This is a genomic window from Amycolatopsis sp. WAC 01416, assembly GCF_003947485.1.
Classification (GTDB): Bacteria; Actinomycetota; Actinomycetes; order Mycobacteriales; family Pseudonocardiaceae; genus Amycolatopsis.
Genome location: NZ_QHHX01000002.1, coordinates 112585 through 571552, shown reverse-complemented (window position 1 = coordinate 571552; position 458968 = coordinate 112585). Strand labels below are relative to the sequence as shown.

The following is a 458968-nucleotide window of genomic DNA, read 5'->3' as shown; positions in this document are numbered from 1 at the left end:
GATCGGCTTGCTCTCAGCCGAAAGAGTCACGATGGCGCGCTTGGTGTCCTTGCGCTTGCCGAAGCCGGCGCGAGTCCGCTTACGCTTGCCCTGGCGGTTGAGGGTGTTGACACTGACCACCTTGACGCCGAACACCTTCTCGACCGCGATCTTGATCTGGGTCTTGTTGGCGTCCGGGCGAACCACGAACGTGTACTTGTGGTCTTCAAGCAGTCCGTAGGACTTCTCGGAGATCACCGGCGCGAGCAAGATGTCGCGGGGATCGGGGATGGCGATCGCACTCACTGCTCGTCACTCCCTTCAACCTCGCTCGACCGAGCCGAAGCCTTCGCGCCCTTGCCCCGGACGGGGCCGGCGACGAACACGTCGTAAGCGGCCTTGGTGAACACCACGTCGTCGTTGACCAACACGTCGTAGGTGTTGAGCTGGTCGGGCGTGATGAGGTGGACCTCGGCCAGGTTCCGCAGCGAGTTCCAGCTCAGCTCGTCATCGCGGTGCAGCACCACGAGAACGCGCTTGGCCTGGGTCACCGCGGCGATGACGGCCTTGGCGGACTTGGTGGACGGCTTCTCGCCGGTCACCAGTTCGGTGACGACGTGCAGCTGTCCGGCGCGGGCCCGGTCCGAGAGGGCGCCACGCAGAGCGGCGGCCTTCATCTTCTTCGGGGTGCGCTGGGTGTAGTCACGCGGCGTGGGGCCGTGGACGACACCACCGCCGACGAACTGCGGCGCACGGGTCGAACCCTGGCGGGCGCGGCCGGTGCCCTTCTGGCGGTACGGCTTCTTGCCACCACCGCGGACTTCACCGCGGGTCTTGGTGTCATGCGTGCCCTGGCGCGCGGCGGCCAGCTGGCCGATCACGACCTGGTGCATGAGGGGCACGTTGGCCTGCACGTCGAAGATCTCCGAGGGGAGCTCGACCGTGCCGTCGGCTTTACCGGCCGGGGTCTTCAGCTCGACGCTGGTCATGTTCAGTTACCACCCTTCGCGGCGCTGCGAACGAACAGCAGGCCGCCCTTGGGACCGGGCACGGCGCCCTTGATCAGCAGCAGGCCGTCCTCGGCACGCACCGCGTGCACGGTCAGGTTCTGCGTGGTGACCCGGTCGTTGCCCATCCGGCCCGCCATGCGCAGGCCCTTGAAGACACGGCCCGGGGTGGCACAGCCACCGATCGAGCCGGGCTTGCGGTGCACGGCCTGTGCGCCGTGGCTCGCGCCCTGGCCCTTGAAGCCGTGACGCTTCATGACACCGGCGTAGCCCTTGCCCTTGCTGGTACCGGTCACGTCGACCTCGATACCGGCCTCGAACACCTCAGCGGTGATCTCCTGGCCGACCTCGTAGGTCTCGGCGTCGGTGGTACGCAGCTCGGCAAGGAAACGACGCGGAGTCACGCTCGCCTTGTCGAAGTGGCCGGTGCGCGGCTTGTTGACCCGGCGCGGGTCGACCGCGCCGAAAGCCAGCTGCACGGCCTTGTAGCCGTCGGTTTCCTGGGTCCGAACCTGGGTGACCACGTTCGGGCCGGCCTGCACGACGGTCACCGGGACGACCCGGTTGTTCTCGTCGAAGACCTGGGTCATACCGAGCTTGGTGCCCAGAATGCCCTTCATTTGCCTGTCAGACATGAGTCTCTTACTCTCCGCCGCTCGCCAGCCGCTACTGGATGTTGACGTCGACGCTCGCCGGCAGGTCGATGCGCATGAGCGCGTCGACCGTCTTCGGCGTCGGGTCGAGGATGTCGATCAGACGCTTGTGCGTGCGCATCTCGAAGTGCTCGCGCGAGTCCTTGTACTTGTGCGGCGAGCGGATGACGCAGTAAACGTTCTTCTCGGTGGGCAGCGGCACCGGCCCGACAACACGGGCGCCGGTGCGCGTGACCGTCTCGACGATCTTGCGCGCCGAGGTGTCGATCGCCTCGTGGTCGTAGGCCTTGAGCCGGATGCGGATCTTCTGTCCCGCCATGGTGGCTGCTCGTTCCTTGTCGTCTCGTGCCGCTTTTGTCTTTTCAAACCTCAGTCTGGCTGAGGTTTTCCCAGTTCAACGGCCCTGTCCCCGGTCCACGCGGTCGGGCGTGTCGAGCCCGACGCACAGACGGATCCCGCGGGATCTTCGTCTTGCCTGGTCTTCCTCAACGTGAGGAGGCGTCGAGCCGGCGGAATGCTTATCGCCGTCTCAAACGCCCTTGCCCGCTAGCCTCACCCGAAGGAAGTGCTCCGCGGACCGTGGCCGCTCATACCAGGGCGGCCGGAACCTCGAAAGGTTCGGCCGCCCCAGGACGAGCAACCTGAATAGTGTCGCACACGTGATTTGACGCCCCTAACCCGGGGGTGTATTGACCCCGGACGGGGCGTCTAAATCACTTGTTGATCTTGGTGACCTGGCCGGCGCCCACGGTCCGTCCACCCTCACGGATGGCGAAACGCAGACCCTCGTCCATGGCGACCGGCTGGATCAGCACAACGCTGATGTCCGTGTTGTCGCCCGGCATGACCATCTCGGTGCCCTCCTTGAGGGTCACCACGCCGGTCACGTCCGTCGTACGGAAGTAGAACTGCGGGCGGTAGTTGTTGAAGAACGGGGTGTGACGGCCACCCTCGTCCTTCGACAGGATGTAGACCGAGCCCTCGAACTCCGTGTGCGGGGTGGTGGTGCCCGGCTTCACGACGACCTGGCCGCGCTCGACGTCCTCGCGCTTGATACCGCGGACCAGCAGACCGACGTTGTCGCCGGCCTCACCCTGGTCGAGCAGCTTGCGGAACATCTCGACACCGGTGACGGTGGTCTTGGTCGACTTCTCCTTGATGCCGACGATCTCGACCTCTTCGTTCACGTTGACGCGGCCACGCTCGATACGGCCGGTCACGACCGTGCCACGGCCGGTGATCGTGAAGACGTCTTCGATCGGCATCAGGAACGGCTTGTCGAGCTCGCGCACCGGGTCCGGCACGTTCTCGTCGACGGCCGCCATGAGCTCGAGAACGCTCTCGCCCCACTTGGCGTCGCCCTCGAGGGCCTTCAGACCGGAGACCTTGACGACCGGAGCGTCGTCACCGGGGAAGTCCTGGGAGGACAGCAGCTCGCGGACCTCGAGCTCGACGAGCTCCAGGATCTCTTCGTCGTCGACCATGTCGGCCTTGTTCAGCGCGACCACGATGTAGGGCACGCCGACCTGCTTCGCGAGCAGCACGTGCTCACGGGTCTGCGGCATCGGGCCGTCGGTCGCCGCGACCACGAGGATCGCGCCGTCCATCTGCGCCGCACCGGTGATCATGTTCTTGATGTAGTCCGCGTGACCGGGGGCGTCCACGTGGGCGTAGTGACGCTTCTCGGTCTGGTACTCGACGTGCGAGATGTTGATCGTGATGCCGCGCTGCTTCTCTTCCGGCGCGTTGTCGATCTGGTCGAACGCCGACGCCGTGTTCAGCTCGGGGTACTTGTCGTGCAGAACCTTGGTGATCGCCGCGGTCAGAGTGGTCTTACCGTGGTCGACGTGACCGATGGTCCCGATGTTGACGTGCGGCTTGGTCCGCTCGAATTTCGCCTTCGCCACTGGAATGTCCTCCTGGACTGTTTTGCTTACTCACCGGCCGACGTGGCTGTCGTCAGACGGAGATTCGTTTCTCGGTGGGTGGTGCGGACGTTCAGGAGTTTTCCTTATGCCCGCGAGCGAGAGGGAACTACTCCCCTGTCGCCTTCGCGATGATTTCCTTCGCGACGTTCGCGGGAACCTCAGCGTAGGAGTCGAACACCATGGAGTAGTTGGCACGTCCCTGGGTACGCGACCGCAGGTCACCGACGTAGCCGAACATCTCCGACAGCGGGACCAGTGCCTTGACGACACGGGTACCGGCGCGCTCCTCCATGGCCTGGATCTGGCCACGGCGGGAGTTGAGGTCGCCGATCACATCGCCCATGTAGTCCTCGGGCGTGGTGACCTCGACGGCCATCAGCGGCTCGAGGATGACCGGACCGGCCTTCTTCGCGGCTTCCTTCATCGCCATGGAGCCGGCGATCTTGAAGGCCATTTCCGAAGAGTCGACCTCGTGGTACGCGCCGTCCAACAAGGTGAACTTCAACCCGACGAGCGGGTAGCCGGCCAGCACGCCGTACTGCATGGCGTCCTGCGCGCCCGCGTCGACCGACGGGATGTACTCCCGCGGCACGCGACCACCGGTGACCTTGTTGGAGAACTCGTAGAGGGCACCGTCGGTGGACTCGAGCGGCTCGAGCTTGACGATGACCTTCGCGAACTGACCGGAACCACCGGTCTGCTTCTTGTGCACGTAGTCGAGCTTCTCGACCGTCTTGCGCACCGTCTCACGGTAGGCGACCTGCGGCTTACCGATGTTCGCCTCGACCTTGTAGTCGGACTTCATCCGGTTCACCAGCACCTCGAGGTGCAGCTCGCCCATACCCGCGATGATCGTCTGGCCGGTGTCCTCGTCCAGGTTGACCTGGAACGTCGGGTCCTCTTCGGCCAGCTTCTGGATCGCCAGGGACAGCTTCTCCTGGTCGGCCTTGGTCTTGGGCTCGATCGCGACGCGGATGACCGGCGCCGGGAACGTCATCGACTCGAGGACGACCGGGTTCTGCGGGTCGGCGAGGGTGTCACCGGTGGTGGTGTCCTTCAGGCCGATGACCGCGTAGATGTGGCCGGCCTGGGCCTCGTCGACCGGGTTCTCCTTGTTGGAGTGCATCTGGAAGAGCTTCCCGATGCGCTCCTTGCGCTCCTTGGTGGCGTTGATCAACTGCGCGCCGGCGGAGACCTTGCCCGAGTACACCCGGATGTAGGTCAGCTTGCCGAAGAACGGGTGCGCGGCGATCTTGAACGCCAGAGCGGAGAACGGTTCGTCGACGGACGGCTTCCGGAGGACCGGGGTCTCACCGTCGGGCAGCGTGCCCTCGACGGCGGGGACGTCCAGCGGCGACGGAAGGTAGTCGATGACCGCGTCGAGCATGGGCTGCACGCCCTTGTTCTTGAACGCGGAACCGGTGAGCACCGGGTACGCCTCGCGGGCGATGGTGAGCTTCCGGATACCGGCCTTCAGCTCGGCCTCCGTCGGCTCCACACCCTCGAGGAACTTCTCCATCAGGGAGTCGTCGGTCTCGGCGATGGCCTCGACCAGCTTCTCCCGGTACTCGGCCGCCTTGTCGGCGAGCTCGGCCGGGATCTCCTCGACGGCGTAGTCCTCGCCCTTCTGGACCTCGCCGCGCCAGGTCAGCGCCTTCATGCGGACCAGGTCGATGACACCTTCGAACTCACTCTCGGCGCCGATCGGCAGCTGGATGACCAGCGGACGGGCACCGAGGCGCTCCTCGATGGTGCGGACGGTGAAGTAGAAGTCCGCGCCGAGCTTGTCCATCTTGTTGACGAAGCAGACACGAGGAACCTCGTACTTGTCCGCCTGACGCCAGACCTGCTCGGACTGCGGCTCGACACCTTCCTTGCCGTCGAACACCGCGACGGCACCATCGAGCACGCGCAGCGAACGCTCCACCTCGACGGTGAAGTCGACGTGACCCGGGGTGTCGATGATGTTGATCTGGTGATCGGCCCAGAAGGTGGTGGTGGCAGCCGAGGTGATGGTGATACCCCGCTTCTGCTCCTCCTCCATCCAGTCCATGGTGGCGGCGCCATCGTGGACTTCACCGATCTTGTAGTTGACCCCGGTGTAGAACAGGATCCGCTCGGTGGTGGTGGTCTTACCGGCGTCGATGTGGGCCATGATGCCGATGTTGCGGACCTGGTTCAGGTCGGTCAGCACTTCACGTGCCACGAGAGTGTTCCCCTGTCTCAAAATTGGGGCCCGGCAAGGCTTTGATCGGCAGCCGGGCGGTCATCACCAGCGGTAGTGCGCGAAGGCCTTGTTGGACTCGGCCATCTTGTGCGTGTCCTCGCGCCGCTTCACGCTGGCGCCGAGGCCGTTGCTCGCGTCGAGCAGCTCGTTCTGCAGGCGCTCGATCATGGTCTTCTCGCGGCGAGCCGCGGAGAAGGAAACCAGCCAGCGAAGCGCGAGCGTGGTGGAACGTCCCGGCTTGACCTCGATCGGCACCTGGTAGGTGGCACCACCGACCCGGCGGCTCTTCACCTCGATGGTGGGCTTCACGTTGTCAAGGGCGCGCTTCAGCGTGACGACCGGGTCAGTGCCGGTCTTCTCGCGAGCGCCTTCGAGGGCGCCGTAGACGATGCGCTCGGCCAGAGACCGCTTGCCGTCCTTCAGCACCTTGTTCACCAGCTGGGTGACCAGCGGGGATGCGTAGACGGGGTCAGAGATCAGCGGCCGCTTGGGGGCCGGACCCTTGCGGGGCATTAGCTCTTCTCCTTCTTCGCGCCATACCGGCTGCGCGCCTGCTTACGGTTCTTGACACCCTGGGTGTCGAGCGAACCGCGGATGATCTTGTAGCGGACACCCGGCAGGTCCTTCACACGACCACCGCGCACGAGCACCATCGAGTGCTCCTGCAGGTTGTGGCCTTCACCGGGAATGTAGGCGGTGACCTCGATGCCGCTGGTCAGCTTCACACGAGCGACCTTGCGAAGCGCCGAGTTCGGCTTCTTGGGGGTTGTGGTGTACACGCGAGTGCACACACCACGCCGCTGCGGGCTCCCCTTGAGGGCCGCGGTCTTCTGCTTGGCAGCCTTGTCCTGGCGGCCCTTACGGACCAGCTGCTGGATCGTGGGCAATGGACCAGCTTTCTGTTCGCGATCTTGCTACTACGTGTTGTCTCCGGCCCCCGCGGTCGGGCGTGTCGGCCCGCGTCACGGTCTTGCGACCGGTAACTTCCCGTAGGGATTTTCCGTCGGATCCCGTGTGGGCGAAGCCGGTGGACCGGATGCCTGAGCACCCCGTCCATGCCGCACGGCACACGGGACGGCCCGACGCCTGCCGGGCACGGTCTCCAAAGATACCCGGCCTCTTCCGGACCGGCCAAATCGGGGGGTCTATAACTATATCGTGCCGGGCGTCACGCCGCGGCGAACCTGATGGAACGGCGTTTCGGACCGGTTCTCCATCCATGCCCGCGCCACCGCCCTCGACGGAGGCGCCGCGCGCCCAGCCATCATTCCTCGTCGGGTTTGGCGTGGTCCGCCCGGCCCGGATGCGGGTCCCTCGAGAGATCGATCAACGGATGCACGGGAGCCCCCTCCGGCGCCGCGTGACTCCCCCGCCGGGGTTCTTCGATGCTTTCCTGCTGCTCGGCGTCCACGACGCCCTCCCCTCACTCGTACTGATTCCGCCCTGCTCGGCGAACCACGCTACCTATTCCCCTATCGGGTGAGCCGGATGGATCCGGAAAGGACACCATCGCGTCAAAGCGGTGAATGGGTCACGATGACACCGGTCACAGTGCCGCCGCTGATGACCGGACGACGCACCGCAAGCACGGGGAGGCTCCATGTCGGCCGAGTTCGAACAACTCGTCGCGGAATTCGAGAAATTCCAGTCCAAGATCAAACAGGCCGAGACGCAGTTCGCGAAGGTCGGCGAGATGCAGGGTGAACTGGCCGAACTGGAGTCGGTGGCGACGTCACCGGACCGTTCGGTCACCGTCGTCGCGGGCCCCGGCGGGTCCGTGAAGGACATCCGCCTCAGCCCGGAAGCCCTTCGGCAGCAACCACAACAGCTCGGCGCCGCCATTCTGTCCACTTTGCACACCGCGGTGGCCGACGCGGCGCGGAAGCAGGCGGGGATCGTCGACGCGCAGTTCGGCGGGACGTTCCATACGAACGTCGAAGAACAGGTTCTCGAAGCCCAAGCCGAAGCGTTGGGAACCACAACGGACGATCTGCGGTCTCAGATGTCGGAGGAGCCACCACCGAGCACCGCCCGCCGCCCTCGGAACGAAGACGACTTCAGCGAGGAAACGGTGCTCCGGCGGTCGGACGAACCGGCTCCCGGACGACCGCCGTCGGCCGGGGACTCGCCCGGTGACCAGTTCCTCAAGAACCTGTTCGACGAGGAGGATCACCGATGACCGGACCAGGCGGGCACGCGGTCAAAACGCAGGCCTTGATCGACTACGCGAACAAACTCGGTTACTACAAGGACGAGGCCGGGAAGTTCGGCGACCTCGTCGACCAGGCCGACGTCACGGACAAGTCGTGGGGCCTGATCGGGCTCGCGGTGAAGCAGACCTACACCGGCAAGCTCGCCGATCTGCGCGAACTGCTCGAACTGATGAAGACCGGGGTCGACGCGTTCTCCGGGAAGATGACCCAGGCGGCGTCGATCTACAACGGCTTCGAAAACGACGCGACGATCACCCTGGGAAAGTACGAAGCCAAGATCGACGGACCGAAGTGAGCTGGGGGACGGCATGACCGACGAGAAGGCGAGTATCGCCGGCGGCGTCAAGATCACGGGTGACGACAGCTTCGGCAAGAACGCGCTCGACGCGGCGAAGAAGGTGCCGATCGCGGGCAAGGGCGTCACCACCGTCGCCAACGCCTACGAGAAGTTCGGCGCCGCGCAGGGTCCCGGCGACGTCGTGGCCGCGGGCGGGCAGCTGATCCAGGACGGCGCCGGGTTCATCGCGGGGGCTGGCGCGGACCTCGCGAGCTTCGTGCTCGACCCGGTCGGCTGGCTGGTCAGCAACGGCCTGAACATCCTGATCGAGCTGATCCAGCCACTGCAGGACGCGCTGCACTTCGTCACGGGCGACGGTCCGGCGCTCAAGACCGCGGCCGGCAACTTCGGCAACATCGCCAAGGGCTTCGTGACGCTGGCCGACGACTTCGTCAAGACCGGCGACGAGTCACTGAAGGACTGGGTGGGCGACGCGGGCGACGCCGCCCGGAACGCGCTCGGCGACTTCGCCGTCGGCATCAAGGGCATCGGCAACAGCGCCGGGACGGTGGCCGAGACGCTGCAGATGTGGTCGATGGTGATGACCGTCATCGAAGAGGTCGTCAAGTCGATCATCTCCGAGCTGGTCACCTGGGCGATCTACATCTGGCTGCCCGCGCTGGCCGCCTCCGTCGTCAGCCTCGGCTCGTCGGTGGCCGCCGCGATGACCGCGACGATCGCCAAGGCCGCGAGCGCGATGGGCAAGATCACCAAGCACCTCGGCAAACTCGGCAAGCTGCTCGACAAGTTCATGGGCTTCCTGCTCAAGTGGACGGACGACCTGGTCAAACAGGGTTCGAAGCTGACGAAGGCCGGCAAGGTCGGGATGACCCCCGGCCAGGAGAAGGCGATCGTCGGCGCGTTCGCCAAGGACTCCGGGACCCAGCTCGGCACGTTCGGCGATGCCGCGAAGGACGTCCTCAAGGGGGTGCCGAACCAGGCGATCAAGCAGGTGGTCGGGGTCAATCCCACCGATCTGTCGAAGGGATCGGCGTACCAGGGCAAGGCTGCCTTCGACTTCGCGAACAAGGCCATCGACAACACCAGGACCACCACGACCGGGCAGGAATACGGCCGGACCGGCGGTCGCCACAGCGAAGAGGAGACCCGCGAGAACCTCGACATGGACCAGTAGGGTCGCCCGATGGACGATCAGCTGGCCGGGCCGTGGCTCATCGCCGGTGGGTACACCCTGGCCCTGGGGCTGTTGCTGCTCGGAGGGCGCTTCGACGGACGGCGGCCAACGGCGGCGGCCGTCAGCTACGCGCTCTGCGGGATCCTCGTCTCCGAAACGTCGCTGTACTGGCTCTCGGCCGGGTCCGGCAGCGCGGTGCCCGGCTGGCTCTGGTTCGCCTTCCCGGTGGTGATCGCGGCTTTGGCGGCGTGGCGGGGGCATCGGCAGAAGACGTGGACCGGCAGGCTCGACGGGACCGGTGAGCCGAGCTTCGGCGTGCTCCCCCAACGCGGGATCGCCGTCACCCACGCCTCTCCCGAGTCGGTGGCGACGGCCGTCGAGTTCGAGCACAACGGACATCGGCTGCTCGGAGTCGAGTACGGGCTCGGCGGCTCGGCGGACTTCCCGGACCTGGCCAGGACAGCTGACCTGATCGATGGGACATACGCCCTGATCCAGTTGCGGACGCCTGAGGTGCCGTCGGTCGTCGTCACCCCGGTCACGGGTGCCTTCGAGCCGGAGCGGTTCACACCGTTGGAGGACGCCCGCATCACACGGAACACCATCGGGGCACCGAAGCCGGACGCGCTGCTCCAGCGGTTCGAGACCGGCACGGAGTTCGACCGCCGGTTCACCGTGACGACGTCCGATCCGGAGTTCGCCGAGACACTGCTCTCCCCCGGCGTTCGCGCGCTGCTGGAGGGCGACTCGTGGTTCCGGGTCCGCGAAGTCGCCTTCCACGGCGGCTCGCTGTGGACCTCCGAAGCCGGGACGCTGACCGAAGAGGTGATGTTCGCCGACTCCCGGCGACTGGCCATACTCGCGTCCACAGTGGACTGGGAAGACGCGGATTTCCGTGCTACCGCAGCGGCTTCCGACACCAGCGACACCGGATGGCTCGGCGGAAGGCGAGGCCCGCTCGCCGGGCTCCGCGGCCCGCTCAACCGGCGCCGGGAAGCGGCGGGCCGTCAGCCGCTGTCGTCGCTTTCACTGGTGGCGCGCACGGTCGTCGCGCTCGCGCTGGTGCTGCCGGGGCTGGCGCTCGCGGTGAACTCGCTGACCGCGTTGACCGGGCTCGCCCCCGAGGCGCGGCTCACCGTGACCGCGACGCTGCGCGCGGAGGCGGGCACGTCGACCTGCACCAGCTGCGGCAACGGAAACCTGGTGGACGGCACCTACGAACTCGACGGCGAGACGCACGTGGTCAAGGACCTGTGGTGGATGTCGTTCGGGACGTTCCCGGAGCGGGGTGACGTCGTCGACATCGCCGTGACCCCGCTGTGGTGGCATCCGCTGATCGAGGGCAAGGACACCGGCGTCATCCTGCTGCTGATCGGACTGGCCCCCGTCCTCGCCGGTGCCCTCCTCGGCAAGGCGACCTTCACCCCGCGGCCGCGTCGCCTTTAGCGGGCTAAACGCGATCCGGCACCGCCTGGGCCAGGGACTTCGCGAAGTAGTGATGCGCGAACGGCTCGTTGTTGAAGGGCTCGACCGTCTCGTAACCGAGGCGGGCGTACAGGGCCCTCGCCTCGACGAGGTCGTCGCGGGTGTCGAGGCGGATCTGTGTGGCGCCGAGTCCCCTGGCGACGTCCTCGGCGGCGGCCACGAGCAGCGCCGCACCGCCCTTGCCGCGTTCGGACTTCCGCAGGAAGACGCGGGTGAGCTCGGTGATGTCCGGCGCGGCGACCCGCAACCCGGCGCAACCGGCGAGCACCCCGTCGCGCCAAGCGAGCAGGAAAGCGCCGGTCGGCGGGACCAGGTTCCGGCTGTGGTGCTCCTCGATCAGAGCGTCGAGCTCCTCCTCGGTGACCTGGCGCCCGTAGTAGCGGGACGCGATCTCGTCGAGGTACTCACGCAGCAGCTGGGCGGCGTCCGGGTGATCGACGGGGGTGACTTCGAAGCTCCAGGTCATGGCTACATTCTGCCTACCCCGGCCAGCGAATTTCGCCCGCCGCCGGATCGCGTTTAGCCCGCTAAAGTCGACACGGGGGCCGGAAAGCGCGCCCGGGCCCGGATCGCGATTAGCCCGCTAAACGCAAGTCAGGAGGGGGCGAGCCGACCGGCGCAAGTCGCGACCTCACCAGGAGCGGACTTCTCCGACGTGACGACGGCGCCGCCCACGGCCACCCGGCATTCGACCGCGCCCTCGCCCTGCCCCATCAGCTGGACGGTCGGCGGAGTGCCGGTGTTCTTCCACGTGAGCTCCTTGCGCCACGGCAGCGTCACCTGCGACTCCTGATGCACGAGCCCCAGCCCGTTCGAGTCGTAGACCACGGTCGCCGTCCCCGTCCCGGCGAGCTCGTAGACGATCCGCCAGTCGTTCGACACCGGCTGCGGCTGCGGCCGGCTCAGCGTCCGCGTGATCGTGCGGTCCGGCTCCCGCGACGGCGCGGCGCCGGTCGGCTCGCCGACGACGGCCACGGTTTCGGCCTGCGGCTCTTCGTCGCCGTTGAGCAGCACCACACAGGTCGCGAGTGCGGCCACCACGATCCCCGCGATGGCGATGCGCCCGATCAGTTGTCTGTCGGCCATCGGTTCTCCTCACCGAAAGCGGCGGCGCGGCCGGAGGAGCCGCGCCGCCGCGGAAGTCAGGACGGCAGCAGCCGGCCGGGGACGCCGTTGAGGGACTGGACGAGGCCGAGCACCGGGACGCCGAGCGGCGCGAACGTCCAGATGTTGTTGAGCTCGCTCGTGTCGGGTTCGTCGACGACCACGACATCGTTCGGGGCATCCTGCGCGGCAAGCGCCGGAGCGGCCGAGCCGAGTACGGCGAGACCGGCGAGCGCGGCACCGGTGACCGCGCGAACGAAGGTCTTCTTCATGAGATTCTCCTTTACTGGTAACGGTTTTTACGAAATCGGCGTGATGATCCCGTAGATCGGGGCGAGGACGTCGGTCGGCACGGGAACGGTCGGTCCGAGTAGTCCGCCGAGGTCGACGCCGGGGATCAGCCAGAGCGCCGGGCCGCCGCCACCGGTCGGCAGTCCCGGCAACGGGTCGGCCGAGGCGACCCCGCCGGCGAGTCCGGACAACGCGCCCGCGACGGCGAGCGGCAGCAGCACACGGGCCGCGATTCGCTTCATCTCTTCTCCCTTTTCCTTTCACCGCTGCTGGAAGCGAGCGGAATCCTTCACCGCAGAACCGAGCTGATCGGTACGATCGTGCCGTCGGGGATCCATTGCCCCGCGTAGTTCCGGTCGGCGATCATCCCGACGGCGTGCGGTTCACCCGGGTACATCGGCATGGCGTTGACCTGTGCGGCCGCGAAGATCTGGACGTCGCCGTTCATCGACCTCCACTGGTCGCCAAGCCAGTTCCGGAAGCCGCCGAGCGTGGGGCTTTCGCCACCGAAGGCGTTGTTCGCGGCGACCGCGAAACTGACGGCGACCTGTTCGCGCGGGTCGAACCTCAGCGGCAGGGAGGAACTCGCGACGGCGTTGACGATCGGCCCATTGAGCAACCAGGGCGCCAGATACAGGCCGTACTGGTGGGTCGGCTTGAGCCGCTGGGACTCGGCCGCACGGGTCATCGCCGTGTAGCCGCCCGCCCAGCCGGACACGACGACCAGCGCGGTGTTCGCGCCCGCCTCGGTCCGCACCGCGAGTCCGGAGCGTGCGGCGGTCTCGCGGACCAGTTTCGCGGCGGCCACACTGCGCGGCGAGGTGTCCTCGACAAGGGTGAGCGCGGAAGGCTTGCGCCCGGCGAGGAACTCGACGAGTTTCACGAGAGAACCGCTGTCCTCACTCGAAAGTCCGTCCGCGGGGCAGGAGGTGAGAACCTCGCGGCGGTCGGCGATCAGGCCGCCCAGCGCGGCCGAGGCACACTCGGGCGCGTCCGTGTCGGCGATGGGGTGCCCCTGCTCGTCGCCCGCGTCGACCTCGATGGTCGTCTTCTCCCCGCCACGGCTGATGATCAGGTCGCTGCGGCCCTTCGGCAGGTCGACCTCGGCCCAGGTGCCCTCGGCGCCGGGCCGCACGATGGCCTTGCCGACCAGGCCGCCTTTGATTCCGGCGGACAGGTCTTCTCCCGCGCTCGCGGGAAAGTGGACGAGGTTCTTGCCGGGCCGCTGCGGGCTCACGAGTACCGGGAACCGCTGGTCGCCGACGGCGGCGTCCGCGAGCAGCGCGACACCGGGAACCGGCGATTCGGGCGGCTTGGGAATGGCCGCGAGGGCGCTCCAGGCGAGGAAACCGATGGCCACGGCGGCCGCGCCGAACCGGTAAGCCCGCGTGGAATCGGTTCCTGTGAAGAAGAATCCCGCGACCACGGTGGCGAAGAGCGGCAGCAAAGCGATCACGAGCAACGTGAGGCCGAAGAGCGTGCCGTAGATCCGGCGGTCGAACCCCAGACCGGAGGAGAACAGCTGGACCGCACCCGCGACGACGAGAAGTCCGCCCAGGGTCAGCGAAAGCGGGCCGAGCCGGAAGTTCGTCTGACGCCACTGCCCGGCGGGCACCCACACGGACAGAACGGTGACACCGAACCACAGGGCCGCCGCGGCGACGTAGACGGTGTCGATGGCGAATTCGACGCCCGTCCGCCCGAGCGAGGTTTCGAGCACCACCAGTGCGGCGAGCCCGAGGGACGCCCAGCGGCCTGCCGACGGCCAGCGGATCAGGACGGGAATCGCCAGCGCGAGCACGAGATGCACGATCAGCGCGATGACATTGACGTCGGTCGCGAAAGCGGAGATCGCGGCCAGCGCGGCCGAAACCCCGCCCAGTACGGCGATGGTGAGGTGGAGACGCCGGGGCAGCTCGCCCACGAGCGGGCGCAGGATTCCCGTTCCGGCGAGGAAAGCGGTCGCCAGCAGGAGGCCGAGCCGAAGCACGACCAGTGCGATGTCGACTCCGGCCGAACCCGAGCTCGCCGGTATGACGTGGTGATCCATGGGGACCTTCTCCGAGCAGATCGGCGGAGTCGTGGGTGGCGCACTGTGCCCGCCACCCACGACCTTCCGCGCCGAACAGGGTTACTTGAGATCCGCGTCCGCCACGACGAACAGTTCGGAGTGCGGTTTGGCGTTGCCGAAGGACCCGTGCGGCCAGGTCTTCCGGTTGAAGTTGATCCCGACCTGTCCGGTGAACTCGTCCCGGAAGTTCTGGTCGACGCCGACCTTCCCGTCTTCGCCGAGGTTCAGCAGGTTGACCTTGTGGTCACCGTCCAAACCGGACCGTGCGACGAAGTAGTTCGACACCGCGAGATGCCGCGGCTTGTCGGTTTCGTGGTAGTACCCGTCTTCACCGAGCACGAAGTTGTCGTACGCGCCCCAGTGCGGGCCACCGCCGGACGTGCCGGGGTTGATCGGCGCCGCGCCGACGACGGTCGGCAGGTCGCCGCCACCGCCCTGCTGCGACTTCTCCTTCGTGTCGATCCGGCCCTTGATGTTCTCGACCTTGTCGCCCGCGGCGACGAGTTTCCGAATGTCGAGGACGTAGACGCCGCCGGTGGTGCCGGGGTCGTCCGGACCGAGCGCGCCCTTCTGGCGGCCGGTGATCGCGCGGTAGAGGTATTTGTCGTCGGGGCTGGTCTGGATCCAGCCACCGTTCGAGCCGCCTCCGTTGGAGTCGTTGTTCGGGTGGATCGCCTTGTTCGCCGCGCCGTCGTCGAACACCTGGATCCAGTGCGGCTCCTTGGCGGTGATGTCCGGCGTGTAGAACACCGCGCCGCCCTGCATGGTCTGGGCGAACGCGCCCTTGTGACCGGGCAGGTTCGTCACCGTGGTCTCCATGACCGCGCGACTTTCGGCGTGCAGCGGGTCGGCGGGATCGGCGCGAGGACCGTCCGGCAGGTACGAGACCGCCTTGAGCTTCGGCTTGTTGCGGTCGGAGATGTCCCAGGTGCGGACGGTCGGCCGCCGCAGATACGGCGACGGCTGCTTCACCGGGTCGAGGATGATGTTGCGCGGCTCGGCGTAGTCACTGGTGACCAGGGTGTCGAGGTCCTCACGGGCCTGGATGCCGTGCGGGTTGGCGCAGGTCGGCTTGTCCAGCTGCGGGAGGTTGTCGCACAGCTTCTTGTTGTCGCCCTGCGGGGTGGCCGCGGGGGACTCGGAAAGCACCTGCGCGTTCTGGTCGAAGCGGACGACCTCGCCGGGGCTGCCGGCGAAACCGTTGCCCACCACCGTGGAACCGTTGGCGTAGGTGTGTGGGCCGGGAACGACCGGACCGCCCATGTACGTGCCGTACGCGGTGCCGTCCTTGAGCACCCAGTACGCGTCGGGCACGGAACCGCCGAGGGTCTGGGTCGGGAGGCTGACGCCCTTGAGCTTCAGCTGCGGCAACGCGGAGACGTCGAAGGCGTACGTCGCGGCGGCGAACAGCGCGCCGGCGTAGATCGTGTCGCCCTTGTGCCACACGTATTGCATGTGGTGCGGCTCGTTCTCGACGAGCGGTCCGACGGTGGCGGTGTTGACGACCTTGCCGTAGGTCGGCGAACCCTGCGTCGCGTCGATCACGGCGAGGAAGTCCGGACCGGGCAACGCGTTCTTGATCTTGTTCAGGCCCCCGCCGAGCGAACCCGGCAGGTTCTTGACGTCCTTGACCAGGGTGTCGGCGATGTTCTCGTCGCCGGCCCAGACCAGCAGCCACTTCTTGCGCTTGCCGTCCGCACTCCGGGACGCCGCGATGTCCTTGGACACCAGGTGGTTCTGGACCCAGTACTCCTTGCCGTCGGCCGCCTTCTTCGCGTCTTTGACGACCTGGACGTCGGCGTAGGCACTGGTCGTGGAGCCGGTGTAGGTCACCGTGCCCACAGCCAAGGCCGCCGCCATGGCGGCGATCACCACTTTTCGCCACTTTGGCGAGTTGGATAGCATTCTTTCTCCCTGTTTTCGCTACCGAAGCGCCGGACATTCGGCACACCTCTCCCCTATTCCGCGCAGGCGTCACCGGCGCGATTCAAAGGGAAGCAATCAACCGCCGGTTCACACAGGGAACCGTTGCGGCACAGTGGAAAACGTCAGCGCACGAGGAACGGACGCATCCGTGTCGGATACGCTGATTCAGTACGGCGCGACAAACCCGGAATAGGTCAGGAATCCATACACAGCGCGCTTGCCTGCTGTCGCAGATCAACGTGCCGGCGCCACACCAAGGCGACTGGGGATTGCATGGGCGAAATACTCGTGTGAAGCCGTCGGAGTGTCAATCTCGTGATCAAAGAATGGGACACGACACGGCCGGGTGAATTTCCCACGATACGGATGGGCCATTGGGCCGAACGGGTGGCGGTTTTCCGAGCATTGGGAATTAGGCCACCTGGCGGCACTACGGCAGGTCACAACGGACCAGTAACCCGAATCCGGCGACCACAGGCCCGTTATGGTTTCGTTATGGAATCCCGGGAACTCTGACTTCATTGGAGCGCTGGGACATGGCCATGTCGAAGACGTTCAGACGGACGTTGGCCGGAAGATCGACGGATACGTGCAGTCACTGTGCCTCCTGACCAGGCAGGCCGCGGAAGGATTGCGGGCGGCCCAACGGCGACACCTGCGGCAGGGCTACACGCTCAAGGTGTACGACTGCTACCGGCCGCAACGCGCCGTCGACCACTTCGTCCGATGGGCCAAGGACCTCTCGGACGAGAAGATGAAGGCGGAGTTCTACCCGAACGTGGCGAAGGACCGGCTGTTCGCCGACGGGTACATCGCGGAGAAGTCCGGGCACAGCCGCGGGAGCACGGTGGCCTGACGATCGTGGAACTGCCACCCCGGCCGCAGCGCCCCTATCGACCGGGCGAGACGCTCGTGCCCTGCTATGCGCCGGACCGGTTCCCGGACAACACGGTCGACATGGGCACCGGGTACGACACGCTCTCGAACACCGACGATCCGCGGATCCCCGGGGAGGCCCGCGCGAACCGGCAACTGCTCAAGAACACGCTCGCGGCGGCACGGTTCCGGAACCTCGCCGAGGAGTGGTGGCACTACACGTTCAACGGGGAACCGTTCCCGGACACCTACTTCGACTTCCCGTCTCCCGATCCTCGCTGACCTGCGCTTCCGCCCTGCCGGATCGCGATTAGGGGGCTAAACGCAAGTCGGGCGGGATCGTGGGCAGATCGCGATTAGGGGGCTAAACGCAAGTCGCCCTCGCCCGGCGCCGGATCGCGTTTAGCGGGCTAAACGCGATCCGGCCGGAGGAGCGGAGCGGGCGGGCAAAGCGAAGCGCCCCTGGCCGGGAGCCAGGGGCGCTTCGGGTGGAGCGGGGTGGATCAGCGGAAGTCGCGGCCGAAGTCGTAGTCGTCCAGCGGAACCGCGGCACCCGGGGTGGAGCCGAAGACATCCGGCGTGTAGTAGCCGTCGTCGTAGGACGGGATCGCGTAAGCGGCGACCCGCGCCTCCTCGGTCGGCTGCACCTGGATGTTGCGGTACTTGTTGATCCCGGTACCGGCCGGGATCAGCTTACCGATGATCACGTTCTCCTTGAGGCCAACGAGCTTGTCCGAACGGCCGTTGATGGCCGCGTCGGTCAGGACACGCGTGGTCTCCTGGAACGAGGCCGCCGACAGCCACGAGTCCGTGGTCAGCGAGGCCTTCGTGATCCCCATCAGCACCGGGCGACCCGAGGCGGGCTCGCCGCCTTCGGCGACCGACGCCCGGTTCTTCGCCTCGAACTTGGTCCGCTCGGGCAGCTCGCCCGGGAGGAAGTCCGTGGCACCGGAGTCGATGATCGTCACGCGGCGCAGCATCTGCCGCACGATGACCTCGATGTGCTTGTCGTGGATCGACACACCCTGCGCCCGGTACACCTTCTGGACCTCGTCCACCAGGTGCATCTGCGCCTCGCGCGGCCCCATGACCCGCAGAACCTCGTGCGGGTCCGGCGTACCTTCGAGCAGCTGCTGACCGACGTTGACGCGGTCACCGTCGCCCAGCGGGCCGTTCGGGGTGTTCGCGAGCCGCTGACGCTTGGACAGCTTGTCGAAGACGATCTCTTCGCTGCCGTCGTCCGGGATCAGCGTGATCTTCCAGAACCGCTCGCTCTCCTCGATGCGCACACGGCCATCGACGTCGGCGATCGGCGCCTTGCCCTTCGGGACCCGGGCTTCGAACAGCTCCTGGACACGGGGCAGACCGGTCGTGATGTCGTCACCGGCGACACCACCCTGGTGGAACGTACGCATCGTCAGCTGCGTACCCGGCTCACCGATCGACTGGGCCGCGACGATACCCACGGCCTCGCCGACGTCGACGAGCTGACCGGTCGCCATGGACCGGCCGTAGCAGGTGGCGCAGATACCGACGGCCGACTCGCAGGTCAGCACCGAACGCACCTTGACCTTGGCGATCCCGCTCGAAATGAGCTTGTCGATCGCCGGGTCACCGATATCGTCACCGGCGTTGAGCACGACGTTGCCCTTGGCGTCGACCGCGTCGGTCGCCAGGTTCCGCGCGTACACGCTGGTCTCGACGTGCTGGTCGCGCAGGACCTTGCCGTCGCCGATGTCCTCACCGATCGGCATGTTGATGCCGCGGGTGGTGCCACAGTCGACCTCGCGGACGATGACGTCCTGCGACACGTCCACCAGACGACGGGTCAGGTAACCCGAGTCGGCGGTACGGAGCGCCGTGTCCGCCAGACCCTTACGGGCACCGTGCGTCGCGATGAAGTACTCCGCCACCGACAGGCCTTCACGGAAGTTGGCCTTGATCGGACGCGGGATGTACTCACCCTTCGGGTTCGACACCAGACCACGCATACCGGCCAGCGACCGGACCTGCGTCATGTTGCCCGCCGCGCCCGACTTCACGATCATCGCGATCGGGTTGTCGTCCGGCAGCGCCGTCTCCATGATCTTGTGGACCTCTTCGGTGGCCTGCGTCCACACCTTGACGAGCTCGTTGTTGCGCTCGGCGTGCGACAGCTGACCACGCTGGTACCGCTTCTCGACCTGGTCGGCCTTGCCTTCGTACTCGTCCAGAATGGCCTTCTTGCCGGTCGGGACGAGGACGTCGGAGATCGCGACCGTGACACCCGAACGGGTCGCCCAGTAGAAACCGGCGTCCTTCAGGCGGTCCAGGGTCTGCGCGACCTGCGTCATCGAGTAGCGCTCGGCGAGGTCGTTCACGATCAGGGCCTGACGCTTCTTCGGCATCGGCTCGTTGATGAACGGGTAGTCCGCCGGCAGCAGCTCGTTGAACAGCACGCGGCCCAGGGTGGTCTCGGCCAGCCAGGCCTTGCCCGGCTCCCAGCCCTTCTCCGCGAGCGCCGCTTCGTCGGCCTTGGCGGGCTGACGGTCGACGATGCGGATCTTGACCGGGGCGTGCAGGCTCAGCGCCTTGAGGTCGTACGCCATGATCGCTTCGGCGGGCGAGGAGTACGCGTTGCCGGCACCCTCGGCGTTCTCGGTGAGGCGGGTCAGGTGGAACAGACCGGTCACCATGTCCAGACGCGGCATGGCGAGCGGGCGGCCCGACGCCGGCGAAAGGATGTTGTTCGCCGACAGCATCAGGATGCGGGCCTCGGCCTGCGCCTCCGCGGAAAGCGGGAGGTGCACGGCCATCTGGTCACCGTCGAAGTCCGCGTTGAACGCTTCACAGACCAGCGGGTGCAGCTGGATGGCCTTGCCTTCGACCAGCTGCGGCTCGAAGGCCTGGATACCGAGACGGTGCAGGGTCGGCGCACGGTTCAGCATCACCGGGTGGCCGGTGATGACCTCTTCGAGCACGTCCCACACCTGCGGCCGCGAGCGCTCCACCATCCGCTTGGCGGACTTGATGTTCTGCGCGTGGTTCAGGTCGACCAGCCGCTTCATGACGAACGGCTTGAACAGCTCGAGCGCCATGTCCTTCGGCAGACCGCACTGGTGCAGCTTCAGCTGCGGACCGACGATGATGACCGAACGGCCCGAGTAGTCGACACGCTTGCCGAGCAGGTTCTGACGGAACCGGCCCTGCTTGCCCTTGAGCAGGTCGGACAGCGACTTCAGCGGGCGGTTACCGGGACCGGTGACCGGGCGGCCGCGGCGGCCGTTGTCGAACAGCGCGTCGACGGCCTCCTGCAGCATCCGCTTCTCGTTGTTGACGATGATCTCGGGCGCGCCGAGGTCGATCAGCCGCTTCAACCGGTTGTTCCGGTTGATGACCCGGCGGTAGAGGTCGTTCAGGTCGGAGGTGGCGAACCGGCCACCGTCGAGCTGGACCATCGGGCGCAGGTCCGGCGGGATCACCGGGACGGCGTCGAGCACCATGCCGCGCGGGTCGTTGCCGGTGGCCTGGAAGGCCGCGACGACCTTGAGCCGCTTCAGCGCGCGGAGCTTCTTCTGCCCCTTGCCGTTGCGGATGGTGTCGCGCAGGTTGTCGGCCTCGGCCGCGACGTCGAACTCGGTGGCCAGCTTCTGGATGGCCTCCGCGCCCATGCCGCCGGTGAAGTACTCGCCGTAGCGGTCGACGAGCTCGCGGTAGAGCAGCTCGTCGGCGATCAGCTGACGCACGTCGAGCTTGGTGAAGGTCGTCCAGACCTCCTCGAGACGGTCCAGCTCGCGACCGGCGCGGTCACGCAGCTGACGCATCTCGCGCTCGCCGCCTTCCTTGACCTTGCGGCGGACGTCGGACTTGGCGCCCTCCGCCTCCAGCTCGGCCAGGTCGGCTTCCAGCTTCTGCGCCCGTGCCTCGATGTCCGCGTCACGCTTGGTCTCGAGGTTCTTGCGCTCGACGCCGATCTCGTTCTCGAGGGTCGGCAGGTCGTTGTGCCGCAGCTCGGTGTTCACACCGGTGATCACGTAGGCCGCGAAGTAGATGATCTTCTCGAGGTCCTTCGGCGCCAGGTCGAGCAGGTAGCCCAGGCGGGAGGGAACACCCTTGAAGTACCAGATGTGGGTGACGGGGGCGGCCAGCTCGATGTGGCCCATCCGCTCACGGCGCACCTTGGCGCGGGTGACCTCGACGCCACAGCGCTCGCAGATGATGCCCTTGAAGCGGACCCGCTTGTACTTACCGCAGTAGCACTCCCAGTCCCGGGTCGGGCCGAAGATCTTCTCGCAGAAGAGGCCGTCCTTCTCGGGCTTGAGCGTCCGGTAGTTGATGGTCTCCGGCTTCTTGACCTCACCGAAGGACCACTGACGGATGTCGTCGGCGGTCGCGAGGCCGATGCGGAGCTCATCGAAGAAGTTGACGTCCAGCACGTCTTTGCATCCCCTTGGGGTTGAGTCGACTAGAGGGGTTGGCGGTCGAGGCGGGGCCCACGGGAGGCAGGCCCCGCCTCGGACAGCCGTCAGTGCACGACGTCGTCCACCGAGGGCGACTCGTTGCGGGACAGGTTGATGCCGAGGTTGGCCGCGGCGCGCTCGAGGTCTTCGTCGTCGGAGTCGCGCATCTCGATCGCGGCGCCGTCGCTCGACAGCACCTCGACGTTGAGGCAGAGCGACTGGAGCTCCTTCAGGAGCACCTTGAACGACTCGGGGATACCCGGCTCGGGGATGTTCTCCCCCTTGACGATGGCCTCGTACACCTTCACGCGGCCGACCACGTCGTCCGACTTGATGGTCAGGAGCTCCTGCAGGGTGTATGCGGCGCCGTACGCCTGCATCGCCCAGCACTCCATCTCACCGAAGCGCTGACCACCGAACTGCGCCTTACCACCCAGCGGCTGCTGCGTGATCATCGAGTACGGACCGGTGGACCGGGCGTGGATCTTGTCGTCGACAAGGTGGTGCAGCTTCAGGATGTACATGTAGCCGACGGCGACCGGGTACGGGTACGGCTCGCCGGAGCGGCCGTCCAGCAGCGTGGCCTTGCCGTTCTGCTTGACCATGCGCTCACCGTCGCGGTTCGGCTTGGTGGCGCCGAGCAGACCGGTCAGCTCGTCTTCCTTGGCACCGTCGAACACCGGGGTGGCGGTGTTCGTGCCGGGGTCGACGTCGTAGAGCTCCTCGTTGAGGTTCTTCGCCCAGTCCGGGTTGCCTTCGATCTTCCAACCCTGCGAAGCCAGCCAGCCGAGGTGAAGCTCCAGGACCTGGCCGATGTTCATACGACGCGGGACACCGTGGGTGTTCAGGATGATGTCGACGGGCGTGCCGTCCTCCATGAACGGCATGTCCTCGGCGGGGAGGATCTTGCCGATGACACCCTTGTTCCCGTGGCGGCCGGCGAGCTTGTCGCCCGGCTGGATCTTCCGCTTCTGGGCCACGTAGACGCGGACCAGTTCGTTGACGCCCGGGGGCAGCTCGTCGTCGTCCTCGCGCGAGAACACGCGGATGCCGATGACCTTGCCGGTCTCACCGTGCGGCACCTTCAGCGAGGTGTCGCGGACCTCACGGGCCTTCTCACCGAAGATCGCGCGGAGCAGACGCTCCTCCGGGGTCAGCTCGGTCTCGCCCTTGGGCGTGACCTTGCCGACCAGGATGTCGCCGTCGCGGACCTCGGCACCGATCCGGATGATGCCGCGCTCGTCGAGGTCGGCCAGGACCTCTTCGGAGACGTTCGGGATGTCCCGCGTGATCTCCTCGGCGCCCAGCTTGGTGTCGCGGGCGTCGATCTCGTGCTCCTCGATGTGGATCGACGTGAGCACGTCGTCCTGCACCAGGCGCTCCGAGAGGATGATCGCGTCCTCGTAGTTGTGGCCCTCCCACGGCATGACCGCGACGAGCAGGTTCTTGCCGAGCGCCATCTCACCGTTTTCGGTGGACGGGCCGTCGGCGATGACCTGACCCTGCTCGACCCGGTCGCCCTCGTTGACGATCGGGCGGTGGTTGAAGCAGGTGCCGTGGTTCGAGCGGCGGAACTTGTACAGTCCGTAGCTCTTCCGCGTGCCGTCGTCGTGCATGATCGTGATCAGGTCGGCCGAGAGCTCCTCGACGACACCGGACTGCTCGGCGACGAGCACGTCACCGGCGTCCACCGCGGCGCGCAGCTCCACACCGGTGCCGACGTACGGCGCCTGGTTGCGGAGCAGCGGCACGGCCTGACGCTGCATGTTCGCGCCCATCAGCGCGCGGTTCGCGTCGTCGTGCTCGAGGAACGGGATCATCGCCGTCGCGACCGAGACCATCTGCCGCGGCGAGACGTCCATGTAGTCCACGTCCAGCGGGTCGATCAGCTCGACCTCGCCGCCCTTCTTACGGACCAGGACGCGGTCTTCGACGAAGGTGCCGTCTTCCGAGATCGGTGCGTTGGCCTGCGCCTTCACGAACCGGTCTTCCTCGTCCGCGGTGAGGTAGTCGACCTGGTCGGTGACGCGACCCTCGACGACCTTGCGGTACGGGGTCTCGATGAAACCGAACGGGTTGACCCGCGCGTACGAGCAGAGCGAACCGATCAGGCCGATGTTCGGGCCTTCCGGCGTCTCGATCGGGCACATGCGGCCGTAGTGCGACGGGTGGACGTCACGGACCTCCATGCCGGCGCGCTCACGCGACAGACCACCCGGGCCGAGGGCGGACAGACGACGCTTGTGCGTCAGCCCCGACAGCGGGTTGTTCTGGTCCATGAACTGCGACAGCTGCGAAGTACCGAAGAACTCCTTGATCGCCGCCACGACGGGACGGATGTTGATCAGGGTCTGCGGCGTGATCGCCTCGACGTCCTGCGTGGTCATCCGCTCGCGGACGACGCGCTCCATCCGGGACAGACCCACGCGGATCTGGTTCTGGATGAGCTCGCCGACGGTGCGGAGACGACGGTTGCCGAAGTGGTCGATGTCGTCGGTCTCGACCGGGATGACCTGGTCGCCGACGGTCGCCTTGTCCTCGCCCGCGTGCAGGCGGACCAGGTACTCGATCGTCGAGACGATGTCCTCTTCGGTCAGCGTCCCGGTGTCGTACGGCGTGGTCAGGCCGAGCTTCTTGTTGACCTTGTACCGGCCGACCTTGGCCAGGTCGTAGCGCTTCGGCTTGAAGAACAGGTTCTCCAGCAGCGTTTGCGCGCTCTCCTTGGTGGGGGGCTCGCCCGGGCGCAGCTTGCGGTAGATGTCGAGGAGCGCCTCGTCGGTGCCGGCGGTGTGGTCCTTCTCGAGGGTGGCGAGCAGCGTCTCGGAGAACGAGAAGCGCTCACGGATCGCCTCGGTGGTCCAGCCCAGCGCCTTCAGCAGCACGGTCACCGGCTGGCGGCGCTTGCGGTCGATGCGGACGCCGACGGTGTCGCGCTTGTCGACATCGAACTCGAGCCAGGCACCCCGGCTCGGGATGACGCGGACGTTGAAGACGTCCTTGTCGGTGGTCTTGTCGACGCTGGTGTCGAAGTACACACCCGGCGAACGGACCAGCTGGGACACGACGACACGCTCGGTGCCGTTGATGACGAAGGTGCCCTTGTCGGTCATCACCGGGAAGTCGCCCATGAAGACCGTCTGGCTCTTGATCTCGCCGGTGTTGTTGTTCACGAACTCGGCGGTCACGAACAGCGGGGCCGCGTACGTCATGTCCTTGTCCTTGCACTCCTCGACGGAGGCCTTGACCTCGTCGAAGCGCGGGTCGGAGAAGGACAGCGACATGGATCCGGAGAAGTCTTCGATCGGCGAGATCTCGTTGAGGACCTCTTCCAGGCCACCGACCGGGTTTTCTTCACCTTCTTCGACGCGGCGTTCGAACCACGCCTCGTCGCCGGTGAACCATTCAAAGGACCTGATCTGCACGTCGAGCAGGTTCGGGGTGCTGAGCGGCTCGCGAATCTTTGCGAAGGAGACCCGCTTGGGGGCTCCCGGGATTCCCGTGGACTCCGAGCGAGATACAGCCGAGGTGGTCGCAGCAGTGGCCTGGTTCGCGGGAGAGACTGCCAAGATGCGTCCTTCCGGGGACAATGAGCGGTGAGCAGCCGCGTCAGCAACAGCTGATGCGGTCTGTCAAGGGTGCCGTGTGCCCACTATCCTAACTACCGGCTCCGGGCAGCCTGAAAGAGGGCAGCGCAAAGAAGCAGTCTAGCCCGAACGTCACGGTCTGTCCAGGGGGCGCTCCTGATGGGGCCCAGCCTGCTTCGCAACGTCTTCAGGTATGCCTCTCCTCGGCCTCCCCGGACCGTCCCTCCCGCAAGGGCACCGCCGGTTCTCACCGTTGCCAGTAAGCGTGACCCCACAGGGGCTCTGAGTCAAGATGCCGCGCGGTGGTCCCGCCGGTTGGCGCAGCGTCGAAGAAGCTCCGCGGCAGGCGTCTCACAGGACGATCATCCTGGTTACCGACCGGTACGCGCAGGTGACGACGTTGGGGCGCCGACCTGCGTTTAGCGGGCTAAACGCGATCCCGCCCGGGCGGCGTCTCGGAGGGTCACCGGGTCGGGGCGGGGGTGGTTCGGGGCTCCTCAGGACGTTTCGGGGCGTGTGGCGGTTGTGGCCGGTGGGTCGGCTGGTGCGGCACACAGGAAGTGCGCGGGGATCGCGTTCAGCGGGCTAAACGCGACGCGTCTCGGGCGGCTGCGGAGGCGAGGTTGGCGTGAGTGGCGACTCGGGTTCTGGCGAGCTTCCTCTTAGGTACCTGCGGCGCTTCTTGCGTGATGCCTGGTTTGAAGTACATGAAGGACCCCTTCATGTACTGCGGGAAGGTGTGAAGGCCGAGTTCCCTCGGCTGAGTCGAGGGAAGGGGGCCTTCACGCGCGGGGCCGCCTCGGCTCGGGCTGCCTCAGCCCGGCATGAGGTGAAGGGCCCCTTCCCTACCCTCAGAGTAGGGAAGGAGTCCTTCACGGACCTGCGATCCCGGCACGCCCGCGCTGGGTACCTAGGGCGGGCTCCAGATCGCACTTAGGCCGCTAAACGCAGGTCAGTGGGTAAAGGGGCCTGGCGAAAAGCCGTGAAGGCCTCCTTGAGGGACCCTGGGTCCCTCAAGGAGGCCTTCACGGACAGTCGGGCGCCGGTAGCGTCGGAGCGCGTTTAGCGGGCTAAACGCGACGCGCTACTTGGAGGGGGCCGGGGAAGCGGGGGGTGAGGCGGGCGCGGAGGAAGCGGCCGGGTTGGGCGGAGCGGCGTAGGTGTTCATCGCCGTGATCTTCCACTTGTCGCCCTGCAGTTCCGCGTTCAAGTGCAGTTGCGCGCTTCCCGCGGTGGTCTTGTTCGTGTCGGCCCGCGTCGAGCTCTGGTCGACGAACACCATCACGTCGGCCCGGTCGCCTTCCAGCCGGATGACGGCGCTGCGGGTGACCTTGCAGGTCACGACCATCTTCTGCTGCGGGGCCAGCCGCTTGACCTCGCCCATCAGCAGGTTGTACTTCGCCCGCACCTCGTCGTTGACCAGCAGATCGCCTGCCGCGGTCTCGGTCTTCGCGATGTTGTTGTAGTCGTATGAGAACAGCGCCTCGGTCGCCTTCGCGACCTGGTCCTTGACCTGCGCGGTCTTCGCGACGTCCAGCAGCGCCGTGTTGTTCGTCGAGCTGGACACCTCGTCGGCTTGGATCTTGAAGAGCACGGCGGTCGCGGCCAGCAGGAGTCCGACGACGACCAGCGCGCCCGCCAGAATCAGCTGACGAGAGCCTGACTTCTTCTCGCTCTCCAAAGCCTCTTCAGACTCCGACGCTTCATCGGCTTCGGTAGCGACCTCGGCCTCGGCCTCTTCGATGTCGTCCGGCTTCGCCTTGGCGGCCGCGCGGACCTTCGCACGCGGGCTCGGCTTCGCGACAACCTCGTCTTCGGGAACTTCGGGAACTTCAGCCTCTTCAGGCGCCTCGACAGCGGCCCCCTCAGCCTCAGCAGCCTCAAGGGCCTCAGGCTCAGGCTCAGGTGCGGGCTTAGGCGCAGGCCGCGGCGACGGGCGACGGACCGGCGCCGGCGTTTCGTCGACCTCGACCTCTGAAGCAGAGCCTTCCGGAGAGGCGGGAGCAGGAGACGCTGCGGGCCGTCGCAGACCGGCCACCCGGGGGCGGCGCACCGGCGGAGTGCTGCGAGGGGGCTGGCGGCGGGAGGGGGGCACTACGAGGCTCCGTTCTAGGTGACGCTCTTACTGACCGGCCGCGACGAGGGGCACGTTGTCGATCCCGGACAGCTTCCACTCATCGCCGACCCGGGTCATCGAGACCTCCAGGCGCAACGCCTTCGAGCTCGCCTTGTCGCCCTGGGTGACCTGGGTGGAGATGGCGGCGAGGAAGCTCGCCTTGCCCTCGTGGTCGTCGAGTTCCTCGACCGCGATGTCCTGGATGGTGGTCACGACCTTGGTCTTCGCGTCACCGAGTGCCTTGCGATAGGTCGGTTCCAGCTGCTTCAGCTGCTCCGCCATCTTGTCGTCGGAGACGGCCTTCTGGCGGTTGAAGAACTCGTCGAGGTTCTCGAAGTCGACCTCGGTGTAGGCCTTGATCGCGGTGCCGCCCGCCTTGGCCACTTCGTCGCGTGAGCGCGCCAGGTCGGCGTTGTCGTCCGACGCGGCCACGGCCCACATGACACCGAAGATCGCCGCGGCGACGAAGGCGGCCAGCGCGAACGCCGCCGCCCCCAGGACGAGGGTCCGCGATCGAGAAGAACTCATGACACTCCAGGGTAGGTATACGGTCTCGGGCTCAGCCGGGCAGGCCCAGCAGCGTGCCGAGGGTGGGCAGGCTTACCCCCGGGCTCTGCAGGACGCTCGGCATGCCCTGCGCCGCGCGCAGGCTGGCCAGTTCCTCGGCCGAGCGGCCGGCGTTCGCCGCGACGTCGCCCTGCGACGGGATCTGCGGGACCCCGTTGTACGGCACGTTCTGCGAACCGCGCACGTTGATCGGGCTGCCCTTCGGCTCGGCGCAGTAGGCGTCGTCCTTCGGCGCGCGAGGCGTCGTGTCGGTGCCTTCGCGGTACTTGTCGAGGCCGATGTAGCCCTTGGTGCACGAAGGCGGGTTGAACAGGTTGAGCGCCAGGCCCAGGTGCGCGGTGCCGTCGTTGGCGACGCTGTTCGCGCCCGCGGCCAGCATCGGGTACGTCACCAGTCCCTGTTCGAGCCCGTCGAGCCGGGTCACCAGGAGGTTCGACGTCGTGAGCAGGTTCGCCGTCAGCGCGCCGAGCCCCGGGCCGGATTCGGCGAGCACCGAGCTGATCTGGTTCGCCACCTGCGGGGTGATCCCGATCAGCTTCCGGATGTCCGCGTCGGAGTTCTTCAGCGTGCCGGAGAGCTTGTTGAGGTCCGCGCTGAACGACTTCATGGAGCTCGCCATGTCGTTCTGCGTCTCGAGGACCTGCCCGCCCTTTTCCAGCAGCTGAATGGTCTGCGGCAGGTACTCCTGCGCGGTCGCGGTGAAGCTCCGCGCGGTGTCGAGCAGCCGCTGCAGGTCCGGGCCGGTGCCGTTGAAGGCGTTGTACGACTCGTCGACGACCTTGCGCAGCGAGTCGGTCGGCACCGACGCCGCGAGGCTGTCGAGGTCGCCGATGAGCTGCTCGGTGGGCACCGGCGTCTTGACCTTGTCGGCCGGGATGACCGAACCCGAGTTCAGGAACGGTCCCTTGTCGCTCTTCGGCTTCAGGTCGACGAACTGTTCGCCGACCGCCGACCGGTTCGCGACCACGGCGTCCAGATCGGCGGGCACCTGCGGGGCGTCCGGCGCGATGTTGAGGTCGGCTTCCAGCCCGGTCTTGGTGAGGCGCAGCTCGCCGACCCTGCCGATGTTGAAGCCCCGGTAGGTGACCTCGGCGTTCTGGAAGATGCCGCCGGACTGCTTGAGCTGCAGCTTCACCGTGTAGCCCTCGTCGCCGAAGACCTGGCCGAGTCCGGCGAACCGGATCAGCGCGTACACGATGGCGACCACGGAGATGATCGCGAACGCGACCAGCTGGATCTTCGTCCTACGGACCAGCATCAGCCGGCACCTCCCGACAGCACGCCGAAGATCCCGGCGGGTCCGGTCTGTTGCGGCTGCCCGCCACCCTGCGGCGCGCCCGCCTGGCCACCGGCGACACCTCCGACGCTGTCCGGGATCGGCAGCGGCGGATTCGCCCCGGGCCCCTCCGTCCCGCCGGTCAGCCCCGGCACCGGGATGGCGTCCTTGAGCGGGTTTTCCCGGCTGCGGCCGAGGTTCTTGAGGATCTCGTTCAGGTTCAGGTCGATCTTCGCGAAAAGGTTGAAGTAGTCGCCCTTGACCCCGTCGTAGGCGGCGTCGCTGAACGGGAAGGTCAACAGGATCTCCAGCGCCTTGGGCAGATCCGCCCCCGCCTCGCCGAGCTTCTGCAGCGTCGGCTGCAACGCCTTGAGGTCGGCGACGAGGTCTTCCTTGCTCTTGTTCACCGTGTCGACGGCGACCCCGGAAAGGTGGTTGAGCGCGTTCAGCATGGTCACCAGCTGGCCGCGCTGCTGCTCCAGCACGCCGAGGCCGGGGCCGAGGTTGTCGACCGCGCCGACCAGCTTGTCCTTCTGACCGTTCAGCGTGAGCGAGAGCCGGTTCAGCCCGTCGAGTGCCCGCGTGATGTTCGCGGACTGCTTGTCCAGGTTCGTGACCAGCTCGTTGGCGTTGTTCAGCAGCGCCTTGAGCTCCGGCGAGCGGCCGGTGGTGGCGTTGTTGAGTTCCTTGGTGATGGTGTTGAGCTGTTCCACCCCGCCGCCGTTGAGCAGCAGCGAGAGCGCGCCGAGCAGTTCCTCGACCTCGACGCTGCGGTTCGTGCGGGCCAGCGGGATCACGGCGTTGTCGGCGAGTTTGCCCTGTCCGTCGGCGGGCGCGGCCAGCTCGACGTACTTCTCACCGAGAAGGCTCGACTGTTTGACGTTGGCCAGCGCGTTTGCCGGCAGCTTCACGTCGCCGTTGACCCGGAGGGTGACTTCGGCGTTCCAGCCGTCCTGGGTCAGCCCGATCGCTTCGACGCGGCCGATGGCGACCTCGTTGACCTTCACCCCGGCTTGCGGCGTCAGGTCGAGGACGTCCCGGAACTGCACCTTGACCGTGTACGGGTGGTCGCCGAGTTCGGCGCCGCCGGGCAGCGGGACGTCGTAGATCCCGTTGAATCCGCAGCCGCTCAGCGTGAGCGCGGCGACGGTTCCCGAAGCGAAAAGAGCGAGAGACTTCTTCATCACTTCGCCGCCGTTCCGTAGAGCTGCCCGGCGATCGGCAGCGGAAGTGGCGGCAGCTGGCCCGCCTGCGAGGACTGGATCACCTGCGCGATCGACGGCAACGGCACCAGCCCGTCGACCAGTCCGGCGACTCCCTTGCACGCGTCGCCCAGTGCGTCGAGCGCGTCCGGGGTCTGCTTGAGCAGGTTGCACACCATCACCAGCGGCGGCTGGGTGAGCTCGTTGAGGTTGGCCCGCGCGTCGAGCGTGCCCGACGAGGCGTTGTAGGTGTTGACCAGGTTCCCGAGGCCGACCGGGGCGATGTCGAGGATCTCGGCGAGCGCGCCGCGCTGGTCCACGAGCACCTTGGTCACACTGGCCAGCTTGTCCACATTGGACTTGAGCCGGTCGCGGTTCTTCTCGATGAACGCCTGCACCGCGGTGAGCGTGTCGGACAGCTGCTTCACCGTGGCCGAAAGGTTTTCCCGCTCCCCCGCGAGGAATCCGCTGACGTCGGCGAGCTGCCGCTCGAAGTCGCGGACCTGCTTGTCGCTGTTCACCAGCGTCTGCGAGAAGGAGCCGAGGTTCTCGACGGTCTTGAACAGGTCGTCCTTGTTGCCGGACAACGTGCCCGCGGCCTGGCCGAGCTTCGTGATCGTGTCGTGCAGTGCCTGCCCGTTGCCGTCGAAGTTCTTCGCGGCGGTGTCGAGCAGGTTCGACAGCGAACCGTTCTTGTTGGCGCCGTTGGGCCCGAGCGACTTGCTGACCCGGGACAGGCTCGCGGCGAGCTCGTCGACCTCCAGCGGGACCTCGGTGCGGTCGAGGCCGATGACGGCGCCGTCGGCGATCCGCGGGCCGCCCTTGTAGGCCGGGGCGAGCTGCACGTAGCGGTCGCTGACCAGCGACGGCGACACGATGATCGCCTTCGCGTCGGCGGGCACCGCCACCGAACGGTCGTATTCGAGTTCGACGCGGACCTGGTTGCCCATCGGCTGGATCTTGGTGACCGTGCCCATGTCGACGCCGAGCATGCGGACACTGTTGCCTTCGTAGAGGCCGACGGTGCCGGCGAAGTACGCGGTCACGTGGTTGCGGCCGGCGTCCTTGAGCGTCCACCACAGCGCGCCGGCGACGACCAGCGCGAGCACGATCGCGATGGTGAAGCCCCGCGCGAGACCGGCTGAGAGACGGGTACTCATTTCTCGTAGCACCCCTTGTCGTTGATCGGGCCGAACGACGGCAGGACCAGTCCGCAGATGTAGTTGTCGAACCAGCGGCCGTTGCCGATCGTGTTCGTGAACACCCGGATGAACGGCGCGAACCGCGCGATGCCCTGGCCGAGGGCGTCCTGGTTGCGCTGGAGCATCGAGGTCAGCTGGTCGAGCTGGGTGAGCACCGGGTCGAGCTGAGCGTCGTTGTCGTCGACAAGGCCCTTGAGCTGGGTGGCGAGGTTGCGCGAGCCGTCCAGCAGCGCGGAGATCGCGTCCTTGCGCTTGGCCACCTCGCCGAGCAGCTTGTTGCCGTCGGCCAGGAGCTTCTGGAACTCGGCGTCGCGGTCGACGAGCGTCTGCGAGACCTGCCGCGTGTTCGCGAGCAGGCTCGACAGCTGCGAGTCACGCTTGGCGATGGTGTCCGAGAGCCGGGAAAGGCCGTTCAGAGCGCCCTTCACGTCGGCCGGGGTGTCGGAGAAGGTCTCGGTGATGACGTCGAAGCTCTTCGCCAGCTGCGTCGTGTCGATGTCGTCGACGGTTTGCGAAAGCCCGCGGAAAGCGTCGAGGACGTCGAACGGCGACGCCGTGCGCTCGCGCGGGATGGTCGTGCTCGGGTCGAGCGTGCGCTGCCCCTGCGGGTCGAGCGCCAGGTACTTCTGGCCGAGCACGGTCTTGATCTTGATCGCCGCGCTGGTCTTGTCGCCGAGCCAGGCGTCCTTGACCTTGAACGAGATCCGGACCTTGTCCCCGTCGAGCTTGATCTCGGAGACCTTGCCGACCTTCACCCCGGCGACCCGGACGTCGTTGTCCTCCTGCAGGCCGGAAGTCTCGCTGAAGTCCGCGCTGTAGGTCGTCCCGCCACCGATGACCGGCAGGTCTTCGGAGTTGAGGGCGGCGAGGAAACCGAGCAGCAGCACCGAGATGCCGACCAGCGCGATCGGGATCGGATTGCGTTTCTGGAACGACTTCATGCCGTGCACCTCGCCCGGTTCACCGGCAGCAGCGGCAGGTTGATCGGTTCGTTGATCAGCGGAGGCAGGGCGACGGCTCCCGTCATCTCACAAGCGAAGAAGTTGAACCAGGAGCCATAGTCGGCCGTGCGGGTCAGCGCCGTCACCTTCTGCGGCAGGAACTGGATGAAGTGCTCGACGATCGGCTGGCTGTCGTTGAGGTTCTTCGTCAGCGTGCCGAGCGCGGCGATGTCCTGCTTCAGCGGCTCACGGGCTTCCCCGAGCAGACCGGACGTGGTCTGGGCGAGGGTGCCGAGCGACTCGATGGCGTCGCCGATCGGCTCGCGGTCCGCGGCCAGCCCGGAGACCAGCTGCTGCAGTTTGACGATCAGGTCGTTCAGCTGCGGGGTGTGCGCGTTGACCGTGTCGAGCACCGAGTTCAGGTTGTCGATGACCTCGCCGATCACCTTGTCCTTGTCGGAGATCGTGGTGGCCAGCGAGGCGGTGTGCTTCAGGAGGCTTTCGATCGTGCCGCCCTCACCCTGCAGGACCTGGATGACCTCGTAGGACAGCTTGTTGATGTCGTCCGGGTTGAGCGCGGTGAACAGCGGCTTGAACCCGTTGAACAGCTGCGTCAGGTCGAGCGCGGGGGTGGTCCGCTCCAGCGGGATGTTGCCGCCGGGCTCCAGGTTCTTCCCGGAAGAGTCGGTGCCCTGGCCGAGCGAGACGTAGCGCTGGCCGACCAGGTTCCGGAACTTGATCTGCGCGGTGACCCCGGCGGGCAGCTTGCGGCCGGCGTCGACCTCGAACTCGACCTCGGCCTGGCGCCGGTCGACGATGCGGACGTCCTTGACCTGCCCCACCCTGACGCCGGCGATGCGGACGTCGTCGTTGGGCAGCAACAGGGTCGCGTCGCTGAACCGTGCCTTGTAGGCGTTGGTGCTGGTGGTGTTCACGTTGGCGATGCTGATCCCGAGGATCGTCGTGAACAGCACGGTCACGACGATGAAGGCGCAGAGCTTGATCAGCGGAGCGAGCAATCCCCTCATGCCTTCCCCCCGTCCGCGCGCGATCGCGATCGCGTAGCCAGGCCGCGGCTACCAGCCATGACAGGCGGTCGCGCGGTGAAGGCGGCCCGCCTCCGCGATAGCGAGGCCTTCGGCCGGAGCGCGCGCGCCTCGATCACCTTCTCGTGCAGGGGCGCAACTACCGTTCCAGTCACTGGACGTGCACCTCCGCTCCCCTGTAGAGCGGACCGACGAGCAGCGAGCCCCAGCCGGGCACGTCCGAAGCGGACATGCCGACCTGCGGGGCGACCAGCTGCGCGAGGAAGTCCGATTCGGACGCGCTGTAGGACGGGCTACCGCCGGGCGCCCCGCCGCCGTTGCCGTTGTAGCCGCCGTAGTTCGCGAAGCCGTTCGACGGCGAGAGGCCGTCGTTCGCCGACCTCGCCGGCGGCTTGGCCGTGCTGCCGTCCTTGATCGGGCCGTCCGGCGGGTACTGCGGGAACGGGTCCGGGAACTGCTTCAGGTCGTAACAGCGCGGGCCGCGTTTGTCCTCGAACCGCGGCTCGTCCTTACCCGGCAGGTACGGCCCGCGGTTGACGGTGACCTCGATGGTCGCGTGCAGGCCCGGCCGGTCGGTGCCCTTGCCGAGGGCCTTGTCGATCTTCGGCAGGTTCGCCGCCATCTGCCCGATCACGCACGGGTATTCCGGCGCGTACTTCGCCAGCAGCTCCGCCGTCGGGCGGGCCGTGTCGGCGAGCCGGATCAGGTTGTCGGCGTTGTTCTGCAGGAACGTCTGGAGATCGACCGAAGCCTGGGTGACGCTGCCGTAAAGGTTCGCGAGGTTCATCTTCTGATCCACCACGGTGCGGGTGGTGGTGCTCAGGTTGTCCAAGGTCTGCACCAGATCCGGAGCGACGGCGTTGAGGTTGTCCGAGAACTTCGCGAGTTCCTTGAGGTTCTGCTGGAGCTTGGGCTCGTGCGGGTTCAGCTCCCCGACGTAGCTGCCGAGCTGCGCGAGGGTGTCGCCGAGCTGGTCACCGCGGCCGTTGAGCGCGGTGGAGATCGCCGAAAGCGTGCTCGACAGTTTCTGCGGCTGGACGGCCTGCAAGACCGGCATCAGATGCGCGAACGCCTGCTCCAGCTCGACAGCGCCGGACGTGCGGTCCTGGGTGATCACGTCGCCCTCGGCGATCGTCTTCGACGAAGGCACGTCCGGGATCTCCAGTGAAACGAAACGCTCACCGAACAACGTCTTCGGCAGGAATCGCGCGGAAACGTTCTGAGGGATCAGTTTCGCCGACTCCGGATTCAGCGCGAGCGTGAGTTCGGCGCCGTCCGGGGTCGCGGCGATCTCCTTCACCGAACCGACGATGAGGCCGCGGACCTTCACGTCGGACTGCTTCAGCAACTGGTTCCCGATGCTGCCCGACTGGAGCTTCACGCTCACCACGGGCGTGAACGCCCGTTGGTACAGCGCGATGCTCAGCACCACTCCACCGATGAGCACGGCGACGAGCAACAGACCGAGAAGCCTGCGCCGGACTGTCGCGATCATCCTGCGATCCTCACCGTGACGTCGGTTCCCCAGATCGCGAAACCGATGAAGAAGTTCATGATGGACACCGTGACGATGCTCAGCCGGACCGCCTTACCGACCGCCACGCCGACACCGGCGGGGCCACCGGAGGCCCGGTAACCGAAATAACAATGCGACAGGATGATCAAGACGCTGAACAACAGCACCTTGATGAACGAATACAGCACATCCTGTGGTGGTAGGAACAGATCGAAGTAATGGTCGTAGGTACCCGCGGACTGGTTGTAGATGTAGATAACGACCAACCGGGACGCGAGATACGAACTCAGCAGGCCGATGACGTACAGCGGGATGACCGCGACGAAACCGGCGATGATCCGCGTGGTCACCAGATACGGCAAGCTCGGGACGCCCATGACCTCGAGCGCGTCGATCTCCTCCGAGATCCGCATCGCGCCCAGCTGGGCGGTGAAACCCGCGCCGACCGTCGCCGAAAGCGCGAGGCCGGCGACCAGCGGGGCGATCTCACGCGTGTTGAAGAACGCGGTCAGGAAGCCGGTGAAGGCCGAAGTGCCGATCGAGTTCAGCGCCGAATAACCCTGAAGGCCGACGAGGACACCGGTGAACAGCGTCAAGCCGACCATCACGCCGACCGTGCCGCCGATGACCGCGAGCGAGCCGGAACCGAAGCTCACCTCGGCCAGCAGCCGCAGGACTTCTTTCATGTAGCGGCGAAGCGTCCTCGGCGTCCACAGCAACGCGCGGCCGTAGAACGACATCTGGTCGCCGAGGTTGTCCAGAGTCTGCAAAGGACGGTTGGCGACCCGCTTGGCGCCCTGGAGGAAGGTCATGCGTCAGTCCAGCTTTCCGGGCACGATCTGCAGGTAGATCAGCGTGATCACGAAGTTCACCACGAACAGCATGAGGAACGTGATGACGACCGACTGGTTCACCGCGTCCCCGACGCCCTTCGGGCCGCCGGACGGGTGCAGTCCCCGGTAGGCGGCGACGACCCCGGCGATGAAGCCGAAGATCAGCGCCTTCAGCTCGCCGACCCAGAGGTCGGGAAGCTGGGCCAGCGCGGAGAAACTCGCCAGGTACGCGCCCGGCGTCCCGCCCTGGAGGACGACGTTGAAGAAGTAACCGCCGAGCACGCCGATGACACTGACCATGCCGTTGAGCAGGACCGCGATCAGCATCATCGCGAGCACACGAGGCACGATCAGCCGCTGCACCGCGGAGACACCGAGCACTTCCATGGCGTCGATCTCTTCACGGATCGTCCGCGCGCCGATGTCGGCGCAGACGGCGCTACCGCCGGCGCCCGCGACCAGCAGCGCCGTGACCAGCGGACTGGCCTGCTGCACGGTGGCGAGCACCGACCCGGCGCCCGTGTAGGACTGGGCGCCGAGCTGGCGGGCGAGCGAACCGAACTGCAGCGAGATGACCGCGCCGAACGGGATCGCGACGAGCGCCGTCGGCAGGATCGTCACGCTCGCGATGAACCAGGCCTGCTGGATGAACTCCCGCAGCTGGAACGGGCGCTGGAAGATGCCACGAACGATGTCGAGGCCGAGAGCGAACAGGTTCCCGGTCTCGCGCAACATGCCGATCCCGGGGATCTTCGCCGATGAAGCGGAAGAGCTCACGCGCCACCTGACCCCGGATCTTGTGGCCGCAAGCGGTGGTTGCCTGCTCTCCCGGGGTGCGGGATGTGGGCGACCTGGTCGTCGGGCAGCTGCCCCTGGTGATGGTTCGGAATCGAGCTCTCGGCGGGCACCGACCGGTGCCCGGCGGTCGCGAGGCGCTGCGGGCGGACGCCGTAGCGCTGCTGTTCCTCCGGAGAGAGCGACTCGATGATGCTCTGCTGCGCCTCGTTCGGCAGGCCGTGCAGGATCTGCATGACCCGGTCCTTGCGGCGGATCGCGCCCATCCGGGTCGGAACGCCGGGCGTCGGCTGCATCTGCGGCGGCACCCCGCTGACGTCCTCGACACCGCCCGCGTGGTGACCGGCCTCGAACATCGCACGCTCGGCGGCGAGCTGGGCCGAGTCCTTCTCTTCGCTCATGCCGATGGGGCCGTCCATCTTGCCGTTGAGGAACTGCTTGACGACCGGCTCCTCGCTGGTCAGCAGCACCTCGCGGGGACCGAACATGACCAGTTCCTTGCGGAACAGCATGCCAAGGTTGTCCGGCACGGTGCGGGCGAGGTTGATGTTGTGCGTGACGATCAGGAACGTCGCGTCGATCTGCGCGTTGACGTCCAGGAAGAGCTGGGAGATATAGGTCGTGCGGACCGGGTCGAGACCCGAGTCCGGCTCGTCGACCAGGATGATCTGCGGGTCCAGCACCAGAGCGCGGGCGAGCCCGGCGCGCTTGCGCATACCGCCGGAGATCTCGCCGGGCAGCTTCTTGTCGGCGCCGTTGAGACCGGTCATCTCGAGCTTCTCGAGCACGATCCGGCGGACCTCGGTCTCCGACTTCTTCGTGTGCTCCCGCAGGGGGAACGCCACATTGTCGTAGAGGTTCATCGACCCGAACAGGGCGCCGTCCTGGAAAAGGACGCCGAAGAGCTTGCGCACCTCGTAGAGCTGGTGTTCGGAGCACGTCACGATGTCGACGCCGTTGATCATGCAACGGCCACGGTCCGGTTTGAGCAGACCGATCATCGACTTCAAGAAGACGGACTTACCGGTTCCGGACGGACCGAGCATCGCCGAAACCTCGCCCGGAGGCAGGGTCAGCGTGACGTCCCGCCAGATGGCCTGCTTACCGAAGGACTTCGAAAGACCTTCGATGACCACCTCGGCACCCATCGCACCTCCAGGAGCTGTTCCGCGTCGTCGCGCACTGCCGTCCCGTGCCACTGGCCCGAGAGGACGCATGCGTTCGCGCAGCGATACCCGCGTCAACCAGGTGCAACGAGCTGAGTGCGAACAGGTTACTCACCAGTTTTCTTTTCTGGCCAGACCCGCGGGTAACTTTTCGCGCAGTCCGCCACCGGCCCGTGCACCGCTTGCAGCACCGTAGTGCACGTCACTCCCGCTCGCAGATCCACAACCGGGCCCTGCCCAGGTCGGGGCGCTACCGCATCGCGATTAGGGGGCTAAACGCAGGTCAGCGGGGGTGTCGCTCGGCGTCGCGCCGGATCGCGTTTAGCGGGCTAAACGCGATCCGGCGCCCTGGGCGCGCTCGGGTACTTAGCGTGGCTACGCGTCGCGATTAGGGGGCTAAAGGCGCTCCGGCCCGGAGGCTGGAGACAGCGAAGGGGCGGGCATCCGTGCTGGATGCCCGCCCCTTCGACGGTGCTGCGGTAGGCGCTGACGCGCCCGGGATCACTTGATGGTGATCTTGGCGCCCGCGGCCTCGAGCTTCTCCTTGGCGGCCTCGGCGGCCTCCTTGTCGACCTTCTCCAGGAGGGCCTTGGGAGCGGCCTCGACCAGCTCCTTGGCCTCCTTCAGGCCCAGACCCGAGACGACCTCACGGACGACCTTGATGACCTGGATCTTCTTCTCACCGGCGGACTCGAGAACGACGTCGAACTCGTCCTGCTCCTCGGCGGCGGCCGGGGCGGCGCCGACCGGGCCGGCGGTGACGACGGCAGCCGGGGCGGCCGCGGTCACGTCGAAGGTGGTCTCGAATTCCTTCACGAACTCGGACAGCTCAAGAAGGGTGAGCTCCTTGAAGGCGTCGATCAGCTCGGTGGTGCTCAGCTTCGCCATGGTGGCTTCCTCTCTGAAACGAACTAAAAGTTCGGGGTGGGGGGTGTTCAGCTCTCGGCGGGTGCTTCGGCTGCTTCGGTACCGGCGTTGCGCTGCTTGTCCTCCAGCGCGGCAGCCAGGCGAGCGACCTGGGACGCCGGCGCCTGGAACAGCGCGGCGGCCTGGGACAGCTTCGCCTTGAACGCGCCCGCCGCCTTGGCGAGCAGGACCTCACGGCTGTCGAGATCGGCGATCTTGGTGATCTCGTCCACGGACAGCATCTTGCCGTCCATGTAGCCGCCCTTGATCACAAGCGCGTTGTTGTCCTTCGCGAAGTCGCGAAGCGCCTTCGCGGCGTCAACAGCTTCACCTTCGACGAAGGCGATGGCGGTCGGGCCGACGAACAGGTCTTCGAGGCCCTCGATGCCCGCGTCCGTGGCGGCACGCTTGACGAGGGTGTTCTTCGCGACCCGGTACTTGGCACTGGTGCCGAGAGCGCGGCGCAGCTGGGACAGCTGGGACACGGAGAGGCCGGTGTACTGGGTAACGACTGTGGCCGAGCTGGTGCGGAAACGCTCCGCGATCTCGGCGACGGCCGCCTCCTTGTCAGGCTTCGCCATGGTCGCCTCCTCTCTTGGCTAGTGGTCCACTGGCCTTGAGAGCCCTGAAACGACGAAACGCCCCAGCGCAGACAGGCGCGGGGCGTCAGGGCACGCGACGGTGAACGTCGCGGCGAGCCTCGTTCCTCCTGCGCGGGTCGCCCGCCCTAGCGGGGCCTTCGTTCTCCAGGCCAGATGACCAGGAGAAGACCAGCGGTCTTCGGTAGAACCTTGACAAGAGTACGTGACCCTGTTTCGGCCTCCGCACGGGCCCCTGCCGGATCGCGTTTAGCCCGCTAAACGCGACCGGCGGAGTGCACGGGCGGGCTCGCGAGGCATCATGGTGACGTGGCGGAGCAGCGTGATGACGGAAAGCCGGGCAACGAGCCCGGCACGGACATCGAGCCCAAGGCGGGGGGTCAGCCCGCGCCCCGGCTGGACGATGAGCAACTGCGCCAGTTCCAGCAGTTTCAGCAGTTCCAGGACTATCTGAAGTTCACCGAGGCACAGCAGCAGGGCCTCGTGCCGTCTCAGCCCACGCAGCCCGTGACCCAGCACTACGGTGGACAGCCGCCCGTGCCTCCGGGACCGCCGCACGGCGAACTGGTCAAGGCCCCTCGGCCGCGCGCGCCGCGTTGGCTGCGACGTCTGGGCGGGAAGCTTCTCGCCTGGGTGATCGTGATCCTGCTGATCTGCATCGGCGCCACCATCGCCTACCGGCAGATCTTCCCCAGCGACGCCGGTGAGGACACGGCGACGTTCGTCCAGGGCGGCGGCGGCAAGCACCACACGAACCAGGTGCTTTCGACCAATCCCTGGGAGGCCGTGCGGGCCATCTACGACACGATCGGCAAGCCGTACCCGCCGGCCACCCGGGTCGAGAAGGTCTGCCTGTCGATGAGCGAGCAGGCGCAGGCCCAGTTCGCCCGCGACCTCGGCTACCCGGACTGCGCGACCGCCGTCCCGGCCCTGAACGCCAAGGTCACCGACATCACGCCGTACATCTACGCGGTACGCCCGATGTCGAGCGTGGTCCCGCGGCAGAACCTGACGATCCACTCGTGCTGGTACAACATCCGCGGAGGCCCCCTGCTGGGCAGCTTCACCCTGCAGGAAGTCGAGATGGGCCAGTGGCTGATCACCGGGCACGCGAACTCCCCCGAGCCCTGCCCCGCTCCCCCGACCGGCAACTGACCTGCGCTTCCTGCCGCCGGATCGCGTTTAGCCCGCTAAACGCAAGTGCGCCACCGGATCGCGATTAGGGGGCTAAACGCAAGTGCGCGCCCGATCGCGTTTAGGGGGCTAAACGCGACGCGGGTCAGAGGTCGTGAGAGGTCAGGAAGCCGGTCAGCGCCGAGCCGAAGGCGGGGTGCATGACGGCGGCCATGTGATCGCCGGGGACACGGACGAGGCGGGCACCGGCGATGGCGGCGGCCAGGCGTTCGGGTTCCGCGGCCAGCGGGTCGGTGTCCCCGGCGAGGATCAGGGTCGGTACGGCGATCGCCGTCAGGTCCAGTTTCGGATTCGCCGTCCCCCGTGCGACGGCCGCCAGCGCGATCCGGTCCGCCCGCAACGCGTCGGCGAGGATCCGGAAAGGCGCCGAGGACGGCGGAAGCGTCGAAAGGTCCTCCGTCAGCAGAGCCTCACTGATCGCCTCCGGCGTGACGACGCGGGTGTCCACCCCGCCGAAGTCGACGATCCCCGAACCGACCCCGCCGATCGCGAGGCACCGGATCCGCGGGTCGGCGGCCACCGCGCCGAGCGCGATCATCGCGCCCATCGAGTAGCCGACCATCGACACCTCGTCGAGGTTCAGCGTGTCGAGCAACGCCGACACGTCGCGGACCATCGCGTCGTCGCCGTAGCTCGCCTCGTCGTGCGGCTTCGCCGACCGTCCGTGGCCGCGCGCGTCCAGGCTGATCACGGTCAACCCCGCGTCCTGGAGGGTGTCGACGACGCCCGGCGCGATCCAGTTGGCGTTCGTGTCCGCGGCGAAGCCGTGCTGTAGCAGCACCGGACGCCCTTTACCTTCCCAAACGGTGTAGCTGAGCTGAAGCCCGTCGAACGACGCGAAGGTAGGCATGCCCTCAAGCAAACACGAAAAAGGGGCGGCCCCGCCGTAGCGGGACCGCCCCCTTCTCAGTGATGTCTAACTCAGACTCACGCGTCCTCGGAGAGGAGGTTGCGAGTCCGGGCCGGGTCGACCGGGATACCCGGGCCCATCGTCGTGGAGACGACGACCTTGCGCAGGTAACGGCCCTTCGCCGACGACGGCTTGGCGCGGAGGATCTCGTCCAGCGCGGCCGCGTAGTTCTCCACCAGCTTCTCGGTGTCGAACGAGGCCTTGCCGATGACGAAGTGCAGGTTGGCCTGCTTGTCCACGCGGAAGTTGATCTTACCGCCCTTGATGTCCGCCACGGCCTTCGCGACCGCGGGGGTCACGGTGCCGGTCTTCGGGTTCGGCATCAGGCCACGCGGGCCGAGGATGCGGGCGATACGGCCGACCTTGGCCATCTGGTCCGGCGTCGCGATCGCGGCGTCGAACTCGAGCCAGCCACCCTGGATGCGCTCGATCAGTTCGTCGGTGCCGACCACGTCCGCGCCGGCGGCCTCGGCCTCGGCGGCCTTGTCACCAACGGCGAAAACGATGACGCGGGCGGTCTTACCGGTGCCGTGCGGCAGGTTCACGGTGCCGCGGACCATCTGGTCGGCCTTGCGAGGGTCGACACCGAGGCGCATCGCGACCTCGACGGTGGCGTCCATCTTCGCGGAGGAAGTCTCCTTGGCCAGCTTCGCGGCCTCGAGCGGGGCGTAGAGCCGCTCGCGGTCCACCAGCTCAAGAGCCTTGCGGTAGGCCTTGCTGTGCTTGGGCATTGCTTCTGTCCTTAACTCTTCAACGGATCAGTGTGGTGTTGGAGCCAGCACTGGCTCTCCCACGGTGGTGCGGGGGTGAAGCTCAGTCGACGACCGTGATGCCCATCGAGCGGGCGGTGCCGGCGATGATCTTCGCGGCCTGGTCGACGTCGTGCGCGTTCAGGTCGGATTCCTTGGTCTTCGCGATGTCGCGGACCTGGTCCCAAGTGACCTTGGCGACCTTGGTCTTGTGCGGCTCGCCGGAGCCCTTCTCCACGCCCGCGGCCTTCAGCAGCAGCTTCGCGGCCGGCGGCGTCTTGAGCTTGAAGTCGAACGAGCGGTCTTCGTACACGGAGATCTCGACCGGGACGACGTCCCCACGCTGCGACTCGGTCGCGGCGTTGTAGGCCTTGCAGAACTCCATGATGTTGACGCCGTGCTGACCCAGCGCGGGACCGACCGGCGGCGCGGGGTTGGCCGCACCCGCCTTGATCTGCAGCTTGATGATCGCCGCAAGCTTCTTCTTCTTGGGTGGCATTTCGTTTGTTCCTTCTTACTGACTTGAGTCCCCCGCACACCTGCCAGTACGCGGGGACTGCCGGCCGTCTGGCAGCCGTCAGATCTTGGAGACCTGGTTGAACGACAGCTCGACCGGGGTCTCCCGGCCGAAGATCGACACCAGGACCTTCAGCTTCTGCCCGTCCACGTTGACCTCGGAGATCGTCGCGGGCAGCGTCGCGAACGGGCCGTCCATGACGGTGACCGACTCGCCGATCTCGAAGTCGACCTCGACCGCGGGGCCACCCAGCTGCGACTCGGAAGCGGCAGCCTCGCCCTTGCCGGACTTGGCGGGCGTGGCCGTCTCGACCTTGGGCGCGAGGAACTTGAGCACCTCGTCCACGGTCAGCGGCGACGGACGCGACGTGGCGCCGACGAACCCGGTGACACCCGGCGTGTTGCGCACCGCGCTCCACGAGGCGTCGTTCAGGTCCATCCGGACCAGGATGTAGCCGGGCAGCACCTTGCGCTGCACCTGCTTGCGCTGGCCGTTCTTGATCTCGGTGACCTCTTCGGTCGGGACCTCGATCTGGAAGATGTAGTCCTCGACGTCCAGGGTCTGGGTCCGGGTTTCGAGGTTCGTCTTCACCTTGTTCTCGTAACCCGCGTACGAGTGCACGACGTACCACTCACCGGGAGCGGCGTTGAGTTCCGCGCGCATCTTCGCGACCGGGTCGACGTCCTCGTCGGCTTCGGCGGCGGTGTCGTCGGCTGCGGTGTCGTCGGTCTCGTCGGACGCCTCTTCGGCCTCCGCGACATCTCCGGCTTCGTCGACCTCGTCGCCTGCGGCGGGCACCTCGACGGAGTCCAGGTGCTCGGACTGCTCGTCGCCGAGTGCCGCGTGCACCTGCTCGTCGGAAAGCTCGGTCAGCTCATGACCGGCTGCTGTGCCGTTGTCGGAGGTCACGTTCCGTCCTCTCAGTTGATCGGTTGCCGTGGCGCAGGCCACCGTGCGGTGCGCTCAAGCACCGCGAACGGCTGCCTCAGCTGCCGAAGACGGCACCGACGACCTCTTTGAAGGCCAGGTCGAGGCCGCTCACCAGCGCCACCATGAACACCACGAAGACCAGCACCACCGCGGTGTAGGTGACCATCTGCTTGCGGTTCGGCCAGATGACCTTGCGCAGCTCGGCCCAGACCTCGCGGATGAAGCGCATCAGCCGGGCGAAGATCGACGCCTGCTTCGGCTTGCGGTCGCGCTTCGGAGTCGCCGTGCCCTTGGCGTCCTTGGACTTCTCGGTCTTGTCCCCGGCCTTCGCCTTGCCGGCGGGGCGGGTCTTGTCGTCCGACTTGGCGTCGGCCTTACCGGACGGGCGCGCGGACGCACGGCGCTCACGCCGGGCAGCGGCGGTCACCGGGCGGGACTGTTCGTCGGGCTTCTGCCCGGCGCCGTCCTGCGCCTTCTCACCGCTGGCGTCGCTGTCGCTCACGACCACTCCTCCGCCTTCACCAGTTCGCTTACGCAGGGGTGACAGGACTTGAACCTGCAACCTGCGGTTTTGGAGACCGCTGCTCTGCCAATTGAGCTACACCCCTTTGGAACCCCGATGCTCTGGAGCTCCCGAGGACGCATTCCATCGTCCCCACCGCCGTGGCGGGGATGACCGTAGTGCGTTCCGAGACCAGAAGTCTACGGCAACCCCGGAACAGCTTCGCAACCGCGCCCCTCAAAGCGGCGCGGAGCAGCCTTCCGCGAGGAAACTCCCCCACGGCCGACCCCATGATCGTGCCACGATGTCGCCATGAGCGCTCCCGCACCCTCGCCTTCGCCGGCTTCCCGCGTCTCGGCCCGCATCGGCGGCATCACGCCGTCGGCCACGCTGGCTGTCGACGCGAAGGCCCGGGCGCTCAAGGCGCAGGGTCGTCCGGTGATCGGCTTCGGTGCCGGCCAGCCGGACTTCCCCACCCCGGCCAACGTGCTCGAAGCCGCCGAAGCGGCCGTCCGCGACAAGGTCAATCACGGCTACACCGCCGCGGGCGGGCTGCCGGAGCTGCGTGAGGCGATCGCGGCGAAGACCGTCCGCGATTCCGGGTACGAGGTCGACCCCGGTCGCGTCCTGGTGACGAACGGCGGCAAGCAGGCGGTCTACTCGGCGTTCGCGACACTGCTCGACCCGGGCGACGAGGTGCTGCTGCCCGCGCCGTACTGGACGACGTACCCGGAGTCGATCACCCTCGCCGGAGGGGTCCCGGTGCAGGTCACGGCCGACGAGGCGACGGGCTACCTGGTCACCGTCGAGCAGCTCGAAGCCGCCAGGACGCCGCGCACGAAGGTGCTGCTGTTCGTGTCGCCGTCGAACCCGACCGGCGCGGTGTACTCGCGCGAACAGGTCGAGGCGATCGGGCGCTGGGCGCACGAGAACGGCCTCTGGGTCATCACCGACGAGATCTACGAGCACCTGGTTTACGACGGTGCCGAAGCGCCCTCGATGCCCGTCCTGGTCCCGGAACTCGCCGACCGGACGATCGTGCTCAACGGTGTCGCGAAGACGTACTCGATGACGGGCTGGCGGGTGGGCTGGCTGCTCGGGCCGCAGGACGTGGTCAAGGCGGCGACGGCGTACCAATCGCACTTGTGCGGCAACGTTTCGAACGTCGCGCAACGGGCCGCGCTGGCCGCGGTGAGCGGTCCGCTCGACGCCGTTCACGCGATGCGCGAAGCGTTCGATTCCCGGCGAAAGAAGGCACTTTCACTGCTTTCCGAGATCCCGGGAGTGGAGACTCCGGTGCCGCTCGGCGCTTTCTATGTTTACCCCTCCCTGAAAGCCTTGCTGGGCAAGGAGATCCGCGGTGAACGGCCGGCCGACACGGTCGCGTTGGCCGATCTGATCCTGCGCGAAGCCGAAGTCGCCGTGGTGCCCGGCGAGGCGTTCGGGACGCCGGGGTACTTCCGGATTTCCTATGCGTTGAACGAAAACGATCTCGCCGAGGGGATCTCCAGGATGGGCCGGCTGCTCACGGAAGCACGGTGACCGTGATGCGCCTGGGAATCGCCCTTCCGCAGTACGGTCCCCTCGCTTCCCTGGACGCCGTCCCCGGTTTCGCCGCGGCCGCCGAGGAACTCGGATACGAGTCGTTGTGGGTCGGGGATCGGGTACTGGCCCCGGTCTCACCGTCGGACTTCTACCCCGGCGGCACCCCGGAACGGCCGTACCCGCCGGAGTTCGTCACGTTCGCGGATCCGCTGATCCTGCTGACGGTTGCCGCGACCGTCACCCGACGGGTCCGGCTCGGCACCAGCACGCTCACCGGGACGGTGTATCCCGCCGTGGTGCTGGCCCGGATGCTGACTTCACTGGATCAGGTGAGCGGCGGCCGGCTGGATGTCGGGCTGGGCACTGGCTGGCTTCGCGACGAGTACACCGCGACGGGCACGCCATGGAAGGGCCGCGGCAGGCAGCTTGAGGAGCTCCTCGACGTCCTTCGGGAGTTCTGGACCGGCGATCCGGTCGAGCACGAAGGCGAACGCTGGCGGATCCCGGCGTCGAAGGTGGGGTTGCGACCGGCACAGAATCCGCATCCGCCCGTGTTGCTTGGTGGGCTTTCGGCGGCGGCACTGGACCGCGTCGGCCGCCGCGCCGACGGCTGGTTGCCCGCCGGGCTGCCCGCGCCCTATCTCGCGAAGCTCTGGGAAACCGTGGTGAGCGCGGCCGAGAAGGCGGGCCGCGACCCAGGTGCGCTGCGGCGGGTGCTGCGGATCAACCCGAAACCCGGCACCGACCTCAAGGACGTCGCCGCGCAGCTGGCGGCGGCCGCCGAAACCGGGATCACCGAGGCCTTCGTCGACCCGCACTACCTCGCGCGAGACGTCACCCATGCCCTCGATCTCGCCGCCGAGCTGCGCGACCTCGTCCCGACAGCCTGAAGGCCCTCCCCGCCGGGAAGGGCCTTCAGAAGTCAGGATTCGCCGTCGGCGAGCTGAATGAGCGCGTGGGCTTTCGCGGCGTACTTCCAGTTGCCGAGGTCCCGGATCGTCTTGATCTTGAGCTCCGCGAGGAGCTCGTCGTGCTTCTTGGTCAGGCCCTCGAGCGCGGACGGCGGGGCGTCGAGCAGCTCGCCGATGCTTTTGTCCTCCCACGCCTTGTCGACCAGCTTGTTCAAGTTCAGGCTCACGTTTTCGCCTTTCCTCGGTGCCAGGTACCCGCCCACCTTGGATGTGATCCACGTCTCACGCAACCTGAGATCACCCGTTCACCCGAGCTTCACCGACGGTCGGACCGATGACAAAGGTGACCCAGGTCGCGTACAACGAACGGGTGACGCGGCGGAAAACTGGCGGGGGCTGCCTCTTCCTGGTGATCGTGCTGTCCGTCCTGGGGATCGCCTACCACCTGTGGGAGCGTGGAACGTCGGTGAAACCGGCGGGGGTCACCACTTCGGAGGGCTCGGGCCGGTACGTGGCGCTGGGGGATTCCTATACGGCTTCGCCGGGCACCGGACGGCCCGTGGGCGCGCCGGCGGGCTGCGACCGTTCGGACAACAACTACCCGAGCCTGCTGGCCGCGAAGCTACGTCCGGCCGAGTTCGTCGATGCCAGTTGCGGTGGCGCCACGACCGAACACCTCACCGGCGAGCAGAAGACCCGTGACGGCACGAACGCTCCGCAGCTCGACGCCATCAATGGCGACACGACGCTGGTGACCGTCGGGATCGGCGGCAACGACGTGGGCTTCGTCGGCTTCGCGAGCCAGTGCGCGACGCAGCAGCAGACCGCTTCGCCCTGCAAGACCCAGCTGACCGCGGGCGGCCGCGACCAGCTCGTCGAGCGGATCACCGCGGCGGCGGACCGGCTCGGCGGAATCCTGGACCAGATCCGCTCGAAGGCCCCTTCGGCGCGCATCGTGGTCGTCGGGTACCCGACGGTGCTTCCGGACGACGACGCCGGTTGCTGGCCGGTCCTGCCGGTCGGCGCGGGAGACGTGGCCTACTTCCGCGACTCGCTGAAGCGGCTGAACACGGCGCTGCAGGAGACGGCGAAGGAGCACGAAGCGGGCTTCGCCGATATGTCGACCGCGAGCAAGGGACGGGACATGTGCAGCGCCGCGAACCGGCGATGGGTCGAAGGCCCCGCGCCTTCGGTGCCCGCCGCGCCACTGCACCCGAACGCCCGGGGCGCTGAAGGCATGGCGGAGGTCGTCGAGAAGCTGCTCAGGCTCGCTTGAGGTGTGGTGGCTCGCGCCCTTGGCGGGGTCCGCGCTTGCATGACTGGACCTGTCACGCGGGACTGTGTGGATTTCGGGTCACCCAACGCCTCAAAATCCACACAGTGGGCGTCATTGGTCCGATCATGCGCCTTACAGCCGCTTAAGCGCGCGAAGCAGGCTTTCTTAAGCTCGCGAAGCACCTTCGCGTCCCTACGCGAGCCACCGCAGGTCTCCTCAAGTGCCGCTGACCTGCGAAAAGAGAGCAAGGGACCTTTGCTCTCGCTTGCTTAGGCATGCTAAGCGACGCTAGCAAAGGTCCCTTGCTATCACTTTCGAGGTCAGGCGCGGACGACCGCCTGCGCCTTGCCCAGGACGGCCTTGCCCTCGAACTTGGCGGTGATGTCGATGCGAGCGGTGCCGTCGTCGTTGACCACGGCGACCTTCCCGGTGAACTCGATCGTCGCGGCGCCCTCGTTCGGCACGACCACGGGGCGCGTGAAGCGCGCGAAGTAGTCGACGAGGCGGCCGGGGTCGCCGAGCCAGTCGGTGACGAGCCGCGCCCCGAGCGCCATGGTCAGCATCCCGTGCGCGATGACGTCCGGCAGGCCGACCTCCTTGGCGAAGGCCTCGTTCCAGTGGATGGGGTTGAAGTCCAGCGAAGCGCCGGCGTAGCGCACCAGCTGCTCCCTGGTGACGTCGACGGTCAACGGCGTCAGTTCTTCTCCGGCGGTGAACGTGCTCACGCGCCCTCCCCTCGGACCACGAGCTGGGCGTACGTGGTGGCGATCGGGCCGCCGTCGGCGCCGGAGATCTCGGCGCGCAGGTTGATGAAGTCGTTCCCGGCGCGGGTCATGATGTTGTCGATGTACGTGGTGAGCGACAGGACGTCGCCCGCGTGCACCGGCCGCGTGTAGGTGAACCGCTGGTCGCCGTGGACCATCCGCGAATAGTCGAGACCCAGCTCCGGGTCGGAGACGATCGCGTTGATCGAGGCGAGGTTGATGATCGTGAGGAACGTCGGCGGCGCGATGACGTCGGGGTGCCCGGCCGCCTTCGCCGCTTCGGTGTCGCGGTAGAGCGGGTTCGTGTCGCCGAGCGCGTCGGCGAACTCCCGGATCTTCTCGCGACTCACTTCATAGGTACTGGTCGGCGGGTACACCCGCCCGGTGAACGACTGGTCCAAGGCCACCCGAGCAGGCTACCGAACCCCGAAATGCCCGAAGCCGCCCTGGTTGACCAGGACGGCTTCGGGTGAGACAGGTAGAACCGCTAGACGCTCAGCGGGTCTCTTTGTGAGTCCGGTGCGTACCGCAGTTCGGGCAGAACTTCTTCATCTCCAGGCGATCCGGGTTGTTGCGCCGGTTCTTCTTGGTGATGTAGTTGCGGTGCTTGCACTCCTCACACGCGAGCGTGATCTTCGGTCGCACGTCAGTGGCAGCCACAGCATTTCCTTCTCTACTAGGCCTGGGATACCCAGGATTACCGCGTAGCGGTGGCCGGACTTGAACCGGCGACACAGCGATTATGAGCCGCTTGCTCTGCCAGCTGAGCTACACCGCCCTTACATAACCCTGGCCGCGACACGCAGGCGTGACGCGGCTGAGGTTGCGAGCCCCTTTACGGAATCGAACCGTAGACCTTTTCCTTACCATGGAAACGCTCTACCGACTGAGCTAAAGGGGCCTTGCCTCTCGCGAGGACTTGGAAAGATTACCAAGTCCTCGAAGGGGTCGGAACAGGGGGGTGGTTAACCGCGAAACCTCAGGTCAGCAGGGTCAAAACGGTCTCGGAGTGTCGTCCGGGCGAGCGCGCCGTGCGGGCTTGCAGCCACGCCTCCAGGCGGTCCTCCGGCAGCGGCCGCGAGATGAGGTAGCCCTGTGCCACGTCACATCCCATCGCCTCGAGCTGATCCCGCGCGACGTCCTCCTCGACGCCCTCCGCCACGACCGTGAGGCCGAGCGAGTGGCCCAGTTCGACGATGGAGCGCACGACGGCGAGGTCGCCGAGGTCCGTGCCCATGCCGAGGACGAAGCTCTTGTCGATCTTGACCTGGTCGACCGGGAGCTGCCGCAGGTACGCCAGCGACGAGTAACCGGTGCCGAAGTCGTCGACGGCGAGCACGATGCCCAGGGAGTGCAGTTCCCGCAGGATCGGCAGCGCCTTCTGCGGGTCGGACATCACACCGGACTCGGTGAGCTCGAAGGTGAGCAACTCGGGCGGGATGCCGAAGCGGTCGAGTTCGCGGGCGACCTTCGTCGGGAAGTCCTCGTCGGCAAGGTTCCGCACCGACAGGTTCACGGCGGCGGAGATGCGCAGGCCTTCGTCGAGCCACTTCCGCACGCGCTTCAACGACTCTTCGAGCACGAACGACGTCAGGACGCCGATGAGGCCCGCCGCTTCGATCGCCGGGACGAACTCGTCCGGGCCGAGCCTGCCGAACTCCGGATGCACCCAGCGCACGAGCGCCTCGACGCCCTGGATCTGCCGGTTCGGCAAGGTGATCTTCGGCTGGTAATGGACGCTCAGCTGGCCTTCTTCGAGCGACTGCCTGAACTGCGTGACCATCTGGAACCGGCGCATGAAGATCTGGCCCATGCTGGCCATGTAGCCGCGGACCTCTTCGCCGCCCTTGGTCGCGCGGACGGCGACGTCGGCGCGTTGCAGGAGCCCGTCGACGTCGACCTGGTCGTCGTCTTCCGCCGACGAGGTGGCGTAACCGATCATCGCGTTGGCTTCGACGGAGAGCCGGTCCACCGGGTATGGGGCGACGAGTTCCGCGCGAAGCAGCTCCGCGGCGGCCTGGGCGCGTTCCGGCGCGCAGCCGACGAGGAGCGCCGCGAAGGACGCGCCTTCGAGCCTGGCGAGCGGGACGTCGGGGCCGAGCGCGTCGCGGATCCGGCGGCCCGCGGCGATGACCATCCGATCGGCCCACACGTAGCCGAGGGCGTCGCTGACGGTGGAGAAGACGTCGAGGTCGACCCGGAGCACGACCGCGTCGACCTGTTCCCGCAACGGTTCCTTGGCGACCTGGCGGAAACCCGGCCGGTTGAGCAGGCCGGTCAGCGGATCGTGGTAGGCGTCGTGGCGCAGGGTCGCGAGCAGGCGCCGGTTGTCCAGCGAGGTCGCGAGGTGGCTGGCCATCGTGCCGAGCAGCTGGACGTCGTACTTGCCGAAACCACGCCAGCGGGACAGCCTGTCGTGCGCTTCCACGACGCCGAGGAGCTGGTTCGCGCTGCGCAACGGCACGACGAGCGCCTCCTGCGCGCCGCGGTCGAGCAACGCGGAGCGGACGTCGGGATTGGCTTCGGTGATCCGGAAATGCCGGACGTGCGCGCCGGGCAGGCGCAGCAACGGGTCGTCGGCGGCCGGGTCGACGGGCGGGAGTTCGTCGCCGGCGACGACCATCCGCATGGTGTCCTTCGGTTCCAGCCGCAGCCTGAGCACGACACGGCCGGCGGCCAGCTGATCCTTGATGCGTTCGGCGATGGTCGCCCACTCGCGGACGTCGACGCCGCCGACGAGTTCGTCGGCTCGTCCGGCGGGCCGCGCGGCGGCCTGTTGACCGGATCGCGCGACCATCAGGCTGACGTCGGACAACGCTTCCATGTCGCGCTGTTCACGGAGCAGATCCGAGTACGCCCAGTACAACGCGGTGAGCCCGAGGAAGACGGCCAGCACGAGCGGCCAGGCCTTCGGCGTACCGGAAATGACCAGATAACCGGAAAGACCGACCGAAGCGTTGACGAAGCCGACGACGAGGATGCGGCCGGTCAGCCGGATCGCGGTGCTGACCCGCATCCGGCGGCGCAGCACGCGGACGGCGGCGAGCGCGAGCAGCGTGCTGACCAGCGGCGCGGTCAAAGTGCCTGCCAGCGCGGCGATCCAGGTCATGTCGTGGGCGCCGGAGGCCTGTTTCACCAGTCCTGCCACGGCGAACGCGCCGGTGATCTCAAGCAGGAAGGCGCCGGCGTTGTAGAGGACGCGGCCCGCGACCTTGCGGGCCAGCAGTGTTCCGATGCCCGCCGCGAGATGGGCGGCGAGCACGACTTCGAAGGGAGCGACGAAGAATCCGATGACCAGCGGGATCTCGGTGAACGAGATCGTCCACGAGATGCCGCTGCGGACATCGACGTTGATGCCGAGCTGTTCGGCGAGCAGGAACGCGAGCGCGAGGATCGGCCCGATCCACAACAGATCGTCCGAGGCCTCGAAGTCCAGCCAGAGGCTGACCGCGGCCGCGGCGGCGATGCCCATGGTGAGTACCGCGAAGGTGTAGACGCGGAACCGTCGCTCGTCGGTACGAGCCTCCGTAACGGCGCCTCCCTTGCCCGCTGTCGCCTGTGCGGCGCTCCCGGGCCTGCCGTTCGTGTCCGGCATCCGACCTTCCTTCCCGGCTGCCCAACCGGTCTTGTCCCACCGCGACCTCGGGGACGAGGGCAATACAGTACCCCGGAGGGCGTACCCAAGTCCCATTCGAGACAGTATGAGATCACCCCAGGGTTAACAATGGGCGCGTCGCGCTGACCTGCGTGGACCAAGGGGTGAAATGGGAGCGTTATTCGCGTTCCTTCCGACTACCGGAAGTCACCTGACGCCACACCCCGGCCAATCTCGTGAAGTTCCCTGCGGACCCGTCAGTAGGGGCTTCAATAGCCCTATGAATAGCCACGCCATCGCCGCCGGGCATGCCGAGCGGCTCGCCACCGTGGACGCCCTGCTCCCCGAAATGCCTGCACTGGAGCCTGCCGAGGACGCCGTGTCACTCTCCGCAACAGAAGGCGACTCGGCCGCCGCCGGATTGTCGGTACAGACTGAAGCGGGTCCCGATTCTGCTGACTCTCCGTGGCGGGCCCTCGTCGAACATCGCCTCGAAGCGCGGCTCACCGGCCCTCGCCCGGAAGCGGCCTTTGACGCATTACTCACCCGATGGGATGAACATCTGAAGACCGTGGCCCCACCAGGGGATGTCGAGACGGCGGCGACCGTGGTGCGGCCGAGCCGGGACTCCCCCGGCTCGGCCGAATTGCTGCGCCGCGGCTTCGCGCCCGTGCTGGTGATCGCGGTCCGCCCGGCCGACCGGCTCGCCGTGACGGGACCGCCCGCCACTCCCGGAGTGCACATCCGGCCCGCCGAAGCGGATGATCTCGAAACCGCCGTCGGACTCGAACTGGAATTGCAGCGTTACGACGCGCAGTTCGGTTCTGTCACCTTGCGCGAGGGCGCGGAGGAAACGATCGCCGCGGACCTGTCGAAACACCTGGGCCGGGAGAACCCGACGTTGTGGATCGCCGAGTTGTACGGCCGGGCGCTGGGCATGGTGCGGGTGCAGTTCCCCGGCGAGACGGCGTGGGTCAGCGGCCGGGTCGCGGCCGACCGGGTCGGCTACCTGTCGTCGCTGGCGGTGGCCGAACCGGCGCGTTCGAGCGGGGTGGGGACGGCGCTCGCCGCGCACGCGCACCAGATCTTCGACGAATGCGGCACCGAAGCCGTGCTGCTGCACCACGCTCTGGCCAACCCGCGCTCGACACCGTTCTGGTACGCGCAGGGCTACCGGCCGCTCTGGACCTACTGGCAGCGGCGGCCGGCGGTCTACTGATCCCGATAGGCTCTTTCACAGAAGGATCAGGGGGTTTCTGTGACGAGGGACGATGACGCGGCCCCGGTGGCACCCACCGGGGTCGACACCGAAAAGCCGTCCGCGGCGAGGATTTACGACTGGTTCCTCGGCGGGACCCACAACTGGGCGGTCGATCGCGAGTTCGCCCGCGCGCTGGAAAAGCAGTGGCGGTGGGTCAAACCGGGTGCGCGGCACAACCGCGAGTTCATGAACCGGGTCGTGCGCGCCGCGCTGAACGCGGGAATCCGGCAGTTCATCGATCTGGGTTCCGGTGTCCCGACAGCCGGGAACGTGCACGAGATCCTCCAGGAGGAACTGGAGCCTGGTGATACGGCGAAGGTCGTGTACGTCGACTACGAGCCTGTCGCGGTGGCGCACGCGGAGCTGATCCTCGAGCGGCACGAGGCGACCGACTGGGCCGGGATCGTCCACGCGGACATGCGGCGGCCGAAGGACGTCCTGCGGCATCCGGAGACGTTGCGGCTGATCGATTTCGAGCAGCCGGTGTGCCTGATGATGATGGCCGTCCTGCATTTCGCCGGGCCACACGACGATCCGCCAACGCTGGTCGCGACCTACCGCAACGCGCTGGCGCCGGGCAGCTGGCTGGGGCTGTCGCATATGAGCTTCGGCGGCCAGACCGGCGAGGACGCCGACGGACTCCACTGGATGGTCGAGCAGTACCGGAAGACGAGCAACCCGGTGTGGATGCGGGACCGCGAAGAGATCGAGCCGCTCTTCGGGGACTGGCCGCTGCTGGAGCCCGGCGTCGTCCACCTGCCCGACTGGCGGCCGGTGCGGGAGCTGCGACGGGACGAGGAAGGTGCCCGGCCGTTCGCCTGGTGCGGAGTCGCCGTCCACCCCTGACGTCTGACCTCTGGCCGAAACGCGTCGCGTTTAGGGGGCTAAACGCGACGCGTCCCGGGTAGAGGTCGGAGGAGTGGGTGATCGCTGACGGCGAACGCGGAAAGGAAACAAACGGGTCGATCGGAGAGTTGAGCTAGGCAGACTCAACTAACCGAGGAGTGCACAGATGACCGACAACCGCCTCCTGCCCGTCCTCCCGCTCGATGACGACGTCGTGCTGCCGGGCATGATCGTCCCGCTCGACCTCGCCGACACGGAGACGCGGGCCGCGGTGGAGTCCGCCCAGGCCAACACGCCTGCCCAGGCTTCCTTCCCGGGGATCCGGTCCAGCGCCGCCACCAAGGCCGAGGTGCTGATCGTCCCCCGCGTCCACGGCGAGTACGCCGAACTCGGCACCATCGCGACCGTCGAGCGCATCGGGCGCGTGCCCGGCGGCAAGACCGCGGTGCTGCTGCGCGGCACCCGCCGCGCCGTCGTCGGCCGCATCGCCGACGGCCCCGGCGCCGCCCGCTGGGTGCACGCCGAGGTCGCCACCGAGACCACCGACGACAACTCGGCGAAGCTCGCGTCCGAGTACAAGAGCGTCGTCCTCGCGATCCTCCAGCAGCGTGGCGGCTGGCAGATGATCGACGCCGTCCAGGAGGTCGAGGACCCGTCCGCGCTCGCCGACCTCGCGGGCAACTCGTCGTACCTGAACACCGAGCAGAAGCTCGAACTGCTCTCCGCACTCGATGTTTCGACACGGCTCGAAAAGGCGCTCGAATGGAGCCGTGAGCAGCTTGCCGAATTCGAGGTCACCGACACCATCCGCAAGGACGTCCAGGAGGGCATGGAGAAGCAGCAGAAGGAGTTCCTGCTGCGCCGCCAGCTCGAAGCGATCCGCAAGGAGCTGGGCGAACTCGACGGCACGGCCAACGACGACGACTACCGCGCCCGCGTCGAGGCCGCCGAACTGCCGGACGCGGTCAAGAAGGCCGCACTGTCCGAAGTGGACAAACTGGAGCGGACCTCCGACCAGTCCCCCGAGGGCGGCTGGATCCGCACGTGGCTGGACACCGTCCTCGAGCTGCCGTGGAACGAGCGCACCACCGACGTCCACGACATCGCCGACGCGCGAGCCATCCTCGACGCCGATCACGCCGGTCTCGACGATGTGAAGGAACGCATCATCGAGTACCTGGCCGTGCGCAAGCGTCGCGCGGAATCGGGGCTCGGCCCGGTCGGCGGACGACGTTCGGGCGCGGTGCTGGCGCTCGCCGGCCCTCCCGGGGTCGGTAAGACGTCGCTCGGCGAGTCCGTGGCGAAGGCGATGGGCCGCAAGTTCGTCCGCGTGGCGCTCGGCGGCATCCGCGACGAGGCCGAGATCCGCGGTCACCGTCGCACCTACGTCGGCGCGCTGCCCGGCCGGATCGTCCGTGCCATCAAGGAAGCCGGTTCGATGAACCCGGTCGTGTTGCTCGACGAGATCGACAAGGTCGGCGCCGACTACCGCGGCGACCCGACGGCCGCGCTGCTGGAGGTGCTGGACCCGGAGCAGAACCACACGTTCCGCGACCACTACCTCGAGGTCGAACTGGACCTGTCCGACGTCGTGTTCCTCGCGACGGCGAACGCGCTCGAGACCATCCCCGGCCCGCTGCTGGACCGGATGGAGCTGGTCTCCCTCGACGGCTACACCGAGGACGAGAAGGTCACCATCGCCCGCGACCACCTGCTCCCCCGTGAGCTGGACCGCGCCGGTCTCGGCAAGGACGACGTCACGCTGACCGACGGCGCGTTCAGCCGCATCGCCGCCGAGTACACGCGGGAAGCCGGGGTGCGCAACGCGAACCGGACCATCGCGAAGGTGCTGCGGAAGGTGGCGACCAAGGTCGCGCTGGACGAGGTCGAGCTGCCGCTGACGATCGACGCCGACGGGCTCGAAACCTACCTCGGCCGCCCGCGGCACCTGCCGGAGTCTTCGCTGCCCGCGTCGACCCAGCGCACGTCGACCCCGGGCGTGGCGACCGGGCTGGCCGTGACCGGCGCCGGCGGTGACGTCCTCTACATCGAGGCGTCGCTGGCGGATCCGGAGTCGGGCTCGACCGGGCTGCAACTGACCGGCCAGCTGGGTGAGGTGATGAAGGAGTCGGTGCAGATCGCGTTGTCGTACCTGCGCTCGCGCGGCGCCGAACTGGAACTTCCGGTCGCCGACCTGAAGGACCGCGGCATCCACGTGCACGTCCCCGCGGGCGCGGTGCCCAAGGACGGGCCGAGCGCCGGCATCACGATGACGACCGCGCTGGCATCCCTGCTTTCGGGCCGGGTCGTGAAGTCGGACGTCGCGATGACCGGTGAGGTGTCGCTGACCGGACGCGTGCTGCCGATCGGCGGGGTCAAGCAGAAGCTGCTGGCCGCGCACCGGGCGGGGATGAAGACGGTGATCATCCCGCAGCGCAACGAGCCCGATCTGGACGACGTCCCGGCCGAAGTGCTGGCACAGCTGGACGTCCACGCCGTGGCGAACGTCCGCGACGTGTTGGACATCGCGTTGGCCCCGGCGACGGCTCCGGTCGCTCAGGCGGCGTAACAGCGCGAGGCCCGACAGCCCTGAAGCCCCGGATCCCGCCAAGGGTCCGGGGCTTTCGGCATTCCGGAATCCGGACGAACCCGGACATTGACTCGCCTTAAACTCCCTATCACGTTTTGATAACGTGTATTGCGTGCCACCCAGCCGGGGTGCGTGACCCTTGAGAGGGCAAGGTCATGAGTCAAGGAATTCTTTCCCCGTTGCGGCCGAGGCGCAGGTGCGTTTCGACCGGTCAGATCGTCTGCCTGAGCGTTCTCGCCACATTCACCACACTGCTGACCTTCGCCGGTACGAGCGCGCCGATCGCGGCGGGGGTCGCGATCGGGCTCTTCAGCGCCGTCTTCGGCCGGACCGTGCCCGCACGGGCACGCCGATGAACACGGAATCGACGTTCATGGCGCATTTGCGCGAGCTCCGCGACCGAAGCGGCCTCAGCATCCGCGCGCTGGCCGCCGCGACCGGTCAGTCCCGCAGCACCTTGGCCGACACGCTGGCCCGCGACACCTTGCCCAGTAACGAAAACCAGATGACAGTCCTGCTTCGGGTCCTGCTCCGCGCCGTTCCGGGAGAGCCCGGGCTCGACGAACATCTCGACGGCTGGCGTCACCTGATCGGACGTCGTCACCACCGCAATGGCGGATACGCTTCACTCGATCGGATACTGCTCGCTTTGGCCGTCGCGGAACAACGCGGCGGGGCCGAGGCGCCCGGGCTCCGCAAAGCCCGGGAAATAGTGCTGGGCGAGGGTTCCCTACGAAAGTTGCCTTCTCGCGGTGAATACGCCCCGAATTCACCTGGAAGTCCCGTTCCGCCCGTACTCTCCGATCCGCTCCTTCCCGCACCACCACATCAGCGGATGTCTCGGAGGCATGAGTGAAGCGACGGAATTTCCTGCGCGCGGCCGTGGTCGGCGCCGGTGTCACGGCGTTCGGAAACAGGCTCTCGGGGGCGGCCCTCGCCGCACCCGCCCAGAACGGACCCAGCCCGTACGGCGCGCTTCAGGCGGCCGACGCGAACGGGATCCAGTTGCCGGCGGGCTTCACCAGCCGGGTCATCGCCCGGTCCGGCCAGAAGGTCGCGAGTACCGGGTACACCTGGCACAGCGCGCCGGACGGCGGCGCGGTGTTCGCCGACGGCAGCGGCTGGATCTACGTGTCGAACTCGGAGATCACCCCCGGCGGCGGCGCGAGCGCGGTCAAATTCGACGCGAGCGGGAACATCACCGGCGCCCACCGCATCCTGGCCAACACGCGCCAGAACTGCGCGGGCGGCAAGACTCCGTGGAACACCTGGCTTTCCTGCGAGGAGATCGATCTCGGATTCGTCTACGAGTGCCAGCCGAACGGTCCGGCGACGGCCGCCGTCCAGCGGCCCGCGATGGGGAAGTTCAAACACGAGGCCGCCGCGGCCGACCCGGTGCGCAAGGTCGTCTACCTGACCGAAGACACCTCGGACGGCTGCTTCTACCGCTTCGTCCCGACGACCTGGGGCAATCTCTCCGCCGGAACGCTGCAGGTGCTGAAGGCGGGCACGGCGACATCGGGCAGCTTCACCTGGGCGAACGTGCCCGACCCCGACGGCTCCCCCACCGCCACCCGCAACCAGGTCTCCGGTGCCAAGCGGTTCAGCGGTGGCGAAGGGCTGCACTACGCCAACGACACCGCGTGGTTCACCACCAAGGGTGACAACCGCGTCTGGCAGCTCAACCTGACGAACAGCACCTACGAACTCGCCTACGACGACTCGCTGGTCAGCCCCGGTTCGGCGCCGCTGACCGGCGTCGACAACGTCACCGGCACCTCGTCCGGCGACCTGTACGTCGCCGAAGACGGCGGCAACATGGAGATCTGCATCATCACGCCGAACGACATCGTGGCACCGTTCCTGCGGATCAACGGCCAGAGCTCGTCGGAAATCTGCGGTCCCGCGTTCACCCCCGCCGGGAACAGGCTGTATTTCTCGTCGCAACGCGGCACCTCCGGTTCGTCCTCCGGCGGGATCACCTACGAGGTGACCGGCCCCTTCCGTTCCTGACCACCGTGTGCGGGGCGCCCGCGCTGGGCGCCCCGCACCGGCTCAGGCATTCGTGCGGTTCTTCTCACGCAGCCTGCTCAGCACGAAGAGGGCCAGCGCGATCGCGACGGCGGCGATCACGAAGTACTGGAAGAACCCGGCGTACTTCTCGACCAGGTGCCAGCTCTCCCCGAGGCCGTAACCCGCCAGGACGAACCCGGTGTTCCAGATCAGGCTGCCCAGCGTGGTCAGCGCCAGGAACCGCCAGAAAGGCATGCGTTCGATCCCGGCGGGCAGGGAGATGAGGCTCCGGAAGATCGGCACCATCCGGCCGAGGAACACCGCCTTGGCACCGTGCTTCTGGAACCAGGCTTCGGTCTTGTCGAAGTCCGAGGTCCTGACCAGCGGGATCTTCGCCATCCAGCGGCGCGTGCGGTCGCGACCGAGCAGCAGGCCGAGGTAATACACGATGACCGCGCCGGCGACCGAGCCGAAGGTGGTCCACACCAGCGCTTCCACCAGGGTGAACGTCCCCCGGCTCGCGGAGAACCCGGCGAGCGGCAGCACCAGTTCGCTCGGGATCGGCGGGAACAGGTTGTCCAGTCCGACGATGATCGCGGCACCAGGACCTCCCAGTGAGTCCATCAGTGACACTGCCCAGCCGGCGAGGCCGCCCATCGATTCGTTGGCGGTTTCGGCGAGGAGGAGGTTCATGGCGGCCTTTCGTGGTCGTCTGCGGGTACCAACGAACGTACGAATTGCCCGGGTTCCGCACCCTGCGGTGAAGCGGCATAAATCACTGCGGAAAACCGCAATACCGACCTTCGGATACCCCGCTAACCTGGCGCTATGCCCATTCCGGCAGCGATGCGCCGCTACCTGCGCAAGATGCTCCGCGGCACGCTGGGCCTGGCGATCGGCGCCATGACAGCGGTCGCGGAGTTGTTCTACCTGCTCTTCGGCGGCATCGCGCTCGCGGTCCCCGCGTTGCGGCGGCCCGTCTTCTCTGGCGCCCGCACACTGTCCGAAATGGAGCGACAGCGGCTGGAGAAGTACTTCGGCATGGAGAACGCGACGGATTACACCGACCGCCGCGCGATGGCCTACCTGATCCCGCGTTGCGTCGTCGGGCTGCTCAGCGCCGCGATCTTCGGCCTGATCCTGGCGGGGGCCGCATCCGGCCTGATCATCGGATATCAGCTCCTCGACGGCAGGTCGCCCGGCGGCGACGCCCCGGCCGACTGGTACGACCCGGTCACCACGTCGCTCTTCGGCGCACTGCTCGTTTTCCTTTCCTTGCAAGGACTCCTCGGTGCCGCGACGCTGGACCAGAAGCTGGCGATGAGCTTTTTCGGCCCCAGCAAGAAAGAACAGCTGCGCCGCCGGGTCTCCGAACTCGCGACCAGCCGGGCGGAGGTGGTCGAGGCGGTCAACGGCGAGCGCCGCCGAATCGAACGGGACCTGCACGACGGCGTCCAGCAGCGGCTCGTCGCGCTGGGGATGCTGCTCGGCCGGGCGCGGCGCGCCGGCGATCCGGGCCACGCGTCGGAGCTGCTACGGCAGGCGCACGAAGAATCCCAACGCGCCCTCGAAGACCTCCGGGAGGTCTCATGGCGGGTGTATCCGATCGCGCTGGACTCGGACGGGCTGCACCTCGCGCTGGAAGCGCTCGCGGAACGCTCCGGGGTACCGGTCCACCTGCGGGTCGACCTGCCGGAACGGCCACCGGCGGCCATCGAGACCGTCGTCTACTTCGTCGCGTCCGAAGCGGTCACCAATACGATCAAGCACGCCGCGGCGACGCGGATCGACATCGAGGCCGAGCGGGACGGGGACAGGGTGCGGGTGCGGATCACCGATGACGGCACGGGCGGGGCGCGGGAGTCCGGCGGCGGTCTTTCCGGCCTCGCGATGCGCGTCGCGGCCGCGGACGGCGAGTTCACTGTGGACAGTCCGCTCGGCGGGCCGACCGTGGTGACGGCGGTGCTGCCGTGCGGGTGATCCTCGCCGAGGACTCGACCCTGCTGCGCGAGGGGCTGGTCCGGTTGCTGGTCGAAGAGGGACACGAGGTCGTGGCGTCGGTCGGCGACGGCGAGGCGCTCCTCTCGACGACCGCGGCGTATCGGCCGGACGTGATCGTCACCGACGTCCGCATGCCGCCGACCCACACGGACGAGGGCCTTCGCGCGGCGCTCGAGATCCGGAAGCGCTGGCCGGAGATCGGCGTCCTGGTGCTCTCCCAATACGTCGAGAAGCGCTACGCCGCCGAGCTGATCACCGGCGACGGCGAACGCGTCGGCTATCTGCTGAAGGACAGGGTCGCCCAGGTGGGCGAATTCCTGGACGCGCTCGACCGGGTCGCCGCGGGTGGGGCGGCGTTCGATCCGGAGGTGGTCCGGCGGCTGCTCGCGCGGACCACGCACACCGATCCGCTCGCGAAGCTGACCGTCCGGGAGCGTGAAGTGCTGGAGAAAATGGCGCAGGGCCACACGAACACCGGGATCGCGGAGTCGCTGTTCGTGTCGCTGAGCGCCGTCGAGAAGCACGTCAACGCCATCTTCGACAAGCTCGGACTGGCCACCACCGCCGGCTACAGCCGCCGCGTCCTGGCGATCCTGCGCTACCTCGGTTCCTGACCACCGAGTTGACAGGCAAGCGACGGCTTGCCTATAACTGAGTCGTGGACGGCGACCTGTTCAAGGCGATCGGCGACGCGACGCGGCGCGCAATCCTGGACGAGCTGACCGAAAAGGACGGTCAGACCCTGTTCGAGATCTGCGGCAGGCTGACCATGAAACATGGCCTGAGCTCTTCGAGGCAGGCCATCTCGCAGCATCTCGCGATGCTCGAACAGGCGGGCCTGGTGCACACCCGGCGACAGGGCCGCTACAAGTTCCACCACCTCGACACGAGCCCGCTGCGGTCGATCGTCGAGCGGTGGCCCATCGACCGAGAGGAACCGAACCCGTGATCCGGATCAACATCACCAGCGTCTTCGTCGACGACCAGGCCAAGGCTCTCGACTTCTACACCGAGAAACTGGGGTTCACCAAGAAGCACGACGTGCCCACCGGCGACGCCCGCTGGCTCACCGTGGTCTCCCCCGCCGACCCCGACGGCGTCGAACTGCTGCTGGAGCCGGACGGCCACCCGGCGGCGAAGCCGTTCAAAAAGGCGCTGGCGAGCGACGGCATCCCGTTCACCCAGTTCGCCGTCGACGACGTGTACGCAGAGGTCGAACGGCTCAAGGGGCTGGGCGTCGAGTTCACCCAGGACGCCGTCGACATGGGGCCGGTGGTCACCGCCGTCTTCGACGACACCTGTGGCAACCTCATCCAGCTCGCCACGATGAAGTAGGACAGACAACGGAAAACGGGGCTTGGTCCACTGTGGACCAAGCCCCGCTTCGCTTCACTGAAAGACGGGCGTTTTCCTACTGCTGCACCCATTCCACGAGTTCCACGGGCACACCGTTCGGGTCGGTGACCATGAAGAGGCGTTCTCCCCAAGGCTCTTCCCGCAGCGGCAACGTGATCTCGACACCTTCGTCGCGCAGGCGCTTCTCCTCGGCTTCGAGGTTCTCGACCGTGAAGGCCACGATCACGCCGGACGCGCGCTGCTGCCGCAGGTTCTCCGGCAGGACCTCGATGCCCGCCTGGAGCAGCACGATGGTCACCTTCGCGGTTTCGTGCCCGAGGGAGACGAAACCCTCCGCGGCCATCTGCTCGGTGAAGCCGAAGTGCTCGGTGAAGAAACGGCTGGAGGCGGCGACGTCGTCGACGGTCAGCGAGACGGTGGAGGCAAGGACGTTCATGGGTTATCCCCTTCGGTCGGCAGTGCGGTGACGGATGAGCTGATCGGTCAGTACGACCGGCGGCGCGGGACGCCGGTCGAGCGGCGCGCCGGCATCGAGCGGCCGGGGAACGGCTGCTGATGACGGCGGTCGTTCCGGCGGATCTGGGCGCGGTTGGTGCCTTCGTTGCCTTGGGGGATTCGAGCGGTCAAGGAGCCTCTTCTCTCACTGGTCGGTAGTACGGACGTAAGTTTACATCCGGCCTACAGGAAGTCAAGGGTATTTTTACGACGGTGGTAAACTTCGCTCATGACCAGCACGGATGTGGGTTTGCGAGAGCTCAAGAAGCAGGAGACGCGGCAGCTGATCTCCGACCAGGCGACGCTCCTCTTCATCGAGAAGGGCTTCGAGGAGACGACGATCGCCGAGATCGCCGCCGCGGCGAGAGTCGCGAAGAAGACCGTCACCAACTACTTCGCCCGCAAGGAGGACTTGGCGCTCGACCAGCACGAAGAGTTCACGAACGGGCTGGCGAACGCCGTCCGCGACCGGAAGGCTGATGAGTCGGCCCTGGCCGCGCTACGGCGCACCTTCCTGGACGCGGTGGCGGAGCACTCACCCGTGATCGGCTTCACCGGGCCGGTCTTCGCGAAAATGGTGCTGGAGAGCCCGACCCTGACCGCACGGCTGCGTGAACTGCACGAACTGCGGGAAGCGGCACTCGCCGAACTGCTCGCGACCGAGACCGGGGCCGACGCGGACGACGTCACCCCGATCATGGCGGCCGCCGAGCTCAACGCGATCGACCGCGTGCTCTTCCGCGAGGTCCTCCGGCGCTCGCACGACGGCGAGAGCAACGAGGAGATCGCCAGGGCACTCACGAAGGCGACCAAGCGGGCTTTCGAACTGTTGGAACCGGCCTTCGGTGACTACGCGATCCGTGAGAAAGCGTGAGTTTTGTCGGGGGTACCCGCTAGGTTTCGCTCATGTCTGAGGGGACCTTGCTGGACGTCGTCTACTGCGAAGGCTGGGATCCGGCCGCCCGCGCGTTGACCGGGAGGCTTTCGCCCGGCACCGCGCGGGAACGCGACGCCGCCGGAGAGCAGTACGCCGTCGCGCTGGCGCGCCCCGGTACCGAGGTGCCGCTGGTGCTGCTCGAAATCGCGTGGAAGCACCGCTTCGCCCGCGCGGTGCAGTTCGATGAGCGGAGCAGGCGCCGCGGTTTGTACGAGTTCCGCGTACTCGAAACCGGCGACCTGTTCCTGGTGAAGATCGAGCAGTGGACCTACCACTTCGATGACCAGGAGGAGTTCGACGAACAGAGCGCCGGCCGCGTGGAAATGTCCTTCGGTCCCGACGGCGAGGGGTGGGTGTATCGAGCCCCCAAGGGTTACGGCGGCGGTTCCAGCAATGGCCGCGTGCAAAAGCCGGTGTCCGAGCTGACCATGCCGAAGCCCGCCTTCGGCGACTGGAAACCTTTCACGAATGTGCGGGAGCTGACCCTCCGAACGCCGGACGCTCCGAAAACCGATCCGCCCCTCCCCGTCGACCAGCGCCCGTGGCGGCCGTCCGTTCCGTTGCGCCCTTCCGCCCTGGAGCAGATGTTCACCGCGGGCACGCGGTTTTCGCTGAACGAAGACGATGGCGTTGTCGAGGTCGAGCTTCGGGAAGCCGGGAAACTGCGCATGCCCAGCGGGAGGCTCGTCGCCTCGGATCCGGCCTTCCTCGACCGGGAGACCGGGCAGTTCACGGTCACCGTGCCGCCAGGGGAATACCGGGTCGAGCTAGTCGTGATCCGGTTCGTCGACGAACCCACCCACGAACGGGTCGCCGCCGCCAAACTCGTCATCGCCGACGTTCCGGCCGCCACGTGGGAAGCCGCGCTCTGGCCGGGGCAGGACCCGCTCTTCCTCGGGGACGGTGAGTTCTACGGCTACGGCGTGGACAGCGGGACGGGCTGTTTCGCCGATGCCACCGCCCTTCCCGAGGTGGTGGACGACGACCTCATCGAGAGGTTCGCGGAGACGGATCCCCACGTCGACATCACCCTGGACGGCGTCGAGGGCAACATCATCGCGTTTTCCGCCGGCTGGGGAGACGGGAGCTATCCGACCTGGATCGGCCGGGCGGCCGACGGTACGCCGGTCTGCTTCGTCACCGACATGCTGGTGCTCAATCACGCGCAGGTTCTGACGGCCTGAACGAGGAGGATGGTGCCATGGCTTTCACAGAGGAAGAGATCGCATACCTGCGCTCGCAACCCTTGGCCCGCTTCGCGACGCTGTCCGAGAACGGCGAACAGCCCGACGTCGTCCCATTGGCGTTCGAGTTCGACGGGACGCACTTCTGGGTCGGCGGCGTGGGCGCGTCGGTCCTCGCGACCCGGAAGTTCCGCAACATCCAAGCGGGGCAACGCAAAGTCGCCTTGCTCATAGACGATCTGGTCTCACTCGATCCGTTCATCGCCCGCGGCGTCCGGGTCTATGGCGAGGCCGCCGATCCGATCGAACGGACGGGAGCCGTCGGCCCGGGCATCTACGCGCGCGTCACGCCGAAGGTGTCGTGGAGCTGGAACATGGCGGGCGAACCCGCGGGTGAGACCTGGTATCCGTCGAGGCGCGCCGTTCACGGCGAGACGTAGAGAAGCATGTCCCGCAGGACACCACCGATCTCGTGATGGGCGGGCAGCAGTCCATCGTTGCGGTAGCCCGCTTTCTCGGCCGCGCGGACGGAGCCGCGGTTCACGGCTCGATGATCGAGTAGCCCACGATCCCGATGCCTTCGGCACGAGCGCTTGCTGCCGTCGCACCCACACTTCGGCTTCCTGACGTGTCGGCCGCGGGCGGCTCGGTCATCGGTCCGTTCTTGTCGGTGGCCGGCGGTACGGTCGGGTTCATGCGAGAGCTGATCGTCACGGAGAACAGCACGATCGACGGCGTCATCGAACTGGCGGGCGACTGGTTCAGCCCCGGCGACACCGATCCGGACGTCGACCAGTCGGATGTGCTGGCCGCGCTCCGCGAACAACGTGAGAACGCCGACGCGTTACTCCTCGGACGCGTCACCTTCGAAGACATGCGCGGGTACTGGCCGAAGCAAACCGATGACACGACAGGCATTTCGGCTTATCTCGACTCAGTGAGCAAGTACGTGGTTTCGAGCACGCTGACGGAGCCGGAGTGGGAGAACACGACGGTGCTCTCCGGTGAGCTGCGTTCGGAGATCGAGCGGTTGAAGGCCGTCGAAGGCAAGGACATCGTGACGACCGGCAGCATCTCGCTGGTGCGGGCGCTCATCGCCGAGGGTCTCGTCGACGAGTACCGGCTGTTCGTCTATCCCGTCGTGGTCGGCGAAGGCCGTCGATTGTTCGAGGGCGCCACCGGTGTCCCGAAGCTCCGGCTGGTGGAGGAGCGGCCGTTCGCTTCCGGGATCGTGCTGCTGCGGTACCGGGCCGCGTCGAGCTGACGCTTCACCGGGAATTCCGCTGCTCACCGCCCGCTGGTGTCGTGCACCGGAAATGCGGTGCACAAGTCGGTGGATCCAGGTTTCCGCTGGTGGTGTTGCCGGTTCGTCCTCGTACCGGGTGTACTCGGGCGGACCGGCGACGCCGGCGGGAAGCTGGGCCGCCGAATCATGTGCCGCATTTCCGGTGCGGGACCCTAGGTAGGGTCTTACTCCGGTTTGGCGACGGGAGAACGACGGAGGTGGCGCGCGTGGTCGACGCGTCGAAGTTCACGGCCGAGGTGTTCCGCCGCGCGGCGGAACGGCCTGACGTCCCGCCGCGGCTGGCCCGGGCGGCCGACTGTGTCCGGGACGGCAAGTTCAGCTGGGAGGAGGTCGCCGCCGGGAACTGCGAGCACCCGATCGCGCAGGCGCTGTTCGTGCCCAGAGCGCAGGAGAAACTATGGCCTCTGCTGGCCGAGGTCGCCGCGGGCCTCGAGGCGGAGACGGCACCGGCCGAACCCCGTCGCGCCCGTAGAGCACCCACGACGGACGACGACTTCAGCGAGTACACCTACCTCGAGGACCTGGCCGAACCGAACAGCCATCCGGCGTGGCCGCAAAGGCGGGATCGCGGCCGGTGACGGGAAAAACGGGATGAGAAGCGCCCGGTCGCGGGCGTAGCGTCGGCGACCGTGATCGATGAGACGAACACGGAAGACGATCCGGCGGACGGCTGGTTCCCCGAGAGTGTCGCCGCGGGCTATGACGCGCCGGGCGGCGCGAACGCGCCCGAAGTGGTGGCCTCCGCGGTGGACGTCCTCGAAGACCTGGCCGACGGCCCGGTGCTCGAGTTCGCCGTCGGGACCGGGCGGATCGCGATCCCGCTGGCCGCGCGCGGCGTGCCGGTGCGCGGTATCGAACTGAGCCGGGCGATGGCGGCGCGGATCGCGGACAAGCCGGGTGGCGACGCCGTCGAGGTCACGATCGGCGATATGACGAAGACGCGGGTGGCCGGTCAGTATTCGTTGGTCTACCTGGTGTTCAACACGATCGGCAACGTGACCACCCAGGACGGACAGGTCGACATCTTCCGCAACGCGGCCGCGCATCTGCGGCCGGGTGGGCTGTTCGTCGTCGAGGTGGGTCTGCCGGAGCTGCGCCGCCTGCCGCCAGGGCAGGACATCGTCCCGTTCGCGATGGCGCCCGGCTATGTCGGCTTCGACCAGTACGACGTGGTCACCCAGGAGTTCACGTCGAACCACGTCACCGTGACACCGGACGGACAGGGGCGGTTTCGTCGTATCCCCTTCCGGTATGCCTGGCCCGCCGAGATGGACCTCATGGCACGCCTCGCCGGGATGCGCCTGAAGCACCGCTGGGCGGACTGGGATCGCTCGGAGTTCACCGCCGAGAGCACCAAACACGTGTCGGTCTGGGAGCGCGCACCGCACTGACGGGTCAGGACGTTCGCGGAGAGCCGTTCGTGGCGATGATCAGCGCGCTGACGGCGAGTGGGGGCAACGCCCACAGTGCCGTGGTGAGGTAGCCGTTCCGCGTGGGGAGCAACGCGCCACTCGGGGTGGCCGCGGCGAGCAGCAACCCGGCAAGTGCGCTGCCCACGGCCATGCCGATGCTGCGGGCGATCTGGTTGATCGAAAGCACGCTCGCCGTTTCTTCCGGTGGCACACCGACGAGAACGAGCTTGGGCATCACCGCGAAGACACCTCCGACGGCGAAGCCGAGCAGGGCGATCGCCACGAGGACGAGAGCGAGCGACTGGTTGCCGACGGCGAACAGCAGGGCACTGACCGCGGCGATCACGATCGAGACCGCGTACGTCCACCGCTCGGTGACGCGCGCGATGAGACGCGGCACCGCTTTTCCCGCGGCGAACCCGAGCAACGAGAACGGGATCAGGGCCGCCCCCGCGGCGACACCGGGAAGCGCGAATCCGTAGTGGGCGCCGCCGGGTGTCTGCACGTAGCGGGTGAACAGGCTGAACAGCAGGTACAAACCGGCGCCTGCCACGAGTATCGCCAGGTTCGCGCGCAGGAGAGGCCCTTGGCCGAGCAGCCGCAAGTTCACCAGCGGCACCGCGGTGCGCAGTTCGATGAAGGCCCATGCCGCCAGGACCGCGACGGAACCGGCGAGAAGGCCGGCGGCCAGCCATGGGGCCGACCAGATCGTGGGTTCGGCGATGACCAGCAGGACCCCGAGAGTGCCCAGCGCGAGGAGCACCGCGCCCGTGACGTCGATCCGGGGCGGCTCACCCGGCGCCTCGGCGGGCAGGGCCCGCCAGGCGATGACCAGCGCGACGGCGGACAGGAGGAATCCGAACCCGTACGCGGCACGCAGCCCCGCGAGTTGGTCGAGAAGGCTGATCACCGGATAGCCGACCCCGATGCCCACGGTCGAGGCGACCGACAATGCGGCGATCGTCGCTGTCGAACGCTCGGGCGGCAGGTGCGCGCGGGCGACGCTCATCAGCAACGCCCCGACGGCGACCCCGAGCCCCTGCAAGCCGCGCCCGATCACCAGCGCCGCGTACGGAAGCGGGAGCACCGTCAGCAGTCCGCCCGCCACGACCAGGGCCAGGGTGGCCAGGATCGTGGCGCGGCGGTACGGGCCGCTGCCGAGCCTGCCCAGCACCGGTCCCGCGATCGCGCCGCTGAACAGCGTCACCGTCAAGGTCCACTGCGCGGCGTCCAAGGACACGTGCATCCCCGTGGCGACCGGAGTGATCAGAGGCGCCCCGACGCTGCCGATCACCGCCCCCGCCAGGGCCGTGCCCACCAAGGCGGCGCCCATCCGGTCAGCCATGAGCATTAAGCTACTGGTTACCGACTACTAACTCGGTGTGACTTCGATCCCGAGAAGCGTCCGAACACGACAAAAGCGGCCCCGTGACCTGGTCACGGGGCCGCTTCGGTGTGGCGAGTGAGGGATTCGAACCCCCGAAGGCTGTGCCGTCTGATTTACAGTCAGATCCCTTTGGCCGCTCGGGCAACTCGCCGTGGCCGGGTGTCCCCGGCCGAGACGAAAGAATACCCAATGCCATGGCGGGCCGGTCAACCGGGTTCCGCAGGGCTAGGGTGGAAGCTCCTGACAAGCGAGTACGAGGTGTGAGAACACGTGGCGGATCCCTCTTTCGACGTGGTGAGCAAGGTCGATCGCCAGGAGGTGGACAACGCCCTGAACCAGGCCAGCAAGGAACTCGGTACACGGTTCGACTTCCGGGGTACCGGGACCAAGATCGACTGGTCCGGTGAGGAAGCGATCGCGATCGAGTCCGAGACCGAGGAGCGGGCGCTGGCGGCGGTCGAGGTCTTCAAGGAGAAGCTGATCAAGCGCGGCATCTCCCTCAAGGCCTTCGAGGCGGACGAGCCGGCGTTGTCCGGCAAGATCTACAAGATCGGCGGCAAGATCCTGCAGGGGATCGCGTCGGACAAGGCGAAGCAGATCGCCAAGTTCATCCGCGACGAAGGCCCCAAGGGGGTCCAGGCGCAGATCCAGGGTGACCAGCTTCGGGTGTCCGGCAAGAAGAAGGACCAGCTGCAGGACGTGATCGCCTTGCTGAAGGGCAAGGACTTCGAGATCGCGCTGCAGTTCACGAACTACCGCTGATCTGGTGCCGACCGCGGCTACTCGTGGGAAGTATCCGCGGTCGGCACGGACAGCACGCTTTCGGACAGAGCCGACGGAACGAACGGCCACTCGTCCGATCGTTCATCTACTAGCCTGCCATCGGGCAGGTAGGCGAGCTTCGGGATTCCCCGCATCAAGGCGACGTCGAATTCCCAAGCCGTCCACGGGGTCTTCCCATAGGTGACACTGACCACAGCGACGAAAACCGATGCACGCGCCAGTTCGCGGTGAACGGCATCAGCCCGATCGCCCCCTGACGCCGCCCAGTCGAGGTCATCCACGTAGACGTCAGCGTCCCCGGCCAGTCGAGCACGGAGCGCCTCCAGCTGCTCCAGCGAGTTGTCGGCGCGGGAGTAACTCACGAACACGCTCATGGGTGGCCTGCCGGACCGGTCCCGAGAAGCCCGAACGCGTATGCCGCCAACGCCGCTCCGACCATCACCGCGAGGATCAGGTAATAGATCATCGAGGAATTGAAGACGGCTCGGAACCAGCTCACCCCGGTCACCTTTTGAACGTGGTCATAGCCCTCCGCGCAGCGCGCGGCACGCCGGTTCCAGATGTCTTTCATAAGCACCCGAAGCCGTCTTTGGTAGTAGAAGCTGAACGCGTCGGCGACCCAGAAGGCCGCGATGACCATGAAGCCCGCGACGAAAACGGCCGGAGTCAGCTTCCTCTCACTGAAGGTGGCGACCAGAACCCCCGCGGGGACGAGCACCGTCGCGCACAGCTTCTTGAGTTCGAAACAAGAGTCGGCCGCCTTCAAAGTAGCCGCGTGCAGCTGGTCCAGCTGCTCCTTGTCCAGCGCGTCGGCGGTCGGTCCCTCGGGCTTCGCTTCCGCCGCTCGCACTTCACGGCCCGCTCGGACGATCGAGATCACGGTCGCCGCTCGTCCCACCACAGCCCCAAGTCTGCCTCAAGACGGCGACACTCTCCAAGGTCTACGACGCGGTGATCGTCCAGGTCCCGTCGCCTTCCAGTGACACGAAGGCCGGGCCGGACACGGGCACGCTGCCCTTGTAGTCGCCGAGCTGGTTCACGGGGAGCTCCGCGTAGTCGCCGCTGCGCACCCACACCGCGGTGTTCCCGTTGCCCTTGGTGGTGACGGCGACCGACGAGACGGCGTCCGGCACGGAGAAGACCGCGTCGCGCTTGCCCGAGAGCGGTTTGCCCGGCTGCAGCACGGGCAGGCCGCGTTCGTCGGTGATGGTCAGCGTCCAGGCGGCGTTGGCCTTGACGGTGAACGTCTTCGCCCGGTGGTCGGGCATGTCGTTGATCCACTGCGTGCCCTTGTACGGGCCGACGTCGTTGACGATCAGCTCGTTCTCGGTGTTGACCGCGACGTGCCCGGAGCACTTCGGGCAGTCGAAGGTCACGAAGCCGATGCGCGTCGGCCAAGCCATGGGGACCGACGCGTTCCCCTTGCCCGTGTGCTTCTCCTCCGGCTGCGGGCCGGGGCGCGGGGTGGTGGTGGACGTCGGTGGCGGGGTCGCCGAAGGTGTGCGCAGTCCTTCCGGAGCGGCAGCCTGCGGGACGACGCGGCCCAGGTTCGGCGGCGAGCAGGCCGACAGTCCGATGGTCAGCAGCGCGGCGCTCAACGCCGCACCCAAGCGCCTGATCACGTATTTCCCCCCAGTCGAACCCGTCATCGGATCTTCGCCGGCCGATAGCCCAGCGTTACCGGACCACCCGGCCGAGCGATTCAGGACACTCGGACGTGGGTTTCCGCCGCGACGCCTTCGAGGGAGCCCTAAAGGGACAAATGCCCGTGTTGTAATCCGGCGATCGCGTTCGAGGAAGGTCACGATGAAGCGCCGTTTCAGCACCGCACTCGCCTTCGCGCTGTCACTCACGGTGATCGCGTCCCTGTTCACCTCCGCGCAGGCCGCGGAACGGCAACAGCTCGTGCCCGGCTACGGCTCGTATCCACGGCTCATCCGCCTGGAGCACTCCGCTATCGGCCGCGGCCGCATCCTGGCGTCGCTGACCAGCGAAGACGCGAGCGGCAAGGTCACGCCGATCATGGAAAGCACCGACGAGGGCCAGACCTTCCACAAGGTCGGCGAGGTCCGCGACCGGGACGGCCGCCGCGGCATGTGCTGCGGGACGCTGTACGAGCTGCCGCAGCGGGTCGGCAGGCTTCGCGCGGGCACCCTGCTGTGGGCCGCGAGCTACCGGCAGGACGCCGGCCCGCAGCGGCGGATCGGCATCAAGATCTGGTCCAGCCGCGACGCCGGGCGCACGTGGTCCTTTCTTTCCGAGGCCGCCCGCTCGCACAACCACGACGGCATCTGGGAGCCGGAGTTCACCGTCGACGCGGGCGGCACACTGTGGCTGCACTACGCCGACGAGACCGAGGCGCCGCAGTTCGCGCAGGTGATGAACCGGGTCGCCTCCACCGACGGGGTGAACTGGGGCACCAAGCAGCGCACGATGGCCATCCCGCCCCATCGGGTGCGGCCGGGGATGCCGATCATCCGCCGCCTCCCCGACGGCCGGTACTACCTGGCCTACGAGATCTGCAACTACCGCGACCGCTACTGCGACCCGTACTTCAAGATCTCCTCCGACGGCGCCAACTGGGGCGACCCCCTCGACCCGGGCACCCGCGTCACCACCGCCAACGGCAACTACTTCCAGCACGCCCAGACGATCACGCTGTTCCCCGGCGGCCCGAACGGGGTGCGGCTGGTGATGGTCGGGCAGATCTACACCAACGCGGCAGGCGTCCCGCAGGGCAAGAACGGCAAGGTCCTGCTCGCCAACGACAACTTCGGCGCCGGGCACTGGTACGAGCTGCCCGCCCCGGTGCACATCACCGGCATCCACAACAACTTCTGCCCCAACTACAGCTCGACGCTGCTGCCGGTCGACGGCGGAAAGAATGTGTTGCAGATCTCCACCGAGTACAACCTCGGCTGCAAGGCGTATTTCGCGAAGGGACCGGCGTTCTGAGCCACCCGGTAGTGTGAGGCCGAGCGATCGGCTATGAAGCGGGGGCATCGCATGAAAGGCATCGTGCTGGCCGGGGGCAGTGGGACGCGTCTGCATCCCATCACCCAGGCGATCTCGAAACAGCTGCTACCGGTCTACGACAAACCGATGATCTACTACCCGATCTCGGTGCTGATGTTCGCCGGGATCCGCGAGATCCTGATCATCTCGACCCCCGTCGACCTGCCGCATTTCCGGCGGCTGCTCGGCGACGGCAGCCAGTTCGGGCTCAGCTTCAGCTACGCCGAACAAGCCGCCCCCAACGGGCTGGCCGAGGCGTTCATCATCGGCGCGGACTTCGTCGGCGATGACGACGTCGCGCTCGTGCTCGGCGACAACATCTTCTACGGACAGGGCTTCTCCAGAAGGCTCAAGGCCGCGGCGACCGCACTCGACGGTTGCGTGCTGTTCGGCTACCCGGTCAAGGACCCGCAGCGCTACGGCGTCGGCGAGATCGACGCCGACGGCAAGCTCCTCTCCATCGAGGAGAAACCCGAGAAGCCGAAGTCGAACAAGGCCATCACCGGCCTGTACTTGTACGACAACCAGGTGATCGAGATCGCCCGCGATCTCAAGCCCTCCCCGCGCGGTGAGCTGGAGATCACGGACGTCAACCTCACCTACCTGCGGCAGGACCGCGCGACCCTGATCGACCTCGGGCGCGGGTTCGCCTGGCTCGACACCGGAACGCACGACTCGCTGCTGGAGGCGGGCCAGTTCGTGCAGGTCCTCGAGCACCGGACGGGCGTCCGGATCGCCTGTCTCGAGGAGGTCGCGCTGCGGATGGGCTACATCGACGCGGACCAGTGCTACGCGCTCGGCGCCAAGCTGGCGAAGTCCGGCTACGGCGAATATCTGATGAGCGTCGCGCGCACCCATGGCGCTACCGGCTGAACAAGTGTTCCCGCAGGGTGTCCCCGGTGTAATCGGTCCGGAAGACGCCCCGTTCCCGCAGATACGGGACGACGTCGTCGACGAACGCGTCCAGCCCGCCAGGGGTCAGATGCGGCACCAGCACGAATCCGTCGGCGGCGTCGCTCTGGACGTATTCGTCGATCGACTCCGCGACCTGCCGGGCGGTGCCGACGAACTGCTGGCGCGCGGTCACCTCGATGACCAGTTCGCGGATCGAGAGCTTCTTCTCCTCCGCGATCGCGCGCCATTTCGCGGCCACGGCCAGCGGATCCTTCTCGTGCCGGACGCGGCCCCAGGTCAGCGGTTCGGCTTCGGGATCCGGGTCGACCTCGGGGAGCGGACCGTCGGCGTCGTAGGCGGAGAGGTCGCGACTCCACACCTGTTCGAGGAACTGGATCGCGGTGGCCGGGCGCACCTGCTGGTAGCGGATCTCGCGGGCGTACTCGTGCGCGTCCTCCTCGGTGTCGCCGAGGACGAAGGTCGCGGCGGGCATGATCAGCAGCTCGCCGGGCTCGCGGCCGTACGCGGGCAATCGTCGCTTGACGTCGGCGAAGAACTCCTTGCCGCTCTCCAGTGAACCGTGACGGCTGAAGATGACGTCGGCGGTCTTGGCCGCGAACTCCCTGCCCTCGTCGGAATCGCCTGCCTGGATGACGATCGGCTGCCCCTGAGGGGTCCTCGGGACGGTGAACTCGCCACGGATGTCGAACTGAGGTCCACTGTGGACGAAGCGCTCGACGCCTCGCGTGAAGACGCCGTTCTCCTTGTCCCCCACCAACGCGTCGGGCGCCCAGCTGTCCCAGAGTTCCCTCACGGTGGCGAGGAACTCCTCGGCGCGGCGGTAGCGGTCCTCGCGTTTCAGGAAGCCGCCGCGGCGGAAGTTCTGTCCCGTCCACGCGTCCGGTGAGGTGACGACGTTCCACGCGGCGCGACCGCCGGAGAGGTGGTCGATGCTCGCGACCTGCCGCGCGACCTCGTACGGCTCGTTGAAGGTCGAGGAGAGCGTGCCCGCGAGGCCGAGCCGGGTGGTGACCGCAGAGAGCGCGGCCAGCACGGTGGTGGTGTTCGGCCGCCCGACGACGTCGGAGTCAAGGATCTGGCCTGCGTGTTCGCGCAGGCGCAGACCCTCGGCGAGGAACAGGAAGTCGAACTTGCCCCGCTCGGCCGTACGCGCGAGATGTTCGAAGGACGAAAAGTCGATTTGGCTACCCGAACGCGGGTCGCTCCACACGGTCGTGTTGTTGACGCCGGGGAAATGTGCGGCGAGTTTGACCTGTTTGGGCATCTGTCACGCCTCCGCGTACTGGTTGGCGGCAACCCCGAGGCCGAGATGGTCGCGCAGGGTGGTGCCGGTGTAGGCCTGCCGGAACGCGCCCGCGGCCCGGAGCGCGGGGACGGTCCCGGCGGTGAAGAGCGCCAGGTCGTCGGGCAGGACGGCGGGCCGGATGTGGAAGCCGTCGAGCCCGTTGGACGCCGCGAGGCGGGGCAGTTCGGTGGCGAGGTCGGCGGGAGTGCCGGTGAAGCTCAGGCCGGGTGGGAAGGGCGCGTAGGTCTCCAGCACGCGACGGCGGTCGAGGGCCGCCTGCTCGGTTTCGGCGAGCACGATCGACAGGCCGGCGAGGAGTTTGGCGCCGGGGAAACGCTCGCGGGCGCCGCGGATCTCGTCGATCAGGACGACGTCGGCGCCATGCGCGTACGGCGAGTCGCCGTACACCGCGACGACCGGGTGACCTTGGGGCGGCCGCGGCGTGATCGAAGGTCCCTTGATGCTGAAGAAGCGACCTTCGAAATCGACGTAGTGCAGTTTCTCGCGGTCGATGAAGCGGCCGGTCGGCTCGTCGCGGATGATCGCGCCGTCCTCCCAGCTGTCCCAGAGACGCGCGATGACGTCGACGACCTCGGCGTTCTCCGCTTCGGCGTCCGCCTCGGACGGCAGGATGCGCCTGCCGAAGTGCGCGACCTCGGCTTCGGTGCGCGAAGGCACCGCGAGGACGCCTGCGCGGCCGCGGCTCGCGTAGTCGAGCGAAGCAACGGCCGTCGAGATGTGGAACGGCTCGGTGTGCGTGGTGGTGACCGTCGGGACGAGGCCGATCCCGCTGGTCACGGGGGCTATCGCGGCGAAGGTGAGCAACGCGTCCAGTCGGCCTCGGACGACCTCTTCGCCGCCGGACTGGAGCGCGAGGGTGTCGTCGAGGGTGACGAAGTCGAGCGAAGCCGCTTCGGCGAGCTTCGCGTGGGCCAGGTAGTGGGCGGCGGTGAACAAGGCGGCCGGTCGGACGTCGGAAACCCGCCAGGCGGCCGGATGCTGCCCGGCCCCGTCGAGCGCGACCCCGAGGTGCAACTGCTGTGCGGAACCCATGCCCGGGGAACCCCCGCTCGTACCCCTCGATTCCCCCTCCCACGAGGTGGGAACCGGATCGCGTTTAGCCCGCTAACTGCGCTCCGGGCCGACCTGCGTTTAGCCCCCTAATCGCGATCCGGGAGGCGGAGCGCGTTTAGCGGGCTAATCGCGATCTGGGCGACGTGTCGCGTTTAGGGGGCTAAACGCGCTCTGGCGAGGCGTCGCGTTTAGCCCCCTAAACGCGATCCGGCTGGTCAGAAGGGGCGCCGGGCCATCTCTTCGAGGCGCCGGATGCGTTCGTCCATCGGCGGGTGGGTCGAGAAGAGCTTCGAGAGGCCCTCGCCCGGCCGGAAAGGGTTCGCGATCATGAGGTGCGACTGCGACACCAGTTTCGGCTCCGGCACGAGCGGCGCCGCGCGGGTCCCGTGGTCGAGTTTCCGCAGCGCGGAAGCCAGGCCGAGGGGGTCGCCGGTGAGTTCCGCGCCCGACGCGTCGGCCTGGAATTCCCGCGAGCGGCTCACCCCGAGCTTCACGATGGCGGCCGCGATCGGCCCGATCAGCACCAGGAGCAGCCCGACCAAGGGGCTGTCGCCGTCTTCGCGGTTGCTGCCGCCGAAGATGCTCGTGAACATCGCGATGTTGGCGATCACGCTGATCACGCTCGCCAGCGCCCCCGCGACGCAGGAGATGAGGATGTCGCGGTTGTAGACGTGGGACAGTTCGTGCCCGAGCACGGCCCGCAGTTCGCGCTCGTCGAGCAGGCCGAGGATGCCGGTGGTGCAGCACACCGCCGCGTGGCGGGGGCTGCGGCCGGTGGCGAAGGCGTTCGGGGCCTGGGTGGGGCTGACGTAGAGCCGCGGCATCGGCTGACGCGCCATGGTCGCCAGCTCTCGCACGATCCGGTACATCGCCGGCTGCTCGGCCTCCGAAACCGCCCGTGCGCGCATGGCCCGCAGAGCCAGTTCGCCGGAGTTGAAGTAGGCGTACGCGTTCATCCCGAGCGCCACCAGCAGGCCGATGACCAGCGCACCCCGCCCGAAGAAGCCGCTGATCCCGACGATGAGCGCGGACAGCACGCCGAGCAGGACGACGGTCTTCAGCCCGTTCTGGTGTTTGTGCACGACGTCCCGCTCCTTCCTTCTCCGGGGATTGGGGGTTACTCATCGGAAACAACGCGATCGGGGGACGCGAAGTTCCTTCGCGTGCCCGGTTCGCGGGTTATCGTCGAACCCCGGAGCGATCATGGGGAGGCGCCTGTGCGAGGACCCGAACTGAGCCGCCGAGCCCTGTTCACGCTGGCCGCGGCCGGCGTTTCCACGGTCGCCCTCGCCCCGGCGGCCCGCGCGGAGAAAGTACTTCTCGTCGAGGTCGGGGGCACTCCTGAAGCGGTCGCGGTGAATTCCGTCACCGGCTTCGCGTACGTCTCGGACCCCTCCTCCGGCACGATCGTGGTGCTCGATTCGCGCAGCGGCACCGTCGGCGACGTGATCCCGGTGGGCGGCGAGCCCGCCGGGCTGGCCGTGGACACGGCGACCAACCGGATCTTCGCCGCGAACCCGCCCGGCGGGACCGTCCTCGTCATCGACGGCCGGACCAACGACGTCGTCAGCGTGGTGCCGGCCGGTCCTGGAGCATCCAGTGTCGACATCGACGAGCGCGCAAACCGCATCTACGCGGTCAGCGCGCTCACCGGGACGCTCGCCGTCCTCGACGGCGTCGGCTGCCGCCTGCTGGACCTCATCGTCGGGCCCACACGAGGGCTGTCGTCGACAGCGGTCGACAGCGGCCGCAAGCTCGCGTACTGCACCAGCACCGACACGGACTCGCTGGAGGTCTTCGACATCGGCGCGGGCAAGTTCATCGGCGGCATCCCGGTGGGCAAGTCGCCGACCGGGGTCGCCGTGCACAACGCGTCCGGGACGGTGTTCGTCGCGAATTCGGCGATCCATCATCTGTCCGTCGTGGATCCGGGCGCACGCAAGGAGAAGGCGACCGTGCTGTTGCGCTCGGAGTCTTCGTCGGTGGCGATCCACGAAGGATCGAACACCGTGTACGCCAACGGAGGACCGAACGGCATCGCCAGGATCGACGGGGTGACGAGCCTGCTCACCGGCGACCTGTCACTCGGCGTGAACCCCGGCGCGGTCGCGATCGACCAGCGCACCAAGACGGTGTACGTGGCGGATCCCTTGCGCGGCAGGGTTTTCTTGATCAGGGACTTCTGACCAAGACGGTGGTTCCACGTGATTGGGCGGCCGACACGCGTGACTGAGTGGACGACACGCGTGATTGGGCGGCCGACACGTGTACCGCTTCACGTGGCCGGAGCGGGCATGATGGCGGGGTGAGCGAGTACGAATTGCGTGGCGGGCTGCAACCGGACGTGTCGGCCGTGGCCGCGGTACTGGCGCATCACGGCGTCGAAGGCCCGGACGGCAAGGCACCCGGCGAGGCGCTGGTCTTCGCCGTGTCCGGCGGGATCGGGGCGGGCTACATCCTGTGGGACTTCGCGCACGAGACGATGTCGACCATCGTGTTCGGTTTCCGTGCGCGCTGGCAGTACCCGCGCGAATGGCTCAAGTCCACAGTGGACCGTCTCGGGCTCGGCGCCGACTTCCACACCACCGGCGGCAAACGTGCCGCCGCGAAACGGCTCACCGCCGACCTCGAAGCGGGGCGGCCGGTTCTGGTGCTGCCTGACCGCGAGTCGCTCGGCTACTGGCATCTGCCGCCGGAGATGTCCGGCGGTGGCGGCCACTTCGTCGTCGCGTACGGCGAAGAGGATGGCCGGGTGCTCGTCGACGACCGGAATCTGGCCCGGCTGACGGTCGACCGGAAGACCTTCGACGCCGCGCGCGGCCGCGTCGGCTCGTACAAGAACCTGCTCGCGACGATCCGTCCAGGCGAGGTCACAGACTGGCGGACGGCCGTGCGCGACGGGCTCACGGACTGCGTGCGGAACCTCTCGGCGCCGTCGAAGTCGTTCTCGCTGCCCGCGTGGGAGCGCTGGGCCAAGGCGATGACCGACGAACGCGACCCCAAGGGCTGGCCGCGCGCGTTCGGTGAACGGCGCGGGCTTGTCGGGGCGCTGTTCAACGTCTGGGAGAGCGTCACCCCGGCCGGGATGGAGGGCGGGCATCTGCGCGGGCTGTTCGCCGACGCGCTCACCGAGGCCGCCGTCCTGCTCGAACTCCCCGCGCTGGCCGAACAGGCGCCGTCCTGGCGCGGGATCGCCGAACGGTGGGCCGAACTGGCCGAGACGGCGGTTCCCACGTCGAACGCGGAGTTCGCCTGGGTCCGCGGGCTGATCAGCACCGTCTCGGCCGGTGTCCGCGAGGGCGACGCGGGGCAGGACGCGGCCGCGGCGGCCGGTGCGGAGCTGTGGAAACTGCGCGCGCACCACAACGACGAGTCACCGTTCACCGAGGTCGAAGCAGGCGAACTGTTCAGCACGATGGGCACGATGATCCGGGACATCCACACCGCCGAGACGGCCGCGATCCGCGAGCTCTCCGAAGCCCTGATGGAGTGAACCGGACCGGTGTCCGTTGCGCCGCGCGGCCGGAACACCCCGCGATCGTTGAAGATCCACTTCGTGCACGCACATCCGCTGGGGACGACCAGTGCGCGTCCCGCTCCCGAGATCCACCTGTTCCGCCACCGCCTGCGTGTCACCGACCTGGACTATCTCGGCCACGTCGGGAACGTCCGGCTGCTCGACTACTTCCAGGAAGCCCAGATCGCGATGCTCGACCCTCGGCGCGAGCACGTGTTCCGCACCAAGGGGCCGGCGTATCTGATCGCGAAGCACAACGTCAGCTATCTGCGGAGACTGACCTTCCGCGACAACCCGGTCGAGGTGGAGACCGTGGTCGGCCGGATCGGGACCTGTGACGTCGTGGTCAACAGCAGGCTGCGCGACGAAAGGGCCGTGTACGCGCGCTGCCGCACCATCTGGGTCGCGTGCACCCTGCCCGAAGGCAGCATCCGGCGCCTCGACGACGAGGAGAACGAGCGGCTGACGCGGTTCAGCGGGACGATCGACGAGGCTTCCTGAATCAGTTTTTAACCGTTTATGCTCCATTTCCCGCATTATCGGAAAACGACTGAGCCGTTCAGCGGCTGATCATGACGGCTTTCGGCCGGTACCTTCGAAAGACCTCTCTCCCCTGCAGAGCTCCCCGGAGGTATTTCATGCCACGGCCGAAGTGTGTCCGCTTTCTCGCGCCCTTGGTCGGCGCGATGCTCTTGACCAGTGGGGTGGCCGTCGCCGCCCCTGACGGCGAAGACCCCCAGTTCATCAGGCTGGCCAGCAGGACCTTCGATCCGCTCAGCCAGCGGACGGCCGCGAGCCAGGACTGGAAAGGCGCCTACCTGCTCCAGGTCCGGAGTGCGCTGACCGACGCGCAGCGTGGGCGTTTGCGTTCACTCGGCGTGCGAATCGGGACCTACATTCCCGATTTCGCCTACGTGGTGCGGCTGAAGCCGGAGAACCGCGAATCGGTGGCGAATTTGAATTTCGTCCGCTGGCTCGGCGAATACCGGCCTGCCGACAAGATGGAGATCTCGTCGGCCGCGTCGGGCAGCCACCTGGTGACGCTGGTCGAACCGGACGCACGGGACCAGCGCGCGGTGGCCGAGCGGATCCTGCGGCTCGGCGGCGGAATCGAGGCGATTTCGCAGAGCGGGCAGCACATCGTCGCGAACTTCGGCTCCGGTCAGGCCGCCACCGTGGCGCAGGGGGCCGAGGTGCTCGCGGTCGGCGCGATCACCGCCCCCGAAACCGACATGGCCAACGCCAGGGAGAGCGGGGGCGCGAACTTCGTCGAGAGTGTCGGCGGCTACCGCGGCCAGGGCGTGCGCGGCGAGGTGATGGACGGCGGGCTGCGGGTCACCCACCAGGAGTTCAAGGCGCGGCCGACGGTGATGCACGGCGCGAACTCGACCAGCACCAGCCACGGCACTTCGACGTACGGCCAGATCTTCGCGTCCGGGGTGAGCGCGCCGCAGCGCGGACTGCTGCCCGAGGCGCAAGGCATCTTCGCCACCTACAACAAGCCCGACCGCTATGCACACACCAAGGAACTGGTCGACCCGGCGGGCAAGTATCGCGCGGTGTTCCAGAGCAACAGCTGGGGCGGCGGGCTGACAACGGCGTACAACTCGGTTTCGGCCGAGCTCGACAAGATCGTTTTCGACCATGACCTGCTGATCTGCCAGTCACAGAGCAACGCGGGCTCCCAGCAGTCGCGGCCGCAGGCCTGGTCGAAGAACGTGCTTTCGGTCGGCGGGCAGTACCACTACAACACGCTGGGCCGCACCGACGACAAGTGGAACGGCGGCGCCAGCATCGGCCCGGCCGCCGACGGCCGGATCAAACCGGAACTGTCGAACTACTACGACCGGATCGACACGACGTCTTCCGGCAGTGACACCTCGTACACGACGTCGTTCGGCGGCACGAGCGGTGCGACCCCGATCACCTGCGGAAACGCCGGTCTGCTGTTCCAGATGTGGGCCGACGGCGTGTTCGACGGCGGCCCCGGCAAGGGCCGCGACGTCTTCACGAGCCGCCCGCACGCCGCGACCGCGAAGGCGCTGCTGATCAACGGCGCCGACCAGTTCGCGTTCAGCGGCACCTCGCACGACATGACCAGGACGCATCAGGGCTGGGGCACCGCGAACGTGCGGTACCTGCACGAACAGGCCAAGGCGAACGGGTGGAAACTGCCGGTGCTGGTCAACGAGACCGATCTGCTGGGCACCGGGCAGTCGAAGAAGTACACGGTCGCGGTGAACGGGACCAAGCAGTTCAAGGCGACGCTGGCCTACACCGACCCGGCGGGCTCGCCGAGCGCGTCGGTCACCAGGGTCAACGACCTGACGCTGAAGGTCACCGCGCCGAACGGGACGGTCTACTACGGCAACAACGGGCTGAAGGCCGGCAACTTCTCGACCGCGGGCGGCTCGCCGAACACCGTCGACACGGTGGAGAACGTCATCCTCGAGAAGCCGTCCGCGGGGACTTGGACGGTGGAGGTCGTGGCGACGCAGGTGAACGCCGACGGTCACCCGGAGACATCGGCGACGGACGCGGATTACGCGTTGGTGGTTTCTTGACGGTATGAGGGCGCCGCTGGGCGCTTCGAGTGTGAGCGACCTGCCGCAAGTAGGTGACTACTTGCGGCATGCCCGCGCCCGGATGGCGGAGACGTCTGCGCCGATGGCCGAGACGGCAGGTGTCGGTTGTGAGACGGAAGCGTGAGACCGCTGGAAGGCATGTAACGAGGTGACCCGAGGTGCCGACGTCTGGGATACGTGACGCGAGCCAAGGAGCCTCTCGATGACCACCTGCCGACTCTGCGGCTCGGCCCATCTCGCCAGTGTCGTCGACCTCGGGGCCACACCGCCGTGCGAACGTTTCCTGACCGCCGAGCAGCTGTCGGAACCGGAGCCGACGTACCCCCTTCACCTGCTGGTCTGCACCGAATGCTGGCTCGCCCAGATCCCGCCGCTGATCACCCCGGAAGAGACATTCACCGAATACGCGTACTTCTCGTCGTATTCCGCCTCATGGGTCGAGCACGCCAAGACGTTCGTCGACGGTGCCGTCGAGCGGCTCGGGCTCGATGAGTCCTCGTTCGTCGTCGAGGTCGCCAGCAACGACGGCTATCTGCTCAAACATGTTGTGGCACAAAAGATCCGCTGTCTGGGCGTGGAACCTTCGGTGAACGTGGGCCAAGCCGCGCGTGACGCCGGGGTGCCGACGAAGACCGCTTTCCTCGGCCCCGAGAGCGGACGTGACGTCCGTGAGGAACACGGTCCGGCCGACCTCGTCGTGGCGAACAACGTTTACGCGCATATTCCGGACATCATCGGCTTCACGCACGGGCTCCGTGCACTGGTCGCCGATGACGGCTGGGTCAGCATCGAGGTCCAGCATCTGCTGACGCTGATCCAGGAGAACCAGTACGACACGATCTACCACGAGCATTTCCAGTATTACACGGTGGAATCCGCGCGCCGGGCGCTCGCACGCGGCGGTTTGTCCGTTGTGGACGTCGAGCTCCTGCCGACGCACGGCGGTTCCATCCGGCTGTGGGCACGCCCGGACGCCGTCGCGGGCGAGCCGAGCGAGCGGATGATGGAGGTCCTCGACGCCGAGAAGGCCGCGGGACTGCACGAAATGTCCGGCTACACCGAATTCTCCGAGCGGGTCACCAAGGTCCGGCTCGAGCTGAACAAGTTCCTCACCGACGCGGCGCTCGAAGGCAAGACCGTCGTCGGTTACGGCGCCCCCGGCAAGGGCAACACCCTGCTGAACCACTGCGGTATCCGGCCGGACGTGGTGCGGTACACCGTCGACCGCAATCCGTACAAGCACGGCAGGTTCACCCCCGGCACCCGGATCCCGATCCTCCCGCCGGAACGCATCGAGGCGGACCGGCCCGATTACGTGCTCGTCCTTCCGTGGAACCTCCGGACGGAACTGACCGCCCAATTGTCCTATGTGGACGAATGGGGCGGGAAACTGGTCTTCCCCATCCCACACCTGGAAATCGTCGAGGTGAAGTCGTGAAGGTAGTCCTCTTCTGCGGCGGCTACGGCATGCGGATGCGCAACGGTGACGCGTCCGACGTGCCCAAGCCGATGGCCATGGTCGGGCCGAGACCCCTGATCTGGCACGTGATGCGTTATTACGCGCATTTCGGCCACACCGAGTTCATTCTCTGTCTCGGTTACGGCGCGCACCACATCAAGGAGTTCTTCCTCAACTACCAGGAGACCGCCTCCAACGATTTCGTCCTACGGGGCGGCAAGGCGGAACTGCTGTCGACCGACATCTCGGACTGGTCGATCTCGTTCGTGCAGACCGGTCTCGAATCGGCCATCGGCGAACGGCTGCGCCGGGTGCGCCCGCATCTCGACGGCGACGAGATGTTCCTCGCCAACTACGCCGACGTCCTCACCGACGCGCCGCTGCCGGAGATGATCGAGCGGTTCACGGCCTCCGACGCCGGCGCGTCGATGATGGTCGTGCCGCCGCAGTCGTCGTTCCACTGCGTCGAAATGGGCGAGGACGGCCGCATCGGCGCGCTGACGCCGGTCAGCGAGATGCCGCTCTGGGAGAACGGCGGGTACTTCGTGCTGCGCCAGGAGATCTTCGACCACATCCCCGAGGGCGGCGACCTGGTGGCCGACGGCTGCGGCGAGCTCGCCAAGCAGGGCAGGCTGCTCGCGTACCCGTACCGCGGGTTCTGGAAGCCGACGGACACCGTCAAGGAACGTGTCCAGCTGGACGACGCCTACGCGCACGGCGACCGTCCGTGGGCGTTGTGGGAACACGAACCGGCGCCGGCTGGCATCGCGTGATCGCACTCGGCACCGGCGGGATCCAGCGGCTCGTCGCGCTCGGCGCGCATTGTGACGACATCGCCATCGGGGCGGGCGGCACACTGCTGACGATCTGCGCCGCCAATCCGGGTGTCCGGGTGGACGCGCTCGTCCTTTCCGGCGGCGGCACCGACCGGGAGACCGAGGAGCGGGCCGCGCTCGCGGCCTTCTGCCCGGGCGCCGACGTCGAGGTCACCGTGCTCAAACTGCCCGACGGCCGGCTCCCCGCGCACTGGGAAGAGGCCAAGAACGGGCTGGAGGACCTGCGCCGCCGCACCGACCCGGACCTCGTCCTCTCGCCTCGCACGGCCGACGCGCATCAGGATCACCGAGGCCTGGCGAAGCTGGTGCCGACGGTGTTCCGCACCCATCTCCAGCTGGAGTACGAGATCGCCAAATGGGACGGCGACCTGGGCAAACCCGCCGCGTACGTCCCGCTGTCGGCAGAGCTCGCCGAGGAGAAGGTTCGCCTGCTCCAGGAGCACTACGCCTCCCAGCGGCACCGGCCCTGGTACGACCGGGAAGCCTTCCTCGGTCTCGCCCGCATTCGCGGTATCGAATGCGGGCAGCGCTACGCCGAGGCCTTCGACCTCAAGAAACTGACGCTCGACCTCACTCCGAAAGGCTGAAAGCCATGCGTGTGCTGCTGACCGGGCACAAGGGCTACCTGGGCACGGTGATGGCCCCGGTGCTGGCCGCCGAAGGCCATGAGGTGATCGGCCTCGACTCCGGTCTCTACGACACCTGCGTGCTGGGCCCGAAGCCCCAAGACCCCGAAGGCTTCGAGGTCGACCTTCGTGACGTCACGGCCGAGCACGTGGCCGGGGTGGACGCGGTGATCCACCTCGCCGCGCTGTCCAACGATCCGCTCGGCTCGCTGGCGCCGGACCTGACCTACGACATCAACCACCACGCTTCGGTGAAGCTCGCCAAGCTGGCGAAGGACGCCGGGGTCAAGCGATACCTCTACGCCTCGACGTGCTCGGTCTACGGGGCCTCGGGCGGCGACGGCCTGGTCGACGAGGACGCGCCGCTGCGCCCCGTGACGCCGTACGCCGAATCGAAGGTTCGGGTCGAGGACGACGTCCAAGAACTCGCCGACGGCGACTTCAGCCCGGTGTACATGCGCAACGCCACCGCGTTCGGTTTCTCGCCGCGGCTGCGCGGCGACATCGTGCTCAACAACCTGACCGCGCACGCCCACCTCTCCGGCGAGGTGCTGGTGCTCTCCGACGGCACGCCGTGGCGGCCGCTGGTGCACGCCAAGGACATCGCGCGCGCTTTCGCGGCGGCGCTGGTGGCGCCGAAGGAAGCCGTGCACGGCAAGGCGTTCAACATCGGCACCGAACGCAACAACGTGACCGTCGCCGAGATCGCGGAAGAGGTCGTCGAGGCCGTTCCCGGCTCCACGCTGCGGATCACCGGTGAGGCGGGCGCGGATCCGCGCTCGTACCGGGTCGACTTCTCCCGGTTCCGCGCGGCGATCCCCGGCTTCGACTGCGACTGGTCGGTCAAGGACGGCGCGCTCGAACTCATCGAGGCCTACCGGACCCACGGCCTCACCGAACACGGCTTCCAGCGCCTGTTCACCCGGCTGGCGCGCCTGCAGGACCGCACCGCCGCCGGTGAACTCGACGACACCCTGCGGCGTCGCTGATGTCGCACCGGGACCTGGAGACGGGCGCCGACCTGGAGAAGCTGGTCGAGCGCCTGTATCCGCTGTGCCGCAGCATCACCGGCGACGGCGTCCGCGCCACGCTGGAGATCGTCGGCGAGCACATCCCGCTGGAGATCCACGAGGTCCCCACCGGCACCCAGGTGCTGGACTGGACGGTGCCGCAGGAGTGGAACATCCGCGACGCGTACATCAAGGACGCCTCCGGCCGCCGCGTGGTCGACTTCCAGAAGTCGAACCTGCACGTCGTCGGCTACAGCGTCCCGGTGTCGCGGAAGATGCCGCTCGCCGAGCTGCGCGAACATCTGCACACCTTGCCCGACCAGCCGTCCTGGGTGCCGTACCGGACCAGCTACTACTCGCCGACGTGGGGTTTCTGCCTGGCGCAGGAGACCCTCGACGCGATGCCGGACGGCGAGTACGAGGTACACATCGATTCCACTTTGGACGATGGGCACCTCACCTACGCCGAGCACGTCGTACCGGGCGAGGTCGCGGACGAGGTGATCATCTCCTGCCACACCTGTCATCCGTCGCTGGCGAACGACAACGTCGCCGGGATCGCGATCGCGGCCGCCTTCGCGCAGACGCTCGAAAACCCGCACTACACGTACCGGTTCCTGTTCATGCCCGGCACGATCGGCGCGATCACCTGGCTCGCACGCAATACCGAACGCGTCGACCGGATCAAGGCCGGGCTCGTGCTGGCGTGTGCCGGCGACCCGGGATCGTTGACGTACAAGCGAAGCCGCCGGGGCGACGCCGAGATCGACCGCGTGCTCGCGTACGTCCTCGCCGATCGCGCGCACCAGATCGTGGACTTCTCGCCGTACGGCTACGACGAGCGCCAGTTCTGCTCCCCCGGCTTCAACCTCGGTGTCGGATCACTGACGAGGACGCCGTACGCGGGTTATCCCGAGTACCACACCTCGGCCGACAACCTCGATTTCGTCTCGACGGCGGCCATGGAGGAAACCCTTCAGACCCTGCGGGACACCTTCGCCGTCCTCGACCGCAACCGCGGCTACGTCAACCTCAGCCCGTACGGCGAGCCTCAGCTCGGCAAACGCGGGCTGTACGACTCGCTCGGCGGGAGAAGCGACGCCAAACAAGCCCAGATGGCCATGCTCTGGGTGCTCAACCTCTCGGACGGCGAGCACAGCCTGCTCGACGTCGCCGAGCGGTCCGGGCTGCCGTTCGATTCCGTCGTCGCCGCCGCGAAGGCGCTGCACGACGCCGGATTGCTCAAGGACTAGAGATGCGATCACTTCTGCGTTCCCCAGCCGTCCGGGCGATGGCCGGACGGCTCAGCTGGGGCCTCGGCGACCAGGCCGTCTCCAGTATCACCAACTTCGTGGTCGGGCTGTTCGTGGCGCGCTCACTCGGCACGTTCGCCTTCGGCATGTTCAGCCTCGCTTGGGTCAGCTACGGCGTGGTGCTCAACCTTTCGCGCGGACTGACGACGGATCCGCTGATGGTGCGGTTCTCCGGGGTGTCCACCGAATCCTGGCGGGCCGCGACCGCGAAGGCGACCGGGACGGCGCTCTCCGCGGGTGTCGTCGCCGGTGCCATCAGTGTGGTCGCCGGCCTCGTGGTGAGTGGTCCCATCGGCGGGGCGTTCATCGCGCTCGGCGTGGTCATCCCCACGTTGCTGCTTCAGGACGCCTGGCGGTTCACCTTCTTCGCCGCGGGGCATGGGAAGAAGGCGTTCGTCAACGACGTCGTCTGGGGCATCGCCCTGATCCCCGCGCTGTTCATCGCGCACCAATGGTTCGACACGGTCGTCGCGTTCATCCTGGCGTGGGGTCTCTCCGGGGCGGTCGCCGCCGGATACGGCTGCTTGCAGTCCGGCGTCCGGCCGGATCCGCGCGGCACGCTCGAATGGCTCAAACGGCACCGCGACCTCGGCGCCCGGTACGTGGTCGAGAACGTCAGCAACGCCGGTTCGACGCAACTGCGGATGTACGGCCTCGGCGCGATCGCCGGGCTGGCGAGCGTCGGCGCGGTACGCGGCGCCGAACTGCTGCTCGGCCCGTTCTTCGCCCTTCTGATGGGACTTTCCCTGGTCACGGTGGCCGAAAGCGCACGGGTGCTCCAACGGGCCCCGCATCGCCTTCGCCGCTTCTGCGCCGTTCTCGGCGCGGGCCAGGCGGTCGCGGCCCTGATCTGGGGTCTCGCCCTGCTTCTGGTACCCGACGACGCCGGCCGGTTCGTGCTCGGCGACGTCTGGGATCCCGCTTCGGAATTGATCCTCCCGGTGACCATCGGTATCGCCGCGGCCGGATTCAACACCGGGGCGGCCGCCGGATTGCGTGCGCTCGGCGCTGCGAAAAGGAGCCTTCGCGCCCAGCTGATCAACTCCGCCGGCTATGTCGGCTTAGGGCTCATCGGCGCCTTCTTGGCCGGGGCGTCCGGATCCGCTTGGGGAGTCGCGTTGGCGATCACCAGCGGATCGGCGGTGTGGTGGCTCCAGCTGCACACCGCTCTCAAAGAGCATCTGACTTCGGAGAAGGAAGAAATGAGGACGTCATGAGCACCGCTCCTCGGTTGAGCATCGGGCTCCCGGTCTACAACGGCGAGGACTACCTCGCCGAATCGCTGGACGCACTCCTCGGCCAAAGCTACGAGAACTTCGAGCTGATCATCTCGGACAACGCGTCCACGGACCGCACCGAAGAGATCAGCCGTGAGTACGCGAAGCTGGATTCCCGCGTTCGGTATGTGCGCCAACCGGTGAACATCGGCTGCGCGCCCAACCACAACTACTGCGTCGACGTCGCCCGCGGCGAGCTGTTCAAATGGGCATCCGACGACGACCTCTACGCGCGTGACCTGCTGGAACGCTGTGTCGAGGCGCTCGACGAGCACCCCGAGTTCGTGCTCTCGCATTCGTGGACGGCGATGATCGACGAGAAGGCCGTCGTCACGCAGGCGCTGGAGTACCCGCTCAACACGGTTTCGCCGCACGCCGCGGAACGCTTCCGCAGCACGCTGTTCGCACCGGGCGGGGACGACGACGGCGCGGTCATCCGCACCGAGGTGCTGCGCCGCGTCGCGCCGCTGGACAGCTACCACCACGCGGACCGCACGATCATCTCGGAACTGGCGCTGCACGGCCCGTTCCACCAGGTGCCGGACTGGCTGTACTTCCGCCGCGACCACCCTGGCCGCTCCGAACACGAGTACCCGACCGTGCGCAAGCGCGCCACCAACCTGGACCCGAAGCGCGCGGACAAGTTGCGTCACCCGATGATCCGGCTGCTCGGCGAGTACGTCCTCGGCTACGTCAACGCGATCCGCAACGCGCCGATCTCCGGGGCGGAGAAGCGCGAATGCTTCCGCTACCTGCGGCAATGGATGCTGAACCGGGCGGGGAACCCGGCCATGGGCCGGATGCCGGTGCAGGCCGAGGCCGAACTCGGCCCGCGCGAGGTGTCCGTGGCCTCGGTCGTCGCCGGCCAGGAGGGACGAGTCCCTTGAGCCCGCCCGTGAGAATCGGGCTGTTCGGACTCCTCGGATCAGGGAACCTCGGCAACGACGGTTCCTTCGAGGCGGTTCTCGGGTATTTGCGGACGGAGCATCCGGACGCCGCGCTCAGCGTGATGTGCGGCGGTCCGGAAATCGTCGCGTCGCGCTACGACCTCGAGACGACCGCGTTGAACTGGTACCAGGGTGAGTACCGGACGGCTTCGGGACCGGTGTCCATCGCCATGAAGGGCTTCGGCAAGCTCGTCGACATCTTCCGCACGGCGGCGTGGGTGCGGCGCCAGGACGTGGTGATCGTGCCGGGGATGGGTGTGCTCGAGTCCACGCTTCCCTTGCGCCCTTGGGGTTTTCCGTACGCCTTGCTGCTGCTGTCGGCGTCCGGGCGGCTGGTCGGCACCAAGGTCGCGCTGGTGAGCGTCGGCGCCAACGTGAGCGGCCACCGGGTCACCCGGTCGATCATCGGCCGGGCCGCGCGGCTGGCGGCGTTCCGGTCCTACCGGGACGAACCGTCACGGGAGGCGATGCGCACGATGGGCGTAGACGTCACGAACGACCGCGTCTACCCCGATCTCGCGTTCGCCCTCTCCGCGGCGTCGGACCCGGTGCTGCCCCGCTCGGTCGGGGTCGGGGTGATGGCCTATCGCGGCGGGAACGACGACCGGGCCCGTGCCGACGAGATCTACGAGTCCTATGTGGACAAGATGACCCGGTTCGTCGCCAGGTTGATCGCCGACGGCAGGCCGGTGCGGTTGTTCATCGGCGACCGGGCCGACACGCAGGTCGTCGACGAGATCATGCGGGAACTGGAATCCCCGCTGATCACCGCCGCCGATACGTCCACTTTGGACGACGTGCTGCGGGCGATGTCCGCGGTCGAGGTCGTCGTCGCCACCCGGTACCACAACGTCCTGTGCGCGCTGAAGCTGGCGAAGCCGACGTTGTCCGTCGGGTACGCCCGCAAGAACGACATCCTCATGACCACGATGGGACTCGGGGAGTTCTGTCAGTCCGCCAAGGAGATCGACTTCGACGCACTGGTCCGCCAGTTCGCCGAACTCGAGTCGCGGGCGGGCGAACTGACCGAGATCGTCGCGAAACTAGGCGCGGAGCAGACACGGCTGCTGGAACAGCAGTTCGCCGAACTGTCGGCCGCCCTCCTGCCGATGGGAGTCCGATGAAAGCGATCCCGGTGCCCGCCATCGCGGGCGCGTACCTGTTCGAGCCGACGCCGCACGCCGACGAACGCGGTTTCTTCAGCCGCACGTTCGACGCGGACGTCGTCCGGTCGGTGGGAATCGACCCGAACGGGTTCCTCCAGGACAGCGTTTCCCGGTCCCGCAAGGGAGTGCTGCGCGGGATGCACCTGCGCTCGGGTCTCGGTGAGGCGAAGCTGGTCCGGTGCTCGTGGGGCGCCGTCTTCGACGTCGTCGTCGACCTGAGGCCGGATTCGCCGACGTACCTCGGCAAGGAGACGTTCGAACTGTCCGGGGAGACCCAGGTCTCGCTGTACATCCCGGCGGGGTGCGCGCACGGGTTCCAGGCGCTCACCGAGTACGCCGACGTCTCCTACCGGATCGACCGCGCGCACGACCCGGCCGAGGACGTCGCGATCGCCCACGACGACCCGGAACTGGCGATCCCGTGGCCGCTTCCGGCGGCGCTGATGTCGGAGCGGGACCGATCCGCGCTCCCGCTTTCCGCGGTCCTACAGAACACGAGGTGAGATCATGACCCGTCGTCTTCCCCGATCCATGCGGGCCAACGAGCGCCTCCACGCGATGATCCCCGGCGGCGCGCACACCTACGCCAAGGGGGACGACCAGTACCCGGAGAATCTGGCGCCGGTCATCTCGCACGGGCTCGGCGCGCACGTCTGGGACGTCGACGGGAACGAATACATCGAGTACGGCTCGGGGCTGCGCGCGGTCAGCCTCGGGCACGTGCATCCGCGAGTCAGCGAAGCGGCCCACCGCGAGATCGACCGGGGCGCCAACTTCGCCCGTCCATCCATTGTGGAGGAACGGGCGGCGACGAAGTTCCTCGAAACCGTTCCCACCGCGGAGATGGTCAAGTTCGCGAAGAACGGCTCGGACGCCACCACGGCCGCGGTCAAACTCGCCAGGGCGGCCACCGGCAGGCCGCTGGTGGCGATCTGCCGCGACCACGCGTTCTTCTCCATCGACGACTGGTTCATCGGCACCACGCCGATGTCGTCGGGCATCCCGGCCGGGATCACCGACCTGACCGTGTCGTTCCCCTACGGCGACCTCCCGGCGACCGAACGGCTGCTGCAGGAGCACGCCGGCCAGGTCGCCTGCCTCATCCTGGAAGCGTCCACCCAGCTCGAACCGCCCGCCGGATACCTCGTCGGCCTGCGGGAACTCGCCGACCGATACGGCTGCGTCCTGGTCTTCGACGAGATGATCACCGGTTTCCGCTGGTCGGAAGCGGGAGCGCAAGGTTTCTACGGTGTCACGCCGGACCTCTCGACGTTCGGCAAAGCGCTCGGGAACGGGTTCGCCGTCTCGGCGCTCGCGGGCAAACGGGAACTGATGGAACTCGGCGGACTGCGCACCGCCAAGGAGCGCGTCTTCCTGCTGTCCACCACGCACGGCGCCGAAACGCATTCGCTGGCCGCCGCCATCGCGGTCATGGAGACCTACACCGAAGAAGGCATCGCCGCGCGGCTGCACGCGCTCGGCGACCGGCTCGCCGCCGGGGTCCGCGAAGTCGCGGCCTCGGCGGGGGTCGAGGAACACGTCGTCGTGCGCGGCCGGGCGAGCAACCTCGTCTTCGGCACGCTCGACGCCGAGAAGAAACCGTCGCAGGACTACCGAACGTTGTTCCTGCGGCAACTGGTCACCGGCGGGGTCCTCGGACCGTCGTTCGTGGTCAGCAGCGCGTTGTCCGAAGAAGACATCGACCGGACGGTCGAAGTGGTCTCGCAGGCCTGCCTCGTGTACCGCAAAGCGCTCGACGCGGAAGATCCGGCGCCGTGGCTGGGTGGCCGTCCGGTGAAGCCGGTTTTTCGGAGAAGGGTATGAGTTCAAGGATCGCGGATCGCTCGGCCGGCTCGCGCACGCTTTGCGTGGCGCTGTCGGTGTTACTGCTCCAGGTCGCCGTTGAATCCACAGCGGAGGCAACCGAAGAGCCGGCTCGAGGGGCGTGCGGCACGACCGTCGGCGTCCCGTCCGCCCCGGAAGGCGCCCAGATCGTCGAACCGGGCACCGATCTGACCGACAAGACCCGGTTCAGCCAGCCGGGGAGCACGTTCTGGCTGGCACCGGGCACGCATACGCTGAGTTCCGACCAGTTCGGCCAGGTGATGCCCAAGGACGGCAACGTCTACCTCGGCGCACCCGGCGCCGTGCTCGACGGACGCGGGATCAACCGCGCGGCCTTCACCACGCCGGCCAAGGACGTGGTGATCCGCGGGCTGACCATCCGCGGTTTCGTCGCCGAACGGGACCAGGGCGTGGTCAACCACGACTCCGGCGAACGCTGGACCATCGAGGGCAACGTCATCGAGGACAACGACGGCGCCGGGATGATGACCGGGGCGGGCCAGCGGGTGATCGGGAACTGCCTGCGGAACAACGGCCAGTACGGCATCAACGCCTACCGTTTCGGCGGCGGGCTGACCGATCTGGTGATCGAGGGCAACGAGATCACCGGGAACAACACCGGCGATTGGGAGACCAGGATCCCGGGCTGCGGTTGCAGCGGCGGCGCGAAGTTCTGGGCCGTGAACGGGGCCGACGTCGTCGGCAACTGGGTCCACCACAACCACGGTGTCGGGCTCTGGGCCGACACGAACAACAACGACTTCCTCATCCAGGACAACCTGATCGAGGACAACGCGTCCGAGGGGCTGTTCTACGAGATCTCCTACAACCTGGAGCTGATCGGGAACACCTTCAACCGGAACGCGTTGGTGCAAGGACGAAACCGGGCCGCGAAGGGCGACGACTTCCCGGTCGCGGCGGTGTACCTCAGCGAATCCGGCGGCGAGCCGAGACTGCCCGCCCGGACCAGCCTGATCGACATCCGGGGCAACATGTTCTCCGACAACTGGTCGGGGATCACGCTGTGGGAGAACGCCGACCGCTTCTGCAACAGCCCCGCCAACACGTCGACGCTGTCCTGTACCGCTTTGGTGTCACCGACGTCGGCCTGCTCCGATCCGGGCATCAAGACCGAACCGCTGTACGGCGACTGCCGCTGGAAGACCCAGCGCGTTTCGGTGCACGAGAACACGTTCGAGTTCGATTCGTCGATGGAAGGCTGCCTCGGCCTCTGCGGGCGGATGGCGGTGCTCTCGAACTACGGGACCTTTCCTGCCTGGTCGCCGTACCGGGCCGCCGTGGTTTCGGAGGCGATCACCTTCCGGCAGGACAACCGGTGGTACGACAACCAGTACTACGGGCCATGGACGTTCGTCGCCCACGACACGTCACGGAAGCTGACCGCGGCGCAATGGCGGGCCGAGCCCTACCGGCAGGACGTTTGCAGTGGTTTCGGAGAGGCGACGACCTGCTGAAGTTTCACCTGTAAGTGTCCATCTGGGACGGTCCATACTGGCCTACCGTTGCCCTTATGCCCGCGTTCCTGGTTGTTCTGATGCTGATCGCGACAGGAGTCGTCCCGGCTTCGGCGGCTCCTGTCGCGGCCTGCGCCGCGGGACCGGTGAGCCAGGGAAAGCCGGCCGACGCCGTGGTCGTCTCCCCGGGAACCGATCTCTCCGCGAAGACGCGCGAACTCCCGTCCGGTACGACGTTCTGGCTCACCGACGGCAAGCACACCCTGGGCCCGGACGAATTCGGCCAGATCATCCCGAAGGACGGCAACGCCTACCTCGGCGCGCCCGGCGCCGTCCTGGACGGCGGCGGCGTCAACCGCTACGCGTTCACCCAACAGGCGCGCGACGTCGTCATCCGCGGCCTCACGATCCGCGGTTTCGCGGCGCCGCGCGATCAGGGCGTGGTCAACCACGACTCCGGCGAACGCTGGACCATCGAAGGCAACACCATCGAGGACAACCGGGGCGCCGCGATGATGGCGGGACCAGGTCAGAAGGTGCTGCGGAACTGCCTCCGGAACAACGGGCAGTACGGCATCAACGCCTACCGGGCGGGCGACGGGATCACCGGACTGCTCGTCGAGGACAACGAGATCACCGGCAACAACACCGACGACTGGGAGACGAAGGAACCCGGCTGCGGCTGCACCGGCGGCGCGAAGTTCTGGGCCGTGAACGGCGCCGACATCCGCGGCAACTGGGTCCACCACAACCACGGCGCCGGCCTGTGGGCGGACACGAACAACAACGACTTCCTCATCGAGGACAACCTGATCGAGGACAACGAGGCGGAGGCGTTGTTCTACGAGATCTCCTACAACGCCGTGGTCCGCGGGAACACCTTCCGGCGCAACACCCTCGTGCAAGGGCGCGCTTTCGCCGCGCGAGGCGACAACTTCCCGGTCGGGACGATCTACCTTTCCGAGTCCGGCGGAGAACCACGCGTTCGCGCGCGGACCTCTTCGGTGGAGATCGTCGACAACGTCTTCGAGGACAACTGGGCCGGAATCACCCTGTGGGAGAACGCGGACCGCTTCTGCAACAGCCCGGCGAACACGTCCTCCGGCTCGTGCACACTTCTCGTTCCTTCGGTCTCTTCCTGCTCCGCCCCAGGGATCTCTTCGCCGCCGTTGTACGACGATTGCCGGTGGAAGACACAGCGGGTTTCCATCCACGGCAACAAGTTCTCCCACGGGTCCGCTTGCTCGGGCTTTTGCGGGCGGATGGCGCTGCTGGCGAACTTCGGGACCTATCCGGACTGGTCGCCTTACCGGGGAACCTCCGTTTCGGACGCGGTGACCTTCCGGCAGGGGAATCGGTGGTACGACAACGCTTATTCGGGTGGGTGGCGGTTCGTCGTTCAGGACACTTCGCGGACCGTGGGGGTTTCGGGGTGGCAGGGAGCTCCTTACTCGCAGGATGCTTGCAGCTCTTTTGGGGATGGTGGGTGCTGAGGTTGCTCGGGCGGCGCTCGGGTTCTCGGGTGCGTCGCTGCAGCGACGATGTAGGAATTGGGACGTTGAGTGTCCCAATTCCTACATCGTCGCCTCTCGTTTTTCATGAAAGGTACTTTCATGCGATCGAAGAGCGAAAATTGTCGGTACCCCGTCGCATCATGATCCAGTGCGACGAGGAACCTGGCCAACGAGCGCCCTACTCACCGCTCCGGACCGTCCGGAGGTGATCCGCGCAGTCGATCTCGAACAGATCGGCGTGCCGCGCCGGACCATCTCCCGTCGATGTGCGGAAGGCGGCCCTTGGCGAAAGCTGCTGCCCGGAATCGTGTTGCTGAGCAGCGGTACGCCGACAGACGAGCATCGCGTCCGCGCCGGGTTACTCCATGCCGGACAAGACGCGGTGCTCACCGGCACGTGGGCACTCCGCCGCCATGGCTTGGAAAGGGTTCCTCGACAGGAGGAAGTCCATGTGCTCATCCCGGCGAATCGAGGGGTGGCCGGCGTCGGGTTCGTGCACGTCGAGCGCACCACACGACTACCGCGCCCTCATCTGCGCAGCGGCCTCCCCGTGGCTCCCGTCCCCCGAGCCGTCATCGACGCCGCCCGCAGGCTCACCGGCGAAGACGAGATCCAGGCGATGATGGCCGAGTCCGTCCAACGCCGCTTCTGCACCACCGACATGCTCACCCGCGAACTCGACCAAGCGGGCCGAAACGGAACGGCCCTGCCCAGGAAGGCCCTCGTCCCGCTCCTGGCCGGAGCGAGATCCGTCGCCGAGGCCGACGCATGGCGTCTCTGGCGAAGATCCGGTCTTCCACCGGGTCGCTGGAATGTCCCGATCTTCGACGCGAACGGGAACTACCTCGCCACCCCGGACTTCTGGTGCGACGAGGTCGCCTTCGCCTGGGAGATCGATTCGTTCCGCCACCACGCCGGCCCCGACGGCCATCGCGCCACCGTCGCGCGCAACGCCCGGTACGCCGCCGCGGGGATCGTCGTGTTGCAGACGCTGCCGTCCCGCCTGCGCACCGAGCCGGACGAGGTCCAGCGCGAGTTGCGTGCCGCGTTCCGGGCAGCGCAAGCCCGCCCCCGGCCAAACGTCGTGCTCAAGCCCGCCGCGTGAGCCGGTCCACCGCCCACGCCACCATCGGCACCACCGCGACAGCGACCCCGAAACCCCCGAAGGTGTCCGTCGGATAGTGCGCCCCCAGCGCCACCTCCGCCCACCCCATCGCGAGCCCCGAGAACGCGACCAACCCCACCAGCACCCAAGCCCCGGCTGCGGCGCCGAGCTGCGGCACATCGATCACGAGCAGCGCGACGACGGTCGCGACCGTGACCGCGAAGGCCGTGTGCCCGCTGGGATAGGAGAGGAACTCGCCGTGGATCAGCCTGCCGGTCAGGGGTTTCAGGGCGGTGGTCAGCGCCACTGTCACCCCGGAGGCGACCACCAGCAGGATCGCCGTCCGCGGCCGCCGGTGCCGCACGCACACCCAGCCGAACAGCGCGATCACCACGATCGCGCCCACCGGTTCGCCCGCGAAGTCAATGACGGTCGCCAGGTACCAGAGCGGGCCTTGGACCCGGTCGACCACCGGCAACACCAGGGCGTCGAGGCCGGCGGTGTGGGAAGTCCCGGCGTAGCGGACGCCGAGGACGAGCGCGACGACGAAACCGAAGGCGCCGAGCGTCCAGAGCGGGATCCGCGCCCGCGGCGGGAGCGCGGGCGGACCGGTGATCACGCGTCGATCGCTGCCTGGTAGCCGCCGACGAGCCGTTCGAGGCCGATCTTCGGGGTGAACTCCTGTTCGTACACCAACCGTGCGGCCCAGCCCATTTCCTGGTTCCGTTCGGCGTCGCCGACGATCTCCCGCAGCCGCGCCGCGAGCGATGCGGCGTCCCCGGGTTCGTGCAGCAGGCCGGTGACACCCTCCTCCACCAGCTCGCGGAAGGCACCGTGGGCCGCGGCGACGGTCGGGACGCCGGCGGCCATCGCCTCGACCACGACCAGGCCGAACGCCTCCAGCCATTCCGACGGGGCGACGACGGCGTTCGAGCGGACGATCAGGTCCCGACACTCCTCTTTGGACTGAAGCCCGAGGTAGCGGACGTCGTCGCGGCCGTGTGCCCAGCGCGCGACCTCGTCCTGCATCGGGCCGGTGCCGGCGATCACCAGCGGCGGCAGCGAACCGCCCGCGGCGGCGAGCCGGTCCCACGCCTTCATCAGCAGGCCGATGCCCTTTTCCTCGGTGATCCGGCCGAGGAACAGCAGGTGCTCCCCCGCGCCCTTGCGCGTCTTGCCCGGATCGGTGACGTAGTTGTACTTCACCGCGAGCCGCTCGGCGGGCATCCCGGCGGCGATCAGGATCTCGCGCTGCGCCTTCGAGATGCAGAAGAACCGCGTGACACCGGACCACCAGCGGTTGCGGTTCAGCATCATGCTCGCCGCCATCGGCACGGTGGCCAGCGCCGAACCGCGGTAACACCCGTGCCGCACCGCCGGGATCGGCTTGCGGCCCACGCAATCGGTGCAGATGTAGCCCTCGCGGTACAGCGTGCCGGGAGGGCAGATCAGCGTGTAGTTGTGCACGGTCGCGACGGTCGGGACCTTCGCCTCGGCGCAGGCGGCCAGCACCGATGGCGACAGCAGCGGGAACGTGTTGTGGATGTGGACGACGTCCGGCCGGTCGTCGGCGAGGCGCCGCGCCAGTTCCGCGCGCACGGCCCGGTTCCACGGCACCTGCAGCGGGACGACGGCCTTGCGCGGCAACGACATCTCCGCGATGTCGTCGCTGCGCCGCTCGAACAGGCCGACCTCGTGCCCTGCCTCGGCCAGCAACGCGGTCTCCTGGTCGACGACGGTGTTCTCACCGCTCGGCTGCTCGGATCGGTAGCGATTGTGGATCACGAGGACCTTCACGCGCGCTCCTTGACATCTGTGGTGAACCCGCGGCCGCGATCGACGTCGGCAGGACGCTGCCCGGTCATCCACCTCACGGTGGCGGGCATGGCGCCCTGCCACCGCGATAGCGGAGGCCTTCGGCCGGGCGGGTTCACGCGTGTGGTCTCTCTTCGCGGCACATCTTCAGCTCCGCCTATCATCCTTGACGAACTCTGGTTCTTCGGCGGGCGCACGCACCAGCAGCGACGCGGCCAGGGCCAGGTGCAGCAGGTACGGCGACGCGTCGCCGAGGCCCGCCTCGGTGTAGGAGGCGGAAAGACAGTACGTGATCAGGAAGATCGCGCACGCCCTGGCCGGGGACGGCGGCCGCAGCACCGCGACCACGACCAGCACGAGCATGAACGCGGCCACGATCGCGATCCCGACGTAGCCCTGCTCGTGGTAGACGGCGAGCCAGCTGCTGTCGATCGGGAGCCCGTCGAAGGACTTGTCGGTCAGCCCGACGCCGAACAGGTACTCGAGTGTCGTGCGCGGCGCGTCGAGCAGCGCGTCCCACACCTTCGCGCGGCCGGTGAGACTGGAGAAGTTCTCCTCGGATTGGCCCCGCAGGAACCAGGCCTGCAGCAACCCGCCCAAGGCCACCGCCGCGAACAGGCCGCCGAACACGAGCCAGGTGAACACCTTGCGGGCGCGGGCGCTGGACATCCACTGCGACATCAGCGCCACCACGGTCCCGGCCACCAGGCCGAGCATCGCGGTGCGGGTGTGGGTCAGCAGCAGGATCCCGAACGCCGGGACGATGACGACCAGCGCGTGCTTCCGCTCCAGTTTCCCCCCGAGCCACAACAGCACCGTGAGCCCGATGACGATGGCCGCGTACTGGCCGACCTGCGGCGGCGTCAGCGGCCACAGCGTCCCGGTGAGCCGTCCGCCGTACTCGAACGGCATCGCGTTGCCCGGGCCCAGCGCGAGCCCGATCACCACCGTCACCAGCACCACACCGTAGGCGCGGATATGCGTGCGGACGAGGTCGAGACCGCCGTTCCACCAGCGGGTCAGCAGCCACAGGGTGCTCAGGAAGAGGGCGAACCGGAAGCAGCGGAACAGCGCGCCGAATCCGCCTTCCAGGTTCAGGCTGGAGACCACGCTCAACACCAGCAGCAGGGTGAGCAGGAAGAGATACGCGCTCGGCCTGATCCGCAGCCGGGCGTTCAGGGCGAGCGCGATCACGAACGCGGCACCCAGCGCGCCCATGGTGATCAGCTGGCTGACCGATCGCGGCAACGGGAGGAGCGTCTTCGCCCCTGTCGAGCCCAGGGTGTTGATGATCAGCAGTGTCCACGCGACGCCGACCGCCTTGGGCATCCCCGTGCGGATCGACGGTTCGGCCCGGACCGCGGGATCGAGCATGTCAGCCACCTCCCGCACGGGTGAGTTTGCTGCCCTGGTCCTGCTTGTAGGGCGCGCCCTGCCATTCGCCGAAGCCCAGCACCCGGCTCGGCTCGAACGCCACGAAGTTCCACGGCCCGGAGTAGGTGTTGTCGTAGAGCCGGTTGCCCTGGGCGAAGGTGATCGCGTGCTGGACGACCTCGCCCTTGTACGGCGACCAGTCCGGGAACGTGCCGAAGTTCGCGAGCATCGCCATCCGCGCGCAGCTCTCCTCGCAGCCGGCGACGGCCGGGTCGAGCACGAACCGGTTGTGGTGGATCTCGACGCGCTGGGTCTTCCAACGGCAGTCGGCGTTCAGCGGCCCGCCCGCGATCCCGGGCTGCGCGCATTTCGCCTGCTCGGGCACGAGCCGCGTGCAGGAGCCGGACGACGTGTTGGCCGGGCTGTTGCAGAACCGGTCGGAGTTCTCCCACAGGGTGACGCCGTTCCAGTTGTTCTCGAACGTGTTCCCGGAGATCTCCAGTTTGTCCGTGCGCGCCTTCACCCTTGGCTCGCCGCCGGATTCGGACACGTAGATCGACGCCACCGGGAAGCTGTCGCCGCGGTCGATGTAGCGCTTGCCGTCCACCCAGTTGTTGCGGCGGATGGTGTTTCCGCTGATCACGGCGTTGTAGCTGGTCTCGTACATCAGCGCGGAGCCGTCGTTGTTCTCGATGACGTTGCCCGCGATGCGGAAGTCGTTGTTGTTCGTGTCGGCCCACAGCCCGACGCCGCGGTTGTCGTGCACCCAGTTGCCGACGACGTCGGCGCCGTCGACCTCCCAGAACTTGATCCCGCCGGAGCAGCCGCAGCCGTCGATCTTGCTTTCCCAGTCGCCGGTGTTGTTGCCGGTGATCTCGTTGCCCTCGACGACGAGACCGGTGATGCCGCTGTCCTGCGCGTAGGCGTTCATCCCGTACTGGCCGTTGCGCCGCAGGCAGTTGCCCCGGACCTGCTGCCGCGCGCCCGCCATCAGCGCCGCGCCATCGTTGTCCTGGACGGCGCTGTGCTCGATGACCCACCCGTCGGCGGAATCGTGGTTGACCACGCCTTCGTCGTGCGGCGCGGCGAAGCCCTGCACGGTCAGGTTCCGGATCTTGACGTCTGCGGCGTCGCCCGCGAAGGCGTACTGGTTGATCTTCCGGCCGTCGAGGACGGCTTTCGGGCCACCCACGTACACATTTCCCGGCTTCGGGTTGACCTGGTCGTAGCGGTCGTCGCCGAGTTTGTGCGTCCCCGGTGCCAGCCAGAACGTCGTCCCGGCCGGGCTCGACCGCGTCTTCGCGGCAAGGTCGCCCGGCACCGCCGGGTCGATCTTCACCGCCCCCGCCGGCGCTTCCGCCGGGCCCTCCGGCAGCTTGTCGCACACCTGCGCGACCGAACCGGACGGCGCCTTGGCCGGATCCGGTCCAGGCTCGTCGGCAGGCGTGGTGCAGGCGGTGAGCGCCAGCGGGCCGAGCAGCACCAGAAGCGCTGCCCGGCGGAGGCGGTGCGGTCGTGCGATCACAATGGGGGATCCTCGTTACCTGGTTCGAAGGTGAGCACGCCGGTGAACGTGGCTCCGTCGGCGACGGTTCCGCTGCCGAGCAGGGTCCACGACGGCTCGCGACGGCCGAACCCCGCCGAATACCAGCCCATCGGCGGGGTGGTCTCGCCGCGATGCGCCGACCAGTCCAGTTCCGGCGGCAGCTCGAACGAAGCCGTCCGGGCCTCGCCGTCGACGGTCCAGGACAGCGTCGCCGTCCTGCCGGAAAGCGAGACCTCGACCAGCGGGCCTAGGTGAAACGCGAGACGGCAGTGCTGTGCCTCGCCACCGCGAACCTCGTCGAGAATCCGCAATTCGGTGCCTTCCAGCTCCACCGAACGCCGGTGGACGGACGGCGCGTAGCCGTCGTGTTCCGCGCTCCAGCGCGACGGCGTTCCCGCCGCGATCACGGTGGTGACGGCGTGTTTCGTCCACAGGAACGGGCCGCCGGAGACGGACTGGTCGGCACGGGAGAGTTCGAGCGTGTTGTGTCCCGCCGTGGACCGGAAGTACGACCGCCACTTCGGTTCGCCGTGGTAGCAGTAGGTTCCGGGGTCGGCGAGGATGTCGACACCGTCGTGCCGGACCTCCACCGAAAGCGCGTCCGCGTGCGCGTGCGCGGCGATGGACAGGAAGCCGTGCGGCCCGCCATCGCAGCGGCACCAGATCCTTCCGTCGCGCAGGATGGTCATTCCTGCGTCGGCGAAGTCGTCCCGCCGCCGCACCGGACGCTTCGAACGGACCTGGATGTCCTTGGCCAGCGCGGAGAAGAGCGGCGTGCGGACATCGCCGCCCGGCGTCTCCGGCCACCATTCCAACCGTCCGAAAAGGACAGACCCGGTGTCGATGAGCGACGCCCAGCGGCTCGTCTCGTCGCCGTCGACGATCAGTCCGAAGCCGTCGTCGGCGTCACCTTGCCGCGGCGGCCGCAGCCGGTTGTCCACTATGGACGCGAGCGCGTCGGTCATCCGGAGCAGCACGAGCCAGGTCGACTCCGGCACCGCGACACCGGCGGCCTTCGCCTCCAGCGCCCCGGCGAGCCCAAGCTCCAGGACGAGCCCGTGGTACTCGGTGGCGAGCTCGCGGTTGAGACCGGACTCGAAAGTGTTGTGCCGCAGCATCTTGTCCAGCGACGCCAGCGCAGTGTCCCGCCACTGGGCGGATTCGGGGAACCAGGCGAACGCGCAGGCGGCGGCGAGCTGTCCGGCGTCCTCGGCGATCACGTGGTTGTTCGCCGACGAACCGCGGCTCGGGAAGGCGGCCAGCCAGCGCTGGTGGTGCCAGATCTGGTTGAGCGCCACCGGGTTGTCCTCGAACAGCGCCGGGGCCTGTGCCCAGCCGTCGAGCAGCCGCCGGACCCACACCCACGACAGCAGCCGGATGCCGAGTTCGATACCGCTGACCCAGTGCACCCCGCGCATCGGCGGGTTGGCCGCCCACCAGGACTTCAGGTGCGCGGCCACGCGTTCGGCGTACCGATCCTCGCCGGTCAGGGCGTACGCGGCGGCCAGCACGGTGAGATGCTGGTGCCGCGACGGCTCCCAGATCTGCTTGATGTCGCCGACCGCGTCCTCGCTCCGGTAAGGGATGTCGAAGGAGTACACATCGGACGGTGCGCGGCGACCGGTCTTCGGGTCGTACGACCAGTCCGGGTCGACGAGGTCGTCCCGCTCGACGCCGAAGTACTCGGCGCGCCCGTCCATCAGCCTGTCCGCCTTGACGAGCAGGTCCTTCACCGCCTCGCCGGAGACGGCGGCGAGGACCTCGTCGCCGGGCGCCGACGCGAATCGCCGGTCCGGCAGCCAAGCCGCCTTCTCACTCGCGACACCGCGCCACTGGCGTTTGCGCACGACATCGGTGACGCGGCCCGCGATCTCGGCGGGCCCCATCCGCGAGAGTCTCCGCAGGTACCAGGAGGGATCCATCAGCCGAGTCCGATCCGCACCGGTGCCCCGGTCTCCAGGCTGCGGTTGACCGCGAGCGTGGCCAGCGTCGTCGCGACGAGCGAGTCGACGGAGACCGGCATCGCGACCCCGGTGGTCAGCGCGTTGACGAACGCTTCGAGTTCGGCGGCCTGGCCCTTGTCGCGGCCCTTGGGGATCCGCGAGCTGGCCCACTTCTTGCGGCCGAACACCGACGCGCGCGCGAAGTCGTCGAACTTCAGCACCTTGCCGTCGGTGGTGACGTCGATCGTCTCCTTGGGGAACGATGCCGCACCGCTCGTGGTGTACGCGATCGACGCGGTCGAGCCGTCCGGGTAACGCAGCAGGATCTGCAGGTCCTGGTGGCCGGGCGTCGCGGTGGCGTACACCGAGACCGGGTCGGCGCCGAGCAGCCAGCTGACCGTGTCGATGAAGTGCCCGCCCTCGCCGGCGAACCGCGAGCCCTCGCTGTCGGCCTGGTTGTACCAGCTGTTCGCATCGAGCTGCCCGGCGTTGACCAGGTACCGCACGGAAGCCGGGCCGATCCGCGGCCCGAAGTGGAGCACCGACTCGTTCAGCAGCGGGGCGAACCGGCGGTTGAAGCCGACCTGCAGCCGATCGTTGCCGGACTCCTCGATCGCGCCGAGCACGATCTCGAGTTCCTTTTCGGACAGGGCGAGCGGCTTCTCGACGAAGACGGCCTTGCCCGCGAGCAGCGCGCGCCGGGTCAGCTCGGCGTGCGAGCTGTGCCGGGTCACGATGAACACGGCGTCGATCGAAGAGTCTTCGAGCATCGTGTCGAGATCGGTGGTGGCGCGGCCGAAACCGAACTTGCGCTTGGCGTTCGCGCCCGAGAGCGCGGAGGTGGTGACGACCTCGGCGAGGTCGACCTTCTCCATCTCCGCGAGATGCGGCAGGAGCATGGAAGACGCGTAGTTGCCCGCGCCGATGAACCCGATCCGCACGCCGCCCGGCTTCGGCGACGCGCGCACCGCCGACGGCTTCGGCACGGAAACCGCCGTGACGGCCTGCTCGGCCGGGCCCGCCGGGCGCTTGTCGTACTCGAACAGCACGGCGACGGCCTTGAGCTCGCCCTCGTTCAGCTTCCGGTACGTCTCGACGGCGTCGGAGAAGTCCGAGACGTGCGAGATCAGCGGCTCGACGTCGAGACGGCCGCGGCCCATCAGGTCGACGACGCATTCCAGGTTGCGGCGCTCGGTCCAGCGGACCTGGCCGATCGGATAGTCACGGCCCTCGAGTTCGTACTCCGGGTCGTAGCGGCCGGGGCCGTACGAGCGGGAGAACCGGACGTCGAGTTCCTTTTCGTAGTAGGCGTTCCACGGCAGGTTCAACGAGCATTTGCCGATGTCGATCACCCGGCCGCGGTCGCGGGCCAGCTTCGCGGCCAGCTCCACCGGCTCGTTCGTGCTGCCGCCCGCGGCGAGGTACACCTGGTCGACGCCGTGCCCGGAGCTGAGCTCCGCGACCGCGGTGTCGACGACGCCGGAGCCCGGGTCTCCGCAGTTGAGCGCGCCGAGCCCTTCGGCGATCGCGCATCGCGTCGGATCCGGATCGACGCCGACCACGCGGACCCCGGAGGCGACCAGCAGCTGCACGACCAGCTGGCCGATCAGGCCGAGGCCGATGACCAGCGCGATGTCGCCGATCTGCGGTTCACCCTGTCGGACGCCCTGCATCGCGATCGCGCCGACCGTGCCGAACGCGGCGTGCCGCGGGTCGACGCCGTCCGGCACCTTGGAGTAGAGGTTCTTGGGCACCCAGTTCAGTTCCGCGTGCAGCGCGTGCTCGTTTCCGGCGCACGCCACGAGATCCCCGACGGCGACGTCGTCGATGCCCGGGCCGACCTCCTCGACCACTCCGCACAGCGAGTACCCGAGCGGCGTGTACGAGTCGAGCTTGTTCATCGCCTTGCGATAGGTCGCGCTCAGGCCGTTCGTCGCGACGCTCTGCATCACCTTCGCGACCTGATCCGGCCGCGCCTTCGCCTTGCCGACCAGGGAAAGGCTCGCCTCGGACACCTTCATCATCTCGGTACCGGTGGAGATCAGCGAATAGGCGGTGCGGACCAGCACACCCCCCGGTTTGCACGCGGGCACTTCGACGTCGAGGAGCGCCAGCTCCCCGCTCTTGTAGTTCTGCACTACCTGCTTCACGTCGCTCCTAAGCGCTTCGGGCCGCGATGGCACCGCGATACCAGTACTCGAGGGTCAAGATGTGCCAGAGGTGCTTGGACCGGTCCTGCTGCCCGGACGCGTCTTCGTCGACGAGCCGTTGCAGGGCCTCGCGGCGGAGGAACCCGGCCTTCACCAATTCGCCTTCGTTCGTCACCTCGCGCACCAGTGGCGCGAGGTCGCGGCTCATCCAGGCCCGCAGTGGTGCGCTGAACAGGCCCTTCGGCCGATGCACGATCTCGGCGGGGAGGATCGAGAGCGCCGCTTCCTTCAGCGCCATCTTCCCTTGGCGTTTCACGATCTTCTTGTCGCCGGGGATCCGGAACGCGGCCTTCACGACCTCGATGTCGACGAACGGCGTCCGCACCTCGGTGGACGCGGCCATACTGGACCGGTCGGTGTAGGCGAGGTTGAGCCCGGGCAGGAACAGCCGCGAATCGGCGAGGCACATGCGGTTCACGAAATCGGTCAACGTGTTGTCGTGATAGGTGTCCGCGTGTTCGGTGATCACGTCGTCCACCGCGCCGGCGAGGTCCGGGTTCAGCAGCGCGACGAGCTCGGCCTGGTCGTACATCGTGTAGCTGCGCCGGAACGCGGTCTCCTCGGGCAGTTCCGCGAACGACAGGAACCGCTTGGCGAACCGCACCGAACGGAATCCGCGCTTCGACGTCGCCACCGGCAGTCTGTCCACAAGGGACTCCACCGGCCGCCGCACGAGGCCGGGAACCCGCTGGTACCGCACGGCGATCTTGTTCGCGAGATGCTTGCGATACCCGGCGAACAGCTCGTCGGCACCCATGCCGGACAGCATCACCTTGACCCCGGCTTCGCGGGCGGCGGTGCAGATCAGGTAGCTGTTGATCGCCGCCGGATCACCGATCGGCTCGTCGAGGTGGTACGTCATCCGCGGCAGCAGATCGAGCACCTGCGGCGCGATCTCGATCTCGTGCAGATCGACGCCGAACTTAGCGGCGACCTTCTTCGCGTACATCAGGTCGTCCGGCATCGCTTCGAACTTCGCGTCCTCGGCGCGGAAACCGATGGTGTACGCGGAGATCCCCGGCTGCTCACGAGCGGCGATCGCGGTCAGGTAGCTGGAGTCGAGCCCGCCGGAGAGGAACGTCGCGACCGGCACATCCGACATCAGGTGCTTGCGCGTGGAGTCCTCGATGACAGCGTTGAGATCGAATTCCCCCTCGTACGCGGCGCCTTCCTCGGCGACCTGGCGCAGCGACCAGAACGTGCCGCGTTCGACGTCACCGTTCGGCCGGAACCGCGCCCAGCTGCCCGGCGGCAGCTTTTCGGCCTCGCGAAACGCGCAACGGCCGTCCGGAACCCAGTAATAGAGCAAGGAGGCGACGAGCGCGGTGTCGTCGACCGTCAGAGACCCGCCGAGTTCGGCGGCGAGCGCCTTCAGCTCCGAGGCGAACGTGACCCCCTTGCCGCGGCGCACCAGGAACAGCGGTTTGATGCCCAGCTGGTCCCGCACCAGGGTCAAGGCGCCGGAACGCTCGTCGAAAACACCGAAGGCGAACATGCCGCGAAGCCGGTGCAGGCCGTCGGTGCCCCACTTGCGCCACGCCTCCAGCAGGACCTCGGTGTCGGACGTCCCCCGGAACCGCACCCCGGCGGCTTCGAGTTCTTTCCGCAGCTCCGGCGCGTTGTACAGCTCGCCGTTGTAGGTCAGCGCGAGCCCATCCTTGACCATCGGCTGCGCGCCGGTCTCGGTCAGGTCGACGATCGACAGCCTCCGGTGTCCTAAGTGGACTTCCCCGTGGTCGTACCGGCCGGAACCGTCCGGTCCGCGATGGGCGAGGGTCTTGGTGAGCCGATCGGTGAGCGGACCCCCGTCCGGCCAGAAGTAGGCCCCTGCGATGCCGCACATCTACTTTCGCTCCCCTTACAAGGCTTCGGCGTTATCCGATGACACAGGCGCGAATCGTTTGGTCGGCTGATCGGCGTTGCCGAGTTCCTTGGCGCGTTTGTACGGCGTCGGATACCCGTTCTTCTTCGGGAACATCTCCACCGGCTTCGGCATGGGCCGGGCGGCCCGCCCGCGCAACGCCGTGTGCAGGCCGTCCCACAGCGTCCCGTCGGTGTGGTCGCGCGGATCCGGATCCACCACGACGACCCCGATGATCGGGATGTGCCGGTCGGCCAGCTGGCGGGCGACGGTGTGCAGCCATTCGGTGTTCGCGTGCCCGGTGCGGACGACGAGGATCGTCTCGTCACCGAGGACTTCGAGGTCGGTCCACGACGTCCCCGGCTCGACCGAACCGACGCCGATCCGGCGTTCCCCGGCAGCCAACGGCGTGTCTCCGCGATCCAGCACCTGGATCGGGCCTTGGCCTGCCAGCTCCCGGAGATTCGTCTTCGGCAGGTCGTCGACGAGCGACGCCGTCCCCTTCTCCGCCAGCTCGCGCGCCATGTCCACGGCGAGCGCGGCGGTGATCTGCCGGGCGCCGAGGTCGAGCAGCGACACCGAACCGCCTTCCTGCCCGGCGGCGCGGACCAGCGTCGCCGCGACCCGCTGCCGCTTGGTCACCGCACGCGATCGGCGCAGGAAACGCGGCGGCTTCGGCAGTTGCGCGATCACGGAAGCGCCGAGGTGCTGCGAGATCTCGCGGCGCAGCACCGGCCGGTCCTTCACCACGCTCGTGACGGCGGCGAGGCCCAGCCCGGCGAGCAGTCCCAGCGCGAAGCCGATCCCGGCGTCGGTGGCGAGCGTCTTGAGGAAGGACTGCGGCAGGATCCGCGGCGCGTCGACGATCTGCGTCCCGGCGGCGACCTTCGGCGTGCCGATGCCCGCCTCCTGCGCGCGGCCGTCGTAGTCGGAGATCTTGGACGTCAGCTCCGCGCGGCGCGAGTACAGCCGTTCCAGCTGCGCGGGGTTGGCGTTGCGGTTCTTGGCTTCCTCGGCGACGATCGCCGACTCGATGGAGCCGAGTTCGTTCTGTGCCTGGTTGCGCTGGTCGAGCAGGGCCTTCTGCTCGGCCGCCGCGGCCGCCTGGTTGCGAGAGATGTACTCGGTGATGAAGGAGTCGGAGATCGCCTGCGCACGGGCCACGGCCTCTTCGTCGGTCTTGCCCTTGACCGTCAGCTGGAGGACGTTGTTCGTCAGGCCCAGGCCCTCGTAGTCCTTGAGGAACTCCTCCGGCGCCTGGGTGCTGTTCAACTTCTTGAGCGCCTCGGTGGCGGTCTTCGTCGTCTGGAGCACGGCGACGTCGGTCCGCATCAGCGTTCCGCTGTCGGTCGGCGAGTCGTCGGGGTGGACGACCAGGATCTGCGCGACGGCGGTGGGCGGCGACGGCAGGAACACCGCGACCAGCCCGCCGAGGATCAGGCCGAGCAGGGCCATGGACATCCACAGGCGACGCCGTCTCCGCACCGAGACGACCAGCCGCTGCAGGTCGATGAGCGGTTCGGACTTCGCTTTTTCGGCGCTGGTCACGCTGTACCTGCCAGTGCTTCGTGGTCGGCGTGGGTGGACGCGCCGGGCCGGGTGCGGGTCGGGGAGACGGGGCGGAGCAGCACGGTGCCCACCACGGTGAGCCCGGCGTCGGCGACGGCTTCGGCGATCCCGACCAGCTCCCACGCGGACCGGGAGCCGAGGCTCGTCACGACGAGGACGCCCTCGGCGTCGGCGTCTTCGATGACGGGCCGCGCCGGGGACACCGTCACGGGCGCGAACCACCGGCCGGCGAGGCGGGCGATCCGCCCGGCGGCCGCCTGCCCGGCGTGGTCACCGTCCACGGCGAGGACGAGCAGCCGCCGGTGCGGGAGCCGCGAAACCAGGCGCCGGTACTGGATGTCGGCGTCGATCTCGTCGGCGAAGACGTCAACCCGCGGGATGTTCCACGGCCGGTCGTCACGGAGGATCTTGGCCCGCAGGGTGGTTCCGGCCGGGCGCCGGTCCACGGCGTCGAAGGTGGCCAGCACCGGGCCGCCGATCGCCGCGGCGATCTCCTCGTCGTCGCGCAGCCGCCGGTCGGTGCGGGCGGTGAAGAGGTGCCCGAACAGGCCGATCAGGAAGAACAACACCGCGCCGCCGATGGCGAGCTGCGGCAAGGTCGGCGCGGCCGCCGCGGACGGCAGTTCGGCCGAACCCAGCACGACCATGTTGCCGAGGCCGCTCGCCGTGTCGGCCGCGTTCAAGGTGGACATCGCCGACTCGATCGTCGAGCGCAGACCCTGCAACTCGGTGCGGAGCTGGACGCTCTCCACGGTCGTCTTGCCGTCGTTGACCTTCGCCGAAAGTTCACTGATCCGCTGGTTGGTCTGCGCGACCTGCTGCCGCAGCGTCTCGCGGCGCTCCTGCGCCAGCTGCACGGCGGCGTCGCCGGAACCGGCGATGATCTGCGTGGAGTACTTCACGAACTCCTGGGCGAGCTGGTCCGCGAGCCGCTGCGTCTGTTCGGCGGTGTCACCGGTGGCCTCGATGGTGATGACATTGCCCTGCGCGACCGACGTGGTCACCTTGTCCCGCAGGTCGGCGCCGGTCTCGCCGTCACCGAGTCCGGCGGCGGCCCGGTCGAGCACGACCGAGCTGGTCGCCACCTCGGCCTGGGTGAGCAGTTCGTCCGCCTCACGCGGGCCCTGCAGCAGCACGCTGGAGGTGGTCCGATAGCCGGGGGAAAGGATCACCGACGATCCCGCGCCGACCAAGGCGCCGAGGAGGGCGAGGACCACCAGGGTCCGCCACCTCCCGCGCAGAACCTGTCCGATCATGGACAGGCGCACCGTGTCGTCACTCAAAGCCGGGATCTCCCATCGGCGCGGTTGGGTGTGGCATGAATCCCGTCGGACCGACCACGGCGTTGGTTACAGGATTGCCCCAGTCTTGTTCAAAACGCGACCGGGAAGTCGATCAACGGATCGCGGCCTCGTAGGCCGAGAGCAGGGCTTTCTGGGAGTTCTCCCAAGAGAGCGGACCGGCGACGCGCGCCCGCCCCAGCTCACCCATCGTGGCCCGCTGCTCCGGCGAGTCCAGCAGGTGCGCGATCAGCTTCGCGAACTCCGGCTCGTCGTTCGCCGGCGCGTACAGCGCGGCCTCCCCGGCCGAAACCCGGGCCTCCCGGAGCTCGAACGAGACGATGGGACGGCTCATCGCCATGTACTCCATGATCTTGTTCATGGTCGACACGTCGTTGAGCGGGTTCAGGGGGTCCGGCGAGAGGCAGACGTCGGCCGCGGACAGGTAGCGCAGCAGGTCTTCGTCGGGGATCCGGCCGGTGAACTCGACCTGGTCGTCGAGCTTCAGTTCCTTCGACAACGCCACCATGGCGTCGAAGGCGTCACCGGAACCGATGAACACGGCGTGCCAGTCGGTGCGGCCGACGACATCACGCAGCGACGCGAGCGCTCGCAAGGCGTAGTCGACGCCGTCCTGAGGGCCCATCACGCCGAGGTACGCGAGCAGATGCGGCTTGCCCTTCTTCAGCTCGGGCTCGACCGGGACCATGTGGAACCGCTCGACCACAGGCGCGCTTCGCACGACGAAAACATCGTCCGGCGACTTGCCGCCGCGCTTCACGGCGACGTCCTTGTAACTCTCGTTGGTCGCGATGACGACGTCGGCCGTCTTGTAGGTGCGGCGCTCCAGCGCGCAGACCGCGCGGTACAGGAAGTCCTCGCCGCGGTCGAACCGCGAAAGATACAGCTCGGGGCACAGGTCGTGCTGGTCGAAGATGAACTTCGCGCCCTGGCGCTTGAGGTACAGCGCGACCAGGAAGAGCAGGTCCGGCGGGTTGCAGGCGTGCACGACGTCCACCCGGCCGACCTTGCGGGCGAGCCGGAGCGTGTGCCACAGCGCGGAGCCGTACTCCTGGACGTACCCGGCCGGGCCACCGGTGGCGGCCTTCAGCGGGTACCGCAGGACGTGGACGCCGTCGATGGTGACTTCGGCTTCGGTGTCCCGCTTCGTCCCTTGTGGACAGATGACGTGGACTTCCCAGCCTGCGTCACGGAGTGTCTGGCACTCCTGCCAGACGCGGCGATCGAAGGGGACGGAAAGGTTCTCGACGAGGATGAGAGCTTTACCAGGCAAGGCCGACATATCCCTCTTCAGTCCGGCGCCGGTCGGCGTCGGGTACACGGACGAGATCGACGATGGTGTGGCCGCCGCCCGCCGGGAGCGCCGCGAGGACCTCCGGATCGGTGCAGCCGATGAGGTAGACCTCGGCGTGGTCGACGACCTCGCCGATGGAACCGGCCAGCAGCTGGCCGAGATGCGGCAGCCTGCCCTCGATGTACTCGCGGTTCGCGCCCATCAGCCGCGAAAGGCTGACGTTGGCGTCGTAGATGCGGAGGTCGTACCCCTTGCCGAGCAGCCGCTCCGCCAGCTCGACGAGCGGGCTCTCGCGGAGGTCGTCGGTGCCGGGTTTGAAGGACAGACCGAATAACCCGACCTTGCGTTTACCGGTGCGCGCGACCAGGTCGAAGGCGCGCTGGAGGTGTTCGTCGTTCGAGGGCAGCACGTGCGACAGGATCGGAACGGCGACGTCCGCGCGGTGCGCGGCGTAGACCAGGCCACGCAGATCCTTGGGGAGGCACGAGCCGCCGAAAGCGAACCCGGGGCGGAGGTAGGCGGGGCTGATGTTGAGCTTGCGGTCGGCGAGGAAGACGTCGATCACCTGATGCGAGTCGAGCCCCAGCGCACGGCAGATGGAACCGAGCTCGTTCGCGAAGCCGATCTTGAGCCCGTGGAAGGAGTTGTCGGCGTACTTCGTCATCTCGGCCACCGGGATCGCGACGCGGAAGACCTCGCCGGGAAGCCCCTCGTACAGCGCCGCGACGACGTCACCACTGGCCGCGTCGAGCTCGCCGATGACGGTCTTGGGCGGGTCGAAGAAGTCCCTGACGCTGCTCCCCTCGCGCAGGAACTCGGGGTTCACCGCGACCCCGAAATCGACGCCGGCGGTGAGACCGGACGACTTCTCGAGGATGGGGACGAGCAGGTCCAGACAGGTGCCCGGGAGCATGGTGCTGCGGAAGACGACGGTGTGCCGTTGTGTTTTGGCCTTGAGCGCGTCGCCGATTTCCTCGGCGACGCGCTCCAGGAAAGCCGTCGAGAGGCTGCCGTTGGGAGCCGAGGGGGTACCGACGCAGATGAGGGAGACTTCGCTGTCCGCGATCGCCTGTCTGACGTCGGTGGTCGCTCTCAGTCTGCCTTGGGCGACCACTTCCGCGGTCAGTTCCCCGATGCGCTCCTCGACCACCGGCGCCTTGCCGCTGGAGACGAGGTCGATCTTCACCGGGTTCACATCCACCCCGACGACGTCGTGCCCGCGCCCGGCCAGGCACGCCGCCGACACGCAACCGACGTAACCGAGCCCGAAGACACTGATCTTCATGACGAATTCCTCCAGCCGCATTCCGCTGCCCGTTGGTCGGCAGGAGGACCGGGTTCGTTACCGGTGTCCGCGGTTCGCCTGCGTTTGGCGGAATGCCTGTGCGGCAAGGGAATTACTCATCGCTCGAAGAGTGCGAAACGCTACAGCGGACGCGTAAGGGTTTCGTCTCGATTGTGCGGTGGTGGCCGTTCGGTCCGGGTGGTCGTGAGTGGCGATTCGGGTTAGAACCCGAATCGCCACTCACGACCACCTGGACCCACTTATCCACAGCCGGCGCTCCTCGCACCTCGTTCATCCACAGATTCGCGCCGCGCCCTCCATGATCGTGGTCCAGGGGAGATCGTCGAAGGGTGCCTCTACACAAACGCTGGTCGGAGGAATCCATCCCGGCCGAACAACGCCCGAGCTGGCCGGTCCTCCTGGCGGAGCAGCACGGGGTCGTCAACACCCGGCAACTTCGCGCCTACGGCCACTCCGTCGCCGATATAGAAGCCAACCTCGATGCCGGACGCTGGCAACGAGTGCTACCGCGCGTCTATGCGATGTTCACCGGCACGCTCTCGAGGCCGGCCAAGATTCAGGCCGCGCTGAAGTACGGCGGCGGCCATGTGGTCTTGAGTCACCGCACCGCCGCCGAGGAGTGGGGGCTGCTGCCCGTCATCGAAGGCCCGGTGGAGATCACGGTTCCGTACACGTCCTCGGCGGTCTCGTGCCCACCTCTGGTGATCGTGCACCGTTCGCGCGCCCTGCCGCACATCGCGATCAGGACCTCTCCCCCACGGACCCGCATGACCGACACGATCATAGATCTGGCCACCGCACAGAGAACGCCGAAAATGGCGACCGATACCGTGGTCGACCTCGTCAGTCGAAGCAAAGTCTCGTTGGCGGCGATGGAGGATTGCGTGCTCTTCCGGCCGCCTTTCCGCTACCGGCCCGCCATCCGGCACGGCCTCGCGCTTCTCGGCGGCGGACTGATGTCGGTGCTCGAAGTGGAATACAAGGAAGCCGTCGAAGACGCGCACGGTCTCCCGCAAGGTAGTCGGCAAACAGCTTTCGAGGTGAAAGGCAAGGTCCTCTGGGAGGACGTCACCTACGACCCACATGGCGCCGCGGTAACGGTCAGACTCGACGGCCGAGCCACCCACGCGATGGCGGACATCGCCTTCCGTGACCGGAACCGGGACAACGCCGCCGAGCTGGCCGGACGGGCAAGGCTCGTCTACGGCTGGCAGGACGTGCGGAACTCGCCGTGCCAAGTAGCCGCCGAGGTCCGGACGGTCCTGACCCGGGAGGGCTGGGATCCGGCCGGGGCACGGGCGACGACTTGCCGCCGGTGTCGTGAGTGATCGTGCGGTGGTGGCCGTTCGGTCCGGGTGGTCGTGAGTGGCGATTCGGGTTAGAACCCGAATCGCCACTCACGACCCCCGGCACCGACCACGCCACCTTCGCCGCCCCTCAGTAACGACCCAAAGCGCTCACGACCCCCCTACACGCCCGAGCCGCCCTCACGGTTGCCCGGTCACGGCACCGGAATGTTCCGCTCTGGTCGCCCGGACGCGACGGACTTTAGGTTCGATTCGTCGACGATCGCCTGTGGCGTCCGTGAGGGACGGGCGTGCCGGGCGGGACTGGGGAAACACCATGCGAAGAACATCTCTGCGCGCGATCGGAGTGCTGACCGCGGCCTTCACGGTCGCCGGGCTGGCGACCGCCCTGCCCGCGTACGCCGCCACCGGCCCGAACATCAAGGTGACGGCCAAGGCCCAGGAGGGCCGCTGGCTGCCGGGCGACGCCATCCCGATCGAGGTGACGGTCGCCAACATCGGCGACACGACGGCGAGTCAGGTCAGGGGGTACGCCCACAGGGAGTCCGGCGGCTACTTCATCGTCGATGAGACGTCCTGGGGCGACCTCCGCTCCCAGGACGGCGCCACCTACGCACCGGGCGAGAGCAGGACGTACACGACCAAGGGCAGCGTCTACACCCTCAACGAGGGAAATCCGGTGCTCGACATCGAGGTGAGCGGCCCTGGAGAGGCCGACTACTCGGACAACCACAGCCGGATCACCGTCGGGCTGCTTTCACCCGACACCACAGATCGCGTCGCCGGTGTCCTCTATGGCGACCGCAACGAGGACGGCAAGCTCTCGCCCGGGGAAGGTCTCGCCGGCGCGGAAGCTCGTGTGTCCGGTCCGGGTCCGTCCGGGTACCTCACCGCGATCACAGACGCCGAAGGCCGGTTCTCCTTCGATGCCGTCCCGGTCGGCCCCAGCATCTACTGGCACTTCGAGAAAATCCCGGACGGCTGGGTGACCGCGTACCCGCCGAGCCTGCGGCTGGACGGCAGCGGGCAGAACACCGCGCTCGAGAGCAGAGCGATCCGCCCGCTGACGGACTCGCTGAGCGCGAAGATCGCGCTCGACAAGACCACCTACGCGGTGGGCGAGACCGCGACGGCGACGGTGACTCTCACGAACGTTGGCGCCCGCGAAGTCGCCGGCCTTTACGCGGGCTGCGATCCCGGGGGCTACGAGCGGGGCTTGGAAGTCCCGGCAGCCCAGTGGGGTGCGTTCAGTTACGTGAACAAGGCGGGCAAGATCGCTCCGGGACAAAGCGTGGTCCTGAAGGTCGCCGGCACGGTGCCCGCGAGAGCGGGCGCCTTCGGTGAAACCGGGCTCGACTGCTGGTTCGACAACGACAACTCCTTGAGTTCCGGGCCGTATGCCTACCAGAACGCGAAGGTGCCGGGCGCCAGGGCCGATGCCCGCGGTCAGATCTGGTACGACAAGAACGGCAACTACCGGTTCGACACAGGCGAAGGAGCGGCGAACACGACCGTCGCCCTGAGCACGACCGACAAGAAGCTCGTGTCGCTCGCCAAGACCGACGCCAACGGCTTCCTGACATTTCCCAACGTCGCGGTCGGCACCTACCGGTTCTCCATACTAGGACCTTGGCGGATCAACGAATCCGATGCGACCGTCGATGTCATCGCACCGCCCTACAACCCCGGCCAGTGGACCAAGCACGTGGTCCCGCGCTGATCACGAGAAACCGGACGGCCCCGGGGGCGAAAGCTCCCGGGGCCGTTGCCGTACAAGGACTTCAGCCGCCCTGAACGAACTTCGCCGCCAGCCCCTCCCCCACGGAGGTCGCCTTCCCGTGGTTCTCGATCGGCGAGACCTTCGAGTTCTTGAAGCAGATGTAGGTCACGCCCGAGTCGACGCCGCCGTTCTTCGGGTCCGGGTTGATGCCCAGCGCCTTCGCGGTCGCGTAAGAGGCTTCGCCGATGATGTCCTTTGGGCCGGTGTCGCCGATGACGGTGTAGAGCACCTTGTTGTTGTAGATCACCGCGCACGAGCCGGCGCCCTTGAGGCCGGACTTCTCGAAGTTCCACGTGCTGCTGATGCTCGGCACGACGATGTAGGGCGTCTGGTCGGCGATCAGTGCCTTGCCGTCGGAGCGCGGGTACGCGGTGCCGTCCTGGAACCACGGGTCGGTGGTCTTGTTGCACCGCGCGGTCGGCTGCCCGTCGCAGTCGACGTCCATGTCGGCCTTCCAGAACACGGCGCCGCCCGCGTCGCAGACCGCGATGGTGCGGCCGGTCTCGTCGTCGGTCTTGTACTTGCCGTTCGAGATCTGCTTGCAGGCGGTGGTCTTCGCCAGCAACTGCTGGGCGGTCGGGGCCGCCTGCGCCGATGGGGCGGCCACGGCCGTCGCCGCGGGGGCCAGTCCCGCGGCCGCCACCATGGCCGAGAACAGCAGTAGTTTCCGCATACCGAGCACCCCTTAGTTAATAAGACTTCTTTACCGAGGATGCTCAGGATGTCGCCGCACAGGATTCGACTCAAGGGCCGGCGGGGTGTTGTTTTCCTACTATGCAAAGAAAAACGGTCAAAAGCGGGCAAGCCTGGCGACTCGCGCGATGGCCCGTCCCGTTCGGCGGTACAGGCCGTCTCGTTCAGCGAGCACGCTGTCGAGCCACTCCTGGTCGACGTCGTGCCGGACCTCGACCCGCGGCCACAGCCAGCCGTCGCGCGACGCCGCGCCGCCTTCGGTCGTGTAGACCTTCGTCGCGCCGGAACGCCGGAGCCTGCTGAGCACCCGCCGGTCGTAGGCGCCGAACGGCGGCGCGTACGCGCGCACGGGTTCCCCGCTCAGGTCGGCCAGCAGTTTCGGTGCGGTTTCGAGTTCACGCCGGGCGTGCCTGCCGTCGAGCCGCCGCCAGTCGCGATGTTCCCAGCCGTGCGAGCCGATCGACATCCCCGCGTCGACCAGCTTGCGAAGGCCGTCGGCGTCGAGGAAGCCTCGCTGACCGATGCGGCCGGCGAGAGGGAAGAACTCCGCCGTGAGATCGCGCTCCACCAGTCTGGGGAGCGCGATCTCGACGTCGGAGGAGTTGCCGTCGTCGAAGGTGAGCCCGACGTCTTCCCGGCCGGCCACCGTGTCGAGCACTCGCTCGAACTGCTCGACGGTCACCCATGTTTCGTTTTCGCCTGGATCCAGCGCACGCACGGGCCTGCCCACGCCGCCTATCGCCAGGATCACCATCCGCGCCTCATTCGGGACCGAGTCTGTTTCCCGATTAATCGCGTTGGCGAACGGAGTAGTTACACGATCCCGCAAGGTGTCCACGAACGGATTACTTGCGGATCTCCAGGGTGCAGCACTTCGGGCCGCCGCCCGCCTTCCGCAGCTCGGAGATGTCCAGGAAGACGACCTCGTAGCCGCGTTCGGTCAGCCGTGCCGCCAATCCGGTCGCCTCGACCGGCAGGACGACGTTGCGGCCGTCGGACACCCCGTTGAGCCCGAAGCACTCCGCGTCGGCCCGGTCCGCGATTACCGCGTCCGGGAACATCCGCTCCAGCACCTTCCGCGATCCGGCCGAGAACGCTTCCGGGAAGTAGGCGATCTGGGCGGCCGTGGTGTCGGTGGCCTCGGCGAGCACGAACAGCGCGGTGTCGAGGTGGTAGTAGCTCGGGTCGATCAGCCGCAGCGAGACGACCGGGACACCGAGGACCTCCTGCGCTTCGGCGTGCGCGGCCGGGTCGGTCCGGAAGCCGGTGCCGGCGAGCAGGATCTTGCCGGTCCAGGCGAAGTCGCCTTCGGCCTCGTTGATCTTCTCGGGCATGGTGATGTCGCGGTAGCCGTGTTCGACGAACCAGCGGCGGAAGTGCTCGGCCTCGGCGGCGCGCTGCGGGGCGCGGAACCGCGAGCCGAGGACACGGCCGTCGACGACGGTGCCGGAGTTCGCGGCGAACACCATGTCGGGCAGGCCGGGCTGCGCGTCGATCTCCTCGACGGTGTGGCCGAGGCGTCGGTAGGTGTCACGGAGTTCGATCCATTGCGCCATCGCGGTGTCGACGCTGACCGGCACGGACGGGTCCATCCAGGGGTTGATGACGTAATCCACCGCGAAGTACCGCGGCGGGCACATGAGGTAGCGGCGCGTCGTGGGTACACGGGGCTGCTGCTCCAGTTCCGGCATACCCGAAGGGTAAGGCTCACCTAATTCCGCAATCAATCGCTGTTCGCTGCGCATATACCTGCTAAACATTGCGTGTGAACACCATCGACCAGCGAATCGTTTCATGCCTGATGGCCAATGCGAGGTCCAGCTACGCCGACATCGGCAAAGTCGTCGGTCTGTCCGCGCCCGCGGTCAAGCGGCGGGTCGACAGGCTGCTCGAAACCGGGGTCCTGCGCGGCTTCACCGCGGTCGTGGATCCCGAGGCACTGGGCTGGGGCACCGAGGCGTTCGTCGAGATGACCTGCAACGGCAACATCACCCCGGCCCGGATCCGCGCCCGGCTGGAGCCGTTGCCGGAGGTCGTCGCGGCGTACACGGTGTCCGGCGCGGCCGACGCGATCGTCCACCTGCGCGCGTCGGACATCCACCATCTGGAGACCGCGCTGGAACGGCTGCGCGGGCTGGAGATCGTCGACCGCACGGTCTCCACCGTCGTCCTGTCCCGGCTACTGGAACGCCCGCCCACGCCCGAAGCGTGACACCCTCGATCCCGTGACCGATCAGATCCGCTCCAGCCACGACGGCGGCGTCGCCGTGCTCACCATCGACGCGCCGGCGACCCGCAACGCCCTGACCCTCGACCTGTCCGCGCAGCTTGCCGAGGCCGTTTCGCGTGCCGAAGCCGACGAGAGCGTCCACGCTCTGGTCGTCACCGGCGCGCCACCAGCGTTCTGCGCGGGCGCGGACCTGGACACGCTCGCCGGCGCCCGGGAGGACGGGCTGCGCGCCATCTACGACGGATTCCTCTCGGTCGCGCGGTGTTCCCTGCCGACGATCGCCGCGGTCGGCGGTGCCGCCGTGGGCGCCGGACTGAACCTCGCGCTCGCCGCGGACGTCCGCATCGTGGGACCGAAGGCGAAGTTCGTGGCCAGATTTCTCGATCTCGGCATCCATCCCGGCGGCGGGATGACGTGGATGATCCAGCGGCTCGTCGGCCCGCAGAAGGCCGCGGCGATGACACTCTTCGGTGAGGTCGTCGGCGCCGAAGCCGCTGTCGAATCCGGGCTCGCGCTCAAGCTCGTCGACGGGGATCTGGTCGAGGCCGCCCGTGAACTGGCGAAACCCGCCGTCGGCGCTCCGCGCGACGTTCTTCTGGCGACGAAGCGCACGCTTCGGCACACCGCTTCACTGACCGACCATTCGGCCGCCGTCGACGCCGAGATCGAGCCGCAGCTGGCGTCACTCACCGCGCCCGCGTTCGCCGAACGACTGACCAGGTTGCGAGCGGCCATGACCGGCCGATGACCGTTCCCCGACCGGACTTCACTACGCTTGAAGGAGATACGGCTCACAATCGAGGCGTACCGCTAACCGTTACCATCGGTAACAGATAAACCGGGAAAGCCCCGCTCAGCGACGAGCTCAGGCCACTCGAGAAGTAGGTCCAGGCCATTTTTAGGGGATCCTGGGAAGTGTGCCGAGGACTAACCTCGGGACATGGCACCTGTGACCTGGCCGACATCGCCGGGCGAGGCACCGGATCTCCGGCACGGCCGGGGACGACGCACGTCGGGAGAGAGGGAATCCCTGACCTATGAGCACGAGTGCGAACGGCAACGGCTCCTTGTCGGCCGTCAGGCCGACCGAGGTCGCCAAGCTGGACCGGGTGGTCATCCGGTTCGCCGGCGACTCCGGTGACGGCATGCAGCTGACGGGCGACAGGTTCACCTCGGAAGCGGCCGCGTTCGGCAACGACCTGTCGACCATGCCGAACTTCCCCGCGGAGATCCGCGCGCCCCAGGGCACCATCCCGGGCGTCTCGAGCTTCCAGGTGCACTTCGCCGACTACGACATCCTGACGCCGGGCGACCGGCCGGACGTCCTGGTCGCCATGAACCCCGCCGCGCTGAAGGCGAACCTCGCCGACGTCCCGTCGGGCGGGACGATCATCCTCAACACCGACGAGTTCACGAAGCGGAACCTGGTCAAGGTCGGTTACGACAACGACCCGCTCGACGACGACACCCTTTCGGCCTATCAAGTCCACCGGGTGGCCATGTCGACGTTGACCAGGGGCGCACTCGAAGAGACCGGACTGTCCAAAAAGGACGCCGAACGCGCGAAGAACATGTTCGCGCTCGGGCTCCTCTCCTGGATGTACCACCGGCCGACCGAAGGCACGGAACGGTTCCTGCGCGAGAAGTTCGCGAAGAAGACCGACATCGCCGAGGCCAACATCCTGGCCTTCCGCGCCGGCTGGAACTACGGCGAGACGACCGAGTCGTTCGCGACGACGTACGAGGTCGCGCCCGCGAAGCTGAACCAGGGCACGTACCGCCAGATCACCGGGAACACCGCGCTGGCGTACGGGCTGGTCGCCGCCGGGCAGCAGTCCGGCCTGCGGATCCTGCTGGGCACGTACCCGATCACCCCGGCGTCGGACATCCTCCACGAGCTGTCCAAGCACAAGAACTACGGCATCCTCACCTTCCAGGCCGAGGACGAGATCGCCGGCATCGGTGCGGCGCTCGGCGCCTCCTACGGCGGTGCGCTGGGCGTCACCTCGACGTCCGGGCCCGGTGTCGCACTGAAGTCCGAAGCCATCGGTCTCGCGGTGATGACCGAACTGCCGCTGGTCGTCATCGACGTCCAGCGCGGTGGCCCGTCGACCGGCCTGCCGACCAAGACCGAGCAGGCTGACCTGCTGCAGGCGATGTTCGGCCGCAACGGCGAATCCCCGGTGCCGATCGTCGCGCCGCTGTCCCCCGCCGACTGCTTCGACGCGGCGCTGGAGGCCACCAGGATCGCGCTGAAGTACCGCACGCCGGTCTTCCTGCTCTCGGACGGCGCGATCGCGAACGGCTCGGAGCCGTGGCTGATCCCGGACGTCGAGGACCTGCCGGATCTGCGCGTGGAATTCGCCACCGAACCGAATGCCGAGGACGGTTCCGGGGAATTCTGGCCGTATGTACGCGATCCCGAGACCCTCGCCCGGGCGTGGGCGGTGCCGGGCGCGGCCGGTCTGCAGCATCGCATCGGCGGGCTGGAGAAGGCCGACAAGACCGGCCACATCTCCTACGAGCCCGACAACCACGACAAGATGGTCCGCCTGCGCCAGGCCAAGATCGACGGCGTCGACGTCCCCGACCTCGTCGTCGACGACCCGAGCGGCGGCAAGGCACGGGTGCTGGCGCTCGGCTGGGGCTCGTCCTACGGCCCGATCGGCGCCGCGTGCCGCCGTGTCCGCAAGGACGGGATGCCCATCGCGCAGGCGCATCTACGGCATCTCAACCCGTTCCCGGGCAACCTCGGTGACGTACTCCGTTCGTACGACACCGTCGTCGTCCCTGAAATGAATCTCGGCCAGCTTTCGATGCTCTTGAGGGCCAAGTACCTCGTCGACGTGAAGTCGTACACGAAGGTCGCCGGAATGGCGTTCAAGGCCGAGGAGCTGCAAGGCGTGTTCACGGAGATCATCACCAGTACGGAGGGGACGAAGTGACCGCGATCGACCTGGGGATCCCCACCCTCGGCGGCCTGGACCTTGTGCCGACCGAGACCGAACCGCAGAAGGCGAAGGACTACAAGTCGGACCAGGAGGTCCGCTGGTGTCCCGGCTGCGGGGACTACGTCGTGCTCAACGCCGTGCAGTCGTTCCTGCCGACGCTCGGCCTCAAACGCGAGAACATCGTGTTCATCTCGGGTATCGGCTGCTCGTCCCGGTTCCCGTACTACCTGAACACCTACGGTATGCACTCGATCCACGGCCGGGCGCCGTCGATCGCGACCGGGCTCGCGACCGCGCGACCGGATCTGTCGGTGTGGGTCGTCACCGGTGACGGCGACGCGCTGTCCATCGGCGGCAACCACCTGATCCACGCGTTGCGGCGCAACGTGAACATCAAGATCCTGCTGTTCAACAACCGCATCTACGGCCTCACCAAGGGCCAGTACTCGCCGACGTCCGGGCCGGGCATGGTCACGAAGTCCACCCCGATGGGCTCGGTCGACACCCCGTTCAACCCGCTTTCGCTGGCGATCGGCGCCGAGGCGTCGTTCGTGGGCCGCGCGCTCGACTCGGACCGCAAGGGCCTGACCGAGGTGCTGGAGGCCGCCGCGAAGCACCGCGGATCCGCGCTGGTGGAGATCTACCAGAACTGCCCGATCTTCAACGACGGCGCCTTCGACGTCCTCAAGGACAAGGACGAGGCCGCGAGCCGGCTCATCCCGCTGAAGCCCGGCGAGCCGATCAAGTTCGGCCCGCAGGGCGAATTCGGTGTCACGCGCGGCGGCTGGGCCGGGCTGGAGGTCGGGAAGGTCGCGAACATCGGCGAGGAGAACCTCGTCGTGCACGACCCGACCATCGAGGACACCTCGTACGCGTTCGCGCTTTCGCGGATCGGCGACCAGAACCTGAACCACGTGCCGATCGGCATCCTGCGGCAGGTCGAGCGGCCCACCTACGACGACCAGGCGCGTACCCAGGTCGCCGAGGCCCAGGCCGCCCGCAAGCCCGATCTGCAGGGGCTGCTGCGCGGCAAGGACACCTGGACCGTCGTCAGCTAGTTCCGTAGTGCAATGAAGGGGCCTTTCATAGCAAATTTTGCTATGAAAGGCCCCTTCATTGCGATCAGGTGAGGGGACGGAAGCCCACGCGCTCCGCGTCGGCGGCGGAGCGGAACCAGACCTCCGCGACCATCTTCGGGAACTGCGGCGAGTCCTCGGTGCAGTACCGCAGGGCCGTCACGCTGGCCTTGACCGCGAAGTCGTCGGCCGGACGGCCACCGCCCGGCCGCGGCATCGCCGATCCGGGGCCGAACGGGCCGGGCGGAACGGACTCGGTCACCGGAGCGGCGACCTGCCGCGCGGGCGGGGGCTCCGGCGCCGGCATCGCGTCGCCGGGCTGGACGGCGGGCTCGAACAGCGAGCCGCTCTGCCCACCGGACAGTTCCGGCTCACGACGTTCGATCGCCCGCATGGACGGCTGGATCGGCTGCGGCGGCTCGAAACCACCGCGGACCGCGCCCCTGGGCGTGCGCTTGGGCAGCACCTGGGTGGCTTCGGCCGGCGTCTCGGGCTCCGAGTCGAGGAGCCCGGCCTTCGCTTCTTCGTCGGAACCGAAGGCGTACGCGGGCGCGTGCAGCTCTTCTTCGCGTTCGAACCAGTTGGTCTCGACGGGCGCCTGCTCCGTCTCCACGCGTGACGCGGGGTTGAACAGCGACACCGGCTCCGGCTGCGTCTCGACGCCTTCCGGGTCCAGTTGCATCTCCAGGCGGGACCGGTACGGCCCTTCGCTCGGCACGGGCGGCTGAGGCTCGGGCTCGGGCTCGGGTTCCGGCTCGACGTCCAGCTTCGACGCGGGCTGGAGGTACTCGGTCGCCGCGCTGACGTACGGGTTCTCCGGCTCGGGCTCGGGCTCGGGTTCCGGCTGGGCCGCCGGGATGTACTGCGTCCGCTCGGCCGGGTGCTCCGGTTCGGGCTCCGGCTCCCGGTCCGCCTGGGGCGCCGTGCGGTACTCGGCCTCGTACTCTTCTTCGGGCTCGAAGGTCTGCGTCGGGGTGGCGACGGGCTCCGGCTCCTCGACGGCGTCCTGTGCAGGCTCCTGAGCAGGTTCGGTCCACTGCTGCGCGGGTTCCTGCTCGGTGAGCGTTTCGGGGTACGCGGGCTTCGGCTCCTCGACCGCCGCGAACTCCTCGTCCAGCTCGTCGTGCGACGGCTTCGTGAGGTACGCGGTGCCGCCTGCGACGGCCGCGGCACCCGCGCCGAGACTCACCCCGGCGGGCAGCCGGGACGTCTCGGCGTGCGCGGTGGCCAGCGAGCTTTCCAGCTCACGGATGCGCTTGCGCGCCGGGATCACCAGCACCAGCCAGGTGAGCAGCGCGCCGACGACGAACGCCAGCAGACTCCACAGCCAAACCTGTCCGAAAATGGACATCTAACCTGCCCTTTGTCAATGCGTTCGTGCGACCAGGTAGTCGGCGACCGATTCGCAGGCGTCCCGGGCGGGCGACGCGGGCAGCGCCGCGAGTTCGGCACGCGCCCGACGAGCGTAGTCGGAAAGAGTTTCGCGTGCGCGTTCGAGTCCGGACGAGGCGCGCAGCAGGTCCAGGGCCTCGGCGACGAGCTTGTCGTCGGAGATCGGCCCCGACAGCAGCTCCACCAGGCGCGGGTCGGTCGCCGGGTCGGCCAGCGCGTACAGCATCGGAAGCGTGCGGACGCCTTCGCGCAGGTCTGTGCCCTGCGCCTTGCCGAGCTCGTCCGAGGCGGACGCGATGTCGATGACGTCGTCGGAGATCTGGAACGCCGTCCCGATGATGTCGCCGAAGCGGCGGAGCGCGTCGATGTAGTGGTCGGGCGCGCCGGACATCATCCCGCCGAACCGGCCGGAGGTGGCGATCAGCGAACCGGTCTTCTGCGCGATGACCGTGAGGTAGTGCTCGACCGCGTCGTCGCCGTCGTCGGCGCGGGCCGTCTCGCGCATCTGGCCGGTGACCAGCTCGCCGAAGGTCTCGGCGATGATCCGGGCCGCGTCGGTGCCGAGGTCCGCGACCAGCCGCGAGGCGTGCGCGAACAGGAAGTCGCCGGTCAGGATGGCGATGGTGTTGTCCCAGCGGGCGTTGACGCTCTCCGCGCCGCGGCGCATCGTCGCCTCGTCCATCACGTCGTCGTGGTACAGCGTCGCGAGATGCACCAGCTCGACGGCCGCGGCGGCGGTGACCACCTGGTCGCCCTGCTTCGGCCCGAACTGCGAGGAAAGCAGCGTGAACAGCGGACGGAAACGTTTGCCCCCCGCCTCGACCAGGTGCGAAGCGGCGTCCTCGACGGCCTTGACGTCACTGCGGACGACCTCGCGGAGCAGGGTCTCGACGTCGGCGAGACCCGTCGCGAGCGTGCGCAGGAGCTGCTCGTCGGCGATCTGGAGCCCCACGGACGCGCGCAGGTCCTCGATGGCACCACCTGGGGCAGGTGAAGACACAGACACGTCGGCTCCGCTCTCTTTGACACCGTTCGGGGTTGCTTCCAGCGTAGTGGCTACCCACCGAGGCCTGTTGACGTGCTGTCCAGGGGAAACGGTGACGAATATGACACCCCTGCCGAGTATCCTGCCCGCTTTGGCGCGAACTGGGGGAACACCATGGGAAGTCCGGACGATTCCGGCGAAAGACCGGCGTGGAGACCTCCCGCCGAAGACCACCGCGAGCAGCGGTCGACGGTGTGGATCACCGTCGTCCTCTTCGCCGTGTTCATGGCGGTGATGCTGGTAGTGGCCGTGCTCGTGGTCGGCGGCCTGAAGGAGTCGAAGGTGGGCGCCGTCCAGCCTCGCCTTCCTGCCGTCTCGTCGTCGACGCCTGTGACGTCGCCGACGGCCAAGGCCGACGTGCCGACCCGCAAGTACGAGACCGCGGCCAACCCGCTGGTCGCTCCCGGCGTGACGCTGCCGAAGGTGACCTGCGAGCTGCCCAAACTCCGCGGCACGAAAGAGAAACTGGAGGCGTTCTACCTGGCGCTGGTCCCCTGCCTGGAGCGAGCGTGGCATCCCGCGCTGACGCAGGCCGGTGAGCCGCGGATCCCGGTCGCGATCAACGCCGACGACGTCAAGAACACCGCCTGCGGTCCCCCGCCGCCTCCCGAGGAGGCCTCGGGCTTCTACTGCTCGGAGGGCGCCACGATCTTCGTCCCGCTGCCGAGACAGCTCGAAAACGGCGGACCCGAACTCCTGACCCAGCTGTTCCTGCTCGCCCACGAATACGGGCACCACGTCCAGGAGCAGTCCGGCATCCTCTCGAAGCACGACGCGCTCTACCGCGAGGCGGACGGCGACCAGGTGAAGATCCTCGACCTGAGCAGGCGGCTCGAACTGCAGGCCGACTGCTTCAGCACGCTGTTCCTCGCCAACGCCGCCGGCCGCGGCTCGATCGGCGCCGGGCTGCTCGCCCCGCTCAAGCAAGGCGGCTTCGACAGCGAGGACAGCGAGACCCACGGCTCGGCGAAGAACGCCACGCTGTGGCAGAAGCGCGGGCTGACGGCCAAGGACACCTCGGCGTGCAACACCTTCGCCGCCCCGGCGAACGAGGTCTCCTGAACGGCTCATCGCCATCGGAGTCAAGTAGCACACCCAGCAGGCTGTGATACTTTTCCAGCTTCAAGTATCACAGTTCATCCGGTAGGAGAGGTAAGTATCAATGCGGATCGGAGGCGTTTCAGAACGCCAGAGGTCTCATCTCGTGCGTTCCGAGCGCGGCTACCACGCCTTCGTCCCGCCACCTCTTCCCCCGAACGTCGAGTTCGACCTCACCCTGGCGAGCGCGCTTTCCGCCGCGGACCGGGCCGTCGGCGAGCTTGCGGGCGTCGGACGAACCCTGCCGAGCGCCGCGTTTCTGGTCCACTCGATGATGCGACGCGAAGCAGTGCTTTCCAGCCGGATCGAGGGCACGGAAGCCACCATGTCCGACCTCGTACTGTTCGAACTGCAGCCGACGGCTTCGAAACGTGGCTCCGACGTCGAAGAAGTCCTCAACTACGTGACCGCGCTCGCACACGTTCTCGCCCCCGAACGCCGATTGCCGCTGAGTCTTCCCCTGCTGCGTGAAGCACACCAGGTTCTGCTCACGGGGGTTCGCGGCGGATACGCCACACCTGGCGAGTTCCGTCGCTCACAGAACTGGATCGGCCCTCCCGGCTGCGTTCTCGATACCGCGAGCTACGTTCCTCCACCACCGGAGCTGCTCTGGGACTGTCTCGACGCCTTCGAGAAGTACCTGCACGCGGAGCACGTCCTGCCACCACTGGTGACGATCGCCTGCCTGCACTACCAGTTCGAGGCGATCCACCCCTTCATAGACGGCAACGGTCGCGTCGGCCGACTCTTGGTCACCCTGCTCCTTGTGGAATGGGGCCTCTTACCGGCCCCGCTTCTGGACTTGTCCGCATATCTGGAACCACGGCGTGACGAGTACTACGCCCGGCTGCTCGCTGTCAGCACCCAGGGAGATTGGACCGGCTGGGTCCACTTCTTCCTCTCAGTACTGGAAAACCAGGCCATCGACGCGCGCAACCGTGCCGTCGCACTGCACTCACTCCGGCAGGAATATCGGACGAGAACGACATCCGCCCGCACATCGAGCCTGCTCCCCCAGCTCGTCGACGCGTTGTTCGAGACACCCGCGATGACGATCAACAGGGCCGCGGAAGTCCTCGGAGTCACACATCGGGCCGCGACCCAGAACGTGATCAAGCTGGTCGACGCCGGAGTGCTGACGGAAATCCAGTCGCCGGGACGCGTTCGACTCTTCCTCGCCGAGGAGATCCTCAGGACCCTGGACGGCGGCGGATCTTGATGTCGTCCATGCAGGTCGCCTTCCCCGCGACGTCGCGGTACGGGTAGCCCCTGGCGTCCAGCAGTTCCATGACCTTCAGCTCGGCCTCGTCGAGCACGTCGCGCTCCTCTTCACCCCGCAGCGTGATGCGGAAGGTGAACGCGCCGAGGTGCGCGCTGTAGGTGAGCAGGCCGTCCTCGCTGAACCCCATCGCCTGATGCTGATCGAGCTCGGCCAGGAGCCGGGCGCGGGTCCCGGTGTCAGGGTGGTCGAACTTGCCGTTGACGAGGACGCGGTAGGTCGGCATGACCTCGAATATACAGGCCTGTATCCGGATACGAATCCGAATATCCAATGGGTGTCCATGATCCACGGTCGAGTGAAACGACCGTCACGCACGCAACGGGCGAATCCGACACGCAGATAGTGATGACAAAGGAAGAACGGCCGATCCGGCTCGCTCTCCATCACGTGAGGAGGAAGCCCATGCGTATCACCGTCGCAAGCCGGGCCGGCCTGGTCGGCGCGCTGCTGCTGGCAGGTCTCGGCACCGGCGTGACGCCCGCCGCCGCCTCGAACCCCGCGGGCGTGGCCTCGCTCGGCTCCGCCGCCTTCACCAAGGGCACCTCGGCGCCGATCTCGATCTCGTCGCTCGCCGACTGCGCGGTCGAGGGACCGACGAGCAACTCGTCCGGGGTCGTGACCAGGACCGGGATCACGTTCGGTGGCGGCACGTCGACGTGCACGACGACCGTCGTCGACCCCGAAAACGACGTGACCTCGACGAAGTCGGAGGCCACGGGGCAGAACTTCGAACTGTCGGCGCTCGTCTCGTCGAGCGGCCCGCGGATCAAGATCAGGTCCTACTCGGTCAGCTGCACGGCCACGCAGACCGGCACCAACGCGAGCTGGACCTACGGCGGCGCGACCGGGCTCGGCACCCTGCCGTCGCCCGTGCCGGTCGGCTACGTCAAGCCGATCACCAAGTCCAACGGGACCCTGCTCGCCGAGGCGATCTTCAACGAGCAAACGTTGCCGGGCGACGGCAGCATCGCGCTGACCATGCTGCGGATCAAGTTCGCCCCGGCCTCGAACATCACCGGCGAAGTGGTCATCGGGCGCACAGCCTGCTCCCCCACTCCCTGAGCCAACCCGCCGGGAAAGGGGCGTCCGGTTCGGCCGGGCGCCCCTTTTCCATTATGGCTTATATAAGCCTCTGCTGATATCTTGGCGGCAAGCCGAGCAACGGAGGGCACCCATGGTCGACGTGACCACTCAGATCAACTCCGTCCAGCGCCGGCTGGGCAAGCGCGTGGTCGAAGCGGGCGAGGCGGTGACGGCCACGGTCAGCCAGGTCTACGACACCGGCCTCGACGATCTCTGGGACGCGTGCACGAATCCCGAACGCATCCCGCGCTGGTTCCTCCCGATCAGCGGCGAACTGCGCGTCGGCGGCAAGTACCAGCTCGAAGGCAACGCGGGCGGGACGGTCGAGCGCTGCGATCCGCCGAAGAGCTTCGCCGCCACCTGGGAGTACGGCGGCGACGTCAGCTGGATCGAGCTCCGGCTGAGCCCCGAAGCCGACGGGCGCACCCGGTTCGAACTCGACCACACCGCCGTTCCCAACGAGCACTGGAACCAGTTCGGGCCGGGCGCAGTGGGCATCGGCTGGGACATGATGCTGAACGGGCTCGCGCTGCACCTGGAATCCGGGGAGTCCGCCGACCCCGAGGCGGCCATGGCCTGGATGACCAGCGAAGAAGGCGTGCGGTTCATGACCTTGAGCAACGAGGCCTGGTACGAGGCCGACGTCGCCAACGGGACGGACGCGACCACCGCCCGCACGCGCGCCGACGCCACCCTGGCCGCCTACACCGCGCCCCCGGAGAGCTGAAGGTCTTCGGCGAGCTCCGGGGCGCGAAGCAGGTCGATGAGCTCGTCGTCCGCCCGGAACACGGCGCGGGCGCCCGGCATGCCCGCCTGCCGGAGCATCGCGTGGAGGACGTCGGCGTGCGGCTGGTCGAGCAGGGTCCAGACCATCGCGCGCCGCCTCCGGTCGTCCCCCAGTTCGCGCGCGGTCCACCAGCCCATGACGAGCGCGCTCACCTGGTTGACCGCCGTTTCCCGCCCGCGCGCCAGTTGCGCGCGGTTCAGCCCGCACACCTCGATGGTCTGCTCGCCCTTCGCGGTCAACGCGCGATAGGTCCCGATCGACAGCACCAGGAACAGGTGGTCCAGCGGGTCTTCGGCGGTCGGGTCGATCAGCAGGCTGTTGCCGTCTTCGTCCACCGGGAACAGGTCGCGTTTGTGGTGGCTGTTGCAGTACTCGCACGCGAGCACGTGATTGAGCCAGTCGAACGCGCGCCCCGGATTCCGCGCGATCGGCTCGAAATGGTCCACAGTGGACCCGAGGCCGTCGCCGCAGTACATGCAGTAGCCGCGGCCGGCGGCCATGACGTCCAGGCCCGCCCGCAAGGAACGCCGGACGGCACGGGAAACCCGCCAAAGCCGTCGCGCTTCTTTGCTGTCACCGGGAGGGATCCGCGCGGTCAGCTCTTCGAGATCGGCCACCACCCGCCCCGGCAGCGCGATCCGGCGGATCCCGATCACCGATCGTCGGCCTCGAGCCGCCTGGCCACCTCGTCGACCCGGCTCGGCGGCGAACTGCTCAGCATGCCCCGGAGACGTTCCCATTCCCGGACCCCGTTCGCGTCCGCCCGGCCGGAGGCCACCTGGAACTCGAGTTCGGCGAGGTGCTCCCGCAGTTCGACTGCCTGCGGCGAATAAGGCGTGTCCAAGCCGAACAGGTCGGACAGCACGGCGTCGTCCCCGGAGCCGAACACGACCCGCTCGTACAGTTCCTCGGAGACCACGCGCGGCGGCATCTCCTCGTCCGGCCCGGAAAGCCGGATGAGACCGCCGGGGTCGGCGGCCTGGCAGACGTAAGGGCTGTGCGTGGTGACGATGAACTGGATCCGCGGGAAATGCGCCTTGAACCACGGCCCCATGCGTTTCTGCCACGAGACGTGGAGATGCGCGTCGACCTCGTCGATGATCACGACTCCGGGACTCTCGTGATCGAGGCCGGCGCCGTTGAGTTGCTTGAGCAGATCGACCACGAGCGCGGTCACCGTGCGATAGCCGTCGCTCATCTCGCGCAACGGGAACCGGTCACCGCGGTATTCGACCCAAAGCCCGTCCGAATCGACGTCCCGGATCCGGTAACCGCCCGGCAGAAGGCCGTCACCGAGGATCTCCAGCGCCGCGTCCTTCAGCTCACGTGCGCCCGCTTTTCCTTCCAGGGCACGGAGATGCTGATTGATCAGCCAGGTGACACCCTCGGCGAGCGAAGCGTCTTCGTGGAACAGGCTGGCCATCCGCGCCAGCGACCCCGCGCCGCGCATCCACGACTCGGCCTCCCCGCTGCCACCCGCGAGCCGCCGGAAGGGCCCGTACGCCGCGCAGAACGGCTGGCCCGGCGGCAATCCGGAAATCGGCAGCAGACCGGAGTCGAGCCAGCGGACCTCGACCGGCGCCGGCCCCTCCTCGCGCATCACCGACAGTTCGATCGACCCCGACGTCTGGTTCGTCGAAATCCAGCTGCCGGCGTCCGACAGCAACCCCCAGGCCACGTCCGGCGCCGCCGCGACGGCGATGGCCCGCAACAGCGAGGTCTTGCCCGAACCGTTGCGCCCGGCGAGCACCACCCAGCCGGGTCCGGGCAGCTTGAGGTCGACGGCGCGGGCGCCACTGAAGCCACGGATGTTCTCCAGCCGGACCCGCTCGATGTACATGAAGGAAGCTTACGACGGCGCGCACGTCACCCGGCCACCCGAAAGTGGGTCGCCAGCACGAAATCCATCACGGCGTGCGCCTTGGCGACGTCCACCTCCGAAACGACCTTCGAGCGGTCCCAGTCTTCGACCCCTCTCTCTTGCTCGGGCGATATCCGCAGCCGGACATGCCCGCGGACGTCGAGGTTCCCGAGTGGTGAGGCATAGAGCGCGAACTCGTGGTCGTCCTTCGAACGGAAAGTGACTCCCGGCCGGTCGCCGAACGTGAGCTGCTGGTGGTCTTTGAAGGTCTTGTTCGGATCCGCGAGCCATTCCCCCGGCGCGCCGCCGTTCGCGGTGGCCCCGGCCTCGATCTGCAGCCGATGTTTCGGCTCGACGAAGTAGCACCCTCCCGGCGTGGCGATCGGTGCGAAGTCCGGGCCGAACGCCATCCGGACCGCGTCACGGAACACCGCGCATTCGACGTTCGGATCGGCGGCTCCGGCGGCGATGATCCGCTCGGCGCCGCCCGGTACTTCGACCTCGACCGCCGGATCGCAGTTCTCACCCTTGCTGGTGGAGACCCAGTCCGCGCAGGCCCCGACCCGGGCGCTGTCCTGACCGTCCGGTGGGTAGACGAGGTCGCGGGGCAGCTTCGCGGCGCCCGCGGTGGCGAAGTCGCGGAGGAGTTCGCAGTCCTTGCTCCGAGTCATCCCCAGTTCGAACCTGACCGCGCGCTGGAAGCTCACCGGCACCGTGATCGCACAGCCATCGAGCCTGCCCTCGCGGCGGGTCTCTTCCTGATAGCCCTTCACCCGCCCAAGTCGATGACGGCTCCGTCGACCCGGTGGAGAACCAGGTGCCCCGGGTCCACGTCCTCGGCGTAGATGAGAGGTTCGTAACCATCACGGACGAGGGTGCACATCTTCCTGCCGTACTTCTCCTTGGGCTCGCGTGTCACGGGCCGGGGATCGCCCGCCTTTCTGCGGTCGTAGGCGGCCAGGTCGATCAACTCGCAGAAATCCAGCGCCGCGAGCGCCGCACCGACGGCCTCTTCGTCGCGATCCGCAGGCCGCGGTTGCTTCGGCTGCCATTCCGGAAACTGCGGTGGCGACGGGGGTGTTTCCACGGATTCCGCACAAGCCGCCAACAGACAGCCGAGAACTGCGCCGAGAATCACTCTTCGAAACTTCATTACGCAGAGTGTGCGAACTTGATCGTCCAATCACCAGCTAGAACCCAGTTTCCCGGGCACATTCACACGAATGGTTTTCACGGATAGTCATCAAGTTCGCTGAGGCTATTCAGCAGGGAACGGGACTTTATGCAGTCGGGTTCACCACCCCGGGAACCCTGGTAATCTTCCCGGCGTCGGATTACGCAGGGTGCATCGGGGAGACGCGCCTTGTAGCCACGGGAGGGGCACATGACGACGGTGACTTCGGGACGGCTTCGGCTATTCAGTGGGGATCGATTCGGTGCGGCGGGGGTGTATGGCCGTGCCTGAGGGGTCACCGGTCTACGAGCCGGGCTTGCGCTGGAGTGAAGTCGACCGCTTCCGCCCTGCTGGGGGCTCTTACGGAACACCTGTCGCCGAAGGGGCGGGGTTCAAGTACGACGAGGCGACGCTGCATGAGCTGGCGAAAGAGTGGCGCGGGCTCGCCAACGAGTACCTCGACGACCTCGACGCGGCTGGAAAGGTAGCCAGGGCAATGCCTCCGGGGCTCGAATATGCCAGCGGCGGCAACGCCGTGACGACTCAACAATCCGGAGCAGCGTTGGAAGAGGCGCTTCGGCAGCGCATCGCCTACTGCGAGAACATGGCAACCAAGTACGTGACCGCGCTCGGCAAATACGCCACAGCGGAAGATCACGCCACTTCAGTCATCAACCAACAGCCGAAGGGCATCGCCTGATGCGTCGCTCCATCCTTCTCGTCGGCGCTGTCACGTTCATTCTCGCCGCTTGTTCGCCTTCAACCAATAGCGGCACAGTGACCCCTACCAGCAGCCCAGGCTCGGCCCCTCCGACCACAGCTGGACAGCTCCCTGGCCCTGGCGTACCCAAGGTCGACAATCCGATCGACCTCACCCGAATCAAACAGACACCCTGCAACGCCCTCACCGATACGCAGGTCCAGGAAATTCTTGGCTCGGCCGCAGAGACCAGCGATCGACCAGATGATGCGTCTGGCCCCTCTTGCAGGTGGTCTCCGCCAGCCGCCAGCCGCCCCAGAGTCAACGTGCTCTTCAGTAAATCCGCTGATAGAGGCATGACAAGCGTCTACGAAGCCAAAGGGAATCCTTACAAGCTCTTTGACCCGCTCGAACCGATCGACGGATACCCAGTCACCGCCTACGGCACGGAAGATGAGCGGGCTAGTCGTGGCAGGTGCTCGGTCGCGCTGGGAACCAGCGATAACGAGACCATCGACGTCGTCCTGGAACAGTCCGAGGCCAACATCGGCAAGAAAGACCCGTGCGACGCCGCACGCGAAGCCGCAATAAGGGTGCTGACCACCATCCGAGGGAGCAACTGATGGTCGCCGAAGGACCGCTCACCGCAGCTCAGATCTACGAACAGATCACCAAGGGCAAGGGCACTGGCTCGCTCTCCGATGCGCAGCGTGCAGCCCATGAGCTGACCCGGCGGCACCACGAACGGGCGCAGCGGCTCGCCGCCCTCACGCAGAAGACCCTGGAGGGTTGGCAGGGCGGGGCCAGCATGGCGGCGGTCGACGCGACGGTGCCGGTCGTCGAGGCTGCGGCGGACGACGTGACGCACCTGACACGGGCCCAGACCGCCATCAGCTCCCAGATGGACGCGTTCGGCACGGCCAAGAACTCAGTCAAGCCGGTTCCGCCCGAGCAGCCCGCGCCAACCGCCGAAGACGTCGAGGCGCTCATGGGACGCGGCGGCACGTTCGGCTACTGGGACCGGGTCAAGGGGTACCAGGCCGACAGTCAGCACAACATCGACGCGTTCGCGTCTTACCACTCCGCCAGCACTGCCAACGGTGACGAGCTGCCTGCCCAGTACGCGCAGCTCACCGATCCCGGCGGCAGCGTCACCTTGGACGAGGGCGACGTCGGCAAACCGGCGGTGAAGGGGTTCGGCGACGGCGCCGACGGACGCGAACTCGGCGCAGGCGAGCCCTACCGAGGCCCCAGCGGGCCGAGCGGCCCCAGTGGGCCGAGCACACCGGCGCCGGGCGGCGCGGCCGACGGTGGCCCCCAGCCTGGGCAAGGCCCCCAGCCCGGCCAGTCGCACCCGGGTCCGTATCAGCCCGGCGCACAGCAGCCCGACGACGGAACCCGCGCGAATTCGTACACACCACCCCAGACCACGCCGGTCATGCCGCCGGCGGCGAACCTCGACTTCGGGCCGACCGGCAAGCCGGGCACCACCACCTTCAACCAACCAGGCGCCTTCCCGCCCGGGTACACCTCGTTCGGGCCGGGTACCGGCGGAGGGCAAGGGCCCACCAGCGGGCCGGGCGGGCGAACCACAGGTGGGCCAGGATCTCCGGGCGGGTATCGGGGTGGCGTCCCTGGCGGACCAGGCGGCACCGGGCAGCCCGGGGCGGGTGGACGGAGCGGCGCCGGGCTGCCGGGCGAAGGCGTGGGCGGCCGAGGCGCGGCGGGGACGGCCGGAGCTGCGGGTCGTGGCGGGGCGAACGGGATGCCGATGGCGCCCGGCGCCGCTCGCGGGAAGGGCGAGGAGGACAAGGAGAAGAAGGCTCCGGCGTACCTCCAAAACCCGGATCCGGACGAGACCTTCGGTGGCTACCCCGAAAAGCCGATGCCACCGGTGATCGGCGAGAACAAGAAGTAGCACCGCAGTCCCAGGGGAGGGAGACACGTGGTGCTCGCGCGCCCGGTCGAGATCACGCTCGACACACTGTTGACCGCGTTCCGTCATGTCGGCTGCGGAGATCCGCATTTGATCTTCGCGGGCGGGCTGCGGTACATCCCGCCGTCGTCGCGGAACGGCGAAGACCGGGCGGCGTTCGAGGAGCTCGGCGGGCTCGGGTTCACCGAGGGCAAGCGGCTGACCAGCGACTTCGAGGACGTCCTGCACATACTCGACCGGCCGAACACCGAGTACTACGCGACCGTGCGGACGGAGGCGGAGCAGTACAGCGTGCTCGTCGCGGTGCGCGGACGGGCAGCGGTGACGGCGATCTGCGAGGGGAATCGCGTGTGGCTCAAGGGCGTGCGGACCTCCGACCGCGCGGCGGCGCTCGTGATGAACCTGCCCGAGTACCCGCCCGCGCGTTTCACGCCGTTTTCGTTGCCCCAGGACGACTTCAAGGATTCGCGAAGCCGGGACGCGCGATGGCTGGACGACGTCTTCGAGCAGCCCTATTTCGGTGTCGGGTTCTTTGCCGCGGCCAAGCGTCCCAACGGGGAAAAGCGCACAGAGGCCACGGACGGCCTGACCTATCTCGACCTCGACGCCGGACGGGTGGCCATGCACGTGAGCGGTTCTCCTCAGAACCGGTACATCACCGTCCTCCCCGGCGATCCCTCGTTACTGGCCCAAAAGGTCGCCGCGCTGCGAGCGAGTCTCGACCACTGACTCGATCAGGCGCACCGACCGCGCCGGATCCAGCGCGACAGCGTCCACAGTGGACCGTAGATAGGGTTCGACATCGCAGGGTCGGTGCAGGAACAGTCCGGATCGCCGATGCTCCAGGTACACCAACGGCCGGACGTCGCCGAATTCCAGCAGAACATAGGCACCACCGGGATGAGCTCCGGCGGTGAAGGGGATGACCCGGAGTTCGACGGTGGGCCGTTCGGCCAGCGAGACGAGATGCCGAAGCTGATTCGCCATCACTTGTGGCCCACCGACCTGACGGCGCAGCGCTCCTTCGTCGATATAGGCGACGAACTTCTTCTGTCCCAGCAATTTCTGCCGTTCCCGCCGCGCCTCGATCGCCGCGGCGGAAAGGTCCGTAGCCCTCGCGTAGAAGGGAGTCTGCAGCAGGTCGGGGACAAGCGTGGTCGCGAAAGCGACGATCCTGCGGGCCTCCTTTTCGTACTGGGCGAGAGTCTTCAACTGGAGTGACAGGTCAGCGAACCACCAGGGCCCGTTGTCGCGGGACAACGAGAGCAGCGCGTCCCGTCGCTCGCCGGTGACCTGATAGACCGCGAGCAGCGCGGACACCTCTTCGGCGGACGCCGCGCGCACAGCGGTTTCGATCCGGCTGATCGTCGACTGGGACCAGGCCAGTTTGTCGGCCACTTCGGTCGCGGCCAATCTGGCGGCCCGCCGCGCGGCTCGAAGTCCCTCGGCGAGAGCCCTCGCCTGGGGTGTGGGCTTCGGCTTCGGCATGGCGAGCAACCTGCCAGGTGCGGCCCGGCAATTCAGTGCCCGAAACGCGTGAAGGCCCCCTTCCCTCGGCTGAGCCGAGGGAAGGGGGCCTTCACGCGCAAAAAAAACTACTTGAGAGCGAAGCCGCCGGACCCCGCCCAGTCGAGGGCGAACGCCGGGAGCAGGCCGAGCACCAGCGTGACGATGACGCCGAGCGTGATCGCCGTGGTGGTGAACGCGCCGGGCACGGTGACGGTCGGGCCGTCGGGGGCGGGCTCGGAGAAGTACATCAGCACGATCACCCGCAGGTAGAAGAAGGCGGCGACGGCGCTGAAGATCAGGGCGATGACGACCAGCGGCGCCATCCCGTCGGACAGGGCCGCCGAGAACACCACGAACTTCCCGACGAAACCACTGGTCAGCGGGATACCGGCGAGCGCGAGAAGCAGGAAGGTGAACACCCCGGCCAATACCGGAGACCGTTTCGCCAGCCCGGCCCAGGCGGACAGGTGGGTCGCCTCGCCGTTCGAGTCCCGCACCAGCGAGACGACACCGAACGCGGCGAGCGTGGTGAAGCCGTAGGCCAGCAGGTAGAACAGCGTGCTCGACAGGCCTTCTTCGGTCATCGCGATCGCACCCACGAGCAGGAACCCGGCGTGCGCGATGGACGAGTAGGCGATCATGCGTTTCACGTCGGTCTGCGTCAGGCCGAGCACCGCGCCGATCAGCATCGAGATGATCGCGACGCCCCAGAGCACGCCGCGCCATTCCCAGCTCGTCGACTCGAACGCCACCTGGAACACCCGCAGGATCCCGCCGAACGCGGCGACCTTGGTGCAGGCGCCCATGAACGCGGTGACCGGGGTCGGCGCGCCCTGGTAGACGTCCGGGGTCCAGGTGTGGAACGGGCCGACCGAACCCTTGAACAGCAGGCCGACCGCGACCAGCCCGAGCCCGGCGAACAGCAGCGTGTCCGACCGGTCCGAACCGGCGGCGGCGTTGGCGATGTCCGACAGCTTCACGGAGTTCGCGTAGCCGTAGAGCAGCGCGAGACCGTAGAGGAAGAACGCCGACGAGAACGCGCCGAGCAGGAAGTACTTGACGGCGGATTCCTGCGAGAGCAGGCGACGCCGCCGCGCGAGACCGCACATCAGGTACAGCGGCAGGCTCAGCACCTCGAGCGCGATGAACATGGTGAGCAGGTCGTTGGCCGCGACGAACGACATCATGCCGCCGAGCGCGAACAGCGTCAGCGGGAAGACCTCGGTCTGCATACCGGTGGTGCCGACCTGCGCGCGGTCCTGCAGCGTGCCGGGCCGGATGCCGGCCTGCGCGACGAACGCGCCGCCGGGTTCGACCGAGCGGTCCGCGATCAGCAGCACCGCGCCCAGCGCCAGCGCCAGCAGCGTGCCCCACAGGAACAGCGACGGCCGGTCGACGGCGATCGCGCCGCTGAAGGTCGTGATGCCTGCCTTCGGCGCGGATGAACTGGCGTACCAGACCAAGAAGACACCCGCCGCGCCGATCCCGACCAGGGACAGGAAGACCTGCGACGGCCACCGCATGTGCTTGGGCAGGAAGGCCTCGAACAGCACGCTGACACATGCGGCCCCGAGGATGATCAGGATCGGCGTGACGGCGAAGTAGTCGATCGACGGCACCTGCACCGGTGGCGCCTGAGTCAAGAAGAGCACGGTTTACTTGCCTCCCTGCACGGACGACATCGTCGCCTGCACCGACGGGGTGATCGTGTCGAGCACCGGCTTGGGATAGAACCCGAGCGCGATGATCAGCACGACCATCGGCGCCAGGATCGCGATCTCCCTGCCGCCGAGGTCCTTGATTGCTTTGGTCGCCCCGAGTTCGGGAGCGATCGCCGTGCCAGGCCCGCCGCCGGCGCCGATCAGGGCATCTCCGCGGACGGGGCCCTGCATGACGCGCTGGTAGAGCCAGAGCACGTACGCCGCGGCCAGCACCATGCCGACCGTCGCGATGATCGTGTACACCGGGTAGTCCACAAAGGACCCCAGCAGCACCAGGAACTCACTGATGAAGGAGTTCGTGCCGGGCAGGGACAAAGTGGACAGACCGGCGATGAGCAGCATCCCGCCGAGCAGCGGGGTCACCTTCGCCATGCCGCCGTAGTCGGAGATCCGCGTGGACCCGCCGCGCATCACGATCAGGCCGACCACCACGATCAGCATGCCGGTGGCGAGGCTGTGGTTCAGCATGTACGACACCGAGCCGACCATCGCCTGCTCGTTGAAGGTGAAGATGCCCAGCGCGATGAAGCCGAAGTGGGCGATCGACACGTAGGCGATGAAGCGCTTCATATCGCGCTGCCCGGCCGCGAGGATCGAGCCGTAAAGGACACCCGCGACGGCGAGCACCAGCACCCACGGCGCGAGTTCCTTGCTGGCCTCCGGGAACATCGGGAGGCAGTAGCGCAGGAAGCCGAACGTGCCGACCTTGTCCAGCACGCCGACCAGCAGCACCGCGACGCCGATGGGCGCCTGGCCCGCGGCGTCCGGCAGCCAGGTGTGGAACGGCACCAAAGGGGCCTTGATCGCGAACGCGAGGAAGAACCCGATGAACAGCCAGATCTGGGTGCCCAGCGGGGCGTCGCGGACGACCGTGACGAGCGTTTCCCAGTCGAAGGTGCCCTTGCCGAGTTCGTCCGACGCCATCGAGTACGCCCCGATGGCCGAGGCCAGCATGATCAGGCCGCCGAGGAACGAGTAGAGGAAGAACTTGACCGCCGCGTACTGCCGGTTCGCGCCGCCGTAGCCGCCGATCAGGAAGTACATCGGGATCAGCATGATCTCGAACAGCACGTAGAACAGGAAGACGTCGGTCGCGGCGAACACCGCGATGGTCAGCGCCTCCTGCACCAGGATCAGCGAGAGGAACCCGCCCGCCGAGCGTCCGGCCGGGAGCTTGTCGGTCAGCCCGAGCGCGCCGACCACGATCGGCACCAGCAGGCCGATGACCGCGATCATCACCAGCGCGATGCCGTCGATGCCGAACGAGATGTGGATGCCGAAGTTGGGGATCCAGTCCATCGAGGACTTCTGCTGGATCCGGTCTCCCGAGGGCACGTAGCTCGCCCACATCGGGATCACCAGCAGGAACGTCAGAAGCGACACCACGAGCGCGGTGAGCGTCGCCAGCCTGTCGTTCTTCTTCATCCCCGCGACGACCGCGGCGCCGACCAGCGGCAGCAGGATGGTTGCGAGTACCCAGGTCATCAGGAGAACCTCACCAGCAGGAGTGCCGCCAGAAGCAGGAATGTGCCGCCCAGCATGGACAGTGCGTACGAGCGGACGAAGCCGGTCTGAAGGCGGCGCAGGCGCCCGGATCCGCCGCCGAGTGCGGCGGCGAGGCCGTTGACCGCGCCGTCGACCCCGCGGTTGTCCACGTAGACCAGTGCGCGGGCGAGCCAGGTGCCCGGGCGGGCCACCAGCGTCTCGTTCAGGGTGTTGCCGTAGAGGTCGTTGCGCGCGGCCTTGACCACGGCGGAGACCCGCTCGGGGCGTTCCACCGGAACGTCCTTACGGCCGACGAAGAGCCACGCGGCCACCGCGCCGAGGACGGACAGCGCCACGGTGAGGATCGGGACCAGCGCGTGCGGGATGACGCTGTGGCCGCCCTCTTCGAGCGGACCGACCACCGGCGAGAGCCACTCGGCGAACCGGTCGCCGAGGGCGAAGAACGCACCGGCGCCGATCGAACCGACGGCGAGGACGATCATCGGCCACTTCATCACCGCGGGCGATTCGTGCGGGTGGAAGTCGCGGCCGTCGCTGGACTTGATCTCCTTCCAGCGTTCCTTGCCGAAGAAGGTCATCACCATCAGGCGCGTCATGTAGAACGCGGTGAGCCCGGCGCCGAGCAGTGCCGCGCCGCCCATCACCCAGCCACGCCAGCCGCCCTGGGACAGCGCCGCTTCGATGATCGCGTCCTTGGTGAAGAAGCCGGACAGCGGCGGGATGCCGATCAGGGCGAGGTAACCGAGCGCGAAGGTCCAGAAGGTGACCGGCATGTGCTTGCGCAGCCCGCCGTACTTCCGCATGTCGACCTCGTCGTTCATGGCGTGCATGACCGAACCGGCCCCGAGGAACAGCCCCGCCTTGAAGAAACCGTGCGCCACCAGGTGCATGATGCCGAGCGCGTAGGCGATCGGCCCGAGGCCGACGGCGAGCATCATGTACCCGATCTGGCTGACCGTGGAGTACGCCAGGACCTTCTTGATGTCGTCGTAGGCGCAGCCGATGATGCACCCGATCAGCAGCGTGACCGTACCGACCAGGGTGACGATCAGGCGGCCGTCCGGGGTGGCGTTGAAGATCTCGTGCGCGCGGGCGACCAGGTAGACACCGGCGGTGACCATCGTCGCCGCGTGGATGAGGGCCGAGACCGGGGTCGGGCCCTCCATCGCGTCCGGAAGCCAGGCCTGCAACGGGAACTGACCGGATTTACCGCAGGCGCCCAGCAGCAGCAGGATCGCGATGGCGGTGATCGCGCCGGTCGGGATCTTGTCGATCGCGCCGAAGACCTCGGCGTAACCGGTGCTCCCGACGTACTTGAACATCAGGAAGATCGCCAGCGCCAGCCCGACGTCACCGACGCGGTTCATCAGGAACGCCTTCTCGGTGGCGGTGGCCGCGGACGGGCGGTCCTGGTACCAGCCGATGAGCAGGTACGACGCGAGACCGACGCCTTCCCAGCCGAGGTACAACGTCACGAAGCTGTTGCCCAGCACCAGGATCAGCATCGAGGCGACGAACAGGTTGAGGTAGGCGAAGAACCTCGACCGATCGCGGTCCTCGGCCATGTAGCCGATCGAGTAGAAGTGGATCAGCATGCCGACGCCGGTGATCAGCAGCACGAACGTCAGCGAAAGCGCGTCGATCCGGAGCCCGAAGTCGACCTGCAGCGCCGAAACCGGGATCCACGAGAACAGTTTGACGTCCGCGACGTTCTTCGTGTCGGCCGTGAAGAAGAGGATCAGGCCGTACACAAAGGACAGTGAGACGGTCGCACTGCCGAGGAGGTGTCCCCAGCCCCTGGCTCGTTTACCGGCCAGCAGAAGAATCAGTGCGCCAAGAGCCGGGAAGGCCACCAGCAGCCACGATGATGCGGTCACTCTTGAACCCCTAGTACTTCAGCAGGTTGGTGTCGTCGACCGAGGCCGAGCGCCGGGTGCGGAAGATCGCCATGATGATCGCCAGCCCCACCACGACCTCCGCGGCGGCCACGACCATCACGAAGAACGCCATCACCTGACCGTCGAGCGACCCGTTGATCCGGGCGAACGTGACCAGGGACAGGTTCGCCGCGTTCAGCATCAGCTCGATGCACATGAACACGACGATCGCGTTGCGGCGCACCAGCACCCCGACCGCGCCGATGGTGAACAACAGCGCGGACAGGAGCAGGTAGTACGTCGGGGTCATTCCTTCTCCCCTTCAGGCTTGCCCACGAGAGCGTGTGCGTCGGGGCCGTCGGTCGAGCCCGCGACCTGCTTGCGCTCGTCTTCCAGCCGCGAGGCCGAAGTGGACTCGATGATGTCCGAGAGCGACTCCGGCGCGATCGAACCGTCCGGCAGCAGCGCCGGGGTGGCGATCGAGTTGGCCGTCGCGAAGACACCCGGGCCGGGCAGCGGCGAAGGCCGGTCGTGTTTGCCGGTGAACCGGTCGACGACGAGTTCCTTCTGGTTCTTCTTGCCACCCTTGGCGTGCCGGTCGGTGAACGCGAGCACCATCGCGCCGAGCGCGGCGGTGATCAGCAGCGCCGACGTGAGTTCGAACGGGAACAGGTACTTGGTGAAGATGAGCCGTCCCAGGCCGCCGGGGCCGCCGCCGTCGAGGCTCGCCGGGTCGAGCGGCATCGCCGGCGTGACGTTGGCCAGCGAGCGGGCGAGACCGGCCGCGAGCAGTCCGCCGACGCCGACGCCGAGCAGGGTCGCCATGACCCGCTGCCCGCGCAGTACTTCGACGACCGAATCCGAGCTCTCCCTGCCGACCATCATCAGCACGAACAGGAACAGCATCATGATCGCGCCGGTGTAGACGATGATCTGCGTGAAGCCGAGGAACGGCGCCTGCTGGATCATGTACAGCGCGCCGAGGCACAGCATCGTGAGGACCAGCCACAGCGCCGAGTGCACGGCGTTTCGGGAGAAGATCATGCCGAGCCCGCCGAGCAGCGCGAGCGGGCCGAGCACCCAGAACGCGATGGTCTCGCCGGTGGTGATCCCGGCCGAAACGTCCGTCTGGGCGAGGAAAGCCGTGATCACTGGACGGCCTCCGTGCTCTCGGCGGGCTTGCGTGCCAGCTCGGGGCCGTTGACGTAGTAGTCCTGCTCGTTGTCGCCCAGCCGCATCGGATGCGGCGGCTGCTCCATGCCGGGCAGCAGCGGCGCGAGGAGGTCTTCCTTGGTGTAGATCAGCCGCTGCCGGTCGTCGTCGGCCAGCTCGTAGAAGTTGATCATCGTCAGTGACCGGGTCGGGCAGGCCTCGACGCACAACCCGCAGCCGATGCAGCGCAGGTAGTTGATCTGGTAGTCGGCGCCGTACCGCTCACCGGGCGAGAACCGTGCCTCTTCGGTGTTGTCGCCGCCTTCGACGAAGATCGCGTCCGCCGGGCAGGCCCACGCGCACAGCTCGCAGCCGACGCATTTCTCCAGCCCGTCCGGATGCCGGTTCAGCTGGTGCCTGCCGTGGTAACGCGGAGCGGCGGGGGCGCCTGCCTCCGGGTACTCCTCGGTGGCGACCTTCTTGAACATCATCCCGAAGGTGACACCGAAACCCTTGATGGGATCAAACATCCCCATCGCCGGCCTCCCTTCCACTGGAAACCGCCGCGGGCTTGCGCTTGGCAGCCCGGGCTTCGGCCTTCGCGACGGCCTTCTGACGCGGAGTCTGGTCCGGAACCTGCAGGTCGAGCGGCGGGACCGGGAATCCGCCACCGGTCACCGGGACGTAGTCCTCGTCCGGGACCTTCTTGTCCGGCAGCAGCAGGCTCAGGATGACGACGACGAGGATGAGCGCGCCGCCGCCGATGAGGATCTGCGGGGTGGAGAGGCCGCCCGAGTTCTTGATGGCGCGGACCGTGACGATCACGACGATCCAGACCAGGTTGACCGGTACCAGGACCTTCCAGCCCAGCCGCATGAACTGGTCGTACCGCAGCCGCGGCAGCGTGCCGCGCAGCCAGATGAACCCGAACAACAGGATGAACAGCTTGGCCGTGAACCACAGCAGCGGGAGCCAGCCCTGGTTGAGCGCGTGGTCGGCGCCGACGAACGGGAACTTCCAGCCGCCGAGGAACAACGTGGTCGCGAACGCCGAAACGATCACCATGTTGACGTACTCGGCGAGGAAGAACATCGCGAACTTCATCGAGCTGTACTCGGTGTGGAAACCACCGACCAGCTCGGATTCGGCCTCGGGGAGGTCGAACGGCGCGCGGTTGGTCTCGCCGACCATGGAGATCAGGTAGATCACGAAACTCGGCAGCAGCAGGTAGAAGTACCAGCCGGTCTGCTGCGACTCGACGATCGCCGACGTCGACATCGAACCCGCGTAGAGGATGACGCCCACAATGGACAGACCCATCGCGATCTCGTAGGAGATCACCTGAGCCGCGCTTCGCAGTCCGCCGAGCAGCGGATACGGCGAGCCGGACGACCAGCCGGCCAGCACCAGGCCGTACACGCCGATCGAGGAGCAGGCGAGGATCACCAGCACGCCGACCGGCAGATCGACCAGCTGGAGCGTGGTGCGCTCACCGAAGATCGAGACCACCGGGCCGAACGGGATCGCGGCCAGCGCGATCAGCGCCGGCACCGCGGAGATCACCGGCGCGAGGAAGTACACCTTGCGGTCGGCGGTGTCCGGGATGATCTGTTCCTTGAACGGCAGCTTGATCGCGTCCGCCAGGGACTGCAGGTAGCCGCCGGGCCCGACCCGGTTGGGGCCGGGACGGTTCTGCATCCGGCCGACGGCCTTGCGCTCCCAGACGATCAGGAAGATCGTCAGGATCGGGCCGATCAGCAGGATGACGACCGTCTTGATCAGGATCAGCCACAACGGGTCGTCCGCCAGCAGCGCCGCCCGCTCGGCGGCGTCCGGCATCTGGCTGAGCAACGGAGTCACTTCTCACCTCCGGTGAGGTTGACGACCGAGCCATGACCGGCCGCGAGCGCGGCGCGGACGGCGGAGCCGTCGGAGTTGCCCGGAAGCCATACGACGCCGTCCGGCAGGTCCGCGACCTCGATCGGCAACGTGATGGAACCGCGTTCGGTGGAGACCTTCACGCTGCCGCCCAAGCCTTCGGCGGTCTTCGCCGAGAGCTTGGCGACGACCTCGCGCTGCGTGCCCTTGAGGTGCGGCTCGCCGTCCTGCAGCGAACCGTTGTCGATCAGCTGGCGCCAGGTGGCGAGGAGGACCTGGCCGTTCGCCGCCTCCGGACGTGCAATGAAAGCGTCCTTCATTGCGAAATCTGCAATGAAGGAGTCCTTCATCTCACGCGCGGGCAGCTTCGCCAGATCGGCGGCAGCGGCGGCCGGGGTCTGCGTGAAGATGTCCGCGTCCATCTCGACGGCGAGGGTGTCAAGCACCCGGCAGTCGGGCAGGGCGCCGGTGCCTTCGAGGGTGACGGCGAACTCGCGGCGGCGGCCTTCCCAGTTCAGGTAGCTGCCCGCCTTCTCGACCGCCGGGGCGATCGGGAGGACGACGTCCGCGTGTTCGGTGACCCCGCTGTGTCGCAGCTCCAGGCTCACCACGAACTTCGCGTTCTGCAGCGCGCGGCGGGCCAGGTCCGGGTCCGGCAGGTCGTCCGGGTCGACGCCGCCGACCAGCAGGCCGTCGATGTCCTGACCGGAAGCGGCCTTGAGGATGGCGGTGGTGTCGCGGCCCGCCGTGGCGGAAAGCGTGACGCCCCAAGCCTTTTCGATCTCGGCGCGAGCCGCGTCGTCGGTGACCGAGCGGCCACCGGGCAGCAGCGTCGGCGCCGCGCCCGCCGCCAGGGCACCGCGTTCACCCGCGCGACGCGGGATCCACGCGAGCCGGGCGCCGGTGCGCTCCACCAGCCGGTGCAGGGCCGAGAACAGACCGGGGACCTCGGCCGCGCGTTCGCCGACGAGGATCACCGAGCCTTCGGCCGAAAGCGCCTGGTCGACGTCCTGCGCGTGCTGCGCGATGCCGTCGATCGCGGCGGCCTCACTGCCCGGCGCGCAGGCCAGCAGCTCGCCGAAGGTCTTGCGGACCGAGGAGGTGGTCCACTGTCCCAAGTGGACGACGCGGGTGCGGTTCTTGCGGGCCGCCTTGCGCAGCCGCAGGAACACGATCGGCGCCTCGTCCTCCGGCTCGAACGCGACGCACAGCACCGTGCGTGCCCGCTCGATCTCGCCGAACGTGACGCCGCTTTCCGGCGTCGTCCCGACCACGTGCGACGCGAGGAAGCCCAGCTCCTCGGCCGAGTGCGGACGCGCCCGGAAGTCGATGTCGTTGGTGCCCAAGGCGATCCGCGCGAACTTCGAGTACGCGTAGGCGTCCTCGACGGTCAGGCGACCGCCGGTGAGCACCGCGGCGCCCTTGCCGTCCCGCGCTTCGGCGAGCCCGGCGGCGGCCGCGCGCAGCGCGTCGGTCCAGGAAGCCTCTTCCAGCACGCCGTCGGCGTTGCGGATCAGCGGACGGCGGATGCGGTCATCCGCGGTGGCGTAGCGGAAGGCGAAGCGGCCCTTGTCGCAGATCCACTCTTCGTTGACCTCGGGGTCGTCGCCCGCCAGCTTCCGCATGACCTTGCCGCGGCGGAAGTCGGTCCGCTCGGCGCAGCCGGACGAGCAGTGCTCGCACACGCTCGGCGCGGACACCAGGTCGAACGGCCGCGAACGGAACCGGTACGCGGCCGACGTCAGCGCGCCGACCGGGCAGATCTGGATGACGTTGCCGGAGAAGTACGACTGGAACGGCTGCCCCGACGTGGTCCGCGAAGCCAGGTCCAGCACGTCCGCGGTCTCCGCGGTACCGATCTGCTGGTGGGCGCCGCGTTCCAGCAGCTCGATGAACGGGTCGCCGGCGATCTCGCGGGAGAACCGGGTGCAGCGCTGGCAGAGCACGCAGCGCTCGCGGTCCAGCAGCACCTGCGAGGAGATCGGCAGCGGCTTCGGGAACGTCCGCTTCGTGTCGACGAAACGGGATTCCGCGCGGCCGTGCGCGAGCGCCTGGTTCTGCAGCGGGCATTCGCCGCCCTTGTCGCAGACCGGGCAGTCCAGCGGGTGGTTGATGAGCAGCAGCTCCATCACACCCTGCTGTGCCTTGTCCGCCACGGCCGAGGTCAGCTGGGTCTTCACGACCATGCCGTCGGCGACCGTCATGGTGCACGAGGCCTGCGGCTTCGGCATCGGACGGCCGCCCATTTCGACCTCGACCAGGCACTGGCGACAGGCGCCTGCCGGGTCGAGCAGCGGGTGGTCGCAGAAGCGCGGGATGACCGTGCCGAGCCGTTCGGCGGTGCGGATCAGCAGCTCGCCCTTGGGCGCGATGACCTCTTCACCGTCGATGACCAGCTTGACATGGCCCTCGGGGACCGGGGTGTCCTCTGTGGACGTTCCCGGCCTGTCGGGTGCGATCGTCATGCCTGCGCCCCCACCAGTTCGCGCTTGTTGGTTTCACAGAGTGCGAGGAATTCCTCGCGGAAGTACTTGATCCCGCTCTGGATCGGCGAGACCGCGCCGTCGCCGAGTGCGCAGAACGAGCGGCCGAGGATGTTGTCGCAGACGTCGAGCAAGGTGTCGATGTCCTCCTCGGTGCCGTGGCCCTCGACCATGCGCTCCAGGATCTGCGCCAGCCAGTACGTGCCCTCGCGGCACGGCGTGCACTTGCCGCAGGACTCGTGCTCGTAGAACTGCGTCCACTTCATCACGGCCCACGGCACGGAAACGGTCTCGTTGAAGACCTGCACGGCCGTCGTGCCCAGCATCGACCCGGCTTCCGCCGCGCCTTCGAAGTCCAGCGGAACATCGAGGTGCTCGGCGGTGAACATCGGCGTGGACGAACCACCCGGCGTCCAGAACTTCAGCGGGACGCCGTCCTTCATGCCGCCCGCCATGTCCAGCAGGTCGCGCAGCGTGGTGCCGAGCGGGCATTCGTACTGGCCGGGCTTCTCGACGTGGCCGGAGATCGAGTAGATCTTCGGGCCGGGCGACTTCTCGCGGCCCATCTGGCGGAACCAGTCCGAACCGCCGTTGATGATGTACGGCGCGCTGGCGATGGTCTCGACGTTGTTCACCGTGGTCGGCGCGGCGTAGAGCCCCGCGGCGGCCGGGAACGGCGGCTTGAGCCGCGGCTGGCCGCGGCGGCCTTCCAGCGAGTCCAGCAGCGCCGTCTCCTCGCCGCAGATGTACGCCCCGGCGCCCGCGTGCACGGTGATGTCGAGGTCGAATCCGGAGTCGAGGATGTTCTTGCCGAGGTAGCCCGCTTCGTACGCCTCGCGTACGGCCGCGTTGAGACGGCGGATGCAGTGCAGCGCCTCGCCTCGGACGTAGATGAAGCAGTGGTGCGAACGCATCGCGTACGAGGCGATGATGCAGCCCTCGATCAGCGAGTGCGGGTCCGCCATCATCAGCGGGATGTCCTTGCAGGTACCCGGCTCGCCCTCGTCGGCATTGATGACGAGGTAGTGCGGCTTGTCCTCGTTCGGCGGCATGAAGGACCATTTGATGCCGGCGGGGAAGCCCGCGCCGCCACGGCCGCGGAGGCCGGAATCCTTGACCACCTGGACGATCTGCTCGGGAGTGGCCTTGAGCGCCTTGCGGATCGCGGTGTAGCCCTCGAGGGCTTCGTAGGACTGGATCGTCCAGGAGTTGGGCGAAAGCCAGCGCTTCGTGAGGACCGGAGTGATGGGATCGGCCATTACTTCTTCTCCACTTCCGGCAAGGCCACGTCCTTCATGGCGGGCGCGGTCCAGCCGCGGTCTTGCGCGACCTGCGCTCCCCGCAGGGTTTCGACGGCCTGCGAAGGGCCGTCGACGTCCGTGCGGTACTGCTGCGCGTCCTCCGGGAAGAACCCGGCGAGCTGCAGTTCGGCGCCCTTGAAGTTCGTCAGCGGCGCGCCGCGCGTCGGGGCGGGCTTCTTGCCCGCCTGCAACGCGTCGACCAGCGCGACGGCCTTGTCCTCGGTCTGGTTGTCGAAGTACTCGTAGTTGACCTGGATGACCGGGGCGAGGTCACAGGCCGCGAGGCATTCGGCGTGTTCGAGGGTGATCGAGCCGGGCTCGTTCGGCGTACCCGCGGTCTCGTTGTGCCCCAACGGCTTCTCTTCGGAGCCGAGATGCGTCTGGAGCTTCTTGTAGATCGCGTCGCCGCCCATGGCCGCGCAAAGCGTGTTGGTGCAGACGCTCACCAGGTGCTCGCCGCACGGGCGGCGCTTGTACATGGTGTAGAACGTCGCGACCGCGCTGACCTCGGCGTCGGACAGGTCCAGCTGCGCGGCGCAGAAGGCGATGCCCTCCTGGCTCACGTACCCCTGCACCGACTGCACCAGGTGCAGCAGCGGCAGCAGCGCCGACCTGGACTGCGGGTACCGCGAGATCAGGTTCTGTGCCCTGGCGTAGGTGTCGGCATCGAAGATGTCTTCGAGCTTCGCGTTCTCCAGGATCCCTTCCGCCTCGGCGGGATCCGGCGCGATCGCGATCACGTCGACGTCACCGCCGGCGGCGATGTGGGTCTGCTCGGCCAGGCTGGTGCCGGGCTCGGGCATCGGTGTCGTTCCGGGCTGGGTGCTCAACGGTCCACTCCCCCCATGACGGGGTCGATCGAGGCGATGGCGGCGATCACGTCCGCCACCAGGCCGCCTTCGGCCATCGCGGGCATCGACTGCAGGTTCACGAAACTCGGTTCGCGCACGTGGACCCGCAGCGGCCTGGTGCCGCCGTCGGAGACCAGGTGCACGCCGAGTTCGCCGCGCGGCGATTCCACCGACGTGTAGGTCTGGCCCGGCGGGACCTTGAAGCCCTCGGTGACCAGTTTGAAGTGATGGATCAGCGATTCCATCGACTGGCCCATGATCTTGCGGACGTGCTCGAGCGAGTTGCCCATGCCGTCACTGCCGATCGAGAGCTGCGCCGGCCAGGCGACCTTCTTGTCCTCGACCATGACCGGGCCCGGCTCGAGCTTCTTCAGGCACTGCTTGATGATCCGCAGGCTCTGGTGCATCTCCTCGACGCGCAGCAGGTACCGCGCCCAGCAGTCCGCGTCGGTCGAGGTCGGGATGTCGAACTCGAACTCGTCGTAGCGGGAGTACGGCTCGGTCTTGCGCATGTCCCACGGCAGACCGGCGCTGCGCAGCACCGGGCCGGTGACACCGAGCGCGAGGCAGGCGTCGACCGGCAGGTACCCGACGCCCTTGAGCCGGTTGCGCCAGATCGGCTGACCGGTGAAGAGCTTGTCGTACAAGGGAAGCCGCTCGTCCATCACCTTGACGAACGCGCTGACGACCTCTTGGTAGTCGGCGGGCATGTCCTGGGCGAGGCCGCCGGGGCGGATGAACGCGTGGTTCATCCGGAGACCGGTGAGGTGCTCCAGCAGGTGCAGGACCTCTTCGCGCTCACGGAAGCCGAGCGTCATCGCCGTGGTGGCACCGAGTTCCATGCCGCCGGTGGCGATGTAGACCAGGTGCGAGCCGATGCGGTTGATCTCCAGCAGCATCACGCGCAGCAGCTCGGCGCGGCGCGGGGCCTGGATGCCGAGCAGCTTCTCGACGCCGAGGCAGTACGCCATCTCGGTCGAGAGCGGCGCGAGGTAGTCCATGCGCGTCACGAAGGTGACGCCCTGGGTCCACGTGCGGTACTCGCAGTTCTTCTCGATCCCGGTGTGCAGGTAGCCGATGACCGAGCGGAGCTGGGTGACGGTCTCGCCCTCCATCTCCAGCACGAGCCGGAGCACGCCGTGCGTCGACGGGTGCTGCGGGCCCATGTTGATGACCATGCGCTCGTCGTGGCGGGAGTCCTCGATGACGTCTTCCCAGTCACCGCCGGAGACGGTGTAGACGCGGCCTTCGGTGGTGTCACGCGAGTCGGCTTCGGGGACTTCGGTTGCTTCGTCGTGAATGCTCACGAGTACGACCTCCGCTGGTCCGGCGGCGGGATCTCCGCGCCCTTGTATTCGACGGGGATCCCGCCGAGCGGGTAGTCCTTGCGCTGGGGGTGGCCGTCCCAGTCGTCCGGCATGAGGATGCGGGTCAGCGCCGGGTGGCCGTCGTAGACGATGCCGAACATGTCCCAGGTCTCCCGCTCCTGCCAGTCGGCCGTCGGGTAGACCCCGACCAGCGACGGGACGTGCGGGTCTTCGATGTCGAGGGTGACCTCGAGCCGGATGCGGCGACGGTAGGTCATCGACGTGAAGTGGTACACCGAGTGCAGCCGCTGCGGGACGTCGACGCCGTAGTCCACGCCGGAGACGGAGCTGAGCAGCTCGAAGCGGAGACCGGTGTCGTCGCGCAGGACCTTGGCGATCTCGACGAGGTGCTCGCGGGAGACGTAGAAGGTGATCTCGCCGCGGTCGACCGTGGTCTGCAGGATCGCGTTCGCCGGGATCTTGTTGTCCGCCAAGGCCGCGTAGAACTCGTCGGCGAACTCGTCGAACCAGCCGCCGTACGGGCGCTCCGCCGGGGGCGGGCTGTACGCGGGGAGGCGGACGCCGCCGTAACCGGAGGTGTCACCGGTGCCGCGCACGCCGAACATGCCCTGGCGCTCTTTACCGGTGACGACCGGCTCGGCCGGGCGCGTGCCCTGCGGCTCGAGACCGCCTTCGGGACGGTCGGCGCTCGACTGCTCGCCGCCGGTTTCCGGTGTCTCTTCGGGGGTGTTGTCTTCGGGCACGTCGCTCACTTCTTCGCGTACTTGATCGAGGAGGCGATCAGCTCGGTGCGCTCACCGCTGGCGGCGCGGATCGCGGCCCGGCGGGCGTTGATCGGCTCGTCCTGGATCTTGGCGTGCAGCTTCAGGATCGCGTCGAGCAGCATTTCGGGGCGCGGCGGGCAGCCGGGGAGGTACATGTCGACCGGGACGATGTGGTCGACGCCCTGCACCACGGCGTAGTTGTTGAACATCCCGCCGGACGAGGCGCAGACGCCCATCGCCAGCACCCACTTGGGCTCGGCCATCTGGTCGTAGATCTGGCGGAGCACCGGCGCCATCTTCTGCGTGACGCGGCCGGCGACGATCATCAGATCCGCCTGGCGCGGCGTCGCGCTGAAGCGCTCCATGCCGAAACGCGCGATGTCGTAGCGGGAACCGCCGACGGTCATCATCTCGATCGCGCAGCAGGCGAGACCGAAGGTGGCGGGCCACATCGAGTTCTTGCGCGCCCAGTTGACCAGGCCTTCGAGGCTGGCGAGCAGGATGCCGTTGGGGAGTTTTTCTTCGAGGCCCATGCTTCTCTAGTTCCAATCCAGGCCGCCGCGACGCCATACGTAGGCGTACGCGAAACCGACCGTCGCGATGAACAGCACGATCTCCACCAGGCCGAACATGCCCAGCGCGTCCGCGGAGACCGCGAACGGGTAGAGGAAGACCATCTCGATGTCGAACAGGATGAACAGCATCGCGGTGATGTAGTACGCGACCGGCATCCGGCCGCCGCCGACGACCGGCTGCGGCGACGGTTCGATACCGCATTCGTAGGCCGCGGTCTTCGCCCTGTTGGGGCGGCTCGGGCCGACCAGCGGGCCGAGCAGCACCGAGAGCACCGCGAAGCCGAGAGCGAGGACGAACAGGAGGACCAGGGGGAGGTACATGTCCAGATTGGGCACCGAAGGGGTGCTCGCCTGGGTCAGCACGGGCAACATCAGCACGGGGTTTTCGCCATCCTTTCCGCGCCGCTGCGGTTTTCGAGTCGGGGTTCACCGCTTCCCTCGGTCGGCACCCTAAGTCACCTGGGTCACACCGCCGAGGGTTAGGCAACCCTTACGGGCCGTGCATGACGGCCTCCTTGCTTGTGAAATAGTTCACAAGCCTCCCGTCGAGGATGTGAAGCGATTCACAAAGCATGGGCCGAGTGTAGGACGTGACTCACATTCTTGTCCCTAGGCCCCGCGCTATAAGGCTGCCCTAACTTGACCGCACGGCCAGTACGGTTACTTCCGGCGTGCGGTACCGATGACCTGCGACGTCGTTCCCAAGATCGGCTTCCCGTGGTCATTTGACCGCATTTGTCCTGTGACCGATACCACTGCCCGTGGTGCCGGGAATTGGTCCAGACGTGTGGAGACCAGCGCAATTAGTCACCTACTTGCGGCCCGTCCCCAAGTACATGAAGGCCCCCTTCCTTGCGCTAGGCGCAAGGAAGGGGGCCTTCATGTACTTGCCAGAGGCGTCAGCGCGGAGTGGGGGTGGCGCGGGCCAGCGCGGCGATGAGGCGGTCGACGCCGTCCCCGCCCTTGGCGTCGTAGCAGCCCGAGAGTCCCTTGTAGACCAACGGAAGGATCGAGTTGATCCGCAGCCCGTACTTCGTCGCGGCGTGCATGACCTTCGGCTTCCCGATCAGCTTCGCGAACACGTTGCCGAGCCGGTAGTAGCCGCCCATCAGCTCGCCGACCGCGCGCGGGTAGCCCTCCAGCGCCCGCTCACGGGACGGGCCTTCGCGGCGCGCCAACGCCTGCACGACGAACTCCGACGCCAGCTGCGCGGACTCCATCGCGGCCGAGATGCCCTCGCCGTTGAACGGGCTGACCATGCCGCCGGCGTCGCCGAGCAGCAGCAGGCCGTCGCGGTAGTGCGGGGTGCGGTTGAAGCCCATCGGGAGACCGGCGCCGCCGACCTTGCCGATGGCGTTCTCCTCGCGGTAGCCCCATTCCTCGGGCGTTCCGTCGAGCCATTGGCGCAGCAGCGCGCGGTAGTCGGTGCTGCGGAACGCGGCCGACGTCGACAGCATGCCGAGGCCGACGTTCACCGTGCCGTCGCCGAGCGGGAACGCCCAGCCGTAGCCGGGCAGCAGCTTCGGGTCGCGCGGATCCGAGCGGTCCCACAGCTCCAGGTGGCCCTCGATGAACGGGTCGTCGTGGCGCGGGCTCTTGTAGTACTGCCGCACCGCGACACCCATCGGGCGCTTCTCGTTCTTCTGGATGCCGACGCTCAGCGCGAGCCGCGCGGAGACGCCGTCGCAGGCCAGCACCAGCGGAGCGCGGTAGCTCACCGGCGTCTTCTCCGGGCCCACCTTCGCTTCGACGCCGATCACGCGGCCGGTCGGGCTGGTGATGGCGCCGGTGACGGTGGTGCGCTCGTAGAGCCGGGCGCCCGCCTTGACCGCGGTCTTCGCGAGCAGGTCGTCGAAGTCCTGACGGGTCCGCGAAACGCCGTACGGCGGGTAGCTCGTCAGGTCCGGCCAGTCGAGCTCCAGCGTGAGCTCGCCGGTGAGGATCCGCAGGCCGCGGCTGTGCACCCAGCCCGCGTCCTCGCTGGTGTCGATCCCCAGGTCGATGAGCTGCTTGACGCCGCGAGGGGTCAGGCCGTCGCCGCACACCTTCTCGCGCGGGAACTCGGTCTTCTCCAGCAGCAGCACGTCGACGCCCGCACGGGCGAGGTACGTGGCGGCGGTGGAGCCGGCCGGTCCGGCACCGACGACGATGACCTCGGCGTCGTGGTCTGCGTTGCGACGTGTCATGGCCGCGAGTTTACGGAGGGCTTTTTGGCGCGGTGGATGGCGACGACGCCGAACGTGAGGTTCAGCCACTCCACCTCGGTCCACCCGGCGCTCGCGATGATCTCCCCGAGCGTCCGCTGATCCGGCCAGGCCAGCATGGATTCGGCCAGGTAGGAGTAGGCCTCGGGGTTCGACGAGGTCCGCGCGCCGACCCAGGTGAGCAGCTTCGCGATGAACTTCCGGTGCAGGAACCGGATCGGCGGGAATGTGGGCGTCGACACCTCGCAGATCACCAGCCTGCCGCCCGGTTTGACCACCCGCGCGATCTCGGTGAGCGCGGCCTTGGTGTCGACGAAGTTCCGCAGCGCGAGCGAGATGGTGACCGCGTCGAAGCTCTCGTCGGCGAACGGCAGCTTCATCGCGTCGGCGGCCACCATGGGGACGCCGCGGTGCTTGCCCGCCCTGAGCATGCCGACCGAGAAGTCCGCCGCGAGGCACCAGGCGCCGTTGCGCGCGTACTCGACGGTGGACACGCCGGTGCCCGCCGCGAGGTCCAGCACCTTCTCGCCGCGTTTGGCGTCCAGCACCCGGCCGGTGACGGTGCGCCAGCGGCGGTCGAAGCCGAAGGTCATGAACGAATTCGCGCGGTCGTAGCCGTCCGCGACGTCGTCGAACATGGCGGCGACTTCGTGCGGATCCTTGTCAAGACTCGCTCGGGACATGCCTCGAACCCTAACCCCGAGGTCCTGAGACAGGTCACCCAAGCGGGAGCAAAGCGGCGCCCCGTAGGTTCACCTTGCCCGGTGAAGCAACGCCGGGGCACGGTGCGCACCGGCCCCCGCGACCTCACCGGCGAGGATCCTCCGCTCCAGCAACCGCAGTTCCGGCCCCGGTTCGAGGCCGAGCTGATCGACCGAGACCCGGCGCGCCCGCCGGTACGCCGCCAGCGCGTCGGAGGTGCGCCCGGCCCGCCAAAGAGCGTCCATCAGGAGGTACTGGGCACGCTGCCGCAAGGGATGCCACCGCACCAGATCCGCCAGGTCGACGGCCGCGCTCGCGTGCCGCCCGAGGTCGAGTTCGGCCTGGTAGAGCTCTTCGAGCAGGACCAGGCGGTGCTCCGAGAGGCGCATCGTCTCGTCCGACAGCAGCGGGACGTCCAAGCCGTCGTAGGGCGCGCCGTGCCAGTGCGTGAGGGCCTGCCGGATCAGTGAGGCGCGCTGAGCGGGGTCCGCGGACTTCAGCGCCTGGCCTGCCAGCGTCTCGAAGGTCTCGACGTCCAGTTCGCCGGGATGGACCTCCAGCCGGTAGCCGCCGTTGTCGAAGCCGAGCCGGTCGCCTTCGGGCAGGGCCTGCCGCAGCTTGTGGACGTGCCAGTGCAGCTTCGGCACCGCCCGCGGCTCCCACTTGCTCTCCCACAGGGCCTCGGTGAGCACGTTCACCGGCACGAAGGTGTTCGCCCGGACCAGCAGCACGCCGAGGAGCGTTCTTCTCATCCGGCCGTGCAGCGGGACCGACCGCGAACCGGAAGAGATGCTGAACGTGCCCAGTACTTCGAACCTCACGTGCCGTCCTCTCGCTCGATGGCGTGAGGGGACGATGAATGCCGGTTGTACAAAAGAGATACAAAGACCAAGCCTGGGAGCGAAGCTCCTCCGTTGAGGGCGGTGGCGGGGGCATGGATGGAGATCACTCGAGTGCGGAGAGCATTCCCTGCACCGACTGCGGCCAGGCGAATTCCTCCGCCCGGGCACGCGCCGCCGCCCGTCTCGCGTCCTCGGGACGCTCCAACAGACCAGTGACGGCGCCGGCGAAAGCGGGTGCGCGGTCGTCGACGGCCTCACCGCAGCCGGGCCGCACGATCTCCCGCAGCGCCGACGACGCCGAGACCACCACCGGCGTCCCCGAAGCGAGCGCCTCCAGCGCGGCCAGCCCGAACGTCTCGTGTGGACCCGGCGCGAGGGAGACGTCCGCGCTGGCCAGCAGTCGCGCGACGTCGCCGCGTCCGGAAAGGAAACCGAGGAAGGTCACCGGCAGCCCGCGCGCCCGCCGTTCCAGCGCACGCCGCCGAGGGCCGTCACCGGCGATCACGAGCCGAACGCGATGCCCTCCCTCGGTCAGCTCGGCGACGGTGTCCACACTGCGCTCGACGTGCTTCTCCGGCGACAAACGTCCACAGTGGACGATCAGCGCGTCGGCGTCGCCGGACAGCGTGTGCCGCCAGCCGTCGTCGCGCCGGGCCGGGGCGAACGTCGTGAGGTCGACGCCGAGCGGAACCCGTCGCACGTTCGGTGCGGCGATCCGGTCGAATTCCGCGCGGGCGAACGCCGTCGTGCAGACGACCGTGTCGTAGCGCCGCGCCATCCGCCGGTTCGCGACGTCCGCGACGCGCCGCGCGACGGGTTCCGGCATCAGGAACTGCTCCAGCAACCTGTCCAGCCGCTCGTGCGAGATCACCATGCTGGGCACACCGTTGCGCCGCGCCCAGACGCCCATGCCGCGCAGGGTGAGCCTGTCGGACACTTCCAGCCTGTCCGGTTCCAGGCGTTCCAGCACCGCGCGCACCCGGTGCGGATCGACCGCGCGATAGCCACCGGTACCCGGGATCTGCGGTGCCGGCAGGGAGAACCGGCGGACTCCCGAGGGCAGCGTCTCGTCCTCGTAGCGCCGCCCTGGCACCACGAGGGTCACCTGATGGCCGCTCGCCACGTAACCGGCGCCGAGATGGTGCAGCGCGGTCCGCAGCCCGCCCGAGCGTGGCCCGTAGAAGTTGGCCAGCTGGATGATGTGCATCAGGCCGCGCGCGCGACTTTGCCCTGGACGGCCTCGTAGTGGCCGACCAGTTCCCGGCAGACAGCGGGCCAAGTCCGGCCCAGGACGACCTTGCGCGCCTTCTCCCCCAGCCTGGCGCGCAGCGCTTCGTCGCGCAGGTCGTTCACCTTGTCCACGAGCGCTGTCGCGAATCCGGCGCGGTCGGCGGGCAGCAGGTACCCCGTGCGGCCGGGCAGGACCAGATCCTTCGGACCGCCCGCGTTCGGCGCCAGCACCGGCAACCCGGACGCCATCGCTTCTTGGATGGCCTGGCAGAACGTCTCGTGCGGTCCTGTGTGGACGAACACGTCGAGGCTCGCGTACGCCGCGGAGAGCTCTTCGCCGTACTGGGCGCCGAGGAACGCCGCACCCGGGATCCGTTCGCGCAGCATCGGCAACTCCGGTCCGTCACCGACGACGACCACGCGGATCCCGTCGATCCCGGCGAGCGCGGTCAGCCGCTCGACCTCCTTCTCTGGCGCGAGCCTGCCGACGAAACCGACCAGCAGTTCGCCGTTCGGCGCCAGTTCGGCGCGCAACGCGGGATCGGCGTGGACCGGCGAGAACCGCTCGATGTCGACGCCGCGCGCCCAGCGGTGCACCCGCGGGATCCCGTGCAGTTTCAGCTGTTCCACCGAATCCGTCGACGGCGCGAGCGTGCGGTCGGCCCGCGAGTGCAGACGGCGCACCCAGCGCCAGGCCGCGCGGGCGGCGATGCCGAAGCCGTACGCGGCGGCGAAACCGGCGATGTCGGTCTGATACACCGCGACACACGGCACCCGCAGCCGCCTTGCCGCGGCGAGCCCGCGGGCGCCGACCACGAACGGCGACGCCAGATGCACCACGTCCGGCCCGAAATCGGCGAGGGCGGTCAGCACCGTCCGGGTCGGCACGCCGACCGGGAGGGAGTTCACGCCGGGGAAGTCGAGGGCGGGAATGCGCACGACCGGGGCGCCGAGGTACTCCGCGGGACCCGGCCCCGGGGCGATGATCAGCACGTCGTGCGCGCGGTCGCGGAGGTGTTCCACGACGCGGAGCACGGAGTTGGTCACGCCGTTCACCTGGGGCAGGAAACTTTCGGTGACTATCGCGACTCGCACGCGGATCACTGTGGCATCCGGTTGTGACGCCCACGCCAACAAAAACGGAACAGACGACATGTCATCTCAAGGTCGTGTTCCGTAAACCAGGCTCGGCCACACTAGTCAGGCATGACCCTCCTGTCGTCAAGGCCGCCCCAGCCCGTCGAGCCAGGGCTGGTGTCGAGGGCCCTCGAAGTGGCCGGGCGGCTGGCCAACGACGCGACCGACGTGATCACCGCGACCGCCGGCCGCGGCGCCCAGCCCGATCCGAAGGACTCGCCCTTCGACTGGGTCACCGACACGGACCGGATCCTCGAACGCCACACCCGCCGCGTGCTGACCGCGGAATTCCCCGGAATCCCCGTCGTCGGCGGCGAATTCGGCGCCGACCACGGTGCCGACGTCGCCGAATACCGCTGGGTGGTCGACCCGGTCGACGGCACCGCGAACTACGTCGCCGGTGTGCCCTGGTGCGCGTACAGCCTCGCCCTGATCGACGCTTCGGGGCCGGTGGTGGGCGTGGTCGCGGACCCGTACCGAGCTCAGATCTACGCCGCCGCGCGCGGCCGCGGGGCCAGGGCGAACGGCAAGCCGATCACACTCACCGACCGCCGCGGGACCGCCGGGGCGATCGTCTGCACGGAACTCACGCGCAAAGGTGTCTGGCCGGGGATGGGCCAGTTCATCGAACGGGCCGCCGCCGCGCACGCCGGGGTCCGGGTACTCGGCTCGGCGGCCTTGGCGATCGCGCAGGTCGCGCTGGGGCACGCGGCCGCGGCGGTGCTGCACAGCTACCGCGAATGGGACGTCGCCGGATCGGTCGCGCTGGCCATCGAGGCCGGGGCCGTGGTGCTGGACCGGCACGGGGAAGGCACGGCCCTGCCGGTCGACGCGCTGCTGGTGGCGGCGCCCGGCGTGGCCGACGAGGTCCTGGGCTGGTGGCAGGAGTCGGTCGGCTGAGTTCGCCCCCAATCACGCGAGTTACGCCTCTGATCACGCGAGTTACGCCTCTGATCACGCGTGTTGCGCCTCCAATCACGCGTGTTCGCCAGTTCCACACGGCAAGCCCGCACGACTGAGCACGGGACTCACGTGATTGGGAACGGGACTCACGTGATTAGAGGCGCAACTCACGTGATTGGAGGCGTAACTCGCGTGATCAGACGGACGACTCGGCGAGCGTGCGCCGGTAAGTCAGCCGTTGCCGCCGGATCCACCACAGCAGCGGGCCGGCGATCAGCCAGGTGAAGAAGATCATGCTGCCCAGCGGCAGCAGCGTGTTCGCCGCCGAGCGGCCCGCCACCCGCGCGAGTTCCGGGTCGCCGACGTCGTACTCGATGTTCACCAGCTGCCCGGCGGCCAGGCCCGAGGGGTAGAGCACCCCGTTGGCCGGGCTGTGCATGATGCCGTCGGGGGTGGCGTAGTTGATGATCGTGCGGTCGAAGGTCACCGACTCGACCTGCGCGGTCGCCTGCCCGAGCTCCGCTTCGATCGAGTTGTCGTTGCGGATGGCGGCGAACAGCAGCGAGACGCCGAGCACGGTGACGAGTGAGGCGACAACGAGGGCGGCATACCACCCGATGCGCCTCACCCGCTCCGTTTTGGCCGTCACGCCGCGAGCGTAGCGCTACCCGTCAGTGGGCGTGTCGCTCGGCGAGGAATTCATGGGTCGCCTTGATCTGCGCGTAGGACTTCGGTGCGACAGGCGCCACAGCGGCCCGGAGAGCCTGCGTGCCGTTGGGGCTCACCGCGGGCTTGCCCTTGGTGTACAGCCACGTCTGGAACAGGTCGTACAGCGGCTTGCCCGAGATCTTCTCCGCCAGCGCGATGAACTCTCCGATCACCGCCGACTTGGCCTTCTTCACCTGCTGCCACGTCTGCAGGATCCGGAAGAACGTGTCGTCGCCCACGGCCTTGCGCAACGCGTGCACCGCGAGCGCGCCGCGGTCGTAGACGGCCCCGTGGAACTGGTCGTCCGCGCCCGGGTCGGCGGGCAGGACCTGCCAGAACGGGTCCTCGGCGGGCACGGAGTCGTAGATGTACTGGGCGAGTTCGTCGGCCGTGCCCTCGCCGATCTCCTCCGACCACAGGAACTCGCCGTAGGAGGCGAAGCCCTCGTTCAGCCAGATCTCGCTCCACTTGCCGAGCGTGACGCTGTCGCCGAACCACTGGTGCGCCTGCTCGTGCGCGACGATCGAGGTGTTGGAGCCGCTCCGGAAGGCCCTGGCGCCGTACACCGGCCGCGTCTGGTTCTCCAGCGCGAAGGTGATGCCGGTGGTGACGACGCCGCCCTGCGCCTCGAACGGGTAAGGCCCGAACTTCGAGGCGAGGAATTCGGTGATCTCCGGCGTCCGCTCGATGCTGGCCTTGGCCGCGCCGAGCGATTCGCCGAGGTCGGCGCCATAGGCGGTGATGAACGGTTTGCCGTCCGGCGTGGTCTGCTCGTTCACCTCGAACTTGCCGACCTCCAGCGACGTGAGATACGTCGCCTGCGGTTTGGTGCTGCGCCAGTTCCAGCGCGTCCAGCCCGGCCGCTGCACCGTCTTGCGCACGAGCGTGCCGTTCGACAGCGCGGCGACGTCGTTCGGGACCTCGACCGAGACGTCGTAGGTCGCCAGGTCGGTCGGGTGGTCGTTGGACGGGAACCACCAGGCCGCGCTCTGCGGCTCGTCGACGGCCAGCGCGCCGTCCGGGGTCTTCTTCCAGGCGGTGAAGCCGTCGATCTTCACTTTCGACGGCGTGTCCGCGTAGGCGACGACGACCGTGGCCGTCTGGCCCTTCTTCAGCGGCGTCGACGGCGTGACGGTCAGCTCACCGGTGCCGTCGGTCGACGTCGCGAACTTCGCGGGCCGGTTGTTGACCCGGACGCTCGACACCTTCAGGCCGAAGTCGAGGTTGAAAGCCGAGAGGTCCTGCGTCGCGGTGAGCAGGATCGTCGTGGCACCGGACAGCAGGTCGGTGGACGGCTGATAGGTCAGCCGGAGGTCGTAGTGACCGACGTCGTAGCCGCCGTTCCCGGCGTGCGGGTAGTACGGGTCGCCGATGCCGATCGAGCCGGGCGCGGGTGCGGCGGCCGCGGTGCCCACGAGCAGCACCGAGACGACGCCCGCGGTCAATCCGGCGAAGCCGGCGCGAGTGTTCAAGCGCATTGCGAATCCTCCCAGGGATTTGTCAGCGCGCTCGAACGTAGCCAGGTACCCCTCGGCGAGACACAGCCAAAGGAAGGGTTCCTAGCCTCTGGAATAGGGCTAGACAGCCCGCACGGCCGACGACACCGCCGTACGGAGGCGCGCGTGCAGCTCACGGTGGCGCGTTCGGTCCACCCGGACCTCCACCACCCGTAGCCCCGGCGCGGGTTTGAGCGCCGCGCGGAACTCGGTGAGCGTCTCGGCGACGACGTGCGGCACGCGGTAGCCGGCGCACAAGGCACCGAGATCGGCGCCATGCGGCGTGCCGAAGACGCGTTCGAAGCTGGCGTTGTGCTCGGGCGCGCCCTGCTCCAGCAGGGAGAAGATGCCGCCGCCGTCGTCGTTGAGCACCACGATCGTCAGGTCGGGGCGCTGTTCGGCGGGCCCGGTCAGCAGGCCGCTCGCGTCGTGCAGGAACGTCAGGTCGCCGAGCAGCGCGTACGAATGTCCCCTGTGGACGGTCGCGGCGCCGATCGCGGTCGACACCATGCCGTCGATCCCGGCGACGCCGCGGTTGCGGTGCACGAGGACGTCGGGCCGCAGCCGTCCGGCGAGCGCGACGTCACGGGTCGGGTTGGACGAGCCCACGACCAGCAGCGACCCCTCCGGGACCGCGTCGACCAGCTCGGTCGCCAGGCGCAGTCCGCTCGGCCAGGGTTCGGCGGCCAGCGCCTCGGCCACCGCCGCCGACGCCGCCTTGTCCGCGCGCTGCCAGCTGGCGAGCCACTCCGGATCGGCCGGTTTGGTCGGCTCGTCGAACCACTGGCCGACCTGGCGGACGTTGTGCGCGGGCGCGGGCCAATCCGAATCGGGCCGGACCAGCAGCACCTCGACGTCGGGATCGGACAGCACGCTCTGGACCTGCCGGAACACCGTCGGACGGCCGATGCACAGGACCTGCTCGGGCTTGTGCCGCGAGATGAACTCCTCGACGCCGAGCAGCCACGCGCCGGACGAGATCGCCGTCGCGCCCGCCAGCCCGATGCCGCCGGTCTCGGAGACGACCGGCCAGCCGTGCAGCTCGGCCCATTCGCTGGCCGCCTGCACACCGGTGTCGCACGCGATGACCAGGCCGGACCGGGCCGAGGGCACCACGAACGAGGGAAGCGCGCCGAAGTCGGGCAGCTCGGTCCAGCGGGCGCCGTCGGGACGCCCTTCGAGTGACTCGTACCACTCGCCGTCATCATCGATGTCAGGGACGAGCGGCTCACGGAACGGGATGTTCAGATGCACCGGTCCGCAGCGCCATTCGCCGTACGCGGCGTTCCAGGCGCGGCAGATCTGGCCGCGCCAGTACGAGTTCTGGCCGGCGCGGCGTTCGGCGACGGCGAGCTCGTCGAAGTAGCGGATGGCGTTGCCGTAGAGCTGGTGCTGGTCGATGACCTGGCTCGCGCCGGCGGCCCGCATCTCGGGCGGGCGGTCGGCGGTCAGCACGATCAGCGGCACGCCCGCGCGGTCCGCCTCCAGCACGGCGGGGTGGAAGTTCGCGGCCGCCGTGCCCGAGGTGCACAGCACGGCGACGGGGCGGCCCGTGCGCGCGGCGATGCCGAGGGCGAGGAAGGCGGCGCCGCGTTCGTCGATGCGGACGTGCAACTGGAGCCGTCCGGCGGCCGCCGCGTCGTACAGCGCGATCGACAGCGGGGCGTTGCGTGAGCCCGGGCAGAGGACGACGTGCGAGACGGTGTTGCGGACGAGCTCGTCGACGATGACCCTGGCCTGCGCGGTGGAAGGATTCACCGGCAGACCTCGGGTTTCACACTACGACTCACGGCCACACGTCCTATTCTCCCAAACGTGGATGACGCCCAGGTTTCCGAGCTGTTCGACCCGGCCTTGTGGACCGAAGTCGACGGTTTCGACTTCACCGACATCACCTATCACCGCTCCTCTGAGAGCCGCTCAGGCAAACGTGTGGTGCGTATCGCGTTCGACCGTCCCGAGGTCCGCAACGCCTTCCGTCCGCACACCGTCGACGAGCTGTACCGCGCGCTCGACCACGCGCGGATGAGCTCGGACGTCGGCTGCGTCCTGCTCACCGGCAACGGCCCATCGCCGAAGGACGGCGGCTGGGCGTTTTGTTCCGGTGGTGACCAGCGTATTCGCGGACGCTCCGGGTATCAGTACGCGGACGGGGAGACCTCCGACACGATCGATCCGGCGAGGGCCGGACGGCTGCACATTCTCGAGGTCCAGCGGCTGATCCGGTTCATGCCGAAGGTGGTCATCGCGGTGGTCCCGGGGTGGGCCGCCGGTGGCGGGCACTCGCTGCACGTGGTGTGCGACCTCACGCTCGCGTCGGCCGAGCACGCGCGCTTCAAGCAGACCGACGCCGACGTCGGCTCCTTCGACGGCGGCTACGGCTCGGCGTACCTCGCCAAGCAGGTCGGGCAGAAGTTCGCTCGCGAGATCTTCTTCCTCGGGCGCGAGTACACGGCCGAGCAGATGCAGGCGATGGGCGCGGTGAACTCCGCCGTCCCGCACGCGGAGCTCGAAGCCGAGGCGCTGGACTGGGCGTGGACGATCAACGCCAAGTCGCCGACCGCGCAGCGGATGCTCAAGTACGCGTTCAACCTCACCGACGACGGCCTGGTCGGCCAGCAGCTCTTCGCCGGCGAAACCACCCGGCTGGCGTACATGCAGGACGAGGCCGTCGAAGGCCGGGACTCCTTCCTGGAGAAGCGCTCACCCGACTGGTCGGCCTTCCCGTACTACTACTGACCTGCGTTTAGCGGGCTAAACGCGATCCGCGGGCGGACGTAGGGTGGAGCGATGCGGGCGATAGGGGTGGACGGGGGTCAGGCGTCGATCGACGAGCTGACCTCGGCGTTGGCAGAGGCGCTCGGCGGCGGCCCGGCCGTCCTCCCCTACGCGTCGGAGGCCCTGCGGGACGCGATGGAGCCGACGCGCCCGGCCGAACCCGGGACGGCGGTGATCATCGCCACCTCCGGCTCCACCGGCGAGCCGAAGGGGGTCCTGCTGTCGGCCTCGGCGCTCACCGCGTCGGCTCACGCGACCCACAAGAGGCTCGGCGGTCCGGGGCACTGGCTGCTCGCGACCCCGGCGCAGTACATCGGCGGACTGCAGGTGCTGATCCGCTCGCTGCTGGCCGGGACGACGCCCGCCGTGCTGCACGCCCCCGGTTTCCGGCCGGACGACTTCGCCGAGGCGGCCGCGCCGCTGTTGTCACTGGACGGGCCGCGCTACACCGCGCTCGTGCCGACTCAGCTCGGGCGGCTGCTCGACGCGGGCGGGCCCGGTCTGGCGGCGGCCCGCGCTTTCGACGCGATCATCGTCGGCGCCGCGGCGACCACCGTGGATCTTCGGGAGCGCGCCGCCGAAGCGGGCGTGAAGATCGTGCCCGCGTACGGCATGAGCGAGACCGCGAGCGGCTGCGTCTACGAAGGCGTACCGCTGGACGGAGTACACGTCGAACTCGAAGACGAGCGAGTCTGTATCACGGGTGACGTGCTCTCGCACGGCTACCGGCTGCGACCTGACCTGACTTCGGAGTCCTTCGAGGACGGCCGGTTCCGCACCTCCGACCGCGGCCGTTGGTCGGCCGACGGCCGGTTGGAGATCCTCGGTCGGATCGACGACATGATCAACACCGGCGGGGTGAAGGTGGCCGCCGCGGCCGTCGAACGGATCTTGACCGCGCAGCCGGGGATCCGGGACGCGTGCGTGGTCGGAGTGCCCGACCCCGAGTGGGGTGAAGCCGTCGTCGCGCTCGTCGTCGGCGCTGGTTGCGACGTCGATTCGCTGCGCGCCGCGTGCCGCGAAGAGGCCGGCGCCGCGGCTGCTCCGAAGCGAGTCGAGTTCGCCGAAGAACTCCCGCTGCGAGGCCCAGGGAAGGTCGACAGGACGGCCGTCAGGAATCTCCTACGAAGGTCGTGAATTCCCCACCGATTACCGGGACATTGTTGACACAATCATTACCCGCGGGTTTACGTCTAGGTATGACGCGCTGGACACGCACCGTATTGGCCTGCACCGCCGTCACGATGGGACTGGTCGCTTTGGCCGGGCCCGCGCTGGCGGACGAACCGGAAGCCGCCGTTCCGAACAGCGGCACGCTCACCTGGACCCTGGAAGACGCGATCGACGATCTGAAGTAGCGCGACTCGTCACCTGCCCGGGATGCCTCGAGCAGGTGACGAGCCCCGCATACCGGCCGGTAGTGGCCAGGGCCAGAATGGCGACATGGCGACTGCTGGTGAATGGATCGAAGGGGCGCGCCCGCGGACGCTGCCCAACGCGGTGGCGCCGGTGGTCGCCGGAGTCGGCGCGGCGGTCGCGCTCGACGGCTTCTCCTGGTCCCGATCGATTCTCGCGCTGCTGGTCTCGCTGGCCCTGATCGTCGGCGTCAACTACGCCAACGACTACTCCGACGGCATCCGCGGCACCGACGAAAAGCGCGTCGGCCCGCTGCGGCTGGTCGGCTCCGGAGTCGCGAAGCCGAAGGCCGTCCTGACGGCCGCCCTCGTCGCCCTCGGGCTCGCCGGAGTCCTCGGGCTCGTTCTCGTCGCGATCAGCGGCCAGTGGTGGCTGCTGGCGATGGGCGCGGTCTGCATCCTCGGCGCCTGGTTCTACACCGGCGGCAAAAAGCCTTACGGCTACTACGGTTTCGGCGAGATCGCGGTCTTCGTCTTCTTCGGGCTGGCGGGCGTTCTTGGCACCGTGTACGTCCAAGCCGGACAGCTCAGCTGGACGGCGCTGGGCTGCGCGGTCGCCGTCGGCTCGTTCTCGACCGGCGTGCTGACCGCCAACAACCTCCGCGACATCCCGACCGACATCGAGTCCGGCAAGCGCACACTCGCCACCCGGCTCGGCGACGACGGCACGCGGCGCCTTTACCTGACGCTGGTCGCGATCCCATACGTCGTGAGCGTGCTGCTCGCCTTCGTGACGCCGTGGGCGCTGCTGGGGCTGCTGACCGCGCCGCTGCTGGTGAAGTCGGTCAAGGCCGTCGGCGGCGGCGCGCAGGGGCGGGCGCTGATCCCGGCGCTGCGGGACACCGGGTTCGCGATGCTGGGGTGGGCGGTACTGACCGCGGTCGCCCTCGCGCTCTGAGCAGTCACCGGACCTTTGATGCGGGACTGTGTGGATTTCGGGACGTTGGATGACCCGAAATCCACACAGTGCGGCCTCAAAGGTCCGGTCACCGCGCCATCCAGTTCGCGTCGGGCCGGACGGGCACGCGGTGAATGAACGCACCGTTCATACCTTGAGTTTTCCGCTTCGGACCACCACCCGTAGCGCTCTAGCGTCTGGGTGACCACTAAATGCAGCCGAGGCGATAGCAAAGGTCCCCCGCTCTTTTGGTGATCCGGCGAATCTGAGGTAGGCCGCCCAGCCGGTGTTGCGAAAGCCACTTTCGCAACCTTCAACGTTGCGAAAGTGGCTTTCGCAACACGCCCGGCAGGCGGCCGAGACCCGCTCAGGCCTCCGGGGCGAGCTTCCCGCTCACCAGGAACTCCCGGTACTTGTCCAGGTAAGGCGCGATGTGGATGTTCTTCCGCGCCAGCCACTCGTCGTCGTAGTAGGTGTTGGCGTACCGCTCGCCGCCGTCGCACAGCAGCGTGACGACGCTGCCCGCCTGGCCTTCCGAGATCATCCGCGAGATCAGTGTGAAGGCGCCGAAGAGGTTCGTGCCGGTCGAGCCGCCGGCCCAGTGTCCGGTCCGTTCGCGCAGCACGCGGATGGCGGCCAGCGAGGCGGCGTCCGGCACCTGCAGCATCTCGTCGATCACGCCGGGCACGAACGACGGTTCGACACGCGGCCGCCCGATTCCCTCGATCCGCGATGGCATGCCGGTGCTGTAGTCGAGCGCCCCGGTCTGCCAGGCGCCGTAGAACGACGAGTTCTCCGGGTCGACGACGGCGATCTTCGTGGTGTGCCGCTTGTAGCGCACGTAGCGGCCGAAGGTCGCGCTCGTGCCGCCGGTGCCGGCGCCGACCACGATCCACGTCGGCACCGGGTGCCGCTCGGACTGCATCTGCGCGTACACCGATTCGGCGATGTTGTTGTTCCCGCGCCAGTCCGTCGCGCGCTCGGCGTAGGTGAACTGGTCGAGGTAGTGGCCGTTGCACTCCGAAGCGAGCCGCTCGGCCTCCGGGTACATGTCCGGCGCGCGGTCGACGTAGTGGCATTCGCCGCCGTAGAACTCGATGAGCGCGATCTTCTCCGGCGAGGTGCTGCGTGGCACCACGGTGATGAACCGCAGGCCGAGCATCCGTGCGAAGTACGCCTCCGAAACCGCCGTCGAGCCGCTGGACGCCTCGACGAGCACGGTGTCCTGCCCGATCTGGCCGTTCACCAGGCCGTACAGGAACAGCGAACGCGCGAGCCGGTGCTTGAGCGAGCCGGTCGGGTGGACCGACTCGTCCTTCAAGTACAGGTCGATGCCCCATTCGGCGGGCAGCGGGAAGACGTGCAGGTGTGTGTCGGCGCTGCGGTTCGCGTCGGCCTCGATGATGCGGACGGCTTCGCGGACCCAGCTGCGGCTGTGCAGACGGCTCACGCGGTGCCGTCCGCTCGGTCGCCGCGCAGCTGGGAGCGCAGTTCGGCACGGGCGCGAGCGCGCTTTTCGTTGCGGCGGGCGAGTCCGGCGGTCACACGCGCGTTCAGCGGGCGGAACAGCAGCAGACCCAGCGGCAGCCCCACCACCAGGCTGATCAGCAGCGCGACCAGCAGCGGGACGTTGACCAGCAGCAACCCGCCTGCGATGACCCCGACCAGGAGAAACCTGGCCAGTACGTACAGCGTCAGGTCACGGGGCAGGTGATTATCGCTCACATCAACGCAGGCTACGCGCTGCCGTTGCGGCCGTCCTCCAGGCCCGCGTTGTTGGGGCGCCCTTCGAAGCGGGTGGAAAGCACGACGGTGGTGTTCGTCCGGCCGACGCCGGGGATCCGCCGCAACCTGCCGAGCGTCCGCTCCAGATCGTCGACGGTCGCCACCCGCACCTTGACGACGAACGCCTCGTCGCCTGCGACGGCATAGCAGCTTTCGACCTCGTCCAGCGCGCCGAGCGCGTCCGCGACGTCGTCTTCGGTCGCGGTGTCGGTGGGGTGGATGCCGACCAGCGCCGTCACGCCGAGTCCGACCGTGTTGGGGTCGACCATGGCGTGGTAGCCGGTGATCACGCCGGCGGCCTCGAGTTTGCCGACCCGCTCGTGCACTGATGAAGCCGAGAGCCCGACAGACCGGCCGAGGTCGGCGTAGGTAGCCCGCCCGTTCTCCCGCAATGCCGCGATGATCTTCCGATCCACCTGGTCCACCGCTACACCTTAGGTGCCACGACCCGATTCGCGTGATCAGGGCGTGTTTTCGTACATCCGTGACAAGACCTTGGCGGCCACGGGCGCATGTCTCGGTTGTCGGTTTTGACCTTTAAGGGCTCTTTACTGTTGGACAACCGTTCGAGTACCTGACGGGTGAGATGCAACGATTGCCGTGTTGGCTACCCGGCACGACGGGCATTGGGCCCGCCTCCGGTTTAGCACTGGAACCGTGAAGGAGGCGGAAAATGACCGCGACCATGGGCGGCAGGTTGCTCACCCCCGGTGAAGTGGCGGCCCTGTTCCGGGTCGACCCGAAGACCGTGACCCGCTGGGCGACCGCGGGCCGGATCGGCTCGATCCGCACTCCCGGTGGACACCGCCGGTTCCGCGAGGCCGAGGTGAACGAGCTCCTCGCCGAGCTGACCACCGACGCCAGTGAGCCCACGCGCAAGGTCTGACCTGGCATTTCCCGTAAAAGGACTCCGGTGACGAAGGGCACGAAATCGCCCTTCGTCACATTGGGGTATCCATGAGTCCCCCCGCGCGCGGCAAAGAGGCTAGCCTCGTGGGACTGAGCAACGTCCTCCACGCGGAAAGGGACCGAGCATGATCTATCTGCTCGCGGCCATCGGAGCGCTCACCGTCGCCGTGGTCTTGTGGCGCGCGTTCGGGATCGAGCGCGTCGGGGTGCCCTCGTCGCGGCCGACACTCGCCCCGGACGACGACCCCGACTTCCTGCGCAAGCTCGGTGAGCAGCAGCGCAAAGGTAAAGACGAGGACAAGGGCAAAGACTAGGGCTGAATCGGCTGGTAGTGCTGGCCGCCGAAGCCGTCGGCGACGGTGGCCGCCAGTTCCAGCAAGGCCAGCCGCGTGTCGTCGTCGAGCCGGTCCAGTTCGATCTCGGCGCCTTCTTCCAGATGCGGATCGAACGGGATGCGGCAGACCGAGCGGACCCGCGCGCCGAAGTGCGCCGAGAGCTTGTCGAGATCGACGGAGCCGCCCTTCGGCCGTACCGAGTTGATCACCGCGACGGACCGTTTGACCAGGTCGCCGTAGCCGTGCGCCTCCAGCCAGTCGAGTGTGGCCGACGCACTGCGCGCCCCGTCGACGGAGCCGGACGAGACCACCACCAGCGCGTCCGCGACGTCCAGGACGCCCTTCATCGCCGAGTGCATCAAACCGGTCCCGCAGTCGGTGAGCACGATGTTGTAGAAGTGCTCCAGCAGGTCGACCGTGCGCCGGTAGTCGTCCTCGGAGAAGGCTTCCGAAACCGCCGGATCCTGCTCGCTGGCGAGGATCTCCAGCCGGCTCCCGCCCTGCGACGTGTACGACCGGACGTCGCTGTACCTGGTGATCTTGTCCGCGTCCCGCAGCAGGTGCCGGACGGTCGCGGTGGTCTCGATCGGGATCTTCTGCGACAGCGTCCCGCGGTCCGGGTTGGCGTCGACGGCGACGACCCGGTCACCGCGCAGTGAGGCGAACGTCGAGCCCAGTGTGGTGGTCGTGGTGGTCTTGCCGACGCCGCCCTTGAGGCTCAGCATCGCGATCTTGTAGCACCCGCGCAGCGGCTGGTTGATCTGCGCGATCAGTTCACGCTTGCGCGTGTCCTTGGGGCTCTCCCCCGGGTTGACGAGCTTGCCGGTGCCCACGTAGAGCGCCTTGCGCCAGCCCGACTGCGGCTTGCGTTTCTGCGGCTTCACCAGGCTCGCGGTGGCGAGTTCGTCCGGGAGCGCGTGCCTGCCCTGCGGCTGCGGGAGCCCGGGCACGCCGGGCTGCTGTACCGGCTGCTGCTGCTGCTGCGGCGGCGGCGCGTACTGCTGCTGAGGCGGGTACTGGGCGGCCTGCTGCGGCTGCGCCTGCTGAGGGTGCAGAGGGGGCAGGTTCTGGTCGTAGGGCTGCTGATACTGCCCCTGCGACGGCTGCGGCAGCGACGGCTGCTGCTGCTGCTGAGCGGGCTGCTGTTGCGGGTACTGCCCCTGCTGCGGGTACTGGGGCTGGACGACCTGGGTCGGCTCGGCCTCGAAACCGCCCGCGTTCGGATGCGGCGCCGAATCCGTCCTGTCCTCGGAGAACAACTCCGAGGGCGGGTCGCTCTCGGTGGGTTCGGGGTGGCCAGGAGCCGATTCTTCGCTGGGTCCGGTCACCGCTGAATTCCTCCTCCGCGCACGTCTTCCCCCATTACCTCAGTATTGACGGTAGTCGGCTCGCGTGCAGCGGCGGCGGTCAGCCCCCGGCGTAGGAATGCAGGCCCGACGTCACCAGGTTCACGAAGAACATGTTGAAGATCGTCGCGGAGAATCCGACGATGTTGATGATCGCGGCCCGCTTCCCGCGCCAGCCCGCGGTGGCACGGGAGTGCAGGTACGCCGCGTAGACGACCCACGCCACGAAAGCGACGGTCTCCTTGGGGTCCCAGCCCCAGAACCGGCCCCACGCCGCTTCGGCCCACACCGCGCCGCAGAGCACGCCGAAGGTGAAGATCGGGAAGGCGAAGATGGTGGTGCGGTAGGCGATGCGGTCGAGCACGTCCGCGGCGGGCAGCTTCGAGCCGAACTTGGCGAACTTCGCCGGGTTGTCGTCGTGGGCGGCGCGGAAGAGGTAGAGGACGCTCGCGACACCCGGCACCAGGAAGACACCCGAGCCGATGATCGCCGCGGAAACGTGGATGATCAGCCAGTACGACTGGAGCGCGGGCTGCACCGGCGCGGCCGTCGTGTACAGCATGGTGCCGTTGACGAACATCAGGATCACGACCGGCAGCAGCAGGAAGCCGGTGAGGTGGCGGACCGGGAACTTCCGCATGATGACGAGCCAGGTCGCGACGGCGATGAAGGTCGTGGCCATGCCGTATTCGTAGAGGTTGCCCCACGGCGCGCGGTGCACGGCGAGCCCGCGCAGCACGATCGCGGCCAGGTGGAGCAGCGCGGCCAGCACCAGCAGCGCGGCGCCCATGCGGCCGATGCGCTCGGGGCGGCCGATCTCACGCGGGGGCTCGACGGGCGTCCCGTAAGCCGGAGGCGTCGACGGACCACCCGCGCCGACCAGTTCGCGGGAACGCTGGATGCTGCGTTCCGCCGCCAGACGGCCCTTCGCCCCGAAACCCTGCTCGATGAGGGCGAACATCAACGCGATGACGTAGATCGCCGCCGCGGTGGTGTAGGAGTAGTCGCTGTACTGGGACAGCGTCTCGTTGATCGGCATGACCTCTAGTTGCCTCTCTGCCCCTGGACCAGCTTGGCGCTGATCCGCTGGAACTCTTCGCCGTAGCCCGCCTGATCGGTGCGCGCCAGCCCGGCGACCTCGATCACGGTACCCGTCTCACCTTCGCGCGCCGGGCTCACCCGCACCCACACCCGGCGCCGTTTGACCAGCAACGATCCCGCCAGCCCGATCAGCATCGCGACCGCGCAGACCAGTACCCAGCCCTGCACGGGATCGTGCGAGACCTGGATGGCGACCCATTCCTGGACACCGTCGAAGCGGACCTTCGTGCCGTCGTCCAGCACGGTCTCCTGACCCTGGTCCAGGTTCTGCCGGGTGAGCTTCTTGAGCCTGCCGTCCGCGACGAGCGACTGGTCGATCTGGAAGATCGACTGCCCGCGGCCGGCGTCGAGGCCGAGGTCGCCGCGGTAGATGTCGACGGCCACGGCCGGCTTGTTCGCCTCGGGCCGCGACGACGTCAGCACGTTGCCGTGCATGAACGCGGTCGGCGCGAGCAGGCCGGTGATCGCGAGCTGCCGGGTGCGGCGTTCGATCGGGTCCGCGATCCCCGGCTGGTCGATCTTCGTGGCGCCTTCGGAGAGCTTGGTGGGCTCGTCGGCGGGACGCCACGGAGTGATGTTGGTGCGCACGGTGCCGTCGGGGAAGGTCACCGTGAACTTCGGGGAGTAGCCGAAGTTCAGCAGGTAGACGCGGTCGCCCGCGGTGCGCAGCGGCGAGTTGACCTCGAGCCCGTACGGCTTCCAATCGCCGGTCTTCAGGTCTTCGCCGGACTGGTACTCCATGTTGGAGTGGTAGTAGTTCGCCTGCCCGCTCTCGGTGTAGCGCGCCTCGAAGTCCTTCAACCGGATGCAGAACGCGTTGAGGTCGGTGCCGTCGACGCGCAGCCCGGCGTTGAAGGTGTCGTAGCCGAGGATGCCGGAGTTGCACCACGGGCTGTTGTCGGCCTGGACGATGACCTGGCCTTCGTAGCCGAACAGCTTGCCCAGCGCGAAGAAGATGATCAGGCCCAGCATGCCGAAGTGGAAGACGAGGTTGCCGGTCTCGCGAAGGTATCCGCGTTCGGCGGAGATGCTTCGGGTTCCGTCTGCGTCTTCATGCTCGACGCGGCGCCAGCCTTTGAGCAGCGCGTGAGTGTCCTTCATGACCGTCTCGGGGGTCCGGTCGGTCGTGGTGGACACGTGATGCGGCATGCGCGAGAGCCTGCGCGGCGTGAGCACCGGCTTCGCGCGCATCGCCTTCGCGTACTCGAGGCTGCGCGGCGCGAGACAGCCGATGAGCGAGACCATCAGCAGGATGTAGATCGCGGAGAACCAGACGCTGCCGTAGACCTCGAAGAACTGCGTGCGGTCGAGCAGTTCGCCCCACCAGCCGTGCGCGGCGATGTACTCGTCGGTCTTGGCGACGTTGAGGTTCCGCTGCGGCAGCAGCGCGCCGGGCATCGCGGCGAGCGCGAGCAGGAACAGCAGCACCAGCGCGGTGCGCATCGACGTCAATCCGCGCCAGGTGTTGCGTAGGAAGGCGAAGACGCGCTTCAGCGGCGTCGGACGGTATTGGGTGGTCACAAGGGCAGCCTGAGGTCGTTCACGAGGGTGTTCCGGATCCAGCCGATCATGTCGCCCCACAGTCCGGTCACCAGCAGTACACCGACGATCATCAACAGGACGCCGCCGAAGATCTGTACCTGACGGCCGTGGCGGCGCAGCCAGTCCGTCGCGCGGACGGCCCAGCGGGCGCCGACCGCGATGAGCAGGAACGGGACGCCGAGGCCGAGGCAGTACACGAGGATCAGCGCGTACCCGCGGACGGCGGCACCGCCGGTGGCGCTGGCCAGGGTGGTGACCGCGGACAGCGTCGGCCCGATGCACGGCGTCCAGCCGAGCCCGAACACCGCGCCGAGCACCGGCGCGCCCCACAGTCCGCCGCGCGGCACGTGATGCGAACGGAACTCCCGCTGCAATCCCGGGATCCAACCGAGGAAGACCATCGCCATCGCGATGGTCAGCACGCCGCCGAGGCGCTGGAGGAGGTCCATGTTGAGCTGGACGGCGTCGGCGATCCACACCAGCGTCCCCAGTGTCACCACGAAGACGACGGTGAACCCGAGCACGAACAGCGCCGCCGCGCCGTGGACGGCGTACCGGCCCTTCTTGCGCCCCTCGTCCGCGCTGACCGCGGGAGCGTCCGCGCCGACCAGCGCCGCCAGGTACGCGAGATACCCGGGCACCAGCGGCACGACGCACGGCGACGCGAAGGAGATCGTCCCGGCCAGCAGCGCTACGCCCGCTGCGAGCAGCAGCGGCCCTGAGAGCGCCAGCTCGGTAACACCGTTCACGCAAAGGAGCGTAGGCAGTGTGGTCGAGGTGAAAACGCCGGGGCGCCCTCAACGGGACCTACGTCGCACCCGGTCAGGACCTTGGTCCCGTCCCATTCCTCGCATTTCGGCACCTGGTTGCGATCGTTGCACACGCAAGGATCGCAACCAGGTGCCGAAATGCGGCGAGGGGCGGCGAGGGTCAGGCGGGTTCGGCGACCAGGCGTTCGACGACGGGCAGCAGGTCCGACGCCAGGAGGTCCCGCAGGAACACCGCCGCGACGCGGTGCTGTTTGTCCAGCACGATCGTCGACGGGATGATGTTGCGCGGATAACCCGAAAGTTGCAGCAGCGTCCGCCCCGACGGGTCGTAGATCGACGGGTACGTCAGCTTCCGGTCCCGCATGAAGTCCTGCGCCGGTGCCCGGTCGTTGTCCCGCAGGTCGATGCCGACCACCTGGACGCCGGACGCCTTGGTCTGGTCGTAGACCTTCTGCATCTCCGGCGCCTCGACGCGGCACGGCCCGCACCATTGGCCCCACAGGTTGAGCACGACGACCTTGCCGGGGAAGTCCGCGATCGAGAGTTGTTTGCCCTCGTTCATCAGGTCGTCGCCGGACAGGGTCGGCGACGGCTGGCGGTCCGCGACGTCGTAGGTGATGTCGACCTTCCCGCCCGGCGACACGAAGTTGAACGAGCCGCCGGTGACGACGGCGTCCTTGCCGGTGGTGCAGCCCGTGACGACGAGCGCCAACCCGACGACGGCCGCCAGGAGTCGCTTCATGCGCCGGTCACCTTCGGGTCGGTCGTGCCGGCGGGCTCGCTGTAGACGATCCGCACGAGTTCTTCGCCCTCGAAGACCAGGCTGGTCAGCGACGCGAGCGAGCACTGGCGGTTGCGCGGGTCGTGCCAGAGCCGCTTCGCCTCCAGGAAGCGCCGCACGGTCCAGATCGGCAGCTGGTGCGAGACGCACAACGCCTCGTGGCCCTCGGCCGCGCGCCGCGCACGATGGATCGCGCCGAGCATGCGGTGCGCGATCTCGACGTACGGCTCGCCCCAGGACGGCCGGAACGGGTTGACCAGCTTCGGCCAGTGCTTCGGCTGGCGGAGGGCGCCATCGCCGACGGCGACCCGCTCGCCCTCGAACTGGTTGTCGGCCTCGATGAGCCGATCGTCGGTGTCGACGTCGAGCCGGTGCGCGGCGGCGATCGGCGCAGCGGTCTCTTGCGCACGCTGAAGCGGCGAAGCGACGACGTGCGTGATGTCGTGCTTCGCGACGGCTTCGGCGACCGTCAGCGCCTGGCGCTGACCGCGGTCGGAGAGCTTGAAGCCGGGAAGACGGCCGTACAGGATCTTGTCCGGGTTGTACACCTCACCGTGGCGGAGCAGGTGCACGATCGTCGTCTCGCTCACGCCTGGACCGCCTCGGCGGCGGCGCGGGCGGCCACGCGCAGCGCGGACTCGATGATCTCGAACTCGGCGTCACCCATGGCCGCGTTGACGAACCAGGCCTCGTACGCGCTCGGCGGCGCGTACACGCCGTTGTCCAGCAGCGCGTGGAAGAACGCCGGGAACCGCCAGGTCTCCGAAGCTTGCGCGCCCGGGTAGTTCGTCACGGGGTTCTCGCTGAAGAACACGCTGACCAGGTTGCCCGCGTACTGCACGGTGTGCGCGACGCCCGCCTCGGTCAGCGACCGGTCGAACAGGTCCCCGAGCCGCTTCGCGTTGGCGTCGAGGGCCGCGTACACGGCGTCGTCGGCCGCGCGCAGCGTCGCGAGCCCGGTGGCGACGGCGACGGGGTTCCCCGACAGCGTCCCCGCCTGGTACACCGGCCCGCCCGGGGCCAGCTTCGCCATCACGTCGGCGCGACCGCCGAAGGCCGCGGCCGGCAGTCCGCCGGACATCACCTTGCCGAAGGTGTACAGGTCACCGGCGACGCCTTCGAGGCCGAACCAGCCCGCCTTCGAGACGCGGAACCCGGTCATCACCTCGTCCATGATCAGCAGCGCGCCGTGCTCGTGCGCGATCTCCTTGAGCCCGGCGTTGAAGCCGTCGACCGGGGCGACGGCGCCCATGTTGCCTGCCGCCGCTTCGGTGATGATCGCGGCGATCGAGTCCGGATTGTCCACAAAGGACTTCCGGACCGCGTCGAGGTCGTTGTAGGGCAGGACGATCGTGTCGGCCGCCTGCGCGCCGGTGACACCGGGCGACGTCGGGAGGCCGAGGGTCGCGACGCCGGAGCCCGCTTCGGCGAGCAACGCGTCGACGTGACCGTGGTAGCAGCCCGCGAACTTGATGATCTTCGCCCGGCCGGTGAATCCCCTGGCCAGCCGGATCGCGCTCATCGTCGCCTCGGTACCGGAGTTGACCAGGCGAACCTGCTCCACCGGCTCGACCCGGCCGATGATCTCCTCGGCCAGTTCGACCTCGCCGCGCGTCGGCGTGCCGAACGACAGTCCGCTGACGGCCGCTTCGCGGGCGGCGGAGACGACGTCAGGATGCGCGTGCCCGAGGATCATCGGCCCCCACGACGAGACCAGATCGACGTAGCGGTTGTCGTCGGCGTCCCAGAGATACGGACCCTCACCGCGCACCATGAACCGCGGGGTGCCGCCGACGGAGTTGAAGGCCCGCACCGGGGAGTTCACCCCGCCCGGGATCGCGGCCTTCGCTCGTTCGAACCATGCCTTGGACTGATCGACTCCGGTAGTCACCTCCCCAGTCTCGCAAATCACGGATGACACCCGCCGCCGAGTCCTCACGCTTGGCGGCCATGGCGTGACCCGGCCCACTAGGGTGGGAGCACTCCCGCCGAAACCCTCGCGGAGGAATCCACGTGTCCACGGTGCCGTCACCACCGACCCACCACCGTCGCCTGCGCTGGCAGGCCTTGGCGGGATTCGTCGCCATGTCGGCGATCGTGGGGATCGTGGCCGGGCTGGCGGTCGCCACCCGCTCCGAGACGCACAACGCGCTGGCCCGCCCGTCGTGGGCGCCGCCGGGCTGGCTCTACGGGCCGACGTGGTCGGTCCTGCTCCTCCTGGTCGCCGTCGCGGGCTGGTGCTACTGGCGCACCGACGGCGAAACGCGCGGCTTCGCCTTCTACGGCGTCTGCCTGCTGCTGACCCTGCTGTGGACGCCGCTGTTCTTCGCCGGCGGCGCGCACGTCGTGGCGCTGGCCGACGTCGTCGTACTGGACTTCGTGGTGCCGATCACGATGATGGAGTTCGGGCGCCGGTCGAAGCTCGCGGCCTGGCTGCTCGTGCCGTATCTGCTGTGGCTGCTGTTCTCGACCGCAGTCAACGCCGCCGTCGTGTGGCTCAACTGAGTTTCGGTTCCTTGGGCTTGCGTCCCTTGGCCCGGACGGCGAGCAGGAACTGGCGGATCGCGTCCACCACCAGGATCGCGGCCAGCACACCCAGCCCGATGGCGCCGGCGAGCGGGCCGCCGAAGTAGCGCTGTGATTCCAACGTCGTCGTTTCGCCGTAGGTGATCACGACCGGGACGACACCGGCCTTCCAGCAAGCGAAAGCACCCCACACGGCGAGCGCGGCGAGGATCAGTTCGACGGCTCCCACCACGGCGCGCAGGGGTTTGTGCAGCCGGGCGTTTCGCCGGGTGTCCTCCGGTGGCCACAGATCGGCGCCGGTCGGCTGGGGAAGGTCGATCACAGTGAGCAGCTTCTCATGACTCTGTGGTGCGAGCACGCACCAAATCCTGGAGAGCCTCGCGGAGGGCATCCGGATCCTTGGCCCAGGCGCGGACGAAAACACCGTCTTCGAGCTTCAAGCCGACTTCGCCGTGCTTCTTGGGGATCGTCCAGCCGCCGCCGAGGACCCGCGCCCCGACCGGGGCGTCGTCTTCGAGAACTTCGGCGATCCGAGCCGCCTCCAGGGTTTCTCTGCCCTGCCGGTAGCCGTCCGCGGTGACTTCGAGCGAGAGGTACCGGCGGCGCGCGTACACCCACGGCACGGTGATCGCCACCAGCCCCGCCGCGACCAGGATCCAGGCCAGCCAGTGCACCGGCCCGCCGGTCGCCAGTTCGGCGAGCAGCCCGGCGAGGGAGAACAGCGGCGCCCACAGCAACGCCGTCCAGCCGACGCCGGGTTCGGCGTAGAGGGCGGGCTCCGGCGTCATGGCAGCTTGCGCCCGACCTTCGGGAAGTAGTCGGCGACGCTGGGCAGGTACATCAGGATCAGCGCGATCACCGCGATCAGCGTGGCGATGACGACGAAGAGCGCGCCACCGAGAACGAAGAGGCCGACGAGGGCGAGGAAGACCGCGAGGCCGGTCAGCACGGCCCTGGCCGAACGTGTTCCTTCGCGCGCCTTGTAAGCGAAAATGGCGAAGAGCACGGCGAACGTGATCGCGCCGACGAACAGGTTCAGGATCAGCCCGTCGACGCCGTCGACGATCCGCGCCGGGTCGACCCTCAGCGCGGGGTCCCGCTGCTCCGCGTTCTGCTTGAGGTACGTGTCGATCACCGTCTGCCTGCCGATCAGCAGATAGGTCGGCCCGGCGATCAGGGCGAGACCGGTCGCGATCCACAACCAGAACGAGAGGGCGACAGGCTTCGGCACGACGTGCGCCGGCGCCTCCTGGCCAGGCAGGATCGGGTCGGGCGCGCGTCCCCGCTTGCGGCGCTCGTCGTCCGTTTCGTCGGCTTCGCTGTCGCTCACGCGAGGCAGCCTAGTCCAGCCAACCCGCGGCTTCGGCGGCCCAGTAGGTGAGGATCATGTCCGCGCCCGCACGGCGGATCGAGGTCAGCACCTCGAGGATCGTGCGTTCGCGCTCCAGCCAGCCGTTCGCCGCGGCGGCCTCGACCATCGCGTACTCACCCGAGATGTTGTACGCCGCCAACGGAACCGGCGACGCCTCGGCGGCCGCCCTGATGACGTCCAAATAGGACAGCGCGGGTTTGACCATGATCATGTCGGCGCCCTCGGCGATGTCCAGCTCGATCTCGCGCAACGCTTCACGCACGTTGCCAGGATCCTGCTGGTACGTCTTCCGATCGCCCTTCAGCTGCGAGTCGACGGCCTCACGGAAGGGGCCGTAGAACGCGCTGGCGAACTTCGCCGAGTAGGCGAGGATGCCGGTGTCCGTGCGCCCGGCGCGGTCGAGCGCGGCACGGATGACGCCGACCTGGCCGTCCATCATTCCGCTGGGCCCGAGCAGATGCGCGCCCGCTTCCGCCTGCGCCAGCCCCATTTCCGCGTACAGGCGCAGGGTCGCGTCGTTGTCGACACCGCCGTCGGCGTCGAGGACGCCGCAGTGGCCGTGGTCGGTGAACTCGTCGAGACACGTGTCCGCCATCAGGACCGTCGCGTCGCCGAGTTCGGCCTTCAGGTCACGCAGGGCGACGTTGAGGATGCCGTTCGGGTCGATCGCGCCGGACCCCTCGGCGTCCCGCGTCTTCGGAATGCCGAACAGCATCAGGCCGCCGACCCCGGCGTTGACCGCGTCGACGGCGGCTTTGCGCAGCGTGTCACGGGTGTGCTGGACGACCCCGGGCATGCTCGCGATCGGGCGGGGCGTGTCGATGCCCTCGGCCACGAACATCGGGAGGATCAGCTGACGCGGCCGCAGCGTCGTCTCGCCCACCAGCCTGCGCATGGCCGGAGTGGTACGGAGCCTGCGGGGACGATGTTCGGGAAACACCCTTACGACGGTACTCCCGCTCGCTCGAGACGCGGTCCGCAGCCTCGTTGGGCCGCATGGGCGGACCTTCCCTAAGGGACGGTTAAGAGTCGACTTTGTCCGATTCCGCGGTGGTGTGACGTGGGTTACCTTCCACGTCATGTCGAGTTCAACGGTGACCGACCAACTGGAAGAACCGCCCGTCGGCTGGCGCGCACGGCTGCGCCAGGTCGGGCCAGGGATCATGGCCGCGGCGACCGGGGTCGGCGCGGGCGACCTCGTCGCGACGATGGTGGCCGGATCGCGCTTCGGGTACACGCTGCTGTGGGCGGTGCTCGTCGGCACGATCTTCAAACTCGCGCTGGCCGAAGCCGTCGGCCGCTGGCATCTGACGTCGGGCCGGACGATCCTGGCCGGCTGGCGGACGCTGGGCATGTGGGCGCTGATCTACTTCGGGATCTACGCGGTGATCTGGGGGTTCGTCTACGGCGCGACCGCGATGTCCGCGTCGGGCCTGCCGCTGAACGCGCTCTTCCCCGCGCTTTCGGTGCGGTACTGGGCGATGATCTGCGGTCTGCTCGGCTTCGCGCTGGTGTGGTTCGGGCGCTACGCGATCATCGAGAAACTGATGACGATCCTGGTCGGCGTCATGTTCGTGACCGTGGTCGGGACCGCGATCCTCGTCGTGCCGAACTTCGCCGAACTGTTCAAGGGCGCCGTCCCGACCCTGCCCGACGGCTCGCTCGTCTACGTCCTCGGCCTGGTCGGCGGCGTCGGCGGCACGATCACCATGGCGGCGTACGGCTACTGGACGCTCGCGAAGGGCTGGCGTTCGGCGAAGTGGCTGTCGATGATGCGGACCGACAACGCCGTCGGCTACATCATGACCGGGGTCTTCGTGATCGCGATGCTGATCGTCGGCGCGGAACTGCTGGTCGGCCAGAAGATCATCTCGGGCGACAAGGGACTGCTGTTCCTCGGCGACACCCTCGCCGCGGATTACGGGCAGTGGGCGCGGATCCCGTTCCTCATCGGTTTCTTCGCGGTCTCGTTCACGTCGGTGATCGGCGTCTGGCACGGCGTGAGCCTGCTCTTCGCGGACTGGTGGCGCATTCTGCGGCTGCCCGCGAACACGACGGAAAGCGCTGAGGCGTACGAGAAAAAGGCGGGAGAACGCAGCGTCGCGTACCGCGGATACGTGCTGTGGCTGACCTTCCCGCCGATGGCGTTGCTGTTCCTGGACCAGCCCTTCCAGCTCACCGTGATCTACGGCGTGCTGGGCGCGTTGTTCATGCCGTTCCTGGCGGCGACCTTGCTGGTGTTGCTGAACACCTCAAGGGTGCCGCGAGAGGGACGATCGCGGTGGCTCTCGAACGGGCTGCTGGGCATCTGCCTGGCGATGTTCGCCTACCTGGCGTACACGGAGGTCGTGAAGTTCTTCAGCTGAGGTGGCTGCGCGCCCATCGCAAGTAGGTGACTAGTTGCGCCGGGCACCCCAAGTACGTGAAGGCCCCCTTCCTTGCGCCTGGCGCAAGGAAGGGGGCCTTCACGTACTAAACGATCAGGAGCGGCGGGCCCGCTTCGCCTTGCGAGGCGGCGGGAGCGCACCTTCGGCGCGGAGCCGCGCGGCGTGCTCGGCGAGGGCGTCGACCAGGTGCGGGACGTCGGCCTTCTCGGGCTGGACGTCGACCCGCAGCCCGAACTCCACGGCGGTTTCCGCGGTCTTCGGGCCGATGCACGCGACCAGCGTGCGGGTGTGCGGCTTGCCGGCGATGCCGACGAGGTTCCGCACGGTCGAGGACGAGGTGAAGCAGACCGCGTCGAAACCGCCGGTCTTGATCATCTCGCGGGTCTCGGCGGGCGGCGGCGCGGCGCGCACCGTGCGGTACGCGGTCACGTCGTCGATCTCCCAGCCGCGCTCACGCAGGCCTGCCGAAAGGGTTTCGGTGGCGATGTCCGCCCGCGGCAGCAGGACGCGGTCGACGGGGTCGAGGACGTCGTCGTACGGCGGGAACTCGGCGAGGAGGCCTTCCGAGGACTGCTCACCTTCCGGGATCAGCTCGGGGATGATGCCGAACGAGCGGACCTTCGCGGCGGTCGATTCGCCGACGCAGGCGATCTTCACGCCGGAGAAGGCGCGGGCGTCGAGCCCGAACTCCTCGAACTTCTCCCACACCGCGCGGACGGCGTTGGTCGAGGTGAAGACGATCCACTGGTAACGGCCGTCGACGAGACCCTTGACCGAACGCTCCATCTGAGCGGGGCTGCGCGGCGGCTCGACCGAGATGGTCGGGACCTCGTGCGAGGTGGCGCCGTGGCCGCGAAGCCGCTCCGCCATCTCACCGGCCTGCTCCTTGGTGCGCGGCACCAGGACCTTCCAGCCGTACAGCGCGCGCGACTCCCACCAGGACAGCTTCGAGCGCTGGCCGACGGCCTGGCCGATGGTCACGATGAGCGGGCCGACGAGCTCGCCCGCTTCGTTCGCGACGGTGGCCAGCGTGGTGTCGAGGGTGCGCTGGGTATTGATGGTGCCGTTCGACGTGACGGCGACCGGGGTGGTCGGCGCCAGCCCGTGCTCGGTCAGCGCGGACGCGGCCTCGGCGAGGTGCGCCGACGTCGCGTGCAGCACGATCGGGCCGGGGGCGGCGGCCAGTGCGGCCCAGTCGACGTCACCGCGGACGTCGACCTCGGTGTGCGTCCCGCCGAGCGCGACACCGGCGTACGCCGGGACGGCCGCGCCGGGCGAGACGCCGGGGATGATGTCGAAGACGGCGCTGGTCCGGGAAACGGCCTGCACCTCGGCGACGACGGCGGGCTGGGTCAGCGGGTCACCGGCGATCAGCCGGAGCACCAGCCGTCCGGCCTTGGCCTCGTTCACCAGGTCCTTGGCGACCTCGGTGGCCTCGCCGACGGCGGGGCGCACTTCGGCGCCCTCGGCGGCGAAGGCCAAGACGCCCGAAGGGACGTCCGGGTCGGTCACCACGACCTCGGCCTTGGCGAGCAGCTCCTGAGCGCGGACGGTCAGCAGACCGGCGTCACCGGGGCCCGAGCCCACGAAGGCGACTCGCCCGGTGGTCTTACGCGCGGGGGTCATCTGTGCGTTCTCCTCTTGAGCGGCCGCAGTCGAGCGCGGCCCTACCTTCAACGTTCTGACTCACTGGGCGGGGCCGGACAGTGCGCCGGCCCCCAGGTCGAGCAGTTCGGCGGCCAGTGTCCGGCCGAGTTGTTCGGCATCGCGGCTGTCGGCGAGCGCGGAAGCGCGCACCATGTCGACCGCTTTCCCGTCCTCTTCGACGGCGGCGGTGCCCCGCAGCGAGATCCGCTCGACGACCCGCCCTTCGGCGTCCAGGTCTTCGACGATCTCCGCCAGCGCTCCGACCGGTGCGCTGCACCCGGCTTCCAGCGCCGCGAGCAACGCCCGCTCGGCGGTCGCCACGGCGCGGGTGCCTTCATCGTCCACTGTGGACCCGAGCAGGTGCTCGATGTCCACGTCACCGGTCCGGCACTCCACCGCCAGCGCACCCTGCGCGGGGGCGGGCAGCATCTGGATCGGGTCGAGGGTCTCGGTGATCTCCTCCGCCCGGCCGATCCTGGCCAGTCCGGCACGCGCCAGGACGACGGCGTCGAGCTCTCCGTCGCTCACCTTGCGCATGCGGGTGTCGATATTGCCTCGGATCGGCACGATTTCCAAACCGAGACCGAGCGCACGCAGTTGCGCGGTGCGCCGCGGCGAGCCGGTGCCGACCGTCGAACCCGGCGGCAGCTCGCCCAAAGTCAGCCCGTCACGGGCGATCAGCGCGTCACGCGGGTCCTCGCGGGGCGGCACGGCGGCGAGCGTGATGCCCGGCTCCGGCTTCGTCGGGAGGTCCTTGTACGAGTGCACGATGACGTCGACTTCCTCGCGCAGCAAGGCCTCGCGCAGCGCGGAAGTGAAGACGCCGACCCCGATCGTCGGGATCGGCGCGGACGATTTGTCACCGGGCGTCGTCACGGTGACGAGCTCGACCTCGGCGCCGGTGGCGCGCAGCGCGTCGGCGATGGTGCCGGTCTGCGCGAGGGCGAGTTTGCTGCCGCGCGTCCCGATGCGGATGACTCTGCTCACTGGTCACTGTCTTTCGTTGCGGTAGGACTCGCCACCGCGGCGGGCGCCTGCGGGTCGAGGCAGAACAGCTCGCGCAGCGCGTTGGCGTAATCGGTGTCGGCCGTCTCGGCGGCCAGCTGCTTGACCCGCACCGTCGGCGCGTGGAGCAGCTTGTCGACCACGCGGCGGACCGTGCGGCCGACCTCCTCGCGGACCCCGGCTTCGAGGTCCGGCAGGCGGTTGTCCAGCCGCAGCAGTTCGGCGTCGACCACCTCGGCCGCCCGGCGCCGCAGCGCCGTCACGGTCGGGGTGACCTCGGCGCTGCGCTGTCCGGCGAGGTACTCGCGCACCTCGTCGAGCACGATGCCGGTGGCCTTCGCGGTCTGCCGTTCGGTGGTCGGGGTGCCCTTGTCGCGCATACGGCGCTGGATGGTCTCGAGGTCGACCACGGTGACGTCGGCCAGCTCGGCGACCTCGTGCTCGACGTCACGCGGGAGGCCGAGGTCGCAGACGACCAGCGGGCGCCCGGCGCGGGCGGGCACGTGCGCGGTGGTGAACACCGCGGCCTGCGCGCCGGTGCAGCAGACGACGACGTCCGCCTCGGCGACCGCGTCCGCGATCCCGCTCATCTGGACGGCCTTCGCGGGAACACCCTGCTCGACGCTCGCGGCGGCGAGCCGGGCGGCCCGCGCTTCGGTGCGGTTGGCGATGGTGATCTCGCCGATCCCGGATTTACGCAGGTGGGAAGCGGTCAGCGCGCCCATCGAACCGGCGCCGATGATCAGCGCGTGCTTGCCGGCGATGTCCCCGGCCGCGGCCAGCGCCTCGGAGACGACCGACGCGCCCAGCTGATCCAGGCCCGTTTCACTGTGCACCCGTTTGCCGACGCGCAGCGTGGTCTGGATCAGTTCGTGCAGGGTGCGGCCGACGGTGCCCGCCTCGCGCGCGGTGGCGTAGGAGGACCGGATCTGGCCGAGGATCTGCGTCTCGCCGACGACCATCGAGTCCAGGCCGGAGGTGACCGAGAACAGGTGCTCGATCGCGGCGCCCGCGTAGTGCACGTACAGCGAGTCGTAGAGGTCCGCGGGCTGCATCCCGGCCTGGCGGGCGAGCACGTCGGAAACGTCGTTCAGACCGCCGTGGAAGGTCTCGACGACCGCGTAGACCTCGATGCGGTTGCAGGTCGAGACGAGGATCGCCTCACTGACGTGTTCGGCCTGCTGCAGTTCGTGGAGCACCTTGGTCACGTCGGTCGCGGGGACCGCGACACGCTCCAAGGTGTTCAGCTCGGCACTGCGGTGCGAGAGCCCGACCGCCAACACGCTCATTTCAGCGCACCACCATTCCGTTGCCGTGGCCGTTCACGCTGCCATTCTCGGCGCCTCCGGGGCCACCGTCTCCTCCGCCGTTGCCGTTGGCGGCCAGATCCGCGCGGCGAGCGACGTGGAACGACAGGATCTGCAGTTCGACCGCGAGATCCACCTTGCGCACCTCGATATGTGCCGGAACCTGCAGCACGACCGGGGCGAAATTCAGGATGCACTGCACGCCACCTGCGACAAGGCGGTCGCAGACCGACTGCGCGGCGGTGGGCGGAGTGGCGATGACGCCGATGGAGATCTGCCGTTCGGCGCAGACTTTGGGGATCTCGTCGAGATGCGAGACCGGGAGACCGCCGACCGGCACGCCGACCAGATCCGGGTCGAGGTCGAACAGCGCCTCGACCGGGAACCCGCGGCCGGGGAACCCGCCGTAGTTGGCCAGCGCGTGCCCGAGGTTACCGATGCCGACCACGGCGACCTTGTGCTTGCGGGTCAGGCCGAGGATCCGCTCGATCTGACTGACCAGCACCTGCACGTCGTAGCCGACGCCGCGGGTGCCGTACGAGCCCAGGTACGAAAGGTCCTTGCGCAGTTTCGCGGAGTTGACGCCCGCGGCCTGCGAGAGTTCCTCGCTGGAGATCGTCGTCGCGCCCTGCTCGGCCAGTCCGGAGAGGACACGGAGGTAGACGGCGAGGCGGGCGACGGCGGCCTCGGGGATCGACTTCGCGCGAACGGCTTCCGGTTCGGCGGCGGCCTCGACGGCGGGCATCTCCGCGGTGGGCGCGTTGTCGGCGTCCGGTGTCACCCGGGTGCGCCGGCCTCGTTGCGACACCACGCTTGTCCGCTCCTCTGGTCCTGCTGACGACATGAATCGCCTGAACCTGGAAACCGGCTCTTGACCCGCCGCGCTGAGTCCGGTTCGATGCCGGGCGCTTTCGGAGGCGACGTATCTACGGTAGCCACTTGTGAACGCAGGCACAAAGTCACAGGTCGCAGCTGTGCTCAATGTCGCGTAGGGGCTTCAACGGCACCGGCAGACCGTCGCTCGGGAGCGCGTCAGCGCGACGAGGGACTTCACCAGCGCGCGCCGCTCTTGGCCGAAGGCCACGGAAACATTTTGTAGGGCGCCCTTCGCACCGGGGTGACGTGCAGCTCGGCCTTGGCGCCCTGCGAAATGTTTCCGTCAGCGCGCGTTAAAGGACACCGTGTGCCAGCCGGTGGCGCCGTCGGGGACGGTTCCGGCGAGCTCCTGCGTCTGCGTGTAGCCCGACTGGTCCGTCGCCCGGGCGGCGATCTCGTGCTGACCGGCGGGGACCTGGACCTCGGTCCACCACATCCGCCAGGTGTCCTTCGACGTCTCGGCCGACAGGACGGCCTCCTGCCACGGCCCCTGGTCGACCCGGACCTCGACCTTCGCGACGCCGGTGTGCTGCGCCCACGCGATCCCGGACACGACGACCTTGCCCGCGTTCACCGCCGAGCCGGGCGCGTCGATCCGCGACTGCGTCTTCACCGGCGCTTCCCTGGCCCAGCCTCGGCCGAGCCAGTACGCCTGCCGTTCCTCCCAGGTGGTGATCTCCAGCTCGGTGACCCATTTCGTGGCGGACACGTAGCCGTACAGCCCGGGGATCACGATCCGCGCGGGGAAGCCGTGCTCGATCGGGAGCGGTTCGCCGTCCATGCCGAGGGCGAGCATCGCGCCGCGTCGCGGATCGAGGGCGGCTTCGATCGGGGTTCCGCAGGTCCAGCCGTCGACGCTGGTCGCGAACATCTGCTCGGCACCGGGTTTGACGCCCGCCTCGTTCAGCAGGTCTCGCAGGTCGATGCCGATCCAGCGGGCGTTCGAGATGTACGGGCCGCCGACCTCGTTGGAGACGCAGCAGAGGGTGACGTCGCGTTCGATCAGCGGCCGCGAGCGGAGATCTTCATACCTATAGGTGACTTCGCGATCGACCATCCCACGGATCTGCAGGCTCCAATCCTCGGTGCGGACCTGCGGGACGACCAGTGCCGTGTCGATCCGATAGAAATCCTTCGAAGGAGTGAGATACGGCGGGGTGCCGAGCTTCGCGAAGTCCGCGTCGGGCGGAATCGGCGGCGCTGTCCTCGCGGCGACGAGCCTGCCGACCGCGGCACGCGACTCCTCCGCGTTCTTCCTGGTCCCGACGAGCTGGCCGGTCAGCGCGGCGACGCCGGCCCCCGCCGCGACCGAGGCCCCGGTGATCAGCACCTTCCGCCGGTCCGGCCCTTCGCCCTCGCGGACGTCGAACAGCACGACAGGCAGGAAGAACCGGTGCAGCCACGTGAACACGACGAGCCCGGCGACCACGGCGGCCACGGGCGCCAGCAGCGCGATCTGTCCGAGGTCGGTGCGCACGAAGACGGCGGCGACGCCCGCCGCGCCGAGCAAGCCGACGATCACCTGGCCCGGCAGCGGCTTGCGGCGCGAAAGCTGTCCGGCGAGCAGCGCGAACAGCACCAGCACCACGGCGAGACCGATCTTGAGGACGGGCTTGTCCCAGGTCTCCAGGGTCTGCTCGGCCCAGGCGACCACCGCGTGCGGGCTGTGGTCGATGACGAAGTTCGCCACCGCGACGAACGGCGAAGCCGTGTACCCGACGAAGCCCGCCACGAGGTGACCGACGCCGAGAGCGGCCGCCAGTGACAGGAGCCCGGTCAGTGCGGCTTGCGGGAAGCTGAGCCTGCGTTCGTCGTCCACGTCTCCATCTTCGTCAGCGATAGGCCCGAAGGTAGGCCGATCGCCCCTTACGAGACTGTTACGCCAGTGCCTTCCGGAGCCTGTCCTCTTCGACTCGCCAGTAGCCGTGCTCGGCGTCGTCGACGAGGATCACCGGCACGCGGTCGCCGTATTCGGCACGCCATTCGGCGTCGCTGTCGACGTCCTCCGCCGACCAGGCGACGCCCAGTTCGCCGCAGATCCGCTCGATGTCCTGTTCCGCGACCTCGCACAGGTGGCAACCCGCGCGGGTCATGACGGTCACGTGATGGGCCATGCGTTCAATCCTTACCTGAGGCGCATACGCCGAAGCTTCCCGGTGGCGGAATGCGGCAGGGACTCGGCGAACTCGACGGTGTGCGGCACCTTGTACCCGGCCAGGTGCTCCGCGCAGTGCTCGACGACCTGCTGCTCCGAAAGCGAAGCGCCGGGCGCGGGAACGACGACGGCCTTCACCGCTTCACCGGTCCGCTCGTCGACGACGCCGACGACACCCGCCTCGACGACCTCGTCCAGCATCGAGATCACGTTCTCGACCTCGTGGGGGAAGACGTTGAAGCCGTTGACGATGATCAGGTCGTTGGCGCGGTCCACCAGGTGCAGGTCGCCGTCGGTGTCGAGGTAGCCGACGTCGCCGGTGCGGAACCAGCCGTCCTCGTCGGGACCGTGCGAGCCGTCGGGCCAGTAGCCGGAGAACAGGTTCGCGCCGCGGATCGACACCAGGCCGGTGCCGCCGTCCTCGTCGAAGGCGTCACCGAGGTCGTCCGGGTCCAGCGGGACGGGTTCGGCGTCACCGTCGCTGTCGACCAGCCGGAGCTCGACGCCGGGCAGCGGCCGCCCGACCGAACCCGGCTTCGGATACCCGGTGACCAGCGTCGTGGTGACCACGGGCGCGCATTCGGTGAGGCCGTAGCCCTCGTAGACGTCGAGCCCGGTGGCGCCGCGGAGCGCGGTGAGGATCTTGGGGTGCAGTGGCGCCGCGCCCGACGTCATCCGCCGGACGGTGGACAGGCCCTGCCCGAGCTCCTCGGGGTCCATCGCGGCGAATTCGGCGTACATCGCGGGCACGCCGGCGATCGAGGTCACCCGGTACTCGGCGCAGTCGGCCAGCGTCCGCTCGGCGAGGAAACGCTCGGAGAGGATCGCCGTCGCGCCGACCGCCGTGGTCTGCAGCAGGCCCGGGCCCAGTCCGTAGACGTGGAACAACGGGATGGTGATGAGCACGCGATCGCCGTGCACGAGCGGCGTGGGGACGATCCGGTTCAGCTGGTCGAGGTTCGCCAGCAGCGCCCGGTGCGACAGCATCACGCCGCGCGGCGGACCGGTCGTGCCGGAGGTGTACGAAATGACCGCGATGTCCTCACCGGATCCGGCGGCGTCGACCGGTTCGGCTGCTCCATCCGAGGTAACAGGCGGTGAGAGGCTTGTCACTCCGTCGGGGAGCCCCTCGGTCGTTTCGCGTTCGAGGACGAGCCGCGCGCCGCTGTGCTCCAGCAGCCCGTTCAGCTCCGCCGCCGGAGCCTGCGGCGAGATCGGGACGACCACCGCGCCCGCCCGGAGCGCCCCGAACAGCGAGACGGCGAACGCGGCCGACGTCGACAGCCGCAACGCCACCCGGTCCCCGCGTTCGATTCCCGCGTCGAGCAGGGCGCGGGCCAGCGCGTGGGCGGCGTTGTCGAGCTGCGCCCAAGTCAGCGCGACCCCACCCCCGGTCTCCTGGACGGCCGCCTTGCCGGGCCACTGGCGGGCGGCCTCGACGAGCAAGGTGGGCACGCTTCCTTCGGCAACCTGCTCCGCGCTCAACTGCGAACCTCTTCCCTCGGATCGACGGCGTTGTCAGTTTGTCATCTCGGCCATCGTCATGGGGGTCACTCGGTTTCGTCGCAGTTCCGTAACCCCGGAACCGCTACCTACTTCGCGGTAGCTACACGTATGCTGCTGGACGTCGTCGAGTGGTGTTGATCACTCGATGGTGAGAAAGGGAGTCCGGACGTGCAGATCTTGCAGGCCCACGCGGCGGTGGGACATGCGGGCCGGTACTCCCTGTCCGGAACGGGAGGTGGACCGTGACCCTTCCCGCGCCGAACCCCGTCTCCGTACTGGCGGGCCACATCCTCCGCCGGAGCGGTTTCCCCGCGGCGCCGCCGTCCCGGCCCAAGGCAGGCGACGCCTCCGACGTTCCGGACGCCGCCGCCGAAGCCGCGAAGGCCGAAGCCTGGGAACTGGTCAGCGCCGCACAGGACGGCGACACCTCCGCTTTCGGACGGCTCTACGACCGCTACGTCGACGTCGTCTACCGCTACGTGCTGTTCCGCCTCGGCGACCGGGACCTCGCCGAGGACGTCACCAGCGAGACCTTCCTCCGCGCCCTGCGCCGCATCACGTCGGTGAGTTACCAGGGGCGTGACGTCGGCGCCTGGTTCGTCACGATCGCGCGCAACATCATCCTCGACCACGTGAAGTCGAGCCGGTTCCGCCTCGAGGTCGTCACCGACGAGGTGGCCGAGCCCAACGGGGCACCGATCGGGAACGTCGGCGTGCAGGCCGTCGCCGGGCCCGAACAGCAGGCCATCACCCGCGCCACCCGCGCCGAGCTGTTGCGTTGCGTCGCCGAACTCGGCGAAGACCAGCGCGAGTGCATCGTGCTGCGGTTCATGCAGGGGCTCTCGGTCGCCGAGACCGCGGCGATCATGAAGCGCAACGAAGGCGCCATCAAGGCCCTTCAGCACCGCGCGGTACGCCGTTTGGCACAACTTCTGCCCACCGGATTGCGTTAAAGTCCCATATTTACTCCTGACCGGGCCTTGCCGTAACCCTGGGGCGTCCCCGCTCGTTTTCCCAGCCAGACCGGTGTCAGGACCGGGCTGAGCAGATGGAGACTTCGCCGTGGGCGTGCCGGGATGGTTCGCGCGGGAGCGGGCGGACGGTGACCGCTTCGCCGACCTTGTCGACGGCACCGCGTCCCCGGAGGACGACGAGTTCGCCCACGAACTCGCCCTCGTCGGCGGCTTGCGCGAATTGGGCGCCGGCGGCGCTCCCGACGCCGAGACACGGCAACGGATCCGCGACGAGATCGCCGGACGGCTCGCCGAAGCCGAAGCCACGCCCAAGCGTCGCGGTCACACCGTCGCCAACCTCGCCGCGGCTGCCGTCGCGCTCGTACTGGCGCTGGGCGGCATCACCCTGCTGCTGTCCAAGGACGCGTTGCCGGGCGATCCGCTCTACGGCATCAAACGAGCGGGTGAATCGGCCGCGCTCGGGCTCACCTTCGACGAGCAGGACAAGGCGAAGAAGCATCTGGAGTTCGCCGCGAACCGCGTCGACGAGCTCGCCGAGCTGACCCGGCAGGACGCCCCCACCGACGCGTATTTCACCGGCCTCACCGATTTCGAGACGGATCTGCGGGCCGGGGTCTCGCGGCTGACGGCGATCGTCACCGATCAGGGCGGCCAGACGCGGCTGACCGAACTCCGTTCCTGGGCGCGGCAGCAGTCCGACCGGCTAGGCGTCCAGGTCGGGCAGGCCCCCGCCGAGGCCCGCGACAAGTTCGCCGCGACCCGCAGCCTGCTCGACAAAGTCCAGGCGCGCACGACGGATCTCGGCTCGCGGCTGGTCTGCTACACGATCACCACGGGCTCCTCCGACGAACTGGGCGCGGTCCCGGCCGCCGGTGACTGCGTCCGGGATCCCGATTCCCCCGACGCGGCCGTGCCGCCGGTGTCGTCTCCCCCGCCGTCGTCCGCGCCGACCGGTTCGCCTTCGCCGACGTCGGTGCCGCCGACGTCTTCCGTCGTGGACACCGCCGCCCCGACCGGACCGCTCGCGCCACCCACCGGAGGCACGCCGCCGCCCGTGGTGCCCACGCCCGGCCCGACGAACCTGCCGCCCCTGCCGACGCCGACCGCCACCCCGAAGCCGCCGCTGATTTCGATTCCGCCGCTCATCCCGGGGTTACCGCCGATAATCATCGGCTGACGCGGTGTCACATGAGGCAGGCGCCACACCCGGGACACCGTGCTCGGCCGCTCGCTACGCTGTGCGTAGGCACCTGGGATTCCGGAGGCGGTGTGCGTGTCAGTTTGGCGGGGCAGGGACAAGAGTCAAGAGCTCGAACGACTGGCCGAGCTCGCGGGCGAGGCGTCGGCCGAGGCCGCCATGGCGACCGCGTCCGCCGAAGCCCTCGAACCGCCCGCGCCGCCCGCTCCGCCGGACCTGACGGCGGCCGCGTTCTTCGACGTCGACAACACCATGATGATGGGCGCGTCGATCTTCTACTTCGCCCGCGGACTGGCCGCGCGCAAGTTCTTCACCTCCGCCGATCTGGCCGGATTCGTCTGGCAGCAGGTGAAATTCCGGCTCGGCGGCCGTGAGAACAAAGAGGACATCAAAACCCATCGCGAGCGCGCACTGTCCTTTGTGGCCGGTCGCACCGTGCAGGAACTGACCGACATCAGCGAAGAGATCTACGACGAGCTGATGGCGGACAAGATCTGGTCCGGCACCCGGGCGCTCGCGCAGATGCATCTCGACGCCGGGCAGCGCGTCTGGCTCGTCACCGCGACCCCGATCGAACTCGCGGCCATCATCTCGCGGCGCCTCGGCCTCACCGGCGCGCTGGGCACCGTCGCGGAGACCAAGGACGGCGTCTACACCGGCCGCCTCGTCGGCGACCTGCTGCACGGCCGCGCGAAAGCCCACGCCGTACGGGCGCTGGCGTCACGCGAAGGGCTGAATCTCAAGCGCTGCACGGCGTATTCGGACTCGCAGAACGACGTCCCCATGCTGTCGGTCGTCGGAACCGCGGTCGCGGTGAACCCCGACGGCGGTCTCCGCGACGTCGCGCGGGCGCGCGGCTGGGAGATCCGCGACTTCCGGACCGGCCGGAAGGCCGCGAAGATCGGCGTGCCTTCGGTGCTCGGCGTCGGCGTCGTGGCCGGCGCTGTCGCGGCGGGCATGGCCTACCGGCGCCGCTGACCCGTCACCCCTGAGCAATTAGTCACCTACTTGCGCCGATTGCGGCCACGCGTGAGCACGTGCCCACGCAAGTAGGTGACTAATTGCGGAGGGCGCTAGCCCTTGAAGACGCTCCGCCGCTGCGAAAGGCGTTTGTAGAGCGACTGCTGGATCGACTCCCGGACCTGGTCGGTCAGCGTGAAGACCAGCATCGGGTCGTCGACGGCGTCCGCGTCGTAGGTGTCGGTGCGGATGGGCTCGCCGAACTCGATGCTCCACTTCGTCGGCAGCGGGATCGCGCCGAGCGGGCCGAGCAGCGGGAAGAACGGTGTCACCGGGAAGTACGGCAGGCCGAGAACCCGCGCGAGCAGCTTGATGTCGCCGACCTTCGGGTAGATCTCCTCCGCGCCGATGACCGACACGGGAATGATCGGCACCCCGGTTCGCAGCGCGGCGGACACGAAACCACCGCGGCCGAACCGCTGCAGTTTGTACCGCGACGAGAACGGTTTCCCGATCCCCTTGAACCCTTCCGGCCAGACGCCGACGAGTTCTCCCTTGCGCAGCAGGCGTTCCGCGTCCGCGTTGCAGGCGAGCGTCTGCCCGGACTTGCGGGCGAAGGAGCCGATCAGCGGCATCTGGAACACCAGGTCCGCGCCGAGGCCGCGCAGATGCCTGCCGCCGGGAGCGTGGTCGTGCACGGCGACGGCGGTCATCAGCGCGTCGAGCGGCAACGTGCCGGAGTGGTTCGACACCAGCAGCGCGCCGCCGTCGGCAGGCAGGTTCTCGACGCCGAAGGTGTCGACCCGGAACCACTTCTCGTACAGCGCGCGCAGCGGCGGCAACAGCAGGGTTTCGGTGAGCTCGGCGTCGAAGCCGAACTCGTCGACGGTGTAGTCGCCGGTCAGCCGGTCCCGTAGGAACCCCAGCGCCGTCCTGAGCGAGGCCGGGAGGAGGTCCGCGTCGGCCGGGCCGGTCCGGGCGGGCGAGACCCGCGCCGTCCCTGGGAACTCGACGACGGGCGCGTCCGCCCGGCGTTCCTGCCGCAGATGCTCTTGTGCCTCTTCGGACTCGCGAAGATCCCGATCCGCTTGGACGGCCGGGTCCGGCTTCTCTCTGCCGGGGCCGTGCAACGGGATGACCTGCGCTTCAGCGCCGCTCACGTTTTCCGCCTCGCCTTCATGAGAGTTTTCGGGGTTGTTCTCGTGCGGCCTGCTCATCGGTGCGTCGCCTGTCCGGTCGCCGCGGCCACCAGCACCTTGCCCGCGAGCCCGGCGAGCTTGCCGCCGTCCACCACGGGCCGGAGCCCGCGGCCGGTGATGTAGTCGTCGAACGCTTCCCGCGTCGTCCAGCGCGGGGTGTAGCCGAAGTCCTTCTTGAGTTTCGTGATGTCCACGACGCGACCGAAGTTCAGCAGCCGCACCTGATCGGCGGAGAAGTCGACCACCCTGGCGCCGCGCAGCACCTTGCCGACCGACGGCACGACACCGCTGGGCATCGGCAGCTCGAGCCGCCCGGCCCGGCGGATCGCCTGGGAAAGGGTGAGCACCCCTTCCGAGCCGACGTTGAACACGCCGGGCTTGTCGTTCAGCGTCGCCTGCTCGAACACGGCCAGCGCGTCGGAGGCGTGGAGCAGCTGGATCCGCGCGTCGTAGCCGAAGACGGTCGGGACCACCGGCAGCGCGAAGTAGCGCGAGAGCACGGTGTCGATCTCGGGGCTGATGATGTTGGCGAACCGGAGCAACGTCGTCGTGATGTCGGGACGACGGCGCATGAGCCCTCGGACGTATCCCTCCATCTCGACGGCGTCCTTCGCGTAGCCGCTGGCGGAGGTGGGGATGAGCTCGGAATCCTCGGTGAAGACGGCCTGGGAGCGCGCTCCGGCGCCGTACACCGCGGCCGTCGACTTCACCACGAGCTTGCGCACGAGCGGCGAGCGCTGGCAGGCCGCCAGTAGCCGCATCGTGCCGATGACGTTGACCTCTTTGATCGCCGTCCGGCGAGCGGGGCCCGCCGGATGCGCGGTGCACGAGGCGTGCACCACGGTGTCGACCTTGGCCGTGCTGATCACCTTGGCGATCAGCGGGTTGCGGATGTCGGCACGGACGTATTCGGCGTGGCCCATCCGCTGCAGGACCGACTTCTGCGGAGGCGTGGTGTCGACGCCGATCACCCGCTCGAACTCCGGATTGTTGCCGAGTCTGGCGAGCAGCTTCCCGCCAAGGTCTCCCCCGACCCCGGTCACGAGCACGATGTTCGACGGCATAGGACTCCCTGCGGCGTTTGGGCGGTTCTCGGACTTCGATCACGGGGTCCTGATGACCTTGAGCGCTGGTCGAGCCACCGAGTGTGCGCGTACCTGCACTCATGGGAAGCATCGCGCGGCTGCCCTTGAGATGTTACCGCTCATTAGGGGTAGTCGACCCAGCGCTTACATGCTATTAACCAGCTGCTCGCAGAGGGGATGCACGTCTCACTCGAATGGGCGGAAACCGCCCGCCGAATGGGAATGGCCCGTCCAGAAACTGGACGGGCCATTCACCGGCTGTGTCTTACTTGCCGGCCTTCCTACGCTGAACGCGCGTCCGGCGCAGCAACTTGCGGTGCTTCTTCTTCGACATGCGCTTACGGCGCTTCTTGATCACAGAGCCCATCGAGAGCGCTCCTTCCTTCGTCGTCGGTCACGCTGCCCGGCGCAGCGTCCAACGGGTGGAGCGCACAGGCACGAGCGGTCTTCCAGGGTACTCGCGCCCCGGAAGACGCCCTCGGGCGGGCACGTTGTGCTCCGCGAAGCGGGCCTCAGCCCACGTCGAAGTACGCGCCTTGGAGATATTCGTGAACAGCCTTTTCGGGCACTCTGAACGACTTCCCGACGCGCACCGCGGGCAACTCGCCCGAGTGAACGAGGCGGTAGACGGTCATCTTGGAGACCCGCATCAGCGTGGCCACCTCGGCGACCGTCAGGAACTGGACCTGGCCCACTGTGTTGACCTTGGCCAGGTCATCCTTCTTGTTCGGCGGCATGATTCACCGTGTCCTTCGACACGTGTCGCGCCACGAGGCTTCCCCACCTGTGGTATCGACACGCACGTGCTCTCCTGAGAGTAGCGGGACACGTGTGACTAAAGCGACGCGAGTCACCGAGATGGGCCCGTACGACCGCAATTCGTCACCTACTTGCGAGGGCACCTCCTCGGGCGCGTCCTCGTCCGGCGCAAGTAGGTGACTAATCGCGGGGGTCGTGGGCGGCGCCCAGCTCGGTCGAGCGGTCCTTCGCGGCCTCGATGGCGGCCAGGAGCGCCGCGCGGACGCCGTGCTTCTCCAGCTCGCGGATGGCGTTGATGGTCGTCCCGGCCGGCGAGGTGACGGCTTCGCGCAGCAGCACCGGGTGTTCGTCGGACTCGGCGAGCATCTTCGCCGCCCCGACCGCCGACTGGATGATCAGCTGCCCGGCGAGCGCGCGGGGAAGGCCGAGCAGGATCCCGGCGTCGATCATGGCCTCGACCAGGTAGAAGAAGTACGCGGGCCCGGATCCGGACAGCGCCGTGACGGCGTCCTGCTGCGACTCCGGCACCTCGACGACCTGCCCGACGTGCGAGAGCAGGTCCTTCACCACCGCGATGTGCTCGGCGGTCGCGTGCGCACCCGCGGAGACCGCGCTCATCGCCTCTCCGACGAGCATCGGGGTGTTCGGCATGACCCGCACCACCGGGACGCCCTCGGCCAGCCTGCGCTCGTACAGGGCGGTCGGCAGGCCCGCGCACAGCGAGACCACCAGCGACTCCTTGCCGAGCAGCGGCGCGAGCTCGTCCAGCACCGGTTCGATGTCCTGCGGTTTGACCGCGACGACCAGCACGTCGGCCCGTCGCGCGGCGTCCGCGACGGTGACGCCGTGCACGCCGTAGCGTTCGGTCAGCTCGGCCGCGCGCGCCGGATAGCGTTCGGTGAACAGCAGGTCGGCGGGGCTGTGCCCGCCGTGCAGCAGGCCCGAGAGCAGGGCCTCCCCGATCTTCCCGGCACCCAGAACCGCGATCACAGTCATGCGCTTCAGCGTGCCAAACCGCCGTCAGGCTCCAGGCGCCGGGGCGAGCGCCAGCTGCCGCGCCTGACAGACCAGCCTGCCCTGCGAGTCCACCACGAGGGCGTCCGAGTCGAACCACGCCTCGTGCACCGACTGGCTCTCGACGATCACCCGCAGCCAGCCCGGCGCCGGCCGGGTGCGCAGCAACGCGGTCAGCTGCACGGTCGGCGCCCAGCCGACCCGGCCGAGGTTGTAGACCACCGGCGGGTTCACGTCGCTCGCGAGCAGCGCGAAATACGGGTCCGGGAGCCCTTGCCGCGGCCGGACCCACAGCCGGATCTTCGGCGGGTCCCCGATCCGGCCGTGCAGGTAGCCGACACTCGCCGGATCGAGCCGGACCTCGCAGCCCTTCGCGAGGTTGAACAGGCCTTCGGACGTCTCACCGGTCATGGGTACGGCGCCGGGCGGCGGCTCCACGGGCATGGCCGGGACGTCGGTCCACTCCGGCCGCCGCATCGGCAGGCGCCCGGTGGTCACCCTGGCCTCGACGCAGCTGCGGCCCCGCTGCTCCAGCTGGACCGCGACGACCGAGGCGCGCCGCCCGACCTTCCGGGTCTCCATGCGCAGCAACACCGGCCCCACCGCCGGCGGGTGCAGGAACTCCGCGCTGATCGCCAGCGGCTCGGACGGCGGCTCGCCGCGTTCGTGAAGGAACGTGAGAGCGGCCCTGGCCATCAGGGCCATCAGGAAGCCGCCGTGCGGATGTCCGCCGATCGACCATTCGGTACGGAGTACCGCCGTGAAAGTACCGTCACCCAGTGATCTCGTCGCGCAGGCAGCGTCGAAGGAGGTGCTCGTATCGTCGGCCGCGCTCACCGAGCACTGACCCAGGCCACGAGCCGATCCATCGGGGTGCGGGAGATCAACAAGCGCAGCTGGTTCACGGTCGGAACTTTACGTGTACCAGCGCCTCGGGCGCAGGGAGGAATGATTCTCCGCACCTGGAGACGATCTTTGTCACTGGCCGAGGTGCAGCCTCGCGAACAAGAGTGACTCCGCGAGGTCTCGTGAGCGCCGCGCCGCGCTCGGCGACCGGCGGGTGTTGATCTCCAGCACGATCTGTCCGGAGAAATCGCTGTTCACGAGCTTTTCGAGGAGTTCGGCGCAGGGTTCGATCCCGCGTCCGGGCACCAGGTGTTCGTCCTTCGGGAGTCCCGTGCCGTCCGCCAGATGGACGTGCGCGAGCCCGGAACCCATTCGATCGGCGAGTGCGAGAGCGTCCATCCCGGCTGCCGCTGTATGGGACAGATCGAGCGTGTAGTGGCGAAACCCTACGTCCGTAGGGTCGATCGAAGGCCGGAAGGCCGAGACACGGGACGTCCGCGAGCCGCCGGGCGGGCGGACCTTGAACATGTTCTCGACCGCGATCTCGATCCCGCTGGCGTCTTCGAGCTCGTCGACGAGGTCGCCGAACGCGTCGCCGTAGCGGCGCTGCCACCGGAACGGCGGATGAACCACGACCGTGCGCGCGCCCAGTTCCTGTGCCGCGTCCACGGACATCCGCAGGCGCACCTCGGGATCCGGCGACCACACGCGCTGGGTGATCAGCAGCGACGGCGAGTGGATCGACAGCACCGGCACCCCGGTGCGGCGCGACCACCGGCGCAACGCGGAGATGTCCTGGCTGACCGGGTCGGCCCAGACCATCACCTCGACGCCGTCGTAGCCGAGGTCGGCGGCCAGTTCGAAGGCCGTGCCCGCCCGCAACGGCCAGACGGACGCCGTCGAAAGGCCTACCGGAACCTGCTGAGCCATTCCGGCATTCTTCCCGAGGCCGCTAGCGCGCGACCAAGAGGAGTGCGGCCGGTGAGACCGTCACCACCAGCCCGACCAGCACCGCGAGCACCAGGGTCTGGAGATCTTCGGCCTTGCGGATCTTCCGGACGATCCACACCAGCGCGACGATCACCAGCAGCGCGGCGACCAGCGCGGCGGCGGGGATGTTGACCCACAGCCAGTTGAAGCCCAGCCAGACACCGGCGCCGCCGACCACGCCGAGGGCGAGCTGGCCGGCCAACGCCAGCCACTGCTTCCCCGGCGAGACCTTCTCGGCGGGCGCCGCGGGCTCGTCGTTCTCGACGACATCCTCGGCCCGGTCGTCTTCGTAGTCGTCCTCGTACTCGTCGGCGCGGTAGCCGTAATCGTCGCGTCCGAAGTCCGGGCCGCCGTCCGGGTACGCCGGGTCGGCGAACTCGCGCTCGTAGTCGTCGAGGTCGTCCTGCCGCGCGCGGTCGTCGAGCGAATGCGGTGGCACGAACGGCATCGGCGCCGGGTGGGACTGGTGGGTAGAAGCCATGGTGGGCGGGCCCGCGTCGAACGGATCCGGTTCGGGGTCGGTGTCCGGTTCGACGGGCGCGACCGGGGGCGGCACCGGCGGGATCCCGCCGATCTCGGTGTCCTCGGACTGCACCTTCTGCCTGCGTTTACGCCATCCGGCGAGCCCGGCGGGCGGCGACGGCGGCTTGACGGGCGCGGACGCCTCGGGGTCGGGCGCGGGTTCGTCGCCGACCGCGGCGAACTGCTCGGTGCTCGGCTCGGCCTTGGGCTGGGCGGGACGGACCGGCGGACGACGGCGGCGCGCCGGCTGGGCGGGCGGCGTCGCGAAGCCACCGCTGGCCATCGGACCCGGCTGGTCCTGCACGTCTTCGGACGGGGCATCGAGGCCGCCGTCGAGTCTCGCCGACAGCCCTGAGGACGGGGGTCCGGCGGGCGGCTCGGGGCGCCGGTGCACCGGCGGCACCGCGCCGCGGGTCTCCTCCGGACGCGGACGGCCACGCGGGGGCAGGCCCTCGGAGTCCGGCGGACGCTGATAGCCGGACTGCTCCTGCGGCGGAGCCGGCCGCCCGAACTGACCGGATTGCTGCGGCGGGCGCTGCTGGTAGCCGCTCTGTTCCTGCGGCGGGGTCGGCCGCCCGAACTGACCGGATTGCTGCGGCGGGCGCTGCTGATAGCCGCTCTGCTCCTGCGGCGGGCGCACCGGCGGCGTCTGCCGGGTCGGGGTGGACGCGACGTCCGGCGGCACCGGCAGCGGCGCGGAGTCCTGCTGCGGCTGCGGAAGCGGCCGCGCACCCGAATCCTGCTGCGGCTGCGGGAGCGGACGTGGTCCCGAATCCTGTGGGCGCGAGCGGCGCGGTGGACGGTTGGGCGGCGGCGGGGTGTCGCCGGACACCCTGTCGATGATCGCCTGCGGCGCGGTGTCGCTCACCGACGGCGTGCGCCTGCCGCGAGTGGGCTCGGGAGCCTCGTCCTCGTCGTCGGCCGCGCGGCGTCGCCTGCGGCGCCCGCCTTCCGGCTGGGCTCCATGCTGCGCGAGCAGCTCCGCCACGGTCTTCTGTGGCCGGCCGCTCTCTGTCTCGTCCGTCATACCGTGCTGTCCAATGCGCGCTCCGGCCGTTGTGAACCGGCACGCGACGGAGCATCGGCGGCGTCGCGCGCGCTATCCACCGTCATCCGCATTTCCGTCACCTCTTCACCGTGCCCGTTCTCCGTCGACTAAGTCCAGTCGGGCGCTGCCGCCCACAGTCTCGTCCGCACCGTTCGAATGGTCCAGCCGTCGAAGGATGACACCTTCTCGCAGCGCCCACGGACAGATCTCCAGTTCTTCCAGGGAAAGCGCCCGCATGGTGGCTTGCGCGACGAGCGCTCCGGCCACCAGCTGATGCGACCTGCCCGCGCTGACGCCCTCGAGTTGTGCCAGGTCATGGGCGGTCATCCGGGAGATGAACGCGATGAGCTGGCGCAACGCGGTGTCGGTCAGGGTACGGCGCACATGCGGCCCGCCCGCCGACGGCGCCGCTCCGGTCAGCCTGGCGAGCGACCGGAACGTCTTGGACGTCGCCACGACACGATCGGGTTCACCCAATTTGGCGACCTTCTTCGCGAGCGGGGTGAGTTGTTCTTCGAGCCACGCCGAAGTCGCGATGAGCTCCGAGCGGGTCGGCGGGTCGTGCTGGAACCGCGTCCGGGTGGTCCGGCCGGCACCGAGTGGCAGCGATTCGGCCAGATCCGGCTCCTCGTCGCGGCCCATCGCGATCTCCAGCGAGCCGCCGCCGATGTCGAGCACGAGCAGTTTTCCCGCCGACCAGCCGAACCAGCGGCGGACGGCGAGGAAGGTGAGGCGGGATTCGTCGATCCCGGAGAGCACCTTCAGCTCGACGCCGGTCTGTTCCTGGACCTTCGCCAGCACCTTCGGGGCGTTCTTGGCTTCGCGGACCGCGGAGGTCGCGAACGCCATGACCTCTTCGCAGCCGAGCCGGGCCGCGGCCGCCTTCGCCGATTCGACCGCCCGAACGAGGCTGTCCGCACCCGCGCGGCTCAGGTCGCCGTTGCGGGTGATCTGCTCGGCGAGCCGGAGGACGGCCTTTTCGGAATGCATCGGGGTCGGGTGGGCGCCACGGTGGGCGTCGACCACGAGTAGGTGGACGGTGTTGGAACCGACGTCGAGTACCCCTAGGCGCACGAGCGTCTACGGTACCCGCCCCCACGTCAGGTCACGAAACCGTAACCGTGATCTGTATCGCACGGGCTCCGCGTGAAGGCCCCCTTCCCTCGGCTGAGCCGAGGGAAGGGGGCCTTCACGCGCTATGGATCACGTCTCGAACTTGTAGCCAAGGCCGCGGACGGTGACCAGGTGCCGGGGCGACCCCGGGTCCGGCTCGATCTTCGACCGCAGCCGCTTCACGTGGACGTCGAGCGTCTTGGTGTCGCCGACGTAGTCCGCACCCCACACCCGGTCGATCAGCTGCCCGCGGGTGAGCACGCGGCCGACGTTGCGCAGCAGGTATTCGAGCAGGTCGAACTCCTTCAGCGGCAAGGAGACCTCCTCGCCGTCGACGGTGACGACGTGCCGTTCGACGTCCATGCGCACCGGCCCGGCGGCCAGTACGAGCGGTGCCAGGTCGCCTTCGGAGCCCGGCTCGCCGCCGCGTCGCAGCACCGCGCGGACCCGCGCGATGAGCTCACGGGCCGAGTACGGCTTGGTGACGTAGTCGTCGGCGCCGAGTTCCAGCCCGACGACCTTGTCGATCTCGCTGTCGCGTGCGGTCACCATGATCACCGGCACCGCGGAACGCTGCCTGAGCTGCTTGCAGACGTCGGTGCCGCTCATGCCTGGGAGCATGAGATCGAGTAGGACGATGTCGGCGCCGTTCCGGTCGAACTCCTCGAGCGCCTGCTGCCCCGTCACGGCGACGGCGGCGGTGAAGCCCTCTTTGCGGAGCAAGAACGCGAGCGGATCGGCGAACGACTCTTCGTCCTCGACGATGAGAACCCTCGTCACAGGTTTCCTCCATGGTCGGGGCTTTCTTGCCCTGTTGCCACGAGACGGGGTGTCCGCTCGGGGGTCTTCTCCGGCCGGGATGCCGGCGGAGCCTGTTTCACGGCCGCGGCCGGTTCGGCGGGGATGTGCGCGGGGATCCGCAGGGTGAAGGTCGATCCGGTGCCGGGACGGCTCCAGAGTCCGACCGAACCGCCGTGGTTGGCGGCCACGTGCTTGACGATCGCCAGGCCGAGCCCGGTGCCGCCGGTCGCCCGTGACCTCGCCTTGTCCGCGCGGTAGAACCGCTCGAAGACACGCTGTTGCTCGTCCTCGGCGATGCCGATGCCGCGGTCGGTGACCGCGATCTCGACCTTCCCGTCGACGAGCCGCCTGCTGATCGACACCGGGCTGCCCGGCTGCGAGTACGCGACGGCGTTCTCCAGCAGGTTCGACAGCGCGGTCACCATCAGCGTCCGGTCGCCCTCGATGAGCAGCCCGCTGGCCGCGTCGGTGGTGATGGTGATCTCGGCGGATTCCGCCGAGAGCGTCGTCCGGCCGAGTGCCTCGCGGACCACGGCGTCGACCTCGACCACGTTCAGATCGGGCAGCCGCTCGGCACCCTGCAGCCGTGACAGCGCGATCAGCTCGGTGACGAGCTGGCCGAGCCGCGTCGATTCGCGGAGGATCTTGCCGCCGAAGCGGCGGACCTCCTCGGTGTCTTCCGCGGCGTCGAGGATGGCCTCGGTGAGCAGCGCGATCGCGCCCACCGGCGTCTTCAGTTCATGGCTGACGTTCGCGACGAAGTCTCGCCGGACGGCTTCGAGGCGGGTCGCCTCGGAGTGATCGACGGCCTCGACCACGGTGAACCCGTCGCCGAGCGGGCGGACCTCGCCGAGGACGGCCTCGGGCTGACGGCCCCTCGCCTCCAGCGGGGAGAGGTCGATCTCCATCGGCTCGTCGGTCTCGACCACCTGCTCGGCGGCCTTGCGGGCCCGCGGATCGGCCTGGTTGACCTTCACCAGTCCCAGCTCGTAGGCACGCGGGTTGTGCAGGACCATGTCACCGAACTTGTTGAGCACGACGACGCCGTTGTTGCTGGACCGCACGAGGCGTTCGAGCAGCTCGGCCACGGTGGGCCCGGCCGGTCGTCGTTCCTCGCGGCGGGTGCGGCTCCTCGCGATCAGGAAACCGAAAACCACACCGACGATCAGTCCGCCGACGGCCAGGGCGAGTGCAACAGGCGTGGTCACAGGGGAATCGTAAGCGCGTGGGTAGTCTTTTGGCCTAGTCCCGGCCGCGTACTCGTGATGCCTATGACACCTGGGGACACCCTGTTCGCCTGCAGGTCAGACCCCGTTCACGTGACCGACCCCTCGCCGAGACCTCCTGGGTGAGGCGAGTCACCCGAAACGGGGACATCGATGCCGGTTCGTGCCCGGATCCCGACTTTCGTCGTGACTATCCGGACCGTGTGCTGCCCACTCACCGGCGAATAGCGACGTTCCCGTCACGGTCGCCGGGGAATGTTGGAAGACTGTCGCCGTGGAACTCGTCAGTGACATCTCCCTGATTCGCGGAGAAGAAGAGCTGTTCGACCGGACGGCTCATCTGTTCGTCGCGGCGACCGACATCGCGTGCGCGGCCGATGACCTCTACACCTGGGCACTTTCCCGGCCGTCGCTCACGCGGCAGGGCGAACGGCTGGTGCGCGACAAGCGGATCCGCAAGCTGTACCGGCCCGGCGTCCTGCTGAACGAGCAGACCGCGCGGCATCTGCACCATCTGTCCGGCCTCGGCGCGCAGATCCGGATCGGTACCGAGGAGATCAACGAGACGATCCTGCTCGACGAGCGCGTCGCGATCATGGCAGGCGACGAGGGCAAGGCGGTGCGCTCGTACAGCGTCATCTCGCGTCCGGAGCTGGTGCAGGGCATCCTGTCGCTGTTCGAAACCGCCTGGCAGGCGGCCGCGACCCTGGAGACGTTCGACGCGCGGTTCGCCGACATCCGGATGGAGGCACCGCAGATCCTCGAGTTCCTGACCACCGGCTGCAAGGACGACAAGGCCGCGAAGAGCCTCGGCATGGGCGTGCGCACCTATCAGCGGCGCGTCTCGGAACTGCTGGTCGCGCTCGGCGTGACCTCGCGGCTCCAGGTCGACGCGCGGGCGCGGGAGCTCGGCCTCCTGTGAGGCGCTGGGCGGGCCTCGCCGTACTGCTCGCGCTCGCGGGCTGCACGACCACGGTCTCCGGCGCCGCCCGGCCCGAACCGGAAACCCCGCCGTCGAACCTCGCGCTGGTCGATCCGGCGCGGACGGCGTCGGTGCTGACAGCGGTCAAGACGGCGACCGAAGCGGTGTTCTCCTACGACAGCACGGCCGTGCCCGCCTACGAGAAGGCGATCGCCGAGAACCTGACGCCGGGCGCACGCGACGAAATGGCGAAACTGTTCGCCGAGGTCCGGAAGTCCGCGGAGCCGATCAAGCTGGTGACCAGGGTGATCGTCTCGGCCGCGGTCGAGCAGGCGCCGGACAAGGCGCAGGTGCTGACCGTGCTCGACCAAAGCAGCACCCGGGCGGGGGCCACCAGCAAGGGCATCGCGTCGGTACTGCTCGCGACCGTGCGCGAAGGCGACCGCTGGCGGATCGGCGAGATCAAGGTGAACCCGGCCGGGTCGCCGCCCGCGGTGGAGAAACCCGGCGCGGGTGACCGGGTGCTCGCGCGGGTCCGGGATTCCGCGCGCGACGGCGCTCTGCGTGCCGCACAAGCCCTGTTGAGCGTTGATCCGGCCGATCCCGAAGGCACGTACGCCCGCTACGAGTCCGTGTCGACCGGGCAGTTGCTGACCCAGTTCCGGCAGGACAAGGCGACGGGGGTGGGCAAGATCCGGGCCGCGGGCGCGAAGTCGTCGCTGGCGCCGAATCCGGCGGCCGCGGTCATGGAGGTCGTGGAGGACAAGGCGAGCGTGCTGCTCCACGCGACGTCCGACGTCACCGACGCGGCCGGGCAGTCGACGAAGAAGCACCTGCCGGTCGTCCTGCGTCTCCAGCGGCTGCCCGAAGGCTGGAAGGCGGCCGGGATCGAACTGGTCGCCAGCCTCCCCTGACGCAATTCGGCACCTGGTTGCGATGGTTCGTACTTCGAACTATCGCAACCAGGTGCCGAATTGCGTGCGGTCAGCGGCCCTGGTTCGCCACGGCGGCCGCGGCTTCCTTCGCGGCCTCCGGGTCCAGGTACGTCCCGCCGGCGGTGACCGGCTTGAGGTCGTCCGTCAGGTCGTAGCGCAGCGGGATGCCGGTCGGGATGTTGAGCCCGGCGATCGCGTCGTCGGAGATGCCGTCGAGGTGCTTCACCAGCGCCCGCAGCGAGTTGCCGTGCGCGGCGACCAGCACGGTCTTGCCGGCACGCAGATCCGGCACGATCGCGGACTCCCAGTACGGCAGCAGCCGCGCGACGACGTCCTTGAGGCACTCGGTCAGCGGGGCGGTGTCGCCGAGGTCGGCGTAGCGCGCGTCGCCGACCTGGCTGAACTCGTCGGCCGGGTCGATCGGGGGCGGCGGGGTGTCGTAGGAGCGGCGCCAGAGCATGAACTGCTCCTCGCCGAACTCGTCCAGGGTCTGCTTCTTGTTCTTGCCCTGGAGCGCGCCGTAGTGCCGCTCGTTGAGGCGCCAGTCGCGCTTCACCGGGATCCAGTGCCGGTCGGCGGCGTCGAGCGCCAGGTTGGCGGTCGAGATCGCCCGGCGCATCAGAGAGGTGTGCAGGACGTCCGGCAGCAGACCGGACTCCGCGAGCAGCTGCCCGCCCTTGCGCGCCTCCTGCTCGCCCTGTTCCGACAGCGGCACGTCCACCCAACCGGTGAACAGGTTTTCGGCGTTCCACGTGCTCTGCCCGTGACGCAGCAGCACCAGAGTCCCAAGCTCAGCCATGCGCCCCACCCTGCCAGAGTGAGCGGATGCGCCGGTCAGAGGGCCGGGATTGCCCCTTCTTCTACGGAGAGTGCGTTACCCGCGAGTAACACCTTCACCCGTCCAGAAGACGGGGTGCCAACAAGTCCCGATCTCCGACAAACAGGCTGCACTCCGTTATCCCCGTTTTCGAAGTTCACTCGAACGGCCTAACCGGTAGTCTTGTGATTACAGGTGGAGATCTGACAGGTTGACTAAGTCCCGCGCGGCCGGATTCCACGCACTCCCCGGCTCGACGTGGGTGACGACCGCGACTCGTCTCCCCCCTGCCGAGTCGCGGCGCCCGCCGGCCCCGTTGGCATCCCCCTCGTCACCGGGTCCACCTTGGCGGGAACTTCAGCGGGGCGGCTCGAGATCGCGACTCCCCCCTCCCTCGAGCCGTCCCGCCTGTTCACTTTCCGGGGAATCCCGGCCAAAGTGGGGGCTTCAGTCCAGCGGGGGCGCGGACGGCAGATCCGAAGCGGTCGCCATCGCGGGCTCCGCCGGACGACGCCGCTTGCGCAGCCACCACACCAGTGCGGCCGCGGGGACACCGAAGACCAGCACGAACGGGGCCATCGCACCGAGCACGGTCAGCAGGCCGCCACCGAAGGTCAGGAACGCGTCCCAGCCGTTCGTCAGGCCACCGAAGAACCCGCTACGCGACTCCTCCTCCGCCACGACGGTCTCCGCCTTCACCTGCAGCGAGATCGTCGACATGGCGACACTTCCGGCCAGGCTCTCACGCCGCTTCTGGAGCGACTCGAGTTCGGCCTCGCGGCTCGTCAGTTCGCTCTCCACCGAAGCGATCTCCGAAACCGACGTCGCCCTCGCGAGCAGCGCGCGGACGCGTTCGACGCTCGCCCGCTGGGTGGCCAGCCGCGATTCGATGTCGACCATCTGCTCGGTCACGTCCGTCGCGGTGACCTCGCGCCTCACCTGCTTGCCCAGCTTCCCCAGCTGGTCCAGCACGCCGTCGAGGCGTTCGGAGGGCACGACGACGTTGACCGTCGCCCGCTTCTCCTGCGTGCTCTCCTGCCCGGTGTAGCCGGCGGCGCCCTGCGTGATGACGCGGACCTGTGAGATCACGTCGGCGACGTTCGGCGCGGTGAGCTCCAGGCTCGCCGTGCGCACCAGTTTGCGGTCGGTGATCCCCGGCTGCCCCACCGGCGCAGGGTTCTTGCCCGACCCCGCCTTGCCGGCGCTGTCGGTACTTTCCGTGTTGCCTTTGCCCGGCGCCCCTTGATTCGGCGCCGCCTGCTTGGTGTCGGCCGACATCGGCATCGCGGCGGACTCGCTGCTGCCGGAATCGTTCGCCGAGCAGCCCGCGAGCGCCAGCACGATGCCTGCCGCGGCCACCCATCTCAATCGCTTGCGCATCCGTCCTTCTCCCTCCAGTGCTGAGGAAAGAGACGGAGCCGGGCTCAGGCCCGTTGCACCGTTCGGGTCACGAGTCGGTCAAGGCTCCGGGTTCGTGCCCGTTCGCGGGCTCGACGAGATGTTTGAACGCCTGCAGGTTCGCCAGGGACTCGCCGCGGGAAACCCGCCAATCCCATTCGCGTTTGATCGATTCGGCGAAGCCGAGTTCCAGCAAGGTGTTGAAGTCGCCGTCGGCGGCCTCCAGCACCTGCCCGAGGATCTTGTCCAGTTCGGACTCGGTGACCGTGTCCAGTCCGAATCGGCCGACCAGGTAGATGTCGCCCATCGCGTCCACCGTGTAGTGCACGCCGTACAGTTTCGCGTTGCGGCGCAACAGAAAACGGTAAACGTCCTCATGGGACTCATCGGGGCGGCGGCAAACGAACGCTTCGACGGCGAAGGCGTGGTCCCCGGCGACCAGCCAGCAGTTGGTCTGCAGTTTCTTGGTGCCGGGCAACGTGACGAAGTACTTTCCCTCGCCGCGCCTGTCGTATTCCAGGCCCGCGTTGTCCAAAGAGGACCGCAAGGTCTCGTCGAGCGTCAAACCGCCACCTCCGCGCGCTGTTCGAGGGCACGCCGGAACGCGCCGGTCGCCTGAGCGTACGTGTCCAGCAGCCGGTCCGTCGTACGGCGCCAGGAGAAACGCCGCGCGTGGACGACGGCGTTGGCCGAGAGTTCGGCACGCCAGCCGGGCCGCAGCGCGACGTTCGCGAGCGCACGCGCCCAGTCCTTCGGATCGTGCGACGGCACGAGCAACCCGGAAACCCCGTGCGGCACGGCGACCGGCAGCCCGCCGACCTCGGCCGCGATCACCGGCGTCCCGCAGGCCTGCGCCTCGAGCGCGACCAGCCCGAACGACTCGTTGTAGCTCGGCACGGCGACGATGTCGGCCGCGCGGTAGACGTTGACCAGCGACCGGCCGGGCTGCGGCGGCATGAACCGGGTCTGCTCCTCGATCCCGAGGGAGGCGGCCAGCTCGCGCAGGGCCTGCGGCTGCTCCAGCCCGGTCCCGGACGGGCCGCCGACGATCAGCACCACCAGCCGCGACGCCAGCTCCGGCCGCTCGCGCAGCATTTCGGCCGCCGCGAGCAGCAGGACGTCCGGCGCCTTCAGGGGCTGGATCCGGCCGGCGAAGGCCAGGACGATCGCGTCCTGCGGCAGCCCCAGCGCCCGGCGCGCGGCCGGACGGGAACCGGGGGTGAACCGGTCGAGGTCGACGCCGGGCGGGATGGCGTGCACGGAATGCGGGTCCGCGTCGTACAGCTCGATCAGCTCGCGCGCCTCGACGCGGGTGTTCGCGACCAGGCAGTCCGCCTCCTCGACGACCTGCTCCTCGCCGATCACGCGGGTGCGCGGCTCGGGGGTGTCCCCCTCGGCCAGTGCGGCGTTCTTGACCTTGGCCAGCGTATGCGCGGTGTGCACCAGCGGCACGCCCCAGCGGTCGCGGGCGAGCCAGCCGGCCTGACCGGAAAGCCAGTAATGCGAGTGGATGAGGTCGTAGTAGCCCGGCTCGTGGAACGCCTCGGCCCGCAGCACCCCGGCGGTGAACGCGCACAGCTGCGCGGGCAGCTCGTCGCGGCCCAGCGGCTCGAACGGCCCGGCCGGGATGTGCCGCACCAGCACGCCGGGCGCCAGTTCGGCGACCGGCGGCTGATCCGAGGACGTCGCGCGCGTGAACACCTCGACCTCGACGCCGCGGCGGGCCATCTCGATGGCCGTCTGACTCACGTAGACGTTCATCCCCCCGGCGTCGCCGGTACCCGGCTGCTCCAGCGGAGAGGTGTGCAAAGACAGCACCGCGACGCGCCTTGGCGCGGCATCGAACCCGTGCAGAGGGATCGTCACCTGGTCAACACTCCCGAAGTCCTACTGATCGGCGAACCCGCGCAGCAGTTCACCGAACTCGTCCACCGCTTCGGCGAACGGCAGATGCCCCACCTCAGGTAGCCAACGCACGACGGCCCCCTGAATCTTCCCGGCCGTGTATTCCGCCGACGTCGGATCGATCACAGCGTCCGCGAGACCATGGATGATAAGTGCCGGTTTGTCCAGATCGCGAAGTACGTCCTCGCTCCCGACGTCACGCCGGAACAGCGCGGAGCGCACCGCGGGCGGAGTGGAAAGGCAGGCGCCGAGCAGCGACTGGGTGAGCGTGCCGGATACCGGGGAGGCGGTCATCCGCCCGCTGAACTGCACCAACGCGGGAATCGCGACCGACGGATCGTCCGAAAGCACCGCCGGGATGGCCTCGCGCATCGCGGGGCCGACCTTGCCGCCGGGCCGGTTCTTGCCGATTTCTGTGATAGCGCCCACAAAAACGACGCCACCGAGCCGCGACGAGCCGTGCACGCGGAGGTAGTCGGTGATCACGAGCCCGCCATAGGACCAGCCGACGACGATCGCGTCGTCACCGGCGAAGTCGAGGACGGAGGCGAGATCCTCCGCCCAGACGCGCGGATCGTCGTAACCGGCGGAGGGCACTTCGGAGTCACCGTGACCGCGCAGATCCATCGCGACCAGGCGGAACCGCTCGCTGAGGGCGGGGTCCGCCATCTGCGGCGCCCATGCCTTGGCGGACTGGGCCCAGCCGTGCACGAACACGATCGGACGGGTGTTCTCGGCGCCTTCGACCCACAAGCCGATGCGGGTTCCGCCGTAGCCGACTACCTCGGTCTTCATGCCCGCACTTTAGGAGGTCGGCCGGGGTGGTCGTGAGTGGCGATTCGGGTTAGAACCCGAATCGCCACTCACGACCAACGCGCCCCACTCGCCACCGCTGCCCTCGTCCACCTACTTGACGGCGGACAAGGCCTTCCACGACTTCCAGTCGTAGAACCAGTTCTTGACGTCCGATTTGGTCGGACTGCCCAGTTTCGACCCGGTGATCTCCACCGGGTCGCCGATCATCGCCGTGTCGAAGTACTTCTTCGCGTCCGAGTCGAGCAGGTTCACGCAGCCGTGCGAGGTGTTGGCCTTGCCGATGTTCGCCGCGTTGTCCTGGTTCTCGTGGATGTACTCGCCGTTGTTCGAGATCCGGCAAGCCCACTTCTTGTTGACGTTGGTGTAGCCGTAGCGCGCGTTGTCGAACCGCGCGGTCGGCTCCTTCGTCATCACGATGAACGTGCCGTTGGGGGTGTTGCGCTGGACGTCGGAGTCGAGCCCGTTCGAACACGGGTAACTCGCCGATTCGGACCCGCCCCGGTAGACCTTCATCACGTGGTCCGGGGTGTTGATCTTGACGACCTGGTTGCGGCCGATCTTGAAGTCGGTGGTCACGTCGGCCTTGCCGTACGCGCCGCCGCCGAGCGCGACGCCGTAGAGCTTCGCCTCGACGCTGACCTTGATGTTGGCGGGCCAGTACTCCTTGGGCCGCCAGTCGACCTGCGTGTCCGAAAGCCAGCCCCAGGAGCCCTCGACGTCCTTGTCGGTCTTCACCTTGAGCGCCTTTTCGGCGGCCGCCTTGTCCTTGACCGGGGACGCGAACTTCACGCTGATCGGCATCGCGACGCCGACTTCGGCGTCGTCGGTCGGGTTCAGCGTGGCGCGAATCTCCTTGGCGGGCTTGACCGTGGTGAAGGAGCCCTTGAACTCGGCGGGCTTGTTGTCGCTGCCGGTGGCCTTCGCGGCGTACGTGTACGTCTTGCCGTAGCCGAGGACTTCGGAGCTGGTCCAGGTGAGCCCGTCGGGGGAAAGTTCGCCCTTGACGTCCTTGCCGCCATCCCCGCTGACCTTGACCTCGGTGAGCTTGCCGTCGGCGACCTTCACCACGACCGGGGTCACCACGGAGGCGTCCTTGGCGTCGGCGGCGGGTTCGGCGGTGATCTTGGCGACCGGGGCGGCGTTCTGTTCTTCGCCACCGCTGCCTTCCGGCTTGGCGTTGCCGCCTTCTTCGCTGGAGCAGGCCGCGGCCAGCATGGCCGCCCCCGCGGCGAGCGCGGCCTTGAACACCGTGCGCCGTTCGATCACGTGTACCTCCCGTTAGCTCCCCGCGAGCCCCTACCCGCTCAGCGCTGGGAACCTCTCCGACGTTACCCGCGGCGACGGAAGTCACCCGCCCCGCTCTTGGGGATAGACGCACGTGACCGGCGCGGGGTTGTTCACCCACCCGCAATTCGTCACCTGCTTGCGATCTTTGCGCATGCAAGGGACCGCAAGCAGGTGACGAATTGCGGGGGTCAGAGCGAGCAGTTGATGAGCAGGGGTTCGGGGTGCAGCGAAACACCGAAGCGAGCCTCGACGCCGTCGCGCACTTCGCGCGCCAGAGCGAGAAGGTCCTCTGTCGAGGCTTTGCCCCGGTTCGTGAGCGCGAGCGTGTGCTTCGTCGACAGCGAGACCCTGCCGCCGGGCCCTTCGTGGCCCTTCGCGAACCCGGCCCGCTCGATCAGCCACGCGGCGGACAGCTTCGTGCCCCCGGGCGCCGGGTACTGCGGCACACGCACGTCCTCGCCGACGACATCCACGATCCCGGCGAGCACCTTCGCCAGCCGTGCCTCCCCGATGATCGGGTTGGTGAAGAACGAGCCCGCGCTCCACGTGTCGTGGTCGTCGGCGTCCAGGACCATGCCCTTACCGCGACGCAGGCCGAGGACCGCTTCGCGCGCGTCGGCCGTCGGGACCCGGTCACCGATCTCGACGCCGAGCGTGCGGGCGAGTTCGGCGTAGCGGATGGGGGCCGAGAGACCGTCTTCGCTGACCTTGAAGCGCACTGTGAGTACTACGCCCGCGTCCGTCCCCTTCAGGATCGACGTGCGGTAGCCGAAGCCGAGTTCCTCGGCGGTCAGCGTGCGGATCTCGCGGGTGGCGCGGTCATAGAGGTCGACCGAGACCAGCGACTCGGCCACTTCGCAGCCGTACGCGCCGACGTTCTGGATCGGCGTCGCGCCGACCGAACCGGGGATCCCGGAGAGGCATTCGAGCCCGCCGATGCCCTCGGCGACCAGCCCCTCGACGAAACCGTCCCAGTTCTGGCCCGCCGCGACCTCGACGAGATCTCCGTCACGTGTCCAGCCGGTGTTGCCGACCTTCAGTACCGCGCCGTCGAAGCCGTCGTCGGCGACGACGAGGTTCGAACCGCCGCCGAGCAGCAGGACCGGCTCGCCCGCTTCGTCGGCCTCGCGGACCGCCTCGACCAGGGCCTGCACGGTCTTCGCCTCGGCATATCGCCGCGCCGGACCGCCGAGCCGCAGGGTGGTGTGGTCGGCGAGGGCGGCGTGCTGGGTGGGAGTTTCGGCAGTGCTCACGCCCGTGAACGGTACTGTCTGGCGCCATGGCCTCCCGTATCGAGCACCGCTCAACGTTCTCCGCCGACGTCGCGACCACGTTCGACGCGGTCGCAAGCGAGGCGGCGCTGCGGGCAAGGCTGGAGCAGATCGGCGGCGACGACGCGGAGCTGCTGGAGTTCGTCCCGGCAGGCGACGGCGTGCGCTACAAGCTGCGTCAGGGCATCAGCTCGGACAAGCTCCCCTCGGCCGTGCGGACGCTGCACCGGGGCGATCTGGTCGTCGAGCGCGAGCAGACCTGGAAGGCCGCCGGAGCCGGCTACACCGGCACCGCGACGGCGTCGGTCTCGGGCGTGCCTGGTGAGATCACCGCGAAGACGTCGCTGACCGGCGAAGGCGAGCAGGCGACGCTGGTCAACAGCGGCGAGGTCAAGGTGCGGATCCCGTTCGTCGGCGGGAAGCTGGAAGGCGTGATCGCCGAACAGGTCACCAAACTGCTGGAACGCGAGGCCGAATTCGTCGCGAAGTGGCTGGCCGGGCGCTGAAGCCGGTCGGGGCACCGACACGAGGCACGACCAACCCCAACCGGCTCCGCCGCGTGGACCGGTGGCTCGCGAGCGACCCCGGGGTGACGCGGCTGCTGCGCCGCGCGGACGAACCGCTCGTCGTGGACCTCGGCTACGGCGCCTCACCGGTGACCACGGTCGAGATGGCGCGGTGGCTGCGCACGGTCCGGCGCGACGTCCGGGTGCTGGGCCTGGAGCTGGACGCCGAACGGGTCGCCGTCGCGCAAACCGCCGTCGACCGGCCGTGGCTGGACTTCCGGCGCGGCGGCTTCGAGCTCGCCGGGACGCGGCCGGTGCTGGTGCGCGCGTTCAACGTGCTGCGGCAGTACGACGAAGCCGAGGTCCCGGGCGCCTGGTCGCTGATGCTGGACGCGATGACGCCGGGCGGACTGCTCGTCGAAGGCACCTGCGACGAGATCGGACGGCTGAGCAGCTGGGTCGCGGTCGGCTCCGACGGGCCACGCACCCTGACCCTTTCCGTCCACCTCGCCAGCCTGGAACGTCCGTCCACAGTGGCCGAACGACTGCCCAAGATCCTCATCCATCGCAACGTCCCCGGCGAACGCGTCCACGAACTACTGTCCACTCTGGACATTTGCTGGGCGACGGCGGCGCCGCACCAGAACTTCGGCGTCCGTGCCCGCTGGGCGCACGCCGTGCACCTGCTCACCGCCCGGGGCTGGCCGGTGCTGAACCGGCCGTCGCGGTGGCGGCTTGGTGAACTCACCGTGCCGTGGTCGTCGGTGGCCCCGGACTAGGAATTCATCGGTCGAACCCCGCTCCGTCACCCCAAAGCGACCTGCGGTGATCACGATGGAACCGTGGAACTGCTGGAGTACGTCACCGGGCTGCTCGAGGGCACGCTCGGATCGCCCTGGTTGTGGGTGATCGTGTTCCTCGTGTCCGGGTTGGACGCGCTCCTGCCGTTCATGCCGAGCGAGACCACGGTCATCACCGTCGCCGTCCTGATCGGCACGGACTTCCCCCAGCTGGCGCTACTCGCGCTGGTCGCCGCGCTCGGCGCCTGGCTGGGCGACTGTCTCGGCTACACCCTCGGCGCGGCCGCGGGACCGCGAGCGCTCGCCCGCCTGCAACGCGGACCGGACGGGATCCGGCGCTACGAATGGGCGAAGATCCAGGTGCGGCGCAACGCCGTCCTGCTGATCCTCGCCGCCCGCTACCTGCCCGGCGGCCGTGTCGCGAGCGGGCTCGCCAACGGCAGCCTCGGGTACCCGCCGGGCAAGTTCGTCCCGCTCGACGCCCTCGGCGCGAGCATCTGGGCGGTGTACAGCGTCCTCATCGGTCTCGTCGGCGGAGCGGCCTTCGCGGACGAGCCGGAGAAGGGCCTTCTGCTCTCCTTCGCGCTCGGCCTGCTGCTGGTCGCGGCGATCGAGATCGGGCGGCGGGTCCGCGTGCGCATCCTGACCCGGCGCCGCGCGGCGGCCGGGACCAGCGACAATGGTGTGTGTGTCGAACCCTGAACGTCGCTATGTGATCTCCTTCGGCTGCCCCGACCGCACGGGCATCATCGCCCGGATCTCGGGTTTCCTCGCCGAACACGGCGGTTGGATCGTCGAAGCGGCGTACCACACGGACCCGGACACCGGCTGGTTCTTCACCCGCCAGGTCGTCCGCGCCGACTCGCTCCCGTTCGACGCCACCGAACTCCGCACCCGCTTCGCCGAGGTCGCGACGTCGCTTTCGGCCGAGTCCAGCTGGCAGGTCAGCGACACCGGCGAGCGCCGCCGCGTGGTGATCCTCGTCTCCAAGGCCGGGCACTGCCTCTACGACCTCCTCGGCCGGGTCGCTTCCGGGGAACTGGACGTCGACGTCGCCGCCGTCATCGGCAACCACGCGTCGCTGGGCGACATCACCCGCGCACACGGCATCCCGTTCCACCACGTCCCGTTCCCCGCCGGTGACGCGGAGGCCAAGGCGTCCGCCTTCGCCGAGGTGCGGAAACTGGTCGACGAGCACGACCCGCACGCCGTCGTCCTCGCCCGGTTCATGCAGGTCCTGCCCGCGGAACTGTGCGAGGCGTGGGCCGGGCGGGCGCTCAACATCCACCACAGCTTCCTGCCGTCGTTCGTCGGCGCGCGGCCGTACCACCAGGCCCACGCGCGCGGGGTGAAACTCATCGGCGCGACCTGCCACTACGTCACCGCCGACCTCGACGCGGGCCCGATCGTCGACCAGGACGTCATCCGCGTCGACCACGGCGACTCGGTCGAGGACATGGTCCGCAAGGGCCGCGACATCGAGAAGGTGACGCTGGCGCGCGGGCTGCGGTGGCATCTCGAGGGCCGCGTGCTGGTGCACGGCAATCGAACTGTCGTCTTCTGATGGTTCACTGTGGTCATGGGGACCTCAGAGATCAAAGTGATCGAGACGCACGAAGCGCTCCGTGAACACCTCGGCCACCCGAAAGAGACGACCAAGGGGAAGATCATCCCTTTCCTCGATCCGCACGCGCGCACGCTGATCGAGCACTCGCCGTTCTACCTGCTGGCGACGGCGTCGGCCGACGGGACCTGTGACGTCTCCCCGCGCGGCGACCCTGCCGGTTCCGTGAAGGTGCTCGACGACAAGACGCTGGTGCTGGCGGACCGGCCTGGCAACAAGCTGCTCGACAGCCAGACCAACATCCTCGAAAATCCGCACGCCGGGCTGCTGTTCGTGATCCCGGGGATGAACGAAACGCTGCGGATCAACGGCGGCGCGAAACTGGTCGCGGACGCGCCGTTCTTCGACGACCTCGTGGTCAAGGGGAAACGGCCCGCGCTGGCGATCCTGGTCGAGGTCGAAGAGCTCTACATACACTGCGCCAAGGCTTTCCTGCGGTCCTCGCTGTGGAAGCCGGAAACCTGGCCGGAGCGGTCCAGCCTGCCGACCGCCGGCCAGATCTTCCGGGACCAGATGAAGCTGGACATGACCGCGGAGGCGCTGGACGCCGCGCTGACCGAAGGCGCCCTCACGACGCAGTACTGAGCCTCCGCGCGTGCAATGAAGGGGCCTTTCATAGCAAATTTTGCTATGAAAGGCCCCTTCATTGCACGTGAGGGCGGGTCAGACGCGGACCAGCATCTTGCCGGTGTTCGCCCCGCCCAGCAGGTCCAGGAACGCCTGCGGCGCGTTGCGGATACCGTCCACAATGGTCTCCGAGTACTTGAGCCCACCGGAGGCGACCAGCGGCGCGACCTCCTTCACGAACTGCGGCTGCAGCGCGAAGTGGTCGCCGACCAGCATGCCGCGCATGGTGAACCGCTTCGCGATGATCGACGCGAGATTGCGCGGCGCGGCGGCCGGTTCGGTGTTGTTGTAGACCGAGATCATCCCGCAGATCGCCATCCGGCCGTGCAGGTTGATCGAGTCGATGGCCGCTTCGAGGTGCTCGCCGCCGACGTTGTCGAAGTACACGTCGATGCCTTCGGGCGCCGCCGCGCGCAGCTGCTCGGCGACCGGGGCGTCCTTGTAGTTGAACGCCGCGTCGAAGCCCAGTTCGTCGGTCAGCCACTTGACCTTCTCGTCGGTGCCCGCGCTGCCGATGACCCGCTTCGCGCCCTTCAGCTTCGCCAGCTGGCCGACAACGGAACCGACCGCGCCCGCCGCGCCGGACACGAAGACGGTGTCGCCCTCCTTGAACTCCGCGACGTCGAGCAGTCCGGCGTACGCGGTGAGCCCGGTCATGCCGAGCACGCCGAGGTACGCGCTGACCGGCGCGGCCTCGGGGTCGACCTTCACCGCGTGCTTCGCGGCGACGACGGCGTGGGAGCGCCAGCCGAGGCCGTGCAGCACGATGTCGCCCGGCTTGAAATCGTCCACGGTGGACTCGAGCACTTCACCGACGGCGCCGCCGTGCATGACCTTGCCGACCTCGTACGGCTCGGCGTAGGACTTCGCGCTGCTCATCCGGCCGCGCATGTACGGATCCACGCTCAGCACCTGGTTGCGGACCAGGATCTGCCCCTCGCCCGGGGTCGGGATCTCGACGTCGGCGATCTCGAAGTTCTCGAGCGTCGGGACACCGTGCGGACGGGAGGCCAGCCGGATCTCGGTTGCGTTCACGGGGTAACTCCAAGTCTGTTGCGAACCTCAAGCGGGGCGATCGCCCCGTATTCACGATGGGTACAACGAGCTAACCGGGGCGACCATTCCGATTGTGGCGAGCGCTACACGACCTCGGCGAGTTTGCCGAGCACGCCCTCGTAGATCCGCTTGAGCCCGCCGGGCGCGAAGGTCTTCTCGAAGAAGCCGCCGATGCCGCCCGCGCCGTCCCAGGTCGTCTCGATGCGGACGAGACTGCCCTCCGGCACCTCGCGAACGGTCCACGTGGTGACCATGCTGGAGTTCGCGTCGGTCTCGACGAGAGTGCCTTCGGACGGCTCGGTCACCGTCGCGGCGACGTCACGCACACGCTTCGACGTCGCCTGAAGCTTCCAGCTCGCCTTCGTGCCCGCGCCGACGCCGCCTTCAGTGACCTCGTAGTCGCGGTAGTGCTCCGTCAGCAACTTCGGCCGGGTTTCGGTGTAGTCCGCGACGAGCGCCCTGACCTTGTCCGCCGGCGCCTCGATGGTGCGCTCCGCGATGGCCGTGACCTTTCCCATCCCACTCCCTTTCACCCGTGTTGCAACGACAGCGTCCACGATTGCACCGCTGTCCGCAGCCGGAGCGGGCGCCCCCTGCCCCGAACGCCATGAAAGGTCCTTTCCTTGCAAATTTTGCGAGGAAAGGACCTTTCATGGCACTCGCGAGGAAGAGCCTCAGATGAGGGACTTCTCCTTCAGCCACTCCTTCGCGACGTCGCCCGGCTTCTCGCCGTCCGCGTCGACGCGCTTGTTCAGCTCACGCAGCTGCTCGGTGTCGAGGGCCTTGCTCACGGCGTTGACGGCGGCCGCGAAGTCGGCGCCGCGCTCGTCGAGGACCTTCTGCTTCACCGCGGGTACGACGTTCTCGGTCGGCACGATGGCGAGGTCGTCCTCCAGCGCCACGAACTGCGGGTCGCCGACGAGCGGGCTCACCGAGTCAACCGGGATGACGGTGACCTTCCCGGATCGCAGCTGCTCGACGCGCGGGCCCGCTTCCTGCACCGTCTGGAAGGTGGCTTTCAGCTTGTAGACGTCGGTGAAACCCTTGAAGCAGGGGAGCCGCTCCGCGCACTCGGGCGCACCGGCGACGACGACGTTGTCGATCTTGGCCAGATCGCTGATCTTCGCCAGCCCCTTCTCCTTGGCGAGATCGGCCTTCACGATGTAGGTGTTCTTGTTCTCCGCCGGCGACTGCTCCAGCAGGGCGATGCCGTCGGGCTCGAACAACTTCTTGAGCTGCTCGTGTTCGCCCTTCGCGTCCTTCGCGGCTTCTTTGCCGAATCCGGTGCTGATGGCGGCACCCTGGTACTCCGGGACGAACTGGAGCTCACCGGATTTCAGCGCCGGGTAGATCAGCTCGCGCGAAGCGAGGTTCAGCTTGCGGGTGATCGGATAGCCCTTGGCCTCCAGCGCGTTCGCGTACAGCTCGGCGAGGATCACGCTGTCGGTGAAGTTGAAGGAGGCGACCACGATCGGCGCCCCGCCCTTGCTCTGCGCGGCCGGGGCCGCCGCGTCGTCGCCACCCCCACAGGCGGTCATACCGAGGACGGCGGCGGCGAGCACCGCGCCCACTCGAACATTCCGTGTCCAGCGCACGTGCACACTCCTATGACTCGTTCAGAGGAATGGACAGTATCTCCGGGTCACGACAGAATCCACATTTTGAGAGTTGCGCCCCGTACGCTCCCAGAGAACGGAATTCGGCGCCCCGATCGGGGTAAGGTCGGCCGGTGCGAGCATCCTCCGTCTTCCCCGTTCCCGCCCAGGGCGGGCGGCCGCTCTTCGAGTGGCGGTGGGTGGACCGCCATCTCGACGAGATCTTCGAACGGCTCGGCGAGCACATCACGTTGACCGCGGCGGCGCTCGCCATCGGGCTGGTGGTGTCGATCGGTGTTTCCGTGGTTTCGCTGCGTCGCCGGTGGTTCTACGTCTTCGCGCTGAGCGTGGCTGGTTCGTTGTACGTCATCCCGAGTCTCGGCGCCTTCGCGGTACTGGTGCCCTTCACCGGCCTGACGTCCTTCGCGACCGCGGTCATCCCTTTGGCGACGTACACGTTGCTGATCCTCATCCGCAACATCGTCACCGGCGTCGAACAAGTGCCCAAGGAAGTCCGGGAAGCCGCCATAGGCATGGGTTTCACGCGTTCGCGGTTGCTGTGGCAGGTCGAACTACCGCTCGCGCTGCCGGTGGTGATCGCGGGGCTGCGGGTCGCGGCGGTGACCACGATCGGGCTGGTGACGGTGACTTCCATGCTCGGCAAGGGCGGCCTCGGGTACTTCATCCGTAACGGGATCCAGACCGCGACACCGAATCCGACGTCGATCATCGTCGGCGTCGGGCTTTCCGTGGTACTGGCCGTGGTGGCGGATCTGCTGCTGTGGCTCGGTGGGCGCGCGCTCGCGCCGTGGTCGCGGAAGGCGGCGCGATGAGCATCATCGACCAGGCCATCGAGTGGCTGGGCGAACCGGATCGCTGGAGCTGGACCGAACCGGCGGGGGTGCCGTACCGGACGGTCGAGCATCTCCAGTTCTCCTTGGTGGCGCTGGCGATCTCGGCGGTGTTGACGATCCCGCCCGCGTTGTGGCTGGCGCACTACCGCCGCGCTCAGTTCCTCGCGACGAGCGCGGTGAACATCGGCCGCGCGATTCCCAGCTTCGGGCTGGTGATCCTGTTCTGGTTCCTGGCTTCCCGGCTGGAGGTCGACACGACGTTCTGGCCGCTGATGCTCGCGCTGGTGGCCTTGGCGCTGCCGCCGTTGTTCACGAACACCTACGCGGGCGTCCTGCAGCTGGAGCAGGAAACCGTCGACGCGGCGCGCGGAACCGGTTACCGCGAGTGGCAGATCATGCTGCGCCTGGAGTTGCCGCTCGCGTCACCGGTCATCCTCGCGGGTGCCCGCGTCGCGTTCCTGCAACTGGTGGCGACCGTCGCGATCGGCGCGATCGTCAACGACGGCGGCGGGCTCGGACGGTACATTGTGGACGGTTTCGCGCTCGGCGATCCGGGCCACGGCGAGATCCTGGCGGGCGGCATCGCGGTCGTCATCCTGGCTTTGGTGTGCGAGGGCGTTTTCGCGCTCGTCACTCGCTGGGTGACTCCGCGCGGGCTGACGCTCCAGTCCCGCGCGGATGCCCGGACCTAGTCCAAGGTCGTCAGGTCGTTGAAGTACGAGTCCCGCAGCACGGCGACCAACGCGGTCACCTCGGGCCCCAGCGGCCGATCCGCCACGACCGGTGGAACCAGCCCGCTCAGCCACTCGTAAGCGACACGAAGCCAGGGCGAACCATCCCCGGATGCCAGGAATCGCGCCTGCGAACCCGTGATCAGTTCGCAGGCCGTGATGGCGAACATCCGCGCACAAGCGTCACGCAGCTGATTCCCCGCCGCCCAGGCGAACGCCTGCACGTCCTCCTGCCCACCGGAGGTGTCGACGGAACCCAACGTCGCGGGCGTGGCCAGCCGCCGTAGCGCGTGCAGTTCCCCCACCGCGCGTTTGTGCAACGGCACCAACCCCGCCTGCGGCCCCGGCTCCACCGCGAGTTGCGCGGACAGGCCGCTGAACCGCTCGTCGAGCAACCGGTGCGTCCGCTGCACGCTCACTTCACCGAGATGCACGAGCGCCGCCGTCACCGCGTCCATTCGCAGCCCGAGTTCGACGGCGTGGAATCCCGTCGTGGACACGAATTCGCCGTCGAGGAAGGACGGCGAGTCGGTCGGCATCGAACGCCGCAGGACGGCACCCAGCTCGTCGTTCACCCGCGTCAGGTGGGCGATCGCCCGCGGCGCGACGCGCACGGAGATCGGCGCCTGGACGACTTCCGGACGCACGGTGGAACCGTCGAGCAAACCACCGATCTCGTACAGCACCGACTCCAGCACGCGGTCGTCTCCCGCCAGCGCGGGGCGATAGATCGCTTGCGGCGCACCGAGGACGTCGATCGCGATCGCGGCGGCCAGCGTCTGGAAGTCCACCACCTGCCGGACTTCGGTCAGCGCGAACGCCGCGAGAGTCTCGGCCAATGGCGAGCCCTGGATGAGGGTCGCGCCCTCCTTGAGACCCGGCTCGTACGGCTCCGCCAGCACCTCCGACGCGGGCGTCTCGACGCCGTCCACCAGCACGGTTCCGACGCCGAGAAAAGTCTGGAAGGCATGCGCCAGCGGGATGATCTCACCGGCGCTGCCCAGGCCCGTCCTCGGCACGGCGGGCGTGAACCCCTCGTTCAGCCGGTCGACGAGGAACGTCACCAGCTCCGGGCTCGCGCCGGCCTCGGGCGCGAGCAGATCCCGCAGGCGCACCAGCAAAAGCCACCGCACTTCGGCGGCCGAGAGCCACGGCGGACCGCCGACGGCCCGGCCGATCAGCAGATTCCGTTGGTGTGCGCTCGATGCGGGCGAAGCGACTCCCGCGAGCCGCCCCATCCCGGTGTTCACGCCGTAGACAGGGCGGTCGGACAGCGCGGCGAGGACGCGGGCGCGGTTCTCGCCGAGGCCGACGAGCAACGCGGCGTCGATCTCGAGGAATTCGGCCTCGAACGCCGAAGCCAGCGAGAAGTCCTTAGTGGACAGTCTCACTCGACGGGACGCGCGAGACCGTCGATCACTTCGGCACCGGGCAGGGACGCGAGGGTCGAGCCCGAGATCAGCAGCTTGCCGCCGCGGACGCCGCTGCCGATGACCAGTTCGGGTTCGTCCGCGACGCGCTGGTCGATCAGGATCGGCCACCCCTCCGGCAGGCCGACCGGCGTGATGCCGCCGTACTCCATGCCGGTGAGCGAGACGGCCTCGTCCATCGGGGCGAAGGAGGCCTTGCGGACGTCGAGGCGGCGCTTGATGACGCCGTTCACGTCGGCGCGGGTGGTCGCGAGGATCATCGCGGCGGCGAACCGGACCTCGCCGGCGCGTTTGCCGGCGACGACGACACAGTTCGCGGACGCGGAGAGCGGTGAGCCGTACGCCTCGCAGAAGGCGGCGGTGTCGGCCAGGTCCGCGTCGATCTCGACGACGGCGCCGTCGTCCGGATCGGGAAGGGCGGCGAGCGCCTTGGCGACGGGCTCGGCGAGCAGGTCCGTGCGGGAGAGGGCGGGGACGACGGTGAGGGTTCCGGCGATGGTCCAGTCAGTCACACCGCCACCCTAATCACCAGTTGCGGCCGCCGCGCTGGACCTCGATGAGCTTGGGGCGGACGTCCACGAGGTAGACCAGGACCGCGACCAGCGCGGGCAGCCACAGGATCATGCCGCCGCCGTAGAACTCGAAGAAGGTCAGCACCACGGTGGCCCCGCCGGTGATGAGCATCCAGATGGGTTTGGTCTTGCGATCGGCGGCGGAATACGCGTCCGCGCGCTGCAGCAGCGCATGCACGAAAGCGAACAGCCCCGTCAGTGCGCCGCCCCAATGAATGGCGATGAGGATCCAGGTGGCAACGAACACGAAGTCAGCTTACGTCAAACCGGGCGAATGACCCGGGCCCCTGGCACCGAAGGCGGTGCCAGGGGCCCGGGAGTCCACGCGGATCTTTACTTCTCGGTGGTCTTCGGCGCGGTGGCCGGCTTCTTGGCGACCGGGCTGCTGGTGGTGCGGCGCGCGGGGGCCGTGGTCTTCGGCGCGGTCTTGTTGGCGACCTTGCGCGAAGCCGAGCGAGTCTCGTGCGCGAGGTCGTCGCCGATCTCCTCGACCTCGTCGGCGATCTCGCCGGCGACCTCGGTCACCTTGCGGGCGGTCTTCTCGCCCGCCGAGCGGGTGCCCTTGGTGACCTTGCCGAGCACGGTGTCGATGCGCTCACGGGCATCGCTGGTGGCGTCCTCGACGCGGTCCTGCGCGGTGCTCAGCGCGTCCTCGAGCTGCTCGATGGCCTTCTTGACCTGCGGCTGCGCGGCGATCTTGTCCCACGCCTGCTCGCCGGACTCGGCCAGCTTGTTGTACAGCTTCAGCGCGGCCTCGGTGTACTCGTCGATGACCTTGCGCAGCTCGGCCGGGTCCAGCTTCTCGCGGAGGCCCTCGACGTCGTGCGGCAGCTCTTCGATGTTCTTGCGGGCGCTCTCGCTGCCCTCGACGACGCGCTCCTTGGCCTTCGACACGGCGTCGACGACGGCCTGGCCTGCCAGGTTGCCGGCGCCGAGGGCGGCCAGCAGCGGGGTGCGGACCTGGTCGAGGGCGGTGTGCTTGCGGTCGGTCTTGTTCTTCGTGGCCGTGGTCATGCTGACTCCTTGGATTCGGTGGCTGGTTCTGGGGTTGTCGCCACCGGTTCTGGCTTCGCGGCGGCGTTCTCGCGGCGGAACGATTCGTAGACGTCGAGCAGGACCTGCTTCTGCCGTTCGGTCAGCTCGAGGTCGGCGCGGATCGCGTCGCCGACCGGGCCGCCCGTGGGCAGATCGAGGATTCCCGCTTGCACGTAGAGCGCCTCGGCCGAGATTCGCAGGCCTTTGGCGATCTGCTGCAGGATCTCCGCGCTGGGTTTGCGGACCCCGCGCTCGATCTGGCTCAGGTACGGATTGGACACGCCGGCGAGTTTCGACAGCTGCCGCAAGGAGATCTTCGCGTTGCTGCGCTGCTGGCGGATGTACTCGCCGATGTCGGAAGCGATGTCCGCGACCTTCTCCATCGGCCCGCCCGATGCGGGCTGGTCCCGGTTGGTGTCTGACATCGGTCACCTCCTCGCGACGTCTTCAACGCTACGCCCGAGTGCTAGCTATTGCAAGCACTCTGCTTGCAACCATCGGGTGTGTTGGTGCTCACCCCGCTACCGTGGAGGGATGTCGAACGCGACGCGGCTGCGGCGGCGCCTCGTCGAGCATCTGCTCGCCGAGGGCGTGCTGCACGACGCGCACTGGATGTCCGCGTTCCGCTCCGTGCCGAGACACGTCTTCCTGCCGCGGATCTTCGTCCCGGCGTCGAACGGCTGGGCCGCGATGGAGCACGGCGACGAAGGGTGGCTGCGCCGCGTCTACTCCCCCGACGTGCTGGTCGTCCAGCTCGACGACGACTCCGGGCTCTGGGAACGGGCGCGCTATCTCGGCGCGCAACCGGGAACGCCGACCAGTTCGTCCAGCCAGCCGTCGATCATGGCGATCATGCTCGAAGAGCTCCGGGTCGCCGACGGGCACCGCGTCCTCGAGATCGGCACGGGCACCGGCTACAACGCCGCCCTGCTGTGCCATCGGCTCGGTTCCGGACTGGTGTACACAGTGGACATCGACCCGGAGCTGGTCGACGCCGCGCGCAAGCGGCTCTCGGAGATCGGGTTCGCGCCCTCGTGCGTGGCGGCCGACGGCGCCGAGGGTTTCCCGGCGGGCGTGCTCTACGACCGGGTGCTGTGCACGTGCTCGGTGTCGTCGATCCCGCCCGCGTGGCTGGAACAGACCATGCCCGGTGGACTGATCGTCACCACGCTGAACCGGCCGATCGGCGGCGGGCTCGTCCGAATCGTCGCCGGTGAAGGCGCGACGGGACAAGGGCGGGTGCTCGCCCGCGACGGCCGCTTCATGCCGCTGCGCGCGCACCGCTTCAAGCCGTCGAAGGCGCTCGAAGGCGACGTCGCTTGGCGGCCGACGCGGCTGCCGATGGGAGCGATCACCGAGGTCCGCAGCCGCTTCGAGTTCTTCGCCGGGCTCCAGCTTCCGGGCGTGACGGCCGCACGAGAAGGCCAGAGCACCACCCTGATCCACCCGGACGGCTCATGGCTGCGACATCGACAGAAGGGCAGCGAGTTCGAAGTGGCCGAAGGCGGCCCGCGACGGCTGTGGGAGGTCGTCGAGAGCGCGTACGAGGAGTGGCGCGATCTCGGCGAGCCTGGGCGGGACCGGTTCGGGCTCAGCCTCGACGGCGAAGACCAGGTGATCTGGCTGGATTCACCCGATGGCCGCAGCTGGCCGTTGCGCCCCTGAAAGCAGGCCACGCACCCACTTCTCGACGTGGTCGACGGCGTCGTCCACCGGAAGGCTGGTGGTGTCGAACAGTTCGACCGGCGGATCCATCGAGGGCGCTTCCGCTTGCAGCCACTCGTTGAACTCCAGCATCTCCTCGACCCGCTCCTCGTCCCACTCGCGCCAGGCGGGCCGCGCGAGCAAACGCTTGCGCAGCGCGTCGGGCTCGCTGACGAGCGCCAGGTAGTGGATGTCGGAGAAGAAGACGCGCTCGGGCAGCCGCTCGAATTCGGGCGGCGCGACGGTGCCGCAGAGCACGACCGGCCTGCCGTTCTGGTGCAGCATCGCCGCCATCCGCAACCAGGTCGAGCGGAACGCGGGATGGCCGGGGACGTCGTCGCGCAGCGCTCCCGTCCACAGCACGTCCTGCTCGACCACGAGCGCGAGATCGCCGAGCCGTTCCGCCAGCCGCGGCCCGACCGTCGACTTGCCTGCTCCACTCGGCCCGGTCAGCGCGAAGAGCGGAAGCCGCCGGAACGGCCACCGGTGCGCGCACACCGCGCACACCAGCAGCCCGCTCTCGACTTGTGGCCGTTCGGCGCGATCACCGCAGGCCGGGCAGATCTTGAGATCGAGGACCACGGTCAGTCGAAGAGACCCTCGAGGAAGCCGCCCTTACGACGCTTGTGGCCGTAGCCGTGCGGCGAATCCGCGTAGCCCCCGCGGTGTCCCTTGGGCGAATCCGCGTACCCGCCGCGGTACCCCTTCGGCGAGTCGGCGTACCCGCCCCGGTGCGGGCGCGGGGAGTCCGGACGGCCGTAGTGCGGCGCGGGCGCGTGGCCACCTCCCTGATACGGCGGAGGGGGCTGGTGCCCGCCGTAGTACGAGTTCTCGGCACCGGCGATGGCCTCCAGCTCGCCCCTGTCCAGGAAGATGCCGCGGCATCCCTGGCACTGGTCGATGTGGACACCGTTCTTGTCGACGGTCTTCATGGCGTTCTGGCACTTCGGACAAATCACGTATCAGAGATTACGCATTTTTCGCGTCCGAGGTCAGCAGGCGCACAGACAAAACGGGTGTCCGGCCGGATCCGCGTACACCCGGAAGGTCTCCGGGGCGTCGTCGAGCAGCTTCGCGCCGATCTTCAGCGCGCGCTCGTGCGCGGCTTCCATGTCCGTGACGTCGAGGTCGAGGTGCGCCTGCTGCGGGTTCTCCGCGGACGGCCACTCCGGCGGCCGGTAGTCCGGCACGCGCTGGAACGAGAGCCGCGCGCCGCCTTCCGGATTCCGCAGAGTCACCCAATGGCCGTCTTCGGCGACTTCGGCGGGCTTCCAGCCGAGCAGCTCGCGGTAGAACTCCGCCAGCGCGACCGGATCAGGGCAGTCGAGGGCCACCGCGCCGAAGGTCGGTACCGCACCCATGGTTCAGCCTCCTGAATGATCGAGTAACCAGCGAACTGAGTATGCGGGTTATCGGAGCCGATGACAACAGGTGCCGCCCGTACACTGGGCGAGGTGAACACCGACGCGTCCCTGGTGGTCGAGTTTCTGAACACGGTGAACGTCGAACGCGGCACCGACCTCCTGGACGATCTGGAGTCCTGGCAACGCTGGGCCAGGGATCACCGGCTGCGAGCGGATACCCCCGCGGCCGCGCGCGAAACCCGGGACGCGCTGCGCGCCGCCATCGGCGACCCGAGACTGCCCCGGCTCGGCCTGCGCGCACCGGCGGAGATCATCCTCGGCCAGGAAGGCCCGCTCCTGGCCGCGGAAACGGTCACCGAGGCCGTGCTGGCGGCGTCGACCCGGCTGACCGTGCTCGGCGACTGGATCCGGCTCAAGATCTGCCCGGCGGACGACTGCCTGTGGGCGTTCTACGACGAATCACGCAACCGGTCCAGGACGTGGTGCTCGATGCGGGCCTGCGGGAACCGGGAGAAGGCGCGGACCTGGCGGGCACGGACCGCGGACGTCTCGACCTGAGGCCCCTGACCCGCAAGTAGTCACCTACTTGCGGGTGTGAGCCGCGCGTAACTCGCGTGCTTGAGGCCGTAACTCGCGTGATCGGAGGCGTAACTCGCGTGATCGGACGAGTTACGCCTCCAAGCACGCGAGTTACGGCTCCAAGCACGCGAGTTACGGGCTGCCGACCGGAGCTCGCGTGTCGCCGCGCATCCCGCGACCACAACTTCTGGTGTCACCCACCCCCGAGTTACCCCCAGGGGTTGTGCACACCGTTAGGCCAAAAACGTGAAAAGCTGTGGATAACCCTGGGGATGACTCCACTTCCTGTGGACAACTCGCGGTAAGGGTTCCGGAGTGTGGTATACGCGCCGCCGCTCAGAAGAGCAGCTGCGCGACCGCGTAGATGACGAGTCCGGCGAGCGCGCCGACCACCGTGCCGTTGATCCGGATGAACTGCAGATCCCGGCCGACCTGGAGCTCGATCTTGCGCGAGGTCTCCTCGGCGTCCCAGCGCTCCACGGTGTCGGTGATGATCGTGGTGATCTCCTGGGAGTAGTGGGTGACCAGGTAGGCCGCCGCACCCTCCACCCAGGTGTCCACTTTGGACCGGATGTGGTCGTCGGAGACGAGCCGCCCGCCGAGGGCCTCGAGACCGGTGCGCACCCGGCGCCGCAGCTCGCTCGACGGATCTTCGGCGGCGTTGAGCAGCATTTCCTTCGCCGTCGCCCACGCCGAGCCGATCAGCTTCTGCACCTCGTCATGCCCCAGCATCTGGGATTTGACCTGTTCGGCGCGCGCCATCACCTCGGGGTTGGTCTGCAGGTCGAGGGCGAATTCGCCGAGGAACTTGTCCAGCGCCAGCCGCATGGGGTGGTTGACGTCGGTCTTCACGGCCCAGACGAAGGACAGCACCTCGCCGTAGACCTTGTCCGCGAGCATCTCGTCGACGAACTTCGGCGACCAGCTCGGTGCCCGGTCCGAGACCACGCGCAGCATCGTCGAGTGGTTGTCCCGCACCCACTCGTAGCCGCGGTCGCACATCAGGTCCACCAGCTTGTGGTGCGCCCCGTCGGCGAACACGCCGGCCAGGATCTTGCCGAGCGGCGGGCCCCACGGCTTGTCCACGATCCGCTTGACCACGGCCTGTTCCATGATCGCCTGGACGTCTTCGTCGCGGAGCACCTTGACCGCGGCCCGAACGACGGTGGCCAGTTCGGACGTCACCCGCTCCGCGTTGGCGGGCTGCGAAAGCCAGCCGCCGAGCCGCTTCGAGACCTCGACCCGGCTCAGCTTCTCGCGGATCACGGACTCGGACAGGAAGTTCGAGCCGACGAAGTCACCGAGGCTGCTGCCCAGCGCGTCCTTCTTGTTCGGGATGATCGCGGTGTGCGGGATCTTGATCCGCAGCGGATGCCGGAACAGCGCCGTCACCGCGAACCAGTCGGCGAGCGCGCCGACCATCCCGGCTTCGGCGGCCGCGCGGACGTAGCCGACCCAGCCCGGCCAGCCCGCGGCCTCGGCCCAGCTGGTCAACAGGAAGATCACCGTCGCGCCGAGCAGGAACGACAGCGCGACCATCTTCATCTTGCGCAGGCCGCGCGCCTTTTCCTCCTCAGCGGCGGTTCCACCGGGCGGATCGGCTGGGGTCACCTTGGCGGGCGTCAGTTGCTCCACACCGCCATTGTCCGTGAGGATGGCTGATCGTGCGCGAACCTGTCCTCGTACCCCGCCTCCAGCCCTTCACCTCGACCATCTTCGCGGAGATGACGGCACTGGCCGTCCGCCATGAAGCCGTCAACCTCGGCCAGGGTTTTCCCGACACCGACGGGCCGGCCGGAATGCTCGAAGCCGCCAAGAACGCGCTGTTCGGCGGCGCGAACCAGTATCCGCCGGGTCCGGGCCGTCCCGAGCTGCGCGCGGCGATCGCGCGGCACCGGCTGCGGTACGGCACCGCGTACGACCCCGACACGGAGATCCTGGTCACCGCCGGCGCGACCGAGGCCATCGCGGCGTCATTGATCGCGCTGACCCAGGCGGGTGACGAGGTCATCGTCATCGAGCCGTACTACGACTCGTACGCGGCCGCGGTCGCCATGGCGGGCGCGGAGCGGCGTGTCGTCGGCCTGGTGGAACGCGACGGCCGGTTCGCGCTGGACATCGAGGGCCTGCGCGCCGCGGTCACCGACCGGACCAGGGCGATCCTGATCAACTCACCGCACAATCCGACCGGCACGGTGTTCACGCGCGCCGAACTGGAAGCCGTCGCCGCGCTCTGCGTGACGCACGACCTGATCGCGATCACCGACGAGGTGTACGAGCACCTGGTCTTCGACGACGCCGAGCACCTGCCGCTGGCGACCCTGCCCGGCATGCGCGAACGGACCGTCTCGATCTCCAGCGCGGGCAAGACGTTCAACTGCACCGGCTGGAAGATCGGCTGGGTCTGCGCGAGCCCCGAACTGGTCGCGGCGGTGAAAGCGGCGAAGCAGTTCATCACCTTCGTCTCGGGCGGCCCGCTCCAGCCGGCCGTGGCCCACGCGCTGGACCACGAACTGCCGTGGGCCGAAGAGCTGCGCACTAGCCTCCAGGACAAACGGGACCGGCTCGCGGCGGGCCTCGCGGACGCGGGGTTCGCGGTCCGGCCGACCGCCGGGACGTATTTCGTCTGCGTCGACGTCCGCCCGCTCGGTTTCGAAGACGCCGCCGAACTGGCCTGGGAGCTCCCCGAACGGGTGGGCGTGGCGGCCGTGCCCGTAAAGGTGTTCACCGATCACCCGGAAGAGTGGAAACACCTGCTGCGTTTCGCGTTCTGCAAACGCAACGAGGTCATCGACGAAGCGGTCACCCGTTTGCGCAAACTCCGGTGACTCGTCCGATGTTCACGCCCAGCCGCCTTTTGCGAGCATCCGTCTGAGCCGGTCGAGACACCGTCTTCGCACCCTGCCCACACTGGCCGGACTGATGCCCAGTTCCCCGGCGATCTGGGCGTAGGACAGCTCCGGCCGGTGTGCCAGCAGGCGGATCAGCCGTCGATGCGAGTCCGGCAGACGATCGACCGCCATCCAGAGCGCGCGGTCGCGTTCCGCCCGGATGACCTCGGACTCCGGGGTCGTCTCCGCATCGGGGAGCGGACGCGGTGTTTCGCGCCTGTTCCTGGTGATCATCCGGAGCGCACGGCGTCGCGCGGTGGTCGTCAGCCAAGCTCTGAGCTTCGCTTCGTCACGTAGCGCGCCAGGTGCGCGAAGCAGTTCCAGCCAGGCGTCCTGACAAACGTCCCTGGCATCGGCTTCGCTCAAGCGGTAGGCCTTCAGCGCCTTGAGCACCACGGCCGACACCGCGTTCACGTCCCACATCCCGGACTCTCCCCTCCCGGCGGCTTGCGCCCGCCGCGCCGATCACCGAACGCGACTTCGACGGCACGCACCGCAGCGGGGATCCGGTTCGAGGGTTGAAAACATCAGGTCACCGAGGATTTGAGTAGTTCCACCCCTCCCCGGATGGCCGCCTGTCACATACCGAGAGTGATCGACTTCGGTACTCCAGGCACCGGAGCCGGTTGCGTCGTTCCGCCTAACGGGCTGGATCGGCGGCGGCTGAAGTGAAACACTCCCCTCCGGTGCTAAAACTGGTGCAGCCCCGGGGAACTGTGACCTGACCGGAAGAGACCCCAAAGCAAGATCGAACTCACGCGGAAAACGTGGGCTTCAGGCGCGGACGGTGGTGATTGCTGTGACTGGTCCGGCAGTCGTGCGCCGTCGCGGCCTCAGTGCACCGAAAACCGGCGCGCGAATCCTTTTCGCGGGCGGGCTCGCGCTCTCCGGCTGGATCCTCGGCGCCGTCCTGAGCGCCCCCGCTTCGGCCGACGAGAAGTCTCCCGTGACGCCGGAGACCTCCGTGGTCCAGCCTTCGGACGAAGCCGGATCCGGGAAAACGACTACTCCCGAGGAGCCCACTGAGTCCACTTCGGACTCCACCGAGACCGAGATTCCGAAATCCGCTGAGACCACCGAAACCCCGGCAACCGAGCCTGCTCCCGTCGTGAACGAGGAGCCTGAGGCCGCTGTCGAGGAAGAGGCCGTTTCGAGCGCGAGTTCCGTCGAGAAGACCTCTTCTCCGGAGCCTGTGGCGAAGACCGCGAAGTCGTCCAACGGTTTGCTGGGCGGCCTCATCGGCGGCGTGCTGAACGTCGTCACCAACACGGTCGGCGGCGTCGTCGAAACCGTCGGCGGGGTCGTCGGCGGAATCGGCGACCAGGTCGTCGCGCCGATCCTCACGCCGAATCCGTGCTGCGGCGGGGGTGACCCGGTGATCCTGCCGGGCACCGGCGACATGCTCGATCCCGTTTTCGGCGGCGGCTCCGGTGAGTCGGCGAGCGGCTCGGTCAGCATCGCCGTCCCGGCCAAGACCGCCACGGCGAACACGCCCGCGCCGAACACCCCGGCGCCGAGTCCGTCCGCTCCCGCCGAGGCGCCCGTTCCGGCGACGGCGGCCCAGAACCACCGCGTCACCCTTCCGGTCCGGGTCAAGTCCGACGTCCAGCCCGCTCCGGGCGCGCCCGCCGAGTCCGACACGCACGCGTCCCCCGATGGCGGCGGCTCGGGCGGCGGTGGCGGCATGCCGAACACGCCGGTGGCCCCGATCGCGCCCACGACGACCGCCCAGCCAGGGCACGACAACACCGGCGGCGGCCGCGGGCCGCTCGCCGTGCTCGACGCCGGAATCCCCGCCACGCAGCTGAAACTCCTCGGAACCGGCTGCGACCACGAAGGCGAGCGCACCGGCAGGGAAGCCGCGCTTCCCGCCACCTCCCCCGACTGACCTGACCGGGTCGCCGGGGAGAAGTACGTCCAAACCAAGATCAACTTCGGTTTTCGACGTCCGTTGACTCCTCTGGCACAAGCCGCTTTCGCCTGCCCCTCTTTCAGGCAACCCCTTTGTCTTTCCGAACGGCCGACCGCGCCCGGCCGGTTCGGATCCCGGCCCCGGCGCCGCGCTGCCCCTGCGGCGCCGGGACCAGCACCGGGTGGACTTCGGGGGCTTCTGCTCACCGCGCCGAGCAGGAGCCGGCCAAGCTCGAAGTCCGCCTGAACCGCGGGCGGTTCCCGGCACGTCGAGGGGCTGTGCCGGGTAACCGCCGCGGTGCCCGTCCCGGGGTTTCGACCTCGGGGCGGGCCGGATAGCCGGTGCGCTGGTCGTGCGGCGCCGATGCCCTCCCTGGAGCATCGGCCGCCCCGCCGGCGCACCGGCTATTTCCGTTTCCGCCCCTTTCCCGCAATTCGTCACCTACTTGCGGCTTTCACCCCTCGCAAGTAGGTGACGAATTGCGGGGAGTCAGGTGACCTGGACGGCCACCGGGGCGACCGTCGTGGGTGTCGCGGCCACCGAAGCGGCGGCCGCGCCCAACCGCCGTACGGCCTCGAAAAGCCTCTCGGCCGGAAGCGCGTACGGCAGCCGTAGCCAGCGCTCCAGTCCACCGTGGACACCGAACCGCGAGCCCGGCGCCACCTGCACCCCGTGCCCCGCCGCCGCGACGGCCAGCCGCGTGCTCATCGGCTCCGGCAGACGGCACCACAGCGAAAGCCCGCCGGGCGGCACGGTGAACGTCCAGTCCGGGCAGTACCAGTTCAGCGCGCCGGTCAACGCGTCACGCAGGGCCAGCGTCTCCTGGCGGCGGTGCGCCAGCGCGGACCCGCCGTCGTCGAGCAGTTCGGCGAGGACGAGCTGCTCGAAGACCGGCGACCCCAGGTCGACGGCGAACCGCGCCGCGACCAGCCTGCCGATGACGTCCTCGGAAGCGCGGATCCAGCCGAGCCGCAGCCCCGCCCAATGCGACTTGGACGCGGAGCCGATCGTGATGCCGAGATCGCCCGCGAACGCGCCCAGCGGCGGCGGCCCGTCGACCGGATCGCCTTCGAGGTCCAGCTCGACCAGCGTCTCGTCGATGATCGCCGGGGTCCGCGCACGGCTCAGCGCGGCCGCGAGCCGCTCCCTGCCGACGGCGTCCAGGCGCAGACCGGTCGGGTTCTGGAAGTCCGCGACGAAGTACGCGAGCCTCGGCGCGGATTGCCGCAGCGCGGCCTCGATCCCGACGATGTCCCAGCCGGTGACCGGATCCAGCGGCACCGGGACCGGGATGGCGTGCGCGGCGCCGATGGCCTCCAGCGAGTTCGGGTACGTCGGCTGCTCGACCAGCACCCGGTCGCCGGGACCGGCCAGCATGCGCAGGACCTGCACGAACGCGTGATGCGCGCCGTTGGTGACCATCACCTGATCGGCGTTCGTCGGCAGCCCGCGTTCGGTGTAGCGCCGGGCGATCCGCTCACGCAGGATCCGCAGGCCGCGTACGTGATAGCCGTTCTCACCGAGGTGGTCCACGAGCGCCTTCCGCGCGGCGTCCACGGCGGGCACCAGGCCGGGGATGGCAGGCGGACAGGCTTGTGCGAGGTCGATCAGGTCCTCGCCGGCCGGCAGGATCGGGTCCCGGCCGCGACCGCCGGGTGACGCGATCCAGGAACCGGCTCCACGACGGCTGGCGACCAGACCGTCGGCCCGCAGTTTGTCCAGCGCGGCACCGATCAGCGTGCGGCTGACCTCCAGCGCGTCGGCGAGCTCGCGTTCGGCCGGGAGCCTGGTGCCGAGCGGGAGCCTGCCGTCGAGGACCAGCAGCTCGACGGCGGCCGCGAGATCCGCCGCACCGTGTCGAGAACCACTCTGCCGCCAATTCCCCAGCAAAACGGCCAATTTCGCACCCGAAACGCGTCCAGTCAGCGGGATCAGCGGTTCCATAAGGCCAATTGTTCCAGATTGGCCATGGTCAAGGTAGCCACTTACCCCCGATCGTGCACTCGTGGCACTGAAACTCGATCTCCGACCCGTCGGCATCTCCCAAGACACCACCCGCCGCTCGATCCAGCTCGTCGCCGGACTCGTCCTCTACGGCGGCAGCATGGCCATGCTGACCAGGTCAGGACTCGGCCTCGACCCGTGGGACGTGCTCCACGAAGGCCTGATGAAGATCACCGGCCTGTCGTTCGGCACGGTCACCGCGATCGCGTCGGTCCTGGTGCTCCTGCTGTGGATCCCGCTCCGGCAGCGGCCGGGGATCGGCACCGTCGCCAACATCGTGGTCATCTCGCTCACCGTCGACTTCGTGCGACTCTTCCTGCCCGACCAGGACGTGCTCGGCTGGCAGCTCCTCAACCTGGTCGCCGGTGTCGTGCTCAACGGTCTCGGCGCCGCGGTCTACGTCGGCGCGCGGCTCGGCCCCGGCCCCCGCGACGGTCTGATGACCGGGCTGTCGGCCCGGACGGGCAAGTCGATCCGCCTCGTCCGGACCCTCATCGAGATCACCGTTCTCGCGGCGGGCTGGCTGCTCGGCGGCACCGTGGGCGTCGGCACGGTTCTCTACGCGCTCGCCATCGGACCGCTGACGCAGGCGTTCCTGCCGTACGTCATCTGGCGGGAGCGCTCCTCCGTCCAGCCGCGCGCGTAACTCGCGTGATCAGGGACGTGACTCGCGTGATCAGAGGCGTAACTCGCGTGCTTGGAGACGTAACTCGCGTGTGCGGCCTCGGATCACGCGAGTCCGGTGACACTAGCTGGCCTCCCGTTGGTCCAGCAGGCGCCGGACGGCGAGGTAGTCGATACCCCGCTGCGCGAGGACGTCGGCGGCCACGCCGGGGACGGCGGTCATCGCGAGCAGGAGATGCTCGCCTTCGATGCGCTTGCTGCCGACGTCGATGGCTTCGCGAAGGCTCTTCTCCAGCACCTTCTTCGCTTCCGGTGTGAACGGCCGATGGCCGCGCCCGGTACGACGGCCGCCGGTCAGCGCGCCGGGGCCGTGGGTCTGCTCGACCCGCTCGACGACGTGCTCGACGTCGATGCCGAAGCCGCTCAGTGCTTCGACGTCGGCGTCGCTCATCCCACCCCGGCGGCGTACTCGCCGGAGGTCGTCGGCGAGTTCGTCCGCCGGGCAGCCCAGTGCGGTGAGCACGCCGGTGTGCCGGGCGAGGGACGTCAGCAGGTGCAGTGGGTCGACGTTCCCGGACACCTCGTCCGACGCGACGCGCTGGGCTCCGACGACGACTTCGCGGGCTTCGGTGGTGAAGCGTTCGAACATCAGTGCCTCCCGTACTTCTTGTGCACCGCTTGCCTGCTGACCCCCAGCTCGGCCGCGATCTCCTGCCAGGACCAGCCGTGCACCCGCGCGCTGCGGACCTGCACGGCCTCGAGTTGTTCCAACAGCCGGCGCAAGGCGGCGACGGCGCGCAATCCCACTCGGGGATCGCGGTCACCGGCTCGCGCGGCCAGATCTGTCGCTTCGGTCATGACGTCAACCTACGTTGACATCACGCCCACGTCAACCTCGGTTGACAGTTAGGGTCGGGGACATGCCCCAGATCTCAGTGGCGGAAAGGGACGGAGTAGGCGCGGACGGAGCGACGCGCCCGACCGAAGACCATGTCGCCGTACTCGGTAACGCCGTGGTGGTGCTCGACGGGGCGACCGCGCCGCGGCCGGATCTGCCGTCCGGCGGCTGGTACGCGAGCCTGCTCGTGCACAGTCTGTCGCGGGCTTTGAGCACGGAACCCCAGGCGGATCTCGCGGTGCTCCTGGCCGAGTCGATAGCCGACGTCGCACGTCGTGAAGGCCTCGAACCGGGGCGATCGCCGTCGAGCACGGTCGCGATCGCACGTTGGACGGACGACACCGTCGACGGGCTGGTGCTCGCCGACAGCCCGATCGTCGCCTTCGGTCCTTCGGGTGCCGATCCGCTCACCGACGACAGGCTGGTCTCCCTGCGCGAAGACGGCCAGCTCCGTACAGGCGCCGACGTCCGCGCGAAACGCAACGCGCCGGACGGCTTCTGGGTCGCCGAAGCGGAACCGAAGGCGGCCGCCGAAGCCGTACGCCGCAGCTGGCCGCGCTCGGAGGTCGACGCCCTGCTCCTGGCGACGGACGGTGTCGCGATCGGTGTCGACGAGTACGAGCTGTTCGACTGGCCGGAAGTGCTCGACATCAGCAGGCAGCGTGGTCCGGACGCAGTGCTCGACGCGGTGCGCACGGCGGAGAAACAGGACCCGGACGGCGAGCGCTGGCCCCGCGCGAAAAGGCACGATGACCAGCTACTGGTACTGGTCGACTTCGGGGTAGCCCCAGGGTAAAACCGGGGGCTTCCCGGATCGGAAATCCGCGACGGCACGACCACGCTGAACGCATGACGTTCCCTGGGGAGAGATCGAGGACCAAGCCCTGGCTGATCGCGTCTGGCGCGGCCATCGGCTGGGCACTGTTCACGATGGTCGTGCTCCACCTGATCAGCTCACGCGATCCGGTGTTCGACACGCTGTCCAGTTACGCCTACGTCGACCGTGGCACCGGCATGCTCGGTGCCAGCGTGCTCTCCCTGTCGATCGGCTCGCTCACCGCGCTCGGCGCGCTGGCCGCGGCCGGGATCCAGCTCAGCCGCACCACGAAACTGCTGTTCGTGCTGTGGTCGCTCGGGTTGGCGGCGGCCGCGATCTTCCCGGCGAGCTACCCCGAATTCCCGGATCCGGTCAGCGGCGAGATCCACCTGTACGCGTGCCTGATCGCGTTCCTCAGCCTGCCCGCCGCCGGATTCACCCTGCGCGACAACCTGCGCGGAACGCCCGCGGCCAAGCTGGTCGGCCGCCTGGCGTGGGGCAGCGCGGCAGGGCTGATCGTCTTCGGGCTCAGTTTCATCTTCGTGCGCCTGTCCGACATCCCGTTCTTCAAGACGCTGACCGACATCGCGCCGGTCGGTGTCATGCAGCGGGTTTCATTGGTGGCGCACGTGGTCCTGATCGCCGGGATGCTGAAGGTCGCGTCAGCGGCTCACCGCGTCGGCGAACTCGGGGGCGTACCCGTAGAGGCCGGGCAAACCGCCCGTGTGCAGGAAGACAACGTGCTCGTCGGCCGCGAAATGGCCTTCGGCGGCCCAGTCGATCAGTGCGGCGCCCACTTTGCCGGTGTACACGGGATCGAGCGCGATCCCTTCCGTACGGCCGAAAAGCCGCACCGCGTCCCAGGTCCCGTCGGTCGGGATGCCGTAGCCGGGGCCGATCGTGCGGTCGTCGATATGCAGGCCGTCGAGTGACGGCGGCTCGGTCCCCAGCAGTACCGACGCCGCGATGGTGAGATCGGCCAGGTTGTCGAGGGCCTCGTCGATCGGATGGCTGACGCAGGCGATGTCCAGTGTCAGCCAGTCGAGGTCCGCCGTTCCGACGATGAGCCCGGCGGAGGTCCCGCCGCTGGCGTGCGGGGCGACCAGCCGTGCCTTGGTGATGCCCAGCTCGGCGAGCTGCCCGGCGATCTCCCGTGCGGCAGCCACGTAGCCGAGCGCCCCGACGCCGTCGGAACCGCCGACCGGGAACGTGGCCACCTCGCGGCCCTCGGCCGCGGCCTCGGTGATCAGCCGCTCGTAGGTCCTTCCGGTCTCCTCGCCGTCGCGGCAGATGTGCACGTTCGCGCCGAAGAGGTGGTCGAGGGACACGTTGCCGGACCGCTCGTACGCTTCGCCGTCGCGAGGGACCTTCGCGGTGAGCACGAGTTCGCACCGCAATCCCAGCTTCGCGCAGGCCGCGGCGGTCTGGCGGCCATGGTTGGTCTGAAGCGCGCCGAAGGTGATCACCGTGTCGACGCCGCTCTCGATCGCCGCGCCGAGCAGGAACTCGAGTTTGCGCAGTTTGTTGCCGCCCACGCCGAGTGGATGCACGTCGTCCCGCTTGAGCAGCAGGTTCGGCAGACCGAGGGCCTCGCCCAGCCGGGGTGCCGGATGCAGCGGCGTCGGGTAGCCGCCGAGGTCGACGCGGGGGAAGCGATCGAGGTTCATGAAAGTCACGTAACCACATCGAAGCTACTCGGTGGTATCGTTCGTTTGAACGAACGAGACGTGCAGGGGGATCCCATGACCACCTCGAAGGCGGACCTCGTCGATGGGCCCTCGGCGGTAAAAAGTGCCTCGGACCTCGCGTTCACCGGCCTGGCCGAACAGGCCTCGATGCTCGTCGCCGGAGTCACGACGTCAGTCGAGCTCACGCGCTTGGCGCTCGAAAAGGCCGAAGCCAGTCAGCCGGTTCTCAACGCCTTCAAATGCCTTCGCGCCGAAGAAGCCCTTCGCGAGGCCGAGGAGGCCGACCGGAGGCTCGCCGCCGGCGAAACCGCTCCCCTGCTCGGCGTCCCCACCGCGATCAAGGACGACCTCGACGTCACCGGGCTGCCCACGGCGTTCGGCTGCGAAGGCGACTTCTCCGTCGCGACGGCGGACTCCCCGCCCGTCGCCGCGCTCCGGCGGGCGGGCGCGGTACTGATCGGGAAGACCAACACCCCGGAACTCGGCCAGTGGCCGTTCACCGAAGGCCCGGCGTTCGGCGCGACCCGCAACCCGTGGGACACCGAACGCACCCCGGGCGGTTCCTCGGGCGGCGCGGCGGCGGCCATCGCGTCGGGGGTGATCGCCGCCGCGCTGGGTTCCGATGGGGCCGGGTCGATCCGGATCCCGGCCGCGTGGACCGATCTGGTCGGGATCAAACCGCAGCGCGGCCGTGTCCCGACCGAACGCGAACTCTTCCACGGCCTGACCGTGGTCGGCCCGCTCGCGCGCACCGTCGCCGACGCGGCCCTGCTGCTCGACGTCGCGGCGGGCACCGGCACCGCGTTCCAGTCGGCCGCCCGCCGCGAACCGGGCCGGATGCGGATCGGGCTGTCCACACGGATCCCTTTCACCGCGACGAAAACCCGGCTCGGACCGCAGGCGCACGCGGCCGTCGTCCGGCTCGCGGAGCGGTTCGCCGAACTCGGCCACGAGATCGTCGAGATCGAACCCGACTACCGGCTGATCGGTCTCACCTTCCTGCCGCGTTCGCTCGTCGGCGTGCGTGACTGGGCCCGTCGCGTCCCGGAGCAGGCGCGGCTCGACCCGCGCACCCGCGCCAACGCCCGGCAGGGCTCGGCACTCGCCGGACCGGCGCTGAGCCTCGCCCGCGCCGCGGAACCGTTGCTGCAACGGCAGATCGGCTCGGTGTTCGGCCGGGTGGACGTCGTCCTCACGCCGACCACCGCGACGCCACCACCGCGGATCGGCGCCTTCGACAAGCTCACCGGGTGGCAGACCGACCAGGCCATGATCGCGGCGTGCCCCTACGCTTGGCCGTGGAACGTGCTGGGCTGGCCGGGCGTCAACGTCCCCGCCGGGCTGAGCCCCGAAGGTCTGCCGCTCGGCGGGCAGCTGCTCGGCCCCTCGCACGCCGAGGAACGGCTGATTTCGCTGGCCGCGCAACTGGAAGAGGTCGAACGGTGGCAGGACCGCAAACCCGAGACCGCTTGGTGAACACCCGCGAGACCATTCTCCACGCCGCGCTCAAGGTGGTCGGGGAACAGGGCGTCGGCGGGCTGACCAACCGCCGGATCGCGACCGCGGCCGGTGTCTCGCTCGGCACGCTGACCTACCACTTCCCCAGCCAGACCGCGTTGCTGCGCGAGGCGATGCTGCTGTTCGTCGAAGAAGAGACCACGAAGCTCACCGGCTTCGTCGACGCCTACCGCGAACAGGGGTTGAGTGTCGAGCAGGCCGCGTCGGTGGTCGAGCAGGTCATCGCGCAGCTTCCGTTCGGCACCGACGAACTCGGCGCGCACGAGCTGTATCTCCAGGCCGCGCGCGACCCTGGGCTCCAAGACGCGGCCGCGCGGTGCTTCGCCGCCTACGACGAGCTGGCGCTGGTGATCCTGCGGACGCTCGGCGTGCCGTCCCCGGAGCGGTTGACCGGTCCCGTCGTCGCGCTGATCGCCGGACTCCAGTTGCGCAGACTGGCCACGGGTGCTGACGGGGTCGCGGTGGCGCAGTCGTTGATGATGCTGGTCCGCGGCGCGTCATGACCGGGCCGCCGATCGTCAAGGGGACGGCGGCGTGGAAGTACTTCGGCGACTTCCGGGCCGGGTTGCTGGCGGGTCAGGTGCTGGTGCTGCAGGTCGCGCATCCGGTCGTCGCGGCCGGGGTGCGCGATCATTCCGACTACGTCGAGGATCCGTGGACGCGGCTGATGCGCACCGCCGCTTCGCTGTCCATCTACATCTACGGCGGCCCGGAGGGCGCGCGGTACGAGGCGGACAGGCTGCGGGCACTGCACCGGTCGTTCACCGGTGTCGACGACGGCCGCCGTTACAGCGCGCTGAACCCGCACGCGTACGCCTGGGTGCACGCCACGCTCGTCATGGTTCCCGTTGACACACAACGGTTCTACGGAACTCCGATGACACCGTCCGAATTGGACGAATACTACGCGCAGATGTGCGACGTCGGGCGACTACTCGGCCTGCGCGAACAGGATCTGCCGCCGACGTGGCCGGAATTCGAGCGGTATTACGCGGACATGATCGACGGCTTCGGCCCGAACGAGACGATTTCGACGCTGTTCGAAACAATCCGGACGGTGAAGAAACCGTGGCGATGGCTGCCCGACAAACGCTGGGTGCGGCTGCGACGGTGGCAGCACCGGGGGCAGATGTTCGTCATCCGCGGCACGTTGCCGCCCGCGCTGCGGGATCGTCTCGGTCTACAGTGGACAGAACGGGACCAGCACCGATTCGACCGGTTCCGTACGCTGGTGAGGCTGATCGGCAGGCTGGTGCCGGTGACGTTGCGGTCTTCGCTCGTCCGCCGGATCGGCAGGCTCAACGTCTGGTTCCGGGCGCATCCGCGCGCGTATCGTTTCCTGGGTGGCTCCTGAGTGGTAAGGACAGCTACCGACCGACCGTGTCTTGGGTGCCTACTGGTCAGGTGTCGCGCGATTGGATGGACGACACGTGTGATTGCTTGGACGACACACGTGTCCAGACGGACGACTCGCGGCGGAACTGACCCGCGGACCCGTTAACGGCTCGACCCCTTCAGACCCCACCGGAGTAAGGGTCATCATCCCCTTTACGGGGGACCCCGGTTCACCCCGCGCCGTGACGCTTTCCCCCACCGTCGCCGCTAACTTCAGCCGGGATGGGGAATTCACCGAGAGGGCGGCGCACGGCGCCGTTGGTCATCGCCCGCGTACTCGTACTCTGCGCGCTGGCGTCCTTGCTGCTGGGCGGCACCGCGCGGGCGGACGGCGTGTCGAGCGGCGCGGACGTCCAGGTCGCGCAGACGCTCGGCACCCGCGATCTCACGATCATCCTGCGGCGGATGGACATCGCGCCCGGGCCGTTGCACGTCGACGTCGTCACGCACACCGGAAGCGCGCCGGGAACGCTGAAACTGCGCGCTTCCACCGCGGGGACGACGTTTTCCGAGACCACCGTGCGGCTGGACGGAAGGCCCGGCGCGCATTCCGCACGACTGCAGGTGGATCAGCCTGGGCCGTGGGAGCTCGGCCTCGACGACGGGACGGACACCGCGTCGATCCCGTTCATCGTCCCGGCCAGGGTCATCCCGCCGTGGGAGAAGGCCACTTTCGGCGGATTCGTCGCCGCGGGCGTGTTCCTGGTGCTCGGTCTCGTCGTCGCGATGCGCGTGCGCCGGCCGCGGCTCGCGCTGATCCCCGCCGGCGGGATGGTGGCCGCGCTCGCGGTCGCGATCACCGGCGCGATGCTCTCCGCGTCGACCCCGCCGCCGCCCCTGTCGGGCGCCGCGCTGGATCCGACGATCGACAACATCCAGGATCCGTACGCGAACGCGCAGATGTCCACTGTGGACTTCTCGCGGCCGCCGGTGAACCTGGCCGTGCGTTCCCCGAACGCACGGTCGGGTGCCATCGCCGAGGTGCGGCTCGCCATCGCCGACGGTGCGACCGGCCGCCCCGTCGACGATCTTTTGGTGCACGACAACGCCTTGGTCCATCTCGTCGTCATCTCGCCGACGGGCAGGCTCTGGCATCTGCATCCGGTGCGCGTCGGCCCCGGCGACTACCGGGTGAAGTTCACGCCGCCCGAGGCCGGAACCTACGCCGTCGCCGCGGAACTCGCCCGGCGAGGCGGTGGCGTGCAGCTGGTCCGCTCGACGCTGGCTGTCGCGGCCGGAACGGACACCCCCGCCGAACCCGTCCCCGCCGGCGCCGGGAAGCGGGTGGTGAACGGGAACCCGGTCGACGTCGAGGTCGAACCGGGGAAGCCGACCACGATCACCGCGCGGTTCGGCAAAGCGGATCTCCAACCCTGGCTGGGCATGCTCGGCCACCTGATCGTCGTCGGCCCGATAACCGACGACAGCCGGGTCGGCGCGGCTGCCGCTGCCGCGCCGACCTGGGCCCACGTGCACTCGATGATCCCGCAATCGCCGGGGATGCCGGGAAAACCCGACGAGACCGTCGCCGCGTACGGCCCGGACGTCCCGTTCACCTACACCTTCGCCGCACCCGGCAAGTACCGGATCTGGTTGCAGGCCGAGCGCGAGTACACGGTCTTGACCGTGCCCATGCAGATCGAGGTCCCGGCGGAAGGGGCACCGCAGTGAGTTCCATAGTGGACAGACGCAAACCCGTCCTGCTGATCTCCGTGGTCGCGGTGCTCGTGGTGGCGATCGTGGCCTGGCTGGTCTGGCCGAGCAGCGGCGGCGCGCAGGTCCAGCGCTCCACGCAGGGCCCGTACACCGTGCAGCTGTCGGTCGAAGATCCGCACCAGGGCGGGAATGTCTTCGCGTTGACCGTCACCGGCGCCACACCGGACGTCGTCACCCTCGAACCGGTGATGCCGCAGATGGGTCACGCGCTCGCCCCGTCGCCCGCGATCGCGGAGGCACCGGGGAGGTTCCGCACCGGCGACGTCCTGCTGCCGATGTCGGGGCAATGGGAGATCACCGTTTCACTGCGCGGGCCGTCCGGCGCCACGCAGCACGTTTTTCCTTTGCTGGTCAAGTAAGAGAGGGAGGTCGGGGGGTTATGGATCTCACCGCGGGAGGAGCGAGGGTCGCCTCGGTGGCACGCAGTGAACGGACCGGTCTCGTACCGGCGGGCACCGTGCTGGCCGGATCGGTGATCTCGCTGGTCGGGCTGACCTGGGACATCCAGTGGCACGGCGACGTCGGCCCGGACACGTTCTTCACGATGCCGCACCTGTTCCTGTATTCGGGCAGCGCGATCTCCGGGCTCGCGAGCCTCATGGTCGTGCTGATGACCACGACCGCGCGCAGGGCGGGCCGTCCGATCGACGCCCGTGTCGGCGGCCGGGCGATCAACGTCTTCGGCAAGGTCTTCGCCGCACCGGCGGGCTATCTGGTGACCGGGACCGGCGCCGCGATGTTCCTGCTGTACGGCCTGTGGGACCAGTGGTGGCATGGCCTGTACGGCTTCGACGCGGTGATCGACTCGCCGCCGCACATCGGGCTGCTGCTGTCGATCACGCTCAGCATCATCGGCACGGTCATGGTGTTCGCGGCCGCGCGGGAGCACCGTTGGGGCAGCGTCGGCGTGGTCGGCAGCCTCGGCGTGCTGATCGCCTTCAGCACGGTGACCGTGCTGGGGCTGGAGCAGATCGACGTCGACGGGCTCGACGTCGTCTCCGTGGGCATCGCACTGCTTTCGGTGCTGCTGGTCTCGGCGGGCGCCGGGTTCTGGGGACGGCCAGGCGGCGCGATCCGGGTCGCCGCGGCGCTGGCGGTCATCCAGGCGATCACCTGGTGGTTCTCGCCGTGGGCCGCCGAGGCGTACGCGAGCGCCGTCGGCCTGCCGATGCGGGACTACATCGACGGCGTGCCCGCGATGCCTTCGATGATGCCGATGGCGTTGCTGCCGATCGCGGCCGTTCTCGAAGCGGTGTACCTGCTTTCGCGGCGCGGCTGGTCCGCGGGCCGCGTTTCCGTGCCGGCAGGCGCGATCGGCGGATTCCTGGTCGGCGCGAGCATGCCGATCCAGAACAGCATCGTCTACGAGGGCTCGCTCGACTGGTCGATCGTGGTCATGACGGCCGGAGTGGGAGCGGTGTTCGGGCTGCTCGGCGGGTTCGCCGGGTGGCGGTTCGGCGGGATGCTGAGGCTGCTGGCCCCGGCGAAGGGGGACAACGCGCATGCGTAAGACACTGCTGGCCTTGGCGGCGGCGATCGGGTTGCTGTTCGCGACCACGCCCGCGGCGAACGCCTACGAACCGGTGAACATCGTCCACACCGAACGGGTGCAGGTCGGCCCGTACGGGATGACGGTCGGCTTCAGCACGTGGCCGTTGCGCGCCATGCAGTCGCTGGACTTCACGTTCATCCCGGACGACGGGATCGCCGGGAGGTCGGGGACACTCGCGTTCGTCAATCCGGAGACCGGGCGGCTCGGCCGTCCGCAACCGCTGGCGAAGCATCCACGGAAACTGGAGGTGTGGGGACTGGACATCCGTGCCCTGCAGACGGAGGGCTCGTGGACGTTCCGGTTCGAGATCGACGGGCCCGCCGGCAAGGGCACGGGGGAACTCCGTGATCTCGCGGTGCTCGAACAGCCGGGGCCGCCGATGGCGGTGAGCTGGTCGATCAGCCTGATCCCGCTGATCGTGCTCGCCGTCCTGATCACGATCGCCTGGCGGCGCACCAAATCCAGATTGCGCGGGAACGGGCTCCCCGCGACGGTGTGACTCGAAGTGACCGAAGATCGGATGGCTCGCGTGTCGAGGTGGGCACGCGAGCCATCCGTCAAGGGCTCAAATCGAACTGTCCGGCCTTGACCGCCTTGAGGAAGGCGTTCCACTCACCGGAATCGAAGACGAAGACAGGACTGTTGGCAAGTTTGGTGTCACGTACCCCCACCAGGCCTTCGTGGGCGAGGTTGACCTCGACACAGTTCCCCCCGTTGGGCTCGCTCGCGAAGGATTTCTCCCACGTGGCGTCGTCGAACAGCGACACGGCCGTGGTCGGATCGTAATCCGCCGCCGATGGATAATCGGCCATTGGTCGTACCTCCGAACGTCGGTCGGGGGTGCGGGTCGCGACCTGCGCGAACCGTCACGGCCCCAGCTTCTCCCTGCCTCAACGGGACTATCCCGCACGGCCAAGTGGGTGATCAACTCCGCCCACCCTCGACATGAAGATTATTCCAGGAGTAGGATTAATCGCAGCGGCCGGGGCTCGGTTGTTGGTGAATCGCTCGCAGCACGTACGGCTCTTGGCGGCAGACGCCACCGGGCGGCGTTCGACGGGAGTTCCACCGTTCCGGCAGGCCACCGACGGCAGGTGACCGGCAGGGGCACCACCCCGCGGCGCATGACCACCCACCGCCGACCTCGTGGGGGAGGATCAGCGTGATCATTCAGGACACCATGCCGGCGACGGTGCTCGCCGTCGGCAGGCTCATGGCCGGAACGGCGGGCGAAAGCCGCCGCTCCGCGCACCTTTTCGACTTGCACTCCAGGGGTTCGCACCCCGAGTTCCTGCACGCCCGGTGCGGCGCGGCGATGCCTTACGACCACTTGGAATGGATCCCCGTCGGTTCGGGGATGCCCTGTGAGCGTTGTCTCGGCCTGGCCGGTTCGGCCGACCAGACGCGGTTGCCGCGGCCGAGCCGGGGGGTGTGACGCCATGGCCGTCCGCCTCACCACGCTCCTGTTCCGCCGTGAGGACGAACGTATGGCTTCGGCGAAGCACCACCGCACCATCGGGCTCGAACTGCGTCAGCGGTTCGGGTTCAGCCTCATCCAGGCCCCGTTGCGCAAGCAGCCACCATGGAACTCCGAGATCGATTCGCCCGGCGCGCACCGGGACCTGATCAGGACCGGCCGGCCGCTCGAAAGCCATTTCGAGCTGACGCCCCTGATCGGGCATCTGACCGGCCGGGCCTGATCCGCCTCAGGGCTTGCGGCCCAAGCCGCCGAGCCCACCGGTGAAGGTCGGGTCGTCCGCGAACCGGTCGCTCGCCCGGGAAGCCGCTTCGTCGAGATGCCAAGCGGCCATCCAGTCGATGCCCGGCTCCACCATCTCCAGTCCGTCGAAGAAGGCGGCGAACTCCGCGCGGGACCGCAGATGGAACGGCGCGCTCGTCTTCTTGTACAGCTCCTGGACGTTCTCCCGGTTGTCGCCTTCCTTGCGCGTCACGCCGTCCTCGGTCAGATGCGAGGACAGGAAGTACGAACCCGACGGCAGGAAATCGAGGTAGCGCTTGACCATCTCGTGGACGGGTACGTCCGGGCCGAGGAAGTACAGCAGGCCGACCATCACCAGCCCGATCGGCTGACGCGGGTCGATCACGCCGGTTTCGAGGGCACGCTTCCAGATGTCGGCGGGATCCCGCACGTCACCCTGCAGGACCGCGTGCCGTCCGAGCAGCCCTTCGCGTTCCAGCAGCAACTGGGAATGCGCGACGGCGACCGGCTCGATGTCGACGTACACGACCCGGGAGCCGGGGTTGATCGCGCTCGCGATCTGATGGACGTTGCCGACCGTGGGCACGCCGGAGCCGATGTCGAGGAACTGCGTGATCCCCTGGCGCGCCAGGTATCCCACGCCGCGGCCGAGGAAGTCGCGGCCGACCCTGGCGAAGGTCTTGACCTCCGGGAACTGCTTGAGCACCTGAGTGCCGAACTCGCGGTCGATGGCCCAGTTGGCCGAACCGCCGAGGAACCAGTCGTACACCCTGGCCACGTTGGGTCGTTCGAGATCGACACCGTCGGGAGCTTCGGGGTCGTGCTGCGTCGTCATACCGTCACACCTCGTCAGGAACCGGGTTTGCGGGCGACCCCGCCGATGGCGCAGTCAACCGCAGGTGAGCGGGGATCGTCCAGCCGCCATGCGCCGACCGGGACCAGACCCGGCGAGACGAGCTCGAAATCCCCGAAGAAACCGCGGATCTCTTCCTTGTCGCGGAAGGTCGCGGGAGTGCTCGACTGCTCGTACTGCTTCACGACGCGCTGGATCTGTTCCAGCTCGGCTCCCTCCACGCCGGACATCGTGACATGGGAAAGAACGTAGAAGGAACCGGCGGGCAGCAGTCTCCGGTACCGCGCGATGACGGCGGCGAGTTCGGGTTCCGGCACGAAATGCAGGACCGCGACGGTGAGCAGGGCCACCGGTTTCGCCGGATCGAGCACGCCGGTGTCGAAGGCGCGTTCCCAGATGTCGTCCGCGTCGCGCAGGTCGCCGCCGAGCACCGCGTGCCTGGCGGGATCGCCGCCTTTCTCCAGCAGGATCCTGGCGTGCGCCACGGCGACCGGTTCGTTGTCGACGTACACGCACCGGCTGTCGCCGTCGGCCTCGCCGGCGATCTCGTGGACGTTGCCGACCGTCGGCACGCCGGAGCCGAGGTCGAGGAACTGGTTCACGCCGTTCTCGACACAGTGCCGCACCGCGCGGCCGAGAAAAGCCCTGTTCGCCCTGGCGGCGGTCCGCACGAGCGGGAAGGTCTTGACCAGCTGTTCGCCGAATTCTCTGTCCACCGCCCAGTTCGCGGTCCCGCCGAGCGCCCAGTCGTAGATCCGGGCGGCGTTGGGCCGCTCCAGATCCACGCCCTCGGGGACGAACCGCGGGTCCATCTCAGGCTTGCATCTGTGTCCGGTACAACTCGGCGAGTTCCTTGAGGAACTGCCGGGTCTCCTGGCGTTCCAGCGCGGCGCCGCGCAACCGGTCCCAGGAATCGACGAAGATGTTGAAGTCCTTGACGTCGTCGAGGTACAACCCGCCCGCCGAATGCTCGATGTAGACGAAATCCCTGGTGCGATCCGGGAAACGCATGATGGTGAAGTCGTTGGGCACCGCGGCGAGCCGCGCGCCGAACGGCAACACGTGCACATACACGCGCGGATGTTTCTCCAACGCCAACAGATGCTCGACCTGGTCCAGCATCACCGCCGGGGCGGAGCCGCCGGGAGCGCGGCGCAGTGCGCCTTCGCTGATGATGAACCGGTAGTACGGCGGCTGCTGTTGTTCGAAGACGGCCTTGCGGTCCAGCCGGTTGCGGACCAGCGAAGTGACGTCGGTGGCGCCCGCTTCGGTGAACTGCTTGAGCATGTAGTGCTCGGACTGCAACGGGCCGGGGATGCGCTCGCCGTGCCAGGTGAGGATCTCCGCGGCCGCGGGTTCGAGGTCGGTGAACGTGCGGAACCAGTGCGGCACCACGGATCGGTACCCGGACCAGTGGCCGCGCTGCCCGGCCGCGGCGCGGGCCAGGTTCATCAACGTGTCGGCTTCGTCGCCGTTGATCCCGAACGCGTTCAGCATGGATCGCACATCCCCGAGCTTGACCCCGACGGCACCGGACTCGATCTTGTTGACCTTGCCCTGGGTGCAGCCGAGAACCTCGGCGACCTGCTGCTGTGTCATCCGCGCGGCGTTGCGGGCATGCCGGAGCTCGTTCCCGAGCTGCTTCCGGCGCGAGGTGACGGTGCTGGCCATCAGCCTTGCTCTCCCGGACCACATAGCCAGGACCACGGCTGCCCGCCGTCCTGCGCGCGAATACTCGAACCCACCCAGGGTACTTCACCTTGCGGGGTTCGATGATGACATTGCGCAGCGTTCCAGGAAACGCCCGAAAACACCAGTCACCTGGTACATCACCCTGGTGGCGGAGCGATCTCGTCACATTTCGGGCACCTTCGTCGGGCATAGTGACCGAGTGGACCAATCCCCCTTCGCCAGGCAGGTCACCGATGGTGTCTTCGGGTACGTCCAACCTGACGGGTCGTGGTGGATCAACAACTGCGGGTTCGTCGCCGCGGGCGGGCACACCGTGCTGATCGACACTTGTTCGACCGAACGGCGTACCCGGGCACTGCTGGCGACGGCGGAGTCGGCGGGCGGGGCGCCGGTGACCACCGTGATCAACACCCATCACCACGGCGACCACACGAACGGCAACCACCTGGCGACCGGCGCGACGATCGTCGGGCACCGGAAGACACGCGAAGTGATGATCGCGACCGGGATCAACACCTACGAGAACTCGTTCACCGGGAACGACTGGGGCCACCTGGAACTGCGACCGCCCGAAGTGGTGTTCGACGACCGGCTGACCGTGCACGCCGGCGACGTCCGGCTGGAACTGATTCACCCTGGACACGCCGCACACACCACCAACGACGTCCTGGTCTGGCTGCCGGAGCGGCGGGTGCTGTTCGTCGGGGACCTGATCTTCAACGGTGGCAGCCCCTTCGCGCTGATGGGCTCGCCCGCCGGCTGGCGGAAGGCACTGGACCTGGTCCGGGAACTGGAACCGGAGACGATCGTGCCGGGCCACGGCCCGCTGTGCGGACCTGAGGCGATCGACGTCGTCGACGGGTACCTGGGGTTCCTGCAGAAACTCGCTTCGTACGGGAAGTCCGCCGGCCTGACGCCCCTGCAGGCCGCTCGCGAAGCGGACCTCGGGCCCTACGCGGAACTGTCCGAACAGGAGCGGCTGCCGGCGAACCTGCACCGGGCCTACGCCGAACTGGACGGTCTCGACTGGGGTGCGCCGATCGACCTGGGGGCCGCGCTGGCGGACATGGTCACCTTCAACGGGTCCCGTATCCGGTGTTTCTCGTGACGCGGTCCATTGGGGACGCTTGACCGCTGTTTTCCGGTGCTGCCCGCTGTTGTCGCTGCCCGCTGTTGCCGGTGCTGCCCGCTGTTGTCGCTGCCCGCTGTTGCCGCCGCTGCTCGCAGTTGTCGCCGCTGCCGGTGATGTTGCGAAAGCCACTTTCGCAACGTTGAAGGTTGCGAAAGTGGCTTTCGCAACAGCCGCCCGACGCAACAGCCGCCCGACCTTCCCGGCCCCGGCTCCTCGTTGCGGAGCCTGCGGTCCCATCCCGACGGCAGATGTCTTGAAAGGGTCGTTCAGGACACTTTTGTCCTGAACGACCCTTTCAAGACACCGGCACCCGCCTAGAGCCGAGTTGTCCACAGGCAGGTCGGGTTGTGGACAACTCCCGGTTGATCCCTTCTCGCCCCGGCGCCGTATCCCTCAACGGGGATAGGCTCGGCACGGGAATCGAAGCGGAAGGGTGCGGATGAGCAAGAAGGCGAGCATCGGGGTCACCGGCCTGGCGGTCATGGGCCGCAACCTGGCCAGGAACCTGGCGAGGCACGGGCACACGGTGGCCCTGCACAACCGCTCCGAGCAGCGGACGAAGGAACTGGTCGAGCAGTTCGGCGACGAAGGCGACTTCATCCCGGCGTATTCGGCGCAGGAGTTCGTCGACGCGCTGGAGCGGCCGCGTCAGGTCGTGATCATGGTCAAGGCCGGTGCGCCCACGGACGCCGTGATCGACGAGTTCGTCCCGCTCCTCGAGAAGGGCGACGTGATCGTCGACGCGGGCAACGCGCACTTCGCGGACACCCGGCGCCGCGAGGCAGCGCTGCGCGAGAAGGGCATCCACTTCGTCGGCACCGGAGTGTCCGGCGGCGAGGAGGGCGCGCTGCACGGGCCGAGCATCATGCCGGGCGGTTCCAAGGAGTCGTACCAGTCGCTCGGGCCGTTGTTCGAGGACATCTCGGCGAAGGTCGACGGCGAGCCGTGCTGCACGCACGTGGGCGCGGACGGCGCCGGGCATTTCGTGAAGATGGTGCACAACGGCATCGAGTACGCCGACATGCAGTTGATCGCCGAGTCGTTCGATCTGCTGCGCGGCGCGGGCGGTTACTCCCCCGCCGAGATCGCCGACGTGTTCCGCACCTGGAACTCGGGACGGCTGGACTCGTACCTGATCGAGATCACCTCGCAGGTGCTGGCCCACACCGACGCCACTTCCGGCAAGCCGTTCGTCGACGTCGTGGCGGATCAGGCCGAGCAGAAGGGCACCGGGCGCTGGACCGTCCAAATCGGACTGGACCTGGGCGTGCCGATCAGCGGCATCGCCGAAGCCGTCTTCGCGCGTTCGCTGTCCGGCTCGTCGAACCTGCGTGAGGCCTCACGCGGTCTCGGCGGTCCCTCGCGCGCTCCGCTGACAGGGTCCGCTTTGGACACCTTCGCGGACGACGTCGAGCAGGCGCTGTACGCGTCCAAGGTGGTGGCGTACGCCCAGGGCTTCAACCAGATCCAGGCGGGCGGCGCCGAATACGGCTGGGACATCGACCTCGGCAAGGTCGCTTCCATCTGGCGCGGCGGCTGCATCATCCGCGCGAAGTTCCTGAACGACATCACCGCCGCGTACGCCGAAGAGCCCGCGCTGCCGACGCTTCTGACCTCCGGCGGCTTCCGCAAGGCTGTCGAGGACGCCCAGGACTCCTGGCGTTCGGTGATCTCCACGGCGGTGCGGCTCGGCATCCCGACCCCGGGCTTCTCGACCGCGCTGGCCTACTACGACGGTCTGCGCGCGGAGCGGCTCCCCGCCGCGCTGGTGCAGGGGCAGCGTGATTACTTCGGTGCCCACACGTACCGCCGCGTCGACCGCGAGGGTTCGTTCCACACCGCGTGGGCGGCCGACGGCCGTCCCGAGTCCTCCGCCTGACGGGTCCCGTGATGGCCCCCGACCGTGAGGATAAGGGGCCATCACGGGTGACTGGACGGACGACGCGTGTGTCCAGACGGACGACACGCGTGTGCGAAGGGCCATCACGCGGCCAACAGGACAAGGGCGACGAACACCAGGACGGTGAGCGCGATTCGCGTCATACCCCGCGCGCCGCGACGATCTCCGCCAGTGCCCGCACGATCAGCGCCTCGGTCTTCTCCTTCGTGAGCCCGAGCCCGGTCAGCAGGTCGTCGCCGAGTTCGAACAGGGCCAGCAGGATGTGCTCGGTGCCGATGTAGTTGTGCCCGAGCCGCAGCGACTCCCGCATGGTCAGTTCCAGCGCCTTCTTGGCCTGCGCGCCGAACGCCATCTTGGCCGCATCCGCCGGTTCGTCGGCGGGTTCCGGCAGCCTTGCCATCGCGGCCTCGCGCACGGCTTCGAGCGTCACCTTCTGCGCCACGATCGCCCCGGCGGCGAGCGCGGCGGGTTCGGCGAGCAGGCCCAGGATCAGGTGCACGGGCTCGATCTGCGGGCTCTTCGCCGCGACGGCTTCGTCCCGCGAGGCGACGACGACGTGCCGTGCGCGGTCGGTGTAGCGGCTGAACACCTTCACCAGGTCTTCGAGCGAAGAGCCGCTGGAGTCGACAAAGCGCTTCTGCGCGGCCTGTTTGGACACCCCCATGTTCTTGCCGATTTCGGTCCAGGACGCGCCGGAGCGCCGCGCCTGGTCGACGAAGTGGCCGATCAGGTGGTCGGCCACTTCGCCGAGGTGCTCGCCGAGGAAGACCGCGTCGGACAGCTGGCCGAGCACGTCGCCGTCGCGATGCTGCTGCTTGATGTGGGAAATGAGGTCGTCGAGCCGGACTGGATTCGTCATGCCGTCAACTCTAGGTTGACGCCTGACTAATCGTCAACCGCGGGTTGACGCAAAGGTTGCCTTCAGGTCGAAGTCGTGCGCCTGCAGCTTCTCGAACCGTGGTTCCGGATCCGCGGCGAACAGGCGGCGCGCGGCGATGTGGTCGGGCGGCCGGTTCACCGACTCCACCCCGACGAGCACGCCGTCCCGGAACGACAGCACCGAGAACTTCCCGCCCTCCCGATCCCCGGTGACGACGGTCTTGTCCGCCCCGGTCAGCAGCCCGGCGATCTGCAGTTTCGCGCCGAGCTGGTCGGTCCAGAACCACGGCAGGCTGTCGTAGGGCGCGGATTCGCCGGCGATGTCGGAGGCCGCCGCCCGTGCCTGGTCGACGGCGTTCTGCACCGACTCGAGCCGGGTCGCCGTGCCCGCCTGGACACACGGGAAGTTCGCGCAGTCCCCCACCGCCGAGATCTTCGGGTCACTCGTGCGCAGGTGTTCGTCGACGACGACGCCGTTCGCCACGGCGAGCCCCGCCTCCTCGGCGAGCCTTGTCCGCGGCTCCACCCCGACCCCGACCAGCACCAGGTCGGCGAGCAGCCTGCTGCCGTCGCTCAATTCCACCTCGGCCACCCGCCCGTCACCGTGCAGTGCGGCGACACCCGTGCCGAGCAGGACCGTATGCCCGGCTCCCTCGTGCAGCGCGGCGAAATACGCCGAGACCTCGGGAGTCGCCACCCGGGCCATCAGCCTGTCCTGCGCCTCCACGATCGTCACGGGCCGCCCGGCGTGCGCGGCGAATTCGAGCCCGATGAACCCGCCCCCGACCACGACCACGTTCGCCGCGCTTTCCAACGCGGTACGCAAAACGTCGGCGTCGTCCTTGGTGCGCAGGGTGAACACACCGTCCAAAGTGGACCCGGGCACCGGGAGAACGCGGTTGTCCGCTCCCGTCGCGAGGACGAGATGGTCGTACTCGTGGGCACTTCCGTCCTCGAGCACCACCTTCGCGGCGTCGCGATCCACCGACGCGACACGGCCGGGGATCAGCTCGATGTCCTTCTCCGCGAAGAAGTCCTCGGGCCGCAAGCGCAGCTGGGCGTCACCCGCCGTCCCGGCGAGGTAGCCCTTCGACAGCGGAGGTCGTTGGTACGGCAGGCCGGGTTCGTCGCCGATCAGCACGACCCGCCCACCGAACCCCCTGTCCCGCAGCGAGGTCGCCACTCCGAACCCGCTCTGTCCGGCCCCTACGACGAGGACGGTCTCCATCGGCGCTCCTTCCGTTGTACCCAGTGTCCATTCAACACAGGCTCCGGCCCTTTCGGCCGCCCTTTCGCAACGTGATCCTCACGCGGCGGACGCGCTACGGTCATGCGCGACGAGTCCACTGGTGTTCCCGCACGTCAGAAGGGGTTACATGACTCACCCGGTCGACGCCCGCCCGCCACTGCCGAAGCTGACCCTGCTCGGCCTGCAGCACATGACGATCATGTACGCGGGCTCGGTGGCCGTCCCGCTCGTCGTGGGCAGCGCGCTGAACCTGGACGCGGCGACGATCGCGTTGCTGGTCAACGCGGATCTGCTGGTGGCGGGGATCGCGACGCTGATTCAGGCGATCGGGATCGGAAAGATCTTCGGCATCCGGCTGCCGGTGGTGGCGGGCGCGACGTTCACCGTGGTCAACCCGATGATCATGATCGCGTCCCAGTACGGCATGCAGGCCGTCTACGGCGCGATGCTCGCGTCGGGCGTGTTCGGCCTGCTCATCGCGAAGCCGTTCGCGAAGATGATCCGCTTCTTCCCGCCGCTGGTCTCGGGCACGCTGCTCATGGTCATCGGCATCTCGCTCATCGGCCCCGGCGTCGGCCTGATCGCCGGCCACGACACGGGATCGCCGGACTACGCGAAGCCCGCCAACATCGCGCTCGCGTTCGGCGTGATCGCGGTGATCGTGCTGTTCACGCGGGTCCTGCGCGGGTTCGTTAGCCAGATCGGCCCGCTGCTGGCGCTGCTGCTCGGCCTTGCCGCGGCCATCCCGATGGGTCTGGTGAGCTTCAAGGGCATCGCCGACGCCGACTGGTTCGGTCTCGCGTCGCCGTTTCACTTCGGCCCGCCGACCTTCCCGGTCGCGGCCGTCCTCTCGATGTGCGTCGTGATGTTGGTGACCTACACCGAATCCACCGCGGACCTGGTCGCGGTCGGCGAGATCACCGGACGCCCGGCGACCGACTCCGACCTCGCGCGCGGTCTCGCCACCGACGGCCTCTCGGCCATCCTCGGCGGCGCGATGAACTCGTTCCCGGACACGGCTTTCGCGCAGAACGTCGGCCTCGTGCAGATGACCGGCGTGCGCAGCCGGTGGGTGGTCGCGATGGCGGGCGGCCTGCTCGTGCTGATGGGACTGGTGCCGAAGGTCGGCGCCTTCGTCGCGGCGGTACCGGAACCGGTGATCGGCGCGGTCGCGGTGGTCATGTTCGCGATGGTCGCCGCGGTCGGGGTGCAGAACCTGAAGAAGGTGGAGTTCTCCGGTAACCACAACACCTTCATCGTGGCGGTGTCGTTCGGCGTCGGGCTGCTGCCCGCGTTCTCCACGAACCGGTTCGGGAACTCGATCTTCTTCCAGCACTTCCCGGCGTGGCTTCAGATCATCTGCGGCAGCCCGATCACGGTCGCCGCCATCGTCGCCTTCACCCTCAACCTGCTGTTCAACCACCTCGGCAAACGCCGAGAGCCGGATCTACTGCAAGCGCCCTAGCAGAAAAGCCACTTCGGCCACAGGTTGCACTCTTCGGTGGGTGTCGTGGAGGGCGGCGGCGGGTTCGGGTTGGGCGGCTGCGGAACGACCGTGGAACCGGTCGTACGCGGCGGATCGGCAGGCTCGTTCGACGACGTTGGTGACGTGGGCGTGGTGGGCTCCGGGGAATCGGACGTCGACGCGGCCGAACTCGACGTGCGGCGGCTGGACGTCGACCTGCTGGGCTGGGATGAAGCCCCACCCTCGCCGGTTTCGACCGTCTCGGTGCTCGGGGCCGCCGACGTCGCGCCTGCTCCCCCGTTGTCCGAAGGCCGCTTCGGCATCTCGATCACGCCGGCCGGGTTCGGCTGCGCGGTCGGCTCAGGATCCGCGTCGAACCCGACGAGAACGGCGGCGGCGCCACAGGCGACGACCACGGCGATCACCACCGCGATCACTCTCCAGCGTGACTTTGCCCGTGACTCCTCGTGGTCGTCCCAGCCCTCGCGAATGAGCAGGTCGGCGACCGAAACGTCGTCGTCATCCACCAGCTGAAACCTTTCGCACCGGGAACGAGCGAAGAGTAGTTTTACCGCAACTCACCGCCGAATGGGTGAAGTTAACCAAAAATTATTCACCCGATGGAACAACCCAGCGTATGCCAGTCACAGAGCGTGTATTCATACGCTTTCGCGCATATCGGCGTCGGCCTACGTTCGGCTCGCGTATACAGCGCCCTCCTCGGGTGGTGTAATCGACGGTGCCAGCACCGGAAGAGGGGGTTCGGACGGATCATGGAGGCTGATGCCCTCGCCGTGCCCGGAGCCGGGAATTCCGGCCGTCCGGCGGGCGCGCCGCTCGGAAACGAGCCGGTCGGCGACCTCGGCCTCGCGGGCGACCACGCCGCCATCTGGTCGTACGACTTCCAGCGCGAGAAGCTGTCCTGGCTGCCAGGACTGGAGAACCTGCTGGGTGGAGCCGCCCTCACCGAAGCAGAGATCGAGTCAAGACTCGCCGATCTGGTGGCCCCGCTGACCTCCGGCACCCGCACTTCCCCGGCTTGGCGCGAGTTCGAACTCGAGCAGTCGTTCCGGAACCCGGCGGGAGAGGTCCGCTGGGTCCGCCTGCGCGCCCGCACCATCGGCGACGACACCGGCTCGACGGGGCTGCTCGGCATCGCCACCGACGTGACCGACGTCCGCGAGAACCGGCAGGCCCTCGAAGATCTCACTGACCGTTACCGGCTTCTGGTGGAACTCAGTCCCGACGCGGTCTGTGTCCACGAAGCCGGCGTTGTCACGTACGTCAACCGCGCCGCCGTCACCGCGCTCGGAGCGTCGTCGACCGCCGAGCTGATCGGGCGGCCGATCATGGATTTCGTCGCCGACGAGTCGCTGCCCGCCCTCCTGGACAGGATCGCGTCGCTTCACCGCCAGGGCGCGTCGACTTCTCCCGCGGACACCGTCATGCTCCGTCTCGACGGCACGAAATACCTGGTACAGAGCATTTCGGTGCGCACGACCTGGGAAGGCAGGCCCGCGTTCCAGGTCATCATGCGCGACATCAGCGCGCAGAAGGCCGCCGAAGCGACGCTTCGCTATCAGGCCGCGCTGATCAGCCACGTCAGCGACGCGATCATCGCGACCAGCGGCACCGGCGTGGTGACCAGCTGGAACCCGGCCGCGGAGAACGTCTACGGCTGGACGGCAGGCGAGGCGATCGGCGGCACGGTGAGCGAACTCGTCGGCGCCGCGCTCGATCCGGAAACGGTGCTGCGCAGAGGCGGCGTCATGCAGATGACCCACCGCCATCGCAATGGCTCGACACTGGCCATCCGCATCTCGGCCGCGGAGATGAACGACGGGTTCGTCCTGGTCTGCGCAGACGAAACGGCCCGGCGGCGCGCCGAGCAGCACTACAGCACGGTGGTCGCGTCACTCGACGAAGGCGTGGTCGTGATCGGCCCCGGCGGCCTCATCGAATCGGCCAACCCCGCGGCGTGCCGGATCATCGGCGTCGACCACGACGACCTCATCGGCGTGCCGTGCGTGACGCTGGAGCTGTACGACGAACAAGGCCGCCTCCCGCCCGCCAGGATGCCGTCCGTGGTGACCCGGCGTACCGGGGCCACGCTGACCGGTCTCGTGCTGCGGCTGCGGCGGCCCGACGGCGTGGACGTCTGGATCTCGCTGACCTCGCGGCTGTTGACCCCGGAGGACCCGTCGGCCTTGGCGGTGGTCGCCTCGTTCACCGACATCACCGAACGCCGCGCCATCGGCAAGCGGCTCGCCCACGAGGCGACGCACGATCCGCTCACCGAACTCGCGAACCGGACGCTGGTGCTGGACAGCCTCGCCGAAGCGCTCTCGGGTGCGGGCCGCGCCGAGCTGACCACCGTGCTGTTCATCGATCTCGACAAGTTCAAGGTGATCAACGATTCCCTCGGCCATTCGGTCGGCGACAAGGTGCTCCGTATCGCGGGCGAACGGCTGCGCCGGGGAATCGGCGAAACCGATCTCGTCGGCAGGCTCGGCGGCGACGAATTCGTCGTCGTCACCGCGGAGATCACCGAACCGCACGAGATCAAGGCACTGGCCGAGCATCTGCGCGAGGCGCTGACCGAACCGATCACCGTCAACGGCAGGCAGCTGCACATCGACGCCAGCATCGGCGTCGTCACCGCCGCCAACGACGACACCCGGACCGCCGAAGACCTGCTGCGGGACGCGGATGTCGCGATGTACCAAGCGAAAACGCTCGGCCGGGCGCGCTACGAGTTCTTCGACGTCGAGCTGCGCGAGCGGATGCAGCGACGGCTGCGCATGGAGCAGGACCTGCGCGACGCCCTGCAGAACGAGGAACTCTGGACGGCGTACCAGCCGGTCGTGGACATCGAATCCGGTGCGATGGTCGCCGTGGAAGCCTTGCTGCGCTGGAAACATCCGGCGCACGGCACGATCTCGCCCGCCGAGTTCATCCCGCTCGCCGAGGAAAGCGACCTGATCAACCTGATCGGCAAACACGTCCTGCGCACGACCACCCGCGAGATCGCCCGGCGGCGTGAACAGCTCGGTATCGATCTGAACCTCAAGGTCAACCTGTCGGCCCGGCAGCTGGACGACCCGCATCTGGTGGCGGGCGTGCAGGACGCGCTGAAGACCACCGGGCTCCCGCCGCACGCGCTGACCCTCGAAGTCACCGAGAGCGCGCTGATGCGTGACCAGGCCGCGGCCGCCGAAGTGCTGATGTCGTTGCGTGATCTCGGTGTCTCGCTGGCGATCGACGATTTCGGCACCGGCTATTCGTCGCTCGCGCAGCTGCAACGGCTCCCGCTGGACACGCTCAAGATCGACCGCACCTTCGTCACCGGCATCGCGGAATCACGCGACGCGGCCGCGATCGTCAAGAGCATCATCGCGATGGCGCACGCCGTCGACCTGATCGTCGTCGCCGAAGGCGTCGAAGACGAAGAGCAGCTCGCGGTCCTGCGTGAGCTGCGCTGTGACCAGGCGCAGGGCTTCCACCTGGGTCGCCCCGCGCCGCCGGACGAACTTTTCGGAGCCTTGGAATGAGTGTCGAGATCAAAGCCGCAGAAGACCGCTACGACATCGTCGTGGACGGGAAACCCGCCGGGTTCCTGAAAACCCGCACCCGCCCGGACGCGATCCTGTTCCTGCACACCGAGATCTTGGACGACTTCGCGGGCCAGGGTCTGGCGGGCAAACTCGTGACCGCGGCGCTCGACGACGTCCGGTCGCAGGGCAGGTCCGTCCTGCCCTACTGCCCGTACGTGCGCTCGTTCATCGCGAAGCACCGCGAGTACGAAGATCTCGTCCCCGAGGACAAGCGCGCGGAATTCGAACTCTGAGCCTCAACCCGGGTAGATCGTCAGCAGTTTCGCGAGTTCGTCCCCGGTGAGAACGACGTCCAGCTCGCGCAGTGTCGCGTCGAGTCGCTCGGCCGGGATCTCGGTGGTCTCCTTGGTCCCGTCCGGGCGTTCGACGATGAACTCGTCGCCGACCAGCTTGCGGCTGAGCCCTTCCTCCAGGCGCATGACCACCAGCTGCCCGGTGAACGGCGATCGTGGGTGCGTCGACGTGTAGTGGTGGTAGACCTCGTAGTCGATCCGGTGCATCGGCGTGAGCGTGAAAGTGTGCAGGTCGGTCCAGTCGCCGCCCTCCAGCTTCTGCAGGCGCCACCAGTCCCCGTCGGCGACGAGCCGGTGCGGCCAGCCCGCCTGATCCACCACGGCGCCGTCGATCAGCGGCATCGGGACCAGCATCCCGGCGCCGAAACCGACGTCGACCAGATGCCCGACGCCGTCCGCTTCGACCACGAGCGTCATATGCGTGTACGGCCCGTTCTTCTGCGGCTGCACGCGCGCGACCAGGCGGCGCACGGGGTAGCCGAGCTGCTCGGCGGCCGCGGCGAACAGGCTGCCGTGCTCGTAGCAGTAACCGCCGCGCTGACGGCGGACGAGTTTGCCGATCACGTCTTCGAGCGCGATTCCCTTGTGCTGCTCCAAAACGACGTCGACGTTCTCGAACGGGACGGCCAGGACATGCGCCTTCGCCAGCTCACGCAACGCGGCGGCGGAGGGTTTCGCGCGGTCCTGGCCGATCCGGCCGAGGTACGCGTCGAGGTCGAGGGTGTCGACGGTCCATTCGTCGACCTGCTCAGGTGCGAGTGTCATGTCGCGAGCTTGACACCTCCACCTTACTGGAGGTCAAGGTCCGGTGACGGAAGCGGAAAACCGTTACCCCAACTGGTAACTGGCAACGGCCACCGACTTTCGTCAGTTCCACGAACGAGTGCCGATTGGCCACCCTTCCCGAGTAGCCGGTGACCGACGCCGGTGTGGAAGGAGAAAACAGATGAGGACTCGTTCCCTGGTCGCCGGTCTGCTGGCCGGAGCCGCCGCCGTACTCGGTGCGGCGATGCCGGCTTCCGCCGCCGAACCGCCCTCGGGCGTGCAGCCGTTGATCGTGGGCGGTGTGGACGCGACCGAGACCTACAGCTTCATGGCGTCCATGCAGACCAAGAGCGGCGACCACAACTGCGGCGCGTCCCTGATCTCACCGGAGTGGCTGGTGACCGCCGCGCACTGCGTCGAGGGTGAGCAGCCCGCCAACTGGCAGTACCGCCTCAACACCACGGACCACACCAAGGGTGGCGAGGTCGCCGAGGTGGACAAGTTCGTGGTCCACGAGAAGTACGACGGCTCGGGCCCGTACGACATCGCCCTCGTGCACCTGACCAAACCGGCGGAGGCGGCGCCGATCGAAATCGGCCAGTCCCCGGCGGCGGGTACGGACGTGCGGGAGATCGGCTGGGGGCTGACCTGTCCCACTCGCGGCTGCGGTTCCGCCCCGGTGGTGCTCCAGCAGCTCGACACCAAGATCGCGGAAGACTCCGGATGCTCCGGCTCGGGTGCCTATGACGCGCAGACCGAGCTGTGCATGGACAACCAGGGCGGCAAGGCGAGCGCCTGCTACGGCGACTCGGGCGGCCCTGCCGTGGTCAAGGCGGGCGACAAGTGGACGCTGGTCGGCGCCACCAGCCGCGGTCAGACCGCGAGCTGCCCGGAGATGCCGGGCATCTACACCGACGTGACCGCGTTCTCCGACTGGGTCAAGCAGCAGACCGGCAAGTAGAACGCCAAGCCGCGCAACGCGCGGTGGCGCCCGATGCTCCTGCGACATCGGACGCCACCGCGCGTTGCTGTGTGCGGGATCGATTTCGGCCCCAGGCATGGACGTCGTGAGTGGTAAGTGTCGTCGTTCTAACGACACTTACCACTCACGACAGTCGAGGAGGCGCCAGGCCACAGCAGAGGCACCGAGCGTTTCGATCCGAGAGGAAAGTGGGCCTCCCGCCGCGCAACCCACGTGCGACAAGCGGCGGCCAAAGACGGTCAGCAGTGCGACAGACACAAGATCGACCCTAGGCATGAAAAAACCGCCCTGACCTGAGTCGGGGCGGTTCTGCGAGCGGTGGCCAGGGCCGGGGTCGAACCGGCGACCTTCCGCTTTTCAGGCGGACGCTCGTACCAACTGAGCTACCTGGCCGGGAACGCCGGCAAGGAGCCGAACGATCTTGCGACCCTGACGGGACTCGAACCCGCGACCTTCGCCGTGACAGGGCGACGCGCTAACCAACTGCGCCACAGGGCCTTGCGTACTGCGTTGTAACTGTCTTCTTTTAACTGTACTGCGTACTCCCAACGGGATTCGAACCCGCGTTGCCGCCTTGAAAGGGCGGAGTCCTAGGCCGCTGGACGATGGGAGCCCGGTTCGGTTTCGGCGAACCGACCGACCCGCGCTCTCCGGTGTCCCCGGGAGCGAACATAACTATAGGACACCCCCGTTTCCGCTTCCGCACAGGGGGTCCCCTAGTTGTTCACAGGGCTGGGACCTGCGAGAACGCGGCGAGTTCAGGATATCAGGGCCGAAGCGTCCCGCAGGGCGCCGAGACGCCGCCGAAGCTCGTCCCGCTCGTCGTCCGCGAGAGTGACGGCGAGGAGTTCGGCCACGCGCTCGTCGGTCAGCTGCTCGGCGCGCCGCCACCGCTGCCACAGATCGCCCTTGGCCTCCGCCGTGGCGATCAGCGCGTCCGCGGCCTCCTCGGACCACGCGGTGCGCAGGAGACGGCCACGCCCGCCTTCCGGATCCGCGACGACGGCCTCGGGCACCGTCAGGCCCACGGCACGAAGGGCCGCGAAGTGGATACCGCCGCGGAACTCGCGGAACACCATGAGCGCGAACGCCAGACGCTCGACGTCGTCTTCGGGGCGTCCGGCGAGTTGCCAGCCGGCGAACAACGGGAGACCGCTCGCGTCCGCGGCGTCTACGAGACGGAACAGCAGATCGGCCAGGCGGCCGGGATCGTCGGCACCCGAAAGATGGACGCGCGCCCAGTTCGCCGATGACCGCGAGTAGGCACGGACCGCGGAGGCCGCGTCGAGGGCCGCCATCGCGGGCGGCAGGGCGAACTCGAAGAGCCAAGGCGGGAAGATGCCGAACAGCTCCGCGACCACCTTCGGCGGCGGGTCGCCCAGCACCGCCGAACGCCCTCGCAGGTACAGCGTCCGCGGCGACAACCCCACTTCGGTCTCGACCTCGGCGAGCTCCGGTGAGGTCATGAATTTTCCGCCCAGTACCTGCACCGCGCCCCGGATCTCCCGGGCCACCGCGATCGCCGCTTCGTCGGCCATGTCGCCACACCTTCCCGCCAGTTGATTGGTAACAGTGTTACACAACTAGCGCGCGGCTCGCCAAGACGAACGAAAGCCCGGCCGCGTGGCGCACGCACCACACGACCGGGCCCTCACGGACGACTTCAGCGCTGAACGGGCGCCTGCCCGTCCTCATCCAGCGTCAACCCCAGCATGTCCAGCAACTGGACACAGTCATCGACACCCAGCGCGCCATTGGCCACGGCCAACCGGGCACGCCGCACCTGGTCGTCGGACACCCGCTGGGCATCCCCCTGACCCGTGCGCTGCGCCGGCAGACCACCGGCCAACGTCGTAGAGCTTCCCCCATCGGCACCTTCGTACCGAAGGAGGAACTGTCGAACTTCCACAGACCCACCCATGGTTCCTCCAGACGGCCAACGAACAGCTTGGCCGCGAGGCTAACCAGAGCCGGCCGCGACACACAGCCCCCCGGAGAGTGAACCTGTCGCCACGCTCCGCACAACGCAGAGCGATCACGCGCACACCCGCGCCACATGAACCACAGACGAACCACAGGTGGCGCCCCGACCGGAATTCTGCCCGCGCCCACTCGCCCTTCTCAGCAAACCGTGCAACAATCGATTTGCTGACACACCCCCGGTCAGCGCCTGTGGAGATCCCCTCCGACCCCCGCGTTCCTCCCCCTGGCGCGGGGGTCGCTCCGTGTTCTGGGGGGCCACCCCCCAGACCCCCAGGGTCCGTTCGGCGGAGGTTGGCGGCCCCGGACTCGGTCCGGCTGCGTGCCCCATCTCAGGTGACGTGGAGGGTTCTCGTTCAAAGTTGTTGATCGCTGTTGGTGATCATTGGCGTGGTTTGTCTTGTGCGTGTTGGGCCGTTCGGGGAAAAGAAAGGGGTGTGTCGTGGCTCACTGTGGCTGGTTTGCCGAGACCGAACCGTTATCGTGGCCCGGTGCCCCTTCCTTCCCTGAGCCGTCGTAGCGGCAGCCGTACGAACTTGAAGCCGGTCAACCCGGGTCGTCACCGCAACTCCGCCACCAAGGAGGCAGACGCGGTCGTCGAAGACACGGAGCTGACCAGCTACCTTCGTGCCCTCGCGCCAGAGAACGACCCGGAGAGCACCGGCACCGGCAAGCGCTTCGGCGAAGCGCAGGTGTTCCAGCTGCGGATGAACCTCATCGCCTGCGAACAGCTCAAGGACGCCGCCGCCGAGCGCAACCTGTCGCCGCAGGCGCTGGCGCAGGAATGGATCCTCGAGCGCCTCTCGTGGGAGTCGCAGGCCAACTCGGCCCAGCAGCGCCGCCACGAGGAAGCCCACACCGACGAATTCCGCTTCGACGCCAACGCTTGGGAACAGCCGGTCCCCCGCTGATCCCACCGCCCCGGAACGGAACAGCACACCGGAAGTAGCCTTCAAGGCAAGAAAAAGCCCCCGGCGAGATCGCCGGGGGCTTTTTGATCAGTCTGAGCAACGCCTGAAGGGCGGACTCAGATCGCGCGGACCTTCTGGGCCTGCGGGCCCTTCTGGCCCTGACCGACCTCGAACTCCACTCGCTGGTTCTCCTCGAGCGTGCGGAAGCCGCGACCCTCGATTTCCGAGTAGTGAACGAAGACGTCGCCCTCGCCGCCATCCTGCGCGATGAAGCCGAAGCCCTTCTCCGCGTTGAACCACTTCACAGTGCCTTGCGCCACCGCTTTACTCCTCGTTGCACATCCGCTTCGAGTGCCTCCGAAGCGACACCCAGACCGTCCCGGGCGGTTCCAACGAGTCGAGCGATAAGCGCGTCACCGGCTCATGGCTCGCGTCAGAAGTTCCGCGAGTGTGAAGCCACGAACACGCAAAACGACGGCCTGAGGGAAGAGTACCGGGATCTGGCCATATTTGAAGCCCGTGATCGGACTCTGGGCACCCCCGAGTACCAAGGTCACCGGAACGTCGTATACGGATCCGTCTTCTGTCGGACCCCCTCGCTACCCTGTCGCCGCACGCCGACCTCCCGTCTTCGCCGGACACGGACCGAAGTCGGCCATGCCCCGATCGTGAACGACGATCCACCCGATTGTGACTCGCATCACTCTCGATCGGATCAACTTATCGGGCGGTCCGGACGTCATGGTCGGTGTACAGGGGAGCAAAGGGGAAGCTTTGAGGTTCACGAAAACCGCGCGCCGCCAAGCGGCGTTCGCGGCACTGGGGTTGGTGGCCGTTCTGACGCTGGGGGCGTGCAGCAGCGAGCCGACCGTCTCGGCCAGCGGGCCGGCCGGCGGCGGGCCGGTCAGCAGCGACACCGGCGGGAAGGCGCCCGCGCCCGCCGAACTCACGTACGAACCCGCCGCGGGCGCGCAGGACGTCGCGCCGGGTCAGCCCATCAAGGTCAGCGTCGCCGACGGCACCCTCGACCAGGTCGTCCTGACCAATCCCGAGGGCAAGCAGGTCGCGGGTCAGCCGTCCGAGGACAAGAAGAGCTGGTCCACCACCGAACAGCTCGGCTACGGCAAGGCGTACACGTGGTCCGGCAAGGCCACCGGCACCGACGGCAAGCCCGTCGAGATCGGCGGAGCGTTCACCACGGTCAAGCCGCGCAAGCAGGTGGGCGCGAACATCAACGTCTTCGACGGCCAGACCTACGGCGTCGCCATGCCGATCACGCTGACGTTCCCGAGCAAGGTCACCGACAAGGCCTCGGTCGAGAAGGCGCTCTCGGTCGAGACCACGCCGAAGACCGAGGGGTCCTGGGCGTGGGTCCACGACGACACCTCGGTGCACTGGCGGCCGAAGGCCTACTGGCAGCCCGGCACCACGGTGAAGTTCAATGCCAAGATCTACGGCGTCAAAATCGGCGAAGGCGTGTACGGCAAGGAAGACCGCTCGGCGAGCTTCACGATCGGCCGCTCGCAGATCGTCAAGGGCAACACCCAGACCCACCGGCTCGTGGTGATCCGTGACGGCCAGCAGATCGCGGACTACGCGGCCAGCTACGGCCTCGACGCCGACCCGGGCCGCGTCACGCCGAGCGGCACGCACGTGGTGATGTCCAAGCACGACACGTACTCGATGACCAACGAGCGCTACAACTACGAGAACATCGTCGTGCCGTCCGCGGTGCGCTTTTCGACCAACGGCGAATTCATCCACGGCTACGCGCCGTCGATCTGGGCGCAGGGCAAGAAGAACATCTCGCACGGCTGCGTGAACCTGGCGCCGGCGAACGCCAAGGCGTACATGGACGGCGCGCTGGTCGGGGACCCCGTCGAGATCGAGGGCAGCACGGTGAAGATCAACCGGGCGCGCGACTACAGCGACTGGACCTACGACTGGGCCGAATGGTCCAAGCTGTCCGCTCTCGCGAGCTGAAGTACTTCCTTGGAACCGGGCGGCCGGAGACCTCCACGGTCTCCGGCCGTTCGTGTTGGTTGCCGTGCGCTGACTGGAAACTTCCGAAAACTCGATGCAACCGGTGCGGAGGCGGGACGCATGTCTAACGACGTGAGGCGCCGCGGCCAATGAGCGGCGCCCGGATCGAGGAGACTCTCTTGCGTACTCGTATCGCTCTTTCCCTCGGCGCGCTGCTGCTGGCGGGCGGCGCCGCCTTCGCGACCACGTCGCTCGCGTCGGCCGATCAGAGCGCCCCGTCGCCGACGGCCACCCAGGCGCCCCAGCCGACCAACGCGCCCACCGCGGCACCGGGCGAGCCGACCCGGGCCACCACCGCCCCGGCGCGTCCGGAGGCGGCCCCGCCGAAGACCAGCGCCGCCGTCGTGAAGCCGGGCGAGCACCGCGTGCCCAAGGCCGTTCCCGCCGGGCCGACCGGCGACCTGAACCTCCCCGCCGTCACCGAAGGAGCCGGTAACTAGGTGTCGCCGAGCCGCTCGTCGAAGACCGGGACGGGCTCGCCGTGGGACGGCGAGTTCGCCCGGTACTTCGACGAGCGCGCGCACAGCCTGCGTGCCACGGCGTACCTCCTGTGCGGGGACTGGCACCAGGCCGAGGACATCACCCAGGCCGCGCTGCTGAAGCTGTACCTGGCTTGGCCGAGGCTCTCCCGGCACGACGCGCTCGACGGCTACGCGCGCAAGATCGTGCTGCGGACGTTCCTCTCCGAGCATCGGCGGGTCTGGCGCAAACGAGAGAAGCTCACCGGCGACCTCCCCGACGTCGCGGGCGAGGCGGGCGGCACGGAGCAGGAGCTGCTGGTCAGGCATGCCCTGTCCGGCATCGCCCCGAAGCAGCGGGCCGTACTCGTACTGCGGTATTTCGAAGATCTCAGCGTCGAAGAGACGGCCGCGACGCTGGGCTGCAGCACCGGGAACGTGAAGAGTCAGAGCGCGCGGGGTCTGGCGACCCTGCGCAAGCGGCTCGGGCCGCATTTCAGTGAACTGGCCTTGAGCGGAGCGCACGACGATGGGAGGTGAGGAGATGGACGAGGACATCAAGGGCGTGCTTACGCACGGGGCGAGCGGTCCCCCGCTGGGTATCCGGGCGGCGGACATCATCGAGAAGGGTGGCCGGATCCGGCGACGACGCAAACGGCTGGCCGTGGCGGGCAGTTCGCTGGCGACGGTCGCGGTGATCGTGTTCGGCGCGATCGCCGTCGGTGGCCGCGGCGGTGAGGGGTCCGCGCCGGTCCAGCCCGCGGGCCCCGGCCTGTCGACCATCGCCCCGGCGCCCGTCTCACCGGCGCCTTCCGAAGCGACTCCTCGGCCGGCGGTCACTCCCGGGGAGCCGTCGTCCGCTCCGGTGACGCCCCCGAAGCAGGATCAGACGCGCACGACCCCCAAGTCCTCGCAGCCCGGTCGCACGACGACGGCCGTCCCTCCTCGTGGGCCGACACCGACGAAGGAACCGAGCGAGCCACCGACCGCGGTCACGACCCGCTGATCTCCTGCCCGGAACGTCCGATTTCCGAGTTGTGACCCAAAGTAATCGGAAATTCTCCGACCCCGGCTTCACCTGGTGGTTCATCACCGTTTCGGGGGAACGACCCTCGCACGACCGATCCAAAGCGCTGAATCAGCACGTTTGAACACCTACGGTCGAGGGAACAAACCCTCGACGATGGGTAAGTAAACGGGTGGGTCGGGAGGTCAAACCCATGGCCGAAGAGGCGCTGAGCGCGTCACATCAGGAAAAAGGGGAACCGGCGGAGGCCCCACCTGAACAGATCAGAAAGGCCGTCGCCGGAGCGGCGATGGGTAACTGCATCGAGTGGTACGACTTCGGTGTATTCGGCTTCATGCCCGCCATCCTGGGGCAAGTCTTCTTCAATGCTTCGAGCACTTCCGAAGGCGCGCTGGCGACCTTCGCGGTCCTCGCGATCACCTTCGTCGTGCGACCGTTCGGCAGCTTCGTGTTCGGTCCGCTGGGGGACAAGATCGGGCGCCAGAAGGTCCTCGCGCTGACGATCATCCTGATGTCCGGGTCGACGTTCATCATCGGCCTGTTGCCGTCCTACGCGACGATCGGCCCGGCCGCGGCGGTCCTGCTGATCCTGTTGCGCACCATCCAAGGCTTCTCGGCGGGCGGTGAGTACGGTGGCGCGGCGACGTTCATCGCGGAGTACGCGCCCGCCCGGCGCCGGGGTTTCTGGGGCAGCTGGCTCGAGTTCGGCACGCTCGTCGGCTTCGCGATGGGCGCCGGGTTCGTCACGATCTTCACCGTCGTCCTCGGCGACGAAGCCATGCGCGAATGGGGCTGGCGCCTGCCGTTCCTGATCGCCGGCCCGCTCGGCATCGTCGGTCTCTACCTGCGGAACAAGCTGGAGGACACCCCGCTGTTCCAGGAGATCGAGAAGAAGAACCAGGTCGAGAAGTCGCCGCTGAGGGCGCTGCTCAAGAAGCACTGGACGTCGATCCTGCACCTGATCGGCATCGTGGTGATGCTGAACGTCGCCGACTACATCGTGATCACGTATCTGGAGACCTACCTCAAGGACGTGGTCGGGTTCAGCGGGCACACGCCGTTGCTGATCATCCTGGCGACCATCGGGTTGATGCTGATCCTGATCGTGCCGGTCGGCATGTTGTCCGACCGCATCGGGCGAAAACCCATCCTGATCACGTGTTGCGCGAGCTTCCTGGTGTTGCCGATCCCGGCGTTCTCCTTGATGGGCGCGGCCGCGGACGACCAGAACGCCTGGCAGCTCATGCTCGGCCTGGTGATGATCGCGGTGCCGCTGGTGCTGATCCTCGCCGTGCTCGCGGCGACGCTGCCGGCGATGTTCCCGACGCAGGAGCGCTACAGCGGTTTCTCCATCGGCTACAGCGTTTCCACCGCGGCGTTCGGTGGCACGGCGTCGTACATCATCGGCAGCCTGGTGACCAATACGGGCGACAACCTGTGGCCGGCGTACTACTTGATGGGCGCGGCGGCGATCGCGGCCATCCCGATCCTGCTGCTGCCGGAAACCGCAGGGGTCTCGCTGCGCGGCATCGTGAACTCGCGGATCGCGCGGCGCCGGAAGCCGGAAACGGTCACTCCCGGCGATCCCTCCCAGCTACCCGCGAGTTAACGTCTGTCCATGAGCCGTATCTCGCAGCCGTGGCCGCCGGTCGAAGTCGAACCGGCGACCGTCCACCCGGAAGCCCCGAAGCAGGGCAGCCACCTCGGCATTCACTACGGTGAATGCTTCGGGTGCGGCGACGAGATCGAGGCCGGGCTCCACCTGCATTCGACGGTGGGCGAAGGGACGACGGTGTACTCGAAGTTCACCGTCACCTCCGCCCACCAGGGTGCGCCCGGCCTCGCCCATGGCGGCCTGCTGGCCTGCGCCTTCGACGAGGCGCTCGGCGCGACCGTCGGCAACCTGCTGCGCCGCCCCGCCGTCACCGGGAAACTGGAGACGGACTTCCTCCGTCCGGTCCCGGTCGGTTCGACCCTGTACATCGCCACGAAACTGGACGGCGTCGCCGGCCGGAAGATCTACGTGAGCGCCGACGGACGGCTCGACGCCGAAGACGGCCCTGTCGCCGTGCGCGCGCGGGCGTTGTTCGTCCGGGTCGAGTTCGAGCACTTCAGCACCCACGGGGATCCCGAGGCGCTGCAAAAGCTCGCCGCCGCGCACGAGAAGGCCCAGCGCGCCCGCGAGTGGGACATCAACCCCTGATATCTGTCGAGCGCTGACGAAAACTCGCTGCAGGGGCGTCGTGTCGTATCCACCTCAAGTTGTGGATGAAGGCGCCCCTCCATCGAGTTTTCGTGGCCTTCGGCCAAAAGAGGGCGCTCGACGGTGAAGTCTCCGTCGGGCGCGGGGCGCCCTTTGGGAGACCGTTCGGTTGCGAGCCTTGGGTTGCGAAGGTTCGGTTGTGAGCCTTGGTTGCGTTTCGTCTGCGTGCTAGGTGAGGGTGCGGGGGCGGATGGCGTTGGCCTTGTCGACGAGTTCGACACGCTGGTCGACCGTTCCGGCCAGCCGCGCCAACGTCCGGTAGCAACGCTCGAGCCCGAACCGCAGGTCTCGTTCGTCCAGCGCGCAGCCCAGCACCTTCGCGCCCGGCGTCGGCTGGTTCTGTGAGTTGAGCCAGCCGTGCGCCGCTTCGAGGACCTCCGCCGACAAACGCGTGCGGCGTTCGGCGTCGAGCTGCAAACGCTCCAGTCGCGTCGAGGCGTCGACGAGATCCCGCTCGGACACCATCACCGGGTCCTTGCCGCCGCCGTTGATCCTGGTCTTGATCTTGATCGCGGCCACCTGCGCGGCGACGTAGTGCGACGAGGACGCGGGGACGGCCTCGAGCACCTCGATCGCGCTGGCCCTGGCGCCCTGCGCGAGGTACACGCGAGCGAGCCCGAAGGCGGCGCTGACGTACGACCGGTCCGTTCGCCACACCAGCTCGTAGTAGCGCGCGGCGCCGAAGTAGTCACCGACCCCTTCCGCGCTGACGGCCAAGGCCAGCTTCGGCGCGATCTCGCCCGGAAGGTCGTCGTACACCGCTTCGAACGCGACGTGCGCGACGCGGGACCGTCCGCCGGCGAGCTCGATCAGGCCGCGGTACCAGTCGATCCGCCAGTCGTGCGGGAAACCCGCCTTGATCGCGAGGTACTGCGCGGCCTGCAACTGCCGCTGCGCCTCGACCAGCTCACCGAGCTCGATGCGGGCCCGGACGATGCGCAACCGGACCTCGATCGACTCACGCGGTGCCCCGGCCAGCGATTCGATCGCGCCCTTGGGATCGAGGGCGACGGTCGACGCGAGCACGCCCGCCGCCGGGTCGTCCGTGTCGACCTGCGGGATCGGCAGACCCGAGACCACCTCGCCCGGATCCGGCAGCGGCACGCTCCCGCCGTGCTCCGGAACGACCATGTCGACGCCGAACGTGCGGGTCTCCGGGCCGAATACGGTCGAAGCACCGGGGCGCGGTTTCCCCGTGCCCAGCGCCATGATCTCGCGGAGCACACCGGTCAGCTGGTCGGCCATCTCCTCGGCCGCGATGAACCGGCGGTCCGGGTCGGAATGCGTGGCGCGCTTCAGGAAGCGGTAGTACGAACCGAAGAGCGCGAACAACGGGACGACGTCCGGACCGGGCAAGGTCGTCTTGTACTTGCTGGTGTAGCCCGAGAATTCGAAGCTGAGGACGGCGAGCGTGCGGCCGACCGTGTACAGGTCCGATGCCACCGAAGCGCCATGGGTCGCCAGTTCGGGCGCGCTGTAGCCGGTGGTGAAGAACAGCGGGCTCTCGTAGTCGTCGACGCGGCGGACCGCGCCGAGGTCGATCAGCTTGAGCTGCTCGTGCGTCTGGATGACGTTGTCGGGCTTGAGGTCGCAGTACAGGAGGTTCTGGCTGTGCAGGTAGCCCATGGCGGGCAGGATCTCCAGCCCGTAGGCGATCACCTGGCCGATCGGCAACGGCTCCGGGCGCTTCGTCTCGCGGTGGTGCGCGAGCGCGAGCTGCCTCAGCGACTGGCCGCCGACGTACTCCATGACGATGTAACCGACCGAGTTGCCGGTGTCGCCGTCCGGATGCTGCACGAAGTTGTGGATCTTGACGATGTTGGGGTGCTCGACCTCGGCGAGGAACCGCTGCTCGTTCGCGGCGGCCGCCATCGCGGTGGCGTCACCGGTGTCGATGAGGCCCTTGAGCACCACCCAGCGGTCGCTGACGTTGTGGTCCTGCGCGAGGTAGATCCAGCCGAGCCCGCCGTACGCGAGCGCGCCGAGCACCTCGTACTGGCCGCCGACGATCTCGTTCGGCCGCAGCTTCGGGACGAAGGAGAACGGATTGCCGCACTTCTCGCAGTTGCCCTCTGGTGAACCGGGTTCACCGTCCTTGCCGCGGCCGACCTTGGCACTGCAGTTGCCGCAGAAGCGTTTCTCCTCCGACACCATCGGGTTCTCGAGGACCGCGGACGCCGGGTCGCGATACGGCACCTGCGGGACGTCGACGAGCCCGGCGCCGAGACGGCCGCGACGCGAGGTGCGGGACGACGTCCGGCGCGCGGTGCCGGGGAACGAACCCGTGCCCGTTCCCGTGCCGGTTCCGGTGCCCCGGCTGCCCGATCCGGTGCCGGTGCCGGTTCCCCTGCTTTCGCTGGACCGTTCGGGGAGGACGCTTTCCGTACCCGGGTCCGGCAGCGGTCCCGGACCGTTGTCGACGCGCGGCGTCGGCGGCATGATGCTCTGCGTCTCCGGCGTCGGCGAGGAGAGCACGCTGGTCGGCTGCGGCGCGTCGGCGGGCGCCTGCCACGCCGGGCGGACGACCTGGGTCTGCGGGCTCACCGGGGCCATGTCACCCGGCGGACGCGTCGGATCCTCGGCGCCGGGGATCGGCCGGTGCTGGCCGCGCGGCGGGGTCTGCGGACGCTGGACCGGCGCGTGATAGATCGTGCGCTCGGCGTCCTTCTCCGGCTCGGGCTGCTGCTTCGGCCGCGGAGGCTCGTTGAGATCGAGCCTGCCGGAAATGGACGGTTCGGGCGTTTCCCAGCGGACCGGCGCCGGCGGCGTCCAGGAGGCGGACTCCGCCTCACGATCCGGCGTGGCGTCGTCCGGCGCTGCGTGCCGAGGACGGCGCGGCTCTTCCGACACTGGTACCTCCCGAAATCCCCGCGACAGCGTCGTCTCTGATCCTAGACGTGAGCAGGCAGGTCGTGCCCGCGCCGGGTCGAACCCGCTACGGTGCGAGAGAGAACCGATTCAGCAGGTGATGAGGGGGAGGGACCGGTGCCTGCGTCATTTTCGATGTCGATGGCCCAGCTCGACGTCGTACTCGAAGAACTCGGGCTCGGCAGATTCGTGCTGCCCTACGAAATCCCGACCGTCGGAACCACCATCACGGAACGCGAGCGGCACTGCGAAGAAATCTGGGCCGAGCTGGCCGATCGAGGCTTCGCCCGCGACCGCGCACTGCTACGCGACTACGAACAGACGCTCCGGCTCTGGGCCACCGCGGACTTCGTCGTCACCATGGAGGCGCACGAAGTCGAGCAGGACGCCGAATACCTCTACCGGGGCGCTTGGAACAGCAGTCTCGGCGTCGTGAGCCAGCAACGCGGATTCGACATCCTCTTCGAGCCGGTCTACCCCGAACAGGTCGTCGCGACCCTGCTCGGTTATCTGCCGTCACTCCAGCCGCTCCCCGGACGAGTGACGACGTCCAGCACTCTCCCGCCGTCCAAACGACCGGACGACCCGTTCGACGAGGACCCGGACAACCTCCGCCTCGGCGCCGCCGGCCGCTTCTTCGAACACCCGCTCGCGCGACTGGGCACGATCAGCCTCACCCTGCGCGACGACCGGGGCAAACCGCAGCAGAAGAGCGTCCAGTGGTTCGACAGCGTCCAGGGCCGCTTCATGCTCACCACCGACCGCTTCCCCGACGGCGAAATCCGCCGCACGTTCACCCCGACGAGCGGCTCTCACCTGGCACGATGGGTCCACGACCTGGTCGAAGCCGCCCGCGTCGGCAGCGCGTGATCCTCGCCGGAAGGCGGGCTTCGAGGCCGTTCCCGCTGATATCGTGATCTGACGAGCGCTACGAGTAACCGGGACTTGGTACAGGGGAGAGACCATGACTGACGGCACCGGCGGACCGCCGGGCAACTTCTCGGACATTCTGGGCGACTTCTCGGCGCAGGCCGACCGGATGGTGAAGGCCGCCAAGGACGGGGACTTCAAGGTCAGCGAAGAGGCCGGGGAGGCGTTGAAGACCGCCATCGATGACTACCTCTACGACTGGAACAACAACAAAGGCATGTTCCAACGCCTTACGGAAAAGCCGAAGCTGGGCACAGGTACATACGCCCAGCGGATCGGCGACCATGCGGTTCTGGTCGCGGATGGTGACGACTTGTCCGCGAAGAAGCAGTTGGACATGTTGAGAGACATCGTGACTCGAGCCAAGGAAGCCATCGAGCTGGCAAAGACCAAGTACAAGCAGCAAGACGAACACGGCGTTGATGCATTCAAGAATCTGAAACAGGGCTGACCTCTTCCAATGAAACTTCACCTCCGCCACCGCCTGTTACCGGCCCTGACGGTCGCGTTGATCACCGTGACCGCTTGCTCGTCGGAGACACCTGGAACAGCTACCCCCGCACCGAAGTCACCCAATCCCTCCACAGCGACCTCCTCCGGCAACGATCCTGCAGACACCTTCGGTGATCTGAAGGCGTGCGACCTGCTGGAGCCGACGACCGCGGCCAAGGGGTTCGAGTCTCCCAGGGTGGAGACCTATGAGAGCGACAACGGATGCAGGACAGCGAAACGCGGCTACGCCTCCGTCAGCATCTACCTCGTCCCCGACGCAGGGATCGACAAGCTGTCGCCTGGGCAAGGAACCAAAGTCCCCACCAAGCTGAACGGGCGCGATGCCGTCGAAATCCCGGGTGACGCAGGAACCGATGCCTGCACAGTCGCTGTCGCCGTTGGCCCTGGCGCGCGAATGACAGCGTCGACGACTCTCGAGCAGACAGGAACCAACGAGGAAGCTTGCGCGCTCTCCCGCGAGATCGCGACGGCCGCTGAACCGAAGCTGCCCAAGGGAAGCTGATGACGTCTCGTGTCCGCCTCGGTTCGCTGATCGCGATGCTCGCGGTTGCGGCTAGCGGCTGTTCGACTGAGCTTCCAGGCAGCGCCATCGCCGCGGAACCGAGCGCGACACCGGCGATCTCGGACGCCCGGTCAGGTGAAGTATTCGGTGACCTCAAAGCATGCGATCTTCTCGAACCCACCACGACACCCAAAGGGTTCGCTGCCCCGGAAATTGAACGATATGAGAGCGATAACGGATGCGCGGCCCAAAAGCGCGGCTACGCTTCCGTGAGCATCTACCTCGTCCCCGAGGCCGGGATCGACCAGTTGTCCCCAGGACAAGGAACCAAGATCCCGACCAAGGTCGGTGGCCGTGAAGCCGTGGAAATTCCAGGCGACTCCGGGACGGAAGCCTGCACGGTGGCGATCGCCGTCACCCCCAATGCCCGGATGACGGCATCGACGTCCCTCAACGAGGGAACGAACGAAGAAGCCTGCGCACTTGCCCGGGAACTGGCCGTCGCCGCTGAGCCCAAACTCCCCAGGGTGGGCTGATGACCCTTCGCTCACATCGAGGTTCCCTGCTCGCACCGATCGCGGTACTCGCGATTTCGGCCAGTGCGTGTTCGTCCGAGCTTGCAGGCAGTGCCGTGCCTCAGGCTGCGGCTATCAAGTCCAGCACTCAGCCGGCCGATGTGTTCAGGAACCTCAGTGCCTGCGATTTGCTGGAGCCGACGACTACGGCCAAGGACTTCGCCTCACCGGTCGAGGAAACCTACGAAAGCGACAACGGCTGCGGCACACGGAAGTACGGGTACGGCTCGGTAACCCTTTACCTCGTTCCCGAGGCCGGAATCGACCAACTGTCCGCCGGCCAAGGAACCAAGATCCCGACGAAGGTCGGTGAACGGGACGCGGTCGAAATTCCCGGAGACGCTGGCAAACAAGCCTGCACGGTGGCGATCGCCGTCACCCCGAACGCCCGGATGACGGCATCGACCGGTCTGAACAAGGGAACCAACGAGGAAGCCTGCGCGCTCTCCCGCGAGATCGCGACGGCCGCTGAACCGAAGCTGCCTAGAGGCAACTGACTACGGAACGAGAGGGACCATGGTCAACGTCGGGCAAGACGACTTCGACAGCAAGTTCTCGGCGCTGGGTAACACCGGCCGGACGTACGAGGGCAAGCGGTACTCCGACACGTACAACGAGACCAACGCGGGCCCCGGTGGGAACTCCCTGACCGCGAGGTTGACGGCCGAGGCGAAGGCGGGCCAGTACTCGGCGGATCAGGCCGCGGCGCTCACGCAGGGCCAGCAGTTCCGTACCGGGCTCAATCCGTCGGAACAGCGCTATGAAGCCGTCCCACACGGCGAGCTGAAGAACATGGTCACGCAGGACCTCGATCCGGGGGACATCGACGAGAAGGGGCAGCTCTGGAACAACCAGGGCAACTCTCTGAACACCTTCAGCAACGCCGTCCGTGACGCGATCGGCAAAGAGGGCGAGCACTGGCAAGGGGACGGTGCCAAGTCGGTCACCGACTTCTTCACCAACGTCAGCAAGTGGGCCGACACCGCGGGTGACGGCGCGTATCTCGCGTCCAACCGGTTCTCCCAGTCTGCGGCCGCGGCCACCACCGCGAAGAACTCCATGCCCGAAGAGGTCCCTTTCGACCGCAACACCGAGTACAAGAACGCCCTCGGCCAGCTCGCGTCGGGGAATTACGCGGGTGCGGTGGACACGGTCGGCAACATCTCGGCCAAGCAGGAGCAGTCGTTCCAGGCGCATCAGCAGGCCGCGCAGGTGATGCACACCTACGACCAGTCGCTCTTCGACGTCAATTCCAAGCAGCCCACGTTCGCTCCGCCGCCGGAGATGGGTGATTCGACGGCGGCGTCCGGGTTTTCCGGGGGTACCGAGGCCAAGGGTTTCAGTGGTGGGCCGGGGCCCAACAGTGGTCCTGGGCCTGGGATGCCGGGGCCGGGTGGTGGGCCGAGCGGGCCGACGCCGGGGCCGGGGATCACCACGGGCGGCGGGCACACCGGGGTGTCCGGGCCGAATCAGCCGTTCGGTGGGTCGCAGGGGTCGCTCCGGCCGGGGCCGACGCCGGGGCTGGCCGCGATGAACGGGCCTGGCCCCACCGGTCTCGGGCGGCTGGGCAGCGAGCAGTATCGCGGGAAGCCCGGCCGGACGCCGAGTGGGCCCGGTGGCAGTGCGGCGAACCGATTGACCAGTGGCGGGTTCGGGCGCAACGGCGGGTCGGGCAATGTCGCCGAGCGGCTCGCGGGCGGCAAGGTTTCCGCCGGTGACGCCGAAAAGCTCGCGGGCAAGGGCGGCGGGTCCGGGGCGGGCAAGCTGCCGGAGGAGCGCGTCACGCGCGGAGGTGCGGCCGCCGCGGGTAAGAGCGGCGGGCCGGGCGCCATGGGCGCGGGCGCTCCCGGTGGCAAGGGGCAGAAGGAAGAGGACAAGGAAAAGAAGGCCCCGAACTACCTGCAGGAGGAAGACGCCGACGTCTTGTTCGGCGGTTACGAAGGCGAGATGAAGCCGGTGCCGCCGGTGATCGGCGACAAGTCCCCGTAAGAAGAAGCGGGCCGTTCGGGAGCGGATCCCGAACGGCCCGTTCTCACTTGTACACCGCCGAAGGCGGCGTCCCGCCTTCGAGTTTGTTCCCGATCCATTTCGCGTAGATCGACTGCCACGCGCCACCGCGCACGTTCTCCAGCACGGCGTTCACGTACCGCACCATGTCCTCGTTCTCCTTCGGGACACCGATGCCGTAGTTCTCCTCGGTGAACCGGTCCCCCACGATCTTCAGCGTCGGGTCCTGCGCGAGCATCCCGGCGAGGATGACGTCGTCCGTGGACACGGCCTCGACCTGCTTCTGCTGCAGCATCACCAGGCAGTCGGACCAGTTGTCCACCGAGACCGGCACCGGCTTCGAGGGATCCGACGCGATCTTCGTCAGCGAGGTCGACGTCTTGGTCGCGCACACCCGCCGTCCGCCGAGGTCCGAAAGCTGGGTGACCTTCGACCCGGATTCGACCAGGATCCGTTGCCCCGCCTGGTAATACGCGGTCGAGAAGTTGACCCTCTTCAGCCGGCTGCAGGTGATGCTGTAGGTCCGCACCACGATGTCGACCTGCTTCTTCTCGAGCACTTCTTCGCGCAGTTTCGACGGGATCGCCCGGAACTGCACGCGGCCTTCCGCGCTGCCGAAGATGGCCTTCGCGATCTCGTTGACCATGTCGATGTCGAAGCCTTCGAGCTGGCCCGACGTCGGATTCCGGAAACCGAACAGGAACGTCGTCTGGTCGACGCCCGCGACGAGTTTGCCGTTCTCCTTGATCTTCGCCATCGTCGAGCCGCTGGTGATCGACGTGCCGTTGGTCGGCCGCAGGCTGGCCAACGGGTTGCAGCTCGTGTCGGTCGTCCCGCCACCGCCGGCGTTGTCGGCGCCGCCGACGTTCGCGGGCAACGGCGGCGCGACGTCGCCGACGAGCTCGGGGTCGACCGGTGCCCCCGCGCTGCCGCAAGCCGTCGCCAGCACGAGGACCGCGCCGAGCACGGCCCCTCGCAGACCGTTCCGTATCACCGGTACTCCCTCAGCCGTTCACGGATTCCCAACGCGGACCCCGCCGCCGCGAGCAACGCCAGCACCGCGATCCCCGGCGGGAGCAGGGTCAGCGCGCGTTCGGCGCCGCGGGTGTCGTCGAGGAATTCCTGTCGTCCCACGTTGATCGCGGCCACCAGGTTCTCGTCGAGCCGCAGGAACGCCCCGGCCGCGCCGTCCTTCTTGTCGTCGCGGGTGGCCGTGCCGACGGCGTCCTGGTAAAAGCCGTCGTCGTCCTGGCGCCGCACCTCGGCATGCGCCTTGAACCACGCCGACGCCGCTTGGATCGCCGCGTCGACCTTCTCCGCGGCCGCGCCGCCCGCCGCGAGACCGCGTGCCTCGCCCAGCAGACCGCCTTGCCCGTCGGTGCCGCCGAGTTGCGCGGCGAGGTCACCGAAGTCCTTTTCGTACGCCGCGCCGTCGCCGCGGGCGACGAGGGTCAGCGTTTCGTCGGCTCGCGCCTGCAGCGCCGCGATGCGGGCACGGACGAGGACGTCCACCTGGTGCGAGCCGTCTTCCTCGCCGCTGCCGACGAGGCTGCTCTGCACGATCAGAGCCACCGCGCCCCACAGCAGGGCGACGACCACCGACGCCGTCGCGACGACGAGGCCGACGTTCAGCAGCCGGTTGGTCTTCCGCGTCAGATGCACTTGCGTGACGATCAGCGCGGCGAGCAGTGCGAGCACCAAAGCCGTTGCCAGCCAAGGGAATCCGGTCGCGTCGTCTTGTTCGGCGGCGAGCCGGTCGGTGTCGATGCGGTACAGATCCTGTGCGGCGGGAAGGATTTTCGCCCGCATCAGCTCGGATGCCTCCCGCAGATACGAGGCACCGACGGGATAACCCTGCCGGTTGTAGACACGCGCGGTCTCGATCAGTCCTGTGTAGACGGGGATCTCGCGGCCGAGGATGTTGATCTGCTCGGCCGCTTCGTCGACGCCCGAGGAGTCCGATGCCGCCTTCGCCAGCGCCGCCCCGGCTTCCGCGATGTCGCGTTCGTACCGCTGGCGCATCGGGAGCGGCTCGGTGCCGATCGAGAGGAACGAACTGGCCGCGGTCGCGTCGGCGTCCGAAAGCGCGCGGTAGACCTGCTGCGCGGCGGCGGCCAGCGGTTCGCGGTGGTCGATCAGGCCGTTGATCGTGTCCTTCTTGTCCTGCGCGGCCAGCGTGCCGAACAGTCCCGCGACCAGCGACAGCAGCACGAGACCGATCGCGATCACCGACAGCCTGCCCGGCGTGGTCGCGGCGGACCGGATGATCGCGCGGATCCCGTTCCCCGGCAGTTCGAGCAGCCCGGCGATCCCGCTGCGGCCCTCCGGCGCAGGGGGCGGCGCGGGGCTCCCCGGCGGCCCCGGCCGGGTCACAGTGCTCGTCATCGCCGATCCTCCCCATTGGTTCTACCCGCAAAGAAGGTATCCGAGTCGGGATCAGCGCAGCCAGTGACACCGGCGTGTGTCATCTGCACGTGATCTCAGAGGCCCTTTTCCAGTCCGTAGCGCACGGCCTGCGCACGATTGCGCACACCGATCTTGGCGAACGCGTGGTTGATGTGGCTTTTCACGGTGGCCTCGCCGATGTACAGCTGGGTGGCGATTTCCGGATTCGACAACCCGCGCGCGATGAGGCCGAGCACTTCGGCTTCGCGGGCGGTGAGCCCGTCCGGGAGGTCGACCTTGGCGCGCGTGACCGTTCTGGCTTCGAGCGCGGCGACGAGTCTGTCGGAGACTTCGGCGGCGAAGATCGCCTGTCCGTTGGCGGCGGAGCGGATGGCCGCTCCGATCTCGGCGCGTCCGGCGTCCTTGGTCAGGTAGCCGCGGGCTCCGGCGCGCAACGCGTCCGCGATCGAGGCGTCGTCCGCGTACGTCGTGAGGACGACGACAGCGACGTCCGGGTGATCGCGTTTGAGCAGCCTGGTGGCGGCCACCCCATCCAGGACGGGCATGCGCAGGTCCATCAGCACGACGTCGGCCGCGGTGTGGCCGAGCAGGTCGAGCGCTTGCCTTCCGTCACCTGCCGAGCCTGCGACTTCGACCCCGTCGATCAGCCCGAGCAGGGCGACGAGCCCTTCGCGCATGACCTGCTGGTCATCGACCACGACCACTCGGATCACGCCCGCACCACCGCCTCCACCGTCCAGCGCCCGTCGGCAGGGCCCGCGGTCAGCGTGCCACCGGCGAGCGCGAGCCGCTCCCTCATCCCGGTGAGACCGAATCCGCCGGCGTCCGCCGATCGGCTGGTTTCGCCGAGTTCGTTCCACACCCGCAAGCGGACCTCCGCCGGAGTGAAGCGCAGCCGGAGCGACACCGGCTGCCCGGCGGCGTGCTTGGCCGCGTTGGTCAACGCTTCCCGCGCGACGCCCACCAGCGAGACCACCTCGGCGGACGGCAGTGGGCGTTGCTCCCCCTCGACCTCGAACGACACGCCGTCGTGGTGTGCGTCCGCCAGCCGCCGCAAGGCTTCGGCCAGCGACGGGATGTCGCTGCGCAAGGCGGCGACCGCGTCCCGCGCCTCGGCGAGCCCGTCCGCGGCCAGCCGCCGCGACAACCGGACCCTGCCGAGCGCACCGTCCACATCGGACTTCTCGGCCAGCAGTGCCTCGGCGACCTCCAGGTGGATTCCCAGCGCTCCCAGCGAATGCGCGAGGACGTCGTGGATCTCCCTGGCGATCCGCGTGCGCTCGTCGAGCGCGGCCGCCCGCGCGTGTTCGGTCTGCGCCAGCTTGGTCTGCTCCAGCAGCGCGGCCGCCTGCGCCGCCTGCACCTCGTACTGCCGCCGGTTCAACCCCAGCAGCATCAGCACGAGCAGCACGCCGACGTTGCCCAGCACCAGCGGCCCGGACGCGCCCGCGACCAGGCCGGTGACCGCCGCGAGGCCCGCGTCGAGCCCCACCACCCCCATGATGGCGGCCACCGACGGCTCGGTCAGGGTGGCGAACCGGCTGACCGTGACCACCGCCAGCACGATGGCGGAGGAGTCCTCCGCCCAGCCGAGCGCGATCGACGGCGCGACGCTCGCCACCGCGAGCAGGACGGTCGCCACCCGGGGGAACCGCGGGGAGGCCACGACGAAACCCAGCCAGCAGGCCCCGCAAACGCCGTAAGCCGTCCAGATCCACGCGCTGGACTCGCTCGCGGTCAGCAGGACCACCACGACCGCGGCCGTGCCGAGCAGCTGGACGACCAGCCAGCTGGGCGCGATCGTGTCCGGCAGCAGCGGCCGCTCCCGCTTCCCCATCTCCCCCCTCAGTGCTCGCCCAGCCGCGTGATCATCTCGACCAGGATCAGCCGGTAGGCCAGGAAGCCCAGCAGGACGACGACCCCCGCGACGACCAGCGCCAACAGACCTTTCGCGTTCATCTTTCCCATGACACGGACGTTAGGCACGCCGAGGGGTGGACCGGGACCATCGCCGGGTTGAACCTGGGGTGGAGGTTCAGGCGCGGACGGCGGGCGCGACGGAATACGGGAGGACGTCGCCGTCGGCGGGCCGTTCGACGAGCACCTCGACCTCGTCCGCGAAACGGTACGGCCTCCCCAGGAGGATCCCGCCGAAGTGCCGCCGCATCCGGGACATCTCGGCGCGGACGGTGACGGTGCGGCCCGCGTCGCCGAACAGGTCGTTCGACAGTTCCGACGCCGACCTCCCCTCGCGATGACGCGCGAGGAGGTACAGCATCTCCGCGTGCCGTGGGCTCAGCCGATGCGACCACGTGCCGGCCTCGCCCGAGACGCGCAGCGTGCTCTCGCGCGCCGACCTCAGATCGAGCACGACCCGCGTCGGTGGCACGTCCTCCTCCTCGGTGAGCCGGACGAGCCATCCCCCCGGCAGCGGCTCCAGCAGGCAGTTCCCGTAGGTGGGCAGCCAGGTCCGGCCCGCGGTCGCGTCGTTCGGCAACGCGATCCGGCCGACCGGGACGAGGCCCGCCGAAGCCGCGATCCAGCCGTGCGGGTCGGCGATCACCGCCCGGCCCTTCACCTTGGTGAGCAGGGGTGACGCCAGCCCGCGCAGCCGTTCGAGCTCCGAGAGATGGGTGGTGCGCAGCTGCGCTTCGGCGAGCTTCGCGACGGTGTCGACCAGTGCGAGGGTGGTCGGATGCACGGTGGAGGCCGGGCCGGAGAGGTCGACGACGCCGAGCAGCCTGCCGTCCCTCGGATCGTGCAGCGGCGCGGCGGCACAGGTCCAGTCGTGCTGGCTACGGACGTAGTGCTCGGCCGAGTAGACCTGCACCGGATGCCGAACTACCAGCGCGGTTCCCATGGCGTTGGTACCGACGGCGTTCTCACGCCAGTCGACGCCGTCGACGAGGCCGAGCCCGTCGGCACGACGGCGGACCGCGGTGCTGCCGTCACGCCACAGGACGCGGCCGTCCGCGTCGACGACGACCATGATGTGCGCGGCCTGTTCGGCGAGGCTGATCAGGCCGCCACGCAGGGCGGGCAGGACGGCGGCGAGACCGCTCTCGCGACGGCGCGCTTCCAGCTGTTCCAGGTCGAGCGCGGGAACCGGCGCGCCGCGGTCCGGGTCCAGGCCGAGCCGGCGCATCCGCTGCCAGGACGCGCCGATGACCGCACGCGGATGGCTCGGGAGCGCGCGACCGGAGAGGGCGGCCTCGTGCACTTCGGCGAGGGCGCGCGCGTGACGGCGCGGATCCGCGCCGACCGGCAAAGCCGCCTCCAGCCGCACCTGGCCCACTCCTTTGGTCGGTTTCGACCAGTGTGCCCGGCGGCCCCGGCGTGCGGAAGGCTTCTGTGATCTGGGCGGGCTTACCCGCTGAAGGGCGCGTCCACCAGGTGGGTCGCGGGAAAGGACCCGGTCGGCTTGCGGCCGAGGAGCAGGCCGGTCCTGGTGGCCTCGGCCATCACGGCGCGGACGTCGACGCACCACGGGCCGTCGGGCTTCAGCTCGACGAAAGCGCTCTCTCCCGGCTTCAGGACGAAATGCGGTTGCCCGTCGAGCGCGATGGAGCCACCGCCGGCGGCGAGGTCGACGCGGACCCCGGCGTACAGCACGCTCCAGCCCCGTACGCCCACCGCGCGGACCTCGCCGGGCGCGATCGGCGCCTGCACGACGTACGGCGTCTCGTCGACCGGCCCGAGCGAGACCGCGACACCGTCCACAGTGGACTTGGGACTGGGGCAGAGCCGTCCGGGGATACTCGACAACCCGACCCCGTCCGGGACGGCGAACGTGCAGTACAGCTCGGTCAGCGACGCGGGATCCCAGCGGCTTTCCGAGCACACGCTGACGTCGGTCAGCGCGATCTCGCGGCGTGCCTTCGTCACCACCTCGAGCACGGTCGCGCGGTTCGTGACCAGGTCCGCGTCCACCTGATGGGTGGCCAGCAGCCCGGCGGCGAGCCCGGCGACGGTGGACTCGTCGGTGCTCCCGGCGGGCAGCATGAGCAGCGGGACGTCGCCGCAGGCGGCCGCGGCGGCCCGCATCATGCTGTCGTTGCCAAGGCAGATGACCACGCTCGCACCCGCGTCCACCATCCGGCGGACGGTGCCGATGATCTTCCCCGCCTCGGTCCACACCATCACGCGGCCGACCCCGGCCACTCTCAGTGCCGAACGCAGGCTCTGGATATCACGCTCCGAAGCGGGGTTCGCCACGATCCCCGCAACCGCTTCGCCCACATGTCCTCCGCTGCCGCGCCAAGTCCCTACAAGGAAACGACGTCGAGGCCGTGAAAGAAAGAGTTGCACGAGGTTGCATCACAAAGCCACCTCCGCGGAGGAAGGCGACCAGCAGCGCGAGTTCGAGGATCAGCAGGACGCGTTCGGCCACTCCGGTCACCGCACGGGCGTCGACCAGGAACGTCGCCACGAAGACCATCAGGGCGGCCAACGTGGCGTAGGACAGCCGCCGGGCCGCGCCGAGGACCAGCCCTGCCAGCGGCAACGCGGCGAAAGCGGCGAGCGCGACATACCGGTGGATCGCGCCGTGCCAGGTCAGCGGCTGGTCCATCGGTTCCTGCGGGAACACCGCGAGCACGCACAGCCCGACGCCGAACAAGGCGACGAGCCTGGCCGCCCACACCGCCCCGGACAGCCGGACGCCGCCCGCGACGGTCAGCGCGCCGAAGCCGGTGGCCAGCATGGCGACCCCGACGAGCCGCGCGCCCTGTCCGACGTGGACGTACTCGCTGAAGGTGGTGGCGAGGGGATCGACCGCGCCGGCGTTGACGATCTCCACGTAGACCGCGATGACCAGGCCCGCGGCCAGCCACGCGAACGCGGACAGCCGGATCAGCCCTCTGATGTCGTTCATGACCCGAGCCTGACCGCGCGCCACCGTCCGGCACATCCCGCCCGGGCGAGCAGTCCGCGTCACCCCGCAGGGGCCTACCGGTGTCCCCCACGAGGGGATGTGCCCGGTCCGCGGCGTCGTTAGCGTTCGAGCCATGGACACGTACGGCGGCTCCCTGGGCTGGGCGCTCCTCACCGGACGCGACGCCGACCTGGAACCGCCGTCGGCCTGGTGGCGCGTCCCGGTCTGGATCAAGGCCGTCCTCGCCGGATCCGCGCTCGCGGTGCTGATGGGCCTGACCTACGGCACTTGGGCGCGTTACCTCGGGGGCGGCAGTGTGCCGCTGATCTTCTTCCTGCTGATCCTGCAGATCGTGCCGCCGTTGCTGGTCGTCAAACTCCCGCTGACCGCCGTCCGGGTGGCGGCGGCGGGAATGGTCAGCGCGATCATCGCGGTCCTCTTCCCCGCCGACTACGCGCTGTTCGGCCGGACGGCGTCGGACTGGCCGTTGCAGATCCACGTCCTGCCGTATCTCCCGGTGCTCGCGCTGACGCTCGCCCGCACGAAACCCGGGCAGGGCAGGGGGATCTCGATCATCGCCGTGACGCTGGCCGTCGGGGTCGGCATCGCCCAGCTACCGCGGACGGGCACGAAGACCCTGGTGTGGTCGTTGATCGTGGTGACCGCGACCATCGTGGCCGGATACGGGATGCAGCAACGCCGCCGGGCGCTGGAGCAGGCCGACGCGGCCGAGCGCACGACGGTCGAGGAGCGGGCGAAACGGGCCACGTTGCAGGAACGCGCGTTGATCGCCAGGGAACTGCACGACATCATCGGCCATCACCTTTCGCTGATCGCGCTGCGGACCGACAGCGCGCGCTACCGCGTCCCGGACGTGTCCGAGGCCGCGGAGGAGGAGTTCCGCGCCATCGGGGTCGCGGCCAGGGAAGCGCTCGACGAGGCCCGGCGGCTGGTCGGTGTGCTGCGTGACACGGAGGCCGAACCGGAGCACGAACCGCAGCCGGGGCTCGCGGAGGTGCCGTCGCTGATCGACGGCTGCCGGGCGTCCGGGATCGAGATCCGCGCGGAGATCTCCGCCCGCGACGACGTTCCCGCCCTGGTCGAGCTGGCCGCGTACCGGATCCTGCAGGAGGCGCTGAGCAACGCGGCCCGGCACAGCCCGGGGGCGAAAGTGGACGTCGAGGTGCGGCGAGAACCCGACGGGCTCAAGATTCTCGTCGAAAACGGGCCGCCTGCACGGCCTGCTGGGCCTGCCTTGAACGACGGCACCGGCCTCGCCGGGATCGCCGAACGCGTTACCCTGATCGGCGGTTCCCACGAGGCCGGGCCGCGGGCCGACGGCGGTTTCCGCGTGGCCGTCAAGCTGGATCTCCCGGGGGTGGGCGAAGCGTGACGACCGTTTTCATCGTCGACGACCAGGCCTTGGTGCGGGAGAGCTTCGCCGGCCTGCTGAACGCGCAACCGGGCCTGGACGTGGTGGGCCAAGCAGGCGACGGGATCGCGGCGCTCGCGGGCCTTTCCGCCTTGGCCACGCCACCGGACGTCGTCCTGATGGACATCCGGATGCCGGTGATGGACGGTCTCGAAGCGACCAGGCGGCTGCTCGAAGGTGACGGCGAGAAGCCGAAGGTGCTCGTCCTGACGACGTTCCACCTGGACGAGTACGTCTACGAGGCGCTGCGAGCGGGCGCGAGCGGGTTCCTGTTGAAGGACGCGCCGTCGGCCGAGCTGATCAACGCCATCGAAGTGGTCGCCGCCGGTGACGCGCTGCTCTCCCCCGCCGTCACGAAGCGGCTCATCGCGAACTTCGTGGCGAGCGCGCCGGTTCCGCGGCCGTCGCCGGCGAGGTTCGACGTGCTCACCGAACGCGAGCGGGAAGTGCTGCGGTTGATCGCGAAAGGACGGTCCAATCCGGAGATCGCCGCGGATCTGGTGCTCTCGGCGCAGACCATCAAGACGTATGTGGGCCGGATACTCGCCAAGCTCGGATTACGGGACCGGGCGCAGGCGATCGTGCTCGCCTACGAGGCGGGACTCGTCTCCCCCACCTGAGAGTCGCCTTACCAGGAAAGCGTGGACGATGGGTGCCCGCCGGTCGTGAGTGGCGATTCGGGTTCTGGCGAGCCTCCTCCTAGGTACCCACTGCGTGACCTGTGGCGCTTCGTGCGTGATGCCTGGTTTTGAAGTACATGTCGCTGTAGCGCCGAGGCTCAAGATGGCGTTCCTGCCCGCCCGCGGCAGCAGGTCTGCCTCACGCAGGGCTGAGCTCAGCCCGACATGTCGTGAAGGGCCCCTTTGAGACCTTCACCGTCTCGAAGGGGCCCTTCACGACATCCCCACGAACCGGCGACCACTCACGTGAACGCCCGACTGGAGTCCTTCACGTACTTGGGCAAGGTGCGAAGGTCGAGTTTCCTCGGCTGAGCCGAGGGAAGGGGTCCTTCACGGACCGGGGCCTGGCATCAACCGCAGCCTGAACCCACGTAGGCACCTGAGACTTCCCTTGGCTCTGACCCGAATCGCCACTCACGACCGGGCCGCCCCGGAAAAGCAGCAGGGCCGCCTCCCCGAGGGAAGACGGCCCTGCTTGGAAAACCTGGATCAGATCACGGTGACCGAGGTGGCCTGCGGACCCTTCGCGCCCTGCCCGATCTCGAACTCCACGCGGGCGTTCTCCTCGAGGGTACGGAAGCCGTTGCCCTTGATCTCGCTGTAGTGCACGAAGACGTCGCCGCCGCCGTTGTCGGGAGTGATGAAGCCGAACCCCTTCTCGGAGTTGAACCACTTCACAGTGCCCTGAGTCATAAAATCTCCATATGCAACACAAACAAACAGGAAGCCACGTCGGCAGCCCGGGTCATGACCAGACGGTTTGCTTCCCCGGAAACACGAGGAGACACTACGCCCGCTGAGTTCTGCGAGCGTGAACCAACACGAACACAAAAAACGAGACCTGAATCAGTAAAGCACACCCTATGCAGGCGGACAAGGCTCATCACCTGGGTGTGCCGGGCCGCACTGTGGCCTCGGACAACTGTGTTCTTCAGGCAACTCGGCCCTAGGACGACACTACCCTCGCGGCCCCGCTCCTCACCGCCCGGCCCTCGCGGCTATTCGCCACTCGCCGCGCGCAGCGGTGCCTCCGCGCCGAACGGTGAACGGCGCAACGCCTCCCGGTTCGTGGCCACGACAGCGATGTCGTGGGTCTCCGCGTCCGCGCTGAACTGCACCGGCACCACGCCGGAAACGGACTTGTCCTGTGGCTTCGTCTCGTCAGCCATGTTTTCTCCCAGTGTCAACACAACGCTCGTAGTACGACGTTAAGTACTGCGTGCCAACAACCCCACCGGTGATCGCTACGGTCCATATCGGACTCTCGGTGTTGCGGCGATTGTGCCACGGCCGACCGACAAAATCCGGTCTCCGCGACCGAAAGTCGGCCGAGTCGTCACCGCTTTCCCACCTTTTGAAGCAGGTGAAGGCTGTCCGACAAGGGATTCTGTGTATCCCCTGAGAAAGTACCGCCCGGCCGCTACTGGCCGCCCTGCTGTGGCCTCGCGGCGCCCAGCAGGCTCGTCAACCGGATGTCCGGGGCCACCACGTCCGGATCCGTCCTGATGTCGATGACGCACGGCCGTTGCCGGACCAGCGCGCTCGCGATGATCGGCTCCAGTTCCTCTGGGTCGTCCACGGTGTATCCGGCGGCGCCGAGGCCTCGCGCCCAGGACGCGAAGTCGGTGACGGGGACGGTGACCCCGGTGAGCCGTCCGTGTTTGCGCGCCTGATGCACCGCGAGCGGGCCGTGCAGTCCGTTCTGGAACACCAGGACGGTCACCGGGACCCGGTAGCGAACGGCGGTCTCGATCTCCTGCCCGGTCATCAACGCGCCGCCGTCGCCGACCATCGCGATCACCGTCCGGCGCGGCTCGGCGAGTTTCGCCGCGACCGCCGCGGGAACGGCGTAGCCCATGGCCGCGTTGCTCGGCCCGAGCTGGCTGCGCGGGGCGGTGAAACACCAGTATCGGTGCATGAACTGGGCGAAGTTGCCCGCGTCGCTGGTCACGATCGCGTCTTCGGGCGCGAGTTTGCGCACCGCGCGGATGACGTCGGCGGGATGGATGCGGGTGGCACCGCTGGTGTCGGGCGGGGTCATGAAGGTGTGCACGGCGGCGTTCGCGGCCGACGCGCGCCGCTGCCGTGGCGAGGCGACGTTGCGCAGTTCGCGCAGGAACGGCTCGACCTCGGAGTCGACGCGGAAGGTCAGTCCGCCGCGGCGGGCGGGCTCGATCCCGGTGCCGACCAGCACCAACGTCTGCGACGGCGTCGGATAGCGGAAGGACTGCGTGGTGACCTCGTCGAGCTGTGTGCCCAGCGCGAGCACGAGGTCGGCGCGCTCCAGCGCGTCGAGCTGCCGCGCGGGGATGCCGATGCCGAGGTGGCCCGCGTAGCGCGCGTGGTTCTCGGGAAAGGCGTCCTGACGGCGGAACGCGTTGTACACCGGGAGCGCGAGTTCGTCGGCGACGGCGATCAGCTCGTCGCGTGCCGCACGGGCCCGGCCGCCGACGATCACCACCGGGTAGCGGGCCTCGTCGACCAGCTGCGCGACCGCCTCCGCGGTCCGGCCGAGGGCGCCGGTGGCGGGCGGGCGCACGGAGGCGACCGGTTTGGCCGAATCGAACGGGACACCCCAGAAGTCGGCGGGGACGGCGACGATGGTGGGCCCCGGCCGCCCTTCGCGACAGCGGTTCAGCGCCTCGACCAGCAGGCCGGGCACCTCGGCCGGGGATTCCGCGCGGCCGGTCCACTTGGCGAGGGGTTCGAGCATGGCGGTCAGGTCGGCGGTGGGCAGCTCGCTCGTCGGCCCGGGTTCCGACGGCGGGTTCTCCAGGAGGACGACCATCGGGCTCTCGTCCTGGTACGCCGTGGACACGCCGATCGCGAGTTTCGCCGCGCTCTGGCCGCGGCCGGCGAGCAGCACCGCCGGGTGCTCGGTGAGCTTGCCTTCGGCCTCGGCCATGAACGCCGCGCCGGAGTCGTGCCTCGCCGAAACGAAGGTGATCGACCGCTCGCGTTGCAGCGCGTCGAGCAGATCCAGGAAGGACTCACCCACCACCGCGTACACGCGATGGATCTGCGCCTCGGTCAGGATCCTCACGGCCGTCTGGGCGACGGACGCTCCCGGTTGGTATCTAATGAGAAGAGCTTAGGCGGGCGGTGATCGGTGCCGTCAAGCGATCTTCCGATTCCGGCGACCCCGGAGCGGTGGAATGTCCGAAATTCGGAACGTGTTCGAGCAAGGGAGCACGAAAACGTGACCTCAGCCACCGCCGGACGTGAAACTGTTTTCACTTACGGTGCACCGGCCTTGAAATACGGCGCCGGGTCGAGCGATGAGATCGGCTACGACCTCACCCAGTACGGCGCCCGGCGGGTGCTCGTCCTGACCGACGCGGGCGTCGCCGCGACGGGCTGGCCACAACGGATCGCCGAAGGCATCGAGAGCTATGGCATCGAAGCGGTCGTCTTCGACGGCGTGCACGTCGAGCCGACCGACGTCAGCATGCGCAAGGCCGTCGACTTCGCCCGCGGACAGGGCGAGTGGGACGCCTTCGTCGCCGTCGGCGGCGGTTCGGCCATCGACACCGCGAAGGCGGTGAACCTGTTGACCAGCAACGACGGCGACCTGATGGACTATGTCAACGCCCCGGTCGGCGGCGGCCGCGCGCCCGCTTCGCCGCTGAAACCGCTGGTCGCGGTGCCGACCACCACCGGGACCGGCTCGGAGAGCACCACCGTCTGCGTACTGGACGTGTTGTCACTGCGGGTGAAGAGCGGCATCAGCCATCTCCGGATGCGGCCGAGCCTCGCCGTGGTCGACCCGCGGCTGACGGTCTCGCAGCCGCCCGAGGTCACCGCCGCGAGCGGGATGGACATCCTCTGCCACGCCGCGGAAAGTTACACGGCCAAGCCGTACACCGAGTTCGACCGGAAGCGCCCGGAGGACCGGGTTCCTTACTGTGGCTCGAATCCGCTGGCCGACATGTTCGCCGAGCAGTCGCTGCGGCTGCTGTCGTGGGCACTGCCCGCGGCCGTACGGGACGGCTCCGACATGAAGGCACGCGAGGCGATGGCGCTCGCGGCGACGTTCGCCGGCCTCGGCTTCGGCAACGCCGGGGTGCACATCCCGCACGCCAACGCGTATCCGATCGCCGGGCAGGTCCGGGAGTTCCATCCGTCCGGGTATCCGGGCGACGAAGCGATGGTGCCGCACGGGATGGCCGTTTCGCTGACGGCGCCCGCGGCGTTCCGCTTCACCTTCGACGCCGCCCCGGACCGGCACCTGCGGGTGGCGCGGCTGCTCGCGCCGGACTACGAATGGCCGGGCGATCTGGCCGACCACCTGCCCGCGGTGCTGCGGCAGATCATGCGGGAGATCGGGATCCCCAACGGGATCGGCGCCGTCGGCTACACCGAGTCCGATGTGGACTCGCTGGTTTCCGGCACGGTGAAACAACAACGCCTGCTGGCGACGGCGCCGCGTGAGGCGTCCGAAGCGGATCTCGCCGTCATCCTGCGTGAGTCGGTGACGCTGTGGTGAACGACGAGTACCCGCACTGGCAGACGGTTCCGCTGCGGTGGAAGGACAACGACGTCTACGGGCACGTCAACAACGTCGTCCACTATTCGGTGATGGACACCGTGATCAATACCTGGCTGATCGAACGCGGCGGTCTCGACATCGACACCGGCGGGGTCATCGGGTTGTGCGTGGAATCGCAGTGCAAGTACCACGCTTCGGTGTCGTTCCCCGGAGAGCTCGAAGTCGGCCTGCGGGTCGGGCATCTCGGCCGATCCAGTGTCCGCTACGAGGTCGGGATGTACTCGAAGGAGACGATGATCGCGGAGGGGCACTTCGTGCACGTCTTCGTCGATCGCGAGTCCCGGCGCCCGGTCCCCGTCGAAGGTCTACTCAGGAGCGCGCTGGAAGAACTGGGCACTGGGCTGGGGTAGCCGCGGCGCCCACGCGTGCATGAGCTGGGCGTAGCGCGTGGACCGGTCCATGAGTTCGAGATGGGTGCCCAGCGCGGTTTCCTTCCCGTCCATCACCAGGACCCGGTCCGCGCGCAACGCCGACGACAGCCGGTGCGCGATCACCACCAGCACCCCGCCCCGCTCGGCGAACGCCCGCTCCGCGCGGGCTTCGGCGGGCGGGTCGAGGTGCGAGGTCGCCTCGTCGAGGACGACGACGCCCGCGTCGCTCGCGTACACCCGCGCGAGCGCGATCAGCTGCGCCTCCCCGGCGGACAGCATTCCGTGCCCGATCTCGCCGTCGAGTCCGCCCAGCCGCGTCACCAGCGGTTCCGCACCGACGGCGGCCACCGCCGCGGCCAGTTCGCCGTCCGTCGCGGTCTGCGCGAACAGGCCGACGTTGTCCCGCACGGTCCCGGCGAAGACGTAGGCCTCCTGCGGGATCAACGCGACCATCCGGTGCCGCAGCGCCGCCGGGATCTCCCGGACCGGCGCCCCGCCGAGCAGCACACGGCCCGCCTGCGGTTCGAGCATCCCGGTCAGGAGCCCGGCCAAGGTCGACTTGCCGATCCCGCTCGGCCCCACCACCGCGAGCCGTTCCCCCGGCCGCAGGTGCAGGTCGAGGCCGCGCACCACCGGTTGCGCCGCCGCTCCCCAGCTGAAGGTCAGGTCGCGCACGTAGATCGCGGTCCCGTCGGGTTCGGCCGTGCCGTCGGGTTCCGGTTCGGCCTGCGCGGTCTCCGCCAGCCGCCGCAACGCGACGATCAGCCGAAGCACCACGGTGCTCGCGGTCGCGGCCAGCCCGCGCAGCGCCGGCTGCATCGTCGTCGCCAGGTAGACGAGCGCGCCGAGCGCGGCGCCGGCGGTGAGCGTGCCGTCCTTGACCATGCCCGGCGCCACCAGCAACGCCAGGAGCAGCGGCACGAAACCGCCGGTCGCGATCACCACCGTCCTGGCCGCTCCGGACCGCGCCACCCGCACGGCGGCAGCGGCCTGCGTGTCGACGGCGTCGTAGAGTTCGAGCGCTGCCAGGGGTTCCGCGCCGCACGCGACGACGTCGCGCATACCGGACAGCGACGCGCCCGCGACCTCGGCGGTCCGCTCGTCGGCCAGCGCGAGCGCACGCTGACGGCGGGCCAGTGACGGGAGCAGGCAGGCGAACACTCCGACCGCGACCACCACCGGGATCGAGACGATCAACGCGAGCGAACCGGCGACGGTGAACAGCCCCGCCAGCGCCGCCACCGTCGTCACGATCATCCCGCGTGCCTGCACCAGTAGCCCTGCCGTGGCGTCGCGGACCACTTCGACGTGCTGGGTGATGCGGGCGACACCGCTGGCGTCCGGCTGGTTCCGCGGTGGCGAGGGGTCGTGCAGGACCCCGCGGACGACAGCGGTCACCAGCGCGTCGCGCAACGGCTCGACGACCTTGCCGAGCTGATGCCACACCAGCCGTGAACCCAGCGCGCCGATCACGGCGACCAGCCCGAAGACCGCGAGCCAACGCAGTCCGGTGCCCGGCCGATCCGCGGCAAACCCCTCGTCAACCGCGAGTTCGACCAGGCGACCGGACAAGAACGCGGGCGCGCTTTCCAGTACGGAGCACGCCAGCAGGACCAAGCCGCCCTTCCACTGCCCGGCCAGCGCCGAGCGGTAGAGCCCCCAGACGCTCATTGCGCAGCCTCGGTGCCCATTGGCGAACCCGCACCGCGAGGACACAGCGGGTTCGGGTCGTGCTCGGTCCGGTCTTCGATGTTCACCTCTGCTCCGCCCCCATGCCGGTGAAAACCGCTTGATAGGCCGGATTCCGCCACAGCTCGTCATGCGTGCCGACCGCGCGGACCCGGCCGTCTTCCAGCCACACCACCGCGTCCGCCCGCGACGCGGTGGCCGCGCGATGAGTCACCACCACCCGGGTCCTGCCGGGCAGGGTGCGTTCGATCGCTCCTTCCACGGCGGCTTCGGTGACCGTGTCGAGGCTGGCCGTGGCGTCGTCGAGGATGAGCACCTTCGGCGCGTGCGCGATCGCGCGCGCCAGCCCGATCCGCTGTGCCTCCCCGCCGGAAAGCGGGGTCTTCGAAAGCGGCGTCCGGTATCCGTCCGGCAGCCGGACGATCAGGTCGTCGACCTGGGCGGACCGGCAGGCGGCGCGCACGGCGGCCTCACCCGCCCACGAGCCGTAGCCGACGGCGTCGCCGATGGTCGCGCCGAGCAGCGCCGGCCGTTCGAAGGCGAACCCGACGACCGCGCGGAGTTCGTGCGGCCGCAGCCGCTCCAGCGGACGGCCGTCGAGCGTCGCCGTCCCCTCGTCCGGGGCCAGCAGTCCGCCGAGGACGTTGACCAGCACGGACTTCCCCGAACCGGACCGGCCGACGACCGCGGTGAACCGGCCACCCGCTACGACCAGGTCGACGTCCCGCAACGCCCCTTCGACCGTGACACCGCGCAGTTCGAGCGTGCCCTGCCCGACGACGACACCGAGGTCGCCCGGTTCGGGGACCGGCGAGTCGAGCACCTCGTTGATCCGCCGCGCACACGAGCGCGCGCGGGAAAGTGTGGTGAGCAAAGGAATCTGGGTGATCAGGCCCATGCCGAGCGCGACGTAGCCGAGCGCCGCGAGGACCTGTCCGACGGACAGTCTGCCTTCCATCACGCCGAAACCGGCGGCGGCGAGCACCGCGAGTTCCGCCGCGGGCAGCAGCAGACCGGAACGCCACACCATCTTGGCCTGGGTACGCCACATCCCGCGGCCGGCGAGGCTCAGTTTCGGCAGCGGCCGCAGCACCCGTTCGGCCTCACGGTCGGCGGTGCCCGACGCGGCGATCGTGCGGAGCCCGGCGACCGCGTCGACCATTCTCGCCGCCAGCTCGCCGGAAACCTCTTGATAGGTGAGGACGTCGTCGGCGGTGTTCCTCAGATGGGTGCGCGCGAGCATCAGGCCGAACGGGATGCTGCCGAGGAAGACGAGCGCGAGCCGCCAGTCCATCAGCGCGAGCAGGACGACGGCCCCGCCGGAGATCAGGGTGGTCGATCCGAGCTGGACGACGACCGAGGCGATCATTCCCGCGCCGGTGCAGTCACCGGTGAGCCTGCTGATCGCGTCGCCGTCGGCGAAGGTCGATCTGGTGCCGAGCGCGAGGTGGCCGTCGGTGAGCTTGCGGCGCAGCCAGGCCGTCGCGGACGAGGTCATCCGCGCGGTGAGGATCCCGCCGATCAGGCCGACGGCGATCTCGGTGACACCGAGGACGATGAGCCAGGAGACTTCGGGCAGGCTGGGGCGGCCCGCCACGACGGCGTCGACCGCCGCCGCCAGCGCGCCGGGCAGGAGCAGTCCCGCCGCCGTCCCGGCGAGCGCGCTGAGGATCAGCGCGATCAGGCGGGGGCGATCGAGCAGGGTCACGGTGACCAGCAGGCGATCGGCTGAACCCGCCATCCCACTCCTTACAACGTGATCCCAACGAGACGAACCAGACGGCAAAATGAAGGCGCGGGAGCGGCGCACTTGGCCTGTGCCGCTCCCGCGCCCTCAGTGCTCAGCCGTGACTCAGTGGCAGGTCAGCAGGCTGATCGTGCTGTTGGCGCAGGAGGCCAGCAGGCTGAGGTTGCTCGCGCCGCCGTGGCTGCCACCGCCGCCGCCTTCGAGGACCTCGGGGGTTTCCAGAGCCTGCAGGTCGAGAACCAGTTCCATGGTGTTCCCTTTCACTAGTTATCTCTTGGTCCGCCGTCCTCACTGGACAGCAGTTCGGGAGGACAGGAAAGGCAGCGCGGCCTTCCCGTCCAGGGTGGCGGCGAGGGCGAGCAGAACGCCCGCGCCACCGGTGACGACGTCCATCGACAGCCGCAGCAGCTGGTTGCCGGGGAACGCCAGGCCGCCCTTGTACGGCACCGCGTACCAGGCCAGCCGGGAAAGATGCAGGTCGATGGCGTCGCGGACGCGCCGGTCCGGTTCGGCGCCCATGGCCAGCGCGGTCATCAGCCCGCCCCGTCCGAACAGCAGACCGGGGTGGATGACGAACTCGCCGCGGCACGCTTCACGCAGGCCGGGAAGGCTCTTCAACGCCTCCGCGCCGGGACGGTGCTTCGCGAGTTCCTCGGCGACCATGAGGATCCCGGCGCTGCCGACACCCGCGTAGGGCAGCGTCCGGGTCTCGCCGTCGCGGACCTGCAGCGAGCCGTCGTCGGACTCGGCGCACTCCTCGATGTCCCGCTCCAGCGCCTGGTCGGCGAAGGACAGCCAGCCCTGTTCGCGAGTGCGTTCGAACAGCCGGACGAACAGCAGCGCCGGACCGGACCAGCCGTTGAGCAGCCCGGCCCTGGCGAAGCCGCCCGGCGGGTCTGCGGTTTCGAGTGCTTCGGCGAGCCGGACGGCGGTGGCGAGTGCCTGCCTGCCGAACTCGTTGTCCTTGCGGGCCACCGCGAAGTGCAGCTGGGTGAGCCCGATGCCGGACAGGCCGCCTTCCAGGCCGTGGTCGGTGGTCTGCTCGACCAGCGTCGCCGACGCCGACAGCAGTTTGGTGGCCTCGTCCCGGTATCCGAGCTCGTCGAGGACGTACGCGATGCCGTAGGAGCCGTCGTAGAACCCCGGGCGTCCCGGCGGTTCGCGGCGGATCGAGTCCAGCAGCCAGCGTTCGTGCTCCAGGTGACGCTCGCCGCCGACCGTTTTCAGGGCGTGGAGGACGCCGGCCGCGCCGTAGCCGAAGCACGCTCCGCCGACGCGGAACTGTTCGATGTCGCCGGGGAAGAGCCGGTCGGTGCGTTCGGGGGTCGCGCTGGCGAGGATCGCCTCGATGATCTGCTTCCGGACCAGTGCCCAGTCCGGCTTGTCCTGGTCGAGCTCGGTCGCGCTCGAGGGCGAAGGGCCGTTCCGGGGCGCGAGCTCGGCGACGATCGAGTCGGCGTAGCCCTCCGGGACGTCGAAGCGCTGCTGAACGAAGTCCGCGAGCCCGCGCAGCTTCGCCGGGGCGAGTTCGAGGAGCGTCGTGAGCGGCAAGAAGATCCACAGCTTCAGGACGGCGAGCGCGTACTCGTCGACCTCGAACCCGTTCCGGTCCCGCGGGGCGCGGAAACCGGGGGCACCGAGGGCGGGCCGCGTGCCGGCTTCGACGTCGGACGCCATCTCGAAGTCGATCAGCGAGACGGAGTCGTCCTTCCCATCCTCGCCGTCGCCGCCGTCGACCAGGATGTTCTGGGAGTGCAGGTCGCCGAAGACGATGCCTCGGCCGTGCACCTCGCCGACCATCGCCTCCACCCGCCGGACCAGCGCCAACGCGCGTTCGGTGTACGCGGCGATGTCGGCCTCGGTGGTGTCGCGCCGGGTGAGCGGGTAGTTGCGGGCGAGCCAGTTGCCGAGCGAGACGCCCGGCATGTACTCCATCGCCAGGAAGTGGTGCTCCCAGACGGTGAAGCGGTCGAAGGCGGTGGGGATGCCGTCGATGCCCTTCAGCCGGTCCAGCACCTCGTGCTCGCGGCGGAGGCGTTCGACGGCGTCGACCTCGTCGCGGTCCAGGCCGGCGAACGGCCTGGCCTCCTTGAGGACCACCCGCTCGTCGTCGGCCTTCCGGTCGGCGAGGTACACGCCGCCGCCGTTGGAGAAGTGCAGCGAGCTTTTCACCTGATAGGGGAATCGATCCGCGCCGCCACCCTTGCGAGCTGCGAGATGAGGGGCGAGGAACTCCGGAATCGTCACCCAGTCGGGTACGGAGAAGGTCGGTTCGCGCTTATCCGGCACCAGCGTGCCGTCCGGTTTACGGACCGCGAGGACCCGCTTGCCGTCGAGTTCGACCCATTGCTCGGCGAATCCGCCGTAGCGGACGTAGAGCGGCCCGGCACCATACCGGAGATCACTGAGAATGTACGCCCCGGGTTCCCCGTCGAGCTTCGCGGACAACTCGACGAGAACGCGCTCGAGCTCGTTGTTGTCAGCTGGATAAAGAGTGAGCAACTTTCCGCTTCCGTCACGCGGAGCGTATTTCGAATTCCTTGCCAGCAGGGTGCCCCGCGAACGCAGATGCTTGTAGGCCACCTCGTGCTCGACACAATGCTCGTGCACCTTCACGAGCACGCGCTCGGCGTTGCCCAAACCTGCGGATACGTGGATTTTCCAGCCCTGCAAAGGAAGGTTTCGAGCATCAGGGTGCAGCAGCCGCCATACTCCGCGCACTCCGGTGCGCCAACCCGACTCGGGAGCGGGCAACAGGGAGGCGAAATCGTCGGCGGCGTCCCCGTTTTCCCGCTGCTCATCGAAGAACAGAGGATCGGCGAAGCAATACGCTTCGTACCGGACGTCCATCGAGCGCCCCCTCCTTGGCACCAATCGGATGGGCCATGTGCACCATCGCGATGGAGAATATTCCACCCGCCGGATAGCGAACGGCCAATCCGCCATACCGGGGGTTCGGATGGGCTGTTCAGGGTCGTGAATTCGAAGCCTACCGAATGGTAGGGGTACCCAGCGTGAGATCAACTCGAATTTCAACCACCCGGTCGGTGTGTAACAGGAACGGACCGACGTCGTAATCCCTGGTCGAAGCGGCGAAAACAATAACCGCCGCCGAATTGGCCGACCGCCAACCGAACGCGCTTCGTGATCTATTCACCCGAGGTCTGGACCACTGTCGCGCCCCGTGGCGCCCGCCACGCGGGCCACCGGTCGCCCGACGGCGGAGATCAGCCCGGAGGTACGTTGTCGCCGGTGGAGCAGTCAAGGAGGCGGACGTGATCACAGGCTTCGCGGTGACCGTCGCGATCTGCGCGACGCTGGTCGCGATATGGAGTTTCGTGCAGTCCGCACGCAAGAAGCTGCCGGACAACGCACTGCTCGGCGGCCTCGCCGTGGTCGAGCTCCTCCTGGTGGCGCAGCTCGTGATCGGCGTCGTACAGCTGATCGGCGGCGGCCGCCCCGGCAGCATGGCCACCTACCTCGCGTATCTGATCGGCTGCCTGGTCGTGCTCCCGCTCGGGACCTTCTGGGCGCTGGCCGAGCGCACCCGGTCGAGCACCGCGATCCTCGGCATCACCTGCCTCGCCATCCCGGTGATGGTGCTCCGGCTGCACGAGGTCTGGGCGGGCGCCAGTGCCTGAAGAAACCGAGGAGAAGACTGTGGACACCGCGGCGGCCAAGGCCTCCGGCCCTGGACGGATCCTGGTCGCCGTGTACGCGATCTTCGCGCTGGCGGCGACCTCACGTGCCGCCGTGCAGATCAGCACCAAATTCCACGAGGCCCCGCTGGCCTACGCGCTCTCCGCGTTCGCGGCCGTCGTCTACCTCCTGGCCACCGTGGCATTGGCCCGCCGCGGCGCGGGATGGTGGCGGATCGCGCTGGTCGCCTGCGGCGTCGAACTGCTCGGCGTGCTGACCGTCGGCACGTTCAGCCTCTTCGACCGCGAGGCCTTCCCGCACGCCACCGTGTGGTCGGTGTACGGACAGGGTTACCTCTTCATCCCGTTGGTGCTGCCGGTGATCGGGCTCTTCTGGCTGCGGCGGACGAAGCCCTGACGGGTCTGGGGCTCCTGAGCGGCGCCCCGACACCGAACTCGCGTGATCGAACACGTATCTCGCGTGATTGGACGCCGAACACGAGAGTTACGGCTCCAATCACGCGAGTTGCGCCTCTGATCACGCGAGTCACGACTTAGCCCTCGAACCCTCACTTGTCGAAACAGCCCTTTTCGTTGAGCGGGCCGAAGGTGGGCAGGACGAGCCCGCACAGGTAGCCGTCGATCCAGCGCCCGTTGCCCGCGACGTTCGTCAGCACCCGGATCGCCGGCGCGAACGCGGCGATCCCCTTGGCCAGCGAATCCTGGTTGCGCTGCAGCATCGACGTCAGCCGGTCGAGTTGTTCGAGCACCGGGCCGAGTTGTCCGTCGTTGTCGGCGATGATGCCGTCGAGCGCGGTCGCGAGCCGTTTCGAGCCGTCGAGCAGGTCCTTGATCGCCTGCTGCCGGGTGGAGATCGCGCGTAGCAGCGCGTTGCCGTCCTGGACGAGCCGCTGGACCTCGGCGTCGCGGTCGACGAGGGTCTGCGAGACCTGCCGCGTGTTCGCGACCAACGTCCGGAGTTGCCGGTCGCGGGAGGCGATGGTGCCGGAGAGCTTCGAGATCCCGTCGAGCGCGGCGCGGACGTCGGACGGCGTATCGGCGAAGGTCGCCGAAATCGTGTCGAAGCTTTTCGCGAGCTGATCGACGTCGATCGCGTCGACGGTTTTCGACAGATCCCGAAACGCTTCAAGGACGTCGTACGGCGCGGTGGTCCGCCGCAGCGGGATCGGATCGCCCGGATCGAGGACCGCTTCGCCGCGCGGATCGAGCGCCAAATACTTCTGCCCCAGGACGTTCTTGATCTGAATGGACGCGCTCGTCGCGTCGCCGACCCAGGCGTCCTTCACCCGGAAGGAGATGAGCACGCGATCGCCTTCGAGGTCGATCTCGGACACCTTGCCGACCTTCACGCCGGCGATCCGGACGTCGTTGTCCACGCGCAGCCCGCCCGCGTCGGAGAATTCGGCGGAATAGGTGACGCCCCCGCCGATCACCGGCAGGGCGTCGGCGTTCAGCGCCGCCGCCATCCCGAGGGCCATCGTGGCGAGACCGGCGATCGCCGTCTTGACCGGATCCATCGCGCCGAAGGACCTCATCGCCTCACCTCGCAGGTCACGAGCGGCAAAGCTTAGGGGTCACTCCTGCCCGTCGCCAGGCGAAACGTTGCACCGATCGGGTGGCAAAGTCTGTCCATTGTGGACCCTGCTAAGTGTCGAGCCTGACTTCGTAATGAAGCGTCTTGTACTTCTTCAGCCGGTGCGCGAGCGGGACGAGGAAGCCGTGCAGGAGCCGGTGCTTCCTGGCCAGGAGATCGGCCGCGTGCCTGGCCTCGGCACCGTCGAGCAGGCGAACCCGCCCGCGCACGGCCTCCCCTGTCGGGGTGCCGCGGAACGTCGAAGGGGCGATCTCGATCCGCGGATCGTTCCGCAGTCGCTTGGCCTTCCACGCCGCGTCATATGTTCGGATGTACGCGTGATCCCCTTCGACGGCGATGTTGACCGGCGTCCCGATGGGCGTCCCGTCCCGTTTGAAGGTCTTCAGCAGGATTGTCTTCTGGTCGGTGAACCTCGTGAGCTGCGTCGTCATACCCCTGGGACGGAGCCGCCGCACGAAACGTGACGGCTAACGCCAGAGCTCGTTCGCCGTCCCGCGCGCGACATGTTCCTCGTAGATCTCGACCTTTCGGCTGATCAGTTCCAGGCAGTCGGCCAGCTCGGCGATCCGGTCGCGGACGGTGTTCTGATGGTCCCGGAGCAGCTCCAGCCGCTTTTCCTCGTTTCCCGGCCCCTGCCGGACGAGTTCGGCGAAGGCGCGAATGGTGGCGAGCGGCATTCCGGACGCCCGGAATTTCGTGCAGTTCAGCAGCCATTCGACGTCGTGTTCGGTGTACACGCGGCGGCCGTTCGCGTCCCGTTTCACCGGCGCCGCGAGCAGTCCTTCCTTCTCGTAGAAGCGAAGCGCGTGCACGCTGAGGCCCGTCCGGTCGGTGACCTTGCCGATCGCGAGTTCCGTCACCTCGCCGACGATAGCGCTTGTCCTAGAGCGCCCTCTAGCTCCTAGCGTCCGCCCCATGAGTACCTCACAGCACAAGATCGGGTCCGGCTTCGGCGCGCGCAGCACCGCCGGGGAAGTACTGAGCGGGATCGACCTTTCGGGCAAGGTCGCCGTCGTCACCGGCGGATATTCGGGGCTGGGGCTGGAAACCACGCGTGCCTTGGCGAACGCGGGCGCGCACGTGGTCGTCCCCGCCCGTCGTCCGGCCGACGCCGAGGCCGCGCTCGGCGGCTTCCCCGGCACCGAGGTCGGCGAGCTCGACCTCGCCGACCTGACCAGCGTCGAGGCCTTCGCCCGCGGGTTCCTCGGCACCCGGCGCCCGATCGATCTGCTGATCGCGAACGCCGGGATCATGGCCGCGCCGGAACGGCGGGTCGGCTCCGGCTGGGAGTCGCATTTCGCGATCTGCCACCTCGGTCACCACGCCCTGGTGAACCGGCTTTGGCCCGCCCTGAGGGCGGCGGACGGCGCGCGCGTCGTCACGGTGTCCTCCGCCGGTCACCATTCCTCGCCGATGCGCTGGGACGACGTCCAGTTCGAGCGCGGCTACGACCGGTGGCTCGCCTACGGCCAGGCCAAGACGGCGAACGTGCTGTTCGCGGTGCGGCTGGACACGCTCGGCGCCGAACACGGGATCCGCGCGTTCAGCCTGCATCCGGGTGCCATCCTCACTCCCCTGCAACGGCATCTGCGACAGGAGGAGATGGTCGAGCGCGGCTGGATCGACGAGCACGGCGACCTGGCCGACCCGAGCTTCAAGTCGCCGGAGCAGGGCGCGGCCACGCAGGTCTGGGCGGCGACGTCACCACTGCTCGACGGGATGGGCGGGCTCTACTGCGAGGACTGTGACGTCGCCGAGGTCGCCGAAGTCGCCGCCGAAGAGGGCGAGTGGGTGGGCGTGCGCCCGTATGCGATCGATGCCGGTGAGGCCGCGCGGCTCTGGGAGCTCTCCGAAGACCACACGGCCTAGTTCCAGAACTTGATCTCGGGGTTGCTCGCCACCGGCCCGTCGAGCAGCGGCTGATGCCCGCCGCGCAAGTTCTTGTCGAAGAACGCGGAGACGTACGCCCTGGTCAGCTCCATGCCGCGCTCGCCACCGAGCAGACCGGGCTGGCTGAGGCCGAGCTGCTCACCGAGCACGCCGACGTCGGTGAAGGACGCGTGCCCCGCCGCCGCGACGCTGATCCAGCGCTTCCAACCGGTGAGGTTCGGCCAGCTGCCCGCCCACGTCGTGTCCGGACCGGCCGGGGTGTACTCGCTCTCGCGACCGAGCAGCAGGAACGGCCGGTCGATCCCGGACGCGGGGATCGGCGACCACAGCCTGCCGTCCAGGTCGGCGCCCGCACGGATCCGCCGGTCGTCGACCATCGCGGTCGGCGTGCTGTACCCGCCGATGGAATGCCCCGCCATGCCGATGCGGGTCCGGTCGATCAGCCGCGACCAGGGTGACGAAGGCCTGGTCAGCGTGTCGAGGACGAACGAGACGTCCGCGGAACGGATCGGCGGCAGCAGTTTCGAGTCCGAGCCGCACGCCGCGCATTCGGTGACGTGGCCGTCCGGGAAAGCGGTGCCGTGGGACTCGTGGTTGTGACCGATCAGCGCGACGACGAACCCCTTGCTCGCCAGCTCTTCCGCGAGCCCGGTGAGCGTCGTGCGCGGTTTGCCGAATCCCGGCGACAGGACGACGAGCGCGCGCTTTCCCGGCCGGGCCGGGGCGTCGACCCTGGCGCTGGTCCGGATCCCGGAGACCAGGCCGGGGTCGATGTCGGGCAGACCCGATTCGGTCAGGAACGCCTTGGCCTCGGCGAAGGTGAGGTACGGCCGCTTCGGGCCGATCGGCAGCAGCGCCGGATAGAACATCGACACCATCAGCTCGCGCGGCCCGGACGGCACCCACGGATCCTTGCGCGAAGTGTCGACGAGGTGCAGGTCGGTGGAACCGAGGAGATGCGAGCCGGTCGGCGGTGGCAACGTCAGTCGCGGGGCCGCCGCGGCCGGACTCGCCATGGCCGCCATGCCGGCGAGGGCGAGCAGTGCGACGAGAAGCCTTCTCATGAGGGTTCCGTTTCTGTCGAGGATCTTCCTTCATCCATCCTGGAGCCCGCCGACGTATTCTCGCGTCTGTCGTAAGGTGTATCCCGGGGTCTGCCGTAAGAGGGATCCGCGCCGCCCGATACGGGATTACGCTCGACTGGTGCCGGCCTTCCTCAGGAATCACCCGAGAGCCGTCGACCGCGGCCTGACCCTCCTCATCGGACTGTCCACTGTGGTCACGGCCGATGACCCGGAGGGCTTCGAGTGGTGGGTTGCCTCCTTGGTGGCCTTGGCTTCTTTGCTCGTCCGGCACCGGAATCCCACGATCACCTTCGCGGCCGGGGGCACGGTCTCGCTGCTGCATCTGGCGATGGGCAACGATCTCAAACCCGTCGACGTCGTGGCGTTGATCGGCCTCTTCTCCGTCGCGGCCTGGGGATCGCGCCGGCGTTCGCTGGGTCTGCTGGCGGCCGGACTGTTCGTCGCCGGAGCGTGGTCCTTCTATGCCTCCGAAGCGAACACGCGGACACCGGTCCCGACGCCGCCGCGGATCATCATCATCGATCCGCTGGCGCCGGTCGCCACCGATGCCGACGACGACCAAGTGCAGGATTGGGGCGGTTTTCCGGCTATCGGCCTGTCGCTCGGAGTGGCGTGGCTGGCCGGGCTGAACACGCGGCAGCGCCGGATCCGGCTGTCGGTGCTGGAACAGCGGGCCGCCGATCTCGAACGCGAGCGCGACACCCAGGCCGCGCTGGCCGTGGCCGCCGAACGCGGCCGGATCAGCCGCGAACTGCACGACGTCGTCGCGCACGCGCTTTCCGTGGTGGTCCTGCAGGCGCAGGGCGCCCAGGCGGAACTGGACCGGCGGCCCGAGCGATCGCGGGAGGCGCTGGACGCCATCGTCGACACCGGGCGGACCGCGTTGAGCGAGATCCGGCGGCTGCTCGGCGCGCTCGGCCAGGACGAGCCGGACTGGGAACCCCGGCCCGGTGCGGAACGCCTGCCGCGGCTGGCCGCCGACATCCGGTCCGCGGGCACGCCGGTCGGGTTCCGCGTCGAAGGGGAACCCCGGCCACTTTCGTCCACAGTGGACCTGGCGGTCTACCGGATCGTGCAGGAGTCGCTGACGAACGTGCTGAAACACGCCGGTCCGGACGCGGCGGTGACTATCGTGATGCGGTACGAGCCCGGGACACTGGAGATCGAGGTGACCGACGACGGCGTCGCGGCGGAAGCGCCGTCCGGCACCGGGCACGGCCTCGAAGGGATGCGGGAGCGAGTGAACGTACTGGGCGGCACCTTCGAAGCGGGACCACGGCCTGGCCGCGGCTTCGCCGTCCGCGCGTCCCTGCCGTCATGACGATCCGGGTGGTCATCGCCGACGACCAGGCGCTCGTGCGCACCGGCCTGCGGATGATCCTGGACAACGCGGACGACATCGACGTCGTCGGCGAGGCGGGTGACGGCGCGGAGGCCGTCGCGCTGGTGGCTGAGCTCGATCCCGACGTCGTGCTCATGGACATCCGGATGCCCGAAATGGACGGCGTCGAGGCCACCGCCGCGATCGCCGCGGCCTATCGCACCCGTGTACTGGTGCTGACCACCTTCGACCTGGACGAATACGTCTACGCCGCGCTCCAGGCGGGCGCGAGCGGCTTCCTGCTCAAGGACTCGCTGGCACCGGATCTGCTCGCCGGCGTCCGCGTGGTCGCCGACGGCGAGGCCACCCTCGCGCCCACCGTCACCCGGCGGCTGCTCGACCGCGTCGTCACCGGCCTGCCCACGTCGCCACCGGACGACAGGCTCGCGCTGCTCACCGGACGCGAACACGAGGTGCTCCAGCAGCTGGCGCGCGGCCTGTCCAACGCCGAGATCGCCGGATTGCTGTACCTCTCGCCGGGGACGGTGAAGACGCACGTCGGCCGGATCCTCACGAAACTCGGCCTCCGCGACCGCGTCCAGGCCGTCGTCTTCGCCTACGAGTCCGGGATGATCAGCCGCTGACCGCGGCGGGCGTGCGCCAGTGCTTGCCGCGACGGGGCCGCCGGTGCTGGCCGCGCCTGCCGAGTTCACTCAGGTCGTCCGAAGGGCGGGCGGCGAACTCCTCGGCGGTGATGCCCATCCGCACGAGGTACTTGATCTCGCCGCGCACCACCTCGGTGTCGCGCAGCCTGCCTTCCTCGCGGAAGCCGAGCCCGCCGTGCAGCGAAAGCGACGCGAGATTGCCGCCGTACACGGTGACCTCGCATTTGCGGAAACCGCGCCTGCCGAACATATGCGCCAAAAGGACGGTGATGGCGTCCGTGGCGTAGCCGCAGCGCTGGTGACGAGGGGCGATCCCGATGCCGTAGCCGAACCGGCCGGTCACCGGGTCGGCGCCGATGGTGCAGACCGACCCGACCAGCATCCGGCCGCGCACCGTCTCGATCCCGAAGTGGATGTCGTCGCCCGAGGATCCCGAACGGTGTGAGGCCCAGTGCCGGTGTCCGCCGCCGACCAGCGGCGTCGCCTCACGGGCCATGTCACGGTCGAACCCCATCAGGACCCGGCGGTCGCGGAGACCGACCTCGCGCAACCGCACCTTCCGCCCGACCTGCTCGGGCTCCAGGGCGGTGCGGCTCACCGCGTCCGGCCGCACGACTGCTCACGAACGATCACAAGCATGCTTGGACGATATCGGTACCCGAAACGCCCGAAGGCCCCCACCCGGTACGGATGGGGGCCTTCGGTGTGAAGAAAGTCAGATGGCGACGACGCGCTGGGCCTGCGGGCCCTTCTGACCTTGGCCGATCTCGAACTCGACGCGCTGCCCTTCGTCCAGGGACTTGAAACCGCTGCCCTGGATCTCCGAGTAGTGCACGAAAACGTCCGGTCCGCCGTCGTCCTGAGCGATGAAGCCGAAGCCCTTTTCGCCGTTGAACCACTTAACGCTGCCCTGAGCCATACTTTTCTACCTGCTCTTCATAGCGAGTCTGAGCCCATTCGATGCCCCGATCTCGCCGTCTATTGTCGCAGGTCTTGCCGCGATGCACACGTCGCCGTCCCAAATTAATACAGATCGCCTGGTCAACGGCACCCTCGGCGGGTCGCCGGGCGGGTCGGATCGCCGATTTTCGACGTCTTCGGGCTTGACCGTGACCCTGCGTCAGGGGCGGAGCCGCGCTCGGAGGGTTCCGGTCGGGCGGCGGCGAGAGGTCGCGCGGTTCGCCCGCGGGGAGCAGCGAGTGATATCCGACACATCCCACCACCGGCTCCGCTTCGACCGGCCGGGCCAGGGTGCCCCCAATGTGGCATTGGGGACACCGAGCGTCCCCAATGCCACATTGGGGGCACCAGTCGAGCCGTAACGGGGCGGCAGGCGACGGCGAACTCGCCCACCGTGCCCGGTCGCGTCAGTGCCCTTCGGGTTCGGAGCCGATCCGGTAGGGCACGGGCTTGCCGTCCGCGTCCCGCACCGGAACCGGATTGCCGTCGGCGTCCACGATCTTGCCGTCGACGATCCGGTCGCCGTCCTTGAGCCGCGAGAAGGCCTTGAGATCGGAGTAGTCGATCACCCTGGTCGCCGTCGCGAACACCGACGGGTCGCGGCCCTTGCCCGGCTTCAGGTGATTGAACAGCAGGTTCAGCACGACGGCCATGAGCGCGGCGGAGCTGATCCCCGAGTGGAAGATGGTGCCGACCCACGCCGGGAAGTGGTGGTAGAACTCCGGCGCCGCGATCGGGACCATGCCCAGCCCGACCGAAGCCGCGACGATCACCAGGTTCATGTTCCCGTTGTAGTCCACTTTGGACAGTGTCCTGATCCCGGACGCCGCGACCGTGCCGAACAGCACGAGGCCCGCCCCGCCCAGCACCGGGTACGGGATCGCGGCGACCACCCTGCCGAGTACCGGGAGCATGCCGAGGACCAGCAGGATCACGCCGCCCGCGGTCACCACGAACCGGCTCCTGACGCCGGTGATCGCGACGAGGCCGACGTTCTGGGCGAACGCGCTCTGCATGAACCCGTTGAAGACCGGCGCGATCGCCGAGGACGCCATGTCGGCGCGCAGCCCGTCGCCGATCCGGCGTTTGCCGACCCGGGTGCCGACGATCTCCCCCACCGCGAGCATGTCGGCCGTGGTCTCGGTGAGGGTCACGAGCACGACGATGAACATCGACACGATCGCGGCGACGTCGAAGGTCGGCGCGCCGAAACCGAACGGGGCCGGCACCGCGAAGATCGGGCCGTCCCAGACCCGGGAGAAGTCGGCCTTGCCCAGTACGGCGGCCAGCACGGTGCCCACCACGATCGACAGGAGGATCGAGAGCCGGGAGATGGCCGGGACGGCGACCTTGCTGAGCAGCAGCACGATCGCCAGCGTCATCGCGGCCAGCCCGATGTTGGAGACCGAGCCGAACTCCGGCGACTTGGTGTTGTTGCCCATCGCCCACTGGGCCGCGACCGGCATCAGGCTGAGCCCGATCACGGTGATCACCGTCCCGGTGACGACCGGCGGGAAGTACTTCACCAGCCGGGAGAACACCGGCGTGATGAGCAGGCCGAGCAGCGCGGACGCGATCACGGAGCCGAACACGGCGGGCAGCCCGCCGTCGGCCACGATCGCGGTCATCGTCGCCACGCCCGCGAAGGAGGTGCCCTGGACCAGCGGCAGCCGGGAGCCGAAGAAGGGGACGCCGAACGACTGCAGGATCGTCGCCAAGCCGCCGATGAACAGGCAGGACGCGACGAGCAGCCCGATCTCGGCCGTCGAAACGCCCGCGGCGCCGCCGATGATCAGGGGCGGCGCGATGATCCCGCCGTACATCGTCAGGACGTGCTGGATGCCGTAAGTGAAACTCTTGCCGATCCCGAGCCGTTCGTCCTCGGGCCTGCCGCCTGCCGCCGGTTCGGCCTGCGTCCTCTTCACCATGGATCCGCCTCTCCGTCGAAGCGAGCGATGCGGGAAATTTCAATCTGCGGAGGTTAACTTCCACATCGCAGAACTTGCAAGACCCTGCCCATAGGGGTCGTCCTCCCGGCGGGCGGACAAAGATCCTTTCCGCACGGGGGCACCGGACCGCGGCGGTGGTAGAAATCAGCTGCCCAGTCGGCGAGGGTCCCGAGGCAGAAAGACGGCACACATGGCGAATCCGCTGGTCGCTGAACGTCAGGACTCCACCAAGGGCCACTCCGGTGTCCCGCTGCTGGAATCGGCGATCGACCTTAAAGAGGGCATCGAGAAGGGCGACTGGGCCGCGGTCGCGATGGGTGCCGTCGGGACGGCTCTCGACGCGCTGTCGATGGCCATGGATCCGTTCGGCTCGATCCTCGCCGCGGGCGTCGGCTGGCTGCTGGAACACGTCGGCCCGCTCTCCGACGCGCTCGACGCCCTGACCGGCGACGCGGATCAGATCAAGGCGCAGGCCGAAACCTGGTCCAACATCGCCAAGGAACTCGGCGCCATCGGCACGGATCTGTCCGATCTGGTCAAGGCCGACTTGCAGACGTGGGCGGGCGATGCCGCCGACCGTTACCGCGAACGATCCCAGGACACGGTCACCGTGCTCACCGCCGCGCAGAAGGGCTGCGAAGGCGCCTCGAGCGGAGTCAAGACCGCGGGCGAGGTCGTCGCCGCTGTCCGCACGCTCGTCCGCGACATCATCGCCGAACTCGTCGGCCACCTCATCAGCTGGGCGCTGCAGGTGCTGTTCACCCTCGGCATCGGCCTGACGTGGGTGGTGCCGCAGGTCGTGACCGCGGTCGCCAAGACGGCCTCGAAGATCGCCGATCTCACCACCAAACTCGTCAAGGCGCTCAAGGGCCTGATGCCGCTGCTCAAGAAGGCCGACACGCTCTTCGACGACGCCGCCAAAGCCCTGCGCAAGCTCCAAGGCGGCAAGGTGGACGCCCCGCCGCCGCCCAAGACCAAGGGTGGGAACGATCGCGGGATCGACCCCATGAAGGACAAGGACGACGAGAGCACCACCAGCTCCAGCGCCGACGGCGGTGGCGGCCGCGACAAGGGCGGCGACAGCAACACCAACGACAAGGGCAACAACACCAAGAACGACAACGACCAGACGAACACCAGCGGCACCGGCAACGGCGGCACCCGCGACCGGGGCGGCAACAACGACTCCACGAAGAAGGACGGCAACGGCGACCGGTCGACGTCGTCGGATTCCAAGAACTACTGCGGTGACCCCGTCGACGTCGCGACCGGTGAGGTCGTCATGACCCAGGTCGACGTAACGCTGCCCGGCGACGCGGCGGATCTGGAGCTTTCCCGCACGCATCTGTCGTCCTACGGCGCCGGCCGATGGTTCGGTCCATCTTGGACGTCCACAATGGACCAGCGGTTGGTCTTCGCGGGCGACCGGATCCGGTTCTACGCCGAAGACGGGATGGTGCTGGATTACCCCATCCCTGCCCACGAACCCGTTTTGCCGCGGCAAGGTCCGCGCCACCGGCTGCGCCGCGCTCCGGACGGCTACCGGCTGTCGATCGGCGATCGCGAGCTGCTCTTCGCCGGCGACCGCGGCGTCCTGCCGCTCAGGGCCATCGAACAGAACGGAAGCCGCACCGAGTTCGGCTACGCGGCCGACGGCACGCCCGCGAGCATCCGCCGTGACGACGGCGTCGAACTCGCGATCGGCACCGCGAACGGGCGGATCGTCGCGCTCGGGGCTCCGGGGCAGCCGCCGTTGGTGAGTTTCTCGTACAACCGGCTCGGCCAGCTGAGCACGGTCACCGACTACGCCGGTCGCCCCATGGCACTCGACTACGACTTCGGCCACCGCCTCGTCGGCTGGCGTGACCGCACGGGCACCTGGTACCGGTACGTCTACGACGACGCCGGCCGCTGCGTCCGCGCCGTGGGCGCGAACGGCTACTACAACGCGACATTCGTCTACGAGCCCGGCACGACCCGGCACACCGACGCGCTCGGCCACACGTGGACGTATCGCCTCAATGACGCCAAGCAGCTGATCGAACGGGTCGACCCGCTGGGCAACTCCCGGCGCTACAGCTGGAACCGGCGCGACGAGCTTCTGTCCCAAGTGGACGAACTCGGCCGCGAGACCGGCTACGAGTACGGCGACGACGGCGAACTGGTGGCCGTCCACCGCCCCGCGGGCTCCACCGTGCGGCTGACACCCGCCGCCGGCGGCGAGGTCCGGCTGTCCGCGGGCGATGTCCAGCGGGTGGTCCCCGAATTCGATCCGGCCACGACCCTGGCGGGCACCGGCTTGCCGGTGCACATCCCGGACGCGCCGAATCCGCTCGACGACGAACCCGTGACGGACCGCCCCGGCGACCGCGACCTGTTCGGCCGCCCACGTCTCACGTACACGGCTTCCGGCGGCGAAGCGAGGCTCGGCTGGACGGCCGACGGCCGCCGTGCCTGGCGGCTCGGCCCGCACGGCGGTCGCGAGACGTGGGTGCACGACGCGGAAGGTCACGTCGTCGAGCACCGTGACGCGACGGGTGCCGCGCGGCGCCGCAAGTACGGCCCGTTCGGTCTCGTCATGGAGGAGACCGACGCCGCGGGGGCGCGCACGCTGTACACCTACGACGGCGAGCTGCGGCTCACCTCGGTGACCAACCCGAACGGCCTCGTCTGGCGGTACGTCCGCGACGCCGCCGGCAGGCTCGTCGAGGAGGTCGACTACGACGGCCGCCGAATCGGCTACGCCTACGACGCGGCGGGCCGGCTGCTCCGCATGACCAACGGCACGGGTGACGCGACCGAGTACGACTACGACCTTCAGGGCAACATCGTCGCCCGGCGTACCCCGGACGACGTCACGTCGTACGAATACGACGCGCTCGGCAGGATGACCGTCGCCGAGAACGCCGAGTCGCGGGTCGAACTCGTCCACGACGGCGATCAGGTGGTCACCGACACGATCAACGGGCTCGGCGTGTGCCTGCGCCACGACGGCGAAACGCTCGTCCGCCGCACATCGTCCGGTGTGGACAGTGAGTGGCGCTTCACCGAAGCGGGACTGCCGAGTTCCCTGCGGATCGCCGGTCACGAGGTCGGCTTCGCCTACGACGCCGCCGGACGGGAGATCACGCGCAGCGTCGACGGCGCCGTGGTGCTCCGGCGGCGATTCGACGCGGAAGACCGGCTCGCCGAAGAGGACATCGCGGGTGTCGGGCGGCGTGTCTACCGCTACCGCCCGGACGGCAGGCTCGCCGCCGTCGACGACGCGATCCGGCCATGGCAGCTCTCCTTCGACCCCACGGGCCGGGTCAGCGAGGCACGCGGGCCCGCCGGAGTCGAACGGTTCACCCACGACGCGGCGGGCAACCTCGCCGTCGACGAGACCCACTACAGCGATGACGAGCGGGGCAGGGTCACCGCCGATCGGTCGTGCGCCTACGAATGGGACCACCTCGATCGGCTGCGTTCCGCGCGCACACCCGACGGCGCGCTCTGGACCTACCACTACGACCCGCTCGGGCGGCGGTTCGCCAAACGCCGCTGGCTGCTGGGGCCGGAAGGGGAAGCCGAGCTCACCTTCGACGTCCGGTTCCTGTGGAGCGGGATGAACGTCGTCGAGCGGATGGATTACGACCCCGCCGACGAGTCCTATCGGCTCTTCACCTGGGAGCGCTACGACGACGACCGTCCCGTCGTCCAGATCGAGCGCACCGGCGCCCTCGAAGACGCCGTGTTCCGTGCCGTGATCACGTCACCGGCCGGAACGCCGACCGAGTTGCTCGACGAGCACGGCGCGCTGGTCTGGCAGGACCGCAGCAGTTTCTGGGGCGTGCCGTTGCCCGACGCGGACACCGCGGCGATGCCGCTGGCGTTCCCCGGCCAGCACCGCGACGAGGAAACCGGGCTGCACTACAACGTTTTCCGGTACTACGACCCGCGAACCTCGCGTTATCTCAGCCAGGATCCGCTCGGACTCGCCGCCGCGGCCAACCCTGTCGGCTATGTCGAGCAGCCGCTGCTCATCGGCGACCCGCTCGGCCTGGCCGGTTCCTGCGGCAAGACCGGGCCGGGCAGTCAGCAGCGGCCCCAGCCGGCAGGCCCCAGTGCGCAGCCTCCGCCGCTGCGAAGGAGCCCGAGGAAACCTCCCATCAACGTCGACAAGATGTCGAAGGAGGAATTCGACAAGTTCAAGCCGAAACTCGACGAGATCTTGAAGGCGGACAAGCACTTCTTCTGGTCCGGCGGCACCAAGAAACGCAAACGCGGCGAAGATGACGAGTACCTCGGCTCGGTCGAGGAGAAGGCCACCAAGATCGCGAAGCAGAACGGTGGCAACACGCTCGAAGGGACCCTCAAGGACAACAACGTCAAGATGCCCGGGTGGATCAACGATCCCAACGACCCGCGGAAGCCGCTCGTCCAGGAGAAATGGGACTACGTCTCCGAAACCTTCGCCAAGAACTCCAACAAGGACACGCACGTGGTCTTCCCCTACTGGCCGGGCAAGGGACACGACGTCTACCCGCATCGCCGCGAGGACAACGTGTTCGACGTGACCGAGTACCCGAGGCTCGAGAAGATGGGGATCGACGACATCACCAAGCACAACGCGGAAACCGGGCACACCCGCCCGTACCGGCACACCAAGTGAGTCACCTGACGTTGCTCCCGCGAACCCACTTTGGTATACCAAAGGGACCGCGTCGAGAAGGGTGTTCACCGTGTTGATCCGTGACGTCCGCCCGTGGGGTGGACAGCACAGCGACGTCGAAGTGGCCGATGGCCGGATCACCGCGGTACGGCCGCACGATCCGGCCGCCACGACGGCACCCGGCACGGTCGACGGGCGCGGGCGGCTGCTGTTCCCGTCGTTCAGCGACGTGCACGTCCACCTGGACTCGACCCGGATCGGCCTGCCGTTCCGGCCGCATACGGGTGCGCCGGGCGTCTGGGCGATGATGCTGAACGACCGCGAGAACTGGCGCGACGCCGAGGTCCCGCTGCCCGAACGCGTCGCCGGGACGCTGGAGCGGATGATCGCCAACGGCACCACCCGCGTGCGCACGTACGCGCAGGTGGACGTCGACTGCCGGCTCGAGAAGCTCGACGCCGTACTCGCCGCGAAGGAGCGCTTCGCCAAGCACGCGGACGTCGAGATCATGGCGTTCCCGCAGGCCGGGATCCTGCGCGAACCCGGCACCGTGGACGTGCTGGAGGCCTCGCTGCGGTCGGGCGCCACGGTCGTCGGCGGGATCGACCCGTGCTCACTGGACAAGGACCCCAAGGGACATCTCGACGTCGTGTTCGGCCTCGCCGAGAAGTACGGCGTCGAGGTGGACATCCACCTGCACGAACCGGGTCACCTCGGCGTCTTCTCGACCGACCTGGTGATCGAACGGGTCCGCGCGCTGGACATGCGCGGCAAGGTGACGATGTCGCACGCGTACGAACTGGGTTCGATCTCGGAGTCGGTGAGCCGCCGCCTGATCGACACCTTCGCGGAGCTGGACATCGCGATGGCCACCGTCGCGCCGTCCGTCGACGGCCAGCTGTCCCTCGCGGACCTCACGACCGCGGGTGTGCGCGTCGGCCTCGGCGAGGACGGCCAGCGGGACTACTGGAGCCCGTACGGCAACTGCGACCTGCTCGACCGCACCTGGCAACTGGCCTTCACGAACGGCTTCCGCCGCGACGACCTGATCGAGCTGGCGCTGGCCGTCGCCACGATGGGCGGCGCGTCGATCATGAGCCACGACGTCCCGCGGCTCGCGGGTATCGCCGACCGGCCCGGCGTGGCCGCCGGCGACCGCGCCGACCTGGTGCTGGTGGACGGCGAGACCCTGACGAGTGCGGTGATGGACCGCGGCAAGGACCGCACGGTCCTGCACGACGGCGTCGTCGTGGCGGACGGGCTTTCGGTACTCGGCTGAGGGGTCCCGTTGATCCCGAAGGGCCGACGAAGGAAAGGAGGGCGCGGCGGTGCCGGTGATCCGCCGCGGCCCGATGTCGAATCCCGGATGAGCCGTTCGTGGAGTAAGTGAGCGGCCGCCACGAGGGCGCCGCCACGACCACAGGGGATGAGAATGTCGCACCCGGAACCCGTCGCCCGCCGCATGTACGACCTGGTCGAGCCCATCGGCCTGGTGCCCTATTTCGCCGACGAGTCGGACGAGGCCCTGATGGCGCTGGGCCTGCGCAATCAGTGGGACGCCTACTTCTCCGGGCGGGCCGCGCCGTTCGGCCGGTCGGTTCCGGCCGAGGTGATCCACGCGATCTTCTACAACTTCGCGCCCGGCGAGGTGGCACGCCACCTCCCGAAGGTCTGGGAGCTGACCACACCGGAGGCGGCGCTGGCCGCCCGCGAGCGGGGATGTGTCGCCGGAATCCGGCGGATCCTCGGCGACCTCGCCGACGACCCCCGTGTCACGCGCGCCGGCGACCTCCTGATGAAAGCGGCGACCAGCGCACCGATCGAGGGACGCGCCCTCTACGCCGCTGTCCGCACGCTCCCGGTCCCGCGCGAGCCGGTGGCCAGGCTGTGGCACGCGGCCACCCTGCTGCGCGATCACCGCGTCGACGGCCACACCGTCGCTTTGGTGACCGAGGGCATCGGCGGGACCGAGGCCCACGTGCTGCACGCCCTGTCCATCGACATGCCCGCGAAGGAGTTCGGCCGGGTCGGCCACCTCCCCGCCGCGCAGCTCACCGCGGTCGTCGACGGTATGCGCGACCGCGGCCTGGTCGGAACCGACGGCTGGCTCACCGCCGACGGCCGGGCCACGAAGGAACGAGTCGAAGCGCTGACCGACAAGCTCGCGGAAGCGCCGTACAACGCCTTGAGCCCCGGCGAACTCGACCGTATGGTCACCGACCTCGAATCGGTCTCAGCGGTTCTCCGTGCGGCCTTCCCGTGGTAGCCGCCCGACGCGATAGCGCAGGTGGGTAGCGGTCCCGGCGATGGGTTCGCCCTGCGGGACCAGCTCGCCAAGGTGCCCGGCGAACACGGCGGTCCCCTGCCCCAGCACCACCGGGGAGAGGTGGAGGTAGACCTCGTCGAGCAGGCCCGAGGCGAGCAGCTGCCCGGCGACGTCGGCGCCCAGCACGAGTACGTCCTTGTCCTCCGCGGCTTCCTTGGCACGGCGGACCGCGGCCTCCAGCCCGTCGAAGGCGAACGTGCCGCCGTTGTCGCCGAGCAGGTCTTCCCTGGTCCGGCGGGTGACCACGAAGCTCGGGACGCCGGGCCACGGCGTTCCGCCCCACGGCCGCAGACCGAGGTCGAAGGTGTGTCTTCCGATGACGGTCGCCCCGACCATCGCGTTCACTTCGTCGCGAACGCGGGCGTCGGGCCCTGCACCGGCCATCCATTCGTGCAGTCGTTCGCCGCCGTCACCCATGGGCTCGTCGGCCCGCACGTTCGGTCCGGCGGTGAATCCGTCCAGCGACATCGACACGTCCAGCACCACCTTGCTCATCGCAAGGCCTCCTTCGCTCCTGGGGCGCCGCTGTCCGGCGCTTCAGGAGGGGGTCGGAGCCGTGCCGTCCGTCTCGACATCCACGCTCGAACGCCCTCGTCCTGTCCGGACAAGGGCGTTCTCGGCGGGGTTTCAGTCCTCGGCGCGGAGTTCGGCGTTCACGCGCTGGGCTTCGTGGAGCTGATCCTCAAGGGTGACGATGCGGCAGGCGGCATCGACGGCGGTGCCCTGATCGACCAGTTCCCGCACTCGCGCGGCCAGGCGAAGCTGATACCGGGAGTAACGGCGATGGCCGCCGGCGGAACGCTGCGGGATGATCAGGCCGGCCTCGTCGAGACTGCGAAGGAAGCCTTGAGTGGCGCCGAGCATGTCGGCGGCACGGCCCATCGTGTAGGCGGGGTAGTGCTCGTCGTCGAACCTGTCGGCCCCGCTGGGCGTGGCCGGTCCTTCTTGGTCAGGGATCATTCCACCTCCACATCACAAAGGACCCCGGGTGCCAAAACGGCACCCGGGGTCCTCAGGGTTGGTTTCACCATTGTCCACCGGCGCGACCGCCGGCTTCCTGCACCCGCGTCCGGTGAACGACCGGATTGCGCGGGGATCGCTTATTCGTGACCGCGAACCACCTCCGTGCTCGATGGAACTACGGCACCCGCGCGGCGCTACCTTGCCGCTGCGGGCGATCCAATGATGTCGCCGTTCCCTTCTTTCCTGTGTTTTCACCTTGCTGGGTACTGCTACTTCACCTGCCGCGAGCGACACCGCCGGAACCCTTTCACTGATCGGTCCCAGCACGCTGACGCCGCTGGTCACTGCCCGGAGCCCTGTTCCTTGATCGGCCCCGGCCACCTGACCGGTCCTGCAACTGCACTGCTTATCTACTGACTTACTTATCTACTGACCTACTGCAACTACCTGTTCTTCACGGGCGCGACCGCTCCGCCCGCGTCCTGCACTTTCCTTGCAGGGCCGGCACTACCTGGTCGAACCTTCTTCACAACCCGGCCCTGAGATCCTGCTCCCGATCACCGTCCGGGACCTGTTCCTTGATCGGCCCCGTGCCGCCTGACCGGCTTGTCTCACCTCGCGGGTAGTTACGTCATCTCCCGCGCCTGCTTGACGTTGTCTTTCTCGGTACGAGGAGAACATTACACACACCCGGCATTGAATGTCTACCTCAGCCAGCATAGATTTTCTGAAGCGCGTCGGACGGGTGAACGCAGAAGGGGAGACGACCATGAGTGACGACCTCGCCGGGGATTCGCTCGACGAGCGGTACGGCCTGGCCATGGTTCGTGACCTGGAGGAATACGCCGAAGCGCTGTCACGGCTGGTCGAGAAGGGGCTCCAGGACCGGCGCGCGCCACTGCTTTCCGAGGCCGAGGCCTACGCCGCGGCGGAACTACTCGGCCGGTTCGCGCTCGATGAACCTTGGAGCGCCTTGAACCAGCTGGCCGCCACCCTGGCCAGCCGGATCTACCACCGCCTCGGCGCCTGAACACCGGCTGACGGTGATCTCCCGCCCCACATTCGCCAGCTTCTCCGGATTGCGCACGTGGTAGGCACCGGTGACCAAGCCGTTCTCGACCCGCACCGCCAGCACGCCGTCGATCTCCCCGTCGACCCGGATGAGCAACCCCGGCCCACCGTTGATCTGAACCGGCTCGACCGACCTTTCCGCGTCCCGTTTCCACCAGCCGGCGGCCAGCAGACGCGCCACGTTGTCCACGCCGACGACCGGTCGCAGCAGGGCGTGTTTGACCCCGCCGCCGTCGCTGAGGGCGACGACGTCCGGCGCGAGGACGTCGAGCAGGCCCTGGAGATCGCCGGTTTCGACCGCTGACTGGAAGGCCAGGAGCGCCGCCCGGTGTTCGGCGGGTGAGCCGGCGCCGCGGGGCCTGCGCGCGGCGACGTGCGCCCGCGCCCGATGCGCGATCTGGCGCACGGTGCTCGAGGTTTTGCCGACCGCTTCGGCGATCTCGTCGTAGTCGAGTGCGAAGACCTCGCGCAGCACGAACACCGCTCGCTCGGTCGGCGCGAGCGTCTCGAGCACCAGCAACATGGCCATCGAGACGCTGTCGGCCAGCTCCACGTCCTCGGCCACGTCCGGCGCGGTCAGCAGCGGCTCGGGTAGCCACGGGCCGACGTAGGACTCCTTGCGCCTGCCGAGTGTCCGCAGCCGTTTGAGCGCCTGCCGGGTGGTGATCCGGACCAGGAACGCACGAGGGGCCAGCACCGTCGCGAAGTCCACGCCCACCCACCGCATCCAGGTCTCCTGCAGGACGTCCTCGGCGTCGGTGGCCGAACCGAGCATCTCGTAGGCCACGGTGAAAAGCAGGTTGCGGTGGGCCACGAACGCCTCGGTGGCCGACTCCATGGCGGTGTCTCGTTCGCCCATCACCGGTTCCTGCCTTTCTCGAGCGTGCCCATACGACCCCGGCCCTCCTCCTTTTGTGACGGTGGCCTGCGTCACAAGGCCGATCTGTCACGGGGATCGCGTCGCCGGGATCTCTTGGTCGCAACGCCGAAGAGAAAGGAAGCCCGCCATGCCCCCGCGGTCACGCATGCCCAACCCGATCCCCTTCGTACCCGAGATGGCCGAAGTCGCCGGCGGCCTGCACAAGGTCCTCAAGAACGGCGCGATCCCCTCGACGACCATCAGCCTGCTGCAACTGCGCGCCGGACAGCTGCTCGGCAGCACGTACTTCACGATTCGCGAAACCGGCGATCTCCGCCAAGCCGGGGAGCCCGAGGAGCGCATCACCGCGGTGGCGACCTGGCAGGACGCCACCTGCTTCACCGACCCCGAACGCGTCGCGCTGGAGCTCGTGGAGGCCGTCCTCACGCCGAATCCGGCCGGCGAACGTGTCCCCGACTCGTTGTACGCCAAGGCATCCGAGTGCTACGACGCCAAGGCGCTCTGGACGCTCGTCATGGCGATCGCGCATATCGGCTTCTTCGCCCCCGCCGCGCTCATCGCCAAGCCGATTCCCGGAATGCCGCCCGGTCTCAACTACACCGACTGACTTCCCCACGCTCGAGAAAGGTTCTGAATCATGAGCAAGTTCGCAGTGGCCGGAGCGACCGGACGGCTGGGACAGCACGTCGTCGACGTCCTCGCCGAACGAGGACACCACGTCGTGCCGATGTCCCGCGCCACCGGCGTGGACATCATCACCGGTGAGGGGCTCGCCGAGGCGCTCACCGGCGTCGAGGTCGTCATCGACGTCGCCTCATGGCACGGCTCCGAGCAGGAGGCGGCGACGGAGTTCTTCCGCACAGCGGCCCGCAACCTGCAGGAAACGGGCCGTCAGGCGGGGGTCGCCCGGATCGCCGCGGCGTCCATCATCGGCACCGACAAGGCCACCGCCGGTTTCATCGCCGCCAAGAAGGTGCACGAGGAACTCCTTCTGGCGGGCCCTCTCCCCGTCCGCCTCCTGCGGGCCGCACAGTTCCACGAGTTCGTCGGCCAGCTCCTGGACTGGCAGCAAAGCGACGTCGTGCACCTGCCGGCCCTGCCCACGCAGCTCGTGGCCTGCCGCACCGTCGCGGAGGAACTGGTCGACCTCGCCATGGACCCGAGCGACCCTGGACCGCCCATCCCCGAAATCGCGGGGCCCCGCAAGGAAATCATGGCGGACGCGGCCCGCATCCTCGGCGCCCGCCGGGGCATCGAAGTCGTCGGCGTCGACGGCTCGGGCATGCCCGACGCCGACATCGCCGCCGCCGGCGGCTTCCTGCCCAGTCCGCACGCCAAGCTCGCGGGCCCCACGTTCCAAGAGTGGCTCGACGCCCAGTCCTGAACGGAAGGCAGAAAATGACCGAAACCATGCCGCTTCACATGCGAAGGAACGGTCTCGACCCGATCGAGGAACTGGCGCGGGCTCGCGACGGCGAGGGGATCGTACGAGTCGAGACGCCGTTCGGCCTACCCGCGTATCTGGTCTGCCGTAAGGAAGATGTCCGCCAAGTGCTGGCGGATCCGGCCCGGTTCAGCAGCGCCACGCCGTTGCCGGGAGCCGGACAAGACGACGTCACGGCGGGACAGCTGATCAGGCTCGACCCGCCCGACCACACGCGCTTGCGACGGCTGCTCACCCCGGAATTCACCGTGCGGCGGATGAACAGGCTCGAACCGCGGATCACCGAGATCGTCCAAACGGCACTGGACAACCTGGAGCGAGCCGGTAAACCCGCCGATCTGGTCGCGCACTTCGCGTTGCCGGTGCCGTCGCTGGTGATCTGCGAACTGCTGGGCGTCCCGTATGCCGACCGCGGCGAATTCCACGAGCGCGCCGCGCGGATTCTCGACACCTCGTTGCCGGTGGACCAGCGGGTCGCGGCGCAACGGGAGGACCACGACTACATGGCCGGACTGGTGGCCCGCGCCCGGGCGGATCCGGGCGAGGACATGCTGGGCATGCTCGTGCGCGAGCACGGCGACGATCTCACTTCGGACGAGCTGACCGGCATCGCGGGACTTCTGCTGCTCGCCGGACACGAGACGACCGCGAACATGCTCGGCCTCGGCACGCTGGCGCTGCTGTGGCATCCGGACCAGCTGGCGTTACTCCGCGAGGATCCCGGGCTGATCGAGCCCGCCGTCGAGGAGCTGCTGCGCTGGCTGTCCGTCGTCCAGTCGCTGCCGCCGCGGACGACCACGACGGACGTGGAGATCGGCGGGCACCGCGTCCCCGCGGGATCGCTCGTGATCTGCTCGATTCCGGCAGCCAACCGCGACCCCGCCCTGATCGACGCCCCCGAGACCCTCGACATCACCCGGGGAACGACCGGCCACGTCGCCTTCGGACATGGCGCGCACCATTGCCTCGGGGCACCACTGGCCCGGATGGAGCTGCGCATCGCTCTCCCCGCGCTGCTGCGGCGTTTCCCCCGTCTCGCCTTGGCCGGTCCCGACGAGCGAGTGGAATTCCGCGCGTTCAGCCTCGTCTACGGCGTGCACGCGTTGCAGGTGACGTGGTGAGCCTCGTTCGTCTCACGCGGGAGGCGGTCGGCTAGTGAGGGGTAAGGCAAACGTGGGGCGAGGAGAGCTTTCTCACCGCTACGGCTGTCCGGCCGCCGTGACCGGACCAGACACGTTATGCCTTACCCCTCAAGAACTGTTCCGCGCTCGGCCGGCGGCGAAGTAGGCCCGCAGCGGAGCCACGGCGTGCTCGCCCGCGCCAGCCTCGACCGCGGCGGCCAGCGCGTTCAACTGGACCGTGGCGATGCGCACGGATACCGGGTCGGAAAGGGTGGGCACGAACTGACCCTGCTCGTCTTCGACGTCGGCGAGCTTGCCGTCCGCCTCGGTGAGCACCACCCATGGTCCGCTGACCACGTGCGCGTGACAGTCGTGCAATACCCGGCCGAGATCGGTCAGCACGTTGCGGCCGAGGCCACGCCCGGGAGTGGCCACCATGGTCACCACGCATTTGCCGTGCAACGCGGCGCCCACCATGGGCCGGGACACCCAGTCGACCGCGTTCTTGAGCACGCCCGGAATCGAGCTGTTGTACTCCGGTGTGACGACGAGCAGACCGTCCGCCTCGCGGACGGCCTCACGCCACCGCTCGACCGGAGCCGGGCCGCCCTCCCGGGAATCGAGATCTCCGTTGTACAGCGGCAGATCGCCGAGTCCGTCGAAGACATCGATCGTCATCCCCTCCGGGGCCAGCTGCCGAACGGCGGCCAGCAGCCGGGTGTTGAACGACTCCTTGCGAAGCGATCCGGAAATGCCGAGAATCCGCAACTCACCACACTCGCATTCGTTTCGTAACGGTCCATGAGGGATTCCCGCCGTTCGGGGCGGTACCGCTTCGGCCACTCACGGCATCATTGCGGACCGCGGGCGTTTCGGGCACGCGCCGACTCCATCCCGACCGGCCCTCCGCCCGCGAACAGACGCGCGTCGAACCCGTCAAGGTCGGCGAAAAGCAGCAGATGATGATGGTGGCGAAGCAGAGAACCCACCCAGTTGCCTGCCGTTTCCGCCCGCGCCGCTTCAGCACGACTCAGGAACCCGAGAGGATCGTCGGCGGCAGGGGGATTCGGGACGTACGCATGGGGGTTCGGCGCAGCCGCCAGGCCAAGCGGATCCGGGGAGAGGTACGCGCCGGTATCGGGATCGAAATAGCGCTGATCGTGGTAGTGCAATCCCGTTTCCTGGTCGTGATACTGACCGGCGAATCGCAGCGGGGACGTCGCGGTATCACGTTGCCAGTGGGATTGCCCCCACAGTGTGCGCTGCTGATTTCCGGCGATGACGCCGTCAGCGGAGACCAGCTCGGTCGGCGCACCACTCGGGTCCGTGACCACGGAGTGGAATTCTTCGTCGACCTTCTCGTCTTCGGATCCTGCACGGACAACGGTTCGCGAGGTCTGCGTGACCGGAATGAACGAGTCGTTCCGGTAATTCCATGTGGTGATCTTCCGCCGATCGCCTTGAATGTCCTCTTGCTCGGCGAGAACTCCCCCGTCCCACGAGAAACGGGTCTGCTCCAGCAGTTCACCGTCGGCGGAAAGATGACGCTTGCCGATGCGGCGGCCGAGGGGATCGTAGTGATAGTGCCACTTGCTCCCGTCGGGAAGGGTGGCGGAGAAAAGCCGGCTGTCCGCGTCCCACGCGAAGCGCCAAGTCTCCGGATCGCCGGATATCCGTGTTCGCGTCCGCGTCACGACTCGCCCGGCGGCGTCGTACCCGTAACGGACGTTCCCGGCCCGGGTGGTGAAGGTTCCGTTCACCTCGCGGGGTCCTTGCGATGAGGTCTCCGGAGTTCCGGAAGCGGGGAAAGTGGCCGAAGCGGGCCAGACGGCGTTCACGATGTTGCCGACGGGGTCGTAGTCATAGTGCTCCGACCATTCGTCACCCCGGCCGGTCACGGCGGTGACCCGCCCTTCGGAATCGAGCCGGAACGCCCGGCCGCCGGTGAGCAGATCTTCCAAGTCCGCGACGAATCCGTCCGGGCCGTAGGTATACGCGCGCCGTTGGAGCGGTTGCCCAGCGACGATGGACCCCTCCGGACCGGAGGAAGCGGCCCGGCCGGTGAGGGTTTGAGTCACGAGACGACCGAGCAGGTCCCATTCCTGGGCGAGCACGGTTCCGCCGGGTAGCTCCCGCCGGATTTCCCGTCCGGCTTCGTCATGGGCGAACCGCAGTTCCCTGCCGTCGGCGGTGAGTGCCGAAGGCAGTCCGGCGGCGTTGTAGACCCAGGCGGTACGGGCCCCGGATGGAGTGATGCGGCTCGTTACCCTTCCAGCGGCGTCGTAGGTCTTGGTGACGGTGCGGCCGTTGCAGGTTTCGGTGATCACCCGTCCGAGCGAGTCCCGGACGAAGACCAAATCCATGTCGTCGTTTTTCGCGCGAAGGAAGCGGCCTTCCGGATCGTGGTCGAACTTCGTCACGGTGCCCTCCGCGGCGTGATGAGTCGCCAGCTTGCCGAGCGGGTCATACGCGAACGAGGCCTCGTGGCCGCTGGCGTTCACCCGGTGCACGAGCTGGCCAACGGCGTCGTACCAATACTGGGTGGTGGCGCCGTTGTAATCGGTCTGCGCACTCATCCGGCCGGCGGAGTCCAACTCGTAGTGCCACGTCAGTCCGCCGTGGGTCACCGAGACAAGGCGACAGTTGTGGTCGAAGTCGAGCTCGCTGCGGGTACCGCCCGGCCAGTCGATCGACACGAGCCGCCCGAATGGCCCGTAAGCGTAGGACGTGACCGCTCCCGTGGCGGAGACGCGTCGCAGCAAATTCTCTTCGCCGTCCCAGTCCCAGGACTCGGTCGAACCGTCCGGCAGGGTACGGGAGGCGGGGAGACCATCCGTCGTCCACGTATAGGCGGTCGCCCCGCCGCCGGAACTCGTGACGCGTACGACTCGTCCCAGCAGGTCGCGCTCGTACCGGGTGGTTTCGCCGGTGGGTGCGGTGACCATCACGGGCATCCCGGCGGGATCGCATTCCATCGTGGTGACCGCGCCATCCGCGCCGATCACCTCGGCGAGGTGCCCGCGGCTGTCATACCCGTTCTTGAGCACCGAGCCGTCGGGCGCGGTCAGTTCGGTGAGATTGCCGCTCTTGTCGAAGGCCTGTAGCCAGACACCTCCGTCCGGCCCGGTTATCCGTACCGGGAGGCAGGCCTCGTCGACTTCGACGTTGGTGACGCGGCCGTCCGGATTGGTCACCGAGACCAGGTTTCCGCGATCGTCGTAGGCATATCGCGTGACCCTGCCGAGGGCGTCGGTGCGGACGGTGACCCGGCCACGTTCGTCGTAGTCCGTCCGCGCCGTTTTCCCGATCGGGTCGGTGATCGCGGCGACTTGGGCGGACTCGGTGATCGTGTGGATGGTGACATCTCCGTCGATGCCGGTCCACCGGGTGACGCCGTGCTCGTAGGCGAAGGTGCCGGACAGGAAACCCTCAGGGCCTTCCCCGCGTACGCAGCGGCCTTCGGGATCGAAGGTGTAGTGGTAGGAGTAGCCGTTGCGGTCGGTCCAGCTGGTCAGCCTGCCCTCGCCGTCGTAAGTGAAGCGTCGCGGCAGGCCGGAGGAGTTGACGACGCCGGACAGGTTGCCGGAGTCGTCGTATTCGAAGCGGCGCAAGGGGATTTCGTCCTGGCCGTCGGGGCGGGCGAGGGTCAGCGCGGTGACGTGCTCGCCGGTGACCGTCACCAGGACGCGGTAGCCACCGGAGTGGACGATGCTGAGCGGGCGACCGGCCTCGTCGTGGCTGAAGGTGATCTCGTGGCCCGCGCGGTCCGTGACCGAGACCAGGGGCAGTTCGTCGCCTTCGAATCCGGGCCGGCGTTCGTATCGCCAGACGAGGCCGCGTTGCGGATCGCTGATGGCGTAGGAGCCGTCCGGGTTCTGCAACAACGGCCAGGCGGGACCGGTCACCGGGATGGAGCGGGGATCGCCGGCGCCGCCCGGATGTGTCCAGGTCAGGATCTCCCCGCCGGCGAACCTCGCGTCGATCCGGTCTCCGGTCACCCGCAGGCACTGGTCGAGGCTCGACGTCCAGGACCGTCCGAACCATCGGCCGGTGCGAGCGGACGACCTGTGGGCACGCTCGAGCACGAGGGGCAAGACGCCGGGCAGCGTGACATCGGTCTCGGCCAGAATGACGTCGCCGGTCGCCACGTCCACGAGATCGCTGACGTCAGGCATCATAGTCTCCACCCTTGATTTTTAGTCCCATTTACGGCTTCATCGAGCTTTGCTCGCCGGTGGCGGTGGCGCGCTCACCGGCGTCGTACACGTTTCGTCGCCGCCCCGACAAGAGTGGACAGCCGCGGAGCCAACGAGATCTCACGGCCGCCGACCCTGCGGAGGCGATTTCACCGGACTACGGAATCAGCCCTCGCAACGGCGCGAGATCGTGCCAAGGATCTTGCAGCGCTTCACGCCACTTCGCTTCGTGCTCCCGATGCCGGAGCCTGAAGTAAACCGTGCGCCGAATGGAGTCGCCGGTGTTGTTGCCACCATTGTGGCCGAGCAGGTAGTGCTTCAACAGCAGGTCGCCCGGACGACCACGCACCATCTCCCGCTCCGGCAGCTTGACATTCGGGTAGGTCGTGAAGGCCTCGGGGCCGCGCTCGCGGAACAATTGTGCGTGCGCACGGTGTGTTCCCGGCCAGACGAAGAGGTTTCCCGTGTCATCGCTCGACTGGTCGGTCAGGAAGAACCCGGCGAGCATGGTGAACGTCCATGGGGGGTCATCGGGTTTCCGTCCCTTGCCGCCGTCGATATGCGGCTTTTCCCTGGCGTCCTTGAAGGGCGGGTAAGTCAGTGCGATCTGCACCGACTCCGGCACCTCCAACTCTCCTTCGCCCGTGAGGTTTTCGGCGAGCGAGAAGGCGGCGGTGTCACGCAACAACGCCGCGAGCACCGGTGAATCCGCCAATTCCTGGAACCGGTAGACCACCCCGACGTGGCCTTCCGCCGGCGGGCGCGCGCGCAGCTGCTCGTCGACCACCGCGTTGGCGGCGGCGATCAGATCCGGCGGCACGACATCCGGAATCACGAGGTAACCGCGCTCGGCGAACTCTTCCAGCTGTTCACGAGTCAGTGCCCGTTTCGCGCTGAATGTCGCCTGCCGGTCACCATTCTTCGGTATGACTTCGGTCGGATCCACCACGAAATCTGCCACCCACCTTCTGTCGAGTCTGCCGTCTCGGGTACCCGGCTGATGCTAGGGCGCTCGCGGAGGGATCCCTATCCCTCGGTATGACAGTTGCCCGCGCCACGGCATCGGGAATTTGCTTGACCTTCAACGTCCTCGCGGTCGCCGAGGAAACTCGCGCCGAAACAGATGCGGTAAGTTGGCTGGGATTCGGTCGAACGTCGACCTGTCAACCCTTTTGGAGGAGCCATGTCCGTCCTTGTCATCGGCGCGTACGGCAGTGTGGGCAGTCACGTGGTGACTGGGCTTCTGTCCGCCGGAGCGTCAGTCCGGGGAGCCAGCAGGAAACCGAAACCGGGCGAATTGCCGGACGCCGTCGAGATGGTCCGCCTCGACCTCGATGAGCCGGAGAGTCTTCCGGCCGCGCTCGAGGGCGTCAAAAAGGTCTTTCTCTACGCCAATCCGGGCAGTGCCGCCTACTTCGCCGCCGCGGCGCGGGCGGCCGGAGTGGAACACGTCGTGTTGCTGTCGTCGGCTTCCGTGGTGGAACCCACCCTGCAGAACAGTCGCAGCGCGAAAGAGCACTCCGCGGTGGAGAAGGCGCTGCAGGAGTCCGGAATCGCGTGGACCTTCCTCCGCCCGACCACGTTCGCCACCAAGCAGCTCAGCTGGGCTCCGGCGATCCGGGCCGGGGAACAGCTGCGGATTCCCTTCCTGCACGGGCGTGCCGCGTCCATCCACGAACGCGACATCGCCGACGTGGCGGTCCGGACACTGACCGACGCCGGACACGAGGGGCAGGGGTACTGGCTGACCGGGCCGGAAGCCTTGACGCAGCAGGAACACATGGACACGATCGCCGCGGTGATCGGGCAGTCGATCGACGTCGTCGAGGACACCGAGCCGAAGTGGCCGGAGTTCCTCATCCAGACCATGAAGCAGCTCATGAAGGAACCGTGCGTCGTGACGCCCGCCGTCGAGGAGATCACCGGAGTGCCGGCCCGCTCCTTCCGGCAATGGGCCGAGGACCACGCCAAAGACTTCAGCTGACCGGGCGGGCGTGCCGGCCACCGCGTCGTGGCGGTGCCGGCACGCTCATCGTCACTCGGTCTTGCCCCGGCTACCGGCGGAATTCGTCCTGATTGGACACCCCGCCGAGGTGAACCGCTCGGCGGGGTGGCCACGAGTGGTCAGCCGAGCTGACGCAGTCCGGGGAGGACCTGCTCGGCGAAGTGCTTGAGGAACCGCTCTTGGTCATGTCCGGGGCCGTGGAAGACCAAGTGGTCGAACCCGGCGTCGACGTACTGCTTGATCTGACCGATCGCCTCGTCCGGGGTGGAGGCGACGATCCAGCGTTTGGCGATCTGCTCGATGGGCAGTTCGTCGGCGGCCTTCTCCATCTCGACCGGGTCCTCGAAGCCGGCTTTCTGCTCGGGAGACAGTGACAACGGAGCCCAGAACCGGCAGTTCTCCAGTGCCTGGTCCGGGTCCGGGTCGTAGGAGAGCTTGATCTCGATCATCTTGTCGATCGCGTCGTGGTCGCGGCCTTCCTGCCCCGCGCCCGCTTCCACGGCAGGCAGGAGTTTCTCGGTGTACAGCTCCATGCCCTTGCCACTGGTGCAGATGAAGCCGTCACCCTTGCGGCCGACATATTTGGCCATGACGGGACCGCCGGCGGCGAGGTAGATGGGGACCGGCACCTCGGGCCGGTCGTAAATGGACACGGCGGTGGTCTGGTAGTACTGCCCCTCGAACGTGACGCGGTCTTCCGTCCACAGACGGCGGATCAGGTCCACGGCCTCACGCAAGCGGGCGAACCGCTCCTTGAAATCCGGCCAGGTGATGCGCGCGACCGCGACTTCGTTGAGCGCCTCGCCGCTGCCGATGCCCAGCGCGACCCGGCCGGGGTACAGCACCCCGAGGGTGCCGAACGCGTGCGCCACCACGGCCGGGTTGTACCGGAACGTGGCGGTCAGCACGCTGGTGCCGAGCTGGACCCGCTCGGTGCGCTCCCCGACCGCGCTGAGCCAGGACAGGGAGAACGGCGAGTGGCCGCCCTCGTGCCGCCATGGCTGCAGGTGGTCGCTGATCCAAACGCTGTCCAGGCCGTGGGCTTCCGCGCTGACCGCGTACTCGACGAGCTCGCGCGGGGCGAACTGCTCGGCCGACGCCTTGTAACCGATCTTCAGTGCCATGCTTCCAGTAATAGGCCGCGCCGGGAGGGATCCCTATCCCCCGTCCTGACGGTTGGCGGTGCCGGCCCGTCGGAGCAGCGGTTTCGGCAGGCGTCCAGGAAAGCGCGGCAGGGCGCGGACAGAGCGGCGCCCGGGGGAACGGGCCGGACGCCGCCGCGCTCGCCTCAGACCGGTGAGGTGAGCGCCCGGTCCAGATGCCGGGCGAAGAACCGGACCGCGCTGTCGACCTCGAACCTCGGCACTTCATGGTGCTTGCCCGCGTTGGCGTGCAACGTCTTCTCCTTCGAGGCGAAGGCGTCGAACAGCGTCAGGCTGGCCTCTCGCGAGATTTCCTCGTCGTCCCACTGCATGTCGAACTCGATCGGGATGGTGATCCCCTTCGCCTTCTCCGCGAGGACATCGGGCCAGTGCTGGCCGAAGACCGCGGCCGTGATCCTGGGCTCGATCGCCACCAGCGGCACCCCGATCGCGGTGCCGAGGTTGATACCGAAGTAACCCACCGGCCCATCGGCGCCGATCTCCGCGAGCCCTTGAAGGGCATCCAGGGTCGCCCGCCACTCCGGCACGGCCAGCTCCGCCAGATACGCGCTGTAGCGCCGGGCGACCGGGCCTTCCGACTCGCCCGCGGCCTTCGCCGCCAACAGCGCGGCGACCTCCTGCTCGTCGCGCGCCGAGCGCGGCCGGTCACCGTGACCGGGCGCGTCGACGACGGCGACGTGAAAGCCGCCTTGAGTCACGAAGCGCTGTGCCCGGCCCGCCATCGCCGGATGCTTTTTGTGGTTGCCCCCACCGTGGCCCATCAGCACCAGAGGTGCCCGCTCGCCGGCGGCAGGCGACCAGAGAACGCCGGGGACCTCACCCACGACGAAGTCGCGTTCGACCATGCCGTTCGACGAAGATTCGGCAAGGAACCGCAGAGAATGCATAGGTGTCGCCTTTCGAGAGGGCCGTGACGCTGGTCCTCCACAACCGGCGTCCGGGACCACCACGCTCCCGCCGAAAGCGCCGACGCGTTCTCGGCGGTCCGGCGGAAGCCGTGGTGGTCCGCGTGATCAGGCGAGAAGTTCGAGCACCGGGGCGAACTGCTCGGCGAACACGGCGTTCAAGGTGAAGCAGTTGATGCCGAGCGTCTCGCGCCGCCGCTGCAGTTCGTCGGCCATCACCCGCGGGCTGCCGCGGAGGATGCCCAGCGAGTCGTGCTCGATGAGCGTCTTCATGTCGGTCTTCAGCAGCCGCGGGACCCACGGCGGCGCCACTTCGCCGATGACGAAGATCGGGGAGACGAACTCGATCTGGTCGCCCCGGTCCCCGGCCTGCGCACGCATCCCCGCGACCAGCGCCGCGATTTCCTCCCGGGTCGCGATCGGGCTCGCGGCGACGGTGATCCTGTCCGCCTTCGCGGCGGCCAGGGCACGGGCCTTGGGACCGCCGGCGGCGATGAGCACCGGGGTGTGCGCGTCCCCGTCGAGGGCACGCAGTTCGTCGATCGTCTGCTCCACCTGCGCCAGGCGTTCCGCGGGCGAAGACGGCGTGATGCCCAGCAGCTTCACCGCGTCATCCAGGACGAACGGCCTGCCCGTCCCGATACCCAGGTCGAATCGCCCGCCACTCAGCAGTGACAGGGTGTGGGAATCCCAGGCCGCCATGCGCGGCGCGCGCAGCGGGCTGGCGGCCACCCACGTTCCCACCCGCAGGGTCGTGGTCGCCCCGGCCGCGATGGCGAGGGCGGGGAACGGTGACGGTGCGGTCAGGACGTCGGCCGAGAGCAGGCTGGTGTATCCCAGGTCTTCGGCCTGCCTGGCTATGCCCAGCCACTGCTTCTCGTCCGTTGGCTCCGCAATCACGGCGAACTTGAACGCCTTGTCGGTCATGGGGGAAACCCTGTCCTTTCGTAGAGCGGACGCCATCGGGCACGGAGGCCGCCCCCGATCGCGGGCGGGGCGGACCCCGCGGTCCCGCGGCTCGGATCAGCTCCGGTGCGTGCGCGTGGCGGAGTACCCGGACGAAACTTTTTCGGCCCGCGTTCAGCAGGCTAAAAGCGGCTGCACCCCCTCCGGCATCCCTCAGCCTGATAGCCCGGCCGCCCGGCGATGGAAGCGCGCCGGAAGGATTGCGTGAGTCAGCGATCCGCTGCTAACGTCGTTTGAGACCGTGAATTCGTCGGAGGAGGTGAGACCCGTGAACGTAAACACCCATGGGTGCTCCCTGAGCCCTTTACGGTCCGGCGGCTGAGGTTCGCTGCCGCCAGGAGCGCCTGAGACCGAGGCACTCCTGGAAGGAGTCTCCGATCAACACGAAGCCTTTGACATCCGGCCTGAGCGAGAACGCGGTGGTGATCACGCGCGTCGCGGACAGGCATTGGCACGCACTCGACGACGACAGGGTGGTCGGCCGCGGATATGCGGAGCACCGGCCCGATGGCCGGTTGTTCGTTTGCGTCGACGCCTGGCGCGAGGCCACGTTCGACCGGCTCGCCGAGGCGATGGTGGCCGAACTCCCGGAGCCGCTGTACACGGTGGTCGACGAAGCCGACGTCGAGCTGACGGCTTGCTGGCAACGAGCCGGTTTCACGATCCGGCGCCGCGAGTGGGAATACGCCGTGCCGACCGACCCGCGGACCACGGGACTCGAAGAAACCCTGCCACCTTCCGGTGTGACGATCGTGCCCGCCGGCCAGGCGGACGAGGGTCTGCTGCGGGCGGTGGACCGCGCGATCCGTGACGAAGTCGAGGCGACCGTCGGGTGGCAGTCGATGCCTGCCGAAGTGATCCCCCGCCCCGAAGGCGACACCATCATCGACCCGTCGAAGTACGCGGTCGCCGCGACACCGGACCGCTACCTCGGCCTGATCCGCGTAGTGACGGTGAACCGGCCGCGCATCGGACTGCTCGCGGTCCGCACCGTCGAGCAGCGCCGCGGCATCGCGCGTGCGCTGCTGGCCCACGCGCTGGGGACGCTGCACCGCGCCGGATTCGCCGAAGCCTCGGCCGAAGTCCAAGAGCTCAATCATGCGGCCTCTGCCCTGTTCGAAGGCATCGGCGCCCGGCCGATGAACAGCAACCTGGAGCTGGTGCGATGAAGACTAGAAAAGGCATCGAAGTCGAGGGCAAGGTCGTCGAGGCGCTGCGGGCCGGCATGTTCACCGTGGAGCTCGACAACGGCCACCGGGTGCTCGCGCACATCAGCGGCAAGATCCGCCAGAACTTCATCAAGATCTACCTGGAAGACCGGGTGCTGGTGGAGCTCACGCCGTACGACCTGTCGCGCGGCCGGATCGTCTTCCGGTACCGCAACTAGCTTGAGTTCCTTGAGCGGAAAGTCAAACGTGTCGCGGCGTGGGGCCAGTGTCGCTCCTGCGTCTGGTCGTGAAGTACATGAAGGCCCCCTTCCTTGCGTCTAGCGCAAGGAAGGGGGCCTTCATGTACTTCGGCAAGGCGTGACTCGCGTGCGTGGGGACGTGCCTCACGTGCCTGGATGCCGCACTCGGGGGTGTGGAGTCTGAACACGCGAGTTCCGTCTGCCTTGGCCCTCAATAACCTGTTCGGCGGGTCCGCCGTGGATCCACGGGGTTCCTGGCGAGACGGAGAAAGCCGCTTGCACCGACCGGTTTTCTCCGGCGCGACCAGGGCCGCGCGGGCCGCGGCGGCGGGAGACGAGCGAGGTCACACGACACGGGCGCTCGTCCGTGGTCCAGGCACGCTCATAATCGGAAACGAGTTTATCGGCGTCCTGCCTCCGGCCGGACGCCGATCACGTTGGTCACCTGTTCGGTCCGCGCTGCTATTCGACGGTGTCGTCGCGCAGCCACAGACCGTCGATGTCCACCTCGATACACGGAGAGAAAAGGACCCTCTGGTGCAGGTCGGCATCCGGGGGAACCGACATGGTGAACAGGTAGAACTCCGCGGGCAAGGCGCAGCATGCGAATTGCGCCGCCGGATACGGGGAATTCGAGCCAAGCATTGCGGTGTTCCTGACCCACCGACGAAGAATGCCTCTGAGACGGAAGCCCATTACTTTCCTTCGCTTTTCGGAGACCAGAAAAGCCTGGCCCCCACCGCCGCGACCCATCAGGTCACCCGGATCGACAATCGAGGGCTCATCGAGAGCCGATGCGCGCCCCCTGTCCGGATCGGACAGGCCTCACTCACGCCCCGGAGGAGCGATCACCTTCAGCCCGCCGCGGCCACCTCGTCGCCGTCCAGCACCGCGACGAAGTCACCGGCTCGTCCCACGACGAACCTCCCGTTCCCGCCCCCGAGAAGTTCCGAGGATCGGTCCACCAGCGGCAACGCGGACATAGGCCACCTCTCGAAGTGCCGATGCGGACAGCGCCGACCTTGACCACCATCGTGCCCATCCCGCCGCACTGACGGCAACTACCCAGCCTGACAGTGTCCGACTCCTGTCTCGCCGCGGTCCGCTGAGCCACGCATGCCCGAGCCCTCCGGGGAACCGACAATTCGGACAGAACCAGTCAGTTTTTCCGCATTCTCGGTATTCAACCAGTTGGCGGTTTCGACGACGAAAGGCCAATGACTCACAGGCTTCCATCGGGCGCACTCCGGCAGCGCTGGCGGAAAATCATAGCCGTCGTCACTACTCCGTGTGACCTTGACATAGCGCAGCGATCAGGTATCGTCGGCCAGGTCTGGGGTGCTCATAACAACTGGGGTAAGTATAGCAATTTGACGCAATCTCTCCGCCGAAGAGAGATTGGGCTTAAATCGTGCTGTCCAAAGATCGAGTCGTGCTCTTCACCGTAAATGGGCTTGGAGACTTCCTTAAATGTGCATGGAAACTTCGGGGGTTCGATTGGGCATTCTGGGACTAAACGCGTCAATTCTCTCCTCTCATGACTGCATCAATCTCGAAATCCTGCACACAGCCGGTTCGGTCTGGCTCGAGGGCGACGTCGTCTCCGCCATCTCCCTGGCCGAGGCCGCGGCGACGGCCAGGTGCCGTCGGGGCAGCGCGCACTGCACGGCGCTGGCGAGCCTGCAACTCGCGCTGCTGCTGACCAATCTCCGGTGTATCGACGAAGCCAAGCGCGCGGTCCGTCAAGCCAACGCGGCGGTCGACGACCCTGCCATCGACGCGGTAACGGCGCTGGTCAGAGCCAAGATCGCACTCTGCGAAGGCGACATCGACGAGGCGGTCGAGCTGTGTGACGCCGGCATGGTCGTGGCGAACGACCCGCGTCTCGCGTCGTGGGCCTCGATCGGGAACACGGTCCGCGCGATCACCGCGATGCGGCGTGGCGAACTCGCCGCGATGATCCATCATGCCAACCAGCTCAAGGATGACGTGCTGTTCGGCAGGGACGTGCTTTTCGGCAGGCGGGATACCTTTCCTTGGGACTCGCCCGCCTGGCTCGTCGTCCAGATCCTCGAAGCGGAGAAGGGCTGGGAGGTCGCCGTACCACTCGCCCGAGGACTCTTCGAATCCGAATCGTCGGCCCGTGGTCTCCTGCTGTCCGAGCCCGCGGCTGCGTCGTTCCTCGTCCGGATCCTGCTGCGGGCGGGCGACCGGGAAACCGCCCAGCGCGGCCGTCGTTGCGCGGCGGCGCTCTCCGCGGACAACCCGGACATCCGCGCCATCACGGCCGCCGCCCTGCACCTCGACGCGCTGGTCGAGGAGGACGTCAGCCTGCTTCAGCAAGCGGCCACCGCCAGCCGCGACGCGTGGACCCGCGCCTCGATGAACGAGGACATCGGCGACCTCCTGTCCGCGAACTACGGAGAGTTCCGGCGGGCATGCACGCATTACGACACGGCCATGCACTCCTACGCGGACGCCGGCTCACCGCGCGACTCGTCCCGGGTCCGCAGCAAGTTGCGGCGCCACGACACGTCCAAGGCCGCGGCGAGGTTCTGGCCAAGCAGCCGGATCCCCATGCTGACCGACACCGAGTACGCGGTGGCCGAACTGGTGGCGGGCGGACTCACGAACGCCGAGGTCGCCGGCAAGATGTTCCTGTCTCGCCACACCGTCGCCTTCCATCTCCGCAAGATCTTCCAGAAGGTCGGGGCGAAGTCGCGCATCGAGCTCGCGGTCATGTGGAAGCAGCTGGTCGGGCAGGACATCACCACGTCGATGTGAGTCGTCGACGCGGGTTCGCCGGGACTGCGCGGCGGAGGTAAGTCAAAGGTGGCGTGTCGCGAAAGCCACTTTCGGGACACCAGATGTCCCGAAAGTGGCTTTCGCGACATGAGCACCGGACGCCGAATCGCCACTCACGACCGCCCCGGCCCCGCCACGTTCGCTCTCGGGGCGGCGGTCAGCTGAAGTCTTTGATGTGCTCCTCGGCCCACTGCCGGAACGGACGAGCCGGCGCCCCGGTGACCTCCTCGACCGCGGAGGTCACGGCACACGGAGCCTTCATGAGCTCGGTCATGGTACGGACGAAGGATTCCGGCATCTTCGGTTCGGCGTCCTCAGGAGGCAGCTCGACGACCTCGACCGGCCGCCCCAGCACCGCACAGATCACCTCGATGCATTCCTGCTGTGTCAAAGCCTCCGGTCCGGTCAGCCAGTACGCCTTCCCCTCGTGCCCGGCGCCGGTCAGGGCCCGGACCGCCACGTCGGCGATGTCGCGCTCGTGAATCGCCGCGGTGCGCAACCGCGGGAACGGAATCCGCACCACCTCCTCCCCGGACCGGATCACCGGAGCGAAGCGGAGCTGGAGCGCGGCGAACGTGGTCGGGCGGAGGAACGTCCACGCCATTCCGGACTCCCGCAGCGCCTCCTCCACCATCGAGTGCAGCTGCGCGCTCCGGCTGTACCGGGTCGCGGGTTGCACCACGGAAGACGAGGACAGCAAGACGACGTGTTCCACCCCCGCCGCCCTCGCCGCGCTGACGAACTCGGAGACGCCATCTTGGTTGGCGTAGAGAAAGACCTTCTTGACGCCCTCCAGCGCGGCCGGCAGGGTCTCCGGTTCGCTCAGGTCGAGGCGGACCATCTCGACGGCGTCCGGTAGCTCACCGGTTCGCGGTGCTCGACTGGTTCCCCGGACCGACATTCCAGCGGACAGAAGTCCATCCACGACGTGGTTGCCCACATTGCCGTACGCACCGATAACAAGAACGGACATAGCTCCTCTAAGGGGGTAACGGATCACCATTCGGGCAAATCGCACCCGGGGACGGCACCATTGAACGACCTTGCCCTGGTACTGACCATCCCCCGCCTTGGTAAAGCGGCTACGTACGCACCTGATGCCACTGTCAACGTCGGGGATAGTGCGCGGCCGCGCGCCAGACCTACTGTCCGGAAAAGGGTTCGGGCAAAGAGTCCGGCGGCCAGCTTGGAGGACCCGGGTGAAGGACAACGAATCGGTCCTGTTGGAGGCCTACCAGCGGTTCCACCAGACGGGACCGGAATGGGGCGGCCACCATCTCAGCAACCACGGCCCCATGGCCGTGGAGGCCATGATCCGGCACGGACACGCCGGCTCCGTGCACCACTGGATCGACAACTACACGCAACGTCTGGAAGAACCACCACGCGGGATCGACCCTGTCACCGAAAACGACTGGCGAGAGGCACTCGGTGACCTGAAACGGGTAGCGGACTGGACCACCCTGTTCCACCGCGAGGTCACCGAACGTCCCTGGCGGGAAGTACTGGCGACGTGGTGGCCGCGGCTGGTACCCGGCATCGCCGGCGGTACGGCTCACGGCGCGATCCGAGTCGGGCACGTGGTCCACTCGATGCTGACGGCCGAAGCACGGGCAGGATCCGTCGACAGCATCGAAAACCCGTACGTGACCGAGCTCGCCGACGCACTGGGCTACTGGGCCGCGTGCTGGACACCGGTGACGGGCGACCCTTCCCGGCGGCTCGGGTCGCTACGCCCGGCCGACGCCCTTGCCAACGTGCCGACCGTCGCCGACCAGCAGAAAGGCGTCCCCTACCGGCTCAGCCAGCTCCCGACCACCGACGGGTGGCAATCGGCGCTGGGCGCGCTGCGGACCGTGGACGATCCCGAGCAAGTACCCGCGTTGCTGTCCCAGCTGATCGACGCCACGGTGTTCCGCTACCTGAGCTACGGCCACGGTCACGCGGTCATGCTGGTCCACGCCTCGACGGCACCCACCGCGGTCCTCCGCGTGCTACCCGCCCTACCGCGGCGGCTGTGGGTTCCCAGCCTGGACGCCGCCTGGCAGGCGACCGCGGCCCTGACCGCCGCGTGCACCCCCCAGCTCGCCGCCGACCGGGCGGATCTCACCGTCCACACCAACGGCGTCGCGACGACCGAGGACGCCATGGCACTGGCGGTCGACCAGGGAGACGAACACGTCATCAAGTTCGCCGACACAGCCGTGGAAACCTTCACCCGCACCGGGAACAAGGACGCGCTCGCGGCCGCGAGCCGATGCGCGGAACTCATCACTCTCACGGAGGCCGCAGGACGTGCACGATTCGATGGCCGCGGACCCACCAGCTGACCGACCCTGCTCCCCGGTGCCCGCGCTTCCGGCCACTGGGGGAAGTGCCACCGGCCGGGACAGTCTTTTAGCGGCTTCTTATGCCTCGATGTGGTGTTTCAGGTATTCGGTGTGGACTTCGCGGTCCCGAAGCCGAGTCCTGAGTGAAGAACCGCTGTTCAAAGAAGGCTTCATCGCATTTCGGCAATAGTTCGCGCCTACCCGAACGCGTTGTCCCGCCAGCCTCCAGTGCGGCCGACGGCCCCCTGGGTGCCGAGTGTCCACTGTCCGGAAAGCGCGGGTATCTCAAAGGATTTGCGCGAGGCGGTCGCCCACTGCTAGGTTCATGGCGACCGTGAATTCGTGCAAGGAGGTGAGACCCGTGAACACAATCACCCATGGGTGCTCCCTCAGCCTCTCACGGTCCGGCGGCTGACCTTCGGTGTCGCCAGGAGCGCCTGAGATCAAGGCCCTCCTGGAAGGAATTCCGATGAATACAAAGCCTCTCACCAGCCTGAACGAGAACGCGGTGACCATCACCCGCGTCGCGGACAATCAATGGCACGCACTGGACGACAACCGAACGGTCGGCCGCACCTATGCGGAACACCGGCCCGACGGACGCTTGTTCGTCAGCATCGACGCCTGGCACGACACCATCTTCGACCGGCTCGCGGAAGCGATGCTGGCCGAACTGCCGACACCGCTGTACACGGTGGTCGACGAAGCCGACACCGAACTCACAGCCTGCTGGCAACGCGCCGGTTTCGCGATCCGGCGTCGCGAGTTCGAATACACCGTACCGACCGACCCGCAGGCCACCGGACTCGAACAGGCCCTGCCGCCTTCCGGGGTGACGATCGTGCCTGCCGACCAGGCCGACGAAAGCCTGCTGCGGGCAGCGGACCGCGCGATCCGTGAAGAAGTCGACGCGGCCGTCGGGTGGTGGCAGACAATGCCCGCGGAACTGGTCTCCCGTCCCGAAGACGAGGACACCAGCACCGGCCCTTCGACCTACGCGGTCGCCGCGACACCGGACCGCTACCTCGGCCTGATCCGCGTGGAAACAGTGCACCACCCCCGCATCGCGCTGGTCGCGGTCCGGGCAGGCGAGCAACGTCGCGGCATCGCACGGGCACTACTCGCCCACGCACTCGGGACACTGCGCCGCGACGGACACTCCACCGCCTGGGCCGAAGTCCACGAGAGCAACCACGCGGCCTCGGCACTGTTGAAAAGCGTCGGCGCCCAGCCGGTGGGCAGCAACCTGGAGCTGGTCCGATGAAGAAGAACAGGAACGGCATCGAGGTCGAAGGCAAGGTCATCGAGGCGCTGCGGGCCGGCATGTTCACCGTCGAACTCGAGAACGGCCACCGGGTACTGACCCACATCAGCGGCAAGATCCGCCAGAACTACATCAAGATCTACCTCGAAGACCGGGTGCTGGTCGAACTGACCCCCTACGACCTCACCCGCGGCCGGATCACCTTCCGCTACCGCAACTGACAACGACCCAGGCCCCGGTCACGATGTCTTCGTGACCGGGGCCTGGGTCGTCGGTTCGAGCAGTCGCGGACTTCCGCTCAATACTTGCGGACCTCGATCGGCAGCTTGTTGACGACGCGTGGTTTCACCACGTCACCGATACCCCATCGGCCGGGCCTTTCGCCCGAAACCGCCCAGGGATTGCGCAGGCCGGCAGGAGCGTCGTCGCGCACGCGGATCTCCCGGTAGCGCTCCAGCAGAAGTCGGATCGCGATCCTCGTCTCCAGTCGCGCCAGTGGCGCGCCCACACAGTGATGTATGCCCTTGCCGTACGACAGATGCGGATTGGGCTTGCGGAGGATGTCGAACCGGTCCGGGTCGGCGAAGACGCGGTCGTCACGGTTCGCCGTGGTCAGCCACACCAGCACGGTCGCACCGGCCGGGATCTTCTGGCCGCCGAGCTCGGTGTCCTTCGTCGTCTGCCGGGGTGAGCGCGGGAACGGCGGCCGGAAGCGCACCGACTCGTCGATCGCGGCCGGGATCAGCGCCGGGTCGGCCCGCAACTGGTCCCATACCGAGGGATTCTCGTCCAGCGCGAGAATCGTGTTGCCCATGGCGGCGGTGGTGGTGTGGTGGCCGGCGACCAGCACGTTGAGACAACCGAGGGCCTCCTCCTCGTCCAGCCGCTCCCCGTCGGCCTCGATCGTCATGAGCCTGCTGACCAGGTCGTCGCCGGGGTTCTCGCGGCGGGCGCGGAGGATCTCCAGTAAGTGCGAGTTCAACTCGCGCAACGGCTTCAACTCACGCAGCGGCGGCGCGTCGTCGTCGTTCGACGCGCTTTCCCGCCGGTCGTCCGGCGCCTCCTTCGCGGCGGAGTTCTGCACCTCGACGACGGAGTCGGACAGCTTCCGGACGAATTCCAGGTCCTCGGCGGGAATGCCGAGCATCTCGGCCATGACCATGAACGGCAACGGGTGGGCCAGCTGTTCGATGAAGTCCCACTGATGGCCGCCGTCATCGGCGGTATCGAGCAACCGCGTCGTCAACTCGGCGATCCTCGGCTCCAGGTCGGCCATCATCTTCGGGGTGAGCGCCTTGCTGACCACGCCGCGCAGCCGCCGGTGAGCCGGATTGTCCGCCCGGAGGAAGTTGCCCGTGAAGTCTTCCTGCACCGGCCCCAGCGGGGCGACTTCGGAGGAGAAGGTCACCGAGTCCATCTGCACCTGCTGAGTGACGTCGTAGCCGAGTACGTGCCACGCCTTGATCTTCTCGTCGAAATGCACGTCTCCACGTGCTCGTAACACGTCGAGATAGCCCAGAAGATCGGACAGCGTCGGTTCCGACTGGGTGACACCCATGAAAACTCACTCTCTTCCTACGACCCGGTAGGCGCGCTAGCAAAACTCGGGAAGCCGGGACGCGACTTCCGTGGGGCTTGGCATGGCGGCGATCTCCTCGGCGATGGCTTTGGCCGCCTGTCCGGCATCCGTATCGGCCAGCAGTCCGCCCGCCGCCTCGGCGATGGCCGCCGCGGGGACGACGTCAGTGCGGCGACGGTCGTCTTCCAGTTCGACCCCCTCGGGCAGCAACTGCCTCCCGGCACCGGTGGCGGACACCGCGCCGGCCATGGCGAAGTTGTCGAACCCGACGGGCAGGAACAGTTGTGGAACCCCGGCGGCGGCAGCGCTGATGGTCGTCCCGGGGCCGCCGTGGTGTACGGCGAGGTCGACGAGTGACAGCAGTTCCCCTTGCGGCACCCAGCGTTCAAGGTGCACGTTTTCGGGAAGCACACCGAACTCGTCCAACGAAAGGTTGGGCCAGGCCGCCACCACCACCTCGACGTCCAATGCCGACAACCCATCGACAGCGGCACGCAGGGCGGCGACGGTGCCCAGCACGGTCCCCAGTGTCAGATAGACCAACGGGCGTTTCCGCTCGGCCAGCGCGATCTTCGGCAGCTCACCGGGTTCACTGAACGGGACGAGGCGCAGGGGCAACCGTTCCGGACGAGCCAAGAACGACGTCTCCTGCAGCGAGGCGGGAAAGACGTCCAGGTACGGGTCACCCAGGAGGTATCGCCCTTCGGGCACCTCGACCCCGATTTCGGCGGCGACCGCACGGAGGAGCTCCATGTCCACCTGCCGCCATCGGTCTACTCGGTCGACCGCGTCCGCACGGGAGTTGGCGTGACATACCGCGGGAATGTCCAGGCGATGCGCCGCTAGCCCGGCTCCCGGGTTACCCGCTTCGTACACCACCAGGTCGGGGCGCTCCGCCCGCAGCACGGGCATCAGGTCGGCGGCGAACCGGCGGGGTAACAGCTCACTGAACGCCCGGACCGAGGGATCGAGCAAGCCACGCCACGGTAGGTCGCCGGTCTCCCTGTCCTTGCCCGCCTGAACGGAACTCAAGGCTTCATGGATCGGCATTCCGACCGGCACAGTACGGAATCCGAGCTCCTGCAACAACGGATGGAATCTCTCGCCGATCGCGTAAATGACGTCATGGCCGACCTCCCGGGCAGCGAGGGCCAGCGGCAGCAACGGGTAAGCGTGACCGTAGCCGGACAGGCTGGAGAAAACGATCTTCATTTCCCGGCTTCGCCTTCCTGCCTGGAAAGATCGAACAAGACAAAGCCAGGCTAACCAGCAGGTGCCGCCGCCCCCATCCCTCACCTTGACTGCGCCGGACCGAGAGCGGTCGCGTTTCCAGCAGGATTGTCCATTATGGACAGAACTGGTCGTGAACCTTTCGAGGTCCGTGAAGGACTCCTTGAGGGACTCTGGGTCCCTCAAGGAGTCCTTCACGGACCGGTCGCTACCTGGGTCAGCCGATGCCGCGGGCGAAGTGGAAGAACTTGTGCGGATCGTAAGCCCGCTTGATCCGCACCAGCCGGGGATAGTTCTCGGCGTAATAGGCGGTCCGCCAGTCCCGCAGCGCCGGGTCCATGTAGTTCTGGTAGCTCTCGCGCAGGGAATGCCGGTCGAGCACCGCGAAGCCGTCGGCGAGCCAGCTTTCACACGCCGCCGTGTCCTCGTCGGTGTAGGCGAAGTCGCGCAGTTCCGCGGTGAGACCGGCCAGCATCTTGGTGGTCCGGTGCACATAAGCGGTGTCCGTGCGGGCCCGCGTGTTCGCGGCGCCCCCGAGGGCTTCGAAGTACAGCATGCGGGACTGCCCGTTGCGGAAACGCGCCGGATCGGCGAGGGCGGCCAGCAGGTCTTCGACGTCGGCTCGAGGCACCGCTGAGCCGAACATCCGGCACCGGGTGCGGTAGTAGTTCCAGCGAGGTGCCGTCGCCTCGGGAGTGGCGCCGACCCGGTGGCCCTGCGCGGTGGCGGGATCCGCGTAACCATAGAGCTGCGTCATGGTGTGCTGAGCAGGCAACTCCCAGACGGACCGGTTGAGCGGCGTCACGCCGGTCGCCGCGACCAGCTCGTCGAGGCGGCGGTTGAGCTCGTCCATGGTGCTGTACCAGGTGCCCGAGACGGTCACCATCGTGCTGGGTGAGGGCGGGCTCGCGGTGCGGGCCATCAGGACCGACGAAAGATCGTCGGGTGCCGTCAGCACCCAATGCTGCCAATTCTCGATCAGCGCGGCCGAGTCGGCTCCCGACCAGATGAGCCGGTAACCGACCAAAGTGTTGCGCTGCACCGGTTCCAGCGTGTACCTGGTGACGACGCCGTAGTTGCCGCCGCCGTTGCCACGCAGCGCCCAGTAGAGATCGGGATTCTCCTGGGCCGAGGCACGCACGACGCGCCTGTCCGCCAGCACCACCTCGGCCGAAACCAGCCGGTCGCAGGCCATGCCGTATTTGCGAGTCTGGTGACCGATACCGCCACCCTGGATGTAACCGCCGGAACCCACCGTCGGGCACATGCCACTGACCAGGGCCAGCCCGTAGGGGGCCAGTGCGGTCAGCGCGTCGGCCTGCTGGGTGCCCGCGCCGATCGTGACGTGCGTTCCGTCGGTGATGACCTGGTTCAGCCGGGAGACGTCCAGGATCATGCCCTTTGTCGTCGAATAGCCCCCGAAACTGTGCCTCCCGCTGCGGGGAACGGTGTGCACCCCGTTGTCCTGGGCGAAAGCGATGACGGTTTGGACGTCCTTTGTGCTTTCGCAGTAGGCGACGGCCATCGGATTGGTGTTGTCGAACTGGCTGAGCTGCTGCTGGCGGGCCAGCTCGTAGCGCGGATCCGACGGCAGGACGAGGTCACCGTCGAGGTGACGCCCCAGCGAGGTCCAGTCGACCGCGCCACCGCCGCGCCGGACGGTGCTGCCGGCGGCGGATGCGGTCGGCCCGAGGACGCCGGTCACGGCACCGATCGCGGACGTGGCAGCGAGGCCGAGAACACTACGGCGAGTGAAGTTTCCCATCACGGTAATTCCCCCATACGAGTGATCGATGCTCTGATTCTTATCCGGCGAGTAACCGATGCGCAAGGACGCCGTGGGGCTGACCGACGGCCGAAGGCGGACAACTACTCACTCGACCGGCTGCCGGACCCGCCACGGCGGGTGTAGGAAAGAGCCATGAAATTCCGCGTACCCGACCCGTTCGAGAGTCGACGCGGGGCAAGCCGACCGCGCGCCGGCGGCACGGCAGGCGAGGCGGCATCGGCGAAGGAGACGCGGTCATGACCGAGCAGGCGCACCGGCGATACGGCCCGAGCGCGCAGTGGTTGCACATCAACGACGCGCATATCACCGAGGAGGCCGTGGCCGACCTCGCCGGGTTCAAGTCGAACGGGGTCAACTTCAAGCTGGCGCTGTGGAATCCGCGGCCCAACGGCGTGCGATACCTGAAAGCGCTCACGTTCGCACTGGGCATGCGACTCAGCCCCGCCAACAGGGAGAGGCTGCGCCGCACGCGCAACCGTGAGGTCGGCGACCCCTATTCAGTGCGGTGCGACGGCGAACCAGTGTGCCTCGACTACTTGCAGGCGGTGCACGAAGTCGAGTTCATGGCGGCGAACCTGCCCCTCGACGGCGCACGGATCGTGGAGATCGGCGCCGGCTACGGCCGGACCTGCCACACCCTGATGTCCAACCACGAGGTCGCCGGATACACGATCGTCGATCTGCCGAACACCCTGGCACTGTCGCGCCAGTACCTGCGGACCGTGCTGGAGCCGGAGCAGTTCGCGAAGATCCGTTTCGTGGGTATCGACGAGGTGGACGAGCAAGTGCGCGGTGCCCGCTTCGACCTGTGCGTGAACATCGACTCGTTCGCCGAGATGAATCCCGGCACCGTGCGGGACTACCTCGGGCTCATCGACGCGACCTGCGCGCACTTCTACGTCAACAACCCGGTCGGCAAATACCTCGACAAGACGCTGGACGGCCACTCGCAGGGCGCCGCGGTGGTGGAACTGGCGCTGAGCACCGGGTTGCTGCGCGATGTCATCGACATCCACGACAGCGAGGCGGTACTGGAGAAGGTGCCCGCTTTCGTGTCCGCGTACCGGCCCGGCGAGCGGTGGCAGTGCGTGGCAAAGGAACGCTCGGTGTCGTGGAGCTATTACTGGCAGGCCCTGTACCGCGCTGCCCCGGTGCCGCGGTGAGCGCCGCCGGTGACGGCGGGGACCGGCCGCTGATCGCGGTGCTGGGTGGTTCGGGCTTCGTCGGCGCCGCGGTGGTCGAAGCCCTCGCCCGGCGACCGATCCGGCTACGTACGGTCGGCCGCCGGCCGCAGCCGGTACCGCCCGGCGCCGTGGCTGAAGTCGAGGTGCTGGCCGCCGACCTCACGGTTCGCGAGGGGCTCGAAGCCGCTGTGGCCGGCGCGGACACGGTGGTCCATCTGCTGATGCACACCGCCGGCTGGCGTGAGGCCGACGGCAACCTGGCCGCCGAACACGTGAACGTCGGCGTGCTGCGCGATCTCATCGAGCTGACCGGGAAGATCGGGCGGCCACCGACGATCGTGTTCGCGGGCTCCACCTCGCAGGCCGGTCTGCCGGAGCGGATGCCCCTCGACGGCACCGAACCCGACCGGCCCGTGACCACCTACGACCGGCAGAAGCAGACAGCGGAGCAGCTGCTCAAGGCGGCCACCGCCGCCGGGCTGGTCCGCGGCGTTTCCTTGCGGCTGCCCACCGTGTACGGGGACAGCCCACAGGGGCGGCTGAACGGCCGCGGCGTGGTCTCCACCATGGTGCGCAAGGCCTTCGCCGGCGAGGAGCTCACACTGTGGAACGACGGCACCGTCGAGCGCGACCTGCTGTATGTGCACGACGCCGCGGACGCCTTCCTCGCCGGGATCGACCACGCGGACGTGCTCGCGGGCAGGCACTGGCTGCTCGGCACCGGGCGCGGTGTGCCACTGGGCGACGTGCTGCGGACGATCGCCGAACTGGTCGGCGCCCGCCTCGGGCGGCCGCCGGTGCCCGTCGTCTGCGTACCGCCGCCCGATCTCGCCACGGCCACCGACATGCACAGCGTCGTGATCGACTCGTCGAGGTTCCGGGCGGCCACCGGCTGGAGCCCCCGGGTGCCGTTGCACACCGCACTGCGGCGTTGCGTCGACGCGTTCGCCGAGAACGCCGGATAGTGCGGGCCTACAGCAGCCCGTTCAGCAAGCCGACGACCGCGAGCAGCGTACGTGCCTGCATGTTGAGGTAATGCCCGTGCCGCGCCAGCGAATTCAGCTGGCCGGGAGTCACCCAGGCGAATCCGGGCGGCGGCTCGGCGCCCACCTCGGTTTCGTCGGCCTCCACGAGCAGGTAGCGGCTGACGGCGTTGAAGAAACGGCCACCCTCGTCGGAATGCACTGCGGCATACCGGATCCGGTCCGCCCCGGCGCGGCGCACCAGGTCGAAGAACAGCGGCCGCTCCCGCTCCGGCAGGTGGGTGTAGTTCTCCGGGGTGCACTGCACCGTCGGTCCGAGTTCGACGGTGTCGAGGAGACCACCCTCTGCCCTGGCATGGGCCAGCAGATGTGGCACCCCGCCGAAGCGGCGGACCAGGAATGCGCAAAGCCCCAAGCCGACCGGCTCGAACAACGGCTGCATCCACGAGGTCACCTCACGGTTCCCTGCCTCGACGGACACCCCACCGACCCGGAAGTACCGGTTCCCGACGTGCTGGATGTCGTCGTCGGTGCGAACCCAGTCGCTGACCTTGGCGAGCGGGACGCGCAGAGCCCGCACGTCGTGCCGGGCCCGCTCGTTGGTGAACCACGACAGCACGTCCGTGTCGGAGCGCACCGCGCCCGGCTCGGCGGGTGCCGTCGGGGCACAGGCGAGGACGCTGCGTGCGTCCATGTTCACGATGTTGTCGCGGTGCAGCAGCTTGCCGATCTGCCCGAGAGTGAGCCAGCAGAAGTCGTCGTGCGGTGGCACGTCGTCGAAGGTCTCGATGATCATGTTGCGGTTGGACTTGCACAGGAACCAGGAGCCGTGCTCCGACTGGAGCACGTCGGCGAGCACCCTGCCCCTGGCAGGCCGGGTGAAGTACTCGAGGTACCTCACGTCGGCGCCCCGGTGCACGCCGGTGTAGTTGCTGTGCGTGGCCTGCACTGTCGGCGAGAGCTGCAACAGGCCGGGATTGCCCGGCTCCATCTTGGCCTGCATCAGGAAATGCAGGACGCCGTCGAACTCCTTGGCCAGGATGCCCAGGATCCCGACTTCGGGTTGCACGATGATCGGCTGCTGCCACTCGCGGCCGTCGATCGCGACGTGCAGCCCCTCCACGCTGAAGAACCGCCCGCTGCGGTGCACGATGTTGCCACTGTCCGATTCGGACGACCAGCCCTTGATCTTTCCGAGCGGCACCCGCTCCACGATGAAGCGGTGCGCCCGGCGGCGTCCGGCGAGCCAGGCGTCGAAGTCCTCGGTCCGCATGTCCGTGCCGGTGGCGGCCGCCCGCCGGGAACGCGCGAGCCGTGCGGGCAGCTGGGTGTCATCCCGCGCCGCCAACTGCGTTGCGATCACCATCTTGGATCCCCTTCGAGACGACGCCGGGCACCGGACTGCGCGACGCGTGGTGTCGTGCCCTTCACCGAGCGTCCGGCGGCCGGGTGGCCCGGAGGCTCACGTAGTCGTTGTCCCTTTCCAGGCCGAGCACTTGCGCGCTCAGGTAGTCGACGCCGTCGGCGTAGGTGTACGGCTGCATGAACCGGCCGGCGCGCACGTCCCGATACAGCCGGGCCAGCGGGTGCTCCGCCACATACGTGGCCCCGCCCACCACGGTGATGCAGTCGTCGACCACCGCGGCCGCCAGTTCGTTGACCACTTGCTTGGCGCACTGGAACGGGGTCATCAGCCGACGGCCGCGCTCATCCGGATCCATGTCGTGACGGGGGGACAGTTCGTCGGCGTTGACGAGCGCGGCCGACACCGTTGCCCGCAGCGCGTACAGCCGCGCCTCGATCTCGGCGACCAGGGTGCGCGACGCCGCGGGCGGTGCGGCCGACCGCCGGGCGACCGTGTCCACCGCGAGGTCACGGGCGGCCTTCGCGACCCCGGCGTAGATGCCGAGCATCGCGATGGAACTGATCGCCTGCCCGGCGAGGACCGCGTCGTTGTGCGCACCGACGCTGCCACGCGCCAGCACGTCGCCGGCGGGCACCGGGCAGTCGTCGAAAGCCACGTCGAGCGTGCCGGACGCGCGCATGCCAAGGCCGTTCCATCCGTCGACGATGGTGAGCCCCGGGGTTTCCCTCGCCACGATAGGGGCGTACAGCCGCGCTGATCCGCCGTCGACCGGCGCCTGAGCGGACACGACGAAATGCGTCCCGATCGGCGCCATCGTCACCAGCGTCTTGCGACCGGACAGCAGCCAGCCACCGGAGCCGTCGGGGCGCAGCCGGGTGACCTCTCGCCCGTGATCCTTCACCGCGCCGCACACCACCGCCTCGCCCCTGGCCATCGCGCGCAGCAGCCGTTCGGCCAGTTGCCGGGTCGGCGGCGGACCGTACTGCCACTCGTAGGTCAGGGTGATCCCCCGGCTGAACTGGGCGTGCAGGGCCAACGCGGTCGAGGCGTCCGCCTCGGCGACCCGCAGAAGCGCGACCGCCACGTCGTGGAGCCGGCTGACCCCCATCCCACCCAGCTCCGCGGGCACGGTCGCGCCGAGCACGCCGTCACGCCCGAAGCCGCGGAACGTCTCGGCGGGGAACGTGCCGTCCCGGTCGTTCGGCGCCGCCTCGGCCCGGATCCGGGACAGGTGCCGAGCCAGGACGGTCAGCAACTCCCGGCCCGGCTCGGTGGTCGCGGTGCTCAGGTCGCCGGGTGGCACCGCCTGCCACGGCGTGGTCCGTTCCGTCTCCATCAACGCGGTGTCGTGTTCCAGCATGGCCCTCGATCCCCTCAAAGCACCCGGACGTTCGGCACATAGCTGATCCATCGCCCGCCGGAGCGCCGGAACTCCTGCTCGTTCGCCATGATTTCGTCGGCGTGGTTCCAGGCGAAGAGCAGCGCGTAGTCCGGGTACGGATCGCGGAACGCGGCCGGCGGGCGCACCGGGATGTGCTTGCCGGGCGTCATCCGGTGCTGTTTCGCGGGCGTGCTGTCACATACGTAGGAGACGAGTTCCGGTCCGATATCACAGAAGTTGGTGACGGTGGCGCTTTTCGCCGTGGCACCGTAGGCGACAACGCTGGATCCGTCGACGCGCAGCCGTCGCAGCAGTTCCACCAGGTCGTCACGCACGCGCATCACGCCGTCGGCGAACCGGCGCAGGGTCGCCATGCCGGACAATCCGCGGGCGTCCTCCTCGGCGAGCAGGGCGGCGACCGCGGCGCTGGGCGTGCGCTTCCCTGCCCGGGCGAGGGTGTACCGGACCTCGCCGCCGTGCACCGGCAGCCGTTCCACGTCGACCAGTTCGAATCCGTGATGCTCGGCCATGGCCCGCACGGAGTGTGCGCTGAACAGGAAGAAATGCTCGTCGTAGATCTGGTCGAAGGACGTCTTCTCCACCACGTCACCGAGATACGGGTCCTCGAACACGAACACGCCGTCCGGTGCCAGCAGCGCGTCGACGCCGCGGAAGATCGAATCCGGGTACGGGATGTGGCACATGGTGTTCGCCGCGAAGACGACCTGGGCCGGCCCTTCCGCATCACGGACCTCCGCCGCCGTCGCGTCCTCGAAGAACGCGGTACGTACCCGGACGCCCTCGGCGCGGGCCAGCTCGGCCACCCGCCCGGAGGGCTCGAAGCCCAGATGACGTACGCCTGCCCGGTGGATCGTGCTCAGCATGACGCCGTCGTTGCAGCCCATCTCGACGATGAACGGGTCCGGCACGGCCAGCTCGGTGGCGAGGAACCGTCGTGCGACGCTCGCGAAGTGCTCACGCATCACCGCCGAACCGGACGAGTGGTACGGGTAATCCTCGTGGAACATCTTCTCCCGCGGTACCGGCTCGGTGAGCTGCACCATCGTGCAGGACTCGCATCGGCCCACGGCGAGCCGGAAGAAGAACTCCGTGGCATCGCTGCCTGGCTCCCGGAAAGCGTCGGACAGCGGCTGACGGCCGAGGTCGAGGAACTCGTGGACATCGCCGTCGCACACTCGGCAAGTTGCGGTCGCCAGTTCTCCCGGCATGTGTTCCCTCCGTACCAGATGGGTTGTCTCAGAAACCGGCCAGCACCTCGCGAAGTGCCCGGATCACCGCCTGCTGCCGGTCGAGTGACAGCGACGGGTACATCGGCAGCGAGAACACCTCGTCCGCCAGTTTCTCGGTGACCGGCAGCGAACCCTTGGCGTATCCGAGGTTCTCGAATCCCGCCATCGTGTGCACCGGCCAGGGATAGCTGATGTTCAGCGCGATGTCGTACGCGCGCAGCCGCTCGATGATCTCGTCCCGCCTGGGGTGGCGGACCACGTACAGGTAGTACACGTGCTCGTTCCCTGACGACACCGCGGGCAGCACGAGCCCACCGGGCGCGGCGAGGTCGCTCAGCGCCTCGTCATAGCGCCGCGCGATCGCGCGGCGCCCCGAGACGTACGCGTCGAGCCGGCGCAGCTTGCCCCGCAGGATCTCGGCCTGTACCTCGTCAAGGCGGCTGTTGTGCCCGGGGGTCCGCTCCACGTAGTAGCGGTCCTCCATGCCGTAGTAGCGCAGGCGCCGGATGTTCTGGTCGGTGCACTCGTCGGCGGTGATCACGGCGCCGCCGTCACCGTAGGCGCCGAGAACCTTCGTGGGATAGAACGAGAAGGCGGCGGCATCGCCCATCGCGCCCGCCTGCCGTCCGTGGTGGCGCGCGCCGTGCGCTTGGGCGCAGTCTTCCAGGACGACCAGGCCATACCGGGCGGCCAATCGGCTCAGCGGGGCCATGTCGACGCACTGGCCGTACAGGTGCACGGGCAGGAGTGCCCGGGTGCGCGGGCCGATCGCGGCCTCGACCTGGTCGGTGTCCATGAGGAAGTCGTCCTCGCGCACATCGACGAAAACCGGCTTCGCGCCCGTCCCGTCGATGGCCACCACGGTCGGTGCGGCGGTGTTGGCGACCGTGATCACCTCGTCCCCCGCACCCACACCGAGCGCCTGCAACCCCAGCTTGAGTGCGTTGGTGCCGTTGTCGAGACCGGCGCAGTGGGCGACACCGTGGTACGCCGCGAACTCCGCCTCGAACCCGGCCACGCTCGAGCCGAGGATCAGCTGGCCGGACTCGAACACCTTCGCCACCGCGGCGAGCACTTCCTCGCGTTCGTCGTGGTACTCCGGCAGGTAGTCCCATACCCGGATCGTCACCGTCGTCCTCCCTCGCGGGCGAATCACCCCAGCCGATCCGATCGAACCGGCGCTGATATTTCTTGCGTATTCGGTAGCCGTACGGCGTCGCACGGCAGGTTTTTCGCCCACAACTCGTGAATCACCGAGATGGCCGCCATCGGGCCGGATACTCGAAACCTCGCGCGGAATACCTGGGTGAGCAGGAAAAGCAGACAATGTCCGTTCGGACTTCGTCACCCCATGAAGAACCCACTTCTGTGGCGCGATGCTCAGCGGACACGGTACGTCCGGACAGCGGGGTACTGGCATCCCACACGCTGCTAGTTGTCGCGGGTGAACCGTTGAGCGCACAGTCAACCCACGGGATGGCGTGCCCGCCCCGGGTCGGTCACGCTTCCGGCGTCGACGGTCTCGAACCGCCCGGCCACCACACGCAAGTGGCGACGGTTGCCGCAGGTCAAGCGCTCGGTTGCGCCGGCCGACGGGAGCCGGCACGCCCCTAGCGTCCACTGTGGACGGATTTCGGTGACTGGATGTCCGATTGATGACGAAATGTGCGGTCCTATGGAGGGATGGGCAAGGGCGGCGTGGTCGGTGCCGGGGGTCGTGAGTGGCGATTCGGGTTAGAACCCGAATCGCCACTCACGACCCCCTCTTACAGCTGCGCAGAGCACCCAAATCGAGCACCCAGATCCGGACAAGCGTCCCGTGTGGACAGTCGCCCCGGGTCCACTGCCGGTGACTTGTCCGGCTTGATCGAGCAGACCGGCAGCCGCTCACGATCAACTCAAGCTACGTGGCATTCGCCCTTGGTGCTGTCAGACCGAGGGATACGGATCACTCCGGCCCCGCCATAGCATCGGCTGAACGTCCCAGACATCAGATGTGACAGGAAGGGTGGCCAATTCGTGGCTGAAAACGACACGATCACCATTCGCGTTGACGACCGGATCGAGCAGGCGATTGCCGCCCTGACCCGCGGTGGCGCGTCTGCCACGGAGGCGATCGAGCGGGCGATCATGGAGTCGGCGAGGCGCGCCGCGCCTGCCCCACCCACCGAGGCCATGCCGGGCAGCATCGACTCGAAAACGTTGAGCGTGCGGCGGAAGTTGACGCGCGAACAGTTGCTGGAGTTCGCCGAACGCGGCTACCTCGTGATCCCGGACGTCGTCCCTCCGGACATCCTGGCCGCGGCCAACGCGGCGGTGGACGGACAGCTGCGCAAGCATCAGCCCGAGGAAGGGCACGCCGGACCGCACTTCATGTTCCCGAAATGGGATGAGGAGCCGGACCTGGCGGCGCTTTTGCGTGACACCCCCGCGTTCGAGCTCGCCGAAGAACTCACCGGTGACGGTGCCATGGAATATCCGTGGCAGACGCAGATCGCGATGACTTACCCGCCCTACACCGACGACCGGGGAATGCCGCATATCGATGGCGGCATGCGCCGAAAGGCCGATGAACCCCCGCGGACCTTCACCATGCTCGCCGGTTTCTTCCTCACCGACCAGGACGGCGACGACACGGGGAACCTCTACGTCTGGCCGGGAACGCACCGCGCTCACGCGAAGTACTTCCGCGAGAAGGGGCCCGACGCGTTCACCTCCTACCCGGACATCGAGCTGCCCGAGCGGGAGCAGGTGCACGCCAAAGCGGGTGACATGCTGCTGAAGCACTACATGGTCGGCCACAACGTCGGCAGCAACTTGTCCGACTCCATCCGGCGTACGGTCTACTTCCGGCTCAAGGTCCGCGGGCACGACGCGACGTGGCGCGAGATCATCCAGAATCCCTGGCACGATTTCACCCCGTTGCGGCCGCTGGTGTCTTCATTCGAAGACAACGGCGAGTCCGGCGAATAGAGGTCCTGGCCGGATGCGAAAGCCGGCAGGTTCCGACCTGCCGGCTTGGCCTTGTCGGCCGCGACATCACTTGGTTTGACAGTGTCCGCACCACTTACCTTGGCGAGTGGAAAATATGTCGAATGATCTTTCAACATGAAGGCGATCGTATATTCGTCGACCGGCGGAATTGACGTTCTCCGATTCGTCGACCGGCCGGTACCCGAGCCGGGACCCGGTGAGGTCCGGGTCCGGGTCGCGGTCTCCGGGGTGAACCATTCGGACTGGAAGGGCAGGCAGTTCGGTCACCGCAACGGCACCCTGATGTTCCCCGAGGTGATCCCGCACAACGACGGCAGCGGAGTGATCGACGCCGTCGGAGCGGGCGTCGACCAGGAACGGATCGGCCAGCGGGTGTGGGTATGGGAGGCGGCGTACAAACGCCCCCACGGCACGGCCGCCGAGTATTCCGTCGTCCCGTCCCGCCAGGCGGTGCCACTGCCGTCGAACGTTTCGTTCGAGGCAGGCGCCTGCCTCGGCCTCCCGGCGGTCGCCGCCCACCGCTGCCTGCTCACCGGGCAGAAGGGCCCCGACCGGCTCGGCCCCGGCACCCTGACCGGACGGACCGTGCTGGTCGCCGGTGGCGCCGGAGCCGTCGGCCATGCCGCGATCCAGCTCGGCGCCTGGTCCGGGGCGACCGTGATCGCGACGGTCAGCGGTCAGGAGAAAGCGAAACTGGCCCGCGCCGCCGGCGCGGCACACACCGTCGACTATCGGTCGGACACGGCGGAGGCCGATATCCGCGCCGTCGCGCCCGACGGGGTGGACCTCATCGTCGAGGTGGCGGCGACCAAGAACATCGACACCGCCGTGGAGGTGCTGGCACCGAACGGCACCATCGCCGCGTACGGCACCGAAGGGGACAGCGTGCTGGCGTTCCCGACCAAGAAGGTGATCGGCCGGAACACGCGCCTTCAATTCGTACTGGTGATGACGCTGCCCGTGGCGGCCAAGGACCTCGCGTCCGCCGACATCACGAGAGCAGCGGCGGAGGGGGCACTCGCCGTGGGCGAGGAGGCCGGGCTGCCGATCCATCGGTTTCCGCACCCGAACACCGGCGAGGCACAGGACGCCGTGCAGGGCGGCACCCTCGGCAAGGTGGTCGTCGAGATCGGTTCCCTTGCGGGGTAAGGCAAATCGTGAGGCTGCTGGTGGAGTGAAGGCGCGAGGGGGTCGTGAGTGGCGATTCGGGTTAGAACCCGAATCGCCACTCACGACCCCCGAATCGGCGCCAGAGGGGACGGACGATGTACGACTGCGACACGTACCTCCGGCGGTTGGGCTACGACCCCGCCACCGGCCGCCCGGCCGCGGAGCCGGCGACCCTGGTCGCACTCCACAAGCGGCATATGGAGGCCATCCCGTTCAACAGCGTGGGCTCGCTGGCCGTGCCGGCGCCGAGCGGACGGCTGGTCGATCTGGTCGACTTCGACGAGGACGCGACGTTCGACTCGGTGGTCGCGGCGGGCAACGGCGGCGGCTGCGTCCAGCTGACCCGGCTGTTCCTGCGGCTGCTGCGCGACCTCGGATTCGATGCCGACCTGATCGCCGGTACGACGGCGGAGGGTCGCCAGTCCTACGGCGTCGAGGTCGAGCACATGCTCATCCTGGCCCGCGTGGACGGCGAATCCTGGCTGGCCGACATCGGGTACGCCGGTCCGTCGTTCATCGAGCCGCTGAACCTCGACGGCGGTGGCGTCGAGCAACGTCAGTACGGCTGCCGGTACCGGCTCGTCCCTGACGGCGACGGTGTGTCGCTGCGGCGCCGTCCCAGGCTCGGCCAGTGGAGCACGGTCTACGAGTTCACCGCGAAAGTCCGCGACCGGTCGGACTGGGCGCCGGCGGAAAAGGCGATCAACGCCGCGCTCGCGGCAGGCGACGACGACGACGGCGGGCTCTACAGCCGAGCGGTCTCCGACGGCCAGGTCGTGTTGAAGGGCCGTCGATATCTGACCGTCCGGGCCGGAATCGAGAAGGCAGGCACCCTCAGCGACGACGGTGCTTGGCGCGCGCACCGCGACATGATCCTGGCCGGCGAAGTCGGCTGAGCACAACAACCGAGGAGGAAGGCATGCGCCGACGGATTGCCCGGTCGGAACGGATGTACGTCAGCGAGATCAGGACGCAGGCGCTGCAGATCTGCGTGGTGCGCGGCGGCGTCGACGCGCAGATCCTGGACGCGGCGTTCACCGCTGTGCTCGCGGAGGCCCCTGGCCTGCGCAGCAGGCTGGAGAAGGACGGCGACGACTACTACCTCAGCCTGCTGGACCCGAGTGAGCTGCCGCGCCTGCACGTCCGGCGCAACGAGCCCGGTGCGCGGATCGAGGAGTACAACAAGCCGTTGCACCTCGGCGGCCCGCTCGCCCGTGCCGTCCTGCTGACCGGCTCCGACGAGGACGTCGTGATGTTCGGCGTCGACCACGCGATCTCCGACGGCCGCAGCGCGACCGCGTTCTGCAGCCGGATCTGGCAGCGTTACATCGACATCCAGTCCGGCAGTTACTCGGGCCCGGCACCGGGGCCGCAGGAGTGGCCGTCGCCGCTCGACGACTGGCTGCCGTCGCGCAGCGAAGCCGAACTGGACGCCTATGTCCAGGAGCGGCTCAAGCGTGCCGAAGGCGCACCGGTGGCGTCTCTGCCGTTCCGTGCGGCCGGGTCCGCTTCGGCGGTGCCGCCGGAGAGCCTGATGACGTCGCGGCGGCTCCGGCTGACCGAAGCGGAGACGACCGGGCTGCTGGCCTTCGCCAAGGACGCCGGAGTGTCGATGAACGGGCTGGTCGCCGCGGCACTGCTGGCGGCCGTCCGCGACGGCCTGCCCGAAGAGCTGGCAGGGCACCGGCTGTCCAGTTTCTGCACGGTCGACCTGCGCGACCAGGTCGCGCCGGGCCTCAGCCACGAGGCGATGGTGCCGATGGTCTCCTGGTTCCGCGATCTGCTCGACGTGCCCGACGGCGTCGACCTGGTCAAACTCGGGCACCGGTTCACCACCGAGCTGCGCGCCGCCATGGAACGAGGTGACGCGGCGCTGGAGATGCAGGCACTGGACAGGCTGCTCCCCCACCCCCAGCTGTGGCCGACCAGCCTGGTGCTCACCAACGTCGGGAAGATCGACGGGCCGCCGTCGCCGAAGGGCCTGGAAATCACCGACATGACGAAGTTCCCGCTGTCCAGCCGGTGGGACCCGGCGCGCGGGGCGGGCCCGCTGCTCGCGTCGCCCGCGACGATCTACGGCCGGTTCAGTCTCGAGATGCCGTACAGCACGCAGTGTTTCACCACCGAACAGATGGATTCGATCCACGACCACGTCCGCGATTCGCTGCTGGCGTGCGCCGATCGGGCGCCGAGTTCGCACCGGTAGAGCCGGCAAAACGTTCGCGGGCGGCCGGATGCCATCCGGCCGCCCGCGAACGGGTCGGGATCAATAACGCACGGGCAGTCGCAGGACGCTCAGCACCGGTGTCTTCAGCCGGACCGGAACCTCCTGCAGCGGCACGTCCAGAGCGAGTCCTGGCAGGCCGAGTACCAGCGCGGTCAGCGCCTCGGCCAGCACGAGCCGGGCCAGTCGCTGCCCGACGCAGGCGTGCACGCCGTACCCGAAGGCCAGCTGAGCGGACGCGTCCTGGGTCAGATCCAACCCGTCGGGACAACCGAACTTGGCCGGATCACGGTTGGCCGACGGCAACGCGACCGTCACCGTCTCCCCCTCGCGGATCAGCTCTCCACCGAGCTCCACATCGGACAGCGCGGTCCGGAAGATCTGGAACTGGTTGACCGAGGTGTACCGCAACAGCTCCTCGACCATTCCCTCGATGCCGCCGGAGCCGCCGGTACCGGCGGCCGAACGTAGCTTCTCGAGCTGGTCGCCGTGGTACAGCAGTGACAGCAACGACGAAGCGAGCGCGCCTTCGCAGCTGGCGAAGCCCGCCGCGAAGACGATCAGCAGCATGTTGGTGATCTCGCGGTCGGTCAGCTCGGGCTCGGCCGCCAGCCGCCCGATGACGTTCTCGCCCGGCTCGACCCGTGCCTTGCCCACGAGGTCCAGCAGGTGGAAGAACGCCCGCGTCCCGGCCTCCCGTTCCGCCTCAAGGCTGACCTCGTCGTCGGTGGCACTGTCGCTCAGTGCGGACAGGACCGAGCTGCCGGCGAACGGGACCCCCAGCACCTCGCACAGCACCCGCAGCGAAAGTGGCCGGACATAGGTCGGCAGGAGGTCGACCGGCGAGCCGTGCTCCCGGACCTCCGCGAGCTGTGCGGTGGCCAGCTCGGCCACCCGCGGGGCATACGCCGCCGTGGCGCGGGCGCTGAACTCGCCGCTGAGCAGATTCCGGTAGCGGGTGTGCTCCGGCGGGTCCATGTGAATGAACCCACCCGGCACGATGGGCACGGACGGGAAGATCTCGCCCTTCTTCGTCACGGGGGCGTGGGTGGTGTGGAACCGGTGGCTGAACGCCTGACTGCTGAGCACCTCGCGGGCCAGTTCGTGGCTGGTGGCCAGCCAGCCGACGTGACCGTCCGGGTACACCATCCGGGCCAGTGGCCGCGTCCGGACCAGCTCACCGAGTACCGACGGCGGGTCGAACGGTTCGGTGCGATCCCAGTGCCGCAGATACGAGATCGGTTCCGAGATTCCCTCAGTCATGCGATGACATCCCCTGTTCTGGACCGGCTTTCACCGGGTCGCGTCGGATCCCTCGTTCGCGGCCAGCACCCGAAGCGCTTGCCGGTCCACCTTTCCCGCGGCGCTCAGCGGCAGGGCGGCCAGCAGCACCAGCCGTTCCGGGAACTTCCGTGGCTCCATCCCGGCCGCGGCGAGGTGCGCGGTGACCTCGGCGAGGCTCAGCTCGGCCGAAGTGGCGACGCAGGCGCAGACGCGCTCGCCGTACAGCGGATCCGCCACCGCCACGCAGGCGACGTCACGGACCGCCGGATGCGTGATCAGCACCGACTCGACCTCCGCCGGGCTGATGTTGAGGCCGCCGCGGATGACGACGTCCTTGCGGCGGCCGACGATCCGAAGCCTGCCGCGGTCGTCGATCAGCCCGAGATCTCCGGTACGGGTCCAGCCGTCCGCGGTGCGCAGCGTGCTGTCCAGCTCGGCGGAATTGAGGTAACTCATCGGCGACATCGGGCCGCGGGCGACGACCTCGCCGGTGGCTCCGGCCGCCAGCTCGGCTCCGTCCTGGCCGAAGACGCGGATGTCCGCGACGGCGGGGTCGGGACGGCCGACCGTACCGTCGTAACGGCCGAGACCGCTGTTGCACGAAACTCCGTCGGCCGACCCGTACAGCGAGACGACCGTGCACCCCAAAAGCTCCTCGGCGCGCCGCGCGGTGTCCAGGTCGAGCGCGGACCCACCGAGCACGGCGGCCTGCAGAGAGCTGAGGTCGGCGTCCGGGAGCCCAGGGCAGTCCAGCAGCATCCGCAGCATCGTCGGCACACCCAGCAGGTGAGTGGGCCGGGTGTCGGCGATGGTCCGCAGCGTCGCGGCGGCGTCGAAGGCAGGCCTCAGCACGAGGGTCCCGCCGAGGGTCGCGAGGGTGACCGGCGTCCCGCTGGAGCCGAAAGCCGACGCCAGCGGGACGAGGAAGAGGTTGCGCATCGAGGCCGGGGTTCCCCGGTGCAGACCGGCCATCATCACCCCACGCCCGCCGGCCAGCGCGTTGTGCGAATACAGGACCATCTTCGGTTCCGCCTCGGACCCGGAGGTGACCAGGATCCGCGCCGGTCCGTCGGGATCGATCTCCCTCGGCGCGAACTCGTCCGAAGTGGCGGCGAACAGGGCTTCGATCGGCACACAGCCCGGCGTCCCGGTGACACCGTCCCCGGCGACGACGACGGCACGCAGCATCGGCAGGGCGTCGGCGTGTTTCCGGATGCGCTCGGCGCAGGGATAGCCGCGGTGATCGGCGACGGTGATCACCACGACCGCCTCGGAGCGGCGCAACAGGCTCACCGCGTCGCGGTCGCCACGGCCGAGCGGGAACGGCAGCACGATGGCGCCTACCGCGGCGACGGCGAGGTCGACAGCACAGGCGAGACGGTCGTTGGGCAGCTGGACCGCCACTACGTCGCCCGGGCCTACGCCGAGCTGCGCCAGCCCCGCGGCCAGTCGCCGGGCGGTCCGGTCCAGTTCGCCGTAGCTGACCGTCCCCTCGGCGTCCAGCACGGCGGGCGCCTGAGGCGCGCGCCGGACGTGCCCACGGAACAGGGAATACAGGTCCTGGTCCGGATAGTGGCCCGCGGCGGCCCATGACCGGCGCAGGTCGGCGGGAACATGGTCGGTGTAACGGATGATGGAGGTGCGGTTCACGAGACCCTCCCTGGTCTGCGCCTGACGGAGATGCATACGGTCCCTAGACCCGGGAGACGGGCCGGGTCAGCGCCGCGCGGCCATCGGCCCGCAGCTGGACCCGATCGGGTTTGCCCCAGCCGGTCTTCGGCAGTGATCGGCGAATCTCGATCAGACTGGGGACGTGGTTGTCGGACAGTGCCTCGGCGACCTGGCGGCGCAGCTCCTCGGCGTCCACCGTCGCACCGGGCTCCGGCACGACGGCGGCGTAGATGCGCTCCACCCGATCGGCGTCTTCGACCCCGCACACCGCGGTCTGGGACACGCCGGGAAGCCGGCCGAGCACCTTCTCCACCGCCTCGGGATGGATGTGGACGCCGTTGATCTTCATCAAGTCCGCGAGGCGGCCGCTCAGGTGCAGGTAACCGTCGGCGTCGAAGTGCCCGAGGTCGCCGGTGCGGACCCAGCCGTCGCGGACGAGCGCCGCGGTCAGCTCCGGATCGTGCCAATACCCTGCCGCCGGCCAGCTCGGAATCGCGCAGACCTCGCCGACCTCACCGGCGGCCAGCGCCTCGCCGGTCTCCGGGTGCCGGACGCTCAGCCCCCCGGGGTTCACCGGTCTGCCGACCGTCCCGCGGGCGCCGAAGTCGCCGTGCTCGTCGGAGGCGAGCATGGTGAGCACGCCGGTCTCGGTCGTGCCGTACACCTGGATCAGCACCGGACCGAAGATCTCCTGGACCTCGCGCAGCCGCTGCGGCTCGGGACGTCCCGAGTAGAACACCTCGGTCAAACTGGACAGGTCGGTGCCGGGCCGGTCCGGATGTTCGGCGAGCGCGTACATCTGCGGAGTGCCGAGAAAAAGCCGGCTGATCCGGTACTCGGCGACGGCGCGCAGCACGGCCCCCGCCTCGAAGCCCGGCTGCAGCACGACCATGCCACCGCTGACGAGCGTGTCGTCCGCGGCGAACACGTCGGAATGGATGAGCGGTGTGGTGATCAGGAGGTTCGTCCGGCCGTCGGCGCTCGCGCCTGCCATGGGTGGCAGGCAGGGGGCCGCCGAGACCATGGCGTTCCTGACCCCGAAGGTCCAGCAGACGCCGTTCCGGCCGCTCGGGAGCCTGACCTGGGTGATCACCGCGAGGTCGTCGTCCGCGAGGTCCGCGGCCGGGCCCGCGCCGTCGCCGGAACCGGCGGTCAAATCCACGGTGTCCGGCCGCCCCGTGCCCAGCACGGCGAGAATCGGCCGATCGCTCGCGTCCGCCAGCAGGCCACGTGCCCGTTCCTCGTTGGCCGCGTCGACCGCCAGCATCCGTACACCGGCATCCGTGCCGAGGGCGCGCCGCAGCTCCGTGCGCAACTCGTCGTCGGGTCCGTCCGGGCGCACCCAGCGCAGATGCGCGGCGGTCGCCCCCGCCAGATTGACCGCCCATTGCAGGATCATCGTGGCGGCGGTGTTCGTCTCGGTCAGGACGCAGACGACGTCACCACGGGTGATGCCCTGCCCGCCCATCACGGCCGCGGCCCGGCGGGTGGCATCGGCCAGCTCACCGGTGGTGAGGAGGGCGTCACCGCTGACCATCGCGGCGCGATCCGGCTCGGCATCGAAATGGGTCAGCAACTGCTGGACGTAATGCACATTCGTCATACTCATTACCCGGTTTCGCCCTCCTGTCCGGGAAAAACGATGACCAGCGATCGAAAGAAGATGAATCGCAGGCTAATCGGCGGATGACCCGATCCCATCCCTCACCTTGACTGCACCCGCCGTTTCCCGGAAAGGCCGACACCGGTCGACCCGGGTAATACTCGGGGAAATGCCTGTACCGTCCACAAAGGAAACTCCTCGTGGCTGCTCGCCCCTTTGTTCGAGAGGTAAGGCAAAGGTGGCATGGTCGTGGACTTGGCCGAAGGGGTCGCGGGGGTCGTGAGTGGTAAGTGTCGTTAGGGCGGACCGGTATTTGCCTACCTACGCTGGACCAGGCCGAGAGGGTTGACGATGTAGGAATTGGGACGTTGAGTGTCCCGATTCCTACATCGTCACGACGTCGTGCCGGCCCCGGATCTTGATCAACGGAGGATGGGACGTTCAACGTCCCCAATCCTCCACGCCCGGCCCCTGCCGTAACACCGGCACCAGTGGGTAGGCAAATACCGGTCCGCCAGAACGACACTTACCACTCACGACACTAACCGCGGACTCGGCTTGTGAAACGTGCCCCTAGACCCGGGAGACGGGCCGGACCAGTGCCGCGCGGGCATCGGCCCGCAGCCGGGCACGGTCGGGTTTGCCAGGACCGGTCACCGGCAGTTCCCGGCAGATCTCGATCAGGCTGGGGACGTGGTTGTCGGACAGTGCCTCGGCGACCTGGCGGCGCAGCTCCTCGGCGTCCACCGCCGCACCGGGCTTGGGCACCACGGCGGCGTAGATCTGCTCCACCCGATCGGCGTCTTCCACCCCGCACACCGCGACCTGGGAAACGCCGGGAACCTGGCTGAGCACCTTTTCGACGGCCTCGGGATGGATTCGGAGTCCCTTGACCTTCATCATGTCCGCGAGGCGGCCGCTCAGGTGCAGGTAACCGTCGGCGTCGAAGTGCCCGAGGTCGCCGGTGCGGACCCAGCCGTCACGGGAGAGCGCCGCGGTCAGCTTCGGCTCGCGCCAGTAACCGGCCATCGGCCAGCGCGGAAGCGCGCAGATCTCGCCGACCTCACCGGCGGCCAGCGCCTCACCGGTCTCCGGGTGCCGGACGCTCAGCGCCTCGGGATTCACCGGCTTGCCGACGGTGCCGCACTTGCGCAGGTCGTCGTGGTCGTGCGGGAAGAGCATGGTGAGCACGCCGGTTTCGGTCGTGCCGTACACCTGGATCAGCACCGGACCGAAGATCTCGTGCGCCTCGCGCAGTCGTAGCGGTGCCCCGTGGCTGCCGGTGTAGATCAGCTCGGTCAGGCTGGACAGGTCGGTACCGGGCCGGTCCGGATGCTCGGCGAGCGCGTACACCTGCGGAGTGCCGATGATGAGCCGGCCGATCCGGTGTTTCGCGACCGCGCGCAGGACGGCTCCCGCGTCGAAACCGGGATGCAGCACGACCATGCCACCGGTGATGAGGGCGTCGTCCGCGCCGAACCCGCTGGAATGGGTGAGCGGTGCGGTGATCAGGAGGTTCGTCCTGCCGCTGCGGCCGACGGCCGACGTGGCCATCTCGTTCTTGACCCCGAAGGTCCAGCAAACACCCTTCGGCAGGCCGCTCGACCCGCTGGTCTGGGTGATCACCGCGAGGTCGCCGTCGACGATGTCCGCGGCCGGGCCCGCGCCGTCGCCGGAACCGGCGGTCAAATCCACGGTGTCCGGCCGCCCCGCGCCCAGCACGGCGAGAATCGGCCGATCGCTCGCGTCCGCCAGCAGGCCACGTGCCCGTTCCTCGTTGGCCGCGTCGACCGCCAGCATCTTCGCCCTGACATCCGCGACGACGGCGCGCTGCAGCTCCATGCGCAACTCGTCGTCGGGCACGACCGCGTTCATCCCGCGCACATGCGCCGCGGTCGCGCCCATCAGGTTGGCCGCCCACCGCAGGATCAGCGTGGCGGCGGTGTTCGGCTCGGTCAGGATGCCGACGACGTCGCCGCGCTCGACGCCATGGTGCCGCATCGTGGCCGCGGCCCGCCGGGTGGCATCGGCCAATTCCCCGGCGGTGAGGAGGGCGTCACCGCTGACCATCGCGGCGCGATCCGGCTCGGCATCGAAATGGGTCAGCAACTGCTGAACATAATGCACATGTGTAGTACTCATTACCCGGTTTCGCCTTCCTGTCCGGGAAAACCGATGACCACTGGACGAGCGCGACAAGGCGCAGGCTAATCGGCGAGTGCCACGGTCCCCATCCCTCACCTTGACTGCACGGGTGACCGCGAACGGGACGGCCGCTGACGTTTCACCGAGGAGACGAATACGCGTCAGGCCGCGGGACGCAGCCAACGGTCGACCCGGGCACGCAGATCGGCCGGGAAGATGTCCTTGCGCAGCAAGGCGTGCACCCCCTTGGGCGGCAAGGGAACGTCGACGTGGTGTGGCTCGGTCTGGTCCGCGTACTGGGTGACCCGGAAACTCGCCGCCATGCTGCACAGGGCGTGGGCTTCGGCACGGGTGACGCCCGACGCCGCGCTGAACCAGCTGATCAGGCCGCGCAGGCAGTCGACCAGTGCGGCCTCCAGGCTATCGGCCAGCCCGATGCCGACCCAGTAGGTGTCGGTCTCGGCGAGCGGCCGGGTCAGGCCCACCTGCTTGTGGAGGTCGTACCGCATCCGCAAGCGCTCGGCCGTGGACTTGAGGGCGGTCTGGTCGACGAGCCCGTCGCCCTGCAGGGCGTGAATGTCGCCCAGCCAGATCCGGGCCCCCGGCTTGGCGACGGGGAGGAACAGCGAGGAACCCACGGTGAGTTCGGGAAGGGCCAGGTTGCCGCCGTGGTCGCCGCCGATGAGCGCGCTCGTCTCCTCGTCGCCCGGCGGTTCGACCGCGATGATGCCGGCGAACGGGTCGAGTGGCAGCGAAATCCCGTGTACGTAGTCGGCCCGGGTGCGGGTCTCGTCGAACCGGAAGTCGTGGAAGTACGGCTCGTCGAAGTCGTACGGCAGCGCGCCTGCCCTGGTGGGGAAGGCGTTGGCGCCCCAGTCGCTCAGCCGCAGTTCGGTCAGACGGCACTCGACGACGTCGCCTGGTTCGGCACCGGCCACCTCGACCGGACCGACGATCTGGAACGGGCAGCCAGGGTGCTCCTTGCGCAGCCGCGCACGGTCGGCCGAGGACATGCCGTACCGCAACCGGTTCTGCCAGTTCGTCCAGGTGTCAGGGTAGAGAACCTCGTCACCGGGATCGATCTTGGCGGCGGGCGCCGCGCCGGGATCGAGGAATCCCGGCCGGACAGTGTCCATTGTGGACTCTACTGTGTGCGTCGTCACGGATGCAACGCTAGGCAGCCGAGGACAGGCCGGGCAAGGAAGTCCTGGCGTCGCCGGGAAAGACTGTCAACCTGACTGGTGCCGCGCGACACGACCGTGGACAGGCCGACGCGGGCCCGGACTGGGCCGTCAGGTCTCGCCATTCCGTCCACAAGGGACAGTTGGCCTTGTCCGGCGGCCGTGTCGCGAAAGCCACTTTCGGGACATCAGGCGTGACTGAAGGCGGATCTCGCGTGATTGGACGCGGAACTCGCGTGATTGGACGCGGAACTCGCGTGATTGGACGCGGAACTCGCCTAAGGCCACACGACGACCAAGGGGATCTCAGAGCGCGCGCCGCGAGTAGTGGGTAAGCAAATGCGGTGTCCCTCAAGGAGGCCTTCACGGACTTCAGGGCCGGACGGCCACCGCGGGCCTGCGCGTCAAGGGCCCCTTCACCGCGCTAGACGCGATGAAGGGGCCCTTGACGTAGTTCAGGCGGGCGTTACTGCATCCGGTGCCGGAAGGTGATCCGGCCACGGGTCAGGTCATAGGGGCTCAGCTCCACCGTCACCGTGTCCTGCGGCAAGATCTTGATGTAGTGCTTGCGCAGCTTTCCACTGATATGGGCGAGTACCTTGTGCCCGTTCTCGAGCTCCACGGTGAACTTGGCGTCTTTGAGGCACTCGACGATGGTGCCGACGACTTCGATACCCCGGTTTACTTTCGACACATCAACTCCAGGGTGTTACTGGCACGGCGAGCGCCGATACCTTCCAACAACAGGATTGCCGCGGTGTCGTTTTCGTCGACGTCGACCGACGTCAGAGCGAACCCGCGAGCGTGCACAGCGTTCAGCGCCTGAACCAGCAGCGCGCGGCCGATGCCACGGCGCCGCTGCTCGGCACGGACAGTGATGGAGACGATCCGCGCGATCCGCGGTGTCCCGTCGTCCCGCATCAGCGTTACAAAGGAGATCGCGCCGACCTCGGCGCCGTCGACTTCGGCGCGGAACACGCCATCCCCGCCGACGAGGGTCACTCCGGCCGGGGGCTGCGCGGTTGTCTGCGCGTCGCTGGACGACAGCACGTATTCCCGCTCGCGTCGGTGTTCGACGAAACCCGCCCGCTGCCAGTTCGAGATCGTTTCCGAGTCGCCGTCGTCGACGAGCGTGTACAGCGGTGACGGCAGCTCCGCCAGCATGGCGGCGGCCAGCCGGTCGAAAACCGCGTCATCCCATGCGTCGATGCTGATGTACAGCCGCCGATCCACTTTGCGCGCAGTGTCACCGCGACCGACGACGGTATCGTCTTCGACGGCGTGCCACTGATCTGTTGCGACCCTCGTGATCACGGGGTCCGGGATGCGATGCTTAACGTTAATCGCTGTCGCCTTTCAGGAGTGCCATTGCGGGGCGCTCCTGTGACATCTAAGTCAGTCACCTGCCGTGACAGGGAGAGAGCACCCACTTCGTCGTACCAACGTTCACGGGACTCACCTCCTCGACTGTCTGTCACGGCCAAGACAAGACACTACCAGACCGGGTGTCGTGCGCCACCGCCTGGATGCCTTCCGTGGACAGCGGACGCGCGGCGGTGAGGCGTCTACCAGGCTGAGGGATCCCAGGTCAGCACCGCCGCTTTTAGCCTCCGAATGCGGGCCGAAGGGCTTCGTCCATCCACTGCCCGATGGGTCCGCTCTACGAGAGGACGTGTGATCCCGTGCGCGCCGAACTGATCAAAGCCCTCCCCCTGGTGTTGCGGGGACACGCGGACAGCTTCGGCGAGAAGGTCGCCTTCCAGGACGACAAGCGGGCGGTCACCTACGGCGATCTGGAGGCGCGGACCCGGCGGCTGGCCGGACATCTGGCCGTCCTCGGTGTACGGCGCGGCGACCGGGTGATGATCTGCCTGCGCAACAGCGTGGAGATGCTCGAGAGCTACCTCGCCATCCTTCGTGCGGGCGCGATCGGGGTACCGGTCAACCCCGCGTCCACCGACCCCGAACTGGACTATCTCCTGCTCGACAGCGAGGCGGTCGCCGTCATCACCGACCCCGTGCACGCGGCGGGCTTCCTGCGCTCGCCGTCCCTTGCCCCCGGCGCACGGCTGCTGGTGACCGGCGAGGTACCCGCGCACTCGTCCGTCCACGCCTACCAAGAACTCGCGAAGACCGAGCCCGCGGAACCCGCCGGTGACGATCTCGGCCTGGACGAAGTGGCTTGGATGTTCTACACCTCCGGGACCACCGGAGAACCGAAGGGAGTGCTGTCCAGCCAACGCAATTGCCTGTACTCGGTGGCGGCGAGCTACGTGCCGATCCCCGGGCTGTCGGCGGACGATCGCGTGCTGTGGCCGCTGCCCTTGTTCCACAGCCTTTCCCATATCGCGTGCGTGCTGGCGGTGACCGTGGTCGGTGCGACCGCCCGGATCATGGACAGCCCTTCCGGGGACGAGTTCCTGGAAGCCGCCTGGGAAACCGAGGCCACTTTCGTGGCGGGGGTGCCGACCACCTATCACTACCTTCTCGAGGCACGGCGGCAGCGCGGGATCACCCTCCCGGCGCTGCGGATCGGGCTGGTGGGGGGCGCGGTCGCCGGTGCCGAACTGTGCCGGTCGTTCCGCGAGGGTTTCGGGGCGCCGCTGGTCGACGCGTACGGCAGTACCGAGACGTGTGGGGCGATCACGATGAACCCGCCGGGAGGAGTCCCCGTCGACGGGTCGTGCGGGCTTCCGGTGCCCGGGGTGGATGTCCGGATCGTCGACCCGGAGACCGGCCGCGACGTGCCGGACGACGTCGAGGGCGAGGTGTGGGTACGCGGCCCGAACGTGACGTCCGGCTACCACAACAAACCGGAGGTGACGGCGGCCGCGTTCCGAGACGGCTGGTACCGCACGGGTGACCTCGCCAGCCGGGACGCCGCCGGGTACTTCACCATCCGCGGCCGGATCAGCGACCTGATCGTCAGGGGCGGAGAGAACGTCCATCCGGAGGAGATCGAGGCGGTTCTTCGCGGCGCTCCGGGGATCGCCGACGTCGGCGTGGCCGGACGGCCGCACGAGGTGCTGGGCGAGGTGCCCGTCGCCTACGTGGTCGCGGATCCGCCGGGTGTCGAGATCGGCGCCGTGCTCGAACGGTGCCGCCGGGAGCTGTCCGCGTTCAAGGTTCCCGAAGAGGTCTACGAGGTGGCCGCCGTCCCGCGGACCGCTTCGGGGAAGATCCAGCGCCGCCGGTTGGCCGGTCGGCCCGCCGCGCTGCGGTACACCGCGAGCGGGTCGCACGACGGAGTCCTGCGCCTGGAGTGGGTGCCCGCGCCGTCACCCGGCACCGCCGGCCCCGCGCCGTCGACGTGGGCGTTCGTGGGCCCGGCCGCCGCCGGGGGTCCGTTCTCCTCCGGTCACGCCGAGCTGGCCGCGGCAGGCGCCGCCGAGATGACGGTGTTGCTCGCGCCCGGCACCGTGGGCACCTGGGATGAGCGCCGCGCCGCGACCCGGCGACTGGTCGAAGAGGTGACGACGTGGGCCGCCCGGGCGGGATCGGGGAGGCTGGTCCTGCTGACCCGGCGGGCGGTGGCGGTGTCGGCGCTGGACGAACCCGCCGATCCGGCTCAGGCCATGCTGGCGACCGCGATCGACCGAGTTCTGGGGAGCCGGGCGATCCTGGTCGACCTGGACGGCGAAGCGCCGATCGACGCCGTGCCGTACGCGGTCCTGCGTGATGAACCGCGCTGCGCGCTGCGCTCCGGCGAGCTTCTGGTGGCCCGGCTGACCCGCCAGGCGGTGGCGGACCGTTCGACGCGGGATTCGTGGCCGGGCTCCGACGGCGTCGTGGTGCTGACGGGTGCCGACACCGTGCGCGGCGCGGCGGTGGCGCGGCATCTGGCCGCCGTGGTCCCGGACGAGCGGCTGCTGCTGCTCTCCGGCGCCACCGGGTGGGAGCCGTCGATCGCGGCAGGCCCGGCCGCCGCGGTGATCCTCGCCGACGGTGACCCGGAGCTGGCCAGGAAGCTGAGCGCCGCCACGGACTCCACCCGGACTTCGTTCCTCGCGATCGTCGACTCGGACGAGGTCACCGAGGCGGCGGACCCCGGCCGGGCGGTCTCGGCGGCCATGGTGGCCGCCGTCGTCCACGATCGTCGCCGTCGCGGGCTGGCGGGCTCGGTACTGACCTGGACCGAACCGGCCACGGACACCCCGGGGTCATCCTGGTTGCGTGACGGGCTGTTCGCGGTCGACACACTCCTTGCCACCACGGACCCGGCGCCGCTGTTCGCCCTGCGTGCGCACCGGCCGGAGCCGGGGACCGCCGTGCCCGCACTCCTGCGTGATCTCTTCCCGGAGCCGCTCGTCCGGGACGGACTCGGCGACTCGACGCCCGCCATCCGGGAGGAACTGGCCCGCCTGGACCGGCACGCGCAACGCGCGCTGCTCCAGGTCATGGTCCAGGCCGAATCCGCGGCGACGCTCGACCGGTCCGGCGAGGTCGGCGTCCCGGTGGACCGGGCGTTCCGGGATCTCGGGTTCAGCTCGGTCGCGCTCGTCGAACTGCGTACGCGGCTGATGGCCCGGACCGGTCTGAAGCTGCCGACCGGAGCGGTGTTCGACCATCCGACGCCGCGGGCGCTGGCCGCGTTCCTGCACGCCGAACTGGTCGGTGACACCGCCGGGGCCCCGGCCGAGACCGCCGTCGGCACCTCGCCGGGGACCGACGAGCCGATCGTGATCGTCGGGATGGCCTGCCGGCTGCCGGGCGGGATCACCGGGCCGGACGAGCTGTGGCGTCTGGTCAGCGAGGGCCGGGAAGCGTCCGGGCCCTTCCCCGCCGACCGAGGCTGGGACCTGGAGCGACTCTTCGACGCCGACCCCGACCGGCCAGGGACCTCGTACGTCGACCGGGGCGGGTTCCTCGAGGGCGCGGCCGAGTTCGACGCCGGCTTCTTCGGGATCTCCCCGCGCGAGGCGGTCGCCATGGACCCACAGCAGCGGGTGCTGCTGGAGACCGCTTGGGAGGCGCTGGAGCACGCCGGCATCGACGCGTCGTCGTTGCGGGACACCGATGCCGGTGTCTTCGCAGGCCTGATGGAGCAGGGCTACGGCGCCGCCGGCCCGGTACCGGACGAGCTCGAAGCCTTCCAGACGACCGGCACCGCGGGCAGCGTCGCGTCAGGCCGGATTTCCTATCTGCTCGGCTTGCGGGGACCGGCGATCACCGTGGACACGGCATGCTCGTCCTCACTGGTCGCGCTGCATCTGGCCGCCCACGCGCTGCGTCGCGGCGAGTGCTCGCTGGCCTTGGCCGGTGGGGCCACGGTGATGGCCACCCCGCAGTCCTTCGTCGAGTTCTCCCGGCAGCGCGCACTGGCCGCCGACGGCCGGTGCAAGTCCTATGCCGCGGCCGCCGACGGCACCGCGTGGGCGGAAGGCGCCGGGATGCTGGTGCTGGAACGCCTCGGCGACGCCCGCCGCAACGGGCACCGGATCCTGGCGGTGCTGCGCGGCTCCTCGGTGAACTCCGACGGTGCGTCGAACGGCCTCACCGCACCGAGTGGTGAGGCGCAGCAACGAGTCATCCGGCAGGCGCTGGCGTCGGCGGGCCTCGGTCCGGCGGACGTCGACGCGGTGGAGGGGCACGGGACCGGGACCGTGCTGGGCGACCCGATCGAGGCCGAGGCGTTGCTGGCGGGCTACGGCCGGGGCCGGGACGCCGATCAGCCCCTGTGGCTGGGTTCGCTCAAATCGAACCTCGGCCACACCCAGGCCGCGGCGGGCGTCGCCGGCGTCATCAAAATGGTCGAGGCGCTTCGGCACGGTGTGCTCCCGGCGACACTCAACGTGGACGAGCCGACCTCGCGCGTCGACTGGTCGGCCGGTGCGGTCGCGCTGCTGACGGAAAGCAGGCCATGGCCGCACCGTGATCGTCCGCGCCGGGCGGGAATCTCCAGCTTCGGCCTGAGCGGAACGAACGCCCACGTGATCCTGGAGGAAGCACCCCGGCAGCCTGCCGTCCGGCAGGACGCGACGGTGCCGTCGCCGTCGATCGTGCCGCTGATCTTGTCGGCCCGGGCGACGCCGGCGCTCAACCGGCTGGCGGACCGGCTGGTCTCGCTCATCGAGACCGCCGACGAGTCGTCGTGGATCGACGTCGCCGTGGCACTGGCGGCTCGGCGAACGACCATGGACGAACGCGCGGTCGTGCTGGCGGCCTCACGGGAAGAGGCGCTGGCCGGCCTTCGCGCACTGGCCAGTGACGAGGCCAGTCCCCTCGTCGTGCGTGACAGCGCCACTTCCGGTGCCTCGTCCGGCGTCGTGCTGATCTTTCCCGGCCAGGGCGCGCAGTGGACCGGGATGGGGCGCGAGCTGCTCGACACCTCCCCCGCGTTCGCGGAGGTCGTCCAGGACTGCGCCCGGCTGCTGACCGAATGGGCGGACTGGTCGCTGATCGACGTGCTGCGAGGCGAGGCCGATCAGGAACTGAGGGATCGCGTCGACGTCGTCCAGGTGGCGAGCTTCGCGACGATGGCCGGGCTCGCCGCGCTGTGGGCGTCGGTGGGCGTCCGGCCCGACGCGGTGGTGGGCCACTCGCAAGGCGAGATCGCCGCGGCCTACGTCGCCGGGGCGCTCTCCCTGCGCGACGCGATGCGGGTCGTCGTGGTCCGGAGCCAGCTGATCGCGGAGACCCTGTCCGGCCGGGGAGGCATGGCATCGGTACGTCTCGACGCGTCCGAGGCGACCGCTCGGCTGGCGAAAGGGGACGGCCGGGTACAGGTCGCCGCGGTGAACGGTCCGTCCTCGGTGGTGCTCTCCGGTGCCCCGGAGGCGCTGACCGAGGTGGTGCGCGAGCTGGCCGAGTCCGGTGTCGACGTACGGCGGGTGGCGGTCGACTACGCGTCGCACAGCGACCAGGTCGAGGCCGTCCGGGAGCGGCTGGCGGTGGCGCTGGCCGATCTGTCGCCGGTCGAGCCGGCGGTGGCCTTCCACTCGACCGTGACCGGGGGCCGGGCCGACGGCGCGCTGGACGGCGGCTACTGGTACCGCAACCTGCGGCAACAGGTCCGTTTCGGGCCGACGATCGACCGCCTGCTGGAGCAGGGTTTCGGCGCGTTCATCGAGGTCAGTCCGCACCCGGTACTCGTTCAGCCGGTCACTGAGGCCGTACACGATGCGCGTTCGGAAGCGGTCGTCGCCGGTTCGTTGCGCCGGGACGACGGCGGGCTCGGACGCTTGGCGCGATCGATGGCTGAGCTGTTCGTCCGCGGCCTCCCGGTGGACTGGCGCGGCTTGCTCGCCGCCGAAGACGTCCGGGCCACCTGGATCGACCTGCCGACCTATCCGTTCGAACGACAGCGTTTCTGGCGGCGGCCGGTGTCGACCGCCGACGCGCCGGGCATGGGTTTGGACGACGCCGGGCATCCGCTGCTCGGCGCGCTCGTCCGGCTGCCCGATTCCGGTGGCCTGATCGCGACCGGGCGATGGTCCGCGTCGACCCTGTCGTGGTCGGCGGGCGACGCGGTACCCGAGGCGGCCCTCGTCGAGCTGGCGCTCTGGGCGGGCGACCTGGTCGGCGCCCCGGTCGTCGAGGAATTGACCGTCGACCGCGCCGTCGTGCCGCCACCCCACGGCGGCCTGAACGTACGGATCGTCGTGGGGCGGCCGGACGCCGCCCACCGGCGGTCGCTGACGGTCCACTCCGGTCCGTCCGGGGCGAGCGCCCCCGAAGAGTGGACACCGCACGCCACCGCCACCGTGGCACCGGCGGCCCGATCCGCCGCCGAGGCCACCGGTACCCCCGCGGTGGAGGTCGCTCTCGACGACGCCGAGCGACCGGACGCGCACCGCTACGGAATCCACCCGGCACTGCTCGACGCGGCCGTCCGGTCCGTGCTCGCGGCCGGTCAGCGGCCGAAGACCTGGCGAGGCGTCCGGCTGCTGGCCGCCGGGGCCGACACCGTCGGCGTCCGGTCCACGCCCGCCGGGGACCGGACGGCCTTCCGCGTCGAACTGGCCGATCCGGCCGGGCGGCCGGTGCTGGCGGTGGCGGAACTGGTTCCCGGACAGCGCGCGTCCACCGCGGCCCTGTTCCGCCTGGACTGGGTCGACCACCCGACGCCACAGGACACTTCGGCGCCCGGCCTCGCCGACGCGACGCTGCTGATCCACGAGGCCGACGTCTCGGACGACGATCCGCGCGCCGCGGTCGTCGAGGTGCTCGAACTGATCCAGGCGTTCCTCACCCGGCCGGACGAGGACGACGCCCGGCTGGTGATCGTCACTCCCGACCAGGACGGGATCGCCACCAGTGCCGTCCGTGGACTGGTCCGGTCCGCCCAGTCCGAGCACCCCGGCAAGCTCGTGCTGGTGGCCGCCGACCCCGCGGACCGGGCGACCGCCTCGGTCGTCGCGGCCGTGCACAGCGGTGAACCGCAGCTGAGGCTTCGGGACGGCCGGATCCGAGTGCCCCGGCTGACGCGGCAGCGGGCGGCCGAGCCCTCACCCGCGTCCCGGCCGCTCGATCCCGACGGCACCGTACTGATCACCGGTGGTACCGGAACTCTCGCGGCGGTGACCGCGCGGCACCTCGTCGCCGAGCACGGTGTCCGACGGCTGATCCTGGCAAGCCGCCGCGGCCCCGCCGCCGACGGCGCCGCGGCGCTGCACGACGAACTGACCGGGCTCGGCGCGACCGTCCGGCTGGTGGCCGCCGATGTGGCGGATCGCGAGCAGGTGGCGGCGCTGCTGGCCACGGTCGGCGAGGAGCATCCGCTGACCGCGGTCGTGCACACCGCCGGGGTGCTGGACGACGCGGTGATCACCGAGCTCGACCCGCACCGCGTCGACACCGTGTTCGGGGCGAAGGTGGACGCTGCCCGTCACCTGGACGACCTCACCCGCGACCTCGATCTCGCCGCCTTCGTGCTCTACTCCTCGGCCGCGGGTGTGCTCGGCAACCCGGGACAGGGGAACTACGCCGCCGCCAACGCGGCACTGGACGCCGTGGCGCGGGAACGGCGGAACGCCGGCCTGCCCGCCGTCTCGATCGCCTGGGGTTACTGGGACCGGGCCAGTGGCCTGACCAGCCACCTCGGCGACGCCGACCACCGGCGGAACCGGGACATCGGCATGATCGGCCTGTCCGACCGCGACGGGATGGCGTTGCTCGACCAGTGCCTGCTGGCGGGCGACGGCGCGGCCGTGGTCGCGGCCGGTTTCGACCTGGCCGCGCTCCCGGCGGGCGATGACCCGCGGATGCCGTCCGTGCTGCGCGGCCTGGTACCGGCGAGGCCGCCGGTCGACCGGGGCGGTGCGACCGTGCGGCCCGCTCCGGCGGCGCAGGCCTCCCCGTCCGGCCGGATCGGCGAGCTGCCCGCCGCCGAGCAGCTCGACGCGCTGGTCGACCTGATCCGCCGTCAATCCGCCCTCGTCCTCGGCCATCCGAGCACCGACGCGATCCGGCTCGACCGCACGTTCAAGGATTCGGGCTTCGACTCGCTCACCGCGCTCGAACTGCGCAACCGGCTCGCCACCGCGACCGGACTGGCCCTGTCCCCCGCGATGATCTTCGACTATCCGCGGCCGCGGTCGCTGGCGGCCCATCTGCAGGCCAAGCTCCTCGACAACGCGCAGGCCGGACCGGCCACCGCGGAGCCGAGGGCGACGACCGAGGAGCCGATCGCCATCGTCGCGATGGCCTGCCGGTTCCCCGGCGGCGTACGCAGCCCCGAGGACCTGTGGCGAATCCTCGCCGCGGAGACCGACGCGGTCACCGAATTCCCCACCGACCGCGGCTGGGACACCGACCGGCTTTTCGATCCCGACCCGGACCACCTCGGCACCACCTACGTCCGTCACGGCGCCTTCCTCGACGACCCGGGCGCGTTCGACGCCGGCTTCTTCGGCATCTCGCCGCAAGAGGCGCTGGCGATGGACCCCCAGCAGCGACTGGTCATGGAGACCTCGTGGGAGCTGCTCGAACGCGCGGGTATCGACCCGCACAGCCTGTACGCCCAGGATGTGGGCGTCTTCGTCGGAGTGAACAGTCACGACTGGACCGTGCGCACGCACCACGCGTCCGGCGTCGAGGGTTTCCGGCTGACCGGCGGCTCGGGCAGTGTCCTCTCCGGGCGGGTGGCCTACCACCTCGGCCTGGAAGGCCCGGCGATGACCGTGGACACCGCTTGTTCGTCGTCGCTGGTGACCCTGCACCTGGCCGTGCAGGCCATCCGGAACGGCGAGTGCTCGATGGCGCTGGCCGGCGGCGTGATGGTGATGGGCACCGTGGAGACCTTCGTCGAGTTCTCGCGGCAGCGTGGGCTCGCGCCCGACGGCCGCTGCAAGGCGTTCGCCGACGCGGCCGACGGTACCGGGTGGTCGGAGGGAGTCGGATTCGTTCTCGTCGAGCCGCTGTCCCAGGCCCGCGCGCGGGGCCATCGGGTGCTGGCGCTGGTCCGCGGGACGGCGGTGAACTCCGACGGCGCCTCCAACGGCCTCACCGCGCCGAACGGCCCGTCGCAACAGCGCGTGATCCGCAAGGCGCTCGCCGCGGCCGGACTGCGGGGCGACGAGGTCGACTCCGTCGAGGGGCACGGCACCGGGACCACGCTCGGCGACCCGATCGAGGCGCAGGCGCTGCTGGAAACCTACGGCCAGGACCGGCCCGCCGACCGTCCGCTCTGGCTGGGTTCGGTGAAGTCGAACATCGGCCACACCCAGGCCGCGGCCGGCGTCGCGGGCGTCATCAAGATGGTGCTGGCGATGCGGCACGGCGTCCTGCCGAGGACGCTGCACGTCGACCGGCCGTCGACCCACGTCGACTGGTCGGCGGGCGCGGTGCGGCTGCTCGCCGAACGCCGCGACTGGCCTCGTGCCGGACGGCCGCGCCGGGCAGGCGTGTCGTCGTTCGGCATCGGCGGGACCAACGCGCACGTCATCCTGGAGGAGGCGGGCGACGAGATCGCCGATCAGGACGCCGGTGAGGTGACCGATCGGCCTTCGGCAGACCTCCGCGTACCGGTTCCGGTCTCCGGTCGCACCCCCGCCGCGTTGCGGGCACAGGCCGGCGGCCTGGCGGACTTCATGGCGGCGCGGCCGGAGCTGGAGCCCGCCGACCTCGCGCTCGCGCTGGCCACCGGCCGGGCGCAGCTCGACCGCCGGGCCGTCCTGGTGGTCCGGGACCGGGACGAGCTGGCCGCCGGGCTGCGCGCGCTGGCCGAAGGTTCCGCTCCGGCCATCGGCGGCGCCCCGGCCGACGGCAAGCTGGCCATCCTGTTCACCGGGCAGGGCAGTCAGTGGCCCGGCATGGGCCGGGACCTCGCGGCCTGTTTCCCGGTCTTCGCCGAGGCGTTCACCGACGCCTGCCAAGCCGTCGAGAAGCACTGGACCGGTCATTCCACGGCGCCGCTGTCCGATGTCGTCTTCGACGCCCTCGACGCCGAGGCCGGTCGGCTGATCGACCAGACGATCTACACCCAGGCCGGCCTGTTCGCACTGGAAACCGCGCTGTACCGGCTCTACGAGTCGTGGGGAGTGCGCCCGGACCTGGTGGCGGGCCATTCCATCGGAGAGATCACCGCCGCGCATGTCAGCGGGGTGCTCGACCTGGCGGACGCGGGACGGCTGGTCGCCGCGCGGGCCCGGTTGATGCAGGCACTGCCACCGGGCGGAGCGATGGTCGCCGTCCAGGCGACCGAGGCCGAGGTGACCCCGGAACTGCTGGAGGCACCCGGCGTCATCGACGTCGCGGCGGTCAACAGCGCCCAGTCACTGGTGTTGTCCGGTGACGAGGTGGCCGTGCTGTGGGTGGCGAGCGATCTCGCCAAGTTCGGCCACAAGACCCGGCGGCTGCCGGTGAGTCATGCCTTCCATTCGCGGTTGATGCGGCCCATGCTCGCCGAGTTCCGGAAGGTCGCCGAAGCGCTGACCTACCGGGAGAGCCTGCTGCCCGTCGTTTCCACGGTCACCGGCAGGCTGGACGCCGGACAGCGCTTCGCCACGCCCGACTACTGGGTCGAGCAGGTCCGGGCCACGGTCCGGTTCGGGGACGCGGTCACCTCGATGCGAGATCAGGGCGTGACGACGTTCCTGGAGCTCGGACCCGGGGGCGTGCTCACCACGATGGCGTCCGAGAGCCTCGACACTTCGGCGGTGTCCTGCGTCGCGACGCTGCGCGCGGACGGCGCGGAGGTCGCCGACACGGTCGCGGCCCTCGGCGAACTGCACGTCCGCGGGGTGGCCCTCGACTGGCCCGAGATCATCGGCCGTCCGGCCGGCTCCGCCACGGTTCTGGCCACCGAGCTGCCGACCTACGCGTTCCAGCGCCGGCGGTACTGGCTCGACGAAGCGCCACTCGGCGACGCGGTCCCCGCGGCCCCGGCCGGGCAGGAGGACGCGCGAGGCAGCGTCGCCGACCGGTTGACGACCCGTGACCAGGACGAACGCGAGCGGATCGCGCTCGAGGTGATCCGGGAGTCGGTGGCGGTCGTGCTGGGCTACCAGCAGGCCGATCTCGACACGATGGACGACGACCAGTCGTTCAAGAGCCTGGGTTTCGATTCACTGGGCGGCGTACGGCTGCGTAACCGGCTGCGGGATCTCACGGGCGTCGACCTGCCCGTGACGGCGGTCTTCGACTTCCCGACCCCGAAGGTCCTCGCGGCGCGTCTTGGCGGCGAGGTGGCGGATGAGGTCGCCGAGGTGCCCGATCGCGCTCCGGCACCACCGGCCGCCTCCGACGAGCCCATCGCGATCATCGGCATGGGCGTGCGGCTGCCCGGCGGTGTGGAGAGCCCGGACGACCTGTGGCGGCTGGTCATCGAGCGACGCGACGCGATCTCCGGCTTCCCGGTCGACCGCGGTTGGGACACCGACGGGCTCTACCATCCGGATCCCGCGCACGTCGGGACCACCTACACCCGGTCGGGTGGCTTCCTCGGCGACGCCGCCCAGTTCGACCCCGGGCTGTTCGGGATCTCCCCGCGTGAAGCGCTGGCGATGGACCCGCAGCAACGGCTCCTGCTGGAGGCGTCCTGGGAGGCCATGGAACGGGCAGGCATCGACCCGCTGTCCGCCCGTGGCGAAGAGGTCGGCGTGTTCACCGGGATCGTGCACCACGACTACGCGACCCGGCTGAACCGGATTCCCGAGGAGGTCCGGGGATACGTCATGACCGGCACGTCGCCGAGCGTCGCCTCGGGCCGCATCTCGTACGTCTTCGGCTTCGAGGGACCGGCGGTGACCCTGGACACCGCGTGCTCGTCCTCGCTGGTCGCGATGCACCAGGCCGCACAGGCCCTCCGGCGCGGCGAGTGCACGATGGCGCTGGCAGGCGGGGCCACCGTGATGGCCAGCCCGGAGGCGTTCGTCGAGTTCTCCAGCCAGCGCGGCCTCTCGGCCGACGGCCGGTGCAAGTCGTTCTCGTCCACCGCGGACGGCACCGGCTGGTCGGAGGGCGTCGGCGTCGTGCTCCTGGAGCGGCTCTCGGTGGCCCGGCAGCGTGGCCACCGGGTACTGGCCACGATTCGCGGATCGGCGGTCAACTCCGACGGTGTGTCGAACGGACTGACCGCGCCGAACGGGAAGGCGCAGCAACGGGTCATCCGGCGGGCGCTCGCGTCGGCGGGACTGGAGCCTGCCGACGTCGACGCGGTGGAGGCACACGGGACCGGCACGGTATTGGGCGACCCGATCGAGGCGGCGGCCTTGCTCGCCACGTACGGGGAAGCCCGGGACGCGCGGCGGCCGCTGTGGCTCGGGTCCTTGAAATCGAACATCGGGCACACGCAGGCGGCCGCCGGCGTGGCAGGCGTGATCAAGATGGTCGAAGCGCTGCGGCACGGTGTGCTGCCGCCGACCATCAACGTCGAGGAACCGACCGAACAGGTGGACTGGTCGTCCGGCACCCTCGCGTTGCTGACCGAGCAGCGGGAGTGGCCGCGGACCGGCAGGCCCCGGCGGGCCGGCGTCTCCGCGTTCGGCGCCAGCGGGACCAACGCGCACGTGATCCTCGAACAGGCCCCGGCCGAGGAAGCCACGACCGCACCGCCCGAGGATCCGGACCGGGTGCAGGGACTCGTGACGAACGTCGTGCCGCTGGTGGTGTCCGCCAAGAGCGTCCGGTCACTCGGCGCGCAGGCCACCCGGCTGCGGACGGCTCTGGACGATCCCGCCGAGACCGGCGGACCGGTGCTGCCGTCGATGGCCGACGCCTTGGTGCGCGGCCGGGCGACGCTGCCGGAGCGAGCGGTCGTGCTGGCGAGCTCACGAGACGAGGCGCTGACCGGTCTCGCCGCGCTCGCCCGCGGCGAGGCGGCACCCAACCTGACCACGGGCAGCGTGGCAGGCTCCGGCGCACCCGGCAGGCTGGTCTTCGTCTTTCCCGGCCAGGGTTCGCAATGGGCGGGTATGGGCCGGACGCTGCTGGACGGTTCCGCGGTCTTCCGTGCGCGGATCGACGAGTGCGCGCGGGCGTTGGCACCCTGGGTGGACTGGTCGCTGACCGATGTCCTGCGCGGCGAGGTGGACGAAAAGACCCTCGATCGCGTGGACGTCGTCCAGCCGGCGAGTTTCGCGATGATGGTCGGCCTTGCCGCACTCTGGGAATCGATGGGCGTGCGGCCCGACGCGGTGGTCGGCCATTCCCAGGGGGAGATCGCGGCGGCGTGCGTCGCGGGCGCTCTGTCGCTGGCCGACGCGGCCCGCGTCGTCGCGGTGCGCAGCCAGGCGATCGCGACCACCCTGTCCGGCCGGGGCGGCATGGCGTCGGTGCTGCTCGGCGCGGACGAGGCGAACGAACGGCTGGCCGCCTGGTCCGGGCGGCTCGAGGTGGCCGTGGTGAACAGCCCGTCCTCGGTCGTCATCGCCGGTGACGAGGAGGCGCTGGCCGAGGCTTTGGAGGTCTTGACGCGCGAAGGCGTGCGGACCCGCACGGTGCCGGTGGACTACGCCTCCCACACCCGGCACGTCGAGCGCATCGAGGACGTTCTGGCGAAGGCGTTGAGCGGGATCGGCACCCGGCCTCCGCACCTTCCGTTCTACTCGACGGTGACCGGTGGCTGGGTCGACGACGGCGATTCGCTCGGCGCGGACTACTGGTATCAGAACCTGCGGCGCCCGGTCGGTTTCGGCCCGGCCGTCGCCAGTCTGCAGGCACAGGGCTTCGGAGTGTTCCTGGAAGTCAGCGCGCATCCGGTACTGGCGCAACCGATGACCGACGTCATCGACGATCCGGGCCAGGACGACCGATCCCGCGGCGCCGGACGGCCGATCGTCTCCGGCACGCTGCGCCGGGACGCCGACGGTCCGGCCTCTTTCCTCGCCTCGGCCGCGCGGCTCTTCGCCGGCGGGGTGCCGCTCGACTGGAGCTCGGCACTGCCGGCGCGACGGCTCCCGCACCCGGCCGAGCTACCCACCTACGCCTTCGACCGCAAGCACTTCTGGCTGACCGACGCCGCTCCGGAGAACGACGGCCCGGCGGGCCCGGCGGTGGATTCCGGCTTCTGGTCCGCGGTCGAGGACGCCGATCCCGCGGCACTGGCCGCCATGCTCGAGCTGTCCGCCGACCAGAGTGAGGCCTTGGACGCGGTGCTGCCCGCCATCGCCGGCTGGCGAAGGGCCCGCGACACCTGGTCTGTCTCGGAAAACCTCCGGTACGCGATCGGCTGGGTCCCACCCCAGCGCGAGGCCCTCGGTGTGCCCGCCGGCCGCTGGCTCGTCCTCACCCCCGCGGCCGGGGACGCTTCGCTGCTCGACCAGCTGCGGGCCAACGGCCTCGACGTGCTGCCCTGCGCGGTGGAAACCGGCCTGCCCGGTGCCGAACTCACCCGGCGGCTCGGTGAAGTCCTTGCCGACAACGAGGTAGCCGGGATCCTGTCCCTGCTCGCCCTCCCGGATCCGGCCGAGAACGACCCGCCGGACCCGGTGGCACTCACCACCTCCACCCTGACCCTGATTCAGGCGCTCGCCGCGGCCGGTGCCACGGCACCGCTGTGGTGCCTGACCCAGGGCGCGGTCAGCGTCGATGCCCGCGACGCGGGCGCCGGGGCCGCGCAGGTGGCCCAGGCGGCGGTTTGGGGCCTCGGCCGGGCGGCCGCACTCGAACGCCTGGACCGCTGGGGCGGCTTGATCGATCTTCCCGCCGAACCGGACGGCCGAGCGGTCCGGCATCTGCTCGGCGTGCTGACCGGGGCGTCCGGTGAGGACCAGGTGGCGATTCGACGGTCCGGCGTCCACGTCCGGCGCCTGCGGCGGGCCACCGGTCCGGCCGAGACCGGTGAACGGCGCTGGCGGCCGAGGGGGACGATCCTGGTCACCGGCGGCGCGGAAGGCCTCGGCCGGTACGTCTCGTTGTGGCTGGCGCAGGCCGGCGCCGCGCGATTGGTGGTCACGACCAGCGCGAACGAACCCGGCGGAAGCGTCGGATCACTGCGCGACGAGCTGGCGAAGCTGGACACCGGCACCGTCGTCGAGTCGTGCGCCGACACCGACCGGGACGCGCTCGCCGATCTCGTCCACGCTCCCGGCCCGCCGTTGACCGCGGTCGTCCACGCCGCCGACATGTCCTTGACCAGCCCGATCGACGAGACCACCGGCGTCGAGGTCGCCGAGGTGTTCCTGGCCAAGGTCGACACCGCGGTCCGGCTGAGCGAACTGACGGCGGAATTCCCGCTCGACGCGTTCGTCGTGTTCTCCTCGATCGCCGGTATCTGGGGCGGTGGCGGTCAAGCGGCCGCCGGCGCCGCGAACGCGGTCCTCGACGCGCTGGTACGGCGGCTTCGGGCGGACGGCGTTCCGGCGCAGGCGATCGCCTGGGGTGCGCTGACCGCGGCAGGAGGAGGGATGGACGAGGAGACACTGGCCCAGCTCCGGCGGCGCGGCGTCATCCCGATGACACCCGACACGGCGATGGCCGCACTGGACCGGGCGATCCAGGCGGCAACGGAATCGGTGGTCGTCGCCGACATGGACTGGCGCGCCTTCATCGTGCCGTTCACGTCGGCCCGCACCAGCCCGCTCTTCGACGACCTGCCGGAGGCCGCGGCGGCGATCGAGGCGGCGCAACCCTCCGACGACTCGACGGAAAGCGCGTCGTCGCTCACGACCTCGCTGCGCGCGGCGGGGGAGGCCGAACAGGATCGGATCCTGCTCCAGTTGGTGCGGAGCCAGGCGTCCACGGTCCTCGGGCACAGTGGTGCCGACGGAGTCGGTCCGGCACAGGCGTTCCAGGAAGCGGGTTTCGACTCGCTGGCGGCCGTCAACTTCCGCAACAGCCTGATCGCCGCCACCGGGCTGAGGTTGCCCGCCACCCTGATCTTCGACTGCCCGACGCCACGGGCGGTGGTCGAATACCTGCGCACGGAACTGCTCGGGGCCGAGGACGAGGTGGATGCCCGGGAGGAGGACGTGCGGCGGATCCTCGCCTCCGTGCCGTTCGAGCGGTTCAAGGAGGCCGGTGTCCTCGACGCGTTGCTCGGCCTCGCCGACACCGCGACGAACGGGGCCGAGGACGTCGACTCGGCGCAGGCGGCCGACGACGAGCTGATCGAGGCCATGGACGTCGACAGCTTGATCGAGCGGGCACTCGGCTCCGGCGGCTGATCACCGGAGCGGAGCCGGTGCCGGACACGTCGACGGCACCGGTGCTCGCCTGGGCGCGCGAACGGCTGGACCGGGTGGCGGTCGTGAGTGGCGTGGCGTTTCGCGGCGGAGGTCCGTGAAGGCCTCCTTGAGGGACTCAGGGTCCCTCAAGGAGGCCTTCACGGACTTCTGACGAGGCACTGATGTCACGGCTGCCCCACAGGCACCAGGGGCCACACCGCCGGGTAGCGAAGGGCCCCTTCACTACCCTCAGGGTAGGCAAGGAGGCCTTCACGGACCGGAGAGCGCCGCAGCCCTCACGCCCACTCGACCCGGTGCGCGTGAAGGCCCCCTTCCCTTGGCTCAGCCGAGGGAAGGGGGCCTTCACGCGCTCCCGGTCAGAAACCGGTCACGGGGTCTGCTCGATGGAGGCGAGGCACGCCTGCCGTGTGTCGGGGCCGGCGACCACGCGCCAGCCCGGGGGCACCTCGGCGAAGCGGGGCCAGAGCGAGGACTGGCCCTCGTCGTTACGGAGCACGAAATAGTCGCCGGACTCCACCTCGAACGGGTTGGCCATGAGGATCTCCTTCCGAGGTCCGGGGGCGTCAGAACCGGCGGACCTCGATGGGCAGCCGGTTGACGCCGATCATCGCCCACGGGTTGCGCAGGTTGACCGGGACGTCGTCGCGTACGCGGATGTCGCTGTACCGCTCCATCAGGATGCGCATGGCGATCTTCACCTCGAGCCGCGCCAGCGGCGCGCCGAGGCAGAAGTGCATGCCCTTGCCGAACGTCAGGTGGGGGTTGGGGTCCCGGTGGATGTCGAACCGGTCCGGGTCGGCGAAGACGCGTTCGTCGCGGTTCGCGGTGGTCAGCCACGCCAGCACGAACGCGTCGGCCGGGATCTTCTGGCCGCCGATCTCGGTGTCCTTCGTGACCTGCCGCCCGAGACGGGGGAACGGCGGCCGGTAGCGCATCGACTCCTCGATCGCGGCCGGGATCAGCCCCGGGTCGGCCCGCAACTGTCCCCACACTTCGGGGTTCTCGTGCAGTGCGAGAACCGTGTTGCCCACGGTGGAGGTCGCGGTGACGTGGCCTGCCAGCAGCAGCAAACCGAGAAAACCGACGGTCTCCTCGTCGTCAAGCCTCGCACCGTCGACCTCGACCGCCAGCAGCTTGCTGGTCAGGTCGTCGCCCGGGTTCTTGCGGCGATCTCGGACGAACTCCAGCAGGTGCAGGTTCAGCTCACGCAGCAGCGGCGCGACGTTGTTGACCGCGCTTTCCCCCAGTTCGTCCAGCGACGCCTCCGGATCGACGTTGTGCACCTCGAAGAAGGTGTCGGACAGCCGCCGGACGAATGCCCGGTCGGTGACCGGGATGCCGAGCATCTCGGCGATGACGATGAACGGCAACGGGTAGCCCAGCTCTTCGATGAGGTCCCACTGGTTGCCACGCGCGTCCGCGTCGTCGAGCAACTGCATGGTCACCTCGGTGATCCGCGGCTCCAGATCGGCGATCATCTTCGGGGTGAACGCCCTGCTGACCATGCCGCGCAGCCGTCGGTGCGCCGGGTCGTCCGCCCGGACGAAATTGCCCTTCTTGAAGAGGTCGAAGTCCTCCTGTTTGGGCGCCAGCGGAGCGACATCGGAGGAGTACGTCACCGGGTCGGTCAGCACCTGATAGGTGTCGTGGTACCCGAGCACGTGCCACGCCTGGATCTTCTCGTCGAAATGCACGTCTCCACGCCCGCGCAGCTCGTCGAGATAGGCGAGAAAGTTGGACAGTGTCCGTTCGGACTGCTTTACGCTCATGAACTCACTTCTCTCGTACGGCCCGATTCCGCGCTACCCGTCAGTCACGGTAGTTCCGAGCCGAACCGGACGGACATCCCTCACATTGCTAGTTGTCACCGCACGGGAATGCGCGACGAAAACGCGGGGAACACCGTCAACCCGCGCGATGGCGCGCACTGTCCGGCGTCGGGAACACTTTCCGGCCGCGGCCGGCTTCGTGGAATGGAACGGCGGCGAATTCCCGGAATCGCTGTCAGCTTGAGGGATAGTGGCGCCGTCGCCGGACTTCGTACGGTGAGGCCAATCGACAAAAAGGAGCCAGGCGGATATGGGTGGCAGCCAGGTAGAGAGCTACGACACGCACTACACCGGGGTACCGCTCTGGGACATCGGCCGTCCACAGCTGGCCATGCGCGAGCTCGCCGAGGCAGGTGCCTTCCGCGGCCGTGCCCTCGACATCGGCTGCGGCACCGGCGAGGTCGCGCTCATGGCAGCGGCGCTCGGTCTCCCGGCGGTCGGCATAGACTCGGCGCCGACAGCGATCGAGACCGCGCGACGCAAAGCACGCGAACGCGGCCTGGAAGTGCGCTTCCAGGTCGGGAACGCACTCGAGATCGGCGACCTCGACGAGCAGTTCGACACCGTGCTCGACAGCGCGCTCTTCCACGCGTTCAGCCGTCCGGAGCGGATCCAGTACGCCGCCGGCCTGGCCACCGTCATGCCGCCGGGCGCACGGTTGTTCCTGCTCTGCCTCAGCGACCGCCATCAAGCCGGCCGCGGACCGCGACGGGAGGCACAGGGCGGGATCCGCGCTCTGCGGGTGAACCAGGACGACATCCGAGCCACCTTCGCCGACGGCTGGCGGGTCGACTCGATCGAATCCGCGACTTTGGAGAACACCAGGGACGCGGCCGGGGCGCCCGCCTGGCTGGCCACGATCACCCGCACCTGAGCACTTTCCCGAGGCGAATACTCTCCGAAAGACGCCCCCTTCACTTCGAATTCCCGAAATGGGGCGTCAGTGAATTCCGGGAATCGCCGTCAGCTTGAGGGATGGTGACGACGGAGCCGCAATTCGTATCGTGAGGCCAATCGACAAAAGGAGCAAGGCAGAAATGAGTCCGCAACCCGGGCCGACCTTTCCGGATTGGCCGCAATTCGATGACACCGAACGCCGCGCTCTCGATCGTGCGCTGTCCCAGGGCCAGTGGTGGCGTATGGGCGGCAGCGAGGTGGAGAGCTTCGAGCGGGAGTTCGCCGGATACCACGGTGCCGGTCACGCCCTCGCCGTCACCAACGGAACGCACGCGCTGGAACTCGCCCTGCAGGTGATGGGTGTGGGGCCGGGTACCGAGGTGATCGTGCCCGCGTTCACCTTCATCTCCTCGTCACAGGCCGCTCAGCGGATCGGGGCGGTCGCCGTGCCGGTGGACGTCGACCCGGACACCTACAACATCGACGTGACCGCCACCGCCGACGCGATCACGCCGCGGACCAAGGTGATCATGCCGGTGCACATGGCGGGTCTCATGGCCGACATGGACGCACTGGACAAGCTCGCCTCGGACGCCGGCGTCCGGATCCTGCAGGACGCGGCCCACGCGCACGGTGCCCGCTGGCAGGGCAAGGGCGTCGGCGAGCTGGGCTCGGTCGCGTCCTTCAGTTTCCAGAACGGCAAGCTGATGACCGCGGGCGAAGGCGGCGCGGTGCTGTTCCCGGACGCGGACGAGTACGAGAAGGCGTTCCTGCACCACTCCTGCGGCAGGCCACGCACCGACCGCGGCTACCACCACCAGGTGGCGGGCACGAACATGCGGATGAACGAGTTCTCGGCCGCCGTCCTGCGTGCCCAGCTGGGCAGGCTCGACAGTCAGATCGATCTGCGGGAACAGCGGTGGCGGTTCCTGTCGGCGCTCCTGGCCCGGATTCCCGGTGTCCGGCCGCAGGGCGGCGACTCGCGGGCCGACCGGAATCCGCACTACATGGCGATGTTCCGGCTTCCCGGCTGGTCGGAGGAGCGGCGCAACCTGCTGGTCGACCGGCTGGTCGACGCGGGGATCCCGGCCTTCGCGGGCTTCCGCGCCATCTACCGCACCGCGGCGTTCTGGGAGATGGGCGCCCCCGAGGAGTCCGTCGACGCCCTCGCCAAGCGGTGCCCCAACGCCGACGCGATCAGCCAGGACTGCGTTTGGCTGCACCACCGCACCCTCCTCGCGTCGGAGCAGGCGCTCAGCGACACCGCCGACATCGTGGCAGGCCTGGTGGCCGCCGGATGAGGATCCGCACCGTACTGGTCGGGTTCGGGTGGTCCGGCCGGGAGATCTGGCTTCCTCGTCTGATGGCGAGCAGCGACTACGAAGTGGTGGCCGCGGTCGACCCCGATCCGGTCAAGCGGGAGGCGTTCACCGCGGCGACCGACCGTCCGTCCTTCGACGGAGTCGACGCGCTGCGAGCCGAAGACGCCGACCTCGCGTTGGTCGCCTCGCCCAACCACCTTCACGCGGCCATCGCGCGACGGCTTCTCGGCCGCGGTCTCGCCACCTTCGTGGAGAAACCGGTCTGCCTCACGAGTGCGGAGGCGGACACACTGGCCGAAGCCGAGCGGGCGGGTGGCGGCCGGTTGCTGGCGGGAAGTGCCTTCCGGTGCCGCGCCGACGTGCGGGAGCTGACCGCTCTGGCCGGCGAGCTCGGCCACCTGCGCCACATCGACCTGGTGTGGGAAAGGGCTCGTGGTGTGCCCCGGTCACAGGGCTGGTTCACCAGCCGCGCGGAAGCGGGCGGCGGCGTGTTGTTCGACCTCGGCTGGCATCTGCTCGACGTCTTGGAGACCATCACCGGGCCGGTGGCCTTCGACCAGGTCGTCGCGTCCACTTCGCACGACCACGTCAACGACCCGCGCTGGACAGCGGCCTGGCGGCACGATCAGCCGGTGCCGGAACTCGACGCGGACGTCGAGGACACCGTGCGCGGGTTCCTGGTCACCCGATCCGGTCTGTCCGTGGGCCTTCGCGCCAGCTGGGCGGCGCACTCGGCGAGCCATGACGTCACCGAGATCCGGGTCGACGGGAGCGCCGGCTCCGCGACCCTCCGGACCACCTTCGGCTTCAGCCCGAATCGGGAGCCCCGGCCGCGGCTCAGCGTCGTACGGCGAGGCCGGACGAGCGAAGTCGCGGTCCCGGCCGAGCCGATCGGCACCGAGTACACCCGTCAGCTCGACGACCTCAGGGACCGCCTCGCCGATCCATCGGCGCGCGGATCCGCGATCGCGGGCGTACGGCGGATCGTCGGCACGATCGAGGCACTGTACGCGGCCTCGGCGACCCCGCTCCTGCCCGCCGGACCGGTCACGGCAGCGGCGGCGACCTGATGGAGAACGTAACGATGCGCAGTGTGGTGATCTTCGACCTCGACGGCGTCCTGGTGGACAGTCACGAGGTGATGGGACGGGCCTTCGCCGCGGCATACGCGGAAGTGGTCGGTACCGGACCGGCGCCGTTCGCCGAATACCAGCGTTACCAGGGCCTGTATTTCCCGGAGATCATGCGGCGCATGCGCCTGCCACTGGAGATGGAGGAACCGTTCGTCCGGGAGAGCTACCGGCTCGCGGATCAGGTGCCGGTGGTGAACGGGGTGGCCGATCTGCTCCGGACGCTCCGGACGCGCGGGTTCCGGCTCGCCGTGGCCACCGGGAAGGCCGGGCCGAGGGCTCGCTCCCTGCTGACCACACTCGATCTGATCCAGCACTTCGACCACGTGGTCGGCTCGGATGAGGTCGTCAACGCCAAACCCGCCCCGGATATCGTGCTGCGCGCGCTCAGCCTCCTCGACGCGGAGCCGGACGCGGCCATCATGATCGGCGATGCCCCGGCCGACATCCGCAGCGCCCAAGGCGCCGGGGTGACCTCCGTGGCGGCGACCTGGGCGACCGTCGACAAGGACGACCTGATGGCGGCCGGTCCGGATCTGGTCATCCACTCCCCCGGTGAACTGCTGCCGATATGCCCACCGGTGTCGGTGCCGGGACGGCGGTGACGTCGACCTGGCTCGGCATCGACTTCGGCGGCACCAAGGTGGCGCTGCGAACGGAGACCGACGGCGGGGAAGTCCGCGAGCACGTCTTCCCGTGGCGCGGGCGCGGCCTGGAGTCCGACCTGACCCAGCTGGCGGCCGAGATCGCCCGGTTCCGGCTGCGGATTCCGGGTGGCTACGCCGGGATCGGGGTCGCGCTACCGGCCACGGTGGGAACGGACGGGTTGGTCGCGGCCTGGCCGAACCGCCCCGAGTGGATCGGCCTGGATCTGCGGCGGACATTCCGCTCGGTCTTCGGGGACGCCCCCCTGCGCTGGGCCGACGACGGGGATCTGGGCGCTCTGGCCGAGGCGCGGGCGCTCGGTTGCCCCGACCTGCTCTACGTCGGAGTGGGCACGGGAATCGGCGGTGGCCTGGTCGCGGGCGACACGCTCGTGCCGGGGCCGGAGCGCGGCTCCTTCGAACTCGGTCATGTGGTGACCGACCCGCAGGGGCGGCTCTGCGGGTGCGGGCGCCGCGGATGCCTGCAGGCCGGCGCGTCCGGGCCTGCCACGTTGGCTCGGGCGACCCGGCTGCGTGGCACCCCGGTCGGGCAGGCCGAGCTCCGCGATGGCCTACTGGCCGACGAGGAGTGGGCGGTCCAGGCCGTGGACCGCACCTGCCACCTGCTCGCGGTGGCCATCACCGGGGTCCGGGAGCTCCTGCACCCTGGCACAGTCATCCTGGGGGGCGGTTTCGCGGCCGGAGTGCCCGGGTTCGCCGACCGGGTCGCGCGCCACGTGGCGGCCTTGGCCCGGCCGGGTGTGCCTGCCCCCGTGGTGCGGGCGTCACAGCTGGGCCCACTGTCCACATTGCACGGCGCGGTCGCGCTGGCTCGACTGCTCGGGTCGGCTCCGCTCTGGCGTGCCGTCCGGTAGACGCGGCCAGGCCGCGCCGAGAACGGCGCGCCGTTCTCGGCCGCGGGGACGTCACACTACTTCGAGGGCGGGCATCGGGAAGACCAATTTGCCGCCCGCGGCAAGGAAATCCCGCTCCCGTTCGAGGAAACCGTCACGGTAGATCCACGGCAGTACCAGCAATTGATCCGGCCGGCGGGCCTTCGCGTCATCCTCGGACACGATCGGGATCCCGGTGCCAGGGGTGAAACACCCGGCCTTCTCCGCGCTGACCTCGCCGATGACCGGGAGGTCGGCTGTGCCGAGTCCGCAGTACTGGAGGATGACGTTGCCTTTGGTGGAGGCGCCGTAGCCAAGAGTCGTACGTCCCTGTGCCCGTGACTTCGCCAGGAACTCGACGAGTTGTTCTCGCTGCCGCTCCGCCAGTCGCGCGAAGGATTCGTAGGGGGCACGGTCGGCCAACCCTGCCTCGGCCTCGCCCCTCCGGATTCGGTCCAGCGCCCCCTCGTCGGCCGCGTGCCCGGCTCCGTCCCGGCAAAGTACCGCGCGAAGGCTGCCACCGTAGACGCTGGTGATTTCGGCGGTCAGCACGCGCAGACCGGTACGTGCGGCCATCCACTCGATCTGCTCGAGCGCGTAGTACTCGAGGTGCTCGTGGCACACGATGTCGTACGAACCGGTTTGCAGCATCGACGGCAGGTAGCTCTGCTCCATGAGCCAGACACCGTCGTCGGCGAGGACGTCGTGGACGTCGCGCATGAACCGCATCGGCTGCGGCAAGTCGTAGAACATGGCAACCGACGTGACGATTTTCGCCCGTCTATCGCCATAACGGGCGAAAAACTCCTCCGCGGTGAAGAAGTCGCTCACCAGGTCCGCTTCCGCCGGGTAGAGATGCCCGAACTTCTTACCGACGAGGTCGAAGCCGACCAGTTTCGGCGCATCCGGGAGATAACCGCGCAACAGAGTGGCGTCGTTGCTGCCGATGTCGACCACCACGTCCGCCGGTCCGATCTCCACCATACGCCGGAGTTTCGCCACGATGTCGCGAAGGTGGTTCACCATGAAGGGGCGAATGCCGGACCGGTAGCCGTAGCCGTCGTTGTACATCAGCTCGAAATCGGCGCTGTCCCGCAATTGCACCAACCCGCATCCCGGAGGCGCGCACTTCACCAGTTCCAGGGGAAAGGCTGGGACGACTTCATCCCGAGTACGGGGAAAGACGCCAGTGAGACACTGTTCTCCCAAATTGAGTACCGATTCGATCTCGCGATTTCCACAAATACGACAAGCATCAATGCGCATTTACCAGGTATCCGTTCCGATAGATCTGTCCAGCCGGTCCCTCGGTGATCATCCCAGCCAAGCTTCCGGCGCAGGTCCTCCTGACCACGAAACGGGGAAGATCGACTCCAGTTCGTCCATTTCGTCGTCGGCGAGCTTCAGGTGTGTCGCGCGAAGTGCGGAGTCAAGCTGGTCAGGGGTACGAGGGCCGATGACGGCGCCAGTGACGCCGGGTCGAGACAACACCCAGGCCAGCCCCACTTCGGCGGGGTCCGCGCCCACGCTCTGGCAGAACTTCTCGTAGGATTCGACAGCCGACCGAAGCGCGGGAAGCGATGCTTGCGCCCTGCCCTGCGCGGACTTGACCGCCGTGCCCTCCCGCAACTTTCGCAGTACGCCACCGAGCATCCCGCCGTGCAATGGCGACCACGCGAACACACCGACCCCGTACGCTTCAGCTGCCGGCATCACTTCCAATTCGGCATGACGCACGGCCAGATTGTAGAGGCATTGGTGAGCGACGATGCCGAGCCGGTGCCTGCGGGCGGCATTCTCTTGGGCGGCGGCGATATGCCAGCCTGCGAAATTGGACGATCCGACGTAGCGCACCTTTCCACTCGCCACCAGGACGTCCATCGCCTCCCAGACCTCGTCCCATGTCGTCGTCCGGTCAACCTGATGCGGCTGGAATATGTCGATATGGTCGACGCCGAGACGGCGCAGAGATCCTTCGCAAGCTGCGATGACATGCCGGGACGAGAGGCCGCCGTCGCCCGGCCGGTCGGTCATCTGGCCCCCGACCTTGGTGGCCAGCACGATGTCCTCCCGCCTGCCACCGCCGCGGGCGAACCAGCGCCCCAGCAGCTCCTCTGTGTGTCCTTTGTGGACCCTCCAGCCATAGATGTCCGCGGTGTCAATGCAATCGATCCCGCGTTCGCGCGCATGGTCCAAGAGCCGCAGCGCGTCTTCGTCCGGCACGCGGCCACTGAAGTTCACAGTACCGAGCCAGAGCCTCGTGGTGCGGAGCCCCGACCGGCCAATCGGCACGCGTTCCGCGAGACTCGGGCCTGTTGTCATCGTGAGCACCCCCGTCGGTTCCCGAAAGTCGAGCGGGACCGCAGTTATTCTGCCGCTCCAGTGCCGCTCAAACAACGTTAAGGTGGGTAGTCGAGTCCGCGGTTTTGGAGCTCGCGAAGCGGTGAAGCGGACGGGCGACGAGGCCGTCGTTTCCTGGCGAAGATCGAGTACATCCGCTGCAGCGAACGAGAACCGGGCGACCCGCGTCTCTCCGGCCTGGATGTCGAGCGCGGCGTTGATCAGGTGGGGGTCGTCCCGGTCCCGCCCCCACGACGATGTCAACGGGTCGACGGCGCTGCCAGTGGGAGCACGCGAAGAACTTGCCAACGCAAACTTCGAATGGACAGAATCCTGGTATCGTACGAAATGAACAGAGGTCGGCATCGGAATGCACTGCCGCGTCATGTTCGAAACCCTCCACACCCACTGTGTCCGGGAACTGGGCAAGGCGACACCTCGTTCAGCGGACCTATAGGGGAGTCATGGTTTCCCGGCCACCGCACGTGGCAGTCCGAGGAGGGTCGCCGTTTCTACCGAACTGACACATAGCGACCACGTCAACATTCAACTGCGCGGTGTTTCCCAACTGCGCAGTGTTCTCAACTGCGCGGTGTTTCTCAACTGCGCGGTGTTTCTCAACAGCGCAGCGTCGACGACGTACGCTCGGAAGGTTGGCTGACCCAGTGCGTGTCCGCGAGTTGAAGGTGGCCGGTGCGTTCGAGTTCACGCCGGATCCGGCGCCGGATCGACGTGGGCTGTTCGTCGCACCGCTCCAGGACGACGCGTTTGTCGGTGCGGTCGGGCACAGGTTTCCGGTAGCTCAGGTGAACACCGTGGTCTCGAAGCTCGATGTGTTGCGCGGACTGCATTTCACCCGCACGCCCGGACAGCGCAAGTACGTCCATTGCGTCGCCGGGCGCGCACTGGATGTGATCGTCGACCTCAGGGTCGGCTCACCGACCTACCTGATGTCGGATGTCGTGGAGATGGACGCCGAGTCCTTCCGAGCCGTCTACTTTCCGATCGGAACGGCGCACGCGTTCCTGGCGCTGGCGGACAACACGGTGATGTCGTACCTCGTGAGCACCCCTTATCGGGCAGAGCTGGAACTGGCGATCGATCCGTTCGATCCGGCGCTGAACCTGCCGTGGCCGTCGGACCGTAAAGTCATCCGCTCGGATCGGGATACCGTGGCGCCGCTCCTGGCGGATATGCGGCGGGACGGCCTGCTGCCCGATTATGCGGACTGTCTCCGTATATCCCGGGAAACAGGCTATGCCGGGGAGGGCAAGGCGATTTGACCTGCGCCCCGGCACGGTCGGGGTAGGAGGTTTCGCCGCCGGACTTCCGTTTGCCGGCCGCGCGAAGCCTTGTCAAGCCGAGGGATGCCGGTTCGGCGCGGCCGCCGATAGCCTGCTGAATGTGGCGGATAGGGTCTCGCCTCGATCTTCACCGAGCAGGAAACGATGGCGGACCGCGCGGCTGTTCCAGGACCTTTCCGGACATCCTCGATAACGACATCGAAGCCCTGATCGGCGCCTGCAAGGACTACGGCCCGGACGCGGCGAACCTCTTCCTCGTCATGACCGGCCCGCTCTCAATCGAGACGGAAAGGGCCCACGAAGGCTCATGAGAATCCTGTTCGCCGCCGTTCCCGCGCCAGGCCACGTCCTGCCACTGCTGCCGCTCGCGGACGCGGCGATCGACGCCGGTCACGAAGCCGCCTTCCTGGCCGCCGACTCCGCGGCGCCGTTTCTCGCCGGTCGGCGCCTGCTCCCGGCGGGCCCGTCCGTCAAGGAGTTGATCGTGGTGAACCTGGAGCGGGCCGGCCCCGCGCGCACCCTCGGTCCGGGTCTGGTCGAGCTCCTGGCAGGTACCAGAGTCGACCTGACCTGGGACGACGCGCTCCGTCAGGGGCAGCGATACGAACCCGACCTGATCGTGGGCGAGTCGCTCGATTTCGTCGCACCGCTGCTGGCGGCCCGGCTCGACGTGCCTTGGGCCTCTTACGCGATCTCCGGTCCGCTGCCCACCGAGTTCGTCGACGGGATCCGGGAGCGAACCAGAGAGCAACACGCTTCTCGTCTCGTGACACCACGAGACCGGTTGGCGCTGCTCGATCCCTTCCCCGAATCCCTTCTCCTGCGGACCGACCCGGCCCCGGAGTCCGGCCGGATCACGATCCGTTTCAGCGGAGTGGCCGTCGAGGTCGCCGGGCAGCCGAGCCGTCCTGTCCCGCCGCGCCGGCCGAACGTGCCAAGGGCGCTGGTCACCATGGGCACCAGCGTCGGCGAGGGCAACCCGGCGCTGGTCGCCGGCCTCGCCCAATCCGTCGCCGAGGCGGGATTCGACGTCCTGGTCACCGCGAGCCCGGAGCAGGCGCACCTTGGTCCGCGGGTGCGAGCAGTCGGGTTCGCTCCGCTGCCCGAACTGCTGGCCGGCGTCGACGTGGTGATCGGCTCGGCCAGCGTCGGAACCCTGCTGGCCACGCTCGCGGCCGGCGTACCCAGCGTGCTGTTGCCGGTGTTCGCCGATCAGCCGACGAACGCGGAGCGCGCGGCGCGCCGCGGCGCGGCCCGGATGATCGACGACCCGAACGAGGTAGGCCTCGCCGCCTGCGAGGTACTCGACGACCCGAGCTTCCAGCAGGCGGCACGGGAGGTGGCGAAGGAGACCGCGGCGATGAACTCGCCACGGCAGGCGCTGACCGAACTGCTGACGCTATACCCCTGAACGCACGACGGCGGCCGAGGACGGGCGGCTTTACGCACGTGGCGAGATCGGGTAGCCGAGGGACCGCGTCAAAGGAACTCGGGAAACCGGGACACGATCTCAGCGGGACCCGGCATGGCGGCGATCTCCTCAGCGAGGGCCTTGGCCGCTTGCCCGACTCCGGGATCGGTCAGCAGCTCACCGGCCGCCGCGGCGATCGCCGCGGCGGGGACGACGGCGCCAGCTCCGGGACCGTCCTCCATCCGTTCGACCCCCTCGGGCAGCAACCGTCTCCCTGCCCCGACAGCGGACAGCGCGTCGGCGTTGCGGAACCCGTCGAATCCGAAAGGCAGCAACAGTTGCGGCACGCCGGCGCCGGCAAGGCCGAGCGTGGTTCCGGCGCCGCCGTGGTGCACGGCGAGATCGACCAGGTGCAGCAGTTCACCTTGCGGCACCCAGCTTTTGAAACAAACGTTCTCCGGCAACGAACCGAGATCGGCCGCCGAGATCCCCGGCGCGGCCACCACCACGTCGACGTCCAAAGCCGAGAGCCCGTCGACGGCGGCGCGCAGCCTGCCAAGGTCGCCGATCTTGGTGGTGCCCAGCGTCAGATAAACCACTCTGCGTCCCCGCCCGGCGGAGATGATCTCCGGTAGCTCGCCGGGTTCGCAGAAGGGCACCGGGCGCAGCGGCACCCGTTCGGGGTTGTCCAGGAACGAAGGATCCTGCATCGATGGCGGATAAATGTCCAGATACGGGTCCCCGAGAAGGTGCTGCCCCTGGCTCAGCTCCACTCCGATCTCGGCGGCGACTTCACGGAGAAGTCCCATGCCCTTCCGCCACTGGTCGTCCTGGTCGACCGACCCGACCCCGCCGCAGGAGTGGCATACCGCGGGAATACCCATGCGGCGCGCCGCCAGCCCGGCTCCGGGGTTGCCCGCCTCGTAGACCACCAAGTCGGCTTGCTCCGCCCGCAGCACGGACAGCAGATCGGCGGCCATCCGGCGGGGCAGCACATCGTGGAACGCCCGGATCCCGCGCTGCAGCCATTCCTGAATGGGAAGTTCCCCGGTCTTCCCCGCGTCTCCCCCGGCTGCGGCCTCGAAGGCCTCCGGAATGGTCATTCCGGCCGGTGCTGGACGAAATCCAAGTCTTCGCAACAGCGGATGGAGTCTCTGTCCGGTCGCGTAGACGACGTCGTGGCCGACCGCACGTGCCGCAAGGGCCAACGGCAGCAACGGGAAAGTGTGACCGTACCCGGGAAGACTGGAGAAAACGACCTTCATGACATCGACCAATACATATCGGCATACCTCCGCACGCGCGGGTCTCCCATCATTCGGAGGGTTCTAGACATTCGATGAGATACCGGGTCAGCTCCCCCGGGGTCGGGTTGTTGAACACGGCGGCCGGGGTGAGCGCTGTGCCGGCGTGGCTGTTCAACCGCCGGGTCAGTTCGAGTGCCATCACGGAGTCCAGGCCGACCTCGAAGAAGCCACGATCCGGCTCGACCGGTTCGTCCGGGTTCAGCCCGAGGACGCGAATCAGCTGCGCCCGCACCAGGTCCAGCATGGTCTTCTCCCGGTCCGCACCGGTCCGGGCACTCAGGAGTTCCGTCCACCGGCCGGCGTTCTCCGCGCCGGCCTCCGCCCGGTACGCGGACCGCCGCCGTGACCGGACCAGCCCGCGCAGCAGGGGCGGGACCGGCTTGCCGGGCGCGGGCGCACCCCAAAGATCGGGCCTCCCGGGAACCGGGAACTGTTCGGCGGTGTCGATCGCCGCGGACAGCGCCGTCACAGCCGTGCCGTCCGCGGACTCCAGCATCGGGACGCGGGCGCCGCGGCGGATGGCGGCCGCCCGTGCGAGCCCGTCGGCGGCCCCCGTGGCCACCCGGTCGGCCGGTCCGGTGAGCTCGGCTGTCGTGGTGACCACGGCGAACAGGGCGAGGTCCTGATCCGCGACGAGCTCGGCCAAATGCCGCAGCGACGCTTCCCTTCCTTCGAGGACGGCGCCGAGCCGTTCCGGGTCCAGCTCCGCGAGCGCGGTGCGGTCGGCCATCCCGGCCGCGTGCACCACCCCGGTCAGCGGGTGTTCCGCCGAAATCCCGGACAGCAGCCGTCGTATCGCGTCCAGGTCGGTCACGTCGCAGGCCACGACGGTCGCGGACGCGCCGAGCTCGGCGAACTCGGCGACCAGGTCCGCCGCCCCTGGGGCATCCGGCCCGCGACGGCCCGCGAGGACCAGGTGCCGGACGCCGTGGTCGGCGATCAGCTGCCGGGCCACCCGGGAACCGGCCAGGCCCGTGCCGCCCACGATCAGGACCGTGCCCGCCGGGTCGAGCGGGCGGACCGCGGGTCCGGCTTCGGCGACGGGAACCAGCCGCGGGAGGTGGACGCGTCCGGCACGTACCGCCGCCTGCGCGACCCCGTCGGCCAGCACCGGGCCCAGACCGGCGTCCGGATCCTCGTCCGGATCGACGTCGACCAGTACGAACCGATCGGGGTACTCGGCCTGGACGGCGGCGATCATGCCCCGGACCGCCGCGGCGGCCGGATCGAGCATCGTGCCGGGCTCGATCGGGACCGCGTTCCTGGTCCGGACCGCCAGCCGGAGACCGGCCAGCGCGGGCTCGTCCAGCCAGGCCTGTGCGACGGCGAGCGCTCGACGGCAAGCCACCACGGGAGGCTCGCCGAGCGGCACGTCGAGGACCGCGACGGCGGTGATCACGGCGGACGGATCGTCGCCGAGGTCGAGTACTGCCTCGTCGCTGTTCACCGGAACGGTTCGCGGTGGGGCGGCGGCGGTCTCCCGGTCGAGCTCGGTCCACTCGATCCGCAGCGCGCCGTCCGGCGTGGCGAGCCGGGGCCGGGGCGCCGTCCGTGTCGCGATCCGGCCGGCGGTGAGCACCGGCCTGCCCGCCTCGTCGGCCGCGGTCAGCGCGGTTCCCTTCCCGGCCGGGCTCAGCCGCACGCGCAACGAAGTGGCGCCGGTCGCGTGCAATTCGACGTCGCGCCACAGTGTCGCGCTCCCAGGCGCCCGGTCCCCGTCCACCGCGCGGCTCGCGGCGTCCAGAAGCAGCGGATGAATGCCGAAGGCCGCGGCGTCCTCGCGGAACTCGTCGGGCAGGACCAGCTCCAGGAAGGTTTCCTCCCCTCGCCGCCAGACGCCACGGACGTCGTCTCGCGGGTCGGCCGGGGTCACCGGTTCGGCACCGGCCGGAGGCCAGACGGTGAGACCGGACTCCGCCGCGTCACCGCCGTCCGGGCTCGAGACGAGCAGACCGGTCGCGTTCAGGGTCCAGCCCGTCCGATCGCCACCGGCCGAGGCGGGCGCGGACCGCACGGTCACCGGCCGCCGACCGGTGGGATCCGTCCCACCGACGCAAACCTGCACCGACAGGGACACACCCCGGTCCAGCCACGCGGGCTCGATCACGTCGAGCTCCGCCACCGTGCCGCAATCCAGTTCGTCACCGGCCCGGATGGCCAGCTCGACCCAGACCGAAGCGGGTACTTCGACCGGGCCCGCGGCGCGGGCGAGCCACGGCTGCCGGTGCGCGGACAACCGCCCGACGGCGAGCACACCATCGGAATCCGGCAGGCCCGTCACCGTGGTCAGCAGCGGGTGCCCCGACTCCTCCGCCGACGGAACGGCGCCGGAGCCGCCACGCAGCCAGTACCGGCGACGTTCGAACGGATGGGTCGGCAGCTCACCGCACAACTCACGCCAAGCCGTGCCGTCGACGGGGACGGCCGCCGACCAGTCGACCGGCAACCCGAGCACGAACGCCTCGGCCATCGCGGTCAGCAGCCGGCGTGGGCCACCCTGGTCACGGCGCAGCGTGCCGATCACCCCGACCGGCCGTCCGGCGTCGGCGACGACATCGAGGATCGACGACACCAGCCCCGGATGCGGGGACACCTCGACGACGGCCCGCATGTCGGTGGTCACCGCACGGACGGCCGCTTCCAGCTCGACCGGTCGGCGCAGGTTCCGGAACCAGTAGCCCGCGTCGAGGACCTCGTCCGGGCCGATCCATCGGCTCTCGACCGTGGAGTAGAACCGGCACGAGCCGACGAGCCCGCGTGCCGGGCGCTCGCCGACCCCGTCGAGCTGGGCCAGCATCGGGCGCTCCACCTCGTCCACGAGGAAGGAGTGGGACGCGTAGTCCGCCCTCAGCCGGCGGCACCAGATCCCCTGCTCGGCGGCGAAGGCCTCAAGTCGTTCGATGGCACCGACTTCACCGGAGACGCCGACCATCGCCGGTCCGTTGACCGCGGCCAGCTCGAGCCTGCCCTCGTAGGCGGGCAGCAACTCCTCCGCCCGCGCACGGCTCACGCCCAGCACGAGCATTCCGCCGGTGGGTGGCAGCGCCGCGGCCAGCCGGGAGCGCACCACGCAGATCCACAGCGCGTCGTCCAACGAGAGCAGCCCGGCCACGCACGCCGCGGCGAGCTCGCCCTGTGACGACCCGATCACCACCTCGGGCGTGACACCGGCACTGGCCCAGAGCCGCGCCAGCCCGGTCATCAGCACGAACGCGGCAGGCTGGACCACATCGGTCCGGGAAAGGTCGTTGTCACCGCCGAGCGCTTCTTCCAGCGTCCAGTCACAGTCGTACTCGTCGAGCAGCTCCTGGCACCGGTGCACCCACTCCCGGAATTCCGCCGACCCGGCCAGCAGTTCACGACCCATACCGGCCCATCCGCCGCCCTGGCCTGGGAAGACGAACACCGCGCCGGTGCCCGGCCCGGAACGCCCGGTGACCACGCCCGGCTCGGTCTCGCCGTCGGCGAGAGCGCGCAGCTTCGCCATCAGTTCGACGTGGTCGGCCGCGAGCACGGTCGCCCGCTGCCGGTGCTTCGTCCGGCCGAACGCGAGCGCGGCGGCCAACTCGGGCAGCGGCGGCCGCTTGCCCTCGACGGCGTCCGCCAGCCGGGTCGCGACCGCGGCGAGACGTCCGGGATCGCCTGCCGACAAGACGAACGGCAGGAGTCCTCCCGTGCCGTTCCGTGCCGGTTCGGTCGCGGGGATCGGCGCCCGCCGGGGCGGCTCCTCGAGAATGAAGTGCGCGTTGGTGCCGCTGGCCCCGAAAGCGGACACCCCGGCGCGGCGTGGCCGGTCCTGGCGCGACGGCCACGGCCGGGCCTCGGTCAGCAGCCGGATGGTGTCACCGGACCAGTCGACCTCGGGGGTCGGCGTGTCCGCGTGCAAGGTCGCGGGCAACGTCTGGTGCCGGAACGCCAGCACCATCTTGATCACGCCGGTCACCCCGGCCGCCGCCTGGGTGTGGCCGACGTTGCTCTTCACCGATCCCAGCCACAGCGGCTCCGCCGTCTCGCGCTTCCCGTAGGTCGCTTGCAGGGCCTGTGCCTCGATCGGGTCGCCCAGCCGGGTGCCGGTGCCGTGCGCCTCGACGACGTCCACCTCGGAGGGCGCGAGCCCGGCGGCCGCGAGTGCCCGCTGGATGACCCGTTGCTGCGCGGGCCCGCTCGGGGCGGTCAGACCGTTCGAGGCGCCGTCCTGGTTGACCGCCGAGCCTCGGATCAAGGCGCCCACCGTGCTGCCCTGTGCCTCGGCGTCCGCCAGTCGCTGCAACAGCACCACGCCGGCACCCTCCGACCAGCTGGTCCCGTCCGCCGACGCGGCGAAGGGCTTGCATCGTCCGTCGACCGCCAGCCCGCCTGCCTTGGCGAACTCGACGAACGCGTTGGGCGTGGCCATGACCGTCACGCCGCCGACCACGGCGAGCGAGCATTCGCCGTCGCGCAGGGCCTGCATGGCCAGATGCATCGCGACCAAGGACGAGGAGCACGCGGTGTCGACGGAGATCGCCGGTCCGGTGAAGCCGTAGGCATAGGACACGCGGCCGGACGCCACCGAGAGCGCACCGCCGGTGACCCGGAGGCCGTCGGTCTGCGGGTCACCGCCGTCCATCCCGTAACCCTCGCCCATCACACCGACGAAGACACCGACCTCGGAACCCCGGTACGCGGCGGGGTCCAGCCCCGCGTCCTCGAAGGCCTCCCAAACGACCTCGAGCAGCAGCCGCTGCTGGGGGTCCATCGCCGTCGCCTCGCGCGGGGAGATACCGAAGAATCCGGCGTCGAACTCGGCCGCGTCGGTCAAGAAGCCGCCCGCCTCCACCGGGATGGTGGACAGGTCCCAGCCGCGGTCGGCAGGCACCGCGGAGAGTCCTTCCCCGCCCGCGGCCAGTAGGTCCCAGAACCCGCCAGGGCCACGGACACCGCCCGGCAGCCGGCAGCCGAGCCCGACCACGGCGATCGGATCGGTCCGGCTCGCCGCGACCCCGGCCTCGGCCGCCACCGGCGCGTCCCGGCCGGTGAGCCGCTCCCGGAGGAACCGGGCCAGCTCCACCGGCGTCGGGTAGTCGAAGACCAGCGTCGCGGGCATGGCGAAGCCGGCCGCCGTGCTGAGCCGGTTACGCAGTTCGACCGCGCCGAGCGAGTCCATCCCGGCGGACTGGAACGGCGCGTCCGGCGCGATCTCGTCGGCCGAGGCGTACCCCAGTATCAGCGCGACCCTGGCCCGGACCAGGGACAGCAGAGTGCGCTCCTGCTCCGCGACCGACCGGCCTGCCAGCGAGCCCGCGAGGTCACCGCCGGTCGACGGCCTGCCCGCCTGGCGGCGGACGCGCACCAGGTCACGCAGCAACGGCTGGACCGGTCCGCCGGTGGCGGCGTCGGCCCGCGCGGCGGCGAGGTCGAGCTTGATCGGCACGAGATGGGCCTCACCGCTGTCCACGGCGGCGTCGAAGAGCGCGAGTCCCTCTTCGTGGCGCAGCGGCGACACACCGCCGCGGCGCATCCGGGCCCGGTCCGCGTCACCGAGGTCGCCGGTGATGCCGCCATCCTGAGCCCACAGGCCCCAGGACAGGGACACGCCGTTCCGGCCGTTCGCGCGCCGGATCTCCATCAGGCCGTCCAGGTAGGCGTTGGCGGCGGCGTAGTTGGCCTGCCCGGCCGAGCCGAGCAGCCCGGCGGCGGACGAAAACGTCACGAACGCGGCGAGGTCGTGGTCGCGGGTCAGCTCCTCCAGATGACGGGCGGCGTCCGCTTTCGGTCGCAGCACGGCGCCGAGCCGATCCGGCGTCATCGCGTCGACCAGCCCGTCGTCCAGCACGCCGGCGGTGTGCACGACCGCGGTCAGCGGATGCTCCGGCGGGATCGCGGCGAGCAACGCCGCCACCGCGCCCCGGTCCGCGACGTCACAGCCGACCACGGAGGTCTCGGCACCGAGTTCGGACAGCTCGGCCACCAGCGCCTCGGCGCCGTCGGCCGCCATTCCGCGCCTGCTGACCAGCAGCAGCCGCCGGACCCCGCGGGTCCGCACCAGGTGGAGCGCGACGAGAGCGCCGAGGGACCCGGTGCCACCGGTGATCAGCACCGTCCCGTCCGGGTTCCACGAGGCGGGCTCCGCGGCCAGTGCCCCGGCCGCCGCGAGGCGGGGCACCCGGAAACCGCCATCCCGGGCCGCGAGCTGTGGTTCGTCGACGGCCAGCGCCGTACCGAGGACCGGTCCGGCGTCGAGGCCCGGCTCCACGTCGAGCAGCAGCACACCGGGCATCTCGGCCTGTGCCGCCCGGACAAGGCCCCATACGGCGGCGCCGGTCGCGTCGGTGACGCCGTCGACGGCACCCTCGGTCCGCACGACGAGCCGGAGGTCCTCGGGGGCATGGCGTTGCCAGGCCTGGAGCACGGCGAGAACGTCGGCGAGGACGGCCGCCGGATTCGACGTGCCCGCCGGCACGTCGTACACGGCGGCCGTCAGCCGAGCGGGCTCGGCGACGACCGCGGCCAAACCGTCAGCGCTGGTGATATCGGCGGTCGCGGGCAGAGCGGAAGGGACCTCGGGGGTGGCGACGGGCTGCCAGACCACCCGGTACATGGCGTCGGTCGCGGACCGGGCGCCCACGTCGTCCTGGCTGACCTGCGTCGCGCCCACCGACCGAGCGGACACGACCTGCCCACCGGTCTCGTCGGTCGCCTCGAGACTCCAGTGATGGTGGTCCAGCCGGGCGAGACGCGCCCGCAGCCGGCGTGCCCCGGTGGCGTGCAGCACCACCGACTCCCATCGCGTCGCCAGCGAACCGGGGTCGAGCACCGCACCGGTCACCGCGTCGAGCAGGGCCGGGTCGAGGCCGAACGGGGCGGGCTCCTCCTCGTCGGCGAGCGCGACCTCCACGAAGGTGTCCTCGCCGCGACGCCACAGCCCGAGCAGCTCCGAGCGTCCGACGGTCTCCGTGCCGGTCACGACCCGCTCGGCGCCGGACGGCGGCCATTGCCGCACCGGCTCGTTGTCGATGACGGCGCCGGATTCCAGCGTGCCACCGGCGTACCGGACCCAAGTCCCCTCGGCGTCCCGCGCGCCGAAGACGCTGAACGGGCGGCTGCCGCCGTCCTCGGCTCCGACCACGATCTCCAGCCGGACGGTCGTCTCCGGCTGGATCGCGAGCGGTGCCTCCAGCACCAGGTTTCCCAGTACGCCGCAGCCGAGTTCGTCACCCACCCGCACGGCGAGATCGACGAACGCGGCGGCGGGCAGGATCGCCACGTCGTGCAGCCGGTGCCCGGCGAGCCAGGGATGGGTCGTGAGCGACAGCATGGCCGTGCCGATCAGGCCACCGGTGTCCGGAACGGGCACGATCGCCGACAACAGCGGGTGCTCGACCTCGACCTGCCCCAGATCGGCCGCGTTCACCGCGCCGCGCGCCGAGGTCAGCCAGTAGTGCCGCCGGTCGAACGCATACGTCGGCAAAGGCACCTTGGGGGTGCCTGGGACGTCTTCGGGGACGAGCGGCTGCCAGTCCATCGGCACTCCCCGCACGAACAGCGCGGCCAGCGAACCGATCACGGTGTCCGGCTCGGCCTGTCCGTCCCGGAGCGCGGGCACGCACAGCGGTTCGTACCCGGACCGCGCCGCCGTCTCCAGGATCGGCGAGGACAGGGCGGCCCCCGGCCCGAGTTCGACGAACAGCCGTCCACCCCGGTCCAGCGCGGCGCGGACGCCGTCGGCGAAGCGCACGGTGCGCCGGACGTGGTCGACCCAGTGGCCGGGGTCCGTCAGGTCGGCTCCGTCGTAGGCGACCACCGGGATCCGGGCCTGCCGCCAGACCACGTCCGCGATCGCGGACCGGAACTCGTCGAGCATCGGGTCCATCCGCGCCGAGTGGAACGCGTGGGACACCGAGAGCCGGTGCACCTTGCGGCCCTGTTCTCGCAGCATCCGCACGGCGGCGTCCACCGCGTCCTCGTCACCGGACAGCACGGCCGACGCGGGATCGTTCACCGCGGCGAGGGAAACCCTCCCGTTGAGGAACGGCCGGAGCTCCTCCTCCGTCGCGGCCACCGCGGCCATCGCCCCACCGGCGGGAAGCGCCTGCATGAGACGGCCACGGGCGGCCACCATGGTCGCCGCGTCGTCGAGCGACAGCATGCCGGCGGCGTGCGCCGCGGTGATCTCGCCGATCGAGTGCCCGAGCAGCAAAGCGGGCCGTACGCCCCAGGACTCGACGAGCCGGAACAGCGCGGTCTCGACCGCGAACAGCGCCGCCTGGGTGTAGACGGTCTGGTTCAACGCGGCCGCCTCGGTACTGCCGGTCCGCGCGAAGACGACGTCCCGGACGGGCCGGTCCACGGCGCCGGCCAGCCGTTCGTCCAGCTTCGCGCACGCGTCGTCGAAGGCGGTGGCGTAGACCGGGAACCTCTCGTAGAGGGCACGGCCCATCTCCGCCCGCTGCGCCCCCTGTCCAGGGAACACGAACACCACCGACGCCCCGGCACCGGCGGAGACGGCACCCAGCGCGGTGCCCGGACCGGTCTCGCCGACGGCGACCGTGTCCAGACCGGCGAGCAGCGTGTCGCGGTCGGCCGCGGCGACGACCGCCCGATGCGGGAGCAGCGCGCGGTCGGCGATGAGCGTCCTGGCCGCACCCGGAAGCGGCACTCCCCGCTCCACGGCGGTCCGCAGGCGTCCCACCTGGCCATCGAGGGCCGCCGCGCTCTGCGCGGACAGGACGAACGGCAGCACCACCGGCTCGGCGTCCCCGTCCTCTTCCGGCGCCGCCGGTTCGGGGACCTGTTCCAGGATCAGGTGGGCGTTGGTACCGCTGATCCCGAACGACGAGATCCCGGCGCGCCGCGGCCGGTCGACCTCGGGCCAGTCCCGGCCCTCGGTCAGCAGTGTCACGGCGCCTTCGGACCAGTCGACGTGGGGGGTGGGTTCGTCGACGAAGAGCGTGGGCGGCAACTGCCCGTGCCGGATCGCCTCCACCATCTTGATCACCGCCGCGACACCGGCCGCCGCCTGGGTGTGGCCGAGGTTGGACTTCACCGAGCCGAGCCACAGCGGTCGCTCGGCCGGACGGCCGTGACCGTAGGTCGCGATGATGGCCTGCGCCTCGCTCGGATCACCGAGCGTGGTGCCGGTGCCGTGTGCCTCCACGGCGTCGACCTCGTCCGGGCCGATACCGGACGCGGCGAGAGCGGCCCGGATGACCCGTTGCTGGGCCAGGCTGTTGGGGGCGGTGAGGCCGTTGGACGCGCCGTCCTGGTTGATCGCGGAACCGCGGACGATGGCGAGCGGCCGATGTCCCTTGCGTCGCGCGGTGGACAGGCGTTCCAGCACGACGACGCCGACCCCTTCGGACAACACGGTGCCGTCGGCCGCCGCCGAGAACGCCTTGCAGCGGCCGTCGGCGGCCAGTCCCCGTGCCCGCGAGAACCCGGTCAGGCCGACCGGGGAACCCATGACGGCGACCCCGCCGGCGAGCGCGGTCTCGCATTCGTCCTGGCGTAGTGCGTTCGCCGCCAGGTGGATCGCCACCAGAGAGGACGAGCACGCGGTATCGACCGTCATGGCCGGACCCTCGAGACCGAACACGTACGACACCCGGCCGGAGGCGACGCTGCCGGCCGTCGCCGTGGTGGTGAAACCCTCGAACTCGGCCGGTACGCGCGCCAGGTCGCCGAGGTAGTCGTGGATGGACATGCCGGTGTAGACGCCGACGGACTCGCCGCGCAGCGACGACGGATCGACACCGGCGGCCTCGAGCGCCTCCCACGTGGTTTCGAGCAGCAGCCGTTGCTGAGGGTCCATCGCGGTCGCCTCGCGCGGCGAGATGCCGAAGAGCGCCGCGTCGAAGTAACCGGCGTCGTGCAGGAAGCCGCCCTGCCGGGCGTAGGTGGTACCGGCCTGATCGGGATCGGTACCGAGGAGGCGGTCCACCTCCCAGCCGCGGTCGGACGGCAGCGGGGACATACCGTCCCTGCCTTCGGCCACGAGGTCCCAGAACTCGGCGGGCGTGGTGACCCCGCCCGGCAGACGGCACGCCATCCCGACGATCACCACGGGATCGTCGGCGGCCGGGAGCGGACGTTCCGCGGCCCGTGGCGCGGGCACCGCGGCGTCGTCGACCGGCCCCCGCACCTTCTCGATCAGGTGGGCGGCCAGCTGCCGCGGGGTCGGGTAGTCGAAGATCAGCGTGGCCGGGAGCTTGACCGCGGCCGACGCGGTCAGCCGGTTGCGCAGCTCGACCGCGGTCAACGAGTCGAAGCCGATCTCGCCGAAGCGGCTGTCGTCGGAGGAATCGTCGAGGTCGGCGATGCCGAGCACGGTCGCGACCTCGGTGCGTACGAGCGCGAGAACCAGTTCGTCCCGCTCCTCGGCGGTGAGCCCGGTGAGCCGCCTGCCCAGCGCGCCCCCTTGCTCGCCGTCAGCCGCCCGCGCGGTCCGCCCCCGCGGCCGGACCAGCGACCGGAACAGTGCCGGAACGGTGCCGTCGGCACCCGCCTCGGCCCGGACCGCGCCGAGGTCGAGACCGATCGGCACCAGCAACGGGGCGCCGGCGCGGATGCCGGCGTCGAAACTGGCGAGCGCCTCGGCGGCGGGCATCGGCCGGACGCCGCCCCGGCTCATCCGGGTCCGGTCGACGTCGGCCAGCCTGCCGGTCATCCCGGTCGCCGGACTCCACAGTCCCCATGCCAGCGCCACTGCGGGCAGGCCACCGGCAGCGCGCGCGGACACGACCGCTTCGGCGTACGCGTTCGCGGCCGCGTAGTTGCCCTGGCCCGCGGAGCCGAAGACGCTCGCGGCCGAGGAGAACACGGTGAAGACCTCGGGCGGGTCGTCGCGGGTCAGTTCGTCCAGCAGCCGCAGTGCCGTCGCCTTCGGTGCGAACACCCGCGCCAGGCGGTGCGGGTCGAGGCCGGTGATGACGGCGTCGTCCAGCACCCCTGCCGCGTGGATGACGCCGGTCAACCGGTGCTCGGCCGGGATCGCGGCGAGCAGCGCGGCGAGCGCGTCCCGGTCGGTCACATCGCACGCGGCCACCTCGACCGACGCGCCGAGGCCGCCCAGTTCGGCCACCAGTTCGGCCATCCCGTCGGCGGCCATGCCGCGCCGACCCGCCAGAACCAGCCGCCGCACGCCGTGCTCGCTCACCAGATGCCGGGCCAGCAGCGCGCCGAGCACGCCGGTCCCGCCGGTGATCAGCACGGTGCCGTCGTCGGTGAATCCGCTCCCGGGCTCGCCGGTGAGGACGGCGCGGCCCAGCCGCGGGGCCAGTACGACGTCTCCGCGCACCGCGACCTGGGGCTCGTCGGCGGCGAGACCCGCGGCGATCGACCCGTCGCGGTCCCCGCCCGGCTCCACGTCGACCAGGAGGAGGCGGCCAGGGTGCTCGGCCTGCGCCGAGCGCACCAGTCCCCAGACCGCGGCACCCGCCGGATCCACGACCGGAACCGACGCCGGAACCGCGCCGTGGGTCACCACCACCAGCGGCACCGAGGCGAGCACCGGCTCCTCCAGCCAAGCCTGCACCACTTCGAGCACCCGGCCCAGCGCCGGCAGCGGCTCGGCCCCGGGTACGACGTCCAGGACGGCGATGTCCGGGAAGGGGTCGCCGAGCTCCTCGGCCATCGCCAGCCGCACCACATCGCCGGAGTCGTCGACGACGACCCGGTGCCCCGGCGCCGTGGCAGGCCGCGTCGAGGGCAGCGGCGTCCAGTCGACCTGCCAGAGCGAATCCGGCGTCCGGCCGCCCTGCCGCCCGTTCAGATCCGTGATCGGGAGCGAGACCAGTGATTCCATGGACAGCACCGGCGCACCGGTCCCGTCCGCGGCGTCGAACGACAACGCGTCCGGCCCGCACGGCGCGACCCGCACGCGCAGCGCGACGGCACCACCGGCGTGCAGCCGGACACCGTTCCAGGCGAACGGCAGGACGTTGCGGTCGTCCGCCCGCCGGTGGAAGGCGTTCGCGTGCAAGGCGGCGTCGAAGAGCGCCGGGTGGATGCCGAACCGGTCCACGTCGTCCCGATGGTCGGCGGGCAGCGCCGCCTCGGCGAAGATCTCCTCACCACGCCGCCACACGGCGGTCAGCCCGGCGAAAGCCGACCCGTACTGGTACCCGCGGTCGGCGAGACGCTCGTAGAAGTCGTCGACCGGCTCGGGAACGGCGCCCGCGGGCGGCCACTGAGCGAAGTCGAAGCTGCCCGGCGGCTGGTCATCCGCGTCGGACAGCAGACCGGCGGCGTGCCGGGTCCACTCACCGTCGGCGTGGGAGCTGTGCACCTCCACCCGCCGTCGACCGGAGGCGTCCGGCGCGCCGACGGCGACCTGCAGGCTGACCGCCGCGTCCGCCGCGAGCACCAGCGGCGCCTCGATCACCAGCTCGTCGAGCACGCCGTAGCCGAGCTCGTCACCGACCTGGATCGCCAGGTCGACGTAGGCGGTGCCGGGTACGAGCACGTTGTCCTGGATACGGTGCCCGGCCAGCCACGGATGGGTCGCCAGTGACAACCGGGAGGTGCAGACCACGCCGTTGGTCTGCGGAAGTTCCACCACCGCACCCAGCAGCGGGTGGCCGCTGGTCACCTGACCGAGCGATTCGGCGCCCGCCGCGGTGGTCGGCATGGTGATCCAGTACCGCTGGTGGTCGAAGGGGTAGGTGGGTAGTTCGACCCGTGCCGCTCCGGCGTTCTCGGGCAGCAGGGCCTGCCAGTCCACCGGCACGCCACGGACGAAGACCTCGGCCGCCGAGGTGGCCAGCCGGGCGGGTCCGTCCTCGTCCCGACGGAGCGACCCGACCGCGAGCACGTCCGCGTCCAGCTCCGCCGCGGTGCCGGTGATCGACGGCAGCAGTACCGGATGGGCGCCGAGCTCGATGAAGACCCGGTGGTCCTCGGCGATCAGCTCGCGGACGGCCGGTTCGAACAGAACCGGTTGACGCAGGTTGCGATACCAGTAGCCGGCGTCGAACGGGCCGTCGTCCCGGCGGCCGGGCTCGACCGTCGAATAGAACGGGACGCGCGTCGTCGTGGAGGTGACCGCGGCGAGATCGGCCAGCAGGGCGGATCGCACACTTTCCACATAGTGGCTGTGCGAGGCGTAGTCGACCGGCACCCGGCGGAACCGGACGTCGCTGTCCGCCAGTCGCGCGGCGAGCTCGTCCAGCGCGGCGCCCTCGCCGGCGATCACCACGGACGACGGCCCGTTGAGCGCCGCCACCTGCAGGCGTTCCCCCCACGGCTCGATCAGGGCGCGTACCGCGTCCTCGGCCAGTCCGATCGATGCCATCCCGCCCCCGGCGGGCAGCAGCTCGGCGATCAGCTGGCTGCGCAACGCCACCACCCTGGCGGCGTCGGGCAGCGAGAGCGCGCCCGAGACGCACGCCGCCGCGATCTCACCCTGCGAGTGTCCGACGACCGCGTCCGGGACCACGCCGAGCGATTCCCAGACCGCCGCCATGCCGAGCATCATCGCGAAGCACACCGGCTGCACGACGTCGACGCGTTCGAGGTCCTCGGGGGCCTCTCCGCGCAGGACGTCGGCCACGGACCAGTCGACCCAGGGTTCGAGCGCCTTCTGGCACTCGGCGATCCGGGCGGCGAAGACCGGCGAGGTGTCCAGGAGCCGACGACCCATGCCGAGCCACTGGGTGCCCTGGCCGGGGAAGACGAAGACGACCTTGCCCGGCCCACTCGTAGCCGCCGACCCGGTGATCACTCTGTGCCCGGTCCGGCCATCGGCCAGCGAAGTGAGCCCCGCGCGCAGCTCCTCCCGGGTCTGGGCGACCACCACCGCCCGGTGGCTTTGGACCGCGCGTCCGGTCGCCAGCGCATGGGCGAGGTCGCCGAGCGCGATGCTCTCGTCGCTCTGGTCCAAGGTGTCCGTGAGCCGACGGCCGAGGTTGGCCAGCGCGGTCGGGGTCTTGGCCGAGACGACGAACGGAAGTGCCGTCTCCGGCGCGACGCCGTCGGCCTGCTCGCCCGGCTCGAGCTCCGGCGGAACCTCCTCCATGATCATGTGGACGTTGGTCCCGCTGGCACCGAACGAGGAGATGCCGGAGCGGGCAGGCCGTCCGGTGTCGGGCCACTCGCGGCCCTCGGTCAGCAGCTCGACGGTGCCGGGCGACCAGTCGACCTGCGGGGTCGGCGCGTCGACGTGCAGTGTGGCGGGCAGGTACCGGTTACGCAGCGCCAGCACGGTCTTGATCACCGCCGCGACGCCGGAGGCACCCTGAGTGTGGCCGAGGACCGACTTGACCGAGCCGAGCAGCAGGGGCTGCTCCGGACTACGTCCCCGGCCGTAGGTCGCCAGCAGCGCCTGCGCCTCGATCGGGTCGCCGAGCGTCGTCCCCGTTCCGTGCGCCTCGACGGCGTCGACCTCGTCCGCGGACAGCCCGGCGGCGTCCAGCGCGGCGCGGATGACCCGCTGCTGCGCGGGCCCGTTCGGGGCCGTGAGGCCGTTGGAGGCGCCGTCCTGGTTGACCGCGGAGCCTCGGATCACGGCGAGTACCTGATGTCCGTTCCGCCTGGCGTCGGAGAGGCGTTCGAGCAGCACCACGCCGACCCCCTCGGCCCAGCTGCTGCCGTCCGCCGCGGCGGCGAAGGACTTGCACCGGCCGTCGCGAGCGAGGCCGCGCTGCCTGGCGAACCCGACGAAGCCGCCAGGCGTCGCCATCACGGTCGAACCCCCGGCGAGCGCCATCGTGCACTCGCCCCGGCGCAGCGCCTGGCTCGCCAGATGGATCGCGACCAGGGACGACGAGCACATCGTGTCGACCGTGACCGCGGCCCCCTCGAGCCCGAGGCAGTACGCGACCCGGCCGGACGTGATACCGCCGGCACTGCCCAGCGCGCGCTCGAGGCTGAGGAAACCCTCCGCACCCGCGACGTCGGGCGCGTAGTCCTGATGCACGATCCCCGCGTAGACGCCGGTGGGGGTGCCGCGAAGGCTGTCCGGATCGATCCCCGCCCGCTCGATCGTCTCCCAGCAGACCTCGAGCAGCTGCCGCTGCTGCGGGTCCATCGCGGTCGCCTCTTGCGGTGAGATCCCGAAGAAGCGGGCGTCGAACTCGGCGGCGTCGTGCAGGAACGCGCCCTGGTCGACGTAGGTCGTACCCGGGGTGTCCGGGTCCGGGTCGTACAGGTTGGCCAGGTCCCAGCCCCGGTCGCCGGGGAACGGCGTGTAGACGTCGACGCCTTCGGACACCACCCGCCAGAAATCCTCCGGCCCCGCGATGCCCCCGGCGAAGCGGCATCCCATCGAGACCACCGCGATCGGCTCGGAGGCCTCGGCGAGCAGCTGGCTGTTCCGCTGCTTCAGCCGGGCCGTTTCCTTGACCGACTCGCGCAGCGCCCGGATGAGATCTTGCTCGGAGGTACTCACATCGGTCAACGCTAGGGGCGAGGCACGGCGGCCGGGATCCCTCAGTCTGACGGGCGATGTGGCCGCAGCCGGTCGAGCAGACCGTCCACCAGCGCGCCGGTCGCGCCCGCGGCGACGGTGCCGTAGACGTGGTAGTCCGGCCTGATCAGCACGGACGCCGCGCCCCGGTCCCGCAGGTAGTCCAGGTACCCGCCGTCCTCCTGGTCGCCGGGTCCGAGATGGACGACGGTGGCGCCGAGCCCCGACAGTGAGGCGCGCTGAGTCGCGCTGACGGCGTCCGGCTCCTCGGTGGTGAGCAGCAGGAAACCCGACGCGATCAGGTCGTCGAACCGGCCGGTGACGATCACGTCGCCGCCGCCCGGCTGGAGGAATCCGGTGGCCAACGGTGTCGCTTCGGGTGGTGACGTCCGGCGGCCACCGCCATTGGCCCGGATCGCCGCGTCGCGGTCGGCGGCGGCGGCCGGGTCGGTCACGCAGATGACCCTGCCGAGTTTGACCGAGGCGAGGACGGCCGCCTTGGTGTGGCCTCGCCGCTCGAGCGTGTAAGTGTCGAGCAGCCGCTCGTCGGCCCGGCCGCCGAGCACCAGGTCCAGCTTCCACGCCAGGTTGCTGACGTCACGGATGCCCGAGCACATGCCCTGACCGGCGAACGGCGGCATCAGATGGGCGGCGTCCCCGGCGAGAAGAACCCGGCCCTGCCGCCACTGCTGGGCCCATCGGGCATGAGATCGGTACACCCCGCTCCGCAGCAGCTCCGCCGTTCGCGGCGTGACGCCGTGCGGCGCCAGCAGCCGCCACGCCGTCTCGGCGTTGTCCATTTCCGCCGCGGACTCCCCCGGCAGGCACATGAACTCCCAGCGTCTCCGGTCACGTCCGCTGCCCACCAGCGTCGTGGGCCGGGCCGGATCGCACAGCTGCAGGTTGGTCGGGACGAATTCGCGGGGCTCGTGCAGCCTGACGTCGCACAGCAGCCACTCGAAGGAGAACCCCAGATCGGTCATCGGCACGGCGGCCAGTTCGCGGACGACGCTGTTCGCCCCGTCGCAGCCGACCAGCCAGCCGGCTCGGAAGGTGTGGGTGGCACCGCTTTCGTCCTCGGCGCTCGCGGTGACGCCGTCGTCCGTCTGGCTGATGTCGACGACGGACAGGCCTCGCCGGACTTCGACCCCGGGTTCGGCCGCCAGCGCGGCGCCGGGCAGCCGCTCCAGCGCGGGCTGATGCATCGTGTTCGCGTCCGGCCACCCGTACCGGCCGACGTCGCTGAAGGAGATGTCCAGCAGAACCTGCCCATCGGTGCCGCGCCACTGGTAGCCGGTCGCGGGCACCGCTATGCCGGGCAGACCGGCGCCGACCCCCGCCGCCGCCAGCAGCCGGGCGGTCTCCCCGTCGAAGCTGGTGGCCCGGGGCAGCCCGAAGACCTCGCGATGCCGCTCGAGCACGATCACCCGGTGGCCCCGGCGGGCCAGCAGGCTCGCCAGCACGGCACCACTCGGACCGCAGCCGACCACCAGGACGTCGGCGCGAGAGGTCAAGAAAGCCATGTCTCGCGACCATACGCAGGCGGGCAGGCGTCACCATCGCTCGCGCTGACAGTGCGGGCGGGGAACCTCGTCCGCGCCGGCGACCACTGTCAACGCGAGGGATCCGCGGCGGCGGACCCCGCACCTAGCGTTGCCCTGCACACCGTCACGACGGCCTGGTTTGTGCCGGCGCCCATGATCACGGCCGCTCCGTCGGCCTCGATCGTCGAGCTGCATTGGAGATCACCGTTGCGGGGGCATGACCACTACGTCCGCCAGATCCTCGGCAGGCTCGACGCCGACCCTGCCGCCATTCCCGTCCGGCTCGGAGACGAGCCCTTCTCGGCTGAGCGGCTCGCCAGAGCGGTCCGCACGACCGCGGCGTCGCTGCGTTCGGCCGGTGTCGGACCTGGCACCTCGGTCGCCGTTCTGACCAGCCCCAACACGCCGTCCACCCTGGTCTACCGGTACGCGGTGAACCTCCTCGGCGCGACGGCGGTCCACATTCGCGGAATCAACGCCGCCGATCCCAGGGACGAGCTGGGTCCTCGCGTCCAGGCCGAGATTCTCGCCGACCTCCGGCCGAGTGTGCTGGCGGTCGACCAGGACAACCTCGACCGGGCGCGCGGGTTGCGTGCCGCGGCCGGATCGGCGTTCGCCCTCGCCGCCCCGGGTCCGTCCGGACCGGACGTGCTGGACATGACCCGGTCCCCGGAGACACCGTTCGACGACTCGACGGCCGAAGAGGCGGAGACCGCCGTGGTGACCTTCACCAGCGGCTCGTCGGGGCGGCCGAAGGGCGTCAGCTGGCCGTCCGCCGTCAAGAACGACATGGCCGCCGCCGGCTCCCGGCCCGCGGTCTGCCTGATCACCGGGTCGCTGACCCACTCCAGCGGTTTCTCCGCCGACGACGCGATCATCGCCGGTGGCAGCGTCGTGCTGCACCACGGATTCGACGCCGAGGCGGTGCTCCGGGCCGTCGAACGGCACCGCGTCACCCGGCTCGTCCTCGCTTCTCCGCAGGTATACGCCCTCACCGAGCACCGCGCGTTCGACGACTACGACCTCTCCAGCCTGCGTGAGGTGTTCTACACCGGGAGCCCCGCCGCGCCGGAACGGCTGGCGGCCGCCGCCAAATCACTGGGCCCGGTGCTGTTCCAGGTCTACGGGACGAGCGAGACCGGCATGATCAGCCTGCTCACCCCACAGGATCACCTCGACCCCGACCTGCGCCGCACGGTCGGCAGGCCACCGGCGAACGTCCGGGTCACCGTCCGTGATCCACAGGACCACGACCGGGTCCTCCCGCCGGGTGTCGCCGGCGAGATCTGCTCGTCCGGGCGCTGGGCGATGAGCCACTACTGGAACGACCCGGAACAGACCGTGCGGACGGTGCGCGACGGTTGGGTGCACACCGGCGACATCGGACGGCTCGACGAGTCGGGATACCTGACTCTCGAGGGGCGGCTCGACGGCGTCCTGAAGGGTGAAGGCGTCCGCGTCTACCCGGAGGCGGTCGAGCGCGTGCTCCTCGAACACGCCACCGTGGCACAGGCCGCGGTGTTCGGGATCGAGGACGAGGACCGGCTGGCGCTGGTCCACGCGGTGGTCACCCCGGCCTCCGGCTGCACGCCGCGACCGGCCGACCTGCGGGCGGAGGTGGCGGCCGCGCTCGGTGACCGCCACGCTCCGGTGGATATCGAGGTCAGACCCGAACTGCCCCTGCTGGGATCGGCGAAGCCGGATCGGAACCTGCTCCGGGAGCAGGCGCTGGCGGCGCGGTTCTGGCAGTCGTCGCTGGCCGGTGTCGACGGTGATTCCCTGCTCCGCGACAGGCTCGGCCGGCGTGGCGACGACACGGCCGCCGGACCGGCGCCCGTCCGGCGGATCCCGGAGTTCCCGGCCGCGGAGAACACGCTGCTCGGAGCCTGGGCGGTACTGCTGCACCTGCTGGGTGCCGGCTCTCCGGTGCTCTTCGGAACCGGGCCCCGGCCGCTGCTGGTGGCCGTCGCGCCGGGTGACGAGATCGGCACCGTCCTGGACCGGGTCGGGGACGCCGTGACCGCTTCGGGCGGGCACGCCGAGCTCGGACCGCGGGGGCGCGCCCTGCTCGACGCCGCGGCGGACGCGTCGTTCGACACCGCCGTCACCTTCACCCCCGCCGAGCCGCCCCGGCCCCGCACCGCCGAACTCAGGGTCGGCCACGACGCGGGCGAACTCGTCCTGACCCTGGTCACCGACCCGCGGCTCATCGGCACGGAAACCGCGGAGCGTCTGCTCGACATGGTCGTACGCCTGCTCCGTGAGTTCCGCGAGGCGCCCTGCCGACCGGTCGGCAGGCTGGACCTTCTCGACGCGGCCACTCGCCACCAGGTGCTCCGGAAGTGGAACGCGGTCCGGAACCCGCAGCCCTCCGCGACGCTGGGCAGGCTGTGGCAGCGCGCCGTCGACGAGCACGCCGGGCGACCGGCGGTGGACTCCGGCGGCGCCGTGACCTCGTACGCCGACCTCGACCGCCGTGCCGGACGGCTCGCGGCCGCCCTCGCCGAGGCGGGGGCGGCACCCGGCCGGATGGTGGCCCTCGTGCTGCCACGATCGCTGGACCTGATCACCGCACTCCTGGCGACGGTCCGGCTCGGCGCGGCGTTCGTCCCCGTCGATCCCGGCTATCCGCGGGAGCGGATCGCGGCCATGCTGGAAGACTGCGACCCGCTCGTCGTCTGCACCTCGGCGTCGGCCGATCTCCCGCTGACCCGTCCCTGGCCGCGCGTCCTCGTCGAGGATCCGGGGATCGGCGAACGGACGGACGGATTTCCGCGAGTCACCCCGAGACTGACCGATCCGGCGTACGTCATCTACACCTCCGGCACGACCGGCCGTCCGAAGGGCGTCACGGTCACCCACACCGGACTGGCGAACCTCGCCGCGACCAAGCGTGAAGGGCTGGGACTGGACAGCTCCTCCCGGTTGCTGCAATTCGCCTCGCCGAGCTTCGACGCGTTCGTCGCCGAACTGATGGGCGCGTTCACCGCGGGGGCGACGATCGTGGTGCCGCCGTCGGGGCCGCTCGCCGGGGAACCGCTGGCCGCGGCCCTGCTCGCGCGACGGATCACCCACGCCATTCTCCCGCCGGTGGCACTGTCCAGCATCGACCCCGTGGCCGTGCCCGCGCTCCGCGGCTTGATCAGCGCCGGCGAGGAATGCCCCGCCGAACTGGCCGCGCGGTGGTCCGAGAACCGCCGGATGGTGAACGCCTACGGGCCGACGGAGGTCACCGTCTGCGCCACTCAGAGCGAACCGCTCACGGGTGGCGGCCGCCCCCCGATCGGGCGCCCCGTCGCCGGTGCCCGCGTCTACGTCCTCGGTCCCGGGCTGCGGCCGGTGCCACCTGGCTTCCGCGGCGAGCTCTACGTCGCGGGGCATGGTGTCGCCCACGGTTACCTCAACCAGCCCGCGTTGACGGCCGAACGTTTCGTGGCCGACCCGTTCGGCCCGCCCGGCAGCCGGATGTACCGCACCGGCGACATCGCCTCCTGGCACGGCGACGGCGACCTGGACTTCCACGGCCGCGCCGACGACCAGGTCAAACTCCGTGGCTTCCGGATCGAACCCCGCGAGGTCGCGGCGGTACTCGAAGAACTGCCCACGGTCGCCCGCGCGGTGGCAGGCCTGCGCGAGGACGGTGACGGCCGCGTCCGGCTGGTCGCCTGGATCGTGGCCGCGGACGGGGAAGCGCCCGTCCGCGAGCAACTCCGCGAGCACGCCGCACACCGATTGCCGGACCATATGGTGCCGACCGGGTACGTCGTCGTCGAGGCCCTTCCCGTGACGCCGAACGGCAAGCTCGACCTTGCCGCGCTGCCCACGGTCGCCGAGCAGGAGAGTTCCCCGCCCGCGACGGCACAGCCCGCCCTGCGGACCCCGGCGGAACACGCGCTGGCCGCCATCTTCGAGGAGCTGCTCGGTGTCACCGACGCCGGTGTCGACTCCGACTTCTTCGCACTCGGTGGCGACAGCATGCTGGCGATCTCGCTGATCCGGCGCGCTCGCGAAGCGGGGCTGGCCGTCTCCCCCAAGGAGATCATCGGGAACCCCACGATCGGTGCCCTCGCCGCGATGGCCACCTCGCTGTCGTCCTCGACCGCCCAGACTCCTCACGTGGAAGGCCGCCGATGATCCGCCCCGTAGTCAACCCCGAGCTCCTCGATTCGCTCGACCTCGCCGACCCGGTGCTGCACGCCGAGAACGAACTCTCCGAGGTTTGGCGCCGTCTCCGCGAAGACCGTCCCCACTACTGGCATCCGGCGAAGGACGACCGCCCCGGCTTCTGGGTCTTCAGCCGCTACTCCGACACGATGGCGATCTACCGCGACAAGGAGCACTTCACCACCGAGGGCGGCAACATGCTGTCGACCCTGCTCACCGGCGGGGACTCCGCGTCCGGCTCGATGCTCGCGATGACCGACGGCGACAAGCACACCCAGCTGCGCAACGTGCTGAACGCGGCCTTCGCCCCCCGCAGGCTCAAGGCGATCCGCGAGGCGATCCGGCGGACGATCGACGACCTCATCAAGGCGGCGATCGACAAGGGCGAATGCGATTTCGTCCACGACGTCTCCGCGAACATCCCGCTGGGTGCCATCTGCGGGCTGATGGACGTGCCGGAGGCCGACCGCAGTTATCTGCTCGGACTCACCTCGCAGGCGTTCAGCTCCGACTACGCGGACGCCCCGCCAGAGGACAGCTGGCAGGCGAAGAGCGAGATTCTGCTCTACTTCGCCGACCTGGCACAAACCCGGCGCGGCAGCGACTCCGACGACGTGGTCAGCCTGCTGGCCAACTGCCAGGTCGGCGGTCAGCCGCTGAGCGATGCCGACCTGATGTCCAACTGCTACGGGCTGATCATCGGCGGCGACGAGACCGGCCGCCATGCCATCTCCGGCGGCATCCAGGCGCTGATCGAGCAGCCGGACCAGTGGCGCGCCCTCAAAGAGGGCACCGTCGGCCTCGACACCGCCGCCAACGAGGTCCTGCGCTGGACCGTTCCCGCGTTGCACAGCGGGCGCAAGGCCACCGGCGACACCACGGTCAACGGGCAGCCGGTCAAAAAGGGCGACATCGTCACCGTCTGGATCTCCTCGGCCAACCGCGATCCCGAGGTCTTCGCCGACCCGGACCGCTTCCTGCTCGATCGCAAGCCGAACAAGCACCTCACCTTCGCCTTCGGCTCGCATATCTGCCTGGGGCACACGCTGGCGCGCATCGAGGTGGAGGAGGTGCTCGACGCGCTGCGCACGCTCGTGTCGTCCGCCGAACAGACCGGGCCGGAGCGGTGGATCTACTCCAACGTCCTGAACGGCATGAGCTACCTGCCGGTCAAGCTGGCACCCGAGACGACGTGAACCGCGTCGCCATCGTCACCGGATCGGCAAGGGGCATCGGTGCCGCGGTGGCCGGACGGCTGCTCGAGGAGGGCATCGATGTCGCCGTCCTCGACATCGATCCGCCGGCCGCGGAGCGCGCGGTCGCCGGCTTCGACCGAGCGGGCGGCCGCGCCACGGCCGTCGCGGTCGACGTGAGCGACGCCGACTCGGTCCGCGAGGCGGTCGACGAGGTCGCCGACCGGCTCGGGCCGCCCGGCATCCTGGTCAACAACGCCGGTGTCACCAGGGACAGCCTGGTTTTCTCGCTCTCGCCCGCCGACTGGGACCTGGTCATCGACGTGAACCTGCGCGGCACGTTCCTGATGACGCAAGCGGTCACCGAACATATGGCCAAACTCGGCTGGGGCCGCGTGGTGAACCTGTCGAGCATCGCCGCGGTCGGCAACGCCGGGCAGGCCAACTACTCGGCGGCGAAGGCCGGGATCGAGGGCCTGACCAAGACGCTGGCCATGGAACTCGGTCCGCTGAACGTCACCGTCAACGCCGTGGCGCCCGGCTACGTGGCCACCGAGATGACCGCGGCACTGGCCGCGAAGGCCGGCCATACGGCCGAGGAGCACCAGGCACGGGTCGCCGCGACGATTCCGCTGCGCCGGGTCGGTCATCCGAAGGACATCGCCCACCTGGTGGCCTTCCTGGCGAGCGACCACGCGTCGTTCGTGTCCGGCCAGATCATCCACGTCGCCGGTGGGCCGGTCTGCTGACCAGCGTGTCCACCCTCGCATCAGGAAGGAACTCCTCCTGTGAAAACCGTGCTCCTGCTCAACGGGCCCAATCTCGGGATACTCGGCGACCGCGAACCGGAGATCTACGGCTACGACACCCTCGACGACATCGCGAAATTCGTCGCCGACGAAGTGGCCGACGCCGGTTGGCAGGTCGTCCCGGTTCAGGACGACCACGAAGGCGGCCTGGTCCAGGCGGTGCACGCGCACCGCAAATCGACCATCGGCGCGATCGTCAACCCCGGCGCGCTCATGATGGCCGGGTGGAGCCTGCGCGACGCGCTCGCCGCCTATCCCGCACCGTGGATCGAGGTGCACCTGAGCAACGTCTGGGCTCGTGAGCGCTTCCGCCACGAATCGATACTGGCCCCGCTGGCCAGCGGAGTCGTCGTGGGTCTCGGCGCGTTCGGCTACCGCCTGGCCGCCAGGGCGCTGTTGCAGCTGTGCGGCCACGAATGAACCACCAGGCCGTCACCAGCGGCCCGGGGCACTCACGACAGGACACCAGGGAGACACCCACGATGCCGGAGACCTCGGCGCGATTCCAGACGTGGCTGCGTCGCTTCAGCCCGTCAGGCGACGCGACGTCCACCCTGGTCTGCCTGCCCCACGCGGGCGGATCGGCCAGTTTCTTCTTCGCGCTCGCTCGAGCGTTGGCCCCGGAGATCGACGTACTGGCGGTCCAGTACCCGGGGCGGCAGGACCGCCGTCACGAGCCGAATATCGACAACCTCCCGGAACTGGCCGACCGGATCGTCGACGCGGTGCGACTCGTGGACGATCGGCCGTTCGCCCTCTTCGGGCACAGTATGGGCACGCTGCTGGCGTACGAGGTCGCCCTGCGGCTGGCCGCCGCCGGGTCGCCGACGCCGACCCACCTGTTCGCCTCGGGGCGCCGGGCGCCGTCCCGGCATCGGAACGACCGGTTGCACCTGTCCTCGGACGACGACATGCTCGCCCACATCCGGCGACTCGGCGGTCCCGGTTCGGCGCTGCTCGACGACCCGGAGATCCGGGCCATGGTCCTTCCCCTCCTCCGCAACGACTATCACGCGGTGGAGACCTACCGGCACGATCCGTCCGCCGTCCTCGACTGCCCGATCACCGTGCTCACCGGCGATCGCGACGCGCTGGTGACCATGGACGAGGCACACGCGTGGGCCCGGCACACGACCGGGCCCACCGAGGTCGTGACGTTGCCCGGCGGTCACTTTTACCTGGCCGACCGGAACGAGGAGGTCGTAGCGCTCCTTCGCCGGCGACTCTCGGCCATCACCGTGGACAAGACGCCGTAGCGGTCGAGTCCGGCCCGCTATGTCCTGGCCGCCGCGACCAGCTCCGCGACCGAGCAGGCGAGCCCCATCGCCTGCCTGGCGTTCAGGCGTGGATCGCAAGCGGTCTCGTACCGGTTCGGCAGATCCTCTTCCGCGACGGCCGGGACACGACTGAGACATTCCGTGACGTCATCGCCCGTCACCTCCACGTGGATGCCGCCGGGATGGGTGCCCAGCTGCCGGTGCACCTCGAAAAACCCGGTGATCTCGTCGACCATCCGATGCAGCCGGCGCGTCTTGTAGCCGTTCGCCGACAGGTAGGTGTTGCCGTGCATGGGGTCGCACTGCCAGATCACCTGTGACCCGGAGGCGGTGACCTTCTCCACGATCGGCGGCAGGACGTCACGGACCCTGCTGTGCCCCATCCGGCTGACCAGGGTGACTCGCCCCGGCTCACCGTGCGGGTCGAGCCGTCGCACGTATTCGACCGCCTGCTCGGGGGTCGTCGCCGGACCGATCTTGACGCCGATGGGGTTGGACAACAGTTCCGCGAACGCGAGATGGGCGCCGTCGAGCTGGCGGGTGCGCTCGCCGATCCACAGGAAGTGCCCTAGTCCGCTCGACACCCGAGGCTCCGGCCCGCTGGTGTCGGCCCACAGCTGCGACCGCTCGTAGTCCAGCAGGAGTGCCTCATGGCTGACGTAGGTTTCGTCGCCGTCCGTGCCGCCTCGACGGAAGTCACGGACGAGACCCATGGTTTCGACGGCGCAGGCGTGGGCTCGCAGCATCCGTTCGGGAGCGGGTGTCCTGGCCACGAGCGTGGATTCGGCCGAGTTGATCATGTCACCGCGGTAGACGGGCAGCCCCAGTGCGTCGACGGCTTGGGAGCGGGGCTTGGCATACTGTCCGGCCATTCGAGCGATCTTGACGACGGGCAATCCGGCCCGGTCGGCGAGCACCGCGGCCATCCGGTCCAGCGTCCGGAGATTGCCGCGCTGATGCGCTTCGGTGTTTCCGGCGAAAGTCTCCGCGCAGTCGCCTCCCTGCAGCAAGAACGCCTCGCCCCTGGCAACCGCGGCGAGCCGTCCTGCCAGCCGCGCGGTCTCGTCCGGCAGGACGATCGGCCCTGCCCGGCTCAGCGCGGCCACCGCGTCTCGTGCCCGGCGCGGATCGGGCCACTCCGGTTGCTGCGCCGCGGGCTTCCGCAACGCCGCCTCCAGCCGTCCGGCGAGAAAGCCTTCCAGCGGGGGAAAGTGCGTCATCGGCGAGCCCCACCGGACGAACCGACCAGGTCGGCCACGGGAGTTCGCGGCATCCGGGCCAGCTCGCTCGCGACCAGGTCCGGGGGGACGTCACTGACCAGCGCCGCACCCTCTGGTCCGTCCAGGACGAAGGTGAATCCCCGGACCGCCTTCTTGTCGTGTCGCATCAACCGCATCAGGGTGGCGGTATCGGCCTCGGACGGCAGCGCGTCGGGGAGTCCGTAATGCCGGACGACGTCGCGATGCTCCGCCACCCGGGTCTGCCCGATCCGGCCGAGAGCGCCGGCGAGCCGTCCCGCGAAGACCGTTCCGATGGCCACCGCCTCGCCGTGGCGCACGGCGTAGTCCGTGGCTCTCTCCACCGCATGGCCCAGCGTGTGGCCGTAGTTGAGCAGGTGCCGCGGTCCGGTGTCCCGCTCATCCGCCTCCACGATGCGGGCCTTGAGTGTCACGCTGGCGGTGATCTGTTCGACCAGGGTGAGCCCCCGCAGATCCGGTGCGCCGATGAAGTGGCAGCGGGCGATTTCGCCGAGGCCGCTCAGCATCTCCCGCCGCGGCAGGGTCGCCAGGTAGTCGGTGTCGCAGAGCACCGCGCTCGGCTGCCAATACGTACCGACCAGGTTCTTGCCGTCGGGCAGGTTCACCGCCGTCTTCCCGCCGACACTGGCGTCCACCTGTGCCAGCAGGGACGTCGGCAGATGGATCACCGGTACGCCCCGGTGGTACAGCGCGGCCGCCAGCCCGACCACGTCGGTGGTGGTGCCGCCGCCGCACGAGACGACCACGTCGGACCTGGTCAGACCGAACCGTGCGAACTCACCGCACAAGGCCTCCACCGTGCCGAGGGTCTTGTCATGCTCACCGTCGCGCGCGGGCAGCACCAGACTGGGTACCCCGGTGTCGGGCAACGACTTCCGTGGTCGAGCGGACACGACGACGGCCCGCTCAGCGCCCAGCCGCCTGATGACATCGGCGAGCGCCGTCCGCACGCCCGGGCCGATGATCACGTCATACGAATGGTCCCTCAGACGCAGAGAAACCGTGGTCATGTTGTCCCCTTAGGCCGCCGCGTAACGGGTTCCGCCCACCGCCTGATCAGTTTGCCGCCGCCGCTCCGCGCAGCCATCACCAACGTGAATAGTTCGGCCGGGCGGCCCGCCTCCGCGCGGCTCCGGGACACGATCGGACACACGAACGACAGCATCGGGAATGGCCGAGCCGGAACAGAACCAGAGCGGCCCCGCTGTCCGAAGGAGCTCAACTTCCCCTTGGCAGCACCAAAATCCGGGTACTGCCGAACGCGATGCCGGGGGGGTGAAAGATCATCAACCGCCCTGCTTTCGCAGGTCAGAAGCATGCTTTTGGTGGGCCGCCTGGGGCTCGAACCCAGAACCTACGGATTAAAAGTCCGCAGCTCTACCAATTGAGCTAACGGCCCGTGCGGCTGAGTCTAGTAGACCACCGCCGACCACCAGGATGGCGGGGCCGCCGCCGGAGCGCCACGGAATTGTCGGGGGTCTCTGCCAAGGTCGGGGGCATGGACACGATCCCTGACGAGAACTACTCGGCCACTTGGGAGGGCGACCGTTCGGAGCCTCCGCGGGTGGCGAGTGAGCGCGAGATCTTGACGTCCACGCTCGACTGGCATCGGCGCACGTTCGAGCTGAAGTGCCAGGGTCTGACGCCGCAGCAGATGGCCCTGCGGTCGGTGGAGCCGTCGAGCATGTCGCTGCACGGGCTGCTCAGGCACCTCACGGGCACCGAGCGCTGGTGGTTCCGCCTGCAGTTCGCGGGTGAGGACGTCCCGTTGCTCTATTACTCCGACGAGTGGCCGGAGCAGGACTTCGAGGACACGGATGGCGACGTCGAGGCCGCGTGGGCGGCTTGGCGTGAGGAGTGTGCGCGGTCGCGGGAGATCGTGGCGGCCGCGTCGCTTGACGACACGGGCACGAGCCGCCGCGACGGGGAGCCGTTCTCGCTGCGGTGGCTGCTGACGCATCACATCGCCGAGTACGCGCGCCACGCCGGGCACGCGGACCTGCTGCGCGAGCGCATCGACGGGAGGACGGGCCACTGAGACCTTGAAATGCGATGCTGGGGCGATGAACGCCGATCCCGACTCCGGCCTCTTGTCCCCGGTCCGTGCCGGCACGCCCGCCGAGGCGGCGACGGGTGATCTCGCCTGGGTACGGGCCCTTCTGGACACGGAGGCGGCGCTCGCCAGGGCGCAGGCCGGCACTGGGCTGATTCCGCAGGCCGCCGCGGAGGCGATCACCGAGGCCGCCGCGTCGGTCGAGATCGACGTGGTCGCGTTGGCGAGGGCGGCTCGTGAGACGGCGAACCCGGTCGTGGGGCTGATCAAGGAGCTGACCGAGGCGGCCGGGACGGAGTACGTGCATCGCGGCTCCACCAGCCAGGACATCTTCGACACCGCGATGATGCTGGTCGCCGCGCGGACCCGGGCGCTCATCACCGCGGACCTCGAGACGACCGCGAACGCGCTGGCGGATCTCGCCCGCGCGCATCGCGACACGATCATGGCCGGGCGCACCCTCACCGCACACGCGGTCCCGACCACGTTCGGGCTCAAGGCGGCGGGCTGGCGGCAGCTGACCCTCGACGCGCTCGACAGGCTGGACCGCGTCGTCCTGCCGGTCTCGCTCGGGGGTGCGGCGGGCACGAGGGCGGCGTACGCCGAGTACGCGCGGCTCGCCGAGCTGCCCGACGGCTATCCGCAGCGGCTTCAGACGGCGTTCGCCCAGGAGACCGGCCTCGCCGAGACCACGCTCCCCTGGCACACCCTCCGCACCCCGACGGCCGACCTCGCGGCCGCTCTCTCGTTCACCGCCGCCGCGCTCGGGAAGATCGCGGTCGACGTCCAGTTCCTGACGCGCACCGAGGTCGGGGAGGTCACCGAACCGGCGGGCGAGGGCCGTGGCGGTTCCTCGGCGATGCCGCACAAACGCAATCCGGTACTCGCGACGCTGATCCGTTCGGCCGCGTTACAGGTCCCGGTGCTGGCCACCGGTGTCACCCAGGCCCTCCTCTCCGAGGACGAACGGTCCGCGGGCGCGTGGCACGCCGAGTGGCAGCTGCTGCGCGAGTGCCTGCGCCTGACCGGCGGCGCCGCGCATACGGCGGCCGAACTCGCCCGCGGTCTGGTCGTCAACGACGAACGCATGCGCGAGAACCTCGCCTTCACGCACGGCCAGATCGTCTCCGAGCGGCTTTCGACCGTGCTTGCCCCGCTGCTCGGCAAGGCGCGGGCCAAGGAGGTCCTCGGCCGAGCGTCCAAGCTCGCGTTGGAGCAGGACAGGGCCCTCGGCGAGGTACTTTCCGACCTGCCGGAAATAACTGGAGCGCTCTCCGCGGAATCCCTCGCCGACCTGCTGGATCCCGCGAACTACACCGGTTCGGCCGGGGTGCTCACGGACGCCGCGCTGGAGGCCCGCGAAGAAAATCCGCGAACTCCTTGAACCGGTCCCGCGAGGGCTCCGTGTAGGGGGTACAAGCTCACCGCGCCAAGCCGCGGAACCCCTACGAACAAGGAGAAATCCCATGCTTCGCAAGCGTTTCGTCGTCGCAGCGGCGTCCGCGGCCGTGGGCCTGGTGGCGCTGTCGGCCTGCTCCGGCGGCACCGAGACGGCGGCGCCCGCGGTCGCTCCGGCCGCCGCGGTGGCCGGGGCCGGCGGGAATGCCCCGGCGGCCAAGGGCGAGACCAAGGTGGCCGTGGCCGAAGCCGGGAACCTCGGCCAGGTGCTCGTCGACAAGGACGGGTTCACCTTGTACCGCTTCGACAAGGACAGCGCGAAGCCGCCGAAGTCCACTTGCGACGGTGACTGCGCGAAGGCCTGGCCACCGGTGGTCGCCGAGGGCGACGTCCAGATCGAAGGCGTGGATCAGGCCCTGGTCGGCGAGCTGACCCGCGCCGACGGCCGCAAGCAGGTCACCGTCGGCGGCTGGGCGCTTTACCGCTACGCCAAAGACACCAAGGCGGGCGAGGCGAAGGGGCAGGGCGTCGGCAGCACCTGGTACGCCGCGAACGTCAAGGGCGGCAAGGCGGGCCAGGCGGCGAAGGAGGCCGAGGCGGCTCCGGCCGAGCAGAAGGCCGAACAAAAAGACGGCGCCACGAAGCTGGTCGCGAGCAACGTCGACGGCATCGGACCGGCCATTGTGGACCAGGAGGGTTTCACCCTCTACATGTTCACCAAGGACAAGAAGAACAAGCAGCCGACCTGCAACGGTGACTGCGCGAAGGCCTGGCCGCCGGTGCTCGCCGAGGGCGACGTCCAGCTCGAAGGCATCGACCAGAAGCTGCTCGGCACGGTGAAGCGCGCGGACGGCACCACGCAGGTCACCGTCGGCGGATGGGCCGTCTACCGCTACGCCAAGGACGCGAACGCCGGCGAGGCGAACGGTCACGGCGTCGGCGGCACCTGGTTCGTCATCGAGCCCGCGGGCTGCAAGAGCACCGCGCCGGTGAAGAACAAGGCGGCACAGAGCGGGAACGCCTCCGAGAAGAAGGAAGACGCTCCCGCCCAGTCCGGTTACTGAGACTAGTGGGCCATGCCCGGCGGTCGCTCTTCATGAGCGGCCGTCGGGTTTTTCTTGTGCTTCGGCCATCGCGAGCGGTCCGGATGGGATTCGACGACCGTGGCGCTGTCGGCCCGATCCGCCATCACTGTTTCGTCCTCGTCCTCCGGCAGCAGCACCTTGTGCCGCGCGGGCAGGAACGCGATCACCAGCCCGAGTGCGGCGAGGCCGAGGTGCAGCCAGTTGTCCGGCCCGTTGAGGTTGAACGGGTTCCCCGCCTGTGACACCGGGTTCGTGGAAACGGTGCCGGCGATCATGAGGCCCCAGACGAACAGCGCCCCGAAGGCGATGAAGGTCAGGAAACCGAAGGCCCGGGACCGGCCCGAGCCGAAGGTCAGCAGCAGACCGATCGCACCCAGCAGGACGAATCCGAGGTTGTAGAGCGGGTTCACCGAGAATCCGAGAACGGTCGCGTCGTGACGGCCGGCGAAATCGGCGAATCCGGTCCTGGTGAAGCCCACGATCCCGAACACCAGGAATGCCAGGCTCGCCAGCCCGGCGAGGACCTGGGCGGGTTGGAGTCCCGCCGTTCGGATCCGAGCGCGTTGTGCACGTGCCATTGCTCCGCCTCCCAGAGTTGGCGAATTGAATTCACGCTGGAGCCCGGATACCCCGAGGCCCTCCCGGGCAAACCGAGGCGGCCGAATGGCCTAGCCGTGAACACGAACGGGTGATGCGGGCAACAACTTGTGTGGGCAAAGCAAGCGGGGTCTTCCTCCTGGTGGGGCTGTGCCTGGGTGCGATCGTCGCGATGACGCTGGTTCCGCCGTCGCGTTCCGGCCCGGCGGCGATCGCGGCGTCGAGGGCCGCGGTGCTGACGATCGAGGCCGAAGCGGTGCCGGTCGAATCCCCGCCGCCCCCGTCCTCCTCGGCGGTGCCGGGGCCACCGCCGAAGACCGTCGACATCCAGGCCCTCGCGGACCTCGTCCCCGGCGGGCAGGTGAGCGCGGTCGTCTACGACCGCACGGCCGAGAAGACCGTGGTTTCCCTCAAATCCGAGCGTTCCTACACCTCGGCGTCGCTCGTCAAGCTCCTCATCGCACTGGAAGCGCTTCAAGCGGGCACACCGGCGAGCACCGTGCAGCGGATGCTCTCGGCCAGCGACGACGACATCGCCAGCAGGTTGTGGTCGGCCCACGGCGGGCCGGTCATCGTCACCCGATGGGTGGCGAAAATCGGCCTCGGCGGCACGCGTCCGCCCGAAGATCCCGGCCGCTGGGGTGACACCAGGATCACCGCCGCGGATGTCGTGAAGGTCTACCGCTACCTGCTGGACCAGGCGGGCGCGGGCACGCGGACGACGATCATGCGCGCGTTGAGCGGCGCGACCGAGAGCGGCTCCGACGGGATCCGGCAGTACTTCGGCATCCCCGACGGCGTCGGCGACCTTCCCTGGTCGATCAAGCAGGGCTGGGCGTGCTGCCGCGGTTCCCGGATCCTGCACAGCTCCGGCGTCGTCGGCGAAGAAGACCGCTACCTCGTCGTCGTACTGACTTCCCAACCGACGTCCACCACCTATTCCGGCGCCGGCAAGCGGGTGACCGACGTGGTGAAGGCACTGCTCCCCGCTATTGACGGCCTGTAAACAAGGTGGGACAGTGGCCGTACGCCACTCTTCCGGGAGGTCGTCATGAGCACCGAAGCCCGCCTGCCCGCCGTGACCCCGCTCGGCCCGGATTCCGTTGCCTGGCAAGTGGTCGGCGACCGGAGGCTGCTGCTCGGCGCGGGGACGGCGTTGCTGCTGCAGGTCGCGCATCCGGTGGTCGGCGCGGGCGTCCACGACCATTCGAACTACACCGAGGACCCGTGGGGCCGTCTCGACCGGACCATCGATTCCTTGCTGTGCCAGGTTTTCGGCGGCCGGGAAGCGATCGCGGAGGCCGAGCGGCTCCGCGAGATGCACAAGGCGATCAAGGGCGTCGACCACCACGGCGAGCGCTATCACGCGCTGAACCCCGAGGCCTACCGGTGGGTGCACGGATCGACGTTCTGGACGACCGTCCGCATGCACGAGGTCTTCGTCCATCCCTTGTCCCGCACGGAAAAACACCGTTTCTACGCGGAATGGCGACGGCTTGGCCTGCTGCTCGGCCTCCGTGCGCACCACATGCCGGAGGACCTCGAAGGATTCGAGGCCTACTTCGACGACGTCGTCGCGAACCGGCTCGAGGACAACCACACGGTCCGAGAACTGCTCCGCTCGATCACCATGCGAGACACCCCATCGCCGCCTTGGTGGTTCTTGCCTGAGGCCTTCTGGCGGCCCGTCCGGCCCGCGGGCGGGAACGTACTGACGCTGTGCGCGATCGGCTTGCTACCTCAGGCCCTTCGCGATCGCTTGGGTCTCAAGTGGACAGACCGCGACGAACGCCGGCTCCAACGGCTGGGCGCGGTCACGAGAGCGACCGGTAACCGGGTTCCCGACCGGCTTCGCTTGTATCCCAAGGCTTATCGCGCCAAGCGCGGCTAGCTGAGGGGTAACCGCAAAGGTGTCGGGTCGCGGAGATTCGCTCGCGGCCGCGGGGTGATCGGGTCGCGAAAGCAACTTTCGGGACATCAGGCGTTGCGAAAGCCACTTTCGCAACGTTGAAGGTTGCGAAAGTGGCTTTCGCAACCTGCCACCTTTGCTTACCCCTCAACAACTACTCGACGACGTCGACCAGCGCGCCCTTGGCGCCGGTGTTGGGCAGCGGCCACGGGGTGACCCCGCCGTTGGTGATGATCTTCTTGTCCTGCGGCGCGCACGGCGGCACGGTCCGCGCGCCGATCCACGCCAGCACGTCGGGCACCTGCGCCTTGAAGGTGTTCATGTTGTGCCCGGCGTCCGGGATCCGCCACGACGACAGCGTCGCGGGCGCGCGGACGGCCGCCTGGATCTGGTCGATCGAGAAGCTCTCGAAGCTTTCCTTGTCCCCCGCGATCGCGAGGATGTCGACCGGCGACGGATGCTTCTGCAGGTTCACCGTGACGGTGTTCGCGTCGACGATTTCCTGCCTGCCCTTGAACAGGTTCTCCGTCTCCGCGTCCACCGAAGCCTTGTAGTAGCCGCTGACGCTCGCCGCCTGGCCGTACCACTGCGGATGCCGGGTCACGAGGTTCATCGCGCAGTATCCGCCCGAGGACCAGCCCGCCATCGTCCACGCCTTCCGCTGCGGGTTGGCGCCGAGTTTCTCGATCGCCCAGTCGCGGATGTCGGCGGTCAGGTAGGTGTCGTTGGCGGTGCCGTCGACCTCGTCGATGCATTCGGTGTCGTGGCCGACCTTCGGTTTCCCGGTCGGGTCCGGGATGATCACCAATGTCGGCGGGAGCACGTGCTTCGCGATGGCCGCGTCCAGTTTGGCGGGCAGTTCGTACGGGCCGGTGACCACTTCCGGGCCGGACGGGTAGTTCGGGATCCATTCGATGACCGGGAATTTGAGCGCCCGGTACGCGGGTTCGTAGTACTGGGGCGGGAAGTACACCGAGACATCACGCGTGAGGCCGGTGCGTTTGCCGGTCACCGTCATGTGCACGACGGATCCCTTGCCCTCCTTGGCCCGCATCGCCCCGGCGTCCCGCAGTTTGTCGAGGTCCGAACCGTTCTGGCCGGCGACGGCGTCGACGCTCTCCCCCGAGTACACGCCGGTGCCGAACAGGGCGCCGACCGTCGGGAAGAATCCGCCGATCATGTTCCCGCCCATCGCGGTGCTGACCACGACGAGCACCACCGCGGCGAGGATCGTGGTGCTGCGGCCGAGGACCTTGCGGCGCCAGCGTTCCCAGAGGAACGGCACGGCGATGATCGCGAGCAGCGTCAGCACCACGACGATGACGAGGTTCAGTGTGGAATCGAGCCGGATGGCACTCAGTCCCAGTCCCATGGCGATCGTGTCCCTCTCCGGCGGCGGCACGCCCCCGCACCGCACTTCCCACATCTGGATCAAGAGACGTGCGGCCACCGGAAAGTGTTGTCCGGGGTGACGCGTGTCACCCTGGACAACCGGTCAGTCTTCGAGTGCGGTGCGCAGCACCCCGATCGCCTGCGTGATCGCGGCTTCCGCGGCGTGCGTTCCACGCAGCGTGTTGAGCATGACGAAGTCGTGGACGATGCCCTGGTATCGCACAGCCGTCACCGGAACTCCGGCCTGACGCAGCTTCGCGGCGTACGCCTCGCCTTCGTCGCGCAGGACGTCGGCCTCGCCGGTGATCACCAGCGCGGGCGGCAGGCCCGCCAGCTCGTCGAGGCTCGCGCGCAGCGGCGACGCGGTGATTTCCGCGCGCTGCGCCGGGTCGGTCGTGTACTGGTCCCAGAACCACTTCATGCCTTCGAGGGCGAGGAAGTAGCCGTCGGCGAACTGCTTGTACGACTCGGTATCGAAGTTCGCGTCGGTGACCGGGTAGAAGAGCACCTGCTGGCGGAAGGTGACGTCGCCGCGCTGCTTCGCCATGAGGGTGAGCGCGGCGGTCATGTTCCCGCCGACGGAGTCGCCGGCGATCGCGATCCGCGTGCTGTCGAGGTCGTTCTCGGCGCCGTGCTCGGCGACCCACTTGGCCACGGCGTAGTTCTGCTCGATGGCGACCGGGTAACGCGCCTCCGGCGAGCGGTCGTACTCGGGGAAGACGACGGCCGCGCCCGCGCCGGCGGCGAGCTCGCGGACCAGGCGCTCGTGGGTGTGGAAATTGCCGAAGACCCAGCCGGCGCCATGGATGTAGACGATCACGGGCAGCGGACCGGTGACGCCCCGCGGGCGGACGATGCGGACCTCGACGCCGTCGACGTGCGTGGTCTCGACGTCCGCGGCGGGCAGTTCGACGTCACCGCCTTGCACCTCGTCGACGGCCTTGCGGCCCTCTTCCGGTGGCAACTGGAAGAGGAAGGGCGGGTTGGCGGTGGCCTCGACGAAGGCCTGCGCGGCGGGTTCGAGGGCCACGTTGTGCGGGTTGGCGGTCATTTCTGCCTCCTGGGAGCGAAGTCGACAAGTTGAAGGTAGCCCCCAACTCAGTTGTGCACAACTTAAATGTGCCCAATGAGATTTAGGCCACTCAAGTGGCGGGCTGAGGCATGATCGACGCACCATGAGATGAGGAGGACCGATGCCAACGGACAACACAGGCTCGCTGTGCCTGGACGATCAGCTGTGCTTCGGGCTCTACGCGGCATCGCGGGCCGTGACCGCGCTTTACCGCGTGGTGCTCGAAGACCTTGGCCTGACCTACCCGCAATACCTCGTGATGCTCGCGCTCTGGGAGGAGGACGAGCGGCTGGTCAAGGAACTCGGCACCGTGCTGAACCTCGACTCCGGCACGCTGTCGCCCCTGCTCAAACGGCTGGAGAAGACCGGACTGGTCCGGCGTGACCGCCAGGCCGACGACGAACGGTCCGTTCGCGTCAGCCTGACCGACGACGGCGCCCGGCTCCGGGAGCGCGCGACCGGCATCCCGAAGATCATCGGCGACGCGATGGGCCTCGACGCGGCCGGTCTCGCCCGCACCCGCGCGGAACTCGATCGCTTGACAGAATCGGTGAACGCCTACCGCGAGGCCTACGTCCCGGCCGGTTAGCATGGAATTTCCGGCGCGGACAAAGGGATGACGATGATCGATCACGACGCGGCGCTCAAGGCCGTCGAGAACAGCTTGGACCGGCCGTCCGCGGCCCGCGTCTACGACTACTTCATCGGCGGCGACACGCACTACGCCATCGACCGCAATTTCGCCGAGAAGGTGCGCGAGCGCTTGCCGCTCATGGGCGACTACTGCAAGACCAGCAGGCAGTTCCTCGGCCGGGCCGTGCGGCACTGCGCCGAACTGGGCATCCGTCAGTTCGTCGACATCGGCTCCGGCCTCCCGACGGTGGGCAACGTGCACGAGGTCGCCGACGTGGCGCGGCCGCAGGAGGACACGCACGTCCTCTACATCGACAACGAGCCGATCGCCCTCGCGCATTCGACGCTGCTGCTCGCCGACACCGCCGACCCGGACCGGCACCACGCGATCGCCGCGGACCTGTTCGACCCCGAGGACCTGTGGGAACGGGTGATGGACTCCGGGATCATCGACGTCCGGGAGCCCGTCGCGCTGGTGATCAACGCGGTCATGCACTTCATCAAGGACGAGCAGGATCCGGACGCGCTGCTGGACTTCTACCGCGACCGGCTCGCGCCGGGTTCGCTGCTGGTGCTCTCGCAGATGACCAACGAGAACCCGGCCAACGACGAGGAACGGCAGGCGCTGCTCGACATCCTCGAGTACTACGAGACCACGACGAACCCCGGTTTCCTGCGCACCATGGACGAGTTCCGGCGGTTCTTCGGCGGCTGGCCGCTGCTGGAGCCGGGACTGGTCTACGCGCCGGCGTGGCATCCGGACGAGAAGACGATCTTCGCCGCGACGCCTTCGGAGTCGCGCGTCATCGGCGGTATCGCCCGCAAGCCGTAGCGGTACAGGTGGTCGTGAGTGGCGATTCGGGTTCTAACCCGAATCGCCACTCACGACCCCTTCACGCGCTTGTGACCCACATCGCCTTGCAGTGCAACTAGGTGCATATGAAACTAGGTGCATGGCGTTGGAGCACGCGATCCTCGTTTCGCTGTCCGAGCGGTCCGGCTCGGGCTACGAGCTGACGCGTCGCTTCGAGAAGTCCATCGGACTGTGGTGGAACGCCACCCACCAGCAGATCTACCGCGTCCTCAAGCGGATGGAGGAGGCGGGCTGGGTCGCCGTCGACCAGGTCGCGCAGTCCGGGAAACCCGACAAGAAGGTCTACACCGTCGGTGACGCGGGGCGAGCCGAACTGGCCCGCTGGCTCGCCGAACCCGATCCGTCGGCCACCGCCAGGGAACTCGCCGTGAAGATCCGCGGCGCGACACTCGGCGATCCGGCCGCCGTCGCCGCCGAGGTCACCCGGCATCGCGACGCGCACGCGGCACAGCTCGACGCGTACCTGCTGATCGAGAAGCACGACTTCCCCGACCCCAGCATCCTCAGTGGACAGTCGTTGCACCAGTTCCTCGTGCTGCGCGGAGGAATCCGAACCGAACAGGGCCATGTCGAATGGCTCGAAGAAGTCCTCCGGGCATTCCACCACGATGCGTAAGGACAAGCGATGAGCCAGTACCCGAACCTGCTGTCCCCCCTCGATCTCGGCTTCACCACCCTGCGCAACAGGGTGATCATGGGTTCGATGCACACCGGCCTCGAGGACAAGGAAGCGCATTTCCCGCAACTGGCCGAGTACTACGCCGAACGCGCCCGCGGTGGCGTCGGGCTGATCGTCACCGGCGGGTTCGCACCGAACCGGACCGGCTGGCTCCTGCCGCTGGCGTCGAAGCTCTCGACGCGCGCGGAAGCCAAGGCGCACAGGCGACTCACCGATCCGGTGCACGAGGCGGGCGGCAAGATCGCGCTGCAGATCCTGCACGCGGGCCGGTATTCCTACCATCCGCTGAGCGTCTCCGCATCGGGCATCAAGGCGCCGATCAACCCCTTCAAACCGCGGGCCCTTTCCGGGTACGGCGTACTGCGCCAGATCCGCGCGTTCGCCGACTGTGCCTTTCTGGCCAAGGAAGCGGGCTACGACGGCGTCGAGATCATGGGGTCCGAGGGCTACTTCATCAACCAGTTCCTCGCCGAACGCACCAACAAGCGCACCGACAAGTGGGGCGGCAGCGCGGAAAACCGCCGTCGGATCGCCGTCGAGATCGTGCGCCGCACGCGTGAGGCGGTCGGCGAGGACTTCATCATCATCTACCGGCTGTCCATGCTGGACCTCGTCGAAGGCGGCCAAAGCTGGGAAGACGTCGTCGCACTGGCCAAGGAGGTCGAAGAAGCGGGCGCGACGATCATCAACACCGGCATCGGCTGGCACGAGGCGAGGGTGCCGACGATCGTGACGTCCGTGCCGCGCGCGGCGTTCACCTGGGTGACCGGGAAGCTCAAACCGCACGTCGGGATCCCGGTGGTCACGTCGAACCGGATCAACATGCCCGAGGTCGCCGAGGAGGCGCTGGCGAGCGGTGACGCGGACCTGGTGTCGATGGCGCGGCCGTTCCTCGCCGACCCGGAGTGGATCCGCAAGGCGGAGACCGGACGCGAGGACGAGATCAACACCTGCATCGCCTGCAACCAGGCCTGCCTCGACCACGCGTTCAAGCGGAAACTCGTGTCGTGCATGGTGAATCCGCGTGCGGGCCACGAGACCACGCTGACGCTTTCGCCCACCCGGAAGACCAAACGCGTCGCCGTCGTCGGCGCCGGTCCCGCCGGGCTCGCGGCCGCGACCGGCCTCGCCGAGCGCGGGCACGCCGTCGAACTGTTCGAGGCGGACGACGAGATCGGCGGCCAGTTCGGGATCGCGCGGAAGATCCCCGGCAAGGAGGAGTTCGCGGAAACCATCCGGTACTACACGCGACGACTGGAGGTCACCGGCGTCAAGGTCCATCTCGGCACCCGTGCGACCGCCGCCGATCTCGCCGGCGCCGGCTTCGACGAGGTCGTGCTGGCCACCGGCGTGACCCCGCGGGTGCCGTCGCTCCCGGGTATCGACCACCCCAAGGTCCTGTCCTATGTGGACGTCGTCCGGCACGGGAAACCGGTGGGCGGCAAGGTCGCCGTGATCGGCGCGGGCGGGATCGGCGTGGACGTCAGCGAGTTCCTGACGCACACCACCTCCCCCGCGCTCGATCTGGACGCGTGGATGGCCGAATGGGGTGTCACCGATCCCGAGCACGCCGTGGGTGGGCTGACCGAGCGGAAGGTCGAGCCGTCGCCGCGGCAGGTCTTCCTGCTGCAGCGCAAGAAGTCCGGTATCGGCGCGGGGCTGGGCAAGACCACCGGCTGGGTGCACCGGGCCGCGCTGAAGGCGAAACGCGTCGAACAGCTCACCGGGGTCACCTACGACCGGATCGACGACGACGGCCTGCACATCACCGTCGGTGACAAGCCGCGTCTGCTCGACGTGGACACCGTCGTCGTCTGCGCGGGTCAGGAGCCGGTGCGCGACCTCGCCGACGACCTGCGGGCGGCCGGACTGCCGGTGCATCTGATCGGCGGCGCCGACGTCGCGGCCGAACTGGACGCCAAACGGGCCATCGATCAGGGAACCCGCCTCGCCGCCGTTCTCTGACGAGTGGCCTCGTAGATGGCAGGATGGACCCTTGTGCGGGACGTATGCGTGATCGGGCTCGGGTTGATCGGTGGGTCGCTGCTGCGCGCGGCGCATTCGATCGGCCGCACCACGTTCGGGGCGACGACCTCCGAAGCTGACGCGGACGCCGCCAGCAGAGCGGGTTTCGACGTGACGACGCAGGTCGAGGCGGCGCTGAGCAAGGCGGCGGAGCGGGACGCGATGATCGTGCTCGCGGTGCCGCTGCCCGCGGTCGAAGAGGTGCTCCGGACCGTTTCGCGGGTCGCCGGGCACTGCGTGCTCACCGACGTGACCAGCGTGAAGGGCCCGGTGCTCGACTCGGTCCGCCGCCGCGCGCCGTACGCGAAGTTCGTCGGCGGGCATCCGATGGCCGGGACGGCGAACTCCGGCTGGAAGGCGAGCGACCCGGCGCTGTTCGATGGTGCCGCGTGGGTGCTGGGCGTCGAGCACGACACCGATCTGACGGCGTGGGCGGAGGTCGCCCGGCTGGTGCTGGACCTCGGCGCGCACGTGGTGCCGCTGCCCGCGGACTCGCACGACGAGACGGTGGCGCGGATCTCGCATCTGCCGCATATCTTCGCGGCCATCCTGGCCACGATCGGCGCGCAGGGCGGTCCGCTGGCGATGGCGCTGGCCGCCGGGTCCTACACGGACGGCACGCGCGTGGCCGGTTCGAGTCCGGCGCTGGTGCGGGCGATGACCGAGGGCAACCGGGACGCGCTGCTGCCGATCGTCGACGAGGCGCTCGGACGGCTCGGTGCCGCGCGGGGTTCGCTGGCTTCGACGGGTGGCCTCGCGGTGACGGTCAACGCGGGCAACGAAGGGGCGCAAGCGTTCGCGTCCGCCAAGGACGCGGAACGCGCGGGAGTGCGCGTCAGCCTGACCGCTCCGGACGCGCGCGACGGCCTGATCGCCCTCGGCGAGCGCGGCGGCCGGATCACCGCGATCGACGGCGACACCGCGATCGGCGACGTCTCCTGACGCGATTCGGCACCTAATTGCGGTCCTTGCACGCGCAACGATCGCAAGTAGGTGCCGAATCGCAAAGGACTACTGGCCCTGCGGCGGCTGCGGCTGGCCCTGCTGGGGCGGGTTGTCCGGGGTGTCGTCGAACTTGTTGATGAAGCCCTTCGCCTTGTCCACACCGGAGTCGATCTGCGAGTCGTGGCCGGAGAACTTCGACTTGGCGAAGTCCGCCGCCTTGTCCAGGCCGCCCTCGATCTTGTCGTTGTGCTCACGGAGAGCGTCGGTGGCCTTGTTCTTCAATTCATCGAAGTTGATGCCCATGGCCTCATCGTCACACAGGTACCGGCGAACCCGCCCCGGCGATCACCCGTCACGGGGACGCTCAGAACGGCCGGTCGCCCACGATGGCGACGCGTTCGACCACCCGCGCGTGCGGGTGGTAGTCGTTGACGGCGTAGTGCTGTGTGGCGCGGTTGTCCCAGAAGGCCACCGAACCGGGCCGCCAGGCGAAGCGCACCTGGAACTCCGGGACGTGCGCGCGGCTGAACAGGTACCGCAGGAGCCGGTCGCTCTCGTCGCGGTCGATGCCGACGATGTGGGTCGTGAAGGCCTGGTTGACGAAGAGGGTGCGCCGCCCGGTCTCCGGATGGGTGCGGACGACCGGATGCTCGACCGGCGGGAAGGCGTCTTGGTGACGCAGCAACACTTCCGGGTCGGAAAAGCGGTCGAAGCCGGGGATGTAGTCGTGCACCGCGGTCAGCCCGTCGACGCGTTCACGGATCTCTTCCGGCAGGTTGTCGTAGGCGGCGGCCATGTCGGCCCACATCGTGTCGCCGCCGACCGGCGGGACCTCGATCAGCCGCAGGACCGAACCGAGCGCCGGCGCCGGCCGGAACGTGACGTCCACATGCCAGATGTTCTCGAACGCGGGCATGCTCGCCGACCGGGCGAACCGGGTGGTGTCCTCGGTCTCGCCCTTCGGGATGAACGGGTTCGTCTCCAGTTCACCCCAGTTGGCGGCGAACGCGCGCTGATGCGCCGAAGTGATGTCCTGATCGCGGAAGAACAGCACCTTCCACTCCAGCAGCGCGCGATTCAGCTCCGCGTGGAGAGCGGGCGTGAGTGGCCGGGCGAGGTCGACGCCGCCGATCTCGGCACCGATCAGCCGTCCCAGCGGTCGCAGTGCGAAGAGTTCGTACGGGCGTTCTTCGATGCCCTCCGGCAGGCGCCGCAGCAGGCGCGGCCCTTCGAGGATCCCGCCGTCGGGGACGGTCGCGGGGCGGAGACGGACACGGTCGGGCAGTGCGATGGACATACTTGCTCCCTGGATTCACCGTCGGATGACTTGGCGAGATGAGGAGCTAGGCGGGCGGAGAACCCAACCGTCCACGGCGCAGGAGCAATGCGGCAACGCCTTCGCCGGCCGAACGTGTCGGCGCGGACTCCCAATGGACGGACACGGGGTCATCGTGGGCGCTTTTTGGCGTGCGGTCAACACCGTCCACGGAACGGGAAGATCATCGTCTCCGCTCGGAGGGGTAGCTACCCGACCAAGTGTTCCGTTCCTCGCGCGGCCGCAGCGCCTCGGCCAGCACCCATTGCGAATGCGTCGTACCGCCCCGGCCGACCGGCCCCAGCTGGAAGGTGACCCAGCCGACCCAGTGCGCCGTCGTCGTCGCCCGCCACATCCCCAGCAGCCCGGGGACCGTGGCGGTCAGGTCCAGGCCGTCGGGCAGACGGGTCTTCGCCGCACCGACCGGGTACACCAGCTTGAGATCGACCCAAACGGGCTGGTTGGGCCGGACCATGTGCAGGTGACGCGGCCCCGGCGGCAGCGTGTCACCAGTGTCGAGCATGCGTCGATTATGCGTGAAAACTCGAACATTAGTTCGAGACGATGCTCACCCTCCCCCACCCGGGTGGGTGCGTCGCTAGGGTCGGCGCCATGCTCGTCTGGATCAACGGCCCGTTCGGCGGTGGCAAGACGCAGACCGCGCACGAACTGCACCGGCGCTTGCCAGGCAGTGTCCTGTCCGATCCCGAGGTCGCGGGTTTCGGCCTGCACCGGATGATGCCGCCGCGGCTGCGTACCGACTTCCAGGACCTGTCCGCGTGGCGCCAGGGCGTTTTCGAGGTACTCGACCTGGTACTCCGCAAGGAGGAAGGACCGGTGGTCGTGCCGATGACGCTGGTGGAGCCCCGGTACTTCGAGGAGATCGTCGGCGGGTTGCGGGAGCGCGGGCACGACGTCCGGCACTTCGCGCTGCTGGCCCGGCGCGAGACCGTGCTGCGACGGCTGAGCGAACGCGGCATCGTCCACTCCGTGCGGCGGAAGGGCGTCCCGCCGAAACGCGAGAGCTTCGCGGTGTCGAAGCTCGACCTCTGCTTGGACCGGCTGAGCGGCGTCGAGTTCGGCGAACACATCCATACGGACACGCTCACCGTCGCGCAGGTCGCCGATCGGGTCGCCGCGTCGGCCGGGCTGACGCTCGCGCCGAACACGGACAGCGCGCTGCGGGGCTTCGTCCGTCGCAAGTGGACGAGCGTCAAGCACATCCGGTTCGGCTGACGCTCAGGCGCGGCGGTGGTACGGCAGGAACCGCCGGACCAGCCGCAGCGGCGCGCGTTCGACGAGGTCGGGGCCGCGCACGGCGTCGAAGGCCGCGCCGATCTGGTCGACGACGCCGGATAGCTGCTCGCTTTCGGGCATCGGCATCTCCGCCGGGTCCCGTTCCTCGCGGACGGCGGCCGCGAGTTCGGTGAGGGCGGCCGTGAGGAGGGCGATGTCGGCGTCGGCCGGGGCGAGGGCGCCGCGGCCGAGGGTGACGCCGACCTCGGTGACGGCGTCCGCGACGCGTTCGAGCCCGGCGATCACCGGCCACCAGGCGACGGCCTGCCGTCCGGCGGCGGAGGGTTCGACGACGACCTGCTGGAACGCGGTCCGCAGGTCGGCCAGCGCGCGGTAGGCGCGGCGACGGGCGCGTGAGCGTTCCAATCGCGCTTCGCCCGACGGCGCGAGCACGAGGCCCTTGTCGACGTACTTCACCAGGCTGTCGAGGCTGTCGGCGAGCCGTCCGCCGACCTGCGGCCGTCGGCTGCCCGGCCAGAGCAGGTAGCCGAAGAGCAGGACGATCGCGCAGCCGAGCACGGTGTCGACGAGCCTCGCGAGCACGACGTCCCAGCTTCCGGTGCTGGCGAGGTCCATCTGCAGGATGATCAGCGGCGTCACGAAGGCGCTGAGGATGCCGTAGTTGCGGACCTTGCCGACCGCGATGCCACCCGCGAACACGGCGATCAGCAGGACCAGCAGCCGGCCTTCGCCGCCCGCGGCGAGCACGGCAGCGCCGATGCCGACGCCGATCACCGTGCCGATGCCGCGCAGCACGGCGCGACCGAAGACCGAGCCGAAGTCCGGTTTGAGGACGATGCCGACGGTGAGCGTGATCCAGTAGGAGCGTTCGAACGGGACGAGCAGCGCGACGACTTCGGCGATCGCGACGCACAGCGTGAGGCGCAGCGCGGCGAACCAGGTGAGCGGACCGGAGACGAGCGAACCCGCCCAGCCGCGGAGCCGCTTGTGCCACGGCTGGACCTCGCGCCGTTTCCGGTTGTCGCCCTTGCCTATCCGGGCGAGTCCGGCGTAGAGCGCGGCGAGGACCGGGTCGGCGTCTTCGGGCGCTTGGGGAGGCTCCGGCAGTTCCTGGTTCGCGAGCACGGCGGCCGAGGTCGCGATGAAGTGGTCGATCACGTCTTCCGGGGCGCGGCGGCCGGCGTTGACCATCGCGACCGACGCCTCGACGGCCGGGGTGCTGGCCGAGAGCAGGTTGAGCAGCTGGCGGTAGGTGGCGTCGCGGCCGGAGAGCCAGGATCGCGCGGTGAGCAGCCGGTCGTACGCGGTGTTCATCGCGGTCGTGAGCTGGTGGCGCGCGACGCGGGAGGTGGCTTCGTCGGTCGCGGACAGCATCGCGGCGAGTTCGACGTAGACGTGGGCGACGGCGCCGCGTTCGGGGCTGGTGGCGCGGAAGGTCCAGGTGGCGAGCGCGATCAGCAGGCTCCAGGCGGCGCCGACACAGAAGTAGCCGAGGAGGATTTCGACGCGCAGGCCGGTGACGTGCTGGCCGGTGCCGAGTACGCAGAAGACGAACATCTGCAGCCCGGCGACCGACGCGTTGCTGCCCGCCGCGCTGATCAGCGCGGACACCGCCGCGACCCCGACGACGACCGGGATGGACGCGGCCGGGACGCCGCCGGTGATCAGCCCGGCGAAGTAGCCGAGGGCGGCGGCCGCGGTGGCGCCGCCGAGCCGGCGGGCGCGGTAGCGGTACGGGCCGGCGGATTCGGAAAGGACGGTGGGCAGGGCGCCGGTGGAGATGAGCGCGCCGACACCGATGTCGCCGAGCGCGTAGCCGACGGCGAGCGGTACGGCGAGGGCGAGGACGGCGCGGGCGACCATGTTCCACGGGATGGGAACCGGCGTGCTGCGGAGCAGCTGCACCAGCCAATGCGGTGCGGCGATCTCGCGGCGCGACGTGCTCACGCCCCTATCTTGACTTATCCGTGGCGGCCGGAGCGGTTATCGTCGCCACATGGGCAAGACGTACTCCTTCGAGATCAACCGGACGAGCAGCGCCTCGCCCGCTTCCCTGTTCGCGCTGGAGGCCGACGGTTCCCGGTGGTCGGAATGGGCGAAGCCGGTGGTGTTCCACTCGCGCTGGGCGCGGGAACCGGACGCGGACGGGGTGGGTGCCGTCCGGGCCGTCGGCCTGTGGCCGGTGTATCTCCACGAGGAGACGCTGGAGTACGAACAGGACCGAAAGCACGTCTACGGCTTCGCGGGCCTCGCGCCGCTGAAGGATTACCGCGCCGAAGTCTCGTTCACGCCGAACGCTTCCGGCGGCACGGATCTGCGGTGGACGGGCCGATTCACCGAACCGCTGCCCGGCACCGGCGCCGCCGTCCGCACCGCTTTGCGCACGGTGATCTCGATCCTGGCCACCCGCCTGGTGAAACACGCCGAACGCGCCTGACCCCACCCCCCGCCCTTCCCAAGGGGGGCGACCCCGAGTCCAGTCTACCGGCGATGGGCGCCGGGAAGGGCTGATCGGCGGGGTTGTCCACAGGTGGTGATGGTTGTGGACAAGTCCTGTGGGGAACTGAAAGACGCCATAGCCGCATCGGATGCGAAGGGAGCCTTCGCCACATCCCATGCGGCGAAAGTCAGCCCGCGCCGAGGCAAAGGAAGGGCCGCCGCAGCGGGTCGGCGGCGGTCGCTTCGGCGAGCGCCAGTGCGGGCGCGGTCCCCGAGGCCAGCCGCCGGTGCAGATCGGCCATCGCTTCGGCGGCGGCCTTGTCCCCGACCCGCGCGATCGCGCCGATGACCGTCCGCGATCCGCTGGCGAGCAGCGTCCCGGCGAAACCGAGCGCCTCCTCGCCGGGCCGGATGTGACTCATCGCGAGTTCGCACGCGGCGAGCACCACCCGTTCCGGCGGCTTCGCGAGCCGCGCGGTTTCGTGCGCGTACAACGGTCCGTCGACGAGTTCCAGCCGCGAGAACAACGCGTTCGCCGGTTCGTGCGCGCCGTGCGCGACCAGGTGCGCCATCCCGGAACCGTCCAAAGCGGACAGTACGGCGTCGCTGGTCGCGTCCTTCCCGTCGACGAGCCTGGCGTGCGGGTACACCGTCCGCAGGTTCCGCACCTCACCGACCGAACCCGGCACACCGGGCCCGCCGGCGAGCAGGACCGGACCGGAGTTCCGCCGTCCCGACGCGCTCACCCATGCGGTCGCCGACGGCGCGATCGACACCGGATGTCCGTGCAGTGACGGCAAAGCACCCCACGGCAACGCGTACAGCGAGCCGATCGGCACGATGATCAGCTCGCGGTTCTGCAGCGTTTTCGCCAGTGACGCCGAGATCAACGTGTCCAGTTTGTCCGCCCGGCGCCGCGCGGAACCGGTGACGACCTCGACCAGCGGCGCGGGCAGGTTGTCCGGGGCCAGCGCGTCGAGGTCCGCGTGCAACTGCCGTGCGGTCTCGACGATCTCCGCGAGCGGCCCCAGCTTCAGCAGCCGGAACCGGCCGCGGTCGACGACCACCGCGTACAGGGTGTCGCGATACCCCATGAGGCTGACCAGCACGCGATCACCGAGCCGCTCCACCACCTCTTCGGGTGTCGACACCGGCCGCGGACGACCCCATTGGCTGGTGTACCACCCGAGCCGGGTCGCCTCCTGCTGCAACCGGTCGTAGCGTTCCTCGAGCTTCCCGACCGGTTCGCCGGACAGCCGCCGCGCCTGGATCGTCCCCTGCACGTGCCGCATTTCGTTGATGTGCCGGGCGAGCGCCGGATCTTCGATGACCGGGAGCGGTTCGTAGCGGTACACCTGCGCGCGCGTGCGTTCCAGCCACGCGAACAGGCTCTTCGCCCCGGCGCCGCTGCGCCTCGCCTTCTTGAGCACCAGTGTCAGCGCGAGTTTGCCCAGTTCTTCGCCGTGGGCCGCCGTCCCGCAGACGAGGTCGAGCCCGCCCATGCGGTCGCGGATCTGCCCGAGTTCCGCCAGCCCGGCCCGCGCCTGCGCGAGCGCCGAACGCGGCCGATCCGACGCCACCGCGAGTTCGGCCCGGCACAACCGCAGCTGCATCCGGTGGTCGATCGGCGTCGTCTGCCGCGGTTTCGGTACCTGCGCCAGGAGTTCCTGCGCGGCGACCGTCTCTTCGCGACGGATCAGCAACCGCACCGCGAACATCCTGGCGGCGCCCGCTTCGTCGCGCAGACCGAGTCCGGCCAGCCGGATGGCGAGATCGGCCAGCCGCCCCGGCAGTTTCGCGGACGGCTTCTTCTCCCGGTCCGCCAGCACCTTCACCGCGTCCGCGCGGAGCCGGGTCAACGCGGCGATCTCCGCCCAGCGGCCCTTGCCACGCCGCAGGAAGCTCCGCCGTGCCGACGCCGCGAGCTTCTTCGCCAGCGGGTAGTCGCGTTCCAGGATGGCGGCACCGGCCCTGGCGACCTCCGCCTCCGCGACGAGGTGCACCGCGCCGTTGTGCCGCAGTTCCGGGATGGCGTCGTCGAGATGTCGCGCGGCCTCTTCGGCGAGGCCCGCGGTGAGCAGCGCCTTCGCCTGGTCTAGCCGGACGAGCGGCAGTGAGCCGGGGCCGTCGGTCACGAAGATCGCGGCCGCCTGCTCGTAGTGCCGGAGCGCTTCCGGGATGTCCCCGAGCAGCTGTGCGTGATCACCGAGGTTGTGCCGGATCTTCCCTTCCAGCAACCGATGTCCGTGCTCGACAGCGAGGTCCGACGCCTCGACGAGGTCGCGGTACGCCGCGTCCGGGTTGCTCATTTCCAGATGCAGCCACGCACGGTTCACCAGTGACCTGGTGAGCACCGCGCTGTACTTGCCCGCCTCGGCGGCGAGCCCGGGGAGGAAGGCGTTGTTGAGCGCGAGCGACTCCTCCAGCCGTCCGGCTCGCATCAGGACGACGGCACGCTGAAGCCCGACGACGAATCGCAGCTCGTGGCGGACATCGCCACCCGGCAGCAGGAGCCGGATGCGTTCCGCCTCGTCCAGCCGGGCGAAACCGTCCTCTTGGGACACGAACTCCGCCTCGGCCGCCGCCAGGCTGATCAGGATCCGGACCCGGATCTCCAGCCGGGGCACCAGATCCGCGTCCACCGGACCGAGTAGCGCGAGCGCGCGCCGAAGCAGCCGTATCGGTCTGCTGAGCCCGTGATCCGAGGCGGCGGCCCTCGCTCGGCGATGGAGTTCGGCCGCTTCCTCGGCTACGGGATCGAGGGCAGGAGGAGACGACGCGGGCACACGCACTATGGGAGCACACCCACGCCGCATAACGGAACAGCCGTCCGGTTAGAGCACCACTGTGGGGGTCACGACGGTCCTGCGACAGGTCACGTCGCCGAGGTGGATCACGATCTGGGTGGTGCCCTGGGGGACGTTGTCCAGCACGAATCGGCCTCCCTCGTCGGCGGTGGTGGAACTCGTGCCGTGCTCGGCCACGCGAACCTCCACTCCGTACTCGCCGGCGGGCACGAGCCAGCCGTCGATCCGGTGTTTCTTGCCGATCTTGGTGAGGTTGATCATCACGGTCAGGTCGCTGACGGTGAAGGTGATCGTGCCGGTGTCGCTGCCACGGACGCCTGCCGTGGCGTCCATCCGTTCCCAGCGGGCGACCTCGACGTCGAGGTTTTCGAGCGCGAGCGCGAACTGAACCCGCTGCACCAGATCTCCCGGCGGCGGGTCCAATTCGTCCATGAAGCGCCCGATATCGGCGAGCAGGTCCTCATCGCCCGGGGAGGTCATCTCCCCCGGCGTCCCGAGGTCGTTCATCGGCTTCCCCCTTCGTGGGCCAGCAGGTCGCGCATCGATTCGAGGCAACGGCCCCTGGTCGGGCCGACACTTCCGCGCGGCATACGGAGTGCTTCGGCGACCAGTTGGTATTCGGCCCGCCCGGCGAGCACGGTCAGCCGAAGGAGCTGCTGACAGCGGTGCGGCAAGCGGAGGAAGGCGCGCCAGACCCGGCGATCCCGGTCGGCGCGGACGGCTTCCTCCTCGGGAGCCGGATGGGTGCTCTCCATGCTTTCGGCCAGCTCGTCGGTCAGCGGGACGGGCTGGGCGCGGCGGCCGAAAGGATGCTGTGCTTCACGTCTGGTGGTGGTGATCAACCAGGCGGCGAGCGCCTTGGGGTCACGAAGTTTGTCGAGCTGGCTGAAGAGGGCGAGCCACACCGTCTGGACCACGTCCTCGGCGGTCAGGCGATCGAGCCCGTTCGCACGCGCGACATGCCACACGAGCGGGGTCAGCTCGTGCACAAGTCTGTCCATCGCCTGGCGGTCACCGGCCCGGGCCGCGCGCATACAAGCGGCGTGCAGGTCGGCACCGGTCAGTCCTTCCCATGGCGGGTCTACCTCGGTCGTTTGCACGTCGGTCACCGTATCTGCCCCACTTCGGACGTGTCTTCGTGTCGGCGCTGGCAGTATCGCGGGCCCTTCGGGGAGAAGGAGCGTGCAAGAGGCTCTGGGATACATCAAGTCACTAACTTTTTTGTCGCGTTTCCGGTCTTCCCCTCGATAGGGGGCGAGGACAAAGGCACCGGCCGGCGCGAGTAGGTGTGGACTGCGCACCGGCCGGCCCTTTTTTCCCTCCCCCGGGCCCGCTCCCCAACGGGCCCGCGTCCGGGCGTCCCCCTCCCCCGAAGGAGCACCCGGAGGTGATGCCCGGAGGCCCCCTCGGCCTCCGGACATCACCTGTCTGTGTTAGTTCAGTTCACCGGCGGTTCGGTGCCGTGCGGGTCCCAGTTGCCGTCCGGGCTGGTGCCGGGACGGGGCGGGACCGGCGCCGTGATCGGGCCCGGCTTCGGGGTCTCTTCGAGGTCTTCGGTGGCCGTGGCCTCGTCGTCGACGGGCGCGGTGTTGGTCTCGGTCGTCATCGGGTGTCCCTCATTTCCTCGACTGCTCCATAGGACGCAACGAGGCTGCCACCAGATACACGCAGAGCCAGCTTTTTCGCGGAAATTTCTCGATCTGTGGCAGGAGAGTGACCTGATCAGCGGTTTTACCGGTGAAATGTGCCGCTGAGTAGCCGACGGCTCACGTCCGCGAGTTGTCCGGCCCAGCGCCGGTACCCCTCGGGGCCAGGGTGGAAGCGGTCCTCGGCGAAGGTCGCCGGATCCAGCATCGCGGCGGGCATCGGGACGTGGACGACGCCGGGCAGCGACGCCAGCCGCGCGGCCGCGGCGTCGAGGGCGGCCGACCGCGCGCCGAGGACGTCCCGCAGCGGACGCGGCAGCGCGGGGAACCGGCCCATCGGCGGCACGCCTGCCAGCACCACCGGGACCCGCCCGGCGCGGCGCCGCAGGGAGACGACGAGGTCGAGCAGGTCACGCCGGTAGCGCGCGGCCGAATGCAGTTCGATCGTGTCGTTGACGCCCAATGCGATCACCACGAGGTCGGCGGGTTCGAGCAGCGGCAGCAGCTCCTCGCGCGCCACCCGGGCGTTGGCTCCGGTCTTGCCGAGTGCCTGCCAGGCGACCGCGTGGCCGTCCCGCGCGAGTTCGTCCGCGAGCCGTCCGGTCAGCCCCTCGGCGTGCGTCGCCGCGCCGACGCCGTCCACAGTGGACTCGCCGAGCACGGCGAGCCGCACCGGACGGCCGTCGCCCGGCACGAGGCCGGTGACCGGGCCCGCGGCGCCGGGCAGCCTTGGCGTCGTACGGCGCACCCGGACGGCTTGCGCGAGCAGGATCGGGGCGAGCACCACCGCACGGCTGATCACCCCGCGACTCTACTTCCGCGTTTCGTCACCTACTTGCGGAAAGTCGCGCACGCAACAAACGCAAGTAGGTGACTGGTTGCGGGATCAGCCGTGGGCGATCGAGACGGTCTGGTGGACGAGAGAGTCGTCCGCGGCCGCGCGGAGCAGGTAATCGGCGACGTCGGCGCGGTTGATGCTGTAGCTGCCACGGACGTTGCCGTCGGTGCGGGCGGCGATGGCGCCGGTGTGCGGCCCGTTCAGCAGCCGCGGCGGGCGCACGATCGTCCAGTCGAGGTCGCACGCGCGCACGATCCGTTCGGCGGCGATCATGTCCGCGAAGGCGTGCCGGAGGACCCTGCCCAGGATCGGCTTGACGACGTTCCTGGTGAAGAAGGCGTCGCCGTCGACGAACGGGCCGCTGGCGCTCACCAGGAGCAGCCGCCGGGTCCCCGCCGATCCGAGCGCGGCGACGGCGGCGTGCGCCCCGTCGGTGACGACGGTCGTCGGGGTCCGGTCACGGGCGCCGAGCGCCGAGATCACCACGTCACGTCCGGACACCGCTTCGGTCAGCGCGCCGTGCTCGGACAGCCCGGCGACGACGACCTCCAGCAGTTCGCCCTCGACCTCGAGCCGGGACGGGTCGCGGACGATCGCCGTGACGTGGTGCCCGGCGGCCAGCGCCTGCTTGACGACTTCGGAACCGACCCCGCCCGTGGCACCGAGAACAGTGAGCTTCATGGTCACGCCTTTCTGGGTTAGTGAACACTCACCCACTATGGTGAGTGTTCACCCACCACTTGTCGAGCGAACGCTGAGAAGCCCTCAGGAGCGAATATGGGAAGCCGCGAGGAGATCGTCGCCGCGGCGGCGAAGGTGATGCGCGAGCAGGGCTACGCGCACGCCACGACCAAGGCCATCGCGCGGGCCGCGGGTTACTCGGAAGCGTTGCTGTACAAGCACTTCAAGGACAAGACCGAGATCTTCATGAGCGTGCTCACCGAGCGGCTGCCCGCGCTCGGGACGACCTTGGACGAGCTCATGAAGACCGCTGGGACGTCATCGGACACCCCGCTCGCGGCGAACCTCGCGCGACTGGCGCGGATCACGCTGTCGTTCTATCTGGAGAGCTTCCCGATCGCGGTGTCGCTGTTCTCCTCGCGGGAACTGCTGGCGACCCATCGGGAACGGGTCATGAGCAGGGACGGCGGGCCGGACGTCCCGCTCGGACGCGTCATCGGGTACCTGCGGGAAGAGGCCCGGCTCGGCAGGATTCGCGAGGACGCGGATCTGGAGGCGTCGGCGTCCCTGCTGCTCGGCGCCTGTTTCCAGTACGCGTTCCTGGCGTCCTTCGAGGACCGCGAGCCGCCCGCGGAAGAGCTGGACCGGTGGGCGGAGAGGCTGGCGGCGACGTTGGTGGTCGCGTTGGCCTCGTGAGGGGTGATTCGGGTTAGAACCCGAAGGTGGCTTAGGTACCTACGTGGTTCCGGCTGCGGTTGATGGCAGGCCCGGTCCGCGGGGATGTCGTGAAGGGTCCCTTTGAGACGGTGAAGGTCGCAAAGGGACCCTTCACGACATGAGAGTTCGACGCCGGGCCGTCGGAAGCACTGAAGCAGCTACGGCTGGGCGAGCCTCTGGCCTACTTGCCCTTTTCGGCCCGCATCTCGTGCCACTTCGCGTACATGTCGTTGAGCTCCTTGATCATGAAGCTCAGGAAGTCCCGCATCTCGGCGACCCGCTCGCCGGCCGGCGTGCCCTCGCCCAGCGCCGAAACGCCCTCGTCGGCGGCGTCGCGCCACAGGGTGATCATGCGGTCGCGTTTCATGAAGGTGGCGTACCAGAGGTCGTCGAAGAGCCGGTAGTGGTCGCGGCGCGAGCCGGGCTCGCGTTCCTTGGCGACCAGGCCGATCTGTTCCAGCCAGCGCACGGCCCCCGAGATCGCGGCCGGGCTCACCGAGAGCTGGTCGGCCAGTTCGGCCGCGGTGAGGCGGCCGGCGTCGGTGGTCATCAACGCGGCGAAGACCCTGGCGGGCATCCGCTGCATCCCGATCTGGGAAAGCGTGAGGCCCAGGTGCTCCACGTAACGGCGGACGGCGTCCTCGTCTCTCTGGGTGCTCGAAGCACTCTCAGGCGTCGTCATGGGCACATCCTCTCGTACATCCCCCAGAGTGATCACACCATCCATACGTTTTCTTAACTTCACAACTTCATGAAATCACTGTACCTTCAGATCCATGGAAAACGCCATCTCCATCTCCGGCCTCCACAAATCCTTCGGCCGGACCAAGGCTTTGGACGGCCTTGACCTGCGGGTACCCGTTGGGGAGGTGCACGGTTTCCTCGGCCCGAACGGCGCGGGGAAGTCGACCACCGTCCGGGTCCTGCTCGGTCTGCTCCACGCGGACTCGGGCGACGTCCGCCTGCTCGGCGGCGACCCATGGAAGGACGCGGCGAGCCTGCACCGGCGCCTCGCCTATGTCCCCGGCGACGTGAACCTCTGGCCCAACCTCTCCGGCGGCGAGGTGATCGACCTGCTGGGGCGGCTGCGGGGCGGGCTCGATCAGCGACGCCGCAAGGATCTGATCGAACGGTTCGACCTCGACCCCAAGAAGAAGGGGCGCACCTACTCCAAGGGCAACCGGCAGAAGGTCGCGATCGTGGCCGCGCTGGCCTCCCACGTGGACCTGCTGATCCTGGACGAGCCGACCTCCGGTCTCGACCCGCTGATGGAGGCCACCTTCCAGTACGCGATCCAGGAGGAGCGCGAGCAGGGCCGCACGGTGCTGCTGTCGAGCCACATCCTGGCCGAGGTCGAGGCGCTCTGCGACAAGGTCAGCATCATCCGCAACGGGCACACCGTGGAGACCGGCACGCTGGCCGAGCTTCGGCATCTCACCAGGACGTCGATCTCCGCCGAACTCGCCGGCCCGCCGAACGGGCTGACGAAACTGGAGAACATCCACGACCTCAAGGTCGAGGGCAACCGGGTCCGCTTCGACGTCGAAACCCGTTCCCTCGACGACGCGCTGCGTCAGCTCACCCAGGTCGGCGTCCGCAGCCTGACCAGCCAGCCCCCGACTCTGGAGGAGCTCTTCCTCCGCCACTACACCACCGAAGCGAGCGCGAAATGACCGCGACGCTGGACCGCCCGGTGACCGTCTCCGAACCGGCGCACGGACTGGTCGGCACCTGGCACCTGACCAGGCTGGCGCTGCGGCGGGACCGGATCGTCCTGCCGATCTGGATCGTCCTGCTCGGGATCATGCCCTCGACGTCGTCGGGGACGTTCGAAACGCTGTACCCGACGGCCGCCGAACGGGCCGGGCTCACCGCGAGCATGGGCGCGAACCCGTCGCTTTCGCTGATCTACGGCCCGGCCTTCGACCTTTCGACCGCGGGCGGGTTCACCGCGTGGCGGCTCGGCGGCTTCCTCGCGCTGGTCGTCGCGCTGATGGCGGTCTTCACCGTCACCCGGCACACCAGGGCCGAGGAGGACACCGGCCGCGCGGAACTGCTGGCCTCCGCGGTGGTCGGCCGGTACGCCCTGCTGACCGCGGGTGTGCTGGTGTCCGCCGGGGCGAGTGTCCTCATCGGAGGAGTCGAGACCGGGCTGATGATCGGCGCGAAGCTGCCCGTCGAAGGTTCGTTCGCGCTCGGCGCCGCCACCGCGGCGACCGGGCTGGTCTTCACGGCCGTCGCGGCGGTCGCCGTCCAGGTGGCCGAGTACTCGCGGACGGCCAACGGGATCGGCGCCACCGCCGTCGGGGTCGCGTTCTTGCTGCGCGCGGTCGGCGACTCGACCTCCGACGCGAACTGGGTCTCCTGGCTGTCCCCGATCGGGTGGGCGCAGCGGATCCGGCCGTTCGCCGACGAGCGCTGGTGGGTCTTCCTGCTGCCGCTGGCCGCGACCGTGGTCGTCGGCGCCATCGGCTACGCGTTGCTCCCGCGGCGCGACGTCGGCACGGGCATCATCCCGCCGCGGCCGGGCCCCGCCGCGGCGGCGGCGTCGCTGCGCAGCCCGTTCGCGCTGGCGTGGCGGCTGCACCGGGGCCCGTTGATCGGCTGGCTGATCGGCACGGCGGTGTGCGCCGCGGTGTTCGGCTCGGTCGCGAGCGGCATCGGCGACGTCGTCGGGGAAAGCCGGCAGGCGAAGGAGATCTTCCAGCGTCTCGGCGGCACGGACGGGCTGATCGACGCCTTCATGGCGGCGATGACCGGTCTGTTCGCCATGGTCGTCGCGCTGTACGGGGTGCAGGCGGCGTTGCGGATCCGCGCCGAGGAGACCGCGATCCGGGTCGAGCCGCTGCTCGCGACCGGCGTGGGCAGGCTGCGGGTACTGGGGAGCCATCTCGTGTTCGCGTTCGGCGGCACGGCGCTGATGATGGTGGTCAGCGGTGTCCTCTTGGGACTGTCGAACGGGATGCGGGCGGGCGGTGTCTCCGGCTCGGTCGGGGACATGGTGGTCGCTTCGCTGGCGCAGCTTCCGGCGGTGTGGGTGGTCATCGGCCTCGCCGTGACGCTCTTCGGCCTGGCGCCGAAGCTCTCGACGGCGGCGTGGGCGATCGCCGGGCTGGCCTTGCTGCTCAGCCTGTTCGGCCCGGTGCTGAACCTGCCGCAGGCGGTCGTGGACTTCTCACCGTTCTCGCACGTTCCGAAACTGCCCGCCGCGGAGTTCACCGCGACACCGCTGGTCTGGCTGACCGGGGTCGCCGTGGTCGCGCTCGCGGCCGGGCTCATGGGCTGGCGGCGTCGCGACGTCGGCTAGCCACAGGGGATGACCGTGGAGGCCGTTCATCGGGGGCGGCCTTCACGGTCCTTGCCGTACTTCACCGCCGGACGTCACGACCAGTTTCGCGCCCGGCACACCGCCTCCGCAGTCTTCGCCCGCGGGGTAGGTGATCACCGGGGTCACGTCGAGGACTTGGGGTTTCCCGTCGTCGAAGGTCACCGTGGTCCGGACCGGCGCGGTCGGCAGGCCCCGGGTCGGGATGAAAACGTGCTCGCCGCCGGGCGCGGACTCGGTCACACAGTCGCCGGCCCAGCACAACTCCAGCGACACCCGGGTGACATCGGCGGCCACTTCCGGCGGGATGTCGAGGGAGATCCCCTCCGACAGGCCGATGGCCGGACAGGCCTTCTCGCCGGAATGGCACGCGGTCGAGGTCGCGAGCAGGAGCAAGAAAACGGGTAGCCGCCGCATACCCGGACAGACGGCGCGAGGGACCGTCCGGGTTGCCTCAGTCTCTCCGGTATCCCGTCCCGGTCGTGCTGGGCGGGAGCGCCGTCGAGGTGGACGGTGACTCGGGCGGCGTCACGGTCCTGGTCACCGTGCGCGGCGCCGGCGTGCTGGTGCGGGTGATGACGAGCGGTTCCGGCGCGCTTCCCGGCACGGTCACCGTGACCGGCCCGACCGAACGGGAGGTCGTCGTCGGGGAGGGTGTCGTGCCGACTTCGTGGACGCGGGGCTGTGGCTCGCGGCCTGCCACCAAAAGGGCGGCGACGAGCAGTCCGGTGGCGAGACCCGCGATGGCCGCGACCGTGACGGAACCGGTGGTGGGACCCTGACTCGACATCCGGCACCCCCTCGCCATGCGAAGCGCAGGTACGAGGACTTCTCGCGTTGATCTTACGTTCTGTTACTCAGCGTGCAAGTTGAGTGGAATGTGCGCAAGCCGTCGATCAAGACCCGCACGAGGTGGCGTTCCTCGAGCGAATACCGTTCCGCGGCGAGGCAACCGGCGATCAGGGCGCGCAGGTCGTCGCCGTCGATGTCCTCGCGCACCGCGCCCGCGGCCTGTGCCCGCGTCAGCAGCGCCTGCGTCGCCGACCGGAAATCGTCGCCCGCGTCCGCTTTGAAACCCAGCCCGGTCGTCTCGGCGAGGGCGTCGCACAGCGCCCGGTTGCGGGACGCCTGCTGGACGACGCGTTTGAAGAAGTCGAAGAACGCTTCACCGGGGTCTTCGGCGGTCAGCAGGTCGCGTGCTTCCCGCGCGAACTGTTCGAGCCGGTCGAGGACGACGGCCTGGAAGAGTGCTTCCTTGCTGGGGAAATGCCGGTACACCGTGCCCGCGCCGACACCGGCGATGCGGGCGATCTCGTCCAGGGGGACGGCGAGGCCGTTGACGGCGAAAGCCTCTTCGGCGGCTGCGAGCACCTTCGCTCGGTTGCGGCGCGCGTCGGCGCGCAGCACTGGCTTGTCCACTGTTCCCCTCCTCAACCGGGTCCGGCGTTCCGATTCAACGCCGCCGCCGGCGAGGGCATTCCTCAGGAGGGACTGAAGAGGTTGCGAAAGCCACTTTCGCAACCTTCAACGTTTCGAAAGTGGCTTTCGCAACGTCAGCGGCCGTGAAGGCGAGCGGTCCGCCGAGGGCATTCCTCAGTGCACCGCGGTCTGCGTGCCTTCCGGCGTGAACAGCCCCTGGACCGTGGTGAACAGGTACTCCCAGACGCCCGGGATCAGCAGCACCGCGGCGACCGCGAACACCGGGAAGATCAGCCGGTTCTCCACGTTCTTGCCGGTGCGGAACCGCAGCGGCTTCGGCGGCCGGATCTCGTACCAGGTCTCACCCGCGATGGGGATGGGGAACAGGAACGGGCAGCCGGACTCGGTCAGCGCGTCGCCGAGGCAGTGCACGAAACACCCGGCCGCGACGGCGATGCCGAGCCAGCCGGAGATCTCCGCGAGTTGCGCGGCCTTGTCCGGCGGGGCGGTCCACACCCACCACGCGACCGCGGCGCCGCTGACCGGCAGCAGCCAGTCGCCGAGCGCGCCTTCCGCGAGCAGCAGGCCGAGGACGACGACGCCGAACACCGCCCACGGTCCGCCTTCGGTGGTACCCCAGGAGGTCAGGAAGCCGAGGCCGACGGCGAACAGCACGGTGTGCGAGAGATGACGGTGCTTACCGGTGACCTTCTCGTCCCGAGGTCCCTTGGTCAGCGCGTAGAGAGCCGCGGAGACCCGGCGAAGCAGCCAGGAGATCGCGCCGGTGAACCATCCGAGCAGCTTCGACGCGCGAGCGCCCGGGTGGTCGAGGTCGGGCAGGAGGGCGAAGCCTGCCGTGGTCGCGGCGAACACGACCGCTTGGTGCACCGTGCCCGCGCCGACCACGGGTGCGAGCGCGAGCCCCGCGCACCAGCCGGTCAGGGCATGCGTCCGCCCCATCATCGTGCAGCCCCCAGGTGTCGCGGATCACGAGCCCACGACCGTAGCGGGGGATCAGGCGGGGGGCTCCTCCGACACGCTGAGGTGCTCGGCGACGCCGGTGAGCTCGATCACGCGGCTCACCTGCGGGCTGGGCACCACTTCGAGCTCGACCGCCTTCTCGGCGGCCTGGCGCTGCGCCTGGAGCACCACGTTCAGCGCCGAGGAATCGAAAAAGGTCACACCGGTCAGGTCGGCGACCACCCGGCCCGACGGTTTGTCCGTGATCAGGGCCCCGAGGGTCTCCTGAAGCTGCGGGCTCGTCAGCAGGTCTAGCTCACCGGTGACCACCACACGCGGTTCAGTCGCGTCGGCGTCCAGCGTGATGCTGAAACCGGGCGGCGTGGTGTTCTGGTCCGCTGCGGGCATGCACATTCTCCTCATCAGGTGAGAACCGACGCTCAGCGCCGGAACGCGCCTGTGGTCTCAAGCGACGGCCGCGCCCAGTCCGGACACGGACGCACGCTCTTCTTCGGCGGGTAGGCGTGGCTGTCCCCGCAACGACAGTCCCAACCCTAACCCAGTACGGACGGGGCGCCGCGATCGCCGTCGCGCGCGTCGCCGACCGGTGCCCGGGACGCGCTCAATGCGCGGTCAACGTCTTGCGCCCGGCGCGGCGTTCACGGAGGAACAGCTCGCGGCGCTCGATCTCGCCGAGACCACCCCAGATGCCGTAAGGCTCCTGCACCGCGAGCGCGTGCTTACGGCACTGCGCCAGCACGGGGCAGGTCTGGCAGATGGCCTTGGCCCGCGATTCGCGCCGCTCACGGGCCGAACCACGCTCGTTGTCCGTGTGGAAGAACAAGCTGCTGTCGGCGCCTCGGCACGACCCACGGAGCTGCCAATCCCACTCTTCCGCCACCACGTTCGGCAGCCGGCTCACGTCAGCCATGTCGGTCCCCGCCTTCCCAGGAGATCGTTTGTCGCCGGTTACATGCCCGCCCCCTGCGCGCGTCAAACGTGGGTTTGGTTTGCTCACACCCAGGGAAGTGATCCAGCACCGGACCGGCAGCGCTGCTCGAGAGAGGAACACACGTGGTGGACAACACCCCGCCCGGCGGGGAGGGCGCTCAACTCATCGAGGTACGCACGGCCGCGGTACCGCATGTGGTGCCGACTCTCCGGACGATCGTCGCGGATATCGCGATGCGGCAGGACTTCGATCTGGACGCTGTCGAAGATCTCAGAATGGCGGTGGACGAAGCCTGCTCCATGCTGCTTCCCTCCGCCACCGACGGCCATCTGACCTGTGTTTTCTCGTGGAAGGACGGGCGGATCGAAGTGACCGTCTCCGTCCTTTCGGACTCTCCGGAACCCGATGACGAGACCGGGCTGTCCTGGCAGTTGCTCACCGCTCTGGCGACGTCCGCGCGGCGGAGTGTCGTCCCGGCCGACGGCGGCTACCTGTCGAGGGTGGAACTCATCCGGGAGAGCGAGGCGGCCCGGCCGTGACGGAACCCGTCGGGCAAGACGGCGCGGATGTTCCGGCCCTGTTCGAGCGTATGTGCGCGTTGCCACTGGACGCGCCCGAGCGTGAAGGGCTCCGAGACGAGCTCGTGCGCGCTCATCTGGAGCTCGCGCGCAATCTGGCGCGCAAGTTCCGCAACCGGGACGAGTCGATGGAGGATCTGGTCCAGATCGCGACGATCGGGCTGATCCACGCCGTCGACCGGTTCGATCCCGGCCAGGGCAGCGATTTCCTGGCGTTCGCGGTCCCGACCATCTCCGGCGAACTACGGCATCACTTCCGCGACAACAGCTGGTCGGTCCGGGTGCCGCGGCGGCTCAAGGAGCTGAACGCGAACATCTCGGCCGTGCGCGAGGAGCTGACGGTCCGGCTTTCCCGCGCGCCGAAGCCCAGTGAGATCGCCGCCCATCTCGGCGTCCCGATCGACGAGGTCTACGAGGGCCTTCGCGCCGGTCAAGGCCGGTACGGGGCCTCGCTGGACAACCTCCTGGAGAACTCGGCGCACACCCGCTTCGGCGAGGCGGACGCCAACTTGAGCCAGGCGGAGCTGCGCGAGGCGTTGCGGCCGATGCTGGAACGGCTGCCCGACCGGGAGCGCAAGATCGTCGCGCTGCGGTTCGGGTCCGGGATGAGCCAGTCGGATATCGCGCGCCGGGTCGGGGTGTCCCAGATGCAGGTGTCACGTTTGCTGGCCTCCACGCTGAAGAAACTGCGTGAAGGATTGGCCGAGACGGAACTCACGGACGGGACCTGATTCGACCTCGGCTCTTGTGGGTATCAGGGAGGCGAACAGCGGATCTGAGAGTCTCTCGTGAGGGGAGGTGCGGAACCATGACGATGTCCAAGACGCGATCGGAGGGCTCGTTGCCGGTGGCCTCCCTCCCCTTGCCGGTGGATGTGACGGCGCCCGCCGTCGCGCGGCAGGCGGTGCGGGCGACTCTGATCGGCCTCGGCCTTGACGGCCCGGCTGTCGACGACGTCCTCTTGGCGACGTCCGAATTGGTCACGAACGCTTTCGAGCACGGCGAGAAGCCGGACAGGCTCGAGGTCGAGTACGCCGAGGGAAGGCTCACCCTGCGGGTCTTCGACTCCGGAACGAAACGGCCGAAGCTGAAGGAACCGTCGCCGATGGCGGCGCGCAGCCGCGGTCTCCAGCTGGTGCACGCGTTGTCCGAGGACTGGGGACACGAGCTCTGCTCCGGCGGCAAGTACGTCTGGGCCGTGTTCAACCTGGACCGGGCCGACGCCCCAGCTTGAGCGCGGCGTCCGTTTCGGCGATGCGCTCCCGGAGCGACTTCCGCTCCAACGCCGCCACGGCGGCGACCAGCACTTCCCTGAGCGGGTACGGCAGTTCGGCTTCCAGCTGCTCGGCCGCGGCGCTGGTCGCGGCCCACTCGGCTTCGAGTGTCGGCATCAGGCGCCGCGTCTTCTCGGTCAGCGAAACGATCCTCTGCCGGGCGTCCGTCCCCGGCCGGAGCGACACGAGGTCTTGGCGCGCCATCTGCGCGATGGTCTGGCTGGCCGCGGAATGCGTCACGCCGACTTCGATGGCGAGATCGCGGATGGGCAGCGGCCCGTGCGTGACGATGGCGCGGACGAACGGCGTGAACCGCGGACGGTAGTCCCCCAGCCCGATGTCTTCGAAGAACGCGGAGACGTCCGCCTCGGTCAATTCGAGGACATGGCGCAACAAGGTGCCCATCCCTCGTTCGCGCGGCGGCCTCCCCACCAGCGGATCATAACGACATAATCTCCGGATGACGCCCGAAGAGCTGCTGACGACCACCCGAACCGTCCGCAAACGACTGGACCTGTCCCGGCCGGTCCCCCTCGAACTGGTGAAACACGCCCTGCAGACCGCGTTGCAGGCGCCGAGCGGATCGAACACCCAGCGCTGGCACTGGCTCGTGATCACCGATCCCGGGCAGCGGGCCGAACTCGGGAAGCTCTATCAGCGGGCGTGCCGCGAGTACCTGGACTCCCCGAACGCGGCCGGGAAACTGTTCGCGGACGACCCCGAACGGTCGAAGGTGCAGAAGCGCGTCGGCTCCAGCGTCGAGTACCTGGCCGACAAGATGGGCGAGGTGCCCGTGCACGTCATCCCGTGCCTGGAGACGAACAGCGCCGAACTGCCCGCCGGCAACCAGGCCCCGCTGTGGGGGAACCTGCTGCCCGCGGTGTGGAGCTACATGCTCGCGGCGCGGGCGGTCACGCTCGGCACGGCGTGGACGACCCTGCACCTCGCGTACGAGAAGGAGGCCGCGGAGATCCTCGGCCTGCCGGAGAACGTGCACCAGGCCGCGCTCATCCCGACGGCGTTCTACACCGGCGACACCTTCAAGCCCGCCGCGCGTCAGCCGCTCGAAGAGGTCATGCGGCTGGATCGCTGGTGAGATAGGACTCCAGCCGGTCCGCCAGTTCCTTCGGGTGGCTCAAGGGCACGGAGTGGGAGCCGTCGATCTCGTCGGGCGCGAACCCGAGCCTGTCCTGGACGACCCGGCGTTGGAAGTCGGGCGTGAAGAAGCGGTCTTCGCGCGCGATGAGGACCTTCGTCGGGACGTCCGGCCACTTTTCCAGCGGCCACGGCTGTCCCCATTCGGCGCTGACCTGGTTCCGGCCGTGCGAGCCCGCGTCCGCGACGATGGCGGCGGGGACGCCGTTGTAGAACTTCTCCTCGTCGCTGAGGTCCTTGGCGTCCTCGAAACCCGTGTTGCCCCACCAGTCCCCCGGTGTCTCGCCCGGTTTCGGGATCATCGGGGTCAGCATCACGAGAAGCCGCGCCGAAAGCTTCCCGGCGGCGATCGGCGCGGTGAAGCCGCCGTAGGAATGGCCCAGCACCACCAGGTCTTCACGGTCGCCGACCGCGTTCACGACCGCGTCGACGTGCTCCGGGAAACCCGCCTTCTCGTCCTCGATCGGCAGGTTCACCGCGACGACGTCGTGGCCGCGGCCCGCCAGTTCCGCCTCGAGGAGGTGGAAGTCCCAGGCGCTGCCGCCACCGCCGTGGATCAGTACGAAGGTCGTCATGGGCCCAGCCAACCCGAAGCCGGGCTGATCAGCAACGACCGAGCATGTCGCCGAGCGCGCTCTTCTCCGCGGTGGTGACCGTGAGGCCGTAGTAGTGCTTTACGGTGATCCAGTCGGTGGCGTAGGTGCACCAGAACGAGACGAGCGGCGGCTTCCACTGGTCCGGCGCCTTGTCGCTCTTCTCCTGGTTGACGTTGTCGGTGACGGCGAACAGCTGCGGCCGCGTCAGGTCGTTCGCGAACTGGCGCCGCTTCTCCTCCGTCCACGACTTCGCGCCGCTGACCCAGCTCTGCGCGAGCGGGACCATGTGGTCGATGTCGACGTCGGTCGGCTTGGTCCAGGTCTCGCCGTCGTAGATGCTCGTCCAGCTGCCGGAGGTCGGGGCGCAGTCGGAACCGGCCTTGACGTCCTTGCCGTCGCGTTTGAGCACGAACTCGCGCGTGTTGCAGTTGTTGCCCTGGTTGTCCCAATGCGGGTACTTCTTGCGGTCGTAGCCGTCCATCGAACCGCGCGGCGCGACGGTGAGCTCGTCCAGTTGCTTGCGCGCGTCAGCGGCGCTGGCCGTGTTCGCCGGGGTGGGTTGCAGCGCGTCGCCCTTGCCGCTCACGAACCAGAAGACCGCGAGCACGACGGCGGCGAGGGTGATCAACAGGAGCAGCCGCTGGGCCGTGGTCATCTGGCGGGTACGCGTGGCCACCGCGCGATTCCTCTCGACGGGGGATGGGGAGCGCCAAGTATCGCCGCGACGGATGCGGAAACCGGGTGCGACACGACGATGACACCCGGTAGTTGTTGTCACATCCGGGTCCTGCGCGGCGACTACCCCAGGGACGCTGCCGGAAGGAGCGGGCTTGTGGGCGACGGAAAACGTAAGTGGAACACCCGGGTCGACGACTATCTGAACCGGAAGGCCGCGGAGCGCGGACACGTGATCGCCATGGCACGTATGGGATCCACCGCGTTGGAGCGCGGCGATCTCGACGAGGCCGAGGTGTGGTTCCGGAAGGCCGCCGAGGGCGGGGACAGGGTCGCGATGGGCAACCTGGCGCACCTCCTCGCCGAACGCGGCGTACCGGAGAAGGCCGAACGTTGGTACCGCGAAGCCGCGACCGCCGGTGATTCGCATGCCATGTCGCATCTGGGAAATCTCTGCGCGCGGCGGGGTGACGTCGCCGCCGCCGAGGACTGGTGGCGGCGCGCGGCCACCGAGGGCCGGGTCGAGGCGATGGCGGAACTGGCGCGGGCACTGCATCGTCGCGGCGAGCTCGAGGAAACCGAGTACTGGGCGGGCGAGGCTGCCGAGGCCGGCAACGTCGAAGGGATGATCACGCTCGGCGCCGTGCTCTGCGACACCGGCCGGACGGCCGAAGCGGAACCCTGGTGGCGCAAGGCGGGGGAAGAGGCCGACGCTTCCGCGCTGTGCAAGCTCGGCCACCAAGCCCAGCAACGGAACGACCTCGCGCGCGCCGAAAGCTGCTACCACGCGGCCGCGGCCGCCGGCGCCCCCGAAGCCGCCGTCCGGCTGGGCCTGGTGCTGCACCGCCGCGGCGAACTCGATGCCGCCGAACGCTGGTATCTCAAGGCCGCCAAACGGGGCGACGCCGCCGCGATGACGAACCTGGGTGTGCTGGCCAACGACCGGAACGACCCCGGCGAGGCCACCGCCTGGTACCGGAAGGCCGCGGAACTCGGCAGCGTCCCCGCGTACACCAACCTCGGCAGGCTGGCCGCCGACCACGGGAACTTCCAAGAGGCCGAGCACTGGTTCCGTGCGGCCGCCGACACCGGCGACCAGGCCGGGCTACGGGATCTGGAGGAGCTGTACCGCAACCGGCAGCGGTTCTAGGCGCGCCAGTTCCGCGTCGCCGCGAACCCCTCGCGCAGCCGCTGGAGTTTGCGGCTGCGGTACGGGTCCTCGCCGTCGTCGAGTCGCCACCGCTCCTCGACGCCGGCCCGGAACACCGCGAGCCCATCGAACCCGAGGCCCGCGGTGAAGTCCGCGATGTTCACGTCGACGCGGCCCGACCCGTCGAGATCCAGCCGTAGCAACCACTCCGCGAGTTCCTTGGGCTCCGGCGGTGAATCGGCGCAGGCCTCCGCGTACAACGCGAGCGCGCCCGCCACCTCGGAGCCGAGCGCGCCGAAGGAGTCCTCGACGAAGTCCAGCGCCTCCACCACCAACTCGATGACGCGGCACAACAGCGGCCCGTCCATGAGTTCCCTGGCGGTGGCGAGCACCTCGCGCACCTTCTCGGTGTACGCGACCGTGCCCTGGAAACCGACGAAACCGCGCAACCGCAACGTTCCCTCGACATGCCGCCGCAACGCCTCGAGGTCCTCGCGGCCCGCCTTGAGCGAAAGTTTCCGGAACAGGGCCGGGTCCTCGTTCGCGTGCCCGACGAGCAACTCGACCAGCTCGGCGTGGGCGAGGGTTTCGACGTACCCGCGGATGTCGGCCGCGCCGCCGTCCGCCACCCCCTCCAGGACCAGCAACCCGACGGCCACGCAGTGCTTGCAGAAGAAGCCGTCCGCCGCGTGCGGGCAGGAGCACTCGCCGACCAGCTCGCCGTCGACGTTGCGCAACCGGACCGTGTACCGGTCGGTGCCGCTGACCACCGCCGCGACCCCGCCCGCGACGTCGTCCAGCGTCTCGACCGACTCCAGGTACTTGGCCCCGCGCGCGAAGGAGACGTCACCGGCCTGCCTGCGGAGCTCGTCTTCGCTGAACCACGTCACCGGCCTATTCTGCGCCTTGGCCCGGCGGCCCGAGGAACAACCCGCCGCTCGCGTCGAGGACCTGCCCCGTCACCCACCGGGCGTCGTCGGAGGCGAGGAAGGCGACGACGTCCGCTATGTCCTCCGCGGTGCCGAGCCTCCGGTGCGCCGTGAGGGTTTTGATGGCGGCCTCGAGCTCCGGAGTGAAGATCTCGCCGTTGTCCGCGGTCCTGGTGGCGCCCGGCGCCACGACGTTGACCGTGATCCCGCGCGGTCCGAGCTGGTGGGCGAGGGTGCGGCTCATCGTCTCGAGCGCGCCCTTGGTCATCGCGAAGGAGGTCTGCGCCGGGTTGGCCATCCTCGTGGCGACCGACGAGACGTTGATGATGCGGCCGCCGTCGTTCAGCGGCGCTCGCTGGATGAGGAAGTACGGCGCCTTCACGTTCACCGCCATCAGGTGATCGAAGCTTTCGGGCGTGTCCGTCTCGATCGGCCCTGCCGGCTGGGCGGCCGCGTTGTTGACGAGGATGTCCAGGCTGTCGATGCCCTCCAAGGCCTTGTCGACACCTTCCATCGTCGACAAGTCTGCCTGACTTCTGTTTTGCCTCAGGACGGTTATGCCGTCCTGCTCGAGCCTCCGCGCGATCGCCGCCCCGATCCCCCGCGACGCCCCCGTCACCAATGCCGTCTTCATGCGCACCCCAGATGTT

General features: G+C 68.8%; 422 protein-coding genes, 8 tRNA genes and 1 pseudogene (1 of these 431 cut by a window edge). 179 read left to right on the top strand and 252 right to left on the bottom strand.

The genetic code is table 11. From position 1 onward, the window contains the following. The 9 genes from rplW to DL990_RS41455 form a co-directional block, all read right to left on the bottom strand. Positions 1 to 285, bottom strand: the 5' portion of a protein-coding gene (gene rplW / locus DL990_RS07030; protein ID WP_101612167.1) for a 50S ribosomal protein L23. 27 nt of this gene lie to the left of the window's left edge; the window shows 285 of its 312 coding nt (coding positions 1-285); its start codon is at positions 283 to 285; its stop codon lies off the left edge, out of view. Then, the gene (rplD, locus tag DL990_RS07025; RefSeq protein ID WP_125788817.1) at positions 282 to 968 is read right to left on the bottom strand and encodes a 50S ribosomal protein L4; all 687 of its coding nucleotides are present in this window, start codon (positions 966 to 968) and stop codon (positions 282 to 284) included. Before rplD ends, rplW begins: the two co-directional genes overlap by 4 nt. A 2-nt stretch (positions 969 to 970) precedes the next feature. Then, a complete protein-coding gene (gene rplC, locus DL990_RS07020) occupies positions 971 to 1621 on the bottom strand; it encodes a 50S ribosomal protein L3 (protein ID WP_125788816.1) in 651 nt (216 codons plus the stop codon). A 31-nt stretch (positions 1622 to 1652) separates the two neighbouring features. Beyond that, positions 1653 to 1958: a 30S ribosomal protein S10 gene (gene rpsJ / locus DL990_RS07015; RefSeq protein ID WP_003102098.1), complete on the bottom strand. Its 306-nt coding sequence runs from the start codon at positions 1956 to 1958 to the stop codon at positions 1653 to 1655. Positions 1959 to 2352: 394 nt separating this feature from the next. Then, positions 2353 to 3546 carry an elongation factor Tu gene (gene tuf / locus DL990_RS07010; protein ID WP_076162999.1) on the bottom strand — a complete coding sequence of 398 codons (1194 nt, stop codon included), beginning with the start codon at positions 3544 to 3546 and terminating at the stop codon, positions 2353 to 2355. Positions 3547 to 3673: 127 nt separating this feature from the next. Further along, positions 3674 to 5773, bottom strand: coding sequence for an elongation factor G (fusA, locus tag DL990_RS07005; RefSeq protein WP_125788815.1), 2100 nt, complete (start codon positions 5771 to 5773; stop codon positions 3674 to 3676). A 63-nt stretch (positions 5774 to 5836) separates the two neighbouring features. Continuing rightward, complete coding sequence (rpsG, locus tag DL990_RS07000; protein ID WP_005166770.1) at positions 5837 to 6307, bottom strand: 30S ribosomal protein S7; 471 nt, start codon at positions 6305 to 6307, stop codon at positions 5837 to 5839. Continuing rightward, entirely contained in the window at positions 6307 to 6681 is a 375-nt protein-coding gene (gene rpsL / locus DL990_RS06995; protein ID WP_003102113.1) for a 30S ribosomal protein S12, read from the bottom strand. Before rpsL ends, rpsG begins: the two co-directional genes overlap by 1 nt. 377 nt (positions 6682 to 7058) lie before the next feature. Then, a complete protein-coding gene (locus DL990_RS41455; RefSeq protein ID WP_199746243.1) occupies positions 7059 to 7205 on the bottom strand; it encodes a hypothetical protein in 147 nt (48 codons plus the stop codon). A gap of 189 nt (positions 7206 to 7394) precedes the next feature. Here DL990_RS41455 and DL990_RS06990 point away from each other — a divergent pair, with 189 nt between their 5' ends. Genes DL990_RS06990 through DL990_RS06975 form a run of 4 tightly spaced genes read left to right on the top strand, consistent with a single transcriptional unit; the run spans position 7395 to position 10925 of the window. Continuing rightward, entirely contained in the window at positions 7395 to 7973 is a 579-nt protein-coding gene (locus DL990_RS06990; protein ID WP_125798203.1) for a YbaB/EbfC family nucleoid-associated protein, read from the top strand. Continuing rightward, positions 7970 to 8302 (top strand): hypothetical protein, encoded by a 333-nt coding sequence (locus tag DL990_RS06985; protein WP_125788813.1) that lies wholly within the window; start codon positions 7970 to 7972, stop codon positions 8300 to 8302. The genes DL990_RS06990 and DL990_RS06985 overlap by 4 nt, the downstream gene beginning before the upstream one ends. Positions 8303 to 8315: 13 nt before the next feature. Then, positions 8316 to 9479, top strand: a complete 1164-nt coding sequence (locus DL990_RS06980; protein ID WP_125788812.1) for a hypothetical protein — start codon at positions 8316 to 8318, stop codon at positions 9477 to 9479. Between the two features lie 9 nt (positions 9480 to 9488). Next, the gene (locus DL990_RS06975) at positions 9489 to 10925 is read left to right on the top strand and encodes a hypothetical protein (protein ID WP_125798202.1); all 1437 of its coding nucleotides are present in this window, start codon (positions 9489 to 9491) and stop codon (positions 10923 to 10925) included. Positions 10926 to 10929: 4 nt separating this feature from the next. Here the strand turns inward: DL990_RS06975 and DL990_RS06970 are convergent, their stop codons facing one another. From DL990_RS06970 to DL990_RS06945, 6 genes are all read right to left on the bottom strand, one after another. After that, complete coding sequence (locus DL990_RS06970) at positions 10930 to 11430, bottom strand: GNAT family N-acetyltransferase (protein WP_125788810.1); 501 nt, start codon at positions 11428 to 11430, stop codon at positions 10930 to 10932. A 128-nt stretch (positions 11431 to 11558) separates the two neighbouring features. Continuing rightward, positions 11559 to 12050: an MmpS family transport accessory protein gene (locus DL990_RS06965; RefSeq protein ID WP_125788809.1), complete on the bottom strand. Its 492-nt coding sequence runs from the start codon at positions 12048 to 12050 to the stop codon at positions 11559 to 11561. Positions 12051 to 12106: 56 nt separating this feature from the next. Beyond that, complete coding sequence (locus DL990_RS06960; protein ID WP_125798201.1) at positions 12107 to 12340, bottom strand: hypothetical protein; 234 nt, start codon at positions 12338 to 12340, stop codon at positions 12107 to 12109. Between the two features lie 27 nt (positions 12341 to 12367). Next, the gene (locus tag DL990_RS06955) at positions 12368 to 12601 is read right to left on the bottom strand and encodes a hypothetical protein (protein WP_125788807.1); all 234 of its coding nucleotides are present in this window, start codon (positions 12599 to 12601) and stop codon (positions 12368 to 12370) included. Between the two features lie 47 nt (positions 12602 to 12648). After that, positions 12649 to 14409 (bottom strand): hypothetical protein, encoded by a 1761-nt coding sequence (locus DL990_RS06950; protein ID WP_125798200.1) that lies wholly within the window; start codon positions 14407 to 14409, stop codon positions 12649 to 12651. 81 nt (positions 14410 to 14490) lie between these two features. After that, positions 14491 to 16290 (bottom strand): hypothetical protein, encoded by a 1800-nt coding sequence (locus DL990_RS06945; protein ID WP_125789065.1) that lies wholly within the window; start codon positions 16288 to 16290, stop codon positions 14491 to 14493. Positions 16291 to 16945: 655 nt separating this feature from the next. On the opposite strand from DL990_RS06945, the gene DL990_RS42135 reads away from it, so the two are divergent. Continuing rightward, the gene (locus tag DL990_RS42135; RefSeq protein WP_255431315.1) at positions 16946 to 17212 is read left to right on the top strand and encodes a M15 family metallopeptidase; all 267 of its coding nucleotides are present in this window, start codon (positions 16946 to 16948) and stop codon (positions 17210 to 17212) included. A 5-nt stretch (positions 17213 to 17217) separates the two neighbouring features. Further along, positions 17218 to 17514 (top strand): M15 family metallopeptidase, encoded by a 297-nt coding sequence (locus DL990_RS42130; RefSeq protein ID WP_255431314.1) that lies wholly within the window; start codon positions 17218 to 17220, stop codon positions 17512 to 17514. 221 nt (positions 17515 to 17735) lie between these two features. On the opposite strand, the gene DL990_RS06935 is transcribed toward DL990_RS42130, so the two are convergent. The 15 genes from DL990_RS06935 to rplJ all read right to left on the bottom strand — a co-directional run bounded on the left by DL990_RS06935 (position 17736) and on the right by rplJ (position 39402). Next, positions 17736 to 21647 (bottom strand): DNA-directed RNA polymerase subunit beta', encoded by a 3912-nt coding sequence (locus tag DL990_RS06935; RefSeq protein WP_125788805.1) that lies wholly within the window; start codon positions 21645 to 21647, stop codon positions 17736 to 17738. A gap of 89 nt (positions 21648 to 21736) precedes the next feature. Continuing rightward, positions 21737 to 25237 (bottom strand): DNA-directed RNA polymerase subunit beta, encoded by a 3501-nt coding sequence (locus tag DL990_RS06930; RefSeq protein ID WP_125788804.1) that lies wholly within the window; start codon positions 25235 to 25237, stop codon positions 21737 to 21739. A 1102-nt stretch (positions 25238 to 26339) separates the two neighbouring features. After that, positions 26340 to 27293 carry a hypothetical protein gene (locus DL990_RS06925; protein WP_125798463.1) on the bottom strand — a complete coding sequence of 318 codons (954 nt, stop codon included), beginning with the start codon at positions 27291 to 27293 and terminating at the stop codon, positions 26340 to 26342. Between the two features lie 84 nt (positions 27294 to 27377). Continuing rightward, a complete protein-coding gene (locus DL990_RS06920; RefSeq protein WP_125788803.1) occupies positions 27378 to 27899 on the bottom strand; it encodes a hypothetical protein in 522 nt (173 codons plus the stop codon). 31 nt (positions 27900 to 27930) lie between these two features. Next, entirely contained in the window at positions 27931 to 29196 is a 1266-nt protein-coding gene (locus DL990_RS06915) for an MCE family protein (protein ID WP_125788802.1), read from the bottom strand. Beyond that, positions 29196 to 30398: an MCE family protein gene (locus DL990_RS06910; protein ID WP_125788801.1), complete on the bottom strand. Its 1203-nt coding sequence runs from the start codon at positions 30396 to 30398 to the stop codon at positions 29196 to 29198. Before DL990_RS06910 ends, DL990_RS06915 begins: the two co-directional genes overlap by 1 nt. Further along, positions 30398 to 31576, bottom strand: coding sequence for an MCE family protein (locus DL990_RS06905; protein WP_125788800.1), 1179 nt, complete (start codon positions 31574 to 31576; stop codon positions 30398 to 30400). Before DL990_RS06905 ends, DL990_RS06910 begins: the two co-directional genes overlap by 1 nt. Beyond that, the gene (locus DL990_RS06900; protein WP_125788799.1) at positions 31573 to 32559 is read right to left on the bottom strand and encodes an MCE family protein; all 987 of its coding nucleotides are present in this window, start codon (positions 32557 to 32559) and stop codon (positions 31573 to 31575) included. Before DL990_RS06900 ends, DL990_RS06905 begins: the two co-directional genes overlap by 4 nt. Next, positions 32556 to 33587: an MCE family protein gene (locus tag DL990_RS06895; protein ID WP_125788798.1), complete on the bottom strand. Its 1032-nt coding sequence runs from the start codon at positions 33585 to 33587 to the stop codon at positions 32556 to 32558. The genes DL990_RS06900 and DL990_RS06895 overlap by 4 nt, the downstream gene beginning before the upstream one ends. 169 nt (positions 33588 to 33756) lie before the next feature. Continuing rightward, positions 33757 to 35100, bottom strand: a complete 1344-nt coding sequence (locus DL990_RS06890; RefSeq protein WP_125788797.1) for an MCE family protein — start codon at positions 35098 to 35100, stop codon at positions 33757 to 33759. Next, on the bottom strand, positions 35097 to 35933 hold the full coding sequence (locus DL990_RS06885) for an ABC transporter permease (protein ID WP_016331063.1): 837 nt from the start codon (positions 35931 to 35933) through the stop codon (positions 35097 to 35099). Before DL990_RS06885 ends, DL990_RS06890 begins: the two co-directional genes overlap by 4 nt. A 3-nt stretch (positions 35934 to 35936) precedes the next feature. After that, positions 35937 to 36689, bottom strand: a complete 753-nt coding sequence (locus tag DL990_RS06880) for an ABC transporter permease (RefSeq protein WP_125789063.1) — start codon at positions 36687 to 36689, stop codon at positions 35937 to 35939. A 38-nt stretch (positions 36690 to 36727) separates the two neighbouring features. Further along, on the bottom strand, positions 36728 to 37897 hold the full coding sequence (locus DL990_RS06875) for an ABC transporter ATP-binding protein (RefSeq protein WP_125788796.1): 1170 nt from the start codon (positions 37895 to 37897) through the stop codon (positions 36728 to 36730). A 519-nt stretch (positions 37898 to 38416) separates the two neighbouring features. Continuing rightward, positions 38417 to 38803 carry a 50S ribosomal protein L7/L12 gene (gene rplL, locus DL990_RS06870; protein ID WP_125798199.1) on the bottom strand — a complete coding sequence of 129 codons (387 nt, stop codon included), beginning with the start codon at positions 38801 to 38803 and terminating at the stop codon, positions 38417 to 38419. Positions 38804 to 38850: 47 nt separating this feature from the next. Beyond that, a complete protein-coding gene (gene rplJ, locus DL990_RS06865; RefSeq protein WP_125788794.1) occupies positions 38851 to 39402 on the bottom strand; it encodes a 50S ribosomal protein L10 in 552 nt (183 codons plus the stop codon). A 327-nt stretch (positions 39403 to 39729) separates the two neighbouring features. On the opposite strand from rplJ, the gene DL990_RS06860 reads away from it, so the two are divergent. Continuing rightward, the gene (locus DL990_RS06860) at positions 39730 to 40575 is read left to right on the top strand and encodes a hypothetical protein (protein WP_125798198.1); all 846 of its coding nucleotides are present in this window, start codon (positions 39730 to 39732) and stop codon (positions 40573 to 40575) included. Between the two features lie 124 nt (positions 40576 to 40699). Here the strand turns inward: DL990_RS06860 and DL990_RS06855 are convergent, their stop codons facing one another. From DL990_RS06855 to DL990_RS06830, 6 genes are all read right to left on the bottom strand, one after another. Then, positions 40700 to 41464, bottom strand: coding sequence for an alpha/beta fold hydrolase (locus DL990_RS06855; RefSeq protein WP_125798197.1), 765 nt, complete (start codon positions 41462 to 41464; stop codon positions 40700 to 40702). 77 nt (positions 41465 to 41541) lie between these two features. Further along, the gene (rplA, locus tag DL990_RS06850) at positions 41542 to 42255 is read right to left on the bottom strand and encodes a 50S ribosomal protein L1 (RefSeq protein ID WP_125788791.1); all 714 of its coding nucleotides are present in this window, start codon (positions 42253 to 42255) and stop codon (positions 41542 to 41544) included. An 82-nt stretch (positions 42256 to 42337) separates the two neighbouring features. Beyond that, a complete protein-coding gene (gene rplK / locus DL990_RS06845; RefSeq protein ID WP_076164368.1) occupies positions 42338 to 42772 on the bottom strand; it encodes a 50S ribosomal protein L11 in 435 nt (144 codons plus the stop codon). Between the two features lie 78 nt (positions 42773 to 42850). Further along, positions 42851 to 43699, bottom strand: coding sequence for a transcription termination/antitermination protein NusG (nusG, locus tag DL990_RS06840; protein ID WP_125788790.1), 849 nt, complete (start codon positions 43697 to 43699; stop codon positions 42851 to 42853). A 76-nt stretch (positions 43700 to 43775) separates the two neighbouring features. Next, positions 43776 to 44228 carry a preprotein translocase subunit SecE gene (gene secE / locus DL990_RS06835; protein ID WP_007031001.1) on the bottom strand — a complete coding sequence of 151 codons (453 nt, stop codon included), beginning with the start codon at positions 44226 to 44228 and terminating at the stop codon, positions 43776 to 43778. Positions 44229 to 44255: 27 nt separating this feature from the next. Further along, positions 44256 to 44328, bottom strand: a tRNA-Trp gene (locus DL990_RS06830). A 206-nt stretch (positions 44329 to 44534) separates the two neighbouring features. Between DL990_RS06830 and DL990_RS06825 the strand changes: the two genes are divergently transcribed. Beyond that, positions 44535 to 45764, top strand: coding sequence for a pyridoxal phosphate-dependent aminotransferase (locus DL990_RS06825; RefSeq protein WP_125798196.1), 1230 nt, complete (start codon positions 44535 to 44537; stop codon positions 45762 to 45764). Then, a complete protein-coding gene (locus DL990_RS06820) occupies positions 45761 to 46657 on the top strand; it encodes a TIGR03619 family F420-dependent LLM class oxidoreductase (RefSeq protein WP_125798195.1) in 897 nt (298 codons plus the stop codon). Before DL990_RS06825 ends, DL990_RS06820 begins: the two co-directional genes overlap by 4 nt. A gap of 32 nt (positions 46658 to 46689) precedes the next feature. Here the strand turns inward: DL990_RS06820 and DL990_RS06815 are convergent, their stop codons facing one another. Next, the gene (locus tag DL990_RS06815) at positions 46690 to 46905 is read right to left on the bottom strand and encodes a hypothetical protein (protein ID WP_125788787.1); all 216 of its coding nucleotides are present in this window, start codon (positions 46903 to 46905) and stop codon (positions 46690 to 46692) included. Positions 46906 to 47021: 116 nt separating this feature from the next. Between DL990_RS06815 and DL990_RS06810 the strand changes: the two genes are divergently transcribed. Next, positions 47022 to 47954 carry an SGNH/GDSL hydrolase family protein gene (locus tag DL990_RS06810; RefSeq protein ID WP_125798462.1) on the top strand — a complete coding sequence of 311 codons (933 nt, stop codon included), beginning with the start codon at positions 47022 to 47024 and terminating at the stop codon, positions 47952 to 47954. Positions 47955 to 48274: 320 nt separating this feature from the next. Here DL990_RS06810 and DL990_RS06805 read toward each other — a convergent pair whose 3' ends face one another. The 6 genes from DL990_RS06805 to DL990_RS06780 all read right to left on the bottom strand — a co-directional run bounded on the left by DL990_RS06805 (position 48275) and on the right by DL990_RS06780 (position 52313). Continuing rightward, complete coding sequence (locus DL990_RS06805; RefSeq protein WP_125788786.1) at positions 48275 to 48679, bottom strand: MaoC family dehydratase; 405 nt, start codon at positions 48677 to 48679, stop codon at positions 48275 to 48277. Continuing rightward, a complete protein-coding gene (locus DL990_RS06800; RefSeq protein ID WP_125788785.1) occupies positions 48676 to 49125 on the bottom strand; it encodes a MaoC family dehydratase N-terminal domain-containing protein in 450 nt (149 codons plus the stop codon). Before DL990_RS06800 ends, DL990_RS06805 begins: the two co-directional genes overlap by 4 nt. 88 nt (positions 49126 to 49213) lie before the next feature. Then, positions 49214 to 49378 carry a 50S ribosomal protein L33 gene (gene rpmG / locus DL990_RS06795; protein ID WP_005152047.1) on the bottom strand — a complete coding sequence of 55 codons (165 nt, stop codon included), beginning with the start codon at positions 49376 to 49378 and terminating at the stop codon, positions 49214 to 49216. A gap of 45 nt (positions 49379 to 49423) precedes the next feature. Further along, positions 49424 to 49496, bottom strand: a tRNA-Met gene (locus DL990_RS06790). A gap of 50 nt (positions 49497 to 49546) precedes the next feature. Further along, positions 49547 to 49619 (bottom strand) — tRNA-Thr (locus DL990_RS06785). 78 nt (positions 49620 to 49697) lie between these two features. After that, positions 49698 to 52313, bottom strand: a complete 2616-nt coding sequence (locus DL990_RS06780) for a bifunctional diguanylate cyclase/phosphodiesterase (RefSeq protein ID WP_125788784.1) — start codon at positions 52311 to 52313, stop codon at positions 49698 to 49700. A gap of 280 nt (positions 52314 to 52593) precedes the next feature. Here DL990_RS06780 and DL990_RS06775 point away from each other — a divergent pair, with 280 nt between their 5' ends. From DL990_RS06775 to DL990_RS06755, 6 genes are all read left to right on the top strand, one after another. After that, entirely contained in the window at positions 52594 to 53532 is a 939-nt protein-coding gene (locus DL990_RS06775; RefSeq protein WP_125798194.1) for a GNAT family N-acetyltransferase, read from the top strand. A gap of 39 nt (positions 53533 to 53571) precedes the next feature. Further along, a complete protein-coding gene (locus DL990_RS06770) occupies positions 53572 to 54420 on the top strand; it encodes an SAM-dependent methyltransferase (protein WP_125798193.1) in 849 nt (282 codons plus the stop codon). A gap of 166 nt (positions 54421 to 54586) precedes the next feature. After that, positions 54587 to 56989 (top strand): endopeptidase La, encoded by a 2403-nt coding sequence (lon, locus tag DL990_RS06765; RefSeq protein ID WP_125798192.1) that lies wholly within the window; start codon positions 54587 to 54589, stop codon positions 56987 to 56989. A gap of 176 nt (positions 56990 to 57165) precedes the next feature. Beyond that, complete coding sequence (locus DL990_RS42370) at positions 57166 to 57366, top strand: hypothetical protein (protein WP_125790107.1); 201 nt, start codon at positions 57166 to 57168, stop codon at positions 57364 to 57366. Continuing rightward, on the top strand, positions 57363 to 57866 hold the full coding sequence (locus DL990_RS42365) for a helix-turn-helix domain-containing protein (protein WP_370308852.1): 504 nt from the start codon (positions 57363 to 57365) through the stop codon (positions 57864 to 57866). The genes DL990_RS42370 and DL990_RS42365 overlap by 4 nt, the downstream gene beginning before the upstream one ends. Then, positions 57863 to 59023 carry an alkaline phosphatase PhoX gene (locus DL990_RS06755; RefSeq protein ID WP_125798191.1) on the top strand — a complete coding sequence of 387 codons (1161 nt, stop codon included), beginning with the start codon at positions 57863 to 57865 and terminating at the stop codon, positions 59021 to 59023. Before DL990_RS42365 ends, DL990_RS06755 begins: the two co-directional genes overlap by 4 nt. A 42-nt stretch (positions 59024 to 59065) precedes the next feature. Here the strand turns inward: DL990_RS06755 and DL990_RS06750 are convergent, their stop codons facing one another. Beyond that, a complete protein-coding gene (locus DL990_RS06750; protein WP_125788778.1) occupies positions 59066 to 59716 on the bottom strand; it encodes a DedA family protein in 651 nt (216 codons plus the stop codon). Between the two features lie 135 nt (positions 59717 to 59851). On the opposite strand from DL990_RS06750, the gene DL990_RS06745 reads away from it, so the two are divergent. From DL990_RS06745 to DL990_RS06730, 4 genes are read left to right on the top strand one after another with little or no spacing between them, the layout of a single operon-like run. Then, positions 59852 to 61003: a sensor histidine kinase gene (locus DL990_RS06745; RefSeq protein ID WP_233599194.1), complete on the top strand. Its 1152-nt coding sequence runs from the start codon at positions 59852 to 59854 to the stop codon at positions 61001 to 61003. After that, a complete protein-coding gene (locus DL990_RS06740) occupies positions 60994 to 61638 on the top strand; it encodes a response regulator transcription factor (protein WP_125788777.1) in 645 nt (214 codons plus the stop codon). Before DL990_RS06745 ends, DL990_RS06740 begins: the two co-directional genes overlap by 10 nt. 44 nt (positions 61639 to 61682) lie before the next feature. Beyond that, positions 61683 to 61973 carry a helix-turn-helix transcriptional regulator gene (locus DL990_RS06735; RefSeq protein WP_125788776.1) on the top strand — a complete coding sequence of 97 codons (291 nt, stop codon included), beginning with the start codon at positions 61683 to 61685 and terminating at the stop codon, positions 61971 to 61973. Then, entirely contained in the window at positions 61970 to 62359 is a 390-nt protein-coding gene (locus DL990_RS06730; protein ID WP_125788775.1) for a VOC family protein, read from the top strand. The genes DL990_RS06735 and DL990_RS06730 overlap by 4 nt, the downstream gene beginning before the upstream one ends. A 76-nt stretch (positions 62360 to 62435) precedes the next feature. On the opposite strand, the gene DL990_RS06725 is transcribed toward DL990_RS06730, so the two are convergent. Both DL990_RS06725 and DL990_RS41220 read right to left on the bottom strand, forming a co-directional pair. Beyond that, a complete protein-coding gene (locus tag DL990_RS06725) occupies positions 62436 to 62816 on the bottom strand; it encodes a VOC family protein (protein ID WP_125788774.1) in 381 nt (126 codons plus the stop codon). 47 nt (positions 62817 to 62863) lie between these two features. Then, entirely contained in the window at positions 62864 to 63007 is a 144-nt protein-coding gene (locus tag DL990_RS41220) for a hypothetical protein (protein WP_158632593.1), read from the bottom strand. 97 nt (positions 63008 to 63104) lie between these two features. Here DL990_RS41220 and DL990_RS06720 point away from each other — a divergent pair, with 97 nt between their 5' ends. Genes DL990_RS06720 through DL990_RS06710 form a run of 3 tightly spaced genes read left to right on the top strand, consistent with a single transcriptional unit; the run spans position 63105 to position 65436 of the window. Further along, a complete protein-coding gene (locus DL990_RS06720; protein ID WP_125788773.1) occupies positions 63105 to 63749 on the top strand; it encodes a TetR/AcrR family transcriptional regulator in 645 nt (214 codons plus the stop codon). A 32-nt stretch (positions 63750 to 63781) separates the two neighbouring features. Next, the gene (locus DL990_RS06715; protein ID WP_125798190.1) at positions 63782 to 64996 is read left to right on the top strand and encodes a DUF4241 domain-containing protein; all 1215 of its coding nucleotides are present in this window, start codon (positions 63782 to 63784) and stop codon (positions 64994 to 64996) included. A gap of 17 nt (positions 64997 to 65013) precedes the next feature. Next, positions 65014 to 65436, top strand: coding sequence for a PPOX class F420-dependent oxidoreductase (locus DL990_RS06710; protein ID WP_125798189.1), 423 nt, complete (start codon positions 65014 to 65016; stop codon positions 65434 to 65436). 100 nt (positions 65437 to 65536) lie between these two features. On the opposite strand, the gene DL990_RS41705 is transcribed toward DL990_RS06710, so the two are convergent. Continuing rightward, positions 65537 to 65692: a hypothetical protein gene (locus DL990_RS41705; protein WP_233620409.1), complete on the bottom strand. Its 156-nt coding sequence runs from the start codon at positions 65690 to 65692 to the stop codon at positions 65537 to 65539. Between DL990_RS41705 and DL990_RS06700 the strand changes: the two genes are divergently transcribed. The 3 genes from DL990_RS06700 to DL990_RS06690 all read left to right on the top strand — a co-directional run bounded on the left by DL990_RS06700 (position 65691) and on the right by DL990_RS06690 (position 67693). Continuing rightward, the gene (locus DL990_RS06700) at positions 65691 to 66260 is read left to right on the top strand and encodes a dihydrofolate reductase family protein (RefSeq protein ID WP_125798188.1); all 570 of its coding nucleotides are present in this window, start codon (positions 65691 to 65693) and stop codon (positions 66258 to 66260) included. The genes DL990_RS41705 and DL990_RS06700 overlap by 2 nt on opposite strands. A gap of 248 nt (positions 66261 to 66508) precedes the next feature. Next, positions 66509 to 66880, top strand: coding sequence for a hypothetical protein (locus DL990_RS06695; protein WP_125788769.1), 372 nt, complete (start codon positions 66509 to 66511; stop codon positions 66878 to 66880). A 51-nt stretch (positions 66881 to 66931) separates the two neighbouring features. Then, positions 66932 to 67693 (top strand): class I SAM-dependent methyltransferase, encoded by a 762-nt coding sequence (locus DL990_RS06690; RefSeq protein WP_125798187.1) that lies wholly within the window; start codon positions 66932 to 66934, stop codon positions 67691 to 67693. Positions 67694 to 67697: 4 nt separating this feature from the next. Here the strand turns inward: DL990_RS06690 and DL990_RS06685 are convergent, their stop codons facing one another. Beyond that, on the bottom strand, positions 67698 to 69059 hold the full coding sequence (locus DL990_RS06685; RefSeq protein WP_125798186.1) for an MFS transporter: 1362 nt from the start codon (positions 69057 to 69059) through the stop codon (positions 67698 to 67700). A 111-nt stretch (positions 69060 to 69170) separates the two neighbouring features. Then, positions 69171 to 69252, bottom strand: a tRNA-Tyr gene (locus DL990_RS06680). A gap of 119 nt (positions 69253 to 69371) precedes the next feature. Between DL990_RS06680 and DL990_RS06675 the strand changes: the two genes are divergently transcribed. Beyond that, on the top strand, positions 69372 to 69863 hold the full coding sequence (locus DL990_RS06675; protein ID WP_007030975.1) for a YajQ family cyclic di-GMP-binding protein: 492 nt from the start codon (positions 69372 to 69374) through the stop codon (positions 69861 to 69863). A 17-nt stretch (positions 69864 to 69880) separates the two neighbouring features. Here the strand turns inward: DL990_RS06675 and DL990_RS06670 are convergent, their stop codons facing one another. The 3 genes from DL990_RS06670 to DL990_RS06660 are packed head-to-tail and all read right to left on the bottom strand — an operon-like array spanning position 69881 to position 71506. Further along, positions 69881 to 70258, bottom strand: coding sequence for a TIR domain-containing protein (locus tag DL990_RS06670; protein ID WP_125788766.1), 378 nt, complete (start codon positions 70256 to 70258; stop codon positions 69881 to 69883). Beyond that, positions 70255 to 70785, bottom strand: coding sequence for a hypothetical protein (locus DL990_RS06665; RefSeq protein ID WP_125788765.1), 531 nt, complete (start codon positions 70783 to 70785; stop codon positions 70255 to 70257). The genes DL990_RS06670 and DL990_RS06665 overlap by 4 nt, the downstream gene beginning before the upstream one ends. Positions 70786 to 70825: 40 nt before the next feature. Beyond that, positions 70826 to 71506 (bottom strand): hypothetical protein, encoded by a 681-nt coding sequence (locus tag DL990_RS06660; protein WP_125798185.1) that lies wholly within the window; start codon positions 71504 to 71506, stop codon positions 70826 to 70828. 184 nt (positions 71507 to 71690) lie between these two features. Here DL990_RS06660 and DL990_RS06655 point away from each other — a divergent pair, with 184 nt between their 5' ends. Together DL990_RS06655 and rfbA are read left to right on the top strand one after the other, a co-directional pair. Continuing rightward, positions 71691 to 72839 (top strand): sialidase family protein, encoded by a 1149-nt coding sequence (locus DL990_RS06655; protein ID WP_125788763.1) that lies wholly within the window; start codon positions 71691 to 71693, stop codon positions 72837 to 72839. A 51-nt stretch (positions 72840 to 72890) separates the two neighbouring features. Further along, a complete protein-coding gene (gene rfbA, locus DL990_RS06650) occupies positions 72891 to 73772 on the top strand; it encodes a glucose-1-phosphate thymidylyltransferase RfbA (RefSeq protein ID WP_125788762.1) in 882 nt (293 codons plus the stop codon). On the opposite strand, the gene DL990_RS06645 is transcribed toward rfbA, so the two are convergent. From DL990_RS06645 to htpX, 3 genes are all read right to left on the bottom strand, one after another. After that, on the bottom strand, positions 73762 to 75078 hold the full coding sequence (locus DL990_RS06645; RefSeq protein WP_125788761.1) for an NtaA/DmoA family FMN-dependent monooxygenase: 1317 nt from the start codon (positions 75076 to 75078) through the stop codon (positions 73762 to 73764). The two genes, rfbA and DL990_RS06645, sit on opposite strands and share 11 nt — an antisense overlap. A gap of 3 nt (positions 75079 to 75081) precedes the next feature. Next, entirely contained in the window at positions 75082 to 76152 is a 1071-nt protein-coding gene (locus DL990_RS06640; protein WP_125798184.1) for an LLM class flavin-dependent oxidoreductase, read from the bottom strand. A gap of 236 nt (positions 76153 to 76388) precedes the next feature. Beyond that, on the bottom strand, positions 76389 to 77255 hold the full coding sequence (gene htpX / locus DL990_RS06635) for a zinc metalloprotease HtpX (protein WP_125798183.1): 867 nt from the start codon (positions 77253 to 77255) through the stop codon (positions 76389 to 76391). A 135-nt stretch (positions 77256 to 77390) separates the two neighbouring features. On the opposite strand from htpX, the gene DL990_RS06630 reads away from it, so the two are divergent. The 17 genes from DL990_RS06630 to DL990_RS41450 all read left to right on the top strand — a co-directional run bounded on the left by DL990_RS06630 (position 77391) and on the right by DL990_RS41450 (position 96848). After that, on the top strand, positions 77391 to 78359 hold the full coding sequence (locus DL990_RS06630) for a YncE family protein (protein ID WP_125798182.1): 969 nt from the start codon (positions 77391 to 77393) through the stop codon (positions 78357 to 78359). 119 nt (positions 78360 to 78478) lie between these two features. Next, entirely contained in the window at positions 78479 to 79666 is a 1188-nt protein-coding gene (locus DL990_RS06625) for a BtrH N-terminal domain-containing protein (RefSeq protein WP_125798181.1), read from the top strand. 9 nt (positions 79667 to 79675) lie between these two features. Beyond that, positions 79676 to 80191, top strand: coding sequence for a thioesterase family protein (locus tag DL990_RS06620; RefSeq protein WP_125798180.1), 516 nt, complete (start codon positions 79676 to 79678; stop codon positions 80189 to 80191). Positions 80192 to 80328: 137 nt separating this feature from the next. Next, on the top strand, positions 80329 to 82254 hold the full coding sequence (locus tag DL990_RS06615) for a S8 family serine peptidase (RefSeq protein ID WP_125798179.1): 1926 nt from the start codon (positions 80329 to 80331) through the stop codon (positions 82252 to 82254). Positions 82255 to 82477: 223 nt separating this feature from the next. Continuing rightward, positions 82478 to 83713 carry a class I SAM-dependent methyltransferase gene (locus DL990_RS06610; protein WP_125798178.1) on the top strand — a complete coding sequence of 412 codons (1236 nt, stop codon included), beginning with the start codon at positions 82478 to 82480 and terminating at the stop codon, positions 83711 to 83713. After that, a complete protein-coding gene (locus DL990_RS06605; protein WP_125788753.1) occupies positions 83710 to 84507 on the top strand; it encodes a glucose-1-phosphate cytidylyltransferase in 798 nt (265 codons plus the stop codon). The genes DL990_RS06610 and DL990_RS06605 overlap by 4 nt, the downstream gene beginning before the upstream one ends. Then, positions 84504 to 85157 (top strand): PIG-L deacetylase family protein, encoded by a 654-nt coding sequence (locus DL990_RS06600; protein WP_125798461.1) that lies wholly within the window; start codon positions 84504 to 84506, stop codon positions 85155 to 85157. The genes DL990_RS06605 and DL990_RS06600 overlap by 4 nt, the downstream gene beginning before the upstream one ends. A 5-nt stretch (positions 85158 to 85162) precedes the next feature. Next, positions 85163 to 86185: an NAD(P)-dependent oxidoreductase gene (locus DL990_RS06595; RefSeq protein WP_125798177.1), complete on the top strand. Its 1023-nt coding sequence runs from the start codon at positions 85163 to 85165 to the stop codon at positions 86183 to 86185. Beyond that, a complete protein-coding gene (locus DL990_RS06590; protein ID WP_125798176.1) occupies positions 86185 to 87459 on the top strand; it encodes a DUF4910 domain-containing protein in 1275 nt (424 codons plus the stop codon). Before DL990_RS06595 ends, DL990_RS06590 begins: the two co-directional genes overlap by 1 nt. Before the next feature lie 2 nt (positions 87460 to 87461). Then, positions 87462 to 88736: a hypothetical protein gene (locus DL990_RS06585; protein ID WP_125798175.1), complete on the top strand. Its 1275-nt coding sequence runs from the start codon at positions 87462 to 87464 to the stop codon at positions 88734 to 88736. Then, positions 88733 to 89683, top strand: a complete 951-nt coding sequence (locus DL990_RS06580) for a glycosyltransferase family 2 protein (protein ID WP_125798174.1) — start codon at positions 88733 to 88735, stop codon at positions 89681 to 89683. The genes DL990_RS06585 and DL990_RS06580 overlap by 4 nt, the downstream gene beginning before the upstream one ends. Beyond that, complete coding sequence (locus tag DL990_RS06575; RefSeq protein WP_125798173.1) at positions 89680 to 90867, top strand: polysaccharide pyruvyl transferase family protein; 1188 nt, start codon at positions 89680 to 89682, stop codon at positions 90865 to 90867. Before DL990_RS06580 ends, DL990_RS06575 begins: the two co-directional genes overlap by 4 nt. Next, on the top strand, positions 90864 to 91412 hold the full coding sequence (locus DL990_RS06570) for a dTDP-4-dehydrorhamnose 3,5-epimerase family protein (RefSeq protein ID WP_125798172.1): 549 nt from the start codon (positions 90864 to 90866) through the stop codon (positions 91410 to 91412). Before DL990_RS06575 ends, DL990_RS06570 begins: the two co-directional genes overlap by 4 nt. 4 nt (positions 91413 to 91416) lie before the next feature. Next, complete coding sequence (locus tag DL990_RS06565) at positions 91417 to 92733, top strand: glutamate-1-semialdehyde 2,1-aminomutase (RefSeq protein ID WP_125798171.1); 1317 nt, start codon at positions 91417 to 91419, stop codon at positions 92731 to 92733. Then, positions 92730 to 94229 carry a right-handed parallel beta-helix repeat-containing protein gene (locus DL990_RS06560; protein ID WP_233620408.1) on the top strand — a complete coding sequence of 500 codons (1500 nt, stop codon included), beginning with the start codon at positions 92730 to 92732 and terminating at the stop codon, positions 94227 to 94229. Before DL990_RS06565 ends, DL990_RS06560 begins: the two co-directional genes overlap by 4 nt. Positions 94230 to 94285: 56 nt before the next feature. Continuing rightward, positions 94286 to 95722 carry a right-handed parallel beta-helix repeat-containing protein gene (locus DL990_RS06555; RefSeq protein ID WP_125798170.1) on the top strand — a complete coding sequence of 479 codons (1437 nt, stop codon included), beginning with the start codon at positions 94286 to 94288 and terminating at the stop codon, positions 95720 to 95722. Positions 95723 to 95948: 226 nt separating this feature from the next. After that, complete coding sequence (locus DL990_RS41450; RefSeq protein WP_199746242.1) at positions 95949 to 96848, top strand: hypothetical protein; 900 nt, start codon at positions 95949 to 95951, stop codon at positions 96846 to 96848. Here the strand turns inward: DL990_RS41450 and DL990_RS06540 are convergent. From DL990_RS06540 to DL990_RS06490, 11 genes are all read right to left on the bottom strand, one after another. Beyond that, positions 96832 to 97467: a phosphatase PAP2 family protein gene (locus DL990_RS06540; RefSeq protein ID WP_125798169.1), complete on the bottom strand. Its 636-nt coding sequence runs from the start codon at positions 97465 to 97467 to the stop codon at positions 96832 to 96834. The two genes, DL990_RS41450 and DL990_RS06540, sit on opposite strands and share 17 nt — an antisense overlap. Continuing rightward, positions 97464 to 98645: a glycosyltransferase family 4 protein gene (locus tag DL990_RS06535; RefSeq protein WP_125798168.1), complete on the bottom strand. Its 1182-nt coding sequence runs from the start codon at positions 98643 to 98645 to the stop codon at positions 97464 to 97466. The genes DL990_RS06540 and DL990_RS06535 overlap by 4 nt, the downstream gene beginning before the upstream one ends. A gap of 165 nt (positions 98646 to 98810) precedes the next feature. Continuing rightward, positions 98811 to 100037: an O-antigen ligase family protein gene (locus DL990_RS06530; RefSeq protein WP_125798167.1), complete on the bottom strand. Its 1227-nt coding sequence runs from the start codon at positions 100035 to 100037 to the stop codon at positions 98811 to 98813. A 1-nt stretch (position 100038) separates the two neighbouring features. Next, the gene (locus DL990_RS06525; RefSeq protein WP_125798166.1) at positions 100039 to 101562 is read right to left on the bottom strand and encodes a right-handed parallel beta-helix repeat-containing protein; all 1524 of its coding nucleotides are present in this window, start codon (positions 101560 to 101562) and stop codon (positions 100039 to 100041) included. Beyond that, positions 101559 to 103505, bottom strand: a complete 1947-nt coding sequence (locus tag DL990_RS06520) for an alginate lyase family protein (protein ID WP_125798165.1) — start codon at positions 103503 to 103505, stop codon at positions 101559 to 101561. Before DL990_RS06520 ends, DL990_RS06525 begins: the two co-directional genes overlap by 4 nt. After that, a complete protein-coding gene (locus tag DL990_RS06515; protein WP_125798164.1) occupies positions 103505 to 105676 on the bottom strand; it encodes a bi-domain-containing oxidoreductase in 2172 nt (723 codons plus the stop codon). The genes DL990_RS06520 and DL990_RS06515 overlap by 1 nt, the downstream gene beginning before the upstream one ends. A gap of 7 nt (positions 105677 to 105683) precedes the next feature. Next, positions 105684 to 107579, bottom strand: a complete 1896-nt coding sequence (gene asnB, locus DL990_RS06510) for an asparagine synthase (glutamine-hydrolyzing) (RefSeq protein ID WP_125788738.1) — start codon at positions 107577 to 107579, stop codon at positions 105684 to 105686. Between the two features lie 15 nt (positions 107580 to 107594). Next, positions 107595 to 109145 carry a Wzz/FepE/Etk N-terminal domain-containing protein gene (locus DL990_RS06505; protein WP_125798163.1) on the bottom strand — a complete coding sequence of 517 codons (1551 nt, stop codon included), beginning with the start codon at positions 109143 to 109145 and terminating at the stop codon, positions 107595 to 107597. Continuing rightward, positions 109142 to 110422 (bottom strand): exopolysaccharide biosynthesis protein, encoded by a 1281-nt coding sequence (locus DL990_RS06500; protein ID WP_125798162.1) that lies wholly within the window; start codon positions 110420 to 110422, stop codon positions 109142 to 109144. The genes DL990_RS06505 and DL990_RS06500 overlap by 4 nt, the downstream gene beginning before the upstream one ends. A 139-nt stretch (positions 110423 to 110561) precedes the next feature. Beyond that, positions 110562 to 111749 carry a glycosyltransferase family 4 protein gene (locus DL990_RS06495; RefSeq protein WP_125798161.1) on the bottom strand — a complete coding sequence of 396 codons (1188 nt, stop codon included), beginning with the start codon at positions 111747 to 111749 and terminating at the stop codon, positions 110562 to 110564. Next, the gene (locus DL990_RS06490; protein ID WP_125798160.1) at positions 111730 to 113046 is read right to left on the bottom strand and encodes a nucleotide sugar dehydrogenase; all 1317 of its coding nucleotides are present in this window, start codon (positions 113044 to 113046) and stop codon (positions 111730 to 111732) included. Before DL990_RS06490 ends, DL990_RS06495 begins: the two co-directional genes overlap by 20 nt. 350 nt (positions 113047 to 113396) lie before the next feature. Between DL990_RS06490 and DL990_RS06485 the strand changes: the two genes are divergently transcribed. Beyond that, on the top strand, positions 113397 to 114395 hold the full coding sequence (locus tag DL990_RS06485) for a hypothetical protein (RefSeq protein WP_125798159.1): 999 nt from the start codon (positions 113397 to 113399) through the stop codon (positions 114393 to 114395). A 295-nt stretch (positions 114396 to 114690) separates the two neighbouring features. After that, on the top strand, positions 114691 to 116094 hold the full coding sequence (locus DL990_RS06480; protein ID WP_125798158.1) for a hypothetical protein: 1404 nt from the start codon (positions 114691 to 114693) through the stop codon (positions 116092 to 116094). A gap of 61 nt (positions 116095 to 116155) precedes the next feature. Here the strand turns inward: DL990_RS06480 and DL990_RS06475 are convergent, their stop codons facing one another. From DL990_RS06475 to ddaH, 3 genes are all read right to left on the bottom strand, one after another. Beyond that, positions 116156 to 116827, bottom strand: a complete 672-nt coding sequence (locus DL990_RS06475; RefSeq protein WP_125798157.1) for a glycoside hydrolase family 75 protein — start codon at positions 116825 to 116827, stop codon at positions 116156 to 116158. A 117-nt stretch (positions 116828 to 116944) separates the two neighbouring features. After that, on the bottom strand, positions 116945 to 117601 hold the full coding sequence (locus DL990_RS06470) for a polysaccharide deacetylase family protein (protein ID WP_125788731.1): 657 nt from the start codon (positions 117599 to 117601) through the stop codon (positions 116945 to 116947). A 91-nt stretch (positions 117602 to 117692) separates the two neighbouring features. Then, positions 117693 to 118538, bottom strand: a complete 846-nt coding sequence (gene ddaH / locus DL990_RS06465) for a dimethylargininase (protein ID WP_199746241.1) — start codon at positions 118536 to 118538, stop codon at positions 117693 to 117695. Positions 118539 to 118612: 74 nt separating this feature from the next. Here ddaH and DL990_RS06460 point away from each other — a divergent pair, with 74 nt between their 5' ends. The 4 genes from DL990_RS06460 (at position 118613) to DL990_RS06445 (ending at position 123086) form a co-directional block, all read left to right on the top strand. After that, positions 118613 to 119059, top strand: a complete 447-nt coding sequence (locus DL990_RS06460; protein ID WP_005151923.1) for an Lrp/AsnC family transcriptional regulator — start codon at positions 118613 to 118615, stop codon at positions 119057 to 119059. A gap of 13 nt (positions 119060 to 119072) precedes the next feature. Continuing rightward, positions 119073 to 119825 carry an enoyl-CoA hydratase gene (locus tag DL990_RS06455; RefSeq protein ID WP_125798156.1) on the top strand — a complete coding sequence of 251 codons (753 nt, stop codon included), beginning with the start codon at positions 119073 to 119075 and terminating at the stop codon, positions 119823 to 119825. Between the two features lie 289 nt (positions 119826 to 120114). Beyond that, entirely contained in the window at positions 120115 to 122022 is a 1908-nt protein-coding gene (locus DL990_RS06450; protein WP_125798155.1) for a 2-oxoacid:acceptor oxidoreductase subunit alpha, read from the top strand. Continuing rightward, positions 122019 to 123086, top strand: a complete 1068-nt coding sequence (locus DL990_RS06445; RefSeq protein ID WP_125798154.1) for a 2-oxoacid:ferredoxin oxidoreductase subunit beta — start codon at positions 122019 to 122021, stop codon at positions 123084 to 123086. The genes DL990_RS06450 and DL990_RS06445 overlap by 4 nt, the downstream gene beginning before the upstream one ends. A 64-nt stretch (positions 123087 to 123150) precedes the next feature. Here the strand turns inward: DL990_RS06445 and DL990_RS06440 are convergent, their stop codons facing one another. Together DL990_RS06440 and DL990_RS06435 are read right to left on the bottom strand one after the other, a co-directional pair. Further along, positions 123151 to 124455, bottom strand: a complete 1305-nt coding sequence (locus tag DL990_RS06440; RefSeq protein WP_125788726.1) for a hypothetical protein — start codon at positions 124453 to 124455, stop codon at positions 123151 to 123153. A 15-nt stretch (positions 124456 to 124470) separates the two neighbouring features. Then, entirely contained in the window at positions 124471 to 125496 is a 1026-nt protein-coding gene (locus DL990_RS06435) for a polyprenyl synthetase family protein (protein WP_125798457.1), read from the bottom strand. A 159-nt stretch (positions 125497 to 125655) separates the two neighbouring features. Here DL990_RS06435 and DL990_RS06430 point away from each other — a divergent pair, with 159 nt between their 5' ends. Then, the gene (locus DL990_RS06430) at positions 125656 to 126603 is read left to right on the top strand and encodes a neutral zinc metallopeptidase (protein ID WP_125798153.1); all 948 of its coding nucleotides are present in this window, start codon (positions 125656 to 125658) and stop codon (positions 126601 to 126603) included. 142 nt (positions 126604 to 126745) lie between these two features. After that, positions 126746 to 127858 (top strand): Fic family protein, encoded by a 1113-nt coding sequence (locus tag DL990_RS06425; protein WP_158632592.1) that lies wholly within the window; start codon positions 126746 to 126748, stop codon positions 127856 to 127858. Here DL990_RS06425 and DL990_RS06420 read toward each other — a convergent pair. Continuing rightward, positions 127830 to 128144 (bottom strand): DUF6204 family protein, encoded by a 315-nt coding sequence (locus tag DL990_RS06420; RefSeq protein WP_125798151.1) that lies wholly within the window; start codon positions 128142 to 128144, stop codon positions 127830 to 127832. The genes DL990_RS06425 and DL990_RS06420 overlap by 29 nt on opposite strands. A 179-nt stretch (positions 128145 to 128323) precedes the next feature. Between DL990_RS06420 and DL990_RS06415 the strand changes: the two genes are divergently transcribed. Both DL990_RS06415 and DL990_RS06410 read left to right on the top strand, forming a co-directional pair. Next, a complete protein-coding gene (locus tag DL990_RS06415) occupies positions 128324 to 128983 on the top strand; it encodes a hypothetical protein (protein WP_125788723.1) in 660 nt (219 codons plus the stop codon). Positions 128984 to 129095: 112 nt separating this feature from the next. Next, a complete protein-coding gene (locus DL990_RS06410) occupies positions 129096 to 129731 on the top strand; it encodes an SRPBCC family protein (protein WP_125798150.1) in 636 nt (211 codons plus the stop codon). On the opposite strand, the gene DL990_RS06405 is transcribed toward DL990_RS06410, so the two are convergent. The 4 genes from DL990_RS06405 to DL990_RS41700 are packed head-to-tail and all read right to left on the bottom strand — an operon-like array spanning position 129707 to position 132739. Further along, the gene (locus DL990_RS06405; RefSeq protein ID WP_125788721.1) at positions 129707 to 130447 is read right to left on the bottom strand and encodes an HNH endonuclease; all 741 of its coding nucleotides are present in this window, start codon (positions 130445 to 130447) and stop codon (positions 129707 to 129709) included. The two genes, DL990_RS06410 and DL990_RS06405, sit on opposite strands and share 25 nt — an antisense overlap. Continuing rightward, a complete protein-coding gene (locus tag DL990_RS06400) occupies positions 130444 to 131631 on the bottom strand; it encodes an AAA family ATPase (RefSeq protein ID WP_125788720.1) in 1188 nt (395 codons plus the stop codon). The genes DL990_RS06405 and DL990_RS06400 overlap by 4 nt, the downstream gene beginning before the upstream one ends. A 26-nt stretch (positions 131632 to 131657) precedes the next feature. Next, positions 131658 to 132425: a hypothetical protein gene (locus tag DL990_RS06395; protein ID WP_233620407.1), complete on the bottom strand. Its 768-nt coding sequence runs from the start codon at positions 132423 to 132425 to the stop codon at positions 131658 to 131660. Then, the gene (locus tag DL990_RS41700) at positions 132422 to 132739 is read right to left on the bottom strand and encodes a hypothetical protein (protein ID WP_233620406.1); all 318 of its coding nucleotides are present in this window, start codon (positions 132737 to 132739) and stop codon (positions 132422 to 132424) included. Before DL990_RS41700 ends, DL990_RS06395 begins: the two co-directional genes overlap by 4 nt. A 364-nt stretch (positions 132740 to 133103) precedes the next feature. Between DL990_RS41700 and DL990_RS06390 the strand changes: the two genes are divergently transcribed. Genes DL990_RS06390 through DL990_RS06375 form a run of 4 tightly spaced genes read left to right on the top strand, consistent with a single transcriptional unit; the run spans position 133104 to position 136191 of the window. Beyond that, positions 133104 to 133526 carry a hypothetical protein gene (locus tag DL990_RS06390; protein WP_125798149.1) on the top strand — a complete coding sequence of 141 codons (423 nt, stop codon included), beginning with the start codon at positions 133104 to 133106 and terminating at the stop codon, positions 133524 to 133526. Beyond that, the gene (locus DL990_RS06385; RefSeq protein WP_125798148.1) at positions 133526 to 134149 is read left to right on the top strand and encodes a DUF3558 domain-containing protein; all 624 of its coding nucleotides are present in this window, start codon (positions 133526 to 133528) and stop codon (positions 134147 to 134149) included. Before DL990_RS06390 ends, DL990_RS06385 begins: the two co-directional genes overlap by 1 nt. Then, positions 134149 to 135444 carry a PPE domain-containing protein gene (locus tag DL990_RS06380; protein ID WP_125798147.1) on the top strand — a complete coding sequence of 432 codons (1296 nt, stop codon included), beginning with the start codon at positions 134149 to 134151 and terminating at the stop codon, positions 135442 to 135444. Before DL990_RS06385 ends, DL990_RS06380 begins: the two co-directional genes overlap by 1 nt. Positions 135445 to 135471: 27 nt before the next feature. After that, on the top strand, positions 135472 to 136191 hold the full coding sequence (locus DL990_RS06375; protein WP_125798146.1) for an ESX secretion-associated protein EspG: 720 nt from the start codon (positions 135472 to 135474) through the stop codon (positions 136189 to 136191). Here DL990_RS06375 and DL990_RS06370 read toward each other — a convergent pair. The 20 genes from DL990_RS06370 to DL990_RS06275 form a co-directional block, all read right to left on the bottom strand. Continuing rightward, entirely contained in the window at positions 136144 to 136950 is an 807-nt protein-coding gene (locus DL990_RS06370; protein WP_125798145.1) for a helix-turn-helix transcriptional regulator, read from the bottom strand. The two genes, DL990_RS06375 and DL990_RS06370, sit on opposite strands and share 48 nt — an antisense overlap. A 107-nt stretch (positions 136951 to 137057) precedes the next feature. Beyond that, on the bottom strand, positions 137058 to 138623 hold the full coding sequence (gene nuoN, locus DL990_RS06365; RefSeq protein WP_125788714.1) for an NADH-quinone oxidoreductase subunit NuoN: 1566 nt from the start codon (positions 138621 to 138623) through the stop codon (positions 137058 to 137060). Positions 138624 to 138626: 3 nt separating this feature from the next. Next, positions 138627 to 140177 carry an NADH-quinone oxidoreductase subunit M gene (locus tag DL990_RS06360; protein ID WP_125788713.1) on the bottom strand — a complete coding sequence of 517 codons (1551 nt, stop codon included), beginning with the start codon at positions 140175 to 140177 and terminating at the stop codon, positions 138627 to 138629. Beyond that, entirely contained in the window at positions 140177 to 142075 is a 1899-nt protein-coding gene (gene nuoL / locus DL990_RS06355) for an NADH-quinone oxidoreductase subunit L (protein WP_125798144.1), read from the bottom strand. Before nuoL ends, DL990_RS06360 begins: the two co-directional genes overlap by 1 nt. A 10-nt stretch (positions 142076 to 142085) precedes the next feature. Continuing rightward, positions 142086 to 142385, bottom strand: a complete 300-nt coding sequence (gene nuoK, locus DL990_RS06350; RefSeq protein WP_061980060.1) for an NADH-quinone oxidoreductase subunit NuoK — start codon at positions 142383 to 142385, stop codon at positions 142086 to 142088. Continuing rightward, positions 142382 to 143227: an NADH-quinone oxidoreductase subunit J gene (locus DL990_RS06345; protein WP_125788711.1), complete on the bottom strand. Its 846-nt coding sequence runs from the start codon at positions 143225 to 143227 to the stop codon at positions 142382 to 142384. The genes nuoK and DL990_RS06345 overlap by 4 nt, the downstream gene beginning before the upstream one ends. Next, positions 143224 to 143763: an NADH-quinone oxidoreductase subunit NuoI gene (nuoI, locus tag DL990_RS06340; RefSeq protein WP_125788710.1), complete on the bottom strand. Its 540-nt coding sequence runs from the start codon at positions 143761 to 143763 to the stop codon at positions 143224 to 143226. Before nuoI ends, DL990_RS06345 begins: the two co-directional genes overlap by 4 nt. Next, positions 143750 to 145087, bottom strand: a complete 1338-nt coding sequence (gene nuoH / locus DL990_RS06335; protein ID WP_233599186.1) for an NADH-quinone oxidoreductase subunit NuoH — start codon at positions 145085 to 145087, stop codon at positions 143750 to 143752. Before nuoH ends, nuoI begins: the two co-directional genes overlap by 14 nt. Further along, positions 145084 to 147570 carry an NADH-quinone oxidoreductase subunit G gene (locus DL990_RS06330; RefSeq protein ID WP_125798143.1) on the bottom strand — a complete coding sequence of 829 codons (2487 nt, stop codon included), beginning with the start codon at positions 147568 to 147570 and terminating at the stop codon, positions 145084 to 145086. The genes nuoH and DL990_RS06330 overlap by 4 nt, the downstream gene beginning before the upstream one ends. Beyond that, positions 147567 to 148847: an NADH-quinone oxidoreductase subunit NuoF gene (gene nuoF, locus DL990_RS06325; protein ID WP_125798142.1), complete on the bottom strand. Its 1281-nt coding sequence runs from the start codon at positions 148845 to 148847 to the stop codon at positions 147567 to 147569. The genes DL990_RS06330 and nuoF overlap by 4 nt, the downstream gene beginning before the upstream one ends. Continuing rightward, positions 148847 to 149692, bottom strand: coding sequence for an NADH-quinone oxidoreductase subunit NuoE (gene nuoE / locus DL990_RS06320; protein WP_125798456.1), 846 nt, complete (start codon positions 149690 to 149692; stop codon positions 148847 to 148849). The genes nuoF and nuoE overlap by 1 nt, the downstream gene beginning before the upstream one ends. Before the next feature lie 23 nt (positions 149693 to 149715). Further along, positions 149716 to 151047 carry an NADH-quinone oxidoreductase subunit D gene (locus DL990_RS06315; RefSeq protein ID WP_125788706.1) on the bottom strand — a complete coding sequence of 444 codons (1332 nt, stop codon included), beginning with the start codon at positions 151045 to 151047 and terminating at the stop codon, positions 149716 to 149718. Then, complete coding sequence (locus DL990_RS06310; protein ID WP_125788705.1) at positions 151044 to 151811, bottom strand: NADH-quinone oxidoreductase subunit C; 768 nt, start codon at positions 151809 to 151811, stop codon at positions 151044 to 151046. The genes DL990_RS06315 and DL990_RS06310 overlap by 4 nt, the downstream gene beginning before the upstream one ends. A 5-nt stretch (positions 151812 to 151816) precedes the next feature. Continuing rightward, positions 151817 to 152365 carry an NADH-quinone oxidoreductase subunit B family protein gene (locus DL990_RS06305; RefSeq protein WP_005151847.1) on the bottom strand — a complete coding sequence of 183 codons (549 nt, stop codon included), beginning with the start codon at positions 152363 to 152365 and terminating at the stop codon, positions 151817 to 151819. Between the two features lie 6 nt (positions 152366 to 152371). Further along, entirely contained in the window at positions 152372 to 152779 is a 408-nt protein-coding gene (locus DL990_RS06300) for an NADH-quinone oxidoreductase subunit A (RefSeq protein WP_125789053.1), read from the bottom strand. A 527-nt stretch (positions 152780 to 153306) separates the two neighbouring features. Further along, on the bottom strand, positions 153307 to 154593 hold the full coding sequence (locus DL990_RS06295) for a geranylgeranyl reductase family protein (RefSeq protein ID WP_125788704.1): 1287 nt from the start codon (positions 154591 to 154593) through the stop codon (positions 153307 to 153309). Continuing rightward, positions 154590 to 155294 (bottom strand): demethylmenaquinone methyltransferase, encoded by a 705-nt coding sequence (locus DL990_RS06290; protein WP_125788703.1) that lies wholly within the window; start codon positions 155292 to 155294, stop codon positions 154590 to 154592. Before DL990_RS06290 ends, DL990_RS06295 begins: the two co-directional genes overlap by 4 nt. 69 nt (positions 155295 to 155363) lie before the next feature. Continuing rightward, positions 155364 to 156134, bottom strand: coding sequence for a BTAD domain-containing putative transcriptional regulator (locus tag DL990_RS06285; protein ID WP_125798141.1), 771 nt, complete (start codon positions 156132 to 156134; stop codon positions 155364 to 155366). 124 nt (positions 156135 to 156258) lie between these two features. Then, on the bottom strand, positions 156259 to 157362 hold the full coding sequence (locus DL990_RS06280) for a glycosyltransferase family 1 protein (RefSeq protein ID WP_125798140.1): 1104 nt from the start codon (positions 157360 to 157362) through the stop codon (positions 156259 to 156261). After that, positions 157362 to 158480 carry a glycosyltransferase family 1 protein gene (locus DL990_RS06275; protein WP_199746240.1) on the bottom strand — a complete coding sequence of 373 codons (1119 nt, stop codon included), beginning with the start codon at positions 158478 to 158480 and terminating at the stop codon, positions 157362 to 157364. Before DL990_RS06275 ends, DL990_RS06280 begins: the two co-directional genes overlap by 1 nt. Before the next feature lie 111 nt (positions 158481 to 158591). Between DL990_RS06275 and DL990_RS06270 the strand changes: the two genes are divergently transcribed. Continuing rightward, positions 158592 to 159422, top strand: coding sequence for an inositol monophosphatase (locus tag DL990_RS06270; RefSeq protein WP_125788700.1), 831 nt, complete (start codon positions 158592 to 158594; stop codon positions 159420 to 159422). A gap of 199 nt (positions 159423 to 159621) precedes the next feature. On the opposite strand, the gene DL990_RS06265 is transcribed toward DL990_RS06270, so the two are convergent. From DL990_RS06265 to menD, 3 genes are all read right to left on the bottom strand, one after another. Continuing rightward, on the bottom strand, positions 159622 to 160074 hold the full coding sequence (locus DL990_RS06265) for a DUF3592 domain-containing protein (RefSeq protein ID WP_125798139.1): 453 nt from the start codon (positions 160072 to 160074) through the stop codon (positions 159622 to 159624). Positions 160075 to 160096: 22 nt separating this feature from the next. Next, positions 160097 to 161611, bottom strand: a complete 1515-nt coding sequence (locus tag DL990_RS06260) for a M1 family metallopeptidase (RefSeq protein WP_125788698.1) — start codon at positions 161609 to 161611, stop codon at positions 160097 to 160099. Between the two features lie 99 nt (positions 161612 to 161710). Continuing rightward, complete coding sequence (gene menD, locus DL990_RS06255; RefSeq protein WP_199746239.1) at positions 161711 to 163387, bottom strand: 2-succinyl-5-enolpyruvyl-6-hydroxy-3-cyclohexene-1-carboxylic-acid synthase; 1677 nt, start codon at positions 163385 to 163387, stop codon at positions 161711 to 161713. 57 nt (positions 163388 to 163444) lie between these two features. Between menD and DL990_RS06250 the strand changes: the two genes are divergently transcribed. The 4 genes from DL990_RS06250 to DL990_RS06240 all read left to right on the top strand — a co-directional run bounded on the left by DL990_RS06250 (position 163445) and on the right by DL990_RS06240 (position 166720). Further along, complete coding sequence (locus DL990_RS06250; protein ID WP_125788696.1) at positions 163445 to 164368, top strand: 1,4-dihydroxy-2-naphthoyl-CoA synthase; 924 nt, start codon at positions 163445 to 163447, stop codon at positions 164366 to 164368. Between the two features lie 51 nt (positions 164369 to 164419). After that, positions 164420 to 165544 carry an o-succinylbenzoate--CoA ligase gene (menE, locus tag DL990_RS06245; protein WP_199746238.1) on the top strand — a complete coding sequence of 375 codons (1125 nt, stop codon included), beginning with the start codon at positions 164420 to 164422 and terminating at the stop codon, positions 165542 to 165544. A gap of 62 nt (positions 165545 to 165606) precedes the next feature. Further along, entirely contained in the window at positions 165607 to 165765 is a 159-nt protein-coding gene (locus DL990_RS41445) for a hypothetical protein (protein ID WP_199746237.1), read from the top strand. A gap of 85 nt (positions 165766 to 165850) precedes the next feature. Continuing rightward, positions 165851 to 166720 carry a 1,4-dihydroxy-2-naphthoate polyprenyltransferase gene (locus DL990_RS06240; RefSeq protein ID WP_125788695.1) on the top strand — a complete coding sequence of 290 codons (870 nt, stop codon included), beginning with the start codon at positions 165851 to 165853 and terminating at the stop codon, positions 166718 to 166720. A gap of 367 nt (positions 166721 to 167087) precedes the next feature. On the opposite strand, the gene DL990_RS06235 is transcribed toward DL990_RS06240, so the two are convergent. From DL990_RS06235 to DL990_RS06225, 3 genes are read right to left on the bottom strand one after another with little or no spacing between them, the layout of a single operon-like run. Then, positions 167088 to 168170, bottom strand: coding sequence for a PLP-dependent cysteine synthase family protein (locus tag DL990_RS06235; protein WP_125798138.1), 1083 nt, complete (start codon positions 168168 to 168170; stop codon positions 167088 to 167090). Continuing rightward, entirely contained in the window at positions 168167 to 168445 is a 279-nt protein-coding gene (locus DL990_RS06230; protein WP_125788693.1) for a DUF4229 domain-containing protein, read from the bottom strand. Before DL990_RS06230 ends, DL990_RS06235 begins: the two co-directional genes overlap by 4 nt. Positions 168446 to 168456: 11 nt before the next feature. After that, positions 168457 to 168930, bottom strand: coding sequence for an Lrp/AsnC family transcriptional regulator (locus DL990_RS06225; RefSeq protein ID WP_199746236.1), 474 nt, complete (start codon positions 168928 to 168930; stop codon positions 168457 to 168459). Between the two features lie 248 nt (positions 168931 to 169178). Between DL990_RS06225 and DL990_RS06220 the strand changes: the two genes are divergently transcribed. After that, positions 169179 to 169391: a BldC family transcriptional regulator gene (locus DL990_RS06220; protein ID WP_016330944.1), complete on the top strand. Its 213-nt coding sequence runs from the start codon at positions 169179 to 169181 to the stop codon at positions 169389 to 169391. Between the two features lie 148 nt (positions 169392 to 169539). Continuing rightward, positions 169540 to 169728 (top strand): hypothetical protein, encoded by a 189-nt coding sequence (locus tag DL990_RS06215; RefSeq protein WP_125788692.1) that lies wholly within the window; start codon positions 169540 to 169542, stop codon positions 169726 to 169728. On the opposite strand, the gene DL990_RS06210 is transcribed toward DL990_RS06215, so the two are convergent. The 7 genes from DL990_RS06210 to hemL form a co-directional block, all read right to left on the bottom strand. Beyond that, positions 169725 to 171077 (bottom strand): MinD/ParA family protein, encoded by a 1353-nt coding sequence (locus DL990_RS06210; protein WP_125798137.1) that lies wholly within the window; start codon positions 171075 to 171077, stop codon positions 169725 to 169727. The two genes, DL990_RS06215 and DL990_RS06210, sit on opposite strands and share 4 nt — an antisense overlap. A 79-nt stretch (positions 171078 to 171156) precedes the next feature. Further along, positions 171157 to 172134 carry a c-type cytochrome biogenesis protein CcsB gene (gene ccsB / locus DL990_RS06205; RefSeq protein WP_125788690.1) on the bottom strand — a complete coding sequence of 326 codons (978 nt, stop codon included), beginning with the start codon at positions 172132 to 172134 and terminating at the stop codon, positions 171157 to 171159. Between the two features lie 5 nt (positions 172135 to 172139). Beyond that, the gene (locus tag DL990_RS06200; protein ID WP_125798136.1) at positions 172140 to 173717 is read right to left on the bottom strand and encodes a cytochrome c biogenesis protein ResB; all 1578 of its coding nucleotides are present in this window, start codon (positions 173715 to 173717) and stop codon (positions 172140 to 172142) included. Beyond that, the gene (locus DL990_RS06195) at positions 173714 to 174487 is read right to left on the bottom strand and encodes a cytochrome c biogenesis CcdA family protein (RefSeq protein ID WP_125798135.1); all 774 of its coding nucleotides are present in this window, start codon (positions 174485 to 174487) and stop codon (positions 173714 to 173716) included. Before DL990_RS06195 ends, DL990_RS06200 begins: the two co-directional genes overlap by 4 nt. A gap of 181 nt (positions 174488 to 174668) precedes the next feature. After that, on the bottom strand, positions 174669 to 175250 hold the full coding sequence (locus tag DL990_RS06190; RefSeq protein ID WP_125788687.1) for a TlpA disulfide reductase family protein: 582 nt from the start codon (positions 175248 to 175250) through the stop codon (positions 174669 to 174671). Continuing rightward, positions 175247 to 175879 (bottom strand): histidine phosphatase family protein, encoded by a 633-nt coding sequence (locus DL990_RS06185; RefSeq protein ID WP_125788686.1) that lies wholly within the window; start codon positions 175877 to 175879, stop codon positions 175247 to 175249. Before DL990_RS06185 ends, DL990_RS06190 begins: the two co-directional genes overlap by 4 nt. Continuing rightward, positions 175876 to 177180: a glutamate-1-semialdehyde 2,1-aminomutase gene (gene hemL, locus DL990_RS06180; RefSeq protein ID WP_125788685.1), complete on the bottom strand. Its 1305-nt coding sequence runs from the start codon at positions 177178 to 177180 to the stop codon at positions 175876 to 175878. The genes DL990_RS06185 and hemL overlap by 4 nt, the downstream gene beginning before the upstream one ends. A 122-nt stretch (positions 177181 to 177302) precedes the next feature. On the opposite strand from hemL, the gene DL990_RS06175 reads away from it, so the two are divergent. Beyond that, positions 177303 to 177794, top strand: a complete 492-nt coding sequence (locus DL990_RS06175) for a TspO/MBR family protein (protein ID WP_125788684.1) — start codon at positions 177303 to 177305, stop codon at positions 177792 to 177794. On the opposite strand, the gene DL990_RS06170 is transcribed toward DL990_RS06175, so the two are convergent. The 4 genes from DL990_RS06170 to hemB are packed head-to-tail and all read right to left on the bottom strand — an operon-like array spanning position 177787 to position 180127. Beyond that, positions 177787 to 178173, bottom strand: coding sequence for a hypothetical protein (locus tag DL990_RS06170; RefSeq protein WP_125788683.1), 387 nt, complete (start codon positions 178171 to 178173; stop codon positions 177787 to 177789). The two genes, DL990_RS06175 and DL990_RS06170, sit on opposite strands and share 8 nt — an antisense overlap. Then, a complete protein-coding gene (locus tag DL990_RS06165) occupies positions 178151 to 178603 on the bottom strand; it encodes a hypothetical protein (RefSeq protein ID WP_125798134.1) in 453 nt (150 codons plus the stop codon). Before DL990_RS06165 ends, DL990_RS06170 begins: the two co-directional genes overlap by 23 nt. Continuing rightward, entirely contained in the window at positions 178600 to 179145 is a 546-nt protein-coding gene (locus DL990_RS06160; protein WP_125788681.1) for a hypothetical protein, read from the bottom strand. The genes DL990_RS06165 and DL990_RS06160 overlap by 4 nt, the downstream gene beginning before the upstream one ends. 10 nt (positions 179146 to 179155) lie before the next feature. Continuing rightward, positions 179156 to 180127: a porphobilinogen synthase gene (gene hemB, locus DL990_RS06155; RefSeq protein ID WP_125788680.1), complete on the bottom strand. Its 972-nt coding sequence runs from the start codon at positions 180125 to 180127 to the stop codon at positions 179156 to 179158. A 139-nt stretch (positions 180128 to 180266) separates the two neighbouring features. Here hemB and DL990_RS06150 point away from each other — a divergent pair, with 139 nt between their 5' ends. Then, complete coding sequence (locus DL990_RS06150; protein WP_125788679.1) at positions 180267 to 181553, top strand: Nramp family divalent metal transporter; 1287 nt, start codon at positions 180267 to 180269, stop codon at positions 181551 to 181553. A 114-nt stretch (positions 181554 to 181667) separates the two neighbouring features. Here the strand turns inward: DL990_RS06150 and DL990_RS06145 are convergent, their stop codons facing one another. From DL990_RS06145 to DL990_RS06115, 7 genes are all read right to left on the bottom strand, one after another. Next, positions 181668 to 183200: a bifunctional uroporphyrinogen-III C-methyltransferase/uroporphyrinogen-III synthase gene (locus tag DL990_RS06145; protein WP_125788678.1), complete on the bottom strand. Its 1533-nt coding sequence runs from the start codon at positions 183198 to 183200 to the stop codon at positions 181668 to 181670. Between the two features lie 60 nt (positions 183201 to 183260). Beyond that, positions 183261 to 184208 carry a hydroxymethylbilane synthase gene (gene hemC / locus DL990_RS06140; protein WP_199746235.1) on the bottom strand — a complete coding sequence of 316 codons (948 nt, stop codon included), beginning with the start codon at positions 184206 to 184208 and terminating at the stop codon, positions 183261 to 183263. Further along, positions 184205 to 185515, bottom strand: a complete 1311-nt coding sequence (locus tag DL990_RS06135; protein ID WP_125788677.1) for a glutamyl-tRNA reductase — start codon at positions 185513 to 185515, stop codon at positions 184205 to 184207. Before DL990_RS06135 ends, hemC begins: the two co-directional genes overlap by 4 nt. Before the next feature lies 1 nt (position 185516). Continuing rightward, positions 185517 to 186344: a redox-sensing transcriptional repressor Rex gene (locus DL990_RS06130; protein ID WP_005151741.1), complete on the bottom strand. Its 828-nt coding sequence runs from the start codon at positions 186342 to 186344 to the stop codon at positions 185517 to 185519. A gap of 348 nt (positions 186345 to 186692) precedes the next feature. Then, positions 186693 to 188228, bottom strand: a complete 1536-nt coding sequence (locus DL990_RS06125) for a molybdopterin-dependent oxidoreductase (RefSeq protein WP_125798133.1) — start codon at positions 188226 to 188228, stop codon at positions 186693 to 186695. A 58-nt stretch (positions 188229 to 188286) separates the two neighbouring features. Further along, positions 188287 to 188523 (bottom strand): glutaredoxin family protein, encoded by a 237-nt coding sequence (locus DL990_RS06120; protein WP_125788675.1) that lies wholly within the window; start codon positions 188521 to 188523, stop codon positions 188287 to 188289. 11 nt (positions 188524 to 188534) lie between these two features. Then, on the bottom strand, positions 188535 to 190019 hold the full coding sequence (locus DL990_RS06115) for an AMP-binding protein (protein WP_125798132.1): 1485 nt from the start codon (positions 190017 to 190019) through the stop codon (positions 188535 to 188537). A gap of 293 nt (positions 190020 to 190312) precedes the next feature. Between DL990_RS06115 and DL990_RS06110 the strand changes: the two genes are divergently transcribed. The 3 genes from DL990_RS06110 to DL990_RS06100 all read left to right on the top strand — a co-directional run bounded on the left by DL990_RS06110 (position 190313) and on the right by DL990_RS06100 (position 193220). Then, the gene (locus DL990_RS06110) at positions 190313 to 191023 is read left to right on the top strand and encodes a sigma-70 family RNA polymerase sigma factor (protein ID WP_125798131.1); all 711 of its coding nucleotides are present in this window, start codon (positions 190313 to 190315) and stop codon (positions 191021 to 191023) included. A gap of 109 nt (positions 191024 to 191132) precedes the next feature. Further along, positions 191133 to 192221 carry a DUF5667 domain-containing protein gene (locus DL990_RS06105; protein ID WP_125798130.1) on the top strand — a complete coding sequence of 363 codons (1089 nt, stop codon included), beginning with the start codon at positions 191133 to 191135 and terminating at the stop codon, positions 192219 to 192221. A 96-nt stretch (positions 192222 to 192317) separates the two neighbouring features. Next, positions 192318 to 193220, top strand: coding sequence for an HAD family phosphatase (locus DL990_RS06100; protein WP_199746234.1), 903 nt, complete (start codon positions 192318 to 192320; stop codon positions 193218 to 193220). Between the two features lie 95 nt (positions 193221 to 193315). Here the strand turns inward: DL990_RS06100 and DL990_RS06095 are convergent, their stop codons facing one another. The 11 genes from DL990_RS06095 to DL990_RS06045 form a co-directional block, all read right to left on the bottom strand. Further along, complete coding sequence (locus DL990_RS06095) at positions 193316 to 194419, bottom strand: lysophospholipid acyltransferase family protein (RefSeq protein ID WP_125798129.1); 1104 nt, start codon at positions 194417 to 194419, stop codon at positions 193316 to 193318. Then, positions 194416 to 195465: an NAD-dependent epimerase/dehydratase family protein gene (locus DL990_RS06090; RefSeq protein WP_125788670.1), complete on the bottom strand. Its 1050-nt coding sequence runs from the start codon at positions 195463 to 195465 to the stop codon at positions 194416 to 194418. The genes DL990_RS06095 and DL990_RS06090 overlap by 4 nt, the downstream gene beginning before the upstream one ends. Before the next feature lie 286 nt (positions 195466 to 195751). Next, positions 195752 to 195853: a 30S ribosomal protein bS22 gene (locus tag DL990_RS06085; protein ID WP_007030867.1), complete on the bottom strand. Its 102-nt coding sequence runs from the start codon at positions 195851 to 195853 to the stop codon at positions 195752 to 195754. A gap of 145 nt (positions 195854 to 195998) precedes the next feature. Next, positions 195999 to 196223: a helix-turn-helix domain-containing protein gene (locus tag DL990_RS06080; RefSeq protein WP_005151704.1), complete on the bottom strand. Its 225-nt coding sequence runs from the start codon at positions 196221 to 196223 to the stop codon at positions 195999 to 196001. A gap of 202 nt (positions 196224 to 196425) precedes the next feature. Then, positions 196426 to 197241 carry a pyrroline-5-carboxylate reductase gene (proC, locus tag DL990_RS06075; RefSeq protein WP_125788669.1) on the bottom strand — a complete coding sequence of 272 codons (816 nt, stop codon included), beginning with the start codon at positions 197239 to 197241 and terminating at the stop codon, positions 196426 to 196428. Positions 197242 to 197265: 24 nt separating this feature from the next. Continuing rightward, entirely contained in the window at positions 197266 to 198096 is an 831-nt protein-coding gene (locus tag DL990_RS06070) for a thioesterase family protein (protein ID WP_125798128.1), read from the bottom strand. A 141-nt stretch (positions 198097 to 198237) separates the two neighbouring features. Next, positions 198238 to 199035: a sugar phosphate isomerase/epimerase gene (locus DL990_RS06065; protein WP_125788667.1), complete on the bottom strand. Its 798-nt coding sequence runs from the start codon at positions 199033 to 199035 to the stop codon at positions 198238 to 198240. Positions 199036 to 199057: 22 nt separating this feature from the next. Continuing rightward, a complete protein-coding gene (locus tag DL990_RS06060; protein ID WP_125798127.1) occupies positions 199058 to 200644 on the bottom strand; it encodes a hypothetical protein in 1587 nt (528 codons plus the stop codon). 105 nt (positions 200645 to 200749) lie between these two features. Further along, positions 200750 to 201739 carry a Ppx/GppA phosphatase family protein gene (locus tag DL990_RS06055; RefSeq protein WP_125788665.1) on the bottom strand — a complete coding sequence of 330 codons (990 nt, stop codon included), beginning with the start codon at positions 201737 to 201739 and terminating at the stop codon, positions 200750 to 200752. A 129-nt stretch (positions 201740 to 201868) separates the two neighbouring features. Then, complete coding sequence (locus tag DL990_RS06050; RefSeq protein WP_125788664.1) at positions 201869 to 202558, bottom strand: response regulator transcription factor; 690 nt, start codon at positions 202556 to 202558, stop codon at positions 201869 to 201871. Further along, positions 202555 to 203787: a cell wall metabolism sensor histidine kinase WalK gene (locus DL990_RS06045; protein WP_199746233.1), complete on the bottom strand. Its 1233-nt coding sequence runs from the start codon at positions 203785 to 203787 to the stop codon at positions 202555 to 202557. Before DL990_RS06045 ends, DL990_RS06050 begins: the two co-directional genes overlap by 4 nt. Positions 203788 to 204079: 292 nt before the next feature. Here DL990_RS06045 and DL990_RS06040 point away from each other — a divergent pair, with 292 nt between their 5' ends. Further along, positions 204080 to 204727, top strand: a complete 648-nt coding sequence (locus DL990_RS06040) for a DNA-binding response regulator (protein ID WP_125788663.1) — start codon at positions 204080 to 204082, stop codon at positions 204725 to 204727. Further along, positions 204724 to 205641 (top strand): hypothetical protein, encoded by a 918-nt coding sequence (locus tag DL990_RS06035; protein WP_125788662.1) that lies wholly within the window; start codon positions 204724 to 204726, stop codon positions 205639 to 205641. The genes DL990_RS06040 and DL990_RS06035 overlap by 4 nt, the downstream gene beginning before the upstream one ends. A gap of 70 nt (positions 205642 to 205711) precedes the next feature. Here DL990_RS06035 and DL990_RS06030 read toward each other — a convergent pair whose 3' ends face one another. The 7 genes from DL990_RS06030 to DL990_RS06000 all read right to left on the bottom strand — a co-directional run bounded on the left by DL990_RS06030 (position 205712) and on the right by DL990_RS06000 (position 213138). Continuing rightward, a complete protein-coding gene (locus DL990_RS06030) occupies positions 205712 to 206461 on the bottom strand; it encodes a phosphoglyceromutase (RefSeq protein ID WP_125798126.1) in 750 nt (249 codons plus the stop codon). 465 nt (positions 206462 to 206926) lie between these two features. Continuing rightward, positions 206927 to 207859, bottom strand: a complete 933-nt coding sequence (locus DL990_RS06025; protein ID WP_125788660.1) for a DUF4349 domain-containing protein — start codon at positions 207857 to 207859, stop codon at positions 206927 to 206929. A gap of 67 nt (positions 207860 to 207926) precedes the next feature. Beyond that, positions 207927 to 208442 carry a YbjN domain-containing protein gene (locus DL990_RS06020; protein WP_125788659.1) on the bottom strand — a complete coding sequence of 172 codons (516 nt, stop codon included), beginning with the start codon at positions 208440 to 208442 and terminating at the stop codon, positions 207927 to 207929. Beyond that, positions 208439 to 209743 carry a D-inositol-3-phosphate glycosyltransferase gene (gene mshA, locus DL990_RS06015; protein WP_199746232.1) on the bottom strand — a complete coding sequence of 435 codons (1305 nt, stop codon included), beginning with the start codon at positions 209741 to 209743 and terminating at the stop codon, positions 208439 to 208441. The genes DL990_RS06020 and mshA overlap by 4 nt, the downstream gene beginning before the upstream one ends. A gap of 21 nt (positions 209744 to 209764) precedes the next feature. After that, complete coding sequence (locus tag DL990_RS06010) at positions 209765 to 210577, bottom strand: alpha/beta fold hydrolase (protein ID WP_125798125.1); 813 nt, start codon at positions 210575 to 210577, stop codon at positions 209765 to 209767. A 111-nt stretch (positions 210578 to 210688) separates the two neighbouring features. Next, positions 210689 to 211864: an Ig-like domain-containing protein gene (locus DL990_RS06005; RefSeq protein WP_125798124.1), complete on the bottom strand. Its 1176-nt coding sequence runs from the start codon at positions 211862 to 211864 to the stop codon at positions 210689 to 210691. Positions 211865 to 212073: 209 nt separating this feature from the next. After that, the gene (locus tag DL990_RS06000; RefSeq protein ID WP_125788656.1) at positions 212074 to 213138 is read right to left on the bottom strand and encodes a UDP-N-acetylmuramate dehydrogenase; all 1065 of its coding nucleotides are present in this window, start codon (positions 213136 to 213138) and stop codon (positions 212074 to 212076) included. A 26-nt stretch (positions 213139 to 213164) separates the two neighbouring features. Here DL990_RS06000 and DL990_RS05995 point away from each other — a divergent pair, with 26 nt between their 5' ends. The 5 genes from DL990_RS05995 to DL990_RS05975 all read left to right on the top strand — a co-directional run bounded on the left by DL990_RS05995 (position 213165) and on the right by DL990_RS05975 (position 216671). After that, positions 213165 to 213662: a DUF2505 domain-containing protein gene (locus tag DL990_RS05995; protein ID WP_125798123.1), complete on the top strand. Its 498-nt coding sequence runs from the start codon at positions 213165 to 213167 to the stop codon at positions 213660 to 213662. Next, positions 213644 to 214441, top strand: coding sequence for a class I SAM-dependent methyltransferase (locus DL990_RS05990; protein ID WP_125788654.1), 798 nt, complete (start codon positions 213644 to 213646; stop codon positions 214439 to 214441). The genes DL990_RS05995 and DL990_RS05990 overlap by 19 nt, the downstream gene beginning before the upstream one ends. Positions 214442 to 214504: 63 nt before the next feature. Further along, positions 214505 to 215164 carry a DedA family protein gene (locus DL990_RS05985; RefSeq protein WP_125788653.1) on the top strand — a complete coding sequence of 220 codons (660 nt, stop codon included), beginning with the start codon at positions 214505 to 214507 and terminating at the stop codon, positions 215162 to 215164. After that, complete coding sequence (gene purU / locus DL990_RS05980; RefSeq protein WP_199746231.1) at positions 215142 to 216026, top strand: formyltetrahydrofolate deformylase; 885 nt, start codon at positions 215142 to 215144, stop codon at positions 216024 to 216026. The genes DL990_RS05985 and purU overlap by 23 nt, the downstream gene beginning before the upstream one ends. Positions 216027 to 216041: 15 nt before the next feature. Next, a complete protein-coding gene (locus DL990_RS05975) occupies positions 216042 to 216671 on the top strand; it encodes a pyridoxamine 5'-phosphate oxidase family protein (protein WP_125798121.1) in 630 nt (209 codons plus the stop codon). Positions 216672 to 216749: 78 nt separating this feature from the next. On the opposite strand, the gene DL990_RS05970 is transcribed toward DL990_RS05975, so the two are convergent. The 3 genes from DL990_RS05970 to DL990_RS05960 all read right to left on the bottom strand — a co-directional run bounded on the left by DL990_RS05970 (position 216750) and on the right by DL990_RS05960 (position 219340). Then, the gene (locus DL990_RS05970) at positions 216750 to 217748 is read right to left on the bottom strand and encodes an NADP-dependent oxidoreductase (protein ID WP_125798120.1); all 999 of its coding nucleotides are present in this window, start codon (positions 217746 to 217748) and stop codon (positions 216750 to 216752) included. A 104-nt stretch (positions 217749 to 217852) separates the two neighbouring features. Then, positions 217853 to 218287: an SRPBCC family protein gene (locus tag DL990_RS05965; protein ID WP_125788649.1), complete on the bottom strand. Its 435-nt coding sequence runs from the start codon at positions 218285 to 218287 to the stop codon at positions 217853 to 217855. A gap of 156 nt (positions 218288 to 218443) precedes the next feature. Beyond that, complete coding sequence (locus tag DL990_RS05960) at positions 218444 to 219340, bottom strand: ABC transporter substrate-binding protein (protein WP_125789045.1); 897 nt, start codon at positions 219338 to 219340, stop codon at positions 218444 to 218446. Positions 219341 to 219564: 224 nt separating this feature from the next. On the opposite strand from DL990_RS05960, the gene DL990_RS05955 reads away from it, so the two are divergent. Continuing rightward, a complete protein-coding gene (locus DL990_RS05955) occupies positions 219565 to 220197 on the top strand; it encodes an ABC transporter permease (protein ID WP_370451282.1) in 633 nt (210 codons plus the stop codon). Further along, on the top strand, positions 220194 to 220910 hold the full coding sequence (locus DL990_RS05950) for an ABC transporter permease (protein ID WP_125788647.1): 717 nt from the start codon (positions 220194 to 220196) through the stop codon (positions 220908 to 220910). Before DL990_RS05955 ends, DL990_RS05950 begins: the two co-directional genes overlap by 4 nt. On the opposite strand, the gene DL990_RS05945 is transcribed toward DL990_RS05950, so the two are convergent. The 5 genes from DL990_RS05945 to DL990_RS05925 all read right to left on the bottom strand — a co-directional run bounded on the left by DL990_RS05945 (position 220907) and on the right by DL990_RS05925 (position 224369). After that, entirely contained in the window at positions 220907 to 222340 is a 1434-nt protein-coding gene (locus DL990_RS05945) for an aromatic amino acid lyase (RefSeq protein WP_125798119.1), read from the bottom strand. The genes DL990_RS05950 and DL990_RS05945 overlap by 4 nt on opposite strands. After that, positions 222337 to 222891 carry a YbaK/EbsC family protein gene (locus DL990_RS05940; protein ID WP_125798118.1) on the bottom strand — a complete coding sequence of 185 codons (555 nt, stop codon included), beginning with the start codon at positions 222889 to 222891 and terminating at the stop codon, positions 222337 to 222339. Before DL990_RS05940 ends, DL990_RS05945 begins: the two co-directional genes overlap by 4 nt. 13 nt (positions 222892 to 222904) lie before the next feature. After that, on the bottom strand, positions 222905 to 223198 hold the full coding sequence (locus tag DL990_RS05935) for a DUF2516 family protein (protein WP_125788644.1): 294 nt from the start codon (positions 223196 to 223198) through the stop codon (positions 222905 to 222907). 86 nt (positions 223199 to 223284) lie between these two features. Next, a complete protein-coding gene (locus DL990_RS05930) occupies positions 223285 to 223965 on the bottom strand; it encodes a hypothetical protein (RefSeq protein ID WP_125788643.1) in 681 nt (226 codons plus the stop codon). Further along, a complete protein-coding gene (locus tag DL990_RS05925) occupies positions 223962 to 224369 on the bottom strand; it encodes a helix-turn-helix domain-containing protein (protein ID WP_125789044.1) in 408 nt (135 codons plus the stop codon). The genes DL990_RS05930 and DL990_RS05925 overlap by 4 nt, the downstream gene beginning before the upstream one ends. A 151-nt stretch (positions 224370 to 224520) precedes the next feature. Here DL990_RS05925 and DL990_RS05920 point away from each other — a divergent pair, with 151 nt between their 5' ends. Further along, on the top strand, positions 224521 to 225651 hold the full coding sequence (locus DL990_RS05920; protein WP_125798117.1) for a methyltransferase domain-containing protein: 1131 nt from the start codon (positions 224521 to 224523) through the stop codon (positions 225649 to 225651). Here the strand turns inward: DL990_RS05920 and DL990_RS05915 are convergent. Genes DL990_RS05915 through DL990_RS05905 form a run of 3 tightly spaced genes read right to left on the bottom strand, consistent with a single transcriptional unit; the run spans position 225616 to position 227051 of the window. Continuing rightward, positions 225616 to 226272: an AAA family ATPase gene (locus DL990_RS05915; protein ID WP_125788641.1), complete on the bottom strand. Its 657-nt coding sequence runs from the start codon at positions 226270 to 226272 to the stop codon at positions 225616 to 225618. The genes DL990_RS05920 and DL990_RS05915 overlap by 36 nt on opposite strands. Positions 226273 to 226274: 2 nt before the next feature. Then, the gene (locus DL990_RS05910; protein WP_125788640.1) at positions 226275 to 226649 is read right to left on the bottom strand and encodes a zf-TFIIB domain-containing protein; all 375 of its coding nucleotides are present in this window, start codon (positions 226647 to 226649) and stop codon (positions 226275 to 226277) included. Positions 226650 to 226682: 33 nt separating this feature from the next. Beyond that, complete coding sequence (locus DL990_RS05905) at positions 226683 to 227051, bottom strand: VOC family protein (protein ID WP_125788639.1); 369 nt, start codon at positions 227049 to 227051, stop codon at positions 226683 to 226685. 60 nt (positions 227052 to 227111) lie between these two features. On the opposite strand from DL990_RS05905, the gene DL990_RS05900 reads away from it, so the two are divergent. Next, positions 227112 to 227612, top strand: a complete 501-nt coding sequence (locus tag DL990_RS05900; protein WP_125798116.1) for a CGNR zinc finger domain-containing protein — start codon at positions 227112 to 227114, stop codon at positions 227610 to 227612. A gap of 357 nt (positions 227613 to 227969) precedes the next feature. Here DL990_RS05900 and DL990_RS05895 read toward each other — a convergent pair whose 3' ends face one another. After that, the gene (locus DL990_RS05895) at positions 227970 to 229268 is read right to left on the bottom strand and encodes a DUF445 domain-containing protein (protein WP_125788637.1); all 1299 of its coding nucleotides are present in this window, start codon (positions 229266 to 229268) and stop codon (positions 227970 to 227972) included. A 29-nt stretch (positions 229269 to 229297) separates the two neighbouring features. On the opposite strand from DL990_RS05895, the gene DL990_RS05890 reads away from it, so the two are divergent. Beyond that, the gene (locus tag DL990_RS05890; RefSeq protein ID WP_125798115.1) at positions 229298 to 230461 is read left to right on the top strand and encodes a pyridoxal phosphate-dependent aminotransferase; all 1164 of its coding nucleotides are present in this window, start codon (positions 229298 to 229300) and stop codon (positions 230459 to 230461) included. Between the two features lie 12 nt (positions 230462 to 230473). On the opposite strand, the gene DL990_RS05885 is transcribed toward DL990_RS05890, so the two are convergent. Next, positions 230474 to 230947 (bottom strand): RNA polymerase sigma factor, encoded by a 474-nt coding sequence (locus tag DL990_RS05885; protein WP_125798114.1) that lies wholly within the window; start codon positions 230945 to 230947, stop codon positions 230474 to 230476. Positions 230948 to 231323: 376 nt separating this feature from the next. Between DL990_RS05885 and DL990_RS05880 the strand changes: the two genes are divergently transcribed. Further along, positions 231324 to 232412 (top strand): hypothetical protein, encoded by a 1089-nt coding sequence (locus DL990_RS05880; protein WP_233620404.1) that lies wholly within the window; start codon positions 231324 to 231326, stop codon positions 232410 to 232412. A 513-nt stretch (positions 232413 to 232925) separates the two neighbouring features. On the opposite strand, the gene DL990_RS05875 is transcribed toward DL990_RS05880, so the two are convergent. After that, the gene (locus DL990_RS05875; protein WP_125798113.1) at positions 232926 to 234380 is read right to left on the bottom strand and encodes a PLP-dependent aminotransferase family protein; all 1455 of its coding nucleotides are present in this window, start codon (positions 234378 to 234380) and stop codon (positions 232926 to 232928) included. Positions 234381 to 234441: 61 nt separating this feature from the next. Between DL990_RS05875 and DL990_RS05870 the strand changes: the two genes are divergently transcribed. Further along, on the top strand, positions 234442 to 235086 hold the full coding sequence (locus DL990_RS05870; protein ID WP_125798112.1) for a YitT family protein: 645 nt from the start codon (positions 234442 to 234444) through the stop codon (positions 235084 to 235086). A 102-nt stretch (positions 235087 to 235188) separates the two neighbouring features. Here DL990_RS05870 and DL990_RS05865 read toward each other — a convergent pair whose 3' ends face one another. Together DL990_RS05865 and DL990_RS05860 are read right to left on the bottom strand one after the other, a co-directional pair. Continuing rightward, complete coding sequence (locus tag DL990_RS05865; protein WP_125788632.1) at positions 235189 to 235713, bottom strand: Clp protease N-terminal domain-containing protein; 525 nt, start codon at positions 235711 to 235713, stop codon at positions 235189 to 235191. After that, a complete protein-coding gene (locus DL990_RS05860; protein ID WP_004559389.1) occupies positions 235713 to 235922 on the bottom strand; it encodes a sigma factor-like helix-turn-helix DNA-binding protein in 210 nt (69 codons plus the stop codon). The genes DL990_RS05865 and DL990_RS05860 overlap by 1 nt, the downstream gene beginning before the upstream one ends. A 62-nt stretch (positions 235923 to 235984) precedes the next feature. On the opposite strand from DL990_RS05860, the gene DL990_RS05855 reads away from it, so the two are divergent. Further along, entirely contained in the window at positions 235985 to 236758 is a 774-nt protein-coding gene (locus tag DL990_RS05855; RefSeq protein ID WP_125798111.1) for a protein phosphatase 2C domain-containing protein, read from the top strand. 53 nt (positions 236759 to 236811) lie between these two features. Further along, positions 236812 to 237363, top strand: a pseudogene (locus DL990_RS05850) (DUF998 domain-containing protein); the annotation flags it as partial. 78 nt (positions 237364 to 237441) lie between these two features. Here DL990_RS05850 and DL990_RS05845 read toward each other — a convergent pair. Next, positions 237442 to 238446, bottom strand: a complete 1005-nt coding sequence (locus DL990_RS05845; RefSeq protein WP_125798110.1) for a D-cysteine desulfhydrase family protein — start codon at positions 238444 to 238446, stop codon at positions 237442 to 237444. A 75-nt stretch (positions 238447 to 238521) separates the two neighbouring features. Between DL990_RS05845 and DL990_RS05840 the strand changes: the two genes are divergently transcribed. The 7 genes from DL990_RS05840 (at position 238522) to DL990_RS05810 (ending at position 245147) form a co-directional block, all read left to right on the top strand. Next, positions 238522 to 239943, top strand: a complete 1422-nt coding sequence (locus DL990_RS05840) for an amidase (RefSeq protein WP_125798109.1) — start codon at positions 238522 to 238524, stop codon at positions 239941 to 239943. Further along, positions 239940 to 240488, top strand: coding sequence for a TetR/AcrR family transcriptional regulator (locus tag DL990_RS05835; RefSeq protein WP_199746285.1), 549 nt, complete (start codon positions 239940 to 239942; stop codon positions 240486 to 240488). The genes DL990_RS05840 and DL990_RS05835 overlap by 4 nt, the downstream gene beginning before the upstream one ends. After that, complete coding sequence (locus tag DL990_RS05830; protein WP_125798108.1) at positions 240485 to 241339, top strand: oxygenase MpaB family protein; 855 nt, start codon at positions 240485 to 240487, stop codon at positions 241337 to 241339. The genes DL990_RS05835 and DL990_RS05830 overlap by 4 nt, the downstream gene beginning before the upstream one ends. A gap of 263 nt (positions 241340 to 241602) precedes the next feature. Next, positions 241603 to 243051 (top strand): hypothetical protein, encoded by a 1449-nt coding sequence (locus DL990_RS05825; RefSeq protein WP_125798107.1) that lies wholly within the window; start codon positions 241603 to 241605, stop codon positions 243049 to 243051. Next, on the top strand, positions 243048 to 243455 hold the full coding sequence (locus DL990_RS05820) for a FixH family protein (protein WP_125798106.1): 408 nt from the start codon (positions 243048 to 243050) through the stop codon (positions 243453 to 243455). Before DL990_RS05825 ends, DL990_RS05820 begins: the two co-directional genes overlap by 4 nt. Positions 243456 to 243475: 20 nt before the next feature. Continuing rightward, entirely contained in the window at positions 243476 to 244606 is a 1131-nt protein-coding gene (locus DL990_RS05815) for a hypothetical protein (RefSeq protein ID WP_125779688.1), read from the top strand. Further along, on the top strand, positions 244599 to 245147 hold the full coding sequence (locus DL990_RS05810) for a hypothetical protein (RefSeq protein ID WP_125798105.1): 549 nt from the start codon (positions 244599 to 244601) through the stop codon (positions 245145 to 245147). The genes DL990_RS05815 and DL990_RS05810 overlap by 8 nt, the downstream gene beginning before the upstream one ends. A 58-nt stretch (positions 245148 to 245205) precedes the next feature. Here DL990_RS05810 and DL990_RS05805 read toward each other — a convergent pair whose 3' ends face one another. Beyond that, positions 245206 to 245460, bottom strand: a complete 255-nt coding sequence (locus tag DL990_RS05805; RefSeq protein WP_125779692.1) for a DUF397 domain-containing protein — start codon at positions 245458 to 245460, stop codon at positions 245206 to 245208. A gap of 350 nt (positions 245461 to 245810) precedes the next feature. Between DL990_RS05805 and DL990_RS05800 the strand changes: the two genes are divergently transcribed. Continuing rightward, positions 245811 to 246083 (top strand): hypothetical protein, encoded by a 273-nt coding sequence (locus DL990_RS05800; protein ID WP_125779694.1) that lies wholly within the window; start codon positions 245811 to 245813, stop codon positions 246081 to 246083. Positions 246084 to 246087: 4 nt separating this feature from the next. Further along, positions 246088 to 246348 carry a hypothetical protein gene (locus DL990_RS05795; RefSeq protein ID WP_125779696.1) on the top strand — a complete coding sequence of 87 codons (261 nt, stop codon included), beginning with the start codon at positions 246088 to 246090 and terminating at the stop codon, positions 246346 to 246348. Between the two features lie 6 nt (positions 246349 to 246354). On the opposite strand, the gene DL990_RS05790 is transcribed toward DL990_RS05795, so the two are convergent. Genes DL990_RS05790 through DL990_RS05780 form a run of 3 tightly spaced genes read right to left on the bottom strand, consistent with a single transcriptional unit; the run spans position 246355 to position 248892 of the window. Next, positions 246355 to 247203, bottom strand: coding sequence for an SAM-dependent methyltransferase (locus DL990_RS05790; protein WP_125779697.1), 849 nt, complete (start codon positions 247201 to 247203; stop codon positions 246355 to 246357). A gap of 14 nt (positions 247204 to 247217) precedes the next feature. Then, the gene (locus DL990_RS05785) at positions 247218 to 248033 is read right to left on the bottom strand and encodes an SAM-dependent methyltransferase (RefSeq protein WP_125779699.1); all 816 of its coding nucleotides are present in this window, start codon (positions 248031 to 248033) and stop codon (positions 247218 to 247220) included. Position 248034: 1 nt separating this feature from the next. After that, a complete protein-coding gene (locus tag DL990_RS05780; RefSeq protein ID WP_007030807.1) occupies positions 248035 to 248892 on the bottom strand; it encodes a helix-turn-helix transcriptional regulator in 858 nt (285 codons plus the stop codon). Between the two features lie 220 nt (positions 248893 to 249112). Between DL990_RS05780 and DL990_RS05775 the strand changes: the two genes are divergently transcribed. Then, positions 249113 to 250021 (top strand): MBL fold metallo-hydrolase, encoded by a 909-nt coding sequence (locus tag DL990_RS05775; protein ID WP_125779701.1) that lies wholly within the window; start codon positions 249113 to 249115, stop codon positions 250019 to 250021. A gap of 463 nt (positions 250022 to 250484) precedes the next feature. After that, complete coding sequence (gndA, locus tag DL990_RS05770) at positions 250485 to 251924, top strand: NADP-dependent phosphogluconate dehydrogenase (protein WP_125779703.1); 1440 nt, start codon at positions 250485 to 250487, stop codon at positions 251922 to 251924. Between the two features lie 160 nt (positions 251925 to 252084). Here gndA and DL990_RS05765 read toward each other — a convergent pair whose 3' ends face one another. Together DL990_RS05765 and DL990_RS05760 are read right to left on the bottom strand one after the other, a co-directional pair. Continuing rightward, positions 252085 to 252804: a Clp protease N-terminal domain-containing protein gene (locus tag DL990_RS05765; protein ID WP_125798104.1), complete on the bottom strand. Its 720-nt coding sequence runs from the start codon at positions 252802 to 252804 to the stop codon at positions 252085 to 252087. A gap of 33 nt (positions 252805 to 252837) precedes the next feature. Beyond that, positions 252838 to 254052: an NAD(P)/FAD-dependent oxidoreductase gene (locus tag DL990_RS05760; RefSeq protein WP_125798103.1), complete on the bottom strand. Its 1215-nt coding sequence runs from the start codon at positions 254050 to 254052 to the stop codon at positions 252838 to 252840. Between the two features lie 148 nt (positions 254053 to 254200). Between DL990_RS05760 and DL990_RS05755 the strand changes: the two genes are divergently transcribed. After that, positions 254201 to 255538: a nucleobase:cation symporter-2 family protein gene (locus DL990_RS05755; RefSeq protein ID WP_125798102.1), complete on the top strand. Its 1338-nt coding sequence runs from the start codon at positions 254201 to 254203 to the stop codon at positions 255536 to 255538. Here the strand turns inward: DL990_RS05755 and DL990_RS05750 are convergent. Next, the gene (locus tag DL990_RS05750) at positions 255535 to 256065 is read right to left on the bottom strand and encodes a serine/threonine protein kinase (protein ID WP_125779711.1); all 531 of its coding nucleotides are present in this window, start codon (positions 256063 to 256065) and stop codon (positions 255535 to 255537) included. The two genes, DL990_RS05755 and DL990_RS05750, sit on opposite strands and share 4 nt — an antisense overlap. A 246-nt stretch (positions 256066 to 256311) precedes the next feature. Between DL990_RS05750 and DL990_RS05745 the strand changes: the two genes are divergently transcribed. Together DL990_RS05745 and DL990_RS05740 are read left to right on the top strand one after the other, a co-directional pair. Then, entirely contained in the window at positions 256312 to 259089 is a 2778-nt protein-coding gene (locus DL990_RS05745; protein ID WP_125798101.1) for an EAL domain-containing protein, read from the top strand. After that, complete coding sequence (locus tag DL990_RS05740) at positions 259086 to 259385, top strand: GNAT family N-acetyltransferase (RefSeq protein WP_125779715.1); 300 nt, start codon at positions 259086 to 259088, stop codon at positions 259383 to 259385. The genes DL990_RS05745 and DL990_RS05740 overlap by 4 nt, the downstream gene beginning before the upstream one ends. 3 nt (positions 259386 to 259388) lie before the next feature. On the opposite strand, the gene DL990_RS05735 is transcribed toward DL990_RS05740, so the two are convergent. Next, positions 259389 to 260210: an arylamine N-acetyltransferase gene (locus DL990_RS05735; RefSeq protein WP_125798100.1), complete on the bottom strand. Its 822-nt coding sequence runs from the start codon at positions 260208 to 260210 to the stop codon at positions 259389 to 259391. 181 nt (positions 260211 to 260391) lie between these two features. On the opposite strand from DL990_RS05735, the gene DL990_RS05730 reads away from it, so the two are divergent. After that, positions 260392 to 261171, top strand: a complete 780-nt coding sequence (locus DL990_RS05730; protein ID WP_125779720.1) for a trypsin-like serine protease — start codon at positions 260392 to 260394, stop codon at positions 261169 to 261171. A 340-nt stretch (positions 261172 to 261511) separates the two neighbouring features. On the opposite strand, the gene DL990_RS05725 is transcribed toward DL990_RS05730, so the two are convergent. The 5 genes from DL990_RS05725 to DL990_RS05705 form a co-directional block, all read right to left on the bottom strand. Further along, a tRNA-Phe gene (locus DL990_RS05725) sits at positions 261512 to 261585 on the bottom strand. A 31-nt stretch (positions 261586 to 261616) separates the two neighbouring features. Beyond that, a tRNA-Asp gene (locus DL990_RS05720) sits at positions 261617 to 261690 on the bottom strand. Between the two features lie 42 nt (positions 261691 to 261732). Next, positions 261733 to 261805: transfer RNA gene (locus DL990_RS05715), tRNA-Glu, on the bottom strand. Positions 261806 to 261950: 145 nt separating this feature from the next. Continuing rightward, positions 261951 to 262730: a hypothetical protein gene (locus tag DL990_RS05710; protein ID WP_125798099.1), complete on the bottom strand. Its 780-nt coding sequence runs from the start codon at positions 262728 to 262730 to the stop codon at positions 261951 to 261953. A 125-nt stretch (positions 262731 to 262855) separates the two neighbouring features. Continuing rightward, positions 262856 to 263113: a hypothetical protein gene (locus DL990_RS05705; protein WP_020633070.1), complete on the bottom strand. Its 258-nt coding sequence runs from the start codon at positions 263111 to 263113 to the stop codon at positions 262856 to 262858. Positions 263114 to 263663: 550 nt separating this feature from the next. On the opposite strand from DL990_RS05705, the gene DL990_RS05700 reads away from it, so the two are divergent. After that, positions 263664 to 264083 (top strand): hypothetical protein, encoded by a 420-nt coding sequence (locus tag DL990_RS05700; RefSeq protein WP_125779723.1) that lies wholly within the window; start codon positions 263664 to 263666, stop codon positions 264081 to 264083. Positions 264084 to 264199: 116 nt separating this feature from the next. Here DL990_RS05700 and DL990_RS05695 read toward each other — a convergent pair whose 3' ends face one another. After that, positions 264200 to 264403, bottom strand: a complete 204-nt coding sequence (locus DL990_RS05695) for a cold-shock protein (RefSeq protein WP_003097368.1) — start codon at positions 264401 to 264403, stop codon at positions 264200 to 264202. Between the two features lie 421 nt (positions 264404 to 264824). On the opposite strand from DL990_RS05695, the gene DL990_RS05690 reads away from it, so the two are divergent. The 6 genes from DL990_RS05690 (at position 264825) to DL990_RS05665 (ending at position 269814) form a co-directional block, all read left to right on the top strand. Beyond that, on the top strand, positions 264825 to 266066 hold the full coding sequence (locus tag DL990_RS05690) for an Ig-like domain-containing protein (RefSeq protein ID WP_125798098.1): 1242 nt from the start codon (positions 264825 to 264827) through the stop codon (positions 266064 to 266066). A gap of 149 nt (positions 266067 to 266215) precedes the next feature. Then, a complete protein-coding gene (locus DL990_RS05685; RefSeq protein WP_125787394.1) occupies positions 266216 to 266566 on the top strand; it encodes a hypothetical protein in 351 nt (116 codons plus the stop codon). Further along, on the top strand, positions 266567 to 267124 hold the full coding sequence (locus DL990_RS05680; RefSeq protein WP_125787393.1) for a SigE family RNA polymerase sigma factor: 558 nt from the start codon (positions 266567 to 266569) through the stop codon (positions 267122 to 267124). 4 nt (positions 267125 to 267128) lie between these two features. Next, a complete protein-coding gene (locus tag DL990_RS05675) occupies positions 267129 to 267590 on the top strand; it encodes a hypothetical protein (RefSeq protein WP_233599041.1) in 462 nt (153 codons plus the stop codon). 214 nt (positions 267591 to 267804) lie between these two features. After that, on the top strand, positions 267805 to 269220 hold the full coding sequence (locus tag DL990_RS05670; RefSeq protein ID WP_125787391.1) for an MFS transporter: 1416 nt from the start codon (positions 267805 to 267807) through the stop codon (positions 269218 to 269220). Positions 269221 to 269229: 9 nt separating this feature from the next. Further along, the gene (locus DL990_RS05665; RefSeq protein WP_125787390.1) at positions 269230 to 269814 is read left to right on the top strand and encodes a PaaI family thioesterase; all 585 of its coding nucleotides are present in this window, start codon (positions 269230 to 269232) and stop codon (positions 269812 to 269814) included. A gap of 228 nt (positions 269815 to 270042) precedes the next feature. Here DL990_RS05665 and DL990_RS05660 read toward each other — a convergent pair whose 3' ends face one another. After that, on the bottom strand, positions 270043 to 272724 hold the full coding sequence (locus DL990_RS05660) for a tetratricopeptide repeat protein (protein WP_125798097.1): 2682 nt from the start codon (positions 272722 to 272724) through the stop codon (positions 270043 to 270045). Between the two features lie 135 nt (positions 272725 to 272859). Between DL990_RS05660 and DL990_RS05655 the strand changes: the two genes are divergently transcribed. The 6 genes from DL990_RS05655 (at position 272860) to DL990_RS05630 (ending at position 277251) form a co-directional block, all read left to right on the top strand. Beyond that, positions 272860 to 273612, top strand: a complete 753-nt coding sequence (locus tag DL990_RS05655) for an ESX secretion-associated protein EspG (protein ID WP_233620403.1) — start codon at positions 272860 to 272862, stop codon at positions 273610 to 273612. A gap of 94 nt (positions 273613 to 273706) precedes the next feature. Continuing rightward, a complete protein-coding gene (locus DL990_RS05650) occupies positions 273707 to 274123 on the top strand; it encodes a hypothetical protein (RefSeq protein ID WP_125798096.1) in 417 nt (138 codons plus the stop codon). Between the two features lie 9 nt (positions 274124 to 274132). Then, positions 274133 to 274687, top strand: a complete 555-nt coding sequence (locus DL990_RS05645; RefSeq protein ID WP_125798095.1) for a DUF3558 family protein — start codon at positions 274133 to 274135, stop codon at positions 274685 to 274687. Further along, positions 274687 to 275223, top strand: a complete 537-nt coding sequence (locus DL990_RS05640) for a DUF3558 family protein (RefSeq protein ID WP_125798094.1) — start codon at positions 274687 to 274689, stop codon at positions 275221 to 275223. The genes DL990_RS05645 and DL990_RS05640 overlap by 1 nt, the downstream gene beginning before the upstream one ends. Next, positions 275223 to 275759: a hypothetical protein gene (locus DL990_RS05635; protein WP_125798093.1), complete on the top strand. Its 537-nt coding sequence runs from the start codon at positions 275223 to 275225 to the stop codon at positions 275757 to 275759. Before DL990_RS05640 ends, DL990_RS05635 begins: the two co-directional genes overlap by 1 nt. A gap of 19 nt (positions 275760 to 275778) precedes the next feature. Next, entirely contained in the window at positions 275779 to 277251 is a 1473-nt protein-coding gene (locus tag DL990_RS05630) for a PPE domain-containing protein (protein WP_125798092.1), read from the top strand. Between the two features lie 43 nt (positions 277252 to 277294). On the opposite strand, the gene DL990_RS05625 is transcribed toward DL990_RS05630, so the two are convergent. The 8 genes from DL990_RS05625 to DL990_RS05595 all read right to left on the bottom strand — a co-directional run bounded on the left by DL990_RS05625 (position 277295) and on the right by DL990_RS05595 (position 284548). Beyond that, the gene (locus DL990_RS05625) at positions 277295 to 278260 is read right to left on the bottom strand and encodes a glutamate ABC transporter substrate-binding protein (protein WP_125798451.1); all 966 of its coding nucleotides are present in this window, start codon (positions 278258 to 278260) and stop codon (positions 277295 to 277297) included. Then, positions 278260 to 279654, bottom strand: coding sequence for a hypothetical protein (locus tag DL990_RS41215; protein WP_158632591.1), 1395 nt, complete (start codon positions 279652 to 279654; stop codon positions 278260 to 278262). The genes DL990_RS05625 and DL990_RS41215 overlap by 1 nt, the downstream gene beginning before the upstream one ends. A 95-nt stretch (positions 279655 to 279749) precedes the next feature. Further along, the gene (locus DL990_RS05615; protein ID WP_125787384.1) at positions 279750 to 280388 is read right to left on the bottom strand and encodes a response regulator transcription factor; all 639 of its coding nucleotides are present in this window, start codon (positions 280386 to 280388) and stop codon (positions 279750 to 279752) included. Then, the gene (locus tag DL990_RS05610; protein ID WP_125787383.1) at positions 280385 to 281512 is read right to left on the bottom strand and encodes a sensor histidine kinase; all 1128 of its coding nucleotides are present in this window, start codon (positions 281510 to 281512) and stop codon (positions 280385 to 280387) included. The genes DL990_RS05615 and DL990_RS05610 overlap by 4 nt, the downstream gene beginning before the upstream one ends. Before the next feature lie 8 nt (positions 281513 to 281520). After that, positions 281521 to 281643 (bottom strand): hypothetical protein, encoded by a 123-nt coding sequence (locus DL990_RS42125; RefSeq protein WP_255431313.1) that lies wholly within the window; start codon positions 281641 to 281643, stop codon positions 281521 to 281523. Between the two features lie 67 nt (positions 281644 to 281710). Beyond that, positions 281711 to 282970 (bottom strand): GAF domain-containing protein, encoded by a 1260-nt coding sequence (locus DL990_RS05605; RefSeq protein WP_125787382.1) that lies wholly within the window; start codon positions 282968 to 282970, stop codon positions 281711 to 281713. Between the two features lie 71 nt (positions 282971 to 283041). Continuing rightward, entirely contained in the window at positions 283042 to 283914 is an 873-nt protein-coding gene (locus tag DL990_RS05600) for an NAD(+)/NADH kinase (protein WP_125787381.1), read from the bottom strand. Continuing rightward, positions 283865 to 284548, bottom strand: coding sequence for a DUF998 domain-containing protein (locus DL990_RS05595; RefSeq protein WP_158632590.1), 684 nt, complete (start codon positions 284546 to 284548; stop codon positions 283865 to 283867). The genes DL990_RS05600 and DL990_RS05595 overlap by 50 nt, the downstream gene beginning before the upstream one ends. 133 nt (positions 284549 to 284681) lie before the next feature. Here DL990_RS05595 and DL990_RS05590 point away from each other — a divergent pair, with 133 nt between their 5' ends. Next, complete coding sequence (locus DL990_RS05590; RefSeq protein ID WP_158632589.1) at positions 284682 to 285941, top strand: sensor histidine kinase; 1260 nt, start codon at positions 284682 to 284684, stop codon at positions 285939 to 285941. Then, on the top strand, positions 285938 to 286600 hold the full coding sequence (locus DL990_RS05585; protein WP_125787378.1) for a response regulator transcription factor: 663 nt from the start codon (positions 285938 to 285940) through the stop codon (positions 286598 to 286600). The genes DL990_RS05590 and DL990_RS05585 overlap by 4 nt, the downstream gene beginning before the upstream one ends. Positions 286601 to 287149: 549 nt before the next feature. On the opposite strand, the gene DL990_RS05580 is transcribed toward DL990_RS05585, so the two are convergent. From DL990_RS05580 to DL990_RS05575, 3 genes are all read right to left on the bottom strand, one after another. Beyond that, positions 287150 to 287353, bottom strand: a complete 204-nt coding sequence (locus DL990_RS05580) for a cold-shock protein (RefSeq protein ID WP_005163378.1) — start codon at positions 287351 to 287353, stop codon at positions 287150 to 287152. Between the two features lie 305 nt (positions 287354 to 287658). Beyond that, positions 287659 to 287829: a hypothetical protein gene (locus tag DL990_RS41440; RefSeq protein ID WP_199746230.1), complete on the bottom strand. Its 171-nt coding sequence runs from the start codon at positions 287827 to 287829 to the stop codon at positions 287659 to 287661. Positions 287830 to 288080: 251 nt separating this feature from the next. Continuing rightward, positions 288081 to 289742, bottom strand: coding sequence for a thiamine pyrophosphate-binding protein (locus DL990_RS05575; RefSeq protein WP_255431331.1), 1662 nt, complete (start codon positions 289740 to 289742; stop codon positions 288081 to 288083). Between the two features lie 171 nt (positions 289743 to 289913). Here DL990_RS05575 and DL990_RS05570 point away from each other — a divergent pair, with 171 nt between their 5' ends. Both DL990_RS05570 and DL990_RS05565 read left to right on the top strand, forming a co-directional pair. Continuing rightward, entirely contained in the window at positions 289914 to 291146 is a 1233-nt protein-coding gene (locus tag DL990_RS05570) for a hydroxyacid-oxoacid transhydrogenase (RefSeq protein ID WP_125787376.1), read from the top strand. Then, positions 291140 to 291559 (top strand): thioesterase family protein, encoded by a 420-nt coding sequence (locus DL990_RS05565; RefSeq protein WP_199746228.1) that lies wholly within the window; start codon positions 291140 to 291142, stop codon positions 291557 to 291559. Before DL990_RS05570 ends, DL990_RS05565 begins: the two co-directional genes overlap by 7 nt. Here DL990_RS05565 and DL990_RS05560 read toward each other — a convergent pair. From DL990_RS05560 to lanKC, 4 genes are all read right to left on the bottom strand, one after another. Beyond that, complete coding sequence (locus tag DL990_RS05560; protein ID WP_125798089.1) at positions 291515 to 293251, bottom strand: ABC transporter ATP-binding protein; 1737 nt, start codon at positions 293249 to 293251, stop codon at positions 291515 to 291517. The two genes, DL990_RS05565 and DL990_RS05560, sit on opposite strands and share 45 nt — an antisense overlap. Before the next feature lie 82 nt (positions 293252 to 293333). Then, on the bottom strand, positions 293334 to 295010 hold the full coding sequence (locus DL990_RS05555) for an ABC transporter ATP-binding protein (RefSeq protein WP_125798088.1): 1677 nt from the start codon (positions 295008 to 295010) through the stop codon (positions 293334 to 293336). Between the two features lie 111 nt (positions 295011 to 295121). Continuing rightward, a complete protein-coding gene (locus DL990_RS05550) occupies positions 295122 to 295265 on the bottom strand; it encodes a SapB/AmfS family lanthipeptide (protein WP_125787373.1) in 144 nt (47 codons plus the stop codon). 39 nt (positions 295266 to 295304) lie between these two features. Further along, complete coding sequence (gene lanKC / locus DL990_RS05545; RefSeq protein ID WP_125798087.1) at positions 295305 to 297866, bottom strand: class III lanthionine synthetase LanKC; 2562 nt, start codon at positions 297864 to 297866, stop codon at positions 295305 to 295307. 425 nt (positions 297867 to 298291) lie between these two features. On the opposite strand from lanKC, the gene DL990_RS05540 reads away from it, so the two are divergent. Both DL990_RS05540 and DL990_RS05535 read left to right on the top strand, forming a co-directional pair. Then, complete coding sequence (locus DL990_RS05540) at positions 298292 to 298657, top strand: hypothetical protein (protein ID WP_125787371.1); 366 nt, start codon at positions 298292 to 298294, stop codon at positions 298655 to 298657. Continuing rightward, a complete protein-coding gene (locus DL990_RS05535) occupies positions 298650 to 299072 on the top strand; it encodes a hypothetical protein (protein WP_199746227.1) in 423 nt (140 codons plus the stop codon). Before DL990_RS05540 ends, DL990_RS05535 begins: the two co-directional genes overlap by 8 nt. 151 nt (positions 299073 to 299223) lie before the next feature. On the opposite strand, the gene DL990_RS05530 is transcribed toward DL990_RS05535, so the two are convergent. The 3 genes from DL990_RS05530 to DL990_RS05520 all read right to left on the bottom strand — a co-directional run bounded on the left by DL990_RS05530 (position 299224) and on the right by DL990_RS05520 (position 301129). Continuing rightward, positions 299224 to 300210: an MCE family protein gene (locus DL990_RS05530; RefSeq protein WP_125798086.1), complete on the bottom strand. Its 987-nt coding sequence runs from the start codon at positions 300208 to 300210 to the stop codon at positions 299224 to 299226. Between the two features lie 109 nt (positions 300211 to 300319). Beyond that, positions 300320 to 300700, bottom strand: a complete 381-nt coding sequence (locus DL990_RS05525) for a PPOX class F420-dependent oxidoreductase (protein ID WP_125798085.1) — start codon at positions 300698 to 300700, stop codon at positions 300320 to 300322. 36 nt (positions 300701 to 300736) lie between these two features. Further along, positions 300737 to 301129, bottom strand: coding sequence for a MerR family transcriptional regulator (locus DL990_RS05520; RefSeq protein WP_125787368.1), 393 nt, complete (start codon positions 301127 to 301129; stop codon positions 300737 to 300739). Positions 301130 to 301184: 55 nt separating this feature from the next. Here DL990_RS05520 and DL990_RS05515 point away from each other — a divergent pair, with 55 nt between their 5' ends. Continuing rightward, positions 301185 to 302138 carry an SDR family NAD(P)-dependent oxidoreductase gene (locus tag DL990_RS05515; protein WP_125798084.1) on the top strand — a complete coding sequence of 318 codons (954 nt, stop codon included), beginning with the start codon at positions 301185 to 301187 and terminating at the stop codon, positions 302136 to 302138. Here the strand turns inward: DL990_RS05515 and DL990_RS05510 are convergent. Next, complete coding sequence (locus DL990_RS05510; RefSeq protein WP_125798083.1) at positions 302135 to 303223, bottom strand: alpha/beta hydrolase; 1089 nt, start codon at positions 303221 to 303223, stop codon at positions 302135 to 302137. The two genes, DL990_RS05515 and DL990_RS05510, sit on opposite strands and share 4 nt — an antisense overlap. A 139-nt stretch (positions 303224 to 303362) precedes the next feature. Between DL990_RS05510 and DL990_RS05505 the strand changes: the two genes are divergently transcribed. Next, positions 303363 to 304565, top strand: coding sequence for a sensor histidine kinase (locus DL990_RS05505; protein WP_125798082.1), 1203 nt, complete (start codon positions 303363 to 303365; stop codon positions 304563 to 304565). Then, positions 304562 to 305209: a response regulator transcription factor gene (locus tag DL990_RS05500; protein WP_125787364.1), complete on the top strand. Its 648-nt coding sequence runs from the start codon at positions 304562 to 304564 to the stop codon at positions 305207 to 305209. The genes DL990_RS05505 and DL990_RS05500 overlap by 4 nt, the downstream gene beginning before the upstream one ends. Here DL990_RS05500 and DL990_RS05495 read toward each other — a convergent pair. From DL990_RS05495 to DL990_RS05485, 3 genes are all read right to left on the bottom strand, one after another. Next, on the bottom strand, positions 305199 to 305843 hold the full coding sequence (locus DL990_RS05495; protein ID WP_125787363.1) for a GNAT family N-acetyltransferase: 645 nt from the start codon (positions 305841 to 305843) through the stop codon (positions 305199 to 305201). The genes DL990_RS05500 and DL990_RS05495 overlap by 11 nt on opposite strands. Before the next feature lie 102 nt (positions 305844 to 305945). Continuing rightward, positions 305946 to 306149 (bottom strand): cold-shock protein, encoded by a 204-nt coding sequence (locus tag DL990_RS05490; protein ID WP_005149851.1) that lies wholly within the window; start codon positions 306147 to 306149, stop codon positions 305946 to 305948. 448 nt (positions 306150 to 306597) lie between these two features. Beyond that, complete coding sequence (locus tag DL990_RS05485) at positions 306598 to 308118, bottom strand: nucleobase:cation symporter-2 family protein (RefSeq protein ID WP_125798081.1); 1521 nt, start codon at positions 308116 to 308118, stop codon at positions 306598 to 306600. Between the two features lie 211 nt (positions 308119 to 308329). On the opposite strand from DL990_RS05485, the gene DL990_RS05480 reads away from it, so the two are divergent. From DL990_RS05480 to DL990_RS05470, 3 genes are all read left to right on the top strand, one after another. Continuing rightward, on the top strand, positions 308330 to 312790 hold the full coding sequence (locus tag DL990_RS05480) for a DUF6531 domain-containing protein (RefSeq protein ID WP_125798080.1): 4461 nt from the start codon (positions 308330 to 308332) through the stop codon (positions 312788 to 312790). A gap of 70 nt (positions 312791 to 312860) precedes the next feature. Beyond that, on the top strand, positions 312861 to 314069 hold the full coding sequence (locus DL990_RS05475; protein ID WP_125798079.1) for an amidohydrolase family protein: 1209 nt from the start codon (positions 312861 to 312863) through the stop codon (positions 314067 to 314069). A 153-nt stretch (positions 314070 to 314222) separates the two neighbouring features. Then, positions 314223 to 315056 carry a MarR family transcriptional regulator gene (locus DL990_RS05470; protein WP_233620402.1) on the top strand — a complete coding sequence of 278 codons (834 nt, stop codon included), beginning with the start codon at positions 314223 to 314225 and terminating at the stop codon, positions 315054 to 315056. On the opposite strand, the gene DL990_RS05465 is transcribed toward DL990_RS05470, so the two are convergent. Both DL990_RS05465 and DL990_RS05460 read right to left on the bottom strand, forming a co-directional pair. Beyond that, positions 315024 to 315611: a dihydrofolate reductase family protein gene (locus DL990_RS05465; RefSeq protein WP_125798077.1), complete on the bottom strand. Its 588-nt coding sequence runs from the start codon at positions 315609 to 315611 to the stop codon at positions 315024 to 315026. The two genes, DL990_RS05470 and DL990_RS05465, sit on opposite strands and share 33 nt — an antisense overlap. Positions 315612 to 315743: 132 nt before the next feature. Further along, positions 315744 to 316076: a MerR family transcriptional regulator gene (locus DL990_RS05460; protein WP_125787357.1), complete on the bottom strand. Its 333-nt coding sequence runs from the start codon at positions 316074 to 316076 to the stop codon at positions 315744 to 315746. A gap of 772 nt (positions 316077 to 316848) precedes the next feature. Here DL990_RS05460 and DL990_RS05455 point away from each other — a divergent pair. Then, positions 316849 to 317109: a hypothetical protein gene (locus tag DL990_RS05455; protein ID WP_125787356.1), complete on the top strand. Its 261-nt coding sequence runs from the start codon at positions 316849 to 316851 to the stop codon at positions 317107 to 317109. Here DL990_RS05455 and DL990_RS05450 read toward each other — a convergent pair. After that, positions 317014 to 318009: an RNA polymerase sigma-70 factor gene (locus tag DL990_RS05450; protein WP_233620401.1), complete on the bottom strand. Its 996-nt coding sequence runs from the start codon at positions 318007 to 318009 to the stop codon at positions 317014 to 317016. The two genes, DL990_RS05455 and DL990_RS05450, sit on opposite strands and share 96 nt — an antisense overlap. A gap of 148 nt (positions 318010 to 318157) precedes the next feature. Here DL990_RS05450 and DL990_RS05445 point away from each other — a divergent pair, with 148 nt between their 5' ends. From DL990_RS05445 to DL990_RS05435, 3 genes are read left to right on the top strand one after another with little or no spacing between them, the layout of a single operon-like run. After that, complete coding sequence (locus DL990_RS05445) at positions 318158 to 318637, top strand: carboxymuconolactone decarboxylase family protein (protein ID WP_233599037.1); 480 nt, start codon at positions 318158 to 318160, stop codon at positions 318635 to 318637. Between the two features lie 30 nt (positions 318638 to 318667). Next, positions 318668 to 319414, top strand: a complete 747-nt coding sequence (locus DL990_RS05440) for an SDR family oxidoreductase (RefSeq protein WP_125798076.1) — start codon at positions 318668 to 318670, stop codon at positions 319412 to 319414. Positions 319415 to 319452: 38 nt separating this feature from the next. Further along, positions 319453 to 320595: a cytochrome P450 gene (locus DL990_RS05435; protein WP_370451254.1), complete on the top strand. Its 1143-nt coding sequence runs from the start codon at positions 319453 to 319455 to the stop codon at positions 320593 to 320595. 129 nt (positions 320596 to 320724) lie between these two features. Here the strand turns inward: DL990_RS05435 and DL990_RS05430 are convergent, their stop codons facing one another. From DL990_RS05430 to DL990_RS05420, 3 genes are all read right to left on the bottom strand, one after another. Continuing rightward, complete coding sequence (locus DL990_RS05430) at positions 320725 to 321363, bottom strand: NAD(P)H-dependent oxidoreductase (protein WP_125798074.1); 639 nt, start codon at positions 321361 to 321363, stop codon at positions 320725 to 320727. A gap of 83 nt (positions 321364 to 321446) precedes the next feature. Beyond that, positions 321447 to 324770 (bottom strand): RHS repeat-associated core domain-containing protein, encoded by a 3324-nt coding sequence (locus tag DL990_RS05425; RefSeq protein WP_158632588.1) that lies wholly within the window; start codon positions 324768 to 324770, stop codon positions 321447 to 321449. Positions 324771 to 324948: 178 nt separating this feature from the next. After that, positions 324949 to 325752, bottom strand: a complete 804-nt coding sequence (locus tag DL990_RS05420; protein ID WP_199746226.1) for a phytanoyl-CoA dioxygenase family protein — start codon at positions 325750 to 325752, stop codon at positions 324949 to 324951. A 222-nt stretch (positions 325753 to 325974) separates the two neighbouring features. On the opposite strand from DL990_RS05420, the gene DL990_RS05415 reads away from it, so the two are divergent. Continuing rightward, complete coding sequence (locus DL990_RS05415) at positions 325975 to 326775, top strand: SDR family oxidoreductase (RefSeq protein WP_125798072.1); 801 nt, start codon at positions 325975 to 325977, stop codon at positions 326773 to 326775. 140 nt (positions 326776 to 326915) lie between these two features. On the opposite strand, the gene fgd is transcribed toward DL990_RS05415, so the two are convergent. From fgd to DL990_RS05400, 3 genes are all read right to left on the bottom strand, one after another. Then, positions 326916 to 327920, bottom strand: coding sequence for a glucose-6-phosphate dehydrogenase (coenzyme-F420) (fgd, locus tag DL990_RS05410; protein WP_125798071.1), 1005 nt, complete (start codon positions 327918 to 327920; stop codon positions 326916 to 326918). A 164-nt stretch (positions 327921 to 328084) separates the two neighbouring features. Continuing rightward, positions 328085 to 328846, bottom strand: coding sequence for an alpha/beta hydrolase (locus DL990_RS05405; RefSeq protein WP_125798070.1), 762 nt, complete (start codon positions 328844 to 328846; stop codon positions 328085 to 328087). A gap of 126 nt (positions 328847 to 328972) precedes the next feature. Next, complete coding sequence (locus DL990_RS05400) at positions 328973 to 329791, bottom strand: LLM class flavin-dependent oxidoreductase (protein WP_125798069.1); 819 nt, start codon at positions 329789 to 329791, stop codon at positions 328973 to 328975. Between the two features lie 458 nt (positions 329792 to 330249). Between DL990_RS05400 and DL990_RS05395 the strand changes: the two genes are divergently transcribed. Continuing rightward, the gene (locus tag DL990_RS05395) at positions 330250 to 330999 is read left to right on the top strand and encodes an N-acetyltransferase (protein ID WP_233620400.1); all 750 of its coding nucleotides are present in this window, start codon (positions 330250 to 330252) and stop codon (positions 330997 to 330999) included. After that, positions 330996 to 331217 (top strand): translation initiation factor IF-1, encoded by a 222-nt coding sequence (gene infA, locus DL990_RS05390; RefSeq protein WP_125787346.1) that lies wholly within the window; start codon positions 330996 to 330998, stop codon positions 331215 to 331217. Before DL990_RS05395 ends, infA (DL990_RS05390) begins: the two co-directional genes overlap by 4 nt. A gap of 483 nt (positions 331218 to 331700) precedes the next feature. Here the strand turns inward: infA (DL990_RS05390) and DL990_RS05385 are convergent, their stop codons facing one another. Together DL990_RS05385 and DL990_RS42120 are read right to left on the bottom strand one after the other, a co-directional pair. Further along, on the bottom strand, positions 331701 to 331883 hold the full coding sequence (locus tag DL990_RS05385) for a hypothetical protein (protein ID WP_125787345.1): 183 nt from the start codon (positions 331881 to 331883) through the stop codon (positions 331701 to 331703). Positions 331884 to 332092: 209 nt separating this feature from the next. After that, positions 332093 to 332221 (bottom strand): hypothetical protein, encoded by a 129-nt coding sequence (locus DL990_RS42120; RefSeq protein ID WP_255431311.1) that lies wholly within the window; start codon positions 332219 to 332221, stop codon positions 332093 to 332095. Positions 332222 to 332735: 514 nt separating this feature from the next. Between DL990_RS42120 and DL990_RS05380 the strand changes: the two genes are divergently transcribed. Next, positions 332736 to 334022, top strand: a complete 1287-nt coding sequence (locus tag DL990_RS05380; protein ID WP_158632587.1) for a helix-turn-helix transcriptional regulator — start codon at positions 332736 to 332738, stop codon at positions 334020 to 334022. A 178-nt stretch (positions 334023 to 334200) separates the two neighbouring features. Here DL990_RS05380 and DL990_RS05375 read toward each other — a convergent pair whose 3' ends face one another. Continuing rightward, positions 334201 to 335016, bottom strand: coding sequence for an NAD(P)H-binding protein (locus DL990_RS05375; protein ID WP_125787343.1), 816 nt, complete (start codon positions 335014 to 335016; stop codon positions 334201 to 334203). A 226-nt stretch (positions 335017 to 335242) separates the two neighbouring features. Here DL990_RS05375 and DL990_RS05370 point away from each other — a divergent pair, with 226 nt between their 5' ends. From DL990_RS05370 to infA (DL990_RS05360), 3 genes are all read left to right on the top strand, one after another. Continuing rightward, positions 335243 to 336373 (top strand): questin oxidase family protein, encoded by a 1131-nt coding sequence (locus DL990_RS05370; RefSeq protein WP_199746225.1) that lies wholly within the window; start codon positions 335243 to 335245, stop codon positions 336371 to 336373. A 469-nt stretch (positions 336374 to 336842) separates the two neighbouring features. Continuing rightward, a complete protein-coding gene (locus tag DL990_RS05365; RefSeq protein WP_125787341.1) occupies positions 336843 to 337637 on the top strand; it encodes an N-acetyltransferase in 795 nt (264 codons plus the stop codon). Then, positions 337634 to 337858 (top strand): translation initiation factor IF-1, encoded by a 225-nt coding sequence (infA, locus tag DL990_RS05360; protein WP_125787340.1) that lies wholly within the window; start codon positions 337634 to 337636, stop codon positions 337856 to 337858. The genes DL990_RS05365 and infA (DL990_RS05360) overlap by 4 nt, the downstream gene beginning before the upstream one ends. Positions 337859 to 337935: 77 nt before the next feature. Here infA (DL990_RS05360) and DL990_RS05355 read toward each other — a convergent pair whose 3' ends face one another. The 3 genes from DL990_RS05355 to DL990_RS05345 form a co-directional block, all read right to left on the bottom strand. Continuing rightward, a complete protein-coding gene (locus tag DL990_RS05355) occupies positions 337936 to 339195 on the bottom strand; it encodes a cytochrome P450 (protein ID WP_125798066.1) in 1260 nt (419 codons plus the stop codon). Positions 339196 to 339231: 36 nt separating this feature from the next. Continuing rightward, positions 339232 to 340428 carry a glycosyltransferase gene (locus DL990_RS05350; RefSeq protein WP_125798065.1) on the bottom strand — a complete coding sequence of 399 codons (1197 nt, stop codon included), beginning with the start codon at positions 340426 to 340428 and terminating at the stop codon, positions 339232 to 339234. 235 nt (positions 340429 to 340663) lie between these two features. Next, a complete protein-coding gene (locus DL990_RS05345) occupies positions 340664 to 342211 on the bottom strand; it encodes an FAD-binding oxidoreductase (RefSeq protein WP_125798064.1) in 1548 nt (515 codons plus the stop codon). Positions 342212 to 342471: 260 nt separating this feature from the next. On the opposite strand from DL990_RS05345, the gene DL990_RS05340 reads away from it, so the two are divergent. Both DL990_RS05340 and DL990_RS05335 read left to right on the top strand, forming a co-directional pair. Further along, on the top strand, positions 342472 to 343398 hold the full coding sequence (locus tag DL990_RS05340; RefSeq protein ID WP_125798063.1) for a putative sugar O-methyltransferase: 927 nt from the start codon (positions 342472 to 342474) through the stop codon (positions 343396 to 343398). Then, positions 343395 to 344384, top strand: coding sequence for an NAD(P)-dependent oxidoreductase (locus tag DL990_RS05335; RefSeq protein ID WP_233620399.1), 990 nt, complete (start codon positions 343395 to 343397; stop codon positions 344382 to 344384). Before DL990_RS05340 ends, DL990_RS05335 begins: the two co-directional genes overlap by 4 nt. Positions 344385 to 344391: 7 nt before the next feature. Here the strand turns inward: DL990_RS05335 and DL990_RS05330 are convergent, their stop codons facing one another. From DL990_RS05330 to DL990_RS05315, 4 genes are all read right to left on the bottom strand, one after another. Then, on the bottom strand, positions 344392 to 345768 hold the full coding sequence (locus DL990_RS05330; protein ID WP_125798062.1) for an NDP-hexose 2,3-dehydratase family protein: 1377 nt from the start codon (positions 345766 to 345768) through the stop codon (positions 344392 to 344394). Between the two features lie 61 nt (positions 345769 to 345829). Beyond that, positions 345830 to 347128, bottom strand: coding sequence for an acyl-CoA dehydrogenase family protein (locus DL990_RS05325; protein WP_199746224.1), 1299 nt, complete (start codon positions 347126 to 347128; stop codon positions 345830 to 345832). Positions 347129 to 347142: 14 nt separating this feature from the next. Then, complete coding sequence (locus DL990_RS05320; RefSeq protein ID WP_125798061.1) at positions 347143 to 348378, bottom strand: class I SAM-dependent methyltransferase; 1236 nt, start codon at positions 348376 to 348378, stop codon at positions 347143 to 347145. 28 nt (positions 348379 to 348406) lie between these two features. Then, the gene (locus tag DL990_RS05315; RefSeq protein WP_125787333.1) at positions 348407 to 349528 is read right to left on the bottom strand and encodes a DegT/DnrJ/EryC1/StrS aminotransferase family protein; all 1122 of its coding nucleotides are present in this window, start codon (positions 349526 to 349528) and stop codon (positions 348407 to 348409) included. A gap of 890 nt (positions 349529 to 350418) precedes the next feature. Between DL990_RS05315 and DL990_RS05310 the strand changes: the two genes are divergently transcribed. From DL990_RS05310 to DL990_RS05295, 4 genes are all read left to right on the top strand, one after another. Then, positions 350419 to 351372 carry a phytanoyl-CoA dioxygenase family protein gene (locus DL990_RS05310; protein ID WP_125787332.1) on the top strand — a complete coding sequence of 318 codons (954 nt, stop codon included), beginning with the start codon at positions 350419 to 350421 and terminating at the stop codon, positions 351370 to 351372. 135 nt (positions 351373 to 351507) lie between these two features. Beyond that, entirely contained in the window at positions 351508 to 352542 is a 1035-nt protein-coding gene (locus DL990_RS05305; protein ID WP_125787331.1) for an NADPH:quinone reductase, read from the top strand. A 116-nt stretch (positions 352543 to 352658) separates the two neighbouring features. Further along, the gene (locus DL990_RS05300) at positions 352659 to 353459 is read left to right on the top strand and encodes an arylamine N-acetyltransferase (RefSeq protein WP_125798060.1); all 801 of its coding nucleotides are present in this window, start codon (positions 352659 to 352661) and stop codon (positions 353457 to 353459) included. 23 nt (positions 353460 to 353482) lie between these two features. Then, positions 353483 to 354769, top strand: coding sequence for a condensation domain-containing protein (locus tag DL990_RS05295; protein WP_125787329.1), 1287 nt, complete (start codon positions 353483 to 353485; stop codon positions 354767 to 354769). 60 nt (positions 354770 to 354829) lie between these two features. On the opposite strand, the gene DL990_RS05290 is transcribed toward DL990_RS05295, so the two are convergent. The 7 genes from DL990_RS05290 to DL990_RS05260 all read right to left on the bottom strand — a co-directional run bounded on the left by DL990_RS05290 (position 354830) and on the right by DL990_RS05260 (position 363985). Further along, positions 354830 to 356050, bottom strand: a complete 1221-nt coding sequence (locus DL990_RS05290; RefSeq protein ID WP_125787328.1) for a cytochrome P450 — start codon at positions 356048 to 356050, stop codon at positions 354830 to 354832. A gap of 30 nt (positions 356051 to 356080) precedes the next feature. Then, positions 356081 to 357721 (bottom strand): class I adenylate-forming enzyme family protein, encoded by a 1641-nt coding sequence (locus DL990_RS05285; RefSeq protein WP_233599034.1) that lies wholly within the window; start codon positions 357719 to 357721, stop codon positions 356081 to 356083. A 43-nt stretch (positions 357722 to 357764) separates the two neighbouring features. Beyond that, positions 357765 to 359345 (bottom strand): class I adenylate-forming enzyme family protein, encoded by a 1581-nt coding sequence (locus tag DL990_RS05280; protein WP_158632586.1) that lies wholly within the window; start codon positions 359343 to 359345, stop codon positions 357765 to 357767. A 573-nt stretch (positions 359346 to 359918) separates the two neighbouring features. Further along, on the bottom strand, positions 359919 to 361454 hold the full coding sequence (locus DL990_RS05275; protein ID WP_158632585.1) for a fatty acid--CoA ligase family protein: 1536 nt from the start codon (positions 361452 to 361454) through the stop codon (positions 359919 to 359921). Positions 361455 to 361651: 197 nt separating this feature from the next. Then, positions 361652 to 362653 (bottom strand): acetamidase/formamidase family protein, encoded by a 1002-nt coding sequence (locus DL990_RS05270; protein ID WP_125798057.1) that lies wholly within the window; start codon positions 362651 to 362653, stop codon positions 361652 to 361654. A 484-nt stretch (positions 362654 to 363137) separates the two neighbouring features. After that, complete coding sequence (infA, locus tag DL990_RS05265; RefSeq protein ID WP_125787323.1) at positions 363138 to 363365, bottom strand: translation initiation factor IF-1; 228 nt, start codon at positions 363363 to 363365, stop codon at positions 363138 to 363140. Continuing rightward, positions 363353 to 363985, bottom strand: coding sequence for a GNAT family N-acetyltransferase (locus tag DL990_RS05260; protein WP_199746223.1), 633 nt, complete (start codon positions 363983 to 363985; stop codon positions 363353 to 363355). Before DL990_RS05260 ends, infA (DL990_RS05265) begins: the two co-directional genes overlap by 13 nt. Positions 363986 to 364353: 368 nt before the next feature. Between DL990_RS05260 and DL990_RS05255 the strand changes: the two genes are divergently transcribed. Continuing rightward, positions 364354 to 380217 carry a type I polyketide synthase gene (locus tag DL990_RS05255; protein ID WP_233620398.1) on the top strand — a complete coding sequence of 5288 codons (15864 nt, stop codon included), beginning with the start codon at positions 364354 to 364356 and terminating at the stop codon, positions 380215 to 380217. A 388-nt stretch (positions 380218 to 380605) separates the two neighbouring features. Here DL990_RS05255 and DL990_RS05250 read toward each other — a convergent pair whose 3' ends face one another. Beyond that, entirely contained in the window at positions 380606 to 380773 is a 168-nt protein-coding gene (locus DL990_RS05250) for an MbtH family protein (protein WP_125787320.1), read from the bottom strand. Positions 380774 to 380801: 28 nt separating this feature from the next. Next, positions 380802 to 382007, bottom strand: a complete 1206-nt coding sequence (locus DL990_RS05245) for a cytochrome P450 (protein ID WP_125798055.1) — start codon at positions 382005 to 382007, stop codon at positions 380802 to 380804. 310 nt (positions 382008 to 382317) lie between these two features. Here DL990_RS05245 and DL990_RS05240 point away from each other — a divergent pair, with 310 nt between their 5' ends. The 5 genes from DL990_RS05240 to DL990_RS05220 all read left to right on the top strand — a co-directional run bounded on the left by DL990_RS05240 (position 382318) and on the right by DL990_RS05220 (position 386935). Further along, entirely contained in the window at positions 382318 to 382941 is a 624-nt protein-coding gene (locus DL990_RS05240) for a class I SAM-dependent methyltransferase (protein WP_125798054.1), read from the top strand. 163 nt (positions 382942 to 383104) lie between these two features. Continuing rightward, positions 383105 to 384265, top strand: coding sequence for a DegT/DnrJ/EryC1/StrS family aminotransferase (locus DL990_RS05235; protein ID WP_125787317.1), 1161 nt, complete (start codon positions 383105 to 383107; stop codon positions 384263 to 384265). Continuing rightward, on the top strand, positions 384262 to 385356 hold the full coding sequence (locus tag DL990_RS05230) for a Gfo/Idh/MocA family protein (protein WP_125787316.1): 1095 nt from the start codon (positions 384262 to 384264) through the stop codon (positions 385354 to 385356). The genes DL990_RS05235 and DL990_RS05230 overlap by 4 nt, the downstream gene beginning before the upstream one ends. Further along, a complete protein-coding gene (locus tag DL990_RS05225) occupies positions 385356 to 386021 on the top strand; it encodes an HAD-IA family hydrolase (RefSeq protein WP_125798053.1) in 666 nt (221 codons plus the stop codon). The genes DL990_RS05230 and DL990_RS05225 overlap by 1 nt, the downstream gene beginning before the upstream one ends. Then, positions 385988 to 386935 (top strand): ROK family protein, encoded by a 948-nt coding sequence (locus DL990_RS05220; RefSeq protein WP_125798052.1) that lies wholly within the window; start codon positions 385988 to 385990, stop codon positions 386933 to 386935. Before DL990_RS05225 ends, DL990_RS05220 begins: the two co-directional genes overlap by 34 nt. A 51-nt stretch (positions 386936 to 386986) precedes the next feature. On the opposite strand, the gene DL990_RS05215 is transcribed toward DL990_RS05220, so the two are convergent. Together DL990_RS05215 and DL990_RS05210 are read right to left on the bottom strand one after the other, a co-directional pair. Continuing rightward, positions 386987 to 388219, bottom strand: coding sequence for a class I SAM-dependent methyltransferase (locus DL990_RS05215; RefSeq protein ID WP_125798051.1), 1233 nt, complete (start codon positions 388217 to 388219; stop codon positions 386987 to 386989). A gap of 48 nt (positions 388220 to 388267) precedes the next feature. Beyond that, on the bottom strand, positions 388268 to 389680 hold the full coding sequence (locus DL990_RS05210; RefSeq protein ID WP_233599031.1) for an aldo/keto reductase: 1413 nt from the start codon (positions 389678 to 389680) through the stop codon (positions 388268 to 388270). A 266-nt stretch (positions 389681 to 389946) separates the two neighbouring features. Between DL990_RS05210 and DL990_RS05205 the strand changes: the two genes are divergently transcribed. Next, positions 389947 to 390576, top strand: a complete 630-nt coding sequence (locus DL990_RS05205; RefSeq protein WP_370451251.1) for a dTDP-4-dehydrorhamnose 3,5-epimerase family protein — start codon at positions 389947 to 389949, stop codon at positions 390574 to 390576. Between the two features lie 328 nt (positions 390577 to 390904). Next, positions 390905 to 392008 (top strand): glycosyltransferase, encoded by a 1104-nt coding sequence (locus tag DL990_RS05200; protein ID WP_125787313.1) that lies wholly within the window; start codon positions 390905 to 390907, stop codon positions 392006 to 392008. Positions 392009 to 392076: 68 nt separating this feature from the next. Here the strand turns inward: DL990_RS05200 and DL990_RS05195 are convergent, their stop codons facing one another. The 3 genes from DL990_RS05195 to DL990_RS05185 form a co-directional block, all read right to left on the bottom strand. Then, positions 392077 to 393111: a glycosyltransferase gene (locus DL990_RS05195; RefSeq protein ID WP_233620397.1), complete on the bottom strand. Its 1035-nt coding sequence runs from the start codon at positions 393109 to 393111 to the stop codon at positions 392077 to 392079. A 211-nt stretch (positions 393112 to 393322) separates the two neighbouring features. Continuing rightward, the gene (locus DL990_RS05190; protein WP_125798049.1) at positions 393323 to 408679 is read right to left on the bottom strand and encodes a type I polyketide synthase; all 15357 of its coding nucleotides are present in this window, start codon (positions 408677 to 408679) and stop codon (positions 393323 to 393325) included. Positions 408680 to 408720: 41 nt separating this feature from the next. Further along, a complete protein-coding gene (locus DL990_RS05185) occupies positions 408721 to 410220 on the bottom strand; it encodes a bifunctional 3-(3-hydroxy-phenyl)propionate/3-hydroxycinnamic acid hydroxylase (protein ID WP_125798048.1) in 1500 nt (499 codons plus the stop codon). A 174-nt stretch (positions 410221 to 410394) separates the two neighbouring features. On the opposite strand from DL990_RS05185, the gene DL990_RS05180 reads away from it, so the two are divergent. The 5 genes from DL990_RS05180 (at position 410395) to DL990_RS05160 (ending at position 417663) form a co-directional block, all read left to right on the top strand. Beyond that, complete coding sequence (locus DL990_RS05180; protein WP_158632584.1) at positions 410395 to 414375, top strand: amino acid adenylation domain-containing protein; 3981 nt, start codon at positions 410395 to 410397, stop codon at positions 414373 to 414375. Next, a complete protein-coding gene (locus tag DL990_RS05175; protein ID WP_125787308.1) occupies positions 414372 to 415601 on the top strand; it encodes a cytochrome P450 in 1230 nt (409 codons plus the stop codon). Before DL990_RS05180 ends, DL990_RS05175 begins: the two co-directional genes overlap by 4 nt. Beyond that, positions 415598 to 416347: a 3-oxoacyl-ACP reductase FabG gene (gene fabG / locus DL990_RS05170; protein WP_125798046.1), complete on the top strand. Its 750-nt coding sequence runs from the start codon at positions 415598 to 415600 to the stop codon at positions 416345 to 416347. Before DL990_RS05175 ends, fabG begins: the two co-directional genes overlap by 4 nt. Before the next feature lie 39 nt (positions 416348 to 416386). Continuing rightward, positions 416387 to 416827 (top strand): type II 3-dehydroquinate dehydratase, encoded by a 441-nt coding sequence (locus tag DL990_RS05165; RefSeq protein WP_125798045.1) that lies wholly within the window; start codon positions 416387 to 416389, stop codon positions 416825 to 416827. Between the two features lie 62 nt (positions 416828 to 416889). Next, on the top strand, positions 416890 to 417663 hold the full coding sequence (locus DL990_RS05160) for a thioesterase II family protein (RefSeq protein ID WP_125798044.1): 774 nt from the start codon (positions 416890 to 416892) through the stop codon (positions 417661 to 417663). Between the two features lie 17 nt (positions 417664 to 417680). Here DL990_RS05160 and DL990_RS05155 read toward each other — a convergent pair whose 3' ends face one another. The 3 genes from DL990_RS05155 to DL990_RS05145 all read right to left on the bottom strand — a co-directional run bounded on the left by DL990_RS05155 (position 417681) and on the right by DL990_RS05145 (position 420342). Further along, a complete protein-coding gene (locus tag DL990_RS05155) occupies positions 417681 to 418904 on the bottom strand; it encodes a 3-deoxy-7-phosphoheptulonate synthase (protein ID WP_125798043.1) in 1224 nt (407 codons plus the stop codon). Further along, entirely contained in the window at positions 418901 to 419953 is a 1053-nt protein-coding gene (locus DL990_RS05150; RefSeq protein WP_125798042.1) for a 3-dehydroquinate synthase, read from the bottom strand. Before DL990_RS05150 ends, DL990_RS05155 begins: the two co-directional genes overlap by 4 nt. Positions 419954 to 420266: 313 nt before the next feature. Further along, a tRNA-Lys gene (locus DL990_RS05145) sits at positions 420267 to 420342 on the bottom strand. 99 nt (positions 420343 to 420441) lie between these two features. Between DL990_RS05145 and DL990_RS05140 the strand changes: the two genes are divergently transcribed. The 3 genes from DL990_RS05140 (at position 420442) to DL990_RS05130 (ending at position 423458) form a co-directional block, all read left to right on the top strand. After that, positions 420442 to 420981, top strand: a complete 540-nt coding sequence (locus DL990_RS05140; protein ID WP_125798041.1) for a DinB family protein — start codon at positions 420442 to 420444, stop codon at positions 420979 to 420981. A gap of 25 nt (positions 420982 to 421006) precedes the next feature. Further along, positions 421007 to 422380, top strand: coding sequence for a 3-carboxy-cis,cis-muconate cycloisomerase (pcaB, locus tag DL990_RS05135; protein ID WP_125798040.1), 1374 nt, complete (start codon positions 421007 to 421009; stop codon positions 422378 to 422380). Positions 422381 to 422462: 82 nt separating this feature from the next. After that, positions 422463 to 423458, top strand: a complete 996-nt coding sequence (locus tag DL990_RS05130; RefSeq protein WP_125798039.1) for a hypothetical protein — start codon at positions 422463 to 422465, stop codon at positions 423456 to 423458. 2 nt (positions 423459 to 423460) lie between these two features. Here the strand turns inward: DL990_RS05130 and DL990_RS05125 are convergent, their stop codons facing one another. After that, positions 423461 to 424057 (bottom strand): DUF4383 domain-containing protein, encoded by a 597-nt coding sequence (locus tag DL990_RS05125; protein ID WP_125798038.1) that lies wholly within the window; start codon positions 424055 to 424057, stop codon positions 423461 to 423463. A gap of 131 nt (positions 424058 to 424188) precedes the next feature. On the opposite strand from DL990_RS05125, the gene DL990_RS05120 reads away from it, so the two are divergent. Both DL990_RS05120 and DL990_RS05115 read left to right on the top strand, forming a co-directional pair. Further along, on the top strand, positions 424189 to 425082 hold the full coding sequence (locus DL990_RS05120; protein WP_125798037.1) for a hypothetical protein: 894 nt from the start codon (positions 424189 to 424191) through the stop codon (positions 425080 to 425082). Between the two features lie 45 nt (positions 425083 to 425127). Beyond that, positions 425128 to 425967 (top strand): oxygenase MpaB family protein, encoded by an 840-nt coding sequence (locus DL990_RS05115; protein WP_125798036.1) that lies wholly within the window; start codon positions 425128 to 425130, stop codon positions 425965 to 425967. Between the two features lie 172 nt (positions 425968 to 426139). On the opposite strand, the gene DL990_RS05110 is transcribed toward DL990_RS05115, so the two are convergent. After that, entirely contained in the window at positions 426140 to 427357 is a 1218-nt protein-coding gene (locus tag DL990_RS05110) for an esterase family protein (RefSeq protein ID WP_125798035.1), read from the bottom strand. 123 nt (positions 427358 to 427480) lie between these two features. Then, positions 427481 to 428428 (bottom strand): alpha/beta hydrolase, encoded by a 948-nt coding sequence (locus tag DL990_RS05105; RefSeq protein WP_125798034.1) that lies wholly within the window; start codon positions 428426 to 428428, stop codon positions 427481 to 427483. 142 nt (positions 428429 to 428570) lie between these two features. Between DL990_RS05105 and DL990_RS05100 the strand changes: the two genes are divergently transcribed. The 5 genes from DL990_RS05100 to DL990_RS05080 all read left to right on the top strand — a co-directional run bounded on the left by DL990_RS05100 (position 428571) and on the right by DL990_RS05080 (position 433602). After that, entirely contained in the window at positions 428571 to 429038 is a 468-nt protein-coding gene (locus DL990_RS05100) for a MarR family winged helix-turn-helix transcriptional regulator (RefSeq protein WP_125780754.1), read from the top strand. Positions 429039 to 429065: 27 nt separating this feature from the next. Next, positions 429066 to 429914 (top strand): SAM-dependent methyltransferase, encoded by an 849-nt coding sequence (locus DL990_RS05095; protein ID WP_199746222.1) that lies wholly within the window; start codon positions 429066 to 429068, stop codon positions 429912 to 429914. 121 nt (positions 429915 to 430035) lie between these two features. Continuing rightward, on the top strand, positions 430036 to 430572 hold the full coding sequence (locus DL990_RS05090; RefSeq protein ID WP_125780752.1) for a PadR family transcriptional regulator: 537 nt from the start codon (positions 430036 to 430038) through the stop codon (positions 430570 to 430572). Between the two features lie 9 nt (positions 430573 to 430581). Continuing rightward, complete coding sequence (locus DL990_RS05085) at positions 430582 to 432600, top strand: NADPH-dependent 2,4-dienoyl-CoA reductase (RefSeq protein WP_125780750.1); 2019 nt, start codon at positions 430582 to 430584, stop codon at positions 432598 to 432600. 15 nt (positions 432601 to 432615) lie between these two features. Continuing rightward, positions 432616 to 433602, top strand: a complete 987-nt coding sequence (locus DL990_RS05080) for a prephenate dehydrogenase (RefSeq protein ID WP_255431309.1) — start codon at positions 432616 to 432618, stop codon at positions 433600 to 433602. A gap of 69 nt (positions 433603 to 433671) precedes the next feature. Here DL990_RS05080 and DL990_RS05075 read toward each other — a convergent pair whose 3' ends face one another. The 3 genes from DL990_RS05075 to DL990_RS05065 form a co-directional block, all read right to left on the bottom strand. After that, entirely contained in the window at positions 433672 to 433908 is a 237-nt protein-coding gene (locus DL990_RS05075; protein WP_125780748.1) for an antitoxin, read from the bottom strand. Positions 433909 to 433969: 61 nt separating this feature from the next. Then, positions 433970 to 434902 (bottom strand): TauD/TfdA family dioxygenase, encoded by a 933-nt coding sequence (locus DL990_RS05070; RefSeq protein ID WP_125798033.1) that lies wholly within the window; start codon positions 434900 to 434902, stop codon positions 433970 to 433972. 202 nt (positions 434903 to 435104) lie between these two features. Further along, positions 435105 to 435443, bottom strand: a complete 339-nt coding sequence (locus DL990_RS05065) for a hypothetical protein (protein WP_125790409.1) — start codon at positions 435441 to 435443, stop codon at positions 435105 to 435107. Positions 435444 to 435532: 89 nt separating this feature from the next. On the opposite strand from DL990_RS05065, the gene DL990_RS05060 reads away from it, so the two are divergent. Further along, positions 435533 to 436156 (top strand): AAA family ATPase, encoded by a 624-nt coding sequence (locus DL990_RS05060; protein ID WP_125798032.1) that lies wholly within the window; start codon positions 435533 to 435535, stop codon positions 436154 to 436156. 3 nt (positions 436157 to 436159) lie between these two features. Here DL990_RS05060 and DL990_RS05055 read toward each other — a convergent pair whose 3' ends face one another. Beyond that, positions 436160 to 438124: an FUSC family protein gene (locus DL990_RS05055; RefSeq protein WP_125798031.1), complete on the bottom strand. Its 1965-nt coding sequence runs from the start codon at positions 438122 to 438124 to the stop codon at positions 436160 to 436162. A gap of 49 nt (positions 438125 to 438173) precedes the next feature. Between DL990_RS05055 and DL990_RS05050 the strand changes: the two genes are divergently transcribed. Next, positions 438174 to 438614, top strand: coding sequence for an SRPBCC family protein (locus DL990_RS05050; RefSeq protein WP_125790412.1), 441 nt, complete (start codon positions 438174 to 438176; stop codon positions 438612 to 438614). Positions 438615 to 438804: 190 nt separating this feature from the next. On the opposite strand, the gene DL990_RS05045 is transcribed toward DL990_RS05050, so the two are convergent. The 6 genes from DL990_RS05045 to DL990_RS05025 form a co-directional block, all read right to left on the bottom strand. Continuing rightward, on the bottom strand, positions 438805 to 441258 hold the full coding sequence (locus DL990_RS05045) for a CHAT domain-containing protein (RefSeq protein ID WP_233620396.1): 2454 nt from the start codon (positions 441256 to 441258) through the stop codon (positions 438805 to 438807). Positions 441259 to 441450: 192 nt separating this feature from the next. After that, positions 441451 to 441930: a carboxypeptidase regulatory-like domain-containing protein gene (locus DL990_RS05040; protein WP_125780735.1), complete on the bottom strand. Its 480-nt coding sequence runs from the start codon at positions 441928 to 441930 to the stop codon at positions 441451 to 441453. Further along, entirely contained in the window at positions 441927 to 442532 is a 606-nt protein-coding gene (locus DL990_RS05035) for an RNA polymerase sigma factor (RefSeq protein ID WP_101611873.1), read from the bottom strand. Before DL990_RS05035 ends, DL990_RS05040 begins: the two co-directional genes overlap by 4 nt. Positions 442533 to 442861: 329 nt before the next feature. Continuing rightward, the gene (locus DL990_RS41430; protein ID WP_199746221.1) at positions 442862 to 443029 is read right to left on the bottom strand and encodes a hypothetical protein; all 168 of its coding nucleotides are present in this window, start codon (positions 443027 to 443029) and stop codon (positions 442862 to 442864) included. 125 nt (positions 443030 to 443154) lie between these two features. Further along, the gene (locus tag DL990_RS05030; RefSeq protein ID WP_125780733.1) at positions 443155 to 443871 is read right to left on the bottom strand and encodes an SGNH/GDSL hydrolase family protein; all 717 of its coding nucleotides are present in this window, start codon (positions 443869 to 443871) and stop codon (positions 443155 to 443157) included. Between the two features lie 84 nt (positions 443872 to 443955). After that, on the bottom strand, positions 443956 to 444588 hold the full coding sequence (locus tag DL990_RS05025; RefSeq protein WP_125798029.1) for an NAD(P)-dependent oxidoreductase: 633 nt from the start codon (positions 444586 to 444588) through the stop codon (positions 443956 to 443958). Between the two features lie 96 nt (positions 444589 to 444684). Here DL990_RS05025 and DL990_RS05020 point away from each other — a divergent pair, with 96 nt between their 5' ends. Then, the gene (locus DL990_RS05020; RefSeq protein ID WP_125798028.1) at positions 444685 to 445284 is read left to right on the top strand and encodes a TetR/AcrR family transcriptional regulator; all 600 of its coding nucleotides are present in this window, start codon (positions 444685 to 444687) and stop codon (positions 445282 to 445284) included. A 202-nt stretch (positions 445285 to 445486) separates the two neighbouring features. Here DL990_RS05020 and DL990_RS05015 read toward each other — a convergent pair whose 3' ends face one another. Continuing rightward, a complete protein-coding gene (locus DL990_RS05015) occupies positions 445487 to 445987 on the bottom strand; it encodes a GbsR/MarR family transcriptional regulator (RefSeq protein WP_125780727.1) in 501 nt (166 codons plus the stop codon). Positions 445988 to 446081: 94 nt separating this feature from the next. Here DL990_RS05015 and DL990_RS05010 point away from each other — a divergent pair, with 94 nt between their 5' ends. Together DL990_RS05010 and DL990_RS05005 are read left to right on the top strand one after the other, a co-directional pair. Beyond that, on the top strand, positions 446082 to 446978 hold the full coding sequence (locus DL990_RS05010) for an ABC transporter ATP-binding protein (RefSeq protein WP_125780725.1): 897 nt from the start codon (positions 446082 to 446084) through the stop codon (positions 446976 to 446978). Then, the gene (locus DL990_RS05005; protein ID WP_125798027.1) at positions 446975 to 448612 is read left to right on the top strand and encodes an ABC transporter permease; all 1638 of its coding nucleotides are present in this window, start codon (positions 446975 to 446977) and stop codon (positions 448610 to 448612) included. The genes DL990_RS05010 and DL990_RS05005 overlap by 4 nt, the downstream gene beginning before the upstream one ends. A gap of 42 nt (positions 448613 to 448654) precedes the next feature. Here the strand turns inward: DL990_RS05005 and DL990_RS05000 are convergent, their stop codons facing one another. Next, on the bottom strand, positions 448655 to 449047 hold the full coding sequence (locus DL990_RS05000) for a hypothetical protein (RefSeq protein WP_125780721.1): 393 nt from the start codon (positions 449045 to 449047) through the stop codon (positions 448655 to 448657). Positions 449048 to 449079: 32 nt separating this feature from the next. On the opposite strand from DL990_RS05000, the gene DL990_RS41210 reads away from it, so the two are divergent. Beyond that, a complete protein-coding gene (locus DL990_RS41210) occupies positions 449080 to 449412 on the top strand; it encodes a hypothetical protein (protein WP_158632583.1) in 333 nt (110 codons plus the stop codon). A 61-nt stretch (positions 449413 to 449473) separates the two neighbouring features. On the opposite strand, the gene DL990_RS04990 is transcribed toward DL990_RS41210, so the two are convergent. From DL990_RS04990 to DL990_RS04975, 4 genes are all read right to left on the bottom strand, one after another. Continuing rightward, positions 449474 to 450049, bottom strand: coding sequence for a TetR/AcrR family transcriptional regulator (locus DL990_RS04990; RefSeq protein WP_125798448.1), 576 nt, complete (start codon positions 450047 to 450049; stop codon positions 449474 to 449476). A 174-nt stretch (positions 450050 to 450223) separates the two neighbouring features. Beyond that, complete coding sequence (locus tag DL990_RS04985) at positions 450224 to 451009, bottom strand: metal-dependent hydrolase (RefSeq protein WP_125780797.1); 786 nt, start codon at positions 451007 to 451009, stop codon at positions 450224 to 450226. A 54-nt stretch (positions 451010 to 451063) separates the two neighbouring features. Then, a complete protein-coding gene (locus DL990_RS04980) occupies positions 451064 to 451417 on the bottom strand; it encodes an STAS domain-containing protein (RefSeq protein WP_125780717.1) in 354 nt (117 codons plus the stop codon). Positions 451418 to 451631: 214 nt separating this feature from the next. Further along, the gene (locus tag DL990_RS04975; RefSeq protein WP_125780715.1) at positions 451632 to 451940 is read right to left on the bottom strand and encodes a WhiB family transcriptional regulator; all 309 of its coding nucleotides are present in this window, start codon (positions 451938 to 451940) and stop codon (positions 451632 to 451634) included. A gap of 143 nt (positions 451941 to 452083) precedes the next feature. Between DL990_RS04975 and DL990_RS04970 the strand changes: the two genes are divergently transcribed. From DL990_RS04970 to DL990_RS04960, 3 genes are all read left to right on the top strand, one after another. After that, entirely contained in the window at positions 452084 to 452500 is a 417-nt protein-coding gene (locus DL990_RS04970; protein ID WP_125780713.1) for an anti-sigma factor, read from the top strand. Then, on the top strand, positions 452497 to 453270 hold the full coding sequence (locus DL990_RS04965) for a SigB/SigF/SigG family RNA polymerase sigma factor (RefSeq protein ID WP_125798026.1): 774 nt from the start codon (positions 452497 to 452499) through the stop codon (positions 453268 to 453270). The genes DL990_RS04970 and DL990_RS04965 overlap by 4 nt, the downstream gene beginning before the upstream one ends. Positions 453271 to 453347: 77 nt before the next feature. Then, positions 453348 to 453773: an ATP-binding protein gene (locus DL990_RS04960; RefSeq protein WP_125780709.1), complete on the top strand. Its 426-nt coding sequence runs from the start codon at positions 453348 to 453350 to the stop codon at positions 453771 to 453773. Here the strand turns inward: DL990_RS04960 and DL990_RS04955 are convergent. Continuing rightward, positions 453742 to 454218, bottom strand: coding sequence for a MarR family transcriptional regulator (locus DL990_RS04955; RefSeq protein ID WP_125780795.1), 477 nt, complete (start codon positions 454216 to 454218; stop codon positions 453742 to 453744). The two genes, DL990_RS04960 and DL990_RS04955, sit on opposite strands and share 32 nt — an antisense overlap. A 55-nt stretch (positions 454219 to 454273) precedes the next feature. Between DL990_RS04955 and DL990_RS04950 the strand changes: the two genes are divergently transcribed. Beyond that, positions 454274 to 454909 carry a nitroreductase family protein gene (locus DL990_RS04950; protein ID WP_125780707.1) on the top strand — a complete coding sequence of 212 codons (636 nt, stop codon included), beginning with the start codon at positions 454274 to 454276 and terminating at the stop codon, positions 454907 to 454909. Here the strand turns inward: DL990_RS04950 and DL990_RS04945 are convergent. Beyond that, positions 454887 to 455543 (bottom strand): alpha/beta fold hydrolase, encoded by a 657-nt coding sequence (locus DL990_RS04945; RefSeq protein ID WP_125798025.1) that lies wholly within the window; start codon positions 455541 to 455543, stop codon positions 454887 to 454889. The genes DL990_RS04950 and DL990_RS04945 overlap by 23 nt on opposite strands. A 28-nt stretch (positions 455544 to 455571) precedes the next feature. Beyond that, entirely contained in the window at positions 455572 to 456240 is a 669-nt protein-coding gene (locus DL990_RS04940) for an HNH endonuclease family protein (protein ID WP_125780703.1), read from the bottom strand. Positions 456241 to 456396: 156 nt separating this feature from the next. Here DL990_RS04940 and DL990_RS04935 point away from each other — a divergent pair, with 156 nt between their 5' ends. After that, positions 456397 to 457389 carry a tetratricopeptide repeat protein gene (locus DL990_RS04935; RefSeq protein WP_125780701.1) on the top strand — a complete coding sequence of 331 codons (993 nt, stop codon included), beginning with the start codon at positions 456397 to 456399 and terminating at the stop codon, positions 457387 to 457389. On the opposite strand, the gene DL990_RS04930 is transcribed toward DL990_RS04935, so the two are convergent. Both DL990_RS04930 and DL990_RS04925 read right to left on the bottom strand, forming a co-directional pair. Beyond that, the gene (locus tag DL990_RS04930) at positions 457386 to 458279 is read right to left on the bottom strand and encodes an SWIM zinc finger domain-containing protein (protein WP_125798024.1); all 894 of its coding nucleotides are present in this window, start codon (positions 458277 to 458279) and stop codon (positions 457386 to 457388) included. The two genes, DL990_RS04935 and DL990_RS04930, sit on opposite strands and share 4 nt — an antisense overlap. Positions 458280 to 458283: 4 nt before the next feature. Beyond that, complete coding sequence (locus DL990_RS04925) at positions 458284 to 458952, bottom strand: SDR family oxidoreductase (protein WP_125798023.1); 669 nt, start codon at positions 458950 to 458952, stop codon at positions 458284 to 458286. Positions 458953 to 458968 lie beyond the last annotated feature (16 nt).

Excerpts from the sequence above, each read along its gene's own strand:
- rplD (WP_125788817.1), bottom strand. The coding sequence starts at position 968 with ATGACCAGCGTCGAGCTGAAGACCCCGGCCGGTAAAGCCGACGGCACG.
- rplC (WP_125788816.1), bottom strand. The coding sequence starts at position 1,621 with ATGTCTGACAGGCAAATGAAGGGCATTCTGGGCACCAAGCTCGGTATG.
- rpsJ (WP_003102098.1), bottom strand. The coding sequence starts at position 1,958 with ATGGCGGGACAGAAGATCCGCATCCGGCTCAAGGCCTACGACCACGAG.
- rpsG (WP_005166770.1), bottom strand. The coding sequence starts at position 6,307 with ATGCCCCGCAAGGGTCCGGCCCCCAAGCGGCCGCTGATCTCTGACCCC.
- DL990_RS06990 (WP_125798203.1), top strand. The coding sequence starts at position 7,395 with ATGTCGGCCGAGTTCGAACAACTCGTCGCGGAATTCGAGAAATTCCAG.
- DL990_RS06985 (WP_125788813.1), top strand. The coding sequence starts at position 7,970 with ATGACCGGACCAGGCGGGCACGCGGTCAAAACGCAGGCCTTGATCGAC.
- DL990_RS06980 (WP_125788812.1), top strand. The coding sequence starts at position 8,316 with ATGACCGACGAGAAGGCGAGTATCGCCGGCGGCGTCAAGATCACGGGT.
- DL990_RS06975 (WP_125798202.1), top strand. The coding sequence starts at position 9,489 with ATGGACGATCAGCTGGCCGGGCCGTGGCTCATCGCCGGTGGGTACACC.
- DL990_RS06970 (WP_125788810.1), bottom strand. The coding sequence starts at position 11,430 with ATGACCTGGAGCTTCGAAGTCACCCCCGTCGATCACCCGGACGCCGCC.
- DL990_RS06965 (WP_125788809.1), bottom strand. The coding sequence starts at position 12,050 with ATGGCCGACAGACAACTGATCGGGCGCATCGCCATCGCGGGGATCGTG.
- DL990_RS06960 (WP_125798201.1), bottom strand. The coding sequence starts at position 12,340 with ATGAAGAAGACCTTCGTTCGCGCGGTCACCGGTGCCGCGCTCGCCGGT.
- DL990_RS06955 (WP_125788807.1), bottom strand. The coding sequence starts at position 12,601 with ATGAAGCGAATCGCGGCCCGTGTGCTGCTGCCGCTCGCCGTCGCGGGC.
- DL990_RS06950 (WP_125798200.1), bottom strand. The coding sequence starts at position 14,409 with ATGGATCACCACGTCATACCGGCGAGCTCGGGTTCGGCCGGAGTCGAC.
- DL990_RS06945 (WP_125789065.1), bottom strand. The coding sequence starts at position 16,290 with ATGGCGGCGGCCTTGGCTGTGGGCACGGTGACCTACACCGGCTCCACG.
- DL990_RS06920 (WP_125788803.1), bottom strand. The coding sequence starts at position 27,899 with ATGAGTTCTTCTCGATCGCGGACCCTCGTCCTGGGGGCGGCGGCGTTC.
- DL990_RS06915 (WP_125788802.1), bottom strand. The coding sequence starts at position 29,196 with ATGCTGGTCCGTAGGACGAAGATCCAGCTGGTCGCGTTCGCGATCATC.
- DL990_RS06910 (WP_125788801.1), bottom strand. The coding sequence starts at position 30,398 with ATGAAGAAGTCTCTCGCTCTTTTCGCTTCGGGAACCGTCGCCGCGCTC.
- DL990_RS06905 (WP_125788800.1), bottom strand. The coding sequence starts at position 31,576 with ATGAGTACCCGTCTCTCAGCCGGTCTCGCGCGGGGCTTCACCATCGCG.
- DL990_RS06900 (WP_125788799.1), bottom strand. The coding sequence starts at position 32,559 with ATGAAGTCGTTCCAGAAACGCAATCCGATCCCGATCGCGCTGGTCGGC.
- DL990_RS06895 (WP_125788798.1), bottom strand. The coding sequence starts at position 33,587 with ATGAGGGGATTGCTCGCTCCGCTGATCAAGCTCTGCGCCTTCATCGTC.
- DL990_RS06890 (WP_125788797.1), bottom strand. The coding sequence starts at position 35,100 with ATGATCGCGACAGTCCGGCGCAGGCTTCTCGGTCTGTTGCTCGTCGCC.
- DL990_RS06885 (WP_016331063.1), bottom strand. The coding sequence starts at position 35,933 with ATGACCTTCCTCCAGGGCGCCAAGCGGGTCGCCAACCGTCCTTTGCAG.
- DL990_RS06880 (WP_125789063.1), bottom strand. The coding sequence starts at position 36,689 with ATGTTGCGCGAGACCGGGAACCTGTTCGCTCTCGGCCTCGACATCGTT.
- DL990_RS06875 (WP_125788796.1), bottom strand. The coding sequence starts at position 37,897 with ATGGGTGCCGAGGTGGTCATCGAAGGTCTTTCGAAGTCCTTCGGTAAG.
- rplL (WP_125798199.1), bottom strand. The coding sequence starts at position 38,803 with ATGGCGAAGCTGAGCACCACCGAGCTGATCGACGCCTTCAAGGAGCTC.
- rplJ (WP_125788794.1), bottom strand. The coding sequence starts at position 39,402 with ATGGCGAAGCCTGACAAGGAGGCGGCCGTCGCCGAGATCGCGGAGCGT.
- DL990_RS06855 (WP_125798197.1), bottom strand. The coding sequence starts at position 41,464 with ATGCCTACCTTCGCGTCGTTCGACGGGCTTCAGCTCAGCTACACCGTT.
- rplA (WP_125788791.1), bottom strand. The coding sequence starts at position 42,255 with ATGCCCAAGCACAGCAAGGCCTACCGCAAGGCTCTTGAGCTGGTGGAC.
- rplK (WP_076164368.1), bottom strand. The coding sequence starts at position 42,772 with ATGCCACCCAAGAAGAAGAAGCTTGCGGCGATCATCAAGCTGCAGATC.
- DL990_RS06825 (WP_125798196.1), top strand. The coding sequence starts at position 44,535 with ATGAGCGCTCCCGCACCCTCGCCTTCGCCGGCTTCCCGCGTCTCGGCC.
- DL990_RS06780 (WP_125788784.1), bottom strand. The coding sequence starts at position 52,313 with ATGCCGGACACGAACGGCAGGCCCGGGAGCGCCGCACAGGCGACAGCG.
- DL990_RS06775 (WP_125798194.1), top strand. The coding sequence starts at position 52,594 with ATGAATAGCCACGCCATCGCCGCCGGGCATGCCGAGCGGCTCGCCACC.
- lon (WP_125798192.1), top strand. The coding sequence starts at position 54,587 with ATGACCGACAACCGCCTCCTGCCCGTCCTCCCGCTCGATGACGACGTC.
- DL990_RS42370 (WP_125790107.1), top strand. The coding sequence starts at position 57,166 with ATGAGTCAAGGAATTCTTTCCCCGTTGCGGCCGAGGCGCAGGTGCGTT.
- DL990_RS42365 (WP_370308852.1), top strand. The coding sequence starts at position 57,363 with ATGAACACGGAATCGACGTTCATGGCGCATTTGCGCGAGCTCCGCGAC.
- DL990_RS06750 (WP_125788778.1), bottom strand. The coding sequence starts at position 59,716 with ATGAACCTCCTCCTCGCCGAAACCGCCAACGAATCGATGGGCGGCCTC.
- DL990_RS06745 (WP_233599194.1), top strand. The coding sequence starts at position 59,852 with ATGCCCATTCCGGCAGCGATGCGCCGCTACCTGCGCAAGATGCTCCGC.
- DL990_RS06725 (WP_125788774.1), bottom strand. The coding sequence starts at position 62,816 with ATGAACGTCCTTGCCTCCACCGTCTCGCTGACCGTCGACGACGTCGCC.
- DL990_RS06720 (WP_125788773.1), top strand. The coding sequence starts at position 63,105 with ATGACCAGCACGGATGTGGGTTTGCGAGAGCTCAAGAAGCAGGAGACG.
- DL990_RS06715 (WP_125798190.1), top strand. The coding sequence starts at position 63,782 with ATGTCTGAGGGGACCTTGCTGGACGTCGTCTACTGCGAAGGCTGGGAT.
- DL990_RS06710 (WP_125798189.1), top strand. The coding sequence starts at position 65,014 with ATGGCTTTCACAGAGGAAGAGATCGCATACCTGCGCTCGCAACCCTTG.
- DL990_RS06700 (WP_125798188.1), top strand. The coding sequence starts at position 65,691 with ATGCGAGAGCTGATCGTCACGGAGAACAGCACGATCGACGGCGTCATC.
- DL990_RS41705 (WP_233620409.1), bottom strand. The coding sequence starts at position 65,692 with ATGAACCCGACCGTACCGCCGGCCACCGACAAGAACGGACCGATGACC.
- DL990_RS06685 (WP_125798186.1), bottom strand. The coding sequence starts at position 69,059 with ATGGCTGACCGGATGGGCGCCGCCTTGGTGGGCACGGCCCTGGCGGGG.
- DL990_RS06670 (WP_125788766.1), bottom strand. The coding sequence starts at position 70,258 with ATGAGCGTGTTCGTGAGTTACTCCCGCGCCGACAACTCGCTGGAGCAG.
- DL990_RS06655 (WP_125788763.1), top strand. The coding sequence starts at position 71,691 with ATGAAGCGCCGTTTCAGCACCGCACTCGCCTTCGCGCTGTCACTCACG.
- rfbA (WP_125788762.1), top strand. The coding sequence starts at position 72,891 with ATGAAAGGCATCGTGCTGGCCGGGGGCAGTGGGACGCGTCTGCATCCC.
- DL990_RS06645 (WP_125788761.1), bottom strand. The coding sequence starts at position 75,078 with ATGCCCAAACAGGTCAAACTCGCCGCACATTTCCCCGGCGTCAACAAC.
- DL990_RS06640 (WP_125798184.1), bottom strand. The coding sequence starts at position 76,152 with ATGGGTTCCGCACAGCAGTTGCACCTCGGGGTCGCGCTCGACGGGGCC.
- DL990_RS06615 (WP_125798179.1), top strand. The coding sequence starts at position 80,329 with ATGCCACGGCCGAAGTGTGTCCGCTTTCTCGCGCCCTTGGTCGGCGCG.
- DL990_RS06610 (WP_125798178.1), top strand. The coding sequence starts at position 82,478 with ATGACCACCTGCCGACTCTGCGGCTCGGCCCATCTCGCCAGTGTCGTC.
- DL990_RS06595 (WP_125798177.1), top strand. The coding sequence starts at position 85,163 with ATGCGTGTGCTGCTGACCGGGCACAAGGGCTACCTGGGCACGGTGATG.
- DL990_RS06590 (WP_125798176.1), top strand. The coding sequence starts at position 86,185 with ATGTCGCACCGGGACCTGGAGACGGGCGCCGACCTGGAGAAGCTGGTC.
- DL990_RS06585 (WP_125798175.1), top strand. The coding sequence starts at position 87,462 with ATGCGATCACTTCTGCGTTCCCCAGCCGTCCGGGCGATGGCCGGACGG.
- DL990_RS06580 (WP_125798174.1), top strand. The coding sequence starts at position 88,733 with ATGAGCACCGCTCCTCGGTTGAGCATCGGGCTCCCGGTCTACAACGGC.
- DL990_RS06570 (WP_125798172.1), top strand. The coding sequence starts at position 90,864 with ATGAAAGCGATCCCGGTGCCCGCCATCGCGGGCGCGTACCTGTTCGAG.
- DL990_RS06565 (WP_125798171.1), top strand. The coding sequence starts at position 91,417 with ATGACCCGTCGTCTTCCCCGATCCATGCGGGCCAACGAGCGCCTCCAC.
- DL990_RS06560 (WP_233620408.1), top strand. The coding sequence starts at position 92,730 with ATGAGTTCAAGGATCGCGGATCGCTCGGCCGGCTCGCGCACGCTTTGC.
- DL990_RS06555 (WP_125798170.1), top strand. The coding sequence starts at position 94,286 with ATGCCCGCGTTCCTGGTTGTTCTGATGCTGATCGCGACAGGAGTCGTC.
- DL990_RS06530 (WP_125798167.1), bottom strand. The coding sequence starts at position 100,037 with ATGCTCGATCCCGCGGTCCGGGCCGAACCGTCGATCCGCACGGGGATG.
- DL990_RS06520 (WP_125798165.1), bottom strand. The coding sequence starts at position 103,505 with ATGGATCCCTCCTGGTACCTGCGGAGACTCTCGCGGATGGGGCCCGCC.
- asnB (WP_125788738.1), bottom strand. The coding sequence starts at position 107,579 with ATGTGCGGCATCGCAGGGGCCTACTTCTGGCCGGACGGGGGTCCGCTC.
- DL990_RS06500 (WP_125798162.1), bottom strand. The coding sequence starts at position 110,422 with ATGATCGGACAGGTTCTGCGCGGGAGGTGGCGGACCCTGGTGGTCCTC.
- DL990_RS06495 (WP_125798161.1), bottom strand. The coding sequence starts at position 111,749 with ATGTCGGCCTTGCCTGGTAAAGCTCTCATCCTCGTCGAGAACCTTTCC.
- DL990_RS06490 (WP_125798160.1), bottom strand. The coding sequence starts at position 113,046 with ATGAAGATCAGTGTCTTCGGGCTCGGTTACGTCGGTTGCGTGTCGGCG.
- DL990_RS06480 (WP_125798158.1), top strand. The coding sequence starts at position 114,691 with ATGCGAAGAACATCTCTGCGCGCGATCGGAGTGCTGACCGCGGCCTTC.
- DL990_RS06475 (WP_125798157.1), bottom strand. The coding sequence starts at position 116,827 with ATGCGGAAACTACTGCTGTTCTCGGCCATGGTGGCGGCCGCGGGACTG.
- DL990_RS06470 (WP_125788731.1), bottom strand. The coding sequence starts at position 117,601 with ATGGTGATCCTGGCGATAGGCGGCGTGGGCAGGCCCGTGCGTGCGCTG.
- ddaH (WP_199746241.1), bottom strand. The coding sequence starts at position 118,538 with ATGCCGGAACTGGAGCAGCAGCCCCGTGTACCCACGACGCGCCGCTAC.
- DL990_RS06450 (WP_125798155.1), top strand. The coding sequence starts at position 120,115 with ATGAGCACGAGTGCGAACGGCAACGGCTCCTTGTCGGCCGTCAGGCCG.
- DL990_RS06440 (WP_125788726.1), bottom strand. The coding sequence starts at position 124,455 with ATGTCCATTTTCGGACAGGTTTGGCTGTGGAGTCTGCTGGCGTTCGTC.
- DL990_RS06430 (WP_125798153.1), top strand. The coding sequence starts at position 125,656 with ATGGGAAGTCCGGACGATTCCGGCGAAAGACCGGCGTGGAGACCTCCC.
- DL990_RS06420 (WP_125798151.1), bottom strand. The coding sequence starts at position 128,144 with ATGCCGACCTACCGCGTCCTCGTCAACGGCAAGTTCGACCACCCTGAC.
- DL990_RS06415 (WP_125788723.1), top strand. The coding sequence starts at position 128,324 with ATGCGTATCACCGTCGCAAGCCGGGCCGGCCTGGTCGGCGCGCTGCTG.
- DL990_RS06410 (WP_125798150.1), top strand. The coding sequence starts at position 129,096 with ATGGTCGACGTGACCACTCAGATCAACTCCGTCCAGCGCCGGCTGGGC.
- DL990_RS06400 (WP_125788720.1), bottom strand. The coding sequence starts at position 131,631 with ATGTACATCGAGCGGGTCCGGCTGGAGAACATCCGTGGCTTCAGTGGC.
- DL990_RS06390 (WP_125798149.1), top strand. The coding sequence starts at position 133,104 with ATGGCCGTGCCTGAGGGGTCACCGGTCTACGAGCCGGGCTTGCGCTGG.
- DL990_RS06385 (WP_125798148.1), top strand. The coding sequence starts at position 133,526 with ATGCGTCGCTCCATCCTTCTCGTCGGCGCTGTCACGTTCATTCTCGCC.
- DL990_RS06380 (WP_125798147.1), top strand. The coding sequence starts at position 134,149 with ATGGTCGCCGAAGGACCGCTCACCGCAGCTCAGATCTACGAACAGATC.
- DL990_RS06370 (WP_125798145.1), bottom strand. The coding sequence starts at position 136,950 with ATGCCGAAGCCGAAGCCCACACCCCAGGCGAGGGCTCTCGCCGAGGGA.
- DL990_RS06360 (WP_125788713.1), bottom strand. The coding sequence starts at position 140,177 with ATGACCTGGGTACTCGCAACCATCCTGCTGCCGCTGGTCGGCGCCGCG.
- nuoK (WP_061980060.1), bottom strand. The coding sequence starts at position 142,385 with ATGACCCCGACGTACTACCTGCTCCTGTCCGCGCTGTTGTTCACCATC.
- nuoI (WP_125788710.1), bottom strand. The coding sequence starts at position 143,763 with ATGGGGATGTTTGATCCCATCAAGGGTTTCGGTGTCACCTTCGGGATG.
- DL990_RS06330 (WP_125798143.1), bottom strand. The coding sequence starts at position 147,570 with ATGACGATCGCACCCGACAGGCCGGGAACGTCCACAGAGGACACCCCG.
- nuoF (WP_125798142.1), bottom strand. The coding sequence starts at position 148,847 with ATGGCCGATCCCATCACTCCGGTCCTCACGAAGCGCTGGCTTTCGCCC.
- nuoE (WP_125798456.1), bottom strand. The coding sequence starts at position 149,692 with ATGCCCGAGCCCGGCACCAGCCTGGCCGAGCAGACCCACATCGCCGCC.
- DL990_RS06305 (WP_005151847.1), bottom strand. The coding sequence starts at position 152,365 with ATGGGCCTCGAAGAAAAACTCCCCAACGGCATCCTGCTCGCCAGCCTC.
- DL990_RS06300 (WP_125789053.1), bottom strand. The coding sequence starts at position 152,779 with ATGTTGCCCGTGCTGACCCAGGCGAGCACCCCTTCGGTGCCCAATCTG.
- DL990_RS06295 (WP_125788704.1), bottom strand. The coding sequence starts at position 154,593 with ATGACACGTCGCAACGCAGACCACGACGCCGAGGTCATCGTCGTCGGT.
- DL990_RS06290 (WP_125788703.1), bottom strand. The coding sequence starts at position 155,294 with ATGTCCCGAGCGAGTCTTGACAAGGATCCGCACGAAGTCGCCGCCATG.
- DL990_RS06280 (WP_125798140.1), bottom strand. The coding sequence starts at position 157,362 with ATGCACATCATCCAGCTGGCCAACTTCTACGGGCCACGCTCGGGCGGG.
- DL990_RS06270 (WP_125788700.1), top strand. The coding sequence starts at position 158,592 with ATGACCCTCCTGTCGTCAAGGCCGCCCCAGCCCGTCGAGCCAGGGCTG.
- DL990_RS06260 (WP_125788698.1), bottom strand. The coding sequence starts at position 161,611 with ATGCGCTTGAACACTCGCGCCGGCTTCGCCGGATTGACCGCGGGCGTC.
- menE (WP_199746238.1), top strand. The coding sequence starts at position 164,420 with ATGCGGGCGATAGGGGTGGACGGGGGTCAGGCGTCGATCGACGAGCTG.
- DL990_RS41445 (WP_199746237.1), top strand. The coding sequence starts at position 165,607 with ATGACGCGCTGGACACGCACCGTATTGGCCTGCACCGCCGTCACGATG.
- DL990_RS06240 (WP_125788695.1), top strand. The coding sequence starts at position 165,851 with ATGGCGACTGCTGGTGAATGGATCGAAGGGGCGCGCCCGCGGACGCTG.
- DL990_RS06220 (WP_016330944.1), top strand. The coding sequence starts at position 169,179 with ATGACCGCGACCATGGGCGGCAGGTTGCTCACCCCCGGTGAAGTGGCG.
- DL990_RS06215 (WP_125788692.1), top strand. The coding sequence starts at position 169,540 with ATGATCTATCTGCTCGCGGCCATCGGAGCGCTCACCGTCGCCGTGGTC.
- ccsB (WP_125788690.1), bottom strand. The coding sequence starts at position 172,134 with ATGCCGATCAACGAGACGCTGTCCCAGTACAGCGACTACTCCTACACC.
- DL990_RS06190 (WP_125788687.1), bottom strand. The coding sequence starts at position 175,250 with ATGAAGCGACTCCTGGCGGCCGTCGTCGGGTTGGCGCTCGTCGTCACG.
- DL990_RS06165 (WP_125798134.1), bottom strand. The coding sequence starts at position 178,603 with ATGACGCCGGAGCCCGCCCTCTACGCCGAACCCGGCGTCGGCTGGACG.
- DL990_RS06150 (WP_125788679.1), top strand. The coding sequence starts at position 180,267 with ATGTCGAGTTCAACGGTGACCGACCAACTGGAAGAACCGCCCGTCGGC.
- DL990_RS06145 (WP_125788678.1), bottom strand. The coding sequence starts at position 183,200 with ATGACCCCCGCGCGTAAGACCACCGGGCGAGTCGCCTTCGTGGGCTCG.
- DL990_RS06135 (WP_125788677.1), bottom strand. The coding sequence starts at position 185,515 with ATGAGCGTGTTGGCGGTCGGGCTCTCGCACCGCAGTGCCGAGCTGAAC.
- DL990_RS06120 (WP_125788675.1), bottom strand. The coding sequence starts at position 188,523 with ATGGCCCATCACGTGACCGTCATGACCCGCGCGGGTTGCCACCTGTGC.
- DL990_RS06095 (WP_125798129.1), bottom strand. The coding sequence starts at position 194,419 with ATGAGCAGGCCGCACGAGAACAACCCCGAAAACTCTCATGAAGGCGAG.
- DL990_RS06090 (WP_125788670.1), bottom strand. The coding sequence starts at position 195,465 with ATGCCGTCGAACATCGTGCTCGTGACCGGGGTCGGGGGAGACCTTGGC.
- DL990_RS06085 (WP_007030867.1), bottom strand. The coding sequence starts at position 195,853 with ATGGGCTCTGTGATCAAGAAGCGCCGTAAGCGCATGTCGAAGAAGAAG.
- DL990_RS06080 (WP_005151704.1), bottom strand. The coding sequence starts at position 196,223 with ATGCCGCCGAACAAGAAGGATGACCTGGCCAAGGTCAACACAGTGGGC.
- proC (WP_125788669.1), bottom strand. The coding sequence starts at position 197,241 with ATGACTGTGATCGCGGTTCTGGGTGCCGGGAAGATCGGGGAGGCCCTG.
- DL990_RS06065 (WP_125788667.1), bottom strand. The coding sequence starts at position 199,035 with ATGGCTCAGCAGGTTCCGGTAGGCCTTTCGACGGCGTCCGTCTGGCCG.
- DL990_RS06060 (WP_125798127.1), bottom strand. The coding sequence starts at position 200,644 with ATGACGGACGAGACAGAGAGCGGCCGGCCACAGAAGACCGTGGCGGAG.
- DL990_RS06030 (WP_125798126.1), bottom strand. The coding sequence starts at position 206,461 with ATGGCTGAGCTTGGGACTCTGGTGCTGCTGCGTCACGGGCAGAGCACG.
- DL990_RS06025 (WP_125788660.1), bottom strand. The coding sequence starts at position 207,859 with ATGCGCAAGCGATTGAGATGGGTGGCCGCGGCAGGCATCGTGCTGGCG.
- DL990_RS06010 (WP_125798125.1), bottom strand. The coding sequence starts at position 210,577 with ATGAAGACCGAGGTAGTCGGCTACGGCGGAACCCGCATCGGCTTGTGG.
- DL990_RS05995 (WP_125798123.1), top strand. The coding sequence starts at position 213,165 with ATGGCCTCCCGTATCGAGCACCGCTCAACGTTCTCCGCCGACGTCGCG.
- purU (WP_199746231.1), top strand. The coding sequence starts at position 215,142 with ATGGTGTGTGTGTCGAACCCTGAACGTCGCTATGTGATCTCCTTCGGC.
- DL990_RS05975 (WP_125798121.1), top strand. The coding sequence starts at position 216,042 with ATGGGGACCTCAGAGATCAAAGTGATCGAGACGCACGAAGCGCTCCGT.
- DL990_RS05965 (WP_125788649.1), bottom strand. The coding sequence starts at position 218,287 with ATGGGAAAGGTCACGGCCATCGCGGAGCGCACCATCGAGGCGCCGGCG.
- DL990_RS05950 (WP_125788647.1), top strand. The coding sequence starts at position 220,194 with ATGAGCATCATCGACCAGGCCATCGAGTGGCTGGGCGAACCGGATCGC.
- DL990_RS05930 (WP_125788643.1), bottom strand. The coding sequence starts at position 223,965 with ATGACCACGGCCACGAAGAACAAGACCGACCGCAAGCACACCGCCCTC.
- DL990_RS05925 (WP_125789044.1), bottom strand. The coding sequence starts at position 224,369 with ATGGAGAAGGTCGCGGACATCGCTTCCGACATCGGCGAGTACATCCGC.
- DL990_RS05920 (WP_125798117.1), top strand. The coding sequence starts at position 224,521 with ATGTCGAACGCGACGCGGCTGCGGCGGCGCCTCGTCGAGCATCTGCTC.
- DL990_RS05905 (WP_125788639.1), bottom strand. The coding sequence starts at position 227,051 with ATGGGTGCGGTACCGACCTTCGGCGCGGTGGCCCTCGACTGCCCTGAT.
- DL990_RS05900 (WP_125798116.1), top strand. The coding sequence starts at position 227,112 with ATGACAACAGGTGCCGCCCGTACACTGGGCGAGGTGAACACCGACGCG.
- DL990_RS05885 (WP_125798114.1), bottom strand. The coding sequence starts at position 230,947 with ATGTGGGACGTGAACGCGGTGTCGGCCGTGGTGCTCAAGGCGCTGAAG.
- DL990_RS05875 (WP_125798113.1), bottom strand. The coding sequence starts at position 234,380 with ATGGAACCGCTGATCCCGCTGACTGGACGCGTTTCGGGTGCGAAATTG.
- DL990_RS05865 (WP_125788632.1), bottom strand. The coding sequence starts at position 235,713 with ATGTTCGAACGCTTCACCACCGAAGCCCGCGAAGTCGTCGTCGGAGCC.
- DL990_RS05860 (WP_004559389.1), bottom strand. The coding sequence starts at position 235,922 with ATGACCGAAGCGACAGATCTGGCCGCGCGAGCCGGTGACCGCGATCCC.
- DL990_RS05855 (WP_125798111.1), top strand. The coding sequence starts at position 235,985 with ATGCCCCAGATCTCAGTGGCGGAAAGGGACGGAGTAGGCGCGGACGGA.
- DL990_RS05845 (WP_125798110.1), bottom strand. The coding sequence starts at position 238,446 with ATGAACCTCGATCGCTTCCCCCGCGTCGACCTCGGCGGCTACCCGACG.
- DL990_RS05840 (WP_125798109.1), top strand. The coding sequence starts at position 238,522 with ATGACCACCTCGAAGGCGGACCTCGTCGATGGGCCCTCGGCGGTAAAA.
- DL990_RS05830 (WP_125798108.1), top strand. The coding sequence starts at position 240,485 with ATGACCGGGCCGCCGATCGTCAAGGGGACGGCGGCGTGGAAGTACTTC.
- DL990_RS05825 (WP_125798107.1), top strand. The coding sequence starts at position 241,603 with ATGGGGAATTCACCGAGAGGGCGGCGCACGGCGCCGTTGGTCATCGCC.
- DL990_RS05815 (WP_125779688.1), top strand. The coding sequence starts at position 243,476 with ATGGATCTCACCGCGGGAGGAGCGAGGGTCGCCTCGGTGGCACGCAGT.
- DL990_RS05810 (WP_125798105.1), top strand. The coding sequence starts at position 244,599 with ATGCGTAAGACACTGCTGGCCTTGGCGGCGGCGATCGGGTTGCTGTTC.
- DL990_RS05805 (WP_125779692.1), bottom strand. The coding sequence starts at position 245,460 with ATGGCCGATTATCCATCGGCGGCGGATTACGATCCGACCACGGCCGTG.
- DL990_RS05795 (WP_125779696.1), top strand. The coding sequence starts at position 246,088 with ATGGCCGTCCGCCTCACCACGCTCCTGTTCCGCCGTGAGGACGAACGT.
- DL990_RS05790 (WP_125779697.1), bottom strand. The coding sequence starts at position 247,203 with ATGACGACGCAGCACGACCCCGAAGCTCCCGACGGTGTCGATCTCGAA.
- DL990_RS05785 (WP_125779699.1), bottom strand. The coding sequence starts at position 248,033 with ATGGACCCGCGGTTCGTCCCCGAGGGCGTGGATCTGGAGCGGCCCAAC.
- DL990_RS05780 (WP_007030807.1), bottom strand. The coding sequence starts at position 248,892 with ATGGCCAGCACCGTCACCTCGCGCCGGAAGCAGCTCGGGAACGAGCTC.
- gndA (WP_125779703.1), top strand. The coding sequence starts at position 250,485 with ATGAGCAAGAAGGCGAGCATCGGGGTCACCGGCCTGGCGGTCATGGGC.
- DL990_RS05765 (WP_125798104.1), bottom strand. The coding sequence starts at position 252,804 with ATGACGAATCCAGTCCGGCTCGACGACCTCATTTCCCACATCAAGCAG.
- DL990_RS05760 (WP_125798103.1), bottom strand. The coding sequence starts at position 254,052 with ATGGAGACCGTCCTCGTCGTAGGGGCCGGACAGAGCGGGTTCGGAGTG.
- DL990_RS05755 (WP_125798102.1), top strand. The coding sequence starts at position 254,201 with ATGACTCACCCGGTCGACGCCCGCCCGCCACTGCCGAAGCTGACCCTG.
- DL990_RS05745 (WP_125798101.1), top strand. The coding sequence starts at position 256,312 with ATGGAGGCTGATGCCCTCGCCGTGCCCGGAGCCGGGAATTCCGGCCGT.
- DL990_RS05740 (WP_125779715.1), top strand. The coding sequence starts at position 259,086 with ATGAGTGTCGAGATCAAAGCCGCAGAAGACCGCTACGACATCGTCGTG.
- DL990_RS05735 (WP_125798100.1), bottom strand. The coding sequence starts at position 260,210 with ATGACACTCGCACCTGAGCAGGTCGACGAATGGACCGTCGACACCCTC.
- DL990_RS05730 (WP_125779720.1), top strand. The coding sequence starts at position 260,392 with ATGAGGACTCGTTCCCTGGTCGCCGGTCTGCTGGCCGGAGCCGCCGCC.
- DL990_RS05710 (WP_125798099.1), bottom strand. The coding sequence starts at position 262,730 with ATGGCCGACGAAGCGGCGATCGCGGTGGCCCGGGAGATCCGGGGCGCG.
- DL990_RS05705 (WP_020633070.1), bottom strand. The coding sequence starts at position 263,113 with ATGGGTGGGTCTGTGGAAGTTCGACAGTTCCTCCTTCGGTACGAAGGT.
- DL990_RS05690 (WP_125798098.1), top strand. The coding sequence starts at position 264,825 with ATGGTCGGTGTACAGGGGAGCAAAGGGGAAGCTTTGAGGTTCACGAAA.
- DL990_RS05685 (WP_125787394.1), top strand. The coding sequence starts at position 266,216 with ATGAGCGGCGCCCGGATCGAGGAGACTCTCTTGCGTACTCGTATCGCT.
- DL990_RS05675 (WP_233599041.1), top strand. The coding sequence starts at position 267,129 with ATGGACGAGGACATCAAGGGCGTGCTTACGCACGGGGCGAGCGGTCCC.
- DL990_RS05670 (WP_125787391.1), top strand. The coding sequence starts at position 267,805 with ATGGCCGAAGAGGCGCTGAGCGCGTCACATCAGGAAAAAGGGGAACCG.
- DL990_RS05665 (WP_125787390.1), top strand. The coding sequence starts at position 269,230 with ATGAGCCGTATCTCGCAGCCGTGGCCGCCGGTCGAAGTCGAACCGGCG.
- DL990_RS05650 (WP_125798096.1), top strand. The coding sequence starts at position 273,707 with ATGACTGACGGCACCGGCGGACCGCCGGGCAACTTCTCGGACATTCTG.
- DL990_RS05645 (WP_125798095.1), top strand. The coding sequence starts at position 274,133 with ATGAAACTTCACCTCCGCCACCGCCTGTTACCGGCCCTGACGGTCGCG.
- DL990_RS05640 (WP_125798094.1), top strand. The coding sequence starts at position 274,687 with ATGACGTCTCGTGTCCGCCTCGGTTCGCTGATCGCGATGCTCGCGGTT.
- DL990_RS05635 (WP_125798093.1), top strand. The coding sequence starts at position 275,223 with ATGACCCTTCGCTCACATCGAGGTTCCCTGCTCGCACCGATCGCGGTA.
- DL990_RS05630 (WP_125798092.1), top strand. The coding sequence starts at position 275,779 with ATGGTCAACGTCGGGCAAGACGACTTCGACAGCAAGTTCTCGGCGCTG.
- DL990_RS41215 (WP_158632591.1), bottom strand. The coding sequence starts at position 279,654 with ATGACGAGCACTGTGACCCGGCCGGGGCCGCCGGGGAGCCCCGCGCCG.
- DL990_RS05610 (WP_125787383.1), bottom strand. The coding sequence starts at position 281,512 with ATGGGGAAGCGGGAGCGGCCGCTGCTGCCGGACACGATCGCGCCCAGC.
- DL990_RS42125 (WP_255431313.1), bottom strand. The coding sequence starts at position 281,643 with ATGGGAAAGATGAACGCGAAAGGTCTGTTGGCGCTGGTCGTCGCGGGG.
- DL990_RS05595 (WP_158632590.1), bottom strand. The coding sequence starts at position 284,548 with ATGAACGACATCAGAGGGCTGATCCGGCTGTCCGCGTTCGCGTGGCTG.
- DL990_RS05590 (WP_158632589.1), top strand. The coding sequence starts at position 284,682 with ATGGACACGTACGGCGGCTCCCTGGGCTGGGCGCTCCTCACCGGACGC.
- DL990_RS05580 (WP_005163378.1), bottom strand. The coding sequence starts at position 287,353 with ATGACTCAGGGCACTGTGAAGTGGTTCAACTCCGAGAAGGGGTTCGGC.
- DL990_RS41440 (WP_199746230.1), bottom strand. The coding sequence starts at position 287,829 with ATGGCTGACGAGACGAAGCCACAGGACAAGTCCGTTTCCGGCGTGGTG.
- DL990_RS05560 (WP_125798089.1), bottom strand. The coding sequence starts at position 293,251 with ATGAGCGTCTGGGGGCTCTACCGCTCGGCGCTGGCCGGGCAGTGGAAG.
- DL990_RS05555 (WP_125798088.1), bottom strand. The coding sequence starts at position 295,010 with ATGGCGGGTTCAGCCGATCGCCTGCTGGTCACCGTGACCCTGCTCGAT.
- DL990_RS05550 (WP_125787373.1), bottom strand. The coding sequence starts at position 295,265 with ATGGAACTGGTTCTCGACCTGCAGGCTCTGGAAACCCCCGAGGTCCTC.
- lanKC (WP_125798087.1), bottom strand. The coding sequence starts at position 297,866 with ATGGACGTCCGGTACGAAGCGTATTGCTTCGCCGATCCTCTGTTCTTC.
- DL990_RS05530 (WP_125798086.1), bottom strand. The coding sequence starts at position 300,210 with ATGAGGTCCTTCGGCGCGATGGATCCGGTCAAGACGGCGATCGCCGGT.
- DL990_RS05525 (WP_125798085.1), bottom strand. The coding sequence starts at position 300,700 with ATGACGACGCAGCTCACGAGGTTCACCGACCAGAAGACAATCCTGCTG.
- DL990_RS05515 (WP_125798084.1), top strand. The coding sequence starts at position 301,185 with ATGAGTACCTCACAGCACAAGATCGGGTCCGGCTTCGGCGCGCGCAGC.
- DL990_RS05510 (WP_125798083.1), bottom strand. The coding sequence starts at position 303,223 with ATGAGAAGGCTTCTCGTCGCACTGCTCGCCCTCGCCGGCATGGCGGCC.
- DL990_RS05500 (WP_125787364.1), top strand. The coding sequence starts at position 304,562 with ATGACGATCCGGGTGGTCATCGCCGACGACCAGGCGCTCGTGCGCACC.
- DL990_RS05490 (WP_005149851.1), bottom strand. The coding sequence starts at position 306,149 with ATGGCTCAGGGCAGCGTTAAGTGGTTCAACGGCGAAAAGGGCTTCGGC.
- DL990_RS05485 (WP_125798081.1), bottom strand. The coding sequence starts at position 308,118 with ATGGTGAAGAGGACGCAGGCCGAACCGGCGGCAGGCGGCAGGCCCGAG.
- DL990_RS05480 (WP_125798080.1), top strand. The coding sequence starts at position 308,330 with ATGGCGAATCCGCTGGTCGCTGAACGTCAGGACTCCACCAAGGGCCAC.
- DL990_RS05470 (WP_233620402.1), top strand. The coding sequence starts at position 314,223 with ATGTCGCACCCGGAACCCGTCGCCCGCCGCATGTACGACCTGGTCGAG.
- DL990_RS05465 (WP_125798077.1), bottom strand. The coding sequence starts at position 315,611 with ATGAGCAAGGTGGTGCTGGACGTGTCGATGTCGCTGGACGGATTCACC.
- DL990_RS05460 (WP_125787357.1), bottom strand. The coding sequence starts at position 316,076 with ATGATCCCTGACCAAGAAGGACCGGCCACGCCCAGCGGGGCCGACAGG.
- DL990_RS05455 (WP_125787356.1), top strand. The coding sequence starts at position 316,849 with ATGAGTGACGACCTCGCCGGGGATTCGCTCGACGAGCGGTACGGCCTG.
- DL990_RS05450 (WP_233620401.1), bottom strand. The coding sequence starts at position 318,009 with ATGGGCGAACGAGACACCGCCATGGAGTCGGCCACCGAGGCGTTCGTG.
- DL990_RS05445 (WP_233599037.1), top strand. The coding sequence starts at position 318,158 with ATGCCCCCGCGGTCACGCATGCCCAACCCGATCCCCTTCGTACCCGAG.
- DL990_RS05440 (WP_125798076.1), top strand. The coding sequence starts at position 318,668 with ATGAGCAAGTTCGCAGTGGCCGGAGCGACCGGACGGCTGGGACAGCAC.
- DL990_RS05435 (WP_370451254.1), top strand. The coding sequence starts at position 319,453 with ATGCGAAGGAACGGTCTCGACCCGATCGAGGAACTGGCGCGGGCTCGC.
- DL990_RS05425 (WP_158632588.1), bottom strand. The coding sequence starts at position 324,770 with ATGCCTGACGTCAGCGATCTCGTGGACGTGGCGACCGGCGACGTCATT.
- DL990_RS05415 (WP_125798072.1), top strand. The coding sequence starts at position 325,975 with ATGTCCGTCCTTGTCATCGGCGCGTACGGCAGTGTGGGCAGTCACGTG.
- fgd (WP_125798071.1), bottom strand. The coding sequence starts at position 327,920 with ATGGCACTGAAGATCGGTTACAAGGCGTCGGCCGAGCAGTTCGCCCCG.
- DL990_RS05405 (WP_125798070.1), bottom strand. The coding sequence starts at position 328,846 with ATGCATTCTCTGCGGTTCCTTGCCGAATCTTCGTCGAACGGCATGGTC.
- DL990_RS05400 (WP_125798069.1), bottom strand. The coding sequence starts at position 329,791 with ATGACCGACAAGGCGTTCAAGTTCGCCGTGATTGCGGAGCCAACGGAC.
- infA (WP_125787346.1), top strand. The coding sequence starts at position 330,996 with ATGAAGACTAGAAAAGGCATCGAAGTCGAGGGCAAGGTCGTCGAGGCG.
- DL990_RS05385 (WP_125787345.1), bottom strand. The coding sequence starts at position 331,883 with ATGCTTGGCTCGAATTCCCCGTATCCGGCGGCGCAATTCGCATGCTGC.
- DL990_RS42120 (WP_255431311.1), bottom strand. The coding sequence starts at position 332,221 with ATGTCCGCGTTGCCGCTGGTGGACCGATCCTCGGAACTTCTCGGGGGC.
- DL990_RS05375 (WP_125787343.1), bottom strand. The coding sequence starts at position 335,016 with ATGTCCGTTCTTGTTATCGGTGCGTACGGCAATGTGGGCAACCACGTC.
- DL990_RS05365 (WP_125787341.1), top strand. The coding sequence starts at position 336,843 with ATGAATACAAAGCCTCTCACCAGCCTGAACGAGAACGCGGTGACCATC.
- infA (WP_125787340.1), top strand. The coding sequence starts at position 337,634 with ATGAAGAAGAACAGGAACGGCATCGAGGTCGAAGGCAAGGTCATCGAG.
- DL990_RS05355 (WP_125798066.1), bottom strand. The coding sequence starts at position 339,195 with ATGGGTGTCACCCAGTCGGAACCGACGCTGTCCGATCTTCTGGGCTAT.
- DL990_RS05350 (WP_125798065.1), bottom strand. The coding sequence starts at position 340,428 with ATGAAGATCGTTTTCTCCAGCCTGTCCGGCTACGGTCACGCTTACCCG.
- DL990_RS05345 (WP_125798064.1), bottom strand. The coding sequence starts at position 342,211 with ATGGGAAACTTCACTCGCCGTAGTGTTCTCGGCCTCGCTGCCACGTCC.
- DL990_RS05340 (WP_125798063.1), top strand. The coding sequence starts at position 342,472 with ATGACCGAGCAGGCGCACCGGCGATACGGCCCGAGCGCGCAGTGGTTG.
- DL990_RS05330 (WP_125798062.1), bottom strand. The coding sequence starts at position 345,768 with ATGGTGATCGCAACGCAGTTGGCGGCGCGGGATGACACCCAGCTGCCC.
- DL990_RS05325 (WP_199746224.1), bottom strand. The coding sequence starts at position 347,128 with ATGCTGGAACACGACACCGCGTTGATGGAGACGGAACGGACCACGCCG.
- DL990_RS05320 (WP_125798061.1), bottom strand. The coding sequence starts at position 348,378 with ATGCCGGGAGAACTGGCGACCGCAACTTGCCGAGTGTGCGACGGCGAT.
- DL990_RS05305 (WP_125787331.1), top strand. The coding sequence starts at position 351,508 with ATGAAGGCGATCGTATATTCGTCGACCGGCGGAATTGACGTTCTCCGA.
- DL990_RS05300 (WP_125798060.1), top strand. The coding sequence starts at position 352,659 with ATGTACGACTGCGACACGTACCTCCGGCGGTTGGGCTACGACCCCGCC.
- DL990_RS05295 (WP_125787329.1), top strand. The coding sequence starts at position 353,483 with ATGCGCCGACGGATTGCCCGGTCGGAACGGATGTACGTCAGCGAGATC.
- DL990_RS05290 (WP_125787328.1), bottom strand. The coding sequence starts at position 356,050 with ATGACTGAGGGAATCTCGGAACCGATCTCGTATCTGCGGCACTGGGAT.
- DL990_RS05280 (WP_158632586.1), bottom strand. The coding sequence starts at position 359,345 with ATGACGAATGTGCATTACGTCCAGCAGTTGCTGACCCATTTCGATGCC.
- DL990_RS05250 (WP_125787320.1), bottom strand. The coding sequence starts at position 380,773 with ATGGCCAACCCGTTCGAGGTGGAGTCCGGCGACTATTTCGTGCTCCGT.
- DL990_RS05245 (WP_125798055.1), bottom strand. The coding sequence starts at position 382,007 with ATGAGCGTAAAGCAGTCCGAACGGACACTGTCCAACTTTCTCGCCTAT.
- DL990_RS05240 (WP_125798054.1), top strand. The coding sequence starts at position 382,318 with ATGGGTGGCAGCCAGGTAGAGAGCTACGACACGCACTACACCGGGGTA.
- DL990_RS05235 (WP_125787317.1), top strand. The coding sequence starts at position 383,105 with ATGAGTCCGCAACCCGGGCCGACCTTTCCGGATTGGCCGCAATTCGAT.
- DL990_RS05230 (WP_125787316.1), top strand. The coding sequence starts at position 384,262 with ATGAGGATCCGCACCGTACTGGTCGGGTTCGGGTGGTCCGGCCGGGAG.
- DL990_RS05225 (WP_125798053.1), top strand. The coding sequence starts at position 385,356 with ATGGAGAACGTAACGATGCGCAGTGTGGTGATCTTCGACCTCGACGGC.
- DL990_RS05220 (WP_125798052.1), top strand. The coding sequence starts at position 385,988 with ATGCCCACCGGTGTCGGTGCCGGGACGGCGGTGACGTCGACCTGGCTC.
- DL990_RS05215 (WP_125798051.1), bottom strand. The coding sequence starts at position 388,219 with ATGCGCATTGATGCTTGTCGTATTTGTGGAAATCGCGAGATCGAATCG.
- DL990_RS05210 (WP_233599031.1), bottom strand. The coding sequence starts at position 389,680 with ATGACGCGGCAGTGCATTCCGATGCCGACCTCTGTTCATTTCGTACGA.
- DL990_RS05200 (WP_125787313.1), top strand. The coding sequence starts at position 390,905 with ATGAGAATCCTGTTCGCCGCCGTTCCCGCGCCAGGCCACGTCCTGCCA.
- DL990_RS05195 (WP_233620397.1), bottom strand. The coding sequence starts at position 393,111 with ATGACCATTCCGGAGGCCTTCGAGGCCGCAGCCGGGGGAGACGCGGGG.
- DL990_RS05185 (WP_125798048.1), bottom strand. The coding sequence starts at position 410,220 with ATGGCTTTCTTGACCTCTCGCGCCGACGTCCTGGTGGTCGGCTGCGGT.
- DL990_RS05180 (WP_158632584.1), top strand. The coding sequence starts at position 410,395 with ATGATCACGGCCGCTCCGTCGGCCTCGATCGTCGAGCTGCATTGGAGA.
- DL990_RS05175 (WP_125787308.1), top strand. The coding sequence starts at position 414,372 with ATGATCCGCCCCGTAGTCAACCCCGAGCTCCTCGATTCGCTCGACCTC.
- DL990_RS05160 (WP_125798044.1), top strand. The coding sequence starts at position 416,890 with ATGCCGGAGACCTCGGCGCGATTCCAGACGTGGCTGCGTCGCTTCAGC.
- DL990_RS05155 (WP_125798043.1), bottom strand. The coding sequence starts at position 418,904 with ATGACGCACTTTCCCCCGCTGGAAGGCTTTCTCGCCGGACGGCTGGAG.
- DL990_RS05150 (WP_125798042.1), bottom strand. The coding sequence starts at position 419,953 with ATGACCACGGTTTCTCTGCGTCTGAGGGACCATTCGTATGACGTGATC.
- DL990_RS05140 (WP_125798041.1), top strand. The coding sequence starts at position 420,442 with ATGGACACGATCCCTGACGAGAACTACTCGGCCACTTGGGAGGGCGAC.
- pcaB (WP_125798040.1), top strand. The coding sequence starts at position 421,007 with ATGAACGCCGATCCCGACTCCGGCCTCTTGTCCCCGGTCCGTGCCGGC.
- DL990_RS05130 (WP_125798039.1), top strand. The coding sequence starts at position 422,463 with ATGCTTCGCAAGCGTTTCGTCGTCGCAGCGGCGTCCGCGGCCGTGGGC.
- DL990_RS05125 (WP_125798038.1), bottom strand. The coding sequence starts at position 424,057 with ATGGCACGTGCACAACGCGCTCGGATCCGAACGGCGGGACTCCAACCC.
- DL990_RS05115 (WP_125798036.1), top strand. The coding sequence starts at position 425,128 with ATGAGCACCGAAGCCCGCCTGCCCGCCGTGACCCCGCTCGGCCCGGAT.
- DL990_RS05110 (WP_125798035.1), bottom strand. The coding sequence starts at position 427,357 with ATGGGACTGGGACTGAGTGCCATCCGGCTCGATTCCACACTGAACCTC.
- DL990_RS05105 (WP_125798034.1), bottom strand. The coding sequence starts at position 428,428 with ATGACCGCCAACCCGCACAACGTGGCCCTCGAACCCGCCGCGCAGGCC.
- DL990_RS05100 (WP_125780754.1), top strand. The coding sequence starts at position 428,571 with ATGCCAACGGACAACACAGGCTCGCTGTGCCTGGACGATCAGCTGTGC.
- DL990_RS05095 (WP_199746222.1), top strand. The coding sequence starts at position 429,066 with ATGACGATGATCGATCACGACGCGGCGCTCAAGGCCGTCGAGAACAGC.
- DL990_RS05090 (WP_125780752.1), top strand. The coding sequence starts at position 430,036 with ATGGCGTTGGAGCACGCGATCCTCGTTTCGCTGTCCGAGCGGTCCGGC.
- DL990_RS05085 (WP_125780750.1), top strand. The coding sequence starts at position 430,582 with ATGAGCCAGTACCCGAACCTGCTGTCCCCCCTCGATCTCGGCTTCACC.
- DL990_RS05080 (WP_255431309.1), top strand. The coding sequence starts at position 432,616 with ATGGCAGGATGGACCCTTGTGCGGGACGTATGCGTGATCGGGCTCGGG.
- DL990_RS05075 (WP_125780748.1), bottom strand. The coding sequence starts at position 433,908 with ATGGGCATCAACTTCGATGAATTGAAGAACAAGGCCACCGACGCTCTC.
- DL990_RS05070 (WP_125798033.1), bottom strand. The coding sequence starts at position 434,902 with ATGTCCATCGCACTGCCCGACCGTGTCCGTCTCCGCCCCGCGACCGTC.
- DL990_RS05065 (WP_125790409.1), bottom strand. The coding sequence starts at position 435,443 with ATGCTCGACACTGGTGACACGCTGCCGCCGGGGCCGCGTCACCTGCAC.
- DL990_RS05060 (WP_125798032.1), top strand. The coding sequence starts at position 435,533 with ATGCTCGTCTGGATCAACGGCCCGTTCGGCGGTGGCAAGACGCAGACC.
- DL990_RS05050 (WP_125790412.1), top strand. The coding sequence starts at position 438,174 with ATGGGCAAGACGTACTCCTTCGAGATCAACCGGACGAGCAGCGCCTCG.
- DL990_RS05040 (WP_125780735.1), bottom strand. The coding sequence starts at position 441,930 with ATGAACGACCTCGGGACGCCGGGGGAGATGACCTCCCCGGGCGATGAG.
- DL990_RS41430 (WP_199746221.1), bottom strand. The coding sequence starts at position 443,029 with ATGACGACCGAGACCAACACCGCGCCCGTCGACGACGAGGCCACGGCC.
- DL990_RS05025 (WP_125798029.1), bottom strand. The coding sequence starts at position 444,588 with ATGAAGCTCACTGTTCTCGGTGCCACGGGCGGGGTCGGTTCCGAAGTC.
- DL990_RS05020 (WP_125798028.1), top strand. The coding sequence starts at position 444,685 with ATGGGAAGCCGCGAGGAGATCGTCGCCGCGGCGGCGAAGGTGATGCGC.
- DL990_RS05015 (WP_125780727.1), bottom strand. The coding sequence starts at position 445,987 with ATGACGACGCCTGAGAGTGCTTCGAGCACCCAGAGAGACGAGGACGCC.
- DL990_RS05010 (WP_125780725.1), top strand. The coding sequence starts at position 446,082 with ATGGAAAACGCCATCTCCATCTCCGGCCTCCACAAATCCTTCGGCCGG.
- DL990_RS05005 (WP_125798027.1), top strand. The coding sequence starts at position 446,975 with ATGACCGCGACGCTGGACCGCCCGGTGACCGTCTCCGAACCGGCGCAC.
- DL990_RS05000 (WP_125780721.1), bottom strand. The coding sequence starts at position 449,047 with ATGCGGCGGCTACCCGTTTTCTTGCTCCTGCTCGCGACCTCGACCGCG.
- DL990_RS04985 (WP_125780797.1), bottom strand. The coding sequence starts at position 451,009 with ATGGGGCGGACGCATGCCCTGACCGGCTGGTGCGCGGGGCTCGCGCTC.
- DL990_RS04980 (WP_125780717.1), bottom strand. The coding sequence starts at position 451,417 with ATGCCCGCAGCGGACCAGAACACCACGCCGCCCGGTTTCAGCATCACG.
- DL990_RS04975 (WP_125780715.1), bottom strand. The coding sequence starts at position 451,940 with ATGGCTGACGTGAGCCGGCTGCCGAACGTGGTGGCGGAAGAGTGGGAT.
- DL990_RS04960 (WP_125780709.1), top strand. The coding sequence starts at position 453,348 with ATGACGATGTCCAAGACGCGATCGGAGGGCTCGTTGCCGGTGGCCTCC.
- DL990_RS04955 (WP_125780795.1), bottom strand. The coding sequence starts at position 454,218 with ATGGGCACCTTGTTGCGCCATGTCCTCGAATTGACCGAGGCGGACGTC.
- DL990_RS04950 (WP_125780707.1), top strand. The coding sequence starts at position 454,274 with ATGACGCCCGAAGAGCTGCTGACGACCACCCGAACCGTCCGCAAACGA.
- DL990_RS04945 (WP_125798025.1), bottom strand. The coding sequence starts at position 455,543 with ATGACGACCTTCGTACTGATCCACGGCGGTGGCGGCAGCGCCTGGGAC.
- DL990_RS04925 (WP_125798023.1), bottom strand. The coding sequence starts at position 458,952 with ATGAAGACGGCATTGGTGACGGGGGCGTCGCGGGGGATCGGGGCGGCG.